Source organism: Bradyrhizobium sp. 191, assembly GCF_023100985.1.
GTDB lineage: Bacteria > Pseudomonadota > Alphaproteobacteria > Rhizobiales > Xanthobacteraceae > Bradyrhizobium > Bradyrhizobium diversitatis.
The window spans coordinates 4,266,352-4,717,155 of record NZ_CP064692.1 but is presented as its reverse complement, the minus strand read 5'-3'; the positions used below and the strand labels follow the sequence as shown (position 1 = coordinate 4,717,155).

The 450,804-nt window shown below is 65.0% G+C and carries 417 protein-coding genes, 5 tRNA genes, 3 pseudogenes and 1 riboswitch (1 of these 426 only partly in view); of the genes and pseudogenes, 226 read left to right on the top strand and 199 right to left on the bottom strand.

Annotated elements, in window-relative coordinates; translation table 11 throughout:
- Window positions 1–3: 3 nt before the first annotated feature.
- Entirely contained in the window at window positions 4–1,098 is a 1,095-nt protein-coding gene (locus tag IVB23_RS21930; RefSeq protein ID WP_061879877.1) for an HD domain-containing phosphohydrolase, read from the bottom strand.
- A gap of 328 nt (window positions 1,099–1,426) precedes the next feature.
- Between IVB23_RS21930 and IVB23_RS21925 the strand changes: the two genes are divergently transcribed.
- From IVB23_RS21925 to IVB23_RS21915, 3 genes are all read left to right on the top strand, one after another.
- On the top strand, window positions 1,427–2,212 hold the full coding sequence (locus tag IVB23_RS21925) for an alpha/beta fold hydrolase (protein ID WP_247799977.1): 786 nt from the start codon (window positions 1,427–1,429) through the stop codon (window positions 2,210–2,212).
- A gap of 3 nt (window positions 2,213–2,215) precedes the next feature.
- Window positions 2,216–2,551: a hypothetical protein gene (locus IVB23_RS21920; protein WP_061879879.1), complete on the top strand. Its 336-nt coding sequence runs from the start codon at window positions 2,216–2,218 to the stop codon at window positions 2,549–2,551.
- Between the two features lie 245 nt (window positions 2,552–2,796).
- Entirely contained in the window at window positions 2,797–3,468 is a 672-nt protein-coding gene (locus IVB23_RS21915) for a dienelactone hydrolase family protein (RefSeq protein ID WP_247799975.1), read from the top strand.
- A gap of 153 nt (window positions 3,469–3,621) precedes the next feature.
- On the opposite strand, the gene IVB23_RS21910 is transcribed toward IVB23_RS21915, so the two are convergent.
- Together IVB23_RS21910 and IVB23_RS21905 are read right to left on the bottom strand one after the other, a co-directional pair.
- Window positions 3,622–4,362 carry a polysaccharide biosynthesis/export family protein gene (locus tag IVB23_RS21910; RefSeq protein WP_247799974.1) on the bottom strand — a complete coding sequence of 247 codons (741 nt, stop codon included), beginning with the start codon at window positions 4,360–4,362 and terminating at the stop codon, window positions 3,622–3,624.
- 328 nt (window positions 4,363–4,690) lie between these two features.
- Window positions 4,691–5,008, bottom strand: coding sequence for a hypothetical protein (locus IVB23_RS21905; RefSeq protein WP_028178126.1), 318 nt, complete (start codon window positions 5,006–5,008; stop codon window positions 4,691–4,693).
- Between the two features lie 422 nt (window positions 5,009–5,430).
- Here IVB23_RS21905 and rpsT point away from each other — a divergent pair, with 422 nt between their 5' ends.
- From rpsT to murA, 9 genes are all read left to right on the top strand, one after another.
- On the top strand, window positions 5,431–5,697 hold the full coding sequence (gene rpsT, locus IVB23_RS21900) for a 30S ribosomal protein S20 (RefSeq protein ID WP_028178125.1): 267 nt from the start codon (window positions 5,431–5,433) through the stop codon (window positions 5,695–5,697).
- Window positions 5,698–6,915: 1,218 nt separating this feature from the next.
- Window positions 6,916–8,325: a chromosomal replication initiator protein DnaA gene (dnaA, locus tag IVB23_RS21895; protein WP_131870365.1), complete on the top strand. Its 1,410-nt coding sequence runs from the start codon at window positions 6,916–6,918 to the stop codon at window positions 8,323–8,325.
- A 377-nt stretch (window positions 8,326–8,702) separates the two neighbouring features.
- The gene (gene dnaN, locus IVB23_RS21890) at window positions 8,703–9,821 is read left to right on the top strand and encodes a DNA polymerase III subunit beta (protein WP_131870366.1); all 1,119 of its coding nucleotides are present in this window, start codon (window positions 8,703–8,705) and stop codon (window positions 9,819–9,821) included.
- A 127-nt stretch (window positions 9,822–9,948) separates the two neighbouring features.
- Window positions 9,949–11,085: a DNA replication/repair protein RecF gene (gene recF, locus IVB23_RS21885; protein WP_247799972.1), complete on the top strand. Its 1,137-nt coding sequence runs from the start codon at window positions 9,949–9,951 to the stop codon at window positions 11,083–11,085.
- Window positions 11,086–11,206: 121 nt separating this feature from the next.
- Window positions 11,207–11,950 carry a hypothetical protein gene (locus tag IVB23_RS21880; protein ID WP_197965364.1) on the top strand — a complete coding sequence of 248 codons (744 nt, stop codon included), beginning with the start codon at window positions 11,207–11,209 and terminating at the stop codon, window positions 11,948–11,950.
- 148 nt (window positions 11,951–12,098) lie between these two features.
- Window positions 12,099–14,252, top strand: a complete 2,154-nt coding sequence (locus tag IVB23_RS21875; protein WP_247799971.1) for a hypothetical protein — start codon at window positions 12,099–12,101, stop codon at window positions 14,250–14,252.
- 340 nt (window positions 14,253–14,592) lie between these two features.
- Entirely contained in the window at window positions 14,593–17,028 is a 2,436-nt protein-coding gene (gyrB, locus tag IVB23_RS21870; protein WP_061879884.1) for a DNA topoisomerase (ATP-hydrolyzing) subunit B, read from the top strand.
- Between the two features lie 194 nt (window positions 17,029–17,222).
- A complete protein-coding gene (locus IVB23_RS21865) occupies window positions 17,223–17,690 on the top strand; it encodes a hypothetical protein (RefSeq protein ID WP_247799966.1) in 468 nt (155 codons plus the stop codon).
- Window positions 17,691–17,815: 125 nt separating this feature from the next.
- On the top strand, window positions 17,816–19,108 hold the full coding sequence (gene murA / locus IVB23_RS21860) for a UDP-N-acetylglucosamine 1-carboxyvinyltransferase (protein ID WP_247799964.1): 1,293 nt from the start codon (window positions 17,816–17,818) through the stop codon (window positions 19,106–19,108).
- Between the two features lie 109 nt (window positions 19,109–19,217).
- Here murA and IVB23_RS21855 read toward each other — a convergent pair whose 3' ends face one another.
- The 5 genes from IVB23_RS21855 to IVB23_RS21835 all read right to left on the bottom strand — a co-directional run bounded on the left by IVB23_RS21855 (window position 19,218) and on the right by IVB23_RS21835 (window position 21,894).
- The gene (locus tag IVB23_RS21855; RefSeq protein WP_247799957.1) at window positions 19,218–19,520 is read right to left on the bottom strand and encodes a hypothetical protein; all 303 of its coding nucleotides are present in this window, start codon (window positions 19,518–19,520) and stop codon (window positions 19,218–19,220) included.
- A gap of 78 nt (window positions 19,521–19,598) precedes the next feature.
- Window positions 19,599–20,000, bottom strand: coding sequence for a periplasmic heavy metal sensor (locus IVB23_RS21850; RefSeq protein ID WP_247799952.1), 402 nt, complete (start codon window positions 19,998–20,000; stop codon window positions 19,599–19,601).
- 38 nt (window positions 20,001–20,038) lie between these two features.
- Window positions 20,039–20,467 (bottom strand): hypothetical protein, encoded by a 429-nt coding sequence (locus tag IVB23_RS21845; RefSeq protein ID WP_247799951.1) that lies wholly within the window; start codon window positions 20,465–20,467, stop codon window positions 20,039–20,041.
- Window positions 20,464–21,147 carry an RNA polymerase sigma factor gene (locus IVB23_RS21840; protein ID WP_247799948.1) on the bottom strand — a complete coding sequence of 228 codons (684 nt, stop codon included), beginning with the start codon at window positions 21,145–21,147 and terminating at the stop codon, window positions 20,464–20,466. The genes IVB23_RS21845 and IVB23_RS21840 overlap by 4 nt, the downstream gene beginning before the upstream one ends.
- A 15-nt stretch (window positions 21,148–21,162) precedes the next feature.
- Window positions 21,163–21,894 (bottom strand): outer membrane beta-barrel protein, encoded by a 732-nt coding sequence (locus IVB23_RS21835; protein WP_247799946.1) that lies wholly within the window; start codon window positions 21,892–21,894, stop codon window positions 21,163–21,165.
- Window positions 21,895–22,056: 162 nt separating this feature from the next.
- Here IVB23_RS21835 and IVB23_RS21830 point away from each other — a divergent pair, with 162 nt between their 5' ends.
- Genes IVB23_RS21830 through IVB23_RS21820 form a run of 3 tightly spaced genes read left to right on the top strand, consistent with a single transcriptional unit; the run spans window position 22,057 to window position 24,589 of the window.
- Window positions 22,057–23,457: an MATE family efflux transporter gene (locus IVB23_RS21830; protein ID WP_247799945.1), complete on the top strand. Its 1,401-nt coding sequence runs from the start codon at window positions 22,057–22,059 to the stop codon at window positions 23,455–23,457.
- On the top strand, window positions 23,454–23,942 hold the full coding sequence (locus tag IVB23_RS21825; RefSeq protein WP_197965355.1) for a DUF2867 domain-containing protein: 489 nt from the start codon (window positions 23,454–23,456) through the stop codon (window positions 23,940–23,942). The genes IVB23_RS21830 and IVB23_RS21825 overlap by 4 nt, the downstream gene beginning before the upstream one ends.
- A complete protein-coding gene (locus tag IVB23_RS21820) occupies window positions 23,939–24,589 on the top strand; it encodes a 2-hydroxychromene-2-carboxylate isomerase (protein WP_247799944.1) in 651 nt (216 codons plus the stop codon). The genes IVB23_RS21825 and IVB23_RS21820 overlap by 4 nt, the downstream gene beginning before the upstream one ends.
- A 1-nt stretch (window position 24,590) precedes the next feature.
- Here IVB23_RS21820 and IVB23_RS21815 read toward each other — a convergent pair whose 3' ends face one another.
- A complete protein-coding gene (locus tag IVB23_RS21815; protein WP_247799943.1) occupies window positions 24,591–25,706 on the bottom strand; it encodes an FUSC family protein in 1,116 nt (371 codons plus the stop codon).
- A 118-nt stretch (window positions 25,707–25,824) separates the two neighbouring features.
- Here IVB23_RS21815 and IVB23_RS21810 point away from each other — a divergent pair, with 118 nt between their 5' ends.
- Window positions 25,825–27,192, top strand: a complete 1,368-nt coding sequence (locus tag IVB23_RS21810) for an MmgE/PrpD family protein (RefSeq protein WP_247799942.1) — start codon at window positions 25,825–25,827, stop codon at window positions 27,190–27,192.
- A gap of 94 nt (window positions 27,193–27,286) precedes the next feature.
- Here IVB23_RS21810 and IVB23_RS21805 read toward each other — a convergent pair whose 3' ends face one another.
- Together IVB23_RS21805 and IVB23_RS21800 are read right to left on the bottom strand one after the other, a co-directional pair.
- Complete coding sequence (locus tag IVB23_RS21805) at window positions 27,287–28,756, bottom strand: serine hydrolase (protein ID WP_247799937.1); 1,470 nt, start codon at window positions 28,754–28,756, stop codon at window positions 27,287–27,289.
- Window positions 28,757–28,901: 145 nt separating this feature from the next.
- A complete protein-coding gene (locus IVB23_RS21800; RefSeq protein ID WP_247799936.1) occupies window positions 28,902–29,957 on the bottom strand; it encodes a helix-turn-helix domain-containing protein in 1,056 nt (351 codons plus the stop codon).
- Window positions 29,958–30,275: 318 nt separating this feature from the next.
- Between IVB23_RS21800 and IVB23_RS21795 the strand changes: the two genes are divergently transcribed.
- The 3 genes from IVB23_RS21795 to IVB23_RS21785 all read left to right on the top strand — a co-directional run bounded on the left by IVB23_RS21795 (window position 30,276) and on the right by IVB23_RS21785 (window position 34,030).
- A complete protein-coding gene (locus tag IVB23_RS21795) occupies window positions 30,276–31,193 on the top strand; it encodes a pirin family protein (protein ID WP_028178100.1) in 918 nt (305 codons plus the stop codon).
- A 77-nt stretch (window positions 31,194–31,270) separates the two neighbouring features.
- A complete protein-coding gene (locus IVB23_RS21790; protein ID WP_247799935.1) occupies window positions 31,271–32,185 on the top strand; it encodes a phosphoribosylaminoimidazolesuccinocarboxamide synthase in 915 nt (304 codons plus the stop codon).
- Between the two features lie 462 nt (window positions 32,186–32,647).
- Complete coding sequence (locus IVB23_RS21785; protein ID WP_247799932.1) at window positions 32,648–34,030, top strand: hypothetical protein; 1,383 nt, start codon at window positions 32,648–32,650, stop codon at window positions 34,028–34,030.
- A 103-nt stretch (window positions 34,031–34,133) separates the two neighbouring features.
- Here IVB23_RS21785 and IVB23_RS21780 read toward each other — a convergent pair whose 3' ends face one another.
- On the bottom strand, window positions 34,134–35,627 hold the full coding sequence (locus IVB23_RS21780; protein ID WP_247799931.1) for an NAD-dependent succinate-semialdehyde dehydrogenase: 1,494 nt from the start codon (window positions 35,625–35,627) through the stop codon (window positions 34,134–34,136).
- A 107-nt stretch (window positions 35,628–35,734) separates the two neighbouring features.
- A complete protein-coding gene (locus IVB23_RS21775) occupies window positions 35,735–36,055 on the bottom strand; it encodes a hypothetical protein (RefSeq protein ID WP_061879900.1) in 321 nt (106 codons plus the stop codon).
- Window positions 36,056–36,407: 352 nt separating this feature from the next.
- Between IVB23_RS21775 and IVB23_RS21770 the strand changes: the two genes are divergently transcribed.
- Both IVB23_RS21770 and IVB23_RS21765 read left to right on the top strand, forming a co-directional pair.
- A complete protein-coding gene (locus IVB23_RS21770) occupies window positions 36,408–37,604 on the top strand; it encodes a serine hydrolase domain-containing protein (protein WP_247799930.1) in 1,197 nt (398 codons plus the stop codon).
- A 99-nt stretch (window positions 37,605–37,703) separates the two neighbouring features.
- On the top strand, window positions 37,704–39,398 hold the full coding sequence (locus tag IVB23_RS21765) for an AMP-binding protein (protein WP_247799929.1): 1,695 nt from the start codon (window positions 37,704–37,706) through the stop codon (window positions 39,396–39,398).
- Between the two features lie 155 nt (window positions 39,399–39,553).
- Here the strand turns inward: IVB23_RS21765 and IVB23_RS21760 are convergent, their stop codons facing one another.
- Window positions 39,554–40,555 carry an adenosine kinase gene (locus tag IVB23_RS21760; protein WP_247799928.1) on the bottom strand — a complete coding sequence of 334 codons (1,002 nt, stop codon included), beginning with the start codon at window positions 40,553–40,555 and terminating at the stop codon, window positions 39,554–39,556.
- Between the two features lie 126 nt (window positions 40,556–40,681).
- On the opposite strand from IVB23_RS21760, the gene murJ reads away from it, so the two are divergent.
- The 16 genes from murJ (at window position 40,682) to trmB (ending at window position 55,887) form a co-directional block, all read left to right on the top strand.
- Window positions 40,682–42,214 carry a murein biosynthesis integral membrane protein MurJ gene (gene murJ / locus IVB23_RS21755; protein WP_247799927.1) on the top strand — a complete coding sequence of 511 codons (1,533 nt, stop codon included), beginning with the start codon at window positions 40,682–40,684 and terminating at the stop codon, window positions 42,212–42,214.
- 82 nt (window positions 42,215–42,296) lie between these two features.
- Complete coding sequence (trpS, locus tag IVB23_RS21750; protein WP_061880264.1) at window positions 42,297–43,349, top strand: tryptophan--tRNA ligase; 1,053 nt, start codon at window positions 42,297–42,299, stop codon at window positions 43,347–43,349.
- A 106-nt stretch (window positions 43,350–43,455) separates the two neighbouring features.
- Window positions 43,456–43,950: a universal stress protein gene (locus IVB23_RS21745; protein ID WP_061879904.1), complete on the top strand. Its 495-nt coding sequence runs from the start codon at window positions 43,456–43,458 to the stop codon at window positions 43,948–43,950.
- A 194-nt stretch (window positions 43,951–44,144) separates the two neighbouring features.
- Complete coding sequence (locus IVB23_RS21740; RefSeq protein WP_194390548.1) at window positions 44,145–44,714, top strand: NifU family protein; 570 nt, start codon at window positions 44,145–44,147, stop codon at window positions 44,712–44,714.
- A 202-nt stretch (window positions 44,715–44,916) separates the two neighbouring features.
- Entirely contained in the window at window positions 44,917–45,612 is a 696-nt protein-coding gene (gene tsaB / locus IVB23_RS21735) for a tRNA (adenosine(37)-N6)-threonylcarbamoyltransferase complex dimerization subunit type 1 TsaB (RefSeq protein WP_247799926.1), read from the top strand.
- On the top strand, window positions 45,609–46,094 hold the full coding sequence (gene rimI, locus IVB23_RS21730) for a ribosomal protein S18-alanine N-acetyltransferase (protein ID WP_247799925.1): 486 nt from the start codon (window positions 45,609–45,611) through the stop codon (window positions 46,092–46,094). Before tsaB ends, rimI begins: the two co-directional genes overlap by 4 nt.
- Window positions 46,095–46,132: 38 nt before the next feature.
- A complete protein-coding gene (locus IVB23_RS21725; RefSeq protein WP_061879908.1) occupies window positions 46,133–46,588 on the top strand; it encodes a Fur family transcriptional regulator in 456 nt (151 codons plus the stop codon).
- 99 nt (window positions 46,589–46,687) lie between these two features.
- Window positions 46,688–47,368, top strand: a complete 681-nt coding sequence (locus tag IVB23_RS21720; protein ID WP_247799924.1) for an HAD family hydrolase — start codon at window positions 46,688–46,690, stop codon at window positions 47,366–47,368.
- 192 nt (window positions 47,369–47,560) lie between these two features.
- Window positions 47,561–48,955, top strand: a complete 1,395-nt coding sequence (gene miaB / locus IVB23_RS21715; RefSeq protein WP_247799923.1) for a tRNA (N6-isopentenyl adenosine(37)-C2)-methylthiotransferase MiaB — start codon at window positions 47,561–47,563, stop codon at window positions 48,953–48,955.
- Between the two features lie 64 nt (window positions 48,956–49,019).
- Complete coding sequence (locus IVB23_RS21710) at window positions 49,020–50,015, top strand: PhoH family protein (protein WP_028176508.1); 996 nt, start codon at window positions 49,020–49,022, stop codon at window positions 50,013–50,015.
- Between the two features lie 58 nt (window positions 50,016–50,073).
- Window positions 50,074–50,583: an rRNA maturation RNase YbeY gene (ybeY, locus tag IVB23_RS21705; RefSeq protein WP_061879911.1), complete on the top strand. Its 510-nt coding sequence runs from the start codon at window positions 50,074–50,076 to the stop codon at window positions 50,581–50,583.
- A gap of 1 nt (window position 50,584) precedes the next feature.
- Window positions 50,585–51,703 (top strand): hemolysin family protein, encoded by a 1,119-nt coding sequence (locus tag IVB23_RS21700; RefSeq protein WP_061880266.1) that lies wholly within the window; start codon window positions 50,585–50,587, stop codon window positions 51,701–51,703.
- Window positions 51,700–53,313, top strand: a complete 1,614-nt coding sequence (lnt, locus tag IVB23_RS21695; protein WP_247799922.1) for an apolipoprotein N-acyltransferase — start codon at window positions 51,700–51,702, stop codon at window positions 53,311–53,313. Before IVB23_RS21700 ends, lnt begins: the two co-directional genes overlap by 4 nt.
- Before the next feature lie 218 nt (window positions 53,314–53,531).
- The gene (locus IVB23_RS21690) at window positions 53,532–53,945 is read left to right on the top strand and encodes a helix-turn-helix domain-containing protein (protein WP_007603895.1); all 414 of its coding nucleotides are present in this window, start codon (window positions 53,532–53,534) and stop codon (window positions 53,943–53,945) included.
- An 86-nt stretch (window positions 53,946–54,031) separates the two neighbouring features.
- Window positions 54,032–55,189: a M20 family metallopeptidase gene (locus tag IVB23_RS21685; protein ID WP_247799921.1), complete on the top strand. Its 1,158-nt coding sequence runs from the start codon at window positions 54,032–54,034 to the stop codon at window positions 55,187–55,189.
- On the top strand, window positions 55,186–55,887 hold the full coding sequence (gene trmB / locus IVB23_RS21680) for a tRNA (guanosine(46)-N7)-methyltransferase TrmB (RefSeq protein ID WP_247799920.1): 702 nt from the start codon (window positions 55,186–55,188) through the stop codon (window positions 55,885–55,887). Before IVB23_RS21685 ends, trmB begins: the two co-directional genes overlap by 4 nt.
- Window positions 55,888–56,014: 127 nt before the next feature.
- On the opposite strand, the gene IVB23_RS21675 is transcribed toward trmB, so the two are convergent.
- Window positions 56,015–57,097: a DUF2336 domain-containing protein gene (locus IVB23_RS21675; protein ID WP_061879915.1), complete on the bottom strand. Its 1,083-nt coding sequence runs from the start codon at window positions 57,095–57,097 to the stop codon at window positions 56,015–56,017.
- A 371-nt stretch (window positions 57,098–57,468) separates the two neighbouring features.
- On the opposite strand from IVB23_RS21675, the gene rimP reads away from it, so the two are divergent.
- From rimP to pnp, 8 genes are all read left to right on the top strand, one after another.
- Complete coding sequence (rimP, locus tag IVB23_RS21670) at window positions 57,469–58,224, top strand: ribosome maturation factor RimP (RefSeq protein WP_247799919.1); 756 nt, start codon at window positions 57,469–57,471, stop codon at window positions 58,222–58,224.
- Window positions 58,225–58,226: 2 nt separating this feature from the next.
- A complete protein-coding gene (nusA, locus tag IVB23_RS21665) occupies window positions 58,227–59,837 on the top strand; it encodes a transcription termination factor NusA (protein WP_061879917.1) in 1,611 nt (536 codons plus the stop codon).
- 23 nt (window positions 59,838–59,860) lie between these two features.
- Window positions 59,861–60,544, top strand: coding sequence for an RNA-binding protein (locus tag IVB23_RS21660; RefSeq protein ID WP_197965332.1), 684 nt, complete (start codon window positions 59,861–59,863; stop codon window positions 60,542–60,544).
- Window positions 60,545–60,614: 70 nt separating this feature from the next.
- On the top strand, window positions 60,615–63,323 hold the full coding sequence (gene infB / locus IVB23_RS21655) for a translation initiation factor IF-2 (RefSeq protein ID WP_247799918.1): 2,709 nt from the start codon (window positions 60,615–60,617) through the stop codon (window positions 63,321–63,323).
- 154 nt (window positions 63,324–63,477) lie between these two features.
- On the top strand, window positions 63,478–63,924 hold the full coding sequence (rbfA, locus tag IVB23_RS21650) for a 30S ribosome-binding factor RbfA (RefSeq protein ID WP_061879920.1): 447 nt from the start codon (window positions 63,478–63,480) through the stop codon (window positions 63,922–63,924).
- Entirely contained in the window at window positions 63,921–65,039 is a 1,119-nt protein-coding gene (gene truB, locus IVB23_RS21645) for a tRNA pseudouridine(55) synthase TruB (RefSeq protein ID WP_247799917.1), read from the top strand. Before rbfA ends, truB begins: the two co-directional genes overlap by 4 nt.
- 2 nt (window positions 65,040–65,041) lie before the next feature.
- Window positions 65,042–65,311 (top strand): 30S ribosomal protein S15, encoded by a 270-nt coding sequence (rpsO, locus tag IVB23_RS21640; protein WP_008540131.1) that lies wholly within the window; start codon window positions 65,042–65,044, stop codon window positions 65,309–65,311.
- Between the two features lie 378 nt (window positions 65,312–65,689).
- A complete protein-coding gene (gene pnp, locus IVB23_RS21635; protein ID WP_247799916.1) occupies window positions 65,690–67,852 on the top strand; it encodes a polyribonucleotide nucleotidyltransferase in 2,163 nt (720 codons plus the stop codon).
- 209 nt (window positions 67,853–68,061) lie between these two features.
- Here the strand turns inward: pnp and katG are convergent, their stop codons facing one another.
- Window positions 68,062–70,227 (bottom strand): catalase/peroxidase HPI, encoded by a 2,166-nt coding sequence (gene katG, locus IVB23_RS21630; protein ID WP_247799915.1) that lies wholly within the window; start codon window positions 70,225–70,227, stop codon window positions 68,062–68,064.
- A gap of 114 nt (window positions 70,228–70,341) precedes the next feature.
- Here katG and IVB23_RS21625 point away from each other — a divergent pair, with 114 nt between their 5' ends.
- The 4 genes from IVB23_RS21625 (at window position 70,342) to IVB23_RS21610 (ending at window position 73,388) form a co-directional block, all read left to right on the top strand.
- The gene (locus tag IVB23_RS21625) at window positions 70,342–71,268 is read left to right on the top strand and encodes a hydrogen peroxide-inducible genes activator (protein WP_061879924.1); all 927 of its coding nucleotides are present in this window, start codon (window positions 70,342–70,344) and stop codon (window positions 71,266–71,268) included.
- 5 nt (window positions 71,269–71,273) lie between these two features.
- Complete coding sequence (locus tag IVB23_RS21620; RefSeq protein ID WP_247799914.1) at window positions 71,274–71,729, top strand: GNAT family N-acetyltransferase; 456 nt, start codon at window positions 71,274–71,276, stop codon at window positions 71,727–71,729.
- A 75-nt stretch (window positions 71,730–71,804) separates the two neighbouring features.
- Entirely contained in the window at window positions 71,805–72,653 is an 849-nt protein-coding gene (locus tag IVB23_RS21615) for a hypothetical protein (RefSeq protein ID WP_247799913.1), read from the top strand.
- Window positions 72,654–72,791: 138 nt separating this feature from the next.
- Window positions 72,792–73,388 (top strand): glutathione S-transferase family protein, encoded by a 597-nt coding sequence (locus IVB23_RS21610; RefSeq protein WP_247799912.1) that lies wholly within the window; start codon window positions 72,792–72,794, stop codon window positions 73,386–73,388.
- Window positions 73,389–73,496: 108 nt separating this feature from the next.
- On the opposite strand, the gene fabI is transcribed toward IVB23_RS21610, so the two are convergent.
- From fabI to fabA, 3 genes are all read right to left on the bottom strand, one after another.
- Window positions 73,497–74,297, bottom strand: a complete 801-nt coding sequence (gene fabI, locus IVB23_RS21605; protein WP_247799911.1) for an enoyl-ACP reductase FabI — start codon at window positions 74,295–74,297, stop codon at window positions 73,497–73,499.
- A 138-nt stretch (window positions 74,298–74,435) separates the two neighbouring features.
- Complete coding sequence (gene fabB / locus IVB23_RS21600; protein WP_247799910.1) at window positions 74,436–75,659, bottom strand: beta-ketoacyl-ACP synthase I; 1,224 nt, start codon at window positions 75,657–75,659, stop codon at window positions 74,436–74,438.
- Window positions 75,660–75,698: 39 nt separating this feature from the next.
- Window positions 75,699–76,220 carry a 3-hydroxyacyl-[acyl-carrier-protein] dehydratase FabA gene (fabA, locus tag IVB23_RS21595; RefSeq protein ID WP_061879930.1) on the bottom strand — a complete coding sequence of 174 codons (522 nt, stop codon included), beginning with the start codon at window positions 76,218–76,220 and terminating at the stop codon, window positions 75,699–75,701.
- 353 nt (window positions 76,221–76,573) lie between these two features.
- Between fabA and irrA the strand changes: the two genes are divergently transcribed.
- Complete coding sequence (gene irrA / locus IVB23_RS21590) at window positions 76,574–77,062, top strand: iron response transcriptional regulator IrrA (protein WP_247799909.1); 489 nt, start codon at window positions 76,574–76,576, stop codon at window positions 77,060–77,062.
- Window positions 77,063–77,202: 140 nt separating this feature from the next.
- On the opposite strand, the gene IVB23_RS21585 is transcribed toward irrA, so the two are convergent.
- Window positions 77,203–77,733, bottom strand: coding sequence for an SH3 domain-containing protein (locus tag IVB23_RS21585; RefSeq protein WP_061879931.1), 531 nt, complete (start codon window positions 77,731–77,733; stop codon window positions 77,203–77,205).
- Window positions 77,734–78,056: 323 nt separating this feature from the next.
- Here IVB23_RS21585 and IVB23_RS21580 point away from each other — a divergent pair, with 323 nt between their 5' ends.
- The gene (locus IVB23_RS21580; protein ID WP_247799908.1) at window positions 78,057–79,058 is read left to right on the top strand and encodes a D-glycerate dehydrogenase; all 1,002 of its coding nucleotides are present in this window, start codon (window positions 78,057–78,059) and stop codon (window positions 79,056–79,058) included.
- Between the two features lie 3 nt (window positions 79,059–79,061).
- Here IVB23_RS21580 and IVB23_RS21575 read toward each other — a convergent pair whose 3' ends face one another.
- Window positions 79,062–79,973 (bottom strand): LysR family transcriptional regulator, encoded by a 912-nt coding sequence (locus IVB23_RS21575; protein WP_247799907.1) that lies wholly within the window; start codon window positions 79,971–79,973, stop codon window positions 79,062–79,064.
- Between the two features lie 116 nt (window positions 79,974–80,089).
- Here IVB23_RS21575 and IVB23_RS21570 point away from each other — a divergent pair, with 116 nt between their 5' ends.
- A complete protein-coding gene (locus IVB23_RS21570) occupies window positions 80,090–81,097 on the top strand; it encodes an aldo/keto reductase (RefSeq protein WP_247799906.1) in 1,008 nt (335 codons plus the stop codon).
- 9 nt (window positions 81,098–81,106) lie between these two features.
- Here the strand turns inward: IVB23_RS21570 and moeB are convergent, their stop codons facing one another.
- Entirely contained in the window at window positions 81,107–81,910 is an 804-nt protein-coding gene (gene moeB / locus IVB23_RS21565; protein ID WP_247799905.1) for a molybdopterin-synthase adenylyltransferase MoeB, read from the bottom strand.
- A gap of 231 nt (window positions 81,911–82,141) precedes the next feature.
- On the opposite strand from moeB, the gene IVB23_RS21560 reads away from it, so the two are divergent.
- The gene (locus tag IVB23_RS21560; protein WP_061880268.1) at window positions 82,142–83,500 is read left to right on the top strand and encodes a serine protease; all 1,359 of its coding nucleotides are present in this window, start codon (window positions 82,142–82,144) and stop codon (window positions 83,498–83,500) included.
- 377 nt (window positions 83,501–83,877) lie between these two features.
- Window positions 83,878–84,621, top strand: a complete 744-nt coding sequence (locus tag IVB23_RS21555; protein WP_247799904.1) for a ParA family protein — start codon at window positions 83,878–83,880, stop codon at window positions 84,619–84,621.
- 160 nt (window positions 84,622–84,781) lie between these two features.
- On the opposite strand, the gene mutM is transcribed toward IVB23_RS21555, so the two are convergent.
- On the bottom strand, window positions 84,782–85,663 hold the full coding sequence (gene mutM, locus IVB23_RS21550) for a bifunctional DNA-formamidopyrimidine glycosylase/DNA-(apurinic or apyrimidinic site) lyase (RefSeq protein WP_247799903.1): 882 nt from the start codon (window positions 85,661–85,663) through the stop codon (window positions 84,782–84,784).
- An 81-nt stretch (window positions 85,664–85,744) separates the two neighbouring features.
- On the opposite strand from mutM, the gene ubiE reads away from it, so the two are divergent.
- The 12 genes from ubiE (at window position 85,745) to IVB23_RS21490 (ending at window position 103,949) form a co-directional block, all read left to right on the top strand.
- Window positions 85,745–86,506: a bifunctional demethylmenaquinone methyltransferase/2-methoxy-6-polyprenyl-1,4-benzoquinol methylase UbiE gene (gene ubiE, locus IVB23_RS21545; RefSeq protein ID WP_131870472.1), complete on the top strand. Its 762-nt coding sequence runs from the start codon at window positions 85,745–85,747 to the stop codon at window positions 86,504–86,506.
- Window positions 86,503–88,077 carry a 2-polyprenylphenol 6-hydroxylase gene (gene ubiB, locus IVB23_RS21540; RefSeq protein WP_247799902.1) on the top strand — a complete coding sequence of 525 codons (1,575 nt, stop codon included), beginning with the start codon at window positions 86,503–86,505 and terminating at the stop codon, window positions 88,075–88,077. The genes ubiE and ubiB overlap by 4 nt, the downstream gene beginning before the upstream one ends.
- A gap of 56 nt (window positions 88,078–88,133) precedes the next feature.
- Entirely contained in the window at window positions 88,134–89,585 is a 1,452-nt protein-coding gene (gene coaBC / locus IVB23_RS21535) for a bifunctional phosphopantothenoylcysteine decarboxylase/phosphopantothenate--cysteine ligase CoaBC (protein ID WP_247799901.1), read from the top strand.
- Complete coding sequence (gene dut / locus IVB23_RS21530; protein ID WP_061879941.1) at window positions 89,582–90,040, top strand: dUTP diphosphatase; 459 nt, start codon at window positions 89,582–89,584, stop codon at window positions 90,038–90,040. The genes coaBC and dut overlap by 4 nt, the downstream gene beginning before the upstream one ends.
- A 239-nt stretch (window positions 90,041–90,279) precedes the next feature.
- Window positions 90,280–92,784, top strand: coding sequence for a PAS domain-containing sensor histidine kinase (locus tag IVB23_RS21525; protein ID WP_061879942.1), 2,505 nt, complete (start codon window positions 90,280–90,282; stop codon window positions 92,782–92,784).
- The gene (gene tsaE, locus IVB23_RS21520) at window positions 92,781–94,304 is read left to right on the top strand and encodes a tRNA (adenosine(37)-N6)-threonylcarbamoyltransferase complex ATPase subunit type 1 TsaE (protein WP_247799900.1); all 1,524 of its coding nucleotides are present in this window, start codon (window positions 92,781–92,783) and stop codon (window positions 94,302–94,304) included. Before IVB23_RS21525 ends, tsaE begins: the two co-directional genes overlap by 4 nt.
- An 87-nt stretch (window positions 94,305–94,391) precedes the next feature.
- On the top strand, window positions 94,392–94,709 hold the full coding sequence (locus IVB23_RS21515; RefSeq protein WP_061879944.1) for a PilZ domain-containing protein: 318 nt from the start codon (window positions 94,392–94,394) through the stop codon (window positions 94,707–94,709).
- Window positions 94,710–94,827: 118 nt separating this feature from the next.
- Window positions 94,828–95,550 (top strand): nucleotidyltransferase family protein, encoded by a 723-nt coding sequence (locus IVB23_RS21510; RefSeq protein ID WP_061879945.1) that lies wholly within the window; start codon window positions 94,828–94,830, stop codon window positions 95,548–95,550.
- Between the two features lie 213 nt (window positions 95,551–95,763).
- Complete coding sequence (gene addB / locus IVB23_RS21505; protein WP_247799899.1) at window positions 95,764–98,910, top strand: double-strand break repair protein AddB; 3,147 nt, start codon at window positions 95,764–95,766, stop codon at window positions 98,908–98,910.
- Window positions 98,904–102,410 carry a double-strand break repair helicase AddA gene (addA, locus tag IVB23_RS21500; RefSeq protein WP_247799898.1) on the top strand — a complete coding sequence of 1,169 codons (3,507 nt, stop codon included), beginning with the start codon at window positions 98,904–98,906 and terminating at the stop codon, window positions 102,408–102,410. The genes addB and addA overlap by 7 nt, the downstream gene beginning before the upstream one ends.
- Window positions 102,411–102,480: 70 nt before the next feature.
- Entirely contained in the window at window positions 102,481–102,801 is a 321-nt protein-coding gene (gene trxA / locus IVB23_RS21495; RefSeq protein WP_008540017.1) for a thioredoxin, read from the top strand.
- Between the two features lie 140 nt (window positions 102,802–102,941).
- A complete protein-coding gene (locus tag IVB23_RS21490; RefSeq protein WP_061879948.1) occupies window positions 102,942–103,949 on the top strand; it encodes an ATP-dependent DNA ligase in 1,008 nt (335 codons plus the stop codon).
- 16 nt (window positions 103,950–103,965) lie between these two features.
- Here the strand turns inward: IVB23_RS21490 and IVB23_RS21485 are convergent, their stop codons facing one another.
- From IVB23_RS21485 to aroA, 12 genes are all read right to left on the bottom strand, one after another.
- On the bottom strand, window positions 103,966–104,706 hold the full coding sequence (locus IVB23_RS21485) for a metallophosphoesterase family protein (RefSeq protein WP_061879949.1): 741 nt from the start codon (window positions 104,704–104,706) through the stop codon (window positions 103,966–103,968).
- Window positions 104,707–104,851: 145 nt separating this feature from the next.
- A complete protein-coding gene (locus tag IVB23_RS21480) occupies window positions 104,852–106,195 on the bottom strand; it encodes a folylpolyglutamate synthase/dihydrofolate synthase family protein (RefSeq protein ID WP_197965316.1) in 1,344 nt (447 codons plus the stop codon).
- Window positions 106,192–107,133 (bottom strand): acetyl-CoA carboxylase, carboxyltransferase subunit beta, encoded by a 942-nt coding sequence (gene accD, locus IVB23_RS21475; RefSeq protein WP_061879951.1) that lies wholly within the window; start codon window positions 107,131–107,133, stop codon window positions 106,192–106,194. The genes IVB23_RS21480 and accD overlap by 4 nt, the downstream gene beginning before the upstream one ends.
- 109 nt (window positions 107,134–107,242) lie before the next feature.
- A complete protein-coding gene (gene trpA / locus IVB23_RS21470) occupies window positions 107,243–108,079 on the bottom strand; it encodes a tryptophan synthase subunit alpha (RefSeq protein WP_197965315.1) in 837 nt (278 codons plus the stop codon).
- Entirely contained in the window at window positions 108,076–109,293 is a 1,218-nt protein-coding gene (gene trpB / locus IVB23_RS21465) for a tryptophan synthase subunit beta (RefSeq protein WP_197965314.1), read from the bottom strand. The genes trpA and trpB overlap by 4 nt, the downstream gene beginning before the upstream one ends.
- Window positions 109,290–109,961: a phosphoribosylanthranilate isomerase gene (locus tag IVB23_RS21460; protein ID WP_197965313.1), complete on the bottom strand. Its 672-nt coding sequence runs from the start codon at window positions 109,959–109,961 to the stop codon at window positions 109,290–109,292. Before IVB23_RS21460 ends, trpB begins: the two co-directional genes overlap by 4 nt.
- Window positions 109,962–110,027: 66 nt before the next feature.
- The gene (locus IVB23_RS21455; RefSeq protein WP_061879955.1) at window positions 110,028–110,420 is read right to left on the bottom strand and encodes a lipopolysaccharide assembly protein LapA domain-containing protein; all 393 of its coding nucleotides are present in this window, start codon (window positions 110,418–110,420) and stop codon (window positions 110,028–110,030) included.
- 81 nt (window positions 110,421–110,501) lie between these two features.
- A complete protein-coding gene (locus tag IVB23_RS21450; protein ID WP_008539997.1) occupies window positions 110,502–110,807 on the bottom strand; it encodes an integration host factor subunit beta in 306 nt (101 codons plus the stop codon).
- Between the two features lie 171 nt (window positions 110,808–110,978).
- Window positions 110,979–111,959 (bottom strand): signal peptide peptidase SppA, encoded by a 981-nt coding sequence (gene sppA, locus IVB23_RS21445; protein ID WP_061879956.1) that lies wholly within the window; start codon window positions 111,957–111,959, stop codon window positions 110,979–110,981.
- A 358-nt stretch (window positions 111,960–112,317) separates the two neighbouring features.
- Window positions 112,318–114,024 (bottom strand): 30S ribosomal protein S1, encoded by a 1,707-nt coding sequence (gene rpsA, locus IVB23_RS21440; RefSeq protein ID WP_061879957.1) that lies wholly within the window; start codon window positions 114,022–114,024, stop codon window positions 112,318–112,320.
- 268 nt (window positions 114,025–114,292) lie between these two features.
- Window positions 114,293–114,931 carry a (d)CMP kinase gene (gene cmk, locus IVB23_RS21435; RefSeq protein WP_197965312.1) on the bottom strand — a complete coding sequence of 213 codons (639 nt, stop codon included), beginning with the start codon at window positions 114,929–114,931 and terminating at the stop codon, window positions 114,293–114,295.
- Window positions 114,928–116,265 (bottom strand): 3-phosphoshikimate 1-carboxyvinyltransferase, encoded by a 1,338-nt coding sequence (gene aroA / locus IVB23_RS21430; protein ID WP_061880269.1) that lies wholly within the window; start codon window positions 116,263–116,265, stop codon window positions 114,928–114,930. Before aroA ends, cmk begins: the two co-directional genes overlap by 4 nt.
- Window positions 116,266–116,425: 160 nt before the next feature.
- Between aroA and IVB23_RS21425 the strand changes: the two genes are divergently transcribed.
- The 3 genes from IVB23_RS21425 (at window position 116,426) to IVB23_RS21415 (ending at window position 117,444) form a co-directional block, all read left to right on the top strand.
- Window positions 116,426–116,833, top strand: coding sequence for a TIGR02300 family protein (locus IVB23_RS21425; protein WP_061879959.1), 408 nt, complete (start codon window positions 116,426–116,428; stop codon window positions 116,831–116,833).
- Between the two features lie 96 nt (window positions 116,834–116,929).
- Window positions 116,930–117,005: transfer RNA gene (locus tag IVB23_RS21420), tRNA-Ala, on the top strand.
- Window positions 117,006–117,207: 202 nt separating this feature from the next.
- Complete coding sequence (locus tag IVB23_RS21415) at window positions 117,208–117,444, top strand: GIY-YIG nuclease family protein (RefSeq protein ID WP_247799897.1); 237 nt, start codon at window positions 117,208–117,210, stop codon at window positions 117,442–117,444.
- A gap of 4 nt (window positions 117,445–117,448) precedes the next feature.
- On the opposite strand, the gene IVB23_RS21410 is transcribed toward IVB23_RS21415, so the two are convergent.
- Window positions 117,449–117,910 carry a MarR family transcriptional regulator gene (locus IVB23_RS21410; RefSeq protein ID WP_247799896.1) on the bottom strand — a complete coding sequence of 154 codons (462 nt, stop codon included), beginning with the start codon at window positions 117,908–117,910 and terminating at the stop codon, window positions 117,449–117,451.
- A 154-nt stretch (window positions 117,911–118,064) separates the two neighbouring features.
- On the opposite strand from IVB23_RS21410, the gene IVB23_RS21405 reads away from it, so the two are divergent.
- From IVB23_RS21405 to IVB23_RS21380, 6 genes are all read left to right on the top strand, one after another.
- Window positions 118,065–118,490 carry an organic hydroperoxide resistance protein gene (locus IVB23_RS21405; RefSeq protein ID WP_061023501.1) on the top strand — a complete coding sequence of 142 codons (426 nt, stop codon included), beginning with the start codon at window positions 118,065–118,067 and terminating at the stop codon, window positions 118,488–118,490.
- Between the two features lie 173 nt (window positions 118,491–118,663).
- Window positions 118,664–119,869: a CaiB/BaiF CoA-transferase family protein gene (locus IVB23_RS21400; RefSeq protein ID WP_247799895.1), complete on the top strand. Its 1,206-nt coding sequence runs from the start codon at window positions 118,664–118,666 to the stop codon at window positions 119,867–119,869.
- A 423-nt stretch (window positions 119,870–120,292) separates the two neighbouring features.
- Entirely contained in the window at window positions 120,293–121,609 is a 1,317-nt protein-coding gene (ugpB, locus tag IVB23_RS21395) for a sn-glycerol-3-phosphate ABC transporter substrate-binding protein UgpB (RefSeq protein ID WP_061879963.1), read from the top strand.
- A 50-nt stretch (window positions 121,610–121,659) separates the two neighbouring features.
- On the top strand, window positions 121,660–122,541 hold the full coding sequence (gene ugpA / locus IVB23_RS21390; protein ID WP_061879964.1) for a sn-glycerol-3-phosphate ABC transporter permease UgpA: 882 nt from the start codon (window positions 121,660–121,662) through the stop codon (window positions 122,539–122,541).
- Between the two features lies 1 nt (window position 122,542).
- Window positions 122,543–123,391, top strand: coding sequence for a sn-glycerol-3-phosphate ABC transporter permease UgpE (gene ugpE / locus IVB23_RS21385; RefSeq protein ID WP_061879965.1), 849 nt, complete (start codon window positions 122,543–122,545; stop codon window positions 123,389–123,391).
- A gap of 108 nt (window positions 123,392–123,499) precedes the next feature.
- Entirely contained in the window at window positions 123,500–124,588 is a 1,089-nt protein-coding gene (locus tag IVB23_RS21380) for a sn-glycerol-3-phosphate import ATP-binding protein UgpC (RefSeq protein WP_061879966.1), read from the top strand.
- Between the two features lie 23 nt (window positions 124,589–124,611).
- On the opposite strand, the gene IVB23_RS21375 is transcribed toward IVB23_RS21380, so the two are convergent.
- Window positions 124,612–124,770 carry a hypothetical protein gene (locus tag IVB23_RS21375; protein ID WP_247799894.1) on the bottom strand — a complete coding sequence of 53 codons (159 nt, stop codon included), beginning with the start codon at window positions 124,768–124,770 and terminating at the stop codon, window positions 124,612–124,614.
- Between the two features lie 169 nt (window positions 124,771–124,939).
- Here IVB23_RS21375 and IVB23_RS21370 point away from each other — a divergent pair, with 169 nt between their 5' ends.
- The 5 genes from IVB23_RS21370 (at window position 124,940) to IVB23_RS21350 (ending at window position 130,319) form a co-directional block, all read left to right on the top strand.
- Window positions 124,940–125,365, top strand: coding sequence for an Hsp20 family protein (locus IVB23_RS21370; RefSeq protein WP_035704151.1), 426 nt, complete (start codon window positions 124,940–124,942; stop codon window positions 125,363–125,365).
- Between the two features lie 50 nt (window positions 125,366–125,415).
- On the top strand, window positions 125,416–125,688 hold the full coding sequence (locus IVB23_RS21365) for a DUF1150 domain-containing protein (protein WP_018645064.1): 273 nt from the start codon (window positions 125,416–125,418) through the stop codon (window positions 125,686–125,688).
- Between the two features lie 388 nt (window positions 125,689–126,076).
- Window positions 126,077–126,718: a TetR/AcrR family transcriptional regulator gene (locus IVB23_RS21360; protein ID WP_061879968.1), complete on the top strand. Its 642-nt coding sequence runs from the start codon at window positions 126,077–126,079 to the stop codon at window positions 126,716–126,718.
- Entirely contained in the window at window positions 126,715–129,402 is a 2,688-nt protein-coding gene (locus IVB23_RS21355) for a molybdopterin-dependent oxidoreductase (RefSeq protein WP_061879969.1), read from the top strand. The genes IVB23_RS21360 and IVB23_RS21355 overlap by 4 nt, the downstream gene beginning before the upstream one ends.
- Window positions 129,399–130,319: an FAD binding domain-containing protein gene (locus IVB23_RS21350; RefSeq protein ID WP_061879970.1), complete on the top strand. Its 921-nt coding sequence runs from the start codon at window positions 129,399–129,401 to the stop codon at window positions 130,317–130,319. Before IVB23_RS21355 ends, IVB23_RS21350 begins: the two co-directional genes overlap by 4 nt.
- 296 nt (window positions 130,320–130,615) lie before the next feature.
- On the opposite strand, the gene IVB23_RS21345 is transcribed toward IVB23_RS21350, so the two are convergent.
- The 9 genes from IVB23_RS21345 to IVB23_RS21305 all read right to left on the bottom strand — a co-directional run bounded on the left by IVB23_RS21345 (window position 130,616) and on the right by IVB23_RS21305 (window position 139,749).
- Window positions 130,616–131,638, bottom strand: coding sequence for a glycoside hydrolase family 5 protein (locus IVB23_RS21345; protein WP_247799893.1), 1,023 nt, complete (start codon window positions 131,636–131,638; stop codon window positions 130,616–130,618).
- A 14-nt stretch (window positions 131,639–131,652) separates the two neighbouring features.
- Window positions 131,653–132,942: an O-antigen ligase family protein gene (locus tag IVB23_RS21340; protein WP_061879971.1), complete on the bottom strand. Its 1,290-nt coding sequence runs from the start codon at window positions 132,940–132,942 to the stop codon at window positions 131,653–131,655.
- Between the two features lie 132 nt (window positions 132,943–133,074).
- Window positions 133,075–133,536: a PTS IIA-like nitrogen regulatory protein PtsN gene (gene ptsN, locus IVB23_RS21335; RefSeq protein WP_061879972.1), complete on the bottom strand. Its 462-nt coding sequence runs from the start codon at window positions 133,534–133,536 to the stop codon at window positions 133,075–133,077.
- 218 nt (window positions 133,537–133,754) lie between these two features.
- Entirely contained in the window at window positions 133,755–134,360 is a 606-nt protein-coding gene (gene raiA / locus IVB23_RS21330) for a ribosome-associated translation inhibitor RaiA (RefSeq protein WP_061879973.1), read from the bottom strand.
- Between the two features lie 198 nt (window positions 134,361–134,558).
- The gene (gene rpoN / locus IVB23_RS21325; RefSeq protein ID WP_247799892.1) at window positions 134,559–136,181 is read right to left on the bottom strand and encodes an RNA polymerase factor sigma-54; all 1,623 of its coding nucleotides are present in this window, start codon (window positions 136,179–136,181) and stop codon (window positions 134,559–134,561) included.
- Between the two features lie 90 nt (window positions 136,182–136,271).
- The gene (gene lptB / locus IVB23_RS21320) at window positions 136,272–137,282 is read right to left on the bottom strand and encodes an LPS export ABC transporter ATP-binding protein (protein WP_061879975.1); all 1,011 of its coding nucleotides are present in this window, start codon (window positions 137,280–137,282) and stop codon (window positions 136,272–136,274) included.
- Window positions 137,283–137,504: 222 nt separating this feature from the next.
- The gene (locus tag IVB23_RS21315) at window positions 137,505–138,233 is read right to left on the bottom strand and encodes an LptA/OstA family protein (RefSeq protein ID WP_061879976.1); all 729 of its coding nucleotides are present in this window, start codon (window positions 138,231–138,233) and stop codon (window positions 137,505–137,507) included.
- Window positions 138,230–138,973 (bottom strand): LPS export ABC transporter periplasmic protein LptC, encoded by a 744-nt coding sequence (gene lptC, locus IVB23_RS21310; protein ID WP_247799891.1) that lies wholly within the window; start codon window positions 138,971–138,973, stop codon window positions 138,230–138,232. Before lptC ends, IVB23_RS21315 begins: the two co-directional genes overlap by 4 nt.
- Before the next feature lie 161 nt (window positions 138,974–139,134).
- Complete coding sequence (locus tag IVB23_RS21305) at window positions 139,135–139,749, bottom strand: ribonuclease D (RefSeq protein ID WP_061879978.1); 615 nt, start codon at window positions 139,747–139,749, stop codon at window positions 139,135–139,137.
- Between the two features lie 383 nt (window positions 139,750–140,132).
- Between IVB23_RS21305 and IVB23_RS21300 the strand changes: the two genes are divergently transcribed.
- Window positions 140,133–141,404, top strand: coding sequence for an MFS transporter (locus IVB23_RS21300; RefSeq protein ID WP_061879979.1), 1,272 nt, complete (start codon window positions 140,133–140,135; stop codon window positions 141,402–141,404).
- Window positions 141,405–141,440: 36 nt separating this feature from the next.
- Here IVB23_RS21300 and IVB23_RS21295 read toward each other — a convergent pair whose 3' ends face one another.
- Together IVB23_RS21295 and IVB23_RS21290 are read right to left on the bottom strand one after the other, a co-directional pair.
- Window positions 141,441–141,602: a hypothetical protein gene (locus tag IVB23_RS21295; RefSeq protein ID WP_245312054.1), complete on the bottom strand. Its 162-nt coding sequence runs from the start codon at window positions 141,600–141,602 to the stop codon at window positions 141,441–141,443.
- A gap of 180 nt (window positions 141,603–141,782) precedes the next feature.
- Window positions 141,783–141,869 (bottom strand) — tRNA-Leu (locus IVB23_RS21290).
- 154 nt (window positions 141,870–142,023) lie between these two features.
- Between IVB23_RS21290 and IVB23_RS21285 the strand changes: the two genes are divergently transcribed.
- Window positions 142,024–142,989, top strand: coding sequence for a complex I NDUFA9 subunit family protein (locus IVB23_RS21285; protein WP_247799890.1), 966 nt, complete (start codon window positions 142,024–142,026; stop codon window positions 142,987–142,989).
- Window positions 142,990–143,067: 78 nt separating this feature from the next.
- On the opposite strand, the gene IVB23_RS21280 is transcribed toward IVB23_RS21285, so the two are convergent.
- On the bottom strand, window positions 143,068–143,874 hold the full coding sequence (locus IVB23_RS21280; RefSeq protein ID WP_247799889.1) for an undecaprenyl-diphosphate phosphatase: 807 nt from the start codon (window positions 143,872–143,874) through the stop codon (window positions 143,068–143,070).
- A gap of 169 nt (window positions 143,875–144,043) precedes the next feature.
- Between IVB23_RS21280 and IVB23_RS21275 the strand changes: the two genes are divergently transcribed.
- Entirely contained in the window at window positions 144,044–144,736 is a 693-nt protein-coding gene (locus IVB23_RS21275; RefSeq protein WP_247799888.1) for a glutathione S-transferase family protein, read from the top strand.
- Window positions 144,685–145,860, top strand: coding sequence for a tRNA epoxyqueuosine(34) reductase QueG (gene queG, locus IVB23_RS21270; RefSeq protein WP_247799887.1), 1,176 nt, complete (start codon window positions 144,685–144,687; stop codon window positions 145,858–145,860). The genes IVB23_RS21275 and queG overlap by 52 nt, the downstream gene beginning before the upstream one ends.
- Window positions 145,861–146,018: 158 nt before the next feature.
- On the opposite strand, the gene ltrA is transcribed toward queG, so the two are convergent.
- Window positions 146,019–147,395: a group II intron reverse transcriptase/maturase gene (gene ltrA / locus IVB23_RS21265; RefSeq protein WP_247799886.1), complete on the bottom strand. Its 1,377-nt coding sequence runs from the start codon at window positions 147,393–147,395 to the stop codon at window positions 146,019–146,021.
- A 524-nt stretch (window positions 147,396–147,919) separates the two neighbouring features.
- Here ltrA and IVB23_RS21260 point away from each other — a divergent pair.
- A complete protein-coding gene (locus IVB23_RS21260) occupies window positions 147,920–148,717 on the top strand; it encodes an acyl-CoA thioesterase domain-containing protein (protein WP_247799885.1) in 798 nt (265 codons plus the stop codon).
- 115 nt (window positions 148,718–148,832) lie between these two features.
- Here IVB23_RS21260 and IVB23_RS21255 read toward each other — a convergent pair whose 3' ends face one another.
- On the bottom strand, window positions 148,833–149,300 hold the full coding sequence (locus IVB23_RS21255) for a nuclear transport factor 2 family protein (RefSeq protein WP_247799884.1): 468 nt from the start codon (window positions 149,298–149,300) through the stop codon (window positions 148,833–148,835).
- Window positions 149,301–149,443: 143 nt separating this feature from the next.
- Window positions 149,444–150,232: an alpha/beta hydrolase gene (locus tag IVB23_RS21250; RefSeq protein WP_247799883.1), complete on the bottom strand. Its 789-nt coding sequence runs from the start codon at window positions 150,230–150,232 to the stop codon at window positions 149,444–149,446.
- A 249-nt stretch (window positions 150,233–150,481) separates the two neighbouring features.
- Between IVB23_RS21250 and infC the strand changes: the two genes are divergently transcribed.
- A complete protein-coding gene (gene infC / locus IVB23_RS21245; RefSeq protein ID WP_082822073.1) occupies window positions 150,482–151,021 on the top strand; it encodes a translation initiation factor IF-3 in 540 nt (179 codons plus the stop codon).
- A 268-nt stretch (window positions 151,022–151,289) separates the two neighbouring features.
- Here infC and IVB23_RS21240 read toward each other — a convergent pair whose 3' ends face one another.
- Window positions 151,290–151,688, bottom strand: coding sequence for a hypothetical protein (locus IVB23_RS21240; RefSeq protein WP_061879988.1), 399 nt, complete (start codon window positions 151,686–151,688; stop codon window positions 151,290–151,292).
- Window positions 151,689–151,964: 276 nt separating this feature from the next.
- Between IVB23_RS21240 and rpmI the strand changes: the two genes are divergently transcribed.
- Window positions 151,965–152,165: a 50S ribosomal protein L35 gene (gene rpmI, locus IVB23_RS21235; RefSeq protein ID WP_008539890.1), complete on the top strand. Its 201-nt coding sequence runs from the start codon at window positions 151,965–151,967 to the stop codon at window positions 152,163–152,165.
- A gap of 79 nt (window positions 152,166–152,244) precedes the next feature.
- Entirely contained in the window at window positions 152,245–152,604 is a 360-nt protein-coding gene (gene rplT / locus IVB23_RS21230; RefSeq protein ID WP_027561620.1) for a 50S ribosomal protein L20, read from the top strand.
- A gap of 8 nt (window positions 152,605–152,612) precedes the next feature.
- Here rplT and IVB23_RS21225 read toward each other — a convergent pair whose 3' ends face one another.
- Window positions 152,613–153,152 carry a hypothetical protein gene (locus IVB23_RS21225; protein ID WP_346659110.1) on the bottom strand — a complete coding sequence of 180 codons (540 nt, stop codon included), beginning with the start codon at window positions 153,150–153,152 and terminating at the stop codon, window positions 152,613–152,615.
- 31 nt (window positions 153,153–153,183) lie between these two features.
- Here IVB23_RS21225 and pheS point away from each other — a divergent pair, with 31 nt between their 5' ends.
- The 4 genes from pheS to IVB23_RS21205 all read left to right on the top strand — a co-directional run bounded on the left by pheS (window position 153,184) and on the right by IVB23_RS21205 (window position 158,042).
- Window positions 153,184–154,266, top strand: coding sequence for a phenylalanine--tRNA ligase subunit alpha (gene pheS / locus IVB23_RS21220; RefSeq protein WP_247799882.1), 1,083 nt, complete (start codon window positions 153,184–153,186; stop codon window positions 154,264–154,266).
- Between the two features lie 80 nt (window positions 154,267–154,346).
- Window positions 154,347–154,811: an endonuclease domain-containing protein gene (locus IVB23_RS21215; protein WP_197964979.1), complete on the top strand. Its 465-nt coding sequence runs from the start codon at window positions 154,347–154,349 to the stop codon at window positions 154,809–154,811.
- Entirely contained in the window at window positions 154,808–157,216 is a 2,409-nt protein-coding gene (gene pheT / locus IVB23_RS21210; protein ID WP_247799881.1) for a phenylalanine--tRNA ligase subunit beta, read from the top strand. The genes IVB23_RS21215 and pheT overlap by 4 nt, the downstream gene beginning before the upstream one ends.
- Window positions 157,217–157,271: 55 nt before the next feature.
- Complete coding sequence (locus tag IVB23_RS21205; RefSeq protein ID WP_247799880.1) at window positions 157,272–158,042, top strand: sulfite exporter TauE/SafE family protein; 771 nt, start codon at window positions 157,272–157,274, stop codon at window positions 158,040–158,042.
- Between the two features lie 190 nt (window positions 158,043–158,232).
- Here IVB23_RS21205 and IVB23_RS21200 read toward each other — a convergent pair whose 3' ends face one another.
- Window positions 158,233–159,621: an NAD(P)/FAD-dependent oxidoreductase gene (locus tag IVB23_RS21200; protein WP_247799879.1), complete on the bottom strand. Its 1,389-nt coding sequence runs from the start codon at window positions 159,619–159,621 to the stop codon at window positions 158,233–158,235.
- Window positions 159,622–159,813: 192 nt separating this feature from the next.
- On the opposite strand from IVB23_RS21200, the gene IVB23_RS21195 reads away from it, so the two are divergent.
- Window positions 159,814–160,779, top strand: coding sequence for a YiiX/YebB-like N1pC/P60 family cysteine hydrolase (locus IVB23_RS21195; RefSeq protein ID WP_061879995.1), 966 nt, complete (start codon window positions 159,814–159,816; stop codon window positions 160,777–160,779).
- A 336-nt stretch (window positions 160,780–161,115) separates the two neighbouring features.
- Window positions 161,116–162,387 carry an IS110 family transposase gene (locus IVB23_RS21190; RefSeq protein WP_247799878.1) on the top strand — a complete coding sequence of 424 codons (1,272 nt, stop codon included), beginning with the start codon at window positions 161,116–161,118 and terminating at the stop codon, window positions 162,385–162,387.
- Window positions 162,388–162,506: 119 nt separating this feature from the next.
- Here IVB23_RS21190 and IVB23_RS21185 read toward each other — a convergent pair whose 3' ends face one another.
- The gene (locus tag IVB23_RS21185) at window positions 162,507–162,782 is read right to left on the bottom strand and encodes a metal-sensitive transcriptional regulator (protein ID WP_007598521.1); all 276 of its coding nucleotides are present in this window, start codon (window positions 162,780–162,782) and stop codon (window positions 162,507–162,509) included.
- A 62-nt stretch (window positions 162,783–162,844) separates the two neighbouring features.
- Here IVB23_RS21185 and IVB23_RS21180 point away from each other — a divergent pair, with 62 nt between their 5' ends.
- The 3 genes from IVB23_RS21180 (at window position 162,845) to IVB23_RS21170 (ending at window position 166,788) form a co-directional block, all read left to right on the top strand.
- Window positions 162,845–165,292, top strand: a complete 2,448-nt coding sequence (locus tag IVB23_RS21180; protein ID WP_247799877.1) for a heavy metal translocating P-type ATPase — start codon at window positions 162,845–162,847, stop codon at window positions 165,290–165,292.
- A gap of 74 nt (window positions 165,293–165,366) precedes the next feature.
- Window positions 165,367–165,813, top strand: coding sequence for a nickel-responsive transcriptional regulator NikR (gene nikR / locus IVB23_RS21175; RefSeq protein WP_247799876.1), 447 nt, complete (start codon window positions 165,367–165,369; stop codon window positions 165,811–165,813).
- A gap of 234 nt (window positions 165,814–166,047) precedes the next feature.
- Window positions 166,048–166,788 (top strand): sulfate transporter family protein, encoded by a 741-nt coding sequence (locus tag IVB23_RS21170; protein ID WP_061879998.1) that lies wholly within the window; start codon window positions 166,048–166,050, stop codon window positions 166,786–166,788.
- A 77-nt stretch (window positions 166,789–166,865) separates the two neighbouring features.
- On the opposite strand, the gene IVB23_RS21165 is transcribed toward IVB23_RS21170, so the two are convergent.
- The 3 genes from IVB23_RS21165 to nth are packed head-to-tail and all read right to left on the bottom strand — an operon-like array spanning window position 166,866 to window position 170,414.
- Window positions 166,866–168,494, bottom strand: coding sequence for an MFS transporter (locus IVB23_RS21165; protein ID WP_247799875.1), 1,629 nt, complete (start codon window positions 168,492–168,494; stop codon window positions 166,866–166,868).
- A complete protein-coding gene (locus IVB23_RS21160) occupies window positions 168,481–169,608 on the bottom strand; it encodes an HlyD family secretion protein (protein ID WP_247799874.1) in 1,128 nt (375 codons plus the stop codon). The genes IVB23_RS21165 and IVB23_RS21160 overlap by 14 nt, the downstream gene beginning before the upstream one ends.
- Window positions 169,609–169,661: 53 nt before the next feature.
- On the bottom strand, window positions 169,662–170,414 hold the full coding sequence (gene nth, locus IVB23_RS21155) for an endonuclease III (protein WP_247799873.1): 753 nt from the start codon (window positions 170,412–170,414) through the stop codon (window positions 169,662–169,664).
- A gap of 22 nt (window positions 170,415–170,436) precedes the next feature.
- On the opposite strand from nth, the gene IVB23_RS21150 reads away from it, so the two are divergent.
- Together IVB23_RS21150 and IVB23_RS21145 are read left to right on the top strand one after the other, a co-directional pair.
- Entirely contained in the window at window positions 170,437–170,970 is a 534-nt protein-coding gene (locus IVB23_RS21150; RefSeq protein ID WP_247799872.1) for a DUF2244 domain-containing protein, read from the top strand.
- A gap of 54 nt (window positions 170,971–171,024) precedes the next feature.
- A complete protein-coding gene (locus tag IVB23_RS21145; protein WP_247799871.1) occupies window positions 171,025–171,921 on the top strand; it encodes a bifunctional helix-turn-helix domain-containing protein/methylated-DNA--[protein]-cysteine S-methyltransferase in 897 nt (298 codons plus the stop codon).
- Window positions 171,922–172,076: 155 nt separating this feature from the next.
- On the opposite strand, the gene IVB23_RS21140 is transcribed toward IVB23_RS21145, so the two are convergent.
- From IVB23_RS21140 to dnaK, 8 genes are all read right to left on the bottom strand, one after another.
- Window positions 172,077–172,700 carry a 2,3-bisphosphoglycerate-dependent phosphoglycerate mutase gene (locus tag IVB23_RS21140; protein WP_247799870.1) on the bottom strand — a complete coding sequence of 208 codons (624 nt, stop codon included), beginning with the start codon at window positions 172,698–172,700 and terminating at the stop codon, window positions 172,077–172,079.
- A 22-nt stretch (window positions 172,701–172,722) separates the two neighbouring features.
- A complete protein-coding gene (gene dapB / locus IVB23_RS21135) occupies window positions 172,723–173,538 on the bottom strand; it encodes a 4-hydroxy-tetrahydrodipicolinate reductase (RefSeq protein ID WP_247799869.1) in 816 nt (271 codons plus the stop codon).
- A gap of 156 nt (window positions 173,539–173,694) precedes the next feature.
- Window positions 173,695–174,006 carry a DUF1330 domain-containing protein gene (locus IVB23_RS21130; RefSeq protein ID WP_028133551.1) on the bottom strand — a complete coding sequence of 104 codons (312 nt, stop codon included), beginning with the start codon at window positions 174,004–174,006 and terminating at the stop codon, window positions 173,695–173,697.
- Between the two features lie 19 nt (window positions 174,007–174,025).
- The gene (gene pyrF / locus IVB23_RS21125) at window positions 174,026–174,736 is read right to left on the bottom strand and encodes an orotidine-5'-phosphate decarboxylase (RefSeq protein ID WP_061880006.1); all 711 of its coding nucleotides are present in this window, start codon (window positions 174,734–174,736) and stop codon (window positions 174,026–174,028) included.
- Window positions 174,737–174,742: 6 nt separating this feature from the next.
- Complete coding sequence (locus IVB23_RS21120; RefSeq protein ID WP_061880007.1) at window positions 174,743–175,321, bottom strand: NAD(P)H-dependent oxidoreductase; 579 nt, start codon at window positions 175,319–175,321, stop codon at window positions 174,743–174,745.
- Between the two features lie 57 nt (window positions 175,322–175,378).
- Window positions 175,379–175,978, bottom strand: a complete 600-nt coding sequence (locus tag IVB23_RS21115; protein ID WP_028178941.1) for an rRNA adenine N-6-methyltransferase family protein — start codon at window positions 175,976–175,978, stop codon at window positions 175,379–175,381.
- Between the two features lie 88 nt (window positions 175,979–176,066).
- Window positions 176,067–177,203 carry a molecular chaperone DnaJ gene (dnaJ, locus tag IVB23_RS21110; RefSeq protein ID WP_061880008.1) on the bottom strand — a complete coding sequence of 379 codons (1,137 nt, stop codon included), beginning with the start codon at window positions 177,201–177,203 and terminating at the stop codon, window positions 176,067–176,069.
- A 260-nt stretch (window positions 177,204–177,463) separates the two neighbouring features.
- Window positions 177,464–179,365: a molecular chaperone DnaK gene (gene dnaK / locus IVB23_RS21105; RefSeq protein ID WP_025033017.1), complete on the bottom strand. Its 1,902-nt coding sequence runs from the start codon at window positions 179,363–179,365 to the stop codon at window positions 177,464–177,466.
- A 395-nt stretch (window positions 179,366–179,760) separates the two neighbouring features.
- Here dnaK and IVB23_RS21100 point away from each other — a divergent pair, with 395 nt between their 5' ends.
- Complete coding sequence (locus IVB23_RS21100) at window positions 179,761–180,702, top strand: hypothetical protein (protein WP_197964995.1); 942 nt, start codon at window positions 179,761–179,763, stop codon at window positions 180,700–180,702.
- 129 nt (window positions 180,703–180,831) lie between these two features.
- Here the strand turns inward: IVB23_RS21100 and grpE are convergent, their stop codons facing one another.
- Complete coding sequence (grpE, locus tag IVB23_RS21095) at window positions 180,832–181,449, bottom strand: nucleotide exchange factor GrpE (RefSeq protein WP_061880011.1); 618 nt, start codon at window positions 181,447–181,449, stop codon at window positions 180,832–180,834.
- A gap of 96 nt (window positions 181,450–181,545) precedes the next feature.
- A complete protein-coding gene (gene hrcA, locus IVB23_RS21090) occupies window positions 181,546–182,634 on the bottom strand; it encodes a heat-inducible transcriptional repressor HrcA (RefSeq protein ID WP_061880012.1) in 1,089 nt (362 codons plus the stop codon).
- A gap of 168 nt (window positions 182,635–182,802) precedes the next feature.
- Between hrcA and rph the strand changes: the two genes are divergently transcribed.
- The 3 genes from rph to hemW are packed head-to-tail and all read left to right on the top strand — an operon-like array spanning window position 182,803 to window position 185,363.
- Window positions 182,803–183,516, top strand: coding sequence for a ribonuclease PH (gene rph / locus IVB23_RS21085; protein ID WP_028178946.1), 714 nt, complete (start codon window positions 182,803–182,805; stop codon window positions 183,514–183,516).
- Between the two features lie 10 nt (window positions 183,517–183,526).
- Window positions 183,527–184,162: an RdgB/HAM1 family non-canonical purine NTP pyrophosphatase gene (gene rdgB, locus IVB23_RS21080; protein WP_061880013.1), complete on the top strand. Its 636-nt coding sequence runs from the start codon at window positions 183,527–183,529 to the stop codon at window positions 184,160–184,162.
- Window positions 184,163–184,178: 16 nt separating this feature from the next.
- The gene (gene hemW, locus IVB23_RS21075; protein ID WP_197965109.1) at window positions 184,179–185,363 is read left to right on the top strand and encodes a radical SAM family heme chaperone HemW; all 1,185 of its coding nucleotides are present in this window, start codon (window positions 184,179–184,181) and stop codon (window positions 185,361–185,363) included.
- A gap of 161 nt (window positions 185,364–185,524) precedes the next feature.
- On the opposite strand, the gene IVB23_RS21070 is transcribed toward hemW, so the two are convergent.
- The gene (locus IVB23_RS21070) at window positions 185,525–186,757 is read right to left on the bottom strand and encodes a penicillin-binding protein activator (protein WP_247799868.1); all 1,233 of its coding nucleotides are present in this window, start codon (window positions 186,755–186,757) and stop codon (window positions 185,525–185,527) included.
- 350 nt (window positions 186,758–187,107) lie between these two features.
- On the opposite strand from IVB23_RS21070, the gene rsmI reads away from it, so the two are divergent.
- From rsmI to IVB23_RS21035, 7 genes are all read left to right on the top strand, one after another.
- On the top strand, window positions 187,108–188,058 hold the full coding sequence (rsmI, locus tag IVB23_RS21065) for a 16S rRNA (cytidine(1402)-2'-O)-methyltransferase (protein WP_247799867.1): 951 nt from the start codon (window positions 187,108–187,110) through the stop codon (window positions 188,056–188,058).
- Window positions 188,045–188,446: a YraN family protein gene (locus IVB23_RS21060; RefSeq protein ID WP_061880017.1), complete on the top strand. Its 402-nt coding sequence runs from the start codon at window positions 188,045–188,047 to the stop codon at window positions 188,444–188,446. Before rsmI ends, IVB23_RS21060 begins: the two co-directional genes overlap by 14 nt.
- Before the next feature lie 10 nt (window positions 188,447–188,456).
- Entirely contained in the window at window positions 188,457–189,401 is a 945-nt protein-coding gene (gshB, locus tag IVB23_RS21055) for a glutathione synthase (RefSeq protein ID WP_247799866.1), read from the top strand.
- A gap of 477 nt (window positions 189,402–189,878) precedes the next feature.
- Entirely contained in the window at window positions 189,879–190,697 is an 819-nt protein-coding gene (gene cpaB / locus IVB23_RS21050; protein ID WP_247799865.1) for a Flp pilus assembly protein CpaB, read from the top strand.
- A gap of 10 nt (window positions 190,698–190,707) precedes the next feature.
- The gene (locus tag IVB23_RS21045; RefSeq protein ID WP_247799864.1) at window positions 190,708–192,225 is read left to right on the top strand and encodes a type II and III secretion system protein family protein; all 1,518 of its coding nucleotides are present in this window, start codon (window positions 190,708–190,710) and stop codon (window positions 192,223–192,225) included.
- Window positions 192,226–192,281: 56 nt separating this feature from the next.
- Window positions 192,282–193,013, top strand: coding sequence for a CpaD family pilus assembly protein (locus IVB23_RS21040; RefSeq protein WP_247799863.1), 732 nt, complete (start codon window positions 192,282–192,284; stop codon window positions 193,011–193,013).
- On the top strand, window positions 193,010–194,299 hold the full coding sequence (locus IVB23_RS21035) for an AAA family ATPase (protein ID WP_247799862.1): 1,290 nt from the start codon (window positions 193,010–193,012) through the stop codon (window positions 194,297–194,299). The genes IVB23_RS21040 and IVB23_RS21035 overlap by 4 nt, the downstream gene beginning before the upstream one ends.
- Before the next feature lie 34 nt (window positions 194,300–194,333).
- Here IVB23_RS21035 and IVB23_RS21030 read toward each other — a convergent pair whose 3' ends face one another.
- Window positions 194,334–195,104, bottom strand: a complete 771-nt coding sequence (locus tag IVB23_RS21030) for a tetratricopeptide repeat protein (protein WP_061880023.1) — start codon at window positions 195,102–195,104, stop codon at window positions 194,334–194,336.
- A gap of 79 nt (window positions 195,105–195,183) precedes the next feature.
- Window positions 195,184–195,429, bottom strand: a complete 246-nt coding sequence (locus IVB23_RS21025) for a PilZ domain-containing protein (protein ID WP_018644993.1) — start codon at window positions 195,427–195,429, stop codon at window positions 195,184–195,186.
- 229 nt (window positions 195,430–195,658) lie between these two features.
- Here IVB23_RS21025 and IVB23_RS21020 point away from each other — a divergent pair.
- Both IVB23_RS21020 and IVB23_RS21015 read left to right on the top strand, forming a co-directional pair.
- Window positions 195,659–196,387 (top strand): annotated as a pseudogene (locus IVB23_RS21020) (magnesium chelatase domain-containing protein); the annotation flags it as partial.
- 226 nt (window positions 196,388–196,613) lie between these two features.
- The gene (locus IVB23_RS21015; protein ID WP_247799861.1) at window positions 196,614–197,048 is read left to right on the top strand and encodes a hypothetical protein; all 435 of its coding nucleotides are present in this window, start codon (window positions 196,614–196,616) and stop codon (window positions 197,046–197,048) included.
- 190 nt (window positions 197,049–197,238) lie between these two features.
- Here IVB23_RS21015 and IVB23_RS21010 read toward each other — a convergent pair whose 3' ends face one another.
- Together IVB23_RS21010 and IVB23_RS21005 are read right to left on the bottom strand one after the other, a co-directional pair.
- Window positions 197,239–198,078: a DUF3800 domain-containing protein gene (locus IVB23_RS21010; protein WP_247799860.1), complete on the bottom strand. Its 840-nt coding sequence runs from the start codon at window positions 198,076–198,078 to the stop codon at window positions 197,239–197,241.
- A 56-nt stretch (window positions 198,079–198,134) separates the two neighbouring features.
- Window positions 198,135–199,100, bottom strand: coding sequence for an IS1595 family transposase (locus tag IVB23_RS21005; RefSeq protein WP_247799859.1), 966 nt, complete (start codon window positions 199,098–199,100; stop codon window positions 198,135–198,137).
- A 45-nt stretch (window positions 199,101–199,145) separates the two neighbouring features.
- Between IVB23_RS21005 and IVB23_RS21000 the strand changes: the two genes are divergently transcribed.
- Window positions 199,146–199,457 carry a helix-turn-helix transcriptional regulator gene (locus tag IVB23_RS21000; protein ID WP_346659109.1) on the top strand — a complete coding sequence of 104 codons (312 nt, stop codon included), beginning with the start codon at window positions 199,146–199,148 and terminating at the stop codon, window positions 199,455–199,457.
- A gap of 294 nt (window positions 199,458–199,751) precedes the next feature.
- Here the strand turns inward: IVB23_RS21000 and IVB23_RS20995 are convergent, their stop codons facing one another.
- The gene (locus IVB23_RS20995; RefSeq protein WP_247799858.1) at window positions 199,752–200,807 is read right to left on the bottom strand and encodes a hypothetical protein; all 1,056 of its coding nucleotides are present in this window, start codon (window positions 200,805–200,807) and stop codon (window positions 199,752–199,754) included.
- Between the two features lie 160 nt (window positions 200,808–200,967).
- On the opposite strand from IVB23_RS20995, the pseudogene IVB23_RS20990 reads away from it, so the two are divergent.
- The 5 genes and pseudogenes from IVB23_RS20990 to IVB23_RS20970 all read left to right on the top strand — a co-directional run.
- A pseudogene (locus IVB23_RS20990) lies at window positions 200,968–201,786 on the top strand (ATP-binding protein); the annotation flags it as partial.
- A 110-nt stretch (window positions 201,787–201,896) separates the two neighbouring features.
- Window positions 201,897–202,364 carry a hypothetical protein gene (locus IVB23_RS20985; protein ID WP_197965006.1) on the top strand — a complete coding sequence of 156 codons (468 nt, stop codon included), beginning with the start codon at window positions 201,897–201,899 and terminating at the stop codon, window positions 202,362–202,364.
- A gap of 125 nt (window positions 202,365–202,489) precedes the next feature.
- The gene (locus IVB23_RS20980; protein ID WP_247804946.1) at window positions 202,490–204,763 is read left to right on the top strand and encodes an ATP-binding protein; all 2,274 of its coding nucleotides are present in this window, start codon (window positions 202,490–202,492) and stop codon (window positions 204,761–204,763) included.
- Between the two features lie 61 nt (window positions 204,764–204,824).
- Window positions 204,825–205,475: a histidine phosphatase family protein gene (locus IVB23_RS20975; RefSeq protein ID WP_247799857.1), complete on the top strand. Its 651-nt coding sequence runs from the start codon at window positions 204,825–204,827 to the stop codon at window positions 205,473–205,475.
- A gap of 68 nt (window positions 205,476–205,543) precedes the next feature.
- Window positions 205,544–206,602, top strand: coding sequence for an AI-2E family transporter (locus tag IVB23_RS20970; protein WP_061880272.1), 1,059 nt, complete (start codon window positions 205,544–205,546; stop codon window positions 206,600–206,602).
- Window positions 206,603–206,619: 17 nt separating this feature from the next.
- Here IVB23_RS20970 and IVB23_RS20965 read toward each other — a convergent pair whose 3' ends face one another.
- The 8 genes from IVB23_RS20965 to hisB all read right to left on the bottom strand — a co-directional run bounded on the left by IVB23_RS20965 (window position 206,620) and on the right by hisB (window position 213,970).
- A complete protein-coding gene (locus tag IVB23_RS20965; RefSeq protein ID WP_197965010.1) occupies window positions 206,620–208,590 on the bottom strand; it encodes a PAS domain-containing sensor histidine kinase in 1,971 nt (656 codons plus the stop codon).
- 494 nt (window positions 208,591–209,084) lie between these two features.
- Window positions 209,085–210,041, bottom strand: a complete 957-nt coding sequence (gene coaA, locus IVB23_RS20960; protein WP_061880030.1) for a type I pantothenate kinase — start codon at window positions 210,039–210,041, stop codon at window positions 209,085–209,087.
- A 21-nt stretch (window positions 210,042–210,062) separates the two neighbouring features.
- The gene (locus IVB23_RS20955; protein WP_028180742.1) at window positions 210,063–210,389 is read right to left on the bottom strand and encodes a phosphoribosyl-ATP diphosphatase; all 327 of its coding nucleotides are present in this window, start codon (window positions 210,387–210,389) and stop codon (window positions 210,063–210,065) included.
- A gap of 71 nt (window positions 210,390–210,460) precedes the next feature.
- On the bottom strand, window positions 210,461–211,234 hold the full coding sequence (hisF, locus tag IVB23_RS20950) for an imidazole glycerol phosphate synthase subunit HisF (RefSeq protein WP_061023640.1): 774 nt from the start codon (window positions 211,232–211,234) through the stop codon (window positions 210,461–210,463).
- 10 nt (window positions 211,235–211,244) lie between these two features.
- Window positions 211,245–211,979 (bottom strand): 1-(5-phosphoribosyl)-5-[(5-phosphoribosylamino)methylideneamino]imidazole-4-carboxamide isomerase, encoded by a 735-nt coding sequence (hisA, locus tag IVB23_RS20945; RefSeq protein WP_247799856.1) that lies wholly within the window; start codon window positions 211,977–211,979, stop codon window positions 211,245–211,247.
- Between the two features lie 154 nt (window positions 211,980–212,133).
- Window positions 212,134–212,784, bottom strand: a complete 651-nt coding sequence (hisH, locus tag IVB23_RS20940; protein ID WP_197965012.1) for an imidazole glycerol phosphate synthase subunit HisH — start codon at window positions 212,782–212,784, stop codon at window positions 212,134–212,136.
- Entirely contained in the window at window positions 212,781–213,311 is a 531-nt protein-coding gene (locus IVB23_RS20935) for a DUF2628 domain-containing protein (RefSeq protein WP_239628628.1), read from the bottom strand. The genes hisH and IVB23_RS20935 overlap by 4 nt, the downstream gene beginning before the upstream one ends.
- Window positions 213,312–213,376: 65 nt before the next feature.
- Window positions 213,377–213,970 (bottom strand): imidazoleglycerol-phosphate dehydratase HisB, encoded by a 594-nt coding sequence (gene hisB / locus IVB23_RS20930; protein WP_197965014.1) that lies wholly within the window; start codon window positions 213,968–213,970, stop codon window positions 213,377–213,379.
- A gap of 198 nt (window positions 213,971–214,168) precedes the next feature.
- Here hisB and hslV point away from each other — a divergent pair, with 198 nt between their 5' ends.
- The 4 genes from hslV to IVB23_RS20910 all read left to right on the top strand — a co-directional run bounded on the left by hslV (window position 214,169) and on the right by IVB23_RS20910 (window position 217,997).
- On the top strand, window positions 214,169–214,729 hold the full coding sequence (gene hslV / locus IVB23_RS20925) for an ATP-dependent protease subunit HslV (RefSeq protein ID WP_061880035.1): 561 nt from the start codon (window positions 214,169–214,171) through the stop codon (window positions 214,727–214,729).
- A gap of 122 nt (window positions 214,730–214,851) precedes the next feature.
- Complete coding sequence (locus IVB23_RS20920; RefSeq protein WP_247799855.1) at window positions 214,852–215,490, top strand: DUF2585 domain-containing protein; 639 nt, start codon at window positions 214,852–214,854, stop codon at window positions 215,488–215,490.
- Window positions 215,491–215,539: 49 nt separating this feature from the next.
- Window positions 215,540–216,844: an ATP-dependent protease ATPase subunit HslU gene (gene hslU / locus IVB23_RS20915; protein ID WP_247799854.1), complete on the top strand. Its 1,305-nt coding sequence runs from the start codon at window positions 215,540–215,542 to the stop codon at window positions 216,842–216,844.
- Between the two features lie 28 nt (window positions 216,845–216,872).
- Complete coding sequence (locus IVB23_RS20910) at window positions 216,873–217,997, top strand: hypothetical protein (protein ID WP_247799853.1); 1,125 nt, start codon at window positions 216,873–216,875, stop codon at window positions 217,995–217,997.
- 60 nt (window positions 217,998–218,057) lie between these two features.
- Here IVB23_RS20910 and IVB23_RS20905 read toward each other — a convergent pair whose 3' ends face one another.
- The 3 genes from IVB23_RS20905 to IVB23_RS20895 are packed head-to-tail and all read right to left on the bottom strand — an operon-like array spanning window position 218,058 to window position 220,862.
- Entirely contained in the window at window positions 218,058–218,648 is a 591-nt protein-coding gene (locus IVB23_RS20905; RefSeq protein WP_197965017.1) for a Smr/MutS family protein, read from the bottom strand.
- On the bottom strand, window positions 218,645–220,177 hold the full coding sequence (locus IVB23_RS20900; RefSeq protein ID WP_247799852.1) for an MltA domain-containing protein: 1,533 nt from the start codon (window positions 220,175–220,177) through the stop codon (window positions 218,645–218,647). The genes IVB23_RS20905 and IVB23_RS20900 overlap by 4 nt, the downstream gene beginning before the upstream one ends.
- On the bottom strand, window positions 220,155–220,862 hold the full coding sequence (locus tag IVB23_RS20895) for a Tim44/TimA family putative adaptor protein (protein ID WP_061880042.1): 708 nt from the start codon (window positions 220,860–220,862) through the stop codon (window positions 220,155–220,157). The genes IVB23_RS20900 and IVB23_RS20895 overlap by 23 nt, the downstream gene beginning before the upstream one ends.
- A gap of 397 nt (window positions 220,863–221,259) precedes the next feature.
- On the opposite strand from IVB23_RS20895, the gene secB reads away from it, so the two are divergent.
- The gene (gene secB / locus IVB23_RS20890; protein WP_028181895.1) at window positions 221,260–221,745 is read left to right on the top strand and encodes a protein-export chaperone SecB; all 486 of its coding nucleotides are present in this window, start codon (window positions 221,260–221,262) and stop codon (window positions 221,743–221,745) included.
- On the opposite strand, the gene dnaQ is transcribed toward secB, so the two are convergent.
- From dnaQ to IVB23_RS20870, 4 genes are read right to left on the bottom strand one after another with little or no spacing between them, the layout of a single operon-like run.
- Window positions 221,736–222,458, bottom strand: coding sequence for a DNA polymerase III subunit epsilon (dnaQ, locus tag IVB23_RS20885; RefSeq protein ID WP_197965020.1), 723 nt, complete (start codon window positions 222,456–222,458; stop codon window positions 221,736–221,738). The two genes, secB and dnaQ, sit on opposite strands and share 10 nt — an antisense overlap.
- Window positions 222,459–222,485: 27 nt before the next feature.
- Window positions 222,486–223,085 (bottom strand): dephospho-CoA kinase, encoded by a 600-nt coding sequence (gene coaE, locus IVB23_RS20880; protein WP_061880044.1) that lies wholly within the window; start codon window positions 223,083–223,085, stop codon window positions 222,486–222,488.
- A gap of 23 nt (window positions 223,086–223,108) precedes the next feature.
- Complete coding sequence (locus IVB23_RS20875; RefSeq protein WP_197965021.1) at window positions 223,109–223,717, bottom strand: Maf family nucleotide pyrophosphatase; 609 nt, start codon at window positions 223,715–223,717, stop codon at window positions 223,109–223,111.
- An 8-nt stretch (window positions 223,718–223,725) separates the two neighbouring features.
- Window positions 223,726–224,571, bottom strand: a complete 846-nt coding sequence (locus IVB23_RS20870) for a pyruvate, water dikinase regulatory protein (RefSeq protein WP_061880046.1) — start codon at window positions 224,569–224,571, stop codon at window positions 223,726–223,728.
- A gap of 521 nt (window positions 224,572–225,092) precedes the next feature.
- Here IVB23_RS20870 and hemJ point away from each other — a divergent pair.
- The 7 genes from hemJ (at window position 225,093) to IVB23_RS20835 (ending at window position 233,796) form a co-directional block, all read left to right on the top strand.
- The gene (hemJ, locus tag IVB23_RS20865; RefSeq protein WP_028181379.1) at window positions 225,093–225,515 is read left to right on the top strand and encodes a protoporphyrinogen oxidase HemJ; all 423 of its coding nucleotides are present in this window, start codon (window positions 225,093–225,095) and stop codon (window positions 225,513–225,515) included.
- Window positions 225,516–225,764: 249 nt separating this feature from the next.
- Window positions 225,765–227,030, top strand: coding sequence for a transcription termination factor Rho (gene rho, locus IVB23_RS20860; RefSeq protein WP_061880048.1), 1,266 nt, complete (start codon window positions 225,765–225,767; stop codon window positions 227,028–227,030).
- A 309-nt stretch (window positions 227,031–227,339) separates the two neighbouring features.
- Window positions 227,340–228,698, top strand: a complete 1,359-nt coding sequence (mnmE, locus tag IVB23_RS20855) for a tRNA uridine-5-carboxymethylaminomethyl(34) synthesis GTPase MnmE (RefSeq protein WP_247799851.1) — start codon at window positions 227,340–227,342, stop codon at window positions 228,696–228,698.
- 511 nt (window positions 228,699–229,209) lie between these two features.
- Complete coding sequence (mnmG, locus tag IVB23_RS20850) at window positions 229,210–231,090, top strand: tRNA uridine-5-carboxymethylaminomethyl(34) synthesis enzyme MnmG (RefSeq protein WP_247799850.1); 1,881 nt, start codon at window positions 229,210–229,212, stop codon at window positions 231,088–231,090.
- Between the two features lie 138 nt (window positions 231,091–231,228).
- Window positions 231,229–231,870: a 16S rRNA (guanine(527)-N(7))-methyltransferase RsmG gene (gene rsmG, locus IVB23_RS20845; protein WP_247804945.1), complete on the top strand. Its 642-nt coding sequence runs from the start codon at window positions 231,229–231,231 to the stop codon at window positions 231,868–231,870.
- Window positions 231,871–231,897: 27 nt separating this feature from the next.
- Complete coding sequence (locus IVB23_RS20840) at window positions 231,898–232,764, top strand: ParA family protein (RefSeq protein WP_061880052.1); 867 nt, start codon at window positions 231,898–231,900, stop codon at window positions 232,762–232,764.
- Between the two features lie 147 nt (window positions 232,765–232,911).
- Window positions 232,912–233,796 carry a ParB/RepB/Spo0J family partition protein gene (locus tag IVB23_RS20835; protein ID WP_028181373.1) on the top strand — a complete coding sequence of 295 codons (885 nt, stop codon included), beginning with the start codon at window positions 232,912–232,914 and terminating at the stop codon, window positions 233,794–233,796.
- A gap of 214 nt (window positions 233,797–234,010) precedes the next feature.
- Here IVB23_RS20835 and holA read toward each other — a convergent pair whose 3' ends face one another.
- The 3 genes from holA to leuS form a co-directional block, all read right to left on the bottom strand.
- A complete protein-coding gene (gene holA / locus IVB23_RS20830) occupies window positions 234,011–235,039 on the bottom strand; it encodes a DNA polymerase III subunit delta (protein WP_247804944.1) in 1,029 nt (342 codons plus the stop codon).
- Between the two features lie 128 nt (window positions 235,040–235,167).
- On the bottom strand, window positions 235,168–235,719 hold the full coding sequence (lptE, locus tag IVB23_RS20825; RefSeq protein ID WP_247799849.1) for an LPS assembly lipoprotein LptE: 552 nt from the start codon (window positions 235,717–235,719) through the stop codon (window positions 235,168–235,170).
- A complete protein-coding gene (gene leuS / locus IVB23_RS20820) occupies window positions 235,706–238,342 on the bottom strand; it encodes a leucine--tRNA ligase (RefSeq protein ID WP_247799848.1) in 2,637 nt (878 codons plus the stop codon). Before leuS ends, lptE begins: the two co-directional genes overlap by 14 nt.
- 190 nt (window positions 238,343–238,532) lie before the next feature.
- Here leuS and IVB23_RS20815 point away from each other — a divergent pair, with 190 nt between their 5' ends.
- A complete protein-coding gene (locus IVB23_RS20815) occupies window positions 238,533–239,579 on the top strand; it encodes a GGDEF domain-containing protein (protein WP_247804943.1) in 1,047 nt (348 codons plus the stop codon).
- On the opposite strand, the gene IVB23_RS20810 is transcribed toward IVB23_RS20815, so the two are convergent.
- Window positions 239,576–241,279 (bottom strand): diguanylate cyclase, encoded by a 1,704-nt coding sequence (locus tag IVB23_RS20810; protein ID WP_061880056.1) that lies wholly within the window; start codon window positions 241,277–241,279, stop codon window positions 239,576–239,578. The genes IVB23_RS20815 and IVB23_RS20810 overlap by 4 nt on opposite strands.
- Before the next feature lie 108 nt (window positions 241,280–241,387).
- Between IVB23_RS20810 and IVB23_RS20805 the strand changes: the two genes are divergently transcribed.
- On the top strand, window positions 241,388–242,077 hold the full coding sequence (locus IVB23_RS20805; protein WP_239628668.1) for a YggS family pyridoxal phosphate-dependent enzyme: 690 nt from the start codon (window positions 241,388–241,390) through the stop codon (window positions 242,075–242,077).
- Between the two features lie 139 nt (window positions 242,078–242,216).
- Here IVB23_RS20805 and IVB23_RS20800 read toward each other — a convergent pair whose 3' ends face one another.
- The gene (locus IVB23_RS20800) at window positions 242,217–243,002 is read right to left on the bottom strand and encodes a fumarylacetoacetate hydrolase family protein (RefSeq protein WP_247799847.1); all 786 of its coding nucleotides are present in this window, start codon (window positions 243,000–243,002) and stop codon (window positions 242,217–242,219) included.
- Window positions 243,003–243,008: 6 nt separating this feature from the next.
- Window positions 243,009–243,578, bottom strand: a complete 570-nt coding sequence (locus tag IVB23_RS20795; protein WP_247799846.1) for a L,D-transpeptidase family protein — start codon at window positions 243,576–243,578, stop codon at window positions 243,009–243,011.
- A 200-nt stretch (window positions 243,579–243,778) separates the two neighbouring features.
- On the opposite strand from IVB23_RS20795, the gene IVB23_RS20790 reads away from it, so the two are divergent.
- Together IVB23_RS20790 and IVB23_RS20785 are read left to right on the top strand one after the other, a co-directional pair.
- Complete coding sequence (locus tag IVB23_RS20790; RefSeq protein ID WP_024338712.1) at window positions 243,779–244,465, top strand: response regulator transcription factor; 687 nt, start codon at window positions 243,779–243,781, stop codon at window positions 244,463–244,465.
- 60 nt (window positions 244,466–244,525) lie between these two features.
- Window positions 244,526–244,969 carry a cyclic nucleotide-binding domain-containing protein gene (locus tag IVB23_RS20785; protein ID WP_061880060.1) on the top strand — a complete coding sequence of 148 codons (444 nt, stop codon included), beginning with the start codon at window positions 244,526–244,528 and terminating at the stop codon, window positions 244,967–244,969.
- 142 nt (window positions 244,970–245,111) lie between these two features.
- On the opposite strand, the gene IVB23_RS20780 is transcribed toward IVB23_RS20785, so the two are convergent.
- The 8 genes from IVB23_RS20780 to IVB23_RS20745 all read right to left on the bottom strand — a co-directional run bounded on the left by IVB23_RS20780 (window position 245,112) and on the right by IVB23_RS20745 (window position 254,890).
- Window positions 245,112–245,927, bottom strand: a complete 816-nt coding sequence (locus tag IVB23_RS20780) for an exodeoxyribonuclease III (protein WP_061880061.1) — start codon at window positions 245,925–245,927, stop codon at window positions 245,112–245,114.
- Window positions 245,928–246,059: 132 nt separating this feature from the next.
- Window positions 246,060–246,815, bottom strand: a complete 756-nt coding sequence (locus tag IVB23_RS20775; protein WP_247804942.1) for an outer membrane lipoprotein carrier protein LolA — start codon at window positions 246,813–246,815, stop codon at window positions 246,060–246,062.
- Between the two features lie 152 nt (window positions 246,816–246,967).
- Entirely contained in the window at window positions 246,968–249,445 is a 2,478-nt protein-coding gene (locus IVB23_RS20770; protein WP_247799845.1) for a DNA translocase FtsK, read from the bottom strand.
- A 9-nt stretch (window positions 249,446–249,454) separates the two neighbouring features.
- Window positions 249,455–250,669: an aminotransferase class I/II-fold pyridoxal phosphate-dependent enzyme gene (locus IVB23_RS20765; RefSeq protein WP_197965032.1), complete on the bottom strand. Its 1,215-nt coding sequence runs from the start codon at window positions 250,667–250,669 to the stop codon at window positions 249,455–249,457.
- A 312-nt stretch (window positions 250,670–250,981) separates the two neighbouring features.
- Entirely contained in the window at window positions 250,982–252,430 is a 1,449-nt protein-coding gene (locus IVB23_RS20760; RefSeq protein ID WP_197965033.1) for an ammonium transporter, read from the bottom strand.
- Between the two features lie 37 nt (window positions 252,431–252,467).
- The gene (locus IVB23_RS20755; protein WP_008142813.1) at window positions 252,468–252,806 is read right to left on the bottom strand and encodes a P-II family nitrogen regulator; all 339 of its coding nucleotides are present in this window, start codon (window positions 252,804–252,806) and stop codon (window positions 252,468–252,470) included.
- A gap of 311 nt (window positions 252,807–253,117) precedes the next feature.
- Window positions 253,118–254,419, bottom strand: coding sequence for an ammonium transporter (locus IVB23_RS20750; RefSeq protein WP_247799844.1), 1,302 nt, complete (start codon window positions 254,417–254,419; stop codon window positions 253,118–253,120).
- Between the two features lie 132 nt (window positions 254,420–254,551).
- Window positions 254,552–254,890 (bottom strand): P-II family nitrogen regulator, encoded by a 339-nt coding sequence (locus IVB23_RS20745; protein WP_028176997.1) that lies wholly within the window; start codon window positions 254,888–254,890, stop codon window positions 254,552–254,554.
- A 247-nt stretch (window positions 254,891–255,137) separates the two neighbouring features.
- Between IVB23_RS20745 and IVB23_RS20740 the strand changes: the two genes are divergently transcribed.
- Window positions 255,138–256,025 (top strand): DUF4339 domain-containing protein, encoded by an 888-nt coding sequence (locus tag IVB23_RS20740; RefSeq protein WP_247799843.1) that lies wholly within the window; start codon window positions 255,138–255,140, stop codon window positions 256,023–256,025.
- 39 nt (window positions 256,026–256,064) lie between these two features.
- Here IVB23_RS20740 and tesB read toward each other — a convergent pair whose 3' ends face one another.
- Window positions 256,065–256,928 (bottom strand): acyl-CoA thioesterase II, encoded by an 864-nt coding sequence (gene tesB / locus IVB23_RS20735; protein WP_247799842.1) that lies wholly within the window; start codon window positions 256,926–256,928, stop codon window positions 256,065–256,067.
- A 210-nt stretch (window positions 256,929–257,138) separates the two neighbouring features.
- Between tesB and IVB23_RS20730 the strand changes: the two genes are divergently transcribed.
- Entirely contained in the window at window positions 257,139–258,359 is a 1,221-nt protein-coding gene (locus IVB23_RS20730) for a ubiquinone biosynthesis hydroxylase (protein ID WP_247799841.1), read from the top strand.
- 216 nt (window positions 258,360–258,575) lie between these two features.
- Here the strand turns inward: IVB23_RS20730 and IVB23_RS20725 are convergent, their stop codons facing one another.
- Together IVB23_RS20725 and IVB23_RS20720 are read right to left on the bottom strand one after the other, a co-directional pair.
- Window positions 258,576–258,773, bottom strand: a complete 198-nt coding sequence (locus tag IVB23_RS20725; RefSeq protein ID WP_028177001.1) for a Trm112 family protein — start codon at window positions 258,771–258,773, stop codon at window positions 258,576–258,578.
- Between the two features lie 59 nt (window positions 258,774–258,832).
- Entirely contained in the window at window positions 258,833–259,363 is a 531-nt protein-coding gene (locus IVB23_RS20720) for a TetR/AcrR family transcriptional regulator (RefSeq protein WP_247799840.1), read from the bottom strand.
- Between the two features lie 96 nt (window positions 259,364–259,459).
- Between IVB23_RS20720 and IVB23_RS20715 the strand changes: the two genes are divergently transcribed.
- The 3 genes from IVB23_RS20715 (at window position 259,460) to IVB23_RS20705 (ending at window position 260,874) form a co-directional block, all read left to right on the top strand.
- A complete protein-coding gene (locus tag IVB23_RS20715; RefSeq protein WP_061880069.1) occupies window positions 259,460–259,810 on the top strand; it encodes a hypothetical protein in 351 nt (116 codons plus the stop codon).
- Between the two features lie 162 nt (window positions 259,811–259,972).
- Window positions 259,973–260,251, top strand: a complete 279-nt coding sequence (locus tag IVB23_RS20710; protein ID WP_061880277.1) for a PepSY domain-containing protein — start codon at window positions 259,973–259,975, stop codon at window positions 260,249–260,251.
- Between the two features lie 35 nt (window positions 260,252–260,286).
- Window positions 260,287–260,874, top strand: a complete 588-nt coding sequence (locus IVB23_RS20705; RefSeq protein WP_247804941.1) for a cytochrome b/b6 domain-containing protein — start codon at window positions 260,287–260,289, stop codon at window positions 260,872–260,874.
- A 130-nt stretch (window positions 260,875–261,004) separates the two neighbouring features.
- Here the strand turns inward: IVB23_RS20705 and IVB23_RS20700 are convergent, their stop codons facing one another.
- Together IVB23_RS20700 and trxA (IVB23_RS20695) are read right to left on the bottom strand one after the other, a co-directional pair.
- Complete coding sequence (locus IVB23_RS20700) at window positions 261,005–261,682, bottom strand: LON peptidase substrate-binding domain-containing protein (protein ID WP_061880070.1); 678 nt, start codon at window positions 261,680–261,682, stop codon at window positions 261,005–261,007.
- A gap of 33 nt (window positions 261,683–261,715) precedes the next feature.
- Window positions 261,716–262,639 carry a thioredoxin gene (gene trxA, locus IVB23_RS20695; RefSeq protein WP_061880071.1) on the bottom strand — a complete coding sequence of 308 codons (924 nt, stop codon included), beginning with the start codon at window positions 262,637–262,639 and terminating at the stop codon, window positions 261,716–261,718.
- 270 nt (window positions 262,640–262,909) lie between these two features.
- Between trxA (IVB23_RS20695) and IVB23_RS20690 the strand changes: the two genes are divergently transcribed.
- Window positions 262,910–262,984 (top strand) — tRNA-Gly (locus IVB23_RS20690).
- Window positions 262,985–263,260: 276 nt separating this feature from the next.
- Here IVB23_RS20690 and IVB23_RS20685 read toward each other — a convergent pair.
- Window positions 263,261–265,381 (bottom strand): hypothetical protein, encoded by a 2,121-nt coding sequence (locus IVB23_RS20685; protein ID WP_247799839.1) that lies wholly within the window; start codon window positions 265,379–265,381, stop codon window positions 263,261–263,263.
- Window positions 265,382–265,481: 100 nt separating this feature from the next.
- Between IVB23_RS20685 and IVB23_RS20680 the strand changes: the two genes are divergently transcribed.
- The 3 genes from IVB23_RS20680 to IVB23_RS20670 all read left to right on the top strand — a co-directional run bounded on the left by IVB23_RS20680 (window position 265,482) and on the right by IVB23_RS20670 (window position 268,897).
- Window positions 265,482–266,468: an NAD(P)-dependent oxidoreductase gene (locus tag IVB23_RS20680; RefSeq protein ID WP_247799838.1), complete on the top strand. Its 987-nt coding sequence runs from the start codon at window positions 265,482–265,484 to the stop codon at window positions 266,466–266,468.
- A 383-nt stretch (window positions 266,469–266,851) separates the two neighbouring features.
- A complete protein-coding gene (locus IVB23_RS20675) occupies window positions 266,852–268,132 on the top strand; it encodes a PQQ-dependent sugar dehydrogenase (protein WP_247799837.1) in 1,281 nt (426 codons plus the stop codon).
- A 186-nt stretch (window positions 268,133–268,318) separates the two neighbouring features.
- Window positions 268,319–268,897: a c-type cytochrome gene (locus IVB23_RS20670; protein WP_247799836.1), complete on the top strand. Its 579-nt coding sequence runs from the start codon at window positions 268,319–268,321 to the stop codon at window positions 268,895–268,897.
- Window positions 268,898–269,077: 180 nt separating this feature from the next.
- Here the strand turns inward: IVB23_RS20670 and panE are convergent, their stop codons facing one another.
- From panE to IVB23_RS20650, 4 genes are all read right to left on the bottom strand, one after another.
- Window positions 269,078–270,001, bottom strand: a complete 924-nt coding sequence (gene panE / locus IVB23_RS20665) for a 2-dehydropantoate 2-reductase (RefSeq protein ID WP_247799835.1) — start codon at window positions 269,999–270,001, stop codon at window positions 269,078–269,080.
- A gap of 115 nt (window positions 270,002–270,116) precedes the next feature.
- On the bottom strand, window positions 270,117–270,734 hold the full coding sequence (locus IVB23_RS20660; RefSeq protein ID WP_247799834.1) for a 2-hydroxychromene-2-carboxylate isomerase: 618 nt from the start codon (window positions 270,732–270,734) through the stop codon (window positions 270,117–270,119).
- A gap of 92 nt (window positions 270,735–270,826) precedes the next feature.
- Window positions 270,827–272,176: an MATE family efflux transporter gene (locus IVB23_RS20655; protein WP_247799833.1), complete on the bottom strand. Its 1,350-nt coding sequence runs from the start codon at window positions 272,174–272,176 to the stop codon at window positions 270,827–270,829.
- An 88-nt stretch (window positions 272,177–272,264) separates the two neighbouring features.
- A complete protein-coding gene (locus IVB23_RS20650) occupies window positions 272,265–272,846 on the bottom strand; it encodes a DUF2239 family protein (protein ID WP_247799832.1) in 582 nt (193 codons plus the stop codon).
- A gap of 163 nt (window positions 272,847–273,009) precedes the next feature.
- Between IVB23_RS20650 and IVB23_RS20645 the strand changes: the two genes are divergently transcribed.
- The gene (locus IVB23_RS20645; protein WP_247799831.1) at window positions 273,010–273,675 is read left to right on the top strand and encodes a glutathione S-transferase; all 666 of its coding nucleotides are present in this window, start codon (window positions 273,010–273,012) and stop codon (window positions 273,673–273,675) included.
- Window positions 273,676–273,785: 110 nt separating this feature from the next.
- Here the strand turns inward: IVB23_RS20645 and IVB23_RS20640 are convergent, their stop codons facing one another.
- Together IVB23_RS20640 and ggt are read right to left on the bottom strand one after the other, a co-directional pair.
- Window positions 273,786–275,081, bottom strand: coding sequence for an MFS transporter (locus tag IVB23_RS20640; RefSeq protein ID WP_061880079.1), 1,296 nt, complete (start codon window positions 275,079–275,081; stop codon window positions 273,786–273,788).
- 98 nt (window positions 275,082–275,179) lie between these two features.
- Entirely contained in the window at window positions 275,180–276,931 is a 1,752-nt protein-coding gene (gene ggt / locus IVB23_RS20635) for a gamma-glutamyltransferase (protein WP_247799830.1), read from the bottom strand.
- Window positions 276,932–277,032: 101 nt separating this feature from the next.
- Here ggt and IVB23_RS20630 point away from each other — a divergent pair, with 101 nt between their 5' ends.
- Complete coding sequence (locus tag IVB23_RS20630) at window positions 277,033–278,418, top strand: MFS transporter (protein WP_197965048.1); 1,386 nt, start codon at window positions 277,033–277,035, stop codon at window positions 278,416–278,418.
- Between the two features lie 129 nt (window positions 278,419–278,547).
- Here IVB23_RS20630 and purH read toward each other — a convergent pair whose 3' ends face one another.
- The 3 genes from purH to IVB23_RS20615 form a co-directional block, all read right to left on the bottom strand.
- Window positions 278,548–280,140 carry a bifunctional phosphoribosylaminoimidazolecarboxamide formyltransferase/IMP cyclohydrolase gene (gene purH / locus IVB23_RS20625; protein ID WP_247799829.1) on the bottom strand — a complete coding sequence of 531 codons (1,593 nt, stop codon included), beginning with the start codon at window positions 280,138–280,140 and terminating at the stop codon, window positions 278,548–278,550.
- A gap of 25 nt (window positions 280,141–280,165) precedes the next feature.
- Window positions 280,166–280,247: riboswitch (ZMP/ZTP riboswitch) on the bottom strand.
- A 57-nt stretch (window positions 280,248–280,304) separates the two neighbouring features.
- Complete coding sequence (locus IVB23_RS20620; protein WP_061880082.1) at window positions 280,305–282,023, bottom strand: heparinase II/III family protein; 1,719 nt, start codon at window positions 282,021–282,023, stop codon at window positions 280,305–280,307.
- Between the two features lie 153 nt (window positions 282,024–282,176).
- The gene (locus tag IVB23_RS20615; protein ID WP_197965049.1) at window positions 282,177–283,523 is read right to left on the bottom strand and encodes a transcription antitermination factor NusB; all 1,347 of its coding nucleotides are present in this window, start codon (window positions 283,521–283,523) and stop codon (window positions 282,177–282,179) included.
- Between the two features lie 188 nt (window positions 283,524–283,711).
- Between IVB23_RS20615 and IVB23_RS20610 the strand changes: the two genes are divergently transcribed.
- Both IVB23_RS20610 and IVB23_RS20605 read left to right on the top strand, forming a co-directional pair.
- Window positions 283,712–283,912 carry a DUF1674 domain-containing protein gene (locus IVB23_RS20610; protein WP_061880084.1) on the top strand — a complete coding sequence of 67 codons (201 nt, stop codon included), beginning with the start codon at window positions 283,712–283,714 and terminating at the stop codon, window positions 283,910–283,912.
- Window positions 283,913–283,982: 70 nt separating this feature from the next.
- A complete protein-coding gene (locus IVB23_RS20605) occupies window positions 283,983–284,573 on the top strand; it encodes a thermonuclease family protein (RefSeq protein ID WP_197965050.1) in 591 nt (196 codons plus the stop codon).
- A 51-nt stretch (window positions 284,574–284,624) separates the two neighbouring features.
- Here IVB23_RS20605 and IVB23_RS20600 read toward each other — a convergent pair whose 3' ends face one another.
- Both IVB23_RS20600 and acs read right to left on the bottom strand, forming a co-directional pair.
- A complete protein-coding gene (locus IVB23_RS20600; protein WP_197965051.1) occupies window positions 284,625–285,140 on the bottom strand; it encodes a L,D-transpeptidase in 516 nt (171 codons plus the stop codon).
- Window positions 285,141–285,575: 435 nt separating this feature from the next.
- Window positions 285,576–287,522 (bottom strand): acetate--CoA ligase, encoded by a 1,947-nt coding sequence (gene acs, locus IVB23_RS20595; RefSeq protein WP_247799828.1) that lies wholly within the window; start codon window positions 287,520–287,522, stop codon window positions 285,576–285,578.
- Between the two features lie 399 nt (window positions 287,523–287,921).
- On the opposite strand from acs, the gene IVB23_RS20590 reads away from it, so the two are divergent.
- Window positions 287,922–289,088 (top strand): DNA topoisomerase IB, encoded by a 1,167-nt coding sequence (locus tag IVB23_RS20590; RefSeq protein ID WP_197965053.1) that lies wholly within the window; start codon window positions 287,922–287,924, stop codon window positions 289,086–289,088.
- A gap of 56 nt (window positions 289,089–289,144) precedes the next feature.
- Here IVB23_RS20590 and IVB23_RS20585 read toward each other — a convergent pair whose 3' ends face one another.
- Window positions 289,145–289,600 (bottom strand): SRPBCC family protein, encoded by a 456-nt coding sequence (locus tag IVB23_RS20585; protein ID WP_061880088.1) that lies wholly within the window; start codon window positions 289,598–289,600, stop codon window positions 289,145–289,147.
- A 100-nt stretch (window positions 289,601–289,700) separates the two neighbouring features.
- Between IVB23_RS20585 and IVB23_RS20580 the strand changes: the two genes are divergently transcribed.
- Window positions 289,701–290,804 (top strand): adenylate/guanylate cyclase domain-containing protein, encoded by a 1,104-nt coding sequence (locus IVB23_RS20580; protein ID WP_247804940.1) that lies wholly within the window; start codon window positions 289,701–289,703, stop codon window positions 290,802–290,804.
- 3 nt (window positions 290,805–290,807) lie between these two features.
- On the opposite strand, the gene IVB23_RS20575 is transcribed toward IVB23_RS20580, so the two are convergent.
- The 3 genes from IVB23_RS20575 to tsaD all read right to left on the bottom strand — a co-directional run bounded on the left by IVB23_RS20575 (window position 290,808) and on the right by tsaD (window position 293,582).
- Window positions 290,808–291,221: an EVE domain-containing protein gene (locus tag IVB23_RS20575; protein ID WP_061880282.1), complete on the bottom strand. Its 414-nt coding sequence runs from the start codon at window positions 291,219–291,221 to the stop codon at window positions 290,808–290,810.
- 118 nt (window positions 291,222–291,339) lie between these two features.
- On the bottom strand, window positions 291,340–292,320 hold the full coding sequence (locus IVB23_RS20570) for an NAD(P)H-dependent glycerol-3-phosphate dehydrogenase (protein WP_247799827.1): 981 nt from the start codon (window positions 292,318–292,320) through the stop codon (window positions 291,340–291,342).
- 188 nt (window positions 292,321–292,508) lie between these two features.
- Window positions 292,509–293,582 (bottom strand): tRNA (adenosine(37)-N6)-threonylcarbamoyltransferase complex transferase subunit TsaD, encoded by a 1,074-nt coding sequence (gene tsaD, locus IVB23_RS20565; RefSeq protein WP_247799826.1) that lies wholly within the window; start codon window positions 293,580–293,582, stop codon window positions 292,509–292,511.
- A 151-nt stretch (window positions 293,583–293,733) separates the two neighbouring features.
- Between tsaD and IVB23_RS20560 the strand changes: the two genes are divergently transcribed.
- The 5 genes from IVB23_RS20560 to IVB23_RS20540 all read left to right on the top strand — a co-directional run bounded on the left by IVB23_RS20560 (window position 293,734) and on the right by IVB23_RS20540 (window position 298,338).
- Window positions 293,734–294,480: a uroporphyrinogen-III synthase gene (locus IVB23_RS20560; RefSeq protein WP_247799825.1), complete on the top strand. Its 747-nt coding sequence runs from the start codon at window positions 293,734–293,736 to the stop codon at window positions 294,478–294,480.
- Between the two features lie 64 nt (window positions 294,481–294,544).
- Window positions 294,545–295,783 carry a hypothetical protein gene (locus IVB23_RS20555; protein WP_247799824.1) on the top strand — a complete coding sequence of 413 codons (1,239 nt, stop codon included), beginning with the start codon at window positions 294,545–294,547 and terminating at the stop codon, window positions 295,781–295,783.
- A 36-nt stretch (window positions 295,784–295,819) separates the two neighbouring features.
- Window positions 295,820–297,619, top strand: coding sequence for a heme biosynthesis HemY N-terminal domain-containing protein (locus IVB23_RS20550; RefSeq protein ID WP_247799823.1), 1,800 nt, complete (start codon window positions 295,820–295,822; stop codon window positions 297,617–297,619).
- A 99-nt stretch (window positions 297,620–297,718) separates the two neighbouring features.
- Window positions 297,719–297,794: transfer RNA gene (locus IVB23_RS20545), tRNA-Thr, on the top strand.
- Between the two features lie 151 nt (window positions 297,795–297,945).
- Window positions 297,946–298,338 carry a hypothetical protein gene (locus IVB23_RS20540; RefSeq protein WP_247799822.1) on the top strand — a complete coding sequence of 131 codons (393 nt, stop codon included), beginning with the start codon at window positions 297,946–297,948 and terminating at the stop codon, window positions 298,336–298,338.
- A 142-nt stretch (window positions 298,339–298,480) separates the two neighbouring features.
- Here IVB23_RS20540 and IVB23_RS20535 read toward each other — a convergent pair whose 3' ends face one another.
- Entirely contained in the window at window positions 298,481–299,524 is a 1,044-nt protein-coding gene (locus IVB23_RS20535; RefSeq protein WP_247799821.1) for a polysaccharide deacetylase family protein, read from the bottom strand.
- Between the two features lie 253 nt (window positions 299,525–299,777).
- On the opposite strand from IVB23_RS20535, the gene IVB23_RS20530 reads away from it, so the two are divergent.
- Window positions 299,778–300,086 (top strand): hypothetical protein, encoded by a 309-nt coding sequence (locus IVB23_RS20530; protein WP_061880098.1) that lies wholly within the window; start codon window positions 299,778–299,780, stop codon window positions 300,084–300,086.
- A 164-nt stretch (window positions 300,087–300,250) separates the two neighbouring features.
- Window positions 300,251–300,466, top strand: a complete 216-nt coding sequence (locus IVB23_RS20525) for a hypothetical protein (RefSeq protein WP_061880099.1) — start codon at window positions 300,251–300,253, stop codon at window positions 300,464–300,466.
- A 109-nt stretch (window positions 300,467–300,575) separates the two neighbouring features.
- Here IVB23_RS20525 and IVB23_RS20520 read toward each other — a convergent pair whose 3' ends face one another.
- Complete coding sequence (locus IVB23_RS20520) at window positions 300,576–302,264, bottom strand: MFS transporter (protein WP_247799820.1); 1,689 nt, start codon at window positions 302,262–302,264, stop codon at window positions 300,576–300,578.
- Window positions 302,265–302,400: 136 nt separating this feature from the next.
- Here IVB23_RS20520 and IVB23_RS20515 point away from each other — a divergent pair, with 136 nt between their 5' ends.
- From IVB23_RS20515 to IVB23_RS20485, 7 genes are all read left to right on the top strand, one after another.
- On the top strand, window positions 302,401–303,774 hold the full coding sequence (locus IVB23_RS20515) for a hydrolase (RefSeq protein WP_247799819.1): 1,374 nt from the start codon (window positions 302,401–302,403) through the stop codon (window positions 303,772–303,774).
- Window positions 303,775–303,808: 34 nt separating this feature from the next.
- A complete protein-coding gene (locus IVB23_RS20510; protein WP_247799818.1) occupies window positions 303,809–305,179 on the top strand; it encodes a cytochrome P450 in 1,371 nt (456 codons plus the stop codon).
- A gap of 50 nt (window positions 305,180–305,229) precedes the next feature.
- The gene (locus IVB23_RS20505; RefSeq protein WP_131870659.1) at window positions 305,230–306,639 is read left to right on the top strand and encodes an adenylate/guanylate cyclase domain-containing protein; all 1,410 of its coding nucleotides are present in this window, start codon (window positions 305,230–305,232) and stop codon (window positions 306,637–306,639) included.
- 398 nt (window positions 306,640–307,037) lie between these two features.
- Window positions 307,038–307,526, top strand: a complete 489-nt coding sequence (locus IVB23_RS20500; protein ID WP_247799817.1) for a TerB family tellurite resistance protein — start codon at window positions 307,038–307,040, stop codon at window positions 307,524–307,526.
- Between the two features lie 222 nt (window positions 307,527–307,748).
- Window positions 307,749–308,528: an SDR family oxidoreductase gene (locus tag IVB23_RS20495; RefSeq protein WP_197965067.1), complete on the top strand. Its 780-nt coding sequence runs from the start codon at window positions 307,749–307,751 to the stop codon at window positions 308,526–308,528.
- Between the two features lie 129 nt (window positions 308,529–308,657).
- A complete protein-coding gene (locus IVB23_RS20490) occupies window positions 308,658–309,452 on the top strand; it encodes a glutamine amidotransferase (RefSeq protein WP_061880106.1) in 795 nt (264 codons plus the stop codon).
- A gap of 98 nt (window positions 309,453–309,550) precedes the next feature.
- The gene (locus tag IVB23_RS20485) at window positions 309,551–310,363 is read left to right on the top strand and encodes an enoyl-CoA hydratase (RefSeq protein WP_247799816.1); all 813 of its coding nucleotides are present in this window, start codon (window positions 309,551–309,553) and stop codon (window positions 310,361–310,363) included.
- 111 nt (window positions 310,364–310,474) lie between these two features.
- Here IVB23_RS20485 and IVB23_RS20480 read toward each other — a convergent pair.
- Window positions 310,475–310,550 (bottom strand) — tRNA-Ala (locus tag IVB23_RS20480).
- Window positions 310,551–310,755: 205 nt separating this feature from the next.
- Between IVB23_RS20480 and IVB23_RS20475 the strand changes: the two genes are divergently transcribed.
- The 3 genes from IVB23_RS20475 to folD are packed head-to-tail and all read left to right on the top strand — an operon-like array spanning window position 310,756 to window position 312,302.
- The gene (locus IVB23_RS20475; RefSeq protein WP_028177047.1) at window positions 310,756–311,046 is read left to right on the top strand and encodes a YggT family protein; all 291 of its coding nucleotides are present in this window, start codon (window positions 310,756–310,758) and stop codon (window positions 311,044–311,046) included.
- Between the two features lie 16 nt (window positions 311,047–311,062).
- The gene (locus IVB23_RS20470; protein WP_247799815.1) at window positions 311,063–311,407 is read left to right on the top strand and encodes a DUF167 domain-containing protein; all 345 of its coding nucleotides are present in this window, start codon (window positions 311,063–311,065) and stop codon (window positions 311,405–311,407) included.
- 10 nt (window positions 311,408–311,417) lie between these two features.
- Window positions 311,418–312,302 (top strand): bifunctional methylenetetrahydrofolate dehydrogenase/methenyltetrahydrofolate cyclohydrolase FolD, encoded by an 885-nt coding sequence (gene folD, locus IVB23_RS20465; protein ID WP_247799814.1) that lies wholly within the window; start codon window positions 311,418–311,420, stop codon window positions 312,300–312,302.
- 134 nt (window positions 312,303–312,436) lie between these two features.
- Here folD and ppa read toward each other — a convergent pair whose 3' ends face one another.
- Both ppa and IVB23_RS20455 read right to left on the bottom strand, forming a co-directional pair.
- Entirely contained in the window at window positions 312,437–312,973 is a 537-nt protein-coding gene (ppa, locus tag IVB23_RS20460) for an inorganic diphosphatase (RefSeq protein WP_028177050.1), read from the bottom strand.
- 178 nt (window positions 312,974–313,151) lie between these two features.
- Window positions 313,152–313,661, bottom strand: coding sequence for a GNAT family N-acetyltransferase (locus tag IVB23_RS20455; protein WP_247799813.1), 510 nt, complete (start codon window positions 313,659–313,661; stop codon window positions 313,152–313,154).
- 267 nt (window positions 313,662–313,928) lie between these two features.
- Here IVB23_RS20455 and IVB23_RS20450 point away from each other — a divergent pair, with 267 nt between their 5' ends.
- Genes IVB23_RS20450 through IVB23_RS20435 form a run of 4 tightly spaced genes read left to right on the top strand, consistent with a single transcriptional unit; the run spans window position 313,929 to window position 317,027 of the window.
- A complete protein-coding gene (locus IVB23_RS20450; RefSeq protein ID WP_247799812.1) occupies window positions 313,929–314,828 on the top strand; it encodes an alpha/beta fold hydrolase in 900 nt (299 codons plus the stop codon).
- Entirely contained in the window at window positions 314,825–315,292 is a 468-nt protein-coding gene (locus IVB23_RS20445) for a DUF2269 domain-containing protein (RefSeq protein WP_061880110.1), read from the top strand. The genes IVB23_RS20450 and IVB23_RS20445 overlap by 4 nt, the downstream gene beginning before the upstream one ends.
- An 8-nt stretch (window positions 315,293–315,300) precedes the next feature.
- Window positions 315,301–316,620, top strand: a complete 1,320-nt coding sequence (locus IVB23_RS20440; RefSeq protein ID WP_247799811.1) for an SDR family oxidoreductase — start codon at window positions 315,301–315,303, stop codon at window positions 316,618–316,620.
- Window positions 316,620–317,027, top strand: a complete 408-nt coding sequence (locus IVB23_RS20435) for a thiol-disulfide oxidoreductase DCC family protein (RefSeq protein WP_061880112.1) — start codon at window positions 316,620–316,622, stop codon at window positions 317,025–317,027. Before IVB23_RS20440 ends, IVB23_RS20435 begins: the two co-directional genes overlap by 1 nt.
- A 22-nt stretch (window positions 317,028–317,049) precedes the next feature.
- Here the strand turns inward: IVB23_RS20435 and IVB23_RS20430 are convergent, their stop codons facing one another.
- The gene (locus tag IVB23_RS20430; protein WP_247799810.1) at window positions 317,050–318,297 is read right to left on the bottom strand and encodes an NAD(P)/FAD-dependent oxidoreductase; all 1,248 of its coding nucleotides are present in this window, start codon (window positions 318,295–318,297) and stop codon (window positions 317,050–317,052) included.
- Between IVB23_RS20430 and IVB23_RS20425 the strand changes: the two genes are divergently transcribed.
- A complete protein-coding gene (locus IVB23_RS20425; RefSeq protein WP_247799809.1) occupies window positions 318,226–320,379 on the top strand; it encodes a hypothetical protein in 2,154 nt (717 codons plus the stop codon). The genes IVB23_RS20430 and IVB23_RS20425 overlap by 72 nt on opposite strands.
- On the opposite strand, the gene typA is transcribed toward IVB23_RS20425, so the two are convergent.
- From typA to IVB23_RS20400, 5 genes are all read right to left on the bottom strand, one after another.
- Window positions 320,376–322,202, bottom strand: coding sequence for a translational GTPase TypA (typA, locus tag IVB23_RS20420; protein ID WP_061880115.1), 1,827 nt, complete (start codon window positions 322,200–322,202; stop codon window positions 320,376–320,378). The genes IVB23_RS20425 and typA overlap by 4 nt on opposite strands.
- Window positions 322,203–322,439: 237 nt before the next feature.
- Entirely contained in the window at window positions 322,440–322,739 is a 300-nt protein-coding gene (locus IVB23_RS20415) for a hypothetical protein (RefSeq protein WP_061880116.1), read from the bottom strand.
- Complete coding sequence (locus IVB23_RS20410) at window positions 322,736–324,178, bottom strand: radical SAM protein (RefSeq protein ID WP_197965073.1); 1,443 nt, start codon at window positions 324,176–324,178, stop codon at window positions 322,736–322,738. Before IVB23_RS20410 ends, IVB23_RS20415 begins: the two co-directional genes overlap by 4 nt.
- Complete coding sequence (locus tag IVB23_RS20405) at window positions 324,159–324,875, bottom strand: prolipoprotein diacylglyceryl transferase family protein (RefSeq protein WP_197965074.1); 717 nt, start codon at window positions 324,873–324,875, stop codon at window positions 324,159–324,161. The genes IVB23_RS20410 and IVB23_RS20405 overlap by 20 nt, the downstream gene beginning before the upstream one ends.
- Window positions 324,876–325,092: 217 nt before the next feature.
- Window positions 325,093–325,857, bottom strand: coding sequence for a Crp/Fnr family transcriptional regulator (locus IVB23_RS20400; protein WP_061880119.1), 765 nt, complete (start codon window positions 325,855–325,857; stop codon window positions 325,093–325,095).
- Window positions 325,858–326,035: 178 nt separating this feature from the next.
- On the opposite strand from IVB23_RS20400, the gene IVB23_RS20395 reads away from it, so the two are divergent.
- A complete protein-coding gene (locus IVB23_RS20395; protein ID WP_061880120.1) occupies window positions 326,036–326,419 on the top strand; it encodes a response regulator in 384 nt (127 codons plus the stop codon).
- A 104-nt stretch (window positions 326,420–326,523) separates the two neighbouring features.
- On the opposite strand, the gene IVB23_RS20390 is transcribed toward IVB23_RS20395, so the two are convergent.
- Window positions 326,524–328,065 (bottom strand): alkaline phosphatase D family protein, encoded by a 1,542-nt coding sequence (locus IVB23_RS20390; RefSeq protein WP_247799808.1) that lies wholly within the window; start codon window positions 328,063–328,065, stop codon window positions 326,524–326,526.
- A 127-nt stretch (window positions 328,066–328,192) separates the two neighbouring features.
- On the bottom strand, window positions 328,193–329,638 hold the full coding sequence (locus IVB23_RS20385; protein WP_247799807.1) for a TAXI family TRAP transporter solute-binding subunit: 1,446 nt from the start codon (window positions 329,636–329,638) through the stop codon (window positions 328,193–328,195).
- Window positions 329,639–329,793: 155 nt separating this feature from the next.
- Between IVB23_RS20385 and IVB23_RS20380 the strand changes: the two genes are divergently transcribed.
- Together IVB23_RS20380 and IVB23_RS20375 are read left to right on the top strand one after the other, a co-directional pair.
- Window positions 329,794–330,084 (top strand): 4a-hydroxytetrahydrobiopterin dehydratase, encoded by a 291-nt coding sequence (locus tag IVB23_RS20380; protein WP_061880123.1) that lies wholly within the window; start codon window positions 329,794–329,796, stop codon window positions 330,082–330,084.
- Window positions 330,085–330,195: 111 nt separating this feature from the next.
- Window positions 330,196–330,579, top strand: a complete 384-nt coding sequence (locus tag IVB23_RS20375; RefSeq protein ID WP_061880124.1) for a YkvA family protein — start codon at window positions 330,196–330,198, stop codon at window positions 330,577–330,579.
- 225 nt (window positions 330,580–330,804) lie between these two features.
- Here IVB23_RS20375 and IVB23_RS20370 read toward each other — a convergent pair whose 3' ends face one another.
- Complete coding sequence (locus IVB23_RS20370; protein ID WP_061880125.1) at window positions 330,805–331,779, bottom strand: NADPH:quinone oxidoreductase family protein; 975 nt, start codon at window positions 331,777–331,779, stop codon at window positions 330,805–330,807.
- A gap of 147 nt (window positions 331,780–331,926) precedes the next feature.
- Here IVB23_RS20370 and IVB23_RS20365 point away from each other — a divergent pair, with 147 nt between their 5' ends.
- From IVB23_RS20365 to IVB23_RS20330, 8 genes and pseudogenes are all read left to right on the top strand, one after another.
- Complete coding sequence (locus tag IVB23_RS20365) at window positions 331,927–332,766, top strand: SDR family oxidoreductase (RefSeq protein ID WP_197965076.1); 840 nt, start codon at window positions 331,927–331,929, stop codon at window positions 332,764–332,766.
- Window positions 332,767–332,882: 116 nt separating this feature from the next.
- Complete coding sequence (locus tag IVB23_RS20360) at window positions 332,883–333,560, top strand: invasion associated locus B family protein (protein ID WP_247799806.1); 678 nt, start codon at window positions 332,883–332,885, stop codon at window positions 333,558–333,560.
- Window positions 333,561–333,752: 192 nt separating this feature from the next.
- Window positions 333,753–334,955: a 23S rRNA (adenine(2503)-C(2))-methyltransferase RlmN gene (rlmN, locus tag IVB23_RS20355; RefSeq protein ID WP_247799805.1), complete on the top strand. Its 1,203-nt coding sequence runs from the start codon at window positions 333,753–333,755 to the stop codon at window positions 334,953–334,955.
- Between the two features lie 127 nt (window positions 334,956–335,082).
- Window positions 335,083–335,574, top strand: a complete 492-nt coding sequence (locus tag IVB23_RS20350) for a hypothetical protein (protein WP_061880129.1) — start codon at window positions 335,083–335,085, stop codon at window positions 335,572–335,574.
- 26 nt (window positions 335,575–335,600) lie between these two features.
- Entirely contained in the window at window positions 335,601–335,945 is a 345-nt protein-coding gene (locus tag IVB23_RS20345; protein ID WP_247799804.1) for a hypothetical protein, read from the top strand.
- A complete protein-coding gene (locus tag IVB23_RS20340; RefSeq protein ID WP_247799803.1) occupies window positions 335,942–336,718 on the top strand; it encodes a phosphatase PAP2 family protein in 777 nt (258 codons plus the stop codon). The genes IVB23_RS20345 and IVB23_RS20340 overlap by 4 nt, the downstream gene beginning before the upstream one ends.
- A 93-nt stretch (window positions 336,719–336,811) precedes the next feature.
- Entirely contained in the window at window positions 336,812–338,149 is a 1,338-nt protein-coding gene (argG, locus tag IVB23_RS20335) for an argininosuccinate synthase (protein ID WP_247799802.1), read from the top strand.
- Between the two features lie 250 nt (window positions 338,150–338,399).
- Window positions 338,400–340,144: pseudogene (locus IVB23_RS20330) on the top strand (alkaline phosphatase).
- 97 nt (window positions 340,145–340,241) lie between these two features.
- Here IVB23_RS20330 and IVB23_RS20325 read toward each other — a convergent pair.
- Window positions 340,242–340,862: a TetR/AcrR family transcriptional regulator gene (locus IVB23_RS20325; RefSeq protein ID WP_061880133.1), complete on the bottom strand. Its 621-nt coding sequence runs from the start codon at window positions 340,860–340,862 to the stop codon at window positions 340,242–340,244.
- Between the two features lie 229 nt (window positions 340,863–341,091).
- On the opposite strand from IVB23_RS20325, the gene IVB23_RS20320 reads away from it, so the two are divergent.
- Window positions 341,092–342,048 carry a homocysteine S-methyltransferase family protein gene (locus IVB23_RS20320; protein WP_247799801.1) on the top strand — a complete coding sequence of 319 codons (957 nt, stop codon included), beginning with the start codon at window positions 341,092–341,094 and terminating at the stop codon, window positions 342,046–342,048.
- Between the two features lie 59 nt (window positions 342,049–342,107).
- Here the strand turns inward: IVB23_RS20320 and IVB23_RS20315 are convergent, their stop codons facing one another.
- The 7 genes from IVB23_RS20315 to IVB23_RS20285 all read right to left on the bottom strand — a co-directional run bounded on the left by IVB23_RS20315 (window position 342,108) and on the right by IVB23_RS20285 (window position 351,867).
- Entirely contained in the window at window positions 342,108–344,270 is a 2,163-nt protein-coding gene (locus tag IVB23_RS20315) for an OmpA family protein (protein ID WP_247799800.1), read from the bottom strand.
- A gap of 188 nt (window positions 344,271–344,458) precedes the next feature.
- Window positions 344,459–344,698, bottom strand: coding sequence for a hypothetical protein (locus IVB23_RS20310; protein WP_061880136.1), 240 nt, complete (start codon window positions 344,696–344,698; stop codon window positions 344,459–344,461).
- On the bottom strand, window positions 344,698–345,183 hold the full coding sequence (locus IVB23_RS20305) for a pyridoxamine 5'-phosphate oxidase family protein (protein WP_061880137.1): 486 nt from the start codon (window positions 345,181–345,183) through the stop codon (window positions 344,698–344,700). The genes IVB23_RS20310 and IVB23_RS20305 overlap by 1 nt, the downstream gene beginning before the upstream one ends.
- 65 nt (window positions 345,184–345,248) lie before the next feature.
- On the bottom strand, window positions 345,249–345,635 hold the full coding sequence (locus IVB23_RS20300; protein ID WP_061880138.1) for a VOC family protein: 387 nt from the start codon (window positions 345,633–345,635) through the stop codon (window positions 345,249–345,251).
- A gap of 202 nt (window positions 345,636–345,837) precedes the next feature.
- Window positions 345,838–347,796: an ABC transporter ATP-binding protein/permease gene (locus IVB23_RS20295; RefSeq protein ID WP_247799799.1), complete on the bottom strand. Its 1,959-nt coding sequence runs from the start codon at window positions 347,794–347,796 to the stop codon at window positions 345,838–345,840.
- A 54-nt stretch (window positions 347,797–347,850) separates the two neighbouring features.
- Window positions 347,851–350,004, bottom strand: coding sequence for a hybrid sensor histidine kinase/response regulator (locus tag IVB23_RS20290; protein ID WP_247799798.1), 2,154 nt, complete (start codon window positions 350,002–350,004; stop codon window positions 347,851–347,853).
- Window positions 350,005–350,253: 249 nt separating this feature from the next.
- Window positions 350,254–351,867 carry a GMC family oxidoreductase N-terminal domain-containing protein gene (locus tag IVB23_RS20285; protein WP_247799797.1) on the bottom strand — a complete coding sequence of 538 codons (1,614 nt, stop codon included), beginning with the start codon at window positions 351,865–351,867 and terminating at the stop codon, window positions 350,254–350,256.
- A 424-nt stretch (window positions 351,868–352,291) separates the two neighbouring features.
- On the opposite strand from IVB23_RS20285, the gene IVB23_RS20280 reads away from it, so the two are divergent.
- Window positions 352,292–353,455 carry a GAF domain-containing protein gene (locus IVB23_RS20280; RefSeq protein ID WP_247799796.1) on the top strand — a complete coding sequence of 388 codons (1,164 nt, stop codon included), beginning with the start codon at window positions 352,292–352,294 and terminating at the stop codon, window positions 353,453–353,455.
- Window positions 353,456–353,591: 136 nt separating this feature from the next.
- Here the strand turns inward: IVB23_RS20280 and IVB23_RS20275 are convergent, their stop codons facing one another.
- The 4 genes from IVB23_RS20275 to sdhC form a co-directional block, all read right to left on the bottom strand.
- Window positions 353,592–354,374 (bottom strand): succinate dehydrogenase iron-sulfur subunit, encoded by a 783-nt coding sequence (locus IVB23_RS20275; RefSeq protein ID WP_027573040.1) that lies wholly within the window; start codon window positions 354,372–354,374, stop codon window positions 353,592–353,594.
- 107 nt (window positions 354,375–354,481) lie between these two features.
- The gene (gene sdhA / locus IVB23_RS20270) at window positions 354,482–356,317 is read right to left on the bottom strand and encodes a succinate dehydrogenase flavoprotein subunit (protein ID WP_197965088.1); all 1,836 of its coding nucleotides are present in this window, start codon (window positions 356,315–356,317) and stop codon (window positions 354,482–354,484) included.
- Window positions 356,318–356,320: 3 nt separating this feature from the next.
- Window positions 356,321–356,737, bottom strand: a complete 417-nt coding sequence (sdhD, locus tag IVB23_RS20265) for a succinate dehydrogenase, hydrophobic membrane anchor protein (RefSeq protein ID WP_061880144.1) — start codon at window positions 356,735–356,737, stop codon at window positions 356,321–356,323.
- Window positions 356,734–357,132, bottom strand: coding sequence for a succinate dehydrogenase, cytochrome b556 subunit (gene sdhC / locus IVB23_RS20260; RefSeq protein ID WP_061880145.1), 399 nt, complete (start codon window positions 357,130–357,132; stop codon window positions 356,734–356,736). Before sdhC ends, sdhD begins: the two co-directional genes overlap by 4 nt.
- 524 nt (window positions 357,133–357,656) lie before the next feature.
- Between sdhC and IVB23_RS20255 the strand changes: the two genes are divergently transcribed.
- Complete coding sequence (locus IVB23_RS20255; RefSeq protein ID WP_247799795.1) at window positions 357,657–358,517, top strand: sulfite exporter TauE/SafE family protein; 861 nt, start codon at window positions 357,657–357,659, stop codon at window positions 358,515–358,517.
- A 114-nt stretch (window positions 358,518–358,631) separates the two neighbouring features.
- Here the strand turns inward: IVB23_RS20255 and IVB23_RS20250 are convergent, their stop codons facing one another.
- Complete coding sequence (locus IVB23_RS20250) at window positions 358,632–360,161, bottom strand: malonyl-CoA synthase (RefSeq protein ID WP_247799794.1); 1,530 nt, start codon at window positions 360,159–360,161, stop codon at window positions 358,632–358,634.
- 86 nt (window positions 360,162–360,247) lie between these two features.
- Between IVB23_RS20250 and IVB23_RS20245 the strand changes: the two genes are divergently transcribed.
- The 4 genes from IVB23_RS20245 to IVB23_RS20230 all read left to right on the top strand — a co-directional run bounded on the left by IVB23_RS20245 (window position 360,248) and on the right by IVB23_RS20230 (window position 363,566).
- The gene (locus tag IVB23_RS20245; RefSeq protein WP_247799793.1) at window positions 360,248–361,009 is read left to right on the top strand and encodes an SDR family oxidoreductase; all 762 of its coding nucleotides are present in this window, start codon (window positions 360,248–360,250) and stop codon (window positions 361,007–361,009) included.
- A 399-nt stretch (window positions 361,010–361,408) separates the two neighbouring features.
- Window positions 361,409–361,963 (top strand): fasciclin domain-containing protein, encoded by a 555-nt coding sequence (locus tag IVB23_RS20240; RefSeq protein ID WP_028179646.1) that lies wholly within the window; start codon window positions 361,409–361,411, stop codon window positions 361,961–361,963.
- Window positions 361,964–362,143: 180 nt separating this feature from the next.
- The gene (locus IVB23_RS20235; RefSeq protein ID WP_247799792.1) at window positions 362,144–362,773 is read left to right on the top strand and encodes a cytochrome b/b6 domain-containing protein; all 630 of its coding nucleotides are present in this window, start codon (window positions 362,144–362,146) and stop codon (window positions 362,771–362,773) included.
- Window positions 362,774–362,783: 10 nt separating this feature from the next.
- Window positions 362,784–363,566, top strand: coding sequence for a molybdopterin-binding protein (locus tag IVB23_RS20230; RefSeq protein WP_247799791.1), 783 nt, complete (start codon window positions 362,784–362,786; stop codon window positions 363,564–363,566).
- Window positions 363,567–363,692: 126 nt separating this feature from the next.
- On the opposite strand, the gene IVB23_RS20225 is transcribed toward IVB23_RS20230, so the two are convergent.
- On the bottom strand, window positions 363,693–364,895 hold the full coding sequence (locus tag IVB23_RS20225) for a YbfB/YjiJ family MFS transporter (RefSeq protein ID WP_197965094.1): 1,203 nt from the start codon (window positions 364,893–364,895) through the stop codon (window positions 363,693–363,695).
- A gap of 242 nt (window positions 364,896–365,137) precedes the next feature.
- Here IVB23_RS20225 and leuB point away from each other — a divergent pair, with 242 nt between their 5' ends.
- Together leuB and IVB23_RS20215 are read left to right on the top strand one after the other, a co-directional pair.
- On the top strand, window positions 365,138–366,250 hold the full coding sequence (gene leuB / locus IVB23_RS20220) for a 3-isopropylmalate dehydrogenase (RefSeq protein WP_247799790.1): 1,113 nt from the start codon (window positions 365,138–365,140) through the stop codon (window positions 366,248–366,250).
- A gap of 159 nt (window positions 366,251–366,409) precedes the next feature.
- Window positions 366,410–367,045: a DapH/DapD/GlmU-related protein gene (locus IVB23_RS20215; protein WP_247799789.1), complete on the top strand. Its 636-nt coding sequence runs from the start codon at window positions 366,410–366,412 to the stop codon at window positions 367,043–367,045.
- Between the two features lie 75 nt (window positions 367,046–367,120).
- Here IVB23_RS20215 and IVB23_RS20210 read toward each other — a convergent pair whose 3' ends face one another.
- Complete coding sequence (locus tag IVB23_RS20210) at window positions 367,121–367,507, bottom strand: hypothetical protein (protein ID WP_247799788.1); 387 nt, start codon at window positions 367,505–367,507, stop codon at window positions 367,121–367,123.
- A gap of 156 nt (window positions 367,508–367,663) precedes the next feature.
- Entirely contained in the window at window positions 367,664–368,458 is a 795-nt protein-coding gene (locus IVB23_RS20205; RefSeq protein ID WP_247799787.1) for a hypothetical protein, read from the bottom strand.
- A 116-nt stretch (window positions 368,459–368,574) separates the two neighbouring features.
- Between IVB23_RS20205 and IVB23_RS20200 the strand changes: the two genes are divergently transcribed.
- Window positions 368,575–369,609, top strand: coding sequence for an aspartate-semialdehyde dehydrogenase (locus IVB23_RS20200; protein WP_247799786.1), 1,035 nt, complete (start codon window positions 368,575–368,577; stop codon window positions 369,607–369,609).
- A 132-nt stretch (window positions 369,610–369,741) separates the two neighbouring features.
- On the opposite strand, the gene IVB23_RS20195 is transcribed toward IVB23_RS20200, so the two are convergent.
- Window positions 369,742–370,386, bottom strand: coding sequence for a carbonic anhydrase (locus IVB23_RS20195; RefSeq protein WP_061880156.1), 645 nt, complete (start codon window positions 370,384–370,386; stop codon window positions 369,742–369,744).
- Between the two features lie 103 nt (window positions 370,387–370,489).
- Here IVB23_RS20195 and IVB23_RS20190 point away from each other — a divergent pair, with 103 nt between their 5' ends.
- A complete protein-coding gene (locus tag IVB23_RS20190) occupies window positions 370,490–371,371 on the top strand; it encodes a CoA ester lyase (protein WP_247799785.1) in 882 nt (293 codons plus the stop codon).
- Between the two features lie 179 nt (window positions 371,372–371,550).
- Window positions 371,551–373,026, top strand: coding sequence for a tetratricopeptide repeat protein (locus IVB23_RS20185; RefSeq protein WP_247799784.1), 1,476 nt, complete (start codon window positions 371,551–371,553; stop codon window positions 373,024–373,026).
- 61 nt (window positions 373,027–373,087) lie between these two features.
- On the opposite strand, the gene IVB23_RS20180 is transcribed toward IVB23_RS20185, so the two are convergent.
- The 5 genes from IVB23_RS20180 to IVB23_RS20160 form a co-directional block, all read right to left on the bottom strand.
- Complete coding sequence (locus IVB23_RS20180) at window positions 373,088–373,909, bottom strand: LssY C-terminal domain-containing protein (protein WP_061880159.1); 822 nt, start codon at window positions 373,907–373,909, stop codon at window positions 373,088–373,090.
- Between the two features lie 154 nt (window positions 373,910–374,063).
- Entirely contained in the window at window positions 374,064–374,483 is a 420-nt protein-coding gene (locus IVB23_RS20175; RefSeq protein ID WP_247799783.1) for a DUF6455 family protein, read from the bottom strand.
- 292 nt (window positions 374,484–374,775) lie between these two features.
- The gene (locus IVB23_RS20170) at window positions 374,776–375,561 is read right to left on the bottom strand and encodes a hypothetical protein (RefSeq protein WP_061880160.1); all 786 of its coding nucleotides are present in this window, start codon (window positions 375,559–375,561) and stop codon (window positions 374,776–374,778) included.
- Between the two features lie 141 nt (window positions 375,562–375,702).
- A complete protein-coding gene (gene leuD, locus IVB23_RS20165) occupies window positions 375,703–376,308 on the bottom strand; it encodes a 3-isopropylmalate dehydratase small subunit (RefSeq protein WP_061880161.1) in 606 nt (201 codons plus the stop codon).
- A gap of 135 nt (window positions 376,309–376,443) precedes the next feature.
- A complete protein-coding gene (locus tag IVB23_RS20160) occupies window positions 376,444–376,842 on the bottom strand; it encodes a metallopeptidase family protein (protein ID WP_061880162.1) in 399 nt (132 codons plus the stop codon).
- A gap of 252 nt (window positions 376,843–377,094) precedes the next feature.
- Here IVB23_RS20160 and IVB23_RS20155 point away from each other — a divergent pair, with 252 nt between their 5' ends.
- A complete protein-coding gene (locus tag IVB23_RS20155) occupies window positions 377,095–377,376 on the top strand; it encodes a hypothetical protein (RefSeq protein ID WP_061880163.1) in 282 nt (93 codons plus the stop codon).
- 52 nt (window positions 377,377–377,428) lie between these two features.
- Entirely contained in the window at window positions 377,429–377,692 is a 264-nt protein-coding gene (locus IVB23_RS20150; protein ID WP_194390786.1) for a hypothetical protein, read from the top strand.
- Between the two features lie 4 nt (window positions 377,693–377,696).
- On the opposite strand, the gene IVB23_RS20145 is transcribed toward IVB23_RS20150, so the two are convergent.
- On the bottom strand, window positions 377,697–377,993 hold the full coding sequence (locus IVB23_RS20145; protein WP_247799782.1) for a DUF1330 domain-containing protein: 297 nt from the start codon (window positions 377,991–377,993) through the stop codon (window positions 377,697–377,699).
- 177 nt (window positions 377,994–378,170) lie between these two features.
- Between IVB23_RS20145 and IVB23_RS20140 the strand changes: the two genes are divergently transcribed.
- Window positions 378,171–378,767 carry a hypothetical protein gene (locus IVB23_RS20140; protein WP_247799781.1) on the top strand — a complete coding sequence of 199 codons (597 nt, stop codon included), beginning with the start codon at window positions 378,171–378,173 and terminating at the stop codon, window positions 378,765–378,767.
- Window positions 378,768–378,923: 156 nt separating this feature from the next.
- Here the strand turns inward: IVB23_RS20140 and IVB23_RS20135 are convergent, their stop codons facing one another.
- The 8 genes from IVB23_RS20135 to ffh all read right to left on the bottom strand — a co-directional run bounded on the left by IVB23_RS20135 (window position 378,924) and on the right by ffh (window position 388,354).
- Entirely contained in the window at window positions 378,924–379,133 is a 210-nt protein-coding gene (locus IVB23_RS20135; RefSeq protein ID WP_247799780.1) for a hypothetical protein, read from the bottom strand.
- A gap of 101 nt (window positions 379,134–379,234) precedes the next feature.
- Complete coding sequence (locus IVB23_RS20130; RefSeq protein ID WP_247799779.1) at window positions 379,235–382,465, bottom strand: ATP-binding protein; 3,231 nt, start codon at window positions 382,463–382,465, stop codon at window positions 379,235–379,237.
- A 136-nt stretch (window positions 382,466–382,601) separates the two neighbouring features.
- A complete protein-coding gene (leuC, locus tag IVB23_RS20125; protein WP_061880167.1) occupies window positions 382,602–384,008 on the bottom strand; it encodes a 3-isopropylmalate dehydratase large subunit in 1,407 nt (468 codons plus the stop codon).
- A 425-nt stretch (window positions 384,009–384,433) separates the two neighbouring features.
- A complete protein-coding gene (rplS, locus tag IVB23_RS20120) occupies window positions 384,434–384,814 on the bottom strand; it encodes a 50S ribosomal protein L19 (RefSeq protein ID WP_011083318.1) in 381 nt (126 codons plus the stop codon).
- A 110-nt stretch (window positions 384,815–384,924) separates the two neighbouring features.
- On the bottom strand, window positions 384,925–385,680 hold the full coding sequence (gene trmD / locus IVB23_RS20115) for a tRNA (guanosine(37)-N1)-methyltransferase TrmD (protein ID WP_247799778.1): 756 nt from the start codon (window positions 385,678–385,680) through the stop codon (window positions 384,925–384,927).
- 122 nt (window positions 385,681–385,802) lie between these two features.
- Window positions 385,803–386,378 carry a ribosome maturation factor RimM gene (gene rimM, locus IVB23_RS20110; RefSeq protein WP_247799777.1) on the bottom strand — a complete coding sequence of 192 codons (576 nt, stop codon included), beginning with the start codon at window positions 386,376–386,378 and terminating at the stop codon, window positions 385,803–385,805.
- Window positions 386,379–386,387: 9 nt separating this feature from the next.
- Entirely contained in the window at window positions 386,388–386,720 is a 333-nt protein-coding gene (gene rpsP / locus IVB23_RS20105) for a 30S ribosomal protein S16 (RefSeq protein ID WP_061880170.1), read from the bottom strand.
- Between the two features lie 86 nt (window positions 386,721–386,806).
- Window positions 386,807–388,354, bottom strand: coding sequence for a signal recognition particle protein (ffh, locus tag IVB23_RS20100; protein WP_061880171.1), 1,548 nt, complete (start codon window positions 388,352–388,354; stop codon window positions 386,807–386,809).
- Between the two features lie 517 nt (window positions 388,355–388,871).
- Here ffh and IVB23_RS20095 point away from each other — a divergent pair.
- Complete coding sequence (locus IVB23_RS20095) at window positions 388,872–389,852, top strand: MBL fold metallo-hydrolase (protein WP_197965107.1); 981 nt, start codon at window positions 388,872–388,874, stop codon at window positions 389,850–389,852.
- Window positions 389,853–390,075: 223 nt separating this feature from the next.
- Here IVB23_RS20095 and IVB23_RS20090 read toward each other — a convergent pair whose 3' ends face one another.
- The gene (locus IVB23_RS20090; protein ID WP_247799776.1) at window positions 390,076–390,780 is read right to left on the bottom strand and encodes an SIMPL domain-containing protein; all 705 of its coding nucleotides are present in this window, start codon (window positions 390,778–390,780) and stop codon (window positions 390,076–390,078) included.
- A gap of 5 nt (window positions 390,781–390,785) precedes the next feature.
- Entirely contained in the window at window positions 390,786–391,517 is a 732-nt protein-coding gene (locus IVB23_RS20085) for a GyrI-like domain-containing protein (protein ID WP_247799775.1), read from the bottom strand.
- Between the two features lie 247 nt (window positions 391,518–391,764).
- Between IVB23_RS20085 and dapF the strand changes: the two genes are divergently transcribed.
- Window positions 391,765–392,640, top strand: a complete 876-nt coding sequence (dapF, locus tag IVB23_RS20080; protein ID WP_247799774.1) for a diaminopimelate epimerase — start codon at window positions 391,765–391,767, stop codon at window positions 392,638–392,640.
- The gene (gene mtaB / locus IVB23_RS20075) at window positions 392,640–393,893 is read left to right on the top strand and encodes a tRNA (N(6)-L-threonylcarbamoyladenosine(37)-C(2))-methylthiotransferase MtaB (RefSeq protein ID WP_197969277.1); all 1,254 of its coding nucleotides are present in this window, start codon (window positions 392,640–392,642) and stop codon (window positions 393,891–393,893) included. The genes dapF and mtaB overlap by 1 nt, the downstream gene beginning before the upstream one ends.
- 235 nt (window positions 393,894–394,128) lie before the next feature.
- On the opposite strand, the gene IVB23_RS20070 is transcribed toward mtaB, so the two are convergent.
- Together IVB23_RS20070 and IVB23_RS20065 are read right to left on the bottom strand one after the other, a co-directional pair.
- Complete coding sequence (locus IVB23_RS20070; RefSeq protein ID WP_247804939.1) at window positions 394,129–395,238, bottom strand: DUF2336 domain-containing protein; 1,110 nt, start codon at window positions 395,236–395,238, stop codon at window positions 394,129–394,131.
- A gap of 303 nt (window positions 395,239–395,541) precedes the next feature.
- Window positions 395,542–396,243 (bottom strand): RNA pseudouridine synthase, encoded by a 702-nt coding sequence (locus IVB23_RS20065; protein WP_247799773.1) that lies wholly within the window; start codon window positions 396,241–396,243, stop codon window positions 395,542–395,544.
- Window positions 396,244–396,287: 44 nt separating this feature from the next.
- On the opposite strand from IVB23_RS20065, the gene ftsY reads away from it, so the two are divergent.
- Window positions 396,288–397,235, top strand: coding sequence for a signal recognition particle-docking protein FtsY (gene ftsY, locus IVB23_RS20060; RefSeq protein ID WP_061880178.1), 948 nt, complete (start codon window positions 396,288–396,290; stop codon window positions 397,233–397,235).
- Window positions 397,236–397,238: 3 nt separating this feature from the next.
- Window positions 397,239–397,841: a septation protein A gene (locus IVB23_RS20055; protein ID WP_061880179.1), complete on the top strand. Its 603-nt coding sequence runs from the start codon at window positions 397,239–397,241 to the stop codon at window positions 397,839–397,841.
- Window positions 397,842–397,990: 149 nt separating this feature from the next.
- Here the strand turns inward: IVB23_RS20055 and IVB23_RS20050 are convergent, their stop codons facing one another.
- The 5 genes from IVB23_RS20050 to ccmA all read right to left on the bottom strand — a co-directional run bounded on the left by IVB23_RS20050 (window position 397,991) and on the right by ccmA (window position 401,185).
- Complete coding sequence (locus IVB23_RS20050) at window positions 397,991–398,584, bottom strand: DsbE family thiol:disulfide interchange protein (protein ID WP_061880180.1); 594 nt, start codon at window positions 398,582–398,584, stop codon at window positions 397,991–397,993.
- Window positions 398,581–398,766: a heme exporter protein CcmD gene (ccmD, locus tag IVB23_RS20045; RefSeq protein WP_028177747.1), complete on the bottom strand. Its 186-nt coding sequence runs from the start codon at window positions 398,764–398,766 to the stop codon at window positions 398,581–398,583. The genes IVB23_RS20050 and ccmD overlap by 4 nt, the downstream gene beginning before the upstream one ends.
- Window positions 398,763–399,548, bottom strand: coding sequence for a heme ABC transporter permease (locus IVB23_RS20040; protein WP_197969273.1), 786 nt, complete (start codon window positions 399,546–399,548; stop codon window positions 398,763–398,765). The genes ccmD and IVB23_RS20040 overlap by 4 nt, the downstream gene beginning before the upstream one ends.
- 91 nt (window positions 399,549–399,639) lie before the next feature.
- Complete coding sequence (ccmB, locus tag IVB23_RS20035; RefSeq protein WP_247799772.1) at window positions 399,640–400,308, bottom strand: heme exporter protein CcmB; 669 nt, start codon at window positions 400,306–400,308, stop codon at window positions 399,640–399,642.
- A 274-nt stretch (window positions 400,309–400,582) separates the two neighbouring features.
- A complete protein-coding gene (gene ccmA / locus IVB23_RS20030) occupies window positions 400,583–401,185 on the bottom strand; it encodes a heme ABC exporter ATP-binding protein CcmA (protein WP_061880183.1) in 603 nt (200 codons plus the stop codon).
- Window positions 401,186–401,427: 242 nt separating this feature from the next.
- Between ccmA and acnA the strand changes: the two genes are divergently transcribed.
- From acnA to IVB23_RS20015, 3 genes are all read left to right on the top strand, one after another.
- Window positions 401,428–404,148 (top strand): aconitate hydratase AcnA, encoded by a 2,721-nt coding sequence (gene acnA / locus IVB23_RS20025; RefSeq protein ID WP_061880184.1) that lies wholly within the window; start codon window positions 401,428–401,430, stop codon window positions 404,146–404,148.
- 233 nt (window positions 404,149–404,381) lie between these two features.
- Window positions 404,382–405,158, top strand: a complete 777-nt coding sequence (locus tag IVB23_RS20020) for a DUF1223 domain-containing protein (RefSeq protein ID WP_061880185.1) — start codon at window positions 404,382–404,384, stop codon at window positions 405,156–405,158.
- A gap of 594 nt (window positions 405,159–405,752) precedes the next feature.
- Window positions 405,753–406,124 carry a DUF2794 domain-containing protein gene (locus tag IVB23_RS20015; RefSeq protein ID WP_028177741.1) on the top strand — a complete coding sequence of 124 codons (372 nt, stop codon included), beginning with the start codon at window positions 405,753–405,755 and terminating at the stop codon, window positions 406,122–406,124.
- 139 nt (window positions 406,125–406,263) lie between these two features.
- On the opposite strand, the gene IVB23_RS20010 is transcribed toward IVB23_RS20015, so the two are convergent.
- The 4 genes from IVB23_RS20010 to IVB23_RS19995 all read right to left on the bottom strand — a co-directional run bounded on the left by IVB23_RS20010 (window position 406,264) and on the right by IVB23_RS19995 (window position 411,415).
- On the bottom strand, window positions 406,264–406,794 hold the full coding sequence (locus tag IVB23_RS20010; RefSeq protein WP_247799771.1) for a GNAT family N-acetyltransferase: 531 nt from the start codon (window positions 406,792–406,794) through the stop codon (window positions 406,264–406,266).
- Between the two features lie 269 nt (window positions 406,795–407,063).
- Complete coding sequence (locus IVB23_RS20005) at window positions 407,064–407,855, bottom strand: Bax inhibitor-1/YccA family protein (protein WP_061880287.1); 792 nt, start codon at window positions 407,853–407,855, stop codon at window positions 407,064–407,066.
- 270 nt (window positions 407,856–408,125) lie between these two features.
- Window positions 408,126–410,696: an FtsX-like permease family protein gene (locus IVB23_RS20000; RefSeq protein ID WP_247799770.1), complete on the bottom strand. Its 2,571-nt coding sequence runs from the start codon at window positions 410,694–410,696 to the stop codon at window positions 408,126–408,128.
- Window positions 410,693–411,415, bottom strand: coding sequence for an ABC transporter ATP-binding protein (locus tag IVB23_RS19995; protein WP_194390809.1), 723 nt, complete (start codon window positions 411,413–411,415; stop codon window positions 410,693–410,695). The genes IVB23_RS20000 and IVB23_RS19995 overlap by 4 nt, the downstream gene beginning before the upstream one ends.
- Window positions 411,416–411,470: 55 nt before the next feature.
- On the opposite strand from IVB23_RS19995, the gene IVB23_RS19990 reads away from it, so the two are divergent.
- Window positions 411,471–412,106 carry an arylesterase gene (locus IVB23_RS19990; RefSeq protein ID WP_247804938.1) on the top strand — a complete coding sequence of 212 codons (636 nt, stop codon included), beginning with the start codon at window positions 411,471–411,473 and terminating at the stop codon, window positions 412,104–412,106.
- Between the two features lie 174 nt (window positions 412,107–412,280).
- Window positions 412,281–412,817 (top strand): RNA 2',3'-cyclic phosphodiesterase, encoded by a 537-nt coding sequence (gene thpR, locus IVB23_RS19985; protein WP_061880189.1) that lies wholly within the window; start codon window positions 412,281–412,283, stop codon window positions 412,815–412,817.
- 16 nt (window positions 412,818–412,833) lie between these two features.
- On the opposite strand, the gene IVB23_RS19980 is transcribed toward thpR, so the two are convergent.
- Both IVB23_RS19980 and IVB23_RS19975 read right to left on the bottom strand, forming a co-directional pair.
- On the bottom strand, window positions 412,834–413,238 hold the full coding sequence (locus IVB23_RS19980; protein WP_061880190.1) for a type II toxin-antitoxin system VapC family toxin: 405 nt from the start codon (window positions 413,236–413,238) through the stop codon (window positions 412,834–412,836).
- Complete coding sequence (locus IVB23_RS19975; protein WP_061880191.1) at window positions 413,238–413,492, bottom strand: type II toxin-antitoxin system VapB family antitoxin; 255 nt, start codon at window positions 413,490–413,492, stop codon at window positions 413,238–413,240. The genes IVB23_RS19980 and IVB23_RS19975 overlap by 1 nt, the downstream gene beginning before the upstream one ends.
- 174 nt (window positions 413,493–413,666) lie before the next feature.
- On the opposite strand from IVB23_RS19975, the gene zapE reads away from it, so the two are divergent.
- The 10 genes from zapE (at window position 413,667) to IVB23_RS19925 (ending at window position 426,313) form a co-directional block, all read left to right on the top strand.
- A complete protein-coding gene (zapE, locus tag IVB23_RS19970; RefSeq protein ID WP_247799769.1) occupies window positions 413,667–414,854 on the top strand; it encodes a cell division protein ZapE in 1,188 nt (395 codons plus the stop codon).
- 327 nt (window positions 414,855–415,181) lie between these two features.
- A complete protein-coding gene (mdh, locus tag IVB23_RS19965; RefSeq protein WP_028177733.1) occupies window positions 415,182–416,150 on the top strand; it encodes a malate dehydrogenase in 969 nt (322 codons plus the stop codon).
- Window positions 416,151–416,369: 219 nt separating this feature from the next.
- On the top strand, window positions 416,370–417,566 hold the full coding sequence (gene sucC, locus IVB23_RS19960; protein WP_247799768.1) for an ADP-forming succinate--CoA ligase subunit beta: 1,197 nt from the start codon (window positions 416,370–416,372) through the stop codon (window positions 417,564–417,566).
- Window positions 417,567–417,570: 4 nt separating this feature from the next.
- Window positions 417,571–418,050, top strand: coding sequence for a DUF1579 domain-containing protein (locus tag IVB23_RS19955; RefSeq protein ID WP_247799767.1), 480 nt, complete (start codon window positions 417,571–417,573; stop codon window positions 418,048–418,050).
- Between the two features lie 35 nt (window positions 418,051–418,085).
- The gene (gene sucD / locus IVB23_RS19950) at window positions 418,086–418,970 is read left to right on the top strand and encodes a succinate--CoA ligase subunit alpha (protein WP_247799766.1); all 885 of its coding nucleotides are present in this window, start codon (window positions 418,086–418,088) and stop codon (window positions 418,968–418,970) included.
- 138 nt (window positions 418,971–419,108) lie between these two features.
- A complete protein-coding gene (locus IVB23_RS19945) occupies window positions 419,109–422,078 on the top strand; it encodes a 2-oxoglutarate dehydrogenase E1 component (RefSeq protein WP_197969263.1) in 2,970 nt (989 codons plus the stop codon).
- Window positions 422,079–422,231: 153 nt separating this feature from the next.
- A complete protein-coding gene (odhB, locus tag IVB23_RS19940; protein WP_247799765.1) occupies window positions 422,232–423,473 on the top strand; it encodes a 2-oxoglutarate dehydrogenase complex dihydrolipoyllysine-residue succinyltransferase in 1,242 nt (413 codons plus the stop codon).
- 66 nt (window positions 423,474–423,539) lie between these two features.
- Window positions 423,540–424,289 carry an SDR family oxidoreductase gene (locus IVB23_RS19935; RefSeq protein WP_247799764.1) on the top strand — a complete coding sequence of 250 codons (750 nt, stop codon included), beginning with the start codon at window positions 423,540–423,542 and terminating at the stop codon, window positions 424,287–424,289.
- Window positions 424,290–424,346: 57 nt separating this feature from the next.
- Window positions 424,347–425,747 (top strand): dihydrolipoyl dehydrogenase, encoded by a 1,401-nt coding sequence (gene lpdA / locus IVB23_RS19930; RefSeq protein WP_247799763.1) that lies wholly within the window; start codon window positions 424,347–424,349, stop codon window positions 425,745–425,747.
- Window positions 425,748–425,782: 35 nt separating this feature from the next.
- A complete protein-coding gene (locus tag IVB23_RS19925; RefSeq protein WP_194390819.1) occupies window positions 425,783–426,313 on the top strand; it encodes a hypothetical protein in 531 nt (176 codons plus the stop codon).
- A gap of 184 nt (window positions 426,314–426,497) precedes the next feature.
- Here IVB23_RS19925 and IVB23_RS19920 read toward each other — a convergent pair whose 3' ends face one another.
- Entirely contained in the window at window positions 426,498–427,091 is a 594-nt protein-coding gene (locus IVB23_RS19920; protein WP_061880201.1) for a DUF4337 domain-containing protein, read from the bottom strand.
- 117 nt (window positions 427,092–427,208) lie between these two features.
- Here IVB23_RS19920 and IVB23_RS19915 point away from each other — a divergent pair, with 117 nt between their 5' ends.
- On the top strand, window positions 427,209–427,781 hold the full coding sequence (locus IVB23_RS19915; protein WP_247799762.1) for a hypothetical protein: 573 nt from the start codon (window positions 427,209–427,211) through the stop codon (window positions 427,779–427,781).
- Window positions 427,782–427,785: 4 nt separating this feature from the next.
- On the opposite strand, the gene IVB23_RS19910 is transcribed toward IVB23_RS19915, so the two are convergent.
- The gene (locus IVB23_RS19910) at window positions 427,786–428,751 is read right to left on the bottom strand and encodes a tyrosine recombinase XerC (protein WP_247799761.1); all 966 of its coding nucleotides are present in this window, start codon (window positions 428,749–428,751) and stop codon (window positions 427,786–427,788) included.
- Between the two features lie 111 nt (window positions 428,752–428,862).
- Between IVB23_RS19910 and IVB23_RS19905 the strand changes: the two genes are divergently transcribed.
- Entirely contained in the window at window positions 428,863–431,070 is a 2,208-nt protein-coding gene (locus tag IVB23_RS19905; protein ID WP_247799760.1) for a primosomal protein N', read from the top strand.
- A 228-nt stretch (window positions 431,071–431,298) separates the two neighbouring features.
- On the opposite strand, the gene IVB23_RS19900 is transcribed toward IVB23_RS19905, so the two are convergent.
- On the bottom strand, window positions 431,299–431,802 hold the full coding sequence (locus IVB23_RS19900) for a septal ring lytic transglycosylase RlpA family protein (RefSeq protein WP_197969132.1): 504 nt from the start codon (window positions 431,800–431,802) through the stop codon (window positions 431,299–431,301).
- Window positions 431,803–432,452: 650 nt separating this feature from the next.
- Between IVB23_RS19900 and IVB23_RS19895 the strand changes: the two genes are divergently transcribed.
- The 5 genes from IVB23_RS19895 (at window position 432,453) to IVB23_RS19875 (ending at window position 437,601) form a co-directional block, all read left to right on the top strand.
- A complete protein-coding gene (locus IVB23_RS19895) occupies window positions 432,453–433,013 on the top strand; it encodes a F0F1 ATP synthase subunit delta (protein ID WP_131874110.1) in 561 nt (186 codons plus the stop codon).
- Window positions 433,013–434,542, top strand: coding sequence for a F0F1 ATP synthase subunit alpha (atpA, locus tag IVB23_RS19890; RefSeq protein WP_061880207.1), 1,530 nt, complete (start codon window positions 433,013–433,015; stop codon window positions 434,540–434,542). Before IVB23_RS19895 ends, atpA begins: the two co-directional genes overlap by 1 nt.
- Before the next feature lie 176 nt (window positions 434,543–434,718).
- Window positions 434,719–435,591 (top strand): F0F1 ATP synthase subunit gamma, encoded by an 873-nt coding sequence (locus tag IVB23_RS19885; protein WP_061880208.1) that lies wholly within the window; start codon window positions 434,719–434,721, stop codon window positions 435,589–435,591.
- Window positions 435,592–435,672: 81 nt separating this feature from the next.
- The gene (gene atpD, locus IVB23_RS19880; protein ID WP_061880209.1) at window positions 435,673–437,106 is read left to right on the top strand and encodes a F0F1 ATP synthase subunit beta; all 1,434 of its coding nucleotides are present in this window, start codon (window positions 435,673–435,675) and stop codon (window positions 437,104–437,106) included.
- A gap of 87 nt (window positions 437,107–437,193) precedes the next feature.
- On the top strand, window positions 437,194–437,601 hold the full coding sequence (locus IVB23_RS19875; RefSeq protein WP_061880210.1) for a F0F1 ATP synthase subunit epsilon: 408 nt from the start codon (window positions 437,194–437,196) through the stop codon (window positions 437,599–437,601).
- A 170-nt stretch (window positions 437,602–437,771) separates the two neighbouring features.
- Here the strand turns inward: IVB23_RS19875 and IVB23_RS19870 are convergent, their stop codons facing one another.
- The 10 genes from IVB23_RS19870 to proB form a co-directional block, all read right to left on the bottom strand.
- On the bottom strand, window positions 437,772–438,272 hold the full coding sequence (locus IVB23_RS19870; RefSeq protein ID WP_061880211.1) for an RNA pyrophosphohydrolase: 501 nt from the start codon (window positions 438,270–438,272) through the stop codon (window positions 437,772–437,774).
- A gap of 106 nt (window positions 438,273–438,378) precedes the next feature.
- Window positions 438,379–438,885, bottom strand: coding sequence for an RNA pyrophosphohydrolase (locus IVB23_RS19865; RefSeq protein WP_061880212.1), 507 nt, complete (start codon window positions 438,883–438,885; stop codon window positions 438,379–438,381).
- 76 nt (window positions 438,886–438,961) lie between these two features.
- Window positions 438,962–440,185 carry a divergent polysaccharide deacetylase family protein gene (locus IVB23_RS19860; protein WP_247799759.1) on the bottom strand — a complete coding sequence of 408 codons (1,224 nt, stop codon included), beginning with the start codon at window positions 440,183–440,185 and terminating at the stop codon, window positions 438,962–438,964.
- 143 nt (window positions 440,186–440,328) lie between these two features.
- The gene (locus tag IVB23_RS19855; protein ID WP_061880214.1) at window positions 440,329–441,690 is read right to left on the bottom strand and encodes a S41 family peptidase; all 1,362 of its coding nucleotides are present in this window, start codon (window positions 441,688–441,690) and stop codon (window positions 440,329–440,331) included.
- The gene (locus tag IVB23_RS19850) at window positions 441,687–443,024 is read right to left on the bottom strand and encodes a peptidoglycan DD-metalloendopeptidase family protein (RefSeq protein WP_247799758.1); all 1,338 of its coding nucleotides are present in this window, start codon (window positions 443,022–443,024) and stop codon (window positions 441,687–441,689) included. The genes IVB23_RS19855 and IVB23_RS19850 overlap by 4 nt, the downstream gene beginning before the upstream one ends.
- 34 nt (window positions 443,025–443,058) lie before the next feature.
- The gene (gene rlmH, locus IVB23_RS19845; RefSeq protein ID WP_247799757.1) at window positions 443,059–443,541 is read right to left on the bottom strand and encodes a 23S rRNA (pseudouridine(1915)-N(3))-methyltransferase RlmH; all 483 of its coding nucleotides are present in this window, start codon (window positions 443,539–443,541) and stop codon (window positions 443,059–443,061) included.
- Between the two features lie 110 nt (window positions 443,542–443,651).
- Window positions 443,652–444,008, bottom strand: coding sequence for a ribosome silencing factor (rsfS, locus tag IVB23_RS19840; RefSeq protein ID WP_024338888.1), 357 nt, complete (start codon window positions 444,006–444,008; stop codon window positions 443,652–443,654).
- 196 nt (window positions 444,009–444,204) lie between these two features.
- Complete coding sequence (locus IVB23_RS19835; protein ID WP_247799756.1) at window positions 444,205–444,849, bottom strand: nicotinate-nucleotide adenylyltransferase; 645 nt, start codon at window positions 444,847–444,849, stop codon at window positions 444,205–444,207.
- 19 nt (window positions 444,850–444,868) lie between these two features.
- The gene (locus IVB23_RS19830) at window positions 444,869–446,164 is read right to left on the bottom strand and encodes a glutamate-5-semialdehyde dehydrogenase (protein ID WP_247799755.1); all 1,296 of its coding nucleotides are present in this window, start codon (window positions 446,162–446,164) and stop codon (window positions 444,869–444,871) included.
- A gap of 259 nt (window positions 446,165–446,423) precedes the next feature.
- Complete coding sequence (gene proB, locus IVB23_RS19825; protein WP_197969137.1) at window positions 446,424–447,545, bottom strand: glutamate 5-kinase; 1,122 nt, start codon at window positions 447,543–447,545, stop codon at window positions 446,424–446,426.
- A gap of 204 nt (window positions 447,546–447,749) precedes the next feature.
- On the opposite strand from proB, the gene IVB23_RS19820 reads away from it, so the two are divergent.
- Together IVB23_RS19820 and IVB23_RS19815 are read left to right on the top strand one after the other, a co-directional pair.
- A complete protein-coding gene (locus tag IVB23_RS19820; protein ID WP_247799754.1) occupies window positions 447,750–448,715 on the top strand; it encodes a Bug family tripartite tricarboxylate transporter substrate binding protein in 966 nt (321 codons plus the stop codon).
- Window positions 448,716–448,731: 16 nt separating this feature from the next.
- Complete coding sequence (locus IVB23_RS19815) at window positions 448,732–449,235, top strand: hypothetical protein (protein WP_197969139.1); 504 nt, start codon at window positions 448,732–448,734, stop codon at window positions 449,233–449,235.
- A 181-nt stretch (window positions 449,236–449,416) separates the two neighbouring features.
- Here IVB23_RS19815 and IVB23_RS19810 read toward each other — a convergent pair whose 3' ends face one another.
- Window positions 449,417–450,804 carry the 3' portion of an alkaline phosphatase family protein gene (locus IVB23_RS19810; RefSeq protein ID WP_197969140.1) on the bottom strand. 247 nt of this gene lie beyond the right edge of the window, so the window shows 1,388 of its 1,635 coding nt (coding positions 248–1,635); its start codon lies off the right edge, out of view — the gene reads right to left on this strand; its stop codon occupies window positions 449,417–449,419.

Sequence of the window (450,804 nt, the reverse complement as noted above, 5' to 3'; positions counted from 1 at the left end):
CGACTAGAACGATCCCAGCGCCACCGGCCTGAATGCCTGCAGCAATTGCTGGTCGAGCTTACCACCCATGCCTTCCATCATCGTGAACGCGCGGGAGTGGGTGAAGGGCATGCGGTAGGCGCGCTTCTCCACCAGGGCGGCGTAGATGTCGACGATCGTCGTCAGCCGCACGATGTCGCTGATCTGGTTCGACGACAGGCCGTTCGGATAGCCGGAGCCGTCGAGGAATTCGTGGTGATGCAGCACCACGTCCAGCATCTCCGGCGGGAAGCCGCCTTGTGCAGCGAGCGCTTCATAGCCGCGACGCGGATGCTGGCGCACCTCTTCCATCTCCTCGTCGGTGAGCTTGCCGGGCTTGTCGAGCAGCGCGGCGGGAACGAAGGCCTTGCCGACGTCGTGCAGCAGCGCGGCGCGGGTGAGGCGACGCTGGTCGTCCTCGCGCATGCCGAGATGCTGGGCGAAGGCGACGGCGAAGCCGGTGACGAACAGGCAATGGCGATAGCTGCCGACATGGTGGCAGCCGACCGTGGTCAGCCATTCGCGCAGCGAGGAATGCTTGATCGCCTTCAGAATCTTGCTCTCAGCCGCAATGACGTCGTCGAAGGTCAGGGGGACGCCGAGCGGCATCTTCTCGAACATCCTGACCAGCACCACGTGCGCCGCCTCGACGCCGCGGTTGAGCGTCTTGCCGCGATCGGTCGCGTCATAGGCGGCCGTGTCCGGGAAGGCGGCGCGGATGCGCTGCAGGATGGCCTCGGGCTGAAGCGGCCGCGAGATCGTGTCGGTGGCCCCCAACGCCCAGGCCTGCATGGTGCCGTGATGCAGGGCGTCCGCGAGCACGAACAGCCGCGGCATCGAGCGGTAGGCATCGCCGCGCAGCTTGTTGCGGACCCGCTGCACGCTCTCGGGCGAGCGCAGGTTGATGTCGACCACGAGACCGGAGAGATCGCGCGCGGGTTGGGCGGGGATGGCCTCCGTCGTCACTGTCGAGACGTCGCCGACCGCTTTCAGAATGCTGGCGAGCTCGCTGCTCTCGTCGCTGCGATCGGAGGCGAGCAGAAGCCGACGTTTGGCGGCGGATTTCGCTGAGGCGTTCATGACTTCCCCAAGGCACGGGACGGAATTTGGCGTCAGCCTAGGCCGGATCAGGTTCTCCGGCCCTTAAGAGGCGTGCTCAATGGAACCCTTAGGAATCGCGCGCAAATTTAGGGATTTCGGTTCCAGGGCCGGAACAGCAAAGTGGCGAAAACAACCCCATGCGCAGAAAACAACCCCATGCACAGTAGGACGGCCATTGTAAATGCTGGGCTTTTTCGAGCGCCGGAGGAAGGCTATCGAGACAACAACGAGCTCATGCGCAAGGGCGTGTCGCGCGATCGAAATCATCGCGGCTAGAATGAATGCGAAACAAGAGGGGTGGGAAACAATGCCCAAGATCGATCGGGACGGCGTCGGGATCTACTATGAGGTTCATGGCGAGGGGCCGCCGTTGCTGCTGACGCACGGCTATTCCTCGACTTCGGCGATGTGGCATGGGCAGGTCGACGCGCTCGCGAAGGATCACAAGCTGATCTTGTGGGACATGCGCGGCCACGGCCAGTCCGATTATCCCGATGATCCGAGCGCGTACAGCGAAGCGCTGACTGTCGGCGACATGGCGGCGATCCTCGATGCGGTCGGAGCGAAGCGCGCCATCATCGGCGGTCTCTCGCTCGGCGGCTACATGTCGCTCGCGTTCTATCGCACCCACCCGGAGCGGGTCCGCGCGCTGTTGATCATCGACACCGGTCCCGGGTTCAAGAAGGACGACGCGCGCGAAGCCTGGAACGCGCGGGCGCTTGCCACCGCTGACAGGCTCGACCGCGAAGGCCTCGAGATGCTGAAATCGGCGACGCGCGAGCGCGCCACCGCCAGCCATCGCAACGCCAGCGGGCTGGCGCTTGCCGCGCGCGGCATGCTGACCCAGCGCGATGCGCGCGTGATGGAGTTATTGCCCGAGATCAAGGTGCCCAGCCTGATCGTGGTCGGCGCCGACGACACGCCGTTCCTCGCCGCGTCCGACTACATGGCGGCAAAGATCCCCGGCGCACAAAAGGTCGTGATCCCCACGGCCGGACACGCCGTCAATATCGATCAGCCCAAGGCCTTTGTTGACGCGGTCGCGCCTTTCCTGAAGAACTTGCCGGCACAGGTCGATCAAGCAAGGACGTAGGCGATGAAGCTGATGATGCTGGCTGCGGGAGCGATGTTGCTGTCGATATCTGCGCAGGCGGAACCGTTCGGCACCGTGCCGCCGCGCCAGCCCTTCGTCGCGACCTTGTCGAACAACACGCCGCTCGCCTTCGGCATGGATGCGGAGCAGACCGCGCGCGCCCTCGGCCAGCCGCTGCAATATGTCCGAGGGCGTCCCGGCAACGAGATCTATCTCGCGCTGCGCAACATCGGCGGCAGCGGCCTGATCCCCTACCGTCACCGCCTGTTCCTGCAATTCCGTCACGGACGGCTGGCAGGATGGAAGGAGGACTATGGCGAGAACTGGATGTGGGAGTGATGGCGGCCCTTCATGACACAGAGAAATCGTATCTGCGCTGTCGCGCATTGAAGTCGCCACATCGTCATGGCCGGGCTTGTCCCGGCCATCTACGATCTTTCGTGCGGCGCCAAGAACGTGGATGCCCGGGCCTTCGCCTCGCCGAAGCGGCTTCGGCCGCGCAGGCGGGACAAGCCCGGGCATGACGAGATTGTGGCGCGAGTAGAATTCCCAACTAACGACCATCAAGAAGAAGGACAACCCGCGTGGGACAGGACATCAAACTGACGGCCTCCGACAATTTCCAGCTCGGCGCCTATCGCGCTGACCCCTCCGGCACCCCGAAGGGTGCGGTCGTGGTGATCCAGGAGATCTTCGGGGTCAATCACCACATCCGCTCGGTCTGCGACCGCCTCGCCAAAGAAGGCTATGTCGCGATCGCGCCGTCGATCTTCGACCGGACGTCGCCGAACTTCCAGTCGGGCTATTCACCCGACGAGATCGCGGAGGCGCGCAAGTTCGTCGCCAATCCGGATTGGGCCGCGATGCTGCGCGACACGCAAGCCGCGATCGATGCCGCGAAGAGCGTCGGCCCCGTCGGCATCATCGGCTTCTGTCTCGGCGGCAGCGTCGCCTTCGTCGCGGCGACGCGGCTGTCGGGGCTGAAGGCCGCGGTGGGCTATTACGGCGGCGCGGTCGTGCGCTTTGCCGACGAGACGCCGAAAGTGCCGACGCAGCTGCATTTCGGCGAGAAAGATGCCGGCATCCCGCTCACCGACGTCGAGACCATCAAGTCGAAACGGCCCGACGTCGAGGTCTTCATCTATCCGGGCGCCCAGCACGGCTTCCATTGCGACGAGCGCGTCAGCTACGACAAGGCCAGCGCCGACATCGCCTGGCCGCGCAGCGTGGATTTTTTCGCGAAGCATTTGAAATAGGGCGCGCGACTCTCTCCACCCGCGTCATTCCGGGATGCGCCGCGCAGCGGTGCAGGCCCGGAATCCATCGGGCGTCAGAGCCGGTCGAGGAATGGATTCCGGGCTCGCGCTACGCGCGCCCCGGAATGACGAAGGAAAGGTTCGGGCTGAAACCTAGAACCAGCGCTCGCCGACGAACACGGTATCGCCGGGGCTGAGGGGGGTGCCGAGCGGCACCACGGCGCGCATGGCGCCGCCGTTCTCGGTATGCGTGATGGTGACCAGGTCGCGCTTGGCGCGCGGCGAGAAACCGCCGGCGATGGCGACGGCGCTCTCGACCGTCATGTTCGGCACGTAAGGATATTGGCCGGGCGCGAGGACCTCGCCGAGAATGAAGAACGGACGATAGGCCTCGATCTCGACCGCCACGGACGGCTCGCGGATGTAGCCGTTGCGCAGGCGCGCGGCGATCTCGCCGGCCAGACCTGCCGTGGTGCGGCCGCGCGCCGGCACGGCGCCGATCAGCGGCATGGTGATGGAGCCGCCGGCGTCGATCGCATAGCTGTTGGTGAGGCCTTCCTGGCCGTAGACCACGACGCGAAGCTTGTCGCCGGCGTCGAGATGGTAGGAGGTGCCATTGCGCACCGCCATCGGCGCGGCGTAGCCGACCGGCATGGGTGCGGGCGTCGAGGCGAAGGAGTTGCTGAGCGCCGCGATGGCGCCGCCGCCGTTGTTGGCAACCACGACCGGCTGCGGCGCGGCGTAAGGCTGGCCATAGGCCATGGAGTCGAGATCGGGACGAGGTTGCATCACCGCAACGGAACCGGTCGTCTGCATGCAGCCGCCAAGGACGAGCGCGGCGGACGCTGCCAAGGACGCCAAGTTCGACCATCGAAACGCGCGTGCAACCGGCACCGGACCCATCCCTCGAAACGAGACAGCTCCAGTGATGCACCGCTTATGGTTAATAAAGCGTTGAACGCGGGCTCTGGTGAACGGCGCCAGGCACTACGAGCGCGGTGCGCCCCCTCGCCCGCTTGCGAGAGAGGGTTGGGGAGAGGGTGTCTCCACAAAGGGACCATTCCCAGAGGAAAGAGCCCTCGCCCGCATTGCATCTCGCGATGCAATGCGACCTCCCCCGCAAGCGGGGAGGTGCAGCGAATCCGGAGCTGGCTTACATGCTCACGCCGACGTCAATCGACACGCTGCGGGAGCCAGCTCTGTTACGCGGCCCGTGCGCGGCTCAATCCCGGGAATAGCCGATCAACGGCTTGCGCGGGCGGAACAGGATCATCAGGAGAATGCCCAGAATGCCGAGCACGGCGAAGACCGGCTGATCCAGCACGAGGCGGATCACCGAAGTCCAGAGCCAGGGCGCCTTGGCCTCGACCCAGGTGCGAAACGCCGCCTGGCTGGCCTGATTGATGTCGTTCCAGAACTGGCCGAACCGGGTGAACCTGAGGGTCTGGTCGGCCACCCAGCGGGCGCCGTCATAGACCATGAAGATGAACCCGCCGGCGAGCAGCAACAGCCCAATCAGTCGGAAAAAGCCGCGGATCATGCCTCACCTACGATGGTCGTCCGGTCGGATGACCTCCTAAAACATTGCCAGCCAATAGCCGGACGACGGCAGAAATTCAACCTCTTCAGGGCGTTACAGCTCCGTCCAGGCCGTCAAAGGCCGGATTTCCAGCTCCCGAAAGCGTTGACGGTGCCAAAGACCCTCTCTATAAGGGCGCCAATTGGCGGTGGGCGCAATCCTGCCGCCGCTGTTCTTTGAGCAGTTGCAGGCACCTTGAGCTTGAAGCCACTCTCGAGCTTGAAGACTCTTTGGAGCCTCAGAGACAGCCGCAAGGCCGTCGCTCATGTTCCAGGAACGGCCCAGCAACCGAACACCCTAAATCCGAGCGTCGATTACGCGGTCAAGCAAGCCGGCGCTACCCGACCAAGACGCGACCGGTACCCGCAAAGGACATTGAGACCATGGCCAATACCACTTCCGCCAAGAAAGCGACGCGCAAGATCGCCCGCCGCACCGCCGTCAACAAGTCGCGCCGCACCCAGATGCGCGGCGCCGTGCGCACCGTCGAGGAAGCCATCAAGACCGGCGATCGCGCCGCTGCCGTGAAGGCACTCGCGTCTGCCGAGCCCGCTCTGATGCGCGCCGCCCAGCGCAACATCATTCACAAGAACAACGCCAGCCGCAAAGTCTCGCGCCTCACCGCGCAGATCGCCAAGCTCGCCAAGTAGTCTCGCGAAGCAATCTCGCGACATCATCTGATCGGTCGATCCGGTCAGCGCGTCAAACAGCCCGGCATCGCGCCGGGCTTTTTTGTTGACTGTCATATTCAAGCAAGCGGTCAAGCAACGTTCGATCGTGGACGCACCGTCTGCGTTATCTTGCCGACGGCATGCAGCAGCGGAAGCTTCACCGCGTTGCAAAAACCCCTGCGCCGCGGGCTCGAATTGAATCGGCGGCGACGAGAGTTCTGCACACCGTAGATTCACTGGACCGCGTGTGCCGTGGAGTTACCCTGCAAAACGAGTCTCGAAAAGCGATGCACCAATAATCACTTATCAACATAGCAGCGACAAGCATTTGGAAAATTCGCTCACACGTCGGGCGCGTGACGAATTTGTTAAAAAATTTTGGCGGTGGCCGAAAATTGTCACACGCCGCGCGACATTCTCGATTCTGTGCACGGATTCAAAAACTTGCTTCGGAGCCTGTGAACAACCCGCGCGCGGCGTTAACCGAGGTCAAGTTTTTTGACGCCTCAAGTGTGAATCAATTTCGTTGCGAGTCTTTCCGCTTAGTGTATTCCTTAAGTCGTCAGCGGCGCCCACGATCTTCAGACCAGTGCGGTTTAGGAAACGGGGCGAACGTGCAAATCGGCGGCGGTGTGCACGTAGGCGACGCTTCAACAAGCGATGTCGGTTCAAAACCCATAGCAGTATGGGAATGGTAGCTGTTTGTCTGAATGTCTCCAAGCGGGATCTTCTCGCTCGCGCCCAGCGCAACAGGAGAGACATCGCAATGCTATCCCGGCGCGCAAGGTGGCGAAGTCGAGCGGACGACAAGTACATTGGGCAGGCATCCGCGACAGGAGTACGGCGCGGTTGTCTTCAGGACACGCAGGACCCTGTCGTGAGTGATCACGGCAGGACGGGGAGGTATCATGTCTTACGGACTCAACGCGGTATTGAAGCACGTTTCCTATTCCAACGATGCCGTTCCAGCTCCGTCGGATCTCCCGCCTCCCGCGTGTGACGAAGCGCCGAGTACGCGCTGACCTCGCGACCCCTCCATCCCAGACATCGCTGATCTGACTTGCGGCGTCCGCGCCGAACGGTCGAGCCATGCCTGACGATGGACTCGCTTGAGGTCGCGCCACTTCAGGGACCGTGGCAGCAACCCTGCATGGCGCTCACAACGCAACTATATCTCTCGAGAGAAGTTTTCTGACGATGACAATGGAACAGGATCGCTGGTCACGCGTGAAGGGTCGGCTGCGCTCGAGCGTTGGCGAGGACGTTTACACGAGCTGGTTTGCACGCATGGATCTGGAAGGCGTGCAGGACGAGAGCGTGCGGCTCTCGGTGCCGACGCGTTTCCTGAAGAGCTGGATCCAGGCGCACTACGCCGAGCGCGTGCTGTCGTGCTGGCAGGCCGAGATGCCGGAGGTGCATCGCATCGATCTCACCGTTCGTTCCGCTGTGCGCCCGGTGGTGCAGACGAAAGATGTGCCCGCGCCGGTCGAGGCGCGCCGCGCGCCGACGCCGGAGCTGCGCTCGACCGCGACCGCGCCGGTCTCGGCCAATCACGACGCGCTCGGCGGCTCGCCGCTCGATCCGCGCCTGACCTTCGCGAGCTTCGTCGTCGGCCGCTCCAACACGCTGGCGCATGCGGCCGCGCGCCAGGTCGCCGAGGGTCGCCGCGGCGACCCCGTGATGTTCAACCCGCTCTACATCCATGCCGGCGTCGGCCTCGGCAAGACGCACCTGCTCCAGGCGGTAACCTGGGCCGGCAATTCCGGTAACGAGCGCAAGGTGCTTTATCTTACCGCTGAAAAATTCATGTACGGCTTCGTCGCCGCGCTGAAGACGCAGACGGCGCTGGCCTTCAAGGAAGCGCTGCGCGGCATCGACGTGCTCGTGATCGACGATCTGCAGTTCCTGCAGGGCAAGTCGACGCAGGCCGAATTCTGCCACACGCTGAACGCGCTGATCGACGCCGGCCGCCAGGTCGTGATCGCTGCCGACCGTCCGCCGTCCGACCTCGAAAGCCTCGATGACCGCGTGCGCTCGCGTCTCGCAGGCGGGCTCGTGGTCGAGATGGGCTCGCTCGGCGAGGAGCTGCGCCACGGCATCCTCAAGTCGCGCGTCGCAGCTGCCCGCGCCCATCATGCGACGTTCGAGGTGCCGGAGGAGGTGCTGCACTATCTGGCGCGCACCATCACTCACAACGGCCGCGACCTCGAAGGCGCGATCAACCGCCTGCTTGCGCATTCCAAGCTCAACAACCGGCCGGTGACGCTGGAAATGGCTGAGCACGAGGTGCGCGACCTGGTCCGGCCGCAGGAGCCGAAGCGGATCAAGATCGAGGATATCCAGCGCGTGGTGGCGCGGCAGTACAATGTCAGCCGCTCCGACCTGTTGTCCTCGCGCCGCACCGCCAACGTGGTCCGCCCGCGCCAGGTGGCGATGTATCTCGCCAAGACTCTGACCTTGCGCTCGCTGCCGGAGATCGGCCGCCGCTTCGGCGGACGCGACCACACCACCGTGCTGCACGCGGTGCGCAAGATCGAGGCGCTGGTCTCCAAGGACACCGCGCTGTCGGAAGAGGTCGAGTCGCTGAAGCGCCAGCTTCAGGAGTAAGGGCCTACTTCTTTGGCCTCTCCCCGCCTGCGGCGGGTCGATCGTCGAGGAGGCTCGCGCACACCGGCGGCCCCACAGCGTCATGGCCGGGCCTGTCCCGGCCATCCATGCCCTTCCCTGCGGCACCAAGAACGTGGATGCCCGAGACAAGCCCGGGCATGACGGCTTGAGACAGCCGAAACTGCCTGTAAATCGTGGGGAACTGGCGCCAATCCCTTGAATCCGGGGGCCATCCGGGCCACCTTGCGCGACCCTGACGGCTTTGGTCATATCGGGTGGATGATCCGGCTTCTCGGGGTCTTCGGTGCCGTGGCGTGCGTCCCGCCGCCCGGCCGTCTCAACGCTGTGTTTTCCTTGGGGATCGGGCGAGTAGTGCAATGAAGGTTACGGTCGAACGCGCGCAACTCCTGAAGTCGCTGGGCCATGTCCACCGCGTGGTCGAGCGCCGCAACACGATTCCCATCCTCGGCAATGTGCTGGTGCGCGCCGAGAACGCGAAATTGTCGCTGAAAGCGACTGACCTCGACCTCGAGGTGACGGAGACGCTGCCGGCGGAAACCGCGACCGCCGGCTCCACCACCGTGCCGGCGCACATGTTCTACGACATTGTGCGCAAGCTGCCCGACGGCTCGCAGATCGTGCTGGAAGCCGACGGCGACCGCGCCGTGCTGGCGATCCGCGCCGGCCGCTCGCGCTTCACACTGCAGACCCTGCCGGAAAACGATTTCCCGGATCTGGCCGCAGGCGACATGTCGCACTCGTTCTCGCTCGCCGCCAAGGACGTCAAGCGGCTGATCGACCGCACCCAGTTCGCGATCTCCACCGAGGAGACGCGCTACTACCTCAACGGCATCTATCTGCACGCCGCCGGCACGCCGAAGGCCGCCACCCTGCGCGGCGTCGCCACCGACGGCCACCGCCTCGCCCAGCTCGATCTGGTGCAGCCCAAGGGCGCCGAGGGCATGCCCGGCGTGATCGTGCCGCGCAAGACCGTCGGCGAGGTGCAGCGCCTGATCGAGGACACCGACGCCGAGATGACGATCGAGCTGTCGCAGGCCAAGATCCGCTTCACCATCGGTAACGTCGTGCTGACCTCGAAGCTGATCGACGGCACCTTCCCCGACTACGGCCGCGTCATCCCGCAAGGCAACGACAAGGAGCTCGTCGTCGACAAGAAGGATTTCGAGAACGCGGTCGACCGCGTCTCCACGATCTCCAGCGAGCGGGGACGGGCGGTCAAGCTGTCGCTGTCGGCGGGCAAGCTGGTGCTGTCGGTGACCAACCCGGATTCCGGCAGCGCGACCGAAGAGCTCGAGGTCGAATACGCCTCCGACGCCCTCGATATCGGCTTCAACTCCCGCTACCTCCTCGATATCGCCGCCCAGATCGAAGGCGACGTCGCGACCTTGAGGCTCGCCGACCCCGGCTCGCCGACGCTGGTGCAGGACCGTGACGACAAGAGCGCGCTGTACGTGCTGATGCCGATGCGGGTGTGAGACCTACCAACATCCCGACCTATCAACTACATCCGTCATGGCCGGGCTTGTCCCGGCCATCCACGTCTTCGGAGTCCAAGAACGTGGATGCCCGGCACAAGGCCGGGCATGACGAAAAGCGGATCCCATGACCCCCTCCCGCATTCATCGCCTGACGCTGACGCATTTTCGCAATTATCGGGCGGCGGGGCTCGAGACGGCGGCTGACATGGTGGCGCTGGTCGGGCCGAACGGGGCGGGCAAGACCAATTGCATCGAGGCGATCTCGTTCCTGTCGCCGGGGCGCGGCCTGCGGCGGGCGACGCTGGAGGACGTTGCCGACAACCAGGGCGACGGCTCCTGGGCGGTGTCGGCGCAGGTCGAGGGCGCGCTGGGGCTCGCGACGCTCGGCACCGGCATCGACGCGCCGCGCGCCGACAGCGCCGTGAGCCGACGCTGCCGCATCGACCGCGAGCCGGTGGGTTCGGCCAGCGCCTTCGGCGATCACATCCGCATGGTGTGGCTGACGCCGGCGATGGACGGGCTGTTCATGGGCGCAGCCTCCGAGCGGCGGCGCTTCTTCGACCGCCTGGTGCTCGCCATCGACAGCGAGCATTCCAGCCGGATCAACGCACTCGAACGTTCGCTGCGCTCGCGCAACCGCCTGCTGGAGACGCGCAACTACGACGACCATTGGTGTGACGCGATCGAGCGCGAGACGGCGGAGCTTGCGGTCGCGGTCGCGGCAACCCGCGGCCAGACCGCGGCAAGGCTCACCGGCATGCTCAACGCGCGCGCGCAGGAATCCGCCTTCCCCTCGGCGCAGATCGCGCTCGACGGCTGGATGGAGAACGCGCTGCTGACGGAGACCGCGACCTCGGTCGAGGATCGCTACCGCCAGATCCTGCGCGACAACCGCCCGCGCGATGCGATTGCCGGCCGCACCACCGACGGCCCCCATCTCACCGACCTCCAGGTCGTCTATGCGCCCAAGAGCATGCCGGCGCGCGATGCCTCCACCGGCGAGCAGAAGGCGCTGCTGATCGGGCTCGTGCTGGCGCATGCGACGCTGGTCGCCGAGATGACCGGCATCGTGCCGCTGCTGCTGCTCGACGAGGTGGTCGCGCATCTCGATCCGAACCGCCGTGCGGCGCTGTTCGAGGAGCTGAAGAAGCTTGGTGCGCAGGTGTGGCTGACCGGCGCCGATCCTGCCGCCTTCGCCGAGATCGGCGCGGGCGGCGAAGTCTTTGACGTCGAGAGCGGACGAGTCTCGGCCCGAAGGTAGGCCGCCATATTGAACCCGCTTGTTTGCGGCCACGACTAGCTGCTTGTGGCTGCAAGCAGCGGCCATCGCGCAGGATTTCAGACTGGCGCGATATCCTTCGCGATATCCTTGGAGCATGAGCATGGCGACGGTGGGGCGTGGGGCGCAAGCTCCGGCACGATGGCAGCTTGTTGCGTGCGGTCTCGCTCTCTTCGCGAGCTGCCTGCTCGCGGCCAGCGCCGGCGCCTTCGTGTCTACCCTGCCGCCGCTGTTCTCGGCCGCGCTCACGCTCGATCCCGCCGCCAGGTTGCCTGCGCCGACCCGCTACAGCTATCGTGGGATCCACACCACCGTGATGCCCGGCCTCGAAGAGCCGCTCCGGACCCGGCTCGAAGCCCGCGTGCCCGCGGCGCTCGGCGACGTCCTCGCCTTCTATCGAACCGAGCTTCGAAAGCTCGGTTGGCAGGAACGGCAGGACAACGCGACGGTCACCGCCGATCGCGCGCGCCTCGCCTTCGTCTCCCCGATCGGGCCGGCAACGCTGGAGCTCGAGCGCAAGGACGGCAGCACCGCGGTGCATCTCGTGCAGAAGAATTCCGATGTCGCGACCCGGACGAACGTCCTGCCCGAACCCGGCCAGGCCAAGCTGGTGTTCAGCAATATCGGCGAGACCGACGCCGTGCTCGAGATCAACGAGCGCACCATCCCGCGCCCCGCCGGCGCCAATGCCGTCGCGCTGGACCTGCCGCCCGGCAAGTATCCCTACGCACTGAGCGTGCCGAGCCGTCCGGCCACCACGAACATGCTGACCGTCGCAGCCGGCGATAGCTGGGAGCTCACGGTCGGACGCGACGGAGTGGCGTGGCCACCGCTCCAACTGTATTGAGCTCTGCCTGCGCGCACCGCGCAGCTCCTGCGCCGCCTATTGAACCTGGCCGGTTCCTGCAGCGACTTCTCGTCTGAGGCCGCGCCGATGATGTCGCAGCCTGCAATTGCGCGGACATGAAGCCGCGCCCAAATCCGGAGCTTTGACGATGCCGATGATCCGGCGCGGGGCGCAAGCCCCGGCAAGATGGCTGCTGCTTGCCTGCATTCTCGCGATGGCGAGCGCCCCACATCCCGCGGGCGCGGCCGACGAAGGCATCGTCGACGTCCATACCCTGCCGCGGCTGGACGGCGCGGTGGAGGATACCTCGCACCCGGACACCTACCGTGTGACGTACACCGTGCCGAGCGGGGTTGCCGCCGCGTCGGACGCGACGAAGAAGCTGCTGAGCGCGGACGGCTGGGTGCCCTATGTGTATCCGCTGGACGAGAAGAGCTCCACGCTGACCTTCAAGAAGGGACGGCAGGGGCTCCGTGCCTCCTTCACGCAGGCCCGCGGCCAGTCCGCGGTGTCCTACACGCCGAACCGAATCTATTCCAACGTGCCGTTTCCGGACGGCGCGACCGAACTCGTGTTCGACGAGACACGGCCCTATCTCGGCTGCATCGCGCCCGGCGCGCTCGATGCGACCTCGGCCTTCTTCGCCAAGGAGATGGCAACGATGGGCTGGCGCAAGCTCACGCCCGAGACTGCGGCACGCTGGCCGAACGCCGATCTCGCCGAGACCGTCCCGAACGGCATGCGCGTCTTCTACGACCATCCCGATGGCGACACGACGCAGTTTTACAAGCAGAAGCCGGTCATGCTGACCCTGACGCGCCGCGACGACGGAAGGACCAATGCCGAAATCCGGGTGGCGCCGTTCGCCCTGCCGGAGGCGCTTCAGGCCGACGACGACATGGCCGGCCTGCCGCGCCCCAAGCCGACCAAATCTGCGCGGAGCCTCGGCGGCGCGAGCTCCAACAAGCGCGAGATCTCGGCGGCCGCGATAGCCGAGCTGCCCGCCGTGCTCGCCTTCTATCGTCGCGAGCTCGCCGCACGTGGCTGGCAGGAGGATGGCGGTGCGCCCCTCGCACCCGGCGACGAGGTCGCGATCAGGATTTCCTCGGCAGAGGAAACCGCCGTGCTGCGGCTCGGCCACAAATACGATTTCACCATGATCAGCCTGACCGCACAGGTAAAGGACTCCGCGCTTGCCGCCCGCGCCAAGGCGAAGAAGGAGGCCGATGAAAAATTCCTTGGCGACGCGTTGAGCGCGGCCCAGCAGCTCATTGCCGCTGATGAGGCCAGGCGCAAGGTGCAGGCGGCTTCTCTGTCCGATGCGCCGCTCAATGCGCGCGCCGACAGCAACACGCCGGTGCCGCTGCCCGAGACCGCCGAGGGCGTGACGTTCGAGGGCGGCGACGGCCGGCTCGAATTCTCGTCCACGTCGACCGTGAAGGCACTCGGCATGTTCTATCGCACGACGCTGAAGAGCTCGGGCTGGAAGGAGCAGCCCTCCGTCATCAACCAGCCCAACATGGCGGTGATGACGTTCTCCAGGGGCGGCAAGTCGATCTCGATGACCGTGATGCAGATGGGCCCGAAGGTGAATGTCCGCGCCAATGGATCGGGTCTGGTGACGGAAGCGGCCAAGCCTGCGCCCGGCGCGGAGGTGGAGGTGCAGGCCAAATCGTCCGAGCCGCTCAAGCCCGATCCCGAGTCCCAACTGCCCGTGCCGACACAGCGTTCGCTAAAATCGTTCGCCACCACAAAGATGCCGGGCAGCGAGGCGCCGTTCCGCCGCGAACTGACGGCCAGCATCCCGGCACCGCTCGGCGACGTCCTCGCCTTCTACCGTGCCGAGCTGTCCAGGCTCGGCTGGCAGGAGAAGACCGACGGCGCGACTGTGTCCGCAGAACGCGCGCAGATCGACTTCACCTCGCCACAAGGCCCGGCCGTGCTCAAGCTCGGCCGCGCCAAGGGCGAGACCACGGTCGATCTGGCGCAGAAGAATTCGGATGCCGCGGCCAAGGCCGACATCATGCCGAAGGCAGGCCAGGCGCGGCTTATGCTCGGAAACATGGGACCGAACGAGGCTTCGCTGACGATCAACAAGCAGACGGTGAAGATCGCGGCCGGCGCCGGCGGCCCGCAATCGCCGAAAGGCCCGATGCTCGACCTGCCGCCCGGCAAGTACCAGTACGCGCTGCGGCTGCCCGGACGCCCGGCCCGCACCGAAGCGCTGACCGTTGCTGCCGGCGAGGCCTGGGGCCTCCTGGTGGGGCCAGGCGGGGACGTGCTGCCGCTTCAGATGTACTGAGGCGACACCAAGCCGGTGCGCCTCTTTCCCGCTGGTAGGCTTGCGGGAGAGGTGCCCCGAGCCGGTGGCCCGACCGACGTCACCAGGAACCCGGAACCACCGTTCCCGACCCGCAAAATCCACATCTCGCAGAACCCAGAACGAGCCCGCGAATCGGGCTTTTTGCAGTGCCGGAAATCGCCCTCCAAGAGCCTTGAAAATCGGCCTAAAAACCCCATCTGTTCAAAGGGTTGCCGGGAGATACTTTGCGCTAGGCGCAAGCGGTCTTTCGTGGCACAAATAGCCCCGCAAATCAGCGCCTTTTGCGCCGCTGATTCGGGCGACATCTCGAAGGCCTCTCATGACAGAACCTGCTCGGCAGCCTGCTGCCGAAAACGAGCCCTCCAATCCGAGTGAATACGGTGCGGAATCGATCCGCGTGCTCAAGGGTCTGGACGCCGTCCGCAAGCGCCCTGGCATGTATATCGGCGACACCGATGACGGCTCGGGCCTGCACCACATGGTCTACGAGGTCGTCGACAACGCCATCGACGAAGCGCTCGCGGGCCATGCCACGCGGGTCGAAGTGATCCTCAATTCCGACAATTCCGTCACCGTGCGCGACGACGGCCGCGGCATTCCCGTCGACATCCACAAGGGCGAAGGCATCTCGGCGGCCGAGGTCATCATGACCCAGCTGCACGCCGGCGGTAAGTTCGACCAGAACTCCTACAAGGTCTCCGGCGGCCTGCACGGCGTCGGCGTCTCCGTCGTCAACGCGCTGTCGAGCAAGCTCGGCCTGCGCATCTGGCGCGACAACAAGGAGCACTATATCGAGTTCGCCCACGGCGATGCCGTCGCACCGCTGAAGGTGGTCGGCGACGCGCCGGGCAGGCGCGGCACCGAGGTGACGTTCCTGGCCTCGACCGAGACGTTCAAGAACATCGAATATGACTTCGCCACGCTCGAGCACCGCCTGCGCGAGCTCGCCTTCCTCAATTCCGGCGTCAACATCGTCCTCTCCGACATGCGTCATGCGGTCGAGAAGCGCGAGGAGATGCACTATTCCGGCGGCGTCGAGGAATTCGTCAAATATCTCGACCGCAACAAGAAGGCGATCGTGCCGGCGCCGATCATGGTGCGCGCGGAAGCCAACGGCATCGGCGTCGAGGCCGCGCTGTGGTGGAACGACAGCTACCACGAGAACGTGCTGTGCTTCACCAACAACATCCCGCAGCGGGACGGCGGTACTCATCTGGCCGGCTTCCGCGGCGCGCTGACGCGCCAGGTCAACGGCTATGCCGAAGCCAACGCCAAGAAGGAAAAGATCGCGCTGACCGGCGATGACTGCCGCGAAGGCCTCACCGCCGTGCTGTCGGTGAAGGTGCCCGATCCGAAATTCTCGTCGCAGACCAAGGACAAGCTGGTGTCCTCGGAAGTGCGCCCCGTGGTCGAGAACGTCCTCAACGAGGCGCTCCAGGCCTGGTTCGAGGAGCACCCGGGCGAAGCCAAGATGATCGTCGGCAAGGTGATTCAGGCGGCGGCGGCCCGTGAAGCTGCGCGTAAAGCGCGCGAACTGACCCGCAAGAGCCCGCTGTCCGTCTCCTCGCTGCCCGGCAAGCTCGCCGACTGCCAGGAAAAGGATCCGGCCAAGTCCGAACTCTTCATCGTCGAGGGCGACTCGGCAGGCGGTAGCGCCAAGCAGGGCCGCAACCGCGAATTCCAGGCGGTGCTGCCGCTGCGCGGCAAGATCCTCAACGTTGAACGCGTCCGTCCCGACAAGATGCTCTCGTCGGAGCAGATCGGCACGTTGATCACCGCGCTCGGCACCGGCATCAGCGACGAATTCTCGATCGAGAAGCTGCGCTATCACAAGATCATCGTGATGACGGACGCCGACGTCGACGGCGCTCACATCCGCACGCTGCTGCTCACCTTCTTCTATCGCCAGATGCGCGACATCATCGACGGCGGCTATCTCTATATCGCCCAGCCGCCGCTCTACAAGGTCAGCAGAGGCAAGTCCGAGCAGTACCTGAAGGACGAGCGGGCACTGGAAGACTATCTGATCGACACCGGCCTCGACGACTGCGTGTTCCTTCCCGGCGCCGGCGGCGATCGCACCGGCCGCGACCTGCGTTCGCTGGTCGACGATGCCCGCGTCGTCCGCAGCGTCTTGCGCAATTTGCACAGCCGTTACAATCGCAAGGTGATCGAGCAGGCCGCCATCACCGGTGTGCTGAACAAGGCGATCTACGGCGATCCGGAGAAGGCTGCGGCGGCGGCGCAATACATCGCGAGCCGGCTGGACAACCAGGCGGAGGAGGTCGAGCGCGGCTGGATCGGGCAGTATGTGGAAGGGCAGGGCTTCCAGTTCGAGCGCACCGTGCGCGGCGTCAAGGAAGCCGCCGTCATCGACGCAGCCTTCCTGGGGTCCGCGGAGGCGCGCAAGCTCGACGAGTACACCGTGAAGCTTCAGGACGTCTATGCCCGCCCCGGCAAGCTCAGGCGGAAGGACGTCGAGCACATGGTCTACGGTCCGGTCGATCTGTTCGAGGCCGTCACCGACGCCGGCCGCAAGGGCGTCACGCTGCAGCGCTATAAAGGCCTCGGCGAGATGAACCCGGAGCAGCTCTGGGAGACCACGCTCGACACCGACGCGCGTTCGCTGCTCCAGGTGAAGGTCAAGGAGGTCGACGAGGCCGACGACATCTTCACCAAGCTGATGGGCGACGTGGTCGAGCCGCGCCGCGACTTCATCCAGGAACATTCGCTCAGCGCGACGATCGATATCTAGGGCTCGCTGCTTCCGCGGCGTCATGGCCGGGCTTGTCCCGGCCATCCACGTCTTGCTCCGCGGAACAAAGAACGTGGATGCCCGGGACAAGCCCGGCATGACGGCAGCACCAATCCGCCCTGAACCTCACCACCCGCCGTCGCGACGAAGTGGCATGAACCCCGTCGGCCATTCCGGCCGGGAAGCCTCGCGCCATGATCGCCTCTGCAACGCCCATCCCCGCTGCGCCGTCACGCCGCCTTGGCATCATCGGCAGCATTGTCGGTTTGCTGGCGCTGATTGCGGCGGTGCTGCCGCATTGGGTGGTGCCGATCGTTTTTCCGCCGCCACCGGCGGACAAGGTGATCGTCGACACCGGCCATCGCGTCAAGGACCGCATCGCCGCGAAGGTGAAGGGCGTGGAGTATCAGGCTCCCAAGGTCGAGAAATCGATTGGACGAAGCTGGAGTGAAACCACATCGGTCGCCGCAATCTCGCTCGGCCTGCTCGCCATCCTGTTCTCGGTTCTCTCGCTGATCTTCCGGGAGGAACGGCTCCTCGCCGCCGTCGCCGCCACATTCGGCACCGGCGCCATCGCGATCGAGATTTCCTTCTTCATGATGGGGGCGCTGATCCTGATCGCAATCCTCTATGTAATCGGCAATATCATCGGGCTGTTCTAAGGGCGGCTTGCTGCCACAAGCTCGGACCTGCGAGTCCCGGCCAGCACAATTGCTCCCGCCATGAATTCTCTGTAGTTTCCGCCTCCGAAACAGCCCCACCCACCAACAGGACAGCGAGAGACCAAGTGGCGCCCATCCAATACATCGTCGAGGGCGGTCACCGGCTCTCGGGCTCGATCGAGCCGTCCGGCAACAAGAACTCGGCGCTGCCCATCATCGCCGCCGCGCTGCTCACCGAGCATCCGGTGACGCTCCACAACGTGCCGCGGATCCGCGACACCGAGACGCTGGTCGAGCTGATCCGCTCGGTCGGCGCGTCGGCGGAATGGAGCTCCCGCAATACGCTGGTGATTCACGCCAAGAGCATCCGCGCCGCCGATCTCGACCCCGAGCTCTGCGTGCGCATTCGCGCCTCGATCCTGCTCGCGGGACCCCTGCTCGCGCGCTGCGGCGAGGTGATGCTGCCGCCGCCCGGCGGCGACGTCATCGGCCGGCGCCGGCTCGACACCCATGTGCTGGCGCTGGAGCAGCTGGGGGCAAAGGTCACCGCGACCGACCGGCTGGAATTCCGCGCGCCAAAGCTCGCCGGCGCGGACGTGTTCCTGGACGAGCCCAGCGTCACCGCGACCGAGAATGCGCTGGTCGCGGCGGTCGCCGCCGACGGCGTCACCTATTTGCGCAACGCGGCCTCCGAGCCGCATGTGCAGGACCTCGCCAATTTCCTGGTCGCACTCGGCGCCAGGATCGAAGGCATCGGCACCAACACCATGATCGTACACGGGCCGGCGACGCTGGGGGAAACGACCTACCGGATCCAGCCCGACCACATCGAGGTCGGCTCGCTGATCGGGCTTGCCGCCGTGACGCGCTCGCCGCTGCGCATCACGCGCGCCGGCGTCGAGCATCTGCGCTCGATCCGCATGGGTTTCGAGCGGCTCGGCATCGTCTGCCGCGTCGAGGGCGACGATCTCATCGTACCCTCGAACCAGACGCTGAAGATCCAGGACGATTTCGGCGGCCATGTGCCCAAGCTGGAGGACCAGCCTTGGCCCGCGTTCCCGGCCGACCTGATGTCGATCGCGATCGTCACCGCCACGCAATGCGAGGGCGTGATCCTGATGTTCGAGAAGATGTTCGAATCCAGGATGTTCTTCGTCGACAAGCTGATCGCGATGGGCGCGCGCATCGTGCTGTGTGATCCGCACCGCGCCATCATCGCAGGTCCCAGCCGCCTGCACGGCGCGACGATGACCTCGCCCGACATCCGCGCCGGCATGGCGATGCTGCTCGCGGCGGTCTGCGCCGAGGGCACCTCGACCATCAACAACGCCGACCAGATCGAGCGCGGCTATGAGCGCATCGACGAGCGGCTGAATGCGCTTGGGGCGAAGATCAAGCGCGTGCCGGCGCGGAGCTGAAGCGCGATGCGATTGGGACGGATCGTCATCGCGCCTTAGGTCGTCGTTCGGGCATGATCTTTTCGGACGACCGCTGCGCACTCTTCCGGATCATGCTCAGCCCGCCATCCTATTTTGGCGGGTTCGCGTCGAGGGCCTGCTTGCAGGCCGCGGACAAGCTCGCGTAACTGTCACTTAGGCATTTGCGAATGCGGCCGCCGCCCGGCATCGTTCTCGCGCAGAGGCGCGAATAGTCTGCCTTGCAGGCCTGCTTTGCCTCGTTCCGCGCGTCCTGCGCGGAAGCTTGCGACAGAAACAGCACCAGAAGTGCGATCAAGCTCGCGGCCGCGAGAGCCGCACGCACATAGACGGGAGCGCGCCGCGAGAAACTCACTGCCGGTCCGCTTGCCGCCGTCCCAAATCGTTGCACCATGTCATCTCCACCAATTCGCAGACATCGATGTAGGTGATACGTCTGGACGGACCGAATCCCTCGTTCACCCTGCCAGACTCAGCGAAAATAACCGCCGACGAGTTGGCGGCGTCCTTTCGGCGAAATTCGTTCCAGCATCTCGACGAAGGTTGCGACGACGAGATCACCTATCTTCAGCCGCTTGTCGCGGGCATCCTTCACGGCCGCTTCCAACTCGGCCCTGTCCAGATTCGTCTGTGCCGCGGCCTTCATGGCCTTCATCAGGGCATGCCGGTACTCGGTCTGGAGAGGCAGCAGCTCGGCCTCCTTGCCCTGATAGATACTCCACAGGATCTCTGCGTCTTCCTTCGGCAATCTCTCCGCCACACGCTCGATCATCCGGAGCGGCAGACCCGCGCCCGGCACGAGGCCGCCGGGCTGCAGCCATTGCATCGAGACATAGGTGAGCAGGATAACGTTGAGGCAGAGCGACAGCAGCACGAGCGCTCGCAAGGGAGTGGACGATTCTCGCCAGAACTTCATTGCACCGATCCAAAACCGATTGCGTAGACGTCGAAGACGCCGCTCACGACGGACAAGGGGTCCGACGACGGATGAACATAGGGAATCGCCCCCGCCAGCCACACGCCCACCATCACGGAGCAGGCGAGGCTTGCGGCGGGAACGAGAGCCGGCCAGCGCAGCAGGCGGCGATGCCATGGCGGCCGATGCTGCTGCGGCATCGCGGCCAGTCTTTGCAGCACGAGCAAGCTTGAACGATCCGCCCTTTCCGTCTCGATCTCCGGGGCGACCGCAAGGAGGCGGTCGATGCGCGCCTGCCGATCCAGGACGGCAGCCCCTTCCGCACTCGCCGCAAGTCGCCGCGCGGCCTCGCGCGTTGCCGCGGGCCAGCGCTCGACATCGCCTCCCCACGTCTCGGCCAATCGTCTGAACTGATCGGGCGTCATGCGTAGCTCCCCGTGTCCTGTATTCTCTGAACATTTGCTTTGAGCGCCGTGCGGGCGCGGCCCAGCAGCGATTCGAACGCCTTGGCGCTGAGGTTCATCGCCTTCGCCGCCTCCTCGCCGCTCAACCCCTCCATGTGGAAAAGCGCGATCGCGCCGCGCTGGCGGTCCGACAGTGCGAGCATTGCGCGGTTGAGAAGGCGGAACTCCTCATCGGCGATCAGCCGCTCGACCGCGTGCGGCCCCGTATCGGGCACATCACCGGCCGCATCGAGCGGCTGGAACGTACGGCGCCTCGTGCGGTCGAACGTCAGATTGAGGACGATGCGGTAGAGCCAGGTCGTGAATTTCGCAACCTGCGGATCGAACGAAGCCGCGTGAGTCCAGACGCGCATGAACGCCTCCTGGCCGATGTCATCGGCCTCGACCGGATCGCGGACGATCCGCTCGGCGACCCGCAGCGCCCGCGGCATGTGACGCCGCATCAGAATACGAAACGCATGCTGCCGCCGCGCCGAAACCTCCGCCATCAAGGCCTCGTCCGATGGCTCTTCCATCATCTCGACCTGTTGCCCTGGCCTGCGGCCGTCGTTGCTGCTGAGTGCGAGCCGGTCCCGGCCGGGAGAGATATGCCGCATTGCCGGGACGCACCGCCGCCTCAATTGAGGCACCTGCGGCAACAAGCCGCGATCCCCCAGTCAAAAGCGCCAATACACGCCGGCTCGAACGGTATGCGTATCGAGCCTGGATTCGCGCTCACCAAAAGCGGTCGCCCCGACCGTCTGTGCTCCGAGCGTCTTTGATCCGAAGTTATCATAGAGATATTCGAGCCGAAGCGACGCCGGCCGGGCGAAGCGGAATTCCGCGCCCGCTCCGATCGACCAGCCGATTCGGGTGTCGCTCCAGTTCGCAACAGTGCCGCTCGCATTGTCGAACGCCTTGCTCTCCACGCCTGCGATCGCAAGGCCGCCGCTGGCGAACAGCAGCGTCCGGTCGAAAGCGTAGCCGATGCGCCCACGCAGATGGCTATTCCAGTTGACGGCGGATTGAAGCTGCGTGACGGCGGGGGTCGGCGCAAAGCCGGTATCGATGGTCGCGCGCGCATCGACGAAGTTCACATCGCCCTCGATGCCGGCGACGATCCGGCCCCATTGCGCCGAGAAGCCCGCCGTGGCGCCTACCGTGGCTCCCTTCGGATCGACGAAGTGAAATTCACCGGTGGTCGGAAACGAGACCTCGGAGCGGCCCGACAGATAGCCGGCCTGGACGCCGAAATAGGGCCCGGCCCAGCTCAAGAGAGCCGCTGACGCGGCCTGGGCTTGCGGCGGAGGTGAGAAAGGCAGCCTCAGATCGGCCGCCGCGACGTGGCCAGCCCCCATGGCAGAACCGATGACCACCGCGGCGAGCGTCACTCCAAATCGCGCTATCATGCTGAAATTCCCAATCCGAGACCGGCGGAAGTTCGCCGCACATGACGAATACGGCGCAAGCCACACTTTCCTTCGCTCAGCGCGCGCTTTTTTCCGGCGGGACCCCGCCCGCATCGCTTCTTTGCCGTTACTTCGCCAATCGGGGCTGCTATGCCCCCTGCCATGACCGATCTTGTGGATACCAAACAGCCGTACCGAGCACGCTCGGATGCGCCGCCAAACCATCTCGCGCAGGAATTCGTCGAGACGCTGCGCCTCGCCGTGCCATTGATGCTGACGCAGCTCGGGCAGATCGCGATGATCACCACCGATCTCGCGATGATCGGGCGGCTCGGCGAGGATGCGGTGGCCGCGGCCGCGCTGGCCCATACGGTCTATTTCGTCAGCTTCACCTTCGGGCTCGGATTGACGTCCGCCGTGTCGCCGCTGGCGGCGCAGGCGTTCGGCGCCGGCGATGTCAGGCTGATCCGCCGCTCCTTGCGCGTCGGGCTTTGGGTCGCACTGCTGATCTCGCTGCCGATGATGGCCTCGCCGCTCTATGGCGAGCAAATCCTGCTCGCGCTCGGACAGGCCCCGCATTCGGCCAGCCTTGCCCAGCACTACCTGAACGGACTTGCCTGGGGCATTGCACCGGCGCTCGGCTTCATCGCCCTGCGTGGCATGATGAGCGCGGTGAACCGGCCGCAGGCGCCATTGTGGATCACGGTGGCGGCGATCCCGGTCAATGCCGTCCTCGTCTACGTCCTGATCCACGGCCTGTTCGGCCTGCCGGAGCTCGGCCTGTTCGGCGCGGGGCTGGCGACCACGCTGGTCAACCTCGGCACCTTCATCGCCGCGCTCGCGATTGCCGCATGGCGCAAGCCGTTCGCGGATTATCATCCGCTCGCGAATCTCTGGCGGATCGACTGGCCGTTGATGCGCCAGCTGATCGCGGTCGGCGCGCCGATCTCGTTTGCGCTGCTGATGGAGTACGGCCTGTTCTCCTCGGCGGCGCTGCTGATGGGCTTGATCTCGACCGCCGCGATTGCCGCGCACCAGATCGCGCTCCAGGTCACGGCCGTGCTGTTCATGGTCCCGCTCGGCATCGGCATGGCCGCGACGGTGCGGGTCGGCCACGCCTTCGGCCGCAACGATCCGGCGGCGGTGAGGCGCGCAGGGCTCGCCGCGGGCGTGCTCGGAATAGCTCTCGTCTCCGCCCTGACCGTCGCGATCATCCTCGGTCGCTACGAACTGGGCCGACTGTTCTTCGGCAGCAGCGGAGCGAGCGCAGCGACCGTCGAGCTGACGGCGACGCTGCTGGTGGTCGGCGCCACCTTCTTCATCGCCGACGGCCTCCAGACCATCATGGGCGGTGCGCTGCGCGGCCTCAACGACACCAGGATGACGCTGGTGTTCGCGGTGATCGGCTATTGGTGCGTCGCCTTTCCCGTCGCCTGGCTGCTGGCATTTCACACAAGACTGGGCGCGACCGGCGTCTGGGTCGGGTTCTCGATCGGCACGTTCGTCTATGCCGGGCTCCTGGTCTTGCGCTTCCGGTTGCTGACGCGCAGATTGGCGGGATGATCGGGATGGTCCGCGAAGTCACGCCGGAGGTCGACGCCAGTGCAGTGCTGGCCGGCGCCCAGTTCATCGACGCGTTTCGCGTGGAAGTCGGCGCGACGGCCGTAAATGCCCGCGAGGCCTGCACCAGGATGGTGCTGGACGGGCCGCGCTGGATCGACGCGCTGCTGCGCCTGCGCAACATTCTGGTGAAGCCGTTCGGATTGAAAACATCAGGCGAAGGCGCCCCGGCGCCGCACGGCCTGATCGGCCTGTTTCCGGTGCTGAGCGAGACACCGGAGCAGCTCGTCGCCGGCTTCGACGATTCGCACCTCGATTTCCGCATCGTCGTCGACGTTTCAGGCAATGCCGCGAGCCGGCAGGTGACCTCGACCACGCTGGTGCGCACGCACAACTTGCTCGGCCGGACCTATCTCGCGCTGATCATGCCCTTCCACAAGCTCGTCGTCCGCAACATGATGGGACGGATCGTGGAGCCTGTCCGATGACACTGTCCGTCGACCTCTTCTACTCCTATCGGAGCCCTTACAGCTATCTGGCACTGCCCAAGACACTGAAGCTCGTCGAACAGTATGACCTCGCAGTGAACTTGCGTCCGGTCTATCCGCTGGCGATCCGCGAGCCGGGCTTCTTCAAGAAAACCAACCCGCAATTCATTCGCTATGTGGTGCTCGACAGCGCGCGCGTGGCGGAGCACGAGGGCATTCCGTTCCGCTTTCCCCGGCCCAATCCGATCGTGCAGGACCTGACCACGCTCGAGGTCGCGGCGGAGCAGCCCTACATCCATCGCCTGACCCGGCTGGGCGCCATGGCGCAGCTCGAAGGGCGCTCGCTTGCATTCACCTACGCGATCGCGCGCGTATTGTGGGACGGCTCGGTCTCGGGGTGGAACGAGGGCGATCATCTGGCGCGCGCGGCTGAGCAAGCCGGCTTCGATCTCGCGGCGATGGATGCCGCCATCACCGCCGACCCGGACCGCTACGAGCAGGTGATCGCGGAGAACGAGAAGGACCACGCGGCCTCCGGCCATTGGGGCGTGCCGACCTTCGTGTTCGAGAACGAGCCGTTCTTCGGCCAGGACCGCATCGATCTCCTCATCTGGCGCATGCAGGGCAAGGGCCTGCCCAAGCGGTAGCTTACTCCGCCACTCGCGCGGACTTGCCGGCCGCTGCCTCCGACCATTCGCCGACGACGCGGTCGAGATCGCAGAGATTCTGGTGCATCTGCTCCAGCGAGAAGCCGAGCGCGAAGAAACGCTCGGCGGTGTCGCCGGGCTGGCCACGGAGCAGGCCGTCCCGGCGAACGGACGCGACCGCCTCGGCGTAATGCTGGAGCGCGACATGCACGGGATGAATCGGCGGTGCGCCCGCGCCTTCGCGCAAGGCGGCGGCCGCCGAACGCAGGAAGCGCGCGATCACGGTCGACACTTCCGTGAGCGGAGCAGCCAACCGCATCTGCACCTCGGCCGGCAGCGGCACCACCGTGGCCCGGCCGATCATCACGACGTCATGGCGCAGCCGCAGGATGGTCCGCAGCAAGGGGCCCGTGTCCGGGCCGCTCGACAGCCGCGCAGCGCGCTCGCGCTCGGCTTCGGAGCCGATCGCGTTGAGGCTGACCATGGCGGTGCCGATGCCGTCCTGGATCCGGTGCAGCGCGTCGTTGTCGCGGCCGCGCGTCAGGCCCGCGAGCAGCTCGGTGAAGGCATCTGCGATCAATTCGAGCAGCGTCGCCGCGCTGGCGCGGATCTGCCGCACCGCGCGCGAGGGCAGCACCAGGAACGAGACCAGCAGCCCCGTGACGGCGCCGACCGCGACCTCGCTGACCCGGTCGATCGCCGAGGTCAGGGGATCGGCATGATGCAGGGTCGGGACCAGGAGCACGATCACCGCGGTGACCGTGGCCGCGCTGAGGCTCGGATTGATCGCGGCGATGAAGGCGAGCGGGGCGACGGAGAGGACCAGAAGCCCCAGCAGACCGGCTTCGCTGGAATAAGGGATCAGGATCGCGATGGCGCCGCCATAGACGGCGCCGCCAATGGTGCCCAGCATGTAGTCGCGCGTCGCCTTCAACGAGCGGCCGACGCTCATCTGGGTCACGATCAGCGAGGTCAGCACCGCCCAGAGCGGCAGCAACAGATGCAGCGCGGTCGCAATCGCATAGGCCGCAGCCGCGGCCACCGTGACCCGGATCGCCAGCCCCAATTGCGTCCGCCGCGACCTGATATGGTCGAACAGCTCATTTTTGAGTGCCATCGAAGTCCCGGTCCGATCCTGGAAGCCAAGCAAAAGCATGGCTGATGCCCGCAGCCCCAAGGCCGCTTGAAAGGCTAAATCAGCCCGCCTAACTTGCGCGCCAAAACGAGGAAACACGATGGCCCACGAAACCGCAACGCTCGCCGCCTATGTCTTCGACCTGAAATACCAGGATATTCCGGCCGAGGTGCTGGATCGCGCAAAAGTGCTGACGCTGGACTTCCTCGGCAGCGCGATCCGGGCGCGACGCGAGGCCGAATCGACCCCGTCGATGCTGAAAATGCTGGAGGCGCTGGCGCTCGACACCAAGGGCGAATCGACCGTGTTCGGCGACAGCAAGACCTGGACGCCGGCGGTCGCGGCGCTGCTGAACGGCGCGCTCGGCCATTCCCTCGACTTCGACGACACCCACGCCGATTCCTCGCTGCATCCGAGCGCGCCGGTGGTTCCTGCGGCCTTCGCCGTCGGCGAGATGGTCGGCGCGTCCGGCCGCGACGTGCTGACCGCGATCGTTGCGGGTTATGAGGTCTGCTGCCGGCTCGGCAACGCGCTCGACCCGACCTCGCATTATGCGCGCGGCTTCCACCCGACCGCGACCGCCGGCACCTACGGCGCCGCCGCGGCGGCCGGAAAACTGTTCGGCCTCAGCGAGAAGCAACTCATCGCCGCGTTCGGCGTCTCCGGCAGCCAGGCCGCGGGCTCGCTGCAATTTCTGGTCAACGGCGCCTGGAACAAGCGCTACCAGGTCGGCGCCGCCGCGATGAACGGCGTGATCGCCGCGACGCTGGCGCGCAACGATTTCGTCGGCGCGACGGAATCGGTCGAGGGCAAGCACGGCCTGCTCGCCGGCTATACCGACGACGCGCATCCGGACAAGGCGGTCGCCGAGCTCGGCAAGACCTACGAGACCATGAAGATCGGCGTGAAGCCCTATCCGAGCTGCCGCTATACTCATGCCGCGATCGACGCGCTGATCGCGATGCGGCGCGAGCACAATCTCACGCCGGACCAGGTCAAGCGCGTCGAGATCGGCCTGCACCGCAACGGCATCACGCTGACCGGGGATGCAGCGACCAAGCGCCACCCGCGCTCGATCGTCGGCGGCCAGTTCTCGATGTTCTTCACCGGCGCGCTCGCGCTCGACCAGGGTTCATTCGGCTGGGACGATTACAACCGGCTCGGCGATGCCGCGATCGACGCGCTGGCCGACAAGTTCGACGTGGTGCAGGACGACCGACTGGAGATCGGCCGCACCCATCCGTTCGGCGCCCGCGTCAGCATCACGACGGATGATGGCGTGCACGAGCGGCTCTATGCCGATCCGTCCGGAGAGCCGAATTCATTTCCGGACACGCAGGCGATGCAGCAGAAATTCCTGACACTCGCCCGCCCGGTGCTCAACGCCCGCGCGGAGAAGTTCGCGGATGCGATCATGACGCTGGAGCGGTTCGATCGCGTGGCGCAGGCGACGGAATTGGGAAGGTAGTGGATCTCTTCGCCTCTCCCCGCTTGCGGGGAGAGGCCGGAATCCAAGCGCAGCTTGGATTCCGGGTGAGGGGGATTCTCCGCGAGTCCGATTGTCACCTCCCTTGCGGAGACTCCCCCTCACCCCAACCCTCACCCCGCAAGCGGGGAGAGGGAGAAGAGATGGCGCGCGTGGCCGCCACCACGTCGCGCACGAGGTCGAACACGCCGTCCGCTTCCGGTGGCGCGTTCGGCGAGCGTCCCATGCGCACGATCACCAGCTTCTCCGACGGGATCACGATGGTGTATTGCCCGATCGTACCCTTGGCGAAGAAGGCATCGCGCGGCCAGCCGTGCTCCACGCGAAACTTCGCGCCAAAACTGTCGCCCTGGTTGGTCCAGAAGCCGGCGCCGATGCCGACCCACGCGTTCGGCGTGGGCGTCGCCGTGTAGCTCACCCAACCCTCAGGGAGGATGCGCTTGCTGCCGGCGACGCCGTCATTGAGATAGAGCTGGCCGAAGCGCGCCCAGTCGCGCGCGGATGCGAGCATCTCGCTCGATCCTTCGATCGTGCCCGAGCCATCGAGCTGGAGCACGACATGGCGCATGCCGAGCGGCGCGAACAATTCGTGGCGCGCGAAGCGGAGCGCGTCGGCGGGGTTGCCGCCGGTGGCAACGCGGATCAGATGCGAGAGGATGAGGATGTTGCCGTCGTGATAGTTCCACGCCATGCCCGGCGCGGTCTCGAGCGGGCCGGTCTCGGCATAGCCGGCCATGTCGGTCTCAGCGAATTTCATCCGGTTGACCGGCTCGAAAGCGGAGCCGAGAGAGGCCTGCAGCGAGCTGCCGAGTGCAAGGCCCGCGGTGTGGCGCAGCAGCTGATCGACGGTGATGGTATGGCGCGGATCATCCGGATCTTTCCAGGCCGCGACCGGCGCGGGCCCATCGAGCCTGAGCTTGCCCTGGCGAACCAGCACGCCAATCAAGGCCGAGATCACCGACTTCGTCATGGAAAAGCCGAGCAGCGGCGTCTCAGGCCCGATGCCGTCGGCGTAGCGCTCGGCGATGGTGCGCCCGGCCTTCACCACGACGATGGCGCGGGTGCGGCGGTGGGGCGGCTGCGCGGGCTCGGTGAAGGCACGGTCCAGCGCGGCGGCAAGTGAGGGGCTTTGCGGCGGCACAATCGCGGGGCCGGCGATCGCGGGCAACAATGCCGGCTGCCCGTCGTCTGCAGGCGGCTCGACGACGGTAACGCCTGCGCCGTGCTCAAGCGTGCAACCCAGGCCCTCGCGATAGACAGCGTGGCTGCGGCCGATGCCGAACAACGTCACCGTGACATCCTTGCGCGCGCGATCGATCTGGTAATCCATCGCCCAGCTGATCAAGCCGGTGCCCGGCATCGCGTCAGTGGTCTCCGCGAAGGTGCGCCTGGGATCGAGGCCGGAGACGAACGTCTCGGAGCACAGGATGTCGGCCACGAAGCCGGTGGCGACCTTCGGCACGTCGCGAGCGCGGGCGGCGCCGAGCGCGATACCGGCAGCGGCGATGGTGGTGGTGAGCAGGACGATCTTGCGGCGGCGGGTCACAGGCTTTCTCTCCGGCTTGGGGGCATGCAGGGAGGAAGCCGGAGCCGGCTGAGGCGCGCTCGCCGGATTTGGAAAATGGCCCTCTGGAAACTGTATCGCGGCTCGCCGATTCTGAAATTTCTTCGATAATACAATAACCTATGAATCAGGCCGCATTGACCTTCAGCCGCCGATATTCCGTCGGTGTCACGCCGGTCACGGCCTTGAAGGCACGGTTGAAGGGGCCGAGCGACTGGAAGCCGGCGTCCATGGCGATGGTGATGACGGGGACCTCGGCCTGGGCGGGATCGGCAAGCGCGGCCTTGGCCTCCTCGATGCGGTGATTGTTCAGGAACACATTGAAGTTGCGGTAGCCGAGGCGCTGGTTGATCAGCCGGCGCAGGCGGTATTCGGGAATCCTCAGCCGGCCCGCCAGCACGCCGATGGTGATGTTCTCCTGACGATAGATCCGCTCGTCCGCCATCAGCCGCATCAGGGCATCGATGAGTTTCTGGTCGGCGTCCTCGGCCACAGGCTGGACCGGCGCGATCGCCGGTGCGGGCTCTGGCGCAATCGGAAACAGATCGGCGCCATCAACGCGCAACATTGCGTAGGCAATCGCGGCAACGACGCAGGCGAGCACGCCTGTATTGATCGTGTTGGCGACATCGCCTGCGCTGCCGGCAACGAGGATCTGAAGCAGCGCATTCAACCCGCCATAGAGCGCGGCGGCACAGACGATGAAGACACGAACATTGCGGCGGCGCTCGACCAGATCGGCGGACCACGATCCGATCGTCTGCGCCACGGCGAGCGCGATGAAACCGAGCACGATCAGGTTCACTGCCGTCACGGAGAAGCGCATGTTGCCGCCGGGCGCGATCCAGAGACACCCGACAAGGCTGAAGGCAGTCACTGCCGCCCAGATCAACGCGTGCCACGATCGCAGGCGAAATTCGTCATCGAACAGCGCGCGCGTGAACAACCAGAACACCACGATGTTGCCAGTCGAGAGCGCAATCAGCGGTGCATGCCACGCCGGGACCAGCGACGATACGCCGATCGAATAGCTCGCCGCATGCGCGGCCGAGCCGAGTGCGAAGGCCGCGCCGAGGCGGGCGGCGAGGACATTGCGGAAATCGGCGAGTAATGACGCCGCCAGCACCAGCAGCAGCGCGACGCTGGCAGCGCGAAAGGCGAGCTCGGTTGCGGCAAGGGTCATCGGCTGGGGCCAACGGTCGCGGTTGAAGGCCGCCAAACATCGTTGGTTGCGCCAGGTTTTTCAAGAACCATCCGCATGCCACGCCTTGAGCCACCCCCACCGCTCTCATCGCCCGGCCTTGACCGGGCGATCCAGTAATCCGAGACAGTAGTGATGAATCGAGAGGCTGCGGCGTACTGGATCGCCCGCCTTCGCGGGCGATGACAGCGGAGTATGAGGCCTCATTGCGACACGACGTCTTGTCCGGGCTTTTCCGCGACGATGCTGCGAAATCCTGCTACGATCGGACTCACTGAGATACGAAAAGGAGTCCCTCCCATGAGCTGGCAACCCTCGAACGATCCCGTGCTCGGCGATCCCATGTCCTGCGATGCGCTCGATCTCGTCATTGTGCCGCGCACGCGCGATCTCGGTGACGGGTTCGCGGTGCGGCGGGCGTTGCCGCACGGCAAGCGGCAGATGGTCGGGCCCTTCATCTTCTTCGACCATTTCGGCCCGGTGCAGTTCGTCTCCGGCAAGGGCATGGACGTGCGACCGCATCCGCATATCGGGCTCGCCACCGTCACCTATCTGTTCGATGGCGCGATCATGCATCGCGACAGCGAGGGCAACGTCCAGGAGATCGCGCCGGGTGCGATGAATCTGATGACGGCCGGCCGCGGCATCGCGCATTCCGAACGCACGCCGGACGCGCAGCGCGCCTCGGGCCAGAAGATGCTGGGATTGCAGAGTTGGATCGCGCTGCCGGCCGGATCGGAAGAGATCGCGCCGTCGTTCCAGCACTACGCCGCCGGCGAACTGCCGATGATCTCCGAGCGCGATTTTACCGCACGCGTGATCGCGGGCTCGTCCTTCGGCATCGCCTCGCCCGTCACGATGGTGTCGCCCTGGTTCTACACCGAGGTCACGGCAGTCGCGGGCGCGACCGTGCCGCTCGATCCTGATCATGAGGAGCGCGCGATTTACGTGGTGGAGGGCGAGGTCGAGATCGCGAACGAACGTTACGAGGGGCCGCGCCTCCTGATCTTCCGGCCCGGCGACCGCATCACCGTGAAGGCGCTGAAGGCGACGCGGATGATGTTTCTCGGCGGCGATGCGCTGGAGGGCCCGCGCCACATCTGGTGGAATTTCGTCTCCTCCAGCAAGGAGCGGATCGAGCAGGCCAAGCAGGACTGGAAAACCGGCCGCTTCGCGGCAGTTCCGCAGGAACACGAGTTCATTCCGCTGCCGGAATAGGCTAATCGGGTTTCCGGCTGCGCCATCCGGCGCGGCCGGTTCATTGCCTGAAGGCCCTGCCTGCGAAAGCCATACCGATGTCCACCATGCTCTCCAGCGACCTGCCCCTGCCCAAGATCGGACGCGGCAAGGTGCGCGATATCTACGCCGTCGACGATGATCGTCTGCTGCTGGTCACCACCGACCGCATCAGCGCCTTCGACGTGGTGATGGCCGAGACCATCCCGATGAAGGGCGCCGTGCTGACGCAGATCAGCGCGTGGTGGTTCAATGAACTCGAAGGCGTGGTGCCGCATCACATGATCAGCGCGGACACCGACGAGATCGTCGCGGCCGTGCCGGCGTTGAAACCGCACCGCGCCGAGATCCTCGGCCGCGCCATGCTGTGCAAGCGGACCACCGTATTCCCGATCGAATGCGTAATCCGCGGCTATCTCTCGGGCTCCGCCTGGAAGGAATATGCCGCGAGCGGCACGCTGGCCGGCGAGAAGCTGAAGGCCGGCCTCGTCGAAAGCGAGAAGCTGGAGCCCGCGATCTTCAGCCCGGCGACCAAGGCCGAGAGCGGCCATGACGAGAACATCACCATCGCAAGGATGCGCGAGGTCGTCGGCGACGAGGTCGCCTACACGCTGGAGAGCATGACACGCGCGATCTACACGCTCGGCGAGGAGCTGGCACGGGAGCAGGGCATCATCATCGCCGACACCAAGTTCGAGTTCGGCCGCGACAAGGACGGCCGCATCATCCTAATCGACGAGGTGATGACACCGGATTCCTCGCGCTTCTGGGCGGTGGACGCCTACAAGCCCGGCCAGCCGCAGGCGAGCTTCGACAAGCAGCCCTTGCGCGACTATCTCGACGTCGAACGCCGCGCCGGCCGCTGGAACGGCGACGCCCCGCCGCCCCCACTGCCGGCCAGCGTCGTCGATGCAACCAGCAAACGATATCTGGAAGCGTATCGGCGCGTGACCGGGAAAGAGCTGAAGATCTAGCGCACACTATCGTCGTCCCGGCGCGACGCGCTTGTCTCAGGCGTCCGTCGGATTGCGGTCGTCGCTTCGACGCCAACGACGATGCCGTTGTCGACATCGACCATGTCGTTGGCGGAATAGGCGCAGGAACACTTGCCCACCATGGGCTCCCGTTCAGCGGCTGCCGGATCAGCAGGTGAGACGAACTTGGCTGGCGCGTGGCGCGATGCTCGTCTGCGGCATGCCGACGAAGATGCCGGCCTTATCAGTTCGGCTCACCGGGCCAAGCAGCACGAGAAAGAATGGCAGCCATCACGCACTAGTGAAAGTTACAACAGGATAGCCGCGGCGCTTGCGGGTGAACACAAAGGCCGGCAGGTGCGACCAACGTTCTACAGCGGAAGAGTTGGCAACAGCGCCTGCCTCAGCCGGCCGCATTTCAGGAGGTTCGAGGCAGCATTTTGGTATCCCAGGAGACACCATATGCAGCTGAAAGATAAAGTCGGACGGGTCGCGGCGACGGGTCGAAGCTGCCAGAACTGGAAAAAGGACCAGGAGCTGGTCATTTCGCTGCTCAACAAGATCTCCATTTCCGACGGTGGTGCTGAGAACATGCTCAAGCCGCAGCTGGTCGTGACCGGTCACGCCAGCGATAGCCTCTACACCTCGATTCTGTATTTCCAAAAGAAGAACTTTCCCGGCACGCCTGACGGTTACATCCGGCCTGCGGGCCCGACATTCAAGCGGCTCGCTGAACTGTCGACAAAGGCGGCCGCCAAGCCCGCCCCGCAAAAGGGCCAGTGGGATGCCGTCGCTACTCCTTCCGTCAATTCTGCACTTAGCAAAGGCATCGCCGACGATTTAAAGCTGGATTACGCGGAGGTGGTCGATATCATCCGGGCCACCGTCACGGACGGCATGGTCACCGCATTCGAGCTGGACGACCTGCTCACCATTGCGAATACCTCCAGGACGCTCTCCCCTACTTCGAAAAAGCTCATCAACCTCTTCGTCGGCGACGAGCAGAAGAAGTGGCTTGGGATCGGACCGTACGACCTCAATTCGGATCACAAGAAACTCGCCGCAGACATGGTCTGCGATTTCCTGAAGAACACGAGGACCACGTTCTTTCCGAAGCTCGACCCGCACCGCGTCGGCATCGGTATTCTCAGGCGCATCGCGAAACCGAGCCTCATCGATCAGGATAAGGGAAGTCTGTGCGGGCCTTCCGCGCTGATGTTCAGCTACGCATCCGATAAGCCGGGGCACTACGCGCGGTTCGCGATCGACCTGTATCAGAAGGGACAGGCGACTCTTGGCCGCCTGCTGATCAAGCCGGGAAAGGATGTGAGGAACTACACGCCGCCCTGGTCGCTGGACCATGTCGATTGGCTGACGTGCGCCTCCATACGCGATTCAGAGAATTGGTTCCTCGATTTCGACGACACGGGCAGAATCAGCGATCTTGCCGGCGTCACCCTGCCGAGCGAGATGGAGCAATGGTTCCGCAAGGCCGGATACCGGGACGTGCGCGAGAATACCAACATTTCGCGATTCAACAAAGGCATCGCCGATGTAAACGAAGCCAACACCCTGCTCGACAAGGGGTATCGCGTATGCCTCTTCATAAGCGCCAATATGACGGACTATGATGATCAGTCCGATAAAGGCTCCGCGTTCACGATGCACTGGGTCGTGCTGCGCGAGAAGATACAGGTCGCGAACGGGTCCGTGAAGGCGAAGGTTTTCTCATGGGGCAATGGCGACTACGAGATCCCGCACCCGAATAAAACCGGCGCCATAAAGCCCCTCGCCACCAAGGACTTCCTCATGAATTTTTACGGGTACGTTGCTGCCAAGGCGTGATTGGCGTGAAGCCCTGGCTGATCCCGCCTTCGACGGCCGCGCGTGTGCCGGCCGGCGAAAAGATGCGGGCCGTGAAGGCGAAGATCGCGCACAAAGGCCGGGGCTACACCCCCGCCATCATCACGTATTTGATCTCGACATATTCTTCCATGCCGTGATGCGAGCCTTCGCGCCCGAGGCCGCTCTCCTTGACGCCGCCGAAGGGCGCGACTTCCGTGGTGATGAGACCGGTGTTGACGCCGACCATGCCTGATTCCAGCGCTTCGGCGACGCGCCAGACGCGGCCGAGATCGCGGGAGTAGAAGTAGGAGGCCAGGCCGAACGGCGAGGCGTTGCACATCGCAACCACATCGGCTTCGTCCTTGAAGCGGATGACAGGCGCGAGCGGGCCGAAGGTTTCCTCCTGCGCCACCAGCGAGTCCGGCTTGACGTCGGCCAGCACCGTCGGCTCGAAGAAGGAGCGTCCGAGCTCGCTGCGCTTGCCGCCGGTGACGACCTTGGCGCCGCGCTTCACGGCATCGGCGATGTGGCGCTCCACCTTGTCGACGGCCTTCATGTTGATCAGCGGGCCCTGGGTGACGCCGCTCTCGGTGCCGTCGCCGATCTTCATCGCCGCGACCTTCTTCGAGAGCTTCTGCACGAACTCGTCGTAGATCTTGTCCTGGGCGTAGAGGCGGTTGGCGCAGACGCAGGTCTGGCCCATGTTGCGGTATTTCGAGACGATGGCGCCTTCGACCGCGGCGTCGATGTCGGCGTCGTCGAACACCACGAACGGCGCATTGCCGCCGAGCTCGAGGCCGAGCCGCTTCACGCCGACCGAAGCCTGCTGATACAGGATCTTGCCGACCGCGGTCGAGCCGGTGAAGCCGACGAAGCGCACGGCCGGATGCTCGCACAACACCTTGCCGATCGGCGGGGCATCGCCGGTGACGATGTTGAAGACGCCCTTGGGCACGCCCGCCTTCTCGGCAAGCGCGGCAAGCGCGAGCGCCGACAGCGGCGTCTCGTTGGCGGGCTTGAGCACCACGGTGCAACCGGCGGCGAGCGCCGGGGACACCTTGCGCGTGATCATCGAGTTCGGGAAATTCCACGGCGTGATCGCACCGCAAACGCCGATCGGCTGCTTGATCGCGAGCAGCCGCGCATCGGGACGCTGCGTCGGGATGGTCTCGCCATAGACGCGCCTCGCCTCCTCGGCGAAGAACTCGACATAGGCGCCGCCGATGTCGACCTCGCCGAGTGCCTCGGTGAGCGGCTTGCCCTGCTCGGAGGTGAGGATCAGCGCGAGGTCCTCGCGATTGGCGACGATCAGCTCGAACCATTTGCGCAGGATGTTGGAGCGCTGCTTGGCGGTGTGCTTGGCCCAGGCCGGAAAGGCGCGCTCGGCGGCTTCGACCGCCCTGGTCGTCTCCTCGGCACCAAGCTGCGGAACCTTGGCGAGCTCGACGCCGGTGGCGGGATTGTTGACCGCAAAGACCGGCGTGCCGACCCAGGCGCCGTCGATGTAGCAGGCTTCCTTGAGCAGCGACGGATCCTTCAACCGGTCGCGCAGATTGGACGTGGCTTGCGGGGCGCGTGCGGCGGCAGTCGGGGTCATGGCGTTACTCCCTGGGGGCGATCGGATCGGCCGCAATATAGGGACGGACGATGCGCAATGCACCGTCCTGCAACGCACGTCAGATGGCAGCTAGACTGGCAGCGGCCTTAGGCCGCGCCGCTCATATAGGTCTCGCGACGGCCGATCATGCGCTCGGCCGCGGCCTTGGCATCGGCCTTCGTGGACGTCGCGCACGTCCGGTATTCGAGATCGGGGACTGAAGAGGTGTCGCGACGGCCGAACCATGACCTCGAGCCGATCGGCAGCAGCGCCAGCGCCTGGGCCAGATTGTCGACGGCGCCGAACGAATAGAGTGCGCCGGTGCCGGCGATGCGGACCTCGTAAATGCCGGGCGAAATCGGCGCCTCCAGGTTCTCGCCGCGTCCCTGACGGGGATAGCGCTTCCAGTCGCTCCAGGTCGAAATCATCTGAGGTCCCCCTCGCCACCCATCCACGGACGGCAGCATTTGCATCAAGTCTTAGTCGGCCCATGGATCGGACCGGGTCCTGAACGCGGCAGCTCACGAAATGTTTCAGCCGTCCGAAACCGCGTGAAACCTATCGCCTGGAGCCCCATCCAGGGTGAGGGCGGCGCGCGGGTGTCTACCGCAGATTGCGAAGGAGCGTCGCCGTTCACCCCCGTTGTCGTCCTGCGTGGGGCCAAGAGCGTCAAGTCACGACATCGCGACCGGCGCACGCGCGTAGATGCCCGCTTGCCGCGCCGGGCATGTGGGACGACAATCGATCACTTCCAACAATAATCAAACCCGAGGAAACGCCATGCAAAGCAAAGCACAGATCGATGAGATTCTGCGTCAGAAGAGCGAGGCCAAGGAGATTCCCGGCGTCGTCGCTATCGCCGCGAGCTGTAACGACGTGCTGTACCAGGGCGCGTTCGGCAAGCGCGATTTGGCCAAGCCCGATCCGATGACCGATGACAGCGTGTTCTGGATCGCATCGATGACGAAGGCGGTGACCACAGCGGGCGCGATGCAGCTGGTCGAGCAGGGCAAGCTGTCGCTGGATACGCCGATCGGCGATGTCCTGCCCGATCTCGCCAATCCGCAGGTGCTGGAAGGCTTCGATGCCAACGGCCAGGCGAAGCTGCGCCCGGCGAAGGGACCGATCACGCTGCGCCAGCTCATGACCCACACTGCCGGCTTCTGCTACAATATGTGGAACGGCGATCTCGCGGTCTATCTGGACAAGAACGGCATCCCCGCCATCACCACCTGCCAGAATGCGGCACTGAAGACCCCGATCATGAGCGACCCCGGCACGCGCTGGGAATACGGCACCAATATCGATTTCGTCGGCAAGGCCGTGGAAGCCGTCAGCGGCAAGCGGCTCGATGCGTACCTGCGCGACAATTTGTTCGCACCGCTCGGCATGCGCGACACCGCTTTCAAGATCACCGACGACATGCGTAAGCGCCTGGTCGGCATGCATGCGCGCGGCGAGGACGGCCAGCTGGCAGCGATCCCGTTCGAGCTGGAACAGGAGCCGGAATTCCACATGGGCGGCGGCGGGCTCTATTCGACGGCGGCCGACTACATCAAGTTCACCCGGATGATCCTCAACAAGGGCCGCGGCAACGGCAACCAGGTGCTGAAGGCCGAGACCGTCGCGACCATGGGTCAGAACCACATCGGCGATCTCGCCATGGGGAAGATGACGACGGCGGCGCCGATGTACACCAACGACGTCGATCTCTATCCGGAGCAGGTGAAGAAGTGGGGCCTCAGCTTCATGATCAACACCGCCAAGACCGCCGAGGGACGCAGCGCAGGCAGCCTCGCCTGGGCGGGCCTCGCCAACACCTATTACTGGATCGACCCGGCGCGCGACGTCACCGGCGTGATCCTGATGCAGCTGCTGCCGTTCGCGGATGCGAAATGCCTGGAGGCGTTCGCAGGATTCGAGCGCGGCGTTTATGCCGGGCTCGATGCGGCCGGAAGCGGGCAGAAGGCGGCGTGAGCGTCTGAATGCTCTCGCCACGTGGCATGGCCGGGCTCGTCCCGGCCATGCCGACCGATGAGGATCAAGCTGCTCATTCCATGACGAAAGGATTTTGACGTGTCAGATAAAGCGGACAGCTACGTTTGCGGCATCTCGGATGCGCCGCTGCTCGGCCACACGATCGGCCGGAGTCTCGACCTGGCCGCGCAGCGCTGGGGCAATCGCGAGGCGCTGGTCTCGCCCAGCCACGGCGTGCGATGGACCTGGTCGGAATTCGCCGAACGGGTTGATGCGCTCGCCGCCGGCTTTCTTGCGCTCGGGCTCGAGCGGGGCCAGCGGATCGGCATCTGGTCGTTGAACCGGCCCGAATGGACGCTGACCCAGTTCGCCGCCGCCAAGGCCGGCCTGATCCTGGTGACGATCAATCCGGCCTACCGGCTCAGCGAGCTGGAATTTGCGCTTCGCAAGGTCGGGTGCACCGCGATCGTCGCCGCAACGGCGTTCAAGACCAGCAATTACATGGAGATGCTCAACACGCTGTTGCCGGAGTTGTCATCCGCCAAGCCCGGACAGCTGCATGCGGCACGGCTGCCTGCCCTCCGCAATGTCATCCAGATCGGCAGCCCGGCCGCACCGGGCACGATTGCCTTCGACGAGGTCGCGCGCATGGGCGGCGACCGGCACCGTCAGCAATTGGCCGCGCTCGGCGCCGCCCTGCAATTCGACGATCCCGTCAACATCCAGTTCACCAGTGGCACGACGGGATCGCCCAAGGGGGTGACGCTGACCCACCACAACATCCTCAACAACGGCTATTTCACCGGCCGCGCGATGCGCCTCACCGAGCAGGACCGCATCTGCATTCCGGTGCCGCTCTATCATTGCTTCGGCATGGTGATGGGCAACCTCGCTTCCGTCACGCTCGGCGCCGCGATGGTTTATCCCGGCGAGGGTTTTGACCCGCTTGCGACGCTGCGCACGATCGAGCAGGAGAAATGCACGGCGCTCTACGGCGTGCCGACGATGTTTATCGCCGAACTCGATCACCCCGAATTCGCCGCGTTCGACCTGAAGTCGCTGCGCACCGGCATCATGGCCGGCGCCCCCTGCCCGATCAAGGTGATGAAGCGCGTCAACACCGAGATGAACATGCGCGAGGTCACCATCGCCTACGGCATGACCGAGACCAGTCCGGTCAGCTTCCAGAGCGCGGTGGACGATCCGCTGGAGCGCCGAGTCTCCACGGTCGGACGGATCCATCCGCATGTCGAGGTCAAGGTCGTCGATCTCGAGGGCAAGATCGTCAAGCGCGGCGAGCGGGGCGAGCTGTGTACCCGCGGCTACAGCGTCATGCTGGGCTATTGGGAGGAGAGCGAGAAGACCGCCGACGTGCTCGATGCGAACGGCTGGATGCACACCGGCGACCTCGCCACCATCGACGACGAGGGCTATTGCAACATCGTCGGCCGCATCAAGGACATGGTGATCCGCGGCGGCGAAAACCTCTATCCGCGCGAGATCGAGGAGTTTCTCTATCGTCACCCCAAGATCCAGGACGTGCAGATCTTCGGCGTGGCGGATAGCCGCTATGGTGAGGAGCTCTGCGCCTGGGTCCGCGTCAGATCGGGCGAGACGCTGACGGCCGAGGAGGTCCGCGCCTTCTGCGACGGCCAGATCGCCCACAACAAGATTCCACGCTATGTCGAGTTCGTCGACGAGTTTCCGATGACGGTGACGGGCAAGATCCAGAAATTCGTGATGCGGGATACGGTGGAGCAGCGGCTGGGATTGAAGGCGGCCAAGACGGCGTGAGGGGTTGAGTGCTCTCCCTACACGATGGCTGTCATTCCCCGCGCAGGCGGGGAATCCAGTACGCCGCGGCTTCTCGATCGATCACAGCCTGCTCGGAGTACTGGATCGCCCGGTCTTCGCCGGGCGATGACAGCTGAGGATGGGCGCGACTTCGTCTATGCCGTGAGACCGCGCTGTTGCGCCAGCTCCTTCAACGACACCTGCGGGCGGGCACCGATGTGCTGAATCACTTCGGCGGCGGCGAGTGCGCCGAGTTCGCCGCACTGCTTGTAGGCGAGATTGCGTGCCAGGCCGAACAGGAAGCCGGCAGCGAAGAGATCGCCGGCGCCGGTGGTGTCGACCACCTTGTCGACCGGGAACGCCGGCGCGGCAACGGCGTCTTCCACCGAGACCACCATGCAGCCCTTCTCGCTGCGGGTGACGACGCCGAGATTGACGTCATTGCGCAGCTGCTTCAGCGCGGTGTCGAAGTCCGAAGTCATGTAGAGCGAATGCAGCTCGGATTCGTTGGCGAAGACGATGTCGACGGTGCCGTTACGCATCAACGAGAGAAACTCGTCGCGATAGCGGTCGACGCAGAAGGAATCCGACAGCGTCAGCGCCACCTTGCGCCTGGCGTCATGGGCGATCTTGGCCGCCTTGACGAAGGCATCCTTGGCGTTCTTGGGGTCCCAGAGATAGCCCTCGAGATAGACGATGCCGGCGCTCGCGATCTCGGCCGGGTCGATATCGGCGGGCGACAGGTCCTGCGCCGCGCCGAGATAGGTGTTCATCGTGCGCTCGCCGTCGCCGGTGACCAGGATGTAGGAGCAGCCGGTGGCGGGGCCGTCCTTTGCGGCGGGCGTGTTGAAGGCGACGCCGGCGGCGCGGATGTCATGGACATAGAGCTTGCCGATCTGGTCGTCCTTGACCTTGCCGACATAGGCGGCGCGTGCCCCCAGGCTGCCGATGCCGACGATGGTGTTGGCGGCCGAGCCACCCGAGACTTCCGTGGCCGGACCCATGTCCTTGTAGATGGCGGCCGCGCGCGCCTCGTCGATCAGCGACATGCTGCCCTTGGCCATGCCATGCCTGGCCAGAAAGGCCTCGTCGGTCCTGACCAGCACGTCGAACAGCGCGTTGCCGATGCCGAGAACGTCATATTTCACGTCAGCCATTCACCTTGATCCTGTTTGCCGGATTGCGGACCTTACGGAAATCCGCTTCCTGTCGGCCTGAAATCCAAGCTCGCGGCCTATCATGACCGGGCCGGCGCGGGCAAGCAACGGTATGATAAAGGGCCGATGATCCGCTCCTTCCTCACCGTCTCGACGGGAACGCTGGCCTCGCGGCTGCTGGGTTTTGCCCGCGATTCCATGATTGCGGCGCTGCTCGGCACCGGCGCCGTGGCAGATGCGTTTCTCGCGGCGTTTCAGCTGGTCAACGTGGTGCGCCGGCTGCTCAGCGAGGGCGCGCTGAACGCGGCGCTGATCCCGGCCTGGCTGCGCATCAGGGATCGCGACGGGGCGGCAGCCGCAGCGGCGTTCGCCGGGCGCGTGCTCGGCACGGTCAGCGCGGCCCTGATCGCGATCTCCATCCTGCTCGCATTGCTGATGCCGCTGGTCATCACGGTCGTCGCACCGGGCTTCCTTGGCAGCGGCACGCTCGATCGCGCGGTCGAGAGTGCGCGGCTGATGCTGCCCTACCTCGCCTTTGCCGGCCCGGTCACCGTGCTGATGGGATTGCTCAATGCGCAGGGCCGCTTCGCGCTGACGGCGTTCTCGCCCCTGTTGTTCAACATCGCGCTGATCGCCGCGATCGCGGTGCTGCTGGTCTGGCGGGCTGACGCCGGTTTCGCTGCGTGGGTGTTGGCGGCCACCGTCGGCATCGCCGGCCTGCTGCAACTCCTGATGCTGCTGTCGCAGCGAAGCGCGCATCTTGCGACGCCGCTACGCGCCAGTTTCGACAAGGAGATGCGCGGCTTCTTCGCCAAGGCGATCCCCGGCATGCTCGCAAGCTCGGGCCCGCAATGGCTGATGGTCGCGGGCGCGATCATCGCCTCCGCGACACCATCGGCGGTGTCCTGGCTGTATTTCGCCAACCGCCTGATCGAGCTGCCGCTCGGCATCGTCGGCGTCGCCATGGGCACGGTGCTGGTGCCGGAGCTGACACGCGCCGTCGCTAGCTCCGATCGCGACGCGGTGGCGCATGCCGAATCGCGCGCGCTGGAGCTTGCAGCCGGGCTGGCGCTGCCGGCGACGCTTGGTCTGATCGTGCTGGCCGAGCCGATCGTGCGGCTGCTGTTCGAGCATGGCGCGTTTGGCGCGCATGACAGTGCGGCGACGGCGCATGCGTTGATGTGGCTGGCGCTGGGCCTGCCGGCGCACGTGCTGATCAAGGCGTTGTCGCCGGCGTTCTATGCCCGCAGCGACACGATGACGCCACTCATGGCCACCGCCAAAGGCTTTGTGGTCGCAGTCGCTCTCGCCGTGCTGCTCGGTCATTTCTTCGGCACCAGCGGGATCGCGGCGAGCATCGCGGCCGGCGCCTGGAGCAGCGCGCTCTCGCTGCTCGGCAAGGGCACCAGCGCGTTCGGCTTCTCGATCGACGCCAGCGCCCGCACGCGATTGCCGCGGATCGTGCTGGCCGCGATCGCCATGGGCGCCCTGCTCTGGCTGACCGCGGGACTGGTGCCGGCCGAGACTCATGGTTTCATCAAATTCGTCGTGCTGGCTTTGCAGATCGCGGCCGGGATCGCCGTCTACGGCCTGCTGCTGCAGATCCTCGGCGCCGCCTCCTGGCGCGAGGCGGTTAACGCACTGAAACGACCCAGCTAAACCCGCGAGCCCAGCGAAAGACCCTTGACGGGGCAGCGCCGCTGTTGGAAACGACGGCCGAATACCTATGGGAAGGCTGACCATGCCATTCGTTGAACGGGTCTTTTCGGGCGTCCAGCCGACGGGCAATCTGCACCTCGGCAATTATCTCGGCGCGATCGTCAACTTCGTGAAGATGCAGGAAACCCACAACTGCATCTATTGCGTCGTCGACATGCACGCGATCACGCAGGGCGTCGACGTCTGGGGCGGCCCGGCCGAGCTCACGCGCAACACCCGCGAGGTGACCGCCGCGTTCATCGCGGCCGGCATCGATCCCAAGAAGCACATCGTGTTCAACCAGAGCCAGGTCTCGGGCCATGCCGAGCTCGCCTGGATCTTCAACTGCGTCGCCCGGATGGGCTGGCTCGGCCGCATGACCCAGTTCAAGGAGAAGGCCGGCAAGGACCGCGAGAACGCGTCCGTTGGCCTGTTCGACTACCCTGTGCTGATGGCCGCCGACATCCTGGTGTACCGCGCCACCCACGTTCCGGTCGGCGAGGACCAGAAGCAGCATCTGGAGCTCTCGCGCGACATCGCGCAGAAGTTCAACAACGACTTCGGCGACTCCATCCGCGCCCAGGGCAACAATGACGGGCTGTTCTTCCCACTGCCGGAACCCTTGATCACCGGCCCGGCGACGCGTGTGATGAGCCTGCGCGACGGCACCAAGAAGATGTCGAAGTCGGACGCCTCCGACAATTCGCGCATCAACCTCACCGACGACGCCGACACCATCGCGCAGAAGATCCGCAAGGCGAAGACCGATCCGGAGCCGCTGCCGACGGAGGAAAAGGGCCTGGAAGCCCGCCCCGAGGCCGACAACCTCGTCGGCATCTTCGCCGCGCTCTCCGGCCGCTCCAAGGCCGAGGTGCTCCGCGAGTTCGGCGGCGGCCAGTTCTCCAGCTTCAAGAACGCGCTGGCGGAGCTCTGCGTCACCAAGCTCGCGCCGATCGCCGGCGAGATGAAGCGCCTCGTCGCCGACCCCGGCCATATCGACGCGATCCTCATCGACGGCTCCGACCGGGCCCGCGCCATCGCCGACGAGACGATGAAGCTCTCCAAGGACATCGTCGGCTTCATCCGCCGGCGCTAAGGCGCGCTTCGCAACACCGGCTGGCGCCACGGCGCCAGCCGCTTCGCCTCTCCCAAACATCGCGGGAGTGTGGCAGCATGGTCCCCATGCACATTCCGGGACATGCATGACCAGCAAGCGACTTTGCTACGAGCCGGGCCACAAGCCCAAATGCCTCGTCATCGTCGATGACACCGCCGAATGGGATCGCGCCGTCTATTACGCCAGCCGCTGGGCGATCCGCGCCGGCGGCGGCGTGGTGATGCTGCGCATCATCGAGCCTGAGCAGCAGAGCCAGGAATGGCTTGGCGTCGCCGACATCATGCGCGCCGAGGCCCAGGAAGCGGCGGAGGCCGCGCTCGACCGCGCCGCCGGCCGCGCCAACGGCATCGCCGCGATCACGCCGGAACGGGTGATCCGCGAAGGCGCCGCGATGGAACAGCTGCTCGCAGTGATCGATGAGGACCCCGACATCGCGATGCTGGTGCTGGCTGCCAGTCCCGGCGCGGAAGGGCCGGGGCCGCTGGTCGGGTTGCTGGCGCACGAGTTGGGCGCATTCCCGGTGCCGGTGACCATCATCTCGGGCGCGCTGAGCGACGAAAGCGTGGATTCGCTGTCGTAGGTCCTCGGTCTCGGAGGCGGCCGTCAGTGGATGGCCGGGTCAGGCTGGGCCACGACGATTGGCGATTTCGGCACCCTAACCTACTGATATGACAACGAAACAGTTCCCTCTCCCCTTGATCGTGCGTTCCCCGTCGCCATCTGCTAGTGGATAGGCACGCGCCGGCCTTGAACCGGCGACGTCTGGAGAAAACCATGTTCATTCAAACCGAAGCCACCCCCAATCCCGCCACGCTGAAGTTCATTCCCGGCCGCGTCGTGGTCGACGGCAGCCCCGTGGAGTTTTCCAGCCGCGAAGCCGCAGGCCGTTCGCCGCTCGCCGAAAAGCTGTTCGACGTGCCCGGCGTCACCGGCGTGTTCTACGGATCGGACTTCATCACCGTGACCAAGGCGAGCGGTGAATGGCAGCAGCTCAAGCCCGCGATCCTGGGTGCCATCATGGAGCACTACATGTCGGGCGCGCCGCTGCTTGCCGACGGCGCAGCGCAGGGCGATGCCGATCTCGACGACGAGGACGAGTTCTTCGACGAGGCCGATGCCGAGACGGTCGACATGATCAAGGATCTGATCGAGACCCGGGTGCGGCCGGCCGTCGCCAACGACGGCGGCGACATCACCTTCCGCGGCTTCAAGGACGGCATCGTCTATCTCAACATGAAGGGCGCCTGCTCCGGCTGCCCGTCATCGACGGCGACGCTCCAGCACGGCATCCAGAACCTGCTCAAGCACTTCGTGCCCGACGTGGTCGAAGTCCGACCGATGTGACGACGAAGTCGTCATTCCGGGATGGTGCGTTAGCACCAGACCCGGAAGCTCGAGATTCCGGGTTCGGTCCTACGGACCACGCCTGAATGACGGTTGTCGTAGGATGGCATATCGAGGGCCCGCAAATCGTGCGTGATGAATGGCGGATAGGCGCTTGGTCCGCTAGACTGTTCCCCATTCGCCACTCGCCATTTGCTTTTTCATGCTGATCCTCGCCATCGATACTGCGCTCGACGCCTGCGCGGCCGCCGTGCTCGACACCGAAACGGCCGAGCTGCGCGCGCAGGAATCGCTGCTGATGAAGCGCGGCCATGCCGAGGCCCTGATGCCGCTGATCGCGCGGGTGATGCAATCGGCCAATCTCGCCTTCACCGCGCTCGATCGCATCGCCGTCAACGTCGGTCCCGGAAGCTTCACGGGCCTGCGCGTCGGCATTTCGGCGGCGCGCGGCCTTGCGCTCGCGGCCGGGCGGCCGGCCGTCGGCCTGACCACCTTGTCGGCCTATGCCGCCACCGTCGTGGGCCAGAGCGGAACGGCGCCCGTGCTCTCCGCAGTCGATGCGCGGCACGATCACGTCTATTTCCAGATCGTCGCCGGCGACGGCAGCCAGCTGGTGCGACCTAAGGTCGCCAGCATCGACGAGGCGATCGCGGCCTCGCAATTCGGCGCGCCGCATCTGGTCGGCAACGCCGCAAGGATCCTCGCCGATCGCTGGCCGAAGGATGGACCGCAACCTGTTGCGGTCGACGCGCAGCCCGCGCCCGATATCAGCTGGATCGCCTGGCTCGGTGCGGCGGCCAATCCCGACACCACGCCGGCGCGGCCGTTCTATCTGAAGGCGCCCGATGCAAAGCCGGCGACACAGAAGCCGCTCGCGGCGCAAGCCGCAACCTCATGATGGGATGGCTGTCGGAGTGGTGGCATGGCGGCAGTGCCGTCGTCGAGCCCGCGACCTTGCGCGATGCCGCGCGGCTCGCGCAGCTGCACGGCGCCTCCTTCGCGCACGGCTGGGGCGAAGGCGAATTCGAGGGCATGATCAGCGAGCGCAACACGCTGGTGCATCGCTTGCGTCTCGGCCGCAAGACGATCGGCTTTGCGGTGTCGCGGATCGGCGCGGACGAGGCGGAAATTCTCTCGATTGCGGTGGACGGGGCTTATCGCGGCCGCGGCTTCTCCCGCACGCTGCTGATGACCCATCTCGGCCACCTCGCCGGGCGCGGCGTGCGCACAATATTTCTCGAGGTGGAGGAAAACAACCAGCCGGCACGGCGGCTCTACGACGGGTGCGGATTCGTGGTGGTCGGGCGCCGCGATCGCTACTATAAGCAGCCCAACGGGGAACAATTGAACGCCCTTCTGATGCGACGCGACTTGTCGTAACATCGGTGGCAGAAAGCGCCCGCCAGGCAGACAACGCTATGACCACATTGAAACCTTCCTCTGCATCCAAGGCGTCCGACATCGAGGCGCGCTGTGCCGCCACGGGCATGCGCATGACCGAGCAGCGCCGCGTCATCGCCCGCGTGCTTGCGGAAGCGATCGATCATCCCGACGTCGAGGAACTCTACCGGCGCTGCGTTGCGGTCGACGACAAGATCTCGATCTCGACGGTCTACCGCACCGTGAAACTGTTCGAGGATGCCGGCATCATCGAACGCCACGATTTCCGCGAGGGCCGCGCGCGCTACGAGCAGATGCGCGACAGCCACCACGACCATCTCATCAATCTGCGCGACGGCAAGGTGATCGAGTTCACCTCCGAAGAGATCGAGAAGCTCCAGGCGGAGATCGCCCGCAAGCTCGGCTACCGTCTGGTCGATCACCGACTCGAGCTCTATTGCGTCCCGCTCGACGACGACAAGCCGACGAATTGATGAACAAATCTTGCGACGGCCTCTCTTCACCTCTCCCCGTCGGGGAGAGGTGGCGTCGCGCGCCCTGCACCAAAGTGCCATAACCAAGTTACACACTGAATGCCCATCGACCTCATCATCTTCGATTGCGACGGCGTGCTCGTGGACAGCGAGGTGATCTCCTGCCGCGCGCATGCGGACGTGCTGACGCGGCACGGCTATCCGATCACGTCGGAGCAGGTGTTCGAGCGCTTCCTCGGCCGGTCGACAAAGCAGGCCAATCTCGAGATCGAGGCCGAGCTCGGCCGCAAGCTGCCCGAGGCCTATCATGGCGACTTGCAGGATGAGCTGTTCCGGTCGTTCGAGGCCGACCTGGAAGCGATCCGCGGCATCCACGATGTGCTCGATGTCGTCACGCAAGCCGTCTGCGTCGCCTCGAGCGGCTCGCACCAGCGCATGCGCGTAAGCCTGGGAAGCACCGGGCTCTACGACCGCCTGGCGCCGAACATCTTCTCGGCCTCCCAGGCGAAGAACGGCAAGCCGGCACCGGACCTGTTCCTGTTCGCGGCAAGCGAAATGGGCGTGCCACCCGGGCGCTGTGTCGTGATCGAGGACAGCCTGGCCAGCATTGCCGGCGCGCGGGCAGCGGGAATGACCGTGTTCGGCTTTTACGGAGGCAGCCATTGCGGCAACGGCCATGCCGAGACCCTGCGGCAGGCTGGCGCCGAACTGACCTTTGCCGACATGCATCAGCTGCCGGAGTTGGTCCGGCGGGTCGAGGCGAAGGCCCTGGCGGGCTGATTATTGCGATGTCACCGTCATTCCGGGGCACGCGCGACGCGCTTGAACCCGGAATTTCGCGCCAAAACCTCTGGATTCCGGGTTCGCGACTGCGTCGCGCCCCGGAATGACGGGACCAAGGCCCCATTCGCTGGATTTTCGGCCCTCCAGCCTATATCTGAGGGCCGTCCTCCACCTCCATTTTCGGGTTCCATGACGCCGCCGCGCAAGCTGCACATCAAATCATATGGCTGCCAGATGAACGTCTACGATGCCCAGCGCATGGTGGACACGCTGGCTCCGGAAGGATTCGTGGAGACGGCCAGCGCGGAGGATGCCGACCTCGTCATCCTCAACACCTGCCACATCCGCGAGAAGGCCTCGGAAAAGGTCTATTCCGAGCTCGGCCGGCTGCGCGTGGCCAAAGACGAGGCCGCACGTACGGGCCGCGCGATGAAAATCGCGGTGGCGGGCTGCGTCGCGCAGGCCGAGGGCGAGGAGATCGTGCGCCGGGCACCTGTGGTCGACGTCGTGGTCGGCCCGCAGAGCTATCATCATCTTCCCGAGCTCTTGAAGCGCGCCGCGGGCGAAGGCCGCGCGATCGAGACCGAGTTTCCCGCGGCCGACAAGTTCGGCTTCCTGGCGCAGCCGAAGCCCGACGCGATCCGCGCCCGCGGCGTTTCCGCCTTCGTCACCGTGCAAGAAGGCTGCGACAAGTTCTGCACCTTCTGCGTCGTGCCTTATACGCGCGGCGCCGAAGTGTCGCGTCCGGTGGCGAAGATCGTCGACGACGTGAAGCGGCTCACTGACAACGGCGTGCGCGAGCTCACGCTGATCGGGCAGAATGTCAACGCCTATCACGGCGACGGGCCGGACGGAAAAACCTGGCCGCTCGGCCGGCTGCTCGAGCATCTGGCGAAGATTCCCGGCATCGCGCGGCTGCGCTATTCGACCAGCCATCCGCGTGACGTCGACGACAGTCTGATTGCGGCCCATCGCGATCTCGGTGCCCTGATGCCGTTCGTGCACCTGCCGGTGCAATCGGGCTCGGACCGGATTCTGGCCGCCATGAACCGGAAACATACCGCCGATGATTACCTCGGGGTCATCGACCGTTTCCGCGCCGCCCGCCAAGACATTGCTTTTTCATCAGATTTCATCGTCGGCTTCCCGGGCGAAAGCGAGCAAGATTTTCTCGCCACCCTCGCGCTTGTCACGCAAATCGGTTACGCTGCGGCATATTCGTTCAAATACTCCGCCCGGCCGGGAACGCCGGCCGCGGACATGCAGGAGACGGTGTCCCCCGCCGAGATGGACCAGCGATTGGAGCGGCTCCAGGAACTGATCGACAGCCAGCAATCGGCCTTCAACAAGGCTGCGATTGGCTCAACGGTCGATGTGCTGTTCGAGCGTCCGGCGCGCAAGGAGGGCCAGATCGTCGGCCGCACCGCGTACCTCCAGCCCGCCCATGTCATGGCCTCGCCCGACATCATCGGACAAATCCTGCCGGTCCGCATCGACAGCCTCGAACGCTACAGCTTTCTCGGCGAGCTCGTGACGCCGCATGGCGCGCGCGAGCCCGCTTTATCGCAAGCCACTGGAGCCTGAACCCTTGCCCAAAAGCGCATCGGATTCGTCTTCGTTCGCTCCCAGCCGCAAATTTGACCGCGACATGCAAGTTCCGCCCGAGACCCAGGTCGTCATCGACTTCGACGACAACCGCGCCGCTTCCGCGCTGGTCGGCCCCTACGGCCAGCACCTGGCGCAGATCGAGCGGCGGCTCGGCGTGGTCGTCGATTCCAAGGGCAACCACATCACCATCGGCGGCAGCCGCGATGGCTGCGACGCCGCGCGGCGCGTGCTGGAGATGCTCTACACGCAAGCCGTGAAGGGACAGGATCTCGACCAGGGCGAGGTCGAAGGCGCGATCCGCGCCGTGATCGCGCAGGGCTCGCTGTTCGAGTTCGACGCCAAATCGGCCAAATCGACCTTCGACAGCATCAACTTGCGCAAGCGCCCGGTGCGCGCGCGCACGGCCGCACAGGACTCCTACATCCGCGCGCTGAAGCGGCACGAGCTGGTGTTCGGCGTCGGCCCCGCCGGCACCGGCAAGACCTGGCTCGCCGTCGCCCATGCCGCCCAGCTGTTCGAGCGCAAGGAGGTCGATCGCATCATCCTGTCGCGCCCGGCGGTGGAAGCCGGCGAGCGGCTCGGCTTTCTCCCTGGCGATCTCCGCGAGAAGGTCGATCCTTATCTGCGGCCGATCTACGATGCGCTCTACGACCTCATGGATGCGCGCATCGTCGAGCGTGCGCTCCAGACCGGCGAGATCGAGATCGCGCCGCTCGCCTTCATGCGCGGCCGCACGCTGACCAACGCCGCCATCATCCTGGACGAGGCCCAGAACACCACATCGATGCAGATGAAGATGTTCCTGACGCGTCTCGGCGAGAACAGCCGCATGATCGTGACGGGCGATCCCTCGCAGATCGACCTGCCGAACGGCCAGACTTCGGGCCTGGCCGAGGCGACCCGCCTCTTGAGCGGCGTCGAGGGAATTGCCCAGGTTCATTTCAAGGCCGAGGACGTGATCCGCCACGAACTCGTGGCGCGGATCGTCTCCGCCTACGAAGGTTCGCCGCAGCGGCCGGCCACCGGTCAATCCTGACGAGGCAACACCGGACCCCAGAGGCGCGAGCACGGCGCCTTTCGTCCCAGACAACACAATGTCCCATTCCAACCTGCCCATGACCGAGGTCCTCGTCGTCGCCGATTGCTGGCAGCGCGAGCCTGATTCCGAAGCCGTGATCCAGCGCGCCGTGGCGGCCGCCGCCGAGAGCGTCGACGAAGACGTTGCCGACGCGGAAGTGGCTGTGATGCTGACCGATGACGCCGGCATCCGCACCCTCAACAGCAACTGGCGCGGCATCGACAAGCCGACCAACGTGCTGTCGTTTCCCGCGCTGCAGCCGGAGGGCGGGTGGAAGCCGGGCGATGCGCCGCGCATGCTCGGCGACATCGCGATCGCCTACGAGACCATGCGGCGCGAGGCGGACGAGGAACACAAGCCGTTCGAGCACCATTTGAGCCACCTCGCCGTGCACGGCTTCCTGCATCTGATCGGCTACGATCACGAGAACGACGGCGACGCCGAGGAGATGGAAGCGCTGGAGACGCAGATCCTGGCGCATCTCGGCATCCCCGATCCCTATGCCGACCGCGCCGGGGCGCACTGAAATGCCGGATTCCGATCCAGTCCAGGACAACCCGCGCAACACGCGCAATCTGCCCGCCGTCGTGGCCCATGGCGAGGTGATGCGCCCGGCCGCCGAAGGCTGGCTCCTGCGCGCCATCCGGACGCTGTTCGGCTGGAAGGCGGGCTCGGTCCGCCACGACCTCCAGGTCGTGCTCGATGCATCGACGCCCGACGACACCGGCTTCTCCGCGGTCGAGCGCACCATGCTGCGCAACATTCTCGGCCTGCATGAGCGCCGTATCGCCGACGTCATGGTGCATCGCGCCGACATCATCGCAGTGAAGCGCGACATCCCGCTCGGCGAATTGATGGACCGCTTCGAGAGTGCCGGCCATTCCCGCCTCGTCGTCTTCAACGAGACGCTCGACGATCCCGTCGGCATCGTCCACATCCGCGACCTGCTCGCCTTCATGACCGCCCGCGCCCGCGTATCGGAAGCCACCAAGACCAAGCGCAAGAAGCCGTTGCCGGCCGGGCTCGACCTGCGCGCCGTCGATCTCGCGCTGCCGCTTCATGATGCGCATATCATCCGCAAGCTGCTCTACGTGCCGCCGTCGATGCGGGCGATCGACCTGCTCGCGCAGATGCAGGCCACGCGCATCCATCTGGCGCTGGTGGTCGACGAATATGGCGGCAGCGACGGCCTGGTCTCGATCGAGGACATCGTCGAGCAGATCGTCGGCGAAATCGACGACGAGCACGACAGCGACGAGCCACCCTCGATCGTGCGCCTGCCCGACAACGCCTTCATCGCCGACGCCCGCGCCAGCCTCGACGACGTCCGGTCTGTGATCGGCGAGGATTTCGTCACCGGCGAAGCCGGCGAGGAGGTGGAGACGCTGGGCGGTTATCTCGTCAGCTTCGTCGGACGCCTGCCGGTGCGCGGCGAGGTGATCTCCGGTCCGGGCACCTACGAGGTCGAGGTGCTCGACGCCGATCCGCGCCGGGTCAAGCGGCTGCGCATCTCGACACGGAAGGAGCGCCCCGCGCCGCGCACCCAGCGCGAGAGCCGGCGCCGCGAAGCCACGCCAGAGAGCGGACAGCCATCGGCCAGCGACACGCCCACGCCGCCACCGAGCGATGGGACCGGCCCGCAGTGAGTCCATCACAGCGACTCCGGCAGATTGCGCTCGCCATCATTCTCACCTGGGGATGGAAGCGCGCCGTCATCGCCATGGCGGCCGGGGCGCTGTCGGTGCTGGCGCTGGCGCCGTTCAACCTCTTCCCGGTGCTGTTCGTCACCTTCCCGGTGCTGGTCTGGCTGATCGACGGCGCCGGCGCCGGCCGCTATGACGGCGTCCCCGCCGCCGCGTTGACCGGCTACTGGTTCGGGCTCGGCTATTTCGTGCCCGGCCTCTATTGGATCGGCTACGCCTTCTTTGTCGACGCCGACGTGTTCGCCTGGCTGACGCCGTTCGCCGTCCTCGGCCTGCCGGCCTATCTGTCGATCTTCACCGCGATGGGCTTTGCGCTGGCGCGCCTGCTGTGGACCAAGAACGCCACGCGCGTGCTGGCGCTCGCCGCGAGCCTCACCATGAGCGAATGGCTGCGCGGTCACGCACTGACAGGCTTTCCCTGGAACGCGTTCGGCTACGCGCTGTCCGAGCCGCTGCCGCTGGCCCAGACGGCGTCGCTGATCGGCCTGTGGGGCATGACGTTCCTGACGGTTGCGATCTTCGCAAGCCCGGCGACGCTGATCGACCGCACGCCCGATCGCCGCCTGCCGTGGCGCGCGCCGGCGGCCGCCGTCGCGCTTCTGGTCGTCATGAGCGTCTTCGGCGCAATCCGCCTGTCGCTGCATCCAACCACGATGGTGTCAGGCGCCAAGCTGCGCCTGATGCAGCCGAACCTCCAGCAGGACGCAAAATTCAACTACGCCGCGAAGACGGAGGTGATGAAGAAGTACCTTGCGCTGTCGGACCGCGCCTCCGGCCCGCAATCGACCGGCGTACGCGATGCCACCATCCTGATCTGGCCGGAATCCGCCTTTCCGTTCTTCCTGACCCGCGAAGCCGACGCGATGGCGCAAATCGCCGACCTCCTGCCCAAGGGTACCGTGCTGATCACGGGCTCGGTCCGCGCACCCGACCTGCCGCGGGGCACGCCGATCACGCGCGCCTATAACTCGATCTACGTGATCGATCACGACGGCAGCGTGCTCGCTGTGTACGACAAGGTGCATTTGGTCCCGTTCGGAGAATTTCTCCCCTACCAGACGTTGATGGAGAAGCTCGGTTTCGAGCAGCTGACGCGTGTGCGTGGCGGCTTCATCGCCGGCAGCGTGCGGCATGTGCTGCCGGTCCCCGGCGTACCACCGGCGCTGCCGCTGATCTGCTACGAAGCCATCTTTCCCGGCGAAGTGGCCGGACGCAACGAACGTCCGGGCTGGATCGTGAACCTCACCAACGACGGCTGGTTCGGCATCTCGACCGGCCCCTATCAGCATCTGGAGCAGTCACGGATGCGCGCGATCGAGCTCGGATTGCCGCTGGTCCGCTCCGCCAATACCGGCATCTCCGCAGTGATCGATCCGGTCGGACGCACGGTCGCAAGCCTCGGCCTCGGCATCGAAGGCATTTTGGATGCAAACCTTCCGGCCGCGATCCCGCCGACCGTCTATGCACGGGTGGGTGATGTACCGGCAATCATGCTCGTCGCGCTCGCCGTGATTGTGGCCGTCCGCCGCCGTGTCGCCAAACGACATCCCTGATTGCCTCTCATGGGCGTAGCCGGAAACCTTTGACAACCGTAGTCCCACGGTTGACAGACTGCACGCGGGCTCCCCATTCTGCACCAGCTGCTAAAGACAGAGGTGCGTTGCTAAATTTCTCCGCAATGTTTCCCAATAACAGGGTTTGGTTTTGACGATGCTGCACCCGAGGCATGCTTGATGATTGCGCCGAAGGTGATGTTTGGAGGGCTGAGGAAATGTCGAAAGCGCCCAACCCTGTTGACAAATATGTCGGCAGTCGCGTGCGCATGCGCCGCATCATGTTGGGCATGAGCCAGGAGAAGCTTGGTGAAGCTTTGGGCCTGACTTTCCAGCAGGTCCAGAAATACGAGAAGGGCACCAACCGGGTCGGCGCGAGCCGCATCCAGCAGATCGCCGAGATTCTCCAGGTGCCGGTGTCATTCCTGTTCGAAGGCGGCCCGAGCGGCGTGCCGGGTCCGGATGGCTTCAGCGAAGGCGCCTCGCCCTCTTACGTCTCGGACTTTCTCGCGACCTCCGAAGGGCTCGCCTTGACCAAGGCGTTCACGCGAATCACCGATTCGAAGATGCGCCGCTCCATCGTCGATCTCGTCGAGCAGATTGCGGCCCGCGAAGGCCCCGACAAGCGCTGAATCGCCATCGCGATGGCGATTTGAGACGGCGTCAAATCTGGCCTATGTCGTCATTTAGGGCCGCGCTTCGATGCGCGCCCGCTTCGATGATGCGATTCAAAGGCACAGATGCGCTCATGACCGGCTCCAATTGGTTCGATTCCCAAACCATCCTCGATGGCATCCGCCGCTGGGTGGAAATCGAGACACCGACCGAAGCGCCTGAACAGGTCAACGAGCTGGTGTCTCTGGTCGCGGAGCAATACCGCGACCTGCCTGTCACGCTCGAGCGCGTCGCCGGCGTGGATGGCTGCGGCGATCATCTCGTGGCGCGAACGAATTGGGGCCAGGACCGACCGGGCATCCTGGTGCTGAGCCATCTCGATACCGTTCATCCCATCGGATTCATCAAGCGCCTGCCGTTCAAGGTTGAAGGCGACGTCGCGTTCGGCCCTGGCATCTACGACATGAAGGGCGGTGCCTACATCGCCCATCACGCCTTTCGCGCGCTTTGCGCGACGGCCGATCGCTCGCCGCTCGGCATCACACACCTGTTCACCTCCGACGAGGAGATCGGCAGCCCGACGTCGCGTGCGCTGATCGAGAAGGAAGGGCGCAAAGCCAAATATGTGCTGGTGACCGAGCCGGCGCGCGACGGCGGCAAGATCGTCACCGGACGCAAGGGCGTCGGACGCTTCCGGGTGTTCGTCAAGGGCGTGCCGGCGCATGCCGGCTCCCGGCCGGAGGACGGCCGCAGCGCCGTCCGCGAGCTCGCCAACATCATCCTGGCGCTGGAAGGAATGAACGATCTGACGCGCGGCGTCACCGTCAATGTCGGCGTGGTGCGTGGCGGCACGCGCCCCAACGTCACGCCGGAAGAGGCCTATGCCGAAGTTGATCTGCGCGTGGTTAGCCTCAAGGACGCAGACGAGTTCGTCGGCAAGATTCTCGGGCTGACATCGAAGACGGACGGTGTCACCTTCACGGTCACCGGCGAGCTCAATCGTCCGCCTTACGAGAAGAGCAACGCAGGCGCCTCGCTGTACGAGCATGCGAAGACGCTCGCCACGGAGATCGGCTTCGAGCTGATCGACACGCACACAGGCGGCGGCTCGGACGGCAATTTCACCGCCGCACACACCGCGACGCTCGACGGGCTCGGCGTCGACGGCAAGGGCGCGCATACCCATTATGAGCAGCTCTATGTCTCGTCGCTCGCGCCGCGCGCGCGGCTGCTCCATCGCCTGTATCAGACGCTGCGATGAGCGAACGCAAATCAGACCCCGATCGCGACCGCGCCTTCTTCGGGCGCCGCAAGGGCCACAAGCTCAGGCAACACCAGGCCGGGCTGATCGAGCAGCTGCTGCCGCATCTTGCACTCGACATCGACGGTGAGGCGCCGGCGGATGCCCGCGCGATCTTCGCTCCCGCAGCCGAAGACGTCAGGCTCGAGATCGGCTTCGGCGGCGGCGAGCATCTCGCGGCCGAGGCCCAGAACTTTCCCGCCACGGGCTTCATCGGCTGCGAACCCTACGTCAACGGCATGGCGAAAATTCTCGCGCAGATCGAGGCCGCCAACATCGGCAATATCCGCCTGTTCGCGGGCGATGCCGCCGAGCTGCTGGCCTGGCTTCCGAAGGCTTCGCTGTCGCGGATCGACCTGATCCATCCCGATCCCTGGCCGAAGCGGCGACACTGGAAGCGGCGCTTCGTCCAGGACAGGACGATCGCCGCAATGGCGCGCGTGCTCCGAAGCGGCGGCGAGTTCCGTTTCGTCTGCGACATCGACGATTACTGCGCCTGGACGCTGTCGCATCTTGCGCGCTCGCAGGACTTCGTCTGGCTGGCCGAACGCGCCGACGATTTCCGCCAGCCATGGCCGGGCTACACTATGACACGCTACGGCCGGAAGGCCGCGCGGGAAGGACGCAAGGCGGCGTATTTGCGATTTCGGCGGGTGTGATTTTTGGCGCGATCCACCCGCAGTCGTCATGCCCGGGCTTGTCCCGGGCATCCACGTACTTTCTTTCAGCGGCACGAAGAACGTGGATGGCCGGGACAAGCCCGGCCATGACGACAAAGCCTGTTCTTTAAATCGTCCGCCGGTTGCGCCAGAAATTCACGACGCGTTCGGCGGTCGTCGGCATCAGGCGCGTGAAGTTCACGCGCGCGGCCTCGAGGTCGGCATCGGCAGGCGTGCGTTGCGGACCGTACCAGAGCAGGATGAGCGCACGCACCGTGGGCCAGCCGAGATTGAGCACGCGGCCCAGGATCAGAAGCGGATCGTAGCGGTCGCCCGCGATCAGGCGGTCGAGGGTCGAGAGGCGAATGCCGGACATCGCCGAGAGCGAGGCGATCGATTCCTCGTATTTGTGCGCCTTGGCGAAGCCGAGCAGCGCGCTTTCGCCGAGATGGCCCTCTCGATGCAAGGCGAGCACCGTGCGCTGCGCGCCCGAAAAATCGCGGCGCGGCCCCGGCGGGCGCGCGGCCTCCTCGATCGCCGCCATCGCGTGCTTGATCTCGGCCTTGCGCGCGGGATTGACCACGCTGGAGAGGCGGCGGCGAATGACGTCGAGCGTCCCGTCGAGCAGCTGTTTCAGGTGCTCGCCGGAGAGGTCGTTGCGCTGGCCGATCTTGAGCGTCAGCACGCCGTCCTGGGCCGCGCGCCTGATCATCTCGGAATAGCTGCCTGGTGAGAACACCGCACCGGCATTGCCCGCGGCGCGGCGCACCACGTCGCGATCGCCGCGCTCGACCAGCACGTCGGTGACGATGGGAGACAGGGCTGGGCGCTCCGTCATCGCCAGGAGATGGCCCTGGCCTTTCAGGCGCGCGATCTCGGCAAGAGCCGCGTCGTCGAGCACGGGCGAGCGGCGCAGCACGGGACCGGCCACCATGATCTCGTTTTCGCGCGCGAGCTGATTGACCAGGTGCGGCGGCGCGTTGTTCAGGTGCGAGAAGCGCTCGGCCAGATCGACCCGCGAGGACAGCTCGGCATGCGGGACGAGATCGATCAGGAGATTGTCGAAGAGATCGATCAACTCGGGGCGGAGCTTCTCCGCATCCTGGAAGAACAACTGGGCGATGGCCCGCGCGATCTCGCCGCGTCGCCGCGGATCGCCGCGTTTGACGATATCGTCCAATCCAGGAATGAGCGACGTGGCAACGGTCATGGAAACGCAACTCGAACGGGGCACGCCGCGGGTGCGCCCTTGGTTCAAGCCGCCCCACGATCGCGGAAGTTAGGCCTGCTTGATGAAAGAAGCGTTGCGCAGGGTGCGCCGGTCGGCGCAAAAAGGCCCCGTTCCCGCCGCGATGGGCCTTGTCCGGGAGGGCGGAAAGCGCTATATCACCACCAATTCATCTTCTCATACGATCCGCGTAGTGAGAGTGGGGCCGCAAGGACCCGCTCTTTTTTATTACCTGAACGCGGCTTGGCGGAAGATGCGACCCGACGCGCTGTCGGGAAAGTTCCGAAGCGGGCTTTGAAATCGTAACCAAGCCTTAACCCAAGCCTTAACCAACGAGCGCCCTGACCCTGGACATGACCGAGCCGAACCCTGGTTCCACGGATGCCGAATTGCTGGCCGAGCCGCGGCTCGTGGTCGAGCCGGGCGTCGCGGCACGGGTGTCCGCGGTGGCTGCTCCCGTGCTCCAGGGCATGGGCTATCGCCTGGTCCGGATCCGCATTTCCGGCGAAGCCGGCTGCACCGTGCAGATCATGGCCGAGCGGCCGGACGGCTCGATGCAGATCGAGGATTGCGAGGCGATCTCGCGGGCCCTGTCGCCCGTGCTCGACGTCGCCGATCCGATCGACCGCGCCTATCGCCTCGAGATCTCCTCGCCGGGGATCGACCGCCCGCTGGTGCGCCGCTCCGATTTCGAGCGCTATTCCGGGCATCTGGTGAAGATCGAGATGGCGGTCGCGCACGAGGGGCGGAAGCGCTTCCGCGGCACGCTCGGTGCCGTCGAAGGCGATCGCGTGCACCTGCATCGCGACGACGTCAAGGCAGGTGACGAAGTCGACGTTCTCCTGACCATGGAGGATATCGGCGATGCCCGGCTGGTGCTGACCGACGAGCTGATCGCCGAATCCATGCGCCGCGGCAAGGCCGAGGCGCGCGAGATGCGCCGCAATCTCGGTCTCGAGCCGCCGCAGGCGCCGCACGCGAAGATCAGCGAGAAAATCACCAAAAACACCAGGCCGAAGAAGAAGCCGGCCCCGACCAATACGAAGAAATATCGCCTGGCCGCCGAACGCGCGCGGCGGGGCGAGATCGAGCCTGACCAAGGAGACTAGCCATGGCAGTCAGCGCCAACCGACTTGAATTGCTTCAGATCGCGGACGCCGTTGCACGCGAGAAATCGATCGACCGCGGCATCGTCATCGCGGCGATGGAGGACGCCATCGCCAAGGCGGCGCGGGCCCGTTACGGCAGCGAAACCGACGTTCATGCCGAGATCGACCCGAAGAAGGGCGAGTTGCGGCTGTCGCGCCACATGCTGGTGGTCGACAAGGTCGAAAACCATTCCAACCAGATCTCGCTGGTCGACGCGCAGCGCGCCAATCCTGGCGCCCAGGTCGGCGACACCATCGCCGACACCCTGCCGCCGCTGGAATATGGCCGCATCGCTGCGCAATCGGCCAAGCAGGTGATCGTGCAGAAGGTGCGCGAGGCCGAGCGCGACCGGCAATACCAGGAATTCAAGGACCGTATCGGCGACATCGTCAACGGCGTCGTCAAACGCGTCGAATATGGCAGCGTGATCGTCGATCTCGGCCGTGGCGAGGCCATCATCCGCCGCGACGAGATGCTGCCGCGCGAAGTGTTCCGCAACGGCGACCGCGTCCGCGCCTACATCTTCGACGTCCGCCGCGAGACGAGAGGCCCGCAGATCTTCCTCTCCCGCACTCATCCGCAGTTCATGGCGAAACTGTTCGCGCAGGAAGTGCCTGAGATCTACGACGGCATCGTCGAGATCAAGGCGGTGGCCCGCGATCCCGGCTCGCGCGCGAAAATCGGTGTGATTTCCCGCGATTCCTCGGTCGATCCGGTCGGCGCCTGCGTCGGCATGCGCGGCTCGCGCGTGCAGGCCGTGGTGAACGAACTGCAGGGCGAGAAGATCGACATCATCCCCTGGTCGCCCGATATCGCGACCTTCGTGGTCAACGCGCTGGCGCCGGCCGAAGTCTCCAAGGTCGTCATCGACGAGGACCGCGAGCGCATCGAGGTCGTGGTGCCCGACACCAACAACCAGCTCTCGCTGGCGATCGGCCGCCGCGGCCAGAACGTGCGTCTGGCCTCGCAGCTCACCGGCTGGGACATCGACATCCTGACCGAGCAGGAGGAATCGGAGCGCCGCCAGGCCGACTTCGAGAACTCCACCCGCGTCTTCATGGAATCGCTCAATGTCGACGAAGTGGTCGGCCAGCTGCTGGCGTCCGAAGGCTTCACCTCGGTCGAGGAACTCGCGATGGTGGACGTCAAGGAACTCGCCGGCATCGAAGGCTTTGACGAGGAGACCGCGCAAGAGCTCCAGAACCGCGCCCGCGAATATCTGGAGCAGCAGGAAGCCGAACTCGAGGCCAGGCGCAAGGAACTCGGTGTCGAGGACGCGCTCAAGGACGTGCCCGGCGTGACCTCGAAGATGCTGGTGAAGTTCGGCGAGAACGACATCAAGTCGGTCGACGACCTCGCCGGCTGCGCCACCGACGATCTGGTCGGCTGGACCGAGCGCAAGGAAGGCAGCGAGCCGACCAAGCACGCCGGTGCGCTCGACGGCGTCGATATTTCCCGTGACGATGCCGAAGCGATGATCATGCAGGCCCGCGTCAAGGCCGGCTGGATCACCGAAGCCGATCTCGCCAAGCCTGCCGAAGAGGCTGCGGCGACCGAAGACCAGCCGGCGTAAGGGCCAGGGAGGATGTCATCCGGATGCTCGCCAGCATTGACAGCGAACTCGATCATGGGCCGCGGACCGAAAGGTCCGCGACCATGCGCATGTGCGCGGTCAGTCGCGAGGTCCGGCCGATCGACGAGCTGATCCGCTTCGTCGTATCGCCGCAAGGCGAGGTGGTTCCCGATCTCAAGCGCAAGCTGCCCGGACGCGGCATGTGGATCACGGCCTCACGCAAGGTGGTTGCGGAAGCCGTCCGGCGTCACCAATTTAGCAAGGCTTTCAAGCGCGATCTGCGCATCCCTCAGACGCTTCCCACCGACATCGAGGCGCTCCTGGTTCGGAGCGTAACGGAAGCCCTTGGGATCGCCGCCAAGGCGGGCCAGGTCGTGGCCGGCTTCGGCAAGGTCGAGAGCGCGCTTCGGGAGGGTACGGTCGAGGTCCTGATCCACGCCAGCGACGGGGCCGCGGACGGAATCCGCAAATTGGACATGCTGGCACGTCAAAATGCCGGAAATCGCGGCGCTGAGCCGCAGATTCCGGTCGTCACCGCACTGAAATCGGTAGAATTGGATTTGGCACTCACCCGGTCAAATGTGATACATGCTGCGCTGCTCGCGGGCCCGGCGAGCAGGTCATTCCTGTCACGTAGCCAGATGCTGGTCCGATACCGGATGGCGGACGATGACAAGACTGCCGAAAAGCACGGCCAGGATTTCTGAGAGACAACGACGACCCAATTGGACGGTGCGGCAACGCACAACACCGATAAATCAGGATTAGGACTGCTGAATGGTTGATACCAAGACCCCTGGCGACAAGAAGCTGAGCGTTCCGAGCAAGACGCTATCGCTCAAGCCGCGCGTCGAAACGGGGACCGTGCGCCAGAGCTTCAGCCATGGCCGCAGCAAGCAGGTCGTGGTCGAGAAGCGCGGCAAGCGCCGCATTGGCGATGGTCCCGAGCCGCACGCGCCTGAGGTGGCTGCAAAGCCGGCGCCGGCGGCACCCGCTGCGCCGTCGCGCCCGGCTCCGCCCGCCCCGCCTCGCAACGCCGGTTCCGGCGTGGTGCTGCGTACCCTGACCGAGGACGAACGTTCGGCCCGCGCCAGCGCGCTGGCCGATGCCAAGCTGCGCGAAGTCGAAGAACGCCGCCAGGCCGAGGAAGAGGCCCAGCGCCGCGCCGTCCGCGAGGCCGCCGAACGCGCCGAGCGCGAAGCCGCCGAAGCCCGCCGCAAGGCCGAGGACGAGCGCCATCGCCACGAGGACGAAGCCAAGCGGAAGGCCGAGACCGAAGCCAAGAAGCGTTTTGGCGAAGGCGAGCAGCCGGCAGCGGCCGCGCGCCCCGCAACCTCCGCACCGGCCGCGCCTGCGCCGCGGCCCGGCGCCCCCGCGGCCCGGCCAGGAACCACCACGACCCGCCCGGGAACCACGACGGCGCGTCCCGCAACGACGACCGCGCAGCGTCCGGGTGCACCGGCAGGTCGCGGCCCCGCAGTTGCAGCCGAGCCAGATGAGGAAGAGGCTCCGCGCCAGATCCGTCGCGGTCCCGGCGGCGCCGCGCGTCCCGCGCCTCCGCCCAAGACCACCCACAAGCCCGGCCCGCAGAAGGAGCGCGGCCGCCTCACCGTGGTCACCGCGCTCAACGCCGACGAGGTGCGCGAGCGCTCGATCGCCTCGTTCCGCCGCCGCACCCAGCGCCTGAAGGGCCACGCCTCGAACGAGCCGAAGGAAAAGCTCATCCGCGAGGTGGTCATTCCGGAAGCGATCACCATCCAGGAGCTCGCCAACCGCATGGCCGAGCGCGCGGTCGACGTCATCCGCATGCTGATGAAGCAGGGCGCGATGCACAAGATCACCGACGTGATCGACGCCGACACCGCGCAGCTGATCGCCGAAGAACTGGGCCACACCGTCAAACGCGTTGCCGCGTCGGACGTCGAGGAAGGCCTGTTCGACACCGTCGACGATTCCACCGATACCGAAACGCGCTCGCCCGTCGTGACCGTGATGGGTCACGTCGATCACGGCAAGACTTCGCTGCTCGACGCGCTCCGCCACGCCAACGTCGTCTCCGGCGAGGCCGGCGGCATCACCCAGCACATCGGCGCCTATCAGGTGGTGTCGCCCGAAAGCGGCAAGAAGATCACCTTCATCGATACGCCCGGCCACGCCGCATTCACCGCGATGCGCGCCCGCGGCGCCAAGGTCACCGACATCGTCGTGCTGGTGGTCGCGGCCGATGACGGCGTGATGCCGCAGACGGTCGAAGCCATCAACCACGCCAAGGCGGCGCGGGTGCCGATCATCGTTGCCATCAACAAGATCGACAAGCCCGACGCCAAGCCCGAGCGCGTGCGCACCGAGCTGCTCCAGCACGAGGTGCAGGTGGAATCCTTCGGCGGCGAGGTCGTCGACGTCGAGGTGTCCGCCAAGAACAAGACCAATCTCGACAAGCTGCTCGAGATGATCGCGCTCCAGGCCGAACTCCTCGACCTCAAGACCAATTCGCAGCGTCCGGCCGAGGGCACCGTGATCGAGGCCAAGCTCGATCGCGGCCGTGGTCCTGTCGCGACCGTGCTGGTGCAGCGCGGCACGCTCCGCGTCGGCGACATCATCGTCGCCGGTGCCGAAATGGGCCGTGTCCGCGCCTTGATCTCGGATCAGGGCGAGACGGTGCAGGAGGCCGGTCCCTCGGTGCCGGTCGAAGTGCTCGGCTTCAACGGTCCGCCGGAGGCCGGCGATCGTCTCGCGGTGGTCGAGAACGAAGCCCGCGCCCGTCAGGTCACCAGCTACCGTGCGCACCAGAAGCGCGAGAACGCGGCAGCTTCGATCTCCGGCATGCGCGGCTCGCTCGAGCAGATGATGTCGCAATTGAAGACGGCGGGCCGCAAGGAATTCCCGCTGATCGTCAAGGCCGACGTGCAGGGCTCGCTGGAAGCGATCCTCGGCTCGCTGGAGAAGCTCGGCACCGACGAAGTCGCAGCCCGCATCCTGCATGCCGGCGTCGGCGGCATCTCGGAATCCGACGTGACGCTGGCGGAAGGCTTCAACGCCGCGATCATCGGCTTCTCGGTTCGTGCCAACAAGGAAGCCGCTGCGGCCGCCAAGCGCAACGGCATCGAGATCCGTTACTACAACATCATCTACGACCTCGTGGACGACGTGAAGAAGGCGATGAGCGGTCTGCTCGCGCCGACCTTGCGCGAAACCATGCTGGGCAATGCCGAGATCCTGGAGATCTTCAACATCTCCAAGGTCGGCAAGGTCGCCGGCTGCCGCGTCACCGACGGCACCGTGGAACGCGGCGCCAATGTGCGCCTGATCCGCGACAACGTCGTGGTGCACGAAGGCAAGCTGTCGACGCTGAAGCGCTTCAAGGACGAAGTGAAGGAAGTCCAGTCGGGCCAGGAATGCGGCATGGCCTTCGAGAGCTATCACGACATGCGTGCCGGTGACGTGATCGAGTGCTATCGCGTGGAGACGATCCAGCGCTCCCTGTAAGTCCAAATCTTACCGAAGCGTTCGGATCTTTTTTGAACTGAAATTGCGGGAGTGCGATGGCCGGATTTTTCCGGCCATCCACCCCTCTTCGTTTCAACAGGAAAACGACAATGCCCGTGTCCCAAGCACGGGCATGACGAGGTGATTTTCGAGAATGCCACGCCACCATCAGAAGAAAAGTTCCGCGCCCGGCGGAGGCTCGCAGCGTCAGTTGCGCGTCGGCGAGCAGGTTCGCCACGCGATGGCCGATATTCTGGCGCAAGGCAACGTGCATGATGCGGATCTCGAAGGTCACATCATCACCGTGCCGGAGGTGCGGATGTCGCCCGACCTGAAGCTCGCAACGGTCTACGTGATGCCGCTCGGCGGCCGCGACACCGAGATCGTGATCGCGGCGCTCGAGCGCAACAAGAAATTCCTGCGCGGCGAGGTCGCGCGGCGCGTTAACCTGAAATTTGCACCTGACATTCGCTTCCGCGTCGACGAGCGATTCGACGAAGCGGAACGGATCGAGAAGCTTTTGCGAACACCTGCGGTGCAGAAGGACCTCGAACAGGACTTGGAACAGAATCCGGCTTCGGATCGGGAAGAAGAGCAATGACCATGGACCCGGCTCACGGCACGATCGGCGGCAACGATGCCGATCAGCGCGAGGTGCAGAAAAATAATTTTGCAGATCTGGGAGGCGATGCCCGGCCGCATCAGGAGCCGCGCCGCGTCAACAACGATCCACGCGCCAAGCAGCAGAAGGGCAACCAGCCGCGCCGGGACCGCCGCGACGTCCATGGCTGGGTCGTGCTCGACAAGCCGATCGGCATGACCTCGACGCAGGCGGTTGCGGTGCTCAAGCGCCTGTTCAACGCCAAGCGCGCCGGCCACGCCGGTACTCTCGATCCGCTCGCCTCTGGCGGGCTGCCGATCGCACTCGGCGAAGCCACCAAGACCGTTCCCTTCGTGATGGACGGCCGCAAGCGCTACCAGTTCACGGTCTGCTGGGGCGAGGAGCGCGACACCGACGACATTGAGGGCCGGGTGACCGCGACCTCCGACCAGCGCCCGACCCGGGAGGCGATCCTGGCTCTTCTGCCGCGCTTCACCGGGGTGATCGAGCAGATCCCTCCGCGCTATTCCGCGATCAAGATCCAGGGCGAGCGTGCCTATGACCTCGCCCGCGACGGCGAGGTCGTGGAACTGGCCCCCCGGCCGGTCGAGATTCACCATTTAACCCTTGTAGATCAACCGGATAAGGACCGAGCCGTATTCGAGGCCGAGTGCGGCAAGGGCACCTATGTCCGCGCCCTGGCCCGCGATATGGGCCGGATTCTCGGCACTTACGGCCATATCTGCGCCCTCAGGCGGACCCTGGTCGGCCCGTTTGGCGAAAACGACATGATTCCGCTGGATCAGTTGGAGGCTTTGTGCGATAGAGCCGCGTCCGGCGAGGGCAGCCTCGCCGACGCGCTTTTGCCCGTTGAGACCGCGCTGGACGACATCCCGGCACTGGCCGTCACTCGGGCTGATGCGGCAAGGCTCCATCGGGGCCAAGCCGTTTTGTTGCGCGGACGGGATGCGCCCACTTGTAGCGGCACAGTCTATGTCACGGTGGCAGGCCGGCTTCTCGCGCTTGCTGAAGTCGGCAATGGCGAAATCATCCCCAAGCGTGTGTTCAACCTGACCGGCCTGACTGCCAGCTCCGGTCGCAACGAGAGAAATTGACGATGTCGATTGCCGCAGAACGCAAAGCGGAAGTCATCAAGACGAATGCCACCAAGGCCGGCGACACCGGCTCGCCCGAGGTTCAGGTCGCGATCCTGTCGGAACGCATCAACAACCTCACCAACCATTTCAAGACCCACGTGAAGGACAACCATTCGCGTCGCGGCCTCTTGAAGCTGGTCTCGACCCGCCGCTCGCTCCTCGACTATCTCAAGAAGAAGGACGAGGCGCGATACAAGGCGCTGCTCGAGAAGCACAATATTCGTCGTTAAGTGTTCCTGCGCGCGCCACTGGCGCGCGTTTTCGTGCGTGGTTTCGAACGAAAGCGCTTCCTTAAAGGTTTTTGATCGAGGCTGCGTGCGCGTCGGATGCGCGTCTTTGAGGATTCGCATCCGGGCATGAAGAGTGAAGACCGCGGTTCGGTGTTCGCGTTCGTGCCGACTGACAGTCCAGCAGCAATCCGGCGGCTGGGCACAACGGGCAAGGCGCCCGTATGACCCGAAAGGATGGACGCCATCCGAAATCCAAAAACCATGGCAGGATCGCAGGACGCTGATCATCCGCTCCGATCAGCGTCCCGCAATCTTGCGCATGGTTTTTGTTTTTCGAGCGCCGTCCCTTCTTTCGAGAACCCATGAAAGAAGACCACTATGTTCAATAAGCATTCAGTCGAGATCGACTGGGGCGGACGCCCACTCAAGCTCGAAACCGGCAAGATCGCCCGCCAGGCCGACGGCGCCGTCGTCGCCACCTATGGCGAGACCGTGGTGCTCGCCACCGTCGTCGCGGCGAAGGCGCCGCGCGAAGGCGTCGACTTCCTGCCGTTGACCGTCGACTACCAGGAGAAGACCTACGCTGCGGGCCGCATCCCCGGCGGCTATTTCAAGCGCGAGGGCCGTCCGACCGAGAAGGAGACGCTGGTCTCCCGCCTGATCGACCGTCCGATCCGCCCGCTGTTCGTCGACGGCTGGCGCAACGAGACCCAGGTGATCGCCACCGTGCTGTCGCACGACATGGAGAACGACCCGGATATCGTCGCGCTGGTCGCGTCGTCGGCTGCGCTGACCCTGTCCGGCGCCCCGTTCAAGGGCCCGATCGGCGCAGCGCGCGTCGGCTTCGCCAATGACGAGTTCATCCTCAACCCGACGCTCGACGAGATGGTCGACACCCAGCTCGACCTCGTCGTCGCCGGCACCGCCGACGCCGTGCTGATGGTGGAATCGGAAGCCAAGGAGCTGAACGAAGACATCATGCTCGGCGCCGTGATGTTCGGTCACCGCCACTTCCAGCCGGTGATCAACGCGATCATCGAGCTCGCCGAGAAGGCCGCCAAGGAGCCGCGCGAAGTCACCGTGATCGACAACGCCGCGCTCGAGAAGGAGATGCTCGGCCTCGTCGAGCAGGAGCTGCGCGCCGCCTACGCGATTCCCGTCAAGCAGGATCGCTACGCCGCGGTCGGCAAGGTCAAGGAAAAGGTGATCGCCCATTACTTCCCCGAAGGGCAGGAGCCGAAATACGACAAGCTCCGCGTCGCCGGCGTGTTCAAGGAGTTGGAAGCCAAGATCGTTCGCTGGAACATCCTGGACACCGGCAAGCGCATCGACGGCCGCGACAGCAAGACGGTCCGCAACATCATCGCCGAAGTCGGCGTGCTGCCCCGCGCCCACGGTTCGGCGCTGTTCACCCGCGGCGAGACCCAGGCGATGGTCGTGACCACGCTCGGCACCGGCGAGGACGAGCAGTACATCGACGCGCTGTCGGGAACGTACAAAGAGACGTTCCTGCTGCACTACAACTTCCCTCCCTACTCGGTCGGTGAAACCGGACGCCTCGGCGGCACCAAGCGCCGCGAGATCGGCCACGGCAAGCTCGCCTGGCGCGCGATCCACCCGGTCCTGCCGCCGCACCACGAATTCCCCTACACGGTGCGCGTGGTCTCCGAGATCACCGAATCCAACGGCTCCTCGTCGATGGCATCGGTCTGCGGCGCCTCGCTGGCGCTGATGGATGCGGGCGTGCCGTTGAAGCGGCCGACCGCGGGCATCGCGATGGGCCTGATCCTCGAGGACAAGCGCTTTGCGGTTCTCTCCGATATCCTCGGTGACGAGGACCATCTCGGCGACATGGACTTCAAGGTCGCCGGCACGGAAGCGGGCATCACCTCGCTCCAGATGGACATCAAGATCGAGGGCATCACCGAAGAGATCATGCGCGTCGCCCTTGGCCAGGCCAAGGACGGCCGCATCCACATCCTCGGTGAGATGGCCAAGGCGCTGACCAACGCCCGCGCCGAGCTCGGCGAATATGCGCCGCGCATCGAGACCTTCAAGATCCCGACCGACAAGATCCGCGAAGTGATCGGCACCGGCGGCAAGGTGATCCGCGAGATCGTCGAGAAGACCGGCGCCAAGGTCAACATCGAGGACGACGGCACCGTGAAGGTCGCCTCCAGCGACGGCGAAGCCATGAAGGCCGCGATCAAGTGGATCAAGTCGATCGCCTCCGAGCCTGAAGTCGGCCAGATCTATGACGGCACCGTCGTCAAGGTGATGGAGTTCGGCGCCTTCGTGAACTTCTTCGGCTCCAAGGACGGCCTCGTCCACATCAGCCAGCTCGCTTCCAGCCGCGTGCAGAAGACCTCCGACGTCGTCAAGGAAGGCGACAAGGTCAAGGTGAAGCTGCTCGGCTTCGACGACCGCGGCAAGACCCGCCTGTCGATGAAGGTGGTCGACCAGACCACCGGCGAGGACCTCGAGGCCAAGGAGAAGGCCGCCGAGGGCGAGAAGGCCCCGCGCGAAGCGGCGGGCGAATAAGGTCTCGCGACAGTCCAGAAAAACGAAGGGCGGCCGAAAGGCCGCCCTTTTGTTTGTCTTCACGCCGGACCGTGCTGCGCCCCCTCTCCCGCTTGCGGGAGAGGGTCGGGGAGAGGGCTGCTTCCACAGGGAGACTCTCAACGAGGAGAGAGCCCTCACCCGGTGCTTCGCACCGACCTCTCCCGCAAGCGGGAGAGGTGAACCTGGCCTCACGCCACGATGTCGTAGCGGTCGAGGTTCATCACCTTGGTCCAGGCCTTGGCAAAGTCCTTGACGAACTTCTCCTTGGAGTCCGAGGTGGCATAGACCTCGGCGAAGGCGCGGAGCTGCGAGTGTGCGCCGAAGATCAGATCGACACGCGTGGCGGTCCACTTCACCGCGCTGGTCTTGCGGTCGCGCCCCTCATAGGAGCCGTCGGCCGACGGCGTCCACTGCGTGCTCATGTCGAGCAGGTTGACGAAGTAGTCGTTGCTCAGCGTACCCAGCTTCGAAGTGAAGACGCCGTGCTTCGAACCGTTCGCATTCGCACCGAGCACCCGCAGGCCGCCGACCAGCACCGTCATCTCCGGACCGGTCAGCCTCAGCAGCTGCGCGCGATCGACCAGCGCCTCTTCAGGATGCATGAACTGATGCCGCTTGCCGATATAGTTGCGGAAGCCATCGGCCCGCGGCTCCAGCGGCGCGAAGGAGGCCGCATCCGTCTGCTCCTGCGAAGCGTCCATGCGGCCCGGCGTGAAGCCGACCTTGACGTCGACGCCGGCGTCCTTGGCGGCCTTCTCGACCGCGGCGGTGCCGCCGAGCACGATCAGGTCTGCCAGCGAGACCTTCTTCGCGCCGGATGACGCATTGAAGTCCTTCTGGATCGCTTCGAGCTTGACGAGCACCTTCGAAAGCTGAGCCGGCTCGTTCACCTCCCAGTCCTTCTGCGGCGCAAGGCGAATGCGCGCGCCATTGGCGCCGCCGCGCTTGTCGGAGCCGCGGAACGTCGAGGCCGACGCCCAGGCGGTCGAGACCAGCTCGGACACCGAGAGGCCGGAGCCCAGGATCTTGGTCTTCAGGGCGGCGATGTCCTGATCGCTGACCAGCTCGTGATTGACGGCTGGAATGGGGTCCTGCCAGATCAGCGTTTCCTTCGGCACCAGCGGGCCGAGATAGCGCTGGATCGGGCCCATATCGCGATGGGTCAGCTTGAACCAGGCGCGGGCGAAGGCGTCAGCGAACTGATCCGGCTTCTCCAGGAAGCGACGCGAGATCTTCTCATACACGGGATCGAAGCGCAGCGAGAGGTCGGTCGTCAGCATCGTCGGCCGATGCTTCTTCGACTTGTCGAAAGCATCGGGGATGATCGCCTCGGCGTTCTTGGCCGTCCACTGCTGCGCACCAGCCGGGCTCTTCGTCAGCTCCCATTCGAAATTGAACAGGTTCTCGAAGAAATTGTTGCTCCACTTCGTCGGCGTCGTCGTCCACGTCACCTCGAGGCCGCTGGTGATGGAATCAGCACCCAGGCCCGTCCCATGCTTGCTCTTCCAGCCGAGCCCCTGATCTTCCAGCGCGCCCGCTTCCGGCTCCGGACCGACCAGCGATGCATCGCCGGCGCCGTGAGTCTTGCCGAAGCTGTGGCCGCCTGCGATCAGCGCCACGGTCTCTTCGTCGTTCATCGCCATGCGGGCGAACGTCTCGCGGATATCCTTGGCCGCAGCGACTGGATCCGGCTTGCCGTTCGGCCCCTCCGGATTGACGTAGATCAGGCCCATCTGCACCGCGCCGAGCGGCTCGGCGAGCTGACGCTCACCGCTGTAGCGCTCATCGCCGAGCCAGGTGCCTTCCGGACCCCAATAGAGCTCTTCCGGCTCCCAGACGTCGACGCGACCGCCGGCGAAACCAAAGGTCTTGAAGCCCATCGATTCCAGCGCGACGTTGCCGGCGAGCACCATCAGATCGGCCCAGGAAATCTTGCGGCCGTATTTCTGCTTGATCGGCCAGAGCAGACGGCGCGCCTTGTCGAGATTGGCGTTGTCGGGCCAGCTGTTGAGCGGCGCGAAGCGCTGCTGACCGGCTCCGGCGCCACCGCGTCCGTCGGTGATGCGATAGGTGCCCGCGCTGTGCCAGGCCATGCGGATCATGAGGCCGCCATAGTGACCGAAGTCGGCGGGCCACCATTCCTGGGAATCCGTCATCAGAGCGGTCAGGTCCTTGATGACCGCATTCAGGTCGAGCGACTTGAACTCCTTGGCGTAGTCGAAGTCCTTGTCCATCGGATCGGACTTGTCCGAGTTCTTGTGCAGGACCTCGATGTCGAGCTGCGTTGGCCACCAGTCGCGGTTTGAGCGCGCGGGTTTTCCGCCCGAAAACGGGCACTTCGAAGTGTCGTCCATGAATACCTCCTCTGGCGGCGTCGAACTCGCGCCCTTGACCAGGTAGAAGCACTCTAAGCGCCGCATCCCATCAGGGGAAGTTGACTTTAGTGATCGCTGCGATAGGATTTTCTTATGATAAATCTGACGCTGCGCCAGCTCCGATATTTCGATGCGCTGGCGCGCCACGGCCATTTCGGCCGCGCGGCCGAATCCTGTTCCATCTCGCAGCCGGCCCTGTCGATGCAGATCAAGGAGCTGGAAGAGACGCTCGGCGGGCTGCTGCTGGAGCGCAGCGCGCGGCAGGTCGCGCTGACCCGGTTCGGCGAGGAACTCGCTCAGCGCGTCCGTGACATTCTGCGCTCGGTCGACGAACTCGGTGATTTCGCCCGGGCCTCGCAGGACCGCTTCGCCGGCCGCCTGCGCATCGGCATGATCCCGACCATCGCGCCCTACCTGCTGCCCAAGATCACCAAGAATCTCACGCGCATGCATCCAGAGCTCGATATCCGCGTGCGCGAGACCATGACCCCGCGGCTGATCCAGGAGCTGGTGGAAGGCCGGCTCGACACCGCCATCGTGGCGCTCCCGGTGTCGGAGCCCTCGCTCACCGAGGTCGCTCTGTTCGAAGAGAAATTCTTGCTGGTCCGGCCGGGCTCCGACGAGGGCACACCGGTGCCGTCGCGCGAGATGATGCGCGAGATGCGGCTTCTGCTGCTGGAGGAGGGGCACTGCTTCCGCGACCAGGCGCTCTCCTTCTGCAACATGCAGTCGGCGCCGCCGCGCGAGATGCTGGACGCCAACTCGCTCTCGACGCTGGTCCAGATGGTCAGCGCCGGCATCGGCGTAACGCTGATCCCGGAGATGGCGGTGCCGGTGGAGACGCGATCGGCCTCGGTCTCGCTGGCGCGCTTTCGCGACCCCGAGCCGTCGCGTACCATCGGCATGGTGTGGCGCAAGACCAGCCCGCTGGCACGGCAGCTGCTGCAAATCTCCGAGGTGGTCTGCCTGTCGGCCGGCAAGGTGCGTGCGCGTCAGAGCGTGCGCAGCCAGCGGGCCTAGCTCCGATGCCGCATCCCGTCATCCGCCCTGCCCGCGCAGACGAGTATGATGAGGTCGGCCGCGTCTGGATGGAGAGCTGGGCCTCGACCGGGCTTGCCGAGACGAGCGACTTCCTCCTGGCCAACCTGCGCGCGCGCATCAGGCGCGAGATCGCGAACGGCTGGAGCCTGTTCGTCGCCGACGACAACGGCACGGTCGCTGCGATGCTGGCGCTGCATCTGCCGAAGCTCTATCTCGACATGCTCTTCGTCGCGCCCGACTATCAGGGTCGTTCGCTCGGGCGGCGACTGCTCGCGTTTACGCGGACGCAAATGCCCGATGAAATGTACCTGCGTTGCGTGCGCGAGAACGAAAAGGCCTGGCGCTGGTACGAGCGCGAGGGGTTTGTATTCGAGAAGGAAGAGATCGAGCCGTCGAATGGGTTCATGATGAAATATTACCGGTGGAAGAGGGCAGCTTGAAGCCGTGCGCCATGCTTGCAGGCGCTGCTTACACGCTCTAGTTTTGCAACTCTCCCACTGTCGACCGCCCCGATCATGTTCTGCCGTTTCTTCGTCGCCATCGTCCTCGCTTCATCGTGCCTGACTGCCACTGGATGGGCTGAGGTCCCCACATCGGCGGCTCCTGGCGCGCCTGTCAAACCGGCTGTCAAGAAACCCGCCGCCAAGCCAAATGCAGCGAAGGCCAATACGGCCACGAAGCAACCGGCAGCGATCGAGACCGGCCCTTGCCGCCTGGGCGTCATTTCGGCGATCGGCGGTCGGTTCTCGGTCGAGAAGTTCGGCCTCACGGTGTTCGAGACCGAATTCAACGAGATTCCGATCGACGATTGGAGCCTTGACGACATCCCGCTGGCGCGTGTGCGTGCCGCAAGCGGCGCTGATCCGTCGATCAGGAAGATCAGCTACCCCAAGGGAGCGTTCGAGCCATTCTACAATCCGAAATCCAGGCTCTTTCCGGATCCGAGCGAGCGTTTACCGGCCATCGTTCGCAACATCACCGCCAATGCGAATTGCGACCGCTATCTCGTGGTGACGAGGTACAAGACCGAATTGCAAGGCTCCAGCCTGGTTCTGGACGGCATCGGCGCCTACAGCCGGGGACTCGGTTCTTTCGCCAGACATTCGCATTTGTTCGCCAATGTTGCGGTCAACCTGATTGACGGCAGGAGCTATGAGCCCATCAATCGGCATTTCGCAAATTTCGGCTCCAATCTCGCCGAGAGCATGAGGCTGACGGAAGATCCGATCACCAAGCTCGACAATTCGCAGTTTCCCGATCCGCCCGCCACCGCGGCGGGCAATACAACGTTGCGAGAAAGGACCCGCGCGCTCGTTGCGGCGAGGCTCGACCGGACTCTCCCCGGCTATCTCAAGGAAGATTAAGCGACTCGCCGCCGTGGTCCGTCGACCAGGATGTCGCAAGGCATCACCTCCACGCATTGGGACTTGTACGTTGCGGATTCGCTACGGACAGGCGATGAATGAGCCTCGTCGCGCTTCACGTTGAGGAGGATCCTCCCCATGATCAAGCTCTACTGGTCTCCCCGCTCGCGATCGTTCACGACGCTTTGGCTGATGGAAGAGAGCGGCCTGCCCTACGAGCGCGTGCTGACCGACATCTCGACCGGCGCGCAGAAGACGCCGGAGTTTCTAAAGATCAATCCGATGGGCAAGGTTCCGGCGCTGACCGACGGCGACGCGGCGCTCGGCGAAGCCGCAGCCATCTGCGCCTACATCGCCGACCGCTATCCCGAGGCGAAACTGGCGCCCGGCGTGACCGACCCGCGCCGTGCGCGCTACCTGCAATGGTTGTTCTTCTCGCCGGGCTGCATCGAGCCCGCCATCATCCAGATCTTCACCAAGATCGAAATCCCGACCTCGACCGCGGCCTGGGGCAGCGCGATACAAGTCTTCGACGTGCTGGAAGCCGCGCTTCAGAAGGGGCCGTGGATCCTCGGCGAGGAATTTTCCGCCGCCGACGTCGTGATCGGCGCCGGCCTGAATTTCGCGGTACGCCTGTTCAAGATGGTGCCGTCCCGCCCGGCCTTCGATGCTTATCTCGCGCGATGCGCGGCGCGTCCGGCGTTCCAGCGCGCGGAGAAGATCGCGGCGGGTTAAGCAGGCTCTCGTAGGGTGGGCAAAGGCGCAACGCACCGTGCCCACCGTCCGTAATCATTGAGAGATGGTGGGCACGCTTCGCTTTGCCCACCCTACAAGAGCACGAAATTATTCCGATGCCTTCAGATCGTCCGGCCGCGGCATCAGGATGACGTTGTAGCCGGAATCCACGTAGTGGATCTCGCCGGTCACGCCGCCGGAGAGATCCGACAGCAGATACAGTGCCGAGCCGCCGAGGTCGTCGAGCGTGACGCCGCGACGGAGCGGGGAGTGCTTCTGCATGAAGGCGAACATCGCCCGCGCCTCGCCGATGCCGGAGCCGGCGAGCGTGCGGATGGGGCCCGCGGAGATTGCGTTGACGCGGATGCCGCGCGGTCCGAAATCGGCGGCGAGATAGCGCACGGAGGCTTCCAGCGCCGCCTTCGCCACGCCCATCACGTTGTAATTCGGCATCGCGCGCTCCGACGCGCCGAAGGTCAGCGTGATCATGCTGCCGCCTTCCGTCATCAGCTCGGCGGCGCGTTTTGCGACCTCCGTGAACGAGAAGCAGGAGATCACCATGGTGCGCGAGAAATTCTCGCGGCTGGTGTCGGCGTAGCGGCCCTTGAGCTCGTTCTTGTCGGCAAAGCCGATCGCGTGGATCACGAAGTCGAGCCGGCCCCATTTCTCGCGGAGCGTAGCGAAGGTGGCATCGACACTGGCGATGTCCTCGACGTCGCAAGGCAGAACTAGATTCACGCCAAGCTGCTCCGCCAGCGGCTTGACGCGCTTGCCGAGAGCCTCGCCCTGGAAGGTGAAGGCAAGCTCGGCGCCATGGGCACGCAGCGTCCTCGCCATGCCCCAGGCGATGGAATGATCATTGGCGATGCCCATGATCAGACCGCGCTTGCCTTTCATCAGACCTTCCATTGCCTCACGGCTCCTTATCATTCCGACGTCATCGCCCGCGTAGGCGGGCGATCCAGTATTCCGAGACAGTCGTGGTAGTCGTGAGGGCGCGGCGTACTGGATGCCCCGCCTGCGCGGGGCATGACAGCGTCGCTGAAATTACGCATCCAGCCGGCTGAACACCAGCGTGGCGTTGGTGCCGCCGAAGCCGAAGGAGTTCGACAGCACGGTGCCGATCTTGACGTTGTCGATGCGCTTGCGCACGATCGGCATGTCGGCGAATACGGGATCGAGCTCCTGGATGTGCGCGCTCTCGCAGATGAAGCCGTTGTTCATCATCAGTAGCGAATAGATCGCTTCCTGCACGCCGGTGGCGCCCAGCGAGTGGCCGGTCAGTGCCTTGGTCGCCGAGATCGGCGGGCACTTCTCGCCGACGCCGAACACCTTGCGGATCGCCTCGATCTCCGGCGGATCGCCGGCTGGCGTCGATGTCGCGTGCGGATTGATGTAGTCGACCCTGGTCTTCACCGTCGACATCGCCATGCGCATGCAGCGCTCGGCGCCTTCGCCCGACGGCGCCACCATGTCGTAGCCGTCCGAGGTCGCGCCGTAGCCGACAATCTCGCCATAGATGCGCGCGCCGCGCGCCTTGGCATGCTCGAGCTCTTCCAGCACCAGCACGCCGGCGCCGCCGGCGATGACGAAGCCATCGCGGTTGAGGTCGTAAGGACGCGAGGCCGTGGCCGGCGTGTCGTTATACTTCGAGGACATCGCGCCCATGGCGTCGAACAGCACCGACAGCGACCAGTCCAGCTCCTCGCAGCCGCCGGCGAAGATGATGTCCTGCTTGCCGATCTGGATCGTCTCATAGGCATTGCCGACGCAATGGTTCGACGTCGCGCAGGCCGAGGAGATCGAATAGTTCACGCCCTTGATCTTGAACCAGGTTGCAAGCGTCGCGGAGGCCGTGGAAGACATCGCCTTCGGCACCGCAAACGGGCCGACGCGCTTGGGTCCCTTGGAGCGGGTGATGTCGGCGGCTTCGACGATGGTGCGCGCCGAGGGACCGCCGGAGCCCATGATGATGCCGGTACGGATGTTGGAGACTTCGTCCGGCGACAGGCCGGAGTCCTGGATCGCCTGCTCCATCGCGACGTGATTCCACGCCGCACCCTGGCCGAGGAAACGCAGCGCGCGGCGGTCGACCACCGTCGACGGATCGAGCGTGGGCTCACCTTGCACCTGCGAACGGAAGCCGAGCTCGGCATATTTCCCTGCCCGCGAAATGCCAGACTTCGCCTCGTGAAGGCTCGCAAGCACTTCCTGGCTGTTGTTTCCGATGGACGAGACGATGCCCATTCCGGTGACCACAACCCGCCTCATGACAGCCTCGCCTCAATCGTTGTCTTCTTGGTGATGCGCTCAGCCCAGGTTGGTGCCCTGCTTGAACAGGCCAACCTTCAGATCCTTGGCGCGATAAATAATCTGGTCATCGACCGAAAGCCACCCGTCGGCGATGCCGAGCACCAGCTTTGCCCGCATCACGCGTTTGATATCGATGTTGTACACAACCTTGCGGGCGTCGGTCAGCACCTGGCCGCCGAACTTCAGCTCGCTCAGGCCGAGCGCCCGGCCGCGGCCTTCGCCGCCGACCCAGCCGAGGTAAAAGCCGACCATTTGCCACAGCGCATCCAGGCCGAGGCAGCCGGGCATCACCGGGTCGTTCTTGAAATGGCAGCCGAAGAACCAGAGGTCAGGCTTCACGTCGAGCTCGGCGCGCACCAGGCCCTTGCCGAATTCACCGCCATTGTCGGTGATCTCCGTGATGCGGTCGAACATCAGCATCGGCGGCAGCGGCAGCTGGGCATTGCCCGGACCGAACATCTCGCCGCGGGCACAGGCCAGCAGATCTTCGTAATCATAACCGTTGCGCCTGTTCAGCATTCACGAGCCTCTGTTCAATCCCGATTGAGCGGCGTTCTTTGGCGAAAATGGCCCCGTCTCGATCGGACAGCAACGCCAATTGCCCACCGTCGGCCGCGACTCGCGCAAGCCACGGATGGACTGCGAACCAAGCCTTCATGCTCGGCTGCACCAAAATCGGCTAAGCGGAACCGCGCGCTCTCTAACACAGGCCATTTCGGGTGGCAAAGCGCATCCATGAAGGTAAAATGACGCGCTTACCACGCGGTTCCAGGCCTGATTAGAACCTCTCTAGTTGCGAGAAACTTGCATCTGCATCTTTCTGTTCTTATAGTAACAAAGAGATATTGTTCACGCGTGCCCGAAATCTGGAAATGACCGAGAATACCGCGTCCCACTACGACGACGCCCATGCCGCGGCCCTCCTGTCCGGCCGCCAGCCGGCCTTGACCGGCTGCCCGTGGCACGACGTCAACGAAATGCTCCAGTCCGCGGGGCTCCGTCCGACGCGCCAACGTATGGCGCTCGGCTGGCTGCTGTTCGGCAAGGGTGCACGCCACCTCACGGCTGAAATGCTCTACGAGGAAGCGACGCTGGCCAAGGTTCCGGTATCGCTGGCGACCGTGTACAACACGTTGAACCAGCTCACCGATGCCGGCCTGCTCCGTCAGGTCAGCGTTGACGGCACCAAGACCTATTTCGACACCAACGTCACGACCCACCATCACTACTACCTCGAGAACAGCCATGAGCTGGTCGACATCGAGGACCCTCATCTGGCGCTGTCGAAGATGCCGGAGGTGCCCGAGGGCTACGAGATCTCCCGCATCGACATGGTCGTGCGCCTGCGCAAGAAGCGCTGAGGTCGCCTTAGGCTGATAATCTGACCGTCATGGCCGGGCTCGTCCCGGCCATCCACGTTTTGGATCGGCGCGAAGGACGTGGATGCCCGGGACAAGCCCGGGCACGACGGTGGAGCGGCAGCTTGCCCGCTGTCTTCGCGTCAATTCACCTGCTCGTCCGAATAGACGCCCCAGAGACGCTCCTGCTGGATCCAGCCGTCAAAGCCGTTGCCGATGACGCGGCACCAGTTTGCGGTGCACTTCTTAACCTGCGTGACGACGCCAGCCTGGAGCTTTGCTGCAACCGCGCTGTCGGGATCGGGCCGGTCGTAGATCGGGGCGAGGTCGTCCTTGTGCTTCATGGTGACGACCGCGGTGCGGCGGCCCGACAGCAGCGAGTGATAGACCCAGCCCTCGGCGCCTTCGGAATCGCGCACCCGGCGCCAGTTCTCGAACTCGGCGGTGATTTCGACCGGCAGGCCGGCGCGGGTGTAGACCCAGGCGACGTCATTGTCCTTGGTCGGGCCGGCGCGGACGTTCACGTGATCCGATTTGAGGCTGACATAGCGCGGCACCGGCAAGCCGCTCGCGGTCTGCGGGCTATTGTCCTTCGCCGAATGCGAGGGGCCGACCGAGGCGCTCAACCAGGTGCAAACGAGCGCCATCACCGAACAAAAACGCCCCAACGCCATCAACCCGTCTCCTGTCGAAGACCCGGCCGAACCGGATCCTCACCCCAAATTCCAAAACCCTGCCGCGTCTGCCCCTTTTCCCGCCCCACGCGGGTTCCAAGCCTCGGCCCGTGGTTCTTGTCTTGGCCCGGCCTTCTGCTAGAGAGGACGGGCACTTGAACAACCAGTTTGCCCCGATTTTCCGGCCGGAAATGTCGGGAGAGCTTGGAGGAAGCGCCGGGGACGGACACGGCAAGGGCAGTGTCGAACAACCGGGTTAATGAGGCCTCAACGGCCGGCCTTTGGCGACAGAGGCGGACCGCGACGCCTCATGAGAGCAGGACATGTCGGTGAAGAAAAAGCCCCTCGTCGTGGTGACGCGCAAGCTGCCGGATTCGATCGAGACGCGGATGCGCGAATTGTTCGACGCGCGGATCAATCTCGAGGATACGCCGATGTCGGCCGAGCAGATCGCGGAAGCCGCGCGCACCGCCGACGTGCTGGTTCCGACCGTCACCGATCACATCAGCGCCGATGTCGTGAACCAGCCCGACTGCAAGCTCCGCCTGATCGCCAATTTCGGCAACGGCGTCGACAATATCGACGTTGCGGCCGCCCATGCCCGCGGCATCACCGTCACCAATACGCCGAAGGTTCTGACCGAAGACACCGCTGATATGACCATGGCGCTGATCCTGGCGGTGCCCAGGCGGATGATCGAAGGCGCCTCGATCCTGACCGAAGGAAAGCCCTGGCCGGGCTGGTCGCCGACCTGGATGCTGGGCCACCGCATCGGCGGCAAGCGTCTCGGCATCATCGGCATGGGCCGCATCGGTCAGGCGGTGGCGCGCCGCGCGCGCGCGTTCGGCCTGCAGATCCACTATCACAACCGCCGTCCCGTCGCGCCTGTCATCGCCGAAGAGTTAGGGGCGACCTATTGGGAAAGCCTCGATCAGATGCTGGCGCGGATGGACATCATCTCGGTGAACTGTCCGCACACGCCGGCGACCTATCATCTGCTCTCGGCGCGGCGGCTGAAGCTGATCCGCAAGGACGCCTACATCGTCAACACCGCGCGCGGCGAGGTGACCGACGAGGACACGCTGATCAAGTTGATCGAAGGCGGCGAGATCGCCGGCGCCGGCCTCGACGTCTACGAGCACGAGCCGGCGGTCAACCCGAAGCTGGTGCGGCTCGCCAGGGCCGGCAAGGTGACGCTGCTGCCGCATATGGGCTCGGCCACGATCGAAGGCCGCGTCGAGATGGGCGAGAAGGTGATCATCAACATTCGCACCTTCCTCGACGCCCACAAGCCGCCGGATCGCGTGCTGCCGAGCATGCTCTGAGGCTTACGTCCCGCGCCCTTCTCGCTTGCGCCAATCCGCGACAAAATCGATGAAGGCGCGCAGCGCAGGCGGCGTCTGGCGGCGGCTCGGATAGTACAGGAACGGTCCGGGAAACGACTCGCACCAATCCTCGATCAGACTGACGAGCGTCCCCGATTTCAGGGCATCGCCGACATAGCCATCGAGCGTTGCCCACACGCCGACACCGTCGAGCGCGGCGCGCATGGCGAGGCCCATGTTGGTCGAGATCAGCTTCGCCGGCGGATCGACCTTCACGATTTGGCCGGCCTTCTCGAATTCCAGATCATGCATGACGCCGCTCGAATAGCGTGCGCGGATGCAATCATGGTCGAGCAGATCCTTCGGATGTTTCGGCCGGCCCCGGCGCGCGATGTAGTCGGGCGATGCCACGACGACGTAACTCTGCGGGCCGCTCAGCGGGATCGCCACCATGTCCTGCGCGAGATGCTCGCCATAGCGCACGCCGGCATCGTATCCCCCGCTCACGATGTCGACGAAGCCGCTTTCGCTGACGATGTCGAGATCGACCTGCGGATGCGCCGCCAGAAACGGCCCGACCATCGGCGCCAGCACCAGATCGACCGCCGGCGGGGGCGCGTTGATGCGCAAGCGCCCAGAGGCGACCTCGCGCAGACCGCGGACCTGATCCAGGGCATCGCCGACATCGCGCAACGCCGGCGCAACGCGCGACAGCAGCAATTCGCCCGCCTCGGTCAGCGCGACGCTGCGCGTGGTGCGGTTCATCAGGCGGACGCCGAGGCGCTCCTCCAGGTCCCGGAGCCGCTGGCTGAGGCTCGACACCGACACGCGAATTTCGACCGCCGCGCGCCGGAAATTGCGGGTGCGGGCGACCGCCACGAAGACATCGAGATCGCGAAGGTCAGGCTCGGCCATTGTTCGCTAGTGTGAACAAGCCATGCCGGATTGTCCAGCTTATCGGCTCAATCGGTCGGGCGCATATCCGTCCTCGTCACGCGGCGTTCAGCCGCCACCTTTCGAGGAGAGCCATCATGGAACAACGCACACTCGGTTCAACCGGCCCCACCGTCTCAAGCCTCGGTCTCGGCTGCATGGCCATGTCCGACGCCTACGGTCCTTCCGATCGCGGCGAAAGCATCGCCACCATCCATGCGGCGCTCGATGCGGGCATCACGCTGCTCGACACCGGCGATTTCTACGCCATGGGCCACAATGAAATGCTGCTCCGGGAGGCACTCAAGGACGTTTCACGCGAAAAGGTGCGGATCAGCGTCAAGTTCGGTGCGCTGCGCGGCCCCGCCGGCGACTTCATCGGCATGGACTGCCGGCCGGCCGCAACCAAGAACTTCCTCGCCTATTCGCTCCAGCGGCTCGGCACCGACCATGTCGACATCTATCGTCCGGCGCGGCTCGATCCGAACGTTCCCATCGAAGATACGATCGGGGGCCTCGCCGATCTCGTGAAGGCCGGCTATGTCAGGCATATCGGCCTGTCCGAGGTCGGCTCCGACACCATCCGCCGCGCGCATGCGGTGCATCCGATCGCCGATCTCCAGATCGAATATTCACTGATCGAGCGCGGCATCGAACGCGACATCCTCAAGACCTGCCGCGAGCTCGGCATCGGCATCACCGCCTACGGCGTCCTGGCGCGCGGCCTGATCAGCGGTCACTGGTCGAAGGATTCGGGTAAGGCCGGCAAGGACTACCGGCTGATGACGCCGCGCTTCCAGGGCGCGAACCTCGATGCCAATCTCGCGCTGGTGGATTCTCTGCGCGCGATCGCGAATGAAGTCGGCGCGACGCCTGCGCAAGTCGCGATCGCCTGGGTGGCGGCGCAGGGCCGGGAGATCGTGCCACTGGTCGGCGCCCGGACCCGCAACCGTCTGGCCGAAGCGCTCGGCGCAACCAAGGTGACGCTGACGCAAGCTCATCTCGCCGCATTGGCGAAGGCCTTCCCACCGGATGTCGCTTCGGGCACGCGTTACGCGGCCGAGCAGATGGCGCATCTCGACAGCGAGAAACCGGCCACCAGATAACGGCGGCAATCAGGTGCGATGGGCGCCGAGATCGCTGATCACAGGCCCATCGCCATTGAGCGGATTGGCGGGATCGCGCCCGTAGCGCAGCGTCTCGAAGCGCATCGCGCGCGCATCGATCATCAGGAGACGTCCGACGAGGCCGTCGCCGAAGCCGACGATCTCGCGGATCGCCTCCAGCGCCATCATCGAGCCGAGCACGCCCGCCAGCGCCCCCATGACGCCGGCCTCCGCACAGGCGGGCACCGTGCCGGGCGGCGGCGCCTCGGGAAACAGGCAGCGATAGGTCGGATTGAACTCGCCCTGCTCGTTCGTCTCATGCGCGCGGATGGTGGTGAGCGAGCCGTCGAAGGTGCCGAGCGCCGCCGTGATCAGCGGCCGCTTGGCGAAGAAGCAGGCGTCGGAGACCAGATAGCGCGTCGAGAAATTATCGGAGCCGTCGAGCACGAGGTCATAGTCGCCGATCAGGCTGAGCGCGTTGTCCGCGTTGAGCCAGGTGGCGTGGCCGACGAAACGGACATGCGGATTGAGCGCCGATATCCGCTCGGCGGCGCTCTCGACCTTGTGGCGGCCGATATCGGGCGTGGTGTGGATGACCTGGCGCTGCAGATTGGATAGCGACACCACGTCGTCGTCGACGACGCCGAGCGTGCCGACGCCGGCGGCCGCCAGATACATCAGCGCGGGCGCGCCGAGCCCGCCGGCGCCGATCACCAGCACGGAGGCCCGCTTCAGCGCAGCCTGGCCCGGTCCGCCGACATCGCGCAGCACGATATGGCGGGCATAGCGTTCGAGTTCGTCCGGGCTCAGCATCGTCCTACATTCCTCTCACTCCTCATGGTGAGGAGCGCGGAACGCGCGTCTCGAACCATGAAGGCCCCGATGTCGCCCGTGACCATCCTTCGAGACGCGGCCTAGAGCCCGCTCCTCAGGATGAGGACTTGAGTTCGCGGCTCCTGTCAAACCTGAACCACCGCAACATTGTTCGCGACCAACGAGATGTGCTTCAATGACACTGCATTCAATGGGCTGGCTGGATTTGTCATGAGATCGATGCTTGCGGCAACACTGATGTTTGCGGCCGCCACAGGCGCGAACGCCCAGATGACGGCGCCACAGGTGCCCGGCACCAAGCCGAAAACGGTCCAGACCGTACCGATCCAGCCTCCCGCAATGCAGACGCCGTCAGCGACGGCCGATGCCATGGCAAAAGCGGAGCGGCTGTCGCTCCAGTCCGACCTCGCCTGGGTCGGCCAATATAACGGCGCCATCACCGGCGATGTCAGCGAGCGCATGGTCAACGCCATCAAGGAGTACCAGAAGGCCAAGGGCGGCAAGCCGACCGGTGTGCTCAATCCGCAGGAACGCGCCACACTCGCCGAGGCGGCGCGAAAGAAGCAGGAGAGCGTCGGCTGGAAGATCGTGACGGAGCCGACCAGCGGTGCCCGGCTCGGCATTCCCGGCAAGCTGGTGCCGCAGCAGACAAGCGACGCCAACGGCTCGAAATGGACCTCGCCGACCGGAACCGTGCAGGTGGTTCTCAGCCGCCGCAAGGAAGCGAACCCGACCTCGGCAAAGCTCGCCGATCTGGAGAAGGAGCCGTCCGGGCGCAAGGTCGATTACACCGTGGTGAAGCCCGACTTCTTCGTGCTGTCGGGATTGCAGGGCCTGAAGAAGTTCTACGTGCGTGGCACCTTCAAGGGCGACGAGGTCCGCACCATGACGATCCTCTACGATCAGGCGACGGAGAACACGGTCGAGCCGGTAGTGATCGCGATGTCGAGCGCGTTCAACGCGTTTCCGTCGGGACCGCTGGCCGGGCCGCCGCCGCGCAAGACCGTCGAATACGGCACCGGCATCGTCGTCAGCCAGGACGGCGCGATCGTCACCGACCGCCTCGTCACCGATGGCTGCCTTACGGTCACGATCGCCGGTCATGGCAACGCCGACCGCCTCGCCGAGGACAAGGAGCATGATCTCGCGCTCCTGCACATCTACGGCGCCCGCGGTCTGCAGCCGCTGAGCCTCGCCGGCGGAGCAACGAAGACGAACGTCGACATCGTCGGCATCGCCGATCCGCAGAGCCAGGGCGGCGCGGCCGGCGTGTCGAGCGTCAAGGCCGCGCTGGCGCCGGTGACGAGCAGCAATTCCGCGCTCTCGCCGCCGCCGGCGGTCGGCTTCTCCGGCAGCCCGGCCGTCGACGCCGACGGCAAGTTCGCCGGGATCGCGCTGCTGAAGCCGGCCTTGGTCGCGGGACCCGCGACATCGGTCCCGGCGTCACAGGCTTTGATGGTCTCCGCAGAGGCGGTGCGCGGATTCCTCAAGGGAAGCGGCATCACCGCGAATGGCACGTCGACCGACGCCAAAGCCGCAATCGTCCGCGTGATCTGCGTGCGGAAGTAGGACGCGGCAACGTCATCATTCCCCTCGTGTCCCGGACGCGGTGCGGCATGAAATGCCGCTCCGCTGAGCCGGGACCCAGATCGCCAACAGACGCACTTGTAGCTCTCTGGGCCCCGGCTCTGCGGCGCAACGCTTTCGCGCTGCGCCTTGTCCGGGGCACGGCTGTGAGGACCAGATTACGTACGACTACGGAGCCGGTAATGGTACGGATTCGCTGGCATTCCCTATTCCGCCATCATCGTTACCGTTGATTCGGACCCCCGCGATCCCCTTTGGATCGGGCCGGCACGTCCTGAGCGAGAAGAGCTCAGCATCGCGAAGCGATGCACGTTCGCGTGGCGTATTCCTGACCCAGCCCTCCAAAGGATTGAACTTCAATGCACACGATCGTACTGGCCACCCAAAAGGGCGGCAGTGGCAAGAGCACACTCGCCGTCGGTCTCGCGCTGGCGGCCAAGCAGTCCGGCTTCACCGTTCGCCTGATCGAGACCGACCCACAGGGCACCCTGTCCAACTGGCAACGCCGCCGCACCACCGACGATCTCGTCGTCGAGCCGATCTATCACGCCGCCGACATCGAGCCGCGCCTGAAGATGCTCGCCGACAGCGGCCTCCAGCTCGCGATCGTCGACACCGCGGCCGGTCTCAGCGCCGCCACCACCGCAGCGATCCGCCATTCCGATCTCTGCCTGATCCCGGCGCGCCCGAGCGTCGCCGACATCGAGGCGACCGTCTCGACGCTCAGCGTCGCCCGCGCCTGGAAGCGGCCCTACAGCTTCGTGCTCAACCAGACGCCGATCCGCGGCCAGCGAATCGACAACGCCGCGGGCGCGCTCGCCGAGGAAGCTGCGCTCGATCTTGCCGACGTGCTCGCGCGTCCGCTGATCGTGATGCGCAACGATCACCAGGACGCACTTGCCAGCGGCCTTGCCGTGAGCGAATTCGCGCCGAACGGCAAATCGGCGGACGAGATCCGCGGCCTCTGGCGCTGGATCGAGACCCGGCTCGAGCTCGAAGCCACCACCAATGTCCTGATCGACCAGGTGATGTCGGCCGCGGACGGCATGCTTCACGTCGTCGCCGAACTAGCGTCGGAGGAGACCACGACACTGGCGTCCTGAGCGGGGCGATCGCTCGGACGACAGTCGGGCTCTATCCATCCGGTGAACGAGCCCAAGCGACGAAGCAGCCCGGCCGGATTGCTTCGCTGCGCTTGCAATGACGGCGTGGTGGGTCATCGCCTTCGCCGAAACTCAGGGCCTCTCGGTGACAAGCCTGAGGTCACTTCTGACATTTCGGGCACCAGAAGGTCGAGCGGCCGTTCTGCACGAACCGCTTGATGATGCCGCCGCAGCGCGGGGTCGTGCATTTTTCGCCTTCGCGGTCATAGACCTTGAACGAATGCTGGAAATAGCCGAGCTCGCCGGTGGTCTGGCGGTGATCGCGCAGGCTGGAGCCGCCGGCCTTGATCGCGTCGTTGAGCACGGTATGGATCGCGCCGACCAGTCTCTTGGCATGGTCCGTTGCCTCACCCTTCTTCGTCGACAAGGTCGCGGCGATCCGGCGCGGCGACAGATGCGAGCGGTGCAGCGCCTCGCAGACATAGATGTTGCCAAGCCCTGCCACGACGCGCTGGTCGAGCAGCGCGGCCTTCAGGCTGGTGGTCTTGCCGGCGCAAGAGCGCGCCAGCATCGCGGCGTCGAATTCGTTGCCGAGCGGCTCGGGTCCGAGCCCGCGCAGCAGCGGCTCGTCGTCGAGCGCATTGCGCGCGATCACCTTCATGTAGCCGAAGCGGCGCGGATCATTGAACACGATGTCGGCGCCGGAGGACATCCGAAACAGCACGTGATCGTGGGTGGAATCCTTGGCCCGCGGATAATGAAACTCGCCAGGCTGGGTGTCGTTGTCCGGCTTGATGACACGGAACGAGCCCGACATGCCGAGATGCATCAGCAGGACGTCGCCGGAGCCAAGATCGGCCATGAGATATTTTGCACGGCGGCCGAGGCCCGTGACGACCTGACCCTTGAGCCGGGCCACGAAGTCCGGCTGGAACGGAAAGCGCAAGTCCGGCCGGCGGGCCTCCGCGACGAGGATTTTCGCACCCTCCATCACCGGCTGAAGGCCGCGGCGGACGGTCTCGACTTCTGGCAATTCAGGCATGGTCAGGCATTCACCTTATGAGGGCGGTGTGATAGCGCCATTGCGGCGGGCGCGCTATGGTCCGCCTCGCGGAGTAGAGTAATGGATCGGCCGGGCGAAACCACGCATTTTGGCTTCAGGGACGTCCCCCTGGGCGACAAGCAGACGCTGGTGAACGATGTGTTTCACAGCGTGGCGTCGCGCTATGACTTGATGAACGACCTGATGTCCGGTGGCCTGCACCGGGTCTGGAAGGACATCATGATCACGGCGCTCGACCCGCCCCGGGGCGACCGTCCGTTCGCGCTGCTCGATGTTGCCGGTGGCACCGGCGACATCGCGTTCCGCGCCGCCAAGGCTGCGGGTGCGGGTTTCCATGCCACCGTCTGCGACATCAACACCGATATGCTGGCCGTGGGCCGCGAACGCGCCGCCAAGCAGCATCTCGATACCCGGGTCGACTTCGTCGAAGGCAATGCCGAAGCGCTCGCCTTCGCCGATCGCAGTTTCGACGCATATACGATCGCTTTCGGCATTCGCAACGTGCCGCAGATCGACCTGGCGCTGCGCGAGGCCTATCGCGTGCTGAGGCCCGGCAGCCGCTTTCTCTGCCTGGAGTTCTCCACCGTCGAGATGCCCGGGCTCGACAAGCTCTATGATCTGTTCTCGTTCAAGGTGATCCCGCCGCTCGGCCGCATGGTCACGGGCGACGCCGAATCCTACCAATATCTCGTCGAATCGATCCGCAAGTTTCCGAGGCCTGCCGCTTTCGCCGACATGATCCGCGAAGCCGGCTTTTCCCGCGTCAGCTGGCAGACACTCTCCGGCGGCATCGTGGCACTGCATTCGGGCTGGCGTTTGTGATCTCTGCCATCACCCACATGACGCGCCTGATCCGCGCCGCGTTCGTGTTCGCGCGCGAGGGCGTGTTCGGCTCGGTCGATCCGAGCCTGGTGCCGCCGCCGGGACAGCTCGCGCTGAAACTGGCGCGCCTCGTCGAACGCCGCGGCACCAAGCACGGCCCGCGGATAGCGCGCGCGCTGACGCGGATGGGCCCGGCCTATCTCAAGCTCGGACAATTCCTGGCGACGCGTCCCGACGTGGTCGGCGTCATCATGGCGCGCGACCTCGAAAGCCTGCAGGACCGCCTGCCGCCGTTTCCGCAGGACGAGGCCGAGGCCGCCATCGCGACGTCGCTGGAACGGCCGCTGAAGGACATTTTCGCAAGCTTCGGCCCGCCGGTCGCGGCGGCCTCGATCGCGCAGGTGCATCGTGGCGAAGTGCTGCGCGACGGCATCCGCAAATCGGTTGCCGTGAAGGTGCTGCGGCCCAACGTCGCCGCACGCTTCCGCCGCGACCTCTCCGATTTCTTCTTCGTCGCGCACAAGGCCGAAGCCTATTCGTCCGAAGCTCGGCGGCTGCGCCTGATCGAAGTCATCAACACCATGTCGCGCTCGGTCGCGATGGAGATGGATTTGCGGCTCGAAGCCGCCGCGCTGTCGGAGATGGCAGAGAACACGCGCGACGATCCTGATTTCCGCGTGCCGACCGTCGATTGGGACCGCACCACGCACAACGTGCTGACGATGGAGTGGATCGACGGCATCGCGCTGAACGACCACAAGCGCCTTGCACAGTCGCAGGTCGACCTGCCCGACCTCGGCCGCAAGGTGATCCAGAGCTTCTTGCGGCACGCGCTACGCGACGGCTTCTTCCACGCCGACATGCATCCGGGCAATCTGTTCCTGGACGATGCCGGCCGGCTCGTCGCGGTCGATTTCGGCATCATGGGCCGGCTCGGCATGAAGGAGCGGCGCTTCCTCGCCGAGATCCTGCTCGGCTTCATCACACGCGACTATCGCCGCGTCGCCGAGGTGCATTTCGAGGCGGGCTACGTGCCCGCGCACCATTCGGTCGAGAATTTCGCGCAAGCCATCCGTGCCATCGGCGAGCCCATTCACAACCGCACCGCCGAGGAGATCTCGATGGCGCGGCTGCTGACGCTGCTGCTCGAGGTCACCGGCCTGTTCGACATGACCACGCGGCCCGAACTGATCCTGCTGCAGAAGACCATGGTGGTGGTCGAGGGCGTGGCCCGCGGCTTCGATCCCAAGCTCGACATCTGGAAGATCGCCGACCCCGTGGTACGCGAATGGATCGAGCGCAATCTCGGGCCGATCGGCCGGGTGCAGGGCGCGCTGGCCGGGACCGGCGACATCGCGCGCGTGCTGATGCGCCTGCCGGAGATCGCCGAGCGGTCGGTGAAGGTCCTCGAGCAGTTCGAGACCATGACCCGCGAGGGCATCAGGCTGTCGCCGGAGAGCATCGTGGCCATGGGGCGCAGCGAAGGCCGCAAGAACCGCTGGCGCACCGTGGCGCTGTGGATCATCGCCGCGACATTCATCGGCATCCTGATCGCCGTCCGGAATCTATGATTGCACTGCAATCACGCAAATGATAGCATCGCTATCATTCCGTGCTGGAGGGCGTCATGGCAAGCCTGACCATCCGTAAGCTCGACGACGGCGTCAAAACCTATCTGCGGCTGCGCTCGGCCAAGAACCGCAGGTCGGTCGAGGAAGAGGTTCGGGTCATCCTGCGGGAGCTGATCGAGGGCCGCGAGGAGCCGCTGACGCCGTTTGCGGTGCCGCCTGCCTCGTCCGCCACACCGGCGCCGCAGCGCACCGGCGCCCTCCCTGAGGCCAGCGTCACCCTGATCATCGGCGGCGGCATCGCGGCCTACAAGTCCCTCGACCTGATCCGCAGGCTGAAGGAGCGGCGCATCGAGGTCCGCTGCGTGCTGACCAAGGCGGCCCAGCAATTCGTGACGCCGCTGGCGGCGAGCGCCCTGTCGCATGAGCGCGTCTATACCGACCTGTTCGACCCCCAGAGCGAGTTCGACGCCGGACACATTCGTCTCGCGCGCGACTGCGACCTGATCGTCGTGGCGCCGGCGACGGCCGACCTGATGGCGAAGATGGCGAACGGCCACGCCGACGACCTCGCCAGCGCGATCCTGCTCGCGACCAACCGCAAGGTGCTGCTGGCGCCGGCGATGAACCCGCTGATGTGGAGCAACGCGGCAACGCGCCGCAACGTCGCTCAGCTCCAGCGCGACGGCGTGGTGCTGATTGGCCCGAACGCGGGCGAGATGGCCGAGGCCGGCGAAGCTGGAACAGGCCGCATGTCGGAAGCCATCGAGATCGCCAACGCCGCCGAGCGGTTGCTGCGACCGCCGGTGCCGCGCCCGCTCGCCGGCAGGCGCGTGCTGATCACCGCGGGTCCCACGCACGAGCCGATCGACCCCGTGCGCTACATCGCCAACCGCTCCTCCGGCAAGCAGGGCTTTGCCATTGCCGCCGCCGCGCAGGCCGCCGGCGCCGAGGTGATCCTGGTGAGCGGCCCGGTCGACCTCGACGATCCACCCGGTGTGACGGTGAAGCACGTCGAATCGGCACGGCAGATGCTGGAGCAGGTTCAGGCCGCGCTTCCCGCCGATATCGCGATCTTCGCCGCGGCGGTCGCCGACTGGCGCGTCGCCAACGAGGGTGAGCAGAAGCTGAAGAAGACCGCGGCCGGCATGCCGCCGCTTCAGCTGGTCGAGAATCCCGACATCCTCGCCACGATCTCGAAGCTGACCGACAAGCGCCCACCCCTGGTGATCGGCTTTGCCGCCGAAACCGAACATCTCATCGACAACGCCAAAGCAAAACTCGCGCGCAAGGGCTGCGACTGGATCGTCGCCAATGACGTGTCGCCGGCCACCGGCGTGATGGGCGGCGACCGCAACACCGTCCACCTCCTCAGCCGCAAGGACGGTGCGAAGGACGGCGAGATTGCAGTTGATTCCTGGCCGGTGATGACCAAGGAACAGGTCGCCATCGAACTGGTCGCGCATGTCGCCAGAAGCGTGGCCGACAAATCCCTGGAGACGACATCTTGAGCACGAAGGTCAGGGTTGAACTGCAGCGCCTCGCCCATGCCGAAGGTCTGCCGTTGCCGGCCTATCAGACCAGCGAGGCCGCCGGCCTCGACCTGATGGCAGCCGTTCCGGACAGCGAGCCGATGACGCTCGCCCCGGGCCAATACGCGCTGGTGCCGACGGGCCTTGCGATCGCGCTGCCGCCGGCGCACGAGGCGCAGGTGCGGCCGCGTTCGGGGCTTGCCGCCAAGCACGGCGTCACCGTGCTGAACTCGCCGGGCACGATCGACGCCGACTACCGCGGCGAGATCAAGGTGATCCTGATCAACCACGGCCAAGCGCCGTTCGTGATCAAGCGCGGCGAGCGCATCGCCCAAATGGTGGTCGCACCCGTGGTGCAGGCTGCCCTGATTCCCGTCGCGACGTTGTCGCCGACCGATCGCGGCGCCGGCGGCTTCGGCTCGACCGGCCGCTGACTTCCTGACCTCTTCCGCGAGCGAGCGGGAACGCGCACCCTGATCGCGGCGCGCCATCCGCACGACCTGCGGAATCCCAAGAACCATGTGCGCGGGAACACCACGGCGGCATTTTTGGGGGGCCTCCTTTACGTTCACGATCTGGACTCTTACCGGCGGAGTCGCGGTGGGGGTATTGTCTTTTGATTCGCGCGCGACGGGGGTCGCCGCGCGCAAATTCGTGCGGTCTTGGGGCAACTATGTCAGGCGTGATCGTGTCGATGCGTCGGACGCTGCTGTCGTGCACGTCGCTGGCGCGCAGCGCATTGATTGGGAGCGCTCTTGCGGCGATGCTGCCGGCTGCGCCGGCCAGGGCCGCCGATCTCATCGACACCCTCTCCACCATGCTGGATTTCAACCGGCAGGAACTCGCCGTCCTCGCCACCGCGCTGGCGCTGCTCGGCTTCTCGGTGGTGGCCGCGATCCTGTTGATGCGCACGCGGGTGCGCCTGGTCAAGAACGAGGCGCGGCTGCGCACCCGGATCGGGGAACTTCAGCTCCAGGCCGACCGTTTCGGCGCGCTGCTGTTCGCCGAACCGCAGATCCTGATCTCCTGGCCGGCCGGCGACAACCGCGTCCAGATCTCCGGCGACATCTCCTTAGTGCTGCCGCGCGACTCCTCCCCGCAGCGCGTGCTGGCGTTCGGAACCTGGCTGCCCCCGGAGCCCGCGCTCCAGATGGACCATGCCGTCGACGCGCTGCGCGATCGCGGCGACGGGTTCCAGCTGACCTTGACCACCGCGCACGGCCATACGCTGGAAGCGATCGGCCGCGCCATCGGCGGCCAGGCCATCGTCCGGATTCGCGAGCTCTCGGGACTGCGCCGCGATCTGGCCGAGACCCATCTGCGCTACAAGGCGCTCTCCGACGAGACCGAGATGCTGCGCGGCCTTGCCGCGGCCGCGCCCTGGCCAATCTGGGCCAAGAGTGAGAACGGCGCGCTGACCTACGCCAATCCGGCCTATATGCGCGCCACCGAAGCGAACAGCGTCACCGACGCCCAGGAGCGCCAGCTCGAGCTGCTCGACAGCGCCAACCGCACCGCGATGGAACGGGGCCTGAAGGACGCGGCCAATTTCAGCTCGCGGCTGCCGATCGTGATCGGCGGCGAGCGGCGTATCTATGACGTGCGCGCCATCAATGTGGGCGGCGGCAGCGTCGGCGTCGCAATCGATGCCAGCGAGGCGGATGCGCTGAGGTCGGCGCTGGTGCGAATGGCGGAGGCGCACCGCCGCACGCTCGACCAGCTCTCCTCCGGCGTTGCCGTGTTCGACGGCCAGCGCCGCCTTGCCTTCTACAACGATTCCTATCGGCGGCTGTGGGACCTCGACCGCACCTTCCTCGACGCCAACCCCGACGATTCCAGCGTGCTCGACCAGCTCCGCGCCGCGCGCAAGCTGCCGGAGCAGCCGGATTTCCGCGCCTGGAAGGCCAAGCTGCACGAAGCCTATCGCGCGGTCGAGACCGCCAAGGACACCTGGTTCCTGCCTGACGGCCGCGCGCTCTCGGTCGTCACCACGCCGAACCCCGAGGGCGGCGTCACTTACCTGTTCGACGATGTCACCGAAAGCCTCGACCTCGCCCGCCGCTTCGACGGCCTGATCCGCGTTCAGCGCGAGACGCTGGACAGCCTCGCCGAGGGCGTGGCGGTGTTCGGCAGCAACGGCAAGGCGCAGCTGTTCAATCCGGCCTTCGTCCGCATGTGGAAGCTCTCCAGCGATGCCATGCGCGACGAGCCGCACATCCAGACGGTGGAAGGCTGGTGCCATCAGCTCTACGACGATCCCGTCGTCTGGCGACAGATCCGCGAGGCCATCACGTCGATCGAAAACCGCGCCGACGTGCCGCTGAAGCTGGAGCGCAAGGACGGCAGCGTGCTCGACGGCATGATCCGGCCGCTGCCCGACGGCGCCACCATGCTGACGTTCCAGGACATCACCGACACTGAGAACGTCGAGCGCGCGCTGCGCGAGCGCAACGAGGCGCTGGAGGCCGCCGACCAGATGAAGGTGGATTTCGTCCACCATGTCTCCTACGAGCTGCGCTCGCCGCTCACCACCATCATCGGCTTTGCGCATTTCCTCAGCGATCCCTCGACCGGGCCGTTGACGCCGAAGCAGGCCGAATATCTCGACTACGTCACCAAATCGACCAACGCGCTGCTCGCGCTCACCAACAACATCCTGGATCTCGCCACCATCGACGCCGGCGCGATGAAGCTGGAACTCGGGCAAGTCGACGTCAGCAAGGCCATCGAGCTCGCCGCGGAGGGCATCCAGGACCGGCTCGCCACCGACCGCATCCGCCTCAAGGTCGAGATCGCGCCCGACGTCGGCAGCTTCGTCGGTGACGAGAAGCGCGTGGTGCAGGTGCTCTATAACCTCCTCGCCAACGCCGTCGGGTTTTCTCCACAGGATTCCACCGTCGGCATCAGCGCGCGCCGCACCGAACGCAGCGTGGTCTTCACCGTGACAGATTCGGGACCTGGAATACCTGCCGACATGAAGGACAAGGTATTCAACTGGTTCGAAAGCCGCTCGCAGGGCTCGCGTCACCGCGGCGCCGGGCTCGGCCTGTCGCTGGTGCGCTCCTTCGTCGAGCTGCATGGCGGCAAGGTGCGGGTGGATTCGATCGTCGGCCGCGGCACGGTCGTGATCTGCGATTTCCCGACCGACCAGGCGGCGCATCGCGACGCCGCCGAATGACTGATACAACCACATTCTCCGTCGCGCTCCACAACGAGACGGCCACTGCGCAATTGATGGCCGACCTCGCGCTGCTGGTCGGCCCCGGTGACGTCATCACCCTCACCGGCGATCTCGGTGCCGGCAAGACTGCGGCAGCACGCAGCCTGATCCGCTACCTCGCCGGCGACGAGACGCTGGAAGTGCCGAGCCCGACCTTCACGCTGGTGCAGGGCTACGAGCTGCCGCCTTTCCCGGTGATGCATGCCGATCTCTACCGCGTCGAGGACGAGAGCGAGCTCGAGGAGATCGGCCTGTCGCCGCTCCCGGATGCCACCCTCGTCCTGATCGAATGGCCGGAGCGCGCGCCCTCGGCGATGCCCGCGGATCGCATCGACATCGCACTGACGCATCGGCCGGCGCTGGGCTCGAGCGCACGCGCCGCCGACATCACCGGTCACGGCAGGGCCGCCGCCATCGTTGCGCGGCTGAAGGCGCTGCGCGAATTCCTCGACGCATCCGGTTACATGGAGGCGACGCGCAGGCGCATGGCCGGCGATGCCTCGACGCGCTCCTATGCGCGGCTGCTGCGCGACGGCAGCATCGTCATCCTCATGAACTTTCCGCAGCGGCCCGACGGCGCAGCCGTCTACAACGGAAAGTCCTACAGCGCCGCGGTGCATCTCGCGGAGAACGTCAAACCCTTCGTTGCGATCGCCGAAGGCCTGCACGCGCAGGGAATCTCCGCGCCCACGATTCATCATTCCAACCTCGATCATGGCTTCCTGATTACCGAGGACTTTGGCAGCGAAGGTGTGATCGAGGGCGATCCGCCACGCCCGATCGGCGAGCGCTACGAAGCCGCGACCGACCTGCTGGCGTTGCTGCATGGCAAGGCGCTGCCGGAGACGCTGCCGCTGGACGGGAAGACCTACGAGATCCCCGTCTTCGACGTTGAGGCGATGCTGATCGAAATCGGATTGATGCCGGAATGGTATCTGCCCGATCGCAACGCGCCGTTGAGCGACGAGAAGCGCGCGGAATTCTTCGCGATGTGGCGCGAATTGCTCAGAATACCGCTGGCGGCGCCGAAGACATGGATCATCCGCGACTATCACTCACCCAATTTGATCTGGCTCGCGGAGCGCAGCGGCATCGAGCGGGTGGGCGTGATCGATTTCCAGGACACCGTGCTGGGGCCGCAATCCTACGACGTGGTGTCGCTGCTCCAGGACGCCCGCATCGACGTGCCCGAGAACATCGAGCTGACGCTGCTGTCGCGCTACATCAAGGCGCGGCGCGCGCAGGACACGAGCTTCGATGCGGCCGGCTTTGCCGAGCTCTACGCCATCATGTCGGCGCAGCGGAACACGCGCCTGCTCGGCACCTTCGCCCGGCTCAATCGCCGCGACGGCAAGCCGCATTATCTGCGCCACCAGCCGCGAATCTGGACCTACCTCCAGCGCTCGCTGGCACATCCCGCGCTGAGCTCCTTGCGCGAGTGGTATCTCGCCAACGTGCCGCCGCCCCAACAAGCCTGATTCGGGCTCGATTTACCGGCCGTTAGCCAAGACGTCGGTATTCTGGCGGCGAAGCAGCCGGATGATTGCGGGGCTGGAGCGGGACAGATGGCGGGACAGACGGACCAGCGCGGCAACGGCCGGGTTGTTTTCGAACGCGGGATTCCGGCGCAGGTGATGGGAATCGACGGCACCTGGCGGCGCGACTGCACCATGGAGGACGTCTCCGAGAGCGGCGCCAAGTTGACCATCGATGGCTCGGTGGAAGGGCTCCATCTGAAGGAATTCTTTCTCCTGCTGTCGTCGACCGGGCTGGCGTACCGGCGCTGCGAGTTGGCCTGGGTCAATGGCGACCAGATCGGCGTCAATTTCCTCAAGCTCGGCGACAGAAAGAAAAAGGCCCGTTCCGCGACCATTGGGGCATGACGGCAACACACGTCGTACAACCGTCACGGCGGGTGGTTAAGGCGGTCGAGATGCCATGCGGCTGATCGAGCCTCGTGGTAGGATTGCTGCGAACGCGAAAGGCCTGAGAAAGCGAAGGATGCCCGTCAAACCGACCAAAGCCATGGTGCTCGCCGCAGGGTTTGGCCTGCGCATGCGCCCCCTGACGGACACGATGCCGAAGCCGATGGTGCCGGTGGCCGGGCAGCCGCTGCTCGACCACGTGCTCGACAAGCTCGGCCGGGCTGGCGTGACCGAAGCGGTGGTCAACGTGCATTATCTGCCGGACCAGATCATCAATCACGTCGCGTCGCGCCAGCACCCGCGCGTGACCATCTCCGACGAGCGCGACCAGGTGCTCGGCACCGGCGGCGGCGTGGTCAAGGCGCTGCCGCTGCTCGGCGACGCGCCGTTCTTCCACGTCAATTCCGACACGCTGTGGATCGACGGCGTGCGCTCGAACCTGACGCGGCTCGCTGAAAATTTCGACCCTGATCGCATGGATATCCTGCTGCTGATGGCGCCGACCGCAACCAGCATCGGCTATGGCGGCCGCGGCGATTACGGCATGCTGCCTGACGGCGCCCTGCGCAAGCGCAAGGAAAAAGAGGTCGTTCCGTTCGTCTATGCCGGCGCGGCGATCATGTCGCCGTCGATCTTCGAAGGCGCCCCGAAGGGCGAGTTCTCGCTGACCAGGATGTTCGATCGCGCCAACGAGCAGGAGCGGCTGTTCGGCCTGCGGCTTGACGGTGTCTGGATGCATGTCGGCACGCCCGATGCCGTTCACGCCGCGGAAGAGGCGTTTCTGGAGAGCGTGGCGTAAGGCTACAGCAAATGGTGCCGTGGGGCAGTGCCCGCCCCGCGAGGTTGTCATTCCGGGGCGCGCGCACGCGCGAACCCGGAATCTCGAGATTCCGGGTTCGATGCTTCGTATCGCCCCGGAATGACGGTGGGACAACGGGGAAGACCTCGCTCCTGCGCATGACCATTTGACCCCACCTCCCTATATTGCCCTGATTCTCGAATCAGGCGGCTCATGCGCGTTTTCAGCGTTCCCATCTCAGTTCCGTTCCTGCGCACGGTCGTCACGGCCCTGCTCGACGGCCGCCTGGTCGAGGGGTTCGAGGCCCGCAAGGAACCGGCGCGGCTGGCCGACGCCACGCTCTATTTGCCGACCAGGCGTGCGATGCGCGTCGTGCGTGAGATCTTTCTCGATGAAATGAAAACGGACGCGGTCGTGCTGCCGCGCATCGTCGCGCTCGGCGACATCGACGAGGACGAGCTCGCCTTCGCCGGCGAAAGCGAGCAGTTTTCCGGTGCAACGCCGCTCGACATTCCGCCGCGGCTGGGCGAGCTCGAACGGCGGCTGACACTGGCGCAGCTCGTCGCCGCCTGGGCCAAGGGCCCGGTGCTGTCGCCGCTGGTGGTCGGCGGGCCGGCCTCGACGCTGGCGCTTGCATCCGATCTCGCGCGCCTGATCGACGACATGGTCACGCGCGGCGTGGACTGGAGCGCGCTCGACGGCCTGGTACCGGACCAGCTCGACCGCTACTGGCAGCACTCGCTCGAATTCCTGCGCATCGCGCGCATCGCCTGGCCCAATCATCTCGCCGAGATCAACCGCATCGAGCCGGCCGCACGGCGCGATCTCCTGATCGCGGCGGAAGCCAAACGGCTGACCGCGCATCCGGGCGGGCCGGTGATCGCGGCGGGGTCGACCGGCTCGATGCCTGCCACCGCAAAATTCCTGCGCGCAGTCGCCGCGCTGCCGCATGGCGCGGTGGTGCTGCCGGGCCTCGACACCGATCTCGACGACGACGCCTGGCGCACCATCGGCGGCGTGCGCGATGCGCTCGGCAAGTTCGCGGAGCATCCGGCCTCGAACCATCCGCAATATGCCATGCACGCGCTGCTGGATCGCTTCGGCATCAAGCGCAGCGACGTCGACATTCTTCAGCCCCCAGCGGACGGCGGCCGCGATCTGCTCGCGTCCGAATCGATGCGGCCGTCCGCCAGGACGGAAGTCTGGCACGACCGGCTGAAGCAGCCTGACGTCGCTGCGAAGATCGCCGGCGGCATGAAGAACCTCGCTGTCGTCGAGGCCCCCAATCCTGAAATGGAAGCGCTCGCGATTGCCATTGCTATGCGCGAGGCGCGGTATCTCGACAAGTCGGCGGCGCTGGTGACGCCCGACCGTGCGCTGGCGCGGCGGGTGATGGCGGCGCTGACCCGATGGGACCTAGCCTTTGACGATTCCGGCGGCGATGTGCTGATGGAAACATCCGCCGGCACTTTCGCGCGTCTCGCGGCAGAGGCGGCGACCAAGGGCCTGGAGCCGGCGACATTGCTGGCGATGCTGAAGCATCCGTTATGCCGGCTCGGCCGCGCACCCGGCGCGTGGAAGAGGGCAATCGAAGGCCTCGAGCTCGCAGTCCTGCGCGGCACGCGCCCGCCGGCGGCCACCGCAGGCTTGTTGCGCGAATTCAACCGTTTCCGCGAGGAACTGGCAAAGCTCGGGCGCCGCGAGGTCTCCGCGCTGCACCGCGCCGAGCCGCGGGCGCGTCTCAAGGCGGAGGATCTCGATCGCATCCAGGCGCTGATCGATGTCCTGCAAAAGGCATTGGCGCCAATCGAGAGCCTGCCGCCCTCGAAGCCATATGACTTCGCCGAGCTCGCGCATCGGCACCGCGAGATCCTGATTGAGCTGACGCGCGACGAGCAGGGCATCCCGCTCGCCTTCGAGGAGCGCGATGGTCTTTCGCTCGCCAGCGCCTTTGACGATCTCCTGCGCGGCGGCACGACCAGCGGATTGATGGTGCCGCTGCCGGATTATTCCGACGTCTTCCAGACGGCGTTCGGCGATCGCGCGGTGCGGCGGCGCGACAGACCCGGCGCCCGCTTGCAGATCTACGGTCCGCTGGAATCGCGCCTGATGCAGGCCGACCGCATCATCGTGGGCGGCCTGATCGAAGGCGTCTGGCCGCCGGCGCCGCGCATCGATCCCTGGCTCAGCCGGCCGATGCGGCACGAGCTCGGGCTCGACCTGCCGGAGCGCCGCATCGGCCTCTCCGCCCATGACTTCGCGCAGCTGCTCGGCGGCGACGAGGTGATCCTCACCCATTCCGCCAAGGCCGGCGGTGCACCGGCGGTCGCCTCGCGCTTCCTGCACCGTCTGGAGGCGGTCGCGGGCGATGATCTCTGGAGCGCGGCTGTCCGTGCCGGCGAGAAATATGTGCAGTTTGCGGCCGCACTGGACCAGCCCGACGAGGTCAGACCGATCAAGCAGCCGGAGCCGCGGCCGCCGCGCGCGATGCGGCCGCTCAAGATGTCCGTCACCGAAATCGAAGACTGGCTGCGCGATCCCTATACGATCTACGCCAAACGCATCCTGCGGCTCGATGCGCTCGATCCCGTCGACATGCCGCTCTCGGCTGCCGACCGCGGTTCGGCGATTCACGATGCGCTCGGCGAGTTCACCGAGGCCTATGCCGCACATCTGCCCGACGATCCCGCGCGCGTGCTGCGTGCGATCGGCGAGAAACATTTTGCGCCGCTGATGGAGCGCCCTGAGGCGCGGGCGCTGTGGTGGCCACGCTTCCAGCGTATCGCGCGCTGGTTCGGCGAATGGGAGACGGCGCGGCGCGGCGCGATCGAGGCAATCACGGCCGAGACCCGGGGCGAGATCTCGATCCCGCTCGACAACGCGCGTATTTTCTATCTTTCCGCGCGCGCCGACCGCATCGAGCGCCGCAAGGGCGGCGGCTACGCCATTCTCGACTACAAGACCGGGCAGCCGCCGACCGGCAAGCAGGTCCGCATGGGCCTGTCGCCGCAGCTCACGCTGGAAGCCGCGATTCTGCGCGAGGGCGGCTTCCCTGATATCGACGCCGGCTCCTCCGTGAGCCAGCTCGTCTATGTCCGCCTCAGCGGCAACAATCCGCCGGGCGAGGAGCGCATCCTCGAGCTCAAGTTCAAGCAAGGCGACGAGCCGCAGCCGCCCGACACCGCGGCAGCCGAGGCGCGAGCCAAGCTGGAAGCGCTGATCCGTGCCTTCGAGGACGAGAGCCAGGCCTATACCTCGCTGAATCTGCCGATGTGGGCGAACCGCTACGGCACCTATGACGACCTCGCCCGGATCAAGGAATGGTCCGCGGCCGGCGGATTGGGGATCGAGGAATGGTGAAGGCGCCGCGGCCCATCCCTGACGAGGTGCGCGCGCGGCAGGCGCGTGCATCGGATCCCACCGCATCGGCCTTCGTCTCGGCCAATGCCGGCTCGGGCAAGACCCATGTGCTGGTGCAGCGCGTGATCCGCCTGTTGCTGTCGGGCGTGCCGCCGGAAAAGATCCTCTGCATCACCTTCACCAAGGCCGCCGCGGCCAACATGGCCGAGCGCGTGTTCACCACGCTCGGGCATTGGGTGACGCTGGATGATGCCGGGCTCGATGCCGCGATCCGCGCCGTCGGCATCCCGCATCCGAGCGCAAAGCTGCGGCGCGAGGCACGGAAGCTATTCGCCTGCGCGCTGGAGACCCCGGGCGGGCTGAAGGTGCAGACCATCCATGCGCTGTGCACCCGCCTGCTCCAGCAGTTTCCGTTCGAGGCCAACGTGCCGGCGCGCTTTGCCGTGATCGACGAGCGCGACCAGACCGACATGATGGAGCGCGCCAATCTGAAGGTGCTGCTGGAGGCAGCGCGCGCCCCCGAGAGCGTGACCGGACGCGCGCTCCTGACCGCCATGGCGAGCGCCGCCGATGTCACCTTCAAGGAGGTCGTGCGCGAGGCGTGCCTCAGTCGCGATCACTTCATGGCCTGGACCGACGAGGCCGGCAACGCGGAGGCCGCAGCGGCGCAGATGGCTGCGGTGCTCGGCGTTGACGCGAGCGACCGCATCGAGAACGTCGAAACGGAGATTCTCGACGGCCCGTTCCTGCCGCGCTCGCGCTGGGACGACATCGCCTTCGCGCTGGAGGACGGCAGCAAGTCGGACAATGACCAGGCCGGGCGGCTGCGCGCGGCAAAGGCTTTTTCCGGCGGCGACCAGGTCGATGCCTATCTGTCCGTCTTCCTCACCGACGACAAGCTGCCGCGCAAGGCGGTGCTGACCAAGAAATTCTGCGATCACAACCCATCCGTTGCCCGCCTGTTCGAGGCCGAGGCGCAGCGTCTTTCAGGACTGATCGAAAAGCGTCGCGCCGTGACGGTTCGTGACCGCACCGCCGCGCTGCTGCACATCGCGACCGCGGCCGCCGCAAATTACCGCCGCGAGAAGCAGGAGCGCGGGCTGCTCGACTATGACGACCTCATCGACAAGACGCTGGCGATGCTCGATCGCGTCGCCTCGGGCTGGGTGCATTACAAGCTCGACCGTGGCGTCGACCACGTGCTGATCGACGAAGCCCAGGACACGAGCCCCCGGCAGTGGGACATCGTCGCGCACATCATCTCCGAATTCACCGCCGGCGAAGGCGCGCGCGAGGGGCTGAACCGCACCATCTTCGCGGTCGGCGACGAGAAGCAGTCGATCTTCTCGTTCCAGGGCGCAGCGCCGCACGAGTTCGATGCGCGCCGGCGCGAGCTGCATCGCAAGTTCACCGCGGCCGGGCTGAAGTTCGACCCGGTCGCCTTCACCTATTCGTTCCGCTCGGGCGCGACGATCCTGCACTCGGTCGACCACGTCTTCCGCGAGCCCGCGATCTACAAGAGCATCCACTCGGTCGAGATCGGCCATCCCCTGCACAACGCGCTCAGCGATGCCGGGCCGAGCGTGATCGAACTGTGGGATCTGGCCGAGGCCGACGACAGGCAGGACATCGAGGGTTGGCGTGCCCCGTTCGACGGCGTCGCCGTCACCAGCCCTGAGGTCAAGCTTGCCCGGCGCATCCAGGCCGAGATCAAGCGGCTGGTCGAGAGCGGCACGCTGACGGGGCACGAGGGCGAGCGCCGCCCGCTGCGCTACGGCGACATGCTGATCCTGGTGCGCCGGCGCGGCAACGCCTTCGACGCCGTGATCCAGGCGCTGAAGCACGCCAATATCCCGGTCGCCGGCGCCGACCGGCTCAAGCTCACCGAGCACATTGCCATCATCGATTTGATGAACCTTGCCGATGCGCTGCTGCTGCCGCAGGACGATCTCGCGCTCGCGGTGGCGCTGAAGAGCCCGCTGTTCGGTCTCGATGACGACGATTTGTTCACGCTCGCCCATGACCGCAAGGGATCGCTGCGCCGCGCGCTCGGCGAGCATGCGGCTGAGAGCGAAAAGTTCGGTACGGCATTGCGGCGCCTGGAAGCCTGCGAGATTCGTGCGCGCGAGGAGACGCCGTTCGCCTTCTATGCCTGGCTGCTCGGCGGCGATGGCGGACGCGCGCGCATCCTGCGCCGGCTCGGGCACGAGGCCAACGATGCGCTCGACGAATTCCTGGAGCTCGCGCTGAACTACGAGCGCAAGGCGCCGGCCTCGCTGCAGGGCTTCATGGCCTGGCTGCGTTCGGCCGACACCGAGGTGAAGCGCGACATGGAGATCTCGCGCGACGAGGTGCGGGTGATGACCGTGCACGGCGCCAAGGGGCTCGAGGCGTCCGTCGTCTTCATGGTCGACACGACATCGTCGCCCGCGGACTCGCAGCGGGTTCGGCTGATTCACGTGCCGCGCGGCAATGGCGGCGAGGTGGTGGTCTGGGCCGGGCGCAAGGCGGATGATCCCAAGCCGGTTGCCGAGGCGCGCAAGGCGATGCTCGATGAGACCGAGGACGAGTATCGCCGCCTGCTCTACGTCGCGATGACGCGCGCGGCCGACCGGCTGATCGTCGGCGGCTGCATGCCCGGCAACATGAGGACGGTCCGCAAGCTGAGCTGGTACGACCTCGTCGACACCGGGCTCAAAGGCTCAGGCCTGGACAAGCAGGTGATCGAGGCGCCGCTCGGCAAGGTGACCCGGTTCGCCCGGCCGGAGGACGTCGCGGCGCTGGGCACGCCGGCGATTTCCGTGGACCGCACCGTCGCATTGCCGGACTGGCTGCGGACGCCGGCGCGCGAGATGGTCGACGACGATCCTGTGCGTCCCTCGGGCCAGCCTGCCGAGGAAGGCCGCAGCGTGCGATCAGGCGAATCGGTGCAGTCCCGCGCTCTGGCGCTGCAGCGCGGCACGCTGGTGCACCGTCTGCTGCAATCCCTGCCCGACATCGCCATTGAGCGCCGTCGCGAGGCGGCGCTGGGCTTCATGGCACGCAATGCCTCGGACTGGCCGGAGGCCGACCGCACCGTGCTGGTCGACAAGGTGCTCAGCTTGATCACGGAGCCGCGTTTCGCGCCCGTCTTTGCCGCCGGCAGCCGGGCGGAGGTCGCCATCGCCGGCCGGCTGGAGCGGCAAGGCCGCCCCCCGGCGCTGGTGTCGGGGCAGATCGACCGGCTGGTCGTTCGCCCCGAGGAGGTCCTGATCGTCGATTTCAAGACCAACCAGGCGGCCCCCAGAAGCGCCGCAGAGGCGCCGGCGGCCTATGTCCGCCAGCTTGCGCTGTACCGGGCGGTGCTGTCGCGGCTTTATCCCCGAAAGCCCGTCAGGGCCGTCCTGCTCTGGACGGAGGCCCTTGAATATATGGAGATTTCGGCCCCCGCGCTGGACGCGGCGCTGGCATCCCTTCATCTCGGTGTGAGCGTCCTTGACCCGGCAAGGAGCCGTTCATAGGTTGACCGCATGATCCCGGGCGCGATTCCAGGTCGCGCCGATTCTCTTTCAACCGAGTGAGGTACTCCCAATGGCCGTTAGCAAGGTTTCCGACGCCGATTTCGAAGCCGAAGTGCTCAAGGCGAACGGCCCCGTGGTCGTCGATTTCTGGGCCGAATGGTGCGGCCCTTGCCGCATGATCGCGCCCGCGCTCGACGAAATCGCCGGCGCGATGGGCGACAAGGTCAAGATCGTGAAGCTCAACGTCGACGAGAGCCCGAAGACCGCCTCCAAGTACGGCGTGATGTCGATCCCGACCCTGATGATCTTCAAGGGCGGCGAGATGGCCTCCCGCCAGGTCGGCGCGGCGCCCAAGGCGAAGCTGCAGCAGTGGATCACCTCCGCGGTCTGATCCGCCTCGAAGATTATTTTCGGAAGCGGCCGGCGAAAGCCGGCCGTTTGCGTTGGTGGGACGTGTTCAGCGTATGACGAGTCCCGCCCTTGCCAGCCCCGCCTGCGAAGCGCGCCCGAAGATCGAGCTCTCTCGTCGCGATGGAGGCGCGTTCGGTCGACGAGATCCCGCGTGGCAAGGAATGGCAATATGAACCCAAGTGGGACGGCTTCCGCTGCCTGCTGTCGCGCAGCGGCGGCAACGTCGATCTGCGCTCGAAATCCGGCGAGGATCTTGCGCGCTATTTCCCCGAGATCGTCACCGCCGCGCTGAAGCTGAAGGCGGACCGCTTCACGCTCGACGGTGAGATCGTGGTGCCGCAAGGCAAGGGCTTTTCGTTCGACGCGCTGCTGCAGCGAATTCATCCTGCCGCAAGCCGGGTGAAGAGGCTCGCCCAGGAGACGCCCGCGCTCTACCTCGTTTTCGATCTGCTCGCGACGGCCGGGGACAAGCAGCTTGCCAAGGCGCCGCTTCGCGAGCGACGGCCGGCACTGGAAGCTTTTGCGAAGTCCCATCTCAAGGGCAGCATCTTCCGGCTTTCGCCTGCGACGACGAGTTACGCCACGGCCGGGAAATGGCTCGCGCAATCCGGTGGCGGCTCGGATGGCGTCATCGCCAAGCGCGTCGACCTGCCCTATCAGGCGGGCAATCGCGACGGCATGCAGAAGATCAAGAAATTCCGCAGCGCCGATTGCGTGGTCGGCGGCTTCCGCTACGCCACCAACAAGATCGCCGGCCGCAAGGTGGTCGGCTCGCTGCTGCTCGGACTGTACGACGATGACGGCCTGCTGCACCATGTCGGCTTCACCTCGGCCATCAAGGCGGAGGAGAAGCCCGACCTGACCGACCGGCTGGAGGCGCTGATCGGCGAGCCCGGCTTCACCGGGAACGCACCGGGCGGGCCGAGCCGCTGGTCGACCGAACGCTCGGCGAAATGGTGTCCACTGAAGCCGAAGCTTGTCATCGAAGTCTGCTACGATCATTTCAGCGGCGACCGCTTCCGCCACGGCACCTCGATCCTGCGCTGGCGCCCGGACAAGGCGCCGCGGCAATGCCGCTTCGAGCAGCTGAAGCAGAAGGTGGCGGATCCCATGAAGCTGTTGAAGTAATGGGCGACGCGCGACCCTACTTGATCCATCCCGTCGCGAGCGCGTTCGCCAGCTCCGGCTGGTTGTTGCGGCGCGCCAGCGCGGCCATGGCCTCGTGATCATAGGCCACGTTTCGAAACGTCACCCGCCAAGCACCATCGAGGAGCTCGAAGATCGCATATCGCGCGTGGGGCGTGCCGGCCTCGACGACATGCGGGAACGGATGCTTGTCGCGATAACCAGGGCTGCCGACGCTGCCGGGATTGACGATCAGCCGGCCGTCGCGCAAGCGCACGGCACGGGCGAGATGGGTGTGGGCGCACAGGATCAGCGGCTGCGTGATCCCAAGCGCAAATTGCTCGATGCGATCGAGCGGCGACAGCGCGACCGTGCCATCGGGATGCACGGTGTCGAGCCAATAGACTTCATCATTGCCGGGCGTCGCGTGGCAAAGAAACACCTGCTCACGGAAGACACGCGTCATCGGATGCCCGCGCAGCCAGTCGAGCTGCGCGGCATCGAGTTGGGCGTGGGCGGGCCGATCCCACGAGCCCATCTTCTCCGGCGGACGGTCGAGCAGATAGCGGTCGTGATTGCCGAGCACATGCACGGCATCGAGCCGCATCAGGATCTCGACCGTGCTGCGCGCATCGAGCGGGCCGCTCAGCATGTCGCCGAGATTGACGATGTCGGCGATGCCGTGCGTGCGGATGTCGGCGAGCACGGCCTCCAGCGCGAGGTAATTTCCGTGGACGTCGGCGATCGCGGCGAAACGCATCGGCATTTCTCTCTCGTTCCCCAGACGCAGCGCAGCGCCTCTTCAGCGGTGCGCTGCAGAGCCGGGGCCCATGTTGCGGCATTCTGGGTCCCGGCTCTGCGGCTCATCGCTGGCGCGATGCGCCTTGTCCGGGACACAAGACCGTCTATGCAGGAGGCGTGCCGTTGATCGCCAGCACGTGGCCGGCGAGATACAGCGAGCCTGATATCAGGATGCGTGGCGGCACGTCGTAGGCGAGCTTGGCCAAGGCGCGCAGCGCGGCTTCGACGCCGGAAACGGTTTCGACGCGCATGCCGAGGCTGCGCGCGGCATCCGCGAGGCGATCGATCGGCATTGCGTTCTCGGTGTCGGGAATCGGCACCGCGATGATATGGCGGGTGAGGCCGGCGAAATTGGCGAGAAATCCCTGCGCGTCCTTGTTGGCCATCATGCCCGCGATCACCACCAGCGGCCGCGACACCCGCTCCTCGAGATCGCCGAGCGCCGCAGCAGCGACACGCCCGCCCTCCGCATTGTGGCCGCCGTCGAGCCAGATCTCGGAGCCCTGCGGACCCCAGGACAGCAGTTCGCCCGAGGTGAGGCGCTGCATCCGCGCCGGCCATTCGGCACCGACAATGCCGGCTTCGAACGCGGCGTGATTGACCTTGATGGCTGGAAGCGCACGCAGCGTCGCGATCGCAAGCCCGGCATTGGCGAATTGGTGGCGGCCGAACAGACGCGGCGCCGGAAGATCCATCAAGCCGCGATCGTCGGAATAGACCAGACGCCCGCGCTCGACATTGACGTGCCAGTTTTCGCTTGCGGCAAACAGCGGCGCACGCATGCGTTTGGCCTGCGCTTCGATCACGGCCATCGCCTCCGGCATTTGCTCGGCGCAAATCACGGGCACGCCGTGCTTGATGATCGCGGCCTTCTCACCGGCAATCGACGTCAGCGTATCGCCGAGGAAATCCATGTGGTCCATGCTGACGGGCGTGATCACGCAGGCCGCCGGCGCATCGACCACGTTGGTCGAATCGAGCCGGCCGCCGAGGCCGACTTCGAGCAGCACCACATCGGCCGCGTTCTGCGCGAACAGGTGAAACGCGGCAGCCGTCTTCAGCTCGAACAATGTCGCGGCCTCGCCGGCATTGACGCGCTCGACCTCTTCCAGCGCGGCGCGCAGCTCGTCGTCGCCGACGAGCACGCCGCCGCCCACACGGCCGAGCCGGAAGCATTCGTTGATGCGGACGAGATAGGGCGAGGTATAGGCGTGGACCCGCAAGCCCGCAGCTTCCAGCGTCGCGCGCAGATAAGCCAGCGTCGAGCCCTTACCGTTGGTGCCGGCGATGTGGATCACCGGCGCAAGCTTGCGTTCGGGGTGGCCGAGCCGTTCGAGCAGGCGGTGCATCCGCTCGAGCCCGAGATCGATGCGCTTCTGATGCAGGGCCGACAGCCGCCCGATCAATTCGCCGAGCGGTGTCTTTGCACTGTCAGAGGAGGCGTTCACGCGTGGGGCGCAGCCGGCGCCGTCTCGGCCGCCGATACGATCTGCGCCGGGCTCGCGACCGGCTGCACTGATTTCGATGCGCCTTCCAGCGCCGGCGCCTTGGTCAGCAGGCGGCAGAGCCGCGCCAGCGTCGGGCGCAGCTCGTGGCGATGCACGACCATGTCGACCATGCCGTGCTCCTTGAGGTACTCGGCGCGCTGGAAACCTTCCGGCAGCTTCTCACGAATGGTCTGCTCGATCACGCGCGCGCCGGCGAAGCCGATCAGCGCACCGGGCTCGGCGATCTGCACGTCGCCCAGCATCGCATAGGACGCGGTGACGCCACCGGTGGTCGGATTGGTCAGCACGACGATGTAGGGCAGTTTTGCCTCGCGCAGCATCTGCACCGCGACCGTGGTGCGCGGCATCTGCATCAGCGACAGGATGCCCTCCTGCATGCGCGCGCCGCCCGAGGCGGCGAACACGATGAACGGCGATGTCTTCTCGACCGCGAGCTCCATCCCGCGCACAATGGCCTCGCCTGCAGCCATGCCGAGCGAGCCGCCCATGAAGTCGAAATCCTGCACGGCGACGACGACAGCGGAGCCTTCGAGCTTGCCGTAGCCGACCTTGATCGCGTCGTTCAGATTGGTCCGCGCCCGCGCATCCTTGATGCGGTCGACATATTTCTTCTCGTCGCGGAACTTGAGCGGGTCGGGCGTGACCTCGGGCAGCGCGACGTCGAACCAGGTCTCGTTGTCGAAGATCGACTTCAGACGCGCCACTGCGCCCATGCGCATGTGGTAGTTCGAGCCGGGAATGACGAACTGGTTGGCCTCGACGTCCTTGTAGAACACGAGCTGCCCGGAATCTGGACATTTGATCCACAGGTTCTCCGGCGTCTCCCGCCGCAGCATGTTGCGGATCTTCGGCCGGACCACGTTGGTAAGCCAGTTCATGGTTTGCTCCGATGTGCGAACCCGACTCGCGGATCGCCTGAAGGGATATATGGCGGCCCGGCCTCTGCCCGGCAAGCCGCCGTGTCGTCCGCCTTTGCAGCGGAATGGCCTATTCCGCTGCCTGTTGTGCGCCCTTGACGCCCTGGGCCAGGGCGGCCGTCAATTCCGCGACGGCGTTAACGGTTTTGCCGGTCGCCCGCCCCTCCGCATCGAGGCTGTTCCTGAGCGCATCGACCAGTGCGGTACCGACGACCGCGCCATTGGCATGCGAGGCAATGGCGTGCGCCGTCTCCGGCGTACGGATGCCGAAGCCGACGCAGACCGGCAGCTTGGTGTGCCGCTTGATGCGGGCAACCGCCTCGCTCACGGCCGCGGAGTCAGCCGCCGCCGCACCGGTGATGCCGGTGATCGAGACGTAATAGACGAAGCCCGAGGTGTTGGCGAGCACCGCCGGCAGGCGCTTGTCGTCGGTCGTCGGGGTCGCCAGGCGGATGAAATTGAGGCCGGCCTTCATCGCGGGCAGGCAGAGCTCGTCGTCTTCCTCCGGCGGCAGGTCGACGATGATGAGACCATCGACGCCCGCGCTCTTCGCATCAACCAGGAACTTGTCGACACCATAGATGTAGATCGGGTTGTAATAGCCCATCAGCACGATCGGCGTCGCGTTGTCGTCCTTGCGAAAGCCGCGCACCAGCTCGAGCGTCTTCTTCAGTGTCATGCCGGCCTTGAGCGCGCGCAAGCCCGCTGCCTGGATCGACGGGCCGTCGGCCATCGGATCGGTGAACGGCATGCCGATCTCGATCACGTCGGCGCCGGATTTCGGCAACGCCTTGATGATCTCGAGCGAGGTCGCGGGATCAGGATCGCCGGCCATCAGGAAGGTCACGAAGGCCGAGCGGCCCTGCTTCGCAAGCTCGGCAAAACGGGTGTCGATACGCGTGGTCACTTGCTCTTGCCCCTCAGGATGTCGCCGACCTGCGGAACGTCCTTGTCGCCGCGGCCGGAGAGATTGACGACCATCAGGTGATCCCTGGGCCGTTTCGGCGCGAGCTCCATCACCTTGGCGATGGCGTGCGCGGGTTCGAGCGCGGGAATGATGCCCTCTAACTTCGACAGCAGCTGGAACGCGGCGAGCGCCTCGTCGTCCGTCGCGGAGAGATAGTTCACGCGGCCGACCTCGTGCAGCCAGGAATGCTCGGGCCCGATGCCGGGATAGTCGAGGCCGGCCGAGATCGAATGCGCGTCCTGGATCTGGCCGTCCGCATCCATCAGGAGATAGGTGCGGTTGCCGTGCAGCACGCCGGGACGGCCGCCTGCGATCGAGGCCGCATGCAGCTGCGTGAGGCCATGGCCGGCGGCTTCGACGCCAAAGATCTCGACCGTGGGATCATCGAGGAATGGATGGAACAGGCCCATCGCGTTCGAGCCGCCGCCGATGCAGGCGACCAGCGAATCCGGCAGGCGTCCCTCGACCTCCTGCATCTGCGCCCTGGTCTCGTTGCCGATGATCGACTGGAAGTCGCGCACCAGCGTCGGATAGGGATGCGGACCTGCGACCGTGCCGATGCAGTAGAATGTGTTGTGCACGTTGGTGACCCAGTCGCGCAGCGCCTCGTTCATGGCGTCCTTGAGCGTGCGCGTGCCCGACTGCACCGGCATCACCTTTGCGCCCAGCATCTCCATGCGGATGACATTGGGCTGCTGCCGCTCGACGTCGACGGCGCCCATATAGACCACGCATTCCAGGCCAAAGCGCGCGCACAGCGTCGCAGTGGCGACGCCGTGCTGGCCGGCGCCGGTCTCGGCGATGATGCGCTTCTTGCCCATGCGCCGCGCCAGCATGATCTGGCCGAGCACGTTGTTCACCTTGTGCGAACCGGTGTGGTTCAGCTCTTCGCGCTTCAGGTAGATCTTGGCGCCGCCGAGATGCTCGGTCAGGCGTTCGGCAAAATAGAGCGGCGAAGGCCGGCCGACATAGTTCTTGAGATAGCCGTTCATCTCGGCCTGGAAGGCCGGATCGTCCTTGGTGGCGGTGTAGGCCCTTTCCAGGTCGAGGATCAGCGGCATCAGGGTTTCGGCGACGAAGCGGCCGCCGAAGATGCCGAAATGGCCGCGCTCGTCGGGGCCGCTGCGGTAGGAATTGGGTTTGGCGACGGTCATCGAACACTCAACTCTTGGCTTGTATCTTGGCTGGCGCGCGCGGCGCGAATGAAGGCCTTGATCATCTCGGGATCCTTGACGCCGGGGGCGCTCTCGACACCGGAGGACACGTCGACGCCGCCGGCGCGGGTGACGCGGAGGGCTTCAGCGACGTTGTCGGCATGAAGCCCGCCCGAGACCATGTAGGGCAGTTTCAGATCGAGATTTTCCAGCAGGTGCCAGTCGAAGGGCTCCCCCAGGCCGCCGGGCCGCGTCGCATCCTTCGGCGCGCGCGCGTCGAACAAAATGCTGTCGGCGACTGCGGCGTAGCCCGGCAGCGCGGCGAGATCGGCCGATGTTGCGACCGGCACCGCCTTCATCACGGGGCGGCCGAAGCGCTGCTTGATGTCGCGCAGCCGCGCCACGCTCTCCTTGCCATGGAGCTGGAAGATGTCCGGCGACAGCGCATCCATGATGTTGTCGAGCGTGGCGTCGTCGGCATCGACCGTGAGCGCGACCTTGAGCGCGCGCTGCTTCGCCTGGCGGCCCAGCTCGCGCCCGGCCTCCAGGGAGAGATGTCGCGGCGACGGCGGAAAGAACACGAATCCCACCATGTCGGCACCGGCGTCGAGCGCCGTTTGAAGCGTCTCCCGCGTGGACAGGCCGCAGATTTTGACGAGCAGGGACATGATCTCAAAGCAGATAGAGGCCGCGGGTCCGCGGCCGGAAAACGGGGCTTTCGGTCGGGGCCGCTTCTACAACGTCGCGCGCTGCTTGTCTCGCCCGATGGGCCCGTAGAGGCCCACCCCGGAGGGAGAGGGAAGGCGCTGGGGCTCGGGCCTGGCCGCAGCCGCCTGGGCCCGAAGATCGGCCAGTTCGGCCCTGGCGGTCCGGGCCTCCGCGTCATTCCGGCGCGCCGCGCGCCGCCAGCGCCGCTGGCCGAACCAGACGGCTGAGCCGCCGACCACGACGCCCAGCGCAGCCACCAGGATCAGGAGCAGGAACAGCGGCAACGTCAGCGACAGCGACGGGTCGTCGGAAATGAAGGGATCGAAGGAGACCGTGACGAAATGCCGGTTGGCGACAGCGAACGCGACCAGGATCACGCCCAGCGGAAGCACGATCAGCGCGGTCAGGAACTTTCGCATCTGGCTTCGCTCGCCTTGAATCAAGCTGCGGCCGCACGCTGTGCGACCGCGAAAAACCCTAAAGCGCGATCACATCGCGCTTTAGTCTGCCGCGCCGGGATCCGGATGGTCGCGGTTCAGCCGCTCGCGCATTTCCTTGCCGGTCTTGAAGAACGGAACGCTCTTCTGGTCGACGGGCACATGGGCGCCGGTGCGCGGATTGCGCCCTGCGCGTGCAGGGCGGTGCTTGACCGAGAAGGCACCGAAGCCGCGCAGCTCGACGCGATCACCGCGCGCAAGCGCCGCTACGATCTCTTCGAGAATCGCATTCACAATGTTCTCGACATCCCGCTGGTACAGATGCGGGTTGTGCTCGGCGATACGCTGAACAAGTTCGGATTTGATCATCGAGAGATAGGACCCGGGAGCGTGCGGATGACCATTTCCGTGAAAATACCGTGATCTGTCAAGACGCTAAATCAAGGCTGGGCATCGCGAAAATACGTGACAAATGCCGAAAAAGCGTGCTGCGCCGGCACTCGCAGGGCGAGAAAACCTCGCGGAACTCGCCTGTTCCAGTCAGTTTGATGCGGCCGGTTGCCACAAGGCCAGCATGCCATCCATTCCGAGCCGGTCGACCGCCTGCGCGACGCCGGTTTGGCCGATCTGATGCGCAATCGAGCTCAAACCGAGCGCTTCCAGCGCCACGGCGGCCGCCGTCTTGAGGAAAGTCAGATCGCCAAAGCGCGGCTGAAGCTTGTAATCGCGTACCGGAAGCCCCTTCTTGACGCCCTTGTGCTCGACCAGCCAGGTCACCGCCGTCTTCTCGTCGCCGATCTGGTCGATCAGCTTGAGATCGATCGCCTGGCGCCCGGTGAAGACGCGGCCATCGGCGACTTTTTCGAGCTGCGTGTCATCCATGCCACGCCGTTCCTTCACCATCCCCTTGAACCAGGCGTAGGAATCCTTGACCAGCGCATCGAGCGCGGCCCGCGCCTCGGGACTGGTCGGCTCAAAACCGTTGGGTGCCGCCTTCAGCGGCGAGGACTTCACCTCCTCGACCTTGACGCCGATGGTCTTCAGCAGCTCGGAGACGTTGGGGTACTGAAACAGCACGCCGATCGAGCCGACCAGCGAGCTCTGCTGGGCGACGATGTGGTCGCTCGCGATCGCCGTGATGTAGCCGCCCGATGCGGCGAGACCCTCGACGACGACGACCAGCGGCTTCTTCGCCTTCAGGCGGGTAAGCGAGTCGTAGAGCTGCTCGGAGCCGGCCGTGGTGCCGCCCGGCGAGTTGATGTGAACGATGACGGCGGCGGCGGCCGAATTCTCCAGCCGTTCCAGCGCCTCGGTGCGCTCGGAATCGCTGCGGATCAACCCATCGATATGAACGCGCGCGATCGAGCCGACGGATGCGAAGGTGCCGCGCGCCCCGGGTGTCGCGATCAGCGCGAAGCTCGCGATCGCCGCGATCGCGATCAGCGCGGCCATCACGCGCCAGAACGTCAGCTTGCGGCGGATCCTGCGGCGATCGACGATGATGTCCGAATCGAGCGACATCGGAATATCTCCAAATGAAAGGCTGGGCGCGTTGTGCCGTCACAGCGTGACCATTGGCTTATCTGGATACATCAATTGCGGCGCAATTTGAAGAAATGAAGGCCTCGTGAGAGCCGGCAAGTCGCCACAAACTCGGTCGTCATCCCCCGCGAACGCGGGGATCCATAACCCCAGGGAGCAGTGCGAGGCAGAGCTCCCACTGCTAGTCGTCGTCAAACATCTGCCTGTGGGTATGGGTCCCGGGCCCGCGCTTCGCGCGCCCCGGGATGACAGTCGAGCATGTTGCAACAGAATACGCAGCGAACAAAAAAGCCCCGGCTCGCGCCGGGGCTTCGATGCAGCAAAACTTGCGTTTCGCTTACTTGCTGTCGCGGTTCTTGAGCGCGGTGCCCAGAATGTCGCCGAGCGTCGCGCCCGAATCGGAAGAGCCGTACTGCGCGATGGCTTCCTTCTCTTCGGCGACTTCGAGCGCCTTGATCGACACCTGGACCTTGCGGGCCTTCTTGTCGAACTGGATCACGCGGGCATCGACCTTCTCGCCGACGGCGAAGCGTTCGGCACGCTGGTCGTTGCGGTCACGGGCGAGTTCCGAGCGCTTGATGAAGGTGGTGAAGTCGGTACCGGCGATTTTCACCTCGATACCGCTCTCCTTCACTTCGAGCACTTCGCAGGTCACGACCGCGCCCTTCTTGACATCGCCCGGCTCGGCGAAGGGGTCGCCTTCGAGCTGCTTGATGCCGAGCGAGATACGCTCCTTCTCGACGTCCACATCGAGCACCACGGCCTTCACCATGTCGCCCTTCTTGTAGTTGTCGATCACCTGCTCGCCCGGAAGCTTCCAGTCGAGGTCGGAGAGGTGGACCATGCCGTCGACGTCGCCCTCGAGACCCAGGAACAGACCGAACTCGGTCTTGTTCTTGACCTCGCCCTCGACCACCGAACCGGTCGGGTGAGCTTCGACGAAGACCTCCCAGGGGTTGCGCATGGTCTGCTTGAGGCCGAGCGAGATGCGGCGCTTGACGGAATCAACTTCCAGCACCTGCACGTCGACTTCCTGCGAGGTCGAGACGATCTTGCCGGGATGCATGTTCTTCTTGGTCCACGACATCTCGGAGACGTGGATCAGGCCTTCGATGCCCGGCTCGAGCTCGACGAACGCGCCGTAGTCGGTGATGTTGGTGACGCGGCCGGTGAAGCGGGCACCCAGCGGGTACTTGGCTTCGATGCCCTGCCACGGATCGTCCAGCAGCTGCTTCATGCCCAGCGAGATGCGGTGCGTCTCGTGGTTGATCTTGATGATCTTGACCTTCACGGTCTGGCCGATCGAGAGCACCTCGGTCGGGTGGTTGACGCGGCGCCACGCGATATCGGTGACGTGCAGCAGGCCGTCGATGCCACCGAGGTCGACGAACGCACCGTAATCGGTGATGTTCTTGACCACGCCGTCGATGACCTGACCCTCTTCGAGGTTCTGCACCAGCTCCTGACGCTGCTCGGCGCGGGTCTCTTCCAGCACCGTGCGGCGGGAGACGACGATGTTGCCGCGGCGGCGGTCCATCTTGAGGATCTGGAACGGCTGCGAGTTGTTCATCAGCGGCGCAACGTCGCGGATCGGGCGGATGTCGACCTGCGAGCGCGGCAGGAACGCCACGGCACCGTCGAGGTCGACCGTGAAGCCGCCCTTGACCTGGTTGAAGATGACGCCGTTGACCTTCTCGTTATTCTGGAACGCCTTCTCGAGCTTGCCCCAGCTCTCTTCGCGGCGCGCCTTGTCGCGGGACAGCACGGCTTCGCCGAGCGCGTTTTCGATGCGATCGAGGAACACTTCCACCTCGTCGCCGACCTTGAGGTCGCTTTCACGGCCGGGGCCGGAAAATTCGCGCAGCGCGACGCGGCCCTCGGTCTTCAGGCCGACGTCGATGACGGCCATGTCCTTTTCAATTGCAACCACCTTGCCCTTGATAACGGAGCTTTCCTGCAGGTTGCCGCCTGCGAAGGACTCGTCGAGCATCGCGGCGAAATCGTCACGCGAAGGGCTATAGGTATCAGCAGAAGTCGAAGCCATTTGTTCTCCAGTTGCGGAAGTCTTGCCGGCCGTTGGGTTCATGGGCGCATCGCACGCGCAGTGTCGGAAGGTCCGCAAAAACCTTCGAGCGACCGCTCGCTACCCCGGCTCGGCGCCGGAATAGCGGAAACGGGCCGGCAGAGGCCCGCGCGTTCGATACGTGGAATCTTTGTCCGGAGCCTGGATTGCGCCGGCCCCGAAACGAGGGGACCGAAGTATCGACATCAAAGAGGCGGGAGCGGGCGCTTCCTCCAATGACGGCTGCGGCTTAGCCCCGCGACCGGCCCGCTCGGACGGCCTCGATAATGTCGATGGCGGCCCGGACGCCGCCTTCTATATCCAGTTGGGAGTTATCTAGCAAGTAAGCATCCGGGGCGGGCTTTAAAGGCGCAATCGGCCGGTTCTTGTCGCGTTCGTCGCGCTGGATGATGTCGGCGAGCACGGCGGCCTCGTCGGCCTCCTCGCCCCTCGCCCTGGCCTCCATGGTGCGGCGGCGGGCGCGAACCTTGGCGTCGGCGACGACGAAGATCTTCACGTCGGCATGCGGGCAGATCACGGTTCCAATGTCCCGGCCGTCCAGCACTGCCCCGGGCGGATCGGCGGCGAATTGCCGCTGAAAGTTGACCAGGACCTCGCGGACCCTGGGGATCGCCGAAACGATCGAGGCGCCCTCGCCGGCCTTCTGGGTCTTCAGCGCAGGATTGCCGAACTTTTCGGGGTCGAGCTCCAACGCGGCCTGCACCGCAGCCGCCTCGTCGTTGAGGTCGTGCCCTGACTGCATCAAGGCATAGGCGACCGCGCGATAGATCACGCCGGTATCGAGATGACGATAGCCGTAATGGTGGGCGAGACGCTTGCCGAGCGTCCCCTTGCCCGAAGCCGCGGGCCCGTCGATGGCGATGATCATGAGAACTCGGCCCCTAGCGAACGCATCATCGGAATGAAATCCGGGAAACTGGTGGCGATGAAGGCGGTGTCGTCGACCGTCACCGGCTGGTCGGAGGCGCAGCCCATCACCAGCGCGGACATCGCGATGCGATGGTCCATGTGGGTGGCGACGGTCCCGCCACCGGGGACATGGCCGCGGCCTTCGACGATCAGATCGTCGCCGGAGACCTCGACCTTGACGCCGTTGACGCGAAGCATGGCGGCGGTCGCCTCCAACCGGTCGGATTCCTTGACGCGCAGCTCCTGCAGGCCGCGCATGATCGTCGTGCCTTCGGCGAAGGAGGCTGCGACCGCCAGCACCAGGTATTCGTCGATCATCGAGGGCGCGCGCTCCGGCGGTACCTCGACGCCGCGCAGCTTCGAGGCGCGCACGCGCAAGCGCGCCATCGGCTCGCCGGCATCGCCCCGCACCTCGCTCTCCTCGATCGAGGCGCCCATTTCGCGCAGCGTGGTGAAAAGACCTGTGCGCAGCGGATTGGTCATGACGTCGGACAGCACGATATCGGAACCCTCGACGACCAGCGCCGCAACAATCGGGAAGGCCGCCGAAGAGGGATCGGCAGGCACGACGACGTTGGCGCCATGCAGCTCGGGCTCGCCCACCAGCGTGATGCGGCGGCCGTGCTGGCCTTCCTGGACCGAGGTGATGTCGGCGCCAAAATGCTTCAGCATCAGCTCGGTGTGGTTGCGGCTGGCCTCGCTCTCGATCACGGTCGTGGTGCCCGGCGCAGCCAGGCCCGCCAGCAGCACAGCCGATTTGATCTGGGCCGAGGCGACCGGGGTCCTGTAGGTGATCGGCAGCGGATCGCGCGCGCCCTGGACGGTCAGTGGCAGGCGGCCGCCCTCGCCCCCGGACACGACCCTGGCGCCCATCTTTTCCAGCGGATCGAGGATCCGGCGCATGGGGCGGCTGCGCAGCGAGGCGTCGCCGTCGAACACCGCCGAGATCGGGCAACCGGCAACGGCGCCCATGACCAGCCGGCAGCCGGTGCCGGAGTTGCCGAAATCCAGCGGCGCCTTGGGCTGGGCGAAGCCCCCAACGCCCACGCCCTGCACCTTCCACGCGAAATCGCCGGTACGCTCGACCCTGGCGCCGAGCGCCTGCATGGACTTGGCTGTGTTGAGGACGTCCTCGCCCTCCAGCAGGCCTGAAATCCTGGTCTCGCCGACCGCGAGCGCGCCCAGGATGAGGGCGCGGTGGGAGATCGACTTGTCCCCGGGCACCCGTACTTTCCCGGTCAAGGGGCCGCTGGCGCGGGCCTGGAGCGGCCTCGGTTGGTCGGAATGGGTCAAGATTGTGTCCTTGGATGCGCCCTCACCGGGCTGCGGCGCAGGTATCACATGGTCCGCGCCTCGTCACGGGCATGTCGTTCTCCTGTAATGCGCTATTGACAGCGGGCCGCCAACTAGCCAAGTGAAGCACCGCTTTTCAGACATTCCCAGGATTCCTGCCGTGGCCAAGTCCGAACTCGGAACTAAACGTATTTGCCCGACCACGGGCAAGAAGTTCTATGACCTCAACAAGAATCCGGTGATTTCGCCCTATACCGGCGAGGTGGTGCCGATCGCCCCGGTCGCTCCTGCGCGTGCGCCCCGCGGCGCCGAAGCCCGCAATATGGCCCAGGACACCGCGCCGGAGCCGGCAGAGGCCGAAGAGTTGGTCTCCCTCGAGGAAGCCGACGCCGAGGAAAACACCGGCAAGGTCAAGGCCGTCGTGCCCGAATCCGAGGACGACATCGAGGTCGACGAGACCATCGACGACGACGATGACGATGATTCGACCTTCATTGCCGACGAGGAAGAGGGTGATGAGGACGTGACCGACATCATTGGTGACGTCGGAGGTGATGAAGAGACTTGAGATCAGCCCTGATCTGTGAAAAAGGGTGCACCGCGCGAGTCGAAAGGGCTCGCCGGTCCGGGGGGATCGACCAGGTTCACCCCGGTGAAGGACTAAGGGGCCATAGCTCAGCTGGGAGAGCGCTTGCATGGCATGCAAGAGGTCGGCGGTTCGATCCCGCCTGGCTCCACCAGCCTTCGCTGGCTTCGCCAGCTTCGGCTCGGCAAGCCCTATCGTAGCGAAGGCTGCCGCGGCGTAGCCCGAAGGGCGAAGCCGGGCTTCATCCACAAACCGACACTCCACCAGCTTCGGCTCAGCAAGCCCTCCACGGCAGAGCCGGGCTTCAGCGTAACGAATGCGGGTGTAAGCTCCCATCGACAACTGGGGAGCGTGCCATGAAGTACGTCTACATCCTAGGGAGCCTTGATTCCCTCCACTTTTATGTTGGGATCACCGATGACCTGCGCGCCCGATTGGCAAAGCACAATGCCGGCGAGGTACCTCACACTTCGAAATTCGGGCCTTGGCGCCTCAAGACTTACGTCGCGTTCAGCAATGCGAGGCAGGCTGTCGGGTTTGAGAGATACCTGAAGTCAGCGTCCGGCCGCGCGTTTGCCAAGAAGCGCCTCTAACCCCCTACTCCCCGATCACCGCGTTCAGCCTGTCGCGCAGCGCGCCGATCTCGTCCTTCATCGCGACCAGTTCCGACACCGAGCAATCCGACGCCGCCAGGATCGACTGCGGCACGGCGCGGGCCTTTTCCTTGAGCGCGTATCCCTGCGGCGTCAGCGCGATCAGCACCTGACGCTCGTCCTCGCGCGAGCGGCTGCGCTTGACGAGATGGGCGGCCTCGAGCCGCTTGAGCAGCGGCGTCAGCGTGCCCGAATCCAGGAACAGCTTCTCGCCGATGTCCTTGACCGGCACGTCGTCTCGCTCCCACAGCACCAGCATCACCAGATATTGCGGATAGGTCAGGCCGAGCCGGTCGAGCAGCGGCTTGTAGACGCGGTTGAAGGCATGCGCTGCGGAATAAACCGCAAAGCAGATCTGGTTGTCGAGCCGCAGCGGCGCGTCCGCTGCCGATGGTTTCCGGGCCATTGCAGAATCTCACGAGGTTCGGCCGCATTGTGAGGCCGGTCGACGGCACATTCAATTGCGAACAATTAAATGTGAGACGTCGCAATTTCAATTGCGCGCAATCTAATTGCCTGCAATAAAGATCGCACTGACCCTAGGACCCAGGGAGACCACAATGTCCGTGAACGTCCTCTACAAGACCAGCGCAAAAGCCACCGGCGGCCGCGACGGCCATGCCGCGACCCTCGACGGCGCGCTCGACGTCAAGCTCACCACGCCGAAGGAGCTCGGCGGCGGTGGCGGCGCCGGCAACAATCCCGAGCAGCTGTTCGCGGCCGGCTATGCCGCCTGCTTCATTGGCGCGATGAAGTTCGTGGCTTCGCAGGGCGGCCCGAAGGTTCCGGCCGACGCCTCCGTCACCTCGACGGTCGGAATCGGACCGCGCTCCGAAGGCGGCTTCGGCCTCGACATCGATCTGGCCGTCTCGCTGCCGGGCCTTGCCCGCGCCGAGGCCGAGGCGCTGGTCGAAAAGGCACATCAGGTGTGCCCCTACTCCAATGCCACGCGCGGCAATGTCGACGTTCGCCTGACGGTCGTCTGATCTGGAGTGCGGATGGGCTGGCCCGGGATTCCCCCAGGGCCGGCCTTCGTCGTTTTGCCACGGCGCGGCATTGACGCGCGACGGCGCATGCGGCCCCACGCCAGGAGCCATTGCTGCTCCTGGCAAACCTCGCTAGGCCTGTGACCGTACCTCGACACAGGAGAAGCGAAGGCATGAGTTCTGAAGCCGCCCTAGGTGCCATGAGCGGATTGCGCGTCATCGATCTCACGCGCGTGCTCGGCGGTCCTTACTGCACCCAGATCCTCGCCGACCATGGCGCCGACGTGATCAAGGTCGAGCCGCCCACGGGCGACGAGGTGCGCGAATGGGGTCCTCCCTTCCACGAGGAGGACGCGGCCTATTTCGTCGGCATCAACCGCAACAAGCGCTCGATCGGGCTCGACCTCGCCTCCGAGGGCGGCCGCGCGGTGCTGCTCAAGATGCTGGAGACGGCCGACGTCCTGATCGAGAATTTCAAGCCGGGCACGCTGGAGAAATGGGGCATCGGCAACGAGAGCTTGCGCGAAAAATTCCCGCGGCTCGTGCATTGCCGGATCTGCGGCTTCGGCGCCGACGGTCCGCGCGGCGGCAACCCCGGCTATGACGCCATCATCCAGGCCATGACCGGCATGATCGCGGCGACCGGCTCGCCCGAGAGCGGGCCGATGCGGATCGGCGTGCCGCTGGTCGACATCACCACCGGACTTTATGCGGCGATCGGCATCCTGATGGCGCTGTCGGAGCGGCAGCGCTCCGGCAAGGGCCAGTTCCTGGAGACGACGCTGTACGAGACCGGCCTTGCCATCATGCATCCGCACACCGCGAATTATTTCATGCATGGCAAGCCGCCGAGCCTCACCGGCAACGAGCATCCGAACCTCGTGCCCTACGCGATCTTCCCGACCAAGACCGACAACATCTTCATCGGCGTCGGCAATGACGGCACCTTCCGCAAGCTGGCCAAGGAGATCGGCAAGCCCGAGCTCGGCACCGATCCGCGCTTTGCCCGCAACAAGGACCGCATCGCCAATCGCGAGGCCCTGCGCGCCGAGCTCGCCGCGGTGTTCAGCCAGCACGAGGCCGAGCCGCTGTGCAATCGCCTGCTCGCGGCAGGCCTGCCCGCTGGCCCCGTGCAGAAGATCGACCAGGCGTTGACCAACCCGCACACGATCGCACGCGGCGATATTATCGAGAAGGATTGGTACAAGGGCGTGGCCTCGCCGATCCGGCTCGATCGCTCAAAGCCGAGCCTGCGCCGCCTGCCGCCGAAATTCAGCCAGCACGCGGCGGAGGTGCTCGGCGAGTTCGGCTACTCCAAGGCCGAGATCGACGCGATGGTCGAGAAGGGCACGGTCTGCGGCCCCGAGCGCAAGCGCTGAGTGGCGCGATCAAATAAGATCGCGAGCGTCGCCGGAGGTGCGCTCCCTCCCCCGCTTGCGGGGGAGGGCTGGGGAGAGGGTGTCTCCGCGAAGGGACAATCCCCCAGAGGATAAAGCCCTCACCCGGCGCGCGGGACGATGCTTCGCATCGCCCGGAGCGCGCCGACCTCTCCCGCAAAGCGGGAGAGGTTTGGAGCCTGCGGCTGGTTGCCGACCTCACATCAACCGATGCCGCACTGCGGCGCGACCCACACGCGTGCAGCGCGAACGGCTGCGGCTGTCCGCGCACGGCTTCGCCAATTTGACGGCTTCCCTTTTCCAGCGCTTGCCGCTTTCGTTTCGGCCGCTTACACAGTCATGTGAACGTCATATGGTGCTGCTAGCGCAAGCGCTTCTTTAGTGACGGGCAAGGGAGGATTCTTGATGGCTCTTCGACATTTTGGTGCGGCTGCCGCATTTGCACTCACGGTCGGCTTGTCGGCTTCGCCGGCGCTGGCTGTGACCGAAATCCAGTGGTGGCACGCGATGACCGGCGCCAACAACGACGTCATCGTCAAGCTCGCCAACGACTTCAACGCTGCGCAGAGCGACTACAAGGTGATTCCGACCTACAAGGGCAACTACGCCGATACGATGAACGCCGGCATCGCGGCGTTCCGCGCCGGCAACGCGCCGCACATCATGCAAGTGTTCGAGGTCGGCACCGCCACCATGATGGCCGCGACCGGCGCCGTGAAGCCGGTCTACAAGCTGATGGCCGAGACCGGCGAGAAGTTCGATCCGAAGGCCTATCTGCCCGCGATCACCGGCTATTATTCGACCTCGAAGGGCGAGATGCTGTCCTTCCCCTTCAACTCGTCGTCGACCGTGATGTGGGTCAACCTCGACGAGCTGAAGAAGGCGAATGTCGAGATCCCGAAGACCTGGCCTGAGGTGTTCGACGCCGCCAAGAAGCTGAAGGCGGCCGGCCACGCCACCTGCGGCTTCTCCAACTCATGGGTCACCTGGGTCAATCTCGAGCAGCTCTCCGCCTGGCACAACGTGCCGCTGGCGACCAAGGCCAACGGCCTCGACGGCTTCGACACCGTGCTCTCCTTCAACGGACCGCTGCAGGTCAAGCATCTCGAGAATCTGGTCGAGCTCCAGAAGGACAAGACCTACGACTATGCCGGCCGCACCAACACCGGCGAAGGCCGCTTCACCTCGGGCGAATGTCCGCTCTACCTGACCTCGTCGGCGTTCTTCGGCAACGTCAAGGCGCAGGCCAAGTTCGCCTTCACGGCGGTGCCGATGCCTTATTATCCGGACGTCAAGGGCGCGCCGCAGAACTCGATCATCGGCGGCGCCTCGCTCTGGATCATGGGCGGCAAGTCGGCCGACGAGTACAAGGGCGTGGCGAAGTTCCTGACCTTCCTCTCCGATACGGATCGTCAGGTCTACATCCACAAGTCCTCGGGCTATCTGCCGATCACCAAGGCCGCGTATGAGAAGGCCAAGGCGGAAGGCTTCTACAAGGACCAGCCCTATCTCGAGACCCCGCTGCTCGAACTCACCAACAAGGAGCCGACCGAGAACTCCCGCGGCCTGCGCCTCGGCAATATGGTGCAGCTCCGCGACGTCTGGGCCGAAGAGATCGAGCAGGCGCTGGCCGGCAAGAAGACCGCCAAGCAGGCGCTGGATGCGGCCGTCGAGCGCGGCAACACCATGCTGCGGCAGTTCGAAAAGACCGCCGTGAAGTAAGGCGACAAGCGGCAGGCCGGTGAAGCCGGCCTGCCGCTGCTGCGGGCATCATGCAAAAGCAAGCCATTTTCCAATCCAAGCTGTTGCCCTACGCGCTGGTTGCGCCGCAGCTCGCGATCGTCCTGATTTTCTTCTACTGGCCGGCCTTGCAGGCGGTGATCCAGTCCTTCCTGCTCCAGGATGCCTTCGGCCTCTCAACCAGCTTCGTCTGGTTCGAGAACTATATCGACCTGTTCAAGGAGCCCGCCTATTTCGAGGCGATCCTGCGCACCTTCTTCTTCTCGTTCGCAATCGCGGTGTCGTCGCTGTCGTTCGCGCTGCTGCTCGCCGTGATGGCGGACAAGCCGCTGCGCGGCTCGATGCTCTACCGCACGCTGCTGATCTGGCCCTATGCGGTGGCGCCGCCGGTCGTCGGCGTGCTCTGGATCTTCATGCTGCATCCCTCGCTCGGCGTGCTCTCGCGCTATCTTCGCGCCCTCGGCGTCGACTGGAATCCGCTGCTCGACGGCAACCAGGCCGCGACCCTGATCATCCTCGCCGCCGCGTGGAAGCAGATCTCCTACAATTTCCTGTTCTTCCTCGCCGGCCTCCAGAGCATCCCCAGAAGCGTGCTCGAGGCCGCCGCGATCGACGGCGCGCGGCCGATGCGGCGGTTCTGGACCGTGACCTTCCCGCTGCTGTCGCCGACCATCTTCTTCCTCCTGGTCGTCAACATCGTCTACGCCTTCTTCGATACGTTCGGCATCATCGACACCATGACCCGGGGCGGCCCCGGCAAGTCGACCGAGACGCTGGTCTACAAGGTCTATACAGACGGCCTGCTCGGCGGAAACCTCGGCAGCTCCGCGGCGCAATCGGTGATCCTGATGTTCATGGTCATCGTGCTGACGGGCATCCAGTTCCGCTTCGTCGAACGCAAGGTGACCTACTGATATGGTCGAGGAAGAAGGCTTTCGGCGCTACATTGCCCACATCATCCTCTGGATCGGGATCGCGATCGTCGCCTTCCCGGTCTATCTCGCCTTCGTCGCCTCGACCCAGGACAACGCGGTGATCGCCAACGGCCAGATGTCGCTGCTACCGGGCGGTCATTTCCTCGAGACCTACTACCAGACCATCTTCGTCGGCACGAGCGGCTCGACCCGCGAGCCGGTCGGCAACATGATGCTGAACTCGCTGGTGATGGCGCTCCTGATCGCCGTCGGCAAGATCGCGATCTCGATCATCTCGGCCTATGCGATCGTCTATTTCCGCTTTCCGTTCCGGATGGCGCTGTTCTGGCTGATCTTCATCACCCTGATGCTGCCGGTCGAGGTGCGCATCTATCCGACCTACAAGATCGTCGCCGATCTGCACATGCTCGACAGCTATGCCGGCCTGTCGCTGCCGCTGATCGCCTCGGCCACCGCGACGCTGCTGTTCCGCCAGTTCTTCATGACGGTGCCGGACGAATTGCTGGAGGCCTCACGCATCGACGGCGCAGGTCCCTTCCGCTTCTTCTGGGATACGCTGCTGCCGCTGTCACGCACCAACATGGCGGCGCTGTTCGTGATCCTGTTCATCCTCGGCTGGAACCAGTATCTCTGGCCGCTGCTGATCACCACGCGCGACGACATGCAGACCATCCAGATTGGCATCCGCAAGATGATCACGACCACCGACGCGCTGACGGAATGGCCGATCGTGATGGCGACCGCCGTGCTGGCCATGCTGCCGCCGGTGTTCGTCGTCGTCGTCATGCAGAAGCTGTTCGTGCGCGGACTGGTCGAGACGGAAAAGTGAAGATGGCGAATAGCGAGTGGCGAGCAGCGAATGGGGTCGCTGCGTCCGCCTTGCGTACCAACCAATCCCCATTCGCCACTCCCTATTCGCTATTCGCCGGAAAATCCCATGGCTAACGTCACCCTGCGCAACGTCCGCAAGACCTATCCCGGCGGCTTCGAGGCCATCAAGGGCGTCGACGTCGATGTCGGCGACGGACAGTTCTGCGTGCTGGTCGGGCCTAGCGGCTGCGGCAAGTCCACGCTGCTGCGCATGGTCGCGGGGCTTGAGACGGTCACCGGCGGCGAGATCGACATCGGCGGCCGAATCGTCAACGGAATCGAGCCCGCCGACCGCGACATCGCGATGGTGTTCCAGAACTACGCGCTCTATCCGCATATGAGCGTCTACAACAACATGGCCTATGGCCTGCGCAACCGCGGCATGGCGGAAGCCGACATCAAGACCCGCGTCGATGAGGCCGCGCGCATCCTCGAGCTCACATCGATGCTGGAGCGCAAGCCGCGCCAGCTCTCCGGCGGCCAGCGCCAGCGCGTCGCGATGGGCCGCGCCATCGTGCGCCAGCCCAAGGTGTTCCTGTTCGACGAGCCGCTGTCCAACCTCGATGCCAAGCTGCGCATCGCGATGCGGGTCGAGATCCGCAAACTGCAGCGCCGGCTCAACACGACGTCGATCTACGTCACCCACGACCAGCTCGAGGCGATGACGCTCGCCGACATTCTCGTGGTGATGAATGGCGGCCAGGTCGAGCAGGTCGGCAATCCCCTCGCGATCTACGAGAAGCCGGCGACGACCTTCGTCGCCTCCTTCATCGGCGCGCCGCCGATGAACCTGATGTCGACGCGACCCGAGGAGATCCGGTCGCAGCTCGCCGGCAACGCGGCGGCCGACGCCGGCATTCTCGGCATCCGCCCGGAAGATTTCGTCATCACCGACCAGACCCCGGACGGTGGCGTCGCCTTGCCGCTCACGGTCGAGGCGATCGAGCGCGTCGGCGCCGAAACCTTCGTCTATGGCTCGCGCGAGCAGGAAGAGCAGCGCGTCGCCGCCACGCCCGGCGAGCTGCCGCCCGGCGAGATCATCGTCCGCATTCCCGGAACCGAGGCGCCCGCCATCGGCGCGAAAATCCGCGTCGCGGCGGTGCGCCAAAAGCTGCACCTTTTCAGCAGCGACGGGCGCACGCGGATCGAGGTCTGACCGGCTTCGGCAGGGCTGATCGATCAAAACTGCGAAAACAACCCCATGCACAGTAGAAGGGGGTTTGTTTTCATTGGGAAATTCAGCGGCAGTTTCGTCATGACCGGGCTTGCCCCAGAACCCTCGTTCTGCTGCGAGGAGAGGTCGTGGATGGCCGGGACAGGCCCGGCCATGACGATCATTGAAGCATCCGCGCGCTGTCTGGGGCCTGCGACGGACAGACATCGCCCATCCACAGCCTCCCCGGCTACGTCCTTGAACCCACAAGGGAACATGCCCATATTGCTGATCAAGGGGTGCCTTGACGGGCCCTGAAACACCAAAGTCGCTTCTGCGAGGACTTTGTAAACTATGTCTCGTGTTCCAACGCTCTCCAGTCCCTTTCTGCTGGGCTTCGACGAGATCGAGCGCGTGCTCGACCGCGTCGTCAAAGGCGCCGACGGCTACCCTCCCTACAATATCGAGAGGTGCGGCGGTTCGGACGGCCAGCCCGAGCGTTTGCGCATCACGCTGGCGGTCGCCGGATTCACCCGCGACCAACTCGATGTAACCATTGAGGAAAACCAGCTCGTGATCCGCGGGCGGCAGCAGGACGACAAGACCCGGCAATACATCCATCGCGGCATCGCCGCGCGCCACTTCCAGCGCACCTTCGTGCTGGCGGAGGGGATGCTGGTGCTGGGTGCGGATCTGAAGAACGGGCTGTTGTCGATCGATCTGGCCCGGCCAGAACCGGAGCGGATCGTTAAGACAATCGCTATCAATGAGCACGAATAATGGAACGAGTAGCGGACTCGACCGCTTAGTGTTCCAAAGGAGTCGAGACCATGAGTGAAGGTCACGTTGCGTTCGAATACGAAGCCAAGAACGTCTCTCCGGAGACGCTGGCAACCCTGGGCGAAGGCCATATCGCCTATGTGAAGCAGATCCGTTCCGAGGACGTGCCGGACCTGTTCCCCGAGGCGCCGAAGATTGCGCCGGGCCTCAAGCTGTTCGCACTCCACGCCGCCGACGGCACGCCGATCATGCTGACCGACAGCCGCGAAGCCGCGGTCGCCAACGCCTGGAGCAACGAGCTGCAAGCGGTGAGCGTGCACTAAAGCGCGCGCGTCGCACGAATAGGGTTTCAAGCGGGCATGCCTTCGCAAGAAGGCGTGCCCGTTTTCATTTGAGACGTGATGTTTTCGCGTCGCCATCGGCAGCCAACGGGAATTCCGCGATGTCCCCGCCGCGTGCGGCAGGGCAATCGCATATTAGATGCGGCTATGGGCACCAACTGTGTCCACGGCGTCATGGCCGGGCTTGTCCCGGCCATCCACGCCTTTTCCGCGCAGCACAAAGAACGTGGATGCCCGGGACAAGCCCGGGCATGACGACCTCTGCAAAATTCGAATGCGATTGCCCTGGCGTGCGGTTGGCGCTTGCGCGCACGAGACCGTCATCAATCCGTGATTTGACATTTCTTTCGCCTTTGTCAAATTTGACAAAATGCAGGCCAAGGCCCCTCCCCAGGACCGGATCCTCGACGCCGCCTTGCGCGTGTTCCGGCGCCACGGCTTCCGCCGCTCCTCGATCGAGCAGGCGGCGGAGGAAGCCGGACTGACGCGGCAGGCGCTCTATCATCACTTCGCCTCCAAGGAGGCGCTGTTTCGTGCCGTGCTCGAGCGAATCTACGCGCAGGGGCTCGCCGCCGAAATCGCGGCGGCGAAGGCGGCGGAAGAAGCGGGCCTGGAGCTTGCCGACATCCTGGTCGCCGAGATCGGCGCGCGAATGCAGTCGCTGCTCGCTTCGCTCAAGGACTCGCCCCATACCGAGGAGCTGTTTTCCGAGCATCTCGCGCAGGCGCGCGACCTCTACCAGAACTATTCCAACCGTTTCGCCGACGAGATCGCAACCACGATCGCGCGGGTGTGCCGCAAGCGAAAGCTCAAGCTCGAAAGCGGCGTCAGCGTGCGCGAGCTCGCGCGCTGCGTCGAGATGGCGATCCACGGCACCAAATCCGCTTTCCCTTCCATGCAGCCGCTCGACGCGTTCCTGAAACAGCTTGAGACCATGCTGCGCATGCTGATCGCCGGCGCGATGGCGCCGTCCGCAAAGAAGTCCCTCCGCAAAACGGGAGTTCGAACATGACCGCCACGACCATCAATGGACGGCCTCTGGCGCTGCCCGACGATCCGGATGCGCTCTTGATCGACGTGATCCGCGACGGCGGCCTCACCGGCACCAAACTCGTCTGCGGCTCCGGCGTCTGCGGCGCTTGCACCGTGCTGCTCGACGGCACGCCCGTCGTGAGCTGCCTGTTGCCGGCGCAGGCCGCCGCCGACAAATCGCTGACGACCATCGAGGGCGTCGGAGCGGCCGGATTGCATCCGGTGCAGAAGGCGTTCATGGCGCACGACGCCCTGCAATGCGGCTTCTGCACGCCCGGCTTCGTCGTCGAAGCCACCGCTTTCCATGACAGCTGGCGCGCGACCAAGGGCGCGGCGGCACCCTCGCGCGAGGAGATTGCCGCCGCGCTGTCGGGACATCTCTGCCGCTGCGGCGCCTATGAAGGCATCTATCGCGCCGTCGCCGAAGCATGCTCGGGCCGCTTCGACGGCATCGAGCCCATCGCGCCGCGGCTGGAAGCCCGCGACAAGGTGACGGGGCTGGCCCGCTACACGGTCGACGTCCACCATGACGGCCAGCTCGAAGGCGTCATCCTGCGCGCGCACGTCGCGCATGCGAGGATCACCGGGCTCGATCTGACGCCGGCGCGCGCCATTGCCGGTGTCGCCGCGGTCGTTCCGCTGCTCGACGATGACAACATGGTCCGCTTCGTCGGCGCGCCGATTGCAGCCGTCGCGGCCAAGGATCGCCGCACCGCACTGAAGGCAATCGCCGCGATCAGCTTCAAGCCCGAGCCCTTGCCCGCCGTGATTGGGCTCGATGCAGCGCGACGCGACGATGCGCCAGTCGTGTTCGATAAGAAGGACCGCAAGCGTGCCGGCAACGTATCCGAGGGCGCCGGCGGCGCTCCGGTGTCGTGGAAGGGCAATGTGCGCGGGCCTTCGGCGCCGTTCTCGCAAAAAGCCAAGCAGGCCAAGAGCTGGCTCGACGAGGCGCGGGCGCAACGCAATCCGCTGCTGGTCGAGGAAACCTTCCGCGTCTCGACGCAACAGCACGCAAGCCTCGAACCACATGCCGCCGTGGCCAGGTTCGATGGTGATCAGCTCACAGTGCACATCTCGACCCAGGCCATTCACGAGAACATGGAGAAGATCGCCAAGCGTTATGGCCTTCCGCACGACAAGGTGCGTGTGATCGCCGATCATGTCGGCGGCGGGTTCGGCTCCAAGGGCAGCGTTGGGCTGGAGACCATCGCCGCGATCGAGCTTGCGCGCGCCGCGAAGGCGCCGGTACGTGTCGCCTTCGATCGTGACGAGGAGCTTTCCGTCGCCGGCTATCGTCCGGCCGCCGAGCTGAAGCTGTCCTTGCTGCCTTCGGCGGAAGGCCGCCTCAAGGCGCTGTCGCTCACCGCCCATGCCGACACCGGCGCCGCCGTGAACTCGCTGATCGCGGGCCTCGCGCGGCTGATCTATCCGGCCGAAGCAAAGGAGCTCGTCGACTTCGACGTGCTCAGCAATTTGCCGCCCGGCGCGCCGTTCCGCGGCCCCGGCGGGCCGCCGATGTCGTTTGCGCTGGAGCAGGCGGTCGACGAAGCGGCGCTGCGCATGAAGGTCGATCCGATTCACCTGCGCAAGCTCTGGGACCCCGATCCCAATCGCCAGCGACTGTACGACTGGGCTGCCGGCCTCGACGTCTGGAAGAGCCGTAAGCCGGCCTCCTCTCAGACCGGCCGCTACCGGCGCGGCGTCGGCGTCGCCACCGGCTACTGGCTCTATCTCTGGCAAACCGGCTCCTCGGTCGAACTCGCGGTCAAGGGCGGCCGTATCGTCGCAAGCTGCGCGGTACAGGATATCGGCACGGGGACGCGCAGCGTGATCGCGAACACCGTCGCGAAGGCGTTCGATCTCGAGCCGCAGGATGTCGAAGTTCGCATCGGCCGCTCCAACCTGCCGCCCGGACCGGGCTCCGGCGGCAGCCGTGTCACCGCTTCGGTGGTGCCGCCGACCTTGCTCGCCATCGATAAGCTGAAAGCGGAGATCAAGCGCACCGCGTCTCGCACACCTGCTCCGGGCTCGAACGCGCCGTGGCGCGAGATGATCGCGGCTTCCCCTGATATCGCCGTGTCGGCGAGACGCCAGGAGGACGGCAAACCGCCGCCCGGCGTCAGGCCCGCGCTGCACGAGGCGGGCATCATGGGCCGGGTGTTCGGGTGGGTGCTCCGTCTGATGAACCACATGGTGGTTGGCGCCGGCGTGCCGAGCTCCGTGCAGGTGATGGAAGTCGAGGTCGATACCTGGCTCGGCCATGTGCGCGTGCTCAACGCCTACACGGGCCTCGCGGTCGGCAAGCTCGCCGCGCCGATGCTGGCGCGAAGCCAGGCTGCAGGCGCGGTGATCCAGGGCATCGGCTACGCGCTCTATGAGGCGCGGGAGACCGATCCTTTGAGCGGCCACATCCTGAGCGGCAGCATGGAGGATTACCGCATTCCGGGAATTGCCGACATGCCGAAACTGGACGTGCATTTCGATGAGGCCGGTTTCGAGCACGTGCCGGGCGGTAGCGTCGGCATCGGCGAAGTCGCCACCGTGCCGACCTCGCCCGCGATCGCCAACGCCATCCGCGATGCGATCGGCGTGAGACTGACCGAAATTCCGTTCCGGCCCGATCGCCTGGTGGCCGCGCTGAAAGGGAGGGATGCAGCATGAGTGTCGCCGTCATGTCAGCCAAGCCCACGCCTGAATTCCGCGCCGGCGGCACCGATTTCAGCGAACGCCGCCGCAGCGGCGTGTCGCAGGGCATGCTGATCGATATCGCGGCCACCGGCGACAAGACGATCACCTGGGATGCCGACGGAGCCGCCCGGATCGGCGCGCTGGCCACCATCGCCACGATCGCGACCGACGCGCGCATCGCCACTGCCTATCCCGGCATTGCGGCGAGCGCGCAAGGCCTCGCCACGCCGCAGGTGCGCCACGTTGCAACGCTCGGCGGCAATCTCGCGCAGCGTTCACGCTGCTGGTATTTCCGCCGGGCCAACATCGATTGCCTGAAGAAAGGCGGCAACACCTGCCCTGCCCGGTCCGGCAATCATCTCTATGGCGTTGCCTTCGATCTCGGCGACTGCGTCGCGCCGCATCCCTCGACCATGGCGGCGGCTCTGCTCGCCTATGATGCGACCATCACCACGGACCGGCGTAGCGGACTGACAATTGCCGGCCTGCTCGGCGACGGCTCGGTCTCGCACGCCGATCATACACTCGCAGCCGGCGAGATGATCACGAGCATTGCGCTTCCTGCTCCGCTCGGGGGCGAGCGCGCTTCCTACAAGCGGGCGATCAGCCGGACCCATGCGGAATGGCCGCTGGTGGAGCTCTGCGCTCGCGTCGTGATCGCCGGCGGCAAGTTCCAGCTCGTGCGTCTCGCTGCCGGCGGCGTCGCGCCCGTGCCGCTTCGCCTCACCGCCGTGGAAGCCCAGCTCAGCGGCAAGATTGCCAATGCGGCATCGATCGCAGAGGCGGCGAAAGCGGCGAGCTCGGGTGCCAAGCCACTGCCGATGACGGCCTACAAGCTCGATCTTCTGCAAGGGCTGGTGCGCGACGTGCTGGAGCGGCTTTCGGACTAGCTGGTATTTGCGCGTGACGTTTTCCGCCCCGTCATTGCGAGGAGCCCGTGACAAAAAATTGCGGAGCAATTTTGCACTGGTGCGACGAAGCAATCCAGACTGCTTCCGCGGAGGGAGTCTGGATTGCTTCGCTGCGGCTCGCAATGACGGAGTGCGATGCTGCAGCGTGCTCAACTCCCATGTCCCGGACGCGCTGCAATGCTCCATAGCGCGTCAAAGACGCGCGTAAACGCGCTTACGGCGTTGCAGCGCAGAGCCGGACCCAGGAAGCCGGGAACTCGCGAAAGCTTCCTGCCTCACCGCCGCGCCGGAATCAGCGCCCGCAGGATCTCCGGCTTCCAGCTCTGGCGCGCGCTGTCGAAGGCCGCGAAATCGTGGTCGAACTGCCAGTAGGCCCAGGCCCAGCCAAGCCGTTCCGCATGTCGTGCCATGAAGGACAGATATCTGGTGCGGGCTTCGGCTGGGGCGGCCTCGTACACGCCGAACTCGCCGAGATAGATCGGGCGCTTTTCCCGTTCCGACCAGATGCGCATCTTCTCGAAATCGGCGCGCGCCTTTGCTTCGTCCTCCGGCGTGCCCCAATCGAGCGGCCCCACCCGCGAAAACGTTTCGGACCACGGGGCGCCCTGATGGGTGAAGCGTAACGGGGCGTAATAGTGAAACGTCACGATCAGGTTTCTGTCATCCGACGGCAGGGACAGGTCCTCGACCGGCATCTCGTCGACGTTGAGAACGGCGGCAATGACGGTCCGCGTGGGGTTGGTGGCGCGGATGATACCGAGACACTCGTTCAAAAGCGCGTTCCAGGCAGTGGACGTCATCTGCCCGCCCGGCTCATTGAGGACCTCGAAGACGAGCTTCGGATATTTTCCGGCGTAGCGCGCGGCGATCTGCGTCCAGAACGCTTTCAGCTTCCCGGTGCACTCGGAGACGTCGCGCTGGCAGACATGGGTATCGTGCTCGTCCAGGATGGGGATGAGCTTTCGGGCGAGCACCTCCTCGATGACCGCATCAAGCCGCCTCAACACCGTTTCATCCAGCAGATTCCCCGGGCCCATGAACTTGAAGCCGAAGAAATTGATGCGAACGTGCGAGAACCCGGCGCGCCTGATCGCAGTGAGGTTATCCAGCCGAAATGGCGCGTTCCGGCCTCCCTCCCAGATGCCGTCGTAACCGAGGATGTTGATGCCGCGTCCCAATTTCGAGGGGGACGGTGCGGTGCCCTGGCCGGCTGCGTCAGCCCGGGATCCGATTGCGAGGACGGCGATCGCCAGAGCCAGACCGAACGCCAGCCGCCAGCGAGCGCAGATCGCCTTCATCCGTTCCTCCTTCATCACTGCAGGGATTGCTGTGGCACCGGCCTGCACACCGCAAAGAAGAATGCGACCAGAAGAACCGACGTGAACATCGTCGAGCGGAGGAACATCGTCTCCGTGAAATTCGATTGGAAACTCAGGACGACGAATCCGATGATGAGGGCGCAATGGCCGCGATCGATCGACCGGGTGGAGATCAAATACTGGACCTTCTCCGAGAACAGATAGACGCTCGCGACGAACAGCACGTATCCCAGGAATCCCGTTTCGATCGCCACCGCGATGTAACCGCTGTGATAATTGTCGAGCACCCAGCCATGGTTCTGGTTGAAATAGTCGTAAATCGCAGGACGCGTCCAGAATCCGTTGATGCCGAAGCCCAGCAGCGGCGCATCGTTGAAATGGCTGATGGCGTACTGCCAAATGAACGTCCGCTCGGTCAAATTGATCGTCGTTTCGCCGAGATGGATGGAATCGTACCCCGTCACGTAGAAATACAGGATCAGCAGGGCGGCCAGGATGCACATGATGAACGGCAGCACCGCGTAGACTCTCATGCAGCGGATCGACCACATCGAGGTAAAGAGCAGTGCTCCGGCGGCAACGGCAACGGCACCGGCGCCACGCGATTCCGAGGCGATGACGCAGGTCGATGCCAACAGGAACATCGAGAGGAAGGCGATCCATCCCTGCCCCGTCATCTTCCGATAGCAGGCAAAGAACATCAGGTAGGCGCTGATGAAGCCGAGCGTCTGCTTCGATTCGTAGATTCCCTGCCACTGGCCATTGTGCATCCAGCTCTGGTCGACGCCGATCTCGGGCACGAACACCGCGCACAAGGCCGAGGCCGCGACCAGTATGAAGAGCCCCAGCGCCGTCGACCCGACGATCTCGTCGATGTCGATCCGCGTGACGAGGCAGTACGCACCGAAGGTCGTCACCGCGAGTGCCGCGCTCTTCATGAACGCCGCGCCGGCGAGGCTGGTCCAGAGAACGGAAACGACGGCAAGAGCATAGAATGCGACCAGCGCGATGAGATCGGGATTGCACTGCACGCGCACGCGCGGACGTACGAAGGCGCTGGCGTAGATCAGGATGATCCACATCAAGAGCGCTACGGCCTGTTGCACATAGCTCCACTCTGCGCGAAGCAGCGCGGGATTGAAGACGCCCATCGACGCGATCACGTTGACGGTGATCGAAATGCGGATCACGTTTCTGGCAAGCGTTTCCACGCCGACCCCGCGCGCTTTCCAGATCGCGCTGTCGTATGCCTCGGAATCCGCCACGGTGTGCAGGCTGGCCATGAGCGACCTTCCCGAGGCACGGTTAATAATTGCTTACCGCGCAGCGCGACCGCGTTCGCGGACGGGGTTGCCTCGGGCGTTGGGTTTCAGTTTCAACCGGGGCGGCTGACCCAGCACGCCCGGGAGCGCGCCCTAAGCCGCGGTCGCCGGCGGCAGGGCCAGCACCGAATAGATCGCCTCGGCGTCGCGCGAGGCGCGGAGCTTCTTGGCGATGTCCTGGTCGCGGAGCAGGCGGGCGATGCGGGCGAGCGCCTTGAGGTGATCGGCGCCGGCGCCTTCGGGGGCGAGCAGCAGGAAGACGAGATCGACCGGCTGACCGTCCATCGCCTCGAAATCGATCGGGCGGTCGAGGCGCGCGAACAGGCCGAAGATCTTTTCCAGCTTGGGCAGCTTGCCGTGCGGAATGGCGACGCCGTAGCCGACTGCGGTGGTGCCGAGCTTCTCCCGCTGCAGCAGCACCTCGAACACCGCGCGCTCGTTCTGCCCGGTCAGCTCGGCGGCCTTGGCTGCGAGCTCCTGCAAGGCCTGCTTCTTGCTGTTGACCTTCAATGCCGGGAGAATCGCCTCGGGTGCGACCAGATCGGTAATCGGCATGGAGGGTTTCCGAGGTGAATTAAACCGTCAGGTTCCGATTTGGCCAACTTGATAGACCAAGCTGAGCCGGCGTCAATAACATGAAGCAGGAGGCGCACTTAGCCCCGGTCGAGATGTGGGGGGCTTCTACTCCAACGCAATCCCGGTGCCAACTCCCGCGTGTGGCTTTGCCACCGTCAATGTTAAGGGCCGGAATGGTACGGTCCCCGAATCCGGGCCTAGCCCTGCGACTGGCCGTCCACTTTCGTTCCCGGCGGGTCAATCCAGCCCACATTGCCGTCCGCCCGGCGGTAAATGATGTTCACCCGGCCTGACGAGCCATGCTGGAATACCATGCAGGGCGCCCCGCTGAGGTCGAGTTCCATGACCGCTTCGCTGACCGAGAGCCGCTTCAGCGCCGTGGTTTGCTCCGCGATAATGACCGGACTGTAGCCGGTGACTTCCTCTTCGCCCTCTCCGGGCGCTTCCAGCACGTAAGCCGTGGCGTCGAGCGCAGCCATCGCTTCGGAGGCGACATGGGCCTTGCGCGCAGAGCGGTCCTTGAGCCGGTTCTTGTAGCGCCGCAGCCGCTTCTCGATCATCAGCAGCGCCTGGTCGGCGCTGGCATAGGCATCCGGTGCGTTCGAATCGGCCTCCAGCGTGATTCCCGAATCGAGATGCAGGGCGCAATCGGTGCGGAAACCGAAACCGTCCTTGCTCAGCGTGATGTGGCCGGAATAGTTGCCGTCGAAATACTTGCGCAGCACCTCGTCGGTGCGGTCGGCGACGCGGCCGCGCAGGGCCTCGCCGACGCTGATGCTCTTTCCCGAAATCCGGAGAGTCATTGGATGCCTCGCTTGGTTTGTCGCCCCAGTTGCGATGACGAATCATCGCAGCTGAAGTCGCTCCCGACGCACGATCGACGCGCAAACGTATTCCGCGTATGTCGCGAGGAGAACCGCTGCACATCTTGCCGGATCATGCGCATGCCTGGATCGGTCTCGCAGGGAAGACGAGAGTAGCGCGATTTCGCGCCAGCGCAATCAGGCCGGCTCGGTGTTGCGGGAGCGATCGGACAATGCGGTGGAGAGAACGTTACCAAGGGCGCTCTGCTTGTCGCGGCGGCGTTGCACCGAGGAGGGTATGCGCATGGCTTCGCGGTACTTCGCGACCGTGCGGCGGGCAATATCAATGCCCGAGGCGCGCAAGCGTTCCACGATGGTGTCATCCGACAGGATCGCGGAGGGCTCCTCCGAATCGATCAGCTGCTTGATGTGGTGACGCACGGCTTCGGCCGAATGCGCCTCGCCGCCGTCGGCCGAGGCGATCGAGGCCGTGAAGAAATATTTCAGCTCGAATGTGCCACGATTGGTCGCCATGTACTTGTTGGCGGTGACGCGCGACACCGTGGATTCATGCATCTGGATGGCATCGGCGACGGCCTTCAGATTGAGCGGCCGCAGGTGCGCCACGCCATGGGTGAAGAAGCCGTCCTGCTGGCGCACGATCTCGGTTGCAACTTTCAGGATGGTGCGGGCGCGCTGGTCGAGCGCGCGCACGAGCCAGGTCGCGTTCTGAAGCGCGTCCGTGAAATAGGACTTGTCGCCGTCCTTGCCGACCTTCTTCGACAGCTCGGAATAGTAGGTCTGGTTGACCAGCACACGCGGCAAGGTGTCGCTGTTGAGCTCGACATGCCAGCCGCCGTCGGGACCCGGACGGACATAGACATCGGGCACCATGGTCTGCAGGCGCGCCGAGCCGAACTTCATGCCGGGCTTGGGATTGAGGCGGCGGATCTCGCCGATCATGTCGGCGATGTCCTCGTCGTCGACGCCGCAGATCTTGCGCAAGGCAACGATGTCGCGCTTGGCAAGCAGATCGAGATGCTCGACCAGGGCCTGCATCGCGGGGTCGTAGCGGTCGAGCTCGCGGAGCTGGATCGCCAGGCATTCGCTCAGATTGCGCGCGCAGACGCCGGGCGGATCGAATTTCTGCAGCACGGCGAGGACGCCTTCGACGTCGGCTTGCGATGCGCCGAGACGCTCGACGGCCTGGCCGAGATCGGCCGGCAGATAGCCGGCCTCGTCGACGAGGTCGATCAGGTACTGGCCGATCATGCGCTGGGCGGGTGCGGCGAAGGCGACCGCGAGCTGCTCGGCGAGATGGTCGGACAACGTCGTCTCGGCCGCGACAAAAGCTTCGAGATTGTAGTCTTCGGTCCCAGAGGCACCGCCGCCCCATTCGGTATAGGTGGTCGGCGCGGCGTCCTGGGCGTTGCGCGCCGCGGCCTCGGCGGGCTCCTCGGAGAAGACGTTGTCCAGGCCCGTATCCAGGGTCTGCTCGATCTCGGCGCGGGTGCCGAGATCCTTGCTCATCCATTCTTCCTGGCCCGGCTCGAAACCCTCGGCGCCGCCGCCGAAGCCGTCCTCGCCCTGACCATCGCCTCGACCGTCGGAATCGCCGTAACTCCCGGCCTCGGCCGGTGCCTCTCCCGCCGGGCCCTCGTCACTGGCCCGTTCCAGCAGCGGATTGCGCTCGAGCTCCTCTTCCACGAACGTCGTGAGATCGAGATTGGACAATTGCAGCAGCTTGATCGCCTGCATCAGCTGCGGCGTCATGACCAGCGACTGCGACTGCCGGAACTCTAGTCTCTGCGTGAGCGCCATGAAGCAAGAACCGTTCCCAAAAATTGGTCCGATTTTTGCTTATCTTAGTCCGAGCCCGATGTACACGTCTTGACGAAACGCAAAAAAGGGCTAGAGGCGGAATTCCTCGCCAAGGTAAAGGCGGCGCACGTCCGGATCGGCAACGATCTCATCCGGGGTTCCCTCGGTCAAGATTTCCCCGGCATAGACGATATAGGCACGATCGGTGAGGCCGAGCGTCTCGCGGACATTGTGGTCGGTGATCAGCACGCCGATGCCGCGATTGGTGAGATGGCGGACGAGGTCCTGGATGTCGCCGACCGCGATCGGGTCGATGCCGGCGAAGGGCTCGTCGAGCAGCATGTAGTTCGGCCGCGTCGCCAGCGCGCGCGCGATCTCGACACGGCGGCGCTCGCCGCCGGACAGCGCGATCGACGGCGATTTGCGCAGGCGCGTGATGTTGAATTCGTCGAGCAGCGAATCGAGCTGCTGCTCGCGCTTCTTGCGCGAGGGCTCGACCACTTCGAGCACGGCGCGGATGTTCTGCTCGACGGTGAGGCCGCGGAAGATCGAGGCCTCCTGCGGCAGATAGCCGATGCCGAGCCGCGCGCGCTGATACATCGGGAGCTTCGTCACGTCGTGGCCGTCGAGCTCGATCGCGCCGCGGTCGGCCTTGATCAGGCCGGTGATCATGTAGAATACGGTGGTCTTGCCGGCGCCGTTCGGCCCGAGCAGGCCGACCGCTTCGCCCCGGCGCACATAGATGCTGACGCCGCGCACCACCTGGCGGCTGCCGAAACTCTTTTCCACGCTATGCACAGCCAGGAAGCCGGGCCGCTTCAGCAGCTGAGGGCCGCCCGCGCCGTTGGAGCTCGCGGCGGCCCTGACCGGGTGAACGGCCTGCGAACGCGGCGGCTCGACTTGATAGCCGGCCCGATAGTCATCCCGGAACTGGTCCGGCGCGCGCATCGGCTGGTCACGGGCGACCGGCTGCGCGTCCCTGATGGGACTGGTCACGAGGCCGCCGACGCTGTCACCGAGCGCGGTGATGTCCTGACGCGCAAATCCTGGCCGGCCGCGCTTGGCGGGGCGCCGACGGAACATGCTGAAGAGATCGACCATCCCGCCTTCTAGCCTTTTCGCGACGATCCTGCGCGAATTCGCGTGATCTGCCGCACCGGCCTTTCAATTCGCCGAGGCAGCATGAGTGAAGGGATGTCTCATGCCCAGTGAAACACGCCCGAAAAGCGGCGGATCCCGCTTCGAAAGCCCTGCGCGCTAGATACAGCCTCGCCGGGCAAGCTTCAACCTCGGATCGCGAGGATCCGAGACAAGTGATTGAATTTACTTTTGTTTACTTGCGCCGGGCAATTGCAGGGGCGGTCCCGCGCCGGGCTTGGGCCCTTGTCCCGCTTGTCCCCCTTGGCCGCAATCATTGCTGCCGCCCTGCGGCAGCAGCGCCTGCACGCGGCCGTTGTCGGATTCGACACGGGACACACCGGTCGTCATGTCGACCATCAGGCGGTCGCCGCGCAGCACGTTCTTGCACTGGGTCAGTACCACCTGGCCGCCCGCGCCGCCGAGCATGGTGATGAGGTTGGTCCTGGTGTCGAACACGGCGGTCTCGCCTGTTACCACCTGGTCCTTCTGGGTGACCACGACATTGCCGCGCGCCTCCAGCCGCTTGATCGAGGAGCTGCCGCCCGGACCCGGCGTCGCCGACTGCATCGGGGCCGATTTCGTGCCCTTCGGCGCAGGCTGTGGCGCGGCGGGCTTGTCGCCCGAGTCATAAAACACAACCAGCGTCTTCGAGGTCATGGTGGTGTCGCCCTGCACGACCTTCACGTTGCCGGCAAAGGTCGCCTCCTTCTTCTTGTCGCGCATCTCCAGGGAGGCGGCTTCGATCTGGATCGGCTGATCGCGGTTCTGCGAAAAACCCTGCATCGCGTTGGGCACGCCTTGCATCGTGCTCTGTGCAAAGGCCGCACCCGTGACGAGGAGCGCGAGACCGACGGCGAGCGCGGCCTTGCTGGCGACAGCGTCGCGCGGAAAACAGTTCATCATGAAAATCATCTTGAATTGGCAGACTTGTTCTGAGGCGTACGCGTCTTCGCAGGCGGCGCCGGCTCGGGCGGCGCAGGCTGGGCAGCGGGCTGCGCGGGCTGCTCGTCCAGCTTGTCCAGGTGCATCACCACATTGCCCTCGAAGCGGATGACGTCACCACCTTCGGTAATTCGCAAGCGATCGGCGCTGAGCGTGCCATTGGTCAGCGTGACGTCGACGCGCTCGTCCGAGGAGACCGTGCCCTTGCCCATGTCGACGAAGGCCGAGTTCAGCCGCGCCTCGTAGCCGGTCGAGGTGCGCAGGAAGATGTCCTTGTGCAGCTCGAGCTGCTGCTGCTTGTTGTCGAAGCGGCCGGTGCGGGCATCGAGGAAAAGCGTCGATCGATCCTCCATCAGTACCTTCGCGCGCAGGTCCGACAGATCGACATGATCGGGGTCGGTGATGTCCTGCGTCGCGGTCTTGGCCCAGAGCTCGTAGGGCCGCTGGTCCGGTGTGAAGCCGGCGAGGTGCGGCGATTCCATCGTGATCTTGGTGCCCGACACCACCATGTTTCCGGAATCGAGCGGCAGCTTCGGCATCAGCATGCGGAACGGATTGAAGATCGAGACGCCGACGATGGCGGCCATGGACAACAGCACCGCACCCGGAACCGCGATGCGCAGAATCCGCACCAGGCGGCTGTGGCGCGCCGCGCTGGCGAACTTCGCCGCAAGCGCGGCGTCGTAGGTGGGATTCTGGGCCGAATTCACCTGGGCTCCTGAAGTCCTGGGCTCCTGAAATATCGCTCGCCTCGTCCGGTCGACGGGCGCCCCATTGTATCCGGCGCCGCCCAAATATGCAGCCGGCGACAGGCCGTTACGAAAGTGTCCGAAACGGGGCGGCAACCTCAGGGTAACCGCCGCAGGGGGCCTCAGGAATGCGCGAAAATGTCCTCTTCGGACCAGCCCTGGAGGTCCAGCAAGGCGCGGGTCGGCAGGAAGTCGAAACAGGCCTGCGCCAGCTGGCTGCGGCCTTCACGGACCAGCATGGCATCGAGCCGTTCGCGCAAGGCGTGCAGATGCAGCACGTCGGAGGCGGCGTAGGCGAGCTGCGGCTCGGTCAGGCTGTCGGAACCCCAGTCGCTGGACTGCTGCTGCTTGGAGAGGTCGATGTTGAGCACCTCGCGCACGAGGTCCTTGAGGCCATGGCGGTCGGTGTAGGTGCGGGTCAGGCGGGAGGCGATCTTGGTGCAGTAGATCGGCCCGGTCATGACGCCGAAGGTCTGGTACAGCACCGCGATGTCGAACCGCGCGAAGTGGAAGATCTTCGTGACGGCCGGATTGGCCAGGAGCGCCTTCAGGTTCGGCGCATCGGTGTGGCCCCTGGGGATCTGCACCACGTCGGCGCTGCCGTCGCCGGGCGAGAGCTGCACCACACAGAGCCGGTCGCGGTGCGGGTTCAGCCCCATGGTCTCGGTGTCGATCGCCACCGCTCCGGTGTAGCGGGACAGGTCGGGCAGGTCGCCGCGGTGCAGACGTACGGTCATGGCGTGTCAAAACCTCGGGTCGAATCGGTGCGTCGATATCATAGGCTAAACGGATGGACCGCGATGTAGCCACTGGCGAGAGGTCACGCAAGCGGCGGCGGTGGCCTGACGGCCGGTCAGATCGCGGCGATGGCGTGCAGGTCGGCGATTCCCTAAGGGAGGGATCGGCTGGGCCTGCACTCTCGTGCATGCTGAGCTCGCGGAAGCGCTTGATCAGTCGCGACCCAATCAAAGTGATTCACACCCCACGGCGCGCGAAATGATGGGCCGCCGCTCTTTCCGGCAGAGCAGGTTTTCAGCCCGGCCCGCTGCAATTCGCCCCGGCACACCCTATCTGTTGCCGGCCTCTCCGCCCTCGCCCGCTCACGACGAATGAAGTGCCGATGACCGAACAGACGCTCGCCGCGCCGATCGACGACCAAGGGAAACGCCAGCGCGGTTTCTCGCGCTACCAGGCGCTCCTCATCGCGCTGCTGACGTTCACGCAGTTCACGATCATTCTCGACTTCATCATCATGTCGCCGCTCGGCGCCATCCTGATGCCCTCGCTCGGCATCACGGCGGGGCAGTTCGGCATCGCGGTGTCGGCCTACGCGTTCAGTGCGGGATTATCTGGCATCCTCGCCGCCGGCTTCGCCGATCGGTTCGATCGCAAGCGGCTGCTGCTGTTCTTCTATGTCGGCTTCACGCTCGGTACTGCGCTCTGCGCGGCCGCGCAGAACTACCATGTGCTGCTGCTCGGCCGGATCGTGACCGGGCTGTTCGGCGGCGTGATCGGCGCGGTCGTGCTCGCCATCGTCACCGACCTGTTTCCGCTGCACCTGCGCGGCCGCGTCATGGGCTTCCTCCAGACGGCGTTCGCCGCGAGCCAGGTGCTCGGCATTCCGGCCGGACTGTTTCTCGCCAATCACTGGAATTGGCATGTCTGCTTCGCGGCGATCGTCGTGGTGTCGATCGCAGCGATCGCAATCATCGCCCTCGTGATGGAGCCGGTCGATGCGCATCTGAAGCTGAAGCAGGACAAGAACCCGTTCCACCATCTGATCGCGACGATCGGTCAGCCACGCTATACGCTCGCCTTCGCCGTCACGACGCTACTGGCGACGGGCGGCTACATGCTGATGCCGTTCTCCAGCGCCTTCACCGTGCACAATCTCGGCATCGACATCACGCATCTGCCGACGATCTATCTCGTCTCCGGCCTGTTCAGCATCGTCACGGGACCGCTGGTCGGACGGGCCAGCGATGCGTTCGGCAAATATCCGACCTTCGTGTTCGGCTGCGCGATGACCGTGGTCATGGTGCTGATCTACACACATCTCGGCCAAGTCTCGCTCGCGACCGCGATCCTCGTCAACGTCCTGATGTTCGTCGGCATCTTCTCGCGGATGATCCCGTCGCAGGCGCTGATGTCGGCGATCCCCGACGCGAGCCAGCGCGGCTCGTTCAGCGCGGTCAGCGCCTCGCTGCAGCAGCTCTCCGGCGGCCTCGGCTCGGTGCTCGCCGGCGCGATCATCGCGCAGGCGCCCGACGGCTCGCTGATTCATTTCGACCGGATCGGCTACGTCGTGGTCGCGACGACGATCGTCACGCTGGTGATGATGTATTTTGTGCAGAAGGCGGTGGCGGAGCGGGCGGGGAAGCAGGTGGTGTGAAGGGCACCTTGCCGCAGCAGCAGCCCGGCTCGTCAATCAGCCGCCACCGAACTTGGAGGGATCGTCATAGGCGGGAGGGTCGTCGTGGTCGGTCCGCAGACCGCCGGGAACGGAGTCGTCGCGATAGATGCGCACGCCATTCGGAGTGACATAGACCGGAGCCGTGGCCTGGCCCGGCCGAACGATGACAGGTCGCAACTTGTGATGCCCTCTTGCGGCGGCGTTCGCAGAAGCACACGCACCGATCAAGAGGCACAAGCCCAAAGCACACGATCCCAAGCCACAGCGCATTGCACTTTCTCGGCTCATGGCCCCGATGCCAACGCAACATTCGGAAAGGGCTTATCTATCTGGATTTGTTTGGTATCCAGAATCGTATGGTGCCCAGGAAAGGACTCGAACCTTCACGGCCGTTAAGCCACTGGCACCTGAAGCCAGCGCGTCTACCAATTCCACCACCTGGGCATGCCGTTTGGGGCACGGAGGCGGTTACTACGGTTCGGTGACGCCGTTGTCAATTCATGCGTGAAGCCCGGTTCGGGATGCCGATTGCGCATCGCAAACCGGCTCGATAAAAGCCTGACAAGACGCACTCTTTTCCGCAGGAACGGACACCCCCATGGCATCGAATCTGGACACGCTCGTCACGGTTTTCGGCGGATCGGGGTTTTTGGGCCGGAATGTCGTCCGGGCCCTCTGCAAGAGGGACTACCGGGTCCGGGTTGCGGTACGGCGGCCGGAACTCGCCGGATACCTGCAGCCCTCCGGCAAGGTCGGACAGGTCCACACCGTGCAGGCGAATCTGCGCTATCCGGCCTCGGTCGAGGCGGCGCTGCGTGATTCGCATGTCGCGATCAACCTCGTCGGCGTCCTCACCGAGGGCGGCGCACAGACCTTCGACGCCGTCCAGGCCAGGGGCGCCGAAACCGTCGCCAAGGCGGCGGCCGCGGCCGATGCCGGCCTGGTGCATGTCTCCGCCATCGGCGCCGACGCGGAATCGCCCTCGCGCTACGCCAGGGCCAAGGCGGCGGGCGAAGCCGCGGTCCTGGCCGCGGTTCCCTCCGCCACGATCTTCCGTCCCTCCGTGATGTTCGGCCCCGAGGACCAGTTCACCAACCGCTTTGCCGCGCTGGCCCGGATGTCGCCGGTGCTGCCGCTGATCGGCGAGACGACCCGGATGCAGCCGGTCTATGTCGGCGACGTCGCCACCGCGATCGCGGATGCCGTCGACGGCAAGGCCAAGGCGGGCGCGACTTACGAGCTCGGCGGGCCGGAAGTGCTGACCATGCGCGAGATCATCGAGACCATCCTGGAGATCACTGATCGCAAGCGGATGCTGATCCCGCTGCCGTTCGGCCTCGCCCGCCTCCAGGCCGCCTTGCTGCAATTCGCGCCGGGCGCGTTCAAGCTGACACCGGACCAGGTCACGCTGCTCGAGCGCGACAACGTCGTCTCGGACACGGCGAAGGCGGCCGGCCTGACGCTGGAAGGCCTCGGCATCACCCCCGATTCGCTGGAAGCGATCGCCCCGCAATATCTCTGGCGCTTCCGCGCCGCCGGTCAGTTCCAGCGCATGAGCGTGTGAACTCTCTCTTTCACCTCTCCCGCTTGCGGGAGAGGGAGCGCAGCCTCGCCGGAGTTGGCTTCAAAACTTCAGCAGGTCCTACTGCCCCAGCGCCAGCGCGATCAGGCCGAGCGTGCCGACGATGACGCGCCACCAGGCGAACACCACGAAGCCGTGCCGGGTGACGTAGGTCAGGAACGTCTTCACCACGATGATGGCGGTGATGAACGACACCACGAATCCGATCGCGACGATGCCCATGTGGTCCATCGTCATCTCGGCGCGGCTCTTGTAGAAGTCGTAGGCGAACGCGCCGATCATGGTGGGGATGGCGAGGAAGAACGAGAACTCCGCCGCCGCGCGCTTGTCGGCCCCCAGCAGCATGGCCGCGACGATGCTGGCGCCGGAGCGGGACACGCCCGGGATCATCGCCACGCACTGCGCGATGCCGATATAGAGATACATCAGCAGCGGAAATTTGGTGGCGTCATGCTCGCGCGGCTTGAGATCGAGCTTGTCGATCCAAAGCAGGATGGCGCCGCCGACGATCAGCGTGAAGCAGATGACCCAGGGATTGAACAGCAGGGCCTTGATGTACTTGCCGGCGACGAGGCCGACCAGCACGGCCGGCAGGAACGCCACCAGCACGCCGATCACGAAGCGCCGCGCATCGGCATCGCCCGTGAACAGGCCGATCACGACGTCCCACAGCTTCCTGAAATACAGCCCGACGATCGCGAGGATCGCGCCCAGCTGGATCAGAACGGTAAACGAATCCCAGAAGGCGCCTTCGCCGAGATGAAAGAAGCGCTCCGCGAGCAGGAGGTGACCGGTCGAGGATACGGGAAGGAACTCGGTCACACCCTCGATGATGCCGAGGATCACTGCCCGTATTACGTCTGACATATTTACGGTCCATTTCGGCTGGAAAAGCGGGGCTCTTCTCGCCTATTCGTTCCCATGCCGCAATCGCAAAATGCGAGATCACGACCTTGCCTCGCGGTTTTGAGGGACTAGTGTGGCGCCGCACAAACATTGATGGATTCTTAAGCACCATCAAATAGTCAAAGGCTTCATGTTTACGCTGTTTCATCATCCCTTCTGCCCGCATTCGCGCTTCGTCCGCCTGATCGCGGGCGAATACGGGCTCGATCTGAAGCTGATCGAGGAGCGCAGCTGGGAGCGGCGCGAGGCGTTTCTGCTTCTCAATGCGGCCGGCACCACGCCGGTGTTGGTGGACGAGGAACAGCCGCCGATTCCAGGCGCGGCCATCATCGCCGAATATGTCGACGAGGCCTATGGTGCCGAGATGGGCCCGAAACGCCTGATGCCGCAGACGATCGGCGAACGCGTCGAGGTGCGCCGGCTGATGGCCTGGTTCAACGAGAAGTTCTTCGAGGAAGTCTCGCACCCGCTCGTCACCGAGCGCATCTACAAGCGCTTCATGAGCGAGGAGAATGGCGGCGGCCCGCCTTCGGCCGACGTGATGCGCGCGGCGAAGGCCAATGTGCGCTATCATCTGGCCTATATCGGCTGGCTGGCGCAGACGCGCAATTTCCTCGCCGGCGACCGGCTCACCTACGCGGATCTCGCCGCCGCGGCGCATCTCTCGGCGATCGACTATCTGGGCGACGTGCCATGGAGCGAGGACGACGCAGCAAAGGCGTGGTACGCGCGGGTGAAATCCCGCCCGTCGTTCCGTCCGCTGCTCAGCGAATGGCTGGCCGGCGTGCCGGCGTCGCGGACCTACGTGGACCTGGATTTCTGAGCTCCGATCCGACTGAACTGAAGACGGCGCTTGCCCGCGAAGCGCGCGCGCTTGGCTTCGACTGCATCGGCATCACTGCGCCGGGCACGATCGAGAGTGCCGGCAAACACTTCCTCGAATTCATCGCATCGGGCGGCCATGGCGACATGGATTGGCTCGCAGCTCAGCCGGAGCGCCGCGTCGATCCGCGCGGGCTGTGGCAGGACGTGCGCAGCGTGATCATGCTCGGCGTCAATTACGGTCCCGACTCCGATCCTCTGGCGATCCTCGAGCAGCGAACGCGCGCGACGATCTCGGTCTATGCGCAGGGCGACGACTATCACGATCTCATCAAGAAGCGCCTGAAGACGCTGGCGCGCTGGCTGGTCGCGACCGCGCCGTCGGACGTGAAAGTCTTCGTCGACACCGCGGCGGTGATGGAGAAGCCGCTGGCGCAGGCGGCGCATCTGGGCTGGCAGGGCAAGCACACCAACCTCGTCTCGCGCGAGTTCGGCTCATGGCTTTTTCTCGGCGCGATCTACACCACGCTGGAGCTGCCGCGCGATGCCGCCGAGATCGATCATTGCGGCTCGTGCCGGGCCTGTCTCGACATCTGCCCGACCGCGGCGTTCCCCGCGCCCTACAAGCTCGATGCGCGGCGCTGCATCTCGTATCTCACCATCGAGAACAAGGGACCGATCCCGCGCGAATTTCGCAAAGCCATCGGCAATCGCATCTATGGCTGCGACGATTGCCTCGCCGCGTGCCCCTGGAACAAGTTTGCGCAAGAGGGGCGTGAGGCCAAGCTCGCCGCGCGCGACGAATTGCGCGCGCCTTCGCTCGCTGAGCTCGCACGGCTGGACAACGCCGCGTTTCGCGCGCTGTTCACGAAGTCGCCGGTCAAGCGCATCGGCCGCGACCGCTTCTTGCGAAACGTGCTGATCGCGATCGGCAATTCGGGCGAGGCGGCGCTGGCGGACGAGGCGCGGCGGTTGCTGAGTGATGCGAGCGCATTGGTGCGCGGGGCTGCGGTGTGGGCATTGGGGCAGTTGGCTTCGCGAGATGAGTTTGCGACGATCAAGAGCGCTGCGATGGCCGACGAGCACGACGAGAGCGTGCGAGCGGAGTGGCACGCCGCATCCTGACTCTCCGCTGTCATGCCCCGCGAAGGCGGGGCATCCAGAACGCCGCGGCCCATCGATTCAATCACGACCGCCTCGGAAATCGGGATAGGGGGGAGTCTCGCGACTCCTCCCCTCCCACACCACCGTACGTACGGGTCCGTATACGGCGGTTCGGCGGATTATGCGGTGCGCTGAGCTGCGATGGACACCAGACCGAGTGAACCGAAGAGGGCGATTGGCAAGGCCATGTTGAGCGCGGGGCTGTTCGCGAGCCGCCAAGGGCCACGTGGGCTGCTGGCGGTCTTTGCCGCCAGAACCCGGCCGACGCCGCGGCGTCGCAACTCGGCAAAGCGAGCGGGTCCGCGCTTCCATTGCTTCCAGACGACGGCGCGCAACCGCCGCCTGATCCATTCATCAAGCGCGCGCAACACCGACGGAGTTTGGCAGAAGCCGAAGTAGCCGCGCCATCCTTTGAGATAGACGGACAGCTCCTTGACGCTCTGCGCGAGGCTTCGGCCGCCCGTGCGTCGCGTCAGCTCCCGAACCTTCGCCTTGAAGCGGGCGACGGCCTGCGGCGCGATACGCCGTCGTGGCGGCTGCTCCCATGTAAAGCTAAAGCCCAGGAACTTGCGGACACTCGGTTTGGCGACCGCGCTCTTGGCCTTGTTGACCTTCAGCTTGAGACGCTTTGCAAGGAACTTCTCGATGCCGGCCATCACCCGCTCACCCGCTTTCTGACTACGCACATAGACGTTGCAGTCATCGGCGTAACGCACGAAGCGATGTCCGCGCTTCTCCAATTCCTTGTCCAACACATCCAGCATCAGGTTCGACAACAGCGGCGAGAGCGGGCCACCCTGCGGCGTCCCCTCCTCAGTCGGGCTGACCAGTCCTCCCTCCATCACACCCGCGGTCAGAAAGCCGCGGATCAACTTCAGGAGGCGCTTGTCAGCAACTCTCTTGGCCACAAGCCCCATCAGGATGTCGTGGTTGACCCGGTCGAAGAACTTTTCCAGATCGATGTCCACGACAACGGCGTGCCCGGACGCAATGTAGGTCTGCGCCCGTTCCACCGCCTGATGCGCCGAGCGGGTCGGCCGGAAGCCGAAGCTCGCCTCGGAGAACGTTCCGTCCCAATCTGCCTGCAACACCTGCATCACCGCTTGCTGGATAAAGCGGTCGAGTACCGTCGGGATGCCGAGCGGCCGCAGGCCGCCCGATGCCTTCGGTATCTCCACCCGCCGCACCGGCTGTGGCTTGTAGGTGCCATCAAGCAACTGGGCGCGGATCGTGAGCCAGTGCTCCTTCAGGTAGGCCGGCAGTTCGTCGACGGTCATTCCGTCGACGCCCGCCGTACCCTTGTTGCGCTTCACTTGCGCCAACGCTTTCTTCAGGTTCTCACGCTCGACTACTGCTTCCATCGACGGCCCTGCGACCGCCGGGCGTTCGAGACTGGCCCCCGCCGCACTTGCTTCGACCTCTTGGGCGGCGGTATTCGGGGCTTCACCCCTTGTTCCGGTGCCCAAGTTCAGCTCGACCTGAGTTTTCTGTCGCATGGCTCGCGCGAGATGACCGCTCTACTGACCACTTCCACCGTTCGGGCCTTCAGCGGCGCGCTGCCGCCCACTATGCCCTCTGCTGACTTCTGCACGGCGGTCAGATCGCCTTGCGACGACCTCAGTCCCGTTGCCGGGACACCGCACAGACCTCCCGAGGTAAGACCGACCGCCTTCGCCGCACGCCCGCCGGATTTACCACCCCGACCCTTGATGACTATGGACTTCGCGATCAGTAGCTCGCTCGTCCGGCCGGGTAGGCCTCGTTATCCGGTAATTGTCCATCGAGCCGCGGCTTTGCTCCACGCTGTCTTCAGACCCCACCTCGCGATGACGCCCTTGCGCTTCGCTAACCCTTCGCCGTCATCAGGCTGGGTAGAGGACTTCCACCTCCAAGCTGTCGTTCATACTCGGCACACTACTGGATCGCCCGGTCAAGCCGGGCGATGACACCTGTTGTGTAGCGCCGACGAACGCTCTCGCCGCCCTTGATTTCCCCATCCATTCCCGCAATCTCGCGCGTCATGACAAACATGCCTTTCTTCATCCGCGACGGCGAGACATTCCACCCGACGGAAGTTGCCAATGGCCCCTGGGATCCGAAGTCGCTGCACGGGCGCGTCATCATCGGCCTGCTCGGCTTCGCCATCGAGGAACGCCATTCCGGGCCCGAGTTCGTGCCGGCGCGGCTCACCGTCGACATGTTTCGGCTGCCGACCATCGACAAGCCGATTGAAGTGACGACGCGGCTGGTGCGCGATGGACTACGCATCCGCGTGGTGGAAGCGGAGTTCGTCTCCGGCGGCGTCAGCATGGCGCGCGCCTCGTGCCAGCTGCTGCGCAAGACGCAGAATCCTGATGGCAATGTCTGGTCGCCGCCGAACTGGGACGCGCCGAAGCCGGCCGACATTCCCAAGCCCACGGATCCCAGGCTCGGCATGAACGGCAAATGGACGACGCGGCCGATCGTCGGCCAGATGGGCTCGCTCGGGCCGCGCCGGCTCTGGATGAGCGAGGTGCGCGAGCTCGTTGCGGGTGTGCCGATGACGCCGTTCGTCCATGTCGCAACCGGCGCCGATTTCGCCAGCCCGTTTGCCAATGCCGGCGACAAGGGGCTCGGCTACATCAACAGCGACGTCACGATCTATCTGCACCGCCTGCCGGTCACGAAATGGATCGGCTTCGAAGTCGTGAACCACCACGCCACCGACGGCGTCGCCATCGGCGAATGCTGGCTCTATGACGAGCAGGGCCCGATCGGCACCGCCACGGTCGCCGCACTGGCGCAGCGCAAGCCGATGGCGAATCCGTCGAAGCGGTAGGAGACGGCCGTCATTCCGGGGCGTGCGAAGCACGAGCCCGGAATCCATTCCTCCACGATTTCTGCGGCTCGATGGATTCCGGGCTCGCGCCAAGTGGCGCGCCCCGGAATGACGGTTAGGAGAGATGCCGCTGCATCTCCGGCCGCGCCTTCAACTCGGCGCCCTGCCTGGCGACGATCTTCGCAATTCTTTCAGGCGCAAATTTCAAATCCACGAACGCCGGCGCAGTGTTGGCGACCTCGTGATAACTGGCGATCCTGCCGTCACGCAGGGTCATGATCGCCACGCCCTCGAACATCGCCCGCGCGCCGCCCGCTTCCGGCAAGGTTGATTTGTAGCTGAAGGTGTAGCGCGCATAGAGCGTGGTGCCGTCGGTGACGGGGTCATGCATGTCCCAGCGGAAATCGGTCGCCGTGCGATAGAACCAGTCGTCGATCATCGCCGCGATTTTTTCGCGGCCTTCGAAGGCGCCGTAGAACACGTCGTGATAGACGCCGTCCTCGGTGAACAGCTCGGCAAAGGCGCGGCCATTGCGCTGCTCGACCGCGTCACAGAAGGCGCGCAGCATGGCGGTGGTGGTCATTGGCGTTGCTCCTTCCCCGTTCTCTGTCATGCCCCGGCTCGACCGGGGCATCCAGTGCGCCGTGACTTCTCGGCTCTATCTCTGCCGTTTCTGGAATACTGGATTGCCCGCCTTCGCGGGCAATGACAGCGAGTATTACAACATCACCCGATCTCCGCCACCGCCGCAAGAATGCGCGCGATATCCTGCGGGCGGGAGAGGCGGTGATCGCCGTCCTGGATCATGGTCAGCACGACGTCGTCGGCCGGCAGGCGGTGCGTCAGCGCGAAAGCGTGCTGCCATGGCACGTCGGGATCTTTCGCGCCCTGCAGGATGCGGACGGGGCAGCCGAGATCGATGGCGCTGCCGAGCACGAGGTGATTGCGGCCCTCCTCGATCAGGTTCCGCGTGATCGGATAGGGTGAGCCGTCGCCGTAATCCGACGGCCGCATCCAGACGCCCTTGGTCTCGATCTCCTTCTTCACCGCGGACGAAAAATTCTTCCACATCAGCTCCTCGGTGAAATCGGGCGCGGGCGCGATCAGGACGAGGCCGGCCAGCGACGCCTTGCCAGGACGCTTCTTGATCTCGCGCGCGAGCAGCAGCGCGATCCAGCCGCCCATAGATGAGCCGATCAGGACTTGCGGGCCGTCGCAAAACCGCTCGAACACCGCAACGCTCTCCTCCAGCCAGCGCCCGATGGTTCCGTCAGTGAAGTCGCCGCCGGACTCGCCGTGGCCGGAATAGTCGAACCGGACCATCGCGCGGCTGTGATCCCGGGCGAAGGCGTCCAGCGCCAAGGCCTTGCTGCCCTGCATGTCCGAGTTGAATCCGCCCAGCCAGACCAGTCCCGGCCCCTGTCCGCGCCGACTGCGTACCGCGATCCTGCGTGCGGACGGGCCCTCACCCACATCGGTGAAGTCGAGCATGGCATCAGGAATTATATCGGTCATGGAACATTTACTCTGGCTGTGCGGTTTGAGTTGTCCGGGCGCGTCCCGCGATGCGGCCCGATGGCTGCATTGGCCGCCCTTTGGGACGCTTGCGGAACAGAAGCAAGGTGTCTATGTCGTCTGCGTGCTCAGGCGTGACCAAAATGCCTCGCATTTGAGGGTTTTTCGCGCCGCATGAGCGACTTGCTTGCCGGCAAACGCATCTTCCTTCAAGATAGCCGCTTCCTTCACAACTTTGGAGAACCACCCATTCGCCGTCCTAATAAAGCTCCGCCCGCTGCCAGCAAAGACGGGCCGCGCATCAATGATGATATCCGCAATGCGCAGATCCAGCTGATCGACCAGACCGGTGACAACAAAGGCACGGTCGAGACCGTCGTCGCCATCCGGATGGCTCAGGAAGCCGGCATGGATCTGGTCGAGATTTCGCCGAATGCCAGCCCTCCCGTCTGCAAGATCATGGACTACGGGAAGTACAAGTATTCCGCTCAGAAGAAAGCCGCGGAAGCCCGCAAGCGGCAGAAGACCGTCGAGATCAAGGAGATCAAGCTCCGCCCGATGATCGACGATCATGATTACGATGTGAAGATGCGCGCGATGCAGCGGTTCTTCGAAGAGGGCGACAAGGTCAAGATCACGTTGCGCTATCGTGGCCGCGAAATGGCGCACCAGGAGATCGGCACCAAGCTGCTGGACAAGATCAAGTCCGACGTCGCCGAGCTCGCCAAGGTCGAGCAGGACGCGCGGTTCGAAGGTCGCCAGGTCGTCATGGTGCTGGCGCCGCGCTGACGCGAAGCGCTTTGGTTCAGGACTGAGTTTTCAACGGCCCGTCCGGATCTCCGGCGGGTCGTTTTGTTGTGTGCGCGTTGCTGGAGATATCTCTCGCCACGAACTCGCTGCACTTCTCCCGCCTGCGGGAGAGGTCGACGCGCAAAGCGCGGCGGGTGAGGGCTCTCGCCTCTTGGGGATCCTCGCTTGCGGAAGCAGCCCTCTCCCCGACCCTCCCCCGCACGCGGGGAAGGGAGCGCACCGCCGTCGTGGCGATGGTTTGCCCTATTCAGGTCCGCGTCGCCTGCCAGGTGCCGCTGCATTGGTCGCCGGAGATGACACCTCTCCACGAGCCGGCGCCGTTCATGCCGGCGAGCCGGCCGCCGCCGCTGGCGTGGGAGGCGCCGACCGAGACGTGGACAGCCACAGCACCGGAACGGTTGATCCTGCCCGAGACCCGGCCGCCGCCGGCGGACGAGACGCGGCTGCCCGTCACGGTGAAGGGGACGCTGTAGCCCGAGCTGCAACTGCCCCTCGTGGTGGCGAAGGTGACGTTCCAGATGCCGTCATAGCCGCCGATTCGGGCATCGGCAGTCGACGGCAGCATGACGGCCGCGAGCACGGCAAGCACCGCCAGATGACGCGGGCGGACGAAACCAGGTGAAGGCGATTGGGACAAATGGGCCATTTTGGTCCTGCTCCGGGGCGACACGGCTGGGGACATGAGGGTGGCAACACCGGATAGTCTCCGGGCCTGTTCCGCCGGTTCATCGTTGCCATTTGGCTCCCGCTCTGTCATAAGCCCAGCCTTCATCGCCCGGCTGATTAAGGGCTGCCGTGGCGGTGTTTCGTGTGGGTTTCGCGCTCGTTCGCAAAAACCTGAGCACAATCAACGCTCTAACGAGCATTTAGACGGCCAGCCGCCTTCACGGGCGGATTTCTGTTGTGGCCATAGGAGAGCCAAATGCCCAAGCTGAAGACCAAATCGGGCGCTAAAAAGCGCTTCAAGGTGACTGCCACCGGCAAAGTGATGCACGCCCAGCGCGGCAAGCGTCACGGCATGATCAAGCGGACGAAGAAGCAGATCCGTCAGCTCCGCGGCACCCGCGTGCTGTTCAAGACCGACGGCGACAACGTCAAGAAGTACTTCTTGCCGAACGCCTGATCGCGTCCACGATCACTGCCCTCTCGCGCCGCCTTCGCGCGGCGATCCGAAAACCAAGTCATCTCTGAAGGATTTCGTCATGTCTCGCGTCAAACGCGGTGTGACCGCCCACGCCAAGCACAAGAAAGTCTACAAGGCCGCCAAGGGCTTCTATGGCCGCCGCAAGAACACCATCCGCGCCGCCAAGCCGGCCGTGGAGAAGGCCCAGCAATACGCCTTCCGCGACCGCAAGCGTAAGAAGCGGACGTTCCGCGCGCTCTGGATCCAGCGCATCAACGCTGCCGTCCGTCCGTTCGGCCTGACCTACAGCCGATTTATCGACGGCATGGCCAAGTCCGGGATCACCGTGGACCGCAAGGTGCTGTCGGATCTCGCGATCAGCGAGCCCGCCGCGTTCCAGGCGATCGCCGAGAAGGCCAAGGCTGCGCTCGCCGCCTGAGGCCTGCGCTAGCGGGCCTTTTGGCCCGCAGCCTTCAAAGCGCGCTGCGAGTAGCGCTGGGCGACCTCCGCCCGGCAGAATGCTGTCGCCGAAATATACATGGTGCCGGACTTGTTCCGGTACTTGTGATCGCACGCCTGCAACTCGCGCTGATAGCTGAGCTTCTGCGGCGGCTTCTGCTGGCCGACGAAATCGGCTTCGCATTTCTTCTCGACCACTTCACCGAACTGCACGTCGCCGCTGGCGCCATATGCGCAGGCCTCGAACAGCTTCATGGCAGGGCCGCAGCCAGGCGCCGCATTGAGGACTGCGATGACGTCGTCCATCGACGTCGATTTGGCCGGGCATTCCTCGGCGTAGGCCGCGCCACTCAAAGCACCTTCCAACACAAGCAGGGCCAGACCGACCAGACAGGATCTCGAAAGCATCGCAAGACTCTCCTCATACCCCCATTGGTGCCGGGTCCCCGCGCAGCGTTCAACCCGGCCGGCCGCAAGCCCGAAATGACCGGCTTTTTGCTTGACGTTACGGCCTTCGGGCGGCGACAACCCAGCCGAATTTGGAGCCAAGGATTTGACTGTGTCCGACCTCGCAACGCTCGAAACCTCCATCCTCGACCAGATCGCCGCCGCCGGCGATGAAGCCGCTCTTGAAGCCGTGCGCGTCGCAGCCCTCGGCAAGAAGGGCTCGATCTCGGCGCTCCTCGCCACGCTCGGCAAGATGTCGCCTGATGAGCGCAAGACGCAGGGCGCCGCGATCAACCAGGCCAAGGACAAGGTCACCGAGGCGCTCGCCGCGCGGCGCGACGTGCTGAAGTCGGCGGCGCTCGATGCGCGGCTGGCGTCCGAGACCGTCGACGTCACCCTGCCGCTGCGCGACGCACCGGTCGAGGCCGGCCGCATCCATCCGCTGAGCCAGGTCTGGGACGAGTTGACCACGATCTTCGCCGACATGGGATTCTCGGTGGCCGAAGGTCCCGACATCGAGACCGACGACTACAACTTCACCAAGCTGAATTTCCCGGAAGGCCATCCCGCGCGCGAGATGCACGACACCTTCTTCTTCCATCCGAAGGAGGACGGCTCGCGCATGCTGCTGCGAACCCACACCTCGCCGGTGCAGGTGCGCACCATGCTGAGCCAGAAGCCGCCGATTCGCGTCATCTGCCCGGGCCGCACCTACCGCATCGATTCGGACGCGACCCACACGCCGCAATTCCACCAGGTCGAAGGCCTCGTCATCGACAAGACCTCGCATCTCGGCCACCTCAAATGGATCCTGCACGAGTTCTGCAAGGCGTTCTTCGAGGTCGACCACATCAACATGCGCTTCCGCCCCTCCTTCTTCCCGTTCACCGAGCCGTCGCTGGAAGTCGACATCCAGTGCCGCCGCGACAAGGGCGAGATCCGCTTCGGCGAGGGCGAGGATTGGCTCGAGATTCTCGGCTGCGGCATGGTGCATCCGAACGTGCTGCGCGCCTGCGGCATCGATCCCGACGAGTACCAGGGCTTCGCCTGGGGCATGGGCATCGACCGCATCGCCATGCTGAAATACGGCATCGCCGATTTGCGCCAGCTGTTCGACAGCGACGTCCGCTGGCTGAGCCACTATGGCTTCAAGCCGCTCGAGGTGCCGACGCTGGCGGGGGGGCTGAGCTCGTGAGGGTTGTGAGTAGCCGTACAAAGACTCTCTCCGTTCCCTCCCCCCTTGTGGGGGAGGGTCAGGGAGGGGGGTAGCCGCGGATGCCGCACGCAGTTGTAAGCGAGCGACAGCGCAGCCGGGCGAAACAGCTTCGCCGAGCGATGACGCGCGCCGAAACACTGCTGTGGCGGCACCTGAAGGCTAACCGCATGGATGGTGTTGGCATCCGTCGCCAATCGCCAATCGGAAACTACATTGCTGACTTCGTGTGCTTCTCCTCAAAGCTCATCATCGAGCTCGATGGGGAATCCCATGATTTCGAGGAACGTCAGAAAAAAGATGAGCGTCGCGACGCTTTCTTCGCAGCCGAGGGCTTTCAGGTTCTGCGCTTCACCAACGATCAGGTGATGACGAACCTTGAGGGAGTTGTTGAGGCAATTCGCCAGGCAGCTTCCGCCGGAGCCCGCGGCTCACCCCCCTCCCTGACCCTCCCCCACAAGGGGGGAGGGAACACTAGCACCGACCAATGTAACTCCACCGACAAGAGCCGAGGCACACAGCCATGAAATTCACCCTCTCCTGGCTGAAGGATCATCTCGAGACCGACGAGCCGCTCGACAGGCTCGCCGAGAAGCTCACCATGATCGGGCTCGAGGTCGAGAACATCGAGGACAAGGCGAAGGCGCTGAAGCCGTTCACCATCGCGAAGGTGATCTCGGCCGAGCAGCATCCGAATGCGGATCGCCTGCGGGTCTGCATGGTCGACACCGGTGACGGCGGCGCGCCGGTGCAGGTGGTGTGCGGTGCGCCGAATGCGCGCGCCGGGCTCGTCAGCGTGTTCTCAGCCCCCGGCACCTACATTCCCGGCAAGGACATCACGCTCGGCATCGGCACCATCCGCGGCGTCGAGAGCCGCGGCATGCTGTGCTCGGCGGCCGAATTGCAGATCTCCAACGACCATGACGGCATCATGGAATTGCCGGCGGACGCGCCTGTTGGCGCTGCCTACGCCGAATGGGCCGGGCTCGGCGATCCCGTGGTCGAGATCAACCTGACGCCGAACCGGCAGGACTGCACGGGCGTGCACGGCATCGCGCGCGACCTCGCCGCCGCCGACATGGGCAAGTTCAAGGACCCGACCATCAAGCCTATCAAGGGCGAATTCCCATGCCCGGTGAAGGTCACGGTCGAGGATTCCTCGCTGTGTCCCGGCTTCGCGCTCCGCCTCGTGCGCGGCGTCAAGAACGGACCGTCGCCGGAATGGCTGCAGAAGCGGCTGAGCGCGATCGGACTGCGCCCGATCAACACGCTGGTCGACATCACCAACTTCATGACATTCGACCGCGCGCGGCCGCTGCACGTGTTCGACGCCAAGAAGGTGAAGGGCAATCTCGTCGTGCGCCGCGCCCGTGAGGGCGAGAGCCTGCTGGCGCTCGACGGCCGCACCTACAATCTCGATCCCGCGATTTGCGTCATCGCGGACGAGCACGGCGTCGAATCGCTCGCCGGCATCATGGGCGGCGAGGCTTCGGGCTGCGACGAGAACACCACCGACGTGCTGATCGAATCGGCGCTGTGGAACGAGATCAACATCGCCCAGACCGGCCGCAAGCTCGGCATCAATTCCGATGCGCGCTACCGCTTCGAGCGTGGCGTCGATCCCGCCTTCATGGTGCCGGGGCTCGAGCTCGCGACCAAGCTGGTGATGGAGATGTGTGGCGGCACGCCGTCCGAGACCGTCGTGGTCGGCAAGGCCTTTGGCGATGACCGCCTCATCGAGTTCCCGGTCACTGAGGTCAAGCGGCTCTCCGGCATCGAGGTGCCGCAAGCGGAGATGAAGCGCATCCTGACCCATCTCGGCTTCATGATGGCGGGCCCCGGCCCGGTCGTGAAGGTGGCGGTGCCGTCCTGGCGCACGGACGTGCACGGCAAGGCCGACATCGTCGAGGAGATCGTCCGCATCTTCGGCGTCGACAAGGTGCCGATGACGCCGTTCGAACGCGGCGAGGACGCGCGCAAATCGGTGCTGACGCCGCTCCAGCTGCGCACCCGCAGCGCGCGACGCGCGCTCGCCAGCCGCGGCATGGTCGAAGCCGTGACGTGGTCGTTCATTGCCAAGCCCGCGGCCGAATTGTTCGGCGGCGGCCAGCGCGAGCTCGAAGTGGCCAACCCGATCGCGTCCGATTTGTCGGACATGCGCCCGACCTTGCTTGCGGGCCTGATCGCGGCCGCGCAGGCCAATGCCGATCGCGGCTTTGGCGATGTCGCGCTGTTCGAGGTCGGCCAGATCTTCAAGGGCGATCGCCCGCAGGACCAGTTCATGGCGGCAAGCGGCGTGCGCCGCGGCTTTGCCTCCTCGGAAGGCCTCGGACGGCACTGGACCGGCTCGACGCAGGCGGACGTGTTCGACGCGAAAGCCGATGCGCTGGCGGTGCTCGCTGCGGCCGGTGCGCCGATGCAGGCGCTTCAGGTCGTGGCGGGTGGTCCTGGCTGGCTGCATCCGGGGCGTTCCGCCACGATCCAGATCGGCCCGCAGAACGTGCTCGGCCATTTCGGCGAGATGCATCCGCGCGCGCTCGAGGCGCTCGGCGTCGACGGTCCCCTGATGGTGTTCGAGGTCATTCTCGACCGCATCCCCGAGGCGAAGAAGAAGCCGACCCGCGCCAAGCCACTGATCGAGCTGTCCGCCTTCCAGCCTGTTACGCGCGACTTCGCCTTCATCGTCGACCGCGCCGTGAAGGCCGGCGACATCGTCCGCGCCGCGCAAGCCGTCGACAAGAAGCTGATCACCGGCGTGAACGTTTTCGACGTCTACGAGGGCAAGGGCATCGATGACGGCAAGAAGTCGATCGCGATCGCGGTGACGATCCAGCCGCGCGAGAAGACCCTGACCGACCAGGAGATCGAGGCCGTCGGCGCCAAGATCGTGGCCGAAGTCACGAAGAAGACCGGCGGTACTCTGAGAGCATGATGCCGAGAAGTGTGAAGCGGTTTTCGGACGACATCATGCTCCAGAATCGACAAGCATGAGTCTCGCCGACTTTCTCCCGAAGGATGTCAGCCTCACCATTGCGATGGCGCTCTGCGCCGTCGCTTTCGTTTCGGGCACCGCACGCGGCTTCTCCGGCTTCGGCTCGGCCCTGATCTTCATGCCGCTGGCGAGCAGCATCGCAGCGCCGCGGCTCGTTGCGGCCCTGCTGCTCGTCATCGATTTCGTCGCGGCCGCGCCGCTGCTGCCTGACGCATGGCGGAAGGCCGACCGCAGGGCCACCGCCGTGATCGTGCTGGGCGCGCTGGTCGGCGTGCCCGTCGGCACCTATTTCCTGAGCGTGCTGGAGCCCGTCACCACGCGATGGATCATCTCCTGCTTCGTCGCCGCCCTCCTGCTCCTGCTGCTGTCGGGCTGGCGCTATCGCGGCAAGGACCACGCCTGGCTCTCGGTCGGCATCGGCGGTCTCTCGGGCTTCTGCAGCGGCCTCGCGCAGACCGGCGGCCCACCGATCGTCGGCTACTGGCTCGGCCGCCCGATCGCACCCATCGTCGCACGCGCCAACATCTTGCTGTTCTTCGGCGCCTCGGATTTCTTCTCGATGGTCAGTTACGCGGCTACGGGCCTGATTTCGCGCGAATCGCTGGCGCTCTCGCTAGTCGTCGGGCCGGTCTATGCGATCGGCGTCGCCTTCGGCGCCTCGCTGTTCGGCCGCGCGAGTGAAAGAGTGTTTCGCGGGATCTGCTATGCGCTGATCGCGGTGGCGGTGATCGCCGGGCTGCCAGCGTTGGACGGGATTCTGCGGTAGCTCTCTCCGCGAGTCGTCCCTGCGAACGCAGGGACCCAACCCCGTGATCTATCGAGTAGGCACAGGTGACAGTGCCGACGCAGATCTCCTGACTGCCAGCCTTCGCCAAACTTCTCCCTGTGGTTCTGGGTCCCGGATCTGCGCTTCGCTTGTCCGGGACGACAGCGGAGATTGTTGGGGCTTGATTGCCTTACGGCCGCGGCACGCGCCGCTTCTTCGTCGATTGCGTCGGCACGTCGGCGGGCTCGGCCTTGAGCGCGCCGATCTTGCGCAAGGCAGCATCCGCGGCGCGCTCGCCGCTTTCCCAGGCGCCGTCGACGGTGCCCCAGAGCGTCTCGTGCGTGGCCTCGCCGGCGAGGAACATGTTGCCGATCGGCTCGCCGAGAGTTTTTCGCGAAAGCTGGCCGCCGGGCGAGGATGCCGACATTGCGCCCAACACGTAGGGCGCCGCATTCCAGCGCGTCGCGCTGGTCTTCTGCACGGCGGAAGCGGCCTCGCTGCCGAACAGCTTGGTGATCCACTCCTTCGCGAAGGCGGCCATGGCCTTCTCGCCCTGCTCGGAGAGATCGCGGCCGAAGGAGCCGCCGACATCGATCGAGCACAGCGAGGAGCCGCCGATATTGGCGAACATGAGCGCCGTGCGCGTCGAGTTGCTCTGCTCGATGAGGATATCGTCGCGCGACAATCCGAGCGGATTGCCCGGCAGTTGCAGCACGATGCGATCGTAGCTGCCCAGGGTGAGCTTCGAGGCCGCGTCCAAGGTGCGCTTGGGGATGTCGGGTGCGAACTTGATCGCGCCCGACGTCAGCACATTGGTCGAAACCGTGAGGATGGCGGCGCGTGCGGCGATCTTGCCAGCTTGCGTCTCCACGCCGACGTCGCGGTTGCTCCAGACGATCCGGCTCGCCGGCGTCGACAGCACCATCGGCACCTGCTCGCCGAGCTTGGTGATCAGGGTGCCGAGGCCCTGGCGGCAGGCGATCGCCGCATTGCGGTCCTGCGCGCGTCCCTTGTCGATCGCGGACAGCTCCTTCAGGTCCTTGCCGGCGAAGCTCGGGCCCAGCATGAACTCGGCCGCGCCCGCCCAGTCGCCGAGATCCTTCGGCAGCACGGACGCGCAGGAGGTGTCCAGCTTGCCGCGCGCGGCCTCGTCGATGGCGCGGTTGGCGCGCACCAGCGCGGCCAGGAACTGCTCGGTCTCGCCCGCACGCGCATTGCGGCGGCCGATGCGCATCTTCTGGCCCGATGGCGCCGGCAGCGCGTCCAGCCCGACACTGCGCGCCAGCCGGATCATCGGATTGGTGTCGGGATTGTACATCCAGCGCGCGCCGCGGTCGAACGGCGTGTCGAAGGTCGTGCGATCGGTGATGCAACGGCCGCCAACTTGCGGTGCCGCTTCCACCACGATGACCTTGCGGCCGGTCGCCATGATGCGCCGCGCCGCGGCGATTCCAGCAGCTCCCGCCCCGATCACGACGATGTCGGCCTCGCGCGGCAGGGGCGCGGCGGATGCGCGCAGGACCGGCATCGCCGCAAAGGACGCCGACGCGACAAGGAAACCGCGGCGCGTGATTGTCATGTCATGGTTTCCGGGGACTTGCGGCGTATGGGAACAGCCCGCGAACCTTGCTGCATCTGATGTTGCACGGCAACCATCATGGTGAATCAATCGTGCTTGATCTCACAGATTGATGAACCGAATTGCAACACGTTTCGACCATGATAGAGAAGGGAAAAAGACGGCCGAAAAAGGCCGTGGGGGGAGTTTGACATGGGGACGGTCCTGGATTCGGTCGGCAAGCTGATTGCCGCGTACCTCTCGAAGGAGGTGCCGGGCTACGAGCCGTTCACGCCGAGCGACCCGGAGCATCTGCGCGGCGTCATCGAGCCCGGCGACGTTCTGCTGGTCGAGGGCAACAACCGCATCTCCGGCATCATCAAATATCTGACGCAATCGACCTGGTCGCATGCGGCGCTCTATGTCGGCCCGGTCGCGGGTGCGGAGGAGGCTGACGGCGAGCCGCATGTGCTGATCGAGGCCAATATCGGCGAAGGCGTCACTTCGGCGCCGCTGTCGAAATATTTCCCCTACCACACCCGCCTCTGCCGCCCGGTCGGACTGTCTTATGAGGACCGTACCACGGTCTGCCGCTACGCCATCAACCGCATCGGCTTCGGCTACGACACCAAGAACATCGTCGACCTCATGCGTTATCTGTTCCCGATGCCGATACCGCAGCGCTGGCGCCGGCGCATGATCGCGATCGGCTCCGGCGACCCGACCAAGATCATCTGCTCGGCGCTGATCGCGCAGGCCTTCGACGCCGTGCGCTATCCGATCCTGCCGAAGATCACCAAGGCCGGCAGCCGTGCCGCGCGCCGCGAGATCCTGCACATCCGCGATTCCTCGCTCTACATGCCCCGCGACTTCGACATCTCGCCCTATTTCGAAGTCGTCAAACCCACCATCGTGCACGGGTTCGACTACACCGCCCTGCACTGGGCCGACAAGCAGAAGCCGCTCGAGGAGGTAGCGGGCTCATTCAGTGTGTTTCCAGAAACGGTCCTGGCGCCGCCGCTCATTCCTGAGGCGATTGACGAAGAGGCGCCGGCTGAGATTCCGGCTGAAGAAGTGAAGGCGCAACTCGCGGAGATCACCGCCGCGTTCTCCGAGCATTTTGTGCAACTGAGCGACCTCGCGGCGTACCGCGCGCGGGCGCGGGAAATGGCGGCTTAAGTCACGCCCCGAAACATCGCCCTGGCTTTTGCCAGAACGACGCTAGAGGAGATACCGCGTCCCTCTCCTCCGTCATTGCGAGTTGGGACCGGCATTGAGGAGCCGACGCGCGCTGGATGAAACTGTCGGAGCGTGGGCAAATGCGGTATTTTGAGAGGCCGTCGGCAAAGAGGTCGATTACTCTCTGGTGCGCGAGAGCCCGGTTGCGAGTTGGACCCGGGTTGCCTGGATAACCCACACTGGCGCGGAGGGGCTGCATGGCCCTCGAGCACGCTTCCTAGCATTCTTTTCTGACAGGCGCCTATGCCGCCGGCGCTAACTGTTGAGGAGAGGAGCATGGATATTTTGTATGAGCGGGTGGCGGGGCTGGATGTACACAGGGACACGGTCGTGGCCTGCGTGCGGATCATGGTCGATGGCAAGGCGCAGCGGGAGTGCCGGACTTTTGCGGCCACGACGGACCCGCTCGTGGAGCTGAGAAGGTGGCTGGAAGAAAGCCGGTGCACGCATGTGGCGGTGGAGGCGACGGGCGTCTACTGGATGCCGGTGTTCCGGATCCTGGGCGAAGGCGCCTTTGAATTGATCGTCGCCAATGCGGCGCATATCAAGAATGTGCCGGGACGCAAGACCGACATGAACGATGCGATGTGGATCGCCGATCTGTTGGCCTGCGGGCTGATCAAAGGCAGCTTCATTCCCGAGGAGAAGGTACAGGAGCTGCGCGCGCTGACGCGAACGCGCAAGCAACTGGTGCGCGAGCAGGCGCGGCACGTGCAGCGGATCGACAAGACGCTGGCGGAAGCCAACATCAAGCTCGGCTCGGTGATCTCCGACATCATGGGCGCGAGCGGCCGGCGGATCATCCAGGCGATGATCGACGGCGTCCGGCAGCCGAACAAGCTGGCCGAGCTTGCCGGCAAGCAGCTCAAGGCGTCGCCGAAGGAGCTTTACGATGCGTTGCACGGGCGCCTGACGGATCACCATCGCTTTCTGCTCGCGCTTCACCTGAAGCAACGCGATGGTCTGGATGAGACGATCCGCAAGCTTGATGTCGAAATCGCTCAGCGGATCGAGGGCATGGAAGCGGAGGCAGGCGGTGGCAAGATCCCCTTTCGCCACTTGATCGGATTGTTGACCACGGTCCCCGGGATCAGCGCGGTGGCAGCGCCGGCAATTTTATCCGAGATCGGCGCCGATATGAGCCGCTTCGAGACTGCCGGCCATCTCGTTGCCTGGGCCGGCCTGTGCCCCGGGCAGAACGAGAGCGCCGGCAAGCGCAAGTCCTCGCGCCTGCGCAAGGGGGCGCCGTGGCTCAAGACGATGCTCGTTCAATGTGCTTGGGCCGCCAAGCGCTCAAAGAACAGTTACTACCGAGCGCAGTTCTTCCGCTTGCAGGCCAGACGCGGACCTCAAAAAGCCATCTGCGCTGTCGCCGCCTCGCTCCTCACCGCCATCTACCACATCCTCAAAAACGGCACCGAGCACCACGACCTCGGCGCCGCCTACTTCGACCGTCGGCCCACCGAGGTCAAGGCAAGCCGCTTGGTCGCGCGCCTCAAAAAGCTCGGCTTCACCGTCCAACTCCAGCACATCGCGGAGGCGGCCTGACCCTAAACAACCAGCAGTTTCTTCCTAGCACAGCGAAGCAATCCAGACTGTTACCGCGGCGACAGTCTGGATTGCTTCGTCGCAAGAGCTCCTCGCAATGACGGTGGAGAGAGCGTGGGCTACCGCTCGGCCCGCCCGATCACCGCCATCAGCTCCGCGATCTTCTCGCGCTGGTCGGCCTTGTCGCCGCTCGCAATGGCGTGCTCGACGCAGTGGGCGACGTGATCCTTCAGGACCTCCTCCTCGACCCGGCGCAGTGCCGCACGCACGGCCGAGATCTGCGTCACGATGTCGATGCAGTAGCGGTCTTCCTCTACCATTTTCGACAGGCCGCGAACCTGGCCTTCGATCCGGCCGAGACGTTTTCCAACAGATGCCTTGATGTCCTTGCGCATGGGGCCTATATACCCCTACCGGGTATAGGTTGCAAGACCAGGGACAGGACTGGAGCACGGCAATGAACAGCAGCGAGCATCGTCACGCGGAAACACATTCCGGCTGCGGCTGTTCCACGAAAGCTGCGCCGCCGGCGGCGAAACCCGCGGCATCCTCGTGCTGCGGCGGCCACGGCGATCATTCCGGCCATGCTCATCATCACGACCACGGTGATGCCGCGACCAGGGTGAAGGACCCGGTTTGCGGCATGACGGTCGATCCCGCGACCTCGAAGCACCACTTCACACATCACGGCGAGACCTTCCATTTCTGCTCGGCCGGCTGCCGCACCAAGTTCGCCGCCGATCCCGCCAAATATCTTGCGAAGGAGAAGGCGCCCGAGCCCGAGATGCCCGCGGGCACCATCTACACCTGTCCGATGCACCCCGAGATCCGCCAGGTCGGCCCGGGCAGCTGCCCGATCTGCGGCATGGCGCTGGAGCCGGAGGTGGCGAGCCTGGAGACCGGCCCCAATCCGGAGCTCGCCGACATGACCCGGCGGTTCTGGATCGGCGGCGCGCTGGCACTGCCGGCCGTGGTGCTGGAGATGGGCGGCCATCTCGCGGGCCCGCACAACTGGATCGATCCGACGCTGTCGAACTGGATCCAATTCGTCTTTGCGACGCCCGTGGTGCTGTGGGCGGGCTGGCCGTTCTTCGTCCGCGGCTGGCAGTCGCTGCTGACGCGCAACCTCAACATGTTCACGCTGATCGCGATGGGTACCGGCGTTGCCTATGTCTACAGCGTGCTCGGCACCGTCACGCCGCAGATCTTCCCCGCCACCTTCCGCGGTCATGAAGGCGCGGTCGCCGTCTATTTCGAGGCAGCCGCCGTCATCACCGTGCTGGTGCTGCTCGGCCAGGTGCTGGAGCTGCGCGCCCGCGACGCGACCTCGGGTGCGATCAAGGCGCTGCTCCAGCTTGCGCCGAAGACGGCACGCCGCGTCGATGCTGATGGCAGCGAGCACGAGGTCGAGATCGACACGCTCCATGCCGGCGACCGCTTGCGCGTTCGTCCCGGCGAGAAGGTGCCGGTGGACGGTATCATCCTGGAGGGACGCTCCTCGCTCGACGAATCCCTGGTCACAGGCGAATCCATGCCGGTCACCAAGGAGACCGGCGCCAAGGTCATTGCCGGCACGCTGAACCAGTCGGGCAGCTTCGTGATGCGGGCGGACAAGGTCGGACGTGAGACGCTGTTGTCGCAGATCGTGCAGATGGTCGCGGACGCGCAGCGCTCGCGCGCGCCGATCCAGCGCCTGGCCGATCAGGTCTCCGGCTGGTTCGTCCCGATGGTGATCATCGTCGCGCTCGCTGCCTTCGGCGCCTGGGCCTGGTTCGGACCGGAACCGCGGCTGGCCTTCGGCCTCGTTGCAGCCGTCAGCGTGCTGATCATCGCCTGCCCCTGTGCGCTCGGCCTCGCGACCCCGATGTCGATCATGGTCGGCGTCGGACGCGGCGCGCAAGGCGGCGTTCTGATCAAGAACGCCGAGGCGCTGGAGCGCATGGAGAAAATCGACACGCTGGTGGTCGACAAGACCGGCACCCTGACCGAGGGCAAGCCCAAGGTGGTCGCGATCGTGCCCGCGGCCGGCTTTACGGAAGACGACATCCTTCGACTCGCGGCCAGCGTCGAGCGCGCCAGCGAGCATCCCCTGGCTGACGCCATCTTGCGCGCGGCGAAGGAGAAGCAGCTCGCCCTTGGCCAGGTCGAGCAATTCGATTCGCCGACGGGCAAGGGCGCGACCGGCAAGGTCGACGGCAGGACCATCGTGCTCGGCAATGCAAGATACCTGACGTCGATCGGCATCGAGACCAGGACGCTCGACACCGAAGCCGAACGGCTGCGTGGCGACGGCGCGACCGTGATCAACATGGCCGTCGACGGCCGGCTGGCCGGCCTGTTCGCGATCGCCGACCCGGTCAAGGCCTCGACCCCGGAGGCGCTGAAGGCGCTCGCGGCGGAAGGCATCAGGGTCATCATGCTGACCGGCGACAACCGCACGACGGCCGAGGCCGTGGCCCGCCGGCTCGGCATCGCCGATGTCGAGGCCGAGGTGCTGCCGGACCAGAAGAGCGCGGTGGTCACCAAGCTGCAGAAGGCCGGCCGCAGCGTCGCGATGGCCGGCGACGGCGTCAACGACGCACCGGCGCTGGCGGCGGCCGAGGTCGGCATCGCCATGGGCACCGGCACCGACGTGGCGATGGAGAGCGCCGGCGTCACGCTGCTCAAGGGCGATCTTGTCGGCATCGTGCGGGCGCGAAAGCTGTCGCAAGCGACGATGAGCAATATCCGCCAGAACCTGTTTTTCGCCTTCATCTACAACGCCGCCGGCATTCCGATCGCCGCCGGCGTCCTCTATCCCACCTTTGGCGTGCTGCTCTCGCCGATCATCGCCGCAGCGGCGATGGCGCTGTCCTCGGTGAGCGTGGTCGGCAATGCGCTGCGCCTGCGCACGACGCAACTGTGAGCTACCGGCACACTCTCTCGCCTCGCCTTGGCGGAAAGGCTACAACAGCCCGGTAGCCCGATGGAGAGGACCCGATGCAGCGGATAACGATCACGATCGAGGACGATCTCCTGGCGGAGATCGACGCCGCGGCGGAGGCGCGCGGCTACCAGAACCGTTCCGAGATCATCCGCGATCTCGCCCGCGCCGGCCTGCAACAGAGCACGGAGGGCACGTCACAGACCGGCCAGTGCGTGGCCGGTCTCGTCTATGTCTACGACCACGCCGCGCGCGATCTCTCAAAGCGCCTGGTGCAGGAATTCCACGGCCATCACGACCTCGCGCTGGCGACGCTGCACGTCCATCTCGACGACGACAATTGCATGGAGATGACGGCGCTGCGCGGCAACGCCTCCGAAGTCAGGCACTTCGCCGACCACATCATCGCCGAACGCGGCGTGCGCTACGGCCGCGTGATGATGATTCCGACCGGCGAAGGCAAGCAGGCTAAGGCGCGCAAGCACGGGCACCGGCATGGGTAGCTAGGAGCTTGCGTGCCCCGGACGCAGCGCAGCGCGCACTTGCGCGATGTGCTGTAGAGCCGGGGCCCATCTCGCCGCAAGCTCCTGGGTCCCGGCTCAGCAGCGCGTCATTGCATGCCGCGCTACGTCCGGGACACGGGACCCGCAATCCGCAGACCTGGGCAGCCACCCGCCCTTGCCGAAGCCGCATTCGGTCTCTACCTCTCGCGAAGTGTTGACCTGAGAGGATCTCCCATGCTGGATGCCGCCATCAAGGCGCTGTCGCAAATGCTCTCGCCGCCGATGCGCTCGATCCTGTGGCGATCGGTCGGCTTGGCGCTGGTGCTGATCACCGTGCTGGCGATCGGCCTGCAGCGGCTGCTCAGCTGGTTTGCGACCAATGGCGAGGTCTGGCTGGAAGGCCTGCTCGGACCGGGCTGGCATTCATCGATCGAAGTCCTGTCCTGGATCGTCTCGATCGCGGCGGGCCTCGGGGTCGTGTTCGGCGGCATCTTCCTGATGCCCGCGATCACCTCGCTGGTGGCGAGCCTGTTCGTCGACGACGTCGCCGACATCGTCGAGCGCGAGCATTATCCCGCCGAGCGGCCCGGCGTGGCGCTGCCGTTCAGCCAGGCGATGCTCGAGGGCATCAAGACCGCTCTCCTCACGATCCTGATCTATCTCGTCGCCTTGCCGCTGGTGTTGTTCGCCGGCGCGGGATTCCTGATCTTCTTCATCGCCGCCGCCTGGCTGCTTGGCCGCGAATATTTCGAGCTCGCGGCGATGCGCTTCCGGCCGCCGGAGGAAGCCAAGGCGATGCGGCGTGACAACGCCGCCACGATCTTCACCGCCGGGCTCTTCATCGCCGCCTTCGTCTCGATCCCGATCGTCAATCTGGCGACGCCGATCTTCGCCATGGCCTTCATGGTCCACATGCACAAGCGCCTGTCGGGTCCGCGGCCCGAGCTGATCGAGCCGGCGCGGCAGGTGCGGTGATTGTGCTCTCCCGCTTGCGCTTGCGGGAGAGGTGACCACCCGCCTCGCGCGAGCGAACGAACCAACCATCACCGCATTCAGGCGGCCCGCACACCACACTTTCGCAGCAGCATCCTGGCGAAGCCGAACGGCGCCGGCGTGAAGGGACCCGTCGGCGCGCGGGTGACCAGCGCGACGATTGCGAGCGCGGCTATCGCGAGCCAGAAGCAGAGCCAGAAGCCGTCGATATAGGCGAGCACATTGGCCTCGCGCTGGACGATGCCCGCCAGCGTGCCGACCGCGCGCGGCTGCGCCGATCCTGTGCCATGGGCGGCGAAGTGGTCGGCGAGCTGCTGCAGCCTCTGCACCACATCGACATCGCCGACCGCAAGGTTCTGGCCGAGATAGAAGGAATGGACCTGCTCGCGCACGCGCAGCCAGGTGCCCATCAGCGCCACGCCGATCTCGGCGCCGCCGAGCCGCATGATCTGGATATAGGCGGCAAAGGAGGTGGCGCGGCTGGGATCGGAGTTGGAGAGCAGCGTGATGATCAGCGGCAGCAAGGTCAGCGACTGCCCGATCGCCTGGAGCAGCACGATGCCGGCGAAGTCCTCGCGCGCCCAGTCGTGGTTGAGTTGCGTGCCCCAGAGATTGGCCGCGGCGAAGCAGGCAAAGCCCACGACGATCACCGTCCGCGTATCGAAATGCCGCAGCAGCCAGATCGAGACCGGCACCAGCACGAACATCGGCAAGGCGCCACAGGTGAGCAGCAGCATGCCGCTCTGCTCCGGCCTGAGCAGCGCGATGGTGGCGAGGAAGTTCGGCACCAGCGACGCATTGGACAGGCTGGTCAGCGTGTAGAGCAGGATCAGGACCAGTCCCAGGCCGATGTTGCGCGAGAACAGCACGTTGACATGTGCCCAGGGCTGCCGCACCAGGGACTCGTTGACGAGGAAGGCCAGAAACAGCACCGCGCCCGCGGCGAGCAGTGCCATCACCGTGCCGGAGCCGAGCCAGTCCAGCCGGTTGCCCTGGTCAAGCCCCGCATAGATCATCGACACCGAGGCGCCGAGCAGCAGCATGCCGCCCCAATCGGCCTCGCGCAGCAGCGCGCGGTTCACCGGCTCGTTCGGCGTGCCCAGATAGACCATCAGGCCCATCAAGGGCGCGATCACCACGCCCTGCCAGTACAGCCATTGCCAGCCGAGATGATCGACATAGAAGCCGACCAGTGAGGTCGAGGTGTCCAACGCGAAGCCGACGCGGATCGCATAGATCGAGATCGCCGGCAGCCACCAGCGGATCGGCAGATTGCGGAACACGATCATCAGCGTTGCCGGCACGAAGGTGCCGAGCAGGAGACCATGCACGACGCTGAGCGCAAGCAATGTCGGATAGTCGTGCACGAACGGAATGATGAACGAGACGGCGGCATAGACGAGGCTGGGGATGCCGAGCACGCGGCGCAGGCCGAACACCGTGGCAAGCCAGGCCACCGCAGGCGCGATGAAGATCTGCGAGCCGATGCCGGCGGTCGAGAGCCAGGCGCCTTCGTCGAAGCCGAGCGAGAACGCGCCGCGCAGGTCCGGCAGGCCGACCGTGGTCAGCCGGCTGTCGAAATTGGCAAGGAACGAGCCGAGCAGTACCGCCGCGACGGCGAACAGGGGCTGCGGCGCGACGCCGCCGCGCGAGAGCGGTTCGCGGCTGGCATCGTCATTTTCGGCCATTCGCGGCCTTCGTATCGATGCTGGTGACCACCGACATGCCCGGCACCAGCCGCGCCAGCAGCGGCTGGTCGTCATCGAACTGAATGCGGACGGGAATGCGCTGCACGACCTTCGTGAAATTGCCTGTTGCGTTGTCGGGTGGCAGCAGCGCCACCTGTGCACCCGTCGCCGGCGCAATGCGCTCCACCCTGCCGCGCAGCTTCTCGCGCGGGAAACTGTCAACGGTGATCTCCACCGGCTGGCCCGGTGCCACGTGCGTGAGCTGAGTCTCCTTATAGTTCGCGATCACATAGACCTTGGGCAGCGGCACCACGTTGATGAGGTTGGTGCCGATGTTGACGTAATCGCCGGGCTGCACCTGGCGCTCGCCGACAACCCCGTCGAACGGCGCGGTGATCCTCGTGTATCCAAGCTTGAGCTTCGTACCCGCCAGCGTCGCCTTGGCCGCCTCGACATCGGCCGCGCGCTGCTTCCTGGTACCTTGCAGGACTTCGAGCTGATGCTGCTGGGCCGCGATCACGGCGCGGCTCGCGCGCACGTCGGCCTGTGCCTTGGCGTAGGCGGCCACCGCCTGCTCGAGACGCTGGCGCGTGCCGGACTCGGTCTGCGACAGCGATTGCTGACGCTCCTGCTCCTGCCGTGCCTCGACCTCCATGGCCTCCGCAGACAGCCGCGCGGCCTGCGCCTGCGCGATCGTCGCATATTGCAGCTCGATCTGGTTGGCGAGATTGTCGAGCGCGGCTTGCGCCGCGGCGACCGCAGCTTCGGCCTGCGCGACTTGCGCCTGGTAATCGGCGGGATCGATCTGGATCAGGAGGTCGCCGGCCTTGACGCGCTGGAAATCGGTGACCCCCACGCTGAGCACCTCGCCCGAGACGCGGCTCGACAGCCGCGTCAGCTCGGCGCGCACATAGGCGTCATTGGTGGTCTGTATCACGGCATTGCCGACCCATTCGTCGAAGCGCAGCGTTGCCAGCGCGACGAAGGCGAGCGCGACGATGACCGCAAACAGCGGGATCGCGAGCCGGCTCCAGAGCGGCGTGGCCGGCCGCTGTGTCGGCTTCGGCGGTGGGGCCGGTGATGCGGGTGGTGCGTTCTGTTCTTGTTGACTCACGAGATCACCTCAACCCGGCGCTGCTAGAACACAAATCCCGCCTTGTCATTAGATCACACCGTCTTCTCCGGCCACCGGCAGAGATCGTTGATCAGGCACACCTCGCAGCGCGGCTTGCGCGCGAGGCAGGTATAGCGCCCGTGCAGGATCAACCAATGATGGGCATGCAGCATGAATTCTGCCGGAATGACCTTTTCGAGACCGAGCTCGACCTCGAGCGGCGTCTTGCCGGGCGCAAGTCCGGTGCGGTTGCCGACGCGGAAGACATGCGTGTCGACCGCCATGGTGTGCTCGCCGAAGGCCATGTTGAGCACGACGTTGGCGGTCTTGCGCCCGGCGCCGGGCAGCGACTCGATCTCGGCACGCGTGCGCGGCACCTGGCCGCCGAATTCGCTGAGCAGCTTCGCCGACAGCGCGATCACGTTCTTCGCCTTGGTGCGATAGAGGCCGATGGTCCTGATGTACTCGCGCAGACGCTCCTCGCCGAGATCGAGCATCTTCTGCGGGGTGTCCGCGACCTCGAACAAGGCGCGCGTCGCCTTGTTGACGCCGGCGTCGGTCGCCTGCGCCGACAGCACCACCGCGACCAGCAGCGTGAACGGATTGACGTGCTCGAGCTCGCCCTTCGGCTCCGGATTGGCCTTGCGGAAACGGCTGAAGACCTCGTGGATCTCGGCCGGCGTCCAGGGTCTTGTAGCTCTGAGCGATTTCTTCGCGGGCGCTCTCGGTTTGGTCGCGACCGGTTTTGCCTTGTTCTTCAGCACCGCCGCTTTACGCGGGGCCGGCTTGCGGGTGATTTTCGCCATGATCGGGATATACTGATGGACGATGAGCACAGGCAACGAAATTGAGCGCGCGCGATCTGAAAGCGAGGATGAGCCTCAGATCTTCTCCGCGCTGCTGACGCCGCACCGCTCGCTGAACCGCACCGGCTTCCTCGCCGTGATGCTGTTCCTGAGCGTCGTCAGCTTCGTCACCGGCCTCGCCTTCCTGATGATGGGCGCCTGGCCGGTGTTCGGCTTTTTCGGTCTCGACGTGCTGGTGATCTGGTGGGCCTTCAAGGTCAATTTCCGCGCGGCGCGGGCCAGCGAGGAGATCGTGGTGACACCGTCGGAACTGCGCGTGCGGCGCGTCAGCCATCGTGGCCAGGTTGCCGAATGGACCTTCAATCCGCTCTGGGTCCGGCTCGACCAGGAGGTCGACGAGGAATACGGCATCGAGCACCTCTATCTGATCTCGCGCGGCCGCCGGCTGCTCATCGCCGGGTTTCTCGGGCCAGAAGAAAAAACAAGCTTTTACAATGCGTTGGTCGGAGCCCTGAACGCCGCGCGGCGTGGGCCGACCCATAATCCGGTGACCTGAGCACAGTCGGAAATCGGGTGGTTTCGAGCCACTCCTTCTCCTACATTTCCGGCCATGATGACCCTCGCGATACATGACCAGCGCCTGGCCAAGCCGGGCACCCAGAACGCCGCGTTGCGCGACTATGATTCGGTGCGCCGGGCGATCGCCTTCATCTCGGCGAACTGGCGCGCGCAGCCGACCATCGAGGCGATGGCGGATGCCGCCGGCGTCACGCCGGACGAGCTGCACCATCTGTTCCGCCGCTGGGCTTCGATCACACCGAAGGCCTTCATGCAGGCGCTCACCCTCGACCACGCCAAGAACCTGCTCAGGGATTCGGCCAGCATCCTCGACGCGGCGCTCGACTCCGGCCTGTCGGGCCCCGGCCGGCTGCACGATCTCTTCGTCACCCACGAAGCGATGTCGCCGGGCGAATGGAAGAACGGCGGTGCCGGCCTCACCCTGCGCTACGGCTTCCATTCCTCACCATTCGGCACCGCGATCGTGATCGCCACCGATCGCGGCCTGTCGGGACTTGCCTTCGCCGATCACGGCGAAGAGAAGATCGCACTCGCCGACATGACGCGGCGTTGGCGGAACGCCACCTATGTGGAAGATCACGAAGGCACCGCGCCACTCGCAGCGCGTGTCTTCGACCCCAAGCTTTGGCGGCCGGACCAGCCGCTGCGCGTGGTGCTGATCGGCACCGATTTCGAGGTGCGGGTGTGGGAGACGCTGCTGAAGATCCCGATGGGGCGTGCGGTGTCCTATTCCGACATCGCCTGCAACATCAGGAATCCGAAGGCTTCGCGCGCGGTCGGCGCGGCCGTCGGAAAGAACCCGGTCTCCTTCGTCGTGCCCTGCCACCGCGCGCTCGGCAAGAGCGGCACGCTCACCGGCTATCATTGGGGCATCACCCGCAAGCAGGCAATGTTGGGCTGGGAGGCCGGGCAGCTGGGGCTGCAGTAGGTCTTCTCCCTCGCCTCGCTTGCGGGGAGAGGGTCGGGGCGAGGGGGAATCTCCACGGGGACGGCGACAGTCGGACTCGCGGAGAGTCCCCCTCACCCGGATTGCATCTTCGATGCAATCCGGCCTCTCCCCGCATGCGGGGAGAGGCGAAGAGATCAACCCGCGAGATCGAGCTTCGAGGCCACCGTCGAATCCGCGTTGAGGCGATAGATGATCGGCACGCCGGTGGCGAGTTCGCGCTTCAGGATGCCCTCGGGCGAGAGCTTCTCCAGCACCATGATCAGCGCGCGCAGCGAATTGCCGTGGGCGGCGACCAGGGTGCGCTTGCCGTTGAGCACGGCGGGCAGGATCTCCTGCACGTAGTACGGCAGCGCGCGCGCGAGCGTGTCCTTCAGGCTTTCGCCGCCCGGCGGCGGCACGTCGTAGGAACGGCGCCAGGTCAGCACCTGGTCCTCGCCCCATTTCTTGCGCGCATCGTCCTTGTTGAGACCGGAGAGGTCGCCGTAATCGCGCTCGTTCAACGCGAGGTTCTTCGAGGTCGGCAGACCGGTCTGGCCGAGCTCGGCGAGGATGAGATCCAGCGTGTGCTGCGCGCGCGTCAGGACCGAGGTGAAGGCGACGTCGAACACGAGACCCTGTGCCTTGAGCTTGCGGCCGGCTTCCTTGGCTTCGTTCACGCCGAGCTCGGTGAGATCAGGATCCTTCCACCCCGTAAACAGGTTCTTCAGATTCCATTCGCTCTGGCCGTGGCGCACGAGCACGAGAAGACGTTCGCTCATTGACTGCTTTCCGTTTGCTCAATCAGAAATCGGCGAGGCCGAGCACGTCGGCCATCGAGTAATGCCCCGGCGCCTTGCCATGCGCCCACAGCGCCGCCTTCAGCGCGCCATGGGCGAACAGCATGCGGTCCTCGGCCTGATGCGACAGCGTCAGGCGCTCGAACGGGCCGAGGAAGGTGACGCTGTGGTCGCCGGCCACGGTCCCGCCGCGCAAGGAGGCAAAACCGATATTGCCCGGCTTGCGCGCACCGGTGATGCCGTCGCGCCCGCGCTCGGAATGGTCGTCGAGGGTGACGCCGCGGCCGCCGGCTGCGGCCTGACCCAGCATCAGCGCCGTGCCGGAGGGCGCATCGACCTTCAGGCGGTGATGGGTTTCGACGATCTCGATGTCGAAGCTCTGATCGAGCGCCTTGGCGACGCGCTTGACCACGGCGGCGAGCAGGTTGACGCCGAGGCTCATATTGCCCGACTGCACCACCACCGCGCGATTGGTGACGCTCTTGATCACGGCGTTGTCGGAGCCGGACAGTCCGGTCGTGCCGATGACGTGGACGATGCCGCGCTCGGCGGCGATCGCGACATTGGCGATGGTCGCCGCCGGGACGGTGAAGTCGAGGATGCCGTCGGCATCCCTGGACATCGCCCAGAGATCGGCGGACAGCTTGATGCCGTTGGCCGGCAGGCCTGCGAGCACGCCGGCATCCTTGCCGAGCAGCTCCGAACCCGGCGCCTCCAGTGCGCCCGCCAGCACCGCGCCCTTGCTCTCGGCAATCGCCCGCGTCAGCGCCCGGCCCATCCGGCCGCCGGCTCCTGCAACAATCAAGCGCATGTCGGACATGGTGTGATCCTCTGAGCCGCCGTTGTAGCGGGGGGATGCAGTTCCGGCAACCGAGGGGGATCATAGGCCGTCATTCCGGGATGGTCCGAAGGACCAGACCCGGAATCTCGAGATTCCGGGTTCGATGCTGCGCATCGCCCCGGAACGACTGCAGCCTCAGCCGTCCTGCGGCTGCGGGCCGTCATAGCCTTCGATGATGATGAGGTCGGCGACCGAGTGCGGCTGGCGCACCTTGATGTTGGCCTGGTACTCCGGCGAATTGTAACAGGCGAGCGCGGTCTCGTAGTCCGGAAATTCAATCACGACGTTGCGGGTGCGGCTGGCGCCTTCGACCGTGGTGAACTTGCCGGCGCGAACGACGAAGCGGCCGCCCCATTTCTTGAAGATCGGACCGTTGGCGACGGCGTAGGGCTTGTAGCCCTCGTCACTGCTCACATCGACACGCCCGATCCAGTAGCCCTTTGCCATTGCTCTTCTCCCTTGTTGATTAGCTGAGCGCTTGCACGATCTCGGCCTGGATTGCGTCGGCCGCCGCCTTGGGATCGGAGGCCTCGAGGATCGGCCGTCCGACGACGAGATAGTCGGCGCCCGCCGCGATCGCACGACCCGGTGTCATGACGCGCTTCTGGTCGCCGGTCGGTGCGCCCGCCGGACGGATGCCGGGCGTGACGAGGCTCATCTGATGGCCGACGATCTTGCGCAAGGCACCGACCTCTTCCGGCGAGCAGACGAGTCCATCGATGCCGAGCACCTGTGCCTGCTGTGCGCGCGCTTCGACCAGATCGGAGACGCCGAGCCGATATCCGGCCGCGTGCAGGTCGTCGTCATTGTACGAGGTCAGCACCGTGACCGCGAGAATCTTCAAGCTCGATCCGCCACGCCCTTCGACCGCCGCCTTCATGGTCTGCGGATAAGCGTGGACGGTGAGGAAGGTCGCCCCCAGCCTGGCGACACTCTCGACACCGCGCATCACGGTGTTGCCGATGTCGTGCATCTTGAGATCGGCAAACACTTTCTTGCCCTCGCCGGCGAGCTTGCCGATCAGCGGCAGGCCGCCGGCATAGGCCAGCTGATAGCCGATCTTGTAGAACGTGACGCTGTCGCCGAGCCTTGCGACCATCGCCTCCGCAGCCTCCGGGCTCGACACGTCGAGCGGAACGATCAGGCGGTCCTTGGGGGCAATCTCGGCTGGCGTCATGTCACCTCACATCATGCGTTGGGAAACGTCGATCAACTGCGCTACCAGCTCCTTCAACGCGGCGATATCGCCCTCGTTCTTCAGCCTGTCCATATCGTCATAGGCCTGGTCGGCAAAGGCGAGCGTGAGCTGGCTGGCAATCACATTGGCGTGGCACGAGGAGAGGATCAGCCGCAAGGCCTGGAGCGCGCGGGCAGCACCAAGCCGGCTCTGCGAGGCGCCGGCAAGCGCGAAGACGCGGTTGCGGAACACCTCGCCGCGCGCCTCGTGCAGCTCGTGCACGCGGCTGACCCAGTCGATCGCGTTTTTGAGCAGCGGCGGCACCGAGGCGTTGTATTCGGGCGAGACGATGAGGATGCCGTGATGGGCGCCGATCATGCGCTTGAGATTGATGGCGTGCTTGGGCACTCCGGATTTGGCCTGGAGATCGCCGTCGTAGATCGGCAGCGGAAAATCGGCCAGCGAGATGCGGGTGACGTCGACGCCGGCCTGAGCGAATTCATACGCGGCGAGCGCTGCCAGCTTCGCATTGTGCGAGCCGGTGCGCAGCGAGCCGGGAATGATCAGGATTTTGGGCGCGGACATCCAATCCCATGCGTTCGGCGAAACGGGCCCGCCGCGCTAAAGGAGGAGCCGGCGGAATTAATCCTTGCGATACACCCAGACGCGGGCCGGCGGAAGGTTCATCCAGATCCGTTCCGAAGCCTCTGTGGACACGCCGTGCAGCGATTTCGGGATCGGCGGCACCACCGCATAGGTGAACTGGATGAAGGGCGCGCCGGGCGCGAGCGCGGTGAAGGCGTCGCGAATGAGCCGCAGCCGCGTCAGCATCGGTTTTGTGACGAGCGGCAGGCCCGAGACGACAGCGCTAGCCGGCGCGCTCAAGACATTCCAGAGCGTGTCGCGGAGGCGATAGGCATCGCCCTGCACCACCTTGGCTTGTGGGTAGCGATCGCGCAGCAGCGCGCAGAAGCCGGGATTGTATTCGACGAGGACAAGACGCTTCTGATCGACGCCGCGCTCGATCAAGGCCGAGGTGATGGCGCCGGTGCCGGGTCCGAGCTCGACCACCGGTGCGTCCGAATCGACATCGACGTAATGAGCCATGGTCCGCGCCAGCAGCTTGCCTGACGGCATGACCGCGCCCATGTGCAGCGGCTTTTCGATCCACGACCTGAGAAAGCGCACCTCGTCATCGAGTCGAGGCTTCTTCAACGCACGCGCGGACGATGGCAATGGCATGTTGGGACCGGACGGGACCGCGGGACCGCGGCGTGTCAGAAAATGGTCATAAAGACGTATAGGCCGAAGACGGTACGGTCAAGACAAGTCAACTCGCCCGATTACCGAAGAAATCCTTGACCTTGGCGAAGAAACCCTCGGATTCCGGCTGGGTGTTGCCGGAGGAGAGCTTGTCGAACTCGGCCAGCAATTCCTGTTGCTTCTTGGTGAGATTCTGCGGGGTCTCGACCACGACCTGGACATACATGTCGCCCATCTGGCGCGAGCGCAGCACCGGCATACCCTTTGATGCAATGCGGAATCGGCGGCCCGACTGGGTTCCGGCGGGCACCTTCACCTTGGTCTTGGCCTTCTCGATTGTCGGCACCTCGAATTCGCCGCCGAGCGCAGCCGTCACCATCGAGATCGGCACGCGGCAATGCAGATCGGCGCCGTCGCGTTGGAAGAACTGGTGCTGGGCCAGCGACAGGAAGATGTAGAGGTCGCCGGGCGGTCCGCCGCGGACTCCGGCCTCGCCCTCGCCGGCGAGCCTGATCCGTGTGCCGTCCTCGACGCCTTGCGGAATGTTGACCGACAGCGTGCGCTCGCGGGTGACCCGGCCCTGGCCGGCACAGGCCGGGCAGGCGTCCTCGATCATCTGGCCGCGGCCCTGGCAGCCGGGACAAGTGCGCTCGAGCGTGAAGAAGCCCTGCGACTGCCGCACGCGGCCGGCGCCGCCGCAGGTGGAGCAGGTCTTCGGCTTGGTGCCGGCCTTGGCACCGATGCCCGAGCAGGCCTCGCAGGTGACCGAGACCGGGATCTCGATTTGCGCGGTCTTGCCGCCAAAGGCCTCCTCGAGGGTGATTTCCATGTTGTAGCGCAGGTCCGCCCCGCGCTCGCGGCCGCCGCGGCCGCGCTGACCGGCCATGCCGAACAGGTCTTCGAAAATGTCGGAGAAAGAGGAGGCGAAGCCCGCACCGAAACCGGCAGCGCCGCCAAAGCCGCCGCCCTGCTCGAACGCGGCGTGGCCATAGCGGTCGTAGGCCGCGCGCTTGTCCTTGTCTTTCAGGACCTCGTAAGCCTCGTTGATTTCCTTGAACTTGACCTCGCTGGTCTCATCCCCGGGATTGCGGTCGGGATGGAATTTCATGGCCAGCTTGCGGAACGACGATTTCAGCCTGGATTCGTCGGCGTCTCGTTCGACTTCGAGGGTCTCGTAATAGCAGCGCTTGGTGGACGTGGACATGCTGAGCTCGGTCTATCCAATCGCGATTCAAGTTGGCGCGGAACAACGCTGACATACGGCGATATAAGCGCCCTTCGACCTTGCGGCAGAGGGCAGCATGGCAGCGCTGAGAATAACGGCTGGGAATTGATCGATGGCAGCGGGGCCGACTTCGAGGGAGTCTTGGCCCGCCCGCCCCGACGCGACGGCCTCCCCCGCGAGGGAGGAGGCCGGTAGCGCGTGTGGGGTCCAGGTCGCCCGCATCGTCACCCTCTCGGGGCTTAAGCGGACTTCTTGTTGTTCTTGTCGTCGTCGACCTCGGTGAATTCCGCATCGACGACGTCGTCCTTGGCCGCATCCTTCTTGGCGTCGGCCTCGGCCTGCTGCTTGTACATGGCCTCGCCGAGCTTCATCGAAGCCTGCGCCAGCGTCTGGGTCTTGGCCTTGATCGCCTCGGCATCGTCGCCCTTCAGCGCTTCCTTGAGGTCGCTGACGGCATCCTCGATGGCGCGGCGCTCGCTCTCGGCGACCTTCGAACCGTGCTCGGCCAGCGCCTTCTCGGTCGAATGCACCAGGCCGTCGGCCTCGTTCTTGGCGGTCACGGCCTCGCGGCGCTTCTTGTCCGCCTCGGCATTGGCCTCGGCGTCCTTGACCATCTTCTCGATGTCGGCTTCCGACAGACCACCCGAGGCCTGGATGCGGATCTGCTGCTCCTTGCCCGTGGCCTTGTCCTTGGCCGAGACGTTGACGATGCCGTTGGCGTCGATGTCGAAGGTCACCTCGATCTGCGGCATGCCGCGCGGAGCCGGCGGGATGCCCATCAGGTCGAACTGGCCGAGCATCTTGTTGTCGGCCGCCATTTCACGCTCGCCCTGGAAGACGCGGATGGTGACGGCATTCTGATTGTCCTCAGCCGTCGAGAACACCTGGCTCTTCTTGGTCGGGATCGTGGTGTTGCGGTCGATGATGCGGGTGAACACGCCGCCCAGCGTCTCGATGCCCAGCGACAGCGGGGTCACGTCGAGCAGCAGCACGTCCTTGACGTCGCCCTGGAGCACGCCGGCCTGGATCGCGGCACCGATCGCCACGACTTCGTCCGGATTGACGCCCTTGTGCGGCTCCTTGCCGAACAGCTGCTTCACGACTTCCTGGACCTTCGGCATGCGCGACATGCCGCCGACCAGCACGACTTCGCCGATCTCACCGGCGGTGACGCCGGCATCCTTCAGCGCCTTGCGGCAGGGCTCGACGGTCTTCTGGATGAGGTCGTCGACCAGCGCCTCGAACTTGGCGCGGGTGAGCTTCATCGTCAGATGCTTCGGGCCGGTCTGGTCCGCCGTGATGAACGGCAGGTTGATCTCGGTCTGCGTCGTTGAGGACAGCTCGATCTTGGCCTTTTCAGCGGCTTCCTTCAGGCGCTGCAACGCAAGCTTGTCGTTGCGCAGGTTGATGCCCTGCTCCTTCTGGAACTCGTCGGCCAGATAGCCCACGAGGCGCATGTCGAAGTCTTCGCCGCCGAGGAAGGTGTCGCCGTTGGTCGACTTCACCTCGAACACGCCGTCGCCGATTTCGAGAATGGAGATATCGAACGTGCCGCCGCCGAGGTCGTACACGGCGATGGTGCCGGCCTTGGTCTTGTCGAGGCCGTAGGCGAGCGCGGCCGCGGTCGGCTCGTTGATGATGCGCAGCACTTCGAGGCCCGCGATCTTGCCGGCGTCCTTGGTCGCCTGGCGCTGGGCGTCGTTGAAGTAGGCGGGAACGGTGATGACGGCCTGATCGACCTTCTGGCCGAGATGGGCTTCCGCGGTCTCCTTCATCTTCTGCAAGATGAACGCCGAGACCTGCGAGGGCGAGTAGGTCTGGCCGTCGGCCTCGACCCAGGCGTCTCCGTTGGAGGCTTTCACGATCTTGTACGGGACGAGCTTCTTGTCCTTCTCGACCATCGGGTCGTCGTAGCGGCGGCCGATGAGGCGCTTCACTGCGAAGAAGGTACGCTCGGGATTGGTGACGGCCTGGCGCTTGGCCGGCTGGCCGACGAGGCGCTCACCGTCGTCCGTCACGGCGACGATCGAAGGCGTCGTGCGCATGCCTTCGGAATTCTCGATGACTTTCGCGTTCTTGCCATCCATCACGGCGACGCACGAATTCGTGGTGCCGAGGTCGATCCCAATGACCTTTCCCATGGTCCTGATACCCTTCTTTTTGCGGCAGGTTGGCTGGGCCCAGAAGGCACCCGAACCGAAACCCCCTAAGATCAAACATCCGCGATATTGCGATGATTGAGGCTCATATAGGAGGGGGGGAGGGGCCCGCAAGGACCGAAGCTACGTTTCTGCCGCGAAAACATTGGGTTTTGAAAGATGATGTCCGGGCTCCGCCGCCCTTGCGGGTGAGGAATTATTAACAGGTTCGGGCCTCGGCAAGCCCCCGCCACCCGCAACAGGCCCCGCCCTGTTGCGGCAAGGCCAAACCCGCTAAAAGGCGAACCGGCCGGACAGCCGGCGCAGCTGCTTCGCGCGACAAAGCGGCCCGGCGGCCGACCATCGAACGGCCTCAATGTGAACCAATCAGAGTGCCCATGAAGCTGATCCGCCCCCTCGCCGCGCTGGCCCTCCTCGCCGTAACAGTGTTTCCGGCCCTTGCCGCCGACGCCGTTTTCCCACCTGGCTTGCGCCTCGGCATGGTGCCGCTGATCGGCCTCAGCACCGCCAAGACCTTTCCCGGCTTCGAGAGCGAGGATGGCAGTGTCAAGGTACTGGTCACCGAGCTGCCGCCGGCGGCCTATGGCGAGGTCGTGAGCGCCTTCAATGCCAATCCCGCCGGGACCAATGGCGTCACGCAGGACAAGATCGAGACCCCCGCGGGCCTCGCCTATTTCACCACCGAAAGCGGCAAGGCCGGCGATACCCCGGTGAAGCGCTATTCGATGATCGTGCCCGGCGCCGGCTTCTCCGGCTATGTCGCGGTGCAGATCCCGGAGAATGCGACCAAGATCTACACGGATGAAGCGGTGCGGCAGATGTTTGCGAGCACAGTCACCCGCAGGCAGGTCTCGGCTGAAGAGCAGATCGCGCTGATGCCGTTCAAGATCACCGATCTCGCCAACTTCAAGGACATCCGAACGCTCGCGCCGGGCAGCAGCATCATCCTCGCCGACGGCGATGAGAGCACGGGTTACGAGTCGAAGCCGTTCATGATTCTCGGCGTGATCGGCGCCACCCCGCAGCAGGCCGACGACCGCGCCCGCTTCGCCCAGGAGGCGGCGCTCCAGATTCCCGGCGTGCGCGAGTCGCGCATCACCATGTCCGAGCCGATTCGCATCAACGGCCAGCAGGGTTTCGAGACCCGGATCGACGGCGTCAGCGGCAAGGACAAGATCCCTGTGACCGTGGTGCAGTGGATCCGCTTCTCGACTGGCGGCGCATCATTGCGCATCATCGCCAGCGCCCCACGCGACCAGTGGCTGCCCGCCTTCACCCGCTTTCGCGCCGTTCGCGACGGCATCCAGCCGAAGGGATAGCTGCATCCGCAAGCGAGATGCGCTCCCTCCCTCGCTTGCTTGCGGGAGGCTTGGAGAGCGCTGTCTCACCAGCGAAGACTCTCCCAGAGGAGAGCCTCAACCGGCCGCTTTGCGCACCATGAGGATCGATCAGTTCGGCGCGCCATTCGATTCATTGTTGTTGGCAGCGGGAGTTGCCTTCGCACCGCCCTTGGCGACACCGACCAGCGCCGGGCGCAGCACGCGCTCGCCGATGGTGTAGCCGGCCTGCATAACCTGCACCACGGTGCCTGACGGCACCGACGCATCGGGTACTTCGTACATCGCCTGGTGGAAATTCGGGTCGAACTTCTGGCCCTGCGGATCGAGCTTCTTCACGCCATGCTTCTCGAGCGCGCTGTGCAGCGAGCGCTCGGTCAACTCGACACCCTCGATCAGCGCCGTGAGGCCGGGATCGGCCGCAGCACGCGCTTCGGCCGGAACGGCATCGAGCGCACGCTGGAGATTGTCGGCGATGTCCAGCACGTCGCGGGCAAAGCCGGTGATGCCGTAGAGGCGCGCGTCGGCGACCTCCTTCGTGGTGCGCTTGCGCAGATTCTCCATCTCGGCCAGCGTCCGCAGCATGCGGTCGCGCGCCTCGGCCGCTTCCTTCTGCAACGTTTCGACCGAGCCCGGCTCGGGATCGTCGGGCATGATGTAGGGCTTTGACACCACGGGCTCGGGCGTCGGCGCGGTCGTGTCTTCGGGTTGCCGGTCTCGATCGGTCATCGGCTCTAATCTCGAACTCGTTTCCAGGGATTGTTGGCCCGGATATCGTGCCTTAGCTTGCGAAAATCAAGCGCCTGTGATCGGAGGAGGCGCCGGTCAGCCCCCCAAGAGGCGGCTGACGATGCGGGCGGCGTAGTCCACGGTCGTGATCACGCGGGCATAATTCAGCCGCGTCGGCCCGATCACGCCGAGAACGCCGACGATGTGGCCGGCGGCATCCCGATAGGGCGAGATGATGGTGGAGGACCCCGACAGCGAGAACAGCTTGTTCTCGCTGCCGATGAAGATGCGCACGCCCTCGGCGGTCTCGGCCCGGCCGAGCAGGTCGATCACGCCCCGCTTGGTCTCGAGGTCGTCGAACAACAGGCGAACGCGCTCCAGATCCTCCAGCGCATGCAGATCTTCGAGCAGATTGGCATGGCCGCGAACGATGAGCTGGCGATCCTCGTTCTCGCCGCCGGACCAGCTGGCGATGCCGGCCGAGATAACTTTCTGCGTCAGCTGATCGAGCTCGGCACGGGCCTCTCCAAGGGCCGTCTCGAGCTCGAGCCGCGCCTCGGCCAGCGTGCGGCCGCGGATCCGCGCATTGAGGAAATTCCCGGCTTCGGTGAGCGCCGAGGAGGGAACCCCGGGCGGCAGCGCCAGCACGCGGTTTTCCACCTGGCCGTCCTCGCCGACGAGGATGACCAGCGCTTTCTCGGGTTCCAGGCGGACGAATTCGATGTGCTTCAGCCGCGCATTGGATTTTGGCGTCAACACGACGGCGGCGGCCCGGGTGAGGCCGGAGAGCCGCATCAAGGCCTCGTCCAGCGCCGCCTCGACCGACTGCGCCTCGCCGACCGAGGAGAGCTGGCTCTGGATCGACTGCCGCTCGGCCTCGTTGAGGTCGCCGACCTGCATCAGGGCATCGACGAAGAAGCGCAGGCCGAGTTCCGTCGGCAACCGGCCGGCGGAGGTGTGCGGGGCATAGATCAGGCCGAGCTGTTCCAGATCCGCCATGACGTTACGGACCGAGGCCGGCGACAGCGGCATGGCGATCAGGCGGGAAATGTTGCGCGAGCCGACAGGCTCGCCGGTCGCGAGGTAGCTTTCGACAATTTGACGAAAGATGTCGCGGGAACGCTCGTTGAGCTGGGCAAGGCCTGCGCGCGGCGCGATCAGATGGATCGGATCGTGATGGGCCACAGACGGTAACTCCTCTCAGATACTCGTAATTTGTCTATCCCGGGCACTTCTGACAAGCGTGGTGTTTGCGGCCGCGAAATCAGGGGGTGAAAAAGCCTTGCCGCCCATCCCCGCCGCACCTACAAGCACCGCGAGCAGCCTTTTCCCGTGAGTTTTGGAGGATTTCCCATGCGGCCAAGCCGCCGTGCGCCCGACGAATTGCGCCCCGTGACGCTGGAGCGCGGCGTGGTGAAATATGCGGAAGGTTCGTGCCTGGTGAAATTCGGCGACACCCATGTGCTGGTCACCGCCACGCTGGAGGACCGCCTGCCGCCGTGGCTGAAGGGCCAGGGCCGCGGCTGGGTCACCGCCGAATACGGCATGCTGCCGCGCGCGACCTCGGAACGGACCCGCCGCGAGGCCTCCGCCGGCAAGCAGAGCGGCCGCACCGTCGAGATCCAGCGCCTGATCGGCCGCTCGCTCCGCACCATCATCAATCTCGAAGCGCTCGGCGAGCGCCAGATCACGGTCGATTGCGACGTGCTCCAGGCCGACGGCGGCACGCGCACGGCCTCGATCACGGGCGCCTGGGTCGCACTCGCCGACTGCGTCAACTGGATGAAGGCGCGGAACATGGTCAAGGCCAACGTGCTGCGCGACAACGTCGCCGCGATCTCCTGCGGCATCTACAACGGCACGCCGGTGCTCGACCTCGACTACGCCGAGGATTCCGAAGCCGAGACCGACGCCAATTTCGTCATGACCGGCGATGGCCGCATCATCGAGGTGCAGGGCACCGCGGAACGCGAGCCGTTCACCGAAGCCGAGCTGCTGGCGCTGATGGCGCTGGCCCGCAAGGGCGTCGCGCGTCTGGTGGACTTGCAGAAACTGGCTGTGGCGTAGTCAATAAGCCATGCACCGCCGAATCACGGACAAGCTGGTCATCGCCACCCACAATCCCGGCAAGCTCGCCGAGATGCGGGAGCTGCTTGCGCCGTACGGCATCGAGGCGGTGTCGGCGGGAGAGCTCGGCCTGTCCGAGCCGGACGAGACCGGCAGCGATTTCCGCAGCAATGCCGCGATCAAGGCGATCGCGGCGGCGCAAGCAGCCAGGCTTCCCGCCTTCGCCGATGATTCCGGCATCGTGGTCGACGCGCTCGACGGCGCGCCCGGCATCTACAGCGCGCGCTGGGCCGGCCCCTCCAAGGATTTCAACGCGGCGATGGCGCAGATCGAGCGCCTGTTGCAGGAGCGCGGCGCCACCACGCCGGACAAGCGCAAGGCGCATTTCGTCTCCGCGCTGTGCGTCGCCTGGCCCGACGATCACCTCGAGCAGGTCGAGGCGCGCGTCGACGGCACGCTGGTCTGGCCGCCGCGCGGGACTGCCGGCTTCGGCTACGATCCGATGTTCCTGCCCGACGGCCACAACCGCACCTTCGGCGAGATGGAGAGCATCGAGAAGCACGGCCTGCCGCCGCTCGGGCTCGGCCTGTCGCACCGCGCCCGCGCCTTCGTGAAACTGGCGGAGATCTGCCTTGAGCCGCGCTAGAGCGTTTTCGAGCGAAGTGGACACCGGTTCGCGCCAGGACAACGCGTCAAAACAGGAATCTAAAGCCTTTGGCGTCTACGTGCACTGGCCGTTCTGCCTGTCGAAGTGTCCCTATTGCGACTTCAACAGCCACGTTCGCCACGCCGCGATCGACGAGGCGCGCTTCGCTTCCGCCTTCGCGCGAGAGATCGCAACCACCGCAGAGCGTGCGCCGGGCCGCGAGGTCACCTCGATCTTCCTCGGTGGCGGCACGCCGTCCCTGATGCAGCCCGCAACGGTCGGCGCCGTGCTCGATGCGATCGGCCAGCACTGGACCGTCGCAGGCGACGTCGAGGTCACGCTGGAGGCGAACCCGACCAGCGTCGAGGCCACGCGCTTCGCCGGCTATCGCACTGCCGGCGTCAACCGCGTCTCGCTTGGCGTGCAGGCGCTCGACGATGCCTCGCTGAAGGCGCTCGGCCGCATGCACAGCGCGCGCGAGGCGCTCGATGCAGTCGCCATCGCACGCCGCTCGTTCGACCGCTATTCGTTCGACCTGATCTACGCCCGTCCCGACCAGACGCCGGCGATGTGGGCCGACGAACTGCGCCTTGCGATCGACGAAGCGGCCGAGCATCTGTCGCTCTATCAATTGACGATCGAGGAAGGCACGCCGTTCTTCGGCCTGCACCAGGCCGGCAAATTGAAGACGCCGGATGAAGCGGTCGCGCGCGCTCTCTACGACGTCACGCAGGAGACCTGCGACAGACTGGGTCTGCCCGCCTACGAGATCTCCAATCACGCCCGGCGCGGCGCCGAGTGCCGGCACAATCTGGTGTACTGGCGCGGCGAGGAATATGCCGGCATCGGGCCCGGCGCGCACGGCCGCCTCGACATCGACGGCGTGCGCCACGCCACCGCCACCGAGAAGCGTCCCGAGGCCTGGCTGCTGCGCGTCGAAACCAACGGCCACGGTGTCGTCACCGACGAGCTCCTCAACAGCGAAGAGCGCGCCGACGAATTCCTGCTGATGGGATTGCGCCTCGCCGAGGGCATCGACCCCGAGCGCTACAAAGCACTCGCGGGCCGCCCGCTCGACCCCCGCCGCATCGCGCTGCTGCGCGAGGAAGGCGCGATCACGGTGGACCCGACGGGCCGGCTGCGCGTGACCAGCAGCGGATTTCCGGTGCTGGATGCCGTGGTCGCGGATCTGGCGGCGTAACAATTCTTCGCCTCGCCGCTTGCGGGGAGAGGCCCGAATGCGCGCAACGCGCGGATTCCGGGTGAGGGGGACTCTTCACGAATCCAACTCTCACCGTCCCCGCGGAGACTCCCGCTCACCCCAACCCTCTCCCCGCAAGCGGGGCGAGGAAGCACATCTCGCTACGCCCCAAAGCTCTTCGGCGAGCCTGCAACCGCAACGCCGCCACCCTGCGTCACCTTCATCACCGCGAGCCCGCGTTCATTGGTGCCGTCCGCGCGGAAGCGGAACAGGCCGTCGATGCCGGCAAAGCCGGAGGGGTTGGTGAGCACGTCGGACGAAAAGCGCGTCGTACCCTGTGTGCGCGCCAGCGCAGCGACGAGCGCGACGGCGTCATAAGCGAGCGTCGCGGTGCGGATCGGCTCGGCGCCGTATTTGGTGCGATAGCGGCCGGAGAAGGCGCGGAAGCCGGCCGGGTCGGGCGCGGCGTAAAGCCCGCCCTGAAGCGCGGCGCTGGCATAGACGCGCGGATTGTCCCACAGGCCGGTGCCGAGCAGCTGGATGTTGCGCAGATTGGCACCTGCGGCCGTCATCGCATCCGCCACTGAGACCACCGCATCGCCGTCATCGGCAATGAACAGCGCGTCCGCGCTGCCGAGCTGCTGCGCCACGGTGCGTGCCGGCGTGGCGCGATCGGCGCCGTATTTCTCGAAGGCGACGATGCGCCCGCCGCGCCGCGGCGCCGCCGCCTTCACCGCGGCCTCGACGACATTGCCGTAGGCGTTGTCGGGCACCAGCACGGCGAAAGAGCGCTTTCCGATGCTGGCGGAATATTCGACGATGCGGTTGACGTCGGACTCCGGCAGGAACGAGAGCAGATAGACGCCGCGCCCGGCGATGCTGGAATCGGTCGAGAAGGCGATGACGGAAATGCCGCGCGTGCGCGCGACCTGCGCCACCGCCGGCACCGATTGCGCGAACAGCGGCCCGAGGATGATCTCGGCGCCTTCGTCGACCGCCTGCTGCGCGCCGGCTTGCGCACCTTGCGGGCTGCCATTGTCGTCCTTGATGAGGAGCTGGATGTTCGGGTTCTGGAACTCGGCCAGCGCCATCTCGGCGGCGTTGCGCATCGATTGCGCGGCGAGCCCGGCGTTACCGGCAGCTGAGAGCGGCAGGATCAGACCTACCTTCACGCCGCCGGTGCCGGCGGTCGTCGCCTGTTGCTGCGGACCCGCCGGCTGGGCCGGCGGCGCGGAGCTCGAGAACGGGTTGGAGAACTGGCTGAGACTCTGCTGCACGCCGGCGCAGGCCGACAGCACGGGCGCACCGAGCAGCAGGCCGAGCGCGCTCCGGCGGGTGGCCCCCGACGATCGGGATCCCGGAGCGAGAGACTTTGGATGACGCGGGCCCATCATGGCAGCTTCTCTTCTGACCCGCCGTTGCCGGCCGGTCACGACATTCCTTCCGCGACACAGGCCGCGGACTCAGGCATATTGTCGGCAAACAGTTAACCAAAACAAAAGGATAACAGCCGCTTAACGCGACCGCCCTCCCGTTCCGGCAGCCGTTCGCCGTCGCTCATCCAGCATCAAGGCGGCGTTTCCGTCGTGAATATGGCGCGATGGCCCTCATTCCCACTCGAGGTGATCCTGGCCGATCACATTCCCGTCCGTTCCTCGCCCCCCATATGGGCACGATCTTGGGCCCGATCTTTTTCGACCAGCCGGTTCCCAGCCCTGCGGATCGTGCCTAAGTTGGCTTCATTATGCGCGCAAAGCCGGCCCCGATAAATACGTCTGAAGCTCAAGACGCCGCCTCGCGCGGTTTCTCCATCGATGCCCATCGGCTCGCGGCGCCGAAGGCCGCGCCGGGTCTCTATCTGGTCGCGACACCCATCGGCAATCTCGGCGACATCACCCTGCGGGCGCTTCAGACGCTCGCCGGCGTCGATGTCATCGCCTGCGAGGACACCCGCATCACGCGCCGCCTGACCGAGCGCTATGCGATCGCAGCAACGCTCAAGCAATATCACGAGCACAATGCGGAAGCGGCGCGTCCGAAGATTCTCGAGGCTCTGGCGCGAGGCGGCTCGGTCGCGCTGGTGTCGGACGCCGGCACGCCACTGATCTCCGATCCCGGCTTCAAGCTGGTGCGCGAGGTCTGCGCCGCCGGCCATCCGGTGCACGCGCTGCCCGGCCCGTCCTCGGTGCTGGCAGCGCTGTCCGTCGCCGCGCTGCCGACCGACCGCTTCTTCTTCGAGGGTTTCCTGCCGGCGAAATCCGCCGCGCGCCGCGCACGCCTCGCCGAGCTTGCGCGCATCGACGCGACGCTGGTGATGTTCGAATCGGGCAACCGGATGCAGGCCACCTTGGACCATCTCGCGGAGATCATGGGCGAACGCGAGGCCGCGATCTGCCGCGAGCTGACGAAGTTGCACGAGGAGGTCAGGCGTGCGCCGCTCGCCGAGCTCGCGCGGCAGGCCGATGCGCCCGAGACGCGCGGTGAGTTCGTTCTGGTGATCGGCCCGCCCGCAGCGGACGCCGACGTGCTGGCATCGGATGCGCTCGACGGGCTCCTGCGCGAGCAGCTTGCCGCAAACAGCGTCAAGGATGCCGTGGCGCATGCGGTCGCACTGTCGGGCCGGCCGCGCCGCGAGGTCTATGCCCGCGCACTGGAGCTCGCAAAGGATCTTCGGGGCGGCGATGGCGAAGACTGATATCCCCAGGGAACCGAAGGTCGCCTCGCCCGAGCGCGTCGCCGCGTTCCGCACCGGCATTTCCGCGGAGAGCCGCGCCGCGGCCTATCTGATGGCCAAGGGCTACCGCATCCTCGCCAAACGCTACCGCACCCCGCATGGCGAGATCGACATCGTGGCGCGCCGCCGCAACCTGATCGCCTTCGTCGAGGTCAAGGCGCGGGCGAGCCTCGACGACGCCGCTTTCGCCGTGACGCCGCGCCAGCAGCAGCGCATCATCGACGCCGCGCAAGGCTGGCTCGTAGCGCATCCCGAGCATGCCGAATTCGAATTGCGATTCGACGCGATGCTGATTGCGCCGCGCTCGCTTCCGCGCCATGTGTTGGCGGCATTCGACGCCTCGACCTGAAAGGCAGATCATGAAACTCAATGTCGCCGTCCAGATGGATCCCATCGCCCGCATCAACATCAAGGGCGATTCCACCTTTGCGCTGCTTCTGGAAGCGCAGAAGCGCGGCCATGGCCTGTCCTATTACACGCCCGACAAGCTCTCGATGGTCGGCGAAGAGCTGGTCGCGCCGGTTCAGCTCCTGACCGTGCGCGACGAGCCCGGTGACCACTTCACATTGGGCGAGCCCAGGCGCGAAGCGTTGAACGGCTTTGACGTGGTGCTGCTCCGCCAGGACCCGCCGTTCGACCTCGCCTACATCACCTCGACGCATTTCCTGGAGCGCATCCATCCGAAGACGCTGGTCGTCAACGATCCCGCCTCCGTGCGCAACGCGCCGGAGAAGCTGTTCGTGATGAATTTTCCGCAGCTGATGCCGCCGACGCTGATCTCGCGCGACCTGGATGAGATCAACGCGTTTCGCGACAAGCACGGCGCCGTCGTCATGAAGCCGCTGCACGGCCATGGCGGCGCGGCGGTGTTTCGCGTGATGCCGCAGGACATGAATTTCGGCTCACTGTTCGACATGTTCTCGGTGACGTTCAGGGAGCCCTGGGTGATCCAGCAGTTCATCCCCGAGGTGAAGCACGGCGACAAGCGCATCATCCTGGTCGACGGCGAGTTCGCCGGCGCGGTGAACCGCGTGCCGGCCGCCGACGACCTCCGCTCCAACATGGTGCGCGGCGGCGCGGCGCAGGAAACGGAGCTCACCCCGCGCGAGCGCGAGATCTGCACCACCGTCGGCCCGGCGCTGCGCGCGCGCGGCCTCCTGTTCGTCGGCATCGACGTCATCAACGGCAACCTCACCGAGATCAACGTCACCTCGCCGACCGGCATCCGGGCGATTGCACGGCTCGGCGGCCCTGACGTCGCGGCGAGGATCTGGGACGTGATCGAGCAGAAGCGGAAGAAGTAGAGCCCGTCACTTCGTAACCGCTCCATCACCGTCACCCTGAGGTGGCCACTTCTTCAGCGGCCCTCGAAGGGCGACGGCCCGTCTGGAGCACCGAGGCCGTGCATCCTTCGAGGCTCCGCACGCCATGCATTCGCATCGCGTGCCTCGCACCTCCAGCGACAATGGCTTCGCCATTGCGCGGGGATGACGGACCGTGGGCGGTTATCGCGGATACGACGCGGCTTCCGAGCCCACCACTAACCACCCGTTCACCATGACGCCCACGCGCCGCATTCAATCGCGTGCGCCGGTCTGCGTGAAACTACGGAGCCGCCGGCGGATCGAATAACGCCGCGTTCACCATCCGCCGAAAACCAGCATCGCCGGCCGGCCATCGCATTCGGCCTCGCAACACCCCTTATACTTTTGCTCCCTACTCATCGACGCGGGGGAACACGCCACGTGCAGTTCGAGTGCCCCGCGTAAGAGTAGAGGCGCATGAACACCGCACGCATTGTCGTTCTCGTCATCGCACTGGGCGCCGGCGGCGTCGCTGCGTATCTGGCGAGCGGCTTCGACAACAATCCCGCGCCTGCCCCTCCCGTCGCCGAAAAGCTGCCGACGGTCGAGGTGCTCGTCGCGAAGAACGATATCCAGCTCGGCCAGGCCGTAAAGCCAGATGATCTGCAATGGCAAGCCTGGCCGGCCGCGACGGCGAGCAGCGCCTTCATCCGCCGCGACGGCAGGCCCGACGCGCAGACCCAGATCGCCGGCTCGATCGCACGCGTGCCGTTGATGCAGGGCGAGCCGATCCGCGAGCAGAAGCTGGTCAGGGCCGAAGGCTCCGGCTTCATGGCCGCGATCCTGCCGTCCGGGATGCGCGCCGTCTCCACCGAGATTTCAGCCGAAACGGGCGCCGGCGGCTTCATCCTTCCGAACGACCGCGTCGACATCATCCTGACCCGCCGCCTGAAGAATCCAGACGGCAACAGCGATGGCCCGACCGGCGGCAACGACCTCATCCTGTCCGAGGTCATTCTCGCCAACATCCGCGTGCTCGCGATCGACCAGGCGCCGAAGGAAAAGGACGGCCAGAACGCCGTGCTCGGCAAGACCGTCACGCTCGAGCTCAGGCCCGACCAGGTCGCGACGCTCTCGGCCGCACGCCAGGGCGGCACGCTGACGCTCGCGCTGCGCAGCATCGTCGATGCCAACGCATTCGAGGGCACGCCCGAGGACCAGGCGGTCAAACGCCCGGGCGGCGTGAACGTGATCCGTTACGGCGTGCAGGCACGACAACTGACGTCACAGAAGTGATGGGGATAGCATGAGTTACGGGGGCGATCGGACGGGCCTGCGCATTCGGGGGAAGCGCGCGCGCTCGTTCCTGGCGGGGACGATGTTGATGCTGGGGCTGCTCGCAGCCTCCGACGCCGTCAGCGCCGCGGATGCGCCGGTCGGCGACCAGGCGCCGATGCAAGCGCCCGACCTCGGCGTGTCGCCGGTCTCGACGGTCGCAGCGGCGAGGACGCGATTTCTCTCGCTTGGTGTGGGCAAATCCGTCGTCATCGACCTGCCGCGCGAGGTCAAGGACGTGCTCGTGGCCGACCCCAAGATCGCCAACGCGGTGATCCGCTCGGCGCAGCGCGCCTATATCATCGGCGGCCAGGTCGGCCAGACCAACGTCGTGTTCTTCACCGCCGACGGCCAGCAGGTCGCCTCCTACGACATCGCCGTGAAGCGCGATCTCAACGGCATGCGCGCGGCGCTGCGCCAGTCCTTGCCGGGCGTACAGGTCGAAGGCGTCGGCGACAGCGTGATGCTGACCGGCTCGGTGTCGAACCCGGTCGAGGCCCAGCAGGCCGGCGACGTCGCCGCAAAGCTCGTCGGCGGCGCTGAGAAGGTCGTCAACAACATCGTCGTGCGCGGCCGCGACCAGGTGATGCTCAAGGTCGTCGTCGGCGAAGTGCGCCGCGACATCGTCAAGCAGCTCGGCGTCGATCTCAGCGCCAGCCTGAATGCCGGCACCGCGGTGGTGAACTTCAACAACTCCAACCCGTTCTCGATCTCCGGCGGCCCGCTCGTCAGCAGCAACGGGCTCGGTGTCACCGGGCTCGCAAAAGGCGTGGCCACGGTCAATGCCACGATGCGCGCGATGGAAAGCGCCGGCGTGATGCGGACCCTGGCCGAGCCGAGCCTGACGGCGATCTCCGGCGAGTCCGCCACCTTCATTGCCGGCGGCGAATTCCCGATCCCTGCGGGCTATTCCTGCGATCCGGTCACCCATGTCTGTACCACCCAGATCACCTACAAGAAGTTCGGCATCTCCCTGAACTTCACGCCGGTCGTGCTCAGCGAGGGACGTATCAGCCTGCGCGTGATGACCGAAGTCTCGGAGCTGTCGAGTCAGAACGCCATCTCCGTGACGCAAGCAGTGTCCGCGGGCCAGACCAGCTCGATCACCATCCCGTCGATCCAGACCCGCCGCGCCGAGACCACGCTGGAAATTCCCTCGGGCGGCTCGATGGCGATGGCCGGCCTGATCCAGCAGCAGACCAAGCAGGCGATCAACGGCCTGCCCGGCGTCGACCAGCTGCCGATCATCGGCGCGCTGTTCCGCAGCCAGGACTTCGTCAACAACGAGACCGAGCTGATGGTGATCGTGACGCCCTATGTGGTCCGCGCGGTCGCCCAGAAGGAATTGTCGCGGCCCGACGACGGCTTCGCGCCGGCCTCGGATGCGCAGACGGCGCTGCTCGGCCGCATGAACCGCCTCTATGGCATCGCGCGCCGCGTCGATCCGATCAGCGGCACGCCGGGTGATTTCGGCTTCATCATCGACTGAGACGAACGCGCGGCGTGGGAACCGGTGCAGGAATTGGGGCAGGAGGGGATGAGGCGATGACGAAGACGACAGCCGATCGACGTCGCAATCTGGGCGTGGTGCTGGCACTGGCGGGGATCTCCGTCATGCTCGGCGCCTGCAACACCACCGAGATCGTCACCCAGACGGTGCCGACCGACTATCGCCAGCGCCACCCGATCGCGGTGCAGGAAGGCAAGCGCTCGATCGTGATCTTCGTCGGCAAGGCACGAGGCGGCCTCTCGGCCGCACAGCATTCGGATGTCGCGGGCATCGCGCGGGACTGGGCGCGCGAAGGCACCGGCTCCGTCGTCGTCGACGTGCCCGTCGACAGCGCCAATTCGCGCGCGGCTGCTGCGACCTACCAGGAAATCCGCTCCGTGCTGGCGTCGGGCGGCGTGCCGTCGCGTGCCATCGTCCAGCATCCCTACCGCCCCGAGGATCCCGGGCTGCTGCCCACCATCCGCTTGAGCTATTCGAAGATTGCGGCCGTCGCCGGCCCCTGCGGGCTGTGGCCGGAAGACGTCGGCCCCTCCATCCTCGACCCCGGCTACAACGAGAACCGGCCCTACTTCAATCTGGGCTGCGCAACCCAGCGCAATCTCGCGGCCATGATCGACAACCCGGCCGATCTCGAGCAGCCGCGCGCCGAGACGCCGGCCTATACCGCGCGGCGCAACATCGCGTTCGAACGCTATCGCAAGGGCACGACGACCACGACCGCCTATCCCGAATCCGACAAGGCCAAACTCAGCGACACCGGCAGATGACAAGCTTCGACGACGAAGAAGCGGACGATCCGCGGCACCCCGAGGAACACATTGCACCGGTTCCTCGCATTTCCGTACAAGCCTTTTGCGAGACCGAGCAGACGCTCAAGGCGGTGACCGCGGCGGGCGAGGATCGCCGGCTCGCCAAGGCCCACCTCACCGCCAAGGACGGCGGCCTCGCCGCGGCGATCGAGGTCTATGAATCGATGCCGACGCCGAACGTGATCGTCATCGAGTCCGACGGCACGCGCGACATCCTCGAGGGCCTGGACGACCTCGCCGGCGTCTGCGATCCCGGCACCCGCGTGGTCGTGATCGGCAACCCCAACGACACCGCGCCCTATCGCGAGCTGGTGCGCCGCGGCGTCAACGACTACGTGGTCGGCCCGGTCGAGACACTCGACGTCGTTCGCTCGATCTGCAGCCTGTTCTCGGCTTCCGAGGCCATCATCACCGGCCGCGTCATCGCCGTGGTCGGCGCCAAGGGCGGCGTCGGTGCGTCCACCGTCGCGCACAATGTGGCCTGGACCATCGCCCGGGACCTCGCGCTCGATTCCGTCGTGATCGATCTCGACCTCGCCTTCGGCACGGCGAGCCTCGACTACAACCAGGATCCGGTGCAGGGCATCGCCAATGCGGTGCTGTCGCAGGACCGGCCGGACACGGCGCTGATGGAACGCCTGCTCGCCAAATGCACCGATCGCCTCAGCCTGCTGGCGGCACCGGCTGCGCTCGACCGCGTCTATGATTTCGGTACCGAAGCCTTCGATGCGGTGTTCGACACGCTGCGCATGACCACGCCCTGCATCGTGCTCGACGTTCCCCATCAATGGTCCGGCTGGACGCGGCGCGCGCTGGTCAACGCCGACGACATCGTGATCGTGGCCGAGCCCGATCTCGCGAACCTGCGCAACACCAAGAACATGCTGACCGTGCTGAAGGCGGCACGCCCCAATGATCGCCCGCCGCTGTACTGCCTCAACCAGGTCGGCATGCACAAGCGCGCGGAGATCGAGGTCAAGGCCTTCGCCAAGACCATGGAGAGCCAGCCGATCGCGGTGATCCCGTTCGATTCGAAATTGTTCTCGACCGCGGCCAATAACGGCCAGATGATCGCGGAGGTCTCCAAGACCCACCGCACCACCCTTCTGTTCCAGACCATGGCGAATCGCCTCGCCGGCCGCGGCGAGGTGAAGAAGCCGAAGCGCTCGCTGCTCGAGCCGCTCCTGAAGAAGCTGAAGGGCAGGTCGGGGCGCGGGTCAGCCCCGCATCGCAAGGCGTCGTAAAGAGCGGGAATCGCAAAGATCGGAAGAGGGCGGACTAATTGTCCGCCCTTTGCTGTTTCTTCGCCAGCAACTGGCGCAACGCCGTGACCTTGGCCGCCGCCTGATCGGGCGGCAGATCGGCCTTCACGAGTATTTCGGCTTCGGCCTCGCGGCCCTGCAATCCCAGCACGAGCGCGAGATTGGCACGAACCCGCGGATCGTTCTGATTGCGCTGATAGGCGCGGCCGAGCACCTGTTCGGCCTTCGGCAGATTGTTTTGCAGCACATAGGACAGGCCGAGATTGGACAGCACGGTCGGCTCATTCGGCACGATCTTCAACGCCGCGGCGTAATATTGCTGCGCCTCCTCGTTGCGGCCGAGCTGATCGAGCGCCGCGCCCTGCGCCGACAAGATGCGCCAGTCCGGATCCTCGGGCGTATGCGCACGGCTGAGAACGTCGAAGGCCTGCTGGAAATTGCCGCTATCGGCGAGCGCGCGGCCGTAGCCGGCGAGCAGCGCCTTGTTGCTGGGATGGCCAAGCACGGCCTGCTCAAGCACCGCGACCGCCTGCGCGCGCTGGCCTGTCTCGCGCAGCGCCTTGCCGTAGGCGAGCGCAACGGAGGGATCGCCGGGCCTGGCGCGATAGCGCTCGCGCAATGCGTCCATGTCCGGCCGGGCGTCGGCCTTGCCGGCTGTTTCCGGTTTGCCGCCGAGCGCGCCGGTGACGTCCTCGAGGCCCGTCGTCTGACAGCCGCCGAGGCCGAGCACCAGGAGTGCGGGAAGCAGGAATCTCGCCGAAGGGGCGAGGCACGAACGCTTGGACATACTCTGATCACTCGGCAACTGATCAGAGATGCTGACCCATTAACGCTAAAGTCCCGTTAAGGAGGACGGCCGCTGCGGCCTAATCGACGAATTCGGCGCCGAACTCGCAGCCGATGCGCCAGCGCAGGCGGCATTGGCGGGAATAGTCGGGCGCGAAGATGATGGTGAATTGCGGCGGCACTTCCAGGAATTCCGCCACCACTTTCACACCCCCATCCGAAATATCCGTGATCGTGCAATCCCGCGGCAGCGAGCCCGCGCCAAAATGAATCTTGGCGAGCCGGCTGCACACCCGACGTTCGCTTCTTCGGCGATTTGCAAGCATTTGAACTGTTCACCCGTTAGATCACGGCCCATCCCGCGAGCCCAGCAGTAGCGGACATTCGTTGGAATGTGCTGAGGACAGAAGGCGGCATTCGAGACGCAGTCTTCGCGTCACGTTTACGTCTGGTTAGGGCCTGCGCAGGCGTCGAAGAGCGTTCCCGTATTGTTCTTGCGGAAACAGCCGCGCTCTGCTACCCCTAATTGCGCGAAAGGGGCAGGCTGGTTCGAGCATGGTTCAGCGGGTTTCTACCGTCGCCTTTGAAGGGATCGAGGCCCGCGCGGTCGACGTGCAGGTGCAGGTCGCGCCCGGTCTGCCGGCCTTCGCCATCGTCGGCCTGCCGGACAAGGCGGTGTCCGAGGCGCGCGAGCGGGTGCGCTCGGCGCTGATCGCCTCGGGACTGGCGCTGCCGGCGCGGCGGATCATCGTCAATCTGGCACCGGCCGACCTGCCGAAGGAAGGCAGCCATTACGACCTGCCGATCGCGCTCGGGCTGATGGCGGCGATCGGCGCGATCCCACCGGATGCACTGACCGGCTTCACCGTTCTCGGCGAGCTCGGCCTCGATGGCTCGATTGCGCCGGTGGCCGGTGTCTTGCCCGCCGCGATCGGCGCCAATGCGCGCGAGGAAGGCTTGATCTGCCCGGCGGCCTGCGGCTCCGAAGCGGCCTGGGCGAGCCCGGACATCCAGATCATCGCGGCGAGTTCGCTGATCCAGATCGCCAACCATTTCAAGGGCACCCAGGTGCTGTCGCGGCCCTCGCCAAAGGTGCACGAGGCCCCCGCCTCCACGCTCGACCTGCGCGACATCAAGGGCCAGGAAAGCGCCAAGCGCGCGCTGGAGATCGCGGCCGCCGGCGGGCATCACCTGCTGATGATCGGCGCGCCCGGCGCCGGCAAATCGATGCTGGCGGCGCGCCTGCCCTCGATCCTGCCGCCGCTGTCGCCGGGCGAGCTGCTCGGCATTAGGTAGCAAACTCACCAAGCCCAAGCTGGCGGCAATCCTACCTGATTTGCTACCATTCGCCTATGAGCAAGCAAGATGTTGAGCGGTTTCGTAAACAGGCTGAGGAAGCCCGCCAGATGGCGGCGCAGTCCATTAGCGCCCTAGACAAGGAATCATGGCTCCGCATTGCGGAGGATTGGCTGCGGCTCGCTCAGGAAGTTGAGAAGCGGGCAGGCAGGTCATGAACGAATTTGTCGTAGCAGGACTCGTGAAGCGTCGGGCGCAGTTGGCGGGCGATATCGAGGCCGCCCATGAGTCCCTTCGGAAGATGGTCTTGGACTTGGAGAGCCTAGACGCCACGATCCTGCAATTCGATCCGAGCTACCGGGTGGAGTCCATTAAGGCGAAGGCCTTCCGGCCGCCCAAGGATTGGAGCAACCGGGGCGAGATGTCCCGGATCGTGCTCAGCATCCTTCGCCAAGCCGCAGAGCCGCTTACCAGTCGGGATGTCGCCTTGCAGCTGCTAGTGGAACGGGCCTTAGACAAGAACGATCAGCGGCTCTTGCGGATCATGTCCAAGCGGGTCGGGCTGGCGCTCCGGATTCAGCGGGAAAACGGCCTTGTCCGGTGCGAACAGGGACCGGGGCAGTACATGCTTTGGCAGATTGCGCGCTGATTCGATATTACCAATTATTAACAATGGGTTAACCTACTTCGCTTTCTGTTTCCCGTAGAACTAGAATATTTTTCAGGTTCCCGATTGAACTCAGCCGGGGTCTAATGTATCTACAAATCAGGCTATGCCTGTAGGTCTTCCGTATGGGGGCCGCGCAAAAGGTCGGGTTAACACCCGGCCTTTTGTGTTTTTACGGACCTTTCTTCTGATCAAAACAGTAGGTTTTGATGCCGAGAATGGCTGCTTTTTCGGCTGGTACTTGGTCGGTGATGAGCCGACCTCCCTTCGCAATCCTGTCATAGACATCATAGCTCGCATCGTAGCTCCCGCGAGCAATTGAGTAGATATAGCTATCCGCGATTTGCATTAGCGTGTTCGCCTTATCTTTCCCCTCAATAGTCAGAAGAGTGTGGGCGAATTGTTCGACGGTCAGAGGCTCGTACTTCGCGGAGTTCTGCTTATCGAACGCAAGGCCATTGTTTTTTAGATTGATATAATAGCTCTTTACGCGCTGGTTGGTCCCGGGGTCGGCCATTTCGAAGGACACGGTCAACCGGCGGCCATTCATCCGCGCGAGTTTGGCTGATCTCTCCAAAAGGATATCGAATGCGCTTCGGCACAAGAGCCACTTCGCATCACCCTCGCGCTTGCCATATCCACGCGCGATATAGCCTGGACGGTCGATAACGCAGGCTGTCCCCGACACGGGCATGGCAGCCAAAAAGTCCTGATAGGTTGACCAAAACCTATTCAGATCGCCTTGGTCGAGCGTACCTAGCCAAGCAAAATTCTTCTTTTTTGCCCGCATGTCCGTGAAGTGGAGCGGCGCTTTGATTTTCGGCCACTGCTTTTTGAAGTCGGAGAGACCCTGTTTGACCGTAGCAACGTCTTCGTCGTTGACGAGGATACCTCCCATCGCAAACCAGTCGTTACCGTGCTTGGCCTCCGTTCCGGGTCTATCAGGATGGCGGGTGCCGGACTCATCAATGTAGAGATGAAGCAGTGGTTCTTTCGGCTTATCGTCGGCCATCAGCGTCTCGGTTGTGTTTGGGCGGGATACAACAATTCACAGTACAGTCTTAAAAATCAATCCGCCAACCGCTTCTGCCAGTAGCCTTTCCATTGACGCGATACCGGATGCTGCAAAGCGGCATCCGTTGCCATCAAATACTGCTCGCCGTTGCTGACACGGCGGTTGTTCTCGCGCCAAGCCATTTCGCTGGCATAGGCAGCCAGATAGGGGCCGGCGACATGGTGATGAATGCCGATCTCCGCACGACGTAAGCGTGAGAAGAACGACTCCGCCTGATTGGTGCAAGCCTCGCCATCCGAATAGGCTTCGCTGTGATTGATCCGCTTCGTCAGGAAGCGAGCGTGTAGCGCGTCCCAATGTGCAGCCTCGTCAGCATGAACGGTGCTGCCGGGCTGCACGGTGCGCGCAATCGTCACCACGGCTGCGTCTTCTGACTTGAAGACGAAAGGCAGCGTCCGGCCGCCGCGCTCGCGCATGATGACCACGACGCGGCGCTTGCCGGTCTGGTTCTGCACCAAGCGGCGGTCGCGGCGATTTTCCTTGTGGTTGGCGGGGCGAACGTGGCCGCCGAAATAGGCGCCGTCGACTTCCACCGTGCCGCCTACGGTCGCGCCGTTGGCTTCTGAGGCCATCGCTTCGCGGATTTTATGAGCCATCACGAAAGCGGTCTTGTACTGGCAATCTAGGTCGCGGCTCAGTTGAAGCGCGCTATGGCCCTTCGCGCCGTTGACGAAGATCGCGATGGCCAAGAGGTAGTCGCGGATCGGCAGCTTGCGGCTGGCGAAGATCGTGCCCGACGTGACGCTGAATTGGTGATTGCAGCCCTTGCACTTGAACAGCTTGCGCGTCTGGTAGGTGTAGACGGCGACGCAGCCGCACTTGGGGCAGAACGGCTCGCCGTTAGTGGCGGCCCAGCGGATCAGCTTGAAGGTCTGATAGGCTTCCTCGTCCGACAAACGGGCGACTTTCGCTAAACTTAGCGACCTCGCCCTTGCCGTGAGAAGGAGGTGTTGCGACATGAGACCAACGTTTTCCGTTGACCTCATCGATAAGCGTTAAAAGTAATGGCGTCAACTGAAATCGTTGACCTTGACGAATATGTTTATTGTCAACATATTCCGCGGATGACCCCAGAACAGTGTCGAGCCGCGCGAGCATGGCTAAATTGGCCTCAAGACGCGCTTGCAAAAGCCGCGAGCGTGGGCGTTTCGACCGTGCGGGATTTTGAGGCGGGTCGGCGGGTGCCGACCCGGAACAACCTCGCCGCAATGCAGGTGGTTCTTGAGGGGGCTGGCGTTTCATTTGTCGAAAACGAAAAAGAGCGGGGCATTAGCGTGCCCCGCTCGACAGAAGGCGCTGATTCTGCTAGAAAATGATGGTGGACCGGTTGGGGATTGGACCCAAGCCCGCGCAGGTGGAAATCCGGCGAGCGTCTCCAGACCCGGCCCGTCCTAGAGACTACCGATCACGCGGGAACGTGACCGATAGCCCCTTAGGTGAATGTGAGTTGATCTATATTCTCATGTTCCACCTTCCTTTCGGCCCGTTTGGACCGGGCACCACACTTGGTTAGAGAGACCTCGAACCGGACCCGATAAGGGTCCGGTTCCTAACCTATACCCCGATTCTCCGAGTGCATCAAGCGCACTTCCGCGCTCTTTAGCAAAGAGTCACGTTTTGTTGGTCCCGCGCGCGCCATCTGTCATTTGAATATTGCTTGGAACGCCTGCTTTATCGGCCACCATCCGCCATTTTCGCCTAAATTCGGCCGCGGACCACGGCTTTCCGGAGTACTCACAGATTACCATCGGGCCTGTTCGCTTCCAGTGTGGGACATTGTTGATCTCCTCCATGATCATGGAGAGCCGCTTAAGGTCATTCTGGAGCGGCTTGGTCTCGCCCTTGCGTCCGACCGGTAATTCCCGGCGCAAAATCATGTTCTCGTCGATGTCAGACCACATCAGACCGCCGACCCACTTCTCGTGGTCGTTCTTGATGTCGTCTGGCCCCGGCTCATCCAAGGGGACCCATTGGCCAATAATATCTACTTGACGAAGCTTAGGAATTTCAAATTGCAGCGCCTGCGCCAAGGCAATTGAAGGCCAATTAAACTGGTTGTGGGCCGTTGCCCTGATCGCCCGCGCATGATCGTAGGTCAGAATCTCGGTCCTCGTAGGAGGTGGCTCAAACCGCATATTCCCAATGATCGTGCTAAGCCGGGTACAAGCATCATCCTCCAGCACGACCGAACCGAAGCTGCAAAGTAATCGCACCTTGCCGAGCAGAGAATGGCCCATTGAGGCCTTGCCGCCTGCGGCCCAGCTATTGTCGTGCATGTATTGAACGCGGCTGGCAGTCCAGTCCGCCACGCGTTCTGAGCCAATTTCCCTGTCTAAGCGATTGATACCTTGATCGTAATTCTTCCGAACCGAATGCTTAAGCTTGTGATACGGCGACTTCTCATGGGTGCGGTAGGCCTTAATCAGGCCTGAAAAGGTGCCGTCGAAAGCGGCCGGCTTCTTAGGCTCGTGCTCGGATTTGGGCTGCTCCGACTGAGCGCCGTTTGCATAGGCCCGCTCATCCTTTGGAGGCTGGTAAACGCCCACATCGGGCGTGATGCCTAGCTCGATTGCCAGTTCCTTGAACTTGGCGAGCTTGTCCAATCGCTCCCGAAGGCGCGCCATTTCGGCGTCAATCGCCGCCAAATAGCTCTGTTGGTCGCTCATGGAATCGATACCCAAGTCAGCAAGCACCGAACATATGTCATTTAACATAGGGGTCAATCCTTACATAAAAATACCGCGAGGCCGTCCCCAGGGACGCTGCCTCGATCTTGCTGCGTAAGTTATTGAATTTGTTGGGAGGTGAGTTTGCTACCTAATGCCGGAGCTGCTCGAGGTCTCGATGATCGCCTCCGTCGCCGGCGAGATCGAAGGCGGCGCGCTGACGGCGCGGCGGCCGTTCCGCGCGCCGCATCATTCCGCCAGCATGGCCGCGCTCACCGGCGGCGGCATGCGCGCCAAGCCCGGCGAGATCTCGCTGGCGCATCAGGGCGTGCTGTTCCTCGACGAGCTGCCGGAGTTCGATCCGCGCGTGCTGGATTCGCTGCGCCAGCCGCTGGAGAACGGCGAGGTCGCGGTATCGCGCGCCAATCACCGCGTCACCTACCCTGCCCGCTTCATGCTGGTCGCAGCGATGAATCCCTGCCGCTGCGGCAATGCGTTCGAGCCCGGCTATGCCTGCAAGCGCGGCCGCATCGACCGCTGCACTGGCGACTACCAGGCGCGCATCTCCGGTCCCCTCATGGACCGCATCGATCTGCGCATCGAGGTGCCGGCCGTGACCGCGGCGGACCTGATCCTGCCGCCGCCGGCGGAAGGCTCCGCCGAGGTCGCCGCACGCGTGGCGGCGGCGCGCGACATCCAGCTCGCACGCTATGCGGATGCCGGCCTGCCCAAGATCCGCACCAATGCCGAGGCGCCCGCCTCGGTGCTGGAGGAGATCGCAAAGCCGGATGCACAAGGCGCCAAGCTGCTGCGCGATGCCGCCGAGACCATGCGGCTGTCGGCGCGCGGCTATCACCGCGTGCTGCGGGTGGCGCGCACGCTTGCCGACCTCGATCATGCGGACAAGATCGGCCGGCTGCATCTGGCCGAAGCGCTGTCCTACCGCGCACTCGCGGAGGATGTGCGCCAGATGGCGTGAGCGCATCGCGCATCAACCCGGCGGTAACGATTTTCCTTTACGCTCTGCAAACCATAAGGCCCGCGCGTTTCGTATCGAGAGTTCCTGACGGGCCCGGCGAGTAGAGTGTCATGTTGCGTTTCAAGATCCTGGCCTCGGTTGTTCCCCTGCTGGCGGCTGCGGTGTTCGCCCGTGCCGAGATCGGATCGGTCTCGCATCCCTGCATCGCGCTCAGCGACACCACGGTCGAGCTCACATCCCTGTTCTGGACCGCCAATGTGCATGTCGCCTTCACCGACGATCCCGCGAAGGCCACGGTGCGGGTCCAGATCACCGATGACGCGGACGCCGCGGACTTCACCGTGGTGGACGACGGCCTCGGCTCCGAGCCGGACTCCTGCGAGCTCACCCCCTCGACACGGCTGATCTCGATTGCCGCACAGCCCGTCGACGGCGGGCCGGTGGTCTATCTCTCCAGCGAAGGACCGGCGGATTACCGTATCTATGTGCGCTCGAAGACCTTCTCGCAGCGCGAGGCGGCGGCGCTGATCGTCGGCGCCCGCGGCGGCCACCGCCAGCTCCAGGCCGCCTCGCTCTGAGCCGTTAACATCCCGTCAACCCTGTCGGAAGGCGGGGCCCAGGCCGCAAACTGTTCGCAAGGTCGGCGCGACATCTTGGCAGCCGGCGATCACAGGTTTCGAGCAAGAGAGTCGGGTCGGTGGCGATGGGTCGGACGTTCCGGATCAAGGTGCGCATGCGCCGCTTCAAGCGGCAGCACCCCCGCATTGCCTTCGCGATCCGCTCCTTCATGATCTTCTCGGCGACCTTCGGCGGCGCCTATGGTTTCGTGTCCGGCAGCCGCTCGGAGAATTCCGCCTACGATCCCCACGCCTTTGCGATCGGCGCGAGCTTCCTGTTCGCGCTCGCCTGCCTCGGCCTTGCGACGCTGAGCATGCGCCTGCGCTTCGTCGACAGGCGGCTGCGCACGCTCGCCGCCCACAATGAGGCCCTGATCGACCGCAATTGGGAGCTGAAGGAAGCGGAAGAACGCGCCCGCAGCCTGTTCGAGCAGCAGGGCGACCTCATCGTGCTGCGCGACACGGAGGGCCGCATCACCTTTGCCAACGAGGCCTATTGCGCGCTCGCAGGACGGGCGCGCGGCGCACTTGTCGGCACGCACTTCGATTTCAACGTGCTGGAGCAGGGCGACAGCGCCCGCGAGAGCAACGGCACGCGCATCCACGACCAGAAGATCGCAACTCCGCTCGGCGCGCGCTGGATCGCCTGGCGCGAGGGCTATGTCCGGCTCGACGCCGGACAGCCCGCCGAACTGCAGAGCGTGGGACGCGACGTCACCGACCGCACCGAGACCGAACGCGCGCTGTCCGATGCGCGGGACCAGGCCGATGCCGCCAACCGCGCCAAGTCGCGCTTCCTCGCGATGGCCTCGCACGAGATCCGCACGCCGCTCAACGGCATCATCGGCATGGGCGGCCTCCTGCTCGACACCAATCTGACGCCGGAGCAGGCGACCTATGCCAGGGCGGTGAAGACCTCGGGCGAAGCCTTGATGGCGCTGATCGAGGAATTGCTGGACTATTCCAAGATCGAGGCCGGCAAGCTCGACCTCGATCAACGTCCCTTCGCGCTCTCGACCCTGGTCGAGGAGATCACCGAGCTGCTCGCACCGCGCGCGCAGGCGAAGACGCTCGAGATCGCCGCCTATGTCGACGAGCGCCTGCCGCTCGAGGTGGTCGGCGACGCCGCGCGGCTGCGCCAGGTGTTGCTCAACCTCGCCGGCAACGCCATCAAGTTCACCGCGGGCGGCGGCGTTGCGCTGATCGTCGAGCCCGGCATCTGGCCGAACGAGATCAGCTTCCTGGTCCGCGATACCGGCATAGGCATCGCAGCCGAAGCCCAGCAGCGCATCTTCCGCGAGTTCGAGCAGGCCGACCAGCGCGTTGCCCGCACCTATGGCGGCACCGGGCTCGGCCTTGCCATCAGCGAACGCATCGTCAAGCGCATGGGCGGCCGGATCACGCTCACGAGCGAGCCGGGCAGGGGCTCGACCTTCGAGGTCGCGGTGCCGCTTCCGCCGTCGCAGGCCGGCGCCGGACAGACTGCATTTCCGAGTCCCGACCTCACCGGCAAGTCGATGCTCCTCGTCGCCGACGGCATCGAGGCCTCGTTGATCGCGCGGCGCCTTGCGCGCTGGGGCGGCCAGACCTGCCTGGTTGCGGATGCGGCGGTCGCCGAAGCACTGCTGCCGCAACGCTCATGGCACGCAGTGCTGATCGATCGCGCGATCGGCCCTGCCATTGCCGACCATCTGGGTGACGCGGCCCGCGCGCATGCCTTGCAGCGCCTCGTGCTGCTGACGTCGAGCTCACGCCACGAGAAGCTGTCGCCGGCCTTCACCGGCTTTCTGATGAAGCCGCTGCGGGCGGCATCGCTCGCCGCCCGCCTCGCCCTGACGCCGGAGGTCGCCTCGCCCGATCTCGCGCCGGAGCCGCCGGCCGCATCCACCGGTACAGCGCCGGCGAGGAGCCTGTCGATCCTCGTCGCCGAGGACAACGAGATCAACGCATTGCTGATGCGCTCGCTGCTGACCAAGCTCGGTCACCGCGTCGTCATCGCCGTCCATGGCGAGGCCGCGCTGGAATCCTGGCTCGCCGCCTCATCCGCCGGCATGCCCTACGATCTCGTGCTGATGGACATCCAGATGCCGCAGCTCGACGGCATCGAGGCGACGAAACGCATCCGCGCGCATGAGGCCGCCTTAAGCGGTCACTTGGGCGGTCGGCACACGCCGATCCTGGCACTCACCGCCAACACGCTGGCGGAGGATCGCCATGCTTGCTTCGAGGCGGGCATGAACGGATTTCTGATCAAGCCGCTCGACCGCGAGAAGCTTGACGAGGCGCTGGCCGGGCTGGCCGCATCGCGGCATCTGGCAGTCCCGGAGCACGGGAACCCGATCCCCGCCGGCAATCGCTAATTGAAATCGAGCGCGTTGCGCGTCACCATCCTCCGGGGCATTTGCAAAAGAGGATTTGCGCATGAACGTGCTTTGCCGCCTCGCGCTTATTGCCCTCCTCGCCGGAATCTCCCGGCACGCCGCAGCCGATGCGCCGGATCTCATCTCGTCGCTCAAGCAAGGCGGTTACGTCCTGATCTTCCGGCACACCGCGACCGACGACAGCCAGAAGGACGTCTACCCGTTCAAGTTCGACGACATGAGCGCCCAGCGTCAGCTCAGCGACAAGGGCAGGGACATGGCGCGCCAGATCGGGACGGCGATCAGGGAGCAGGCGATCCCGATCGGCGATGTCTACACCAGCAGGCTGAACCGCGCGGTCGAGGCCGGCAGGTTGATCTCCGGCCGCGAGGTCAAGCCGGTCGATGCGCTCACGGACAGCAGCAATGCCAGCGCATCGGGAATGGCAAACCCGACCGGTGCCAATGCAAAGGCCGGGCAGGCCGTGCGCCAGCTCGTCGATGCGCCGCCGAAGCCAGGCACCAACACGTTCCTGGTCACCCACAAGACGAACATCGCCGATGCCTTCGGCAAGGAAGCCGGCGACGTGCAGGAAGGCGAAGCCTTCGTCTACAAGGCCAACGGCTCCGGCCCCGCCACCTTCGCGGGGCGCATCAAGCTTGCGGACTGGAACGCGAGAGCAGGCAGTGAGGGGCCTGGCATCCAGCCGTGACTTGCCGCTCCGCCACGATGTTGTGGTACGGAGGTCCTGTGACGAGCGACCGAAAGGCTGGCGACGACGTGAGAACATCAGAAGACCGCTCATTCCTCATCTTGCTTGCCGCGATCTCCGTTGCGTTCGGGTGGGTGCTTTGGCCATTCTCCGGCGCATTGTTGTGGGCCATCCTGCTGGCCATCATCTTCGCACCCCTCTATCGGCGCGCCCTGAAAACCCTCCCGGGCAAGCACAACCTTGCCGCATTGTTCACTGTCGTCGTCGTGATCGTCATGGTCCTGATCCCGGTGGCGGTCGTCATCGCTTCGCTCGTCGACCAGGGCGGGGAGCTGTATCAGCGCGTTCAGAGCGGAGAGATCAGTTTCGCTCATCCCCTGGAGCAATTGCGATCCGCACTGCCTGGCTGGGCTGCTTCGCTGTCAGACCGCCTGGCCCGCATGGATCTTTCGGCCCTGAAGGAACGCCTGTCGGGTCTGGTCGTCCCAGCCGGCCAACAGCTGGCCGGACATGCGCTCAACATCGGCCAGTTGACGCTGGAGTTCGTCGCAAGCCTGCTCGTGATGCTGTACCTGCTGTTCTTCCTGCTGCGCGACGGCGAAGACCTGAGCGCACGCATTCGCGACGCACTCCCGCTGCGTCCGAGCCAGACCGCCGAGATCCTCGATGCGTTCACCCTCGCGGTTCGCGGAACGATCAAGGGGATCGTTCTCGTCGCGCTGATACAGGGGGCGCTTGGCGGGCTCATCTTCTGGCTGCTCGGCTTGACTGCGCCGCTGCTGGCGGGCGCGCTCATGGCGCTGGTCTCGCTCCTGCCCGTGCTGGGCTCCGCCCTGATCTGGGTTCCGGTCGCACTCTATTTGCTCGTGTCAGGCGCCGTGACGAAGGGTCTCATTCTGCTCGCTTTCGGCACTTTCGTGATTGGCCTTGCGGACAATTTCCTCCGCCCGATCCTGGTCGGCCAGTCGATCCAGATGCCGAGCTACGTCGTGCTGCTTGCCACCTTGGGCGGACTTGCGAGCTTCGGAGCGAACGGCTTCGTCATCGGCCCGCTCGTTGCCGCGATGTTTCTGACGGCGTGGCAAATCTTCATGAGCTCGAAAGCGCGACAGGAGGCCCGCAAGTAAGCTTCATTGAGTAAGCTTCATTCCTTGACCGGCCGGTCCAGGATCTCACGCACACGAAGCGCCAGCTTCGCCTGCGAGACCGGCTTCTCGAGAATATCGACGCCTTCATCCAGGCGGCCCTGGTGAACGACGGCGTTCCTTGAATATCCGGTCATGTAGAGAACCTTCAGTCCCGGCCGTATCTGCTGCGCCCGCCTGCCGAGCTCACGACCGTTGATCCCGGGCATCACGACATCGGTCAGAAGCAGATTCACTTTCGGCTCCTCCTGGAGGAGGATGGTCAGGGCTCCCTGGGCGCTCGGTGCAGCCAGGATGCGATAGTTCAGGTCGCGCAGGACGTCGCATACATAGGTCCGGAGATCGGAATCATCCTCGACGACGAGAATGGTCTCGATCTTCTCGCCTTCCGGCAGCACGTCCTCGGGCTCGTTGACGGGCGCCTGGCGCGTGCCGAGGTAGCGCGGGAAATACATCTTGATGCTCGTGCCGTGGCCGACCTCGCTGTAGATCTTCACATGGCCGCCGGATTGCTTGACGAACCCATAGACCTGGCTGAGACCGAGCCCGGTCCCGTGCCCCGGCTCTTTTGTCGTGAAGAAGGGCTCGAAGGCGTGATCGAGCACCTCGCTCGACATTCCGCTTCCGGTGTCGGTCACGCAAACCACGACGTACTGGCCGGGCGACAGCTCCGGATTGACACGGCTGTAATCATCGTCAGCCGAGACATTCACGGCCTCCACCGTGAGCTTGCCGCCGTCGGGCATGGCGTCGCGCGCATTGATCGCGAGATTGATGATGGCGGACTCCAGATGGTTGGCGTCGGCTTCGATCTGCCAGAGTCCCGCGCTGCCGACGGTTTCGACCTCGATGCGCTCGCCGAGCGTTCGCTGCAGGAAGTCCTGCATGTTGCTGAGGAAGTTGTTGACGTTGATCGGCTTGGGATCGAGCGCCTGCCGGCGCGAGAAGGCGAGAAGCCGGCTGGTGAGCGCTGCCGCGCGCTGGGCGCCTCGCTTGGCATGGCTCAGAGCACGCTGGAGGTTGGCTGTTCCGGCGAGCTGACGGGCGTTGCGCTCGGCGGTCTCGATGTTGCCCAGCACGATCATCAGCAGGTTGTTGAAGTCGTGCGCGATGCCGCCGCTGAGCTGCCCGACGGCCTCGAGCTTCTGGGACGCGATCAACTGCTCCTGGACCTGCTTGAGCTCGTCCTGCGCGCGCTTGCGCTCGGTGAGATCGCGCGTGACCTTGGCAAATCCGATGATCTCGCCGGCCTCGCCGACGATCCGATCGATGATGACCGACGCCCAGAAGCGCGTTCCGTCCTTTCGCATGCGCCAGCCTTCCGCCTCGAAGCGGCCGTGCTCGCGCGCTTCTTCCAACGCCCGCTTGGGAACTCCGCTTGCGACGTCTTCCGGCGTGTAGAATCGGCTGAAATGCTGGCCGATGATGTCCAGTGGAGCATAGCCCTTGATGCGCTGGGCCCCGGGATTCCAGGTGGCGACGTTGCCCTCGGGATCGAGCTGGAAGATGGCATAGTCGATCACGGCCTCGATCAGCCGACGGTACCGCCGCTCGCTCTCGAGCAGCTCCGTGTGCGCCTGCTGCCGTTCGGTGATGTCCCGCGTCACCTTGGCAAAGCCGATCAGGCGGCCCTGCTCGTCCTTGATGGAGTCGAGGACGACGAGCGCCCAGAACCGGCTGCCGTCCTTGCGCACGCGCCAGCCCTCGGAATTGAAGCGCCCGGTCTCGCGCGCTGTCGCCAGCGCTCTCGCTGGCAGGCCCGCCGCCCGATCCTCAGGCGTGTAGAACACCGAAAACGACGTGCCGATGATGTCCCGGGCAGAATAGCCCTTGAGACGCTCGGCCCCCGAGTTCCAGCTCCGCACGGTGCCGTCGGTATCGAGCATGAAGATCGCGTAGTCCACGATCGCGTTGACCAGGAGCTCGAGACGACGGCCGTCATCGAGCTCGTCAAGCGGCGTTTGGCTCATACGGATCCTCAAGCTGCGGGGCGAGCGACGGCCCCAATCAACGGATTGGCAGGATACTGGTTCCAATAAATGTTACGATTATACCGCGCCCGTGGCACGCACTCCACTACGCGCTCCGGCCGGCCACCCGCGCAGGCCCGAGACCCTCTGGCGCAACGACTGCTATGCGGCGTAAGCGCAGAAACGGGGGGCCGAAAGTCGGCCGGGCGGACCTTCGCTCCCCCTGAAGATCGTCTCGGTTTGGGCGACGCGCTTGCAATGGGGGCAGGCGAAGAGATGTGCGATGACCGGGACCGGCTCGTCTGCAAGCAGCTCCGAGCGATACCACTTCATCTCAATGTGGCAGTCCGGGCATATTGGCGCTTCGAGCTGTTCCGCAGCGCTTCTGAGACGATCAACCATGGCCCCCTCGCGTGTTCGAAGGCCATAACCCAATACCCCTAGTTAGTCTGCATCAAAAGATACTGAGCTCGATATTTGCCGCTCGCACGCGATCACAGCCGCCTGAGCGCCACGCTCTCCACCGTATGGTCGGCGCCCTTCTTCAAGATCAGCGTCGCCCGGGGACGGGTCGGCAGGATGTTGTCCTCGAGATTGGCGAGGTTGGTGCGTTCCCAGATCGCGATCGCGGTGGCGGTGGCTTCCTCGTCCGACAGCAACGCGTAGCGGTTGAAGTAGGATCTTGGATTGGTGAATGCGGTGTCGCGCAGCGCCAGGAAGCGCTTGATGTACCATTGCCGCAGTGCCGCCTCGTCGGCATCGATGTAGACCGAGAAATCGAAGAAGTCGGAGACGACAGGCACTGCCTTGCCGTCACGCGGCAGCTTGCCGGTTTGCAGCACGTTGACGCCCTCGACGATCAGGATGTCGGGCTGGTCGATCTCGGCCCACTGGTTCGGCACGATGTCGTAGGTCAGATGCGAATAGACCGGCGCGCGCACGTGGCGGCGGCCGGCCTTGATGTCGGAGAGGAAGCTGAGCAGCAGGGGCAGATCGTAGCTTTCCGGAAAACCCTTCTTCTGCATCATGCCGTGCCGCTCGAGCACTGCGTTGGGATAGAGGAATCCGTCGGTGGTGATCAGCTCGACCTTCGGCCGCGGCGACCAGCGCGCCAGCAGGGCCTGAAGAACGCGTGCCGTGGTGGATTTCCCGACCGCAACCGAGCCGGCGACGCCAATGATGTAGGGGACCTTGCGATCCCTGATGTTGAGGAACTGGCGCTCTGCGTAATACAGGCGCTGCATGGCGTCGACATAGATCGACAACAGGCGCGACAGCGGAAGATAAATGTCCTCGACTTCCTGGAGATCGAGGCGGTCGTGCAGTGAGCGCAACCGGTCGAATTCACCCGGCTCCAGCGTCATCGGCGTATCGTCGCGGAGGCGCGCCCACTGCTCGCGCGTATAGACGCGGTACGGATTATACTGCTGCTCGGGTGCGCGGATATCCATAACGCGACCTCTCCACTTCGGCTAGCTGCCGCTCTTGCGCGACGCCTTTTCTTCCAACCCTGACATATTCGTACGCTTGTCCAGCGCGGCTTCGACCTCCTCCAGCTTTACGCCGCGTACCTTGAGCAGCACAAGGAAATGATAGAGCAGGTCGGCGCTTTCAGCGATCAGATGCGCGCGATCGTTTTCGACTGCAGCGATTACGGTTTCGACTGCTTCCTCGCCGAACTTCTTGGCGCAATGCTCGGCGCCCTTGTCGAGGAGCTTGCGGGTATAGGAGGCTTCGCCACCCGAGGCCGCGCGGGCGTCGATGGTCTCGGCCAGATCATGGATCGTGAAACGCGGCATCGGACTTACTCGGAAACGCACAGGGCCACGGCGGCCATCCGCCAATCTAGCATTCTTGAGTACAGGAGTCGTCAGGCATCCAGGCGCATGGGGAGTCCCCGCCGCGCCATGTGCTCCTTGGCTTCGCGGATGGTGAATTCCCCGAAATGGAAGATCGAGGCGGCCAGCACGGCCGTGGCGTGCCCGTCGCGGATACCGTCGACGAGATGGTCGAGATTGCCGACGCCGCCCGAGGCGATCACGGGAACGGGAATACTGTCGGCGATCGCACGGGTCAGCGGAATGTCGAACCCCTGCCTGGTGCCGTCGCGATCCATCGAGGTGAGCAGGATTTCACCGGCCCCGAGCGAGACCACTTCCTGAGCATATTCGATCGCGTCGATACCGGTCGAGTTGCGCCCGCCATGGGTAAAGATCTCCCAGCGGTCACCGCCCGGGCGCTTGACGCGCTTGGCGTCGATCGCGACCACCACGCACTGCTCGCCGAATTTTTCGGCAGCTTCCTTGACGAACTCGCGCCGCGCCACGGCGGCGCTGTTGATCGAGACCTTGTCGGCACCGGCGCGCAGCAGCGTCTTGATGTCGTTGACCTCACGCACGCCGCCGCCGACGGTCACAGGCATGAAGCAGGCCTCCGCCGTGCGCCGGACCACGTCCAGCATGATGCCGCGGTTCTCATGGGTCGCGGTGATGTCGAGGAAGGTGAGCTCGTCGGCGCCGGCGGCGTCATAGGCGATCGCGGCCTCGACGGGATCGCCGGCATCGCGCAGATCGACGAAGTTGACGCCCTTGACGACGCGGCCGTCCTTGACGTCGAGGCAGGGGATCACGCGCACCTTGAACATCCGATGTCTCCTAAGTGCGCGCGTTGCGGATCAAGGCGAGGGCGGCGGCGGGATCGAGCCGGCCGTCGTAGAGCGCGCGGCCGGCGATCGCGCCGGCGAGCTTCCTGGCGCGCGGCGTCAGCATCGCCTTGACGTCCTCGATCGAGGCGAGGCCGCCGGAGGCGATCACGGGAATAGAGATGGCCTCGGCGAGCGCAATGGTCGCCTCCAGGTTCAGACCCTTCAGCAGGCCGTCGCGCGCGATGTCGGTGAAGATGATGGCGGCGACGCCGGCATCCTCGAAACGCTTTGCGATCTCGAGCACCGTGACCTCAGAGGTCTCGGCCCAGCCTTCGACCGCGACCTTGCCGTCGCGGGCATCGAGGCCCACGGCGACGCGGCCGGGAAACTTCTTCGCCGCAGACTTCACCAGTTCAGGGTCGCGCACCGCGGCGGTGCCGATGATGACGCGGGTGATGCCCTTGTCGAGCCAGGCTTCGACGGTCTTGAGATCGCGAATGCCGCCGCCGAGCTGCACCGGGATCTTGATCGTCTTCAGCATCGCCTCGACAGCCTGCGCGTTCACCGGCTTGCCGGCGAAGGCGCCGTCGAGGTCGACGACGTGGAGATATTCGAAGCCCTGCTCGGCAAAGTTCTGCGCCTGCGCGGCCGGATTGAGGTTGAACACGGTCGCGCGCGCCATGTCGCCTTGCTCGAGGCGCACGCACTGGCCGTTCTTGAGGTCGATCGCGGGAAAGAGGATCATGTCGCACCTGCTCCCGTCCCCATCATGGGAACGGGCCTGTCAGCTATGCACTCCGTCATTGCGAGCGCAGCGAAGCAATCCAGACTGCCGCCGCGGAAAGACGCTGGATTGCTTCGCTGCGCTCGCAATGACGAGGTGAAAGCCGTCGAATCCATCACGGCTTCCATCGCAGGAAGTTCGAGATCAGGGCCAGCCCGAAGCGCTGGCTCTTCTCGGGGTGGAATTGCGTTCCGATCGCGGTGTCCTTCGCCACGATCGCGGTGACGGGCCCGCCGTAATCGGCGCGCGCGAGCACGTCCGCCTCGCTGGCGGGGTTGAGGTGATAGGAGTGCACGAAATAAGCGTGCTGGCCCTTCGGGCCGAGCGGCAGCTTGTCCAGCACCGGATGCTCCCTGAGCACCTCGAGCGTATTCCAGCCCATGTGCGGGATCTTCAGGCTCTCGTCGCGCGGCGTGATCTTCTCGACGTCACCGCCGATCCAGTTCAGGCCTTCGGTGATGACATGTTCCTTGCCGCGGCTGGCCATCAGCTGCATGCCGACGCAGATGCCGAAAAAGGGCCGCGCCTTGACCCGCACCGCCTCGGTGATCGCCTCGACCATGCCGTTGACGGCATCAAGGCCGCGCCGGCAATCGGCGAAGGCACCGACGCCCGGCAGCACCAGGCGGTCAGCCTCGTAAGCCTGGTCCGGATCGCTGGTGACGAAGACCTTTTGCGGGCTCTCCAGGCTGCGCGCGGCGCGCTCGAACGCCTTGGCGGCGGAATGCAGATTGCCGGAACCGTAATCGATGATGGCGACGCTCATCTTGACCCTCCCGGTTCTGGAAACAATCCAATGATGCCGCCGGCCGGAATTGGCGGCGGGTTCGAAAACGACTGACCCTGCGTGTTGCGGGTGGGCGGCGGACCGCCGCGATCGATGGCCCATTGATCGTTGACGATGCCGTGCTGCTTCTGGCTCCAGCGCTCGAAGAAGCGGCGCTCGGCGGTGTCGCCGTTGTCGGCAACCACCACGTCGAGCTGTCGCCATTTGCCGCGCGACAAGGTCCAGCGGCGCAGGCTCGAGGCTTCGAAACCCATCAGCAGCGCGATGATGAGATTGGCAAAGACGACCGAACTGCGGCCGACACCGAGGCTGGACAGCCCCGCGCTGAACGCGGCCGTGAAAAGCACCCAGCCGATCAGCGCCAGCCACAGCCGATTCCACAGCAGCCAGAACGGACCGAAGATCATCGCCCAGAAATGGAAGCCGTCGCGCACGAAAACGAACTTGTCGGTCGCGCGCAGATCGGCTCCGCCAGGAAAGGGAGCGTGGACTGTGTAGACAGGCATGGTGATGCCCCGTTCTCTGAATTCAGTGATGCCGCCGGCCGCGTTTTGCCGCCGAGACGAAGATGTCAGCCGCCGAGCGAACCCTTGGTGGACGGGATTTCGCCCGCCGCCTTCGGATCGATCGCGACCGCCGCCCGCAGCGCCCGCGCCAGACCCTTGAAGCAGGACTCGGCGATATGGTGGCTGTTATCGCCATATAGGGTCTCAACGTGGAGAGTCACGCCGGCGTTGATGGCGAAGGCCTGGAACCACTCGCGCACCAGCTCGGTGTCGAACTCGCCGATCTTGTCGCGGGGGAAATCGACCTTGAACACCAGGAACGGGCGGCCCGAGATGTCGATCACCACGCGCGAGAGCGTCTCGTCCATGGGCATGTGCACGCCGGCATAGCGGGTGATGCCCGCCATGTTGCCGAGCGCCTGCCTGACCGCCTGGCCGAGCGCGATGCCGGTGTCTTCGGTGGTATGGTGATGGTCAATGTGCAGATCGCCCACCGCCTTGACCGTGAGGTCGATGCGGGAATGGCGGGCGAGGAGATCGAGCATATGGTCGAAAAAGCCGATGCCGGTCGCGATATTGGACGCGCCTGATCCATCGAGGTTCACGGAGACCTCGATGTCGGTTTCCTTGGTCTTGCGCTTGATCGTCGCGGTGCGCATTGAGAGCTTTCGCTATGGTTTGCCCGAAAACGGCGGTCTTTTAACAGCCAAATGACGGCTTCGCTACTGCGGGAACGCTCCGGCAGGCCGGCACTTCCGCCTATGGTGAGCGAAATCTAGGGCCGGAACGGCCCGTTGTGCCCAGGTTGTGCCCTTTGCCCCGACCGCCTAAATCAGGCCGGACAACGAGGATCATCCATGCAGGCTTCCCAGAACAGCTCGCCGGTCTGGCACGGCACCACGATCTTGACGGTCCGCAAGGGCGGCAAGGTGGTGGTCGGCGGCGACGGCCAGGTCTCGATCGGCCAGACCGTAATCAAGTCCAATGCCAGGAAGGTCCGCAAACTCGGCAAGGGCGACGTGATCGGGGGCTTTGCCGGCGCGACCGCCGACGCCTTCACGCTGTTCGAGCGGCTGGAAGCCAAACTCGAGCAATATCCGGGACAGCTGACCCGGGCCGCGGTCGAGCTCGCCAAGGACTGGCGCACCGACCGGTACTTGCGGCGGCTGGAGGCCATGATGATCGTCGCCGACAAGGACGTCTCCCTGGTGCTGACGGGCACCGGCGACGTGCTCGAGCCCGAGGCCGGCGTGATGGCGATCGGCTCCGGCGGCAACTATGCCCTTGCGGCGGCACGGGCCCTGCTCGACACCGACAAGGACGCCGAGACCATCGTCCGCCGCTCCCTCGACATCGCCGCCGACATCTGCGTCTACACCAACCGGAATGTGACGATCGAAAGCCTGGCAAGCGGTTAGGGCTTGCCTGTGGCTGAACAGCGGAGCTCCGAACTGGCTGTAACCTCTCCCGTTTGCGGGAGAGGAGCGCAACATCGCTCTGGTTGCGCAACATCGCTTCTCACTGCGATGATGCGCGTCCCATGACTCTTGTCCACGAAGATACGCGAGATATCCGCAGGGCAATCCCCTCAGCCTATTGGGTCGGCATCGCGCTGCTGCTGCTGGCGCTGCAGGCCTCGATCCTGCTCGCAATGGGGCGCGTGCCGATCTGCACCTGCGGCACCATCAAGCTCTGGCACGGAGTGGTGAACAGCTCGGAGAATTCCCAGCAGATCGCCGACTGGTACAGCTTTTCGCACGTGCTGCACGGCTTCCTGTTCTACGGCCTGACCTGGCTGCTGTTCGCACGGCTGCCGTTCCTGCCCTTGTCTTTTCGAAGTTTGTCCTGGCCGGCCCGGCTGATCGTCGCCATGCTGATCGAGGGCGCCTGGGAGATCGTCGAGAACTCCCCGTTCATCATCGAGCGCTATCGCGCCGGCACGATCTCGCTGGATTATTACGGCGACAGCATCGTCAATTCGGTCTCGGACAATCTGGCCATGATCCTGGGGTTCCTGGCCGCACGCGTGCTGCCAGTCACAGCAACCGTCCTGCTCGGCATCGCCTTCGAGATCATGCTGGCGCTTCACATTCGCGACAATCTGACGCTCAACATCCTGATGCTGATCCATCCGATCGAGGCCGTGAAACAATGGCAATCGGGGCCGCCGATCATCTGACCTGAAATGCGGCTTGTCCCGGCCCGCATCTGACCCTAGCTAAGCACACATGACAGACTTCTCTCCCCGCGAAATCGTTTCCGAACTCGACCGTTTCATCGTCGGCCAGGGCGACGCCAAGCGCGCCGTCTCGATCGCGCTGCGCAACCGCTGGCGGCGGCAGCAGCTGTCCGGCCCCTTGCGGGAGGAGGTTCTGCCGAAGAACATCCTGATGATCGGCCCCACCGGCGTCGGCAAGACGGAAATCGCGCGACGGCTCGCCAAGCTCGCGAACGCGCCGTTCCTGAAGGTGGAAGCGACGAAATTCACCGAGGTCGGCTATGTCGGCCGCGACGTCGAGCAGATCGTGCGCGATCTCGTCGAGGTCGCGATCGCCCAGGTGCGCGAGAAGAAGCGCAAGGACGTGCAGGCGCGTGCCCAGCTCGCCGCCGAGGAGCGCGTGCTCGATGCCTTGGTCGGCGCCAATGCGAGCTCGGCGACGCGCGAATCCTTCCGCAAGAAGCTGCGCGCCGGCGAGCTCAACGACAAGGAGATCGAGATCGAGACGCAATCGTCCGGCGGCGGCATGCCGATGTTCGAGATCCCGGGCATGCCGGGCGCGCAGATGGGCGCGATCTCGCTCGGCGACATTTTCGGCAAGTTGGGGGGCCGCAGCAAGACGCGGCGGCTGACGGTGGAGAGCTCGCACGAGATCCTCGTCAACGAGGAATCCGACAAGCTGCTGGACACCGAGCAGCTGACGCTGGAGGCGATCAGCGCGGTCGAGAACAACGGCATCGTGTTCCTGGACGAGATCGACAAGATCTGCGCGCGCGACGGCCGCGTCGGTGGCGACGTCTCGCGCGAGGGCGTGCAGCGCGATCTCCTGCCGCTGATCGAAGGCACCACGGTCTCGACCAAGCACGGCGCGGTCAAGACCGACCACATCCTGTTCATCGCCTCCGGCGCTTTCCATGTCGCAAAACCATCCGACCTGCTGCCGGAATTGCAGGGCCGCCTGCCGATCCGCGTCGAATTACAGGCGCTGACCCGCGACGACATGCGCCGCATCCTGACCGAGCCCGAGGCCTCGCTGATCAAGCAATATGTCGCGCTGATGCAGACCGAGGGCGTGACACTCGACATCACCGACGACGCGATCGACGCGCTTGCCGACGTCGCGGTGGCCGTCAACTCCACCGTCGAGAACATCGGCGCGCGGCGGCTCCAGACCGTGATGGAGCGGGTGCTGGACGAGATCTCGTTCACCGCCCCCGACCGCAGCGGCGAGACGATCAAGGTGGATGCGGATTTCGTGCAGAAGCACGTCGGGGATCTCGCCAAGAACGCGGATCTGAGCCGGTTCATTTTGTAATTTGAGGCGGTCACGCTATTGATGCGGCGTGACCGTACGCATCCTGCAAAATCCCTGGCGGCTGCTGCTCGCAATCAACGCCGCCGTCCTCGTCGGCGTCTTCGTTCACAAGATCCAGCTGCCGCCTTACGTCCCCTATATTCACCTCCTCGTCGACTATCATTTCGGCTTCATCAAGCGCGCGCTGATCGGTGCCGTCGTCGCCGTCTTCACCGACAAGGTGCCGGTCTGGCTTGTGTTCGCGATCGGCGGGGCGACGTGGCTGGTGACATCAGGGCTCTACGCGAGGCTGTTTCAGAAAACCTTCGGCTTCACCGCGAGGACGCTGCCGCTGTTCGTCTTCACCGCGGGCTCGCCGTTCTTCCTGAAGAACTTCATGCACACGCTCGGCCATTTCGACATCTATGGCTGTGCGCTGGCGATCGTCCTGCTGCTGATGCCCGCGGGCTCGCTGCTGTTCGTTGCCACGGCCGCGCTGTTCTCGATCGTTCTCGTGCTGATCCATCACATTCATCTCTTGATGTATGTGCCGACGATCATCACCATCGTCGCGATCAGGCACTACCTGACCCATGGCTGGAATCGCACCAACATTGCTTTCGGTAGCGTCGCCCTCGCCGTCGTCTCCGCGCTGTTCTTCGCGGCGCAGTTTTGGGGAACGATGCCGATCCCCGAAGCGGATTTCGTGGCCTATCTGAAGAGCCGGATGGCCGATCCGTCGCGGACCGACCTGCTGCAATTTGCCTACATCTGGTACCAGCCGCTGGCGAAGGAGGTTGCCGACACCTGGGGCCGCCTGCCGCACAACATTCTCGGCGTGCCCGTGTTCGTCCTGCTGATCTGGCTGCACACGCCGTTGTGGCGCTATCTTGCGCGCCTGATCGGCGCGCTCGCGAGCGAGATGCACCGCCGCCTCGTCGTCGCGGCGCTGGTCGGCATCAGCCTCGCCTATGTCGTGATGTTCGCGATGGTGTTCGACTATTCGCGCTGGATCTCGAACTGGGCGGTCTGCATGTTCCTGATCCTGCATGCGGTGAAGATGCTGCCGGCCAAGCAGGAGGCCGCGCTGATCCCGGCGGAGGATCGTAACACGAACATCTTCGGCCTGATCGTCACGCTGATCCCGCGTGTCGGCATCGTCCGGCCGTTCTAGACGGTGCGCTCCCTCTCCCGCTTGCGGGAGAGGCAAGAGAAGCCGCACGCGTCGGGACCACTAACCCCGCGCCCGCCTGATCCGCACATACAGCGCGCCCTCGCCGCCGTGGCCGATATGCGCGGTCTCGAAGCCGACGACGAAGGCGCGGAATTCCGGCAGGCTGAGCCATTCCGGCACCTGACGGCGGAGCACGCCGCTTTCGCCGCCGCTGCGGCCCTTGCCGGTGATGACGAGCACGAAGGTCAGGCCATCCTGGTGGGCGCGGTGCAGGAAGCCGGTCAGCGCGCGATGGGCGCGCGTCTGGGTCATGCCGTGCAGGTCGAGCCGCGCCTCGATCTCGCTGCGGCCGCGCGAGAGCTTTGTGCGCTCGCGCTTGCCAAGCGGCGCCAGGGGCGGAATGGACGGCTTCGTCACGCGCGGCGCCGGCGCGGCAGCGATGGGCCGTGGCGATGATGCCGGTCGATTGGCCGGACCGGCGGGTGACGACTCCGGGCGCGGCGCGGCATGCACCTTCGGCACGCGGGGCTTCCTCAGCGGCTTGACCTGCCTCGAAACGAGGTCCCACAGCTCGCGCTCTTCATCGCTCAGCGCACGGCGGCGCGGCGAGGGGCGAGGCTCGAGCACGGGCGGACGAGACGATCGTTTCATTGCTGCCGATGAGGGCGATTCTTCACTGGCCGACGCGGCTCAGAAGCAGGGTCGATCGCGGGACGCGGCACCGGTAGCGGAACGGGACCGGCGATGGCAACCGTTTCGTTCTTGTCTTGCGGCGCGGCGGCAGCAGGCGTTGCCGTCTTGGCCGGGACGGTCTGCGGAAACAGCTTTGCGATCTTCTCCGAAGGCCTGGGATCCGGTATCGGCAATTTCGCAGCGCGCGGGCCGGGATCGAGGCTCTTCGGCACCAGCATCACGAAACGCATGGGATGGCGCAGCCGCCCGGAGACACGGCCGGCATCCGCGCCGGCGCCGAAAAACAGATCGGCGCGTGCGGGGCCGATGATGGCCGAACCGGTGTCCTGCGCGATCATCAGCCGGTGGAACGGCGTCTTGGCGCGTTCGGACTCGATCGGCAGCTCGCCCTCGATGAAGAACGGCGTGCCGTAGACATGCAGCGATTTGTCGACCGCGATCGAGCGGCCGGCGGTCAGCGGAATGCCTTGCGCGCCCACCGCCTCGTCCTTGTCGGAGAGGTTGACCTCGCGGAAGAAGATGTAGGCACGGTTCGCGCGGCGCAGCTCCTTGGCGCCGTCGGGGTTCTGCGCCATCCACTCCCTGATCTTCTGCATCGACATCTCCTCTTTCGGGATGATGCCGCGCTCGATCAGGATGCGGCCGACGGCCGTGTAGGGATAGCCGTTATAGGCGTCGTAGTTGAGCCGAACCGAGCTGCCGTCCTCGAACTTGATCCGTGCCGAGCCCTGGATCTGGGCGAACAGAAGATCGGTCGGATCCTTGAGCCAGGCGATCTCCAGCCCGCGGCCGGCGATCTTGCCGTCCTCGATCTCGCCACGGTCGTAATAGGGCACCAGCTTGCGGCGGCCGATCTTGCGATAGACCGGGCCCTTGTTGGGCAGGCTGACCGAATCCTGCTTGTAGCCGCGCACGAACAGATTCGAGGGACGGCGATAGACCGGCACGTTGTAGACATCGGTTTGCGTGCGCGATCCCTCCAGCACCGGCTCGTAATAGCCGGTGACGAAACCGTCGGGCTCGCCGAGGCGCGAGATCCGCAGCGGCGTGAAGTTCTCCTCGAAGAAGGTCTTCGCCTTGGCGTCGTCGGCGAGATCGAGCGTCTTGGCAGCGCGGCAAGGCTCGCTCAGCGAGGCGCCCAAGGCCTTGGAGTCGAAGGCCGCGCCGTTCTGCGCATTGATCGGCCGGCAGCTGGCGCGGAACGTCTTGTAGGCGACGAGATGGTCGTCGTCTTCCCAACCCTTCACGTCCGCCCAGGCCAGCGGCAGATATTGAGCGCCGGGAATTTCGAACGGCAGGGGAAGCTGCGGATAGGGCAAGGCCCGCAGCGGGGCGGCAGGCAATTGCCGGGCGTGATGATGATGGCTGCGATGGTGGCGCCGCGCTGCCTCGGCACCGAGCGAAAACGACGAGAGCACGACGGCACACGCGCAAAGCGCCGTCGCGCTGTTCTTCAGAAAGACCTTAGTTCGCGCTTCCGGTGCCAACCAGCTTCCAGTTCGGATCGCGAGAGGAGGTGTCGCGGGCGAAAGTCCAGATGTCCGTGATGTCCGCGACCGTGTCGGCGCTGCCGTCGACGATGTTGCCGGCCTTGTCGCGGGTGGCCGAGATCATCTGCGAAACGAAGCGCACGGTGAGCTGGGCAGTGCGGTCGCGCATCTCGGCGCCGACGAGCTCGGCCTTGTCGATCGAGACGAAGCGCGTTTCGGTCTTCTGCTCGTTCTTCTCGCGTTCCTTGATCGCGGCATCGAAACTGTCATAGACGTCCGACGACAACAGGTCGCGCAGCGCGCGGCGGTCGCCATTGGCGAAGGCCAGCACGATCATCTCGTAGGCGCCGCGGGCGCCCGAGATGAAATGGCGCGGGTCGAACGTGGAATCCCTCTCGACGATGGCATCGAGGCCCTGCGCCAGCGCAGTGCCGGGCTCGGCCAACCCTTTCCAGCGATCGGAGGGCGGGGTCGGCTCGGCCGTCGGCGCCAGCGGGGCCTGGTCGATCACCTTGCCCGGCACGGTCACGACGTTGTTGTCCTGGGCACCTCCCAGCGCATTGCGGGCGGCGGTGCGATCGAACGGCGGCCGCTCGTTGCCCGTGCGCTGCCCCAGCACGCTACGCAGTCTCAAAAAGATGAAGACTGCCAGCGCCAGGAATATGATGGTGTAGATGTCCACGTCGTATTCGCTTTCTGGTCTTTTCAGGGGTCGTTGCCGGGAAAATCAATCCGGCCAGTAGACCGTTCCCTACGGAAACGGCAAGTCCACATCACCATTTTGGGTCCGCGTCAGGTCCGTGGGATGTAGGCACGAAATCTTGCCGGGCCAATGGCGCCTTTTGGCACAGTAGCAAGTGTAGCGCGTTTTAGGCTTAAGGGGAAACCCGATCCTGCCGGGAAATCGCGCATCTTCAATCATTTAAGGCGCAATTTCGCGGAAAAGGCCGGACGAACGTCCAGGATACGGGGGCGTTCCGAATTCCCGATCCGGGACCGTTCGTCCTTGTGGAACGAGGCGGCCCTATGTTAGCCAACCGCCGCGAAATTCAGCCCCAATCGGGTAAGGAGAGACTTTCATGACCAACGGTAACGGCACCCCTCCCGAGGCGGCCCAGGCTCCCCAGCTCAACGTGCTGGCGCAATATACCAAGGACCTCTCGTTCGAAAATCCCAACGCGCCGGGCTCGCTCCAGCAGCAGAGCCAGCCGCCGCAGATCAACATCCAGATCAACGTCAACGCCAACAATCTCAGCGAACAGGAGTTCGAGGTGACGTTGTCGGTCGAGGGCAAGGCCGAGACCGCAGGCAAGGTGATGTTCTCGTTCGAGCTCGCCTATGCCGGCGTGTTCCGGATCGTCAACGTGCCCAAGGAGAACCTGCATCCGCTGGTCATGATCGAATGCCCGCGCCTGTTGTTCCCGTTTGCCCGCGAGATCATCGCGACCGCGGTGCGCGACGGCGGGTTCCCGCCCCTGATGCTGGATCCGGTCGACTTCGTCGGTCTCTATCGCCAGAACATGGAGCGGCAAATGGCCGCTCAAGGTCAAGCCGGTCAGGCCTGACCGACCGCCACGGCGGCTGGAGCGGGCAGGTACTCGTTCCAGATCGCCTTGTCGCCGAGTGTCGCGATGAAGGCCCGATGGGCCTCTCGTTCGGCCTCCGAAATCCGCGGCGCCAGCGGCACCAGGCGCTGCCGCCGCGGCGCATCGCCGCCCGCATTGACGCGGATCTCCTGGGTATCCGAAGCCAGCAACAGCTGCGACTGTCGCGCCCCGACCAGATCGACATAGACTTCGGCCAGCAGCTCTGCGTCCAGCAATGCGCCGTGCTTGGTGCGGCGTGAATTGTCGATCGCATAGCGCGAGCAGAGATCGTCGAGCCGGTTGGACACGCCGGGATGCTTGCGGCGCGCCAGCAGCAGCGTGTCCACCAGCCGCTCGCGCGGGATCGCGGCGCGCTTGATGCGGTCAAGCTCGGCATTGATGAAGCCGATGTCGAACGAGGCGTTGTGGATCACCAGCGGGGCGTCGCCGATGAACTCCAGAAACTCGTCGGCGACCTCGTGGAACAATGGTTTCGTCGCCAGGAATTCGGAAGACAATCCGTGCACCGCGAACGCTTCCGCCGGCATGTCCCGTTCAGGGTTGATGTAGACGTGAAAGGTCTGCCCCGTCGGCATGCGGTTGAGGATCTCGACGCAGCCGATTTCGACGAGTCGGTCGCCGCGGAGCGGATCGAGGCCGGTCGTTTCGGTGTCGAGGACGATTTCGCGCATGTCTTGGTCGCCGTGTGAGGCGGCGAATCAGGCTCGCCGCTGCGGCATCTTAACGACCTCGGCCAGAATGTGCGCGATTTGCGCCCGCACCGGCTCAAGTCCGTGTGACGTATCCACCACGAAATCGGCGCGCCGGCGCTTTTCGGCATCCGGCGTCTGCTTGGCGATGATGGCGTCGAGCTTGGCTTCGTCCATGGTGCCGCGCGCCAGCACCCGCTGGCGCTGGAGCTCCGGCGACGTCGAGACCACGACCACGGCGTCCACCCGTTTGTCGCCGCCGGTCTCGAACAGCAACGGGATGTCCAGCACCACGACCGGCGCCTTGGCGGCCTCGGCGTCGGCGAAGAATCTCTGCCGGGAGGCGCCCAGCATCGGATGAACGATCTGCTCGAGCTGCTTGATCGCGGCAGGATCGTGCACGACGCGCGCCGACAGTTTTGTGCGGTCGACCTTGCCGTTGACGGTGGTGCCGGGGAAGGCAGCCTCGATCGCGGGAGCCGCTTCGCCTTCATAGAGCTGATGCACGGCGGCATCCGCATCGTAGACGGGCACACCGGCCTCCGCGAATAGTTTCGCGGTGGTGGATTTGCCCATCCCGATCGAGCCGGTCAGTCCGAGGATCCGCATCAAGCCATAGCCATGTCTGTCAGTCACACTGCAACTAGCCGCTCGCGGCGCAGGAACGCAAGCAGCGGCAGCAATGGCAGGCCGAGAATGGTGAAATGATCGCCCTCGATCCGCTCGAACAGATGGATGCCAAGGCCTTCGAGCTGATAGGCGCCGACGCTGGTCGTGACGGCATCGCCAGCGGCGGCGAGATAGGCCGAAAGCTCGGCCTCGGTCGTCTCTCTCATCGTCATGCGGGCGACCGACACGTCCTCGAAGACAATCTTGCCGTCACGCGCAACGGCCACGGCCGAATTCAGCTCGTGGCTCTTGCCGGCGAGATCGCGCAACTGCGCCAGCGCCTGTGCGCGGCCTGCGGGCTTGTTGAAGAGACGCATCCCGAGAGCCAATGTCTGGTCGGCGCCGATCACGTAGCTTCCTGGATGACTCGCCGAAACCGCCCTGGCCTTTTCTCGCGCCAGCAACAGGGCGATCTCGCGCGGGTTTGAGAGTCGCGATGCGGCCTGAATGCCGCGCTCGTCGATATCGGCCGTCACGGCCTCGAATTCGAGCCCGGCATTGGCCAGCAGCATTTTGCGCGCGCTGCTTTGTGAGGCCAGGATCAACGGAGATGTGCCGCGCCACAGAGCCATGGCGGAAACTATTCCGAGGGCCGGTTGCGCTGGCGATCACTATAGAGCTTCATGATCGCCGCCGCGGTTTCCTCGATCGAGCGGCGCGTGACGTCGAGCAGCGGCCAGTCGTGCTTGGCGCTGAGCTTGCGAGCGAACGCGACTTCCTCGGTGACCGATTGCTTGTCGGTATAGGTGTCGCTGCCGCTGCCGGATTCAGCGCCCATGGAGAGCAGGCGATTCTGCCGGATCTGGATCAGGCGTTCCGGCGTCGCGTGCAGGCTGACGACCAGCGGGCGCGTCAGCGTCTCCAGTTGCGAGGGCACCGGAATGCCTGGAACCAGCGGCACGTTGGCGGTGCGGATGCCGCGATTGGCGAGATAGATCGAGGTCGGCGTCTTCGACGTCCGGGATACGCCGACCAGGACCACGTCGGCTTCGTCGAGACCTTCGACGTGCTGACCATCGTCATGAATCATCGTGTAGTTCAACGCGTCGATGCGCTTGAAATATTCCGCGTTGAGAACGTGCTGGGCCCCGACACGTCCGGTGGTTGCAGCGCCGAGATAGGCTTCGAACAGCTGCATCACCGGGCCGATGATCGACAGGCTTGGAACGTTGATCTGCTTGCACTTGTCCTCGAGCCTCGCGACGAGATCCTTTTCGAGCAGCGTGAACAGCACGATTCCCGGCGCTTCCTCGATCTCATCGAGCACACGGTCGAGCTGCTTCTGGCTGCGCACCAGCGGATAGACGTGCTCGACGGGCGTCACGTTGGCGTATTGGGCCGCGACCGCGCGCGCCACGGTGATGAGCGTCTCACCCGTGGAGTCCGAGACCAGATGCAGATGGAAATAATTGTTCGAGGTCGGCACAGAAACTCTTTGTATGAGGGCGGGGCGGTTTGTGGATTTCTGTGGAGCTTAACCCCTTGGAAAGGGATGTGCGACACCAGGGGCGGGACAACGGCCAATTTTCTTCACACCAGTGCCCGTCAGGACAAGTCCGGCACCCTCCGACGAGGCGAGCGGGATTGCGCGGATAACCCTCTTGATAAGCTGCCGACGGGGAACCGCAAGCTCTTGAGTCCGGGCGGCTTATCCGAATGGCTCAAGGCCGCGCAGGATATGTTGATGGATGTGAACAAGCGCGTGCGAAGCGGCGGACGGAATTGTGTGAGTCCAATCCACGGTCACTAAGACTCAAACCTTAAGATTCTAAAATTTTTAGGTTTAGAAGAGCCGAGCACGCGGATATGTGTGTGCACCCAAATCTATGAATGAATTCTTACCGAGCTCGTTCCATCCACTGTCCGGTGAGACAGGGCGCGTTCGAACGACATGGATCCCGTTAGCGTCCAGAAAACGCGTCAGGCAAGACACGGAAGGCTGCCGGAATGTACGAGTGGATCAAGGCGCTGCACGTGATCGCGGTCATCTCCTGGATGGCCGGCATGCTCTATCTGCCGCGGCTGTTCGTTTATCATTGCGAGGCGGAGATCGGTTCGAAGCAGTCGGAAACGTTCAAGGTCATGGAACGCCGGTTGCTCAAGGCGATCATCAACCCGGCCATGATCGTGACCTGGCTGGCCGGTCTCTATCTCGCGTGGTCCGGTCATTGGTTCGCATCGCCCTGGTTGCACGTAAAACTGGCATTGGTCCTGGCGATGTCCGCGGTCCACGGCTTTTTTTCCCGTTGGCTGAAGGATTTCGCCGCCGACCGGCGCCCGCGGAGCCAGAAATTCTATCGAATAATCAATGAGGTGCCGACCGTTCTGATGATCTTCATCGTCATCATGGTGATCGTGAAGCCGTTCTAGGCATCGCGCCGACGATTCGCTCAGCGCTTCGGCTTGCGGAGCTGGAAGCGATTTTCTATATTGTCGACATCCCACCCAACGCAGGCGGATGTGGTTGTGTCCGGGCTTTCCAGAAGCCGGATACCGCATCAGGTTTGAAGCCTCCCGGCGCTCACCTTGCCAGTCCTGCGGACCTTACCTTCTCGCGTCCGCATTTCAGAGCCTCCTCGCACCCCCCTCTTCTTAAGGCTACCCCACAGGACCACCCCAATGCGGGAAATTAAACTCCAGGACCTCAAGTCGAAAACCCCGGCCGAGCTCGTCTCGTTCGCGGAAGAGAACGGGGTCGAGAACGCAAGCACCATGCGCAAGCAGGAGCTGCTGTTCGCCATCCTCAAGCAGCTCTCGCTCGCCGAGACCGACATCGTCGGCGAAGGCGTCGTCGAGGTGCTCTCCGACGGCTTCGGCTTCCTCCGCTCGCCCGATGCAAATTATCTGCCGGGCCCCGACGACATCTACGTGTCGCCCTCGCAGATCCGCCGTTTCGGCCTGCGCACCGGCGATACCATCGAAGGCCATATCCGCAGTCCGAAAGAGGGCGAGCGCTATTTCGCGCTGCTGAAGGTCAATACGCTCAATTTCGAGGACCCGGAAAAGTCCAAGCACAAGGTCAATTTCGACAACCTCACGCCGCTGTTTCCGAATCAGCGCTTCCGCATGGAAATCGACGATCCCACGCGAAAGGACCTGTCTGCACGCGTGATCGACATCGTCGCGCCGATCGGCAAGGGCCAGCGCGCCTTGATCGTGGCGCCGCCGCGCACCGGTAAGACCGTGCTGATGCAGAACATCGCACATTCGATCACGCACAATCATCCCGAATGCTATCTAATCGTGCTGCTGATCGACGAGCGTCCGGAAGAAGTCACGGACATGCAGCGCTCGGTGAAGGGCGAGGTCGTATCCTCCACCTTCGACGAGCCGGCGGTGCGTCACGTCCAGGTCGCCGAGATGGTGATCGAGAAGGCCAAGCGCCTGGTCGAGCATGGCCGCGACGTCGTGATTCTGCTCGATTCGATCACCCGCCTTGGCCGCGCCTACAACACCGTGGTGCCGTCATCCGGCAAGGTGCTGACCGGCGGTGTCGACGCCAACGCGCTCCAGCGCCCGAAGCGGTTCTTCGGCGCCGCCCGCAACATCGAGGAGGGCGGCTCGCTGACCATCATCGCGACCGCCCTGGTCGATACCGGCAGCCGCATGGACGAAGTCATCTTCGAAGAGTTCAAGGGCACCGGTAACTCGGAACTGATCCTGGACCGCAAGGTGTCGGACAAGCGCACCTTCCCGGCGATCGACATCTCGCGCTCGGGAACCCGCAAGGAAGAGCTCATCACCGATCCGCAGGTGCTCAAGAAGATGTACGTGCTCCGCCGTATCCTCAATCCGATGGGCACGATGGACGCGATCGACTTCCTGCTCGACAAGCTCCGCTCGACCAAGAGCAACTCGGAGTTCTTCGACTCCATGAACACCTGAGTGCGGTGCAGCAGGGGATTGGAGGGCGCCTTCGGGCGCCCTTTTGTTGCGACTTTGCTGCAGAGTAATTGCAGCATGGAGGGTTGTTTCCCGTCCGGATCGCGGCGGTCATTAATCTATTGATATCGCAAAGAAAAGCTGGAATTGACTTGACTTGGGTTCTCTCGGTTGGGCACTTTTGCAGCAAAATGCTGCAATAATACTGCGTTGCAGCATAGGTATGGCGACATAGTTTAATGCAACAAATCCTCCGGTTGGCCGGCGGAAATCGGAAGTTTGCCTTTTCGCCGGGAGGCGGACAAATAGGCCATGCATCCGAGAGACCAGACCATTTTTGCGCTGTCATCCGGCCGGGCGCCCAGCGCGATCGCGGTGGTGCGCGTGTCGGGCTCGCAGGCCGGCTTGGTGCTGACAAAGCTCGCGGGCGGGCTGCCGGCGCCGCGACAGGCAAGCCGCCGGTTGCTTCGTGACGGCGCGGGCCAGCCGATCGACGATGCGGTGGTGCTCTGGTTTCCGGGACCGGCCAGCGCGACCGGCGAGGATGTCGCCGAGTTTCACGTCCATGGCGGACGCGCGGTGCTTGCGGCGCTCCTTGTGGATATTTCGATTATTCCGAATACGCGCGCGGCGGAGCCGGGCGAGTTCACGCGGCGCGCGTTCGAGAACGGAAAACTCGACCTCACCGAGGCCGAGGGTCTCGACGATCTCATCCATGCCGACACCGACCGGCAACGGCGCCAAGCGCTGCGCCAGTTGCAGGGCCTGCTCGGCGATCGCGCGCGCGACTGGCGCGAGCGCATCATCGAGGCGTCCGCGCTGATCGAGGCGGGCATCGATTTCTCCGACGAAGGCGACGTGCCGGCCGAATTGATGGCGCCGGCAGTCAGGGCAATCCAGGCCCTGTATGACGAAATCTCGAAAGTCCTTGCGGCACAGGGACAAGCTGAACGTCTGCGCGACGGGCTGGTGGTGGCGATCGCGGGCGAGCCGAATGTCGGCAAGTCGACCTTGATCAACCAGCTCGCGCGGCGCGATGTCGCGATCGTCTCGCCTCATGCCGGCACCACGCGCGACGTGATCGAGGTGCAGCTCGATCTCGACGGCTACCCCGTCACTGTCATCGACACCGCCGGCATTCGCGAGACCGATGATCCCGTGGAGCAGGAGGGCGTGCGTCGGGCGCGTGCGCGAGCCGGGGATGCCGACCTGGTCCTGTGGTTGGTGGAGGGCGCGCAGGCTGTCGACCCGGAAGCCATGTGCTCGCTTCGGAGTTCCGGCGACGGTGCTGTTTCGCCGGGCGGCTTGGTCTGGATCGTCCGCAACAAGATCGATCTCGGTGGGCGCGAGGGTCCCGTGCCGCCGGGCGAGTTCCCGATCTCCGCGAGCCGGGGCGACGGCATTCCGGAACTGGTCGAGGCCCTCGTAATGTTCGCCGCCAACTTCTTCGGGACGACGGAAGGCGCCTTGGTGACCCGGGCACGGCAGCGCGATTTGCTGCGTCAGGCGTCGGGCAGCTTGCGCCGGAGTCTGGAGCTTGTAGAAGAGGGCGAAGAGCTGGCGGCCGAAGAGCTGCGTGCTGCGGCCTATTCTCTAGGCCGGCTGTTGGGTCGGGTGGATGTCGAGGACGTCCTCGGGGCTATCTTTCAGAAGTTCTGCATTGGAAAGTAGGGCTAGTTCTTCATTGTAGAACTAGGATTTATTCCATTCCTTGTGTTTCACGTGAAACAGTGGCGGGGAATTCCTACGGCCCGTTTCACGTGAAACACCGGCGATCGTTAGCCTCTAATACACTAGCTCATTGCACGACCTGGAGGCTCACTTATTAGGGGTGGACGCTAGGGCCGCTGGCCGCGATTCCGTCATTGGGAGGAGCCCTTGCGACGAAGCAACCAACCGTCCGTACGCGGCATGCTCTGGATAGCTTTCGCCGCGCGCGCATAAGGTGTGAGGTGCTGATCTCCTTTCTCAATGAATCGCCCAGGACGCATCCGCGCAATCTACCCCGGCCCATGGTTCGTTTTGGCGTCGAGAAACGACAGCATCTTCAACGCTCGTTCTACTGTGCATGGGGTTGTTTCGCGAAAACCAGCATCGGCCGACGGCACCTGTTTCACGTGAAACACGGTCGGCCCTGAGTTTCCACTTCCGGCTTTTTCCGCTCTGGGATAGAAGTCCGGCCATGCGAACAGAGCGAGCAAGCTTCGACGTCATCGTGATCGGCGGCGGCCACGCCGGCTGTGAGGCCGCGGCTGCTGCTGCGCGGATGGGTGCCGCGACTGCTCTGGTGACGCACCGTTTCGCGACTGTGGGCGCGATGTCCTGTAATCCGGCCATCGGTGGTCTCGGCAAGGGTCACATGGTCCGCGAAATCGATGCTCTCGATGGTCTGATGGGTCGCGTAGGCGACGCCGGTGGCATCCAGTTTCGTGTTCTCAATCGGCGGAAGGGGCCGGCCGTCCGTGGTCCGCGAGCCCAGGCGGACCGGAAGCTCTATGCGGCCGCTATGCAGGCCGCGATCCGGGAGACCGAGGGCCTTTCCGTCATTGAAGGCGAGGCCGACGAGCTGATCATGGCCGAAGGGCGGGTCACAGGTCTTCGCCTGGCTGATGGCCGGGAGCTGCGGGCAGGGGCGGTTGTGGTCACCACCGGCACATTCCTCCGCGGTCTGATCCATCTCGGTGAGAAGAGCTGGCCCGCCGGCCGGGTCGGCGAAGCTCCTGCGATGGGCCTTTCAAGCTCGTTCGAGCGAGCCGGCTTCACCCTCGGACGCCTCAAGACCGGCACGCCGCCCCGTCTGGACGGCACCACGATCGACTGGTCCGCCGTCGAGATGCAGCCCGGGGACGAGCCGCCGGAGCCGTTCTCGGTCCTGACCGAGCGGATCACGACCCCGCAGATCCAGTGCGGGATCACCCGGACCACGGCCGCGACCCATGAGGTGATCCGGGCGAACGTCCATCGCTCTCCGATGTACTCCGGTCAGATCAAGAGCTCCGGCCCGCGCTATTGCCCCTCGATCGAGGACAAGATCGTCCGCTTCGGCGACCGCGACGGCCATCAGATCTTCCTGGAGCCGGAAGGGCTGGACGATACGACCGTCTATCCCAACGGCATCTCCACCTCGCTGCCGGAGGAGGTCCAGCTTGCGATCCTCGCCAGCATTCCGGGCCTGGAGCGGGTGAAGATGGTGCGGCCGGGCTATGCCATCGAATACGACCACATCGATCCCCGCGAGCTCGATCCGACCCTGCAGACCAAGCGTCTGCGCGGGCTATTCCTGGCCGGGCAGATCAACGGCACCACCGGATATGAAGAGGCCGCCGGGCAGGGCATCGTGGCCGGGTTGAATGCGGCGTTGTCCGCCAGTGGGGCCGCGCTGACGGTGTTCGATCGGGCGGATGGCTATCTCGGCGTCATGATCGATGACCTCGTCACCCGCGGCATCAGCGAGCCCTATCGGATGTTCACCTCCAGGGCCGAATATCGTTTGACGCTGCGGGCCGACAATGCGGACCAGCGCCTGACCGAGAAGGGCATCGCCTTGGGATGTGTCGGCAGTGCCCGTATCAGGCATCATCGCGCCAAGATGGATGCTCTGAACGCAGCCCGGACGCTGTCGAAGTCCCTGACCATCACCCCGAACGAGGCGATCAAGCACGGCCTGTCACTGAACCGGGATGGCCAGCGCCGGTCGGCCTTCGAGCTGATGGCGTATCCGGAGATCGGCTGGAGCCAGGTCCGCGCGATCTGGCCGGAGCTGGCGGCGATCGATCCTGTTATCGCCACCCATCTCGAGATCGATGCGAAATACGATGTCTATCTGGAGCGCCAGAGCGCCGACGTCGAAGCGTTCAGGCGCGACGAGGGGATGGTGCTCTCGGACGTCGATTACCAGCAGGTCCCGGGTCTCTCCAACGAGGTCCGGGCCAAGCTGGAGAAGGCCCGGCCCTTCACCGTCGGCCAGGCTGGCCGGATCGATGGGATGACACCGGCCGCCCTCGGCATCCTCGCGGCCTATCTGCGCCGTGAAGCCCGGAAAACTTCCAAGGCAATTGCATAGGCGTTTCACGTGAAACAGCGCGGACCGGGCGGGGACAGGCCGCTATCGCGACGAGCCGGAGCAGGCGCCGCCGTGCGCCCATCCGACACGACACCGGGTCGACCGAAGATCGACAAGGCCAACGCCAACGATCAGTCGCTGGACGCGATCATTGCAGCCGACAAGATCGCGGCGTTCAAGCTTGCTCCCGTTTCACGTGAAACCGAGGCCCGGCTCGATCGCTACATCGCGCTACTGCGCGAGTGGCAGGCCAAGACCAATCTGGTCGCGCCTTCGACCTTGCCGCATCTCTGGACGCGGCACATCGCCGATTCGCTTCAGCTGATCGATCTCGCGCCGACCGCAAGACGTTGGGCCGACCTCGGCAGCGGCGGCGGCTTCCCCGGTGTCGTCCTGGCCTGCGCCATGGCGGGGACGCCGGGCGCGAGCGTCCACCTCGTCGAGCGAATCGCCAAGAAGGCGGCTTTCCTGCGCGAAGCGATTCGCGTCACCGCATCTCCGGGAGTCGTACATCTCGCTGAGATCGGGGATAATGTGGATAGAATCACCGGCCCCGTCGATTGCGTCACCGCACGCGCACTGGCTCCGCTACATCAACTCATCGGCTTTGCGGAGCCGCTGATGCGCCAGGGCGCAAAGGCGCTGTTTCCGAAGGGTCAAGATGTAGAGGCTGAATTGACCGAAGCCGCTAAATATTGGAATATTCAACCTCAGCTCCATCGAAGCCGCACGGGTGACGGCTGGATCGTGGAGCTGACGTCCGTCGAGCGACGCGGGTGAGGCGTTCAGGGGGAGTGGGGAATTGCGATGAGCGTGATTGACGAACCGCAGCAAGAACAGCCGGCCCAAGAGACCAACGAGGTCCCGCATGGCCACCCGCGCATCCTGGCGCTGGCGAACCAGAAGGGCGGTGTGGGGAAGACAACCACAGCGATCAATCTCGGCACGGCGCTCGCGGCGATCGGCGAGCGCGTCCTGATCGTCGATCTCGATCCGCAGGGCAACGCCTCGACCGGCCTCGGCATCGATCGCCGCAACCGTTCCTGCTCGACCTACGACGTGCTGGTCGGCGAAGCCGCATTGCGCGAGGCGGTGGTCTCGACCGCGGTGCCGCGGCTGCACATCGCGCCCTCGACCATGGACCTCTCCGGCCTCGAGCTCGAGCTCGGCACCACGCCCGGCCGCGCCTTCAAGCTGCGCGATGCCATCGGCGCGCTCAACAACAACGTCTCGCCGGACGCCGACTACACCTATGTGCTGATCGACTGCCCGCCCTCGCTCAACCTGCTCACGGTGAACGCGATGGCGGCCTCCGACGCGATCCTGGTGCCGCTGCAATGCGAGTTCTTCGCGCTCGAGGGTCTGTCGCAATTGCTGCAGACGGTGGAGCAGGTGCGTTCGACGCTCAATCCGAACCTGTCGATCCACGGCATCGTGCTGACCATGTTCGACTCGCGCAACAACCTCTCGAACCAGGTCGTCGCCGACGTCCGCCAGTTCATGGGCGAGAAGGTCTACAAGACGATGATCCCGCGCAATGTGCGCATCTCCGAAGCGCCGTCCTACGGCAAGCCGGTGCTGGTCTACGATCTCAAATGCGTCGGCAGCGAAGCCTATTTGCGGCTCGCCACCGAAGTGATCCAGCGCGAGCGCGAGCTGCGCACGACGCATTGAGGCTGCGTAGGGTGGGTTAGCCGAAGGCGTAACCCACCACTGTCTATCTCCGTGGAAACAGAGGAGGTGGGTTACGCTTCGCTAACCCACCCTACGATTCGAAATTCAGTTCTGGAGTGCTGCACCGTGAATCCAAGGGAGCTGGCGATGGCCGACGAAGCGCGTTCGCGACTGGGCCGAGGTCTTGCGAGTCTGATCGGTGACGTCGGCGGCGAGGCTCAGCATGTCGATCGTCCGCGCGCGCAGCGCAAGGTGCCGATCGAATTCATCAAGCCCAACCCGCGCAACCCGCGCCGTACCTTTTCGGAGACCGAGCTCAAGGAGCTCTCCGACTCCATCAGGCAGCACGGCGTGATCCAGCCGATCGTGGTGCGTCCGGTGAAGGGCGCGCAGGATCGCTACGAGATCATCGCGGGCGAGCGGCGCTGGCGCGCCTCGCAGCTCGCCGGCCTGCATGACGTGCCGATCGTTCCGGTCGACATCAGCGACAGCGACGCGCTGGAGTTCGCGATCATCGAGAACGTGCAGCGTGAAGACCTCAACCCGATGGAAGAGGCGCAGGGCTATCACGCGCTCGCCAACGAGTTCAAACGCAGTCAGGACGACATCGCGAAGGTCGTCGGCAAGAGCCGCAGCCACGTCGCCAACATGATGCGGCTGACGAAGCTGCCGGCCGAGGTGCAGGCCTACATCGCGACCGGCGAATTGACGGCGGGCCACGCCCGCGCGCTGATCGGCGTGCCGGATCCGCTCGCCGCCGCCAAGCGCATCGTCGAGGAGGGGCTCAACGTGCGCCAGGCCGAGGCGCTGGCACATGAAGAGGGCGTGCCCGAGCGCAAGCCGCAGAAGGCGCGCGCCGGCGCGAAGGAAAAGGACCCCGATACGATCGACCTCGAAAAGCGCGTCAGCGACGCGCTGGGTCTCAAGGTCACCGTCAATCATCGCGATCCCGGCGGCTCCGTGCAGATCAACTACCGCAACCTCGATCAGCTCGACGAGGTGATGAAGCGGCTCGCCAAGGGCGCGCTGTAACTCCGCTGTCCCGTGCCGCGGGCACTGATCTCCACCCGTCATCCTGAAGTGGCCGCTTCTTCAGCGGCCCTCGAAGGGCGACGGCCCGGCTGTAGCAGCGCGGCCTTTCATCCTTCGAGGCTCCTGGCACGATGCGCAGCATCGTGCCACTCGCGTCTCAGGACGACGGATTTGGCCCCTTGCTTTGTTGCGTTCGCAGTGACGCGGAGAGAGCTCAGCCCCGCCGCTTCGCGTTCGCGGCGATTGACATCAGTGTGCGCTGGGCTATCGCCGCGGCGAGGGTGGACTGCTTGCGGGTGTCGAGCGCCGCGGTTGCGAGCTGCTCGATGATGGCCGCAAGCCGCGCCGGGCTGAAATTGCGCAGCGCGGTTTCGACCGCGGGCTTTCGCGAGAAATGCAGGCGTGGAAAACCGCCGTCGAGCACGGCGGAGGCCGGCGTGCCGTCGGCGATCGCGAGCGCGGATTTGTGCAGCCACGCAGCCTGCCGCAGCGCAGCGGATATGATCACGCCGGGATAGGTGCCGGCGATCATGGCCTTGGCGAATTCGGTCTCGACGATGTCGGGCCGTCCGGCAAAGGCGCCGTCGACGATCGGATCGAGCTTCAGCTCCGATGCATCGGCGACCACGGCCATGACGTCGTCCAGCGTGACCTCGCCCTTGCCGTGAGCATAGAGCGTCAGCTTGCGCAGCTCGTTGCGCGAGGCCTGGCGGTCGCCGCCGAGAAATGACATCAGCGCCGCGCGGGCGTCCTGCGCGATGCGCAAATTCGCGATACGGAGCTCGTCCTCCATCAGCCTGGCCAGATCGCGCTCAGTGTCGGGATAGCAGCCGATCGCCACGGCCGTCTTGGCGCGCTCGCAAGTCTTGCGCAGCGGCGCTTCCGGGCGAAGCTCGCCGGCCTCGATCACGATGCGGCAATCCTTCACGTTCATCTCGGCCAGCGTCTCGATGCCGCTGGCAAAGCTGCGCGAGCCGGCGCGAACGCGGATGGCGCGGCGGCCGCCGAACAGCGGCACCGTCATGGCTTCGTCGACGAGGCGCGAGGGCGCGGCGGAGAGCTCGTCGCCGTCGAGCTTGACCAGCGAGAACGGATCGTTGGGATCGTCGACGGCTGACGCGATCAGCGCATCGGCGCGCTCGCGCACGAGGCCGGCATCGGGACCGTAGAGCAGGATGATCGGACGGCCCGCATCAGGGCGGGCGAGGAAAGCGTCGATCTCTTTTCCGCGCAGCGCGACCATGGTCCAGATTGTCATTCCGGGGCGCGCGTGGCGCGAACTACGGTGCGCAATTGCGCACCAGAGAATCCAGAGGTTCAAGATCGAGATTCCGGGTTCGCCCTTTGGGCGCCCCGGAATGGCGGGGCGAATTACGTCCCCGCGGTGAAGAACGAGGCGAGCCGGGTGGAGATGTTATCGGCGATCTCGTTGGCGGCGCGATCCTCGGCATCGCGCACGGCGCGGGTGCGCGAGAAGCGCTGATAGGACCCCGGCATGTCATAGGACACGCGTGAGAACGTCGAGCCGGTCATGACAGACTTGCCGGTCGCGACGTCGATCAGATTGTACTGGGCGTCGATGCCGAGATTTTCGCTGGTCGGCAGGCCGGTCGTGGCGCTGACGATCAGCGAGGAGCGGCTGGTGGTGAAGCGGATATCCAGCCGGTGCGTCGGCGGCATGCCCGTCGCCGTGCCGTAAAGCTTGAAGGCCAGTGCGTTACGGATTTCGACGCCAACGCGGGCCTCGCGCGAAGCATTGGGCTTGCTGATCGGGGGTAGCTCGACGCCCATCAGCCTTTCGCGCAGACCGGGGGTGCCGTCGGTGCGCTCGGCATACATCGGCTGGAAGCAGCCTGCCGTCAGCGCCGCCAATGCAGCGACTGCCAGCAAGCGGGCTGCGATACGGATCCTAGCCGACAACATTCACGATCCTCTTGGGAACGATGATCACCTTGCGGACGGGCTTGCCGTCCAGGGCCAGCTTTACCGCATCGAGGGCCAAAACGGCAGCCTCGATTTCCGGATTCTGGGCCGCTGTTGCAACTGTGACCTCACCCCGCTTCTTGCCGTTGACCTGGACCACCAGGGTCACGCTGTCTTCGACCAGCAAATCGCGTTCGATTTGGGGCCAATCGGCTTCCGAAACCAGCCCCTTCTGGCCCAGAACCCGCCAGCACTCCTCGGCCAAATGCGGCATCATCGGAGAGAACAACTGCACCAGGATCTGGCTGGCCTCCCGGATCGCCCAGGCCAGATCCGGCGCCAGGTCGGCTGCGGGCTGTCCCGGGCGCTGCAGCACCTCCGAGAACGTATTGGTGAATTCGCGGATATGGGCGAGGCAGACGTTGAAGTGCAGCCGTTCGATGCCGGTTGTGACCTTGTCCAGCGCGCCGTGCGCGGCCTTGCGCAAGGTGGTCGCGTCCGGGCCGAAGCTGGCCGGCCGGGCCGTCGGCGCGCCGTTGCCGAGTTCGACGGAATCGTTCACCAGCCGCCACAGCCGCTGCACGAAGCGCGAGGCGCCCTGGACGCGCTCGTCGCTCCAGATCACGTCGCGGTCGGGCGGGGAGTCCGAGAGCATGAACCAGCGGGCCACATCGGCGCCGTAGGTCTCGATGATGTCGTCGGGATCGACCGTGTTCTTCTTCGACTTCGACATCTTCTCGATCGGGCCGATCTGGATGTCCTCGCCGGTGGCGAGCAACGTTGCGCGGCGCCCGTTGCCGCCGACCTCGATCTTCACCTCGGCCGGCTGCACATAGGTGCCGTCGGCCTTCTGGTAGGTCTCGTGCACCACCATGCCTTGCGTGAACATGCCGGCGAACGGCTCGTCCAGCGCGATGTGCCCGGTCGCCTTCATCGCGCGGGTGAAGAAGCGGCTGTAGAGCAGATGCAGGATCGCGTGCTCGACGCCGCCGATATACTGGTCGACCGGTAGCATCCGGTTGGCGACCGCAGGCGTCGTCGGCGCGTTCTCGTTCCAGGGATCGGTGAAGCGCGCAAAGTACCAGGACGAATCCACGAAGGTGTCCATGGTGTCGGTTTCGCGCTGGGACTTGCCTCCGCATTTGGGGCAGGTGACGTGCTTCCAGGTCGGATGATGATCCAGCGCGTTGCCCGGTCTGTCGAAGGTCGCGTCGTCCGGCAGTACCACCGGCAGGTCGGCGTCCGGCACCGGCACCACATCGCACTTCGGGCAATGGATGACTGGAATCGGGCAGCCCCAATAGCGCTGGCGCGAAATGCCCCAGTCGCGCAGTCGGAAATTCACCTGACGCTCGCCGATCGGCGCGTTGCCGCGCAGCTCCGTCTCGAGACGCTTCGCCACCTCTTCCTTGGCCTGCTCGATGGTCATGCCGTCGAGGAAGCGCGAATTGATCATGCGGCCGTCACCGTCATAAGCGGTGTCGGTGATCACGAAGGTCTTGGGATCCTGGCCTTCCGGGCACACGACGGGCGTGTTGCCGAGATTGTACTTGTTGACGAAGTCGAGGTCGCGCTGGTCGTGCGCCGGGCAGCCGAAGATGGCGCCGGTGCCGTATTCCATCAGCACGAAGTTCGCGACATAGACCGGCAGCTTCCAGGACGGATCGAACGGATGCACCGCGCGGATGCCGGTGTCGAAGCCCTGCTTCTCCGCGGTGTCGATGATCTCCTGCGCGGTACCGATCTTCTTGATCTCCGCGATGAACTCCGCGAGCCTAGGGTTCTTCGCAGCTGCTGCCTGCGCCAGCGGATGATCTGCCGAGATCGCCATGAATTTCGCGCCGAACAGCGTGTCGGGGCGCGTCGTGAAGATCTTCAGCTCGCTCTCGCCGGCCGGCGTCGTCGCCGGGTCCAGAGCGAAGCGGACCAGCAGGCCCTCCGAACGGCCGATCCAGTTGCGCTGCATCAGCCGCACCTTGTCGGGCCAGCGGTCCAGCCCGTCCAGCGCGCTCAAGAGTTCCTGCGAGTACTTCGTGATCTTGAAGACCCACTGGTTCATCTCGCGCTGCTCGACGACCGCGCCCGAACGCCAGCCGCGGCCGTCGATGACCTGCTCGTTGGCGAGCACGGTCATGTCGACGGGATCCCAGTTCACCTTGCGCTTCTCGCGCTCGGCGAGACCTTCGCGCAGGAAGTCCAGAAACATCTTCTGCTGGTGCTTGTAATAGCTGGGATCGCAGGTTGCGATCTCGCGGCTCCAGTCCAGCGACAGCCCGATCGAGCGGAGCTGTTTCTTCATCGCGGCGATGTTGTCGTAGGTCCAGGCCTTCGGGGCGACCTTGCGCTCGATCGCGGCGTTCTCGGCCGGCAGGCCGAAGGCATCCCAGCCCATCGGATGCAGCACGTTGAAGCCCTTGGCGCGCATGAAGCGGGCCAGCACGTCACCCAGTGTGTAATTCCGGACATGGCCGATATGGATGCGCCCGGAAGGGTAGGGGAACATCTCGAGCACGTAATATTTCGGCCGCGGATCGTCGTTCCTGGAGACGAAGATCGCCTGCTCGTCCCAGAGGCGTTGCCAGCGCGGTTCGGCGTCGCGGGCGTTATAGCGTTCGGAGGTCATGGAATCGTTGGGTTTTCGTGGGTTCGGCCGTCTCAAGACGGCGGACTAGGCCATAGAAGACCTCAGGGGGTCAATGGGTTGCCGCGTTCTGGAACTTCGACCGCGCCTCCGCATAACTACGAGGGCCCGCGTTGGGGCGTGATTAAGGGGTCGATGCCAATTTGCGGCCCAACAAGGCCGCATGACCGCAATGGATTCCAGCTTCGACGATCCCGATTACGACTATGCCGCGTCCATCGCCGGACGGGCGATGCGGAGCATGGCCGAACAGCGCATTGCGCCGACTCCGGCCAATTTCGCGGTCTGGTTCCAGTATTTCGCAGGCAGCCATGACGATCTGCGCAACGCGGTCGATCTCCTGATCGACCACAATCGTCCCTTCGATGCCAGAACCAATCAGGACCTGTTCGAGACCTACGTCGCGCCCCAGGCGAGTGCCGCCGCGGTCGACACTTCCGAGCGGCTGCAGGCGCTCATGGGGGCCGCGAAGGAATTTCTGGCGACCGCGATCGCCGACAATCATTCGCAGATGCAGGTCATCAGCCAGGTGGCCGACCAGGGCAGGGCCGGCGTCGATCCAAAGCTGCTGGTCGCCCAGCTCATGAACGAGCTGGCGCGGGCCGCCACAAGGGCGACGCGGCTGGAGGCAGGCTTTGCGGAAAAGACCCGCGAGCTCGACGTGATCCGCGATTCGCTGTCGAGGTCCGAGCAGCGCGCCCGGACCGACATGTTGACGGGGCTGGCGAACCGGCGGGCCCTCGACGAATTCCTGCGCAAGGCGCAGACGACTGCCGAATGGGGCGAGCCGCTCAGCGTGCTGATGCTCGATATCGACTACTTCAAGGCCTTCAACGACAATTTCGGCCATGGCGTCGGCGACCAGGTGCTGCGCCTGATGGCGAAGGTGCTGCGCGAAAAAGTCCGCGAGCAGGATCTGCCGGCCCGCTATGGCGGCGAGGAGCTGATCGCGGTGCTGCCGGACGCCGATCTTGGCGCATGTGCCGAGCTCGCCGAAGGCATCAGGCGCGCGATTGCCGAATGTACGATCACGCGCCGCTCGACCGGCGAGATCCTGCCGAACATCAGCGTGTCGATCGGCGTGGCGCAGTACCGGACCGGCGAGGCGATCACCGATCTGATCGAGCGTTGCGACCGCGCGCTCTATCTCGCCAAGAGCGGCGGCCGCAATCGCGTCGTGACGGAGGTCGACCTCGAGCGGGCCGGGGGCGCGGGCTAGGCGCTGGCCACCATCATCATATCAGCCGCGCCGGTCTCGATCGCCTGCACGCCGTGCTCGACGACATTGTTGCGGCCGCGGTGCTTGGCGGCATAGAGCGCGGCGTCGGCGGCTTCGATCAGGTCGCCGGGACGCAACGACTCGTTCGGCTTTGTCGCGGCAACCCCGATCGAGACCGTGACGATCATGTGGTTCGAGGTGATGTGCGGCAGGCAGAGTCTCAGCACGGCCGCCCGCACCTGTTCGCCGATTTCGGCGGCGCGCATCACGTCGGTATTCGGCAGCAAGAGGCAGAATTCCTCGCCGCCATAGCGTGCCGCAAAGCCCATCGTGTCGGCGGCGATGCCGGACAGCGACTCGCCGAGCCGGGTCAGGCAGGAATCGCCTTCGAGATGGCCGTAAGTGTCGTTGAACAGCTTGAAATGGTCGACGTCGATCATCAGGAGCGCGAGGTCGCTGCCGTATTGCTGCGCGCGCATCCATTCGAAATCGAGCCGGCTCTGGAAACCGCGGCGGTTGGCGAGCCCCGACAGCATGTCGATCGAGGCCATCACCGTCAGCCGGTCGTTGCTCGCTACCAGCTCGCGCTCGCGCTGGCTCAGCTGCGCAGCCATCGCGTTGAAGGCGCGGGCCAGCGGAACGAACTCGGCCGGCAGCCGATTGCGTGCCGCGCGGGCCGACAGGTCGCCCTCACCGAGACGCTTGGCCATGTCGACGAGCATCTCGATCGGCTTGATGACGAGTTTCTCGGCGGCAATCAGCGCGCCGAGCAGGACGAACACGACGACGAAAGCGAGCTGCAGATAGGCGGTGCGGATCTCGCGGTTGACCGCGGCTGACACCTTGTCTTCATCGATGCTGGTGATCAGGCGGGCATTGGTGCCGGCGATGCGGATATAGCTGACCGCGCGGCGGGAGCCGTCGGCGGCGAGGAACGACAGTGAACCCTCGTCCTGGTCGGACCGCAGCGCCTTGTCCGCGATCGCGGACATCAGCGGCATGTTGTCGAGGGGACGGCCGACCGTGCTGTGCTGATCGGCGGGCGCCGCCAGCACGGTGCCCGCGCTGTCGACCAGCACCGCGGTGATGCCGGCGCGGCCGCCCAGATTGCTCATGACCTTCGACATCCAGTCGAGATTGACGGTGGCGAGCACGACGGCGTCGGGCACCCCGCTGAAGGCCGAGACCGGATAAACCGCCATCACGGTCGGCGAGAGCACCGGCCGCGACAGGATGAAATCGCTGAGAACGAAGCGGCCGGTTTGCTGTGCCTGCTGGAAGTAGGGCCGGTCACTGAGATCGAGCCCGACATACATGTTGTTGGTGGCGCATTGGATGCGTCCGTCTTGGCCGGCGATCAGCAGCGTGCGGATCCAGGGAAGGCTCGACGGCAGGCTTGCGCGCAGCACGTCGCAGCTCTTGCTGATGCCGCCGGCGGAGGCGCGGATGAAGGCTTCCGATTTCAGGATGGTCTCGACCGACGAGATCACCTCGCGCTGCGCATCGGCACTGTGCCTTGCCACCGTGGTGAACTCGGCCGCAGCCTGCGCGATCTGTCGCGCACGCGTGTCTTCAAGCGAGCGGATGCGCTCGAGCATTAACGGCGCCACGAGAATGACCGCAAGCAACGCAAGCCGCGCCCGGATTCCCAGAACCTGCTTGAGTTTCGCGCGTTTGCGGTTGAGACTGACGCTTGCCATCTTCGTTACCCACCCCATGGGCCAAGGTAAAGCGAAGGGTTCAAAAACTGCTTCTTGAACTCGGTAAAATTGGACTTAACTCGGGCTACGACCCGGCCAAGAGACGTCATGACAGAAGCTATCGCCGCGCCGGTAACCGGCCATTCACCAAACGCGCTCGCTGCGGTCGAAGCCGAAATCGCCCGCGCCTGCACGGACGCGCGGCGCGACCGCGCCTCCGTGACGCTGATTGCGGTGTCCAAGACTTTCGCCGCCGATGCGATTATCCCGGTCATCGCCGCCGGACAGCGGGTATTCGGCGAGAATCGGGTGCAGGAGGCCAAAAGCAAGTGGCCGGCCTTAACGTCTGTTTACCCCGATATCGCGCTGCATCTGATCGGGCCGCTGCAATCCAACAAGGCGAAAGAGGCGGTCGCGCTGTTCGACGCGATCCATTCGGTCGATCGTCCGAGCATTTGCCAGGCATTAGCCAAGGAAATCGAATCCCAGAACAAGCACCCGCAGCTCTTCGTCCAGATCAATACCGGCGAGGAACCGCAGAAGGCCGGCGTCGCGCCCGGCGAGGCCGACGCCTTCCTCGCGAGCTGCCGCGACACCTATGGGCTCACGATCTCCGGACTGATGTGCATCCCGCCGGTCGACGAACCGCCGGCAGCGCATTTTGCCCTCACCGCCAAGATCGCCGCGCGCAACGGATTGAAGAACCTCTCGATGGGCATGAGCGCCGATTTCGCCACCGCCATCATGCTGGGCGCCACCCATGTGCGCGTGGGGTCTGCGATCTTCGGGCACAGGTAGTCGCCGTCAGCGAGGGCCGTGCCCCAACCGAGTTCTTGAGTTCGTCATTGCGAGCGTCGCGAAGCAATCCAGGATCTTTCCGCGGAGGTAGTCTGGATTGCTTCGTCGCAAGGGCTCCTCGCAATGACGGCGGAGCTGTCTACGCAAACCCCACCGACACTGTGCCCAGCACCCCAAAGTCCACCGCAAGATGATCGCCGGCCGCAATCGGCAGCGGCGGATGGCACGTGCCGGTGGTCACCACCTGCCCTGCCCGCAAGGTGATGCCGAGCCCGGAGAGCTCATTGGCAAGCCAGGCGAGCGCGGCCCGGGGGTCGCCCAGCACGTTCCTGCCATGGCCGACATAGCGCTCGCCACGCAGTGTGATTTGCGGCCGTTCCTCGATGAGATCCATCGCCCGCCAGTTCGCGATCGTCGGTGCACCCAGCACGAACAGATGGGCGCACGCGTTGTCAGCGATGAGCTGCGCCTCGCCCGCGCTGACGAAATCGGCAAAGCGCGAATCGGGAATCTCGATCGCGGGATGCAACGTCTCGACGGCGGCGAGCACCTCGTCGACGGTGTATGGCGCCGCGCGCGGCGGCAGATTGCGTCCCATCCGAAAGGCGAATTCCGGCTCGCCGACGCGCATCTCGTTGCCCTTCATCGGCGCAGCCCCGCCGTCAGCGATCACGGTGTCGCTCATGATGCGTCCGGCCATGGGGCCTGCGACATTGATGTGCTTCTGTCCGGCCTCGCTGGTAGCCGCGATCTTCCAGCCGAACAATTTGCCGCTCGATTGTCGTTCGAGCGCGGCCTGGATGGCGTAGCCCTCGGCGCGACTCTGTGGCTGCAACCGGACCTCCAGTGCGTCCAGCTTGGTGCCGTCGCGCCAGTGTTGAACCAGAACCTGCGAAGCGGCGGCGATCTGATCCTTGTCGAGCATGCACCCTCACCCGATGATGATTCGTGTTCGCGGGCCCAGGCGCCGCAGCAATTGCAGCATCGCAGACTTCGTCATGGAGACGCAGCCCGCGGTCGGGCCGAAATTGTCGCGGGCGAGGTGCAGGAACACCGCGCTGCCGCGGCCGGCGATGCGCGGTCTGGTGTTGTGGTCGATCTCGATGATGAAGTCATAGAGGTGGTCGGCCCGCTTGAGCCGGTCACCGCCCTGCCCCTCGCCCAGCCGGATGCCCTGATTGTAATGGCGGTCCCGTGGATCCTCGCACCAGGCGTCTGCGCCGGTGATCTTCCGGGCCGGCAAGAACGTCCGGGGGCGGCCGTGCCGGTCGCCCCGCCACCACAGCCGCCTGGGACGGAAGCTGCCCCTGGGGGTGCCGCCATCGCCCTCGCGCTTGTTGGCGAGAATGCCGCCCCGCCCCAGCGCAACCGGGATGGTCATCGCTCCGGCCGTCAGCCAACCCCTGCGCGGATTTCCGGCCGCAGCCTTAACGCGGATCGCGGAGAGCGGCCCGGCGCGTCGATTCCTGGCGTAACCAACTGAAGCTGCTTTGTTTTTCATGTGAACGTGCAATGTCGAATTCATTACAGGACATTCATCAAATCGCCCTGCTATTCTGGGTTAGAGTGCTTGCGGCTTGTGAATCGGTAACAGCCCACTACTTCAACACGAACAACAATAAAACGGCGACCCTAAACTTCCCTCGCGGCTGGATGCGGCATGGATGCGCGCCGAGCCGGACCCTAAAAGGATGACCTCCCATGCCCAATGCCCGCAAGATCCTGATCGTGGATGACGACACCGATCTGCGCGACACGTTGGTGGAGCAATTATCGCTACACGAAGAATTTGAAGCCTCCGCGGTCGACACCGGCGCCAAGGGCGCGAGCGCCGCCAAGGCCAACTCCCCCGATCTGGTCCTGATGGATGTCGGCCTGCCCGACACCGACGGCCGCGAGGTGGTCCGCTCCTTGCGCAAGGGCGGTTTCAAGGCCCCGATCATCATGCTGACCGGGCACGACACCGATTCCGACACGATCCTGGGGCTGGAATCCGGCGCCAACGACTATGTCGCAAAGCCCTTCCGCTTCGCCGTACTGCTGGCCCGCATCCGAGCCCAGCTCCGCCAGCACGAGGCCAGCGAGGACGCGGTGTTCTCGGTCGGCCCCTACTCCTTCCGTCCCGGCTCGAAGATGCTGACCGCGGCCAATGCACGCAAGGTCCGCCTCACCGAGAAGGAAACGGCGATTCTCCGTTTCCTCTACCGGGCCGGCCAGATGCCGGTATCGCGCGAGACCCTGCTCCAGGAGGTCTGGGGCTACAATTCCGGCGTCACCACCCACACGCTGGAAACCCACATCTATCGGCTTCGCCAGAAGATCGAGAAGGACGCCGCCAACCCCGAGATCCTGGTCACCGAAGCCGGTGGCTACAAACTGGTGCCGTGATACGTTCCGGAAACGCGCGATTCGTCGTAAATTGGCGCGTTCCTCGAGCCACGGACCGGAATGTCAATCGACGACGACGTAGCGCTTCTCGAGCGTGTCCCGACACTGCGCCTGTTGGGAGACGCCTCGTTGCGCATGCTGGCGATCGGTTCCGAGCAGCGTGACTTCGTCCGCGGTGACGTCCTGTTCGATCTCGGCGACGCCGCCGATGCCGGCTTCGTGGTCCAGCGCGGCGCCTTCAGGGTCGAAGACGGCGCCGGCGCCGAAATGATCGCCGGCCCCGGCTCGCTGATCGGCGAGCTCGCACTGGTGGTGCCGATGAAGCGGCCATCGCGTGCGATCGCGCTGGAGCATTCCTCCGTCATCCGCGTCGCACGCAGCCTGTTCCAGCGCGTGCTGGAGAGCGACCCCGCCGCCGCCGTGCGCCTGCGCGACGAATTCGCGGTGCGCTCCAGCCAGATCGCCAGCGATATCCTGATGGCCGGCGCGAAGCTGACGTCTTGAGTCTCTTTGTTGTCATTCCGGGGCGCGACGAAGTCGCGAGCCCGGAATCCATTCATCCACCGGATGTGTCGCCAGATGGATTCTCAGGTGCGCAATTGCGCACCATAGTTGGCGCTGCGCGCGCCCCGGAATGACAGCGGGGCTACACTTCCAGCGTCACCGTCACAGGCACGTGGTCCGATGGCCGCTCCCAGCTCCGCGCATCGCGCAGGATCTTGAAATCGCTGACTGCGTCCTTCAGCGCACGCGAGACCCAGATGTGATCGAGCCTGCGGCCGCGATCGCCGACGGTCCAGTCGGCGGAACGATAGCTCCACCACGTATAGACCTTCTCCGACATCGGGATGCGCTCGCGCGCGACGTCGATCCATTCGCCGGCGGCAATCGCCGCCTTCAGCTTCTCGGTTTCGACGGGTGTGTGCGAGACGACTTTCAGAAGCTGCCTGTGCGACCACACGTCGTTCTCGTGCGGGGCGACGTTGAGGTCGCCGACCAGGATGTGGCGGTCATCGCCGCGCGGATGCAGCGGCTCGCACGCCTTCATCTCGTCGAGGAAGCGAAGCTTGTGGTCGAACTTCTCGTTCAGCGCGGGATCGGGAATGTCGCCGCCGGCGGGCACGTAGAAATTATGCAGCACCAAAGGCTTTGCGATGCCCGCCTTCTCGCCGAACGACACCGAGATGTGGCGCGAATCCACCTTGTCGCAGAAGGTGCGGATGTCCTTGGACTCGAAGGGAATCTTCGAGACTATGGCGACGCCGTGATAGCCCTTCTGCCCGTTCAGCGCGACGTGCTCGTAGCCGAGCCGCTTGAAACGCTTGAGCGGAAAGGCGTCGTCGATGCACTTGGTCTCCTGCAGGCACAGCACCTCCGGCCGCGCGCTCTTCAGGAATTTCGCGACCAGGTCGATGCGCAGCCGCACCGAATTGATGTTCCAGGTTGTCAGGGAAAGACGCATGGGGACGATCTAACAAACTCCATCCGTCATGGCCGGGCTTGACCCGGCCATCCACGTCTTTTTGTCGGAGCCAAAAACGTGGATGCCCGGGACAAGCCCGGGCACGACGGTGATTGGAGCGGCCATGCTATCTCAACCCGGCGACGGGCCGTAATTGGTGAAATCGATCTTGAACATGTTGGGGTCGAGCTTCTTGCTCGAATCCAGATTGTAGACCGCGATGGTGGTGTCGTAGCCCTGCGGGTCGGTGACGGTCCACTGCTTGAGCTGTCCGTCCTTGGCGCCGAACATCAGGAGCAGCCGGCTGGTGCCGACCAGCGCCTGCTTCTCCTCGATGGTGACGCTGACGAAGACGTCGTCGGCCGAGACGCCAACGACGTTGGTGTCCTTCATCAGGTCGATGCGATCGGACAGCAGAAAGCGCAGCGGCGTCTGCGACAGCGGATAGATGTCCTGGGTCGCGAGCTTGCGGTCGCGCACCACCAGCGAGGATCCGTCGGCGACGATGTCGATCGGGCTCGGCGCGTCATATTCGAAGCGCACCTTGCCGGGCTTCTGGATGTAGAAATCGCCCTGTGTCTTGCTGCCGTCGGGGCCGACCTGGACGAAATTACCAACCAATGTCTGAAGCGACGACAGATAGGCGCTGACCTTGGCCGCCTGCGCTTTCTGGTTGGCATCGAAGGTCTGGAAGATGCTGGTCGGCACGTTGCGCCGCGGATCCGGGATGACCGGATTCGGTGGCGCCTGCGTCGCGCCGGTCACAGCGGGCCCACCGGCCGGCCCGCCGTCGCTGCGGCCCTTCGGTGCAGGCTTCGGCACCGGGACGGTCTGCGCGAACGACGTCGCAGTCACCATCGCGGCGGCGACGAGAAGCAGACCGGCCACGCGTGCGCTTCGCGCGGCGATGGTGGCGGCGAATCGAATGTCCGGATGTCTGATCAATACGTCGTCCTGTATGGCTGGGCGCCCTTTTAGCGTGATTTCTGGCAAAAGCAGATATCGATTCTGCGTGAAATGATGTTCAGAGGCCCTTCGCCTCACATATGGCTGTCTTCTTCCTCGACCAGAATCTCGCGCTTGCCGGCGTGGTTGGCTGGGCCGACGATGCCCTCCAGTTCCATGCGCTCCATCAGTGATGCGGCGCGATTATAGCCGATTTGCAGGCGGCGCTGGATATAGCTGGTCGAGGCCTTGCGATCGCGTTTGACGATGGCAACCGCCTGCTGGAATAGATCGCCGCCGCCATCCCCGCCCATGCCGGTCGCGTCGAACACGGCGCCGTCCTCGTCCTCGGCCGGCTCCTCGGCGGTCACGGCTTCGAGATATTCCGGCTGACCCTGCGTCTTGAGGTGACGCACCACCTTCTCGACTTCCTCGTCGGAAGCGAAAGGTCCGTGCACGCGGCTGATGCGGCCGCCGCCGGCCATGTAGAGCATGTCGCCCTGGCCGAGCAGCTGCTCGGCGCCCATCTCGCCGAGGATGGTGCGGCTGTCGATCTTGGAGGTGACCTGGAAGGCGATGCGGGTCGGGAAGTTCGCCTTGATGGTGCCGGTGATGACGTCGACGGACGGACGCTGCGTGGCCAGGATCACGTGCAGGCCGGCGGCGCGCGCCATCTGCGCGAGACGCTGCACCGCGCCTTCGATGTCCTTGCCGGCGACCATCATCAGGTCGGCCATTTCGTCGACGATGATGACGATGTAGGGCAGCGGGTCCAGGGAGAGCTTCTCTTCCTCGTAGATCGCCTTGCCGGTTTCCTTGTCGAAGCCGGTATGCACCGTGCGCGTCGGCTCCTCGCCCTTGGCCTTCAATTCGAGCAGGCGGGTGTTGTAGCCGTCGATGTTGCGCACGCCGAGCTTGGCCATGTTCTTGTAGCGCTCCTCCATCTCGCGCACGGCCCATTTCAGCGCGACCACCGCCTTCTTGGGATCGGTCACGACGGGCGTGAGCAGATGGGGAATGCCGTCATAGACGGAGAGCTCGAGCATCTTCGGGTCGACCATGATCAGCCGGCACTGGTCCGGGCGCAGCCGGTAGACCAGGCTGAGGATCATGGTGTTGATCGCGACCGATTTGCCCGAGCCGGTGGTACCGGCGATCAGCATATGCGGCGTGCGGGCGAGATCGATGATGACGGGGTCGCCGCCGATGGTCTTGCCGAGGCACAGCGGCAGCTTCGCAACCGTGTCGGTCGCCTCCTTCGCCACCAGCAATTCGCGCAAATAGACCTTCTCGCGATGCGCGTTCGGCAGCTCGATGCCGATGGCGTTGCGGCCGGGCACGACCGCGACGCGCGCGGACAGCGCGCTCATCGAGCGGGCGATGTCGTCGGCAAGCCCGATCACGCGCGAGGACTTGATGCCGGGTGCCGGCTCCAATTCGTAGAGCGTCACGACGGGACCCGGATTGGCCTTCACGATCTCGCCGCGCACGCCGAAATCCTGCAGCACGCCTTCGAGAGAACGGGAATTGGTCTCCAGCTCGGCCTTGCTGAGCGGCTGGCGGTCGCCGGCTTTCGGGGCGGCCAGCATCGAGACGGAGGGAAGGTCGAACTTGTCGGAGGACTTCCTGGCCGCGGCCTTCGGTGCAGCCTTCTTGCGCGGCGCGCGCGAGGCGGGCTGTTCCTCTTCCTCCTCCTCGTCTTCCTCTTCTTCGTGCTCGTCCTCGTAATCCTCGGCTTCGGACTGCGGCGAGATCGGGGGCGCGGCGCGGCCGCCGCCCAGATTCGGCTCCTGGCGGCTGAATGCAGCGGCCTTGGTCTTCGGTCCACTCGAGACCAGCGAGCGGTAGGCGGCGCCAAGCAGCCAGATCAGCCGCGCCTTGGTGCTCATCAGCGCGTGGAACAGCCAGCCCAGCGACACCGAGCCGCGATCGCTCTCCTCGTCTTCGTCGAGCGGCTTGTCGTCATCCTCGATCTCCGCGAGCTCGTCATCCTGCTCGCGGGCGCCAAGGCCGCAGGCGATCAGGAAGGTCACTGTCATCGCGGCGAACAGGATCATGCCCAGCACGATGCGATAGATCGTGCCGGCCGGTCCGAAGATCACTGCCGGCGCGCGTACCAGCGCGTCGCCGACCACGCCGCCGAGGCCGGTCGGCAGCGGCCACGCGCCGCCATGCGGCCAGCAGCTGACGAAGCCCGCCGCGATCACCGTGCAGAGAATCCAGCAGCCGAGCCGCAGTGCTTCGCGGTCGAACGGGCGATGGGTCATCATGCGCCAGCCCCAGACCGCAACCGTCAGGACCAGCATGATCGCGCCGAGCCCGAGGATCTGCATTGCGAGGTCCGCACCGATCGCGCCGGCATAGCCGAGAATGTTGCGGATCGGCCGCGAGGTGGCGTGGCTGAGGCTGGGATCCTGCACCGACCACGTCATCAGCGCGGCCGAGGCGACGCCCGCCAGCGCGATCAGGCCGAGGCCGGTGAGCTCGCGCATGCGCCGCGCCAGACCCTCGCGGATCGATGGCGGCAGATGGCCCACCAGCGGGATGACACGTTCGATTGCCGACATGCTCATGGGCCCCGCCTAACCCAGAGTCTCGACCAGGCGGTGCAGCGCCTGCGCCGTGGTCTCTCCATCCTGCACCAGTGCGAGGCGAATGTAGCCTGCACCGGGATTGAAGCCGTCGGGCTGGAGCCGGGCCAGATAGCTGCCGGGCACGACGCGCACGCCTGCTTCCTTGAAAAGTCTCAGCGTCACCGACACGTCGTCGCCGAGTGCGGACGTGTCGAGCCAGACGCAGAAGCCGGCATCGGGCCGGCGATAGCCGTAACGATTGCCGATGATCTGGTCGGCGAGATCGAACTTGATGCGGTAGAGCCTGCGGTTCTCCTCGACATGCGCTTCGTCGCCATACGCGACGGTCGCGACGTGCTGGAGCGGCACCGGCACCTGGGGCGCCGCAACGTTGCGCAGCTCCAGGAACATGCCGATGAACTTCTTGTCGCCGGCGGCGAAGCCGACGCGCATGCCTGGCAGGTTGGATCGCTTCGACAGCGACTGGAACGCGACCACGCGGGTGAAGTCGGGGCCGGCGCATTCCAGAATGCTGCCAGGAGCCTGGCGGGTGTAGATCTCGGAATAGCACTCGTCGCTGAGGATCACGAAGCCGTAGCGGTCGGCGAGTTGCTTCAATCGTTTGAAATAATCGGGCGAGGCGACCGAGCCCTGTGGGTTGGCCGGCGAAGCCAGATAGAACGCCACCGTGCGCGCCAGTGTAGCCTCGTCGATGGCATCGAGGTCGGGCAGGAAGCCGTTCTCGACGGTGGTCGGCAGATAGACCGGCTCGCAGGCCGCGGCGCGGGTGCCGGCGCCATAGACCGGATAAAACGGATTCGGCATCAGGATCACAGGCTTGCCGGGACGCGGCCCGACATAGCGCGCCGCGGTGATCGCCGCGAAGAACAGCCCTTCGCGGCTGCCATTGAGGACGAGAATCTCGCTCTCGGGATCGAGCGGCCGCGGCAGCTTGAACCGCGACGATAGCCAGGCGCCGGCGGCTTTGCGGAACGGCTCGATGCCCTTGCCGAGCGGGTAGCGGCCGAAATCGGCGATGTGCTTCGCCAGGACCGGGCCGACGAAGTCGGGCACGGGATGCTGGGGCTCGCCGACGGCAAGCGTGATCAAGGGCTTACCCGGCTGATGTGGCGCCAGCAGCTCGTTCAGCCGGATGAAGGGCGAGCGGTCGCTGTCGGGGCTTCCACCGGCCAGCGGCGCACGGGATGAAGCGGTCATAGCCATTCTGGGCGCCAGCACTCTTGGAACAGCCGGTCGCGCGAAGGCACCGGCGGGAAGCGGTTCAGTTCACCATAGATAGGGCGAGGTTAAGACGCGATTAACCATCGGCCGCCGCCTGCGTCCAGAGCGGGAATATCGAGGCCGGATCACAATGTATGTGGGGCGCTTCTGCCCTGACCTGCAAGCGGAACCAATCAAAAGAAAAAGGGGCTCCAGCTTGCGCTGGAGCCCCTCAACGGTCAGGGCATTGCCGGGTATGTGCCCGAACCGGAGTTGTGGACGCGGCCTCGATGAGACCGCGTCCCGGGAGGAGACTTACATGTTGTAGGCGCGCTCGGTGTGCTCGGTGATGTCGAGGCCTTCACGCTCGCTCTCGACATTGGCGCGGAGGCCAACGATCACGTCGACGACCTTGTAGAGGATCGCCGAACCGACGCCCGACCACACCAGCGTGGTGCAGACGGCCTTGATCTGGGCGAGCATCTGCGTGGCGAAGTCGTAATCGGCAACCTTCGGCGGGATCGCCGTGTAGTCGACGATGCCGGCGCCGCCGAGAGCGGGGTTGACCAGGATGCCGGTGCCGATGGCGCCGACGATGCCGCCGATGCAGTGCACGCCGAACACGTCGAGCGAGTCATCGTAGCCGATCGCGTTCTTCACGACGGTGCAGAAGAACAGGCAGACCACGCCGACCACGAGGCCGAGGACGATCGCGCCCATGATGCCGGAGAAGCCGGCTGCGGGGGTGACGGCCACGAGGCCCGCGACAGCGCCGGAGATGACGCCGAGCACCGAGGGGTGGCCCTTGATGATCCACTCCGCGAACATCCACGACAGCGCGGCGGCCGCGGTGGCGACGAAGGAGTTGGTCATGGCGAGGGCAGCGCCACCGCTGGCTTCGAGGTTGGAGCCGGCGTTGAAGCCGAACCAGCCGACCCAGAGCAGCGAGGCGCCGATCATCGACATGGTCAGCGAGTGCGGAGCCATCAGCTCCTTGCCGTAGCCGACGCGCTTGCCGATCAGAAGAGCGCCGACGAGACCTGCGATGCCGGCGTTGATGTGCACCACGGTGCCGCCCGCGAAGTCGATCGCGCCCATCTTGAAGATCCAGCCGGCGTCGGCGTTGATCTCGTCGAGCTTGGCCTGCGCCGCGGTCTTCGCAGCCGCATCACCCGCCTCAGCCAGGGCCTTGGCCGCGTCCTGGATCACGTCCGGACCGGGCCAGTACCAGACCATGTGCGCGATCGGGAAATAGATCAGCGTCACCCAGAGCGGGACGAACAGAGCGAGCGCCGAGAACTTCATGCGCTCGGCGAAGGCGCCGACGATGAGGGCGGGCGTGATCGCCGCGAAGGTCATCTGGAAGCACATATAGATGAGCTCCGAGATGTTGGCGTCGACGGAGAAGGTCGCTGCCTTCGTATCGGTGGTGACGCCCATCATGAAGGCTTTGGAGAAGCCGCCGATGAAGTCGGAGCCGCCGGTGAAGGAGAGGCTGTAGCCGTACACGGCATAGATCACGACGACGACGCAGACGGTGTAGAACACCTGCATCAGGACGGAGAGCATGTTCTTGGAACGGACGAGACCGCCGTAGAACAGCGCGAGGCCGGGGATCGTCATCAACAGCACGAGCACTGTCGATGTCATCATCCAGGCGTTGTCTCCCTTGTTGACCGTTGGCTCGGCGTAGGCTGCGGTCGCAGCGAACAGGCCGACTGCGAGAGCCGCCAGTCCCGCGCCATAGGGACGCTTGAACGTCATATTGTTTACTCCTGCTTGGATAAGGTTGAGCGCGAAATCAAAGGGCCGCGGCATCGGCCTCGCCGGTGCGGATGCGCACCGCATGGTCGAGGTTAATGACGAAGATCTTGCCGTCGCCGATCTGTCCGGTTTTCGCCGCGGACGTGATGGCGTCGATGGTCTTGTCGACCTGGTCGGAGGCGACAGCGACCTCGATCTTGATCTTGGGCAGGAAGCTCACGGCATATTCGGCGCCGCGATAGATTTCCGTATGACCCTTCTGGCGGCCATACCCCTTGACTTCCGTCACCGTGAGACCGTGAACGCCGATGGCGGTCAGGGCGTCACGGACTTCTTCCAGCTTGAATGGCTTAATAATCGCCATAACAATTTTCATGGGTCCTATCCCCGCTTGGGCCCGGTCCGGACGTGGCCGGGCGTTTCTCGACTGGTTCGCCACGAGGGAGAAAATTCACTACGCGGGCACAGCCGGACCCCTAGAATCAAATGCCGTGCCAGATCGGGCGTGTTGCCTAACGGATTATGAAAGCGGGTGTTTTCGAGTTCGACGGCTATTGTGGTGCAGTGCGCTATTACGTCGCGCTTAAAACGTGGTCATGCCTGCTCAAATCCAGGGCAGGACAGACTGCCGACACAATGTTGCTCACACGTCGGGCAGCAAGGAGGTAATTTCGTAGTGCAGTCCACCTATTGCAGGGCTTCACCGTGCTGCGAAATATCCAGCCCCTCAAGCTCCTGCTCACGGGATACGCGCAAGGGAACGAACAGGCCGACCAGCTTGAGTAGGATGAAGCTCACGCCCCCCGACCAGACGAAGGTGACGGCGACCCCGTAGAACTGAATCAGGATCTGCTGAGGATGGCCCTCCAGCAGGCCCGCGGTGCCGCCGATGGCGCTGGTCGCGAACACACCGCCGAGCAGGGTGCCGGTCAGCCCGCCGATGCCATGGACGCCGAACACGTCGAGCGAATCGTCATAGTTGAAGCGGTGCTTCAGCCAGGTACAGGCCCAGTAGCAGACCGCCCCGGCGATGATACCGATGACAATGCCGTGCCAGGGCGCGACGAAGCCCGAGGCCGGCGTGATGGTGCCGAGGCCGGCCACCGCGCCGGAGATCATGCCGAGCACGGAGGGCTTGCGCCGCGTCGACCATTCGATCGCGGCCCATGTCAGCGCGCCGGCGCAGGCGGCAAGATGGGTCGCGATGATCGCCATCACCGCGCGTGAGTTCGCCGAAAGCGCCGAGCCGCCGTTGAAGCCGAACCAGCCGACCCACAGCAGGCCGGTGCCCATCACCGCGAGCGACAGATCGAACGGCGAGAGATTTTCGGTGCCGTAGCCGTGGCGCCGCCCCATCACCTTGGCCGCAACGAGGCCACCGGTGCCGGCCGACAGGTGCACCACGAGGCCGCCGGCGAAATCCAGCACGCCCATGCTGGCAAGGAAACCTCCGCCCCAGACCCAATGTGCCAGCGGGATGTAGACGAAGATGAACCAGGCGACGGAGAACAGGAGATAGGCGGAGAACCGCATGCGGTCGGCGACCGAGCCCGCGACCAGGGCGACCGTGATGATCGCAAACGTCATCTGGTACAGCATGAACAGCGATTCCGGGATGGTCTTCGCCGCGGGGTTGACGCTGTCCATGGTCATGCCGGCGAGAAACCAGCGGTCGAGCGTGCCGATCCACGGCCCGTCGCCGACGAAGCAGAGCGAATAGCCGAACGCCACCCAGAGAATGGAGATCAGCGTCACCGCGGCCAGGCTCTGCGCCATGGTGGCGAGCACGTTCTTCTTGCGCACCATGCCGGAATAGAACAGCGCGAGCCCCGGGATCGTCATCATCAGCACCAGCGCGGTGGCGACGATCATCCAGGCCGTGTCGGCGGCGTTGATCCCGGAGTCGGCGGCGTGCGCCGGCAAGGTCACCACGGACACAAGCCCGATCGGCGCAGCCATGCACGCTGCGCGCCGCAACAATCCCGCCATGTCGTTTCCCCCCGGGCATCAATTGGCGTCGCACGCTGTGGCGTCGTTGCCCGGTGCGATCGAAGATTTATCAGAGCGTTTTCGAGCGAAGTGGATACCGGCTCGCGTCGAGAAAACGAGTCAGGCTGAAACCTAGAGCGCGTCGCTGTCGGTTTCGCCGGTGCGGATGCGCAGCGCATGGTCGATCGGCGTGACGAAGATCTTGCCGTCGCCGATCTGCCCGGTGCGCGCGGTCGCGGTGATCACGCTGACCGCCTTGTCGGCAACGTCGGAAGCGACCGCGATCTCGATGCGCAGCTTGGGCAGGAAGTTCACGACATATTCGGCGCCGCGATAGATCTCGGTGTGGCCCTTCTGCCGGCCGTAACCCTTGACCTCGGTGACGGTCATGCCGTGGACGCCGATCGCGGTCAGAGCCTGCCTGACCTCATCGAGCTTGAAGGGTTTGATGATCGCGACGACGAGTTTCATGGTCAGGCCTATTCCCCCGGGATGCGCTACGCCGTATGTCCTCGGCGCAGCGTCAATCTGGCATCTTTCCGGGCAAATGGCATAAAAAAGTTGCAGACTGAAGCGGAAAAACGTTTGGCCAAGGGCGGTCATGGGAATGGCCGCCTCTGTACAGGGCAACTGTTCATCATTCACAATGCATTTTTGGCATGGATGCGGTGAACCCGCGGCGGTCGGGCGGTACAAAAGAGTTTTGGGGGGGCGCTTCATGGCGAGTTGGTTCTACGCATCCGAGGGCAAGCAGCAGGGGCCTTTTCCGGAGGGCCAATTCCGCGATCTGATCGCCCAGGGTGTCGTCCGCCCGGATACGCTGGTATGGACCGAGGGCATGGCGGGCTGGCAGAAGGCTGCCGAAGTCCCCGGCCTGATCGGCGGCGGCGCCCCGCCGATGATGCCGGCCGGCGGTCCGCCGATAATGGGTTCCGGCGGCTATGCCGGCACGGGCAGCGGCGGCTCTCTGGCGGTCGATTTCGGCATCCTGGAATTCACCTGGCGCAGCATCGTCCTGCTGATCGGAATGATCTTCATCATCCCGGCGCCGTGGGTCTTCGTCTGGTACACGAAATGGATTGTGTCCTGCGTGAAGGTTCCGGGCCGGCCCAATCTCAGCTTCATCGGCGACGCGATGACGCTGGTGCCCTGGTATTTCGGCTTCATCGTTCTGGCGATCGCGCTCGGCTTCATCGGCAGCGATATCCTGAGCAACCTGCTGTTCGTCGCGCAGATCGTCCTCTACTGGCTCCTGATCAAATGGATGGTCGCGAACCTCGCCTCCAACGGGCAGCCGCTCGGCCTGAGCTTCGCCGGCACGATCTGGGCCTATGTCGGCTGGAATCTGCTGTTTGCGATCTCCATCATCACTATCATCGGCTGGGCCTGGGTCGCCGCGGCCCAGATGCGCTGGTTCTGCCGCAGCGTCGAGGGCACGCGGCGCGAGGTCGTGTTCAAGGGGAGTGGTCTCGACATCCTCTGGCGCGGCATCGTCGCTGCGATCCTGTGCAGCCTGATCATCCCGATTCCATGGGTCTATCGCTGGATCATGAATTGGTTCGCCTCGCAGACCGAGCTCGTTCCGCGCGGCTCGTTCGGAGCATGACCCAGACAGCGACCGGCGCGATCCATCGCGCCCGTGGCGCTATGCCTTCCGCTCGCGCACGGAGCCTTCCTGCGCGACGGAGGCGACCAGAGTGCCGTCAGGCTTGAAGATCGAGCCGCGGGTCAGGCCGCGGCCGCCGCGTGCGCTCGGCGAATCCTGCGCGTAGAGCAGCCATCCGTCGGCGCGGAAGGGGCGGTGAAACCACATCGCGTGGTCGAGGCTCGCCGGCATCATGCGCTTGTCGAACAGCGTGCGGCCGTAGCGCGCCATGATCGCATCGAGCAGCGAGAAATCCGAGGCATAGGCGAGCGCGCACATATGCAGCGCCGGATCGTCGGGCAGCTTCGCCGCTGTCTTGATCCAGACGTGAATGCGGCCGTCGTCGATCTTCTGGCCGAAATAGCGGCCGAGCTCGACCGGGCGCAGCTCGATCGGGCGGTCGGATTCATAGTAGCGGCGGATGAACTCCGGCATCTCCTTGAACATCGGCTGCTTCGCGACCTCCTCCGCCGTGAGCTTCTCCGGCGGCGGCACGTCGGGCATCTTGTCCTGATGGTCGAACGCGCTCTCCTCCTCGGCGTGGAACGACACCATGATCGAGAAGATCGCGTTGCCGTGCTGGATCGCGGTGACGCGGCGGGTCGAATAGCTCCTGCCGTCGCGCAGGCGCTCGACTTGGTAGATGATCGGGATCTGCGGATCGCCCGGCAGGATGAAATAGCAATGCAGCGAATGCGGCAGCCGGCCCTCGACGGTTCGGCACGCGGCAACCATCGCCTGCCCGATCACCTGGCCTCCGAACACCCGCTGCCAGCTCGTCTTCGGGCTGTTGCCGCGGAACAGGTTCACCTCGAGCTGCTCGAGGTCGAGGATCGCGATCAGATCGATCAGGCCTTTGGACATAAACACAACTCTCTGAAGTCGTCATTCCGGGATGCGCCGGAACGGCGCAGGCCCGGAATCCATAACCCCCGCTCGTGGTTATGGATTCCGGGCTCGCGACTTCGTCGCGCCCCGGAATGACACAATGGGGCTGGCCGCCCTCGTCTCACCGCACTGTTTCGCCCAGCTCAAGTCTGCTAGCAAGACCGGGAATTGACCGGGAAACTTGGTATGTCGGTACAGGGTAGCATTGTGATCGGTGGCGGCGCGTTTGCAGGGCTTGCGCTGGCCCTGGCGCTGCGCCAGGGGCTCGGGCCCGAGATCCCCGTCATCGTCGCCGATCCCGCGCTCGGGACGCGGCCGAGCCGCGACCCCCGCGCCACCGCGATCGTGGCCGCCTGCCGCCGCCTGTTCGAGACGATCGGCGCCTGGGATGCCGTCAGGAGCGAGGCGCAGCCCATCCTCGACATGGTCGTCACGGATTCGAAGCTGGAGGACGCCACCCGTCCGGTGTTCCTCAACTTTGCCGGCGATGTCGCGCCAGGCGAGCCCTTCGCGCATATGGTCGAGAACCGCCGCCTGATCGATGCGCTGGTGGTGCGGGCGGAGGCCGAGGGCATCGATCTGCGTGCGACCACCGTGGCGTCCTACGACGCGCGTTCCGACGGCATCGACGTGACGCTCGGCGACGGCAGCGTCATCGCGGCGAGCCTGCTGGTCGCCGCCGATGGCGCGAGGTCGAAGCTGCGCGAGCGCGCCGGCATCGCCACCCATGGCTGGGAGTACGACCAGTCCGGCATCGTCGTCACCGTCGGCCATGAGCGCGATCATGAGGGCCGCGCCGAAGAGCATTTCTTGCCAGCGGGCCCCTTCGCGATCCTGCCGCTGTCGGGCAAGCGCTCGTCGCTGGTGTGGACCGAGCGCCGAGCTGAGGCCGCGCGCATCGTCGCGCTCAGTGACGAGGAATTTCACAGCGAGCTCGAGCGGCGTTTCGGACTGCATCTCGGCGAGGTGAAGGCACTCGACCAGCCGCGCGCGTTTCCGCTGTCTTATTTCGTTGCCCGCTCCTTCATCGCCGAGCGGCTGGCGCTGGTGGGCGATGCCGCCCACGTCATCCACCCGATCGCGGGCCAGGGCCTCAACATGGGCCTGAAGGATGTCGCCGCGCTGGCGGAAGTGGTCGTCGATGCCGCACGGCTCGGCATGGATATCGGCGGCGCCGACGTGCTCGAACGCTACCAGCGCTGGCGCCGCTTCGACACCATGGCGATGGGCGTTGCCACCAACTCGCTGAACTTCCTGTTCTCCAACCAGTCGACGCTGCTGCGCACGGTGCGCGACATCGGCCTCGGTCTCGTCGACCGCGCTCCGCCGCTCAAGAACCTCTTCATCCGCCAGGCCGCGGGGCTTACCGGCGAGGTGCCGCGGCTATTGAAGGGCGAGGCGTTGTAGCGCGGGAGCTTGCCACGCTCTCCGCTGTCGTCCCGGACAAGCGCGCCCTAAGCGCGCGCAGATCCGGGACCCATACGCCGCAGCAAGAATTTAGCGAAGATTCGGAGTTGCCAGCCTCGCGCCACAACCACTCCCTGTGGCTATGGATCCCCGCTTTCGCGGGGATGACAGCGAGAATGTGGCGCGGCCATAGCGCCCCATTCAAGCGACGTGAGCTCAATCGATCTTGCGCGCCTCTTCCGGCAGCATGATCGGGATGCCGTCGCGAATGGGATAAGCGAGCTTGGCGCTGCGCGAGATCAGTTCCTGCTTTGCGGCATCGAACTCGAGAGGCCCCTTGGTCAGCGGACAGACCAGAATCTCCAGCAATTTGGGATCGACGCTGGCTTCGGCACGTTCGGTGGGCGCGTTCATTGGGGTCTCCGGCAGTTGGTAGACTTTAGCATAGAAATTCGCGTCCGCCCATCACGGGCCTAAGCGGCGAGCATCCCCAGGAGCTCGTCGAGCAGGGCCTGAAGCCGGGCGGCCGGCACCGGCGGGCCCGACAGGGCGAAGCCGAGAAATGTCCAGTACAGGATCTGCGCGCGCGCCTGCGCCGTCGCCGGGGTGAGGCCACGCTTGCCCAGCAGTTCCTCGATGTAGTCGAGCCTGCGGCGGTCGATTGCGCGCACCGCCCCTTGCGCCGCCGCATCGAACGCCGCCCAGTTGCGCACCGCGCGCTCGAGGTCGAGCCGCGCGCCAAACGATCTCCGCAGCAGCATCTTGAGCGGCTCGTCGCCGGCGGCTTCGACGTCGGCGATGATCTGCTCGGCTGCGATCTCGCGCCAGCGCTTCAGCACGGCGGCGTGAAACGCGGCCAGGTCGGCGAAATGCCAATAGAAGCTGCCGCGCGAGACGCCCATGGCCTTGGCGAGCGGATCGGCTTTCAGCGCCGTGAAGCCGCTTTTGGCGAGCACCTTCAGGCCCTCTTTGGTCCAGTCGTCGGCGGAAAGCTGTTCGGTCATGCCGGGCTCCAGATGGCGGCCATACACTAATGTATTGACAGCTCCGGGCAAGCAGGTGCATATATCCATACAGTACTGTACGGATGGAGCATGCCCATGCGCGACCTACTCCTGCAAAGTTCCGGCCTCGCCGCGATCGTGCTGGCGCTCATCCACGGCGTACTCGGCGAGACCAAGGTCTTCGCCCGCGCCAGCATCGAGCCGGCGCGGCTGCGCACGCTGATCCGACTGGTGTGGCAGGCCGGCACGGTGGCATGGGTCGGCGGGGGCGTGCTGCTGCTGGTTGCGCCCCGGCTGGAATCGAGCCTTGCCCGGCACTGGATCGTTGCCACGCTCGCCATCGTGTTCGGCTTTGCGGCCCTCGCCAACGCCTTCGCGATGCGCGGCCGCCATTTCGGCTGGGTCGGCATGGGCGCAGTGGTCGCGCTCGCGGTCGCCGGCTACTAGCGTTGCGCATGTCGCCCGTCAGGCGTAAGGCCGCAGCGGCGGGCTACGTTAGAACTTATCTAAAACGAACCAGGCCCGTACCCGATTGACTTCATCACCTCCTCTGCTTCCTTCGGTGCGCCCCGCGTCTCTGCGGTGCGCACACGAGAGGAGGAGATGTTCGTGAAGGTCATTCGTGTTGTTGCCATTGCACTGACGATCGGGATTGGCATGGGATCGGCGGCCATGGCCGACGGTTTCAAGAACTGCACCAAGCTCGACAAGGCGTCGTGGAAGCCGGCCAGCGAAGCCGAAGCCAAGGCCAAGGCGGCGGGCTACGAGGTGCGCCGCTCCAAGGTCGAGGGCTCGTGCTACGAGGTTTACGGCGTCAAGGAAGGCAAGCTGTACGAGCTGTTCTACAGCCCCGAAGATCTCAGCCTCAAGCACACGATCGCCAAGTAGATTGTGCACGTGGGCCCCGAAGCGAATTGGGCTTGATGAAAGCAGTGCCGGAAGAGCACGAGGTGTCCGACAGGACACCCGCGAATCGACTTGTCTCGCGGTCGGTCGCGGTCTGGGACCTCCCGCTCCGCCTCTGGCACTGGGTTCTCGCGATCTCGGTTGTGATCGCGTGGTTCACACCGACCGTGTATGACGGCGTTCACCGCATCGTCGGCTATGCGGTCATCGGCCTGCTCGCCTTCCGCCTGCTCTGGGGCTTCATGGGAAGCCGCTATTCGCGCTTCCGGATGCTCGGTGTCAGGCTGCGCGCCGCGCCGAGCTATCTGTGGAATCTGCGGCGCGGCATGACAGGCCGCTATATCGGGCTCAATCCCGCCGGCAGCTTGATGCTGGTCGCGCTGCTGGCCTCGCTCGCCATCTCGACGATCACGGGCGCCATGTCGGTGACCGTCACCTTCTTCGGCGTGTGGTGGGTCGAGGACACCCACCATTATTCATCGGACGCGGTCATCGTTCTGGTCGTGCTGCACGTGTTGGGTGTGGTGCTGATGGGGATTCTGCAGGGCGAGAACCTGATCCGCGCGATGATTACCGGGCGCAAGCGCATCCGGCATCATTCATAAAAATTTTGAAGGCCAAATGCCCTCCTCGTCATGGCCGGGCTTGTCCCGGCCATCCACGTTCTTCTGTGTGGCAAAGACGTAGATGCCCGGGTCAAGCCCGGGCATGACGGAGCTTGTAGTGCCTACAGTCTCACTGCAGCGGCGGATCGCCGCTGGTGCGCTTCTTGGCAAGGTCCATCTCGGTGACGGCGATCAGGATCTCGGCACGAGTCTTCAGGTCCGGCGCCTCCAGCATCGCCTGCTTCTCCGCCGGGCCATAGGGCGACATCATCGCCAGCGCGTTGACGAGCGCCTCGTTGGGCGCGCTCTCGACGCCTTCCCAGTCGACCTTGAGATTGTTGGCCTTCAGGAAGTCGGCCAGCACCGACAGCAACGCCTCGCGATCGACCTCCTCCTCGCCCATGCGCGCGGTGAAGTCGTCGACGAAGGCGAAGAAGTCCACCTTGCACTGCCGGTAGGCGGTCAGCACTTCGAGCTCCTCGACAATCTTGAAGCGCGCGACGCCGGTGAGCTCGAGGATGTAGCGGCCGTCGCCGGATTCGGCGAGCTGGGTGATCCGGCCGACGCAGCCGACGCGGAACAGCGCCGGCTTGTCGGAATTCTTCGGCGAATGCGCCACGTCGGGCTGGATCATGCCGATCAGGCGATGCCCGTCGCGCAAGGAATCGTCGACCATCGCGAGGTAGCGCGGCTCGAAGATGTTGAGCGGCATCTGGCCGCGGGGCAGCAGCAGCGCGCCCGGCAGCGGAAACACCGGAATGATCTCCGGGAGGTCGGCGGGCCCGCGATATTCGATGTTGATCGGCATCTGCCCGGTCCCCCTGGCGTCGCCAGCGCGCCCTTACGAAAACAGGATCGTCGATAAACGCTTGCGTCCTTCGACGGTTGCATCATCCGTGCCGCCCCAGGCCTCGAAGAACTGCACCAGCTGCTTGCGGGCGCCGTCGTCGTTCCACTTGCGGTCGCGCTTGATGATCTCGAGCAGCTGCTCGGTCGCCGCCGCGCGGTTGCCTTGTGCGTTCAGCGCGGTGGCGAGGTCGAATCGGGCCTGATGATCGAGCGGGTTTGCGGCGACTTTCTGTTCCAGCTCGGCGACCGGTCCAAGCGATTGTGCCTGCTCGGCGAGATCGATCGCGGTCTGCACGGCCTTCACGGCCGGGTCGTTGCGCTTGGATTCCGGCACCATGGCCAGCGTCTGCTTGGCCTGCTCCATCGCGCCGGAGACGGTGTAGCACTTCGCAAGGCCGGCAAGTGCCGCGATATTGGTCGAATCATGCTGGAGCGCCTCGGCATAGATCTGCGCCGCCGCCGCCGTGTCGCCCTCGGCGAGCACCGCGTCGGCTTCCTGCACGATCTCGGCGACGTTGACCTCGCCCGGCGCGGTGACGCCCTTGGTCAGCCGCTCGATGAAGGCATTGACCTGGCTCTCCGGCACCGCGCCCATGAAGCCGTCGGCCGGCTGGCCGTTGACGAAAGCGATCACGGCCGGGATCGACTGGATGCCCATCTGGCCCGGGATCGCCGGATGCTGGTCGATGTTCATCTTGACCAGCTTGACCTTGCCCTTGGCCGCCTTCACAGCCTTTTCCAGCACGGGGGTGAGCTGCTTGCAGGGGCCGCACCACTCCGCCCAGAAATCGATCAGCACCGGCTGGCGCTTCGATTCCTCGATGACGTCCTTCACGAAGGTCTGGGTGGTGGTGTCCTTGATCAGGTCGGCCGCAGCCGGGCCTGCCGCTCCGTTACCCTGGTCGATGATCGTCACGGGATTCCCTCGTCATGTCTGGAATGACGGCTCTTTAGCACGCCGCCACATCATATGCTCGTTGTCGGCACCTAAATTGGGCCGGGGCGGCCGAATTTCAATCCAGGCGGCCAGATTCGCCGGTTCCGGGGTCCTTTCGGGCGGTTCGGTCGTTTTCAGGCTCAAATGGGGCCCCGATTGCAAATCTATGCCGCCGGTAGCTGTTGCATTCCCCTCCCGCTTTTGGCATACGACAGCCGTTGCCGGCGCGTCATGCGACCGACACAGGATGCGGGTGTAGCTCAGTGGTAGAGCACGACCTTGCCAAGGTCGGGGTCGAGGGTTCGAGCCCCTTCGCCCGCTCCAATTTCTCTTGGCAGATTGAGATGTTCACTGCCTGTTCAGGCGATTTCTGGCTTACTGCCAATATTTCATCCCGATCGCGTCAAATTGATCCGGAACGAGCTTGTCCTTGTAGGTTTTGTAAATAACCGTAGATTATCCCTCAGGGTTACTTGGAGAATGTGGAGTCTGAAGATGAAGACAGCTCAGATATTCATGTTTGCTATTGCACTTGCGCTCTGCTTCCAGAGCATTGCGATAGCGAAGACGATTTAAGCAAGACGGTATATTGCCCTAAAGCTACCTGCTAGCTTTAGGGTCCGAGGGTTTTATCTGCCCTCTTGCGTCGGTCCAGTCGCACGCGCTGCCAACCCTATTAGCAACAGCTCCGACGAGTTGGCGAAGTCGGATCTCTTGAGCCTTGTCAGCATTGATGCTTTTTATCGTCGGCTGTATCCAGCGGTCGGCTTCGTTGATGTAGAAGAGAGCCGTATTGCAGTTCTGGACGCTCGGGCGATTGTTATTGTCGAGCAAGACTGCAGTTAGAGCCATCGCAACGCTGGCTTCCCACATAAAGTCGGGGTCAATCGGAGCGAGAAACACTCGTTTGCTCTCGAGACTGTTCAACGGAGTCTTCGGTAAGCCGTCAACGTCGAGGCTTGGGACACCCAACCTCGCTTGCAACATCGACAAAAGCTTGCTTGCCGCCTTCATCCAACTTTGACGATGCCCCTCCGGCAGTGTCTCTCCAGCCAGATCGCGCTGAACGTAAATATCGACTTCGGCAGTCAACGTCGCAAAAAGGTTTCTAAGATAGATGTCGTAGATATTCGTCATCTTTTCTTTTTCGGATGCTTTCGCTGCGTAGCTCGCGCCCATCGATTCGAGCTCGCTCAATCGCTTCTCGCTACGGCCCATCATGATCTGAACTCCACGAGTGGCGTATTCAATTTGCTCTCTTACGAGATCAAGCGGTAGCGATCCGATACTGTTCAATGAGGAATCTGTAACCTGATAGTAGAGATTGATGATTCCAGGCGTAATCAGTTCATCTTGAAGCGGAAAGCCGTCCAGCATATTGAGCAGGAAATCAGCCTTCTCGCGTGGTCCGGAAATGAGCGATATCAGGTCCGCCACGGCGCTGGTGAGGTAAGGTTCAAAAACTATCAATGAGACAATTGCTGGCTTCTTGTCCCCACCCGGCACATTGGCAACAGCCCTGACGTAGTGACCAAAAATCTGTGCGGAAGCTTCCTCGATACTCAGGGCTTGCAGATCGCCCGTCAGACGGAATTGGTGTGAGGGCGCTACTCCAGACATGCAGCTTGGATTCAAGCTATACGCACGGTCAACAAAAGGGGCAGAGCGGTCGCGTAACGCCGCAAGAAACCACCTGAGTGAATCAGCTCGAACGAAGGAGCTATCACGATGGACCTGCAGGAGAAAGCCCTTCCATGCGCCTGCGTAAGCTGAAAGGTCGGGATCATGAATTGCCACCGGGAGCGAATGCACCTTTTCAAGGCAAAGTATAGATGAAAGGACTGGATCGACGTAGTGATCAAACAGCAAAGCTGTTATCTCGCCGGTGTCGTGCTGAAACGTCGTTTCGTCAGCTTCCTGGTCGATCTTCTCTCCAGCTCCTTCCTTTTGCAGAAACGCTCCTTGGGAACCAGTCAGGAGCCGGCGAGCCAATCCCCTTTCAGAGGTCGGCGATAGAAATTGGTCTCTGAAGTTTTTGTATTGGTCGACCGAAAGCTTGGCTCGAAAGTCCGTCAAATTTAGACGTGCGTCCCTCAAGGAAAGCGGGCCGCGATCAGCGAACGTCGCTTCGAGAGTCCCGAATTTGAATGATCTCAAATATTGCAGAAGATCCGGGCGTACTGCGAAGAGACCGACTGCGATCAACCCGATGGCCACCGCGCTTTGCAACGCCCAAGCCGTATTTTCCTTGTCGCCGATGACGGCTTTGCCAAGTCGATGCGCAAACCGGCGCAAGGGCCATTGATATTGTCTGAAGGCGATGCCGCTCAATATTCCTACAATCAGCGCCTGCACGCGAATGCCGACAAGGTAGGACTTTAGGACGAGCATATACTGCATGAGCTGGGCTTGGTCGGTCGCCGCGGCGAAGACGATAACGAGTAAAGTTAAGATGACTGCTCGCGTAAGCCTCCAGCCCGTAGCTGCCACAGGAGGTCGTCTTAGATTATCGCTGTCATTCTGAGGCTGAATTCTTGGCGGCCAAAGTTTCGCCAGGGCGATCTTTACGGCCCCTATCACGGCTTTCGTGATGGCACATAGGATGGCAGTCGGACCGGCGCTCAAACCGCGCGACCAGCGCTCACGCCTCCAAACACGATAGAATGCCCAAATAATCCACCCAAGAAAAACGCCGGTGAGCCACCACGCGACTAAAAACATTTTTGCACCCCAAAATGGATGCAATCTTAGTATAGGTTGGAACTGTCTTACAACCGTTCTCGCGACTAGTCCGCGATCATGACCGGTGTCAGGATTCTAGATGACAATTCTCATTACGGGCAGTGCCGGCCACCTCGGGGAGGCCATCCTGCGGACGCTCCGCGCGCGCGGCTCGGCTGCGCGCGGGGTCGATCTGAAGCCATCGCCCTTCACCGACGCCGTCGGCTCGATCGTCGATCCCGGCTTCGTGCGGGAGCAGATGGACGGCGTCACCGCCGTCATCCATACCGCGACGCTGCACAAGCCGCATGTGGCGACCCACTCCAAGCAGGATTTCGTCGACACCAACGTCACGGGCACGCTCAACCTGCTCGAGGCGGCCGCGGCGGCGGGCGTGAGGAGCTTCGTCTTCACCAGCACCACCAGCGCGTTCGGCTCGCAGCTCCGCCCCGAGGCGGGGCAGGCCGCGGTGTGGGTCACCGAAGATCTGCCGTCCATCCCGAAGAACATCTACGGCACCACCAAGCTGATGGCCGAGAGCCTCTGCGAGCTGTTCCTTCGCGAGCGCGGTTTGCCGGTGGTGGTCTTGCGGACCTCGCGCTTCTTCCCCGAGGATGACGACGATCCGGCTATGCGGTCGGCCTACGCGCTCGAGAATGCCCAGGCCAACGAGCTGCTCTATCGCCGGCTGGATATCGCGGACGCCGTGAGCGCGCATCTGCTCGCCGCCGAACGCGCGGCCAGAATCGGCTTCGCCCGCTACATCGTCTCGGCCACCAGCCCGTTCGAGCAGCGTCATCTCGCCGCGCTCGCGCGCGATGCGGCGGGCATCGTGCGCGAGCTCTATCCGGAGTGCGCGCGGCTCTATGCGGCGCGCGGCTGGCGGCTCTTCCCCGCGATCGACCGCGTCTATGTCAACGACCGCGCGCGGCGCGAGCTGGGCTGGCGGCCCGAATTCGACTTCGCGCATGTGCTGCGCAGCCTGCAAGGCGACCGCGATTTTCGCAGTGCGCTGGCCCGCGAGATCGGGTCGAAGGGCTATCATGACACGGTGTTCGACGACGGCCCCTACCCCGTCGCCTCGTGAGCGCCGCGATCGCCATTTTGCTCGACGCTTCAGATGTCTGGCCGGCGTCGCCGGGAGCGCGCCCGTCTGAGCCGTTCTACTGTGCATGGGGTTGTTTTCGCATTTTTGCATGAGCCACGCCTCGTGCCGCGCGCAAACGATCCGCGCGCCATTTTGATTCCGCGCTGCAGCGAGAGCGTTGTCGTCGCTGCGTTCGCCCCTCATTGACATTCCGTCTCAATTTTTTCGGAGCGCGAACGCGGTGCAGGCGGCGCGCTTCTCACCGTTCGCAGATGTGCTAACCTTTTTGCGTCTGTCGTTCTGACGGACCCAAGACTTCGTCTCTCGACTGGCAAAACCAAAATAATGCGCAGCCCTGACGGCTGCCTTAGGGGAGTGACGCGATGAAATTCCATCGATCCGTCTTTCAGTCCGTTCTGGCGCTTGCAGCGTTTGCCCTTCTCGCGGGGACCAGCGCCGGCAATGCGCAACAGCAGGATAAGAGCAAGCCGCTGAAGAAATACGAATCCGGCACCAAGGAGTTCTGGACCCATCCGCCGGACGACTGGTTCCTCGGCGACGAGACCGAGGCGCAGAAGGGCCTCGCGCCGCCCTCGGGCCCGCCGACCGGCGCCTCCGACGCCGAGCTCGCCAACATCGTCAAGAAGATCAAGCTGCCGCCGGGCTTCAAGATCGAGGTCTACGCCTCGGGCGTGCTGGCCGCGCGGCAGATGGCCTGGGGTGACAAGGGCACGCTGTTCGTCGGTTCGTTCGGCCTCGGCAACGTCTACGCCATCAAGGACAACAACGGAAAGAAGGAGGTCAAGACCGTCCTCAAGGGCCTGAACATGCCCACCGGTCTCGCCTTCAGGGACGGCGCGCTCTACGTCATCGCCGTCGACAAGCTGATCCGCTACGACAACGCCGAAGCCAATCTCGACAATCTCGGCCAGGGCAAGGTCGTCTATGATGACATGCCCTCCTATGCCGCGCACGGCTGGAAATACATTGCGGTCGACAAGGAGGGCTGGTTCTTCCTGCCGTTCGGACCGCCCTTCAACATCGGCATCCCGCCGACCAGCGTCTCGCAAATCCGCCGCGTCGATCCCAAGACCGGCAACGCCGAAATCTGGGCGCTCGGCGTTCGCAACTCGGTCGGCGGCGACGTCGATCCGCGGACCGGCAAGCTCTGGTTCACCGAGAATGCCCGCGACTGGATCAGCGATGACCTGCCCTCGGACAAGCTGAACATGATCAACAGGATCGGCGAGCATTTCGGCTATCCCTATTGCCACCAGGGCAATCTGCCTGACGACAAGTTCGCGATGGGCCACAAATGCTCCGAGTTCACACCGCCCGTGCTGAATCTCGGCGCCCATGTCGCTCCGCTCGGCATGAAGTTCTATACCGGCGACCAATTCCCCGCCGAGTACAAGAACAACATCCTGATCGCCGAGCATGGCTCCTGGAATCGCCACAAGTACCAGGGCGCGCGCATCGTGCGCGTGATCGTCGGGCCGGACGGCAAGAATCCCAAGCGGGAGATCTTCGCCTCCGGCTGGCTCGAGGGTGACCAGGGCTATCTCGGACGTCCCAACGACATCATCCTCGCCAAGGACGGGTCGATCCTCGTCGCCGACGATTGGGCCGGCGCGATCTACCGCATCAGCTACAGCAAGAAGTAGCGCGCAACACGATGTGAGGCTGCGACCGCGCGATGGCCGCAGCCTCTTTGCTTGATGCGGCGTGCTCGCCGCGGAACAGGTTCGTCATGCCCGGACTTGATCCGGGCATCCATCATACGAGAAACCCTCTGCAACAGGGATGGATTGCCGGGTCAAGCCCGGCAATGACAGCTGGAGAAGTCAGCCATGCGGACCATTCGGTTCGGAATTCTATCTGCGACGCTACTATTCGTTCCGGCCCAGGCCGCTGACAATGCCGCGATCAAGGAGAAGGCCGCCGTCTGCTCGGGCTGCCACGGCGAGAACGGCATCTCGCAGACCGAGAACATCCCCTCGCTCGCCGGCCAACCCGATCAATTCCTGCAATGGCAGCTGGTGTTCTTCCGTGCCGGCTCGCGCAAGAACGAGCAGATGCAGCCGATCGTCGAGGAGATCACCAACGAGGACATCCGCAATCTCGGCGCCTATTTTTCTTCGCTGCCGCCGCCGAAGAGCGCCGAGGACGGAGATCCGGACCTGTCGAAGAAGGGCGCGCAGGTTGCCGCCGGCCGCCGCTGCGCTTCATGCCACACGGACAGCTATGCCGGCACCAAGGCGGTCGCGCGGCTCGCGGGGCAACGCGAGGAATATCTCGTCAAGGCGCTGCACGACTACAAGGCCGGCCAGCGCGTCGGCGGCGGCGTCGCCGCGATGGCGGACGTCGCCTATCACATGAGCGACGAGGAAATCACCGCCGTCTCGCATTATCTGGCGTATTTGAAATAGCGCGGAGCTGTTTCGGCAAACTCCACTGTCGTCCCGGACAAGCGAAGCGCAGATCCGGGACCCATACCCACAGGACGTTGTCTTGCGATGACTCGAAGTGGGAGCATCGCCTCGCACTGCCGCCTGTGGCTATGGGTCCCGGGCTCGCGCTACGCGCGCCCCGGGACGACAGCGGAGTGTTTAGCTCGCCCGCTGCTTCTCATACGCCTTCAGATGCGTGTACGCGATACGCAGCTTCGGCACCGGCACCTTGGCGGCGTCGGCGCGCGCGATGAGGTCGCCGATGACGTGATCGGCCTCGACCGGCAGGCCTGCCTTGATGTCGCGGAACATCGAGGCGGTCATCGGCGAGCCTCCGGCGGTGAGGTTGCCCCTCACTCGTTCGAAGAAAGGGCCACCCGGCGGATAACCCGACGCGGCCGCGACCGCACTGGTCTCGTCCAGCATGCCGAGCAGGAAGTCCCGGCCGCCCGGAGCCGCCAGGATGTCACCGACCGAGGCGCGCATCAGGCTGGTGGATGCCGCGAGCGAGGAGAGGAACACCCACTTCTCCCACATGTCCTGCATGATGTTCTGGCTGGCGGTGGCGCCAGTGATGCCGCTCTTGAAGGCTTCGTCGATCGCCTTGACCCGGTCAGACATCTTGCCGTCGCGCTCGCCGTAATTGATCGACTGCATCGGCTGGAGCTGCACCACCTCGCGCTTCTCGTTCAAGGTCGCCGCGATGGCGCAGAGGCCGCCGAGCACCCGCTCGTTGCCGAACCTGGCATCCAGCGTGTCGAGATGCTTCATGCCATTGAGCATCGGAATGATCGCGGTGTTCGGTCCGACTGCCGCGGCAAACGACTTGATGGCGTCGTCGAGGTCGAACGCCTTGCAGCTCAGGAGCACGACGTCGAACTTGTCCCTGAGCGCGCCCGCCTGCACGGTCGGCGGATTCTTCAAGGTCACGTCGCCATTCGGGCTCTTGATGACGAGGCCGGCGCTTGCGAGCTCGCCAGCGCGCCGTGGCCTGACCAGGAAGGTGACGTCGCGGCCGGCTTGCAATAGCCTGCCACCAAAATAGCCGCCAATGGCGCCGGCGCCGACCACGAGGATGCGCATGAGAGACTCCGTTATTGTTGTTCTTCAGAAAGAGGCGAATGGCGAATAGGGAGTAGCGAATAGAATAGCAAATTACGAAACGCGAGTAACGTTTCCACTACCCGCCATTCGCCTCTCACTGCTCGCCTTTCCCGAGCACCATCTCCTCGACCTCGCGCAGCTGCTCCTTGCCGAAGAACATCTCGTTGCCGACGAAGAAGGTCGGCGAACCGAAGGCGCCGCGGGCGACCGCCTCCTCGGTGTTCTTGATCAGCCTGGCCTTGACCTCGGGTTCCTGGCTGCGGGCAAACAGCCTTTGCGCGTCGAGGCCGGAGGACGCCAGCGCCTTCGCCGCGATTTCGGGATCGTCCATCTTCTTCGGCTCGCGCCACATGTGGTGGAAGGCGGCCTCGACATATTTCTCGAACACGCCCTCGAGCTGCGCCGCGATTGCCGCGCGCATCAGGTTCAGCGTGTTGACGGGGAAATGCGGATTCCAGACATAGGGCTGGACATGGAAGCGCTTGATGAAGCGCTCAGTCTCGACCGCGTGGAATTCGCGCTTGTTCTTGATGCCGGCCAGGGTCTCCGCCGGCGACTTGTTGTTGGTCGACTTGAAGATGCCGCCGAGCAGGATCGGCACATAGTCGAACTTGACGCCGATCCGCTGCTCGATCGCCGGAATCGCCAGATGGCTGAGATAGGCGTTGGGGCTGCCGAAGTCGAACAGGAATTGCGGTGCGGTGCGGGTCAAACTCATTCTCCCTGACGTCGCTTTTCGTCATTGTGGCGCAGGCCGCGCCACAGGTCCACCGTTTAATGACGGTCATAATACTTAAGGTCCCGTCAGATCAGACGCTGGATCGCCCGCCTGCGCCACACCAGGAGGTAATAGCCCATCTGCAAAATGAACATGGCGCAGAACACGATCGGATAGGCCGCCCAGACACCCGCGAGGCCGATCGTGCGGCTCAGGATCACCGCGGCCGGCAGTTCGATCGCGACAATCGCGAAGATCGACAGCAGCATCGGTGTGAACGCGACGCCGGCCGCACGCATCGCGCCTGAAAACACCGTGGCGAGGCCGAACGGCACCGAGCTCCACAAGGCGATGTACAGCAGTCCTTTCGCCAGATCGAGCACGGTGCCATCGGTGATGAAGATGCCGAGCACCGCGCGCGGCGCGAGATAGATCAGCGCCACCAGCCCGCCGGTCAGGACGATATTGAACATGAGGCCGGTGCGGACGATGCTGTCGAGCCGCGTCCTGTCGCCGCCGCCGACAGCCTGGGCGCCGAGGATCGAGACCGCGATCGAAATCGACATCGCCGTGAACTGCGTGTAGCCCATCACCTGGTTGACCGCGCCGTAGGCGGCCGTGGCGTCGGACCCGTAGCCGTTGACGAGGCCGAGCAGCACCAGCTCGGCGATCGCCATCGCCACCATGCCGATGGCACTCGGCAGTCCGATGCCGAGCACCTTTCCGAGCACGGCGCCGTTCAGCCGCAGGTGACGCAGCAACGCAGCGTCGGGTGCGAGCGCGTGCTTCTTCCGCAGCAGATAGGCCGCCAGCACGATCAGCGTCGTCGCATTGGCGATCGCAGCTGCCCATGCCGGACTGGCGATGCCCGCCGCCGGCAATCCGGACCCGCCGCGGATCAGCAATGGCGTTAGGACCAGGCCGATCGCAGTCGACAACGCCAGCGCCAGCAGCGGCGTCAGCGCGTCGCCGACGCCGCGGATCATTGCGGCCATCAGCAGGAAGACGAAGCCGAGCGGCATCGTCAGCAGCATGATTCTCGCATAGGCGCTGGCCTCATCGAGAATGTCCACGGGCGTGGCGAGCGCCATCATCAATTGACGGCTGAAGCGCCCGCCAACCAGTGCAACCGAAATCGACAGCAGCAGGCCGACTGCGAGTGTCGTGCCCGCGATGATCTTGATCCGGCCGTGCTCGCCCGCGCCGAAGGCCTGGCCGATCAACACGGTGGCGCCGGTGCTCAACCCCATGACGAAGGCGAACAGGAAGAACATCACCGGGAAGAACACCGAAACCGCGGCGAGCGCGTCCACCCCGATCATCTGGCCGAGATAGACATTGCTGACGGTGCCGAACAGCGATTGCAGCGCGTTGCTCAGCATCAAGGGTGCGAGGAAGCGGAGGAATGTAGTCCAGAGCGGTTTTGGGGCGGACATGGATCGGCCTTTCATCAGGACGTGCGAAGCCGTTGCCGCGCAATGCGCGGCCCGGCCGTCGATGGGGTTGTGAGAAGAGCGCCGCGCTTTAAGCGCGGTCGCTGTAGGCGAGCTTGACGATGTGGTCGCGAATATCCGTCGGCCAGTCGGCGATCAGTCCGGTGAAGCGCCGCCGGTCATCTGCGAACAGCGCGCGCGAGGCCTCCTCGAACTGCGGCAGATCGCCGACCATGGTCGACATGAAGTGATAGGCCGCATCGCGCGCCTGGCGCTCGCGGTCCTTGGCGCCGCTGGCGCGCCTGGCGTCGTCGACGAGCTTGCGCAACGCGACCGAGGCGCCGCCCGGCTGCGCGCCGAGCCACTCCCAGTGCCGCGGCAACAACGTCACCTCGCGCGCGACCACGCCGAGCTTGGGCCGGCCGCGGCCTCGCGGCTCTGCGGGTGTCTCGGCCGTCTCGGCTGACGGCGGTGCCAGCTTGTCCAGCCGCGCCAGCACCTCGCGATCCTCGCCGCGCAGGTCGAAGTCGATCGACCGGCCCGTCCCGTCGTCGAAGATGACGACCGGCTGGTCCAGCGGCTGCGTTGTCCGCTTGACGGCGAGCGCGACCTCGCCGGCCGTGCCGGAGGCCAGCCTGCGCTGGCCGACGAACGCTGTGTAAGTCCCTTGCATTGGAATCATTGCCATATTGATCGTGTTGGCAGTTTAATACCCGGGTAAATTACTCGCGTCAATATACCCGGGTGAAAATATCCACACCGGCGCCTCGACAATGTGTTCCCGGGCTGGCACGAACGCTCGGTCGACCGACCACGCCTAGCCCTGAGGACCCCCGATGCTGACCGTTCACCACCTCAACAATTCCCGCTCGCAGCGCGTGCTGTGGCTGCTCGAGGAGTTGGGCGTGCCCTACGAGATCGTGCGCTATCAGCGCCAGCCGGACATGCGCGCGCCGAAGGAGCTGCACGCCATCCATCCGCTCGGCAAGTCGCCCGTGATCACCGACAACGGCAACACCATCGCCGAGTCGGGTGCCATCATCGAATACCTCATCGCGACCTACGGCAACGGCCGGCTGATCCCGCCGCAGAATACGCCGGAGCGGCTGCTGTACACCTATTGGCTGCACTATGCGGAAGGCTCCGCGATGCAGCCGCTGCTGCTCAAGCTGCTGTTCACGCTGATGCCGAAGCGCGCGCCGGCACTGCTGCGCCCGCTGGTGCGCAAGGTGTGCAACCAGGCGCTGACCGCGCTGGTCAATCCGCAGCTCAAGCAGCACATGGACTATTGGGAAGGCGAGCTTGGCAAGAGCGAATGGTTCGCCGGCAGCGAGTTCACCGCGGCCGACATCCAGATGAGCTTTCCGCTCGAAGCAGCCCAGGCGCGCGGCGGGCTCGAGCAGGGCCATCCCAGGGCGATGGCGTTCCTTGAGCGCATCCACGCCCGGCCGGCCTATGCGCGCGCGCTGGAAAAGGGCGGGCCGTATCAGGTCGGGCGGTAGTTTCTTCACCGTCATTCCGGGGCGCCCGAAGGGCGAACGCGGAATCTCGAGATTGTGGCGCGAGATCCCGGGTTCGATGCTTGCGCATCGCCCGGGATGACAATCGAATATCAATCGGCGTACAGCACGCGCCCGCGCGTCTCCGGCAGCGCGAAGGCGGCGATGAAGAACACCGCGTAAGCCGCCACCGCGAAGATCGCGATCGCATTCGCGAGCGACGTCGTCGCCGACAGCGCGCCGACCAGGAATGGAAACAGCGCGCCGATGCCGCGGCCGAAATTGTAGCAGAAGCCCTGGCCCGAGCCGCGCAGCCGCGTCGGATAGAGTTCGGTCAGGAACGCGCCGATCCCGGAAAAATAGCCCGAGGCGAAGAAGCCGAGCGGGAAACCGAGTATCCAGAGGATCTCGTTGGTCAGCGGCAGCTGTGTGTAGAGAAGCACCACCGCCATGGCTCCGAGCGAGAAGATCAGGAACAGATTGCGCCGCCCGATCCGGTCGGCGAGCCACGCGCCCACGAGATAGCCGATGAAGGAGCCGATGATCAGCGTCGCGAGATAGCCGGTCGATCCGACGATCGACAGGTGCCGCTCCTTGGTCAGGAATTGCGGCACCCAGAAGGTGACGGCGTAGTAGCCGCCCTGGCAGCCTGTCGCCATCAGCGACGCAAGCACCGTGGTCTTCACGATTGGGAAGGTGAAGATCTCCCAGAGCTTCGGATGACTGCCCGTTTCCGCGTGCCTGGCGCGTGCCTCGGCTGCGATCGCCGGCTCGGTGACGGAGCGGCGGATGTAGAACACCAGAAGTGCCGGCAGCGCTCCGATCACGAACATCCAGCGCCAGGCCGTCTCCGGGGGCAGGGCCGAGAACAGGATCGCCTGCGACAGCACCGCGAGGCCCCAGCCGACCGCCCAGCCCGACTGGACCGAGCCCACCGCGCGCCCTCGATACTGAGGCCGGATCGCCTCACCCATCAGCACGGCGCCCGCCGCCCATTCGCCGCCGAAGCCGAGACCGAGCACGGCACGTGCGATCAGGAGCTGGTCGAAATTCTGCACGACGGCGCAGACCAGCGAGAAGAACGAGAACCAGATGATGGTGATCTGGAGCGTCCTGACACGCCCGATATGATCGGAGAGATAGCCGCCGAGCCAGCCGCCGATGGCGGAGGCGAGCAGCGTCACCGTGCCGGCAAGGCCGGCCGAGGCGGCATCGACCTTCCACAGGGCGATGATGGTGCCGATCACCAGCGGGTAGATCATGAAGTCCATGCCGTCGAGCGCCCAGCCCGCAGCGCAGGCCCAGAACGTCCGCCGCTCCGGCGCGTTCATGTCACGATAGAAGGCGAGCAGGCTGGTGTCCTCGATCGCGGCGCGTTCGATGCGCTGACTCGGATCGGCAGTGGTCATGTGCGTTTCCCTGGCAATTTGCTTTGGCCGGGGCGGTGGTAACACGCACGCCGGCCTGCGCAAGCCGGTGCGCGCTGCCGTGCCATGCAGAGAGCGGGCTACTGCCCCGCCGCTTCCGCACCGCGCGTTCGCAGATCGGCCGCGCCAAGCAATCCGTTCGGCGTCACGAGAATCGAATTCGCCGATGTCTGCCCCATCGGCTCGACGATGAGGTGGCCCTTGGCCTTCAGTGCGAGCAGCACGTCGTCGGGAAAGCCGCGTTCGACGCGCACCTCATCCGGTAGCCATTGGTGATGCAGCCGCGGCGTTGCGACCGCGGCCGCAACATCCATCCTGTAGTCGAGCACGTTCACGATCACCTGGAGCACGGTCGAGATGATGCGGCTGCCGCCGGGCGAGCCCGTCACCAGCACCGGCTTGCCGTCTTTCAGCACGATGGTCGGTGACATCGACGAGAGCGGCCGTTTGCCGGGGCCTGGCAGGTTTGCCTCGAAGCCGACGAGGCCATAGGCATTGGAAGCGCCGACTGCCGCGGTGAAATCGTCGAGCTCGTTGTTGAGCAGCACGCCGGTGCCGTCGGCGACGAGGCCGACGCCATAGCTGAAGTTCAGCGTATAAGTGTTGCTGACGGCGTTGCCGCGAGCGTCGACGACGGAAAAATGCGTGGTGTTGCTGCCCTCACGCGGCGCGGCAGAAGCGGACACGAGCTCCTTCGACGGCGTGGCGCGTTCGGCAGAAATGCCCGCGCGCAGCTTGGCGGCGTAGTCCTTCGCGATCAGCGTCTCGATCGGTGCGTTGACGAAGGCGGGATCGCCGAGATAGCGCGCGCGATCGGCATAGGCGCGCTTCATGGCTTCGATCAGCAGATGCAGCGATGCCGGCGATCCCTGCTTCAGATCGGCAAGCTGAAAGCCTTCGAGGATGTTGAGTGTTTCCAGCAGTACCACGCCGCCGGACGAAGGCAGCGGCATCGACACGATGTCGTAGCCGCGATAGGTGCCGCGCACCGGCGCGCGGATGACCGGCTGATAGGCCTTGAGGTCGGCCGGCGTCATGATCCCGCCGGCGTCGGTCACGGCCTTGGCCAGTTTCTCGGCGACCTCCCCCTCGTAGAAGCCGCGCGGGCCCTGTGCGGCGACGGCCGACAGCGTTTCGGCGAGATCACCCTGCACCAGCCCGTCGCCTTCGCCCAGCGGCGTGCCGTCAGGCCGCGAGAAGATCTTGGCCGAGGAGGGCCAGCGCGCCAGCCGCGGGTGCCAGCTCGGCAACGTATCGGCGGTGTCGTCGCCGACGATGAAGCCATCGCGTGCGAGCGCGATGGCGGGCGCGAGCAGTTGCGCCAGCGTGAACCGGCCGGAGCCGTATTTGTCCAATGCCAGCGCGAGGCCCGCGACCGTGCCGGGAACGCCGACGCCGAGCGCGGAATCCCGTGACTTCGTCGTGTCAGGCTTGCCATCTGCGCCGAGGAATATCTGTGGCGTTGTCGCAGCCGGCGCGGTCTCGCGATAGTCGATCGTGATGTCTTCGTTGCGATCGGCGGAATGGATCACCATGAAGCCGCCGCCGCCGATATTGCCGGCGCGTGGATAGGTGACGGCCATCGCAAAGCCGGTCGCGACCGCAGCGTCGACCGCATTGCCGCCGCGCCGCAGGATGTCGGCGCCGACCTGCGCAGACAACCTCTCCTGCGCCACCACCATGCCGTGCTCGGCGACGACGGCGCGCACCGCATCGCGCGCGGGCGGCATATAGCCCCGCCGCGCATCCTGCGCGGTTGCAGGCGCGAGACTGAACGCCAAAGTGGCTATGAAGGCGAAGAATGTCCGTCGAGTCGGATATGATGGCATCATCAAAACGTCTGCTGCGGCCTCGGGCCAGTTCACACACCTCGCTGCAATGCTATACGGTTTGCTCCAAGAGGGACAAAACTGTTCGTGATGAGGACCGCGGGATGACGACGATTGCCCCCGATGTGCGGATGGCCGCCGCGCAGCGGACCTATCCGCCGCGCGCCGCCGTCGTCGGCTGGATTTTCTTCGATTGGGCCGCGCAGCCCTATTTCACGCTGATCACGACCTTCGTGTTCGCCCCCTATTTCGCCACCAGCGTTGCGCCAAATCCTGCCACCGGCCAGTCGCTGTGGGGTTTTGCGATGGCCGCCGCGGGCCTTGCAATCGCGCTGCTGTCACCGGTGCTGGGGGCCATCGCCGACGCGGCTGGCCGCAGGAAACCATGGATTGCAGGATTCGGCGCGGTGCTGGTGGTGGCATCCTGCACGCTGTGGATCGGCAAGCCCGGCGATTATGCCATCATTCCGTTGCTGCTCACCGCGGTCGCGCTCGCCAGCGTCGGTGCGGAGTTCGCCACCCTCTTCAACAATGCGATGATGCCGACCCTGGTGCCGCCGGAGCGCATTGGCCGGCTCTCCGGCACCGGCTGGGCTACCGGCTACGTCGGCGGCATCGTCAGCCTGATCATCGTGCTCGGTTTCCTCGCCGCCAATCCCGAGACCGGTCGCACGTTGCTCGGCTTCACGCCATTGTTCGGGCTCGATCCCGCGACCCATCAGGGCGACCGCGCTGCCGGGCCGTTGACCGGGCTATGGTTCATCATCTTCGTGATGCCGATGTTCCTGTTCACGCCGGATTATCCGGCGAAGCGCCCGTTGCGCGAGGCGCTGCGCGAAGGACTGTCCGAGCTGAAGCGATCGATCAACGGCCTGCCCAAGCAGAAGTCGCTCGCGGCATTCCTGCTCGCCAACATGATCTACACCGATGGTCTGGTGTCGCTGTTCGCGTTTGGCGGCATCTATGCCGCCGGTACGTTCGGCTGGCACACGATCCAGATCGGCACCTTCGGCATCATGCTCGCGATCGCCGGCGCGTTCGGTGCATGGCTCGGCGGCAAGCTCGACGATCGTCTCGGGCCGAAGCGCGTCATCGCCGGAAGTCTGCTGGTCCTGCTGCTGTCGGTGGCCGCGATCCTTCTGGTCGACAAGGACCGTGTCCTGTTCGTCAAGGTCGAGCCGCCACAAGCAGGCGCTCCCCTGTTCTGGAGCGCGGCGGAGCGCGCCTATCTCGTGCTGGGCTGCCTGATCGGTGCAGCCGGCGGCCCGCTCCAGGCCGCCTCCCGCACATTGCTGATCCGCCTCGCACCGAAGGATCGCATCGCGCAGTATTTCGGCCTGTTCGCATTGACCGGGAAGGTGACATCCTTCATCGGCCCGCTCTTGATCGGCATGATCACCGCCGTGACCGCAAGCCAGAAGGCCGGCATGGCCGTGCTGGTGGTGTTCTTCGTTGCAGGACTGGGGCTGTTGATGCGGGTGCGGAAGTAGCATCCCCACCGTCATTCCGGGGCATCACGGAGCGATGAACCCGGAATCCCGAAATTGTCGCGCGAGATTCTCAGGTGCGCACTTGCGCACCAGAGTTCGCGCTACGCGCGCCCCGGAATGACAGCAAGCTCAATGCCTGAAGTGCCGTGTTCCCGTGAACACCATGGCGATGCCGTGCTCGTCGGCGGCCTTGATCACCTCGTCGTCGCGCATCGAGCCGCCGGGCTGCACCACGGCGGTGGCGCCGGCCTCGATGCAGGCGAGCATGCCGTCGGCGAACGGGAAGAACGCATCTGACGCCACCACCGAGCCCTTGGTGAGCGGCTCGGCGAGCTTCAGCTCGGCTGCGGCATCCTGCGCCTTGCGCGCGGCAATGCGGGCTGAATCCACCCGGCTCATCTGGCCCGCGCCGATGCCGACGGTGGCGAGATCCCTGGCGTAGATGATGGTGTTGGACTTGACGTGCTTGGCCACGCGGAACGCGAACTTGAGATCGCGCATCTCGGCATCGGTTGGCGCCCGCCTGGTCACGACCTTGAAGGTCATGTCGTCGACCACGGCGTTGTCGCGGCTCTGCACGAGCAGACCGCCGGCCACCGTCTTGGCGGTGAGGCCCGGCGCGCGCGGATCGGGCAGGCTGCCCGCGAGCAGCAGGCGGAGGTTCTTCTTGCCGCCGATGATGGCGATCGCCTCCTCGCTGGCGTCGGGCGCGATGATGACCTCGGTGAAGATCTTGGTGATCTCGCGGGCGGTGTCGGCATCGAGCGGACGGTTCATCGCAATGATGCCGCCGAACGCCGAGGTGGAATCGCAGGCCAGCGCCTTGCGATAAGCGTCGACGAGGCTGGAGCCTTCCGCGACGCCGCAGGGATTGGCGTGCTTGACGATAACGCAGGCCGCGGTGCGCCCGGCGTCGAACTCGCCGATGCATTCATAGGCCGCATCGGTGTCGTTGATGTTGTTGTAGGAGAGTTCCTTGCCCTGGAGCTGCCGTGCCGTGGAGACGCCCGGACGCTTGTCCGGCGTCGCGTAGAACGCCGCGGTCTGATGCGGGTTCTCGCCATAGCGCAGCGACTGGATCAGCCGGCCGCCGAAAGCGCGGAAGTCGGGCGCGTCGATCTCGAGCTGACGGTTGAACCAGTTCGAGATCGCGGCATCATACGCCGCGGTGCGGGCATAGGCCTTCGCGGCAAGGCGCCGGCGCAGCTTCAGCGTGGTCGCGCCCTTGTTGGCGGCCAGTTCGTCGAGCACGGCCTGATAGTCCTGCGCCTCGACCACGACGGCGACGTCGTCATGGTTCTTTGCGGCGGCGCGGATCATCGCGGGGCCGCCGATGTCGATGTTCTCGATGCAGTCTTCGAAGCCCGCGCCCTTCTCGACGGTCGCTTCGAACGGATAGAGATTCACAACGAGGAGATCGATCGGCGCGATGCCGTGCGCCTTCAACGCCTCCGCATGCTCCTTGTTGTCGCGGATCGCGAGCAGGCCGCCATGCACCTTCGGATGCAGCGTCTTGACGCGGCCGTCCATCATCTCGGGGAAGCCGGTCAGCTCGGACACGTCCCTCACCTCGAGGCCGGCGGCGGCGATGGCCTTGGCGGTGCCGCCGGTCGAGACCAGCTCGACATCGTGCGCGGCAAGCGCCTTTGCGAATTCGATCAGGCCGGTCTTGTCGGAGACGGAAAGGAGAGCGCGGGTGACGCGGCGGGGATGGTCAGTCATGAGCAAGATCCTCTGTCTAAACGAGTGTCTATGCCCAGGCGCGCGGCTTCTATGTCCCGCGCTTCCCGATGGTGCTCCATCCAAGGTCGCCAGTCGCGCGAGCGAGGGCTCGATAGCAGCTTTCGCCTGTTTTCACAACGAGGAGATACGCCGAATTCAAGCGTTCACAGCGGAAGTTCCGGCTCGCGGCGAGCGTTGCGGCGGGCATTGGTGACGGCCGGCGATGCGGTGGAGCGGACAAAGCTCCAGCGGATCGAGGACGCCTGCCGCGCGTCCTGACGGATCACGATCTGGGCGGTGCGGCGCGGGCCGTCATTGCCGGCCAGGAACACGCTGTCCTCGAGGTCGACCTTGTCGTCGAGCGCCTCGAAGGTCCAGACGTCGCGGTTCGGCAGCACCAGCATGACGCCGCGGGCATCCGAAAGCCGGCTCGCCTTCACCGCCGGATGCAGATGGAAGCGCAGCGCGAAATCGGCATCCGCGCCCTTGAAGCGTCGGCCCTGCGGCGGCGAGAGCGTGTCCTCGCCGTCGATGCGTGCGCCGTCGTTGGCGATCATCAGCACGCGACGATGGATTGCCCCGAACTTGGCGAGGTAGCCGTCATGCGATGTCGTGAGCAGCGTGCCGTTCTGCACGATCTCGCGATAGCTCTCGACCTCGACGGGACCGCTGGTGATGGGCGCGCCGTGCAGGAGCCGCTTCATCGCCGACATCTCGACGAACTGGCATGACGAGGTCTCGTGATAGGTCAGCGTCGAATGCGCCGCCGTGCTGCGTGCGAACGGTCGCCAATTGTCGCGGCCTGTGGTCGGCATGCCGCAATTGGTGACGATGCGGCTGATGCCGGACGACAGTTCGAACGACAGGCAGCCGGCGTGGGCGTCGTGGCTGACGCCGGCCGGCGGCGGCGGGCCGGTGTCGATGATCAGCGTGGTCTGGCCGGCATCGAGGCGCTGGTAGCCGGTATGCGGCATGTTCGCCATCGGCACGCCGTGGGTGTCGTCATAGGCGAGCAGCGTGGCGAGCAGGTCCGAAGAGGTCGCGCTCATGCCGTTGAACAGGGCGAAATTGCCGTCGCCGTGCCGGAAGAAGCGCAGCATCGGCATCATGCGGTCGATCGCGTTGAGCAGCGCCGGCGGCGGCGCGATGTTGCGCGCGGCAAAGGTCTGCCGCAATGGCAGCAGGTCGATCAGGAGTTCGATCAGCGCGCCCGGGTTGCGGGAGATGTGTCCACCGTCGGGCAGGATCTGCCGCTGCAGTTCGTCCGACAGCTTCTTCGAGGCGCTGCGGATGTGACGCGCCTGGTTGGCGAGACACAGGGCCGCGTAGCACAGCGCGATCAGCACCTGGAGCTTCGGCACCCCGTCCGGAATGTCGACCATGGCGTAGCGCAGGAAGCGGATCTCACGGGCCAAGGCGCGCAGATAACGGCGATAGAACTTGTTGTCGGTCTCGCCCAGCACCAGCGGCGCCTGCGACAGCAGCGAGATCACGCGCCTGGCCAGCACGTCGGCGCGGCGCGCGACGGGACGGCGCTTGTTGGCGGGGTTGGCGATCCAGTCCTCGATGAGCGCGCGCGCATTCGCTCGCGTCAGCGCGGTGTCGGCGGCGCGCAAATGGCGCAACCAGCCGAAGCCGAGCAGCGCAACTTCCCAATCCTCCGACGGCGGCTCGAGATCGAAGATCGAGCGGCCGTGGCAATTGACTATCTTGCCGGCGAAGACGAACCGGCCGGCATAGATTTCGGCGGCGCGGGTCGCATCCGCAGTGCGCAGGTCGTGCGGTGCGATGATCAGCCGGTCGGTGCGGCCGGGCCAGACCCGCGACAGCGCAACGGAACCGCCGCTCGCGCGCGCGAGCATGTTCCGCGCGAAGCGGTTCATGACCAGCGTCGAGATATGTCTGCGTTGAGCGACCGACACGCCTTGCCTTGAAGGGGGAGAGGACGACGAATCCTTATTAATCCCAAAATCGGACGGCTGACACCACCTTGAACGGCGCGAATCAGCGTCGTGATGGCAAAATCCAGTGCAAAATCAGGATTTAACGAGCCGGGCCGCGAAAAATCCGTCGAGGCCGCCGAGCTTGGGATCGGCGTTCGGCAGATGGCAGGGCAAGGTGCGAAGGTCGCCGTCCCGGCTGAGGATTTCGTCGAGACCTGCGACCTCCGAGGCGTCGATCGGAACACGGCGAAGCGCAGGCTCGGCGGCGAGCAGCGCCGCCACGGCCTGTTCACCTTCCTCGGGTTCCAGCGAACAGGTGCAATAGACCAGTGTCCCGCCGGGCTTGAGCAGCGACACCGATTTTCGCAGCAGCCGCTGCTGCAGCGTCGCCAGCGCGGCGATGTCGGATTCCTGCCGCAGCCATGCCACGTCGGGATGACGGCGGATCGTGCCGGTCGAGGTACAGGGCGCGTCGATCAGAATACCGTCGAAGGCCTCGGCCGGGCCGGCCCATTCAACGGCGTCAGCGACGACAGTCTCCGCCTGGAGCGACAGTCGCGCCAGGTTTTCGCGCAATCGCGCCACTCGCGCGGGCGAGCGGTCGATGGCCGTGACACGCGCGCCTGATAGCGCCAGCTGCGCGGTCTTGCCACCGGGGGCGGCGCAGAGATCGGCAATGGACTTGCCCTTGACGTCGCCGAACAGCCGGACGGGCAAGGCGGCAGCGGCGTCCTGCACCCACCATTGTCCTTCGGCGAAGCCGGGCAGCATGGTCACCGAACCGTGCAGCAGCATCCGCACCGTTCCCGTCGGCAGTGTCTCGCCATGCAGGCGGCTCGCCCATTGCGCGGGATCGGACTTCACCGTCAGATCGAGCGAGGGCTCGTGGCCGAGCGCCAGCGCCATGTCGCGTGCGGTCGCCTCGCCATATTGCGCGCTCCAGCGTGCAAACAGCCACGGCGGCAGGTCCAGCGATTGTGTCGCGACCTCCTCGATCAGCCCCTTGCCCTCGCGCGCGCAGCGGCGCAGCACGGCGTTGACGAGGCCGGCATAGCGCGCAGCGCGGCGGTCGGATTGCACGAGGCGAACGGAGAGGTCGACCGCGGCGTGATCCGGCACGTCCATCCAGAGGATCTGCGCCGCGCCGATCAGGAGTGCGCTCTGCGCGCGGGGCGCATCGGAGGGAATGCCCTTGTCGAGCAGGCGGGACAGCACATGGCCTAGCGTGCCGAGCCGGCGCAGCACCGTGGCGACGAGGCGGCGCATCAGCGCGCGGTCGCGGTCGGCCAGCGTTTTCAGTCCGGGGTGGGCGCCGCTGCCGTCGAGCTGGTCGTCGAGCGTGCGGTGCTTGTGCAGCACGCCGTCGACGATGTCGGCGGCAATCCGCCGTGCCGCAAGACCGGGCACTTCGGATGGAGGGACGAAACGTTGAGATGGCATGCGGAAGCAAGGTTCTGAGCGAGCGGCAGTTCCGCCGCAATGGCGCATGCCTCGAGAGACTGATCTCTGGCACGCGAATATGCCAAATGTAAGAATGGACCCTCGCGATTGCAGCCCGCAATGACCATTTCAGCAATGCGTTATTGGACCTCGCACTTCCCGTGACCCTGCGTTAGGAACCCGCCGAGATGAGTGATCAGCCCTCCCGTCCCGATCGCAAGCCGCTGTCGCCGGCCGCCCAGCGGGCGTTGGCCGAAGCCGAGGCACGCCGGCAGGCTGCGGCGGCCGCGCGTGATGAAGCTGCGCCGAAGGAGTTGCAGGGGCCAAAGGGTCCGGAGCCAACCCGCTACGGCGATTGGGAGCGCAACGGCATCGCTTCGGACTTTTGAGACGCCGCTTTACGCGCGCTCCTCATGAGCCATCTTGCCGGCTCAGCCGACTCAGCCCTAGCGTGCGCGGATGTCGCGCTTCGATCCCAGCCGTCCCTACCGGACTTCATACAGCGGCTCGCCGTTCGGCCGTCGTTTCTCCGGACTGTTGCCGTGGATGTTCGTGGTCGGCGTTGTGACGGCCGTCGTGCTCGGCTTCCGCCAGGGAACGATCTGGCCCATTCCGCATGTGGATGACGAACGGTCGCGCGATGCCGAAATCATCCTGCAGCAGTCCGGCGCGGCGGGCGCTCGTCAACCGGTCGAGGTCATTCGCACCGTCGACGGCGACACGTTTCTGGCGCGCGTGCACCAGCACAACGGCGGCGATCTCGTCGCACGTGTTCGGCTGCGCGGCATCGATGCGCCCGAACTGAAGGCGTCCTGCCAGGAAGAGCTGAACAAGGCCGAAGCTGCTGCCCGCGCGTTGCGCGACCTGCTCGGTCAGGGGGGCGTGACGATCGCCAATCTCGGCCCCGACAAATACGGCCGCGTTCTCGCCGACGTCGCCACCCGGAAGACTGCGAGCGTTGCGGCGGCAATGCTCGCCGGCGGCTTTGTGCGCAGTTACAATGGCGGCCATCGCGACGGCTGGTGCGCGCGGGGCTGGCGCTTGTGGTGACGTGAAAGCCGCGTCGCAACACGCAGCTTTCATCTCGACTGATTCAGGCGATCAGCGCGTCACCACCACCGTCGTGCCGACGGAGACGCGACCGTAGAGATCGGTGATGTCGTCGTTGAGCATGCGGATGCAGCCATAGGAGACGAAGCCGCCGATCGAGCCCGGCACGTTGGTGCCGTGGATGGCGTATTCGCCGCCGGCCAGCGTCATCGCCGCGACGCCCATCGGGTTGCGTGGCGAGCCGCCGGGAATGACGTCGGGGATATTAGGCTTGTCGCGCTTCACCTCGGCGGGCGGCGCCCAGGCCGGGTTGAGATACTTGCCCTCGATCTTCGTCGTGCCGGCCCATTGCTTGCCGGCCTTGCCGACGCCGACCGGATAGCGCACGGCGTGGCCGTTATCGAGGATGAGATAGAGCCGCCGCTCGCTGGTCCTGACCACGATGGTGCCCGGCGAATAGTCGGCGAGGTGCGTGCCGACCAGCTCCGGCCGCGCCTCTGCCGCCGTCGATATCAAGAGCCCAACCCCGATGGTGGCAGCCAGCGCCGCCGCAATCCTCATCGACATCGATGCTTCCCCTTGCCCCAAATGGATTGTCCAAAAATTACGCAGAACCCGGCAATCGTCGCCGCGCCAAGCCCTCGTTAGCGCTCATTCTTAACCGCACCTGTTAACCGGATGGTTTCCACGCGCGGCCGCCGAGGGCCTGTCGGCAGCGCGAACAAAGGAAATGTTTGAAATAAAGTAAATGATCTGAAAACAACACCTTCCGGGAAAGATGCTGGTCGTCCGGGTGCGCGCGCTGACAAGAGCGTGAGGATGTGAACGGCCATTGGTTGCAAGGAGCGCGACACGCGCACTCGTGTCCCGGACAAGGCGCGGCGCGTAGCGCCGCGACGCAGAGCCGGGACCCATCTCTTTATTTGCGCGGAACGATGGGCCCCGGCTCTGCTGCGCATCGCCGAAGAAGCGCTGCGCTGCGTCCGGGGCACGAGAGCATCCTTACGCCGACTTCCGGTTCTGCCGGTTCTTGACGAGGTCGTCGACGACAGCGGGATCGGCCAGGGTCGAGGTGTCGCCCAGGCTGCTGGGCTCGTCCTCGGCGATCTTGCGCAGGATGCGGCGCATGATCTTGCCGGAGCGGGTCTTGGGCAGGCCCGGCGCGAACTGGATCTGGTCGGGCGAAGCGATCGGGCCGATCTCCTTGCGCACCCAGGTGACGAGCTCCTTGCGCAGATCCTCGGTCGGCTGGACGCCGGCCATCAGGGTGACATAGGCGTAGATGCCCTGGCCCTTGATGTCGTGCGGGAAGCCGACCACCGCCGCTTCCGAAACCTTCTCGTGCGCGACCAGTGCGCTCTCGACTTCCGCGGTGCCCATGCGATGGCCGGAGACGTTGATGACGTCGTCGACGCGGCCGGTGATCCAGTAATAGCCGTCGGCGTCGCGCCGGCAGCCGTCGCCGGTGAAGTACTTGCCCTTGTAGGTCGAGAAATAGGTCTGCTCGAAGCGGGCGTGATCGCCATAGACCGTGCGCATCTGGCCGGGCCAGGACCGCGTCAGGCAGAGATTGCCGGTGGTTTCGCCTTCCAGCACCTTGCCATCGGCATCGACGATCTCAGGCACCACGCCGAAGAACGGCTGCGTTGCCGAGCCCGGCTTGAGCTTGGTCGCGCCCGGCAGCGGCGTGATCAAGATGCCGCCGGTCTCGGTCTGCCACCAGGTGTCGACGATCGGGCAGCGGTCGTCGCCGACGACGCGGTGATACCACTCCCAGGCTTCGGGATTGATGGGTTCGCCGACCGAGCCGAGCAGGCGCAAGCTCGCGCGCGAGGTCTTCTTCACCGGCTCGTCGCCGCCCTGCATCAGCGCGCGGATCGCAGTCGGCGCGGTGTAGAAGATGTTGACCTTGTGCTTGTCGATGACGTTCCAGAACCTGGAATTGTCCGGGTAGTTCGGCACACCTTCGAACATCAGCGTGGTCGCCCCGTTCGCCAGCGGGCCGTAGAGGATGTAGCTGTGGCCGGTGACCCAGCCGACGTCGGCGGTGCACCAGTAGATGTCGCCATCGTGATAGTCGAAGACGTATTGATGCGTCATCGAGGCGAATACGAGATAGCCGCCCGTGGTGTGCAGCACGCCCTTGGGCTGGCCGGTCGAACCCGAGGTGTAGAGGATGAACAGCGGGTCCTCGGCATGCATGTGCTCGACCGGGCATTCCGTCGTCACCATTGCCGCCGCCTCGTGGTACCAGAGGTCGCGCGTCGGGTTCATGTCGACCTTGCCGCCGGTGCGCTTGACCACCACGACCCAGTCGACGCCGTCGGCCTTGGCGAGCGCCGCGTCGACATTGGCCTTCAGCGGCACCTTCTTGCCGCCGCGCAGGCCTTCGTCCGCGGTGATGATGACCTTGGACTGGCAGTCGTTGATGCGCTGGGCGAGGCTGTCCGGCGAGAAGCCCGCGAACACGACCGAGTGGATCGCGCCGATGCGTGCGCAGGCGAGCATCGCATAGGCGGCTTCCGGAATCATCGGCAGGTAGATGGTGACGCGGTCGCCCTTCTTGACGTTGCGGGTGCGCAGGATGTTGGCCATCCGGCAGACCTCGTCGTGCAGCTCCTGATAGGTGATGTGCCTGGACTGCGAAGGATCGTCGCCTTCCCAGATGATCGCGGTCTGGCTGGCGCGCGTGTGAAGATGCCGGTCGATGCAATTGTGGGCGACGTTGAGGACGCCGTCCTCGAACCATTTGATCGAGATGTTGCCGGGCGCGAACGAGACGTTCTCGATTTTCGTCGGCGCCTTCATCCAGTCGATGCGCTTGGCCTGCTCTGCCCAGAAGCCGTTCGGGTCCGAGATCGAGCGGGCGTACATCTCCTTGTACTTGGCCTGGTCGACCCAGGCGCGCTTCGCCCACTCCGCGGGGACGTCGTAGATCTTCTCGGACATGCTTCCCTCCACATGCGGCAGGCCGAACGCCAGCGACCGGCGAGCCGACTTGATCATTGACTGATTATGCGTCGGGCTAACCGGACCCGACAAGGAGCACAAGCTGGACCTTCGGCGGGCCACCGGCCATGCGAAGGATCAAGGCGACCCGCCGCGACTGTCGCAGATCTGAAACAGGCCCGCGGGCGGCTTTTGGGCCTCGGCCGGGAGGCTCGGGCCAGGCCATGCAGAGCTCTCATGCGTGAATGGAGGTATTTAGAGACCGCATCTCACTGATTCGGGACTCGCAATGCGGTTCGGAACACCCTAAATGGCCAACCCGGGTCCAAAGAGACCCCTCGGAACAAAAATCAGAACAGCGGCATTGATCGATAACAGGCAGGGCTAAGGCGTAACACTATGATGGATCAGCAGAATCCCGGGACGATGCGGCCCGCTTCAGCCGATCCTGCGGCCATTGCCCTGGCCAAAGCCCTCGGACAATGGCCCAAACCGGCCACTTTCAGGCGCGCCAGCCCGAAAAAGACCTTCGATACGGCGCCGGCGACGGTCGAGGCCCTCGCCAGGGAGCACGGCTTGCGGCTCGGCGACCAGAACGAGCTGACCATACGGCGCGTCAAGCGCGGCAAGAGCTACTCCTTCGTCCGTCCCAACGGCGCGCATATCCGTGACGCCCGCACCATCCGCCGGCTGCACGCGATGGCGGTGCCGCCGGCCTATCGCGAGGTGCGCTACTCCGCCGATCCCAACTCGCACCTCCAGGCCGTGGGCCGCGATGCCGCCGGCCGGCTGCAATATCGCTATCACGCCGATTGGGAGAAGGTCCGCGAGCACCGCAAGGCGCATCGCCTGGAGAAGCTCGTCGGTGCGCTGCCAAAAATCCGGCGCAAGGTCTCGGCGTTCCTGTCGGGCGACGAGCCGACGCGCGAGTTCGCGCTCTCGGCCGTGATCGAGCTGATCGCGCGCACCGCGATCCGTCCCGGCAACGAATCCTATGCCCGCCTCAATGGCACCCGCGGCGCCACCACGCTGCTGAAGTCCAACGTCACGCTGGAAGACGATTGTTTCGTGCTGACCTTCAAGGCCAAGGGCGGCAAGGCGGTGCGGAAGGAGTGCGACGCCGCCAAGCTGGTGCGCGCGATCGGCATCCTGCAGGGCGTCCCCGGCAAGCGCATGTTCCAGTATCGCGATGCCTATGGCATCGTGCGCGCGGTCAACACCACGCAGGTCAATGCGTTTCTGCGCGAGATCGCCGGTATCAAGATCTCGCTGAAGGATTTTCGCACGCTGATGGCGTCCGCCGTCGTCGTGGAATCGCTGTCGCGGATCACGCCGGCGACGAGCCAGCGCGGCCGCAAGAAGCAGGTGCTGGACGCAATCCGCGCCGCTGCGGACAAGCTCTCCAACACGCCGGCGATCTGCCGCAAGAGCTACGTCCACGACACCATCGTCACCGCCTTCGAGGACGGCATCCTCGAGCGCTTCGCCGCGACCATGAAGGGCCAGCGCTCCCAGGCGAGACGCGAGCAGCTGCTGGCGCAGGTGGTGGCCACCGCGGCGGTGTAACGACACTGCCGCAGGGTGGCATGGCGCAATTGCGCCTTTTGCCCGCCCTACAAGGCCTATGCCTTGTCCGAGACGCCCTCGTCCGGGCCGGGATCATTGCCGGCCGCTGCGATCGTGAGCCGTTTCAGATAATGCGCCCATCCCGTCGCGTGCGCGGCGGCCTGCGCCTCGGTCGGCAGCCCGCTATGGGTCATGCGCAGCAGCGTGCCACCATCGCGTTCGATCAGATCGATCTCGATCAGGCTCGAGCCCGGCGGCACTTCCTGGCCGCCATCCCAGCCGAACGTGTAGGCGAGACGATGCACCGGCACGACTTCGCGAAAGGCGCCGCGGGCGACGCCGCCCCGCGGGCCGACCCCCTTGAGCAGATAGAGCCCGCCGGGATGCGGCTCCGTGGCCGCCTCGGACCCCATCCAGCTCAAGATCTTCTCGGGGTCGGTCAGGTACGCGAAAACGGTGGCGCGCGGTGCCGCGATCTGGGTCTCGCGTCGCACGATGAACGGTTCGGTCATTGTCGATCATCCCTCGCTGACACTGGCACATGGCGGTGCCAAAGCGGCCCGTCAAGGATTGGCCGTGACAAACCCGGCCGGCCTTGGCCATGATCGAGCCATGCAGCTCACGCCGTCCCTCGCCTGGCTCGTCGATGCCGCCTCGGACTGCCCCGGGGCGGACCGTCTGCTTGCGGAACTCGGCGCTCGTCTCGTCGCCGACGGCGTGCCGCTCGCGGCGGGCGCTCTGACGCTGGAGGTGCCGCATCCGTTGATCGCGAAGCGGACCTGGCTGTGGCGTGCCGACAATGGCCAGGTGATCGAGGCGCTCGGCTTCGTGCCTGGCGGGCTGGCGCCGGACCCGCCGAGCGATGCCGGCCGCCGCTGGCTGCGCGACATCGCGCGCGGCGAGGCGCACGAAGACATCGTCGGCCGGCCCGATGGGCCGTTGCTCGGCTGGATCGGGCCGCGTCCGTTCAGGGCAGGCGAAATCGAGCAATTGCGCCAGGCTGCTCGTTTTGCGGCGACGCCTCTTGCCGTGCTTGCCGCGCGCGCCACGTTGCGCGCGACGCTGGATGCTTATCTCGGCAAGCGCAGCGCGGAGCGAGTGCTGGCGGCACCTCTGCGCCGCGATCTCGGCGAGACCATTCAGGCCGCACTGCTCTATGCGGATCTGCGCAACTTCACGGCCTTGTCGGAAACCACGCCGCCTGCCGATGTCATCGCGGTGCTCGACGCCTGGTTCGATCGCATTGCCGGCGCGGTTCACGCTTTTGGTGGCGAGGTGCTGAAATTCATCGGCGACGGCGTCCTCGCGATCTTTCCGGTGGTCGAGGCGTCACCGCGCCATGCGTGCGATGCCGCTCTGAGCGCCGCAGGCGCAGCCGAAGCCGGGATGGCGTACCTCAACAAGGAGCGCCGCGCGCAAGCGCTGCCGCCACTGTCGTTTGGCGTCGGGCTCCATCTCGGCGAGATGCTCTGGGGCAATATCGGCGCCGCCAACCGGCTCGATTTCACCGCGATCGGTCCCGCCGTCAATCTCGCCAGCCGGCTCGAGGGATTGTGCAAGCCGCTGGGCAGGACCGTGTTGGTGTCGGGCGCACTCGCTGCCGAGACGGATATGCCGCTGGTCGCGCTCGGATCGCATTCGCTGCGCGGCATTGCCACGCCTTGCGAGGTGTTCACGCTGCCGGAGCCGCAAGCGCCGATATCGCAGATGGGATAACTCCTAAACCCCGCCCATCTTGCAGACGAGCTTCCACTCCTCCGCCGTCACGGGTTGCACCGACAGGCGAGAATATTTCACCAGCGCCATGTCTGCGAGCTTCTTCTCGGCCTTGACCGTGGCCATCGTCACCGGTGTCTTCAAGGGCTTGTCGGCCTTGATGTCGACGCAGACGAACTTGCCGGTCTTGTCGGTTGGATCGGGATAGGCTTCCTTGATGATCTCGGCGATGCCGACGATCTCCTTGCCCTCGTTGGAATGATAGAAGAACGCCTTGTCGCCCTTCTTCATGTTCACGAGGTTCTGGCGCGCGGTGAAATTGCGCACGCCGGTCCAAGCCTCGCCCTTGGCGCCCTTCGCGACCTGCTGGTCCCAGGACCACACCGAGGGTTCGGATTTCACGAGCCAGTAGTTCATGACAGCGCGCCCTATCCATTCGTCATGGCCGGGCTTGTCCCGGCCATCCACGTCTTTGTCACCTTTTCAATATCAAGACGTGGATGCCCGCGACAAGCGCGAGCATGACGAGAAGACGTCATTCCTCTGCCTTGAAGGGGCGCGTCATCAGCCCCGAGATCGCGGCATCGATCGTGCTTCGGCCGCTCAGGATCGCCGCGACCGCTTCTGATACCGGCAACTCGATGTTTTGCGAAGCTGCGAGTTCGATCAGCACAGGTGCCGTGAACTCTCCCTCGGCGAGCTTGCCGGCGGGAGGCTGCTCGCCGCGCCCGAGCGCGAGGCCGAGCGCGAAGTTGCGCGATTGCGGGCTCGAGCAGGTCAGGATCAGATCGCCGAGGCCCGACAGGCCGGTGAGCGTCTCGCGGCGCGCGCCGAGCGCGCGGCCAAGGCGCGTCAGCTCGGCAAAGCCGCGGGTCGTGAGTGCAGCCTGGGCGGAGGCGCCGAGCTTGCGCCCGACCGCAATGCCGACTGCGATCGCCAGCACGTTCTTGGCCGCACCGCCGATCTCGACACCCCGGATGTCCGTGGAGTGATAGGGCCGGAACGTCGGCGAGCCCAGCGCCTGCACGAGCGCGCGCGCCAGCGCCTCATCGCTTGCCGCCAGGGTCACCGCCGTCGGCAGGCCGCGCGCGACGTCGTCGGCAAAGCTCGGGCCCGACAGGATCGCCGGCTGCGCGTGCGGCGCGGCCTCCGCGATCACGTCGGTCATGAATTTATGGGTGCCGTGCTCGATGCCCTTGGCGCAAGCGACGATCGGTACCGGCCTCGCCAGATGCGGTGCCAGCATGTTGACGGCGCCGCGCAGATGCTGCGCAGGCGTTGCGATCAGCAGCATGTCGGCGCGCGCGGCCAGCGCCAGCTCGCCCGTGACGACAATCTCCGAAGCAAGCCGCACGCCGGGCAGCCGCGGATTGTCGCGACTCAACGCAATCCGCGCGGCATGCTCCGCATTGCGAGCCCAGAGCGTGACGCTCCGCCCGGCTCGCGCTGCCACCGTTGCCAGCGCCGTGCCCCAGGCGCCCGCGCCGATCACCGCGACGGATTGCAACGCGGTCATCGCTCGATCCCTCCACCCCCTCGCCCCGCTTGCGGGGAGAGGGTCGGGGCGAGGGGGAGCCTCAGCGGGGACGGTGACAGAGAGACTCGCGGAGAGTCCCCCTCACCCGAATTCGATCTGCGATCGAATTCGACCTCTCCCCGCAAGCGGGGCGAGGTGAAGGGGAGCCCGTGGCAACGTCTGCTCATTCAGTATCCCGCCCGGGTGTTGCCGTAACCTGCCGGTGCCGTCGCGTTGGCGTCGAGCAGCCACCGTGCGCGCGGCTGCGCCTCCATCGTGTCGGTCAGGCCGAGCGCGAGGCGTTCGGCGCCGGCCCAGGCGATCATCGCGCCGTTGTCGGTGCAGAGTGCGGGCGGCGGCATGATCAGTTGCGTCCCGGCCTGCCTTGCAACGTCATGCAGAGCGCCGCGGATCGCTTGATTGGCGGCGACACCGCCGGCGGCCACGAGCGCGCGCGGCGCGCCGAACTGCTCGCGGAAAAGTTTCAAGCCGACGCTCAGCCGGTCGGCGGTCGAGTCGAGCACGGCGGCCTGAAAACTCGCGCAGAGATCGCTGATGTCCTGCGGCGTGAGCTCGGCCAGCCGGCTCGCTTCGGTGCGCACCGCCGTCTTCAATCCCGACAGCGAGAAATTGGCATCGGGACGTCCCTGCATCGGCCGCGGAAACGCAAAGCGGGTGGCATCGCCGCCTGCCGCTGCGCGCTCGACCTGCGGTCCGCCCGGATAGGGCAGTCCCAGCATCTTCGCGACCTTGTCGAAGGCCTCGCCGATCGCGTCGTCGACCGTGGTGCCGAGCCGTACATATTGGCCGACGCCGGTGACTGCGACGATCTGGGTGTGGCCGCCGGAGGCGAGGAACAGGCAATAGGGAAATTCGATTCCGTCGGTGAGGCGCGGCGTCAGCGCATGCGCTTCGAGATGGTTCACCGCGACCAGCGGCGTGTCGTGCACCATCGCGATCGCCTTCGCCGTGGTCAGCCCGACGATGACGCCGCCGATCAGGCCCGGCCCCGCGGCGGCCGCGACGCCGTTGAGCTGGGCAAAGCCGATGCCGGCCTCGCGCATGGCGCGGTCGATGATGCCGTCGAGCAGATCGACATGCGCGCGCGCGGCGATCTCCGGCACCACGCCGCCGAAGCGGGCATGTTCCTCGATCTGCGACCGCACGATGTTGGACAGGATCCTGCCGCTGCCGTCGCCCGCGCGCTCGATCACGGCCGCGGCGGTCTCGTCGCAGGTGGTTTCTATGCCCAGCACCAACATTGGCGAGTTGTTATCCAATTTGCGCCCTTGCGCTCATCCGTAAAGCAGCGTTCTGGTACGTCCGGTAGCATTCCAGGGTCGGCTTGCGCAATCGTCACGCGCAACCGTCCTGGTCAATGCGCCACCGCCACGTGGTTCGGGAACGCCAGCGATGTCCATTCTTGTCACACGGCCGCATCCCGACAACGAGGCGACGGCGGAAAGTCTGCGCGCGAGGGGGCATGCGGTGCTGCTCGCGCCGGTGCTCAAGTTCGAGCCGGTCGCCGTCCATGACGAGAGTGAAGGTCCCTACGGCGCCGTTCTCGTCACGTCGGCCAACGCGATCCGCGCCGTCGCGCCGCAATTGCCGGAGCTCGGGCTCCTGAAGCTGCCTTTGTTCGCGGTCGGCGAGCATACGGCTGCTGCGGCGCGCGAGGCCGGTTTCGCCGAGGTGATCGTCGCCGGCGGCGATGCTGTTTCCTTGCGCGACAAGGTGATGCAAAGTGCGCGCGACAAGGTGCTGAAGAAAAAGAGCGCGCTGCTGTATCTCGCAGGCGTCGATCTGTCGCGCGATCTCGGCGGCGAACTCGGTGCGGAGGGCTTCCGCGTCGTCACGCGGACCACGTATCGCATGGCGCCGGTCAAGCATCTGCCGCGCGGGGTTTGCGAGGGCTTTGCCGCGCACGGGGTCGAGGCGGTGCTGCACTACTCCCGGCGCAGCGCACGCGCGTTTCTGGATGCGGCGCGGGACGAAGGCGTCGAAATCTCGGCGCTGGCCATACCGCATTGCTGCCTGTCCGAGACGGTTGCGAGCGTGCTGCGCGACGCCGGCGCGTCACGGGTTCTGGTGGCCGCAAGGCCGGACGAAAGTGCCCTGTTCGACACCTTGGAGCGTGCGTTGCGCACCCGTTTGGCGTAAGAGGTCAGGCCGAATCCGACGCAATCTAGTTCACCCAGGTATGGAAGTGTGAGGAACCGTCACGATGGCCGACGACAAGCCTGAAGACGCTGGATTGGCGCCCGAGACGGGTCGTACCAAGCGCACCCCGCCCACCATCGATCTTGAGGCGACGGAAGTCTCGACCCAGCCGCAGCAGGTCGCGGGCGAGCCCGAGGCGTCCGAGCATGTCGCGCAGGAGCAGGCCAGGTTCGGAGAGCCCGGATCCGAGGAGGTCAAGGCCGAGCCTCAGTCCGAGCCTGCAGAGGAGCAGGTTTCCGTCGCGGCCGCACCCGCGTCGGCGCCGATTTCCCCCTGGGTCATCGCGCCGTTTTCCGGCGCTGTCGCGGCTGCGGTCGTGATCGCGGTCGGCTGGATGCTGGGCTGGCCCGCGGTGCAGGCGCCGCCGGTCGCGCCTGAGGTCACCCGTGCGACAATCGATGCACTGAGCGCACGCGTTGCTGCGGTCGAAGCCAAGGCCGGCAGGTCCGCGGCCGATCCGGCCATGGCGACGCGGATCGACGCGCTGGAAAAATCCGCAAGCAGCCTGCGCAGCGACATGGCCAATCTGCGTGCGCAGTCCGACAAGACTGCGAGCGCTTTGAACGACGTGAAGGCTGCGTCGCCTGCTGCAGCGCCTGATCTTGCCGCCGTCATCGACCGCATCACCCAGCTCGAGCGCGCCGGCAAGTCCGAGCGCACCGAGCTTGCGCGGCAGGGCGAGAAGATCGCCGAGGCCAGGACGATGGACGACAAGCCGCTCCGCCATGTGGTGGCGGCGTCCCTGCTCGACGTCGCCGTTCGCCACGGCGATCCCTATCAATCGCAATTGGCCGCGGCGCGGTCATTTGCGGCCAAGCCCGACATGCTGAAGCCGCTCGACGCGTTTGCATCGTCCGGCATCCCGACCGCAGCCGCGCTGAGCCGCGAGCTCCTCAACATCGTGCCGAAGCTGTCGCCGCCGGCGGAAGCTCCGTCGAGCGACGCCGGCATCGTCGAGCGTCTCCAGGCCGGCGCGTCGAAGCTCGTCCGCATCGAGCGTACCGACGGGGTCGGCAACGATCGCGGTGCCATCGTTGCGCGCGTGACCGCGGCTGCGCTTCGCAACGATTTCGTGGAAGCGCGGCGCGAGCTGAAGACTCTGCCCGAGGCCGATCGTGCCCCGGCGCAGGCCTGGCTCGACAAGACCGATGCCCGCGAAGCCGCGCTCGCCGCGTCCCGCAAATTCGCCGACGATGCCATGGCGGATCTCGCCAAATCTGATCCGGTCAAGCCTCTTCAGTAAAAGTTCGCGCAACAATCGGCGCGTATAGGGATCGCCATGCTTCGCATCGTCCTCTTTCTTGTCCTGATCGCACTGGCGGCGGCCGGCGCGGCCTGGGTTGCCGATCAGCCCGGCGACCTCGTGCTGACCGCGGCTGGTTTCCGCATCTCGACGACGCTTCCCAGGTTCGTTCTCTTGCTTGGCCTGTTTGCCGCGGCCGTCGTCCTGGTCTGGAGCATCCTGACTACGATATGGCGCACGCCGGGGCGTCTGCGCCGCCGTCGCCACGAAAAGCGCCAGGCCCGCGGCCGCCACGCCATCACCCACGGCCTGCTCGCGATCGGTCATGGCGATTCCGCGCTCGCCCGCCGTCACGCCGACGCGGCGCGGCGGCATGCGCCGAACGATCCGCTCGCGCTGCTGCTGCACGCGCAGTCGGCCCAGCTCGAAGGCAATCGCGACGAGGCGCAGCGCGTCTTCCGCGTCATGGCCGAGCGCGAGGATACGCGGCTGCTCGGCCTGCGCGGCCTGTTCATCGAGGCGCAGCGCGCCGACGATGCGGTCGGCGCGGTGATGATCGCGGAGGAAGCGATCAAGCTGTCGCCGTCCTCGACCTGGGCCTCGCATGCGGTGCTCGGCTTCCGTTGCGCGCGCGGCGACTGGAGCGGCGCGCTCGCGATCCTCGACTCGAATCTGCGCGCGGGGCAGATCGACAGGCAGACCTATCGCCGGCAGCGCGGCGTCCTGCTCACCGCGCGCGCGCTGGAATTGCAGACGATGGACCGCGACGTCGCGCACGAGAGCGCAATGGAGGCGGTCAAGCTCGCACCGACCCTGGTGCCGGCGGCGGTGCTCGCGGCAAAATTCGAGAGCGAGGCGCATCAGGTGCGCCGCGCCATGAAGCTGGTGGAGGCCGCCTGGCTCGCCAATCCGCATCCCGATCTCGCGGACGCCTATGCGCATGTGAAGCTCGGCGATACCGCATGGCACCGCTTGCAGCGGGTCGAAACCCTCGCCGCGAAGACTCCCGCCGACAAGCCCGGTCATTTCGAGGGGCAGCTCGCGATCGCGCGCGCTGCGATCGAGGCCTCGGAGTTCGCCCGCGCGCGCGAGGTGCTCGCGCCTTATCTCAAGGATCCGACCCAGCGCGTCGCGCTGCTGATGGCCGAACTCGAGCGCAGCGAGCATGGTGACGGCGGCCGCGCCCGTGCCTGGACCTTGCGCGCGGTGCGCGCCCGCCTCGATCCCGCCTGGACCGCGGACGGCTATGTCAGCGACCGCTGGCGTCCGGTCTCCCCGGTCACCGGCCGCCTCGATGCGTTCCAGTGGCAGACTCCGGTCGCGAGCCTGCCCTCGGACAGGGGCCCCACGCTCGAATCCTCGGCCTTCGAGGAGGCCATGCTGGCCGCTCCGCCGCCGAAGCGGGTGGCCGCCATTCCCAGCGAGGCTCCGGTGGAACCGCCGGTAACGGCTCCGGTGTCAGCGCCGGCCGCCCAGGACAATTTACCCCCTCAGCCGAAGGACGCCGCGAAAGAGGCTGCCAAGGAAGTGGCCAAGGAGGCTGGGGAGCAAACTGCGAAGGCCGACGAGCCGGCCGTGACACCCGCCGAGCCGGCGAATCCGGCTCCGGCGCCCGCCGAATCATCGCCGCCGGCGGCAACGCCGGTCTTCCGAACCCGGACCGATCTCGGCAAGCCGGCATCGGCGCCGGTCCAGGCCGTCATCCCGATCGTCCGCGCACCGGATGACCCCGGAATCGACGATGACGGCCCGAGCGATGAATTTACGGAACAAATCGGCACGCCGAAGGCCCAGGCCGGCGGCTGGCGCGGATTCTGGTCCCGCTGGGGCGCGTGAGCCGCATTTCAGACCCGGCTTGTCCTTGCCAATTCGGGCCATGCCCGATATCAGGAGCGCGCGTATCGGGGCCGGCATCGCCTAGGTCCCGGCAGGGTCGCCGCAATAGCTCAGTCGGTAGAGCACGTCATTCGTAATGACGGGGTCGGGGGTTCGAATCCCTCTTGCGGCACCAGCACCTCGACTTTCCGAGACAGCATTCATCTGGTTCCTGAAGCGCGGCCCTTGGTCAGCGCATCAGCCTCGTTCGGCTGGGTGATCGCGATCACATAATCTCGGACATGACGTCCCTAACATCCCCGTCACGAAACACGGGGAGACTTCACATGTGCAAGATCACTCTGTTTACCGCCATGTTGCTGGCTTCTGCGTCTGTCCAGGCAGGCGGCTCCCGCGGTCTGTCCTTGGCCTCCGCGGGCGAACAGAGCCCCGCGCCGCAAACCACGACCTCGTCAACGACCAGTGTGACGACGCGGGTAAGCGAAGCCGCACCGGCCACCGAGGCTCCGAAATATACCGATCGTCCGCCGGCAGTGTCGCTCTCCGCACCGGCTGCGGCGACCGCTGCGACGGTGACCACACACGCGACCTCTGCGCCGGTTACGACGACCAAGCCCGCCACCAAGAGCGCGGCAAGGGCAGACAAGCCGAAGCACAAGCGCAGCTGGACCGAGCGCCGCATCATCAGCGAACTGCATCGTCACGGCATTTATTGGTAAGCCGCAGGCCTGTAACCCGATCTCGCCGTCATGCCCGGGCTTGACCCGGGCATCCACGTCTTCGCCCCTGATCCAAAAACGTGGATGGCCGGGACGAGCCCGGCCATGACGCTAGTCGAAGCTATATGACGGATCGCAGGGCTTACTGCGACACCGTCTGCACCACGCTCGAGATCGGACGCGTGTTCGTGCCGGCGGTCGGCACCTTCATGTCCTTCATCAGCGCCTCGTCATATTCCGGCAGCGTCTGGAGCGTCGCCTTGGCCTTCATCTGCACGACCTTGTAGCCGCCGGCCTTGAGCCGCGCGAGCAGCGCCGGCATGGCTTCGCCGGTATGCTTCTGGAAATCGTGCATCAGGATGATGCCCTTGCCGAGCTTGTCGAGCCTCGTCATCACGGTCTCGACGATCTTCTCCGGCGTCGCACCCTTCCTGAAGTCGAAGGAGTCGATGTCGGTCGAGAACATCGCGACGTTGCGGGTGCCGAAATAGCTCACCATCGCCGGGTTGTGCTGAAGCTGCGGGAAGCGGAAGAACGGTGCCGGATTGGTGCCGAGCGCAAACCGCACTGCGCTAAAACCCTTCTCGACCTCGTCCTTGACCTGTTGCTCGGTCATCTTCTTGCCGTTGAGGTTGACGTGCGACCAGGTGTGCGTGCCGACCGTGTGGCCCTGGGCCAGCACCTGCTTCAGGATTTCCGGATGGTAGGTCGCGTGCTTGCCGACCGAGAAGAACAGGCCCTTGGTGCATTCGTCCGCGAGTGCCTTCAGCACCGCGGGCGTGTTGACCGGCCACGGACCGTCGTCGAAGGTCAGCACGACCTCCTTGTCGGTCAGGAAGTCGAACTGCTTGAAGTGCTCGAAACCGAAGCCGGGGCCGCCCGTGGTGTCGATCTCGACCACGCGGGACACGCCCAGCGCGTTCGGATTGGCGCAGGCCTGTTTCGGCTGCATCGGAACGGCCGGGGCGGGCGCGGCTGCCGTGGGCTTGGCCGCGATCGCCGCGGTGGTCTCGACGTCATCCTTGGCGGCGAGCTTCGCTTGTGCCGGCAGTTGATCGGCGGCACGAGCGGCAACTGTCTTGGGAGCGCCCTGGTCGGCGCGCGCGGAATAATAGAACCAACCGCCGGCGGCGATCACGACCGCCGCAACTACACTGGCCAGCATCAGGCCCAACGCATTACGCATCGCTGCTCTTTCCAATTACGCAACCAAACAAGCGGAATTTTCCGCGCGATCAGCCATTAATGCGAAGTAAGAGTTAACGTGACACCAACACGACAGGGGTTGCGGAGGAATTTCAGCGGGGTGCGCCTAAGTGACCGGGATCACAGAGGATGGGTCTCCCGTGAGGGTCGTCACAGTGGAAACGGTTTTGCCGGAGCATCGTGGCTCCCATCAACAACCGGCCCGTTTTGCGCGGAGCCATTGGGAGCTTCGAATGACCAGGTCTCTGAACGCCAAGTCGTTTACCAGCAGGATCCGCGACACCAGCCTGGCTCTGGGCTTTGCCGCCATCGTCTCGATCGCTTCGACCGGCGCGAGCTTCGCCTTCTCGGCCGAGGCGCAGCAGATGTGCACCGGCGATGCCTTCCGCCTCTGCTCGGCGGAGATCCCCAACATCCCGAAGATCACGGCGTGCATGATCAAGCATCGCTCCGATCTCAGCGCCGGCTGCCGCGCGGTGATGGATAAGACCCTCGCCAAGGGCGCCTCGCGCAAGGTCGCTGACGCCCAGGACAAGCAGTAGCCACGACGCCGTCGATTGCGCCGGCCAGCTCCCCTCGCCATGTCCCCCGGGCTCGCGCCGGGGCTACGCGGCGGCGCTGGTCGCCGGACAATAAACCCGTTGCGGCTTTGGGATCGCCGCACTAGCTTCGCCCGCATATTCTTCCGGGTAAGAGGCATTTCGCGATGGCCAGATTTCTTTTCATCATTCCTTTGCTCCTGTGCGCATCGAGCGCCTCCGCGCAACAGCAGCCCGGCCATGATGCCTGCGCGCGCGACGTCACGCGCTTCTGCCGCCCCGTGATGAACAATGGCGACGGCGCCGTGCTGGCCTGCCTGAAGCAGAACCGCACCAAGCTGAGCAAGGCTTGCGACAAGGTGCTGACCCAGCACGGGCAGTGACGTCATTCCGGGGCGCGCCGTCAGGCGCGAGCCCGGAATCCATCGGGCGGCCAACTCCTGAGAGAAATGGATTCCGGGCTCGCGCTTCGCGCGCCCCGGAATGACAACGTCATGTGCTGCTGCCCGCAGCGGTCGCAACCACCGGCAGCACCTCGTTGTTCGCGCGGTCCGGCGTGTCGTCCTTCCAGCGCACCGAACCGAAGGGACGCTCGAGCATGCGGCGGATCCGCACCGGCTCGGGGCCGACGTGGAAATCGATCGCCTGCTGATGCAGGGCGCGTTCGGACTGGGTCGAGCGGTTGCGCTGGCGCAGGTAGTCGAACCAGGTTGGGCAGTGATAGCGCTCGGTCCACAATTCGGGATCGGCAATGTCGCGCGCGATCGACCAGCCATAGGCGCCGTTGCGCTGGCGCGAGAGCTGCACGTCCTGCATCACGTTGTGGAACGCGCGCGCGTTTTCTTGCGAGACCCGGTATTCGATCTCGACCACCAGCGGTCCGCTGCGTCCGGTCAGCGAGAGCTTCACCTCGGGATCGGCCAGCACGTCCGCATCCTCGTTGCGGGCGCCGACGCGCGGCATCGTGAGCCAGATGCCGAGCAACGGCGAGATCAGCATCAGGCCTGCCGCCGTCAGCAATGCGGTCTCGACGCCGGCATAGTCGGTGAGACGGCCCCAGCCCCAGGCGCCGATCGCGATGCCGCCGGAGATCGAGGCCTGGAACGCCGCGAGCGAGCGGCCCGCGACCCAGCGCGGTGCCGACAGCTGCACGCCGATGTTGAACAGCGCGATCGCAGCCATCCAGACCGCCCCGGCCAAGACCAGCGCAGTCGCCGTCAGCACTGGCTCGCTGCTCACCGCGAGGGCGGCCATCGCGAACGCCATCGAGATGGTGCAGGCGCGGATCGCGGCCTCGCCGCTCATGCGCTTGCGCAATTCGTGGATGTTGAGTGCGCCGATCACCGCGCCCATGCCGAAGGCGCCGAGCATGATGCCGTAGGTCTGCGCGCCGCCATGCAGGAGGTCACGCGCGACCAGCGGCATCAGGGCCATCACGGCGCCGCCGATCAGGCCCATCACCAGCGTGCGCAACAGCACGATCTTGATCGGCGGCGAATTGGTGATGTAGCGCACGCCCGAGACCATGGCGCGGTTGAGCTTTTCCCGCGGCAGGCGCGAGGGCTCGGTGCTGCGGCGCCAGAGCAGCAGCACCACCAGCAGCGGCAGATAGAGGATCGCATTGCAGGCGAACGCGGCCACGGCGCCGAGTGCAGCGACGATGACGCCGCCGACCGCAGGACCGAAGCTGCGCGCGATGTTGTAGCTGATGCCGTTGAGCGCCACCGCGGACGCCAATGCCTCGGGCGGCACCTGTTCGCTGACCGAGGACTGCCAGGCCGGGCCGAACAGCGCATTGCCGCTGCCGACGACGAAGCAGAAGACGAGCAGCAATTCGGGGGTGATCAGGTTGAGGCCGGCCAGAACGGTGAGCGCGCTCGCGCCGATCAGCGCGATCGACAGCGAGACCAGGGTGACGATGCGGCGGTCATACATGTCGGCGATGGCCCCGGCGGGCATCGAGATCAACATGATCGGCAGCATCAGTGCGGTCTGCACCAGCGCCACCTTGTCGGCCGAGGCGGCCATCTGCGTCATCGCCCAGGCCGCGCCTACGCCCTGGATCAGGAGGCCGAGATTGGAGAGCAGGCTGGCGAGCCAGATGCGCCGGAACAATGTGTACCGCAGCGGGGCGGTGATGCCGTCGCCGGCAAATGTCTGGCGGTTCGTCTGCTCGGTCATATCCCCTTCCATATCGGGTGTCAGAACTAGCTTCAGCGATTCCGATCGGATCACTGATGCCTGCGAAAGTCCTTCGCTGTCCAGTGGTTAGGCAGATATAAGCGGTGCAAAGGCATGGTTTTGCCGGGAGGAACAGATGAGGCTGTCGCGACGGACGATCCTGCTGGGAGCCGGCAGCCTGCCTTTCGCGGTTGCGAGCATGCGGGCCGGCGCGATCGCCCAGACCGCACCTGGCGTCCCGCCGAGCACCGAGGTGCCGCCGATCCTGTTCGTCCACGGCAATGGCGATTACGACGCGCTCTGGATGACGACCTTGTGGCGGATGGAATCAAACGGCATCGCCCGCGAGCGCATGATGGCGATCAATTTCACCGATCCCCTGGCGCGCAGCGACGACAAGGTCGAGCAGGCCAACTGCTCCTCGACCGAGGACCAGCGCCGCGAGCTCGCCGCTGCCATCACTGAATTGAAGCGCCGGACCGGTGCGGCGCGGGTGGCCCTGGTCGGCAGCTCGCGCGGGGGCTATGCGATCCGCAACGTCATCAGGAACGGCGGTGCGGGCGATGTCAGCCACGCCGTCCTGTGCGGCACGCCCAATCACGGCGTGTTCGCGACCGATGACCAGCCGAACAACGAGTTCAACGGCCGCGGCGTATTCCTGCGCGGCCTGAACGAGGGCGAGAGCGAGGTGACGCCGGGCGTTGCCTTCCTCACCCTGCGCAGCGACGGCATGGACAAATATGCGCAAGCCGACGGCCGCTTCATCGGCAAGCCCGGCACGCCGACCGGTGTGACCGCCGAGGGGCCTGAGCTGAAGGGCGCAACCAACCTCGTGCTCGGTGCGCTCGATCATCGCGAGGTGGCATTTCACCCTCGCGCCTTCCGCGAGATCTACAAGTTCATCGCCGGCCGCGAGCCCGTCCGCATCGCGATCGTGCCCGAAACCAGCGTGAAGCTGAGCGGGCTTGTCACCGGCGCGCCAGGCGGTGTGCCGACCAATCGACCGGTCGCGGGCGCAACCGTCGATGTCTTCCGTGTCGATCCTGATACCGGGGAGCGCAAGGGTGGTGCGCTGCACGCCGCAAAGACCGCTGCCGACGGCCGCTGGGGGCCGGCCCAGGTCGATCCGGCCTGGTCGCTCGAATTCGTCCTGACCTCGCCGGATGCGCCGACGACGCACATCTACCGCTCTCCGTTCCCACGCTCGTCCGACGTCGTGCACCTGCGGCCTGCGCGGCCGCTCGGGCCGGCAGACAAGGACGCAGGGGCGGTCGTGATCATGTCGCGGCCGCGCGGCTATTTCGGCCTGCCGCGGGACGTGGTTCTGTTCGATGGCAAGGAGCCGGCCGACGTCAAGCCGGGCGTGCCCACGGATGCGGCAGCAACCCTGCGGCTTCCGTCCAGCGAGATCGGGCGTAACATCGTGGCCCAATTCAGCGAAGAACGGATCGTGGCGCGTGCCTGGCCTGCCGCCGAGAACAGGATTGCGATCGCCGAGCTGACTTATTAGCTGTTTAGCTGCGTCACATCTGCGGGAGAGAGCCATGAACTTCGCCAGCGTGCGTCGGCCCATCATCCCTCCGGCTCCTCCGCGTGCGCCCGACGACATGTCATTCTTCGGCCGTCTCGCGGTTGTCAGGCAGAACATGATCGCGACCTGGGGGCAGCGCGCCTATGAGGAGGAGGTCATCCCGGGCCGCTTCTTCTTCCGCAACAGTTTCATTCTGAACCAGCCGGACGCGATCCGGCACGTTCTGCTCAGCAACTACGAGAACTACACGCGCACGCCGGCCGGCATCCGCATGCTGCGCCCGGTGCTCGGCGACGGCCTCCTGATCGCGGAAGGTCATTCCTGGACGTTTCAGCGCCGCACCCTCGCGCCGGCCTTCACGCCGCGCGCCACGGCGAATCTCGTTCCGCACATGACGGCGGTGCTCGACGAGACCATCGCGAAACTGGATGCCCGCATGGGCGAGGACATCGATTTGCGCGAGGTCATGCAGCGCATGACGCTCGAGATCGCCGGGCGCACCATGTTCTCGTTCGGCATGGACCGGCACGGCGCGACCCTGCGCAACTTCATCATGGAATATGCCGCGCGGCTGGGGCGTCCCTATTTCCTCGACATGGTGCTGCCGGTGTCCTGGCCCAGTCCAATGGATTTTGCCCGCGCCCGTTTCCGGAAGCGCTGGACCGAGTTCGTCGCCATGCTGATCGCCGAACGGCGCGCGATGGGCAAGAAGGACGGCGCGCCGCCGCGCGACCTGTTCGATCTCATGGACGAGGCACGCGATCCCGAAACCGGCAAGGGCTTCTCGGACGAGCAGCTGGTGGACGAGGTCGCGACCATGATCCTCGCCGGTCACGAGACCACGGCGACGGCGCTGTTCTGGGCGCTCTATCTGCTCGCGCTCGATCCCGATACGCAGGAGGAGGTGGCATCCGAGACCCGCGGCGAACATCTCGACAGCATGGCCGATATCGATCGCCAGAAATTCACCCGCGCCGTGATCGACGAGACCATGCGGCTCTATCCGCCCGCCTTCCTGGTCGCGCGAGCCGCGCGCGACAAGGACAATGCGGCGGGCGTCGAGATCGGCAAGGGCGACATCATCATGATCGCGCCCTGGCTGCTGCACCGGCACGAGAAGCTGTGGGACCAGCCGAACGCGTTCGTTCCAAAGCGCTTCATGTCGAAGGAGGCGCCGGACCGTTTTGCCTACCTGCCGTTCGGCGCAGGTCCGCGCGTCTGCATCGGCGCGCCGTTTGCTCAGGCCGAATCCGTGCTGGCCCTGGCCCGGCTGATCGGAGCGTTCCGCATCGAGCTTGCCGACCCCGCGAATCCCGTGATCCCGCTCGGCGTCGTCACCACCCAGCCGGACCACTCACCCATGTTCCGCATCACGCGTCGGTGACAGGCGCTCGTCTGGCCGATGGCGTGATCCACCCTAGATAGAGTCCCGCCATGAGCGACATCCAGGCCCAGTTCTCCGTTTTGAAGCAGACCGCCGACCCCGTTGTCGTGGAGGCCATAGCGCAACTGATCGCCAACGGTCATGACCGCGATCTCAACCGGATCAATGCGCTGGATTTTGCCAATCGTACCGGGCTCGACCAGGAGAAGGTCATTTCCGGATTCCTGCACGCCTCGCGGCTCGGCCTGTTCGACATGAGCTGGAACGTGCTGTGTCCCGGTTGCGGTGGCGTGCTGGGCGCGCACGCCACGTTGAAGTCGCTGAAGCACGACGACTACAATTGCGCGCTCTGCGCCGCCGGATACGAGGCCTCCGTCGATGAGATGGTCGAGGTGGCCTTCACCGTCAGTCCGCGGGTCCGACGCATCGGTGCTCATGATCCCGAGACGTTGCCGATCTGGGAGTATGTGCGGCAGATGTTCTGGAGCTCGGGCGTCGACATCAACGAGGAATCCTTTTCCCGCCTGATCAACGAAGTGACGCTCGAAGCACTCGAATTGCCCGCCGGCGAGAAGGCGATCCTGTCGCTAAACTTGCCCAGCCAGTTCATCATCGTGTTCGAGCCGGTCACCCATTCCGCCCATTTCCTGGACGTTCAGGGCGAGCCGACGAGCGAGCGTCAGCAGCTTTCGATCATGTTCAACAAGCTGGAGGCGCCGACGGGGACGACCGTGATGCGCCCCGGACCGTTGCGTCTCACGCTCGAGAACCAGTCGGACAATCGCGTGTTGCCTTCGGTCTGGATTGCCGCCGACGCGCTGCATGAGATGATCGGCAAGCGCAAGCCGATCCTGACCGCGAAGCGCATGCTGTCCAACCAGACGTTCCGCGACGTCTTCAAGGCCGACAATCTCAATGTCGACCAGCGACTGAAGATCACGTCCCTGACATTCCTGTTCACCGACCTGAAGGGCTCGACGGCGCTATATGAGCGGGTCGGCGACCTCAATGCCTTCGATCTCGTGCGGGCGCACTTTCGCGCACTGCTGGAGATCATCGCCGCCGAGAAGGGTGCGGTCGTGAAGACGATCGGCGATGCCGTGATGGCGACCTTCGTCAGGCCCGAGCACGCCATCATCGCGGGACTGCACATGCGCGCGGCGATGGAGGAATTGAACAAGCAGCGCGGCGCGAACGACCTCATTCTCAAGATCGGTATCCACGAAGGCCCCTGCCTTGCGGTCATGCTCAACGAGCGGCAGGATTATTTCGGTCAGACCGTCAACATCGCCGCTCGCGTGCAGAGCCTGTCGACCGCGCAGGAGATCCACATCACCGGTCCGGTAGCGGATGCGCCGGCGGTGGCCGAACTCCTCCAGCGGCGCGAGATCAAGCCGATCCAGAAACAGGCCGCGCTCCGTGGCATCGCCGACAAGATGGTGGTGTACGAGATCCCGTGAATTTGTGGGCCGCGCCGCAGCCTCAAGCTCCGTCATTGCGAGCGCAGCGAAGCAATCCAGAATCTCTCCGCGGCGGCAATCTGGATTGCTTCGCTGCGCTCGCAATGACGATTGGGAGGCAAAAGCGCTTTACATCCTCCACCGTCATGCACGGGCTTGTCCCGCCTGCGCGGCCGAAGCCGCTTCGGCGAGGAAGGTCCGGGCATCCACGTCCTTCCTCGCGGTGACGCGTGGATGGCCGGGTCAAGCCCGGCCATGACGGCAGAAAGCGCGCCCAGATTGCCGAAACGTAATACGCGCCCGGAGCTGACGCACGTTGCGCCGGTTGGGTTTCCCGCTCATATAATGCAGGTCACGGCCGCGCTCCTCGCGGCCGTCATCGATCTCGGTAGGACCTTATGCTCGACGGCTTACGTCAATTCATCGCCGATATTGTCGGTTCTGAAGCCTCGGACCGCGCATTCGGCGACAGCGATTATCGGCTGGCGGCCACTGCACTGCTGGTCCATGTGGTCTCGCTGGACGGCGAGCCGAGCGCGGCTGAGCAGCGCAAGCTGCACAGCCTGATCGAAAGCCATTTCGGGCTCGATCGCGGCACTGCGGATCGTCTGATCGCGGACGCCACCCAGGTCGAGGGCGAGGCGGTAGACCTTTATCACTTCACCAGCGTCATCATGCGCTCACTCGACGAAGAGGGCCGCAAGCGCATCGTCCGGATGATGTGGGAGCTGGTCTATGCCGACGGCCAGGTCAGCGAGTTCGAGGACAATGTCGTCTGGCGTGCTTCCGACCTGCTCGGGATTTCCCAGCGCGACCGGATCGAGCTGAAGCACGCGGTCGCGGAGCGTGCCGGTGGTCAGGTCAAGGATAGCGCTGTCGGTGGTTGACGGCGCTGGACCCCGCGAATCGCGGCCTGCACGGACACATGACGAAAGTTTAATATGTTCGTCGCCGGCGCCGAATACGCCTGCAAATCAACGGTTTTTCACCACTGTCCGTCGTTCCGATCAAGCGGCCATGCTGCCAGTGGCGCTTGCCTGTTGCGCACGGCCTATGCTCTCGTTCCGCCGTTGCGGGGCCAAAATAGTTGAATTCAAGAGACTTCCATCGTGGCTGAGCGGGTGACGTTGATTACTGGTGCTTCGGCGGGCATCGGGATGGAGCTGGCGCGTGTGTTTGCCGCCAATGGACACCGCCTCGCATTGACCGCGAGACGGGCGGATCGGCTCGAAGCGCTCGCAAACGAGCTCGCGGCCAAGGGCGGCAAGAAGCCGATCGTGATCGCCTGCGATCTCGAGAAAGCGGATGCCGGCGAGACGATCGCGGCAGCCCTTGCAGCCGAAGGCGTCGAGCTCGACCATCTCGTCAACAATGCCGGCTTCGGTGTGTTCGGCGATGCCATCGAGCGCGATCGCATCGCGCAGCTCGGCATCGTCGATGTCAATGTCCGGGCCCTGACGGATCTGTCGCTGCGCTTTGCCGATCAGCTCATCAGGAACAAGGGCGGTCTTCTCAATGTCGGGTCGGTCGCCGGTTTCCTCCCCGGCCCCGGCATGGCCGTCTACTACGCGTCCAAGGCCTATGTGATCTCCTTGACCGAAGCATTGCGGGCGGAGCTTGCACCGCGCGGCGTCCGCGTCACCGTGCTTTGCCCGGGCCCGGTGCCGACCGAATTCCAGGCTCGCGCCGGCGTTGGGTCCGGACATGATACGGCCGTTCTCAACGTCTCTGCCGCCGAAGTTGCGCGGGAGGCGTATCGCGGCCTGATGGCCAACAAACGGGCAGTACTGCCTGGTCTGGGTATCAAGATCGTGCCATTCGCGCTGCGTTTTTTCCCGCGCGGGTTCATCCTGGCGGCCACCAGCCGATTCCAGAGGCAGAGGCACTAGAGAGATCCTGAAGTCCCCGTAGTGGCCCGGAGCTTGCTTCAGGATCGGGGCGTGTGTGCTCGAACTCACACGATGTTAACCATCGCTTAGCTATGCTGGCGGTCTGAACCGATAGCACTCGCAGAGGCCATGTCGTTCCGGACGGACAGGTTTGGTGGCGCAGAGGTGGTGGCCTTCCCACGGAAGGCGCCGAGCGCCGCCGCCTCTGAAACCCGGCAGCCGGTTCTTATTGTCCTGCATCAGGAATGCTCGACACCGGGGCGCGTCGGCAATGCGCTGCGCGCGCTCGGTCATCGCCTCGATATTCGCCGTCCTCGCTTCGGCGATCCCCTGCCCGAGACGCTCGATCGGCATGCCGGCGCCGTGATCTTCGGCGGCCCGATGAGCGCCAACGATCCCGACGATTACATCCGCCGCGAGATCGACTGGATCGAAATTCCGCTCCGCGAGCAGCGCCCGTTGCTCGGCATCTGCTTGGGTGCGCAGATGCTGGCGATGCAACTCGGGGCTCGTGTCGCGCCGCATGCGCAGGCGCTGACGCAGATCGGGTACTACCCGATCAGGCCGACCGCCGCAGGCCATGCGCTTTGCCCGCACTGGCCGGCGCAGGTCTATCACTGGCATCGCGAGGGATTTGAGCTGCCTGTCGGCACCGAGCTGCTCGCCGAAGGCGACGATTTTCCGGTGCAGGCGTTCCGGGCCGGCAATGCATTCGGCGTGCAGTTTCACCCCGACGTGACCTACGCGATGATGCATCGCTGGACCACGCGCGGCTATGACGGCTTCAGCGCGCCCGGTGCGCGGCAGCGGCATCATCATTTCGCGGATCGCGCCGTCTACGACGTCGCCGAACGCGCCTGGCTCGATCACTTCATCAATGGCTGGCTGGCGCGCCGGCCGATGCTGGCGCAAGCTGCCGAGTGATCGCGCCTTCACGCAAGTCCTTGGCTCTTCCCTCGATATGCTAGGCTCACTGCGAACGAGCACGCACAAACGCGTGCCGGCCGACAAGGGAGAGCGCCGTGGCCTATGAACACATTCTCTATGAGGTGAACGACAAGATCGCGACCATCACGCTCAATCGCCCTGATCGCATGAATGCGTGGACGCCGATCATGGAGAGCGACGTGCGTCACGCGATGGAAGCGTCAAGTGCCGACGACAATGTCCGCGTGATCGTGCTCACCGGCGCCGGTCGCGCCTTCTGTGCCGGCGCCGACATGGATGCGCTGAAGGGGCTCGACCCCGATGACGTCAGGCGTGCCTCGAACCTGCCGCCCTTCGACATGAATCGCCGGCCGGATTGGCAGACGCGCTACGGCTATTATCCGTCGATCAAGAAGCCTGTGATCGCCATGCTCAATGGCGCCACGGCGGGCATCGGCCTCGTCCACGCGCTGTATTGCGACCTGCGCTTTGCCGCCGACAACACCGTGTTCACCACCGCCTTCGCGCGGCGTGGCCTGATCGCCGAGCACGGCATCAGCTGGATGCTGCCGCGGATCGTCGGCCACGCCAATGCGCTGGATCTGTTGCTCTCGGCGCGGCGCGTATCAAGCGAGGAAGCTTTGCGGATCGGGCTGGTCAACCGGCTCTCTCCGCCGGAGAAGCTGCGCGAGGAGACCTACGCCTATGCGCGCGATCTCGCCGATTTCGTCTCGCCGAGTGCGATGACCGTCATCAAGCGTCAGCTCTACGAGGTCCCGTTCCAGACGCTTGCCGAGGCGACGATCGAGGCCAACCGGGAGATGATGGTGGCGTTGAACGGGAGTGATTTCAGGGAAGGCGTGGCGAGCTTCATGGAGAAACGGCCGCCGAGGTTTACGGGGAGGTAGGGGAAGGATTCGGAGACAGTCCGTCTTCGCCCTTCGGGCTTCGCCGGACACCACGCTTCGCCCTTCGGGCTCCGTCGTGGCTGCGCCACGCGTAGCCCGAAGGGCGAAGCGTGGTGGAGCCAGGCGGGATCGAACCGCCGACCTCGTCATTGCGAACGACGCGCTCTCCCAGCTGAGCTATGGCCCCTTTGCTGGCCGCTCTGGTGAATGCGGCCGACAACCGGGCGCCATTTAAGTCCCCGCCAAGGTCAAGTCAAGGACGGGCGTAACCCGGTTTTAGCCATTCCGGTGCCCGAACTTCCCTTGTTTGGGCCTGACGGAACCGATATCTAGCAAAAGGCGTCAATCCCGACCGAGCCAGAGTTTTCAAAAAGCCAGAGGCCTCATAAGCCATGCGTGCCGTTCTCGACATCGTCATCATCGTGCTCGACCTCTACGTCTGGCTGCTGATCGCCTCCGCGATCCTGTCCTGGCTGATCGCCTTCAACGTGGTGAACACCCGCAACCAGTTCGTGTCGGCGGTGGCGGAGTTCCTGTACCGGATCACCGAGCCTCTGCTGGCGCCGATTCGCAATTTCCTGCCCAGCCTCGGCGGTCTCGACATCTCGCCGATCATCCTGATCCTGATCATCATGTTCGTCGAGCGGGTGATCCTGTACTACATCTACCCGAATGTGATCTGAGCAGGCTGGAGCGCCTTTGGTTGCCAAGGAAGCTCATAAAGAACCCTGGCGCTACTCGGCCACAGGAATCAGCATCGCGCTGCGGGTGACGCCGCGCGGCGGCCGCGACGACATCGACGGGATCGAGCAATTGGCCGATGGCCGCAGCGTGCTCAAGGTGCGGGTGCGCGCCATCGCCGATGGCGGCGAGGCCAACAAGGCGGTTCTGGTGCTGCTGGCGAAATCGCTCGGCGTTCCCAAGGCCAGTGTAAAGCTGCTATCCGGAGCCACCTCACGGCTGAAGCAGATCGCGATCGATGGCGATCCGGCGCGGCTCGGAGAAACCCTGCGCCAGCTTGTGTCGGCCAAATCGAACGACTGAGGGAACTGACATGACCGCTGAGATCATCGATGGAAAAATCATTGCCGCGGAGCTGCGCGCCCGGGTCGCCGAGGAGGTCGCCCGCGTCAAGCGCGAGCACAATCTGGTGCCGGGCCTTGCGGTCGTCCTGGTCGGCAACGACCCCGCCAGTGAGGTCTATGTCCGCTCAAAGCACACCCAGACCCAGGCCGCCGGCATGGCCTCGTTCGAGCACAAGCTGCCGGCCGACGTCTCGCAGGGAGATCTGCTGGCGCTGGTCGCAAAGCTCAACCGCGATCCGGCCGTGCACGGCATTCTCGTGCAATTGCCGCTGCCGAAGGGGCTGAACACCGAAGCCGTCATCAACGCCATCGACCCTGCCAAGGACGTCGATGGGCTGCATCCGAACAACGCCGGCCGGCTCGCCGGCGGTTTCGAGGCGCTGTCGCCCTGCACGCCGCTCGGCTGCATCATCCTGACGAAGAGCGTGCACGCCTCGCTCGAGGGCATGAACGCCATCGTCATCGGCCGCTCCAACCTGGTCGGCCGCCCGCTGGTGCAGCTGCTGTTGAATGAAAACGCCACAGTCACGATCGCGCATTCGCGTTCGCGCGATCTGCCGCGTCTCGTGAAGAAGGCGGACCTCGTCTATGCCGCGGTGGGCAAGCCCGAGATGGTGCGCGGGGATTGGCTGAAGCCGGGCGCGACCGTGATCGACGTCGGCATCAACCGCATCCCGAAGGAAGACGGCAAGACCCGTCTCGTCGGGGACGTCGCCTATCAGGAAGCGCTCGGCGTGGCCGGTGCAATCACCCCGGTACCGGGCGGCGTCGGTCAGATGACGGTGGCGTGCCTGCTGGTGAACACGCTGCGGGCCGCCTGTGCGATTGCAAGGCTGCCGAAACCGGCGGTGTAAGTAAACTCTCGTGTCCCGGACGCGGCGCGGCATGAAATGACGCGACGCCGAGCCGGGACCCATGGCGCCACTGTACTGGGCCCCGGCTCAGCAGCGCATCGTTTCACGCTGCGCCGCGTCCGGGGCACAGAAACCTAGCCCTTCTTTTTCTTCTCGCGCTCGATGCCTTCGAGGATCAGCTTGTGCGCTTCCTCAGCGTCGCCCCAGCGCAGGATCTTCACCCATTTGCCCTTTTCGAGATCCTTGTAGTGCTCGAAGAAGTGCTGGATCTGCTGCAGTGTGATATCAGGCAGATCGGAATAGCTCTTCACCTTGTCATAGCGCTGCGTGAGCTTGGACGACGGCACCGCCAGGATCTTCTCGTCGCCGCCGGCTTCGTCTTCCATGAACAGCACGCCGACCGGACGCACGCTCATGACGGCGCCGGGAATGATGGCGCGGGTGTTGATGATCAGCACGTCGCAGGGATCGCCGTCATCCGACAGCGTGTGCGGGATGAAGCCGTAGTTGCCGGGGTAACGCATCGGCGTGTAGAGGAAGCGGTCGACCACCAGCGTGCCGGCCTCCTTGTCCATCTCGTACTTGATCGGTTCGCCGCCCACGGGGACCTCGATGATGACATTGACGTCGTGTGGTACGTTTTTCCCGATCGAGACCGCATCGATACGCATTCAAGGCTCCGTTGTTGCCGAGGTGAGATCGCGCCCGGCAGCGATTTTGGCGCTGTCATACGCGGGCTTGGCCTGCTGATCCATCGCGTTTTTGTGAAATAATGAATCCGGCGATCACCGGCTCGAAAGGCAACGGTATCGACGGACGGAAAACGCTGCCGGGTAGGATTTCAGCAGCTCAATTGGTCCAAGCGAAGGCAACCTTGTCGAGCGCCTTCGGCCCGAATCGCTCGGAAGAGCGCGCCACCATGCGGCCGCCCAGGGCGCGGTAGAACTCGGTGGCAGGGTCGTTGTCCGAGAGCGCCCACACCACTATGCTCTTCAGCCCGCTCTGCATGAGGTCGCGGCGGGCGGCAGCGAACAGGCGGCGGCCGAAGCCGAGACCCTGGAATTCCGGTCGCAGGTAAAGCTCGTAGATCTCGCCGTCGAAATGCAGGCTGCGGGCGCGGTTGCGGCCGTAATTCGCATAGCCCGCGATCTTGTCACCGAACACCAGCACGCTGACGCGGCTGCCCTTGCGGATCGCACTGTCCCACCATTGCGGACCGCGGCGGTTGATCAGCTTTTCCAGCTCTGCGCCGGGAATGATGCCCTGATAGGCCGAGCGCCAGGCTTCGTCATGAGTGGACGCCACCGCAGTTGCATCTGCAGCTTTGGCCGGCCGGACCTCGATCAGGGTTGTGCTCATGGACACGATCAAACCAAGTCACCGCGCCGGCGGCAAGACCTATCGTTAATTATCGGTTAACCTGTGGACTTTCTGCATCAGTATTTCGACCATGTTGTACCGAAAGAGGACAAGCCGCTGCCTCGAACCGCAACCGCGTGCCGCGCATCGGTGCAAAACTACGTCTCGGCGGCGAGGGGACGGCAATGGCAACGCGGAAAGTCGGCCGAAATTGATTCGTTCCTACTAATCTGGCTGGCGCTGTTCGCGCTTGCCCTCGGCCAATTCATGCGGCTCCTCAATACCATCGCGCTCCTGCTTCTGCTGGCCTTGCTGACTGCGTCCCCTCTGTGCGCCGAGGTCACGTTTGGCTCCTCGGGAGGGGAGAGCGAACCGTTTCGCAGGCAAGCGTGGCGGGTGCCCGCGCCGGATACCGACCTTGCCGCGCATGCCCTCCTGTTTCGTCCCCCGGGCCCGGGTCCGTTCCGACTCGCGGTGATCGCGCACGCCTCGACGCAGAACGCGCTGCGTCGTGCGCAAATGCCGCAGCCGGAATATCGCCCGCTTGCCGCCTATCTCGTCGCGCGTGGTTTTGCCGTGCTGGTGCCGGAGCGGCTCGGCCATGGTGCGACGGGCGGCCGCTATGTCGAGGATCAGGGCGGATGTGACGAGGCCGACTATGTGCGCTCGGGCCGCGCAACGGCCGACGCGATTTCGCTCGCGCTGGGCTTCTTGCGAAAGCAGGATTTCATCCGCAAGGATGCCGCGATCGTGATCGGCCATTCCGCCGGCGGATGGGGTGCGCTGGCGCTCGCCAATGCCGATCCGAAGGCGATCTCTGCGATCACAGTGTTTGCACCGGGACGCGGCGGCCATGCCAATGATGAGCCGAACCGGGTCTGCGCGCCGCATACGCTGCTTGCCGCGGCGGCGGAGTTCGGCAAGGCGGCGCGCATTCCCGTCACATGGATCGTTGCCGCCAATGACAGCTATTTCGCGCCCGCATTTTCCCAGAAGCTCGCAGATGCATTTCGCGGAAGTGGCGGCAACGCCGACCTGCGCCTTCTGCCGGCCGTCGGCAGCGAGGGCCACTGGATGATCGAGACCGAAGCCGGCGTCAAAGCCGCAGGCAGTGCGCTCGAACGCGCGCTGAACCCGCCCAAGCCTGTGGCGACCAAGAAGCCATGACGCTGTATTTCCTGGTCAAGTTCGTCCATGTGCTTGGCGCCATCGTCATCCTCGGCACAGGAACCGGCATCGCCTTCTTCATGCTGATGGCGCATCGCACGCACGACGTGGAATTCATCGCGCGTACCGCTTCCGTGGTGGTGATTGCGGATGCGATCTTCACGCTGTCGGCGGTGATCCTCCAGCCGGTCAGCGGCGGCCTGTTGATGATGTTGTCTGCCACGTCGATTGCGGAAGGCTGGTTGCTCGCTTCGCTGGCGCTCTACGCTATCGCCGGCCTGTTCTGGATTCCCGTCGTGTTCATGCAGATCGAGATGCGCGACCTCGCGCGCAAGGCCGCCGCTCAGCGCAGCGCGCTGCCGCAGCGCTACCATGCGCTATTCCGCCGCTGGTTCGCATTCGGCTTCCCCGGTTTCGGGGCGACCGTGCTGATCCTCTGGCTGATGATCGCAAAACCGTTCTGAGAGAAGCGATGAGTGAGCGAACCATTTTGGTGCTCGGCGCCTCCGGCCTGATCGGCCGCTTCGTCACCGACGATCTGCGCGGGCGAGGATTTCGCGTCGTTGGCGTGGCGCGCAGCCTGTCGCCGGCGCAGAAAATGAGCGCGCTGGACATCGAGCGGCCGATCCTCTCGCTCGATGTGGCCGCGCTGATGCGTCTCCTCGGCGAGCATGCCGTCGATGTCGTGGTGAACTGCCTCGGCGTTCTCCAGGATGGTCCCGGCAGCAGCACGAGCGCGGTGCATCGCGATTTCGTCGCGCGCCTGCTTCAGGCGATCGGCGGCAGCGGCCGCGCGATCCGGCTGGTGCAGATCTCGATTCCCGGCACCACTGAGACCGATCGCACCGCCTTTGCCGCGACCAAGCGCGAGGCCGAGCGCCTGATCGTGGCTTCCGGCATTCCCCGTGCCGTCCTACGGCCCGGCTTCGTGGTCGCGCCGACAGCCTATGGCGGCAGCGCTATGCTCCGCGCGCTTGCCGCCTTCCCGGTCGATTTGCCTGCAAAGGAAATGGCCACGCCATTCCAGCCCGTCGCGGTCGAGGATATTTCGGCGACCATCGCCTGGCTCGCCGCACGCGACGCCGACGATGCCGCCGTGAAGGCGGTGAGCTGGGACCTGATGCAGGCGGAACCGGTCACGATGGCCGGGGTCATCGCGCCGTTTCGCGTCGCGTTCGGCACGGCGGGCTGGCCGCGTGTCGCGATGCCGCGCTTCATGCTCGATCTCGGCGCGAAGATCGGCGATCTCGCCAATCATCTCGGCTGGATGCCGCCGATGCGTTCCACGGCCATCGCCGAACTGCGCCGCGGCGTGCGAGGCGATCCCGCGGCCTGGATCGCCGCCACGGGCATCGCGCCGAAGACGCTGACGGATGTGGTAGGGCGCCGTCCCGCCACCATCCAGGACAAATGGTTCGCGCGGCTGTTCCTGGTCAAGGCGCTGATCTTCGCGAGCCTGGTCGCATTCTGGATCGTCTCGGGGTTCATCGCCCTGTTCGTGTCCTACCGCGCCGCCGCCGGCATCTTGAGCGCGCATGACTTCCCGCCCGCGCTCGTCGACCCCATCACCATCGGCACCAGCCTGATGGATATGGGCATCGGCGTATTGATCGCCTTCCGCCGGACCGCGGCGATCGGGCTGGTCGCGGGCATCGTCGCCTCGCTCGGCTACATGGTTGGCGCGGCGATCCTCACTCCCGACCTCTGGATCGAGCCGCTCGGCGCGCTGGTGAAGACGGGGCCGGCAATCGTGCTGATGCTCGTCGCGCTGCTCATGCTGGACAATCGCTGATGAACAAGTGGCCCGACGATGACGTGATCCTGTTCGACGGCGTCTGCATCTTCTGCTCGCGCTGGGTCCGCTTCGTCGCCAGGCGCGACACGGCGAAACGGTTCCGGTTCACGCCGATCCAGTCGGATTATGGGGCCCGGCTTGCGCGCACGTTCGGCATCGATCCGGATGATCCCGACACCAACGCGGTCGTCCACGGCGGCGAGGCGTTCATGAAGTCGGATGCGGCACTGACCGTGCTTTCGCAACTCCCCGGCTGGGGCTGGGTGCGCGCATTATTCGTCGTGCCGAAGCCGTTGCGGGACCCGATCTACAGTCTCGTCGCGCGCAACCGCTATCGCATCTTCGGCAAGTACGATGCTTGCTTCGTGCCTGATGCCGATCTGCGGGCGCGGGTGATCGAATAGCTCGCAATGACGGCGTGTGCGGTTACGGCCTGCCCAAAGCCGCCAGCACTTCCTTTGCCGCCCGCTCGCCGCTGTCACGCGCGCCATGCGCCGTGGTGAAGAAAGTCGGCGATGTCGCTTCTCCTGCGAAGAACAGCCGGGCATCCACCGGTGCGGCCAGCACCGCGCGATCCCCCGCGTGACCCGGCAGCGCATGCGAATAGGAGCCTCTTGCGAGCGGATCGCGGGCCCAGCGGGATTCGCAGAGCGGCCTCAGCTTGCGCCTGATCTCGTTGCCGAGGAAGCCAGCGATCTCGTCGATGCTCTGCGCGGCAATGGCGCCGTCGCCGGCCTCTTCCAGCTCGCGCGCAAAGCTGCCGCCGAAGAAGCCCTCGATGCAGGGCTGGCCGAACGGTCGGATGTGGTAGGTGCCCATGTCGGTGCGCATGGTGGCGCCACGCAGATTGGCCTCCTTCGGAAAGGCTTCGGCGTCATCGAGTGCCAGCGTCACCTTGTCGTCGACGCCCAGCGGCAGGCCGGCTGCGGCATCGACCTTGGCGGGGAGCGGCGGCGAGAAGCGGATCGCTTCCTCGGCGATCAGGTTGGTCGGAACGGTGACGATCGCCTTGGCCGCGGTCAGCGTGCCCAGGGATGTCTCGAGGCGAATGCGCAGGCTCGAATGATCGATCAGGGTGACGTTGCAGTTCAGCGCGACCGGACAGGGCGCGCTGTATGCGGCGATCAGAGCACCATAGCCGCGACGAACGCGCCAATTGGCGTCGGTGTCCTCATAGGCGTCCCAGTCCAGCGTGGACATGTCCTTGAGTTCGCAGCCGTTGATGTAGGTCGAGATCGCGTCGATCATGGGATTCCAGCGATTGCCCGGCTCCAGGCTCAGGCTCGCGGGTTCGTCCCTGCCCTTTTGCGCGGCTTCCCACAGGCGCTCGTAGAACGCGTCCATCGCGCGCATGAAGTCGTCGCGCTCGGCCTGCGGAAAGGCATTGCCGAAGGCGCGCTCGCGCCAGGGCGGCAGGTCCTTGTTGACCTCGAAATCGAGCTGTCGCGCGATCGGCACGAAGGAGTTCTTGTCCGCGGAGTGAAGCCAGCCGCAGCCGACGTCGAACGTCACCTCGGGCGAGGCCTGCACGGTCCAGGCCCGGCCGCCGAGCCGGTCACGGGCCTCCAGCACGATCACGGAGAGGCCGGAGCCCGCCAGCGCATGCGCCGCGCCAAGGCCGGCGGCACCGGCACCGATGATCGCGACGTCGACGGAGGAGGGGAGGGAGGTCATGGGCGGGCTCTAGCACGTTCGCTGAGCGCGCTGAAGGCGGCCGACGCATACCTGCCGCAGCGCACGCGGATCCAGGACGCCACCTTGTCTCCGATTGCGGACATTCGTGAAGGAGACCGGTGCGGCATCGGTCCGAGCCGACTTGTTTTTCGTGCCGAGGTTGTATTCAATTTGATATTCTCTTTCGCCCATTCTTCAAGGGATTTCCCCATGCTAAACATCGACTCGGGTGTAGAGCACAAGCGAACCGCAGTTCTGGTGGTTCACGGTATTGGTAGCCAGCGCGCGCTGGAAACTGTGCGCGGCGTCATCCGCGGTGTCTGGCGCAACAAGGGCAATCCCGACGACAAGGAAAACAAGCTCTGGACGCATCCGGAGAAGAGCGGCGTCGACATCGATCTGACGGTGATGACGACCAGCGAAGTGCCGGGATCGGCGGACAAGCGCGTGGTCGACTTTCACGAACTCTACTGGGCTCATCTCATAAGCGAGACCAAGGCGGTCGCCGTGCTGCTCTGGCTCTACGAGTTGTGCCGCAAGGGGCCGGTAATGAGAACTGGGCTGAACGCGCTCTGGTGGGCCGTGTCCATCTTTCTATGCCTGATGAACCTCTCGTTCGCCGTGCTGGCACTCAGGGGCGTGTTGCTGTTCTCGGAGACCAGCGCGCAAAATATCCTGATTGCGCCCTTCCTTCTGCTTCTATGCAGCGTCGTGTTCGGCCTTTACGTCGCGCTCAGATGGCAGGCTCTTCGTCTCGTCCTGTGGCTGGCTGTCTTCTGCGTTGCGGGTTTCGCCGCCGGCCTCGGCTATCTGTGGCTTGAGGGTGCCTTCCCCGGCGGAAACGGAGTCCTCGATGGTGCCGAGGTCTTGACGCTGATCGGTCTTCCGACCTTGGATGCTTTGCTGGCGACGTACCTTGTGATGGGACAGCAGGGATTGCGTGCGTTCTGGCGCACACTCGCGGTCTCGCTGCTCGTGTCCCTTGCCTTCATCTGGGCCGATCAGCACTGGTACGACAGATCACTAGCCGAAACCGTGCTCAGGGCATGGCCCTGGGGACTGAATTCGCCCTGGAGCGCCCCCATCGCGTTTGGTGTGATCGGCATCTATCTCGCCGCCAACGGTGCATTCCTCCAGCCTTATCTCGGCGATGCCGCGCGCTATTTCCGCGGCTCGCCAGCCAATGTCGCCGTTCGCCGGGCCATCCGGAAGGAGGCCGTGGATACGCTGGCGCGCCTGCATGATAGCGGCCGATACGACCGTATTGTCGTCGTCGCCCACAGCCTGGGCACTGTCGTCGCTTACGATATGCTGCGGGCCTATTTCAGCAGGATTTGCAACGAGTTGCCGCCGATCACACTGCTCGGCCAGGAGTTTTTGGACGTCGATGGTGCGCCGTGGCAGCCCGAGAAAATGGCCACCCATGAGGAGAAAGTGGAGCTCCGCCGCAAGGCACGGCAGTTGATCGCGAACATCGCCGATGTGACCGTCAGGCGGCCTGTCGAACAGCGGCATTTCAAGAGCTGGCTGGTAACCGACTTCGTCACGCTCGGGAGCGCCCTGTCCCACGCTTATTTCCTGATGTGCGAGGAGGCAAAGGAGCCTGATGCCGCCGAGAAGACAGGACACGAAAGGTTGCGCGCAGATTTCAGGCGTCGTGTCGAGGAGCGCGAGTTTCCGACTTGTCCGCCGAAGCGGCTCCAGCAGGATGGCTTGCTTGCCTTCGACAATCCGAGGAAGAAGATACGGCAGATCCACCACGGTGCGCTGTTCGGGTTGACGCGCTGGACCAATATCTACTTTCCGATCGAACAGATCTTCTGGGGCGACGCGATCGGCGGGCCGTTAGCCCCGATCTTCGGCCGGCACATCGTCGACCTGCCGGTCTCGACGAAATTGGCCGGCGGTGCGGACTTCTTCACCCACACCGCCTATTGGAATGTCGACCGGAAGCCCGATACTTGGAAGGCGCCGCATCTTGCGGCTCTGCGCGACGCGGTCGATCTTTCCGACGGGACACCGACGATCGACCTCATCGGTCGCGGCGAGGACGCGCCGGGCGAAGCCGGGGGTAACTCTTAGGCCACCGCTTCCTTGGCCTTTTCCGCGCGCTTGCGCTCGTTGGGGTCGAGGTGCTTCTTGCGCAGGCGGATCGACTTCGGGGTCACCTCGACGAGCTCGTCGTCCTCGATATAGGCGAGCGCCTTTTCCAGCGTCATGCGGATCGGCGGGGTCAGGCGCACCGCTTCGTCCTTCGAGGTCGTGCGGATGTTGGTGAGCTGCTTGCCCTTGAGCACGTTGATCTCGAGATCGTTGTCGCGGGTGTGCTCGCCGACGATCATGCCCTTGTAGACCTTCCAGCCCGGCTCGATCATCATCGGGCCGCGATCTTCCAGCTTGAACATGGCGTAAGCCACTGCCTCGCCCTGGTCATTCGAGATCAGGACGCCGTTGCGGCGGCCCTGGATTTCGCCCTTGTAGGGGGCGTAACCGTGGAACAGGCGGTTCATGATCGCGGTCCCGCGGGTATCGGTGAGCAGCTCGCCCTGGTAGCCGATCAGGCCGCGGGTGGGCGCGTAGAACACCAGGCGCTGACGATTGCCGCCCGAGGGCTTCATCTCGATCAGCTCGGATTTGCGCTCGCTCATCTTCTGCACGACGACGCCGGAATGCTCCTCGTCGACGTCGATCACGACCTCCTCGATCGGCTCCATGGTGGCGCCGGTCGCTTCGTCCTTCTGGTAGACGACGCGCGGACGCGACACCGAGAGCTCGAAGCCTTCGCGGCGCATGGTCTCGATCAGGATCGCGAGCTGCAATTCGCCGCGGCCCGAGACTTCCATCGCGTCCTTGTCGGCGGCTTCGACCACACGCAGCGCGACGTTGCCCTCGGCTTCGCGCAACAGACGGTCACGGATCATGCGGCTCGTCACCTTGTCGCCTTCGGTGCCGGCAAGCGGGGAGTTGTTGACGATGAACGACATCGACACGGTCGGCGGATCGATCGGCTGCGCCGGCAGCGGCACTTCGACGGTCGGATCGCAGAAGGTGTCGGCGACGGTGCCCTTGGTGAGGCCCGCGATGGCGACGATGTCGCCGGCTTCGGCTTCATCGAGCGGGGTGCGCTCGAGGCCGCGGAATGCCAGGATCTTGGTGATGCGTCCGGACTCGACCAGCTTGCCCTCGGCGTTCAGCACCTTGACCTGCTGGTTCGGCTTGAGCACGCCGGACGAGATGCGACCGGTGATGATGCGGCCGAGATAGGGATTGGCTTCGAGGATGGTGCCGATCATCCGGAAAGGACCTTCCTCGACCTTCGGCGGCGCGACGTGGCGCAGGATCAGGTCGAACAGCGGCTCCATGCCCTTGTCCTTCGGACCCTCCGGGCTATCGGCCATCCAGCCCTGCTTCGCCGATCCGTAGAGGATCGGGAAGTCGAGCTGCTCCTCGCTGGCATCGAGCGCCGCGAACAGGTCGAACACCTCGTTGATGACCTCGGTCGGCCGCGCATCGGGACGATCGACCTTGTTGATGACGACGATCGGCTTCAGGCCGACCTTGAGCGCCTTGGACACCACGAACTTGGTCTGCGGCAGCGGGCCTTCGGCGGCGTCGACCAGCACCAGGGCGCCGTCCACCATGTTGAGGATGCGCTCGACCTCGCCGCCGAAATCGGCGTGGCCGGGGGTGTCGACGATGTTGATGCGGGTGTCCTTCCACTGCACCGAGGCTGCCTTGGCCAGAATGGTGATGCCGCGCTCACGCTCCAGGTCGTTGGAGTCCATGGCACGATCGGTCACCTTCTGGTTCTCGCGGAACGTGCCGGACTGCTGGAGGAGCTTGTCGACCAGGGTCGTCTTTCCGTGGTCGACGTGGGCGATGATGGCGACGTTGCGGAGGTTCATGGGAGAGCTTCTTTGCGTTCGAACAATGGGTTAAGCGCGATCTCGCCGGTCGGACCGGGACCTCTTCTCGAAACAACGCTGGAAGACTGGAAACGGGCGCTCGCCGCCCAAAAGGGAAGCCCGGCCATATCGACCGGGCACCCTGCGCGTTGCGGCGCAATATATGCAAAAACGGCCAAAAAACAATGTGTTCTTTGGCCGTTGGTTGACTGAATTTTGTCCGGGAATTCCCGGGGCTTAGGGCCGGGTTCCTGGGTGAGCCGGGGCCTTTCGGCCCCTGATGGCGGCCCAGATCAGGGCAACGCCCCCGATCCCGACGACCAGCCCAAGGAAGACCAGCGGAGCGATGTCGGAGGCGATATTGCCATCCTCGAACACCGACACTCCTCCGAACAGCAGCGCGCAGGCACCCGGGAGCAGCATGAAGATCCCGAACATCGCCATGAGCGCGGTCAGGCAGCCGCTGCGCTTTTGCGCTGGCGGCGGAGGCGTCGGCGGAACGGGAGGCGCAGGCGGCGGTGTGTCGCTGATGCTCATGCCTGCAAGGCTCCGTCGGCCGCCTGAGCGGCCAACCCGGCGCGGATGCCGTCGATCTGTCCGTTCCGGTAGAACAGGTTGTACGTGTCGAACGGAATGATCGCGCCCTGCTCCGTCACGAAATGGATGCAGCTGCGCTTGACGTTGCCGACGCAGAAATTGAAGCGATCGAGGAACTGCACGATGGTGACGCGGAAGACGTTTTCGTAAGTGAGGCCCTGCGGCACCTCGAAGCTCGGCAGGCAGCACAAGAGTTCGCAGACGCGCTCGGAAGTGTTGAGCGGGCCCGACGACAGCGAGAACAGGTCCAAGAATTTCTCCTGGAATTTTTCCCGCAGCATCGGATATTTTTCCGGGCTGATGGTGTTGGGCATCACTGCAACGAGCTGCTCCTGCGGGATCAGCGACGTCAGCGGCAATACCTTCTCGCCGCTGCGCAGGCCGTAGCCGATCGAGATGCTCTCGGGGTTGCAGGGCAGCGGGATCATGTCCTTGTCGCCGAACACGCCGGTCTCGATGACGCGCTTGCGGATCTCCGACAGCATGATGCGGTCGGTATTTTTGTCGAAATTCTCGTTGCGGCCGGCATCCTGGACCGGCTGCAGCGTGACGCCGCGAACGCACTTCCAGGTGAGGGCATGGCGGACGATGTTGCCGATCTCGGCGTCGTTGACGCCGCGCTTGATGGTCGCGACCAGCGTGGTCGAGATGCCGTAATGCTCGAGATTTTCCAGCGCCTGCCGGCGGATCTTGCGCAAATCCGCGCCGCGCAGGTTGATCAGCGCATCGCGCTGCAGCGAATCGAACTGGAGATAGACCTCCAGCCCGCGCCTGTTCTCGGCGAGCCGTGCCACGAAGTCCTTCTCGCGGGCGATGCGCAGGCCGTTGGTGTTGATCATGACGTGGCGGATCGGGCGGGCGCGCACGGCGTCCAGGATCTCGAAGAAATCAGGATGCAGCGTCGGCTCGCCGCCGGATATCTGCACGAGATCCGGCTCGCCCTCGCTCGCGACCAGCGCATCGAGCATCTTTTCCACCGTCGCGAGCGGAGTGAACTTGGTTCGTGCCGGCGAGGATTCGGCAAAGCAGACCGGGCAAGTGAGATTGCAGTGCTCGGTGATCTCGATCAGCGCCAGGCAGGAATGCTGCTCGTGATCGGGACAGAGGCCGCAATCATAGGGGCAGCCGAATTCCGTGCGGTGCTGGACTTGCAGCGGCCGGTCGCCCGGCTTGATGAAATCCTTGCACAGCCGCCAATAGGCTGCATCCGTCGACACTAGCGTCGACTGAGTGCCGTGCTCCCTGCAGCGCTTTTCGTACCAGACTTCGTTGCCCTGAATCTGGATCTTGGTCGGCACCAGCTTCAGGCAGGTCTCGCAAAGGGATTGGGTCTGGCCCCAGAAGATGTAGGGACGCGACTTACGCAACGGCGCGTTCATGCAGGGATCTCGCTTTGGCTGCCGTCGCCAGCATGAATGCGGCGTAGAGCAGGATGGACAGCGACAGCAGGTGAAACAGCGTGAAAGGACCGATCAGCGTGCCGTAGGGCTTGAGGAATTCCCATAGGAAGCGCTGCGCTCCATAATAGGCGAGAACCAGGTAGAAACCGTTGGTGATGGTGAAGGCGTTTCGGTTCAAGACCGCCCGCAGATAGACAAGCGCGAAGGCGGCCATGGCTGCACTCTCGTAGAGCTGGACCGGATGGCGAAGGACGCCGTCGCCGAAATCGTGGCTGAAAGGCAGCGCCGTCGGCGTGCCGTAGGTGAAGTCGTCGAGGCCCGCGAAATAGCATCCAAGGCGGCCGATCGCGATGCCGAGCGCCAGCGGCAGCGCAAACCGGGCGCCGGTTCGCACCGCGATGCCTGCGGACCATTTGTAGAGCTCGATCGCCACGGTGCCGCCGGCCAGCGCGCCCTCGACCGAGCGCGCGATGCCGCTCTGACCCGACAGCCACAGATTGGCAGAGCCGAACAGATAGGCGCCAATTCCGGCGCCGAACACCAGCGCGGCGATATAGGGCAGCTCGAAGGACTGCGCCGGAAACTGCAGGCCCTGTCGCGCCAGCCAATAGACGGCGGCAGCCGCCGCCAGCCACGCCGCGATATCGAACAGAGTGTGAAGGAAAGCCCCGCCCATGCGGGGATATTATAGCATGGCAGATGTTGAGAAGCGCGCGGCACATATTTGTGCCCTCTCCCCTTGTGGGAGAGGGCAGCTCCGCTATTTGCCACACGCTCATTTGGGTGAGGGGTGTCTCTCCGCGAACTCAACAACCGTGGGACTCGCGGAGAGAACCCCTCATCCGGCGCTTCGCGCCACCTTCTCCCACAAGGGGAGAAGGAAGAAAGTGCCTCTACCCCGCCTCCCGCTCCTCGGTTGGATAAACCCCGCGCAGCACCTCCTCGAAATGCATTTTCACGGCATCGTTGCACAGGCAGGCGCGAAGCTTCAGGCCATCGCGGTTGCGGACCAGGATCGAGCCGCGCCTCGTGTCGAGAATTCGCTCCGCCTTGAACGACTGAAGCACGCGGCTGGCATAGCTGCGCCCGACCCCGAGCAACGTCGCGAGTTGTTCGTGGGTCAGCGGCACGCTGGTCTCGTCGCCGGTCCGCTCCATCGCCGCCAGGATCCATTTGGCGGTGCGCTGCTCTATCGAGTGGATCGCGTTGCAGGCGGTCGACTGGAAGATCTGGGCCAGCAAGCAATCGGCATAGCGGGCGAAGATGTTGCGCAGCGACGCCGAGCGCAGCTTGGCCGCTTCCAGCTTGGCAACGTGAATACGCGCAAACGGCCCGCCGAACTTCACGCAGATCCGCGTATAGGCCGGCAGAAATCCCTCGCTGACGATGCCGCCTACCGCGCCTTCGCGGCCGACCAGAATGGTTTCGACGTCGCGGCCGTCCTCGTTGGGGACGAGAAAGGTCGCGAGCGACGGCCCGCAGGGGAAGTGGACGACCTGCACGTCATCGCCGGGATTATAGAGCAATTGGCCCGCTGCGGAGTCCTCGAAGGTCACGTGCGGCGCAAGGAGAGCATAGTCGGCCTGGCTCAGACGCCGCAGCAGATTGTTGGCCGGCCGGCTCTCGACCTCGGTGACCTTGCCGATACGCGCATCCATCGTGAAACTCCCGTCCCTTCCCCCACCTTACCGAGTTCCGCGCCTCGCCTGTGTGCACAAGTGGACAGACTGGACAACGATGATGTGGTGAGTTTCGTTCCGGGAACCCCCGATGCGCTACGCGCAGGCATCGTGTCGCGGCAGTCCTGATCCTAAAACCCCAACGCAAGATGCGATCATGGCACCCGTACTTCCCAACGGCTCAGGTTGGCCGGCCGATGTTCTGATCGTCGAGGACGATCCGATCATCGCAATCGATTTCGAGGACCGTCTGCTCGGATTTGGTGTGACCGGCGTGCGGACCGTCGGTTCGGTGACGCAGGCGCTGGACGCCATTGCGAAGCGTACGCCCGACTTCGCGCTGCTCGATGTCGAACTGATCCGCGAGACCAGCTTTGCGGTCGCCGAGCGGTTGATCGCGCTGGAGGTTCCGTTCGTTTTCGTCACCGGCTATGGCGCCGAGGCGCGCATTCCGCCCGAACTGGCGGGCCGGCCGCGGTTGCAGAAACCGTGTTCGAGCGATGCGCTGGAAGCGGCGCTCAAGCTACGCGCCGCCAATTGAAGCATGATCCGGAAAAGTGCGCAGCGGTTTTCCGAAAAGATCATGCTTGACCAACAACCTAAAGCGCGATGACGATTCATCCTCATCGCATCGCGCTTTAGCAATCAGCCTTGCTTCGGATCGAGCGTGGTCGACCACAGCGCCACGTCGGTGCGGTCGCGCAGGGTCACCGTCATTTGACCCGAGGCGCCGTCGATCTTGACGTGGCCGAAGAACTGCATGCCGGCGGACGGCGGCAGGTTCTGGCTGTCCTTGCCCGGCGCCTTGACGAAGCGAACCTCGGGGCCAAAGGTGTTGTCGAGCGCGTTCGGACCGAACGTACCAGCGTGCAGCGGACCCGACACGAATTCCCAGAACGGCTCGAACTCCTGGAATTGCGCCTTGTTCGGATCGTAATAATGCGCGGCGGCGTAATGCACGTCCGCGGTCAGCCACACCGTGTTGGTGATCGGCGCCATCTTGATGAAGCGGAGGATGTCGGCGATCTCGAACTCGCGACCACGCACCGGACCGTCGCCCTGTGCAATGGCTTCCGAGCCTCCCTTCGGCGTATCCGAGACAATCAGGCTGATCGGCATGTCTGACGCGATCACCTTCCATGTCGCGCGCGAATTGAGGAGGCCGCGCTTGAGCCAGGCGATCTGGTCCGGGCCGAGAAAGTAGCTGGCGGGGCCGTAGGCGGTCTCGATATTGGGCCCGTTCGGGCCGCGATAGCTGCGCTCGTCGAGCACGAACACGTCGAGATGCGGGCCGTAGGCGATCTGGCGATAGACCCGGCCGGGCTCCACGATGCTTTCCCGCATCGGGTACATCTCGTGGAAGGCGCGCCCCGCGCGGGCCGCGAGCAGCGAGATGTCCCGCACCTTGTAGGCGGCCGGCAGCTCCTTCGACAGCGACCAGTTGTTGGTCACCTCGTGGTCGTCCCACTGCACGAAGATCGGCACTTCGGCATTGAAGGCTCGAAGGTTCGCGTCGGTGAGATTGTATTTGTGCGCGGCGCGGTACTCGTCCAGCGTCTCCGCGACCTTGGACTTCTCCGGGATCGTGACGTTCTTCCAGACCTTGCCGTCGGTGAGCTTCACCTCGGATTGGATGGGACCGTCGGCATAGATCGTGTCGCCGGAATGGAGGAAGAAATCCGGCCGGTGCTTGCGCATCGCCGAAAAGGTCAACATGCCGCCGTCATCGGGATTGATGCCCCAGCCCTGGCCGGCGACATCGCCGCCCCAGACGAAGCTGACGTCGCGGCGGTCGGCCGGCGCGGTGCGGAAGCGACCGGTCACGGCTTCGCCCTCGACCGCGTTGTACGAGAGATCGCGGAAGCGGACGCGGTAAAAGATGTCCTGGCCGCCCGGCAGATTCTCCAGCAGCATTTTTGCCGTGAAGTCGCTCTCCGGCAGCGCCGCGACCGGCGGCAGCGCACGGGCATCCCTGAACGTATCAGTCGTCGCCACCTCGATCAGCATCTGTGCCGGCCGGTCGGTACGCGCCCACACAACACCGCCATCGACCGTGACGTCGCCAGACTGCACGCCATGAGTGACCGCCGGCCGATCGGCCGCGCGCGAGAGATACGGCATTGCCATCGTGCCGAGCGCACCGGCGCTGGTGGCGAGGAAGCGGCGGCGGGAGAATTTGATGTTCATGAAGGATGGTTCGCTGACTGGCTTGTGCGCCTCTCACACCGTCATTCCGGATTCGCGCTGCGCGCTCCGGAATGACGGTGCGAGTTATATTGAGACAATGTGACGCAGCCATTACGCCGGCAAGCGCCTACGCGTTGCCGGCGGCCCTGAACTGCGCGCCGGCGCGCTGCAGGTTCTGCGGCAGGCTCATCAGCAATGCCTTGCGGTCGGCGACCGCAGAATGGAACTGGTCGAGTGCGATGTTGAAGGCGGTGAGTGCGCCTTCCTCGATCGCACCGTGATCGTAGCAGCGCAGCGTATCGCGCAGGATGTCGTCGGCCTCGGTCTGCATCTGGTCGAGCTCTTCGGCCGTCTCGCACTTGCGCGCAGCGGCGATCATGTCGAGCAGGCGTTCGCGCTGATGATTGTTGCTGTCGCGCTCGTCCTTCTTCAGGTATCCGGCGAACCAGGCGCCGATCGAGCCCATGGCGGAAAGCGCCATCAGGCTCCACCAGATGTAGTCGCTGTATTTGTCGAGAAAGGTCTTTTCCTCGCCGTCGACGAAGGCGGCCGCACCTGGGTGCACCGGGATCACCGCATCCTTGTCCGTATCAGGCGTTTCGATCTTCGCCGCGAGCGGAAATTCCGTGACCAGTTGCTGGCGAACGGCGAAGAGCTGGCGCGTAAACGCCGCAATGGTGGTTTCGGCCACGCCCTTGCGCGCCACGATGTGGTGCGAAAAGCTGATGGTCTTCACCTCGTCCTCCGGGCGGGCAGGCGAGCCGCCATAGGTGCCGGCGGGAATCTCGGACGCTTCGTAGACCGGATGGTTTTGCGCGATCGCATCCGCCGAATCGATCGCGAGGAAGGTGGGCGCGCCGAAATCCTTGGTGGAGGCGGCGATCGCATCCGACGTTATCTTGCTGTTGACGGGGCCGGCCGCGAGATAGACGTCGGCCTTCTGCGCCTTGATCGCCTCGGCGGCTTCGTTCGCCGGGAATTGCACGATCTCGACCTTGGCGGGATCGATGCCGTACTGCTGGAGGATCACCTTGAGCAGATTGACGTTGGCCTGGGTGCGGCCGACCACGCCGACGCGATGGCCGGCGAGCTGCGAGATCTTGGTGACCTTCGCGCCCCGCTTCTTGCCTTTGCCCGGCACGGACCATAGCACCACGACGTTCTTGCGCAGGGTCGCGACCGCTTGCGCGTTCTTGGGCACGTCGACGTCGCCGCGCACGATGGCGAGATCGACCTTGCCTTCCGCGAGCGCGTCGGCGCTCGCCGTGGCGCCGTCGGTCTGGAACGGCCGCAGCCGTACCTGAGCCTTGGTCTGGGTGAAGGCCTGCGTCAGCGCCTGCACGACCTTGATGTCATCGCTGTTGGCAGGGCCGACCGCGATCTTGAGCGTCACCGGACGCATCGCGAAGTAATAGCCGCCGGCGAGCGCGCCCACGATCGCAAGCACGAGTGCCAGAGACACGAGGGCCGTCTTCCGCGCCGCCGATCGCGGCGAAGGCGGAGGGGGCGCTTCGGCCAGGTCCAATCCCCCGGTCATCGATCTCCCAAACAGGCGCTTCAGGCTCAGTTTCATCTTGGCCGGCGATCTACCGCTGCAATTGTAGCAAATTTCCTTGTCCGGCGGGGTTACATCTCCGTCATGGTTAGCGGACGCAGGAAATCCCGTATGAACCCGGGCGGCGGCGCGGTGTTAGAGTAAAGTTCCCCCCAAAAGGCAAGGAGACGATCATGGCAGAACGGCTCTCGGCGGAGGAGCGTAGGCAGGCGCTGGGCGGACTACCGGACTGGAGTGAGGTCCAAGGCCGCGACGCCATCGGGAAGATCTTCGTCTTTAGGGATTTCAACGAGGCGTTCGGCTTCATGACCCGCGCCGCGCTGGTGGCCGAGAAGATGGATCACCACCCCGAATGGCGCAACGTCTACAAGACGGTGGAGGTGGTGCTGTCGACCCACGACGCCGGCGGCGTCACCACGCGCGATATCGCGCTGGCCAAGGCGATGAACGCCATCGCAGGCTGACACTTGACGGATACTTGGCTGACGTCTTGCAGGGATCGGCCGCATCCCCATCTTGTGATCAGCCGGGACGGGACGACCCTCCGCCTTCGGCAGAACGGGGAGTTTTTGAGCATGGCTGCCGAGCACAGCGTCGGCTTCGAGCCGGCCGATCGGCTCGCGGAAGATCGCGAGAGCGTGCGCCGCCGCTTCTGGCGCAAGCTGAAGCGTGTCGCCGCGCACCTGCCGTTCGCGGAAGACCTGCTTGCCGCTTATTACTGTGCGTTCGACCGGCAGACGCCGCGCCACGTCCAGGCCTCGCTGCTCGGGGCGATTGCCTACTTCATCCTGCCGTTCGACTTCGTCACGGACGTGATGCCGATGCTCGGCTTCGCCGATGACGCTGCCGTGCTCGCCACTGCCATCCGCATGGTTGCCGGCCACATCACGAACGAGCATCGCGAGGCCGCCCGCGCCGCGCTGCGGCGTGGGGTGGAGGAAGTGGAAGCAGACGCTTGAGCTTACCCCGAGCGCGCTGTCATTCCCCGCGACCCGGCTACGCCAAGGCTTCGCCGGGGTTGAGGTCCAGGGGCGCCGAAGCTTTAGCGCAGGCGGCAAGCGGGGAATCCAGTACGCCGCGGCCTCTCGGTTCAATCACTGCAGTCTCTGGAATACTGGATCGCCCGGTCGAAGCCGGGCGATGACAGCTGAGTATGCGGAAGCAGCGTCGCGATGGACGCCGCCTCACGGATGCAAGATCACCTTGCCCATGGCCTGACGTCCCGCCAGCACCTTCAGCGCGTCCGCGGTCTGGGCGAGTGGGAAGGTGCGGTCGACATGCGATGAGATCTTTCCCTCCGCCGTCCACTTCACGAGCTTTTCCAGATTGGCGCGGTTCTTGGCCGGGTTGAGCCGGGTCCATGCGCCCCAGAACACGCCGCGGATGTCGCAGCCCTTCAGCAAGGCGAGGTTCAGCGGCATCTTCGGAATGTCGCCGGCGGCAAAGCCGATGACGAGGAAGCGGCCCTCCCAGGCGATCGAGCGCAGCGCCTGCTCGGCGTAAGCGCCACCAACCGGATCGAAGATGATGTCGACGCCCTTGCCGCCGGTGAGCTTGCGCAGGCCTTCCTTCAGATCTTCCTTGCCGTAGTTCAGCGTCAGCTCGGCGCCATGCGCTTTCGCGAATTCCAGCTTCTCGTCCGACGAGGCGCAGGCGATCACCTTCAGGCCCATCAGCTTGCCGAGCTCGCAGGCGGCGAGGCCGGTGCCGCCGGCTGCGCCGAGCACCGCGAGCGTCTCGCCCGGCTTCGGGCTCGCGCGATCTTCCAGCGCATGCAGCGCGGTGCCGTAGATGATGATGATGCCGGCCGCGCGGTCGTAGTCGAGATTGTCGGGGATCTTCACGATCGATGCCGCCGGCAGCGCGATCTTCTCGCGCGCGCCGTTGTGGCCGCAGGATGCGACGACGCGGTCGCCGACTTTCAGATCGGTCACGCCGGGGCCGATGCTCTCGATCACGCCGGCGACTTCCGCCGCCGGCGAGAACGGGAACGGCGGCTTGATCTGGTACTTGCCCTGAATCATCAGGATGTCGAAGAAGTTCAGCGCCGCCGCCTTGATCGCGATCACGGCTTCGCCGGGACCGGCCACCGGATCCGGCACCTCGGCCAGAACGAGATCGTCGGGCTGGCAATATTGCGAGCAGAGGATGGCTTTCATGGCGGCACCTGAGGCGTTTCGAGTGGAATTATAGTTGACCCGTTTCTGCCGGATTTAGACACGGGCGACAATCCGGTTTCTTTGCCCAAAGCCATGGGCAGCCCTATCCTCGCTACGACGAAATCCACGGAAATAGGGATTCAAACGATGTTTGAAACAAGCCTGCTCAAGAACAAGCGCATCCTCGTCACCGGCGGCGGCTCGGGCCTTGGCGCGGCGATGGGCCGTCGCTTCCTCGCGCTCGGCGCAGAGATCGTGATTTGCGGCCGCAAGCTCGACCGGCTGGAAGCAACCGCGCGCGAGATGCGCGAGCAGGCGGACGGCAAGGTCACGACGATCAGCTGCGATATTCGCGACGGCGCGGCCGTCGACAGCATGATGGATCAGATCTGGCGCGAGGCGCCGCTCGACATCCTCGTCAACAATGCCGCCGCGACCTTCATCGCACAGAGCGAGCATCTCTCCTTCCGCGCCGCGGATGCGATCCTGGCGCCGACGCTGCATGGCGCGATGTATTGCACGCTTGCCGCCGGCAGGCGCTGGATCGCGGGCACGCATGGCGGCGTCGTGCTGTCGATCCTCTCGACCTCCACCATCACCGGCCGCGCCTTCACGGTTCCGTCAGCGATGGCGAAGTCCGCCCTGCTGGCGATGACCAAGAGCCTTGCGGTGGAGTGGGGCCCGAAGGGCATTCGCACCGTCGCGATCGCGCCGGGTCCGTTTCCGACCGCCGGGGCGTCCGGGCAGCTACGCCCCGAGGGCCGCGATGAAGGATGGGCCTCGCGCAATCCGCTCGGCCGCGCGGGCGAGCATAGCGAGCTTGCCGATCTCGCCAGCTTCCTGGTCTCCGACCGCGCCGGCTACATCAATGGCGAGATGGTGGTGATCGACGGCGGCGCGCATCTGCGCAGTTCCGGCGCCGAGGATTTGCTCGGCTGGACTGAGGCGCAATGGGCCGAGCAACGCGCCGCGCGATCCAGGGCCTAGCCACAGCGATACCGCTAACTGCCTTCCCAAATTGGACTTTCCCGGCTATCCCTGCCCGGGGACAAAGCGCGGTCGGGCCATCTTCCAGTCACAATATTGAGGGAACCACTCCGAGCATGTGGCGGGTGCTGATTCTAGCTTTGATGACTGGCGTCATGGCCGGGGGAATCGTCGATTCCGCGCGGGCGCAGACGGCGCAACCGGCGCCCAAGTCCGTTCCAAAAGAGTCCGCTCCAAAAGAGGCGACACCGAAGCCGGCTGCGCCGCCAGCCCATACGACCGCGAAGGGGGCTTCGAAGCCCGAGAGCAAACCGGCGGCCTCGCCCGCGGGAGTTGCGGGTGGCGCCGAGCCGACCTTGATCGGGCAGTTCGGCACCTGGGGGGCCTATGCGGCGACGCCCAATGGCAAGAAGGTCTGCTTCGCGCTGGCCAAGCCTTCGTCGTCGAAGACCAATCCGCCGAACCGGCCGCGTGATCCCGCCTATGCGTTCGTCTCGACCCGGCCGGCGGAGAAGGTCAACAACGAAGTCTCGGTCATGATCGGTTATGCGCTGAAGCCGGGCTCGGAATCGACCGTCGAGGTCGGTGGCGCCTCCTTCGCGATGTACACGCAGGGAGACGGCCTCTGGATCAAGAACGCGGCCGAGGAGGAGCGGATGGTCGAAGCCATGCGCAAATCCGCCGACCTCGTGGTCAAGGGGGTCTCGGCCAAGGGCACGGAGACGACCGACACCTTCTCGCTGAAGGGCCTTGCCCAGGCGCTCGACAAGATCGCCCACGACTGCAAGCGGTAAGGCTAGGCAGGTGACGGTCGCAATCGGCAGTCCCGGTTGCTATATAAGGCTGGTTCCAGATTTCTTCCGTCATTCCGGGGCAATGCGCAGCATTGAACCCGGAATCTCGAGGTTCCGGGTCTGGTCCTCAGGGTCGCTTCGCGATCCCTTCGGACCATCCCGGAACGACGACAACAAATTCCAGGCCCATCGATGCAAACCTTGACCGAGCCGCACAACGCAATCCTGGTGGAGAAGACTCCGCTCGAAACCTATGTGCCGCCGGCAAAACCGTCGCTGATCGGCCTGTCGCGCACCGAGCTTGCCGATCGCCTCGGCGAGATCGGCGTCGCTCCGGCCCAGCGCAAGATGCGCGTGCAGCAGCTGTGGCACTGGATCTATTTCCGGGGCGCCCAGAGTTTTGACGACATGACTTCGATCTCGAAGGGCATCCGCGCCGATCTCGCCCAGCATTTCACGGTCGACCGGCCCGAAGTCGTGGCCGAGCAGATCTCCAACGACGGCACCCGCAAATGGCTGCTGCGGCTGCCGAGCGGCGATTCCGTTCAGAAGGCGCATGAAGTCGAGTGCGTTTACATCCCCGAGACCGACCGCGGCACCCTGTGCGTCTCCTCGCAGGTCGGCTGCACGCTGAACTGCGCCTTCTGCCACACCGGCACGCAGCGCCTGGTGCGCAACCTCATCGCCGGCGAGATCGTCGGACAGGTGATGGTCGCGCGCGATCGTCTGAACGACTGGGCCGATCGCGAGGACGGCACGCGCCGCGTCACCAACATCGTGATGATGGGCATGGGCGAGCCGCTCTACAATTTCGACGCGGTGCGCGATGCGCTGCTGATCGCCGGCGACAATGAAGGCATCGGCATATCCCGCCGCCGCATCACGCTGTCCACCTCCGGTGTGGTGCCGAATATCGTGCGCGCCGGCGAGGAGATCGGCGTCATGCTCGCGATCTCGCTGCATGCCGTGCGCGACGAGCTGCGCAACGAGCTGGTGCCGCTCAACCGCAAATATCCGATCAAGGAGCTCTTGCAGGCCTGCCGCGACTATCCCGGCGCCTCGAACGCGCGCCGCATCACCTTCGAATATGTGATGCTCAAGGGCGTCAACGATTCGCTCGACGATGCGAAGCTGCTGGTGAAGATGCTCAAGGGCATTCCGGCCAAGATCAACCTGATCCCGTTCAATCCCTGGCCCGGCACCGCCTATGAATGCTCGGACTGGGACCAGATCGAAAAATTCTCCGAATACATCTTCAACGCCGGCTATTCCTCGCCGGTACGCACCCCGCGCGGCCGCGACATCCTCGCCGCCTGCGGCCAGCTCAAGTCGGAGACCGAGAAGCTCAGCGCACGCGAGCGCCAGGCGCTGCGCGCCATGGCGATGACGGATTGAGGATGCGTGCCCGCGCTCTCGCATCCCCGTCATTGCGAGCGAAGCGAAGCAATCCAGAGCCTTTCCGCGGCGGCAGTCTGGATTGCTTCGTCGCTACGCTCCTCGCAATGACGGTGACGGTGGCGCCATGTCCCTGATCGGCCGCCTCATTGTCATCTTCATCGGCTTCCTCGCCGCCTGCTTCGTCGGCGGCATGATCGTCGTCGTCGCGCTGCTGTTTCCGGAGTTCGCCGATCTCGGCGCGGGTCCCGTGGATCAGGGCACGATCGACATCCTGCTCGGCTTCGGCTTCATCTTCGTTTCGGGCTTCGCGCTGGTGCCGGCAATGGTCGTCGTCGCGATCACCGAGGCGCTCTACATCCGCAGCGCGCTTGCTTATGCCCTCGGCGGCGGCCTCGTCGGACTCGCCTGCTATCTCGGCCTCGTGCCGTTCCATCCCGACACCTTCCAGTTCGAAGGCATCGTGCGGCGGCACCTGGAGATCATGACCGGCGCAGGGATCGTTGCCGGCATGGTCTATTGGCTGATTGCCGGCCGCAATGCCGGTGCCTGGCGCGACCCGCCGCCTGCGCGCATGCCGCCTCCGCCCCTGCCGTCGAATTCAAGGCCGAAGGCATAATCCTTGCCGAGAGAGCTCGTATCGATATGGATTCAAATCAGAGACTAGCGTCCGCAATCCTGGCAAGCGTGATTAACGCGCAGTTGGGCAAATTGTCACTTCCCGAGCTAGAGCAAAATATCCTCGCTCAATTGCCGGCTATTGACGCATCCTTGCCTGGAGCGACCCGGAAACTTCTGGATGAGTTAGTACTGAACGTCTTTCAGACGCAGAATAGAAATGGTGCCGCAGCCCTCAATACTCCGCGCCAGTTTACCTACGACGAAGATCAAGGTGTCGATATCCTGTTCGAGCAAGCAGCAAATGCCCTTAGGACCTACCTTGAGAGTATTGCGTCACCTCATCCCACTCCGCTAAACCGCGCGCCATGAACCGGACTGGACTCTTCATCGCCCTGACGTTGTGGCTCGTGATCGGCGTCGTCTTCGGCCTCTATCCCGCGCTCGATCTCAAGCTCGCCGCGCTGTTCTTCGATCCCGAGACCAGGACGTTTCCGCTCAAGCTGAACGGCTGGGCCAGTTTCGCACGTGACGCCGCGATGTGGGTCGCCTGGGCATTCGTGCTGCCATCGCTGGTCGCACTCGTGGTCAAGATGATCCGGCCGGACCGGCCGCTGATGGTCTCGGGCCGCGCGATGGTGTTCCTGCTGGTCACGATCATCCTGTCGGCCGGCATCCTCACCAATCTCACCTTCAAGACCTATTGGGGCCGGCCACGCCCGGTGGTGGTGACCGAGTTTGCCGGCGACCAGCAATTCGTGCCGTGGTGGGATCCGCGCGGCGGCTGCGCCCGCAACTGCTCGTTCTTCTCGGGCGAGGGTGCGACCGCGTTCTGGACGCTCGCGCCGGCCGCGCTGGCGCCGCCGCCGTGGCGCCCGCTCGCCTATGTCGCCGCCGTGGTGTTCGGCGCCTTGACCGGCGGGCTGCGCATGGCCTTCGGGGGCCACTTCTTCACCGACGTTTCCATCGCCGGCCTCGTCACCTTCGTCGTGATCTGGTTCGCCTACGCGCTGATTTACCGCTGGCCGCGGACGCGGTTTTCGGACGAAGCGGTCGATGCCGCCCTGACCCGGCTGAGCATGCCCGGCTACCGGCTCCGCCAGCGCCTGTTCGGCCGCAAGACCGGTCCCGAGCCGTCGGTTTAGGCCATTAAAGGGGTGCCGAGCCCTGCGAAATTTGATATTCGCGCGGTCAAGTTCGAAACCTTCATCAGCCCTTGAGACCCGATTGGAAGCCCCATGACCACGATCCTGAAAAGCCTGCCCAAGGGCGAGAAAGTCGGCATCGCGTTTTCGGGCGGGCTCGACACCAGCGCGGCGCTGCTCTGGATGAAGCAGAAGGGCGCGCGCTGCTACGCCTACACCGCCAATCTCGGCCAGCCGGATGAAGCCGACTACAACGAGATCCCGCGCAAGGCGATGGAGTTCGGCGCCGAGAAGGCGCGCCTGGTCGATTGCCGCACGCAGCTGGTTCATGAGGGCATCGCCGCGATCCAGTCCGGCGCCTTCCACATCTCCACCGGCGGCATCACCTATTTCAACACCACGCCGCTGGGGCGCGCGGTGACCGGCACCATGCTGGTCGCGGCGATGAAGGAGGACGGCGTCAACATCTGGGGCGACGGCTCGACCTTCAAGGGCAACGACATCGAGCGCTTCTACCGCTACGGCCTGCTCACCAATCCTGGCCTGAAGATCTACAAGCCCTGGCTCGACCAGCAGTTCATCGACGAGCTCGGCGGCCGCGCCGAGATGTCGGCGTTCATGACCGCCCAGGGCTTCGCCTACAAGATGAGCGCCGAGAAGGCGTATTCGACCGACAGCAACCTGCTCGGCGCCACGCACGAGGCCAAGGATCTCGAGAGCCTCGACAGCGGCATCAAGATCGTCAACCCGATCATGGGCGTGCCGTTCTGGCGCGACGACTGCGTCGTCAAGGCCGAGAAGGTCGTGGTGCGCTTCGAGGAAGGCCAGCCGGTTGCGCTGAACGGCCAGACCTTCTCCGATCCCGTCGCGCTGTTCCTCGAAGCCAACGCGATCGGCGGCCGCCACGGCCTCGGCATGAGCGACCAGATCGAGAACCGTATCATCGAGGCCAAGAGCCGCGGCATCTACGAGGCGCCCGGCATGGCGCTCCTCCACATCGCCTATGAGCGTCTCGTCACCGGCATCCACAACGAGGACACCATCGAGCAGTACCGCATCAGCGGCATGCGCCTCGGCCGGCTGCTCTATCAGGGCCGCTGGTTCGATTCGCAGGCCCTGATGTTGCGCGAGACCGCGCAGCGCTGGGTCGCGCGCGCCGTCACCGGCGAGGTCACGCTGGAGCTGCGCCGCGGCAACGACTATTCGATCCTCAACACCGAGAGCCCCAACCTCACCTATGCGCCGGAACGGCTCAGCATGGAGAAGGTGGAGGACGCCGCCTTCACGCCGGCCGACCGCATCGGGCAGCTCACCATGCGCAACCTCGACATCGCCGACACCCGGACCAAGCTGAAGCTGTACAGCGACACCGGTCTATTGTCGGGCAGTGAAGGCTCGCAGATCTTCCGCCTGGAGAGCGACAAGGGGTGAGCTTTTAGGGTGGGCAAAGCCCGCCATAGCTCGAAGAGCGAAGGCGGAAGCGTGCCCACCATCCTTCTACGACCGAGATGCTGGTGGGCACGGCGCTAACGCGCCTTTGCCCACCCTACGATTGCGCGATGTGTCGCGATTCGGTGCGCAATTACGAAGCTCGCGTAGCCCGGATGACCACGCGCTTAATGACGTTGTCATTCTCGATCGCTACGCTCCTGTTTCGGAATGGGATTTCGGAGCATCGCAAATGATCAGGAAATCGGCACTCGCCTCTCTCATCGTCCTCTGTTGGATATCGTCACTGTCGGCGCAGACGATCTATCCGATCGATCGTGCCGAGATCCTGGCCGGAGCCAAGTTCGACTTCAAGGTCGAGCTTCCCGGGCCGGTCGATCCCGCCAAGTTGAAGGTGACGGTGAATGACGCGGATTACGCGACTGCGTTCGGCCGTGCCGGGACCTTCATCGACCGCGAGGATGGCAAGGATCAGTCGGCCCTGATCCTGCGCGACGTCACTCTGACCAAGCCGGGCAGCATTGCCGTGGACGTGAGCGACGGCACGCACCAGCACAGCGTCACATGGACGGTCTACGATACGGGGCCGCGCAAGGCGAAGAACGTCATCCTGTTCATCGGCGACGGCATGTCGCCGGCGCACCGTGTCGCAGCCCGAATCCTGTCCAAGGGGATTTCGGAGGGCAAGAGCCGCGGCAAGCTCGCCATCGACGACATGCCTCACATGGCACTGGTGGCAACCGCAGGCTCGGATTCGATCGTCACCGATTCCGCGAACGCGGCCAGCGCCTATGCGACCGGGCACAAGAGCGCCGTCAACGCCCTCGGCGTCTATGCGGACCGCACCGCAAGCCCGTTCGACGATCCCCGCGTCGAAACCATCACCAGCCTTGCCAGGAGACGGCACGGCATGGCGATCGGCGTCGTCACCAACACCGAGATCGAAGACGCGACGCCGGCGGCGATGGTTGCGCACACGCGCCGCCGTGCGGCCTACGACGAGATCGTCGAGCAGTTCCTTGCGGCGAAGCCGGATGTCCTGATGGGCGGCGGCAGCGCGAATTTTCTGCCGAAGTCGGCCGCCGGCTCGAAACGCAAGGACGAGACCGACTACATCGCCAGGTTCCGCGATGCAGGCTATCAGGTGGCGACCACCGCGAGCGAGCTCGGCGCTCTCTCGGTAAAGCCCGAGACGACCAGGCTGCTCGGGCTGTTTGCCACCGGCAACATGGACGGTGTGCTCGACCGCAAATTCCTGAAGGGTGGCGGCGTCAAGAAATTCCCCGAGCAGCCCGACCTGACCGAGCAGGTGCAGGCAGCGCTGCAACTGCTGTCGCGGAATGAGGCCGGCTTCTTCCTGATGGTCGAATCCGGAATGATCGACAAATATGCACATCTGCTCGACATGGAGCGGGCCGTCTACGACACGATCATGCGCGCCAGACGCGTGAATGGGCGCGGGCGCGCGGCGACGACACCCTCATCCTGGTGCTGGCGGACCACAATCATCCCAACAGCCTCGTCGGCACGGTGAATGACGACATGGCCACCGTGCCCAACGTTCCCTTGCGCGAGCGCGTCGGCGTCTACGATCGGGCTGGATTTCCCAATTATCCGGCTCCCGACGCGGAAGGTTATCCGGCGCGCATCGACGTCAGCCGCCGGCTGGCCATTTTCTCCGCCAGCCTGCCGGATCACTACGAGACGTTCCGTCCGAAGCTGGACAATCCCAACGAGCCGACCGTCAAGGCCGGCGCCGACGGGACCTTCAAGGCCAACGACAAATACAAGGACGTCCCGGGCGCGGTGCTGCGCCCCGGTAATCTTTCGGCGATGATCGGCGCCAGCGTGCATTCGGGCGAGGATGTCATCCTGACGGCGACCGGACCGGGCAGCGAGCGCGTGCACGGCTCGATGGACAATACCGAAGTGTTCCGCGTCATGGCCGATGCGTTGGGACTGGCTGCGGGGCAATGATGCAGAAGTTCGATTGCGAACCGCGCCCGGTTGCACTCCTCCCGCAAACGGGCGCGGCAGGGCGGTCCGCACCCGGCTCGCTCACGTCACATGCCTTTCATGATGAGGGGGGCGGCGCGAAGACCAGCTTCACACAGCTGCGGAAGAGCAGGATCTGCCGCTCCAGCCGCTTGGGATCGTTGAGTGTCTTCGACATGATGATCGCGCCGTCGACCACGCACGAGATCATCTCTGCGAGATCGTCGAGGTCGATCGGCTCGCGCGGCGGATAGACCGCGGCGATGCCGTCGAGGATCGCGCGGAAGTGCGCATTCCAGGCCCGGACCGATTGCGCGGTCAGGTCGCGAACCTCGCGGTCGAACAGGCGCTCCTGATAGCAGATGCTGGCGATCAGGCACCCGGGATGGCCGTTGGGCAGATCGGCCATGACCTCGGCCAGCAGCTTCAGCGAGATCAGGAACGATTGCAGCGGATCGTCCGAGAGCTCACGCCCTCGCTGGAAGATCTCCTCGAACAGGCGATCGTTCGTCTCCACATAGCGGCGCAGCATCTCCCGCGCGAGCGCGTTCTTGTCCCTGAAGTGATAGAAGAATCCGCTCTTGGTCAGTCCGGCCTCGGCGATGACCTCGTCGATCGAGGTCGCGCCGAAGCCCTTCGCGAGCACCGCCGCTTCCGCGATTTCGAGAATGCGTTCGCGCGTCGCTTCGCCCTTTCCCATCGCTGCCTCCAAAACCGTACCAACGGTGCGGAATCCGCCGCGTGCGAAATCCGCGCCGCTCCCGGCGGTCCGCGTAAGTCTCTGATTTTGTATCCGTTTGCGGGTGGAGGTTCAGCCGCACCATCAGACTTCTAGAGCGGCGCGACATTATGCGGCACCACTCGCGCGAGACCGAAGGCGCCGCGACGCGACCGAAGTGGAGCGGCTGGCGCAAGCGAAGGAGCGATCAATGGCCAAATACAGACACGATCTGCCGCAGCACCGCGGCGGCATCTTCCTGACCGATGGCGGCATGGAAACCACCCTGATCTTTCACCAAGGGCTGGAGCTGCCGCACTTCGCGGCATTCGTGCTGCTGGACAGCGCCGATGGCCGCGCGCATCTGAAGCGGTACTACGAGGCCTATCTTCGCATCGCGCGGCAGCATGGACTCGGCTTCGTGCTCGACAGTCCGACCTGGCGCGCCAACCCCGATTGGGGCGCCAGGCTCGGCTACGATGCGGCCGGGCTCAAGGCCGTCAACATGGACGCCATTCGCTTTCTCGACGAATTGCGCGGCACATGGGAATCGCCTCGCACGCCATGCGTGATCAACGGCGCGATCGGTCCGCGCGGCGACGGCTACAAGGCCGGCAACATGGACGCGGCGGAGGCGGAAGCCTACCACTCGGCCCAGATCGCAGCCTTCGCCGAGGCGGGCGCCGATATGGTGACTGCGTTCACGCTGAACAGCATCAACGAAGCCGTCGGCGTGGTGCGTGCAGCCAGGACGCAGGAAATTCCGGTCGCGATCTCCTTCACGGTCGAGACCGATGGCCGCCTCGTCAGGGGAGAGTCGTTGCGCGAGGCGATCGAAGCGGTCGACGACGCAACGGACCGTGCTTGCGAATATTTCCTGATCAACTGCGCGCATCCGGCCCATTTTGACGGCGCGCTCGCGGCTGGCGAATCGTGGGTCCAGCGCATCCACGGCATCCGGGCCAACGCGTCGATCAAGAGCCATGCCGAGCTCGACGAGTCGGAGACGCTCGACAGCGGCGATCCCGTCGATCTCGGCCGCCGTTATCTCTCGCTCAGGCGGGCGTTTCCGCAGATGCGGATTCTCGGCGGCTGTTGCGGTACCGATCACCGGCACGTTGCGGCCGTTTGCGAGGCCTGCCTGCCGCCAGAGGCGATGAGTGCGTAATACATGCAAAATGAAATGGCCGGGATTGCTCCCGGCCATTTGCGTGCGTGGCTTGTGCCTCAGCGCGGCGGCGCGGTGCCGGGCGGGGGCGGCGGCAGCGAGGCCTGGCCGCCGTTGAGCAGCGGCGTGATGCGGCGGACGGTGACGCGCCGGTTGATCACGCTCGGTCCTTGCGTCTGCTCCTTCAAGTACTGCTCGCCGTAGCCTTGCGACGTCAGGTTCTCCGCCGGGACACCGAACTGCTGCGTCAGCAATTCGGCCGCGGACTGCGCACGGCGGTCCGACAACGACAGATTGTCGACCTCGTTGCCCACCGCGTCGGTGTGCCCCTCGATCAGGAACACCTCGCGCGGGTTGCGCTGGATCGCACGGTTGAGGCCGTCGGCGATCGCTTGCAACCGGGCCGCCTGGTCCGGTGGGATGGTCCACGATCCCGTCTCGAAGTTGATCGTGTTGACGTCGATGCTCGGCATCTGCATGCGAACATTGGGGCTGTAGCGGATCTCGTCGAGCGAGTAACGCCGATCGATCCGTTGCACCGGCGGTGCCTCCATGGTCTCGTAGATCAAGTCCGGCGACGCCTCCTGGGCATCGACGATGTAGCGATCGTAGGGCATGTTGACCACCGGCGGCGGCACGTCGACATAGAAGCCGCCGACCGACCGCGGATCGCGGTAGGTGTTGTCGATGATGATGACCTCGCGCCCGGCGGGGTCCTTGCGGATGCGCCGCATCAGCCGGCCGTCGGTGCCGACCACGGTGATGATCTCGCTGCCGTCGGGACGGATCACGACGGTGCGGGTTTCGCCGCCGACGGTGTCGGTGCGGATGTCACGGGCCCCGTAGCGGAAGCGATAGAGATCGTTGCCGCGGACATAGGCCTGCCCGCCGGGATCGCGGACGATGATGCGGTCCGGCTCGGTGTAGACGGTGCGGCCGCCTTCGATGGTCTCGCGGCGCTGGTTATGGAGATCGGCGATGGTGGCACCGATCACGGCGCCGGCCACGACGCCCGCACCGATCGCGAGCGGCGTGAGGTCACGCTGCGGTGGACGCGGCGGTGGCGGCAGCGGTGCAGCAACCGTGGGAGCGGCCCGGAACGCGGGCGTCACCGTGGGCGGGGCGTATTGCGCCCTGTTCGGCGGCGGTGCGGCGGCCGGCGTGCCGGGAACGACCGTCGGCGCCGCAGCGCCGGCCGGAGGCGCCGGCGGCCGGGCCGGGGCACCAGCCTGCGGGGGCACAGGCGGAGCTCCGGTCGTGGGCGCTCCCGCAGGCGGCGTGCCACCCTGACGGCCGGGCGTCGGCGTAGCGGTCGGAGCCGGCGTCGCGCCAGGTGTTGGTGTGGTCGTCGGTGTGGTCGTTGGAGCGGGCGTGGCACCCGGAGCTGGAGATGGCGTTCCTGCAGCCGGAGGCGCGCCGGGGCGTTCCGGCGGCGGTGTACCCAGGCGACCAGCCGGCGGCGCGCCAGGCGTGCTGCCCGGAGCGGGCGTTGCCGTTGGAGCAGGCGTGGCTGTCGGAGCAGGTGTGGCGGTCGGAGCAGGTGCTCCCGGTCGTGCTGCCGGTGCGGCGGGCGCAGGAGTCGGCGTCGCGGTGGGCGCTGGCGCCGGCCGGCCCTGAGGAGCTGCTGCGGGCGGCGGGGCCGGTGGCGTCGGAGCCGGGCGGGCACCGGACGGCGTGTGCGGCTGTGCGGCGGGAGGCGGCGTCGGCGTGCGTGGCTGCGGAGCCGCCGCGGGAGGCGGTGCTGGCGGCGTGGGAGCCGGGCGCGCCGCAGGCGGCGTCGGAGGAGGCGGTGTCGGGGCGTGCTGCTGCGGCGCCGCAGCTGGCGGCGGCGAAGGCTGCTTCTGGGCGGGCGGCGGCGGAGGCGGCGACGGTTGTTTCGGAGCGGCCGGCGGCGGCGGAGGCGCCGGACGGGCCGCAGGTGGAGGCGGAGGCGGTGGCGGCGCTGCCGGACGCGGCGGTGCGGCTGCCGGCGGGGGCGCGGCGGGCGGATGGGGCGGTGCAGCCGCGGGCGGTGGTGCCGCCGGGCGCGCGGGTGCTGCAGGGGGAGCCGCTGCCGGCGGTCCCTTCGGCGGCTGCTTCGGTTTTCCGTCAGGGCCCGTCTCTTGAGGCTGGGCCTGCGCGACCACGAGCGGCGAAGCGTCCTGCGCATGCGATGCGGTGTTTGCCAATTGCATCGCGGTCAGAGCCGTCGTCGCAAGCAGCACGAAACGAAGGTTGGTCATGGTGTTGAACTTCCCCGGAAGGTTCTTTGACGAAGTGTCGGGATGAACAGCTACGCGTTAGGCCGCATTGTGGCAGGCGATGCAGCCGCAGCCCGATTTATTTCTGCACGCAAATCATCTCACTATGGCGATGTTCATTGCGCATTCAGATGCTGGCTGCAATCGCCTTACATGTGATTGGAGAGTTTTCATGCGTGATGCCGCGGCATTGCATCTGTCGCAGGATTCGGAGTGAGCGGCCCATTCGGTCCGCGCGATGGAATCTCTTCAGGCACGCGGCCAGGCAGTTCGTCGGGGCGCGGTGATTCGCCTGGCTCGCGGACCGGTGGGGTGATTTCAGGCTGCGGATTGCCAGGCGGGATTCCGGGCGGCGGCTCAGTTGGCGTGCCTGGCGTCGACGGCGGAATCTCGGGCGGTTCGATCGGCATCACATCGAGACCTTGCGATTCTCGCCGATGTCAGGACGTGTATTCGTGACGGCCGCGGCCGCCATCTTCACGTAGGAGATCACCGTCCCCGGCGAGTCCCAGAATTCGGCGTCGTCAGGCGTGACCTTGAGCACGCGGATGTTGGGATCTTCCGCAGAGTCCCACCATGCCTTGGCCGGCGTCGAGAACAGCTCCTTGATCTTGGCACGGTCGTCGGAGACGACGGCAGTGCCGGTCAGAGAAACATATTTCTGGCTGCCGGCATCCGCGAACGACAGGTTGACGGATGGATGACGCGCGATTTCATCATCCTTGTGACGCCGTGCATCGGTCAGGAAAAAAATCGTGTTCGCGTCGCGGTCGAGATAGGCGCTCATCGGCCGCGCGCGGAGCTTGTCGCCGTCGCGCGTGACCAGCATCGCGAATCCGATCTTCTTCATCAGATCCCAGACGCGATCGACGTCGCCGGCATTGTCGTTGGCCATGTCGTGCTCCTGTTGCAAGGAACGATAACGGCCTGCCCGGAACGATGTTCCCCTGGGACTACGTCCTATTCCGGCGCGTGGCAGACGGCCTCGATATTGTGGCCATCAGGGTCGAGCACGAACGCGCCGTAGTAGTTCGGGTGATAATGCGGGCGGATGCCGGGCGAACCGTTGTCGCGGCCGCCGGCCGCGATTGCGGCCTTGTAGAATGCGTCGACCGTGGCGCGGTCCTTGGCACGAATGGCGACATGCACCGGCTTGTTCATGGCGCCTTCGCCGCCGATCCAGAAATCGGGCTTGCCCTCGGCGCCGAAGCCCGCGGCGGAAGCGTGGCCGGTCTGCTCTGCCGTGACCTCCATGATCAGGCTGTAGCCGAGCGGCGCCAGCGCCGTCGTGTAGAATGCCTTCGCGCGTTCATAGTCGGAGACCGAGATACCCAGATGGTCGATCATCGCAACCTCTCTTGTTCGCTCCTGTCAGCGTGACAGCAACGTATTGCTTCGGTTCCTGCATGTCATCGCGAAACCGCGCGCATAGCCGGTTTTACCGGCGACTCCAACGCTCGATCGCAGGTGCCGGGGCGCGAAGCGAACCCGAGATCCATGACCATAGGAAGGAGTGTTGCGCGAGACGCCCACTCCGAGAGAGAGGACCTTACGCCGCCTTTTTCGGCGGCGCCTTGCGCTGGCGCAGAAAGCGGCCGAGCAGCTTGCGCTTGCCCTTGCGCGGAATCAGGTCGATGTCGCTGACAAGCTTGGCGCCGCCCTTGCGCCGCTCCAGCACGATCTTGCGGCTGTGGAAGGCCTCCAGCTCGGCGCGATGCGCGACGCTGACGATAGTGGCCTTCGGCAGCGCGTCGGTGATCATCTTCATCATCTTGTCCTGGCCCTTCTCGTCGAGCGCCGAGGTCGCCTCGTCGAGCACGACGATGTCGGGGTTGTGCAGCAGCAGCCGCGCGAAGGCGAGGCGCTGCTTCTCGCCGCCGGACAGCGTCTGTTCCCAGGGTCCTTCCTCTTCGATCTTCTCCTTGAGATGATCGAGTCCGACCTTGTGCAGGGCTTTGCCGATCTCCTCGACGGTCCAGTGATCGGCGGCGCCTGGATAGGCGACCGCCCGCCGCAAGGAGCCGGAGGGCACGTAAGGCCGCTGCGGCAGCATGAACAGCCGCCGATCGGCATGGAAGTTGACGGCGCCGCCGCCCCAGGGCCATAGGCCTGCGATGGCGCGCACCAGCGTGCTCTTGCCGGTGCCGGATTCGCCGGCGACCAGCAGCCGTTCGCCGGGCTCGATCACGACCTCGGTCTCGCCGACCACGGCGGTGCCGTCGTCGAGCGTGACGGAGAGATCCTTCAGCTCCAGCATGGCGTCGTTGCGCGTCTCGCCGCGCTTGATGCGACCAAGGCCGGCGCCCTGCTCGGCGCGTTCGAGGCCGTCGAGCGACATCATCAGCGAGGCGATGCGGCGCGCGCAGGCATTCCAGTCGGCCAGCCGGGGATAATTGTCGACCAGCCAGCCGAACGCGCTCTGCACGATGGTGAAGGCGGAGGCCGCCTGCATCACCTGTCCGAGCGTCATGCTGCCGTCGAGGAATTTTGGCGCGCAGAGCAGCAGCGGCACCACCGGCGCAACGAGGCTCGATCCCTGCGACACCAGCGTGGTGCGCATGTGCTGGCCGGCGAGTCGCGCCCATTGCCGCAGCACGCGGGTCAAATTGCGGTCGATGCCGTCGCGCTCTTCCTGTTCCCCGCCGAGCAGCGCAATGCTCTCGCCGTTCTCGCGCACGCGCGTCAGCGTGTAGCGGAAGTCGGCTTCAGCCTGGTTCTTGTCCTCGGAGACCTGGACGAAGCGCCGGCCGATCACCACGATCGAGCTGGACGCAATCGCGGCGTAGAGGATCGCGGCGATCACCAGGAAGCCGGGGATCGTGACGGCCGAGCCGCCAAGCGTGACGGTGAGCGCGCCGCCGATGGTCCAGAGCACGACGATGAAGGTTACGGCCGACAGCAGCGCAGACGTCACGCCGGCGAGGAAATCGACTGGGGAGTCGGTCGCAATCCGCAGATCCTCGGCGATCCGGTATTCGGGATTCTCGTGATCGCCGCCGACCAGGTTGAGCTGGTAGTAGCGCCCGTTCGCGAGCCAGCGAGTGAGGACGCTCGCCGTGAGCCAGCCCCGCCAGCGCCGCTGGATTCCCATGCGCGCGAACACCTGCGCCACTGCCAGCGCGATGCTGCCGATCGCGAGCGGGAAGAACACCACCGTGAGATGGAAGACACTCGCCGCGTCGCGCTTCTCGATGGCGTCGAAGATCGCGCGATTCCAGACATTGATGCCGTATTGGAAGCCGACCGTCAGCACGATCAGCAGGCCGAGACCGATCGAGAACGGCCAGGCGAGGCGGTTGCCGTTGCGGCCCCAGAAGCCGCGAGCGCTGATCCAGAACCGCGTCAGCAGATAATCCTTGCGGGCCTGCTCGGCTTCCTCGGCTGAGAGCTCGGGGTCGGGTTCGAGCAGCTCGGGCGGGGGCGGTGCTACGTCATCGCCGGTCTCGCCTTTGATCTCCACAATGGGCGGCTTGCTGCCCTCCTCGTGCGTTGTGGCCGGCGTGTGCATGAGCGGACAACGCACAAGGAAATCAAACGGTTCCCTTCGGTTCCGGTCGCCGGGTCACTCGGCGGCGCCGTCGCTGACGTGCCGCAGCCGCGCGGCCCGGTGCAGAACGCGCGATAATTCCTCGATCGAATAGGGCTTTTGCACGAGATCGCACCCGGCCGCGCCCTCCTGTGACAGGGCCTGGCTGTAGCCGGTGGTCAACACGACCGGCACGGCGATGCCGCGCTCGCGGATCGCCCGTACCAAATCGAGCCCGGTCATCCCGGGCATCACCACGTCCGAGAGCACGACGTCGAAGCGATCCGCGTCCACGGCGAGCTCGGCAAGCGCATCGGCGGCATTGTCGATCAGCGTGATGCAGTAGCCGAGCTCGGTGAGGCCATCGGCGGCGAAATTGGCAAGCTCGATATTGTCCTCGACCACCAGCACCGACATGCCGGTACCGGCCATTGCCGGCGCAGTGTTGGGCGCCTGGCGCTGCGGCAGCAGCTCCGGCGGCACGCGCGGCAGGTAGAGCGAGAAGGTGCTGCCGTGTCCTACCTCGCTCGTGACAGTCACTTCGCCGCCGGACTGCCGGGCGAAGCCGAACACCTGGGACAGGCCGAGACCGGTGCCGTGGCCGACCTGCTTGGTGGTGAAGAACGGCTCGAAGATGCGTCCGAGCCGTGCGGCGGGAATGCCGACACCGGTGTCGCTGACGTTGACGCGGACGAAGCCATGGTTTGCCAAGGTCTGGCTCGCCGAAAGCTTCGCCAGCGTGTCCGGAACCGTCGTTGCGGCCTCGACGCTGAAAACGATCGTGCCTTTGCCCCGCATGGCATCGCGCGCGTTGGTGGCCATGTTGATCAGCGCGGTCTCGAACTGGCTGGCATCGGCATCGACGAGGTACGGTTCCGCCGGTAGCTGCATGGCGATCTCGATCGCGGGACCCAGCAGCGTGGCGAGCATGTCGTGCAGCGATTGCACCCGCGCACCGACGTCGAACACCTCCGGCTTCAGGGTCTGGCGCCGCGCAAAGGCGAGCAGCTGCGAGGTCAGCTTGGCCGCGCGCGCGACCGAATCCGCAATGGCCGTGATGTAGCGCTGACGGCGCTCCTCCGTCAGCTGCGGCCGGTTCAAGAGGTCGACCGAGGCGCGGATCACGGTCAGGAGGTTGTTGAAGTCGTGCGCGACGCCGCCGGTGAGCTGGCCGAGCGCCTCCAAGCGCTGGCTGTGCCTGAGCGCCTCCTCGGCCTCGCGCCGCTTTGCAGCTTCCGCCTGAAGGTGCCGCGTTCGCCGCAACGCGAGCGCCAGCAACAGAAACAGCAGCGCGGTGGCGGGAACGCCGAACACCAGATGCTGGCCCATGGTGGCGAACCAGCGCGCGCGGATCGCCGAGGTCTCGAGCCCGGCACTGACATAGATCGGATATTCGGCGACATGCCGGTAGGCGATGCGCCGCTCGATGCCGTCCGAGGGCCAGCCGATGGTGATGAGGCCGTGCTCGGGTTGAGCCGAGATCTTCTGGCCCAGCGGTCCGGCCGGATCGAGCCGAAGCTCGCGGTCAAGCCGGGGGAAATGCGTGAGCATCGCGCCATCGGTGCGGCCCATCGCGAAGAAGCTGCCGGGATCCGATCCAATTCTGGCGTAGAAACTCTCGAAATATTCCGGCAGGACCGAGGCCTGGATCACGCCGATGAAACTGCCGTCGTCGGAGTCGCGGCGGCGGCTGACCCCGAAGAAGCGCGCGCCCTGATAGGGTGGCCGTGGCGTCAGGGCCGTGCCGATGAAAGTGCCGATGCTATGGTCGATGTGGGCGTAGAAGTAATCGCGATCGGCAAAGCTGAGGTCCGGCGGCGGCGAGACGAGGCTGTTGACCAGCGCTTTTCCGTTCGCATCGAAGATCCAGGCCGATTTCAGCTGCGGCAGCGCATCGGTCAGCCGCTTGAGGCGCCGATGCAGTGCCGGTTCCCGCGCGCGGATGATGTCGTCCGGCAAGCCGCGCACGACCTCGTTGAGCTCGGCGAGGCTGCGGTCGATGGTCTCGAACACCTTGAGCGCGTGCTCATGAGCGACATCGACCGTCCGCTCGATCTCCCGGTCGGCGATATCTCTGGTGGACGTGTAGGAGATCGTGGCGGCAACGGCGAAGAGCGCAATCGGCAGCGCCAGGGATGCCGCCATCATCCACTGCAACAGCCTCAGCGAGTTGCGTTGCGCCCTCTGCACAGTCGCTCCGGTCCCTGATCGTAAGCTTAACTGAATTTCGCGCCGGGAAGGAAGTCGGTTGCGATCGTAACCATTGGTTGCAATTTTATGGATTCGCCCGCCGTGCGGGTCAAGAACGATTCTACTCAAATGGGGGCAGGTCTTGGAATGTCATGCATGATCGGCCAAGGGGCGGCAAGTTCGTGGCATGCAGAGCGACGGAGCGGAGGCCGGCGCATCCGCTCTCCAACGCGCTACCGGAGGGCGGCGTCAGATATCGTGCTCGTCGCGCAGCGCGCGGGCCGCCTTCTCCCCGATGATGACGCACGGCGCCATCGTGTTCCCGGTGGTGATCCGCGGCATCACCGAGCCGTCGGCGATGCGAAGCCGGTCGATGCCGTAGACCTTGAGCTTGCCATCGACCACGGACATCGCATCACGTCCCATCTTCGCCGAGCATGTCTGATGCCAGTAGGTCACCGCGGAGTCGCGCACGAAGCGTTCCATCTCGGCGCCACCGAGAGGTCCGGGCATCGACTCGCGCGCCACCAGCGGCTCGAAGGCGCTTGTATTGCCAAGCGCACGGCAAACATCGACGCAGGCGATCGCCGTCTTCACATCGTCAGGATGCGACAGCATGTTGGCTTCGATCCGCGGCGTCGCAAGCGGCTCGGCGTTTCGGAGCCTCACCCTGCCTCGGCTCTTCGGCAAGGCAAGGCCGGCGAACATCGTCCAGCCATGGGCAGGCGCCCGGCCGGCCGTCTCGGGGCTCGGCACGGGAAACTCGACCTGGCAGAACAGCAGGTCGGGAGACTTGAGCGCGGAATCGGATTTCCAATAGAGTGTCGCCCCGTTGCCGGTGTTGCGCGGCGCGATCGGCTCGCGATATTCCCAGATGCATCCGAACGATACGTGATCCTGCAGGTTCTGCCCGACACCGGGCAGGTGCTGGACCACGGGTATACCAAGCGTTCGAAGCTCGTTCTCATCGCCGATGCCGGAGCGCATCAGCACGGACGGTGTCTGGATTGCACCGAGTGCGAGCACGACCTCCCTGGACACGTTGATCCGCAATGTCCTGCCGTCACGCACCGCCTCGATGCCGACGGCCCTCCCGCGTTCGAGCAGGACGCGGGAGACCTGCGTGCCGGTCAGCAGGGTGAGATTGGGCCGATCGAGATAGGGATAAGTATAAGCGCGGAAGATGGAATGGCGTCGGCCGTTGCGGACCAGGATATCTGTAACGGCGCAGCCGCCTTCGCCCTCCATCATCTCACCATTGGAGCTTTCGAAAGTCGGAATACCGATCTCCTCTGCTGCATCGAGCATCGCCAGGGCGGCGGGACCGGGATTCGGTGACGGCTGCACGAAGACGGGGCCCCCGGTGCCGCGATGGCGTGGATCGGGCTTGCCTTGCCAGTTCTCGATCTGCCGGAAGATCTTCGAGACTGCGTCGTAACCCCAGGATTGATCGCCGGTTTCCTCGGCGAAGAAATCCCAATCACTGCGGTGACCCCGCGCCCACAGCATCACATTGATGCTGGAGCCGCCGCCGAGAACCTTGCCCATCGACATTGGAAGCGCACGGCCGTTCAAATGCGGATTGGGCTCTGCGACAAAGCCCCAATCGGTCGCGCTCCCGAGGTTGCCCGGCCAAGCCGCCGGCTCCATGACGGTCGGCACCTCGTCGCTTCCCCCTGCTTCGATCAGCAGAACAGTGACGGAGAGATTTTCGGCGAGGCGGCGCGCGACGACCGACCCGGAACTGCCAGCGCCGCAAACGACGAAGTCGTAACGGCCGCTGGAATTTTCGTGGAGGCGACGCTGATTGGCAGCAACGCGGTCAGCAAACTCCGGAAGATCGGAAGGCAGAAAGTCACTCATGAGGATGCTCCAGACAAATCGACGGTGCGGGAGACGCAACGCGCCAGGGAAGACGGCGGTAAGGGAGATGAAGAGGGGGGCGTCGCCGGGACGAAGCTCGGTCGAGAGGCGTCACGGATCGCGACATTCCCGTGGTTGAGAGTGTGTGGAGCGGCCAGCCGCGCGGCGGCTCGGCTTGCGCGAGGACGATTCGCCGGGCGGCCCAGGGCCAGAGCCCGGCTTCTTCCAGAGGAAGACGTGCCTCTCGGCAGTTCGCATCTGCCATGCAGTACGAAGCAATCCTATCAGATTTATCAAATCTATCGTTATCATCAGATTTATCAAAATAGCAGCTATCGGCTCTTGTCAACACAAGTGGGAGCACGACATTGTGAGGCCTGGGACGAGGCCGGCCGGCGCGCGGTCGGGGGTAAAGATGGATGGTATGGCCAAGGACATTCTGACGACGGCGGAGGCTGCCAAGATACTGGGCGTCTCCGTCCGGACGGCGCAGCTGCTGATCGAAGGCGGCTCGATCCCGTCCTGGAAAACGCCGGGGGGTCATCGCCGCGTCTACCGCCGCGACGTTCTCGGGCTGATCGCCGGCTCCGGCGAGCCGCCGATGCTTGCTTCCGCCCGGGTGATCCTCGTTGCACGGCAAGAACGCATGGCTGATTACAAGGCGGCCTTGGCGAAGGTCAATTTCTGTGTCGTCGAGAGTTACTCCGACATCTACACCGCGCTGCTTGCGATCGGCACGCGGTTGCCGGCTGCCGTTGTGATCGAAGCCGAAACATCGGACGCCAGCAGACTCGCCATGCTGGAGAGCCTGCGCGCCGATCCATCAGTCGGCAGTACCGAGATCCTTGTCGTTGGGCGCTCGGCTGCGACCCGGCGATCAGGCGGGAGCGGGCCGGGCTCCAGAACGACGGTGTTCGTCGACGAATTGCCGGCGTTGCCTGCAGCCATCGAAGCCCTTTTCAAGGCCGCCGCCGCACACCCCTTTCCGTTCGAGACGCCGCCTTCCTTTCCCTTCCCGGACAATGAGGGCCAGCGGCTTCTCGCACTCGAACGCTCTGGCCTCGTCGACACGCCGCCTGAAGATTCATTCGATCGCCTGACCTGGCTGGCGGCGCACAGCCTTGATGCTCCCGTGGCACTGCTGACGATGCTGACCCCGACCCGACAATGGTTCAAGTCGCGCTATGGGCTCGATATGGTCGATACGCCGCGCGGCTGGGCGTTCTGCAACTACACCATTCTGCAGAAAGGTATCACGGTCGCCGAGAACCTCGCGACCGACTCGCGTTTTGCGGAGAATCCGGCGGTGAAGGGTGAGCTGGGGTTTCGGTTCTACGCTGGCTGCCCAGTCAGCGATCCCGACGGCTTTACCCTGGGATCGCTCTGCGTGATCGACACTCGGCCACGCGCGCTAGACGAGACGCAGAAGCAGATACTTGCCAATCTCGCCGCGCTCGCCTCGGACGAGATTAAGTTGCGCGCCACGGACCGCCAACTGCGCTGGGCAATCGAACGCGGGAACTCAAAGCCTGGCGCGGCGGCAGCGTCGCCCCTGCCTGGCACCAAGCGTGTCGTGGAGCATCAATAAAGCGCGATGGGATCGGGTGATCGACGTCGCGCCTGGATCATCGTTTGAGAATGATCTTATGCTTCGGTTCTGATTCGATCAGAACCGACAACACTCCGGGCCGCACTGAGACGCGTCGTCGCTCACACAGGGCCAATCAGATCTGGCGCTCGACCATCTTGAGCTTGAGCTCCGCGATGGCTTCCGCCGGGTTCAGTCCCTTCGGGCACGCCTTGGCGCAGTTCATGATGGTGTGGCAGCGGTAGAGGCGGAACGGGTCCTCGAGATTGTCGAGACGCTCGCCGGTTGCCTCGTCGCGGGAATCGGAGACCCAGCGGTTGGCCTGGAGCAGCGCGGCAGGTCCGAGATAGCGCTCGCTGTTCCACCAATAGCTCGGGCACGAGGTCGAGCAGCAGGCGCACAGGATGCACTCGTAGAGGCCGTCGAGCTTCTCGCGGTCCTCGTGGCTCTGGCGCCATTCCTTCTGCGGCGTCGGCGAGGTCGTCTTCAGCCAGGGCTCGATCGACGCATACTGGGCGTAGAAGTTGGTGAGGTCGGGGACGAGGTCCTTCACCACCGGCTGGTGCGGCAGCGGATTGATCTTCACTGCGCCGTCCTTGACGTCGTGCATCGAGCGGGTGCAGGCCAGCGTGTTCTGGCCGTCGATGTTCATGGCGCAAGAGCCGCAGACGCCTTCACGGCAGGAGCGGCGGAAGGTCAGCGACGGGTCGATGTGGTTCTTGATCCAGATCAGGCCGTCCAGCACCATCGGACCGCAATCATTGGTGTCGACGTAATAGGTGTCGACGCTCGGATTCTTGCCGTCGTCGGGATTCCAGCGATAGACCTTGAACTCGCGGAGCTCGGTCGCGCCCGCAGGCTTCGGCCAGGTCTTGCCGCCAGTGATCTTGGAATTCTTCGGAAGTGCGAATTCAACCATTGCTCTAACCTTTCGTCATTCCGGGATGGTCCGACGGACCAGACCCGGAATCTCGAGATTCCGGGTTCGATGCTGCGCATCGCCCCGGAATGACGGCTACTATTCGATCAGTACACGCGCGCCTTCGGCGGGATGTACTGTACGTCGTTGGTCATGGTGTAGTCGTGAACCGGGCGATATTCGATCCTGACCTTGCCGGCATCGTCCAGCCAGGCCAGCGTGTGCTTCATCCAGTTCTTGTCGTCGCGCTCGGAGAAGTCCTCGCGCGCATGGGCGCCGCGGCTCTCGGTGCGGTTGGCGGCCGAGTTCATCGTCACCACCGCCTGCGAGATCAGGTTGTCGAACTCCAGTGTCTCGACGAGGTCCGAATTCCACACCAGCGAGCGGTCGGACACGGCGATGTCGGTGATGCCGCTGTGGACCTTCGCGATCAGGTTCTGGCCCTCGCTCAAGACTTCGCCGGTGCGGAACACCGCGCAATTGCTCTGCATCACGTGCTGCATGCCCTCGCGCAGCTTCGCGGTCGGCGTGCCGCCAGAGGCGTAGCGGAAATGGTCGAGGCGGCCGAGCGCCATCTCGGCCGAGTTCGCCGGCAGCTCGGGCTGCTTGCCGTTCGGCGTCAGCTTCTCGGCGAGGCGGAGCGCCGCGGCGCGGCCGAACACGACGAGGTCGATCAGCGAGTTGGAGCCGAGCCGGTTGGCGCCGTGCACGGAGACGCAGGCGGCTTCGCCGATCGCCATCAGGCCGGGGATGACCGCGTTGTCGTCGCCGTCCCTCTTGGTCAGGACTTCGCCGTGATAATTCGTGGGGATGCCGCCCATGTTGTAGTGCACCGTCGGCACGATCGGGATCGGCTCGCGCGTCACGTCGACATTGGCGAAGATCTTTGCGGATTCCGAGATGCCCGGCAGGCGCTCGGCCAGCACGGCGGGATCGAGATGGTCGAGATGCAGGAAGATGTGATCCTTCTTCTTGCCGACGCCGCGTCCCTCGCGGATCTCGATCGTCATCGCGCGCGAGACCACGTCGCGCGAGGCAAGGTCCTTCGCCGACGGCGCATAGCGCTCCATGAAGCGCTCGCCCTCGGAGTTGACGAGATAGCCGCCTTCGCCGCGCGCGCCTTCGGTGACGAGGCAGCCCGAGCCGTAGATGCCGGTCGGATGGAACTGCACGAACTCCATGTCCTGCAGCGGCAGGCCGGCGCGCAGCACCATGCCGCCGCCGTCGCCGGTGCAGGTGTGCGCCGAGGTGCAGGAGGCGTAGGCGCGGCCATAGCCGCCGGTGGCGAGGATCACGGTCTGGGCGCGGAAGCGGTGCAGCGTGCCGTCGTCGAGCTTGATCGCGATGACGCCACGGCAGGTGCCCTGGTCGTCCATGATCAGGTCGATGGCGAAGAATTCGATGAAGAATTCGGCCGCGTGGCGCAGCGACTGGCCGTACATGGTGTGCAGCATCGCGTGGCCGGTGCGGTCGGCGGCGGCGCAGGTGCGCTGCGCCTGGCCCTTGCCGTAGTCCAGGGTCATGCCGCCGAACGGGCGCTGGTAGATCTTGCCGTCCTCGGTGCGCGAGAACGGCACGCCCCAATGCTCGAGCTCGTAGACCGCCTCGGGCGCGTTGCGCACCATGTATTCGATCGCGTCCTGGTCGCCCAGCCAGTCCGACCCCTTCACGGTGTCGTACATGTGCCAGCGCCAGTCGTCCTTGTGCATGTTGCCGAGCGAGGCGGAGATGCCGCCCTGCGCCGCGACCGTGTGCGAGCGGGTCGGAAACACTTTCGTGATGCAGGCGGTGCGAAGTCCGGCCTCGCTGCAGCCGACCACCGCGCGCAGGCCGGCACCGCCGGCGCCGACCACGACGACGTCGTAGGTGTGGTCCTCGATCGGATAGGCTTTGCCGTTGGTGGCGGGAGCGCCGTTGCCCGTGCCATTCGTTGTGGCGGCCATGGGTTACACTCCGGAAGAAAGTTTCAGGATCGCATAGGTCGAGGCGAGTGCGACGGCGATCGAGAAGAAGTTGTTGAGCATGATCGCGGTGAGCTTCAGCTTCTCGTTATGGACGTAGTCCTCGATCACCACCTGCATCCCGATCTTCATGTGCCAGGCGCTGGCGAAGATGAAGAGCAGCAGGATCACCGCGATCGGCAGCGAGCCGAGGATCTGGGCCGCGCCGGCCTGGTTGCGGCCGAGCAGCATCATCACGATGACCAAGACCGGAATCATCAGCAGCGTCATGGCGACGCCGGTGATGCGCTGGCGCCAGAAATCGGAGGTGCCGGAATGCGCCGCGCCGAGATTGCGGACGCGGCCGAGCGGGGTGCGCATGGACGGCGGCTTGGGAGAGCCGTGGGATTCGCTGTAGCTCATCGTCCGCCTCCGATCGCATAGGCGATGATCCAGATCAGCACCGTCAGCACGATGCCGCCGATCAGCGCGCCCCAGGTCAGGGCTTCGCGCTCGTTGGCCTTGAAGCCGTAGCCGAGGTCCCACACGAAATGCCGGATGCCGCTCAGCATATGGTGCATCAGCGCCCAGGTGTAGCCGAACACGATCAGGCGGCCGATGATGCTGCCGGTGAAGGCCTGGACGTGGGCGTAGGCGGTCGGGCCGGAGGCTGCCGCGATCAGCCACCAGGCCAGCAGCAGCGTTCCGACGTAAAGAGCGATGCCGGTGGCACGGTGAACGATGGACAGCGCCATCGTCAGGGTCCAGCGATAGGTTTGGATGTGCGGCGAAAGCGGTCGTTCGATCCGTGCGGTCATGGGCGGCTTTTGATGTTTGTTGCGGCCCAGCATGGGGCGCGCGGGGATCGCGAAAGGTCGGCTCTATTTACGGAGTCGATTTGGCCGGCGCAATCACCAAATCGCCATAAATCGAACTTGGGTTCAGCTCTATGGTCTTGATGAACCAAGGCCAATCCGGCTCTTGGTATACCAGACCGGCGGTCCACCAGTCAAGATAGGAATATAAATTCATATTTTGGGTCGACCAGGCAAGTCGCATTGAAATCGCTATTGGAACGCCTCTAATCCACCCATTTGCCATCGGCGGTTCGTGCCGGCCAGCGCATCGGCGCAGCCTGCCGCTCATTTCCTGGGACGGATCTTCGCACGCAGCTCAACGGCGCCTTGGCGCGCTGACAGCCGATATGCGCAGCCTGCATTCCACCCCAGCCGGGCTGCCCCGGCGTGTCGACCAGATCAGGCAGATCGCCTACAGCTTTGCCCGCAGCTAGATCCGAGCCGATGCTTCGGAGCAGCTGCGCAAGTCGGCGGGGCAGGTCGGGGTGATTGCGGGTCTCGATATCAAGGAAATCGTCGAGCTCGCGCTGCTGCTGATCGCAACGGGCGCGCTCTCGGGATTTCTGGCCGGCGTGTTCGGCATCGGCGGCGGCGCGATCCTCGTGCCGGTTTTCTATGAATGCTTCCGCATCGCCGGCGTGCCGCTCGAGGTGCGGATGCCGCTGTGTGTCGGCACTTCGCTCGCCGTGATTATCCCGACCTCGATCCGCTCGTTCCAGGCGCATTACAAGCGCGGGGCGGTCGACATGTCGATCCTGCGCGTCTGGTGGCTGCCGATCGTGATCGGCGTCCTCGCCGGCAGCGTCATCGCGCGCTACGCGCCGGAGCGGCTGTTCAAGATCGTGTTCGTGGCCGTCGTCTGGTCAGCCGCGGTCCGGCTGATCTTCGCGCGCGAGACCTGGAAGCTCGACGATGATCTGCCGAAGGGCCCATTGATGCGCGTCTATGGCTTCTGCGTCGGCATCTTGTCGACCTTGATGGGCATCGGCGGCGGCCTGTTCTCGAACCTGCTGATGACCTTCTATAGCCGTCCGATCCATCAGGCCGTCGCGACCTCGTCGGCGCTCGCGGTGCTGATCTCGATTCCCGGCGCGCTCGGCTACATCTATGCCGGCTGGCCGGCGGCGGCGAAATATCCGGCCGTCGCGGCCCTGCAGGCTCCCTTCGCGCTCGGCTACGTCTCGCTGATTGGTGCCGTGCTGGTGATGCCGATGAGCCTCGTCACCGCGCCGCTGGGCGTGAAAGCCGCGCATGCGATGTCGAAGCGCACGCTGGAGGCCGCGTTCGGGTGTTATCTGTTGATCGTGGGCAGCCGGTTTGTGCTGAGTCTGGTGGGCGGACAGTAGCCGTCACACCCTCCGTCATTGCGAGCGTAGCGAAGCAATCCAGAATCTTTCCGCGGAGGCCGTCTGGATTGCTTCGTCGCAAGGGCTCCTCGCAATGACGAAAGCTAAAGCGTCTCACTTCTTCGCGTAGATATCCTTGTACGCGTCACGCAGCACGTTCTTCTGCACCTTGCCCATGGTATTCCGCGGCAGCTCGTCGACGACGAAGACGCGCTTGGGCATCTTGAACTTGGCGAGCCGGCCATCGAGCGCCTTGAGCACCGAGGCTTCGCTGACATCGGCACCCTTGTTGCAAACGAGAACCGCCGTGACGCCCTCGCCGAAATCGGCATGCGGCACGCCGATCACGGCGGATTCGACCACGCCCGGCATGGCGTCGATCTCGCTCTCGATCTCCTTCGGGTACACATTGAAACCGCCGGAGATCACGAGATCCTTGCCGCGGCCGAGGATGTGGACGTACCCCTTGCCGTCGATCTTGCCGAGATCGCCGGTGATGAAGAAGCCGTCGGGCCGGAACTCGGCCTTGGTCTTCTCCGGCATGCGCCAATAGCCCTTGAAGACGTTCGGGCCCTTCACCTCGATCATGCCGATCTCCTCGCGCGGCAATTCCTTGCCGGTCTCGGGATCGGTGACGCGAACGGAGACGCCGGGAAGCGGGAAACCGACCGCGCCGGGCACGCGCTCGCCGTCGTAGGGGTTCGACGTGTTCATGTTGGTTTCGGTCATGCCGTAGCGCTCGAGCACCGCATGTCCCGTGCGCGCCGACCATTCGCGATGGGTGTCGGCGAGCAGCGGCGCCGAGCCCGAGACGAACAGCCGCATGTGCTTCGTGGTCTCGCGCGACAGCGCGGGGTTCTGCAGCAGGCGGGTGTAGAAGGTCGGCACGCCCATCAGCACCGTGGCGCGCGCCATCAGCTTGATGATCAGATCCGGGTCGAGCTTCGGCAGGAAGATCATCGACGCCCGCGCAAACAGCGTCACGTTCGTCGCCACGAACAGGCCATGCGTATGGTAGATCGGCAGCGCGTGGATCAGGACGTCCTTGTCGGTGAAGCGCCAATAATCGACGAGCGAGAGCGAGTTCGACGCCAAATTATCGTGCGTCAGCATCGCGCCCTTGGAGCGGCCGGTGGTCCCCGAGGTGTAGAGGATCGCGGCGAGATCGTCGTTTTCGCGCGCCACTGTCGCGAATTCGCCGCTCGCCTTGTCGGCGGCCTCCGTCAGCGAGCCCTTGCCGTCGGGCCCGAGTGTCTCGACCTTGGCCTTCACCTTGGCGGCAATCGGGGCGAGGCCTTCTGCCTTGGAGGGATCGCACACCACGAGCGCCGGCTCGGCATCGCAGATGAAGTAGTCGAGCTCGTTCAGGGTATAGGCGGTGTTCAGCGGCAGATAGACCGCGCCGGCGCGCACGGTGCCGAGATACAGCACGATATTGGCGACCGACTTTTCCACCTGCACCGCGACGCGGTCGCCCGGCTTCACGCCGCGGGCGACCAGCACGTTGGCCATCTGCCCCGCGCGCGCCATCAGATCGCCATAGCTGATATGAGCGCCGTCATGCGTCTCGATCGCGAGCCGCTTCGGATCGTCCAGGCCATCGAACAGGCGGGAAAACAGGTTGGCGTTGGCAGCTTGGTTCATGCAACATTCCTCGCCGGCAGAGGCCGGTCAAAACCGAGGGCTGGATTAGCAAAAACCGCCCCGCAGAAGCAACGGAGACAGTTTGCATGTTAAAAAACGGGAAACGCGTGGCCTGGGTCACGGGCGGCGGCAGCGGGATCGGGGAAGCCGGCGCCGAGGCGTTGGCTGCCGACGGCTGGACGGTGGTGGTCTCGGGCCGCCGCAAGGATGCCCTGGATACCGTGGTTGCCAGGATCATAGGGACGGGCGGAGCGGCCGAGGCCATTGCGCTCGACGTCTCCAATGCGGCCGAGGCCCAGAAGGCGGCCGATCAGATCGTCGCAAAGCACGGCCGCATCGACCTGCTGGTCAACAATGCCGGCATCAATCTTCCCAAGCGCAGCTGGAAGGACATGGAACTGGAGGGCTGGGACAAGCTGGTCCAGGTCAATCTCAACGGCGTGCTCTATTGCATGCGCGCCGTGCTGCCGACGATGCGCAAGCAGCAGGACGGCGCGATCATCAACGTCTCGTCCTGGGCCGGTCGCCACGTCTCGAAGATGCCGGGCCCGGCCTACACCACGACCAAGCACGCGGTGCTGGCGCTGACCCATTCCTTCAACATGGATGAATGCGTCAACGGCCTGCGCGCCTGCTGCCTGATGCCGGGCGAGGTGGCGACCCCGATCCTGAAGCTGCGCCCGGTGGTGCCGAGCGAGGAGGACCAGGCGAAGATGCTGCAATCCGAAGACCTCGGCCGCACCATCGCCTTCATCGCGTCGATGCCGCCGCGTGTGTGCATCAACGAGCTCCTGATCAGCCCGACGCATAATCGCGGCTTCATCCAGACGCCGAACAACAGGGATTGAGACGCGACGACCGCGCGGCAATCTCTCCTCGTCGTCCCGGGGCGCGACAAAGTCGCGAGCCCGGGACCCATAACCACAGGGAGTGGTTTGGCGAAGACTCGGAGTGACCGTCTCGCGCGACAGCCTCTTCCTGTGGCTATGGATCCCGGATCTGCGCTCCGCTTCGCTGCGCTTGTCCGGGACGACGGCGGAGAGTTTGGCGCACACTCCCCGCACGAACATCCCCACGCATAGTTTCACCCATCACAAAGAATTTTTCTCCGAAACCGCATCGCAAACCCTCCCGTAGTTCGGTCCAACGACGGCACTGCTGCATCACTTCTCAACTGTCGCAGTCGCCGTTGTTGCCCAACTCAAACGCCGGCCATCGCCGGTCACCATTCAATCGGGAGACTTTCCATGTCGAAGCGCATTGCCTATCTCGCTGCCGCCGCCTTCAGCGCCCTCGCCATCACCGCGACCGTCGTCGCGCCGGCCAGCGCCGAGGAGAAGACCGTCATGGTCGGCGGCGCTGCGATGTTCCCGTCGAAGAACATCGTGCAGAACGCGGTCAACTCCAAGGACCACACCACGCTGGTGGCGGCCGTGAAGGCGGCGGGCCTGGTGCCGACGCTGGAAAGCAAGGGTCCGTTCACGGTGTTCGCGCCGACCAACGCCGCCTTCGGCAAGCTGCCGGCCGGCACCGTCGACAATCTGGTCAAGCCCGAGAACAAGGCGACGCTGACCAAGATTCTCACCTATCATGTCGTGCCCGGCAAGCTCGCGGCCTCCGACCTCACCGACGGGAAGAAGATGAAGACCGCGGAGGGCGAGGAACTGACGGTGAAGAAGATGGACGGCAAGACCTGGATCGTCGATGCCAAGGGCGGCACCTCGATGGTGACTATCTCCAACGTCAACCAGTCGAATGGCGTGATCCATGTGGTCGACACCGTGCTGATGCCGGCGACGTAACACCGCGCCCCTGTTTCATCCCCGAACAGGGTGCTTTGAGACGGCGAGCCGGGGGTGCCCGGCTCGCTTTTTTGTGACCACGATAGGCTCGCGGCATCGATTCCATGCCGGACAGGGCGTAACGAAAGCGGAAACTTCGGCGTATAATTACCTTCAGTCGATCTTCAGGACGGAACCAGCATGGCGAGTCTCACAGTCACCGACGAGCGCGTCGGGGCCACCCCGGTCAAAGTGATCCAGCCGGCCTGGGTGCGGATCATGCACTGGGTCAACGCGCTTGCCATGATCCTGATGATCCTGTCGGGCTGGCAGATCTACAATGCCTCGCCGCTGTTCGGCTTCAGCTTCCCGCGCGAATATACACTCGGCGGCTGGCTCGGCGGCGGCCTGCTCTGGCACTTCGCGGCGATGTGGCTCTTGATGATCAACGGTCTCGCCTATCTCGTCACCGGCTTCGTCACCGGCCGCTTCGCTAAGAAGCTGCTGCCGATCACGGCGTCCGGCGTGCTTCACGACGTCAGGGCGGCGCTGACCTTCAAGCTCGGCCATGACGATCTCACCGTCTACAACTACGTGCAGCGCGTGCTGTATGCGGGCATCATCGTGGTCGGCGTGCTGATCGTGTTGTCAGGACTTGCGATATGGAAGCCGGTGCAGCTCTATTACCTCGTGATGCTGTTCGGCGATTATCCGGCCGCGCGCTATGTCCACTTCTTCTGCATGGCCGCGATCTGCGCATTCCTCGTCATTCACGTTCTGCTCGCGCTGCTGGTGCCGAAGAGCCTGCGCGCCATGATCATCGGTCGCTGAGGAGGAGACTATGGCAAAGCGCTCATTCCTGATCCCCGGCGTCGACAAGCGGCTCCTGATCAAGGACTCCCTCAAGACGATGCCCGATGTCACCCGCCGCCGCTTGATCGCGGGCGGTGCCAGTCTCGGGGCGCTGACGCTGCTCACCGGCTGCGACGTCGTCGACTCGTCCTCGGCCGAAACCATGCTCGCCAAGGTCTCGAAGTTCAACGACGCCGTGCAGGCCTTCATCTTCAATCCGGATGCGCTGGCGCCGACCTTCCCCGAGAGCGCGATCACGAAGCCGTTTCCGTTCAACGCCTATTACGATCTCGACGACGCGCCCGATATCGACGGCAAAGACTGGAAGCTCGAGGTGCGCGGTCTCGTCGACAACAAGAAGTCCTGGACGCTGGACGAGCTCTACAAGCTGCCGCAGGTCACGCAGATCACGCGTCACATCTGCGTCGAGGGCTGGAGTGCGATCGGCAGCTGGACCGGGACGCCCATGCGCGACTTCCTCAAGCTGATCGGCGCCGACACCCGCGCCAAATATGTCTGGTTCCAGTGCGCCGACAAGGACGGCTACAACTCGCCGCTCGACATGCGCTCCGCGCTGCATCCGCAGACCCAGATGACATTCAAATATGCGAGCGAGATCCTGCCGCGCGCCTACGGTTTCCCGATGAAGATCCGCGTGCCGACCAAGCTCGGCTTCAAGAACCCGAAATACGTGGTCTCGATGGAAGTCACCAACGACTACAAGGGCGGCTATTGGGAAGACCAGGGGTACAATTCGTTTAGTGGAAGCTAACCTCGAACTCCGCTGCCGTAGGGTGGATTAGCCGAGCGGCTGTGCGAAGCGCAGTCGCTTGGCGTAATCCACCATGCTTCAGCGTTCGCCGAACGAAGTTGGTGGATCACGCTTCGCTAATCCACCCTACGGCACCGGTTGCTTGGCGGGTCCCACCTTCCTTTGGCACAGCGACAGCACCGCCCCGAGCGCCAGCAACCCCGCCGACACGTTCAGCGCGTAGCTCAGGCTCCCCAGCGCATCCGTGATCGCGCCGACCACGATCGGCCCCAGCGTCTGGCCGACGCCGAACGAGATCGTCATCGCGGCGATCGCGGTCGGCCACACCTCGGATGGATAGTTGAAGCGCACGAAGGCCGTGGTCGAGCCGACCACGGCGAAGAAGGCGACGCCGAACACGACGGCGGAGACCGCGAGCCATGCCGGCGAATGCCCGAGGATCGGCAGGGCCGCGCCCAGCGCGTTGGTACCGAGGATGATGGCGGTGGCGAGGCCGCCGCGGTCCAGCGCCAGCACGCCGCGCCAGGCCCAGGGCGTGACGAAGGCGCTCAGCCCGATCAGGCTCCAGAACGCGGCCTGCGCCGCGGCCCCGCCGCCGCCGTCGCGCACATAGGCGATCATGAAGGTCATGTAGGCGATGTAGCCGGCGCCGAACAGGAAATAGCTGGCGAGGTAGATCAGCACGGGGAGGATCGCGAACGACGCGTGGCTGCCTTCCGAGAAGCGGACGCTGCTCTCGATGCGGATCAGGAACAGCGGGATCGTCATCGCGACGGACAGCAGCGTCAGCGCCCACCAGACGATCCACCACGAGCCCGGCCCGAAATATTGCAGCGTGAACGGAGCGATCAGGCCGGAGGCGAGAATGCCGATGCCGGGCCCGGCGTAGAACAGGCTCAGCAGGAAATTGGCCCGCGCGGGCTGCGACTGCGCGATGGTGGCGGCCAGCGCGCCGCCGGCGACGAAGCCGACTGCCGCGCCCAGGCCCAGCACGAGACGGGCCAGGCTCAGCGCAACGAAATTGCCCGATAGGGCGCACGTCGCGAGCGCGGCGACGCAGGCCAGGGTCCCGCCGCGGATCGCCGCGGACCAGCCGATGCGCTGGATCAGCCGGGACGCCACCAGCGCGCCCACGAGATAGCCGACGGCGTTGATCGTGTTCATGAAACCGGCGGCCGAATAGGACCAGCCGAGGTCCTCCCGCATGTCGGGCAGCACCAGCGCATAGGCAAAGCGGCCGATGCCGAGCCCGACCGTCGCCGCCAGCGACAGGGTCAGGATCAGCCGCGCAGGATGCGGGTTGGGCGTGGGGCGCTCAGGGGCGTGCAAGGGGTACTCCGGCGCCGGCACTGTGGCAGGCCCTGCCTGTCTTGCACAGCCGCGCGGCGGCAATGGTGTCTTGCCAAGCGCGCAACGCCGCTCTAGCACTCCGGCCGAACCGTCATTCCGGGGCGCGCGCAGCGCGAGCCCGGAATCCATTTCACCGCTTGCGCTGTGGCCTGATGGATTCCGGGCTCGCTCGCTTTGCTCGCGCCCCGGAATGACGAGAGAGGATCGAAAAGGACACGACCATGGCGACCCACAAATTGCTGCTGCTCCCCGGCGACGGTATCGGCCCCGAGGTGATGGGCGAGGTGAAGCGGCTGATCGACTGGCTCAATGCGGCCGGGATCGCCAAGTTCGAGACCGACACCGGCCTCGTCGGCGGCTCCGCCTATGACGCCCACAAGGTGTCGATCTCCGAGGGCGACATGGCCAAGGCGAAGGACGCCGACGCCGTGATCTTCGGCGCGGTCGGCGGCCCGAAATGGGATACGGTTCCGTACGAGGTGCGCCCCGAAGCCGGCCTGCTTCGCCTGCGCAAGGATCTCGCTCTGTTCGCCAACCTGCGTCCCGCAATGTGCTACCCGGCGCTGGCCGATGCCTCCAGCCTGAAGCGCGAGGCGGTCGAGGGGCTCGACATCATGATCGTGCGCGAGCTCACCGGCGGCGTCTATTTCGGCGAGCCCAAGACCATCACCGATCTCGGCAACGGCCAGAAGCGCGCCATCGATACCCAGGTCTACGACACCTACGAGATCGAGCGCATCGGCCGCGTTGCCTTCGAGCTTGCCAGGAAGCGCAAGAACAAGGTGACGTCGATGGAGAAGCGCAACGTCATGAAGTCGGGCGTGCTCTGGAACGAGGTCATGACCCAGGTCCACAAGCGCGAATACCCCGATGTCACGCTCGAGCATCAGCTGGCCGATTCCGGCGGCATGATGCTGGTGAAATGGCCGAAGCAGTTCGACGTCATCGTGACAGACAATTTGTTCGGCGACATGCTGTCCGACATCGCGGCGATGTTGACGGGGTCGCTCGGCATGCTGCCCTCGGCTTCGCTCGGAGAGATCGACGTCAAGAGCAAGAAGCGCAAGGCGCTGTACGAGCCCGTGCACGGCTCCGCCCCTGATATCGCCGGCAAGGGTCTCGCCAATCCGATCGCGATGATCTCGTCCTTCGGCATGGCGCTGCGCTATTCCTTCGACATGGGCGATCTCGCCGACAAGGTCGATGCCGCGATCGCCGCGGTGCTCGCCAGCGGCCTGCGCACCGCCGACATCAAGTCGGAAGGCACCACGGCTGCTTCCACCACGCAGATGGGCGAAACGATCCTGAAGGAATTGCAGAAGCTGCACGCATAAGGCGGCAAGCACCGCACTCGTAGGGTGGGTTAGTCGTGCGGGCTGCGCGAAGCGCAGACCGCGGGGCGTAACCCACCTCTTCTGTCGCCGCGGCAACTAACGTGGTGGGTTACGCCTTCGGCTAACCCACCCTACGGCACCTGCACTCGGAGCCATCTCATGGATTCACCCCGCCCCAAGATCGCGGAAACCATCGTCCATGAAACGGTGCGGCTGCGCGAGGCGCAGATCGGGCGCCGTTGCGAGGTGCTCGCGGGCACGCGCATCGAATATGCCTCGCTCGACGACTACTCCTATCTGGGCGAGAGTTGCGACGTCGCCGACGCGGTGATCGGCAAGTTCACGGCCATCGCCAACGCGGTGCGGATCGGCGCGCCCAATCATCCGATGGGCCGGCCGTCCCAGCATCGCTTCACCTATTGCCCCGAATATTACGATGCGAGCGCGACGCGCGACCGCGACTTCTTCGCGGAGCGCCGCGGCGACCGCGTCATCGTCGGCAACGACGTCTGGATCGGGCACGCCGCAATCCTGCTGCCGGGCGTGAGCGTCGGCGACGGCGCGGTGATTGCTGCAGGCGCCGTCGTCAGCCGCGATGTCGAGCCCTACACCATCGTCGGCGGCGTTCCCGCGCGCCCCATCCGCAGGCGCTTTGCCGAGTCCGTCGCGGCAAGCTTGCGCCGGATCGCCTGGTGGGATTGGCCGGATGCGCTCATCTTCGAGCGCCTCGGCGATTTCCGCTCCGAGGCGATCGAGGAATTTTGCAGGCGTTACGACCCGGCGGCCAACGCGTGAGGCAGACCATCTCATCACAACAAAAAAGGCCGGGCGAGAGCCCGGCCATTTTGATTCGGGTCGCCTTGCGTCCGCTCAGTACAGCGGGAAGTTCTGCGGATAGCCGCCGACATCGCCTGGCGGCGAGAGCGGCTGGCGATCGATCGGGCGGTTGAGATTCTCGCGGGCGAAGGACGGATAACCCACGGCCGGCGGGAAAGCGTAGTCGCTAAACTTGCGGTCGCCCGGATTGACCTCGGTGCCGCCATCCAGCCAGGAGCGCTTGCTCACATAGATGCGGGTGCGGCCCTGCTGATAGACCGCGTTGGGGCCGCTCGGGCCGTAGATGGGCCGGCCGCGATCGTCATAGCGCTGCTTGGACTTGGTGTCGGCCGAGGCCGGAGTCGCGAACGCGATGGCAATTGCGGCGCCCGCCGCAAGCCAGGTCGCCAATTTGTTCGCGGCAGAAAATTTCGAGCTCATCACGTCCCCTTCAGGCGGCAGGCCGCCAGTCGATTTCACCGCATACTAGCCCGGCGGGGGTGACTGCAACTAGGTCAATTGGGTCACACCAGCGGGGAATAATCGTGCGCATCAGCAAAAGTTGCATGCAAACCAGCTACTTGAGCTTGATGCTGATCAAAGCGCTCCGCGCAATTGCGCGTTCGCGGCGCCCAGCAGCCAGTCCGCCGGGCCTGCGGGGTCACAGCGGCCGCGTTTCAGCTCGGCATGGGCGAACAATTCCGCCAGCCTGGGCTCGTTGCCCGAGGCCAGCAGCGTCAGCCGGTTCAGCGTGCAGGCGATCGCCGCGCGCCGGCTGGGCAGGCCGTCGCCCTGGCAGGTGAAGCCGGAGATCTGGAGCGCCGGCTCCTCGCTGCGCTTGAGGTAGCCGAGACAGGCCTGCGCGCCCTCCATTGTGCCGGTTGGCCGGAACAGGGCGACGGGGCCGAATTTGGTGTCGATCAGGCCGGCCTGCTCGAGCGCGGTGGCCGCGCCCAAGCCCATCCGGGCGGCGAGATCCGCGGTCGCCGGACGGGTCACGTCGAATTCGGCGCCCTGGCGGTAGATTTCGAGCTCGGCGACGGGCCTGCCCGCGTCATCGCTCCAGCGCAGCACGTCCCTGCGGCCGCCTTCGGGGTGCCTCAGGATGATGTAAGATGCTGTTTTATCAGAAGAATCGTTTCGACTGACGGCGAAGGCCGGGTGCGAACGGTCAGCTACGCTCCAGCCCGGTTTCCCGGCCGGCTCGTGGTCGCGCAGATCGGGCAGCTGGCCCAGCGCTGCGAGGGCGAGGATGGCAAACAGCGCGAGCGCCCCCACATAGGCGAACAGGTGCGCCAGCGTGCCGACGACCTCGTCGGCGAAGGCGAGCAGCGCCAGCTGGATGGCGGTCCGGGTAGGGCTCACGGCCATGCTGGCCTCAGGCGACTGCATCCACGTCCCTAAGGCATGGTCCAACGTTGTCTTGAGGCCGGTTCTCGCATAGAAGCGCTGCTCTTCCTGTTTAAGCGTCAGCTTCAGGAACGGGCTTTTTCATCGGAGAGTGAACGATGGGTTACAAAGTCGCAGTGGTCGGCGCGACCGGCAATGTCGGACGGGAAATGCTCAACATCCTGGATGAGCGCAAATTTCCCGCGGACGAGGTCGTGGCCCTGGCCTCGCGCCGCAGCGTCGGCGTCGAGGTCTCCTATGGCGACCGTACCCTGAAGGTCAAAGCGCTCGAGCACTACGATTTCTCCGACGTCGACATCTGCCTGATGTCGGCGGGCGGTGCGGTGTCGAAGGAATGGTCGCCGAAGATCGGCGCCGCCGGCACCGTGGTGATCGACAACTCCTCGGCCTGGCGCATGGATCCGGACGTGCCGCTGATCGTGCCGGAAGTGAACGCGGCTGCGACGGAAGGCTTCAAGAAGAAGAACATCATCGCCAACCCGAACTGCTCGACCGCGCAGCTCGTGGTCGCGCTCAAGCCGCTGCACGACAAGGCCACGATCAAGCGCGTCGTGGTCTCGACCTATCAATCGGTGTCGGGCGCCGGCAAGGACGCGATGGACGAGCTGTTCTCGCAGACCAAGGCCGTCTACACCAATGACGAGCTGGTCGCGAAGAAATTTCCCAAGCGCATCGCCTTCAACGTCATCCCCCACATCGATGTCTTCATGGAGGACGGCTACACCAAGGAAGAGTGGAAGATGATGGCGGAGACCAAGAAGATTCTTGATCCCAAGATCAAGCTTACGGCCACCTGCGTGCGCGTGCCGGTGTTCGTCGGCCACTCCGAGGCCGTCAACATCGAGTTCGAGAACCCGATCAGCGCGGACGAAGCCCGCAACATCCTGCGCACCTCGCCGGGCTGCCTCGTCATCGACAAGCAGGAGCCCGGCGGCTACGCCACGCCCTATGAGGCGGCCGGCGAGGATGCCACCTATATCAGCCGCATCCGCGAGGACGCGACCGTGGAGAACGGTCTGGTGCTCTGGTGCGTGTCGGACAATCTGCGCAAGGGCGCCGCGCTCAATGCGATCCAGATCGCCGAAGTGCTGATCAACCGCAAACTGATCAGCGCGAAGAAGAAGGCGGCGTAAGCCGCCGCTCGGCGGTCACACCCCTCTCGTCGTCCCGGATCTGCGCTCCGCCCTGGACAACGCTACGCGTTGCCAAGAGCTGCGCTTGTCCGGGACGGCGATCTCGTTTGATGCGGCAGTATACGAAACCGCTCAAGCCGCGCTGCGCGCGTTCTTGAATTCCTTCGTCGTCTTGTCCAGCACGAATAGCGAGCCCTCCGAGACGCCGAAATAGGCGCCGTGCGTCTGCATCTGGCCGCTCTCAACCGCCTTGCGCACGAACGGGAAGGTCATCAGGTTTTCCAGGCTGCGGAACACGGCGGCCTTCTCGATGCGCTCGACGAACTGCGCCATGCTCTCGTGCTCGCGCTGCTCGACCACTTCGCCCGGCTTGATGAACATCTGCATCCACTTGCCGATGAAGTCGCCCGGCGTGAGCGGCTCGATCTTGTCGACGAAGGCGCGGATGCCGCCGCATTGCGCGTGGCCAAGCACCACGATGTGCTTCACCTTCAGCACCGTCACGGCATATTCCAGCGCCGCCGAGACGCCGTGAGCGGTGCCGTCGGGCTGATACACCGGCACGAGGTTGGCGATGTTGCGGACGACGAACAATTCGCCGGGGCCGACGTCGAAGATCACTTCCGGCGAGACGCGGCTGTCACAGCAGCCGATCACCATCACTTCCGGCGACTGCCCCTTCACCGACAGCTCGCGATAGCGGGTCTGCTCGGTCGGCAGCCGCTGGGTGGCGAAGGCCTTGTAGCCTTCCAGCAAATGCTTCGGGAATGTCATCATACCTATGCCTAATCATAGACCGCTGGGGTGAACAAGCCTTTCGAATGGGCAGGCCAAGTGCTATCGGCTGATGTCGGACGACAGACGAGGAAGGAACGCTTGCATGACCCGCCCGCGCCGCAGCCATCTGTTCATGCCCGGCTCCAACCCCCGCGCGCTGGAAAAGGCGCGCAATCTCGCCGCCGACGGCCTGATCCTCGATCTGGAAGACTCGGTCGCTCCCGAGGCCAAGGCGGCGGCGCGTGACGGCATCGCCGCCGCGATCGCGGCCAAGGGTTTTGGCAAGCGCGAGGTTTTGATCCGGACCAACGGTCTCGACACGCCGTGGTGGGCCGATGACGTCGCGATGGCCGCCAAGGCCTCGCCCGACGGCATCCTGGTTCCAAAAGTTTCAAGCCTCGAAGATCTCGATACGATCGGTCGCAAGCTTGCCGAGCTCGGCGCCGCGCCGAGCGTGAAGGTCTGGGCCATGATCGAGACCGCGCGCGCGGTGCTGCACGCCGAGGAGCTGGCCGCCGCCGGACGCGATCCATCGCGGCGCCTCTCCGGCTTCGTGTTCGGCCCGAACGATATCTCGCGCGAGACGCGGATCAGGATGCTGCCGGGCCGCGCCGCGATGATTCCGATGATCACCCACTGCATCCTGGCGACGCGCGCCCACGGCCTCGAGATCCTCGACGGCCCCTACAGCGACATCGCCAATTCCGACGGCTTCGCCACCGAATGCGCGCAAGGGCGCGATCTCGGCTTCGACGGCAAGACGCTGATCCACCCCTCGCAGATCGACGCCTGCAACGCGATCTTCACGCCTCCCGAAGAGGAAGTCGCGCGCGCCCGAAAGATCATCGCCGCGTTCGAGCTGCCCGAGAACGCCTCGCGCGGCGCGATCCGCCTCGACGGCGCCATGGTGGAGCGCCTGCACGCCGACATGGCCCGCCGCACCATCGAGATCGCGGACGCGATCGCGGCGATGGGGAAGGGCTGAAGAGAGGTCCTGGCGCCGGATATCCGCCTGGCGCGGATTTCCCGTCAGTATCGATAGGCCGCTCGCCTGGTGCGCCGGGATTCCTGTAACTTAGATCACACAGTCCGGCTGATTGCTCCGATAAATTTGCGTCGTTTGAATACTGCTTCCCGTCCCCGATATGGCGAGTGGGCTTTCGCATGTTTCGCAGATTATTCTATTGCTGTGTCATTCTTGCCCTCGCAGGACCCGCAGCCGCTATTGACCGCGTCAAAGCCGAGTCGAACGCTGCCATTGCCGCCGCCTCCGAGCAAATACGGCGAGATCCCAAGGACGCGAATGCGTACTACAACCGGGGCAACGCTTACGCCGCCAGGGGCGATACGGACCGCGCCATAGCCGACTACACGGCGACGATCCGGCTCGATCCGGCGCATGCGAATGCCTACTACAACCGGGGCAACGGTTACAGCAGCAAGGGCGACACGGACCGTGCCATTGCTGACTACACGGCGACGATCCGGCTCGATCCGGCCTATGCCAACGCGTACTACAACCGAGGCAACGCCTACAGCAACAAGGGCAACACCGATCGGGCCATAGCCGACTACACCGAAGCGGTGCGCCTGCAGCCGGCGAATGCGAACGCGTATTTCAATCGCGGCAACGCCTACGGCAACAAGGGCGACGCGGACCGCGCCATCGCCGACTACACCGAAACGATACGCGTGGATCCCACCTATGCGAACGCCTATGTCAATCGCGGGCTGGCCCACGAGAAGCGCGGCGATTTCGCCAAGGCAAGAGCCGATTTCAACGCCACGCTCGGACTGACCCAGAGCGCCACTAGATGGGCTCTGGACAAGGCGCGTGAGCGGCTCTCCGCCCTGCCGCCGCCGCCGCCGCCGCCGCCGCCGCCGCCGCCAGCTACGATCCTGGTCGAGAAAGCGGGCGTTGCGAACGGTGATCGCCGTATCGCCCTCGTCATCGGCAACTCGGCTTATGAAAACGTCGCCGCACTGCCGAACCCCGTCCGCGACGCGAGCCTCGTCGCCGACGTGCTGAGGCTCACCGGGTTCGAAGCGGTCACGCTGCTGACCAATCTGCGCAAGGATGCGTTGGTGAATGCCTTGCGCGAGTTCGCAGCACGCGCGGAGACGGCGGATTGGGCGGTCGTGTATTATGCCGGACACGGCATGGAGGTCGGCGGCGTCAATTATCTCATCCCGACCGATGCGAGGATCGCCGCGGACCGCGAAATCGGATTCGAAGCAGTGCCGGTCGATCAGGTCCTCAATGCCGCCGAGCGCGCCAGAAAATTGCGCCTCGTCATTCTCGATGCGTGCCGTGACAATCCGTTCGCCGCCCAGATGAAACGCACGATGACGGTGGCATCACGTTCCGTGTCACGAGGTCTCGCCCCGCTCGAGCCGGAGGCTGGAACGCTGGTGGTCTATGCCGCCAAGGACGGCGAGACCGCGCTCGACGGCGACGGGATCAACAGTCCGTTCGCGACCGCCTTCGTCAAGAATCTTCCGACGCCGGGCCTCGAAGTCCGCAGGCTGTTCGATTTCGTTCGCGACGATGTCATGGAAGCGACCGGCCGCAGGCAAAAGCCGTTCAGCTACGGCTCGATCTCCGGACGGCAGGATTTTTATTTCGTGGCCGGCAAGTGATGTCGGCCTTGGTAGAATTAAGCCGGAGCTTTACCGAAGTGCCTGCAGGAATGAGCAAGGGCTAAGGCGTCGTTTCGGCTTGGCGAGCGATGCCGTGCCATATGGCATCCTTGAGAGCGATGAATGAGGGCGGTGGAATGGTCGGCGGATCGGCAGGTCCGCTCGCCGCTCCCGGCACCAGGACGGCGACGTGGATCTCGCCATCCGTATAGTAGGGGTCGCCGCCACCGTTTCGGCCGAACAGCGTGGGGCCTATGCCGGAGATCTGAAAGAAACTGCTGACGACGCGGGCCGCTCGCAGGTCGGCCATCAGGAGATCCCGCTCGGCATCGATGTTGGCCGCGATGTGATGGGTGACCTGTCCCGTATCGTGGCTCAGCCCGACGCCTCGGTCGAAAGTTGCCGAACCGAGCCAGACTGGTCGACCGTCATCACCCTTTTCGAGGGCCTTCCAGAACCGAACGTGATTCCGCCGATCTGCACTTTTCCCTGCAGGCTTCTCGAACGCGTATTGCTCCTTCTTTCCCAGATAGTAGAGCGGGCTGACCGGCGCGTCGCGATACGGTCGATCCAGTACCACGCTCCCGACGATCTCGATGCTTGATCGCAGCGTCACGGCGTCGGCCGCAGACCATCCCGCCGCGTTCATGGCGCGGACGACATCTCCGCCCTCGCCAACAAGTCCAACGTTCAGAGGGTCACCAGGGATATCGTCCGATGTCCTGGTGAGCATCGGCAACGAAGCGAGCCCCGCTTCTTGTTCGTGGTGAATCCACAGGGTGGGCACCAGAACATATGCGAGGGCTAGATAGACGAGCACAACAAAGGCCAGCACGAAAGGCCACCGTCGCTTCCTCGTCCCGGTCTTCGCGGAATTGGTCATGCGGTATCGTTCGAGCCAGTATACGCGACAGCATACCTATCCAGCATAGTCCGTGACAACGTCCGGTGCGAGGTTCGCCCCCGCAGGGGCGTGCGCCAAGCCGATGGCCCCGTTCTCGCCGAAAATCTCACTCGTCGGTCGAGCCCCCCGCGACTCAGTGCGGCACGATCTCTGCGCGATCAAGCGACTCCAGCGTCGAGGCGTTGCCGCAATAGCCGTGGTAATTCTCCGCGGCGGTGCCCTCGGCGAGATCACGGTCGCACTGCCCCTTCTGATCGCAGAGCGAGCAGACCCGCTCCATGTCGCGCAGCAGCAGGGGCTGTGCGCGGCCGAGGCCTTCGGCGCTGATGCCGAGCTGCTCCAGCATCTTCGGCAGCTCGTCGGCGGCGTGCCGGCCGTGACGGACCAGCTCTTCGAGATCGTCGGGCGCGATCCTGAGATCATTCGCGATCCGGTCGAAATCGGCGCGATCGAGCTGCCGCATCTCGTTCATCTCGCGGCGATGGTTCAGCCAGCTCGCAAAGGACTCGATGAGGTCCTGAACGATGGGATAAGGCTTGCTTGCGGTGCTCATGGAACGCTCCATTCGGACGTCGGAATTGGAGCGAATTAAGCACAATGGTGCAGGAGCGCGTTGCGCTGGATCAAACAGGATTCAGCGTCTCGTGTCCCGGACGCGCTGCAGCGCGATTGGGATGGGCACGATGTGGTCGTCGAAAGAGCGTAAGTCCCTCGACATCGTCATGGCCGGGCTTGACCCGGCCATCCACGCCTTGGTGCGCAGTGCAAAGAACGCGGATGCTCGGGACAAGCCCGGGCATGACGACCACTTATGCTGCTATGCGATCGTTCAAGGTAGCGGAGAGCTACCTAAACTTTTCCGCCGCCCAGGCATACAGGCTGCCCGGAATCGGCTTTTCGCCGCCGCGGCCCTTGGGCGAGATGTGCAGGCCGATGATCTCGGGGCTGGTGACGAGGCCGAGATAGCTCGATGGGTCGAAGAAGCGTTTCGGCTCGGCATGCACGGCATAGAACGATTGCTTCGGAAGTGCGTTGTGCAACTCGCCGGTGCGGCGCGCGAGCGCGGTCAGCGCGGCAGGGCCGTAGATCGCGACGCGAATATCCGAAAGGCGGTTCGAGCCGCCGCGCAGGCGGCGCATCATGAAGGTGATGCGGTGGCGCAGCGACAGCCAGTCCGGCGTCAGCTCATCCTGTTCCATCAGCTCCTCGAACGCGCGCACGATGCCGTGCCCGGGCGGAAGATAGATCACGGAGTTGCCGAGCTGGCGCGGCCGCTCCCAGGCGAAGTACGGCTTTGCCGGATCGATCTCGATGGGCTTCAAGAGCAGCACGTCGGCATCGAGCCAGAGGCCGAGGCCCTTCGCCATCAGCTTCATGCGGAAGAAGTCGCTGAACTGCAGCGCGGTCCAGTCGCGCCAGCTGCCGTCCGGCTGCGGCGGCCGCAGCCGTTCGGAGAACGCGTGCGGCAGGATCGCCTCGGCATCCGCATTGGCGATTCCTGCGGGCAGGCCGGGAATGGTGTCGAAGCTGTAGACCGTGATCTTGTGGCCGGCAGCGAGCTGCGAGCGCAGGCAGGTCCGGCGCAGCGCATCCATCGGGCCATGCCAGAAGGTGACGATCTCGGGCAGCATGAGGAAAAGCTATACGGGATATCCGGAGCAAAGAAAAAGCCCCGGCGCGGATGGCGCACCGGGGCTCGAACGAGAACTAGAGCATGATCAGGAAAAGTGTGCAGCGGTTTTCCGGAAAGATCATGCTCAAAAAATACGAGATCAGGCCCAGGCGCGTTCGCGCTTGAGCTTCTCCTCGTAGCTGTCGATCGAGGCCTTCTTCTCCATGGTGAGACCGATGTCGTCGAGGCCGTTGATCAGGCAGTGCTTGCGGAACGGATCGATCTCGAACTTGACCTTGCCGCCGTCGGGGCCGCGGATCTCCTGGTTCGGCAGGTCGATCGTCAGCGTCGCGTTGGCGCCGCGTTCGGCATCGTCGAACAGCTTGTCGAGGTCTTCTTGGCTGACGCGGATCGGCAGGATGCCGTTCTTGAAGCAGTTGTTGTAGAAGATGTCGCCGAACGAGGTCGAGATCACGCAGCGGATGCCGAAGTCGAGCAGCGCCCAGGGCGCGTGCTCGCGGCTCGAACCGCAGCCGAAATTGTCGCCGGCGACCAGAACCTTGGCGTTGCGATAGGCGGGCTGGTTGAGAACGAAATCCGGGTTCTCGCTGCCGTCGTCCTTGTAGCGCTGCTCGGAGAAGAGCCCCTTGCCAAGGCCGGTGCGCTTGATGGTCTTGAGGTACTGCTTCGGAATGATCATGTCGGTGTCGACATTGATGATCTTCAGCGGCGCCGCGACGCCTTCCAGCGTGGTGAACTTGTCCATGGTTGCGCTTTCCCGGGTGGGTCTGGGGGAACGGGTATTTATCGCGATCGGGGCGGGAATCCTAGGCCGAAATCGGCAGGTCTAGTCTGCTTGGCGGGATCAAGCCACGGAGGAGGTGCGCTCCCTCTACGCTTCCTACTCCGCCCGCGCCTCAATCGCGGCCATATCGTCGTCCGAGAGGCCAAAATGGTGGCCGATCTCGTGGATCAGGACGTGGCGGACGATATGGCCGAGGCTTTCGTCGTGCTCGGCCCAGTAATCCAGGATCGGCCGGCGGTAGAGCCAGACCATGTTCGGCAGCCGCGCCACGTCGCCAAAACTCTGCTGCGGCAGGCCGACGCCTTGGAACAGGCCGAGCAGGTCGAACTCGCTCTCGCACCCCATCTCGTCCAGGACCTCCTCGGTCGGGAAGTCGTCAACGCGGACAATCACGCCCTCGCAGAGCTTGCGAAACTCGGCCGGGAGCCGCTCGAACACCTCGTGAGCCATCGCTTCCATCTCGGCCAGCGAGGGCGCTTTCAATTCCGTCCACATGGGCTTCTTCTAAAGCGTTTTCGAGCGTAGTGGATACCGGTTTCGCGTGAAGAAGACGCGTCAAAATAGAGTCCGGGGCCTGTTCCGATTCCATCGGAACGGGCTCTGCCGCGGGTTCCGCGGCGATGCATCTGGCTTTATAAGCGCGGCGAGGTTGACGGGCGTCGCCAAAACGGGGAGCGTGGGGCCGTCGATGGGACGTTTCAGGTGGGCGGAAAAATGCGAGCGAAAACAGCGCTGACTCTACTGTGCATGGGGTTGTTTTCGCAGTTTTGCGTCGGCGCGGAAGCCCAGACCGCCAGCCCCGGGGTTCGCCTCGCCCAGGCGGCTCCGCCCGACGACGTTCCGCCGCCGCGCAAGCGGCCCCCGGCGCGCTTGCGCGTCACGCCCTATTACAGCCCGGATGGTGTCTATCCCCGCTACAACCCGGGTCCCGACGCGCTCCGCGTGTGCAACGCCACCTATGTGCAGGAGTACCGGCCGAGCGGCACCGTGATCGTGCCGCGCGTGAGCTGCTATTGGCGCCGGGGCTGACCAGTTCAATGCCCGCGCCAGCGAACAGCGCGGAGGCCTCGTGAGGGTCGTGATGGCGAGATGGATCGCATTGGCCGTTGCCGTCGCGCTTGCCGCCGGCCTGCCTCGCGCGGCTTCCGCTGCGCAAAGGGTGACGATACCGGAGGCCTCGGCGGGGATCGCGGTTTTCGATGCACGACGACACGCGCGAACCCGTGACATCGTGCGGCCTGCTGCGCGCCCTGATCCACGCTATTACGCGCGGCCCGTCTACTACCGTCCTTATCCTTACGGCGTGCCCGCACCTTTCGTGTTCAGCTACGGGCCCTTCTGGTGATCCGCTAGCCGGGCGCAAATCCCTTGACCAGCAGCACAGTGGCCTGCGCGCCGGCTTTGCGATCACGCGAGATGTCCTCGTACTCGGGCGAGTTCGAGAAGGCGAGGAACGCGGCCTCGTCGGGAAACGACATCATGACAAGCTTGTCATGCAGCCATGCGCCTTCGAGCACGCGCGGATGTTCGTCGGCAGCGAGCAGCCGTCCGTTGTACGTCTTGAACACGTCGAAGAATCGCGCCTGATAGCGGTCGTAGGCCGCGCGGTCCGTCATCTTCAATTGTGCAATGGCGTAGACAGTCATCTGCAAAATTCCTCCCGTCGCGGCACTGCGTCGCATCGCGGGACCCAGCGTCGTTCATTCATGGCGCGTTCACCTCGCTCTCCTCAGTTTACCCGAGGGAGCGACCGTTATTGAACAGCAATGGCGCGGCCGAGACGTCGCGCCGCAGCTCTGCTGTCCAGATTCAGGGAGGATTCCATGCTGAGAATGTTCGGCCTCGGGACGAGCCCGATGCGCTTGCTCGGGCTTGCGGCCGCCGCGACGCTGACGCTGTCGGCCGGTACCGCGCGTCGCGCTGAAGCGCTCACCTTGATCAATCCGGCGACATCACCCGTAACGAAAGCTGCTGCCGACGATCTCGTCACCCAGGTTCGCCACGGCGGCGGGCACGGTGGACATGGCTTTCACGGCGGCGGTTTCCGTGGAGGCGGATTCCACGGCGGCGGGCGACATGTCGGCGGTTTCCATGGCGGCGGTTTCCGCGGCGGCCATGTCGGCGGCTTCCGCGGCGGCCATATTGGTGGCTTCCGCGCCGGGCCGGCCTTTCATCACCGTCATGTCGGCGGCGGCTATCGCTATGGCGGCTTTCGGCATGGCGGATATGGCGGCTACCACCGTCACTGGGGCCATCATCGCCCGCACTACGGTTATCGTCACTTCCACCGGCGCTATTATGTTGGCGGATATTATCCCTACTACAACTATCCGCGCCGCTGCCGGATCATCTGGACCTATTACGGCCCGCGCCGCGTCTGCCACTGGCCGCGCTGGCAGTATCCGTACCGCTATTGGTGACGTGAGTGCTGGCCCTGCATTCGTCATGGCCGGGCATAGCCGTCCGAAGGACGGCGTCGCTTCCGCTTGCCTAGGTCCCGGCCATCCACGTTCTTGGGGCTTGCGCAGAGAGTTCGTGGATGCCCGGGAGGAGCCCGGGCATGACGGAGAGGCTGGTTAGAGCCAATCCTTCAGCTTCCATGACGAAGCCTTCCACCGCATCAAATTCTCGACCTTCCACTGCCTGAACATCGCCGGCGGCCAGCGGCTGAGCCTGGAGGTCTCCTCGACCTCGGGCTTGGCGACGATGCGCAGCGGCGTTGCGCGCCGGCGGTGCTGGCGCGTCGCGTCACTGATCAGATCGACATATTCCGGCTTGTTGGTCATTGGCGCGCGTCCTCGCGAAGATGCAATGTCGTTGTTATACCTTAAGGAGTGCCTTCCGAGGCTGCTCGAATTGTGACTAGTACGGCAAATCGTAACCCTAGCTAGTTTTTGGGTCGCTCAAACAGTGGGATCCATCCCGAGCCCCGGCTATGAAGCAATGGCAGCGTATTGTTTGGACAGGTATCGTAAAATACCGCTAGCAAGCCAAGGTCTCCGAAGCCAAGCGGCTGTCTTGGATATGAACTTTTCCCGATTTCAAGAGCTAGGGATTTTGCTTTGTCTGCCTCTTCGCGCGAAGACCAAATGCCGCTTCCCTCGCGAAAAGCAAAGTATCGGTCTTCAAGGATTTCGCACGATCTAAAGTCCAAGTTGATGTCCTTAATGCGTCGTAACTTGGAGCGGACATGTTCGTCGGCTTCACGGGTAGACAATAGGGCAATTACAACGATTGTGATGCTTCGCTCATTCAGGAACTGAGAGTGCGCTGCAACGAATTTATCGACATTTTCGGCAAGGCTGCGGCCCGTAGCAGCGATGTCATCAATGATAACAACGCCATTTACAGTTACAGATCGCTTCTCCTCATGTTCTGAGACTTTCTCGGAGAAGATATCGGGGGCTACGACACAAGTCGTGGAGATTAAATTTTCCTCTGCATACCTGTCAGCGTACCGGCTTCCGCTCTTACCTTGGCCATCCACGTAAGTGATCATTATATCGAAGCGCCGCTGAGCCCTGCTCTCAGGAACAAAGGCGGTTGTGTGCTTCTTGACGATGCTGTGTGCAAGTCGCAGCTTCTCCCGCACTTCCTCTTCGCTCAAAAATCTTAAGTTCTGGAGTATCTTGAAAAGCAAACGTTGGTCTCGAAAGGTGCTTCTCTGGCCAAGCCAGTGACGAATATCCTCGGTCGTGATGCGCCGGCCTCTATATAGCGACCAGCCTTCAACCAATTCGGAAATCTCTGGCGAAGTAACGTAGGCGGCGTCCTCGGCCTGCTGGATCACGTCGGCCATTTCGTCTCCGAGCGTGTCAGCGATCAACTTGTTGATGCCACGCTCGACGAGCCACGCCTGGAACAACGGCAAGACAAATTCGTGGATGCCGTCACGTTCCCGTAAGATTTCTCTGCGGCAGAAGTCATGAAGAATTGGAGCGATGTCGCCGCTGGATAAGCCAACTCCACGATTCTCAGATACTGCGTCCGTAGTGAGGCTACGGCCTTGCCGCAAGGTGCGCGCCATTGCGACCAAAACACGACAGCGCTTCAGCTCGATCATCTCTGCTTCTTCACGCCCCGCCGGAATGCCATCTTTCCAGAAATGGGCAAACGCGTTTGTATCTAGAGCCTCAATGAGCCCTGGAAGAGCGCGCTCTACTTCTTCCATTGTGACTTCTGTGTCGCGGTCGGCGACGGCATTTTGAAAGATGCGAGCGCAAAGCAATTTGGTGTAGTAGGGGTGCCCATTGGTATAGTTGAATAGTTGATTCAATGCAGATTCGTACCAAGTAAGCGGTAGTGTGCCTTTCTGTCGAACTAGCTCGCAGAAATCTTCCCATTCCTCACCTCGTGAAAAATAGTCGAGTCGTTCTCTCACGAGCTTGTTCAGCTGATCACCTTGAGCGCCCATGATGAAGGGCATGTTTTCCCCACCGACCAACATAACGGCGACGTTCTTTTTTGCGCTAAGCGTACGAAGGTTAGAAAAGAACGCCTCAGCTAGAGCACCGTATCTGTACATCTCCGGATGAATCTCATCGAACTCATCGAGAACCAATATGTATCGCCGGTCGGGGAAGAGGTCTGACAAAGTCTGCGCTATTTGGTTCAGTGGTGCCAGGGAGCCTACGAAGTCGAGTTTTGATGGACGCCGATCCATAGGTACGTCTTTGAGTAGCTGCTGAGCCAGAGCGCTGCCAAGCGCTTCAACAGTCGCATCGGCGTCCTTGCGGGCATAGTCTCCATATTCTAGGTAAACAATCTCCGTTGGATACTCCCGGCTCGGCTCGCGCAGCAGGAGATCCTGTACCGCAAGCGCTAGGGATGTTTTCCCGACTCGCTTTTGTCCAGTTATGTAGGAGGATTGCATTCGCTGTTTACGTAGGCGGTTGACGAGAGCCATAACTTTCTGCCGACGGCCGACAAATTCATCTCCCTGTGCAACTGTTGTGCTGTAGGGGTCGGTGCTTTCAAGTTCATTCCAGTCGATATTTGGATTCTGCGCTTGAAGTACAACATCAAAACTAGCGGTTTGCCGGTCGGAGGTTCGGGGTGTCTGCCAACTTAGGTCAACCAGCAATCTCACCTCAGAGCAGGGATCACCCACAAGTATTTCGAAACTGAGTGCAAATTCACCGGGCGGAACGGCGCCGATATCTATCGGTTCTTCGCTAACGGCTATTCGATCGTCAACATTGACTATCTGAGCCATTACATCCACCGCAATGCCCGGGCCGTCGTTTACTAGCGTGACGTTGACACGAGTAATTTGATTTGCTTCGTGCAGTCGATAGCGGCGCTCAACTACATTGGGCGGGCTGCGTCGAGAGCGAAGATTGCAGGCGAAGCGATCAGACGATTGCTTCTCAATTTCATCCAAAACGGACTTTGTCGACAATAGGAAAGGAAGATAGGCATTCTGTGCAAAGAAATCGCTGCGCGCCCGAGCAAGATTGATCTCGGCTTGGGCCAACTCAGCCAACTGATACAACTTCGATCCAAAAGTAAGATCGTTTGTGGCAAGAAGATCGGAAATGCCGTTGATCAAAGTACGAACAGCATTTGAGGCTTCTGCAAATTCGTAGTTGTTCAGGTAGGCCTTGATGAACTTGTTGTTCAGCAGCCGCAATATGTCTTGCTTACGTCCAGCGAACTCTTGAGGTTGGGTGGGAAGATTAGTAAGAGGCGACAGCAATTCCAAGCATTGTCTATGAAGATCGCGAAGTGCCTCTATCTTGTCGACGGTCTGCTTTTTGTCCTTGAAGGCCGCGAATTCGGCTATGTCTGGAGCGGTTTGCTCGACTAGTGCGGCAATTTTTCGAAATGCGTGCTGACCACCTCCATTTGCGAGATCGTTATCCTTGATCGCACCGGGTATAGCGAGGCAACGCACGAGAAATAGTGCAGCTGAGCGCTTGCCGAGTGGACTTTTGGATAGCACATCGATTTGTTTGAATGTGTTTAAGGGAGAACAGGAGCTGTCGAGCGTTCCGAGGTCAACCAATGCTGAGGCTATGACCTCAACTAAGGCGTCCGTCTCTGCATCTCGCGAAAGTGCACCTTTGTTCAACCGCTCGAAAAATTGTTCGGCGGATTGAAGACTTTGTGAAAGCATTGCTTATGTCTCATAAATGTGCCCCGAGAGTTCGGGCCGAGAGACATGAATTTTTCATCTTGCGGTTGTGGCGTCAATCGTCGAAAAGTGTCGTTGAGCCGATTAGCCATTCGGCTCAACGAGTTGTCACCGGAATTTACCGCCAGTCCCTGACATCGACGAAGTGCCCTGCGATCGCCGCTGCCGCCGCCATCGCAGGAGACACCAGATGCGTGCGGCCCTTAAAACCCTGGCGGCCCTCGAAGTTGCGGTTCGAGGTCGAGGCGCAGCGCTCTTCCGGCTTCAGCTTGTCCGGGTTCATGGCAAGGCACATCGAGCAGCCCGGCTCGCGCCATTCGAAGCCGGCCTTGATGAAGATCTTGTCGAGGCCCTCGGCCTCGGCCTGCTCCTTCACGATGCCGGAGCCCGGCACGACCATGGCGTTGACGTTCGCCGACACGGTCTTGCCTTCCGCAATCTTCGCGGCTGCGCGAAGATCCTCGATGCGGCCGTTGGTGCAAGAGCCGATGAAGACGCGATCGAGCTTGATGTCGGTGATCTTCGTGCCCGCGGTCAGGCCCATGTATTTCAGCGCGCGATGCTTGGAGATGCGCTTGGCCTCGTCCGCGATCTTGTCCGGATCGGGCACGATGCCGGTCACGGAGATGACGTCTTCAGGCGAGGTGCCCCAGGTCACGATCGGCGGCAGCTTGGCGGCATCGAGGCGCAGCTCGTGGTCGAAATGCGCGCCCTCGTCGGAGCGCAGTGTCTCCCAATAGCGCATCGCCGCATCCCAGGCCGCGCCCTTCGGTGCCTTCGGCCGGTCGCGCAGGAAGTCGTAGGCCTTCTGGTCCGGCGCCACCAGGCCGGCGCGTGCGCCGCCTTCGATCGACATGTTGCAGACCGTCATGCGGCCTTCCATCGAGAGCGCACGGATCGCCTCGCCGGCATATTCCAGCACGTAGCCGGTGCCGCCCGCGGTGCCGATCTCGCCGATGATGGCGAGGATGATGTCCTTGCCCGTCACGCCGTCAGGCAATTTGCCGTCGACGGTGACGCGCATGTTCTTCGCCTTCTTCTGGATCAGCGTCTGCGTCGCCAGCACGTGCTCGACCTCGCTCGTGCCGATGCCGTGCGCGAGCGCGCCGAACGCGCCATGCGTCGAGGTGTGGCTGTCACCGCAGACGATGGTGGTGCCGGGCAGCGTAAATCCCTGCTCGGGGCCGATGACGTGGACGATGCCCTGGCGCCTGTCGAACTCGTTGTAATATTCGACGCCGAATTCCCTGGCGTTCTCGGCCAGCGCCTTGATCTGCTCGATGCTTTCAGGATCGGGATTCGGCTTGGTGCGGTCGGTGGTCGGCACGTTGTGGTCGACGACGGCGAGCGTCTTCTCGGGCGCGTGCACCTTGCGTCCCGTGGCGCGCAGGCCTTCGAACGCCTGCGGCGAGGTCACCTCGTGCACCAGGTGGCGGTCGATGTAGAGCAGGCAGGTGCCGTCGTCGGCTTCGTGCACCAGATGGTCGTTCCAGATCTTGTCGTACAGGGTGGTCGGCTTGGACATGAGCTTGAGCTCCGAAGAATGTGTGTCAGCGATGAGCGCGGCAGGCCGCGCGGGCAACAAATCGTCAGCGCAGCTTTTAGGCTGCGCGCGTAAGCTCTGACGTTGCCGAGGTCGCGAAGCGTCCGAAGAACCGGCCAGGCAGCCGCGAGCGATCGTCGATGACGATGCGCTGGATGGTGGCGAAGCTGGTCGGATCTGGAAACATTCTAGAAGCTATATAGCACGCAGTGGCAAAAGCGCGAGAGTTTAGCGGCATCGTCATTGCGAGGAGCCCTTGCGACGAAGCAATCCAGAATCCCTCCGAGGCATCAGCCTGGATTGCTTCGCTGCGCTCGCAATGACGAGGTCGGGGAAGGCATCCGGCAAAACAAAAAAGCGCGGAGCCGAGCCCCGCGCTTTCGAAAAGCTTGCCCTGGTCGCGGAGCTTACTCGCCGACAGCGGCCTGGCGGTCCTGCTTCTCGACGATGCGGGCCGACTTGCCGCGGAGATTGCGGAGGTAATAGAGCTTGGCGCGACGCACCTTGCCGCGGCGCACCACCTTGATCGAGTCGATCATCGGCGACATCACCGGGAACACGCGCTCGACGCCCTCGCCATAGGAGATCTTGCGGACGGTGAAGCTCTCGTTGAGGCCACCGCCGGAACGGCCGATGCAGACGCCTTCATAGGCCTGCACGCGGGTGCGGTCGCCTTCGACGACCTTCACGTTGACGATCACGGTGTCGCCGGGGCCGAATTCCGGAATGTCCTTGCCGGCGGACAGCTTGTCGAATTGCTCTTGCTCGAGCTGCTTGATCAGGTTCATGGGTAAATCTCCATCGGCGCGCCCAGCCTTTTCAAACGGGGGCTGCGCGAAATTCGTCTATCCAGCCATTGCGGATGTGGCTGCTCCTATAAGGCAAGCCGGAGCGTTTGTCACCCGTCTGTCTTGGTTTTTGGCGTTTTTTGGCGCCCGGCCCGATTCGGGACGGGGGTCGGCACTTGCGCCCACAAATCCGGCCGCCGGGCCGCCGTCAGGGCCTCCGATTGCGCCCGCCGCCAGCCTGCAACCTTGGCATGGTCGCCCGAGGTCAGGATTTCCGGGATCGGGACCCCCTCGAACAGCTGCGGGCGGGTGTATTGGGGGTATTCGAGCAGCCCGTCCGAAAAGCTTTCTTCGGTTCCCGAGGCCTCCTTGCCCATCACCCCCGGCAGCAGCCGGACACAGGCGTCGATCAGGGCCAGGGCCGCAATCTCGCCCCCGGACAGGACATAGTCGCCGATCGAGATCTCCTCGAGGCCCCGTCCGTCGATCACCCGCTGGTCCACCCCCTCGAACCGCCCGCAGACGATCAGGGGGCCGGGGCCCTTGGCGAGCTCGACGACACGGGCCTGAGTCAGTGGCCGACCCCGGGGGCTCATGAGCAGGCGGGGTCGCTCAGAGCCGCTCCCGGCCGCGTCGATGGCGGCAGCCAGAACATCCGCGCGCAGCACCATGCCCGGGCCGCCGCCGGCCGGGGTGTCGTCGACGCTGCGGTGGCGGTCGGTAGCGGAGGCGCGGATGTCGCGCGCCTCGAGCTGCCAGAGTCCGGCGGCCAGCGCACGCCCGGCCAGGCTCACGCCGAGCGGCCCCGGAAACATCTCCGGAAACAGCGTCAGCACGGTCGCGCGCCAGGGTGCGGGGTTGGTCATTCGATCTCGGTTCTCGTCGTCCCGGACAAGCGCGCCCCAAGCGCGCGCAGATCCGGGACCCATAGCCACGCCCGTTTTGCGATGGCTGGAGGATCAGCTTAGCGAAAAATTCCGGCCTGTGGTTATGGGTCCCCGCCGCTGTGCGCTTTGCGCACTAGGCGGGGACGACTCACGGAGGGATCGTTGTCCCCGTCCTCGCCCTCGATTTCCTGCGGCAGCGCGATCACCACGCGTCCGCCGGCGAGATCGACGTCCGGCACCACCGCATTGGAGAACGGCAGCAGCAGCGTCGGGCCCTTTGGCGGGGCGATCTCGATGATGTCGCCGGCGCCGAAATTCTGGATCGCGACGACGCGGCCGAGCGGCTCGCCGTCCGTGGTGACGGCGGCGAGCCCGACCAGGTCGGTGTGGTAATATTCGTCCGCGTCGGTCGCGGGAAGCTTGTCGCGCGGAACGTAGAGCTCGATGCCGTTGAGGCGCTCGGCCTCATCACGGGTCGTGACGCCCTTGAACGTCGCGACCAGATGATCTTTCGCCTCGCGCGCCGTCGCGACCTCGAACTGGCGCTTGCCATCCTTGGACAGCAGCAGACCGTAGCGCCTGACGGCGAAGGGATCCTCGGTGAAGGTCCACAGCTTGACCGCACCGCGCACTCCATGCGCGGCGCCGATCCGCGCGACGCAGACCAGCGCCGACATGGCCGGGCCTTACGACTTCGCTGCGGCTTCGGCCTGCGCCTTGCGCTCCTTGCGCGGCACGGCCTTCTCCGGGTTGTTGCGCGCTTCGCGCTTCTTGACGCCGGCAGCGTCGAGGAAACGCGCCACGCGGTCCGACGGCTGCGCGCCCTTGGCGACCCAGGCCTTCACCTTCTCCAGGTCGAGCTTGAGGCGCGCCTCGTTGTCCTTCGGCAGCAGCGGATTGAAATAGCCCAGACGCTCGATGAAGCGGCCGTCGCGCGGAAAGCGCGAGTCGGCAACGACGACGTGATAGACGGGACGCTTCTTGGTGCCTGCGCGGGCGAGGCGGATAACGACGGACATTCAGTTCTCCTTCAAAGTACGTTTTGTTCGGTTGATCGGTATTTTCGCGTTGCACGAGATGCTGATGACCCCGTGCGACGAATTCCTCATTTCTTCTTGCCGGGAAAACCGCCGAGCCCCGGAAGGGTCGGCTTGCCGCTGAGGCCCGTAAGCCCCGGCAAATTCGGTAGGCCCGAGCGAAGGCCAGGCGGCAGATCCTTCGGCAAATTCGGCAGGCCCTGTCCGCCGCCGCCCTGCATCTTCTCCTGAAGCGCCTTCATCTCTTCCGGCGAGGGAGGCTTCATGCCGCCGCCAAAGCCCATGGCCTGGGCGATGCCGGCGAGCGGGCCGCGCTTGCCCGAGCCCATGGCCTTCATCACGTCGGCCATGTTCCGGTGCATCTTGAGCAGCTTGTTGACCTGCTCGACACTCTGGCCGCTGCCTGCGGCGATGCGCTTCTTGCGGCTGGCTTTCAACAGGTCCGGATGCCGGCGCTCGTCGCGGGTCATGGAATCGATGATCGCGACCTGGCGCTTCAGGATCTTGTCGTCGATGCCGGCCGCCGCGATCTGGTTCTTCATCTTGGAGATGCCGGGCATCATGCCCATCAGCCCGCTGATGCCGCCCATGTTGGACATCTGCGACAGCTGCTCGCGCATGTCGTTGAGGTCGAACTGACCCTTGCGCATGCGCTCGGCGGTGCGCGCGGCCTTTTCGGCGTCGATGTTGGCGGCGGCGCGCTCGACCAGCGACACCACGTCGCCCATGCCGAGGATGCGGCCGGCGATACGATCGGGATGGAAATCCTCCAGCGCGTCGGTCTTTTCGCCGGTGCCGAGCAGCTTGATCGGCTTGCCGGTGACCGCGCGCATCGACAGCGCCGCGCCGCCGCGGCCGTCGCCGTCGACGCGGGTCAGCACGATGCCGGTGAGGCCGACGCGCTGGTCGAACGAGCGGGCGAGGTTCACGGCGTCCTGGCCGGTGAGACTGTCGGCGACGAGCAGCACTTCATGCGGATTGGCCGCGGCTTTGATCGCGGCCGCCTCCGCCATCATCTCTTCGTCGAGCGTGGTGCGGCCGGCGGTGTCGAGCAGCACGACGTCGTAGCCGCCGAGCTTGCCGGCTTCCAGCGCGCGCTTGGCGATCTGCGGCGGCTGCTGGCCTGCAACGATCGGCAGGGTCGGAATGTCGAGGTCGCGGCCGAGCACGGCGAGCTGCTCCATCGCCGCCGGGCGATAGACGTCGAGCGAGGCCATCAGCACCTTGCGCTTGTCGCGCTGGACCAGGCGGCGGGCGAGCTTTGCGGTGGTGGTGGTCTTGCCGGAGCCTTGCAGGCCGACCATCATGATCGGCACCGGCGGCACGGAATTGACGTCGATGGTCTGGCCTTCGGCGCCGAGCGTGTTGATCAGCTCGTCATGGACGATCTTGACCACCATCTGGCCGGGTGTGACCGACTTGACGACGGTGGCGCCGATCGCCTGCTCGCGGACGCGCTCGGTGAAGCTGCGTACCACCTCGAGCGCGACGTCGGCTTCCAGCAGCGCGCGGCGCACCTCGCGCATCGCGGCATCGACGTCCTTTTCGGTCAGCGCGCCGCGCCCCGTCAGACGATCGAGAATGCCGCCAAGCCGTTCCGACAGATTGTCGAACAATGCCGTTGTCCTCTTTTACCTCTCCTCGCCTGCGGGGAGAGGTCGCCGCCCTCTTGGCGGCGGGTGAGGGGGTACGGGTCCATCTACGCGCACCATGCGCGGAGAGAGCCCCTCACCCCGACCCTCTCCCCGCAAGGGCGGGGCGAGGGAGCAGAAAACCAAACACCTTTGCGCCCGAGGGCGCACAGCGCTGTCGGGCGTTGACCTCTGGCCTCCAGGGCCAGTCGGCGGGTCGAAAAGAAAGCCTTTCCGAGAAAGTGGCGGGGTTAAACGCCGCTCCCGCCCAAAAGTCAAGGAAAGTTAGGGTGCCGGGGCGGCCTTGATAAGGCAAGGTACTGAAAATGTGACATTTTTGGCCATGGGTTCCTTTTCTGCCAGGCCCGCCCATATAGCCGGTGATGTCTTACCGCCCGACTATCCCTAGGAGCCTGCCCTACGAGCCTGCCGGTCACCCGACTTTTGGGGCCGCTCGCCGGCGCCGGTGCCCTGGTCGGCGTCCTCGCGCTGGATCCTCCGCATGAAAACCTATGACGGCCCCGCCTCCGACCATTTCAACGGCCTGCACTTCTTCGATCCGGACGGGGCGCCGCCGAAACCGCTTCGCGAGCTGCTGCGCTGGCAATTGGGCGGCGGACGGCAGCGCGCGAAATGGCCCATGTGGGCGCCGAGCCCCCATGCCGACATCCCGCCGGAGCGCATTGAGGGCGACAACGTGCGGCTCTCCTTCGTCGGCCACGCCAGCTGGCTGATCCAGGCCGGCGGCCTCAACATCCTGGTCGATCCGGTCTGGTCGATGCGGGTCTCCCCGGTCGCCTGGGCCGGTCCGAAGCGACACAACGATCCCGGCATTGCCTTCGAGAAGCTGCCGAAGATCGATGTCGTGCTGGTCTCGCACGGGCATTACGATCATCTGGATATCGCGACGCTGTCGCGGCTCACCAAGAATTTCGCCCCGCGCGTCGTCACCCCGCTCGGCAATGACGTCACAATGCGCAGCCGGGATTCCACGATCAAGGTAGAAGCCTTCGACTGGCACGATCGCGTCGAGCTCGGCGGCGGCATCGCCGTGCATCTGGTGCCGACCCGGCACTGGACGGCGCGCGGCATGTTCGATCGCAACAAGGCGCTGTGGGCGAGCTTCGTGCTGGAGACGCCGGCCGGCAAGATCTACGTCGTTTGCGATTCCGGCTATGGCGACGGCAGGCACTTCCGCCGCGTCGCCGACAAGCACGGGCCACTGCGCCTCGCGATCCTCCCGATCGGCGCCTACGAGCCGCGCTGGTTCATGCGCGACCAGCACATGAACCCGGAAGATGCGGTGAAGGCGTTGCTCGACTGCGGTGCCGAACAAGCGCTCGGGCACCATCACGGCACGTTTCAGCTGACGGATGAAGCGATCGACGCGCCGGCGAAAGCCTTGGTCGAAGCGCTCGATGCCGCAAAGATTCCGCAGGAGCGGTTCGTGGCGATGAAGCCTGGACAGGTGGTGGAGATTTAGCTGAGATCTCGCGTCGTCCTCCGCTGTCCCTGGGCATACTGTTCGTCGTCCCGGACAAGCGCGCCTCAAGCGCGCGCAGATCCGGGACCCATAACCACAGGGTTCAGTTTGGCGAAGACTCGTGGTTACCGGCGTCGCGTCATAACCACTCCCTGTGGTTATGGGTCCCCGCGTTTCGCGGGGACGACACCGTTGTTTTGGTGGGCAGTGTGCCTCTTGCGGCTCACTGTCCCGGCTTGATCGCCCAGCTCACATTCACCGTCACCGATAGCGTTTCCTCGCCGGGTGCCACCGCCGCCTGCGGTGCTGCAGCCATTGGCGCTGCCATGCGGCCCTTGAACAGCGGCACCGGGCCGCCGCCTTCGGTGACGCTGAGCGGCGCGCCCAGCGTGACGCCGGCGGCCTTGGCATAGACCTCCGCCTTGCGTCGTGCATCGGCGATCGCCTGCTCGCGTGCATCGTCGAGCAGCTTTGACGCCTGCGTCACCTCGAACGAGATATTGCCGATATCGTTAGCGCCGGCGCTGACCAGCGTATCGATGACGCCGGCAACCTTGGTGACGTCGCGAATCTTCACGGTGACGCGGTTGCTCGCGCGGAAGCCGACCACGGGCGAGGCGCCGGTGGATTTGTTCTGGCCGTATTGCGGCTGCAGCGACAAGCGCGATGTCTGGTAGTCCTTCTCGGCGATCCCTGCGCCCTTCAGCGCCAGCAGCACCTTGCCCATCGCGGCGTTGTTGGCGTCAGCAGCTTCCTTCGCCGTCTTGGCATCGTTGGCGACGCCGGCATCGATCTGCGCGAGATCGGGGGCTGCGGAAATCGTGGCTTCGCCGCTCACCGAAATGGCGGACGGGAAATCATCGGCGCGTGCGGGCGCCGTCAGCAGTGCGGTCGCGAATATGGCGGCGAGCAGGGCAGGCTTTTTCATCGGTCTCACTTCAGCGGCACGAAAACATTGATCACGAGCTTGTCCTCGGCCGTCTTCAGGGGATCGGTGAGGTACTCCTCGATGAAGGTGTCCTTGGCTTCCAGCTTCTTGTCGTCGAGGTGGTTGGTGATCGCCTCATAGGTGTTGTCCATGTTGTCGTACGAGCCGCGATGGACGAATTTCAGGGCCTTGCCTTCAGGCGATTTGCCGATGCTCATGTCCTTGGACAAGTTCTTCGGATCCTGGTCGACCGGGATCTCGGCAAGGAAGGTGAAGCCGGTGTCGTCGGTCGAGGTGTAGACGATCATCGCATTGCCGGCCGGCTTGATGCCCTGCTTGTCCAGCAGCGTGTTGAGGGCCTTGAAGGCGTCGATCAGCGTGTCGAAGGCCGAGTCCCAATTGGCAGTGCCCTTGACCATCACGACCTTCCTGGGCTCGAGCGTGGTCTCGAGGCCGAAGGGATCGGCGGTCTGCACCGGGGCGGGCGTCGCGGCGGCCGCCGGGGGGCGGGGGCCGTCGGGGCGGGGGGACGGTGAAGCGCTGGCCGCCGGCGACGGGCTTGCCGCCGGAGCTGGCGAAGCGCTTGCGGCTGGGGCGGGTGCCGCCGACGGCGCAGGCGAGGGGCTTGCCGACGCGGCCGGTGCCGGGCCGGGTGTCTGTGCCGGAGCCCCGGACAGGCCAATCGACATGGCCGCCGGGATCAGCGCGGCCAGAGCGAGACGACGAAAACTGGTCATTCTATTCTCCCCAAGGCCTGGATTTACCAAGGCCCAAATTCATCAAGGCCTTACCCACCAAGGCCTCAACCTGGCCGCGCGTCCCGGTTCGCGCGAACCGCGCCGTTCTAACACGCGAGCTCCGAATTCGTCCCATGACAGATGCGTCATGGCAGGCACCTTGGCCGATGTCCTGGTTCGCGGCCGCAAATCACTGGCCAAGCCGGCAAGGATCGCCATATAAGGCGGGCGAAATTCGGGAATTTTCATGAGCGCGCTGGCCAACCACGCATTTGCCAAGATGAACGGCATCGGCAACGAGATCGTCGTTGTCGACATGCGCGATTCCGCAGGCCGGGTGACGCCGGACGATGCGCGGGCGGTGGCGTCTGCGCAAGGCGGCATCGCCTATGACCAGCTCATGGTGCTGCAGAAGCCGCGGCTGGACGGCACCGAGGCCTTCATCCGCATCTACAACAATGACGGCTCGGAGGCCGGCGCCTGCGGCAACGGCATGCGCTGCGTGGTGCGCCGCATCTTCGAGAATACCGGGCAGACCGCCGCGACCTTCGAAACGGCCGCCGGCCTGCTCAATGCCTGGCAGGGCCCAGCGGCCGATCTCTACACCGTGGATATGGGTGTGCCGAAGTTCGGCTGGCAGGACATTCCGCTGGCGGAAGAGTTTCGCGACACCCGCTACATCGAATTGCAGATCGGCCCGATCGACAATCCGATCCTGCATTCGCCCTCCGTGGTGAGCATGGGCAATCCGCATGCGGTGTTCTGGGTCGAGGACGTCAACGCCTATGACCTCGAACGCTTCGGTCCGCTGCTGGAAAACCATCCGATCTTCCCCGAGCGCGCCAACATCACGCTCGCCCATATCGTCGATCCCCAGCACATCACGATCCGCACCTGGGAACGCGGTGCCGGCCTGACCAGGGCGTGCGGTTCGGCGGCCTGTGCCACGGCGGTTGCCGCCGCGCGGCTGAAGCGCGCCGAGCGCAAGGTCGAGATCACGCTGCCCGGCGGCAAGCTCGGCATCGAATGGCGCGAGCGCGACGATCACGTGCTGATGACGGGCACCGCGACCTTCGAATATGAGGGCCGTTTTGATCCGGCGCTGTTCGCGCCTGTCACGTGATGGGCGTCGAGGTCGTCACCTTCGGCTGCCGCCTCAACGCCTTCGAGGCCGAGGTGATCCGCAGCAAGGCGGAGGGCGCAGGCCTTTCCGACACCATCGTCATCAACAGCTGCGCCGTCACCAACGAGGCGGTGGCGCAGGCGCGCCAGTCGATCCGCAAATTGAAGCGCGAGCGGCCCGGTGCGCGCATCGTCGTCACCGGCTGTGCCGCGCAGACGCAAGCTGCGATGTTCGCCGACATGGCCGAGGTCGACCGTGTCGTCGGCAATGACGACAAGATGCGCGGCGAAGCGTGGAGCGCGACGCAGGCGGCGTTCGACGTCGGCGCCGGCGAGAAGATCGCCGTCAGCGACATCATGGCCGTCAGGGAGATGGCGCCGCACCTCGTCGACGGCTATGCGAGCGGCCTGCCGCGTGTGTTCGTGCAGGTGCAGAACGGCTGCGACCATCGCTGCACCTTCTGCATCATCCCGTTCGGCCGCGGCAATTCGCGCTCGGTGCCGATGGGTTCCGTGGTGGAACAGGTCCGGACACTGGTCGAGCGTGGTCATGCCGAGATCGTGCTGACCGGCGTCGACCTCACCAGCTACGGCACCGATCTGCCGGGAGCGCCGAAGCTCGGCATGCTGACCAGGCAGATCTTGCGGCATGTGCCGGAGCTGAAGCGCCTGCGCATCTCCTCGATCGATTCGATCGAGGCCGACAGCGATCTGCTCGACGCCATCGCCGACGATTCGCGGCTGATGCCGCACCTGCATCTGTCGCTGCAATCGGGCGACGACATGATCCTGAAGCGCATGAAACGGCGGCATTCGCGGCAGGATGCGATCGCGTTCTGCGACCAGGTTCGCCGTCTACGCCCGGACATCGCCTTCGGCGCCGATATCATCGCGGGCTTTCCGACCGAGACGGAGGAGATGTTCTCGCGCTCGCTCGACCTCGTCGAGGAATGCGACCTGACGTTCCTGCACGTCTTTCCCTATTCGCCGCGGCCCGGCACGCCGGCGGCGCGGATGCCGCAGGTTGCGGGCGGTGCGATCAAGGAGCGCGCAAAGCGGCTGCGGGCCGCTGGCGAAGCGGCGTTGCGGCAGCGGCTGCAGGCCGAAATCGGCGCAACGCGCGATGTGCTGATCGAGCGTGACGGGCAGGGCCGCACGGAGCATTATCTGCCGGTGGCTGTTGCGGGCGAGCGGGTCGGAAGCATCGTGCGGCTCAGGATCGCCGGCAGTGATGGCGAGCGGCTGACCGCGTAACCGCGCTGTCGTAAGTGCGCCACGCTTTATCCGCGACGTCGTCCCTGCGAACGCAGAGACCCATACCGCGTGATCTATCGGTTGCGCGCGGTGCTCGTCCCAATCAAGCTGAGCGACTGACGGCCGTCGCCAAACTTCTCCCTGTGGCTATGGGTCCCTGCGCCCCGTGCGCAATTGCGCACTAGGCAGGGACGACACCGAGGGTGTGGATACGCCGTGACTGCAACGCGCGTTCCTACGACGCCCGCACCTGCCAGAACCGCAGCGTGCGCCGCGCGTCCTCCGTCGTCATTCCCGCAAAATGATTCTGCGCCCTGGCGAGATCGGCCGGCTTCATCGCGCCCGTCGCGAATCGGCTTTCGAGCACGGCGCCTGTCGTCTCCCAGCTGAGCTGCGCGGCCTTGCACGACACCAGCAGGCCGTCCTCCCGCACGCTCTGCATCAGGGGGCGAACCACATCGACCGTCGACCCGGATAGCGCCGCAAGGGTCGCCACCGTCTCCTCATAGCGCCGTTGTCTGGCGAAGCCGAGCAACGCCGCCTCGTCAAGCTGGCCGGTTGCCTTGAGACCTGCGATGGCGCGCTTGGCGCCTTCGAAATCACGGACACCGGACATCTCGCGCTCGACGCCGATGGTGACGGCCGCGATCGCGCTCCGGATTTCCTCGAACAGATGCGGCGGCGCGCGCGACAACAGGCGGGCGCGCACGGCGTCCGTCGCCGAGCGCAGCAATCGGCGGCGCAGATCCGATGGCAAATCGACCCGAACGCCGACGCTGACGGCGAGCTCCGGATCGTTCTCGGCCTGTCCGACGATGACGGCAAATCCGCCCCCGGAGACGCGCGCGCCGGGATTGGCGGCGAGCCGCCGGCTGACGCTGGGATAGCGGCGCGCCAGCAGCGCGTCGGTGACGATCTCCTTCAGCCACCAGCGGCCGGCGATCGCGAGCAGATGCGGCTCGCCCTTGCTGGAGGCGATCCTCACCAGCTCGCCGTCGTCGAGGCGCGCGGATTCCTGCAGCACGGGACCGGCGATGCGGATCTCGTCATTGCTGGCGAGGCGGCGGATCACGGACGGCGGTGCCTGCGCGACCGGCGCGAGCTGGGCGCTGATCTCGGCGAGCGCGATGCGTGCGCCCATGTCGGCGATGGCGCGCAGCTCGATGGTGCCGATCAGGCGCTCGAGCACGTCGTCGAACAGTGCGATCTGCTCGTCGTCAAAGCTGCCGGCGGAAGACAGGAACAGGTCGGTGACGCGGCGGGCCGTCTCCAGCCCCTTTTCCGGCGAGCCTGCCCGAATCGCGGATTCGACCTCGTCGATGATCGATTGCTGGGCCTTGGACATCACGCGCTGCTCGTCCTGAGCGGTTAACGGAAGCTTTTTCTAAGCAACCGCTATCATTAGAGAGGAGCGCTGAAGGTTTGGTAAACCATGGCCGGGACGCGGTCGTTGCAGCGAGATGCCGCTGCGAATGCGGTGCGCTCCCTCCCCCGCCTGCGGGGGAGGGCTGGGGAGAGGGTGTCTCCACAACGGGACGATCCCCCAGAGGAAAGAGCCCTCACCCGCGCCGGAGCCTGTCATCGGGCGCGCCTTCGGCGCGACCCGGTGGGCGCGACCTCTCCCGCAAGCGGGAGAGGTGAACAGCGCCTACTCCCCATTCCACCCGCAGGCCCTGAGCTTCTCGTGCATGTGCGGCGGGGCGGGCGCCACGACGCGGACCGGCTCCTTGTTCCGGGAGATCGGCACCACGATCTCGCGGGAATGCAGGTGCAGCTTAGGCTCGCCGAAGCGCGGGCCGTTGCCGTAAATGTTATCGCCGAAGATCGGCCAGCCGGTCGCGGCCGAATGCACCCGCAATTGGTGGGTCCGGCCGGTGACGGGTTCCATGGCGAGCCAGGTCAAACCCTCGCCCCGGCCCATCACCTTCCAGTTGGTGATGGCCTTCTGCCCTTCCGGGTCGGGCTTCTGCCACCACCCGCGCTCGGCATTGAGCCGGCCGAGCGGCATGTCGATGGTGCCTTCGTCTTCAGCGGGGCCGCCCTCGACCACGGCCCAGTAGGTTTTGCCGATCTTGCCATGCTTGAAGAGCAGGCCGAGCGACGCGGTCGCCTTGCGATGGCGGCCGAGCACGAGGCAGCCGGAAGTGTCCTTGTCGAGCCGGTGAGCCAGCACCGGCGGTCGCGGTAAGCCGAAGCGGAGCGCGTCGAAGGAATCCTCGAGGTTCGGCCCACCCTTGGGGCCGCGATGCACGGGAAGGCCGGCCGGCTTGTCGATGACCAGCATCAGCCCGTCGCGATGGAGCACGCGGCTCAAGATCTCGTCAGCGGTCAATTCGGGAACATCGAGCAATTGCAAGACTTTCGTTTGGAAGCGGGAACGGCTAACACGCCTCCATGAACGATACCACTTCCGAGACCCCCAAGCTGAGCTGGTGGCGCCGCCTGTCCAACGGGCTGAAGCGCACGTCTTCCTCGCTGGGGACCGCGGTCGCCGACCTCGTCACCAAGCGCAAGCTCGACCGCGCCATGCTCGACGACATCGAGGACGTGCTCTTGCGCGCCGACCTCGGCACGCAGGTCGCGGTCCGGATCGCGGACGCGGTTGGCACCGGCCGCTATGACAAGGCGATCTCGGCCGACGAGGTCAAGGACGTCGTCGCCACCGAGGTCGAGAAGGTGCTGGCGCCGGTCGCGAAGCCGCTCGAGATCGATGTTGGCAAGAAGCCGTTCGTCATCCTCGTCGTCGGCGTCAACGGCTCCGGCAAGACCACCACGATCGGAAAGCTTTCGCAGAAATTCGCGTCCGAGGGCCGCAAGGTGATGCTGGCCGCCGGCGACACGTTTCGCGCGGCGGCGATCGAGCAGCTCAAGGTCTGGGGCGAGCGGACGAAGACGCCCGTCATATCAGGTGCGCAGGGCTCTGATTCGGCCAGCCTCGCCTTCAACGCGCTGACGGCGGCGAAGGAGCAGAACATCGACGTGCTCCTGATCGACACCGCCGGCCGCCTGCAGAATAAGGCCGAGCTGATGAACGAGCTCGAAAAGGTCGTGCGCGTCATCCGCAAGGTGGACGCAACCGCGCCGCATGCGGTGCTGCTGGTGCTGGACGCCACCGTCGGCCAGAACGCGCTGTCGCAGGTCGAGGCCTTCCATCGCACCGCAGGGGTCACCGGCCTCGTGATGACCAAGCTCGACGGCACGGCGCGCGGCGGCATCCTGGTGGCGCTCGCGGAGAAATTCAAACTGCCGGTGCACTTCATCGGCGTCGGCGAAGGCGTCGACGATCTCGCGCCGTTCACCGCGCGTGACTTCGCCCGCGCCATCGCCGGAATCGAGAGCTGAAGAATGGACAAGTCCCAGCCGCATCCGCTGTTCAAGCTCGCGACCGAGCTCGGTCCGCTGCTCGTGTTCTTCTTCGTCAATGCGAAGTTCAATCTGTTCGCCGCGACCGGCGCATTCATGGTCGCGATCGTGGTGGCGATGGTCGCCTCCTATGTGGTGACGCGCCACATCCCGATCATGGCGATCGTGACGGGCGTGATCGTATTGGTGTTCGGCACGCTGACCCTGGTGCTGCACGACGAGACCTTCATCAAGGTCAAGCCGACCATCATCTACGGCCTGTTCGCCGCGATCCTCGGCGGCGGCCTGTTGTTCGGCCGCTCCTTCATCGCCGTGATGTTCGACCAGGTATTCAACCTGACCCCGCAGGGCTGGCGCATCCTCACGCTGCGCTGGGCGTTGTTCTTCGCCGGCATGGCCGTGCTGAACGAGATCGTCTGGCGCACCCAGAGCACCGACTTCTGGGTGAACTTCAAGGTGTTCGGCGTGACGCCCATCACGATGATCTTCGCCATCGCCCAGATGCCGCTGACCAAGCGCTACCACCTCGCGCCGGTATCGCTGGAGACCAGCGAGGCGGAGGCGGGGGATGTGAGCAAGGGGTAGAGCAAAACGTCGACCCACATACCGCCGTCATTCCCCGCGAAGGTTCCAGTACGCCGCGAATTCTCCATATACGTCTGACGTCTCTGGAATACTGGATCGCCCGATCAAGTCGGGCGATGACAGTTGGGTGTGTCGCACGAGAGCTGTGATCAGCTCCCCGCCTTCAGCGCCTTCTCCATCTGCGGCATCAGCACCGTCCGCAGATTGTCCGGCGTGACCGGCCCCACCAGCTTGTAGACGATGGTGCCCTCGCGCCCGACGACGAAGGTTTCCGGCACGCCATAGACGCCCCATTCGATCGAGGCGCGGCCGTTCGCGTCCACGCCGACGCGGCCGAACGGGTTGCCGTAGCGGCCGAGGAAGCGGCGCGCATTGTCGGCGGCGTCCTTGTAATTGATGCCGACCAGTTGGAAGCGCTTGTCCTTGGCGAGCTCGGTCAGGAGCGGCGCCTCGTCATGGCACGGCACGCACCAGGACGCCCAGACGTTGACCAGGCTGACCTTGCCCTTGAACGCGGCGGGATCGAGCCCCGGCACCTGGGTGCCGTTGTCCTGCAATCCCTCCAGCGGCGGCAGCGCCGTCTGCGGCGCCGGCCGACCGATCAGCGCCGAGGGGATCCGCGAGGGATCGCCGCTGCCGAGCCGGAACCAGAACAGCAGCGCGAGTCCGATGAAGGCGATCAGCGGCAGCACCATCAGGAAGGTGCGGCGCTGCGGCGGGGCGGAAGTCGATTGATCGCTCATCGCAGCTCCGTCGCGCTGCGGCCTGAACGGCGGGTGATGCCGCGCTCCTCCAGTTCGCGCAGGCGCTGCGTCTGGCTGCGATAATCGAGCACGATCCAGCCGATCAGGATCGCGACCACGGCGGCCGCCGCGGCATAGGACGTCACGATGAAGGAGGCGTAGGGACCGAGCGACATGATCAAGCGGCCCCGACTTCGTTTGAAGCGCCTTCACCACGCGAACCGCTTTCGCCCGAGAACGCGATGCGGCTCGCCTGCATCATCTGCAGCGAGCGGACGCGGCGGCGCAAAATCTCATTGCGCATCGCAGCCAGGTGCAGCGTGACGAACAGCAGCGTGAACGCGATCGCCATCACCAGCAGCGGAATCAGGAACGACTTGTCGAGGGCCGAGCCGCCCATCCGCATCACCGAGGCCGGCTGGTGCAGCGTGTTCCACCAGTCGACCGAGAACTTGATGATGGGCAGGTTGATGGCACCAACCAGGGTGAGCACCGCCGCGGCGCGTGCCGCGCGCGAGGGATCGTCGACCGCGCGCCACAGCGCCATCAGGCCGAGATACATCAGGAACAGGATCAGCACCGAGGTCAGCCGCGCATCCCATTCCCAATAGGTGCCCCACATCGGCCGGCCCCACAGCGAGCCCGTGAGCAGCGCGAGGAAGGTGAAGCTGGCGCCGATCGGCGCTGCCGCTTTCGCGGCGACATCGGCGAGCGGATGCCGCCACACCAGCGTGCCCAATGATGCGATGCTCATCACGCCCCAGACGAACATCGACAGCCAGGCATTGGGCACGTGGATGAACATGATCTTCACGGTCGCGCCCTGCTGGTAGTCGTCGGGCGCGAGCGCGGATTGATAGAGGCCGATCGCGAGCAGGATGACGGTCGCGGCCGCGAGCCACGGCAACACCCGCGCCGTCAGGGCGAGGAACCGTGTCGGATTGGCGAGGTCGATCAGCGTCATGGTATCCTGATAATCACCGGGGGCCGCTCAGGCAATCAGCACGAAAGGCCGCAGCGAAAATTGATCGGAGTCAAGGTCGGTCGAGCCCATCTCAATCGAGACCATGGCGCAGGCTCGCCGCCGCCGCGAACGGGCCGACGACGAGGCTGACCAGGGACAGCGCACAGAGGATCGAGAACGGTGCCCCGAACGTCATGGGACCGACGATCACGGCCTGCGAGGCGGCAACGCCGAAGATCAGCACGGGAATCGACAGCGGCAGCACGAGAACGGCCATCAGCAGCCCGCCGCGATGCAGCGTCACCGCCAATGCCGCGCCGATCATGCCGGTCAAGGTCAGGGCCGGCGTGCCCGCCAGCAGCGTCAGCGCCACTGCGCCGGTTGCGACCATGTCGAGGTTGAGCAACAGGCCGAGCACGGGGGTTGCGACAATCAGCGGCAGGCCGGCGGCCAGCCAATGCGCCAGCGCCTTGGCCGCGCAGGCGAGTTCCAGCGGCGTCCGGCTCATCGTGATCAGGTCGAGCGAGCCGTCCTCATGATCGGCCATGAACAGCCGGTCCAGGGTGAGCAGGCTCGCCAGCAGCGCGCCGAGCCACAGGATCGCCGGCCCCAGCCGCGACAGCAGCGCCAGATCCGGCCCCACCGCGAACGGCATCAGCACTACCACGGTCAGGAAGAACAGCACCCCGATCAGCGCCCCGCCGCCAACGCGCAACGCGATCCGGATGTCCCGGCGGATCAGGGCGGAAAGGGCGGTCATGGAGTGGCCCTTCCGGCGGTTGGGAAAACCTTCGCCGCCGGCCCCAGGGACACTGCGCTCCCTCCCCCCCTGTGGGGGAGGGCGGGGGAGGGGGGTAGCCCCGGGCGAGATGTGTGCTTAGCGCGAGCCTCCAGCAACCGAAAGCCCACTTTCCCGACGCTAGAGTCGAGAGGCCGCGCCGTGTGGCACCCCCCTCCCTGGCCCTCTCCCACAAGGGGGGAGGGAACGGAGAGGCCGGAGCCCGGCCGCTTGGAAAGCTGAGGGTATGGCCGCATCACGCCACACCCCCGATCCGCAGCTCCCGCGATTCGATCCCCAACGGGGCGTGGGTGGCCGCGACGATGAGGCCGCCGGCGGCCAGGTGCTCGCGCATCAGGCTGCCGAACATGTCCTGGCCGGCCACATCCAGCGCATTGGTCGGCTCGTCCAGCAGCCAGACCGGGCGGCGGACGGTCAGCAGCCGGGCCAGCGAGAGCCGGCGGCGCTGGCCGGCGGAGAGGAAGCCGGCGGGCAAATGGGTGGCATGGTCGAGGCCGACTTTGGCGAGGTTTTCAGCTGCGTCACTGCGCTCCCCGCCCAAGAAATCAGCCCAGAAGACCAGATTTTCCGCAACGCTCAGCGCCGGCTTCAGGGCATCGCGGTGGCCGAGATAGTGGCACTGCTCCGGCACCGTCAGCTCGGCGTCGCCCCCGTCCAGCGCGATCGTCCCGGCGGCGGGAACGAGCAGGCCTGCGATCAGCCGCAGCAGCGAGGTCTTGCCCGATCCGTTGCGACCCGTCACCGCCACGGCTTGGCCCGAGGCGGCCGCGAATTCGAGGCCGGCGAACACCTCGCGTCCGCCCCGCACGCATCTGAGCCCGTGACCTGAAAGCCGCATCTCGCCTCGTTTCGACCCGCTCAAAGCCAGGGCCTCAGGAAATCTTGGGGTAGCGCATGGGAATTTTTGGCTCGCGGATTGCTGCGGCACGATTGTGGCTGTGGCGGCGCCGTTAGAAAGCTTCTATAAGCCCGGAACTACTTGATGCAGCAACTCAACCTGCCCCTGCAAGCGGCCCAGCCTGATACGCTGACGGTGTTAAAATACCCTGCCGGGTATAACTAACAATTGGGATCTCCTACATGACCTCGCTCGACAGCTTCAAATGCAAAAAGACCCTCAAGGTCGGCGCCAAGACCTATGTGTATTACAGCCTGCCCACGGCCGAGAAGAATGGTCTGAAGGGAATTTCGAAACTTCCCTATTCGATGAAGGTCCTGCTCGAGAACCTGCTGCGCAACGAGGACGGCCGCTCGGTCAAGAAGGAAGACATCGTCGCGGTGTCGAAATGGCTGCGCAAGAAGTCGCTGGAGCATGAGATCGCCTTCCGTCCCGCGCGCGTCCTGATGCAGGACTTCACCGGCGTGCCCGCGGTGGTCGACCTCGCTGCGATGCGCAACGCGATGCAGAAGCTCGGCGGCGATGCCGAGAAGATCAACCCGCTGGTCCCCGTCGATCTCGTCATCGACCACTCCGTGATCGTGAACTTCTTCGGCGACAACAAGGCCTTCGGCAAGAACGTCACCGAGGAATACAAGCAGAACCAGGAGCGGTACGAGTTCCTGAAGTGGGGCCAGAAGGCCTTCTCGAACTTCTCCGTCGTGCCGCCTGGCACCGGCATCTGCCACCAGGTCAACCTCGAATATCTGGCGCAGACGGTCTGGACCAAGAAGGAGAAGATGACCGTCGGCAAGAAGACCGGCACCTTCGAGGTGGCCTATCCCGATTCGCTGGTCGGCACTGATTCGCACACCACCATGGTCAATGGTCTTGCCGTGCTCGGCTGGGGCGTCGGCGGCATCGAGGCGGAAGCCTGCATGCTCGGCCAGCCGCTGTCGATGCTGCTGCCCAACGTCGTCGGCTTCAAGCTGAAGGGCGCGCTGAAGGAAGGCGTCACCGCCACCGACCTCGTGCTCACCGTGACGCAGATGCTGCGCAAGCTCGGCGTGGTCGGCAAGTTCGTCGAGTTCTTCGGCCCGGGCCTCGACCATCTCTCGGTCGCGGACAAGGCCACCATCGCCAACATGGCACCCGAATATGGCGCGACCTGCGGCTTCTTCCCGGTCGATGCCGCCGCGCTCGATTATCTCAAGACCTCCGGCCGTGCCTCGGCCCGCGTCGCGCTGGTGCAGGCCTATGCCAAGGCCCAGGGCCTGTTCCGCACCGCCAAGTCGCCCGATCCCGTGTTCACGGAAACGCTGACCCTCGACCTCGGCGACGTCGTGCCGTCGATGGCCGGGCCGAAGCGTCCCGAAGGCCGCATCGCGCTGCCCACGGTCGCGGACGGCTTCTCGCTCGCGCTCGCCAGCGAGTACAAGAAGGCCGAGGAGCCGGCCAAGCGCTTCCCCGTCGAAGGCAAGAACTTCGACATCGGCCATGGTGACGTCGTGATCGCCGCCATCACCTCCTGCACCAACACCTCGAACCCGAGCGTTCTGATCGGCGCCGGCCTGCTCGCGCGCAATGCGGCTGCGAAGGGCCTGAAGGCCAAGCCGTGGGTGAAGACCTCGCTCGCCCCGGGCAGCCAGGTGGTCGCGGAATATCTCGCCAATTCCGGTCTGCAGCCCGATCTCGACAAGGTCGGTTTCAACCTGGTCGGCTTCGGCTGCACCACCTGCATCGGCAATTCCGGCCCGCTGCCGGAGGAGATCTCGAAATCGATCAACGACAACGGCATCGTCGCGGCTGCGGTGCTCTCCGGCAATCGCAACTTCGAAGGCCGCGTCTCGCCGGACGTGCAGGCGAACTACCTGGCCTCGCCGCCGCTGGTCGTCGCCTACGCGCTCGCCGGCAGCGTCACCAAGAACCTCGCCACCGAGCCGCTCGGCGAGGGCAAGGACGGCAAGCCGGTGTACCTGAAGGACATCTGGCCGACGACGAAAGAGATCAATGCCTTCATGAAGAAGTTCGTGACCGCGTCGATCTTCAAGAAGAAGTATGCCGACGTGTTCAAGGGCGACACCAACTGGCGCAAGATCAAGACGGTCGAGAGCGAGACCTATCGCTGGAATATGTCGTCGACCTATGTGCAGAACCCGCCTTATTTCGACGGCATGAAGAAGGAGCCGGAGCCGGTCACCGACATCATCGAGGCGCGCATCCTCGCCATGTTCGGCGACAAGATCACCACCGACCACATCTCGCCGGCCGGTTCGATCAAGCTCACCTCGCCCGCCGGCAAATATCTCAGCGAGCACCAGGTGCGTCCGGCCGACTTCAACCAGTACGGCACGCGCCGGGGCAACCACGAAGTGATGATGCGCGGCACCTTTGCCAACATCCGCATCAAGAACTTCATGCTGAAGGGCGCCGACGGCAACATTCCGGAGGGCGGCCTGACCAAGCACTGGCCTGACGGCGAGCAGATGTCGATCTACGACGCCGCGATGAAGTACCAGCAGGAGCAGGTGCCGCTGGTGGTGTTCGCCGGCGCCGAATACGGCAACGGCTCCTCGCGCGACTGGGCCGCGAAGGGCACGCGTCTGCTCGGCGTGCGCGCCGTGATCTGCCAGAGCTTCGAGCGCATCCACCGCTCCAATCTGGTCGGCATGGGCGTGCTGCCGCTGACCTTCGAGGAAGGCACCTCGTGGTCGTCGCTGGGCCTGAAGGGCGACGAGAAGGTCACGCTGCGTGGCCTCGTCGGCGACCTCAAGCCGCGCCAGAAGCTGACCGCGGAGATCGTCTCCGGCGACGGTTCGCTGCAGCGCGTTTCGCTGCTCTGCCGCATCGATACGCTGGACGAGCTCGACTACTACCGCAACGGCGGTATCCTGCACTACGTGCTGCGCAAGCTCGCGGCGTAAGCGCGGATTTGTGAACGATGGCTCACTGCGAAGTGAGTAGAAGCCCGAACGAAGGCGGCCTATCAAAGGCCGCCTTCGCGCGTTTGCGGTACGTTTCAGATGGGCCCGCCCGGCGGAAAACCTTCCCTTGGACGGTTGGCTGGACGGACGAATGTACCGCGCCCCGTAAGACTACGGTGACCATCCGGCGATAAGATTCCCCTTCCCACGAGCAATGGTGTGCGGCGTTCGACATGACGACAATGACGGCTTCTCATCCGATTTCGCGCTGGTCCAATGCCCTCTGGACGGGAGCCATCGGCATCTGTGCGATCGTCGCCGTCATCCGCCCCGCGCACGCTGATCCCCGCGCCGTTGTTGAATTGTTTACCTCGCAGGGCTGCTCCTCCTGCCCGCCCGCCGACCAGATCATCGGCGATCTCTCGAAAGATCCGTCAATCATCGCGTTGAGCATGCCGATCGACTATTGGGACTATCTCGGCTGGAAAGACACGCTGGCGGATTCGCGCTTCTCTGCACGGCAGCGTGCCTATTCGCGCATGCGCGGCGACCGCGAGGTCTACACGCCGCAGGCCGTCGTCAACGGCTCCACGCATGTCATCGGCAGCGATCGCGCCGGCATCGAGAATGCGATCGGCAAGACCGACAAGGGCAGTGGCGTGATGAGCGTGCCGGTGACGATGTCACTCTCGGGTAAGCACATCAACGTTTCGGTGGCCGAAAGCAAGGAGCCCGCGGTCTCGCACGGCGAGGTCTGGATCTGCTCGATCGCCAAGTCGGTGCCGATCGCGATCACCCGCGGAGAGAATCGCGGACAGCAGGTCACCTATCACAACGTGGTACGCAACCTGCTCAAGGTCGGCGACTGGACCGGCCGTCCGGAAAGCTGGACGGTGCCGATCGAGAACCTCACGCGCGATGGCGTCGACGGCGCGGTGGTCTATGTCCAGGACGGCAGCCGGGAGAAGCCCGGCCCGATGCTGGGTGCGGCGTACACGTCGCTGCATTGATATTTTTCTAGCGTCGCACTCTGCTCTCGACCCTCATGGTGAGGAGCGCGCACTTGCGCGCGGCGGACGATGCTGCGCATCGCCGTGAGAACCGTGAAAGGCCCCGCGAATGCAGTTCGGCCTTCATCCTTCGAGACGCCGCGCGAAGAGCGCGGCCCTCAGGGGAGAGAGTCGTCGCCCGGATGTTCGGAGAGAGGCCGCGCCGGACACATCCCGACACAAACAAAAAAGGACCAACTTGCGTTGGCCCTCCTTGCCGTGCGCACAGACCCGATCCTGTTCGACCCCGGGGGGCTGGGGGCTGAGGAATCCGGAACCGAAAGGACCGGGTCAACGCACGGGACTCTATATCGCAGTGCAGGGCGGCGGGCGGTGGGCGGAAAAGCGGCGATACTATGATTCCTGCTAACGATCCCGTGACGGTTTGCCGCGACAAAGTTCCACCCCTGCGTGTGCCCTGACTCGCAGCCGATTCGGTGGGTTGAGCCCCTTGCGGCGCGGAACGGTTGGCGCAATCATGCAATTGTCATGAGCGCGGTTCCGGGGACGGTCTTCGCGGACGCGGTCGTGGCGTGCGATGAGGAGGCGCTTCCCATGAGCCTGATGTCGGAGGATGCCGATCCGAGCGAGCAGCGCGCGGCGGCGCGTCCCGCCGCTGCGAATGCGCAGCCGAACCGGGTGACGTTCAACCGGCTCGAGCTGCACCGGATTCTCAATCTCTACGGCCGCATGGTTGCGGACGGCGAATGGCGCGACTACGCCATCGACTTCCTGAAGGACCGCGCCGTGTTCTCGGTCTATCGCCGCGCCTCGGAAGTGCCGATCTATCGCATCGAGAAGGACCCGCGGCTCGCGCGCAAGCAGGGCATGTACAGCGTGATCTCGGCGACCGGGCTGATCCTGCGCCGCGGCCACGAGCTTGAGCGCGTGTTGCTGGTGATCGATCGGAAGCTGGCGGTGGTGTGACGACCATTAGCCGTCATTCCGGGGCGATGCGCAGCATCGAACCCGGAATCTATTGAGCGGCACAGAAGTTGGATGAATGGATTCCGGGCTCGCGGCTTCGTCGCGCCCCGGAATGACGAACGAGAAGGGGACGACTGCCCTACTTCCCCGGCACCGTGCTTGCGCCCTCGCCGAGGTCGCGCTGCATCATCACCGTGTCCAGCCAGCGGCCGAATTTCAGCCCGACATTGGGATGCGTGCCGATCATCTTGAAGCCGCACCTGGTGTGCAGGCCGATCGATCCGGCGTTGGCGGAATCGCCGATCACCGCGATCATCTGGCGAAAGCCGCGCGCCTCGCATTCGGTGATCAGCCGTTCCAGCAGCAACGAGCCGACGCCGCGGCGGTGGAAGGAGGGATCGAGATAGATCGAGTTCTCCACCGTGAAGCGGTAGGCTGGCCGCGGCCGGTAGGCGCCGGCATAGGCGTAGCCGGCGACGCGGCGGTCGAGCATGGCGACGAAGTGGGGATAGCCGCCGTCGATCAGCGTGCGGTAGCGACGCGTCATCTCGGCGAGGTCGGGCGGCTCCAGCTCGAACGTCGCCGTGCCCTCGCGGACGGCCTGCTGGTAGATGGCGGTGACGGCGGCAAGGTCGGCCTCGGTGGTGGGCCTGATTTCGGGTGCGGACATGGGGCGGAGATTAGAAGCTTCGCGAGGCCGCTGGAAGAGGACTCGGCGCATGCACACTCGTCATTGCTAGCGTAACCTCCTCCGCCGTCATTCCCCGCGAAGGCGGGGAATCCAGTACGCCGCGGCCTCTCGGTCATCACGACGGCCTCTGGAATACTGGATCGCCCGCCTTCGCGGGCGATGACATCGAGCGTGTGGCGAGCTCCGCCCACAAACAAAAACCCCGGCCTCTCGGCCGGGGTTCATGTCGTTCACTCAGGTCGTTGCGCTTACTCGCGCTGGCCAAGCAGCTGCAGCAGCAGCGTGAACAGGTTGATGAAGTTCAGGTACAGCGACAGCGCGCCGGTGATGGCCGCACGCTCTGCGATGTCACCGCCGGCCGAGGCGTAGCCGTAGATGTAGTCGTTCTTCAGCCGCTGCGTATCCCAGGCGGTGAGGCCCGAGAACACCAGCACGCCGACCACCGACACGATGAACTGCAACATCGAGCTGGCCAGGAACAGGTTCACCAGGCTGGCGAGGACGACGCCGATCAGGCCCATGAACAGGAACGAGCCCATCCCGGTGAGGTCACGCTTGGTGGTGTAGCCGTACAGGCTCAGCGCACCGAAGGTCGCCGCGGTGATGAAGAACACCCGCACGATCGAGGTGTGCGTGAACACCAGGAAGATCGACGACAGCGAGATGCCCATCAGCGCCGAGAACACCCAGAACAGGATCTGGGCGGTCGAGGGGGCGAGACGGTTGATGCCCGCCGAGATCACGAACACCATCGCGAGCGGCGCCAGCATGAACAGCCACTTCAGGGGGCTGACGAACATGGCGTAGCCGAACGGCGTCAGGAACAGCTTGCCGACGCGGACCGCTTCCGGGGTCGCAACGTCGGTCACGGCGGCCATGTAGACGCCGAGGGCGGCAAGGCCAGTGATGGCCAGGCCAATGGTCATGTAGTTGTAGATGCGCAGCATGTAGGCGCGCAGGCCGGCATCGACCGTCGCGGCGTCAACACGCCCGGCGGCCCTGCCGAAAGGAGAAGCGTAGTTACGGTCTAGGTCCGACATGGTCGAAATCCCGCTGGTTGGCCGGTCCGGCATGAGGGTCGCCATGCCGCCGGTTCGTCAAATTCTATCTCGGATACCGGATGCCAGCCGACTAAATTTTGGCTAACAATCGGGACTCCGAACCCATTCGATATGTGGGAAACTAACACATTCGCTGCAACCGTCCACGCGCGGCCGAATGTCGCCCTCACCCACAATCCAGACGAGCAGTCGTGGTTAATCGCAGGAATCGTGCGATTCCGCTCCCGTGTGGCGACCCGCTACATTTTGTCACAAATTCCGCAACACCGTCGCGGGCTTTTTGTTCAGTGCCAGCAGCGTGCCGGCAAGGCCGAGCCCGACGGTGACGACCAGCGCTGCCGCGACCACGCCGGCCGCGCTGCCGGCCTGCCAGACGAAGCTGAGCGTCATCAGCCGCGTCACGATCATCCAGGCCGCGATGCTGCCGGCGATCACGCCGAACACCGCGGTGGCAAGCCCGATCAGGAGGTACTCCAGCGCATAGGCGCCGAGCAGCCGCAGCCGCGTCGCGCCCAGGGTCTTCAGGATCACCGCATCGTAGACCCGGTGGCGGTGGCCGGCTGCGAGCGCCCCGCCCAGCACCAGGATCGCCGAGATCAGGGTGACGGCACTGGCGCCGCGGATCGCCAGCGCCAGGTTGGTCACCACCGAGCCGACCGTCTCCATCACCTCGCGCACGCGCACGCTCGTCACCATCGGATAGGCGTCGGCCACCTGCTTGATGATCTTGCCGTCGCCCGCGGCATTGCCGCCGGCCTCGGTCAGCGTTGCGATATGGGTATGTGGGGCACCCTTGAAGGCGTTCGGCGAGAAGACGAGGACGAAGTTGATGCCGAGCCCTTGCCAGTCGATGGTGCGCAGATTGCCGATTCTCGCCGGGATGTCGCGGCCGAGCACGTTGACCACGATCTCGTCGCCGAGCTTGAGGCCGAGTCCGTCGGCGATCTTCTTCTCCATCGAGACCAGCGGCGGCCCGGAATAATCGGCGCTCCACCATTCGCCCTCGACCACCTTGGAACCTTTCGGCAGGTCGCCGGTGTAGGTCAGGCCGCGGTCGCTCTGCAGCACCCATTCGGAATCGGTGGTCGGCTTGAGTTCCTCGGCGCGGACGCCGCGCGCGGCGACGATGCGCCCGCGCAGCATCGGCACGTCCTCGACCTTCGCGCCGGGCGCGATCTGGCGCAGATAGAGGTCGAACTGCTCGGCCTGCGCGCTCGGAATGTCGATGAAGAAAAAGGATGGCGCCTGATCGGGCAGAGCTGCGAGGAACTGCCGGCGCAGATTGCCGTCGATCTGGGTGATGGTGACGAGCACGGCGAGCCCGAGCCCCAGCGACAGCACGACCGAGGGCGTCAGCGCGCCGGGCCGGTGGATGTTGGCGATCGCCAGGCGCAGCATCGGCAGCCGCGTCCGCGGCAGCCGCCGCGCGATTGTCATCAGCAGGGCGGCGATGCCGCGCAGCAGGGCGAACACGACGACCGAGGAGGCGACGAATACCGCGGCGATGCGCTTGTCGAAGGAGAGGCCGATCACGACCGCGATGAGCAGGGCGATCACGAGCCCCATGAACAGGAGATAGCCCAGGCGCGGCCGGTGCCATTCCGAGCTGATGGTGTCGCGGAACAGCGCCGCGACCGGCACGTCGTGCACGCGGCCAAGCGGCCACAGGCCGAAGGCCAGCGCGGTCAAGAGGCCGTAGACGAAGGACAGCGCGAGCTCGTCGGCATGCACGGCCGGCACCACCGGCAGCGGGAGCAGCTTGCCGAACAGGCCGACGATCCCAAACGGCATGGCGGCGCCGAGCACGAGGCCGATCACCGAGCCGATGCAAGCGAGCAGCATGACCTGGGCAAGATAGATGCCGAACACGTCGCGCCCGGTGGCGCCGACGGCCTTGAGGGCCGCGATCACCTCGAGCCGGCGGTCGATATGGCTCTTCACGGCATTGGCGACGCCGACGCCGCCGACGAGAAGGGCGGCGAGGCCGACCAGGGTCAGGAACTGCGTGAAGCGGCTGATGTTGCGCTCGAGCTGCGGCGAGGCATTGGAGCGGCTGCGGATCTCCCAGCCGGCCTGCGGCGCGGCGTTGCGGGCGTCCGCGATGAAGGCTTCGGTGGCGCGCTCGCTGTTCGCGGCATCGGGCAGCTTGACCCGGTAGACCCAGCGCACCAGGCTGCCGGGCTGGATCAGGCCGGTGGCGCGCAAGGCCGCCTCGCTGATCAGGAAGCGCGGCCCGAAGCCGATGCCGCCGGCGAGCTTGTCGGGCTCGGCCTCGACCGTCGAGCGGATCTGGAAGGTCGCCGAGCCGATGGTGACGCGGTCGCCGGTCCTCAGCGAGAGCCGCGCCAGCAGCGTCGGATCGGCGGCGGCGCCGAACGCGCCGTCACGCTCCGCGAGCAGGTCGGACATCGGCAGGGGCGGTGTCAGCGTCAGCTGGCCCAGCAACGGATAGGTGTCGTCGACCGCCTTCATCTCGACCAGCGCCAGCTTGCCGTCGGTCGTGCGCGCCATGCCGCGCAAGGTCGCCGCCGTCGACAGCGTGCCGCGCGAGCGCAGGAAGGCGACCTCTTCGGGCTTGGCCTCGCGCTGGAACAATACGAAGGAGACGTCGCCGCCGAGCAGCGTGCGGCCTTCGCGCGCGAGGCCGTCGGAGAGGCTCGCGGACACCGAGCCGACGCCGGCGATCGCCATCACGCCGAGCGCGATGCAGGCGATGAAGACATAGAAGCCGCGCAGGCCCCCGCGCAATTCGCGTAAGGCGTAGCGCAGCGACAGCGCAACGCCGCCCGGCCTCGCGAATGGTTCGACTGCCGCGCTCATGCCGGCGCAGACTGCGTGTCGATGCGCCCCGAGCGCAGGCGGATGACGCGATCGCAGCGATGCGCGAGCGAGGAATCGTGCGTGACCAGCACCAGGGTCATGCCGCGCTCGGCGTGCTTGCTGAACAGGAGATCGACGATCTGTTTTCCGGTTGTCTCGTCGAGATTGCCGGTCGGCTCGTCGGCGACGAGGATCGCGGGATCGGGCGCCAGCGCGCGCGCGAGCGCAACGCGCTGCTGCTCGCCGCCGGAGAGCTGCGTCGGATAGTGATGCAGGCGGTCGCCGAGCCCGACCGATTGCAGCTCCTGCGCCGCGCGCCGCGCGGCATCGGGATTGCCGGCAAGCTCGAGCGGCACGGCGACGTTCTCCAGCGCCGTCATGGTCGGAATCAGGTGGAAGGACTGGAAGACGATGCCGACCTGGCGGCCGCGGAAGCGGGCCAGCGCGTCCTCGTCGAGGGCATTGAAAGGCGTGCCTGACACCACCACCTCTCCGCTATCAGGACGCTCCAGCCCCGCCATCACCATCAGCAGCGTGGATTTGCCCGAGCCTGACGGGCCGATCAGGCCGATCGTCTCGCCCGAGGCGACCCGCAGGCTGATATCCTTGAGGATGTGAACGCGTGCCGCGCCCGTGCCCAATGAGAGATTGACGTTGGAGATGGCGATGGTGTCCGCGGCGGTAGCGGCGAGCGAAGAGGGGTCGATGCGAGTGTCCATGGTCCGGTCATATGGCAACTTCGATAGCGCGGTCGAGGGGCGTTACGGATTGTTCATGCACATAGCCGTGTTGATGCTCGCCTTGATGACGATCGCGCCCCCCGCCTGGGCGGAAGCCGCAAAGCCGATCAGGCTCGTCGTTCTCGGCGATTCCCTCAGCGCCGGTCTGGGCCTCCCGGCCCAGGAGGCATTCCCCCAGAAGCTCAAAAAATCGTTACAGGCCAAGGGTATAGACGTCGACATGATCAATGCCGGGGTGTCCGGCGACACCTCCTCCGGCGGTCGCGACCGGCTCGACTGGTCGGTGCCCGACGGAACCGATGGCGTCATCGTCGAGCTCGGCGCCAACGATGCGTTGCGCGGTATCGATCCCGACCTGCCGCGCGCCGCGCTGACCGACATCATCCAGCGGCTCAAGGCCCGCAACATCGCGGTGATGCTCTGCGGCATGCTGGCGCCGCCGAATTACGGCGCCGACTATGCCGCGCGCTTCAATTCGATTTATCCGGATCTGGCGAAAAAATTCGACGTGCCGCTCTATCCGTTCTTCCTCGAAGGCGTTGCCGCCGACGCCAAGCTCAACCAGGCCGACGGCATTCATCCGACGGCTGAAGGCGTCGACATCATCGTCGGCAACATCATGCCCACCGTGGAGGCATTTCTTGGCACGATCGCTGAGCAGCGGCGTTGAAAAGCAGGCAGCGCTAACCCTAATTCCCAGGGTTTTACCGGAGTGAGGCGAGCGATGCTTCGCAGAGTCACACAACTGCGATAGGAATCAGGGTACCGGTGATTCGTCGCCGGCTCTAATTTGGATATGGTCCTTGCCTTGAGGGCTGTGCCCAAGCATCGGGAGTGCGAAACGATGCCGCGTTTGTTCACGGGTCTGGAAATTCCGGCCGAGATCGGCCAGTCGCTTTCCAACTTGAGGGGCGGCCTCCCCGGCGCCCGCTGGATCGATCCCGAAAATTATCACGTCACCTTGCGCTTCATCGGCGATATCGACGGCGCCTCCGCCAACGAGATCGCCTCCTTGCTGTTTCGCGTCGACCGCAAGCCGTTCGAGGTGAAGGTGCAGGGGCTCACGAGCTTCGGCGGCCGCAAGCCGCGCGCGGTGGTCGCCACCATCGCGCCGAGCAAGCCGCTGATGGAATTGCAGGCCGAGCTCGAACGCATGATGCAGCGGATCGGCCTCGATCCGGAGGGACGCAAGTTCATCCCGCACGTCACGCTGGCCCGCCTGCACGATGCCTCCGACCGCGACGTCGCCGACTATCTGTCGCTGCGCGGCTACTTCCCGAGCAAGGCATTTATGGCCGAGCGCTTCGTGCTGTTCTCGTCGCGCGCATCGACGGGCGGCGGACCGTATGTGGTCGAGGACGCCTACGAGCTGTGTGAGTAGGCCCAACTCGGTGGCATTACCGCGGCAGCGCCGCGCCTGCTCGCCTGATGCCGGTCTTTGCGAAGTCCTCACCTTTGAACAGCAAGGGTTCGCCGCGGGTCATAGCCAGCGCATAAGAGAAGCAATCACCGTAGTTGAGCGACGCGGCGTGTCGTCCCTTTCCGTAGCGCCGCCAGGCCCGCCGCGCTGCATCGGCTTGCGCGGCATCGACGGCAACGATCTCCGCGCCCATCTTGACGAGCCAGAGATCGAACTCACGCCCGCCTGCTTCCCCAAGCCGCGTCTCGATCACCATCGTCGCTTCAATCACAGTCGCTGCAGAGATCAAACGGATCGGATCGTCTACAATCAAGCGTTCAATATCGCCTGCGTCGGCTTCGTTCAGAGCGATTGCCACGATCGCCGACGTATCGATCACCATCAGCGTGGCAATCCATGCTCGTCATATCCGAGAATTTCCTCCGGCGTGCGGTCGTCCACGACGCGCATTTCGCTCCAGCGCCGCCTGATTTCGGCCAGATCTTCGAGCAGCGCGTCCTTGCTCGTTTGAGCATTGAGCCGGCGCAATCGCTCCTCGATGGCGCGCCTCGTCGCGGTCGTGATGTTCTCGCCAGTCAATTGCGCCAGACTCCGCGCCAACTGCTCAGTTTCGGGGTCCTTGATGCTCAGCGCCATATCGCGGCTCCTTGGTTCCTGAATAGGTATATTCTACCTCGGGGCGCTGCAAGTTCCATTTGGACGACGGACCCGCGCCCCGCCATATGGGAGTTTCTGCCGGAGAAGGGCGCGCATAAGCCGTTGCGACAATACGCGGTTGCAATTTCCGCCGGTCTCTGGCGGTAAAGGGCCATGCTCTCGACCCCCAGTTCCCCCTTCAGCGAAGCCTATCAGGCCCAGATCGCCTCCGGCGCGATCGAACCGGACGCTGCGCAGGCCGAGGTCGCCGAGGCCTATGCGGCGTTGGACCTGCGGCTTGCGAATTACAGCCCCACGCGCAAGCAGGGCCTGCTCAGCCGCCTGTTCGGCGGTGGTGACAGGGACGATGTGCCGCGCGGGCTCTACATCCATGGCGAGGTCGGCCGCGGCAAGACCATGCTGATGGATATGTTCTTCCAGCACTCCGATGTCGAGCATAAGCGCCGCGCGCATTTCCACGAATTCATGGCCGACGTGCATGAGCGCATCTACGACTACCGCCAGAGCATCGCGCGCGGCGAGATCGCCGACGCCGACGTCATCGCGCTGACCGCGAACGCGATCTTCGAGGAGAGCTGGCTGCTCTGCTTCGACGAATTCCACGTCACCGACATCGCGGACGCGATGATCCTGGGGCGCCTGTTCGCGAAATTGTTCGAGCTCGGCACCGTCGTGGTCGCGACCTCGAACGTCGCGCCCGACGATCTCTACAAGGGCGGCCTGAACCGCTCGCTGTTCCTGCCCTTCATCAAGCAGATCACCGACCACATGGACGTCGCGCGGCTCGATGCGCGCACCGACTTCCGGCTGGAGAAACTCCAAGGCGTGCCGATGTGGCTGACGCCGGCCGACGGCGATGCCGACGCCGCGCTCGACCACGCCTGGGCCAAGATGACCGGCAACGCCAAATGCAAGTCGCGCGACATCACCATCAAGGGCCGTACCTTGCACGTGCCGTGCTCGGCCCACGGCGTGGCGCGGTTCACCTTCGCCGATCTCTGCGAGAAGCCGCTCGGCGCATCGGATTACCTCAGGCTGGCGCACGACTACCACACCATCCTGGTCGACCATATTCCAGTGATGGACGTCTCCCAGCGCAACGCCGCCAAGCGTTTCATCACGCTGATCGACACGCTCTATGACAATGCGGTGAAGCTGATGGCCTCGGCCGACGCCAACCCGATCTCGCTGTATCTCGCCCATGAGGGCGTTGAGGCCATGGAATTCAAGCGGACCGCCTCGCGTCTGATCGAGATGAGCTCGGAATCCTATCTGGCGCTGGCTCACGGCCGCAAGGATTCCACCGCCAGCGGGTCGACCAAGGGCCTGGTCGAGACTTAAGTCCTATCCCCCGCCGTCATTCCCGGGCGCGCGGAGCGCGAGCCCGGAATCCATACTCCCGGCGCGCTTGGCCCTGGGCCATTCGCGCAAAGGGTAAGGGGTGCGCCATCTTCAATTTGCCGCGAATGCGGCAAGCCGCAAGCGCGGGCGTGGTTATGGATTCCGGGCTCGTGACTTCGTCGCGCCCCGGAATGACGGCTTGGGTGTGTTGGCCGGAATCTCGCCAAGCCCGACAATTGGGCATTGGGCGACTTGAACGGGGGAGGCGAAAGGGATAACCACCCGTCTCAGTTTTCCCCTCCTTACGTGTCTAAAGGACAGGTTCACATGGCGCGCGACAAGATTGCTTTGATTGGCTCCGGTCAGATCGGCGGAACGCTGGCTCATCTCATCGGCCTGAAAGAGCTGGGCGACGTGGTGATGTTCGACATCGCCGAGGGCGTGCCGCAGGGCAAGGCGCTCGACATCGCGCAGTCTTCGCCGGTCGACGGCTTCGACGCACACTACAGCGGCGCGAACTCCTACGAGGCGCTCGACAACGCCAAGGTCTGCATCGTGACCGCCGGCGTGCCGCGCAAGCCCGGCATGAGCCGCGACGACCTCCTCTCCATCAACCTCAAGGTCATGGAGCAGGTCGGCGCCGGCATCAAGAAGTACGCGCCCGACGCCTTCGTCATCTGCATCACCAACCCGCTCGACGCCATGGTCTGGGCGCTGCAGAAGGCCTCGGGCCTGCCGCACAAGAAGGTCGTCGGCATGGCCGGCGTGCTGGATTCGGCCCGCTTCCGCTACTTCCTGGCGGACGAGTTCAACGTCTCGGTCGAGGACGTCACCGCCTTCGTGCTCGGCGGCCATGGCGACACCATGGTGCCGCTGGTGAAGTACTCCACCGTCGCCGGCATCCCGCTGCCCGACCTCGTCAAGATGGGCTGGACCTCGCAGGCGCGCCTCGACGAGATCGTCGACCGCACCCGCAATGGCGGCGCCGAGATCGTCAACCTGCTCAAGACCGGCTCGGCCTTCTATGCCCCGGCCGCGTCCGCGATCGCGATGGCCGAGAGCTATCTGAAGGACAAGAAGCGCGTGCTGCCCTGCGCCGCCTATCTCAACGGCGAATACAGCGTGAAGGACATGTATGTCGGCGTCCCCGTCGTGATCGGGTCCAAGGGCGTCGAGCGCGTGGTCGAGATCGAGCTCGCCGGCAAGGACCGCGAGGCCTTCGACAAGTCGGTCGGCGCCGTGCAGGGCCTGGTCGATGCCTGCAAGAAGATCGCCCCCGATCTTCTCGGCCGCTAAGCCGCAAGCAATACCCCGCCGAAGATCGAAACCCGGTCTTCGGCGGTTTCACTTCCGGAGCCCGGCTCACTGACTTGTCGAAGGCCGGGCGGGTTCCGGCGCAGTCCAGATCTCGAAGTCAAAGAATCCAGGTTGCAGTTCCTGTGGTATATGGTATGCCAGCCACAAGACTGAGGTGGGCCCATGAGGTCACCGCCCGCGGGTTCAGGGAGCGACCATATGAATATCCATGAATATCAGGCCAAAGCGCTGCTGGGCGAGTTCGGCGTGCCGATCTCCAAGGGCGTCCCGGTCCTCAAAGCCGCCGACGCTGAAGCTGCGGCCAAGGCGCTGCCTGGCCCGGTCTGGGTGGTGAAGAGCCAGATCCATGCCGGCGGCCGCGGCAAGGGCAAGTTCAAGGAAGCCTCTGCCGGCGACAAGGGCGGTGTCCGCATCGCCAAGTCGGCCGCCGAGGTCGCCGAATTCGCCAAGCAGATGCTGGGCGCGACGCTGGTGACCGTGCAGACCGGCCCGGCCGGCAAGCAGGTCAACCGCCTCTACGTCGAGGACGGCTCCGACATCGACAAGGAATTCTACCTCTCCATCCTGGTCGACCGCGAGACCTCGCGCGTCTCGTTCGTCGTGTCGACCGAAGGCGGCGTCAACATCGAGGACGTCGCGCACAACACGCCCGAGAAGATCGTGACCTTCTCGGTCGATCCCGCCACCGGCATCATGGGCCATCACGGCCGCACCGTCGCCAACGCACTGAAGCTCTCCGGCGATCTCGCCAAGCAGGCCGAGAAGCTCACCGCGCAGCTCTACGCCGCCTTCGTCGCCAAGGACATGTCGATGCTGGAGATCAACCCGCTGGTGGTGACCAGGCAGGGCCAGCTCCGCGTGCTCGACGCCAAGGTGTCGTTCGACGACAACGCGCTGTTCCGTCACCCCGAGGTGCTCGCGCTGCGCGACGAGACCGAGGAAGACGCCAAGGAAATCGAGGCATCGAAATACGACCTCAACTATGTCACGCTCGACGGCAATATCGGCTGCATGGTCAATGGCGCCGGTCTTGCCATGGCGACGATGGACATCATCAAGCTCTACGGCATGTCGCCCGCCAACTTCCTCGACGTCGGCGGCAGCGCCAGCAAGGAGAAGGTCGCGGCCGCCTTCAAGATCATCACCGCCGATCCCAACGTGAAGGGCATCCTGGTCAACATCTTCGGCGGTATCATGAAGTGCGACGTGATTGCCGAGGGCGTCACGGCGGCGGTTCGTGAAGTCGGCCTCAACGTGCCGCTGGTGGTTCGCCTCGAAGGCACCAATGTCGAGCTCGGCAAGAAGATCATCGATGAATCCGGACTGAACGTCGTTGCGGGCGACAATCTCGACGATTCCGCGCAGAAGATCGTGAAGGCCGTCAAGGGAGGCTAAGGCCATGGCCCAGGACCATCTCGCCGCATCATCTCCGCTTCCCGAGCACGCGCGTCTCGCCGCGCTCGCTGGCGAATGGAATGGCGAAGAGGTGGTCTTCCCGTCGCGCTGGACGGAAGGCGGGCCGGCGACCTCTCGCGTCGTCGCCCGCATGGACCTCAACGGGTTCTACCTGATCCAGGACTCGGTTCAGATGCGCGACGGCAAGCAGGTCTTCGCCACTCACGGCATCTTCACCTACGATCCCGACGACCGGACCTACAAATTGTTCTGGTACGACTCGCTCGGCTACACGCCGCCCTCGCCCGCTTCGGGCGGGTGGGTCGGCAAGACCCTGACGCTGGTGCGCGGCTCGCTCCGCGGCAATGCGCGCCACGTCTACGAGATCATCGACGACGATTCCTATTCGTTGAGGATCCAGTTCTCGCCGGACGCGGAAGGCTGGGCCGACGTGCTCACTGGCGTCTACCGCCGCATCCACTGACCTCTCACTCTGTTAGTTTCGCGAAAGCAGACCTCATGTCCATCCTGATCGACAAGAACACCAAGGTCATCTGCCAGGGCTTCACCGGCAAGAACGGCACCTTCCATTCCGAGGCTGCGATCGCCTACGGCACCAAGATGGTCGGCGGCACCTCGCCGGGCAAAGGCGGCTCGACGCATCTGGGCCTGCCGGTGTTCGACACCGTGCGTGACGCGCGTGAGAAGACCGGCGCCGATGCCTCGGTGATCTACGTGCCGCCGCCGGGCGCGGCGGACGCGATCTGCGAAGCCATCGACGCCGAGATCCCGCTGATCGTCTGCATCACCGAGGGCATTCCTGTTCTCGACATGGTGCGGGTGAAGCGTTCGCTGGCCGGCTCCAAGTCGCGCCTGATCGGGCCGAACTGCCCCGGCGTCATGACCGCCGGCGAGTGCAAGATCGGCATCATGCCGGCCAACATCTTCAAGACCGGCTCGGTGGGCATAGTCTCCCGCTCGGGCACGCTGACCTATGAGGCCGTGTTCCAGACCTCCCAGGAAGGCCTCGGCCAGACCACCGCGGTCGGCATCGGCGGCGACCCGGTCAAGGGCACCGAGTTCATCGACGTGCTGGAGATGCTGCTCGCCGACCCCAAGACCGAATCGATCATCATGATCGGCGAGATCGGCGGTTCCGCCGAGGAGGACGCCGCCCAGTTCCTCAAGGACGAGGCCAAGCGCGGTCGCAAGAAGCCGATGGTCGGTTTCATCGCCGGCGTCACCGCCCCTCCCGGCCGCCGCATGGGGCATGCCGGCGCGATCATCTCGGGCGGCAAGGGCGATGCCGGGTCCAAGACCGAAGCGATGAAATCGGCTGGGATTACAGTGTCCCCGTCGCCCGCGCGCCTCGGCCATACGCTTGCCGAAAAATTGAAAGGCTAATTCACTCCTTCGTGCTTTTCCGGGCGAAGTTTCGCAGCAAATAGGGTAAAGGGTGCCTGTCGCGCCGAGCCTCTGCCGGGGAGCTCGGGCGCCAGCGCCGTTTGTTATGCGCGAACCGAAATCGCCAGGAACTCCAGTATGTCTCGCCAGGACGCGAACGCAGCCTTTGCCTTGTCTTCCTTTTTGCAGGGCACCAACGCCACCTATATCGACGAAATCTACGCCCGCTACGAGAAGGACCCGTCCTCGGTCGACGCCGAGTGGCAGGAGTTCTTCAAGAGCCTGAAGGACCAGCCGGACGACGTCCGCAAGAATGCTCAAGGCCCGTCCTGGGAGCGCGCCAACTGGCCGCTGACGCCTCAAGACGATCTGACCTCGGCGCTCGACGGCAACTGGGCCGAAGTCGAGAAGACAGTCGGTGCCAAGATCGCTGCCAGGGCGCAGGCCAAGGGAGGCGACAAGGGCGCCGATATCTCCTCCGCCGATCTGCTCCAGGCCACGCGCGACTCCGTCCGCGCCCTGATGCTGATCCGCTCCTACCGCATGCGCGGCCATTTCCATGCAAAGCTCGACCCGCTGGGCATCGAAGCGCCGCGCAACCGCGAAGAGCTCGATCCGCGCACCTACGGCTTCACCGAGGCCGATTACGACCGCAAGATCTTCCTCGATCACGTGCTCGGCCTCGAATACGGCAGCTTGCGCGAGATCACCGCGATCTGCGAGCGCACCTACTGTCAGACGCTCGGCGTCGAGTTCATGCATATCAGCAATGCCGCGCAGAAGGCCTGGATCCAGGAGCGCATCGAGGGACCCGACAAGGAGATCTCGTTCACCCGCGAAGGCCGCAGAGCCATCCTGATGAAGCTGATCGAAGCCGAAGGCTTCGAGAAGTTTTGCGACACCAAGTTCACCGGCACCAAGCGCTTCGGCCTCGACGGCGGCGAATCGCTGATCCCGGCGCTGGAGCAGATCATCAAGCGCGGCGGCAATCTCGGCGTGAAGGAGATCGTGCTGGGCATGCCGCATCGCGGCCGCCTCAACGTGCTGACCCAGGTGATGGGCAAGGCACACCGCGCGCTGTTCCACGAATTCAAGGGCGGCTCGGCCAATCCCGACGCGGTGGAAGGCTCCGGCGACGTCAAATATCACCTCGGCGCCTCCTCGGACCGCGAGTTCGACGGCAACCGGATCCATCTGTCGCTGACCGCCAACCCTTCGCATCTCGAGATCGTCGATCCCGTCGTGCTCGGCAAGGTGCGTGCGAAGCAGGACCAGCACGGCGATCCGCCGGACATGCGCATCTCCGTCATGCCGCTCCTGATGCATGGCGACGCCGCGTTCGCCGGCCAGGGCGTGGTGGCGGAGTGCTTCGGCCTGTCCGACCTGAAGGGCTACCGCACCGGCGGCTCCGTGCACTTCATCGTCAACAACCAGATCGGCTTCACGACCTATCCGCGCTACTCGCGCTCCTCGCCCTATCCGTCCGATGTGGCGAAGATGATCGACGCGCCGATCTTCCACGTCAACGGCGACGATCCGGAAGCCGTCGTTTTCGCGGCCAAGGTCGCGACCGAATTCCGTCAGAAGTTCCACAAGCCCGTCGTCATCGACATGTGGTGCTATCGCCGCTACGGCCACAACGAGGGCGACGAGCCGGCGTTCACCCAGCCGGTCATGTACAAGCGGATCGCGGCCCATCCCTCGACCCTCACTCTCTACTCCAAGCGCCTGATTGCCGAAGGCGTGGTCACCGAGGGCGAGGTCGACAAGCTGAAGGCCGACTGGCGCTCGCGGCTCGATGCCGAGTTCGAGGCCGGCACCTCCTACAAGCCGAACAAGGCCGACTGGCTCGACGGCAAGTGGTCCGGCTTCAAGATCGCCGACCAGGAAGAGGACGCGCGGCGCGGCGTCACCGGCGTCGACATCGCCACGCTGAAGGATATCGGCCGCAAGATCACCAAGGTGCCGGACGGCTTCCGCGTTCACCGCACCATCCAGCGTTTCCTCGATAACCGCGCGAAGGCGATCGACACCGGCGCCGGCATCGACTGGGCGACCGGCGAGGCGCTGGCGTTCTGCTCGCTGCTCAACGAAAACCATCACGTCCGCCTGTCCGGACAGGATTCGGAGCGCGGCACCTTCTCGCAGCGCCACTCGGTCCTGATCGACCAGGAGGACGAGAGCCGCTACACGCCGTTCAACCATCTCGGTCACGAGCAGGGCCACTACGAGGTCATCAACTCGCTGCTGTCGGAAGAAGCCGTGCTCGGCTTCGAATACGGCTATTCGCTCGCCGAGCCGAACACGCTGACGCTCTGGGAAGCCCAGTTCGGCGACTTCGCCAACGGCGCGCAGGTCGTGTTCGACCAGTTCATCTCCTCGGGCGAGCGCAAATGGCTGCGCATGTCCGGTCTCGTCTGCCTGCTGCCGCACGGCTATGAGGGCCAGGGGCCGGAGCACTCCTCGGCGCGCCTCGAGCGTTACCTGCAGATGTGCGCGGAAGACAACATGCAGGTGGTCTACCCGACCACGCCGGCGAACTACTTCCACGCGCTGCGCCGCCAGCTCCACCGCGAGATCCGCAAGCCGCTGATCATGATGACGCCGAAGTCGCTGCTGCGGCACAAGCGGGCGGTGTCGCGTCTCGAAGAACTGGCAAAGGGAACGACCTTCCACCGCATCCTGTACGATGACGCCCAGATGCTGCCGAGCGAGGCGATCAAGCTCGTTCCGGACGAGAAGATCCGCCGCATCGTGCTCTGCTCCGGCAAGGTCTATTACGACCTCTACGAGGAGCGCGAGAAGCGCGGCATCGACGACATCTACCTGATGCGCATCGAGCAGCTCTATCCTGTGCCGCTGAAGGCGCTGGTCGCCGAGCTGTCGCGCTTCAAGAAGGCCGAAGTGGTGTGGTGCCAGGAAGAGCCCCGCAACATGGGTGCCTGGCACTTCATCGAGCCCTATCTGGAATGGGTGCTGAACCAGGTGAACGGCGTGAGCCGGCGTCCGCGTTATGTCGGCCGCGCCGCTTCCGCCGCGACCGCCACGGGTCTGATGTCCAAGCATCAGGCGCAGCTGAAGGCGTTCCTGGACGAAGCACTGAGCTAGGCAATTTCAAACTGAGTCATGCCCCGCGAAGGCGGGGCATCCAGTACTCCGCGGCATTCGTTCTGCTCATCGACGTCACGGCGTACTGGATCGCCCGCCTTCGCGGGCGATGACACATGAATTCAAGACCGCGATCTCCTTAAGGAAAAGACCATGACTGAAATTCGTGTGCCGACGCTCGGCGAATCCGTCACCGAGGCCACCATCGGCCGCTGGTTCAAGAAGGCCGGCGACCCGGTCGCCGTCGACGAGCCCCTGGTGGAGCTCGAGACCGACAAGGTCACCATCGAAGTCCCCGCGCCTTCCGCGGGCACGCTGAGCGAGATCATCGCCGCCGATGGCGCGACCGTCGCCGTGGGCGCGCTGCTCGGTCAGATCACCGAAGGTGCCGGGGCAGCCAAGCCCGCCGCTGCGCCGGCCAAGGCTGCTGCTCCTGCGGCTGCCGCCGCTGCTCCCGCGCCGGCTCCCGCCGCGCCGAAGGCGCCGCCGGCCGATGCGCCGCTTGCCCCGTCCGTGCGCAAGCTGTCGGCCGAGACCGGCGTCGACGCCTCGACCGTTCCGGGCTCCGGCAAGGACGGCCGCGTCACCAAGGGCGACATGCTGGCTGCGATCGAGCGCGCCGCCTCCGCGCCGACCCCGGTCAACCAGCCCGCCGCCGCCGTGCAGGTTCGCGTGCCGTCGCCGGCCGATGACGCCGCCCGCGAGGAGCGCGTCAAGATGACCCGGCTGCGCCAGACCATCGCGCGCCGCCTCAAGGACGTGCAGAACACCGCGGCCATGCTCACGACCTTCAATGAGGTCGACATGACCAACGTCATGGCGCTGCGCGCCCACTACAAGGATGCGTTCGAGAAGAAGCACGGTGCCAAGCTCGGCTTCATGGGCTTCTTCACCAAGGCCGTCGTGCAGGCGCTGAAGGACATCCCGGCGGTCAACGCCGAGATCGACGGCAGCGACCTGATCTACAAGAACTACTATCACATCGGCGTCGCCGTCGGCACCGACAAGGGCCTGGTCGTGCCCGTGGTGCGTGACTGCGACCACAAGTCGATCTCCGACATCGAGAAGAGCATCGCCGATTTCGGCCGCCGCGCCCGCGACGGCCAGCTCAAGATCGACGAGATGCAGGGCGGCACCTTCACCATCACCAATGGCGGCATCTACGGCTCGCTGATGTCGACCCCGATCCTGAACGCGCCGCAGTCCGGCATCCTCGGCATGCACAAGATCCAGGAGCGGCCGATGGTCGTCGGCGGCAAGATCGAGGTCCGCCCGATGATGTATCTGGCGCTGTCCTACGATCACCGCGTGATCGACGGCAAGGAAGCCGTCACCTTCCTGGTCCGCGTCAAGGAGAGCCTGGAAGATCCGGCGCGCCTGGTGCTCGATCTCTGATCCCTGTCGCTTTGCGAGCGCCGTCGCGATCAGCGCGGCGGCGCGTGTCGAACCATGGAGGTGCGCATGACAGATAAGGTCGTTGTCATCACCGGCGGCAGCCGCGGCATCGGGCGGGCGACCGCGATCGCGGCGGCCGCGCGCGGCTATCGCGTCGTGGTCGGCTATGCCAGCAACAAGAAGGCCGCCGACGAGGTGGTCGCGCAGATCGAGGCCGCCAACGGCAAGGCCATCGCGGTGAAATGCGATGTCGCCGAGGAAAGCGACATCCTCGCCCTGTTCAAGGAAGCTGACAAGCTGGGCACACTTGGCGCGCTCGTCAACAACGGCGGCATTGTCGGCAAGAGCGGCGTGCGGGTCGACGAGATGTCGGCCGAGCGCATCCAGCGCGTGATGGCGGTCAACGTCACCGGCTCCATCCTCTGCGCGCGCGAAGCCATCAAGCGGATGTCGACCAGGCATGGCGGCGAGGGCGGCGTCATCGTCAACCTCTCGTCCGTTGCTGCCAGGCTCGGCGCACCCAACACTTATGTCGATTACGCCGCCTCCAAGGGCGCGGTGGATTCCTTCACCGTCGGCCTCGGCTACGAGGTCGCGGGCGAAGGCATCCGCGTCGCCGCGATCCGTCCCGGCCTGATCGACACCGAGATCCACGCTGCCGGCGGCGAGCCCGACCGCGCCCATCGTCTGGCCCATATGGTGCCGATGAAGCGCGTCGGCACCGCCGATGAAATCGCCAACGCCATCGTCTGGCTGCTGTCGGACGAGGCCTCCTACGTCACCTCAGCCATTCTCGATGTGTCCGGCGGTCGCTGACGCTCCGGCGGACGCTGACACATCCTCATCACGCCTAACCTCACGGGACTTTCTCTCATGGCTACCTACGATCTCGTCGTCATCGGCACCGGACCGGGCGGTTACGTCTGCGCGGTGCGCGCCGCCCAGCTCGGCATGAAAGTCGCCGTGGTCGAAAAGAACGCCACGCTCGGCGGCACCTGCCTCAATGTCGGCTGCATGCCGTCGAAGGCGCTGCTGCACGCCTCCGAGATGTTCGAGGAAGCCGGCCATTCCTTCGCGAAGATGGGCGTGTCGGTCTCGTCGCCGAAGCTCGATCTGCCGGCGATGATGAACTTCAAGCAGCAGGGCATCGACGGCAACGTCAAGGGCGTCGAGTTCCTGATGAAGAAGAACAAGATCGACGTGCTCAAGGGCACCGGCAAGATCCTCGGCACCGGCAAGGTCGAGGTCTCCGCCGACGGCAAGTCGCAAGTCATCGAAACGAAGAACGTCGTCATCGCTACCGGCTCCGACATCGCGCGCCTCAAGGGCATCGAGATCGACGAGAAGCGTATCGTGTCGTCCACCGGCGCGCTGTCGCTGGACAAGGTCCCCGGCAAGCTCCTGATCGTCGGCGCCGGCGTGATCGGCCTCGAGCTCGGCTCGGTCTGGCACCGTCTCGGTGCGGACGTCGTCGTCGTCGAATTCCTCGACCGCATCCTGCCCGGCATGGACGGCGAGATCGCCAAGCAATTCCAGCGCATCCTCGAGAAGCTGGGCTTTGCGTTCAAGCTGGGGGCCAAGGTCACCGCGGTCGACACTTCGGGCAAGACGCTGAAGGCGACGATCGAGCCCGCCGCCGGCGGCGCTGCCGAGACGCTGGAGGCCGACGTTGTGCTCGTCTGCATCGGCCGCGTGCCCTACACCGACGGTCTCGGCCTGAAGGAAGCCGGCGTCGCGCTCGACGCGCGCGGCCGCGTGCAGATCGATCCGCATTTCGCCACCAGCCTGAAGGGCGTCTACGCCATCGGCGACGTCGTCGCCGGCCCGATGCTCGCGCACAAGGCCGAGGATGAAGGTGTTGCCGTCGCGGAGATCATCGCCGGCCAAGCCGGTCACGTGAACTACGATGTCATCCCGGGCGTCGTGTATACCACGCCGGAAGTGTCCTCCGTCGGCAAGACCGAGGAGGAGCTGAAGCAGGCGGGCATCGGTTACACCGTCGGAAAGTTTCCGTTCACCGCCAATGGCCGCTCCAAGGTCAACCAGACCACTGACGGCTTTGTGAAGGTTCTCGCAGATGCGAAGACCGATCGCGTGCTCGGCGTGCACATCATCGGCCGCGAAGCCGGCGAAATGATCCATGAAGCCTGCGTTCTCATGGAATTCGGCGGCAGTGCGGAGGATCTCGCGCGCACCTGCCACGCCCATCCGACCCGCTCGGAGGCCGTCAAGGAAGCCGCGCTTGCGGTCGGCAAGCGGGCCATCCATATGTAGGCCCGCGCCCCAGCATCGAATCGGGCGGGAAACATATGCTGCGCCGCCTCCTTCAACCGGTCTGGGTCCTGCTTGCGATCATCTTCCTGATCGAAGCCTGGTTGTGGGACCATCTCGAGCCGATCGTTGCCAAGGTCGTCGCAGCCATCCCGCTCGCGCGGTTCAAGCATTGGCTGACGGAGCGCGTCAATGCGCTGTCGCCGGCCATGACGCTGATCGTGTTCGCGGTCCCCATCGTCCCGCTATTTCCGCTCAAGCTGGTCGGCCTCTGGCTGCTCGCGCACGAATACTGGACCAGCGCGGTCTTCATGATCGTGTTCGCAAAGCTGGTCGGCGTCGGCGTCACCGCTTTCGTGTTCGACGTGACGCGCCACAAGCTGCTGGAGATGCACTGGTTCGAGCGGATCTACGATCTGGTGCTGAAGGTGCGCGCCAAGGCCGCCGAACTGGTCGATCCGATCAAGCGCCGCATCAGGGAGCTGATCGCCGGCAACGGCGAGGGATGGTCGTCACGAACGCTGCGCATGATCCAGCGCTTCCGCAGGAGCGTGCACCAGGCGCGGTGAGCTGCGCGTTGCATACACACGGTCATCGCCAGAAATTCGGTGTCATTGCCCGCGAAGGCGGGCAATCCAGTATTCCAGAGACGTCAATGATTGAACCGAGAAGCCGCGGCGTACTGGATGCCCCGGTCAAGCCGGGGCATGACACCGTTCTTGTGGCTTCAGAGGCGTGCGCGGCAGCGCCCCCTCAATGCAAATGCAAGAGATGCGGCCACCACAGGCCGAGCGCGGTCATGATCAGGCCGGCGATCGTCAGCACGCCGCTGACATAGGCCAGCGCGAGCATGCCGGTGATGATGGTGGCCGAGGCCAGTACGATTCCGATCTGGAACGCCGCCGAGGCCAGCTCGAAATGGTGGTATTTCGCGGTCGCCTCGTCGCGCGCATGCTCGGCGTGCTTGGCCTTCTCCGCGAGCTGCTCGGTGCCTTCGCCGGTCTCCGGCTCGGAGCGGTAGCGCTGTGCGGTCCTGGTCCAGTCGTCGATCTGCTTCTGCACCGCCGCCTTCATGGCGGCGTCGTCGGCCAGCGAACCCAGCGTCAGCTTGCCCTGCTCGGCCGCAGTGATCACCACGGTGCGGCGGATGCTCTTGGCCTGGAAGAATGCCCAGAGATTGGCGGCCTCGACGTTTTTGCTGATCGATTCGGTCTGGGCGCCCTTGCCGAGCGTCTCGGAGATCGCCAGGAACAGCGCCAGCACCGCGATCAGAAGCGCGATCTTCTTGTTCGAGCCGGACGCGTGCTCAGCGTGCTCGGCGTGCTCCATGCTTTCGTGGGCGCCCATAAATCTCTCCTGACTGTTTACCAACGATTGACCGAACCGCGCGACAGGCGCAAGTGCCAGCACCCGTGGCGTTTGCAATTAAGGGTTTTGCGTTCGAGACCATTCTAGTCCTGTGTCATGACCACAGCGGAATTCATTGCAGCTTGCGCCTGGCCTTCCATCGTCATCTCTGTGATTGCGCTGTTGAAGGCCCGCAACACCGCGGCTTTTCCGTACCTTGGCAAGATTGTTTTCGCGCTCTGCGGGACCTACATCGTTCTGTTGCCGTTTTATGACAAGAGTTCGATCAGCGCCGTCAACGACGTCCATATACTGATGATTGTGATGGGCCTGATGATGGCGGGGGCACCGTTGTGGCAACCTTCTTTGTACGGCTCGTGGCGTGACAAGGCGAAGGTGCTCGGCTCGATGATCCTGATTATGCTGCTCGGCAGCGGTATTGCGTGGTATGCCGGACGGATGCTGTTTCTCGATCACCTGACGTCCCGGATCGTGATCGAAGGCAGTGTCGATCGTGCATGGAGGTCAAGTAGCAGCCTCAAGGCGGATTATCTTGTCCGGATCGCAAGCCAAACGGTCAGAGTTACAGAGCCGCTCTATGAGCGCCTGGAGAAAGTCAAGCCCAGGGTCCGCGTCGAGGTCGGACGCGGCTCGAACTACGTCTACGACATCGAATATCTCGCGAACTGAGCCGCTATCGACGCGGATGCGCGCTGGCATACACTTCGAGCAACCGCTCCGAATCGATGCCGGTATAGACCTGCGTCGTCGAGAGCGAGGAATGGCCGAGCAACTCCTGGATGGCGCGCAGGTCGCCGCCGCGCGAGAGCAGGTGCGTGGCGAAGGAGTGCCGGAGCGCGTGCGGCGTGGCGCTGTCGGGCAGGCCGAGCGCACCGCGCAGCCGCTCCATCGCGAGCTGGATGATGCGCGGGCTCAAGGGCCCGCCGCGCGCGCCGACGAAGATCGGCCCTTCCGCGGGTAGCGGGTAGGGGCACATCGAAACGTACTCCTGCACCAGCTCGAGCACGTTCTGGAGCACCGGCACCATGCGCGTCTTGTTGCCTTTGCCTGTCACGACCAGCACGTCGCCTTCGCCGGGACGCGGCACCTCGCGGCGCTTCAGGCCGAGCGCTTCGGAGATGCGCAGGCCCGAGCCATACAGCAGCGCCATCACCGCAGCGTCGCGCGCCAGGATCCAGGTCTCGCGGTCCTCGCCGGCGCGCTCGTCGGCATCGGCCAGGCGTTTTGCGGAGGCCATCGGCAGCGGTTTCGGCAGGCTCTTCGCAACCTTTGGCGCGCGGATCGCGGACAATGCACCGACCTTGCCCTTGCCCTCGCGCTCGAGGAAGCGACCGAACGAGCGCAGGCCCGCCAGCGCGCGCATCAGGCTGCGGCCGGCAATGTCGTCGGCCCTGCGCATCGCCATGAAGGCGCGGATGTCGGTGGCCTCCAGCGCCGCGAAGCGCGCCAGCGTGACGCGCTCGCCCCAATGATTGCTGAGGAAATCCAGGCACTGCCGCAAGTCGCGGCCATAGGCCTCCAGCGTCTTCGGCGACAGCCGCCGTTCGGCGCCGAGATGCGACAGCCAGCGTGCCATCTCCTGCGCGATCGAGGGATCGGCGCTGGCGAGCTCGATTCTTGGGGCGGTCGCTTTGCTCATGCGCTCTGGACGTGGTGATTCCACTCAGTATATCGCATCACACTCGTTTATCGTTCGCTAAGGCCGGCTCGCGGCGCTAGCCTGAAGTCCCCGAGTTCCGATTCTCCACCCATGGATCACACACCGCGCAGCCCCGCCTCCGCCCACGCGACCGGCATGGTCGACGTGCTGGTGCCGGTCGCGCTCGACCAGACCTATTCCTACAAGGTGCCGCGCGGGATGGAGCTGAAGGCGGGCGATCTCATCAGTGTGCCGCTCGGCCCGCGCGAGGTGCTCGCCGTGGTGTGGGGCGAGAATGCCAATCCCGATCCGCGCCTGCACAATCGCCTCAAGGAGGTCAGCGAGAAGCTCGATATCCCGCCGCTGAAGCCCGAGCTGCGTTCGGTGGTCGACTGGGTCGCCAATTACACGCTGAGCCCGCGCGGCATGGTGCTGCGCATGTGCCTGCGCATGGGCGAGAATCTCGGCCCGGAGCGGGTGCGCGCCGGCGTTCGCCTCGTGGGGGATCCCCCGAAGCGCCTGACGCCGGCGCGGCAGCGGGTGATCGCGGTGCTGTCCGATCGGCTGCTGCACGGCAAGTCCGAGGCGGCCAAGGAAGCGGGCGTCTCCTCAGGCGTGATCGACGGCCTCGTCGACGAAGGCACGCTCACGGTCGAGCCGATGCCGCCGCCCGCGCCGCCGCCCGCGCCCGATCCGGATTTCGGCCGGCCGGATTTCTCGCCGCTGCAGCGTGCCGGTGTGGATGCTATGCGCGCGCTCGCGGCCAACGGCACTTTCCATGTCGCGCTGCTCGACGGTGTCACCGGCTCGGGCAAGACCGAGGTCTATTTCGAAGCCGTGGCCGAGGTGATCCGTCGCGGAAAGCAGTCGCTGATCCTGATGCCGGAGATCGCGCTGACCGGCCAGTTCCTCGATCGCTTCGCGCAGCGTTTCGGCGTGCGGCCGATCGAATGGCATTCGGAGCTCACGCCGCGCACCCGCGCGCGCAATTGGGCCGCGATCTCCGAAGGTTCAGCGCCGGTCGTGGTCGGCGCGCGCTCGGCGCTGTTTCTGCCCTATGCCAATCTCGGCCTCATCGTCGTCGATGAGGAGCACGACCAGGCCTACAAGCAGGACGACGGCGTGCATTACCACGCCCGCGACATGGCGGTGGTGCGCGCGCACATCGCCAGGATTCCGGTCGTGCTGGCCTCCGCGACCCCGTCGGTGGAATCGGAGGTCAATGCGCGCAAGAGCCGCTACCAGCGCATCGCGCTGCCCTCGCGCTTCGGCGGCCAGCACATGCCGCATATCGAGGCGATCGACCTGCGGCGCGAGCCGCCCGCGCGCGGCCGCTTCATCTCGCCGCGGCTTGCCGGCGAGATCAGAATCGCGATCGAGCGGCGCGAGCAGGCGCTGCTGTTCCTCAACCGGCGCGGCTATGCGCCGCTGACCTTGTGCCGTGCCTGCGGCCATCGCTTCGCCTGCACCATCTGCGATGCATGGCTGGTCGACCATCGCTTCCGCCAGCGCCTAGTCTGTCACCATTGCGGCTTCTCGATGCCGCGCCCGCATATCTGCCCGAACTGTTCGGCCGAGGAATCGCTGGTCGCGGTCGGTCCCGGCGTCGAGCGCCTGCAGGAGGAGGCGGCCGCGCTGTTCCCGGACGCGCGCACCATGGTGCTGTCCAGCGACCTCATCACCTCGATCGAGACGATGCGCATCGAGCTCGCCGAGATCGCGGAGGGCCGCGTCGACATCATCATCGGCACGCAGCTCGTGGCGAAGGGCCACAATTTCCCGCGGCTCAATCTGGTCGGCGTGATCGATGCGGATCTTGGCCTCTCCAACGGCGATCCGCGCGCGGCGGAGCGCACCTGGCAATTGCTCAACCAGGTGATCGGCCGCGCCGGACGCGAGCAGGGCCGCGGCGTCGGCTATCTCCAGACCCACCAGCCCGATCATCCCGTGATGAAGGCGCTGATCGCCTGCGACCGCGAGGCCTTCTACGACAGCGAGATCGAGCTGCGCGAGAAGACGCTCTATCCGCCGTTCGGCCGGCTCGCGAGCCTGATCATCTCGGCAGGCGACCGGCCGAGCGCGGAAGGTTTTGGCCGCAAGCTCGTCGCGCTGGCGCCGCGCGACGAACGCGTCGTGGTGCTGGGCCCGGCGGAAGCGCCGCTCGCCGTCATCAAGGGCCGCTACCGCTTCCGCATCCTGGTGAAATCGGCGCGGGGCTTCGATCTGTCGGACTATCTGCGCAGCTGGCTCGCCGTGTGCCCGAAGCCGACGGGCAATCTCAAGCTCGAGGTGGACGTCGATCCGCAGAGCTTCTTGTAAGCGCCACTGTCACCAAATGCTTGGTCGTCATTCCGGGGCGCGACGAAGTCGCGAGCCCGGAATCCATTCTTCCACCAACTCTGCCGCGCGATGGATTCCGGGCTCGCGCTGCGCGCGCCCCGGAATGACGACAAAAAAGCCCGTGGTCCCCCAAGACCACGGGCTTGTCTCACGCGCGCAGCAAACTGATGAAAACTGCGCGTGTGAGGAAAGGCGTTGATCGCCCCGTCAGGAGACGACTTCCGCGGTGACGCGGCCGACGCCGCGACTGGTGAGGCCAATGGCGCGGGCGGCACCCGTGGAGAGGTCGAGCACCCGGCCGCGGATGAACGGGCCGCGGTCGTTGATGGTGACGATGACGCTCTGGCTGCCATGGGTGACGCGCAGCTTGGTGCCGAACGGCAGCGAACGGTGCGCCGCGGTCATGGCGTTCTGGTTGAAGCGCTGGCCCGACGCCGTCCGGCTGCCGGATTCGTTGCCGTAAAAGGAAGCCATGCCGGAGAAGCTGCGGCCCGTGCCGGAGGTCGGCGTCATCGACGCATTGGCGTTGCGCCAATCGGAGGTCGCGTTGGTGTCGGTCTGGGCGTGGTGGCGGTGATGATGATGGTGCCGGTGATGCCGGGATTTGGCGGACGCTTCGGTGGCGGTTCCACCGATGAGAAGGGTTGCGGCGACGAAAGCGATCGCCGTACGCGGCCGGGTCACAAAGCCCAGCGTCTTCAAAGACAGCATTTATTGGTCCCTAAGCTAGTATTGCCACATGTGTGGCCAGTGGAGCCCCCATCAGTTTGTGAGCGGTTTGGCGTTTCGATTCCCAATGAGGCGTGAATTGGGCAGTAAATTGGGTATGTTTCGTCATGAAACATCTTGTTACCGTTGTGCGATAATCAGACGATGTTCCGTAATCTTCGGCTTTAACGATTCATTAACCTCATGATTACTTCGTAATACTGTAAATCGAAGTGATCGCTTCGATTGTTCAGAATTCGGTAAGTATTCGGCCAGTGGAACCGGCGACTTCGAAATCACGCCTCAGCGATCCGTGTTCATGGCCGCTATGCGCTGGGGGCAGGAACCAACCGCCGGGGAGGCTCCCGGCAATTTCCGCAGCGCGGGAGGTCATCCGCCCGAACGCGTCAGCGACGCCCTCGCGGCGTCGTCCGCTGCGACGAACTGGCGAGAGAACCCCGTGCCTTTAATTTGGCGTCATGTTGCACGTGCGCGCCTGCTATGTTAGCAAAGCCGCGATTTTAACGAGCCCGGCACCTCCCGTGCTGGTCGAAAATCGAAGTCCCGCTTGAATTCCAAGGGCTTGGATCGCTAGGCGCCGCTTCGTGGCGACGGTTTTTCCCTTGCGAGTTTGACAGCAAAAGAGCGCGTCTGTGGCTGCAGAAGATACGTCCGTTTCAGGTGTGTCCGGTCGTTATGCAACGGCCTTGTTTGAACTGGCCCGCGACCAGAAAGTGGTCGACGAGGTCAAAGCCGATCTCGACAAATTCGATGCCTTGCTGAACGAGAGCGCGGATCTCAAGCGCCTCGTCCGCAGCCCGGTGTTCGCGGCCGACGCCCAGTCTCGGGCCCTCTCGGCCGTGCTGGCCAAGGCCGGCATCGCCGGCATCTCCGCCAACTTCCTCAAGGTGCTGACCGCCAACCGCCGCCTGTTCGTGGTGGCCGACGTCATCCGCGGCTACCGCGCCCTCGTCGCCAAGTTCAAGGGCGAGACGACGGCCGACGTCACCGTGGCGGAAGCGCTCTCGGACAAGAATCTCGATGCCCTCAAGGTTGCCCTGAAGTCGGTGACCGGCAAGGACGTCGCGCTGAACGTGAAAGTCGATCCCTCGATCATCGGTGGCCTCGTCGTCAAGCTGGGCAGCCGCATGGTGGATGGTTCGCTTCGCACCAAACTCAATTCGATCAAGCACGCGATGAAAGAGGCAGGCTGATGGACATCCGCGCCGCGGAAATTTCCGCGATCCTCAAGGACCAGATCAAGAATTTCGGCCAGGAAGCTGAAGTCTCCGAAGTCGGACAGGTGCTGTCCGTCGGCGACGGTATCGCCCGCGTCTACGGTCTGGACAACGTCCAGGCCGGTGAAATGGTCGAGTTCGAGAACGGCACCCGCGGCATGGCGCTGAACCTTGAAACCGACAACGTCGGCGTCGTTATTTTCGGTGCCGACCGCGAGATCAAGGAAGGCCAGACCGTCAAGCGCACCCGCGCCATCGTGGACGCGCCGGTCGGCAAGGGCCTGCTCGGCCGCGTCGTCGACGCGCTGGGCAACCCGATCGACGGCAAGGGTCCGATCCAGGCCGAGAAGCGCATGCGCGTCGACGTCAAGGCGCCCGGCATCATTCCGCGCAAGTCGGTGAGCGAGCCGATGGCGACCGGCCTCAAGGCGATCGACGCCCTGATCCCGATCGGCCGCGGCCAGCGCGAGCTGATCATCGGCGACCGCCAGACCGGCAAGACCGCGATCGCGCTCGATACCATCCTGAACCAGAAGCCGCTCAACGCGCAGCCCGACGAGAACATCAAGCTGTACTGCGTCTACGTCGCCGTCGGCCAGAAGCGTTCGACCGTCGCGCAGTTCGTGAAGGTGCTGGAAGAGCAGGGCGCGCTCGAATATTCGATCGTCGTCGCCGCCACCGCCTCCGATCCGGCGCCGATGCAGTACATCGCGCCCTTCACCGGCTGCACCATGGGCGAGTACTTCCGCGACAACGGCATGCACGCGGTCATCATCTATGACGACTTGTCCAAGCAGGCCGTCGCGTACCGCCAGATGTCGCTGCTGCTGCGCCGCCCGCCGGGCCGCGAAGCCTATCCGGGCGACGTGTTCTATCTGCACTCCCGCCTGCTCGAGCGCGCGGCGAAGCTGAACAAGGACCAGGGTTCGGGCTCGCTGACGGCGCTGCCGGTCATCGAAACCCAGGCCAACGACGTGTCGGCCTACATCCCGACCAACGTCATCTCGATCACCGACGGCCAGATCTTCCTGGAAACCGACCTGTTCTTCCAGGGCATCCGTCCTGCGGTGAACGTCGGTCTGTCGGTGTCGCGCGTCGGCTCCTCGGCGCAGACCAAGGCCACCAAGAAGGTCGCCGGCAAGATCAAGGGCGAGCTCGCCCAGTACCGCGAAATGGCGGCGTTCGCGCAGTTCGGCTCCGACCTCGACGCCTCGACCCAGCGCCTGCTCAACCGCGGCTCGCGCCTGACCGAGCTCCTGAAGCAGCCGCAGTTCTCGCCGCTGAAGATGGAAGAGCAGGTCTGCGTGATCTGGGCCGGCACCAACGGCTATCTCGATCCGCTCCCGCTCAACAAGGTGCGTGCGTTCGAGGACGGCCTGCTCTCGCTGCTGCGCGGCAAGCACGTCGACATCCTCAACGCGATCCGCGACAGCCGCGATCTCGCCGACGACACCGCCGGCAAGCTGAAGTCGGTGGTCGAGGGTTTTGCGAAGAGCTTCGCGTAACAACGCCGTCATGGCCGGGCTAAAGCGCGAAGCGCGTCTTCGCAACTGAGGTCCCGGCCATCCACGTCTATTGGCGTGCAAGACGGGACGTGGATGCCCGGGACAAGCCCGGGCATGACGACTGGGATAGGCTAGCGGGTTGATCGCAAGGGTCGAACCGCCGGGGTGAACGAAGAATGGCGTCACTTAAAGACATGCGCGTCCGCATCGCCTCCACCAAGGCGACGCAAAAGATCACCAAGGCCATGCAGATGGTCGCAGCCTCCAAGCTGCGCCGTGCGCAGACCGCCGCGGAAGCGGCGCGGCCCTATGCCGACAAGATGAGCGCGGTGATCTCCAACATCGCCAGCGCCGCTGCGGGCTCGCCCGGTGCGCCGGTTCTGCTGGCCGGCACCGGCAGGGATCAGGTGCATCTGCTGCTGGTCTGCACCGGCGAGCGCGGCCTGTCCGGCGCCTTCAACTCCTCGATCGTGCGTCTCGCCCGCGAGCGCGCCCTCGCGCTGATGGCGCAGGGCAAGGACGTGAAGTTCTTCTGCGTCGGCCGCAAGGGCTACGAGCAGCTGCGCCGCCAGTTCGACAAGCAGATCGTCGAGCATCTCGATCTGCGCAGTGTCCGCCAGCTCGGCTTCGTCAATGCCGAGGACATCGCCAAGAAGGTGCTGGCGCGTTTCGAGGCCGGCGAGTTCGACGTCTGCACGCTGTTCTACTCTCGCTTCAAGTCGGTAATCGCGCAGATCCCGACCGCCCAGCAGGTGATCCCGCTGGTCGTCGAGGAGAGCGCTGCTGCGAGCACCACGTCCTACGAATACGAGCCGGAAGAGGATGAGATCCTCACCCGCCTTCTGCCGCGCAACCTCGCGGTCCAGATCTTCCGCGCGCTGCTCGAGAACAACGCCTCGTTCTACGGTGCGCAGATGAGCGCGATGGACAACGCGACGCGCAACGCCGGCGAAATGATCCGCAAGCAGACGCTGGTCTACAACCGCACGCGTCAGGCGCAGATCACCAAGGAACTGATCGAAATCATCTCGGGCGCCGAGGCCGTCTGATCAAGGCGCTTCAGTACTCATTACACGCAACATCCCGGTCGCTGACCGTGGTCTAGAAGTTCGGATCGAAGGAGACATTCAATGGCAGCCCAGGTCGGTCGCGTCACCCAGGTCATCGGCGCCGTCGTCGACGTGCAGTTCGAAGGCCACCTCCCGGCCATTCTCAATTCGCTCGAGACCAAGAACGGCGGCAACCGCCTGGTGCTCGAAGTCGCCCAGCATCTCGGCGAATCCACCGTGCGCACGATCGCGATGGACACCACCGAAGGTCTGGTCCGCGGCCAGGAAGTGACCGACACCGGCGCTCCGATCCGCGTTCCCGTCGGCGAAGGCACGCTCGGCCGCATCATCAACGTCATCGGCGAGCCGATCGACGAAGCCGGACCGGTCAAGTCGGAAGGCCTGCGCGCCATCCACCAGGAGGCGCCGACCTACACCGACCAGTCGACCGAGGCTGAAATTCTCGTCACCGGCATCAAGGTCGTCGACCTGCTCGCGCCCTACGCCAAGGGCGGCAAGATCGGCCTGTTCGGCGGCGCCGGCGTCGGCAAGACCGTGCTGATTCAGGAACTGATCAACAACGTCGCGAAGGCGCACGGCGGCTACTCCGTGTTCGCCGGTGTCGGCGAGCGCACCCGCGAGGGCAACGACCTCTACCACGAGTTCATCGAGTCCAAGGTCAACGCCGATCCGAAGAATCCGGATCCGAGCGTGAAGTCGAAGTGCGCGCTGGTGTTCGGCCAGATGAACGAACCGCCGGGCGCCCGCGCCCGCGTCGCGCTCACGGGCCTCACCATCGCGGAAGACTTCCGCGACAAGGGCCAGGACGTGCTGTTCTTCGTCGACAACATCTTCCGCTTCACCCAGGCTGGCTCGGAAGTGTCGGCGCTCCTGGGTCGTATTCCTTCGGCCGTGGGTTATCAGCCGACGCTCGCGACCGACATGGGCGCGCTGCAGGAGCGCATCACCACCACGCAGAAGGGCTCGATCACCTCGGTGCAGGCCATCTATGTTCCGGCCGACGACTTGACCGACCCGGCGCCGGCGACCTCGTTCGCGCATCTTGACGCGACCACGACGCTGTCGCGCTCGATCGCCGAAAAGGGCATCTATCCGGCGGTGGACCCGCTCGACTCGACCTCGCGCATGCTCTCCCCGCTGGTCGTCGGCGAGGAGCACTACGCGGTCGCCCGTCAGGTCCAGCAGGTGCTGCAGCGCTACAAGGCGCTCCAGGACATCATCGCCATTCTCGGCATGGACGAGCTTTCGGAAGAGGACAAGCTGACCGTGGCCCGCGCTCGCAAGGTCGAGCGCTTCATGTCGCAGCCGTTCCACGTCGCCGAAATCTTCACGGGATCGCCGGGCAAGTTCGTCGAGCTCGCCGACACCATCAAGGGCTTCAAGGGCCTGGTCGAAGGCAAGTACGATCACCTGCCGGAGGCCGCCTTCTACATGGTCGGGACCATCGAAGAAGCCGTCGAGAAGGGCAAGAAGCTCGCCGCTGAAGCGGCGTAAGCTGGCGAAAAGCGAATAGGGAGTGGCGAATAGCTGCTCCCTCTTTCAGCCACTCGCCATTCGCTACTCACCATTCGCAGGTTCTCAATGGCCACCTTCCATTTCGATCTCGTCTCTCCGGAAAAGCTCGCGTTCTCGGGTGAGGTCGACCAGGTCGACATCCCCGGCGTCGAGGGCGATTTCGGCGTGCTGGCAGGGCATGCGCCGGTCGTGGCTGCGATCCGGCCCGGCATTCTCACGGTGACCGCCGGCGGCAGGCACGAGAAGATCATCGTGCTCGGCGGCCTCGCCGAAGTCTCCGAGAAGGGCCTGACGGTGCTCGCCGACGTCGCGACCTCGCTGGACGAACTCGATCGTGCGCAGTTCGCCGAGACGATCGCGGAGATGGAAGAGGGTCTGAAGGAGCACGAAGGCGGCGAGCTCGATCACGCCATCGAGCGGCTCGACCACTTCAAGAGCATCCAGCAGCAGCTCAGCTCCACGGCTATGCACTAAGCCCCGGGGCACCGCTCCGGGGCTCAAGCTCCAGATTCCTGAACAGGTTCAGCGCTCGTCACGGAAGTGGCGGGCGCTGAAACTTTGTTGCGGGATCGCTGGAGCTGCCGCCGATTTTATCGCGACGTGTCAAACACTTCGCTACTGTGCATGGGGTTGTTTTCGCGCCTTCAGTTTCCGAAGGCAGCAAACTCTCGCGCCACGGCGCGGTACACGTCGCGACGGAACGGCACCACGAGATCGGCGACACGGTCGAGGCGCTCCCAGCGCCAGGCGTCGAACTCGGCGGGTTGGCCGTTGCGCGGTGTCAGCGGATCGATCTCGTCGTCGCGGCCGGTGAAGCGCAGCGCGAACCACTTTTGCCGTTGCCCCCGAAACTTCGCCAGCCGGTGCGTTTGCGGCCCGTCGTAGGGTGGGAACTCGTAGGCCAACCAGTCGGTTTCGCCGAGAAAGTCGGCGCTCACGACATTGGTCTCCTCCCAGAGCTCGCGCATCGCCGCATCGCGCAGATCCTCGCCCTCGTCGACGCCGCCCTGCGGCATCTGCCAGTCGAGCCCCGGCAGAATGATCTCCGGCCCGTCGCCCTTGAAGCGGTGGCCGATCAGCACACTGCCGTCGGTGTTGAACAGCGCGATGCCCACGTTGGGGCGGTAGGGCTTTTCATTGGTCACTTGCAAATCTCTCTCGTCGTCATTCCGGGGCGCGCGCAGCGCGAACCCGGAATCTCGAGGTTCCGGGTTCGATGCTGTCGCATCGCCCCGGAACGACGGCAACCATTCAATCCTCCGCCAGCGCGGAAAATTCCTTCACCACGCGCTCATAGACCGGGCGCTTGAAGGGGATGATCAATTCAGGGAGATTCTTCATCGATTCCCAGCGCCAGCTCACGAATTCCGCCTTGTGGCCGCCACCGCCGGGCTTCTCGACGTTGATCTCGCTGTCCTTGCCGGTGAAGCGCACCGCGTACCATTTCTGGCGCTGGCCGCGGTAACGGCCCTTCCAGGCGCGCCCCGCAACCGTGCGCGGAATGTCGTAAGTGAGCCAGTCCGGGACTTCGCCGAGCCGCTCGACCGAGCGTACGCTGGTCTCCTCGTAGAGCTCGCGCTTGGCGGCTTCCCAGGTGTCCTCGCCGGGGTCGACGCCGCCCTGCGGCATCTGCCAGACATGGGTGTCGTCGACATGCTCGATGCCGCCGGCGCGGCGGCCGATGAACACCAGTCCCTTTGGATTGAGCAGCATCACACCGACGCAGGTCCGGTAGGGCAGATCCTCGTAACGCGCCATTCCGCCAGACCTCTCGCATGCCCTAGGTCCGGCTTGATGCGGCCCCGCGGGAGCCGTGCCGTACCAATTCGTTGATTTAGCTGGATTTTGATTTCAGCATCGCGGTTGTCAATGGCACCAAAAGGATACCTCGGTCGCCCAATGTCTTGGTCCAGGCGCCGATGCGCTCGATCGAGACGGGCAGGGCCGAGGCCGTGCCGACGGCGATGCCGCGTTCGCGTGCGGTCGATTCGAGCTTGTTGAGGGCGCGGTCGATCTCAGTCGGCGTCGGCACCACGTCGATGGCGATGTCGCCCTTGCCGAACGGCATGGCCTGGTCCGCCGCGGCCTGGGGCGCGATGCTGCGCGGCGAGGAGCCGTCGTCGAAGAAGCCGAGGCCGCGCTTGGCCGCCTCGCGGATGATCGGCTGCATCGCCGGCTCGGTCGCGATGAATCGCGCGCCCATGAAATTGGTGAGGCCGGCATAGCCTTGCATCCGGCTCAGGTGCCAATAGAGACGGTCCATGTTCTGGTCGGGGCTGAGCGAGGTCAGCAGCGTCTGCGGTCCCGGATCGTTGTCGGGGAAGTCATAGGGCTCCATCGGGATCTGGAGGAAGATCTCGTGGCGCTGCGCGCGGGCGCGCTCGGCGAGCTTGCCGGGGTCGGCGCCATAGGGCGTGAAGGCCAGCGTCACCGCCGGCGGCAGCTTCATGATCGCGTCCAGGGTCTTGGCGGCGCCGACGCCGAGGCCGCCGATCACGATCGCCACCACGGGCATCTTGGCGGCCTTGGCGCGGTCGGCGTCCGCCGCATAGACGTTGAACGGCTTCAGCCCGTCAGCAGTCACCGGGATCATGCCGTAGCGCGATTTCTCCAAGAGCTTCGGATTGATTCCGGCCATGACGGGCGGCGGGGCGGATGCCGCCTCGCCCTTGTCGGCGGCATCGCCACCGCCGATCACCACGTCGTGGCGGGCGCCGGTCGAGCCGTCGATCATGGTGATGGTCTTCTGCTCACCGGGGGCGGCCTGCTTCGGCGTCTCCTTGGTCTCGTGCTTGCCCTCTGGCTTGCTCTCAGAGCCGTGGCTGGAGGCCGCCGGCTTCTCGTCCGTGGCATCGGGAGCGCGGATCGCGATCCGGGTCATCGGCTCGCCGCCGAGCGGATCCTTGTTGAAGATGGCGAAGCCGGCAAAGGTGAGGAGGAAAAGTCCGAGCAGGACGGCAAGCAGCTGCATGGCCGTGAACGGCAGCCGCAGCCGGCGTTTCCGGCGCGGCTTGTCCTGTCCGAGCGGCGCGCTCAGATCATCGGCCGTTTCAGTCATGCGAGATCCCGAATCACTCCAGCCGACGATACCATGCCGAGGTCAAGCGGCGGCAGGCCGGGATAGGCCGGGGGTCGGGAGCCCCACGCAAAAAGGGCGGCTCCAGGAGCCGCCCTTTTCGTCAGATCGCAGAATGAAAGGCCTTAGTTCGCCGCCTTGGGCCTGTCGGCCGTGGCCTTGTTGTCGCCGCCCGGCGTCGGCGCTGCGGAGGCGCTGTTCTTGATGCCATGGAGCAGGTCGCCGGCAAGCTTGAGCGCCTTGTCGTCCTTGGCATCCGGTGGGACGTAGGACTGCGAGCCGGTCTTCTCGTCGCCGTCGTTCTTCAGATGGCCGCGCAGCGAAGCCTCGCCCTTGGTGTCGGTGCGCGACTTCAGCTCGTCCGGCACGTCCTGCAGCACCTCGATGTCGGGCACGATGCCCTTGGCCTGGATCGACTTGCCCGACGGCGTGTAGTAGCGGGCGGTGGTCAACCGCAGCGCGCCGTTACCGCTTCCGAGCGGGATGATGGTCTGCACCGAGCCCTTGCCGAACGAGCGCGTGCCGACGATCGTCGCACGCTTGTGGTCCTGCAGCGCGCCGGCGACGATTTCCGACGCCGAGGCCGAGCCGCCATTGACCAGCACGATGACCGGCCTGCCCTTGGTCAGGTCGCCCGCATGCGCGGTGCGGCGCTGGGTCTCCTCGGCATTGCGGCCGCGGGTCGAGACGATCTCGCCCTTCTCAAGGAAGGAGTCCGAGACGGTGACCGCTTCCTCGAGCAGGCCGCCCGGATTGTTGCGCAGGTCGATGATGAAGCCCTTGAGCTTGTCGCCGCCGATCTGGTTCGTGAGGTTACCGATCTCCCGCTTCAGGCCTTCGGTGGTCTGCTCGTTGAAGGTGGTGATGCGGATGTAGCCGATATCGTCCTGTTCGACGCGCGCGCGCACCGAGCGGACACGGATGTTGTCGCGCACGAGCGTGACGTCGATCGGATTGTCCTGGCCCTTGCGGATGATCTTGAGCTTGATCTTGGTATTGACCGGGCCGCGCATCTTCTCGACCGCCTGGTTCAGCGTCAGGCCCTGCACCGCCTCGTCGTCGAGGTTGGTGATGATGTCGTTGGCCATGACGCCGGCGCGCGAGGCGGGCGTGTCGTCGATCGGCGAGACCACCTTGATCAGGCCGTCTTCCATCGTGACCTCGATGCCGAGACCGCCGAACTCACCGCGGGTCTGCACCTGCATGTCGCGGAAGCTCTTGGCGTCCATGTAGCTCGAATGCGGATCGAGGCCGGTGAGCATGCCGCTGATGGCGGATTCGATCAGCTTGGTGTCGTCGGGCTTCTCGACATAGTCGGAGCGCACGCGCTCGAAGACGTCGCCGAACAGATTGAGCTGGCGATAGGTGTCCGCGGTGGCGGCTCGCGCGCTGGAGCCCATGAAGACCGCGCGCGGCTGGGTCACGAACAGCGTCAGCGCTGCACCGGTGGCGGCGCTGAGGAGGATTACTGAAGTCTTGCGCATCATCCGCGAACCTTCTCGCCTTCATTTGCGGCCCACCATGGGCCTGGATCGATTGGAGTGCCGTCTTTACGGAACTCGACATACAGCACAGGTTGACTCGCGTTCGTGGCGAGAATGGAGGCGACTTGTGAGGTCGACCCCATGGTCGCGACCGGCTCCCCCGTGAGCACAAACTGTCCGATGTTGACCGAAATGCGCTCCATCCCGGCGATCAGGACATGATACCCGCCACCGGCGTTTAGGATCAAGAGTTGTCCATAGCTGCGGAACGGCCCGGCATAGACCACCCAGCCGTCACACGGCGTCGTGACCTGGGAGCCGGGCCTGGTGGCCAGCGAAATCCCCTTCTGGACCCCGCCAACCCCGTCGGAACCGCCAAAGTCCCTGATCTTGTTACCGTTAACAGGGAGAGGCAAAAGGCCCTTGGCGGAAGCGAAGGCGATCGCCGGGGTGTTGCGGGACTTGTCCTTGAAAGCGCCCGGGCCCGACTTGGCGTCGATGTTGGCGCTGGCGGCCGCCTTGGCCTCGGCCTGCCTTGCGGCCTCCGCGGCCTTCTCGGCAGCCTTGGCTGCGCTCTGCAGGTCCTGCTCCATCTTGGCGATCAGCCCCTGGAGATCGCCGACCTGCCGTGAAAGCGCGATGGCGCGCGAACTCTCGGCGTCCAGGTCCTTTTCGCGTGCCGCCTGCTGGCGCTGCCGCTCGTCGACCAAAGCGGCGAGCCGGGTCTGGTCGTTGCGGACCCTGTCGCGGTCAGAGGCGAGCTGGTCGCGCTCGGTGGCGATGGCCTTGCGCAAGGCCACGAGCTCGCCGAGCTCGGCCGCGATCTTCTCGGCGCGGCCGCGCAATTCCGGCACGACGGCGCCGAGCAGCATCGCCGTGCGCAGTGATTGCAGCGCATCTTCGGGCCGCACCAGCAGCGCCGGCGGCGTGCGCCTTCCGGCGCGCTGCAAGGCCGCGAGCACTTCGACGATGTCGGCCCGGCGTGAATCGAGCGAGCTGCGCATCTGCTGCTCGCGGCCGTTCAGCGCGCGCAGCCGCGCTTCGGCCTCGTCGATCTTGCTCTCCACGGTGCGCACATTGGCGGCGGTCTCGATCAGCTGCTGATTGAGCTGGGTGCGGTCCTGGCCGAGCGCGGTGATCTCGGCCTTGAGCTTGGCCTGCGCTTCTTCCGCGCTTCGTTGCCTGGCGCGCGCAGCTTCCAGCTCCTGCTCGCGCTGCTTGATCGCGTCGGGCGAGATGGCTGCGGTCTGCGGCGCCGGTGTTGCCGTCTGGGCTTGCGCGAGGCTTGCGCCGGCGACGTTGGCGATCAGCAGCAGGTTGAGAATCGGCGCTCGCATCGCTTCTCGGCAAAAGTGCTCGTTGTGGCGCGCATCACGCGCGGTGATAGGGATGGCCCGCCAGAATCGTGGCGGCCCGATAAAGCTGTTCCAGAAGCATGACGCGGACCATTTGGTGCGGCCAGGTCGCAGAGCCGAACGCGATCGCGAGCTTGGCCTTACGGCGCAATTCGGGCGAAAGTCCGTCCGCCCCACCGATCACGAAGATAGTATGTCCGGCGCCTTCGTCGCGCCAGCGTCCGAGATGCCGTGCGAATACGGTGGACTCGAGATTCTGGCCACGTTCGTCCAGCGCCACCAGGACGGATCTTTCCGGGATATGCGCCGAGATCGCCGCGGCCTCTTCGGCCATCCGTGTCGCGGGATCGCGCGCGCGGCTCTCGGGAATTTCGTGGATGCTGAGCTCGCGGAATCCAAGCTTGCGGCCGGCCTCGTCGAACCGCTCGAAATAGCGGTCGGCAAGCTCCCGTTCGGGGCCCTGCTTCAGCCGGCCCACCGCAATGACAGCAACACGCATGATATCTTCAGGGTCTGATATCGTCAGGGTCGCGTTTCAAGACCGCGCGCAACAAGCGCGCGCACGACGCTAGCATGCGCGTCAGCCGATTCGAAATCGGCTCGATGAGCCTAGATCGCCTTCGCCGCCCCTGGGCCCTGCGTGTACAATCTCTCGAGATTGTAGAACTCGCGGACCTCGGGTCTGAACACGTGCACGATCACGTCGCCGGAATCGATCAGCACCCAGTCGCAATTGGGCAAGCCCTCGACATGGATGTTCTTGATGCCGTTTTCCTTGAGGCTCTTGGTGACGTTTTCCGCGATCGCGCCGACGTGCCGGTTCACCCGGCCGGTGGTCACGATCATGTAGTCGGAGTACGCCGATTTGCCGCGAAGGTCGATGGTGACCGTCTCTTCCGCCTTCATATCCTCGAGGCGGGAGAGGATCAGGCTCAGCGTCTTGTCGGCGTCGGGTTGCGCCTTCAAGGCCGCAGCTTTGGTCGATGTTTTACGCGTAGGCTTGGCAACCTTGGGTAAAACAGGCTTGGACAATACAGATGTGGTCAGGGACCATTCCTTTCACTGTATCGCGAACGCGAATCCGGCGCTCACTGGTTACACTACATCATGTGGGGTTAAGGGTTTCAATATGCCAGAGAGCCTTCAGCCCGCACAGTTCGTCTCACTTCGTACCTTTCCAGCTCCCGTCCGGGTTCCGCAGGCCCGTCGAGGAGAGGTTCAGCTTCAATCCGGTCAGGAACACCCAGGCGGGCGCCGGCCGATCCGCAAGTCCTGCTGCCTTCGTCTCGGGCAGGCGGTAGCGCGATAACGCCTGGGCGGCGGGGGAGGCGAGGGCACGAAAACTCTGCGGCGGGCGATCGATGATGGCCATCGGCACCTGGGCGGCGATGCGCCGCCAGTCCTGCCAACGGTGGAATTGAGCGAGATTGTCGGCGCCCATGATCCAGACAAAGCGCAGGCCAGGGAAGCGGCGGCGCAACGTGTTGATCGTATCGATAGTGTAGCGCGTACGGATGACGGATTCGAGACAGCTCACCTCGATGCGCGGATCATCAGCAACGTCGCGCGCGGCCTGCATGCGCGCGCCGAGCTCGTGCAGCGTGCCGTTCTCCTTCAGCGGATTGCCGGGCGTGACCAGCCACCACACGCGATCGAGCTGCAATCGCTTCAGCGCAAACTGGCTGATGGCGCGATGCGCCCGATGCGGCGGATTGAAGGAGCCGCCGAGCAGGCCGATGCGCATGCCCGGCGTGTGGGGCGGGACCGCTTGCGCCGGGGAACGCGGCACGACGAAATTGTTGCTCAATGCCCGCGCCTCGCGACGTCTACGGCCGGGTCTGCCCGGTGCCGTGGACGCGATATTTGAAGCTCGTCAACTGCTCGGCGCCGACCGGACCGCGGGCGTGAAACCGGCCGGTGGCAATTCCGATCTCGGCGCCGAAACCGAACTCGCCGCCGTCGGCGAACTGCGTCGAGGCGTTGTGCAGCACGATCGCGGAATCGACCTCGCTCAGGAACTTCTTCGCGGCAGCCTCGTCCGCGCTCACGATCGCGTCGGTGTGATGCGAGCCGTGGGTCTGGATGTGCGCGATCGCGCCGTCGACGCCGTCGACCACCTTCGCCGCGATGATCGCGTCGAGATATTCGGTGTCCCAATCGTCTTCGCTGGCAGGCTTGACCCGTGCATCGCTGTTCTGCACGGCGTCGTCGCCGCGCACCTCGCAGCCGGCATCGAGCAGCATCTCGACCAGCGGCTTCAGGGTGTTGCCGGCAGCGGCGCGATCGACCAGCAGCGTCTCGGCCGCGCCGCAGACGCCGGTGCGTCGCATCTTGGCATTGAGCACGATCGACTTCGCCATTGCGAGGTCGGCGCTGCCATCGACATAGACGTGGTTGACGCCTTCGAGATGCGCGAACACCGGCACGCGCGCCTCCTGCTCGACGCGCGCGACGAGGCTCTTGCCTCCGCGCGGCACGATCACGTCGATCGCACCGTTCAGGCCTGACAGCATCATGCCGACCGCGGCGCGGTCGCGCGTCGGCACCAGCGTGATCGCAGCTTCGGGAAGGCCCGCTTCGCGCAGGCCCTGCACCAGGCACTCATGAATGGCACGGCAGGAGCGAAAACTGTCGGAGCCGCCGCGCAGGATCACGGCATTGCCGGACTTCAGGCACAGCACGCCGGCGTCCGCCGCAACGTTCGGACGGCTCTCGAAGATGACGCCGACCACGCCGAGCGGCACGCGTACGCGCTCGATGGTCATGCCGTTCGGCCGCTGCCAGCTCTCGGTGACGACGCCGATGGGATCGGCGATGCCGCGGACGATGGCGATCCCTTCGGCCATGCCTTCGATCCGCGCCGGCGTCAGCGTCAGGCGGTCGATGAAGGAGGAGGTTGCGTTGCCGGAGGCGCGGGCTTCCGCGACGTCCTCGGCATTGGCGGCGAGAATCGCGGCCGCATGGTTGCGGATCGCCCGCTCCATCGCGTCCAGCGCGCGGTTCTTCTGCTCCGGCGGCGCCAGCGCCAGCACGCGCGCGGCAGCGCGGGCCCGGGTTCCGAGATCGGACATCAGCGCCTGAAGATCGGCATTGCCGTCAACGGCTTTCAGGGGGGCGGCCATGGGTTCAACCTTCTGCTAAGGCGGTGTCCTAGCACGGAAATCCTGCTTTTGCGAAGGGCGGGGCGGGTATGGCAGGTCTCCCGGCGCTCGCTGCTGGGGTGGGCTGATGGCTCAGCCTCCGGCGTCGTGGCCGAGCTTGTCCCAGCCATCCACGCATCACCTTCGCCGTCATTCCGGGATGGTCCGAAGGACCAGACCCGGAATCTCGAGATTCCGGGTTCGGCGCTGGCGCGCCGCCCCGGAATGACGGTGCGGTCACTTACCCGCCCACCACGAGATCGTCGCGGTGGATCATCTCGGAGCGCCCGCTGATGCCGAGGATGCTCATCACGTCCGGGGAGGAGCGGCCCTTGATCCGCTCGGCGACCTCGGCGTCATAGGCGATCAGGCCGCGGCCGACCTCGCTGCTGTCGGGGCCGCGGACGATGACGGCATCGCCGCGGGCGAACTGGCCCTCCACCTTGATCACGCCGGCCGGCAACAGGCTGGCGCCGGCGCGCAGCGCCGTCACGGCACCCGCATCGATCGTCAGCGTGCCCTTCGGCTCCAGCGTGCCTGCGATCCAGCGCTTTCGCGAGGTGATGGGGTTAGCCGGCGTCAGGAACCAGGTGCAGCGGCCGCCATTGGCGATCGCCTGCAGGGGATGCTCGATCTTGCCGGAGGCGATCAGCATGTGGGTGCCGCCCGTCGTGGCGATCTTGGCCGCCTCGACCTTGGTGCGCATGCCGCCGCGCGACAGCTCGGACTCGGCGTCTCCCGCCACCGCCTCGATCTCCGAGGAGATGCTCTCGACCACGGGAATGAGCTTTGCGTCCGGATTGTTCTTCGGCGGGGCGTCGTAGAGCCCGTCGATGTCGGACAGCAACACGAGCAGGTCGGCGCTCGCCATGGTGGCGACGCGCGCGGCGAGGCGGTCATTGTCGCCGTAGCGGATTTCGTTGGTGGCCACCGTGTCGTTCTCGTTGATCACGGGGATCGCGCGCCATTCCAGCAGCTTGCCGATGGTGGAGCGGGCGTTGAGATAGCGGCGGCGCTCCTCGGTGTCCTGGAGCGTCACCAGGATCTGGCCGGCGCCGATGCCGTGCGCCCCCAGCACCTCGGACCAGATCCGCGCCAGCGCGATCTGGCCGACCGCGGCGGCGGCCTGGCTCTCCTCCAGCTTCAGCGGACCGCGCGGCAGCTTGAGGCGGCTGCGGCCGAGCGCGATCGAGCCGGAGGAAACCACGAGGACGTCGCGTCCCTCGCTGTGCAGCCTGGCCATGTCGTCCGCGAGCGCGGCGAGCCAGGACGCGCGTACCTCGCCCTTGTCGGAATCCACCAGCAGTGCGGAGCCGACCTTGACGACGATACGGCGGAATTGACTGAGTTCGGGGCTGGCCATGTGTGTATGCGCTGGCGCGTGTGGCGAATTGCTCTGCATCGGAAGCGGCGGAGCGAAAGAGCGGCGCCGGTGAGGCCTGCTTTTGCAGCAGGACGATGGCCGGCGCAAGGCGGGCGAGATGGTAAACGGCCAACGTCGGCCTTGTCTTGGACGCCAAGCCGGTTCTAATGCCGGCAACCAAAAACGGGCTTGGAGAGGAAACGTATGGATCGCCGCAAATTCATGACCGGATGCCTCGGCCTGCCGCTCCTGGCGCATGCGGGTGGAGCGCAGGCGCAGGCCGGGCTGAGCAAGATCATCTTCCCGTTCGCAGCCGGAGCTGGCGGCGATACGCTATGCCGGCTGATCGCGCAGGAGATGGCCCCGGTGCTGCAACGGACCATCGTGGTCGAGAACCGCACCGGCGGCGACGGCCTGATCGGGATCAAGGCGGTGAAGGGCGCAAGCCCCGACGGCAGCATGGTGCTGGTGACGACGGGCCCCACCATGTACCTGCTGCCGATGGTGGAGACGACCCCGAGCTTCGACACGGCCAGGGACTTCATGCCGGTGTCGCTGCTGGCGCGGTTCGAGTTCGCCGTCGTGATCGGCCCGGGGATCGACGCCGCCGATTTCAAGTCATTCGTGGCGTGGCTGAAGGCGCATCCGGACAAGACGTCGTTCGGGGTGCCGAGCAACGGCACTATTCCGCATTTCATGGGCTCCAAGCTCGAGAAGGATCTCGGCATTCCCCTGACCCGGGTGCCCTATCGCGGCAGCGCCCCGATCCTCAACGACCTCGTCGGCGGCCACATCTCGTTCGGCATCGTGACATTGGCCGATGCGCTGCCGCAGCACCGCGCCAAGGGCGTGAAGATCATCGCGGTCTCGAGCGTGGAGCGCTCGCCGTTCGCGCCCGACGTTCCGACGCTGAAGGAGAACGGCATCGATCTCGTCGCGGACGCCTGGTACGGCATGTGGCTTCCCGCCGGCAGCCCGCCGGAGTTTGCGAGCAAGCTCGGCGCGGCCGCAAGCGCGGCGCTGGCCAAGCCGGAGGTGAAGGAGAAGCTGACGGCGATCGGAATGATTCCGGTCGGCAGCAACGCGGATGGATTGACGAAGGAACTCGCCGCAAACACGGCGTTCTGGCAGCCGATCGTGAAGGCGACGGGCTACAAGATCGAGAATTGAATCTATTTGGTCGACAATGACAGAGCGGTTACTCGGCGCGGCGCGCGTGTTTGCGAGCAATTATCAGATCGTCGTGTGCGACGATCCATTCAGGTCCCTTGAGAGCGAGGAGAACTGGGACGCGGAGAAAACCAGGCAAGGTTTTGCCGGCGTGCCGGCGTTTCGAATGATTGGCACCGAAGCCGATCTTAACGACCATTGGGTTGAGCTGGTGTCGAGTGACGGGCCGCCTTCATCGGATGAGTGGCAGCGGATCACGTGCGTGCATTTCAGTTGCGAGAGCGGGCATATTCACGTCATGTCGGTGATCGACACCGATCCTCCAATTTCTGCGGATATCGAGCGGGGTGACTACGCAGTCTACGTGGCTGGGCAAAATCTCGGAGTTGACCAGTCGAGCCTCGGTGAGACGGCCAAACTCTCGGACGCTGAAATCGCCGAGCGAAAGGATATGGAGTGGTACCGGCTCTTTCTGGTACCAGGTAAGCCGAAATTTGAAGGCCGTTTGGTCGACCGTTAGTCGGCAGCATTTGCGCGGTCGTCGCTGGGCTTGATGCCTAGAGAGAGCGGCGCGCTCTCTCTATCCCCTCATCCTGAGGAGCGCGCTTTTGCGCGCGTCTCGAAGGATGAAAGGCCCCGCTGCTGCGGCTCGGCCTGCATGGTTCGAGACGGCGCTGTCGCGCCTCCTCACCATGAGGGTCTTATAGTTTCGCGCGCTGCGCGATGCCGTCCTTGATCGCCGCGAGCTCTTTCTCGTCCCAGATGCCGATCAAGACCCCACCCTTCACCTGGAGCTGGTTATCGGCATAGGCCGCGATCTTCTCGCGCGGCGTGGTGATGTGGCCGTTCGGATGCAGCGCCCAGTCGAACAGCTCGGCCTGGAGGCGCGCGATGATGCCCGCGCATTCCGGATCGTCGCCGCGATCGACGTATTCCTGAGGATCGGTTTCCAGGTCGTACAGCATCGGGCGGAAGCCGGAGGCGTGAATGTATTTCCAGCGGCCGTCGAACACCATGAACAGGCGGCAGCGTTCAATCGGCTGGTTCAGCTTCAGCCGGACGTCCTGCATGGCGTAGTCGTATTCGGAGAATGCCACCTTGCGCCAATCCGGCGGCGTCGGCCCGCGCAGCAGCGGGAGCAGCGAACGTCCTTCGAGGATGTGGCCCGGCACCTTGCCGCCGAAATAATCGACGAAGGTCGGCGCAAGATCGATCGCCTCGACCAGCGCGTCGCTGTGCGTGCCCCGCGTGGCGTCGGCCTCCTTCGAGGGATCGATGATGATGAGCGGGATCTTCGCCGACTGTTCGTGGAACAGATCCTTCTCGCCCATCCAGTGATCGCCGAGATAGTCGCCGTGATCTGAGGTGAACACGATCATGGTGGTGTCCAAGAGGCCTCGGTCCTCCAGGAACTTCATCAGCACGCCCATCTGGTCGTCGATCTGCGTGATCAGGCCCATATAGGTCGGGATCACCTTGTCGCGGGCATCGTCGCGCGCCATGTTGCGGGAGTAGCGCATGTCCATATAGGCGCCGAACACGGGATGCGGATTCTGTCGCTCGCGCTCGGAGCGGATTGCCGGAATCATGTCATCGGTCGAATACATGCTCGCATAGGGCTCCGGCGCGATGTAGGGCCAGTGCGGCTTGATGTAGGACAGGTGCAGGCACCACGGCCGGCCGTCGGTCTCGGCCTCGGTGATGAAGTCCATCGCGCGCCGCGTCATGTAGGGCGTCTCGGAATGCTCGTCCGGCACGCGCGCGGCCTTGTCGGCATGCACCAGCAGCCAGCCGTTCTGCAGGGAGCCATCGTCGGCCGCGCCTGAATTGGCCCAATGCTCCCAGGGATTGGTTGCTTCAAAGCCCTGCTGGCGCAGATAGTCATCGTATTTCGGTCGCGGCCGCCCCGTGGGATGCAGGCCGTCGTCGCGCTCGTAAGGCTCGAACCCGCATTCGGCGACGTGCACGCCGATGATCGATTCCGGCGGGATGCCGAGCGCCTTCATGCCCTCGAGGTCGGGCGCCATGTGGGTCTTGCCGACCAGCACGTTGCGCACGCCGATCTTGCCCAGGTGATCGCCGAGCGTGG

What these genes read in the sequence shown, in the direction of transcription:
- IVB23_RS21930 (WP_061879877.1), bottom strand. Translation starts at nt 1,098, where the DNA reads ATGAACGCCTCAGCGAAATCCGCCGCCAAACGTCGGCTTCTGCTCGCC.
- IVB23_RS21925 (WP_247799977.1), top strand. Translation starts at nt 1,427, where the DNA reads ATGCCCAAGATCGATCGGGACGGCGTCGGGATCTACTATGAGGTTCAT.
- IVB23_RS21920 (WP_061879879.1), top strand. Translation starts at nt 2,216, where the DNA reads ATGAAGCTGATGATGCTGGCTGCGGGAGCGATGTTGCTGTCGATATCT.
- IVB23_RS21905 (WP_028178126.1), bottom strand. Translation starts at nt 5,008, where the DNA reads ATGATCCGCGGCTTTTTCCGACTGATTGGGCTGTTGCTGCTCGCCGGC.
- rpsT (WP_028178125.1), top strand. Translation starts at nt 5,431, where the DNA reads ATGGCCAATACCACTTCCGCCAAGAAAGCGACGCGCAAGATCGCCCGC.
- dnaA (WP_131870365.1), top strand. Translation starts at nt 6,916, where the DNA reads ATGACAATGGAACAGGATCGCTGGTCACGCGTGAAGGGTCGGCTGCGC.
- dnaN (WP_131870366.1), top strand. Translation starts at nt 8,703, where the DNA reads ATGAAGGTTACGGTCGAACGCGCGCAACTCCTGAAGTCGCTGGGCCAT.
- recF (WP_247799972.1), top strand. Translation starts at nt 9,949, where the DNA reads ATGACCCCCTCCCGCATTCATCGCCTGACGCTGACGCATTTTCGCAAT.
- IVB23_RS21880 (WP_197965364.1), top strand. Translation starts at nt 11,207, where the DNA reads ATGGCGACGGTGGGGCGTGGGGCGCAAGCTCCGGCACGATGGCAGCTT.
- IVB23_RS21875 (WP_247799971.1), top strand. Translation starts at nt 12,099, where the DNA reads ATGCCGATGATCCGGCGCGGGGCGCAAGCCCCGGCAAGATGGCTGCTG.
- gyrB (WP_061879884.1), top strand. Translation starts at nt 14,593, where the DNA reads ATGACAGAACCTGCTCGGCAGCCTGCTGCCGAAAACGAGCCCTCCAAT.
- IVB23_RS21865 (WP_247799966.1), top strand. Translation starts at nt 17,223, where the DNA reads ATGATCGCCTCTGCAACGCCCATCCCCGCTGCGCCGTCACGCCGCCTT.
- IVB23_RS21855 (WP_247799957.1), bottom strand. Translation starts at nt 19,520, where the DNA reads ATGGTGCAACGATTTGGGACGGCGGCAAGCGGACCGGCAGTGAGTTTC.
- IVB23_RS21845 (WP_247799951.1), bottom strand. Translation starts at nt 20,467, where the DNA reads ATGACGCCCGATCAGTTCAGACGATTGGCCGAGACGTGGGGAGGCGAT.
- IVB23_RS21835 (WP_247799946.1), bottom strand. Translation starts at nt 21,894, where the DNA reads ATGATAGCGCGATTTGGAGTGACGCTCGCCGCGGTGGTCATCGGTTCT.
- IVB23_RS21830 (WP_247799945.1), top strand. Translation starts at nt 22,057, where the DNA reads ATGACCGATCTTGTGGATACCAAACAGCCGTACCGAGCACGCTCGGAT.
- IVB23_RS21825 (WP_197965355.1), top strand. Translation starts at nt 23,454, where the DNA reads ATGATCGGGATGGTCCGCGAAGTCACGCCGGAGGTCGACGCCAGTGCA.
- IVB23_RS21820 (WP_247799944.1), top strand. Translation starts at nt 23,939, where the DNA reads ATGACACTGTCCGTCGACCTCTTCTACTCCTATCGGAGCCCTTACAGC.
- IVB23_RS21815 (WP_247799943.1), bottom strand. Translation starts at nt 25,706, where the DNA reads ATGGCACTCAAAAATGAGCTGTTCGACCATATCAGGTCGCGGCGGACG.
- IVB23_RS21810 (WP_247799942.1), top strand. Translation starts at nt 25,825, where the DNA reads ATGGCCCACGAAACCGCAACGCTCGCCGCCTATGTCTTCGACCTGAAA.
- IVB23_RS21800 (WP_247799936.1), bottom strand. Translation starts at nt 29,957, where the DNA reads ATGACCCTTGCCGCAACCGAGCTCGCCTTTCGCGCTGCCAGCGTCGCG.
- IVB23_RS21795 (WP_028178100.1), top strand. Translation starts at nt 30,276, where the DNA reads ATGAGCTGGCAACCCTCGAACGATCCCGTGCTCGGCGATCCCATGTCC.
- IVB23_RS21790 (WP_247799935.1), top strand. Translation starts at nt 31,271, where the DNA reads ATGTCCACCATGCTCTCCAGCGACCTGCCCCTGCCCAAGATCGGACGC.
- IVB23_RS21785 (WP_247799932.1), top strand. Translation starts at nt 32,648, where the DNA reads ATGCAGCTGAAAGATAAAGTCGGACGGGTCGCGGCGACGGGTCGAAGC.
- IVB23_RS21780 (WP_247799931.1), bottom strand. Translation starts at nt 35,627, where the DNA reads ATGACCCCGACTGCCGCCGCACGCGCCCCGCAAGCCACGTCCAATCTG.
- IVB23_RS21775 (WP_061879900.1), bottom strand. Translation starts at nt 36,055, where the DNA reads ATGATTTCGACCTGGAGCGACTGGAAGCGCTATCCCCGTCAGGGACGC.
- IVB23_RS21770 (WP_247799930.1), top strand. Translation starts at nt 36,408, where the DNA reads ATGCAAAGCAAAGCACAGATCGATGAGATTCTGCGTCAGAAGAGCGAG.
- IVB23_RS21760 (WP_247799928.1), bottom strand. Translation starts at nt 40,555, where the DNA reads ATGGCTGACGTGAAATATGACGTTCTCGGCATCGGCAACGCGCTGTTC.
- murJ (WP_247799927.1), top strand. Translation starts at nt 40,682, where the DNA reads ATGATCCGCTCCTTCCTCACCGTCTCGACGGGAACGCTGGCCTCGCGG.
- trpS (WP_061880264.1), top strand. Translation starts at nt 42,297, where the DNA reads ATGCCATTCGTTGAACGGGTCTTTTCGGGCGTCCAGCCGACGGGCAAT.
- IVB23_RS21745 (WP_061879904.1), top strand. Translation starts at nt 43,456, where the DNA reads ATGACCAGCAAGCGACTTTGCTACGAGCCGGGCCACAAGCCCAAATGC.
- IVB23_RS21740 (WP_194390548.1), top strand. Translation starts at nt 44,145, where the DNA reads ATGTTCATTCAAACCGAAGCCACCCCCAATCCCGCCACGCTGAAGTTC.
- tsaB (WP_247799926.1), top strand. Translation starts at nt 44,917, where the DNA reads ATGCTGATCCTCGCCATCGATACTGCGCTCGACGCCTGCGCGGCCGCC.
- rimI (WP_247799925.1), top strand. Translation starts at nt 45,609, where the DNA reads ATGATGGGATGGCTGTCGGAGTGGTGGCATGGCGGCAGTGCCGTCGTC.
- IVB23_RS21725 (WP_061879908.1), top strand. Translation starts at nt 46,133, where the DNA reads ATGACCACATTGAAACCTTCCTCTGCATCCAAGGCGTCCGACATCGAG.
- IVB23_RS21720 (WP_247799924.1), top strand. Translation starts at nt 46,688, where the DNA reads ATGCCCATCGACCTCATCATCTTCGATTGCGACGGCGTGCTCGTGGAC.
- miaB (WP_247799923.1), top strand. Translation starts at nt 47,561, where the DNA reads ATGACGCCGCCGCGCAAGCTGCACATCAAATCATATGGCTGCCAGATG.
- IVB23_RS21710 (WP_028176508.1), top strand. Translation starts at nt 49,020, where the DNA reads ATGCAAGTTCCGCCCGAGACCCAGGTCGTCATCGACTTCGACGACAAC.
- ybeY (WP_061879911.1), top strand. Translation starts at nt 50,074, where the DNA reads ATGTCCCATTCCAACCTGCCCATGACCGAGGTCCTCGTCGTCGCCGAT.
- IVB23_RS21700 (WP_061880266.1), top strand. Translation starts at nt 50,585, where the DNA reads ATGCCGGATTCCGATCCAGTCCAGGACAACCCGCGCAACACGCGCAAT.
- IVB23_RS21690 (WP_007603895.1), top strand. Translation starts at nt 53,532, where the DNA reads ATGTCGAAAGCGCCCAACCCTGTTGACAAATATGTCGGCAGTCGCGTG.
- IVB23_RS21685 (WP_247799921.1), top strand. Translation starts at nt 54,032, where the DNA reads ATGATGCGATTCAAAGGCACAGATGCGCTCATGACCGGCTCCAATTGG.
- trmB (WP_247799920.1), top strand. Translation starts at nt 55,186, where the DNA reads ATGAGCGAACGCAAATCAGACCCCGATCGCGACCGCGCCTTCTTCGGG.
- IVB23_RS21675 (WP_061879915.1), bottom strand. Translation starts at nt 57,097, where the DNA reads ATGACCGTTGCCACGTCGCTCATTCCTGGATTGGACGATATCGTCAAA.
- rimP (WP_247799919.1), top strand. Translation starts at nt 57,469, where the DNA reads ATGACCGAGCCGAACCCTGGTTCCACGGATGCCGAATTGCTGGCCGAG.
- nusA (WP_061879917.1), top strand. Translation starts at nt 58,227, where the DNA reads ATGGCAGTCAGCGCCAACCGACTTGAATTGCTTCAGATCGCGGACGCC.
- IVB23_RS21660 (WP_197965332.1), top strand. Translation starts at nt 59,861, where the DNA reads ATGCTCGCCAGCATTGACAGCGAACTCGATCATGGGCCGCGGACCGAA.
- infB (WP_247799918.1), top strand. Translation starts at nt 60,615, where the DNA reads ATGGTTGATACCAAGACCCCTGGCGACAAGAAGCTGAGCGTTCCGAGC.
- rbfA (WP_061879920.1), top strand. Translation starts at nt 63,478, where the DNA reads ATGCCACGCCACCATCAGAAGAAAAGTTCCGCGCCCGGCGGAGGCTCG.
- truB (WP_247799917.1), top strand. Translation starts at nt 63,921, where the DNA reads ATGACCATGGACCCGGCTCACGGCACGATCGGCGGCAACGATGCCGAT.
- rpsO (WP_008540131.1), top strand. Translation starts at nt 65,042, where the DNA reads ATGTCGATTGCCGCAGAACGCAAAGCGGAAGTCATCAAGACGAATGCC.
- pnp (WP_247799916.1), top strand. Translation starts at nt 65,690, where the DNA reads ATGTTCAATAAGCATTCAGTCGAGATCGACTGGGGCGGACGCCCACTC.
- katG (WP_247799915.1), bottom strand. Translation starts at nt 70,227, where the DNA reads ATGGACGACACTTCGAAGTGCCCGTTTTCGGGCGGAAAACCCGCGCGC.
- IVB23_RS21625 (WP_061879924.1), top strand. Translation starts at nt 70,342, where the DNA reads ATGATAAATCTGACGCTGCGCCAGCTCCGATATTTCGATGCGCTGGCG.
- IVB23_RS21620 (WP_247799914.1), top strand. Translation starts at nt 71,274, where the DNA reads ATGCCGCATCCCGTCATCCGCCCTGCCCGCGCAGACGAGTATGATGAG.
- IVB23_RS21615 (WP_247799913.1), top strand. Translation starts at nt 71,805, where the DNA reads ATGTTCTGCCGTTTCTTCGTCGCCATCGTCCTCGCTTCATCGTGCCTG.
- IVB23_RS21610 (WP_247799912.1), top strand. Translation starts at nt 72,792, where the DNA reads ATGATCAAGCTCTACTGGTCTCCCCGCTCGCGATCGTTCACGACGCTT.
- fabI (WP_247799911.1), bottom strand. Translation starts at nt 74,297, where the DNA reads ATGGAAGGTCTGATGAAAGGCAAGCGCGGTCTGATCATGGGCATCGCC.
- fabB (WP_247799910.1), bottom strand. Translation starts at nt 75,659, where the DNA reads ATGAGGCGGGTTGTGGTCACCGGAATGGGCATCGTCTCGTCCATCGGA.
- fabA (WP_061879930.1), bottom strand. Translation starts at nt 76,220, where the DNA reads ATGCTGAACAGGCGCAACGGTTATGATTACGAAGATCTGCTGGCCTGT.
- irrA (WP_247799909.1), top strand. Translation starts at nt 76,574, where the DNA reads ATGACCGAGAATACCGCGTCCCACTACGACGACGCCCATGCCGCGGCC.
- IVB23_RS21585 (WP_061879931.1), bottom strand. Translation starts at nt 77,733, where the DNA reads ATGGCGTTGGGGCGTTTTTGTTCGGTGATGGCGCTCGTTTGCACCTGG.
- IVB23_RS21580 (WP_247799908.1), top strand. Translation starts at nt 78,057, where the DNA reads ATGTCGGTGAAGAAAAAGCCCCTCGTCGTGGTGACGCGCAAGCTGCCG.
- IVB23_RS21575 (WP_247799907.1), bottom strand. Translation starts at nt 79,973, where the DNA reads ATGGCCGAGCCTGACCTTCGCGATCTCGATGTCTTCGTGGCGGTCGCC.
- IVB23_RS21570 (WP_247799906.1), top strand. Translation starts at nt 80,090, where the DNA reads ATGGAACAACGCACACTCGGTTCAACCGGCCCCACCGTCTCAAGCCTC.
- moeB (WP_247799905.1), bottom strand. Translation starts at nt 81,910, where the DNA reads ATGCTGAGCCCGGACGAACTCGAACGCTATGCCCGCCATATCGTGCTG.
- IVB23_RS21560 (WP_061880268.1), top strand. Translation starts at nt 82,142, where the DNA reads ATGAGATCGATGCTTGCGGCAACACTGATGTTTGCGGCCGCCACAGGC.
- IVB23_RS21555 (WP_247799904.1), top strand. Translation starts at nt 83,878, where the DNA reads ATGCACACGATCGTACTGGCCACCCAAAAGGGCGGCAGTGGCAAGAGC.
- mutM (WP_247799903.1), bottom strand. Translation starts at nt 85,663, where the DNA reads ATGCCTGAATTGCCAGAAGTCGAGACCGTCCGCCGCGGCCTTCAGCCG.
- ubiE (WP_131870472.1), top strand. Translation starts at nt 85,745, where the DNA reads ATGGATCGGCCGGGCGAAACCACGCATTTTGGCTTCAGGGACGTCCCC.
- coaBC (WP_247799901.1), top strand. Translation starts at nt 88,134, where the DNA reads ATGGCAAGCCTGACCATCCGTAAGCTCGACGACGGCGTCAAAACCTAT.
- IVB23_RS21525 (WP_061879942.1), top strand. Translation starts at nt 90,280, where the DNA reads ATGTCAGGCGTGATCGTGTCGATGCGTCGGACGCTGCTGTCGTGCACG.
- tsaE (WP_247799900.1), top strand. Translation starts at nt 92,781, where the DNA reads ATGACTGATACAACCACATTCTCCGTCGCGCTCCACAACGAGACGGCC.
- IVB23_RS21515 (WP_061879944.1), top strand. Translation starts at nt 94,392, where the DNA reads ATGGCGGGACAGACGGACCAGCGCGGCAACGGCCGGGTTGTTTTCGAA.
- IVB23_RS21510 (WP_061879945.1), top strand. Translation starts at nt 94,828, where the DNA reads ATGCCCGTCAAACCGACCAAAGCCATGGTGCTCGCCGCAGGGTTTGGC.
- addB (WP_247799899.1), top strand. Translation starts at nt 95,764, where the DNA reads ATGCGCGTTTTCAGCGTTCCCATCTCAGTTCCGTTCCTGCGCACGGTC.
- addA (WP_247799898.1), top strand. Translation starts at nt 98,904, where the DNA reads ATGGTGAAGGCGCCGCGGCCCATCCCTGACGAGGTGCGCGCGCGGCAG.
- trxA (WP_008540017.1), top strand. Translation starts at nt 102,481, where the DNA reads ATGGCCGTTAGCAAGGTTTCCGACGCCGATTTCGAAGCCGAAGTGCTC.
- IVB23_RS21490 (WP_061879948.1), top strand. Translation starts at nt 102,942, where the DNA reads ATGGAGGCGCGTTCGGTCGACGAGATCCCGCGTGGCAAGGAATGGCAA.
- IVB23_RS21485 (WP_061879949.1), bottom strand. Translation starts at nt 104,706, where the DNA reads ATGCGTTTCGCCGCGATCGCCGACGTCCACGGAAATTACCTCGCGCTG.
- accD (WP_061879951.1), bottom strand. Translation starts at nt 107,133, where the DNA reads ATGAACTGGCTTACCAACGTGGTCCGGCCGAAGATCCGCAACATGCTG.
- trpB (WP_197965314.1), bottom strand. Translation starts at nt 109,293, where the DNA reads ATGACCGTCGCCAAACCCAATTCCTACCGCAGCGGCCCCGACGAGCGC.
- IVB23_RS21460 (WP_197965313.1), bottom strand. Translation starts at nt 109,961, where the DNA reads ATGTCCCTGCTCGTCAAAATCTGCGGCCTGTCCACGCGGGAGACGCTT.
- IVB23_RS21455 (WP_061879955.1), bottom strand. Translation starts at nt 110,420, where the DNA reads ATGCGAAAGTTCCTGACCGCGCTGATCGTGCTTCCGCTGGGCGTGATC.
- IVB23_RS21450 (WP_008539997.1), bottom strand. Translation starts at nt 110,807, where the DNA reads ATGATCAAATCCGAACTTGTTCAGCGTATCGCCGAGCACAACCCGCAT.
- sppA (WP_061879956.1), bottom strand. Translation starts at nt 111,959, where the DNA reads ATGTCGCTCGATTCGGACATCATCGTCGATCGCCGCAGGATCCGCCGC.
- rpsA (WP_061879957.1), bottom strand. Translation starts at nt 114,024, where the DNA reads ATGGCTTCGACTTCTGCTGATACCTATAGCCCTTCGCGTGACGATTTC.
- cmk (WP_197965312.1), bottom strand. Translation starts at nt 114,931, where the DNA reads ATGATCATCGCCATCGACGGGCCCGCGGCTTCGGGCAAGGGGACGCTC.
- IVB23_RS21415 (WP_247799897.1), top strand. Translation starts at nt 117,208, where the DNA reads ATGAAGTACGTCTACATCCTAGGGAGCCTTGATTCCCTCCACTTTTAT.
- IVB23_RS21410 (WP_247799896.1), bottom strand. Translation starts at nt 117,910, where the DNA reads ATGGCCCGGAAACCATCGGCAGCGGACGCGCCGCTGCGGCTCGACAAC.
- IVB23_RS21405 (WP_061023501.1), top strand. Translation starts at nt 118,065, where the DNA reads ATGTCCGTGAACGTCCTCTACAAGACCAGCGCAAAAGCCACCGGCGGC.
- IVB23_RS21400 (WP_247799895.1), top strand. Translation starts at nt 118,664, where the DNA reads ATGAGTTCTGAAGCCGCCCTAGGTGCCATGAGCGGATTGCGCGTCATC.
- ugpB (WP_061879963.1), top strand. Translation starts at nt 120,293, where the DNA reads ATGGCTCTTCGACATTTTGGTGCGGCTGCCGCATTTGCACTCACGGTC.
- ugpA (WP_061879964.1), top strand. Translation starts at nt 121,660, where the DNA reads ATGCAAAAGCAAGCCATTTTCCAATCCAAGCTGTTGCCCTACGCGCTG.
- ugpE (WP_061879965.1), top strand. Translation starts at nt 122,543, where the DNA reads ATGGTCGAGGAAGAAGGCTTTCGGCGCTACATTGCCCACATCATCCTC.
- IVB23_RS21380 (WP_061879966.1), top strand. Translation starts at nt 123,500, where the DNA reads ATGGCTAACGTCACCCTGCGCAACGTCCGCAAGACCTATCCCGGCGGC.
- IVB23_RS21375 (WP_247799894.1), bottom strand. Translation starts at nt 124,770, where the DNA reads ATGATCGTCATGGCCGGGCCTGTCCCGGCCATCCACGACCTCTCCTCG.
- IVB23_RS21370 (WP_035704151.1), top strand. Translation starts at nt 124,940, where the DNA reads ATGTCTCGTGTTCCAACGCTCTCCAGTCCCTTTCTGCTGGGCTTCGAC.
- IVB23_RS21365 (WP_018645064.1), top strand. Translation starts at nt 125,416, where the DNA reads ATGAGTGAAGGTCACGTTGCGTTCGAATACGAAGCCAAGAACGTCTCT.
- IVB23_RS21360 (WP_061879968.1), top strand. Translation starts at nt 126,077, where the DNA reads ATGCAGGCCAAGGCCCCTCCCCAGGACCGGATCCTCGACGCCGCCTTG.
- IVB23_RS21355 (WP_061879969.1), top strand. Translation starts at nt 126,715, where the DNA reads ATGACCGCCACGACCATCAATGGACGGCCTCTGGCGCTGCCCGACGAT.
- IVB23_RS21350 (WP_061879970.1), top strand. Translation starts at nt 129,399, where the DNA reads ATGAGTGTCGCCGTCATGTCAGCCAAGCCCACGCCTGAATTCCGCGCC.
- IVB23_RS21345 (WP_247799893.1), bottom strand. Translation starts at nt 131,638, where the DNA reads ATGAAGGCGATCTGCGCTCGCTGGCGGCTGGCGTTCGGTCTGGCTCTG.
- IVB23_RS21340 (WP_061879971.1), bottom strand. Translation starts at nt 132,942, where the DNA reads ATGGCCAGCCTGCACACCGTGGCGGATTCCGAGGCATACGACAGCGCG.
- ptsN (WP_061879972.1), bottom strand. Translation starts at nt 133,536, where the DNA reads ATGCCGATTACCGATCTGGTCGCACCCGAGGCGATTCTCCCGGCATTG.
- raiA (WP_061879973.1), bottom strand. Translation starts at nt 134,360, where the DNA reads ATGACTCTCCGGATTTCGGGAAAGAGCATCAGCGTCGGCGAGGCCCTG.
- rpoN (WP_247799892.1), bottom strand. Translation starts at nt 136,181, where the DNA reads ATGGCGCTCACGCAGAGACTAGAGTTCCGGCAGTCGCAGTCGCTGGTC.
- lptB (WP_061879975.1), bottom strand. Translation starts at nt 137,282, where the DNA reads ATGGTCGATCTCTTCAGCATGTTCCGTCGGCGCCCCGCCAAGCGCGGC.
- IVB23_RS21315 (WP_061879976.1), bottom strand. Translation starts at nt 138,233, where the DNA reads ATGATTTTCATGATGAACTGTTTTCCGCGCGACGCTGTCGCCAGCAAG.
- IVB23_RS21305 (WP_061879978.1), bottom strand. Translation starts at nt 139,749, where the DNA reads ATGACCGTACGTCTGCACCGCGGCGACCTGCCCGACCTGTCCCGCTAC.
- IVB23_RS21300 (WP_061879979.1), top strand. Translation starts at nt 140,133, where the DNA reads ATGACCGAACAGACGCTCGCCGCGCCGATCGACGACCAAGGGAAACGC.
- IVB23_RS21285 (WP_247799890.1), top strand. Translation starts at nt 142,024, where the DNA reads ATGGCATCGAATCTGGACACGCTCGTCACGGTTTTCGGCGGATCGGGG.
- IVB23_RS21280 (WP_247799889.1), bottom strand. Translation starts at nt 143,874, where the DNA reads ATGTCAGACGTAATACGGGCAGTGATCCTCGGCATCATCGAGGGTGTG.
- IVB23_RS21275 (WP_247799888.1), top strand. Translation starts at nt 144,044, where the DNA reads ATGTTTACGCTGTTTCATCATCCCTTCTGCCCGCATTCGCGCTTCGTC.
- queG (WP_247799887.1), top strand. Translation starts at nt 144,685, where the DNA reads ATGGCTGGCCGGCGTGCCGGCGTCGCGGACCTACGTGGACCTGGATTT.
- ltrA (WP_247799886.1), bottom strand. Translation starts at nt 147,395, where the DNA reads ATGCGACAGAAAACTCAGGTCGAGCTGAACTTGGGCACCGGAACAAGG.
- IVB23_RS21260 (WP_247799885.1), top strand. Translation starts at nt 147,920, where the DNA reads ATGACAAACATGCCTTTCTTCATCCGCGACGGCGAGACATTCCACCCG.
- IVB23_RS21255 (WP_247799884.1), bottom strand. Translation starts at nt 149,300, where the DNA reads ATGACCACCACCGCCATGCTGCGCGCCTTCTGTGACGCGGTCGAGCAG.
- IVB23_RS21250 (WP_247799883.1), bottom strand. Translation starts at nt 150,232, where the DNA reads ATGACCGATATAATTCCTGATGCCATGCTCGACTTCACCGATGTGGGT.
- IVB23_RS21240 (WP_061879988.1), bottom strand. Translation starts at nt 151,688, where the DNA reads ATGGCCCATTTGTCCCAATCGCCTTCACCTGGTTTCGTCCGCCCGCGT.
- rpmI (WP_008539890.1), top strand. Translation starts at nt 151,965, where the DNA reads ATGCCCAAGCTGAAGACCAAATCGGGCGCTAAAAAGCGCTTCAAGGTG.
- rplT (WP_027561620.1), top strand. Translation starts at nt 152,245, where the DNA reads ATGTCTCGCGTCAAACGCGGTGTGACCGCCCACGCCAAGCACAAGAAA.
- IVB23_RS21215 (WP_197964979.1), top strand. Translation starts at nt 154,347, where the DNA reads ATGCCGCACGCAGTTGTAAGCGAGCGACAGCGCAGCCGGGCGAAACAG.
- pheT (WP_247799881.1), top strand. Translation starts at nt 154,808, where the DNA reads ATGAAATTCACCCTCTCCTGGCTGAAGGATCATCTCGAGACCGACGAG.
- IVB23_RS21205 (WP_247799880.1), top strand. Translation starts at nt 157,272, where the DNA reads ATGAGTCTCGCCGACTTTCTCCCGAAGGATGTCAGCCTCACCATTGCG.
- IVB23_RS21200 (WP_247799879.1), bottom strand. Translation starts at nt 159,621, where the DNA reads ATGACAATCACGCGCCGCGGTTTCCTTGTCGCGTCGGCGTCCTTTGCG.
- IVB23_RS21195 (WP_061879995.1), top strand. Translation starts at nt 159,814, where the DNA reads ATGGGGACGGTCCTGGATTCGGTCGGCAAGCTGATTGCCGCGTACCTC.
- IVB23_RS21190 (WP_247799878.1), top strand. Translation starts at nt 161,116, where the DNA reads ATGGATATTTTGTATGAGCGGGTGGCGGGGCTGGATGTACACAGGGAC.
- IVB23_RS21185 (WP_007598521.1), bottom strand. Translation starts at nt 162,782, where the DNA reads ATGCGCAAGGACATCAAGGCATCTGTTGGAAAACGTCTCGGCCGGATC.
- IVB23_RS21180 (WP_247799877.1), top strand. Translation starts at nt 162,845, where the DNA reads ATGAACAGCAGCGAGCATCGTCACGCGGAAACACATTCCGGCTGCGGC.
- nikR (WP_247799876.1), top strand. Translation starts at nt 165,367, where the DNA reads ATGCAGCGGATAACGATCACGATCGAGGACGATCTCCTGGCGGAGATC.
- IVB23_RS21170 (WP_061879998.1), top strand. Translation starts at nt 166,048, where the DNA reads ATGCTGGATGCCGCCATCAAGGCGCTGTCGCAAATGCTCTCGCCGCCG.
- IVB23_RS21165 (WP_247799875.1), bottom strand. Translation starts at nt 168,494, where the DNA reads ATGGCCGAAAATGACGATGCCAGCCGCGAACCGCTCTCGCGCGGCGGC.
- nth (WP_247799873.1), bottom strand. Translation starts at nt 170,414, where the DNA reads ATGGCGAAAATCACCCGCAAGCCGGCCCCGCGTAAAGCGGCGGTGCTG.
- IVB23_RS21150 (WP_247799872.1), top strand. Translation starts at nt 170,437, where the DNA reads ATGAGCACAGGCAACGAAATTGAGCGCGCGCGATCTGAAAGCGAGGAT.
- IVB23_RS21145 (WP_247799871.1), top strand. Translation starts at nt 171,025, where the DNA reads ATGATGACCCTCGCGATACATGACCAGCGCCTGGCCAAGCCGGGCACC.
- IVB23_RS21140 (WP_247799870.1), bottom strand. Translation starts at nt 172,700, where the DNA reads ATGAGCGAACGTCTTCTCGTGCTCGTGCGCCACGGCCAGAGCGAATGG.
- dapB (WP_247799869.1), bottom strand. Translation starts at nt 173,538, where the DNA reads ATGTCCGACATGCGCTTGATTGTTGCAGGAGCCGGCGGCCGGATGGGC.
- IVB23_RS21130 (WP_028133551.1), bottom strand. Translation starts at nt 174,006, where the DNA reads ATGGCAAAGGGCTACTGGATCGGGCGTGTCGATGTGAGCAGTGACGAG.
- pyrF (WP_061880006.1), bottom strand. Translation starts at nt 174,736, where the DNA reads ATGACGCCAGCCGAGATTGCCCCCAAGGACCGCCTGATCGTTCCGCTC.
- IVB23_RS21120 (WP_061880007.1), bottom strand. Translation starts at nt 175,321, where the DNA reads ATGTCCGCGCCCAAAATCCTGATCATTCCCGGCTCGCTGCGCACCGGC.
- IVB23_RS21115 (WP_028178941.1), bottom strand. Translation starts at nt 175,978, where the DNA reads ATGCCATTGCCATCGTCCGCGCGTGCGTTGAAGAAGCCTCGACTCGAT.
- dnaJ (WP_061880008.1), bottom strand. Translation starts at nt 177,203, where the DNA reads ATGTCCACGTCCACCAAGCGCTGCTATTACGAGACCCTCGAAGTCGAA.
- dnaK (WP_025033017.1), bottom strand. Translation starts at nt 179,365, where the DNA reads ATGGGAAAGGTCATTGGGATCGACCTCGGCACCACGAATTCGTGCGTC.
- IVB23_RS21100 (WP_197964995.1), top strand. Translation starts at nt 179,761, where the DNA reads ATGAAGCTGATCCGCCCCCTCGCCGCGCTGGCCCTCCTCGCCGTAACA.
- grpE (WP_061880011.1), bottom strand. Translation starts at nt 181,449, where the DNA reads ATGACCGATCGAGACCGGCAACCCGAAGACACGACCGCGCCGACGCCC.
- rph (WP_028178946.1), top strand. Translation starts at nt 182,803, where the DNA reads ATGCGGCCAAGCCGCCGTGCGCCCGACGAATTGCGCCCCGTGACGCTG.
- rdgB (WP_061880013.1), top strand. Translation starts at nt 183,527, where the DNA reads ATGCACCGCCGAATCACGGACAAGCTGGTCATCGCCACCCACAATCCC.
- IVB23_RS21070 (WP_247799868.1), bottom strand. Translation starts at nt 186,757, where the DNA reads ATGATGGGCCCGCGTCATCCAAAGTCTCTCGCTCCGGGATCCCGATCG.
- rsmI (WP_247799867.1), top strand. Translation starts at nt 187,108, where the DNA reads ATGCGCGCAAAGCCGGCCCCGATAAATACGTCTGAAGCTCAAGACGCC.
- IVB23_RS21060 (WP_061880017.1), top strand. Translation starts at nt 188,045, where the DNA reads ATGGCGAAGACTGATATCCCCAGGGAACCGAAGGTCGCCTCGCCCGAG.
- gshB (WP_247799866.1), top strand. Translation starts at nt 188,457, where the DNA reads ATGAAACTCAATGTCGCCGTCCAGATGGATCCCATCGCCCGCATCAAC.
- cpaB (WP_247799865.1), top strand. Translation starts at nt 189,879, where the DNA reads ATGAACACCGCACGCATTGTCGTTCTCGTCATCGCACTGGGCGCCGGC.
- IVB23_RS21045 (WP_247799864.1), top strand. Translation starts at nt 190,708, where the DNA reads ATGAGTTACGGGGGCGATCGGACGGGCCTGCGCATTCGGGGGAAGCGC.
- IVB23_RS21040 (WP_247799863.1), top strand. Translation starts at nt 192,282, where the DNA reads ATGACGAAGACGACAGCCGATCGACGTCGCAATCTGGGCGTGGTGCTG.
- IVB23_RS21035 (WP_247799862.1), top strand. Translation starts at nt 193,010, where the DNA reads ATGACAAGCTTCGACGACGAAGAAGCGGACGATCCGCGGCACCCCGAG.
- IVB23_RS21030 (WP_061880023.1), bottom strand. Translation starts at nt 195,104, where the DNA reads ATGTCCAAGCGTTCGTGCCTCGCCCCTTCGGCGAGATTCCTGCTTCCC.
- IVB23_RS21025 (WP_018644993.1), bottom strand. Translation starts at nt 195,429, where the DNA reads ATGCTTGCAAATCGCCGAAGAAGCGAACGTCGGGTGTGCAGCCGGCTC.
- IVB23_RS21015 (WP_247799861.1), top strand. Translation starts at nt 196,614, where the DNA reads ATGAACGAATTTGTCGTAGCAGGACTCGTGAAGCGTCGGGCGCAGTTG.
- IVB23_RS21010 (WP_247799860.1), bottom strand. Translation starts at nt 198,078, where the DNA reads ATGGCCGACGATAAGCCGAAAGAACCACTGCTTCATCTCTACATTGAT.
- IVB23_RS21005 (WP_247799859.1), bottom strand. Translation starts at nt 199,100, where the DNA reads ATGTCGCAACACCTCCTTCTCACGGCAAGGGCGAGGTCGCTAAGTTTA.
- IVB23_RS21000 (WP_346659109.1), top strand. Translation starts at nt 199,146, where the DNA reads ATGGCGTCAACTGAAATCGTTGACCTTGACGAATATGTTTATTGTCAA.
- IVB23_RS20995 (WP_247799858.1), bottom strand. Translation starts at nt 200,807, where the DNA reads ATGAGCGACCAACAGAGCTATTTGGCGGCGATTGACGCCGAAATGGCG.
- IVB23_RS20985 (WP_197965006.1), top strand. Translation starts at nt 201,897, where the DNA reads ATGTTGCGTTTCAAGATCCTGGCCTCGGTTGTTCCCCTGCTGGCGGCT.
- IVB23_RS20980 (WP_247804946.1), top strand. Translation starts at nt 202,490, where the DNA reads ATGGGTCGGACGTTCCGGATCAAGGTGCGCATGCGCCGCTTCAAGCGG.
- IVB23_RS20975 (WP_247799857.1), top strand. Translation starts at nt 204,825, where the DNA reads ATGAACGTGCTTTGCCGCCTCGCGCTTATTGCCCTCCTCGCCGGAATC.
- IVB23_RS20965 (WP_197965010.1), bottom strand. Translation starts at nt 208,590, where the DNA reads ATGAGCCAAACGCCGCTTGACGAGCTCGATGACGGCCGTCGTCTCGAG.
- coaA (WP_061880030.1), bottom strand. Translation starts at nt 210,041, where the DNA reads ATGGATATCCGCGCACCCGAGCAGCAGTATAATCCGTACCGCGTCTAT.
- IVB23_RS20955 (WP_028180742.1), bottom strand. Translation starts at nt 210,389, where the DNA reads ATGCCGCGTTTCACGATCCATGATCTGGCCGAGACCATCGACGCCCGC.
- hisF (WP_061023640.1), bottom strand. Translation starts at nt 211,234, where the DNA reads ATGTTCAAGGTGCGCGTGATCCCCTGCCTCGACGTCAAGGACGGCCGC.
- hisA (WP_247799856.1), bottom strand. Translation starts at nt 211,979, where the DNA reads ATGATCCTCTTTCCCGCGATCGACCTCAAGAACGGCCAGTGCGTGCGC.
- hisH (WP_197965012.1), bottom strand. Translation starts at nt 212,784, where the DNA reads ATGAGCGTCGCCATCATCGATTACGGTTCCGGCAATCTGCATTCCGCC.
- IVB23_RS20935 (WP_239628628.1), bottom strand. Translation starts at nt 213,311, where the DNA reads ATGCCTGTCTACACAGTCCACGCTCCCTTTCCTGGCGGAGCCGATCTG.
- hisB (WP_197965014.1), bottom strand. Translation starts at nt 213,970, where the DNA reads ATGCGCACCGCGACGATCAAGCGCAAGACCAAGGAAACCGACATCGAG.
- hslV (WP_061880035.1), top strand. Translation starts at nt 214,169, where the DNA reads ATGCAGGCTTCCCAGAACAGCTCGCCGGTCTGGCACGGCACCACGATC.
- IVB23_RS20920 (WP_247799855.1), top strand. Translation starts at nt 214,852, where the DNA reads ATGACTCTTGTCCACGAAGATACGCGAGATATCCGCAGGGCAATCCCC.
- hslU (WP_247799854.1), top strand. Translation starts at nt 215,540, where the DNA reads ATGACAGACTTCTCTCCCCGCGAAATCGTTTCCGAACTCGACCGTTTC.
- IVB23_RS20905 (WP_197965017.1), bottom strand. Translation starts at nt 218,648, where the DNA reads ATGAAACGATCGTCTCGTCCGCCCGTGCTCGAGCCTCGCCCCTCGCCG.
- secB (WP_028181895.1), top strand. Translation starts at nt 221,260, where the DNA reads ATGACCAACGGTAACGGCACCCCTCCCGAGGCGGCCCAGGCTCCCCAG.
- dnaQ (WP_197965020.1), bottom strand. Translation starts at nt 222,458, where the DNA reads ATGCGCGAAATCGTCCTCGACACCGAAACGACCGGCCTCGATCCGCTC.
- coaE (WP_061880044.1), bottom strand. Translation starts at nt 223,085, where the DNA reads ATGCGGATCCTCGGACTGACCGGCTCGATCGGGATGGGCAAATCCACC.
- IVB23_RS20875 (WP_197965021.1), bottom strand. Translation starts at nt 223,717, where the DNA reads ATGGCTCTGTGGCGCGGCACATCTCCGTTGATCCTGGCCTCACAAAGC.
- hemJ (WP_028181379.1), top strand. Translation starts at nt 225,093, where the DNA reads ATGTACGAGTGGATCAAGGCGCTGCACGTGATCGCGGTCATCTCCTGG.
- rho (WP_061880048.1), top strand. Translation starts at nt 225,765, where the DNA reads ATGCGGGAAATTAAACTCCAGGACCTCAAGTCGAAAACCCCGGCCGAG.
- mnmE (WP_247799851.1), top strand. Translation starts at nt 227,340, where the DNA reads ATGCATCCGAGAGACCAGACCATTTTTGCGCTGTCATCCGGCCGGGCG.
- mnmG (WP_247799850.1), top strand. Translation starts at nt 229,210, where the DNA reads ATGCGAACAGAGCGAGCAAGCTTCGACGTCATCGTGATCGGCGGCGGC.
- IVB23_RS20840 (WP_061880052.1), top strand. Translation starts at nt 231,898, where the DNA reads ATGAGCGTGATTGACGAACCGCAGCAAGAACAGCCGGCCCAAGAGACC.
- IVB23_RS20835 (WP_028181373.1), top strand. Translation starts at nt 232,912, where the DNA reads ATGGCCGACGAAGCGCGTTCGCGACTGGGCCGAGGTCTTGCGAGTCTG.
- holA (WP_247804944.1), bottom strand. Translation starts at nt 235,039, where the DNA reads ATGGTCGCGCTGCGCGGAAAAGAGATCGACGCTTTCCTCGCCCGCCCT.
- lptE (WP_247799849.1), bottom strand. Translation starts at nt 235,719, where the DNA reads ATGTTGTCGGCTAGGATCCGTATCGCAGCCCGCTTGCTGGCAGTCGCT.
- leuS (WP_247799848.1), bottom strand. Translation starts at nt 238,342, where the DNA reads ATGACCTCCGAACGCTATAACGCCCGCGACGCCGAACCGCGCTGGCAA.
- IVB23_RS20815 (WP_247804943.1), top strand. Translation starts at nt 238,533, where the DNA reads ATGGATTCCAGCTTCGACGATCCCGATTACGACTATGCCGCGTCCATC.
- IVB23_RS20810 (WP_061880056.1), bottom strand. Translation starts at nt 241,279, where the DNA reads ATGGCAAGCGTCAGTCTCAACCGCAAACGCGCGAAACTCAAGCAGGTT.
- IVB23_RS20805 (WP_239628668.1), top strand. Translation starts at nt 241,388, where the DNA reads ATGACAGAAGCTATCGCCGCGCCGGTAACCGGCCATTCACCAAACGCG.
- IVB23_RS20800 (WP_247799847.1), bottom strand. Translation starts at nt 243,002, where the DNA reads ATGCTCGACAAGGATCAGATCGCCGCCGCTTCGCAGGTTCTGGTTCAA.
- IVB23_RS20795 (WP_247799846.1), bottom strand. Translation starts at nt 243,578, where the DNA reads ATGAAAAACAAAGCAGCTTCAGTTGGTTACGCCAGGAATCGACGCGCC.
- IVB23_RS20790 (WP_024338712.1), top strand. Translation starts at nt 243,779, where the DNA reads ATGCCCAATGCCCGCAAGATCCTGATCGTGGATGACGACACCGATCTG.
- IVB23_RS20785 (WP_061880060.1), top strand. Translation starts at nt 244,526, where the DNA reads ATGTCAATCGACGACGACGTAGCGCTTCTCGAGCGTGTCCCGACACTG.
- IVB23_RS20780 (WP_061880061.1), bottom strand. Translation starts at nt 245,927, where the DNA reads ATGCGTCTTTCCCTGACAACCTGGAACATCAATTCGGTGCGGCTGCGC.
- IVB23_RS20770 (WP_247799845.1), bottom strand. Translation starts at nt 249,445, where the DNA reads ATGAGCATGTCGGCAATCGAACGTGTCATCCCGCTGGTGGGCCATCTG.
- IVB23_RS20765 (WP_197965032.1), bottom strand. Translation starts at nt 250,669, where the DNA reads ATGGCTATGACCGCTTCATCCCGTGCGCCGCTGGCCGGTGGAAGCCCC.
- IVB23_RS20760 (WP_197965033.1), bottom strand. Translation starts at nt 252,430, where the DNA reads ATGACGTTCAAGCGTCCCTATGGCGCGGGACTGGCGGCTCTCGCAGTC.
- IVB23_RS20755 (WP_008142813.1), bottom strand. Translation starts at nt 252,806, where the DNA reads ATGAAAATTGTTATGGCGATTATTAAGCCATTCAAGCTGGAAGAAGTC.
- IVB23_RS20750 (WP_247799844.1), bottom strand. Translation starts at nt 254,419, where the DNA reads ATGGCGGGATTGTTGCGGCGCGCAGCGTGCATGGCTGCGCCGATCGGG.
- IVB23_RS20745 (WP_028176997.1), bottom strand. Translation starts at nt 254,890, where the DNA reads ATGAAACTCGTCGTCGCGATCATCAAACCCTTCAAGCTCGATGAGGTC.
- IVB23_RS20740 (WP_247799843.1), top strand. Translation starts at nt 255,138, where the DNA reads ATGGCGAGTTGGTTCTACGCATCCGAGGGCAAGCAGCAGGGGCCTTTT.
- tesB (WP_247799842.1), bottom strand. Translation starts at nt 256,928, where the DNA reads ATGTCCAAAGGCCTGATCGATCTGATCGCGATCCTCGACCTCGAGCAG.
- IVB23_RS20730 (WP_247799841.1), top strand. Translation starts at nt 257,139, where the DNA reads ATGTCGGTACAGGGTAGCATTGTGATCGGTGGCGGCGCGTTTGCAGGG.
- IVB23_RS20725 (WP_028177001.1), bottom strand. Translation starts at nt 258,773, where the DNA reads ATGAACGCGCCCACCGAACGTGCCGAAGCCAGCGTCGATCCCAAATTG.
- IVB23_RS20720 (WP_247799840.1), bottom strand. Translation starts at nt 259,363, where the DNA reads ATGACCGAACAGCTTTCCGCCGACGACTGGACCAAAGAGGGCCTGAAG.
- IVB23_RS20715 (WP_061880069.1), top strand. Translation starts at nt 259,460, where the DNA reads ATGCGCGACCTACTCCTGCAAAGTTCCGGCCTCGCCGCGATCGTGCTG.
- IVB23_RS20705 (WP_247804941.1), top strand. Translation starts at nt 260,287, where the DNA reads ATGAAAGCAGTGCCGGAAGAGCACGAGGTGTCCGACAGGACACCCGCG.
- IVB23_RS20700 (WP_061880070.1), bottom strand. Translation starts at nt 261,682, where the DNA reads ATGCCGATCAACATCGAATATCGCGGGCCCGCCGACCTCCCGGAGATC.
- IVB23_RS20685 (WP_247799839.1), bottom strand. Translation starts at nt 265,381, where the DNA reads ATGTTTTTAGTCGCGTGGTGGCTCACCGGCGTTTTTCTTGGGTGGATT.
- IVB23_RS20680 (WP_247799838.1), top strand. Translation starts at nt 265,482, where the DNA reads ATGACAATTCTCATTACGGGCAGTGCCGGCCACCTCGGGGAGGCCATC.
- IVB23_RS20675 (WP_247799837.1), top strand. Translation starts at nt 266,852, where the DNA reads ATGAAATTCCATCGATCCGTCTTTCAGTCCGTTCTGGCGCTTGCAGCG.
- IVB23_RS20670 (WP_247799836.1), top strand. Translation starts at nt 268,319, where the DNA reads ATGCGGACCATTCGGTTCGGAATTCTATCTGCGACGCTACTATTCGTT.
- panE (WP_247799835.1), bottom strand. Translation starts at nt 270,001, where the DNA reads ATGCGCATCCTCGTGGTCGGCGCCGGCGCCATTGGCGGCTATTTTGGT.
- IVB23_RS20655 (WP_247799833.1), bottom strand. Translation starts at nt 272,176, where the DNA reads ATGTCCGCCCCAAAACCGCTCTGGACTACATTCCTCCGCTTCCTCGCA.
- IVB23_RS20650 (WP_247799832.1), bottom strand. Translation starts at nt 272,846, where the DNA reads ATGCAAGGGACTTACACAGCGTTCGTCGGCCAGCGCAGGCTGGCCTCC.
- IVB23_RS20645 (WP_247799831.1), top strand. Translation starts at nt 273,010, where the DNA reads ATGCTGACCGTTCACCACCTCAACAATTCCCGCTCGCAGCGCGTGCTG.
- IVB23_RS20640 (WP_061880079.1), bottom strand. Translation starts at nt 275,081, where the DNA reads ATGACCACTGCCGATCCGAGTCAGCGCATCGAACGCGCCGCGATCGAG.
- ggt (WP_247799830.1), bottom strand. Translation starts at nt 276,931, where the DNA reads ATGATGCCATCATATCCGACTCGACGGACATTCTTCGCCTTCATAGCC.
- IVB23_RS20630 (WP_197965048.1), top strand. Translation starts at nt 277,033, where the DNA reads ATGACGACGATTGCCCCCGATGTGCGGATGGCCGCCGCGCAGCGGACC.
- purH (WP_247799829.1), bottom strand. Translation starts at nt 280,140, where the DNA reads ATGACTGACCATCCCCGCCGCGTCACCCGCGCTCTCCTTTCCGTCTCC.
- IVB23_RS20620 (WP_061880082.1), bottom strand. Translation starts at nt 282,023, where the DNA reads ATGAACCGCTTCGCGCGGAACATGCTCGCGCGCGCGAGCGGCGGTTCC.
- IVB23_RS20615 (WP_197965049.1), bottom strand. Translation starts at nt 283,523, where the DNA reads ATGCCATCTCAACGTTTCGTCCCTCCATCCGAAGTGCCCGGTCTTGCG.
- IVB23_RS20610 (WP_061880084.1), top strand. Translation starts at nt 283,712, where the DNA reads ATGAGTGATCAGCCCTCCCGTCCCGATCGCAAGCCGCTGTCGCCGGCC.
- IVB23_RS20605 (WP_197965050.1), top strand. Translation starts at nt 283,983, where the DNA reads ATGTCGCGCTTCGATCCCAGCCGTCCCTACCGGACTTCATACAGCGGC.
- IVB23_RS20600 (WP_197965051.1), bottom strand. Translation starts at nt 285,140, where the DNA reads ATGTCGATGAGGATTGCGGCGGCGCTGGCTGCCACCATCGGGGTTGGG.
- acs (WP_247799828.1), bottom strand. Translation starts at nt 287,522, where the DNA reads ATGTCCGAGAAGATCTACGACGTCCCCGCGGAGTGGGCGAAGCGCGCC.
- IVB23_RS20590 (WP_197965053.1), top strand. Translation starts at nt 287,922, where the DNA reads ATGATGGATCAGCAGAATCCCGGGACGATGCGGCCCGCTTCAGCCGAT.
- IVB23_RS20585 (WP_061880088.1), bottom strand. Translation starts at nt 289,600, where the DNA reads ATGACCGAACCGTTCATCGTGCGACGCGAGACCCAGATCGCGGCACCG.
- IVB23_RS20580 (WP_247804940.1), top strand. Translation starts at nt 289,701, where the DNA reads ATGCAGCTCACGCCGTCCCTCGCCTGGCTCGTCGATGCCGCCTCGGAC.
- IVB23_RS20575 (WP_061880282.1), bottom strand. Translation starts at nt 291,221, where the DNA reads ATGAACTACTGGCTCGTGAAATCCGAACCCTCGGTGTGGTCCTGGGAC.
- IVB23_RS20570 (WP_247799827.1), bottom strand. Translation starts at nt 292,320, where the DNA reads ATGACCGCGTTGCAATCCGTCGCGGTGATCGGCGCGGGCGCCTGGGGC.
- tsaD (WP_247799826.1), bottom strand. Translation starts at nt 293,582, where the DNA reads ATGTTGGTGCTGGGCATAGAAACCACCTGCGACGAGACCGCCGCGGCC.
- IVB23_RS20560 (WP_247799825.1), top strand. Translation starts at nt 293,734, where the DNA reads ATGTCCATTCTTGTCACACGGCCGCATCCCGACAACGAGGCGACGGCG.
- IVB23_RS20555 (WP_247799824.1), top strand. Translation starts at nt 294,545, where the DNA reads ATGGCCGACGACAAGCCTGAAGACGCTGGATTGGCGCCCGAGACGGGT.
- IVB23_RS20550 (WP_247799823.1), top strand. Translation starts at nt 295,820, where the DNA reads ATGCTTCGCATCGTCCTCTTTCTTGTCCTGATCGCACTGGCGGCGGCC.
- IVB23_RS20540 (WP_247799822.1), top strand. Translation starts at nt 297,946, where the DNA reads ATGTGCAAGATCACTCTGTTTACCGCCATGTTGCTGGCTTCTGCGTCT.
- IVB23_RS20535 (WP_247799821.1), bottom strand. Translation starts at nt 299,524, where the DNA reads ATGCGTAATGCGTTGGGCCTGATGCTGGCCAGTGTAGTTGCGGCGGTC.
- IVB23_RS20530 (WP_061880098.1), top strand. Translation starts at nt 299,778, where the DNA reads ATGACCAGGTCTCTGAACGCCAAGTCGTTTACCAGCAGGATCCGCGAC.
- IVB23_RS20525 (WP_061880099.1), top strand. Translation starts at nt 300,251, where the DNA reads ATGGCCAGATTTCTTTTCATCATTCCTTTGCTCCTGTGCGCATCGAGC.
- IVB23_RS20520 (WP_247799820.1), bottom strand. Translation starts at nt 302,264, where the DNA reads ATGACCGAGCAGACGAACCGCCAGACATTTGCCGGCGACGGCATCACC.
- IVB23_RS20515 (WP_247799819.1), top strand. Translation starts at nt 302,401, where the DNA reads ATGAGGCTGTCGCGACGGACGATCCTGCTGGGAGCCGGCAGCCTGCCT.
- IVB23_RS20510 (WP_247799818.1), top strand. Translation starts at nt 303,809, where the DNA reads ATGAACTTCGCCAGCGTGCGTCGGCCCATCATCCCTCCGGCTCCTCCG.
- IVB23_RS20505 (WP_131870659.1), top strand. Translation starts at nt 305,230, where the DNA reads ATGAGCGACATCCAGGCCCAGTTCTCCGTTTTGAAGCAGACCGCCGAC.
- IVB23_RS20500 (WP_247799817.1), top strand. Translation starts at nt 307,038, where the DNA reads ATGCTCGACGGCTTACGTCAATTCATCGCCGATATTGTCGGTTCTGAA.
- IVB23_RS20490 (WP_061880106.1), top strand. Translation starts at nt 308,658, where the DNA reads ATGTCGTTCCGGACGGACAGGTTTGGTGGCGCAGAGGTGGTGGCCTTC.
- IVB23_RS20475 (WP_028177047.1), top strand. Translation starts at nt 310,756, where the DNA reads ATGCGTGCCGTTCTCGACATCGTCATCATCGTGCTCGACCTCTACGTC.
- folD (WP_247799814.1), top strand. Translation starts at nt 311,418, where the DNA reads ATGACCGCTGAGATCATCGATGGAAAAATCATTGCCGCGGAGCTGCGC.
- ppa (WP_028177050.1), bottom strand. Translation starts at nt 312,973, where the DNA reads ATGCGTATCGATGCGGTCTCGATCGGGAAAAACGTACCACACGACGTC.
- IVB23_RS20455 (WP_247799813.1), bottom strand. Translation starts at nt 313,661, where the DNA reads ATGAGCACAACCCTGATCGAGGTCCGGCCGGCCAAAGCTGCAGATGCA.
- IVB23_RS20450 (WP_247799812.1), top strand. Translation starts at nt 313,929, where the DNA reads ATGCGGCTCCTCAATACCATCGCGCTCCTGCTTCTGCTGGCCTTGCTG.
- IVB23_RS20445 (WP_061880110.1), top strand. Translation starts at nt 314,825, where the DNA reads ATGACGCTGTATTTCCTGGTCAAGTTCGTCCATGTGCTTGGCGCCATC.
- IVB23_RS20440 (WP_247799811.1), top strand. Translation starts at nt 315,301, where the DNA reads ATGAGTGAGCGAACCATTTTGGTGCTCGGCGCCTCCGGCCTGATCGGC.
- IVB23_RS20435 (WP_061880112.1), top strand. Translation starts at nt 316,620, where the DNA reads ATGAACAAGTGGCCCGACGATGACGTGATCCTGTTCGACGGCGTCTGC.
- IVB23_RS20425 (WP_247799809.1), top strand. Translation starts at nt 318,226, where the DNA reads ATGCGCCGCGCCAAGGCCGGCGGCACCGGCACCGATGATCGCGACGTC.
- IVB23_RS20430 (WP_247799810.1), bottom strand. Translation starts at nt 318,297, where the DNA reads ATGACCTCCCTCCCCTCCTCCGTCGACGTCGCGATCATCGGTGCCGGT.
- typA (WP_061880115.1), bottom strand. Translation starts at nt 322,202, where the DNA reads ATGAACCTCCGCAACGTCGCCATCATCGCCCACGTCGACCACGGAAAG.
- IVB23_RS20415 (WP_061880116.1), bottom strand. Translation starts at nt 322,739, where the DNA reads ATGAGCATCAGCGACACACCGCCGCCTGCGCCTCCCGTTCCGCCGACG.
- IVB23_RS20410 (WP_197965073.1), bottom strand. Translation starts at nt 324,178, where the DNA reads ATGAACGCGCCGTTGCGTAAGTCGCGTCCCTACATCTTCTGGGGCCAG.
- IVB23_RS20405 (WP_197965074.1), bottom strand. Translation starts at nt 324,875, where the DNA reads ATGGGCGGGGCTTTCCTTCACACTCTGTTCGATATCGCGGCGTGGCTG.
- IVB23_RS20400 (WP_061880119.1), bottom strand. Translation starts at nt 325,857, where the DNA reads ATGGATGCGCGTATCGGCAAGGTCACCGAGGTCGAGAGCCGGCCGGCC.
- IVB23_RS20395 (WP_061880120.1), top strand. Translation starts at nt 326,036, where the DNA reads ATGGCACCCGTACTTCCCAACGGCTCAGGTTGGCCGGCCGATGTTCTG.
- IVB23_RS20390 (WP_247799808.1), bottom strand. Translation starts at nt 328,065, where the DNA reads ATGAACATCAAATTCTCCCGCCGCCGCTTCCTCGCCACCAGCGCCGGT.
- IVB23_RS20385 (WP_247799807.1), bottom strand. Translation starts at nt 329,638, where the DNA reads ATGAAACTGAGCCTGAAGCGCCTGTTTGGGAGATCGATGACCGGGGGA.
- IVB23_RS20380 (WP_061880123.1), top strand. Translation starts at nt 329,794, where the DNA reads ATGGCAGAACGGCTCTCGGCGGAGGAGCGTAGGCAGGCGCTGGGCGGA.
- IVB23_RS20375 (WP_061880124.1), top strand. Translation starts at nt 330,196, where the DNA reads ATGGCTGCCGAGCACAGCGTCGGCTTCGAGCCGGCCGATCGGCTCGCG.
- IVB23_RS20370 (WP_061880125.1), bottom strand. Translation starts at nt 331,779, where the DNA reads ATGAAAGCCATCCTCTGCTCGCAATATTGCCAGCCCGACGATCTCGTT.
- IVB23_RS20365 (WP_197965076.1), top strand. Translation starts at nt 331,927, where the DNA reads ATGTTTGAAACAAGCCTGCTCAAGAACAAGCGCATCCTCGTCACCGGC.
- IVB23_RS20360 (WP_247799806.1), top strand. Translation starts at nt 332,883, where the DNA reads ATGTGGCGGGTGCTGATTCTAGCTTTGATGACTGGCGTCATGGCCGGG.
- rlmN (WP_247799805.1), top strand. Translation starts at nt 333,753, where the DNA reads ATGCAAACCTTGACCGAGCCGCACAACGCAATCCTGGTGGAGAAGACT.
- IVB23_RS20350 (WP_061880129.1), top strand. Translation starts at nt 335,083, where the DNA reads ATGTCCCTGATCGGCCGCCTCATTGTCATCTTCATCGGCTTCCTCGCC.
- IVB23_RS20345 (WP_247799804.1), top strand. Translation starts at nt 335,601, where the DNA reads ATGGATTCAAATCAGAGACTAGCGTCCGCAATCCTGGCAAGCGTGATT.
- IVB23_RS20340 (WP_247799803.1), top strand. Translation starts at nt 335,942, where the DNA reads ATGAACCGGACTGGACTCTTCATCGCCCTGACGTTGTGGCTCGTGATC.
- argG (WP_247799802.1), top strand. Translation starts at nt 336,812, where the DNA reads ATGACCACGATCCTGAAAAGCCTGCCCAAGGGCGAGAAAGTCGGCATC.
- IVB23_RS20325 (WP_061880133.1), bottom strand. Translation starts at nt 340,862, where the DNA reads ATGGGAAAGGGCGAAGCGACGCGCGAACGCATTCTCGAAATCGCGGAA.
- IVB23_RS20320 (WP_247799801.1), top strand. Translation starts at nt 341,092, where the DNA reads ATGGCCAAATACAGACACGATCTGCCGCAGCACCGCGGCGGCATCTTC.
- IVB23_RS20315 (WP_247799800.1), bottom strand. Translation starts at nt 344,270, where the DNA reads ATGACCAACCTTCGTTTCGTGCTGCTTGCGACGACGGCTCTGACCGCG.
- IVB23_RS20310 (WP_061880136.1), bottom strand. Translation starts at nt 344,698, where the DNA reads ATGCCGATCGAACCGCCCGAGATTCCGCCGTCGACGCCAGGCACGCCA.
- IVB23_RS20305 (WP_061880137.1), bottom strand. Translation starts at nt 345,183, where the DNA reads ATGGCCAACGACAATGCCGGCGACGTCGATCGCGTCTGGGATCTGATG.
- IVB23_RS20300 (WP_061880138.1), bottom strand. Translation starts at nt 345,635, where the DNA reads ATGATCGACCATCTGGGTATCTCGGTCTCCGACTATGAACGCGCGAAG.
- IVB23_RS20295 (WP_247799799.1), bottom strand. Translation starts at nt 347,796, where the DNA reads ATGCACACGCCGGCCACAACGCACGAGGAGGGCAGCAAGCCGCCCATT.
- IVB23_RS20285 (WP_247799797.1), bottom strand. Translation starts at nt 351,867, where the DNA reads ATGAGTGACTTTCTGCCTTCCGATCTTCCGGAGTTTGCTGACCGCGTT.
- IVB23_RS20280 (WP_247799796.1), top strand. Translation starts at nt 352,292, where the DNA reads ATGGCCAAGGACATTCTGACGACGGCGGAGGCTGCCAAGATACTGGGC.
- IVB23_RS20275 (WP_027573040.1), bottom strand. Translation starts at nt 354,374, where the DNA reads ATGGTTGAATTCGCACTTCCGAAGAATTCCAAGATCACTGGCGGCAAG.
- sdhA (WP_197965088.1), bottom strand. Translation starts at nt 356,317, where the DNA reads ATGGCCGCCACAACGAATGGCACGGGCAACGGCGCTCCCGCCACCAAC.
- sdhD (WP_061880144.1), bottom strand. Translation starts at nt 356,737, where the DNA reads ATGAGCTACAGCGAATCCCACGGCTCTCCCAAGCCGCCGTCCATGCGC.
- sdhC (WP_061880145.1), bottom strand. Translation starts at nt 357,132, where the DNA reads ATGACCGCACGGATCGAACGACCGCTTTCGCCGCACATCCAAACCTAT.
- IVB23_RS20250 (WP_247799794.1), bottom strand. Translation starts at nt 360,161, where the DNA reads ATGAACCAAGCTGCCAACGCCAACCTGTTTTCCCGCCTGTTCGATGGC.
- IVB23_RS20245 (WP_247799793.1), top strand. Translation starts at nt 360,248, where the DNA reads ATGTTAAAAAACGGGAAACGCGTGGCCTGGGTCACGGGCGGCGGCAGC.
- IVB23_RS20240 (WP_028179646.1), top strand. Translation starts at nt 361,409, where the DNA reads ATGTCGAAGCGCATTGCCTATCTCGCTGCCGCCGCCTTCAGCGCCCTC.
- IVB23_RS20235 (WP_247799792.1), top strand. Translation starts at nt 362,144, where the DNA reads ATGGCGAGTCTCACAGTCACCGACGAGCGCGTCGGGGCCACCCCGGTC.
- IVB23_RS20230 (WP_247799791.1), top strand. Translation starts at nt 362,784, where the DNA reads ATGGCAAAGCGCTCATTCCTGATCCCCGGCGTCGACAAGCGGCTCCTG.
- leuB (WP_247799790.1), top strand. Translation starts at nt 365,138, where the DNA reads ATGGCGACCCACAAATTGCTGCTGCTCCCCGGCGACGGTATCGGCCCC.
- IVB23_RS20215 (WP_247799789.1), top strand. Translation starts at nt 366,410, where the DNA reads ATGGATTCACCCCGCCCCAAGATCGCGGAAACCATCGTCCATGAAACG.
- IVB23_RS20210 (WP_247799788.1), bottom strand. Translation starts at nt 367,507, where the DNA reads ATGAGCTCGAAATTTTCTGCCGCGAACAAATTGGCGACCTGGCTTGCG.
- IVB23_RS20205 (WP_247799787.1), bottom strand. Translation starts at nt 368,458, where the DNA reads ATGCAGTCGCCTGAGGCCAGCATGGCCGTGAGCCCTACCCGGACCGCC.
- IVB23_RS20200 (WP_247799786.1), top strand. Translation starts at nt 368,575, where the DNA reads ATGGGTTACAAAGTCGCAGTGGTCGGCGCGACCGGCAATGTCGGACGG.
- IVB23_RS20195 (WP_061880156.1), bottom strand. Translation starts at nt 370,386, where the DNA reads ATGATGACATTCCCGAAGCATTTGCTGGAAGGCTACAAGGCCTTCGCC.
- IVB23_RS20190 (WP_247799785.1), top strand. Translation starts at nt 370,490, where the DNA reads ATGACCCGCCCGCGCCGCAGCCATCTGTTCATGCCCGGCTCCAACCCC.
- IVB23_RS20185 (WP_247799784.1), top strand. Translation starts at nt 371,551, where the DNA reads ATGTTTCGCAGATTATTCTATTGCTGTGTCATTCTTGCCCTCGCAGGA.
- IVB23_RS20180 (WP_061880159.1), bottom strand. Translation starts at nt 373,909, where the DNA reads ATGACCAATTCCGCGAAGACCGGGACGAGGAAGCGACGGTGGCCTTTC.
- IVB23_RS20175 (WP_247799783.1), bottom strand. Translation starts at nt 374,483, where the DNA reads ATGAGCACCGCAAGCAAGCCTTATCCCATCGTTCAGGACCTCATCGAG.
- IVB23_RS20170 (WP_061880160.1), bottom strand. Translation starts at nt 375,561, where the DNA reads ATGCTGCCCGAGATCGTCACCTTCTGGCATGGCCCGATGGATGCGCTG.
- leuD (WP_061880161.1), bottom strand. Translation starts at nt 376,308, where the DNA reads ATGGACAAGTTCACCACGCTGGAAGGCGTCGCGGCGCCGCTGAAGATC.
- IVB23_RS20160 (WP_061880162.1), bottom strand. Translation starts at nt 376,842, where the DNA reads ATGTGGACGGAATTGAAAGCGCCCTCGCTGGCCGAGATGGAAGCGATG.
- IVB23_RS20155 (WP_061880163.1), top strand. Translation starts at nt 377,095, where the DNA reads ATGGGGTTGTTTTCGCAGTTTTGCGTCGGCGCGGAAGCCCAGACCGCC.
- IVB23_RS20150 (WP_194390786.1), top strand. Translation starts at nt 377,429, where the DNA reads ATGGCGAGATGGATCGCATTGGCCGTTGCCGTCGCGCTTGCCGCCGGC.
- IVB23_RS20145 (WP_247799782.1), bottom strand. Translation starts at nt 377,993, where the DNA reads ATGACTGTCTACGCCATTGCACAATTGAAGATGACGGACCGCGCGGCC.
- IVB23_RS20140 (WP_247799781.1), top strand. Translation starts at nt 378,171, where the DNA reads ATGCTGAGAATGTTCGGCCTCGGGACGAGCCCGATGCGCTTGCTCGGG.
- IVB23_RS20135 (WP_247799780.1), bottom strand. Translation starts at nt 379,133, where the DNA reads ATGACCAACAAGCCGGAATATGTCGATCTGATCAGTGACGCGACGCGC.
- IVB23_RS20130 (WP_247799779.1), bottom strand. Translation starts at nt 382,465, where the DNA reads ATGCTTTCACAAAGTCTTCAATCCGCCGAACAATTTTTCGAGCGGTTG.
- leuC (WP_061880167.1), bottom strand. Translation starts at nt 384,008, where the DNA reads ATGTCCAAGCCGACCACCCTGTACGACAAGATCTGGAACGACCATCTG.
- rplS (WP_011083318.1), bottom strand. Translation starts at nt 384,814, where the DNA reads ATGAACCTGATCAAGCAGCTCGAGCAAGAGCAATTCGACAAGCTGTCC.
- trmD (WP_247799778.1), bottom strand. Translation starts at nt 385,680, where the DNA reads ATGACCAACCCCGCACCCTGGCGCGCGACCGTGCTGACGCTGTTTCCG.
- rimM (WP_247799777.1), bottom strand. Translation starts at nt 386,378, where the DNA reads ATGTCGGCGCTGGTCTGCGTCGCGCGGATCGGCGCCGCGCATGGAGTG.
- rpsP (WP_061880170.1), bottom strand. Translation starts at nt 386,720, where the DNA reads ATGTCCGTCGTTATCCGCCTCGCCCGCGCAGGCACCAAGAAGCGTCCC.
- IVB23_RS20095 (WP_197965107.1), top strand. Translation starts at nt 388,872, where the DNA reads ATGAAAACCTATGACGGCCCCGCCTCCGACCATTTCAACGGCCTGCAC.
- IVB23_RS20090 (WP_247799776.1), bottom strand. Translation starts at nt 390,780, where the DNA reads ATGAAAAAGCCTGCCCTGCTCGCCGCCATATTCGCGACCGCACTGCTG.
- IVB23_RS20085 (WP_247799775.1), bottom strand. Translation starts at nt 391,517, where the DNA reads ATGACCAGTTTTCGTCGTCTCGCTCTGGCCGCGCTGATCCCGGCGGCC.
- dapF (WP_247799774.1), top strand. Translation starts at nt 391,765, where the DNA reads ATGAGCGCGCTGGCCAACCACGCATTTGCCAAGATGAACGGCATCGGC.
- mtaB (WP_197969277.1), top strand. Translation starts at nt 392,640, where the DNA reads ATGGGCGTCGAGGTCGTCACCTTCGGCTGCCGCCTCAACGCCTTCGAG.
- IVB23_RS20070 (WP_247804939.1), bottom strand. Translation starts at nt 395,238, where the DNA reads ATGTCCAAGGCCCAGCAATCGATCATCGACGAGGTCGAATCCGCGATT.
- ftsY (WP_061880178.1), top strand. Translation starts at nt 396,288, where the DNA reads ATGAACGATACCACTTCCGAGACCCCCAAGCTGAGCTGGTGGCGCCGC.
- IVB23_RS20055 (WP_061880179.1), top strand. Translation starts at nt 397,239, where the DNA reads ATGGACAAGTCCCAGCCGCATCCGCTGTTCAAGCTCGCGACCGAGCTC.
- IVB23_RS20050 (WP_061880180.1), bottom strand. Translation starts at nt 398,584, where the DNA reads ATGAGCGATCAATCGACTTCCGCCCCGCCGCAGCGCCGCACCTTCCTG.
- IVB23_RS20040 (WP_197969273.1), bottom strand. Translation starts at nt 399,548, where the DNA reads ATGACGCTGATCGACCTCGCCAATCCGACACGGTTCCTCGCCCTGACG.
- ccmB (WP_247799772.1), bottom strand. Translation starts at nt 400,308, where the DNA reads ATGACCGCCCTTTCCGCCCTGATCCGCCGGGACATCCGGATCGCGTTG.
- ccmA (WP_061880183.1), bottom strand. Translation starts at nt 401,185, where the DNA reads ATGCGGCTTTCAGGTCACGGGCTCAGATGCGTGCGGGGCGGACGCGAG.
- acnA (WP_061880184.1), top strand. Translation starts at nt 401,428, where the DNA reads ATGACCTCGCTCGACAGCTTCAAATGCAAAAAGACCCTCAAGGTCGGC.
- IVB23_RS20020 (WP_061880185.1), top strand. Translation starts at nt 404,382, where the DNA reads ATGACGACAATGACGGCTTCTCATCCGATTTCGCGCTGGTCCAATGCC.
- IVB23_RS20015 (WP_028177741.1), top strand. Translation starts at nt 405,753, where the DNA reads ATGAGCCTGATGTCGGAGGATGCCGATCCGAGCGAGCAGCGCGCGGCG.
- IVB23_RS20010 (WP_247799771.1), bottom strand. Translation starts at nt 406,794, where the DNA reads ATGTCCGCACCCGAAATCAGGCCCACCACCGAGGCCGACCTTGCCGCC.
- IVB23_RS20005 (WP_061880287.1), bottom strand. Translation starts at nt 407,855, where the DNA reads ATGTCGGACCTAGACCGTAACTACGCTTCTCCTTTCGGCAGGGCCGCC.
- IVB23_RS20000 (WP_247799770.1), bottom strand. Translation starts at nt 410,696, where the DNA reads ATGAGCGCGGCAGTCGAACCATTCGCGAGGCCGGGCGGCGTTGCGCTG.
- IVB23_RS19995 (WP_194390809.1), bottom strand. Translation starts at nt 411,415, where the DNA reads ATGGACACTCGCATCGACCCCTCTTCGCTCGCCGCTACCGCCGCGGAC.
- IVB23_RS19990 (WP_247804938.1), top strand. Translation starts at nt 411,471, where the DNA reads ATGCACATAGCCGTGTTGATGCTCGCCTTGATGACGATCGCGCCCCCC.
- thpR (WP_061880189.1), top strand. Translation starts at nt 412,281, where the DNA reads ATGCCGCGTTTGTTCACGGGTCTGGAAATTCCGGCCGAGATCGGCCAG.
- IVB23_RS19980 (WP_061880190.1), bottom strand. Translation starts at nt 413,238, where the DNA reads ATGGTGATCGATACGTCGGCGATCGTGGCAATCGCTCTGAACGAAGCC.
- IVB23_RS19975 (WP_061880191.1), bottom strand. Translation starts at nt 413,492, where the DNA reads ATGGCGCTGAGCATCAAGGACCCCGAAACTGAGCAGTTGGCGCGGAGT.
- zapE (WP_247799769.1), top strand. Translation starts at nt 413,667, where the DNA reads ATGCTCTCGACCCCCAGTTCCCCCTTCAGCGAAGCCTATCAGGCCCAG.
- mdh (WP_028177733.1), top strand. Translation starts at nt 415,182, where the DNA reads ATGGCGCGCGACAAGATTGCTTTGATTGGCTCCGGTCAGATCGGCGGA.
- sucC (WP_247799768.1), top strand. Translation starts at nt 416,370, where the DNA reads ATGAATATCCATGAATATCAGGCCAAAGCGCTGCTGGGCGAGTTCGGC.
- IVB23_RS19955 (WP_247799767.1), top strand. Translation starts at nt 417,571, where the DNA reads ATGGCCCAGGACCATCTCGCCGCATCATCTCCGCTTCCCGAGCACGCG.
- sucD (WP_247799766.1), top strand. Translation starts at nt 418,086, where the DNA reads ATGTCCATCCTGATCGACAAGAACACCAAGGTCATCTGCCAGGGCTTC.
- IVB23_RS19945 (WP_197969263.1), top strand. Translation starts at nt 419,109, where the DNA reads ATGTCTCGCCAGGACGCGAACGCAGCCTTTGCCTTGTCTTCCTTTTTG.
- odhB (WP_247799765.1), top strand. Translation starts at nt 422,232, where the DNA reads ATGACTGAAATTCGTGTGCCGACGCTCGGCGAATCCGTCACCGAGGCC.
- IVB23_RS19935 (WP_247799764.1), top strand. Translation starts at nt 423,540, where the DNA reads ATGACAGATAAGGTCGTTGTCATCACCGGCGGCAGCCGCGGCATCGGG.
- lpdA (WP_247799763.1), top strand. Translation starts at nt 424,347, where the DNA reads ATGGCTACCTACGATCTCGTCGTCATCGGCACCGGACCGGGCGGTTAC.
- IVB23_RS19925 (WP_194390819.1), top strand. Translation starts at nt 425,783, where the DNA reads ATGCTGCGCCGCCTCCTTCAACCGGTCTGGGTCCTGCTTGCGATCATC.
- IVB23_RS19920 (WP_061880201.1), bottom strand. Translation starts at nt 427,091, where the DNA reads ATGGGCGCCCACGAAAGCATGGAGCACGCCGAGCACGCTGAGCACGCG.
- IVB23_RS19915 (WP_247799762.1), top strand. Translation starts at nt 427,209, where the DNA reads ATGACCACAGCGGAATTCATTGCAGCTTGCGCCTGGCCTTCCATCGTC.
- IVB23_RS19910 (WP_247799761.1), bottom strand. Translation starts at nt 428,751, where the DNA reads ATGAGCAAAGCGACCGCCCCAAGAATCGAGCTCGCCAGCGCCGATCCC.
- IVB23_RS19905 (WP_247799760.1), top strand. Translation starts at nt 428,863, where the DNA reads ATGGATCACACACCGCGCAGCCCCGCCTCCGCCCACGCGACCGGCATG.
- IVB23_RS19900 (WP_197969132.1), bottom strand. Translation starts at nt 431,802, where the DNA reads ATGCTGTCTTTGAAGACGCTGGGCTTTGTGACCCGGCCGCGTACGGCG.
- atpA (WP_061880207.1), top strand. Translation starts at nt 433,013, where the DNA reads ATGGACATCCGCGCCGCGGAAATTTCCGCGATCCTCAAGGACCAGATC.
- IVB23_RS19885 (WP_061880208.1), top strand. Translation starts at nt 434,719, where the DNA reads ATGGCGTCACTTAAAGACATGCGCGTCCGCATCGCCTCCACCAAGGCG.
- atpD (WP_061880209.1), top strand. Translation starts at nt 435,673, where the DNA reads ATGGCAGCCCAGGTCGGTCGCGTCACCCAGGTCATCGGCGCCGTCGTC.
- IVB23_RS19875 (WP_061880210.1), top strand. Translation starts at nt 437,194, where the DNA reads ATGGCCACCTTCCATTTCGATCTCGTCTCTCCGGAAAAGCTCGCGTTC.
- IVB23_RS19865 (WP_061880212.1), bottom strand. Translation starts at nt 438,885, where the DNA reads ATGGCGCGTTACGAGGATCTGCCCTACCGGACCTGCGTCGGTGTGATG.
- IVB23_RS19860 (WP_247799759.1), bottom strand. Translation starts at nt 440,185, where the DNA reads ATGACTGAAACGGCCGATGATCTGAGCGCGCCGCTCGGACAGGACAAG.
- IVB23_RS19855 (WP_061880214.1), bottom strand. Translation starts at nt 441,690, where the DNA reads ATGATGCGCAAGACTTCAGTAATCCTCCTCAGCGCCGCCACCGGTGCA.
- IVB23_RS19850 (WP_247799758.1), bottom strand. Translation starts at nt 443,024, where the DNA reads ATGCGAGCGCCGATTCTCAACCTGCTGCTGATCGCCAACGTCGCCGGC.
- rlmH (WP_247799757.1), bottom strand. Translation starts at nt 443,541, where the DNA reads ATGCGTGTTGCTGTCATTGCGGTGGGCCGGCTGAAGCAGGGCCCCGAA.
- IVB23_RS19830 (WP_247799755.1), bottom strand. Translation starts at nt 446,164, where the DNA reads ATGGCCGCCCCCCTGAAAGCCGTTGACGGCAATGCCGATCTTCAGGCG.
- proB (WP_197969137.1), bottom strand. Translation starts at nt 447,545, where the DNA reads ATGGCCAGCCCCGAACTCAGTCAATTCCGCCGTATCGTCGTCAAGGTC.
- IVB23_RS19820 (WP_247799754.1), top strand. Translation starts at nt 447,750, where the DNA reads ATGGATCGCCGCAAATTCATGACCGGATGCCTCGGCCTGCCGCTCCTG.
- IVB23_RS19815 (WP_197969139.1), top strand. Translation starts at nt 448,732, where the DNA reads ATGACAGAGCGGTTACTCGGCGCGGCGCGCGTGTTTGCGAGCAATTAT.